At 65.7% G+C, this 453932-nt stretch carries 390 protein-coding genes, 6 tRNA genes, 2 pseudogenes and 1 riboswitch (2 of these 399 running past the window's edge); of the genes and pseudogenes, 199 read left to right on the top strand and 199 right to left on the bottom strand.

The window, feature by feature from the left end; genetic code table 11:
• A protein-coding gene (locus ACZ9AQ_RS03240) for a hypothetical protein (protein ID WP_429200738.1) crosses the window boundary here: on the top strand, positions 1 to 107 show its 3' portion. Its footprint begins 799 nt before the window's first position; only the last 107 of its 906 coding nucleotides appear in the window; its start codon lies off the left edge, out of view; its stop codon occupies positions 105 to 107.
• A 41-nt stretch (positions 108 to 148) separates the two neighbouring features.
• On the opposite strand, the gene nudC is transcribed toward ACZ9AQ_RS03240, so the two are convergent.
• Complete coding sequence (gene nudC / locus ACZ9AQ_RS03235; protein WP_429200740.1) at positions 149 to 970, bottom strand: NAD(+) diphosphatase; 822 nt, start codon at positions 968 to 970, stop codon at positions 149 to 151.
• A gap of 301 nt (positions 971 to 1271) precedes the next feature.
• Here nudC and ACZ9AQ_RS03230 point away from each other — a divergent pair, with 301 nt between their 5' ends.
• The 3 genes from ACZ9AQ_RS03230 to ACZ9AQ_RS03220 all read left to right on the top strand — a co-directional run bounded on the left by ACZ9AQ_RS03230 (position 1272) and on the right by ACZ9AQ_RS03220 (position 4702).
• A complete protein-coding gene (locus ACZ9AQ_RS03230) occupies positions 1272 to 2912 on the top strand; it encodes a carbamoyltransferase C-terminal domain-containing protein (protein ID WP_429200741.1) in 1641 nt (546 codons plus the stop codon).
• Positions 2909 to 3523, top strand: coding sequence for a hypothetical protein (locus tag ACZ9AQ_RS03225; RefSeq protein ID WP_429200743.1), 615 nt, complete (start codon positions 2909 to 2911; stop codon positions 3521 to 3523). Before ACZ9AQ_RS03230 ends, ACZ9AQ_RS03225 begins: the two co-directional genes overlap by 4 nt.
• 126 nt (positions 3524 to 3649) lie before the next feature.
• Positions 3650 to 4702, top strand: a complete 1053-nt coding sequence (locus ACZ9AQ_RS03220; RefSeq protein ID WP_429200744.1) for a glycosyltransferase family 9 protein — start codon at positions 3650 to 3652, stop codon at positions 4700 to 4702.
• Between the two features lies 1 nt (position 4703).
• Here ACZ9AQ_RS03220 and ACZ9AQ_RS03215 read toward each other — a convergent pair whose 3' ends face one another.
• Both ACZ9AQ_RS03215 and ACZ9AQ_RS03210 read right to left on the bottom strand, forming a co-directional pair.
• Positions 4704 to 5015, bottom strand: coding sequence for a hypothetical protein (locus ACZ9AQ_RS03215; RefSeq protein ID WP_429200746.1), 312 nt, complete (start codon positions 5013 to 5015; stop codon positions 4704 to 4706).
• A complete protein-coding gene (locus ACZ9AQ_RS03210; RefSeq protein ID WP_429200748.1) occupies positions 5008 to 5193 on the bottom strand; it encodes a hypothetical protein in 186 nt (61 codons plus the stop codon). Before ACZ9AQ_RS03210 ends, ACZ9AQ_RS03215 begins: the two co-directional genes overlap by 8 nt.
• Before the next feature lie 49 nt (positions 5194 to 5242).
• Here ACZ9AQ_RS03210 and ACZ9AQ_RS03205 point away from each other — a divergent pair, with 49 nt between their 5' ends.
• On the top strand, positions 5243 to 6073 hold the full coding sequence (locus tag ACZ9AQ_RS03205; protein ID WP_476108112.1) for an AraC family transcriptional regulator: 831 nt from the start codon (positions 5243 to 5245) through the stop codon (positions 6071 to 6073).
• 89 nt (positions 6074 to 6162) lie between these two features.
• Here the strand turns inward: ACZ9AQ_RS03205 and ACZ9AQ_RS03200 are convergent, their stop codons facing one another.
• From ACZ9AQ_RS03200 to ACZ9AQ_RS03190, 3 genes are all read right to left on the bottom strand, one after another.
• Positions 6163 to 7323, bottom strand: coding sequence for an MFS transporter (locus tag ACZ9AQ_RS03200; protein WP_429200750.1), 1161 nt, complete (start codon positions 7321 to 7323; stop codon positions 6163 to 6165).
• A gap of 725 nt (positions 7324 to 8048) precedes the next feature.
• Positions 8049 to 8474: an organic hydroperoxide resistance protein gene (locus ACZ9AQ_RS03195; RefSeq protein WP_429200751.1), complete on the bottom strand. Its 426-nt coding sequence runs from the start codon at positions 8472 to 8474 to the stop codon at positions 8049 to 8051.
• 241 nt (positions 8475 to 8715) lie between these two features.
• Positions 8716 to 9726: a LacI family DNA-binding transcriptional regulator gene (locus tag ACZ9AQ_RS03190; RefSeq protein ID WP_429200752.1), complete on the bottom strand. Its 1011-nt coding sequence runs from the start codon at positions 9724 to 9726 to the stop codon at positions 8716 to 8718.
• 287 nt (positions 9727 to 10013) lie between these two features.
• Here ACZ9AQ_RS03190 and ACZ9AQ_RS03185 point away from each other — a divergent pair, with 287 nt between their 5' ends.
• From ACZ9AQ_RS03185 to ACZ9AQ_RS03155, 7 genes and pseudogenes are all read left to right on the top strand, one after another.
• Entirely contained in the window at positions 10014 to 12437 is a 2424-nt protein-coding gene (locus tag ACZ9AQ_RS03185; protein ID WP_429200754.1) for a TonB-dependent receptor, read from the top strand.
• Positions 12438 to 12515: 78 nt separating this feature from the next.
• Positions 12516 to 13859, top strand: a complete 1344-nt coding sequence (locus ACZ9AQ_RS03180) for a GH1 family beta-glucosidase (protein ID WP_429200756.1) — start codon at positions 12516 to 12518, stop codon at positions 13857 to 13859.
• A 31-nt stretch (positions 13860 to 13890) separates the two neighbouring features.
• Positions 13891 to 14925, top strand: a complete 1035-nt coding sequence (locus ACZ9AQ_RS03175) for a glucokinase (RefSeq protein ID WP_429200758.1) — start codon at positions 13891 to 13893, stop codon at positions 14923 to 14925.
• Positions 14918 to 16258: an MFS transporter gene (locus ACZ9AQ_RS03170; protein WP_429200760.1), complete on the top strand. Its 1341-nt coding sequence runs from the start codon at positions 14918 to 14920 to the stop codon at positions 16256 to 16258. The genes ACZ9AQ_RS03175 and ACZ9AQ_RS03170 overlap by 8 nt, the downstream gene beginning before the upstream one ends.
• A pseudogene (locus tag ACZ9AQ_RS03165) lies at positions 16255 to 17898 on the top strand (glycoside hydrolase family 9 protein); the annotation flags it as partial. The gene ACZ9AQ_RS03170 and the pseudogene ACZ9AQ_RS03165, both read left to right, overlap by 4 nt.
• 45 nt (positions 17899 to 17943) lie before the next feature.
• On the top strand, positions 17944 to 18429 hold the full coding sequence (locus ACZ9AQ_RS03160; RefSeq protein WP_476108115.1) for a heme-degrading domain-containing protein: 486 nt from the start codon (positions 17944 to 17946) through the stop codon (positions 18427 to 18429).
• Positions 18426 to 19442 carry a Gfo/Idh/MocA family protein gene (locus tag ACZ9AQ_RS03155; protein WP_429200762.1) on the top strand — a complete coding sequence of 339 codons (1017 nt, stop codon included), beginning with the start codon at positions 18426 to 18428 and terminating at the stop codon, positions 19440 to 19442. Before ACZ9AQ_RS03160 ends, ACZ9AQ_RS03155 begins: the two co-directional genes overlap by 4 nt.
• Here the strand turns inward: ACZ9AQ_RS03155 and ACZ9AQ_RS03150 are convergent.
• The 3 genes from ACZ9AQ_RS03150 to ACZ9AQ_RS03140 all read right to left on the bottom strand — a co-directional run bounded on the left by ACZ9AQ_RS03150 (position 19424) and on the right by ACZ9AQ_RS03140 (position 23837).
• A complete protein-coding gene (locus ACZ9AQ_RS03150) occupies positions 19424 to 21430 on the bottom strand; it encodes an ATP-binding response regulator (RefSeq protein ID WP_429200764.1) in 2007 nt (668 codons plus the stop codon). The genes ACZ9AQ_RS03155 and ACZ9AQ_RS03150 overlap by 19 nt on opposite strands.
• An 82-nt stretch (positions 21431 to 21512) precedes the next feature.
• Positions 21513 to 22664, bottom strand: a complete 1152-nt coding sequence (locus ACZ9AQ_RS03145) for a serine hydrolase domain-containing protein (RefSeq protein ID WP_429200765.1) — start codon at positions 22662 to 22664, stop codon at positions 21513 to 21515.
• A gap of 81 nt (positions 22665 to 22745) precedes the next feature.
• On the bottom strand, positions 22746 to 23837 hold the full coding sequence (locus tag ACZ9AQ_RS03140) for a porin (RefSeq protein WP_429200767.1): 1092 nt from the start codon (positions 23835 to 23837) through the stop codon (positions 22746 to 22748).
• A 331-nt stretch (positions 23838 to 24168) separates the two neighbouring features.
• Here ACZ9AQ_RS03140 and ACZ9AQ_RS03135 point away from each other — a divergent pair, with 331 nt between their 5' ends.
• The 12 genes from ACZ9AQ_RS03135 (at position 24169) to ACZ9AQ_RS03080 (ending at position 40361) form a co-directional block, all read left to right on the top strand.
• Positions 24169 to 25050, top strand: a complete 882-nt coding sequence (locus ACZ9AQ_RS03135; RefSeq protein ID WP_429200768.1) for a universal stress protein — start codon at positions 24169 to 24171, stop codon at positions 25048 to 25050.
• Positions 25051 to 25110: 60 nt separating this feature from the next.
• Complete coding sequence (locus ACZ9AQ_RS03130; RefSeq protein WP_429200770.1) at positions 25111 to 28023, top strand: monovalent cation/H+ antiporter subunit A; 2913 nt, start codon at positions 25111 to 25113, stop codon at positions 28021 to 28023.
• Positions 28023 to 28367: a Na+/H+ antiporter subunit C gene (locus ACZ9AQ_RS03125; RefSeq protein WP_429200772.1), complete on the top strand. Its 345-nt coding sequence runs from the start codon at positions 28023 to 28025 to the stop codon at positions 28365 to 28367. The genes ACZ9AQ_RS03130 and ACZ9AQ_RS03125 overlap by 1 nt, the downstream gene beginning before the upstream one ends.
• Positions 28364 to 30034: a monovalent cation/H+ antiporter subunit D gene (locus ACZ9AQ_RS03120; protein ID WP_429200774.1), complete on the top strand. Its 1671-nt coding sequence runs from the start codon at positions 28364 to 28366 to the stop codon at positions 30032 to 30034. The genes ACZ9AQ_RS03125 and ACZ9AQ_RS03120 overlap by 4 nt, the downstream gene beginning before the upstream one ends.
• Entirely contained in the window at positions 30031 to 30561 is a 531-nt protein-coding gene (locus tag ACZ9AQ_RS03115) for a Na+/H+ antiporter subunit E (protein ID WP_429200775.1), read from the top strand. Before ACZ9AQ_RS03120 ends, ACZ9AQ_RS03115 begins: the two co-directional genes overlap by 4 nt.
• A complete protein-coding gene (locus ACZ9AQ_RS03110) occupies positions 30545 to 30823 on the top strand; it encodes a K+/H+ antiporter subunit F (protein WP_071361077.1) in 279 nt (92 codons plus the stop codon). The genes ACZ9AQ_RS03115 and ACZ9AQ_RS03110 overlap by 17 nt, the downstream gene beginning before the upstream one ends.
• A complete protein-coding gene (gene mnhG / locus ACZ9AQ_RS03105) occupies positions 30820 to 31191 on the top strand; it encodes a monovalent cation/H(+) antiporter subunit G (protein WP_429200777.1) in 372 nt (123 codons plus the stop codon). Before ACZ9AQ_RS03110 ends, mnhG begins: the two co-directional genes overlap by 4 nt.
• A gap of 312 nt (positions 31192 to 31503) precedes the next feature.
• Positions 31504 to 32037, top strand: a complete 534-nt coding sequence (locus ACZ9AQ_RS03100; RefSeq protein ID WP_429200778.1) for a gluconokinase — start codon at positions 31504 to 31506, stop codon at positions 32035 to 32037.
• A gap of 146 nt (positions 32038 to 32183) precedes the next feature.
• Positions 32184 to 35189 (top strand): TonB-dependent receptor domain-containing protein, encoded by a 3006-nt coding sequence (locus tag ACZ9AQ_RS03095; RefSeq protein ID WP_429200780.1) that lies wholly within the window; start codon positions 32184 to 32186, stop codon positions 35187 to 35189.
• Between the two features lie 12 nt (positions 35190 to 35201).
• Positions 35202 to 36515, top strand: coding sequence for a gluconate:H+ symporter (locus tag ACZ9AQ_RS03090; RefSeq protein ID WP_429200782.1), 1314 nt, complete (start codon positions 35202 to 35204; stop codon positions 36513 to 36515).
• A gap of 15 nt (positions 36516 to 36530) precedes the next feature.
• Positions 36531 to 39584 carry a glycosyl hydrolase family 28-related protein gene (locus ACZ9AQ_RS03085; protein ID WP_429200783.1) on the top strand — a complete coding sequence of 1018 codons (3054 nt, stop codon included), beginning with the start codon at positions 36531 to 36533 and terminating at the stop codon, positions 39582 to 39584.
• A 9-nt stretch (positions 39585 to 39593) separates the two neighbouring features.
• On the top strand, positions 39594 to 40361 hold the full coding sequence (locus ACZ9AQ_RS03080) for a ThuA domain-containing protein (protein WP_429200785.1): 768 nt from the start codon (positions 39594 to 39596) through the stop codon (positions 40359 to 40361).
• A 55-nt stretch (positions 40362 to 40416) separates the two neighbouring features.
• Here the strand turns inward: ACZ9AQ_RS03080 and ACZ9AQ_RS03075 are convergent, their stop codons facing one another.
• Genes ACZ9AQ_RS03075 through ACZ9AQ_RS03065 form a run of 3 tightly spaced genes read right to left on the bottom strand, consistent with a single transcriptional unit; the run spans position 40417 to position 45601 of the window.
• A complete protein-coding gene (locus ACZ9AQ_RS03075) occupies positions 40417 to 40737 on the bottom strand; it encodes a hypothetical protein (RefSeq protein ID WP_429200787.1) in 321 nt (106 codons plus the stop codon).
• Positions 40734 to 41192: a MotA/TolQ/ExbB proton channel family protein gene (locus ACZ9AQ_RS03070; protein ID WP_429200789.1), complete on the bottom strand. Its 459-nt coding sequence runs from the start codon at positions 41190 to 41192 to the stop codon at positions 40734 to 40736. Before ACZ9AQ_RS03070 ends, ACZ9AQ_RS03075 begins: the two co-directional genes overlap by 4 nt.
• Positions 41189 to 45601, bottom strand: a complete 4413-nt coding sequence (locus ACZ9AQ_RS03065; RefSeq protein ID WP_429200791.1) for a cobaltochelatase subunit CobN — start codon at positions 45599 to 45601, stop codon at positions 41189 to 41191. The genes ACZ9AQ_RS03070 and ACZ9AQ_RS03065 overlap by 4 nt, the downstream gene beginning before the upstream one ends.
• A 180-nt stretch (positions 45602 to 45781) precedes the next feature.
• Positions 45782 to 46001, bottom strand: a riboswitch (cobalamin riboswitch).
• Between the two features lie 141 nt (positions 46002 to 46142).
• Here ACZ9AQ_RS03065 and ACZ9AQ_RS03060 point away from each other — a divergent pair.
• Positions 46143 to 47432 carry an ROK family transcriptional regulator gene (locus tag ACZ9AQ_RS03060; RefSeq protein ID WP_429200793.1) on the top strand — a complete coding sequence of 430 codons (1290 nt, stop codon included), beginning with the start codon at positions 46143 to 46145 and terminating at the stop codon, positions 47430 to 47432.
• Positions 47433 to 47684: 252 nt separating this feature from the next.
• Here ACZ9AQ_RS03060 and ssb read toward each other — a convergent pair whose 3' ends face one another.
• Positions 47685 to 48188 (bottom strand): single-stranded DNA-binding protein, encoded by a 504-nt coding sequence (gene ssb, locus ACZ9AQ_RS03055; protein ID WP_109345880.1) that lies wholly within the window; start codon positions 48186 to 48188, stop codon positions 47685 to 47687.
• Between the two features lie 444 nt (positions 48189 to 48632).
• On the opposite strand from ssb, the gene uvrA reads away from it, so the two are divergent.
• A complete protein-coding gene (uvrA, locus tag ACZ9AQ_RS03050; RefSeq protein ID WP_429200795.1) occupies positions 48633 to 51482 on the top strand; it encodes an excinuclease ABC subunit UvrA in 2850 nt (949 codons plus the stop codon).
• Between the two features lie 108 nt (positions 51483 to 51590).
• Here uvrA and ACZ9AQ_RS03045 read toward each other — a convergent pair whose 3' ends face one another.
• Positions 51591 to 53459, bottom strand: coding sequence for a phosphoenolpyruvate carboxykinase (GTP) (locus tag ACZ9AQ_RS03045; RefSeq protein ID WP_429200797.1), 1869 nt, complete (start codon positions 53457 to 53459; stop codon positions 51591 to 51593).
• A 374-nt stretch (positions 53460 to 53833) separates the two neighbouring features.
• Between ACZ9AQ_RS03045 and ACZ9AQ_RS03040 the strand changes: the two genes are divergently transcribed.
• Complete coding sequence (locus ACZ9AQ_RS03040; RefSeq protein WP_429200799.1) at positions 53834 to 54826, top strand: D-2-hydroxyacid dehydrogenase family protein; 993 nt, start codon at positions 53834 to 53836, stop codon at positions 54824 to 54826.
• Positions 54827 to 54844: 18 nt separating this feature from the next.
• Here ACZ9AQ_RS03040 and ACZ9AQ_RS03035 read toward each other — a convergent pair whose 3' ends face one another.
• Entirely contained in the window at positions 54845 to 55600 is a 756-nt protein-coding gene (locus ACZ9AQ_RS03035; RefSeq protein ID WP_429200801.1) for an L-asparaginase, read from the bottom strand.
• A gap of 136 nt (positions 55601 to 55736) precedes the next feature.
• Here ACZ9AQ_RS03035 and ACZ9AQ_RS03030 point away from each other — a divergent pair, with 136 nt between their 5' ends.
• Both ACZ9AQ_RS03030 and ACZ9AQ_RS03025 read left to right on the top strand, forming a co-directional pair.
• Complete coding sequence (locus ACZ9AQ_RS03030) at positions 55737 to 56222, top strand: asparaginase domain-containing protein (RefSeq protein WP_429200803.1); 486 nt, start codon at positions 55737 to 55739, stop codon at positions 56220 to 56222.
• Between the two features lie 118 nt (positions 56223 to 56340).
• The gene (locus ACZ9AQ_RS03025; RefSeq protein WP_429200804.1) at positions 56341 to 57975 is read left to right on the top strand and encodes a catalase; all 1635 of its coding nucleotides are present in this window, start codon (positions 56341 to 56343) and stop codon (positions 57973 to 57975) included.
• 126 nt (positions 57976 to 58101) lie between these two features.
• Here the strand turns inward: ACZ9AQ_RS03025 and ACZ9AQ_RS03020 are convergent, their stop codons facing one another.
• From ACZ9AQ_RS03020 to ACZ9AQ_RS03000, 5 genes are all read right to left on the bottom strand, one after another.
• Complete coding sequence (locus ACZ9AQ_RS03020; protein WP_429200806.1) at positions 58102 to 58998, bottom strand: recombination-associated protein RdgC; 897 nt, start codon at positions 58996 to 58998, stop codon at positions 58102 to 58104.
• 74 nt (positions 58999 to 59072) lie between these two features.
• Positions 59073 to 60161, bottom strand: a complete 1089-nt coding sequence (dinB, locus tag ACZ9AQ_RS03015; RefSeq protein WP_476108111.1) for a DNA polymerase IV — start codon at positions 60159 to 60161, stop codon at positions 59073 to 59075.
• A gap of 234 nt (positions 60162 to 60395) precedes the next feature.
• Complete coding sequence (locus ACZ9AQ_RS03010) at positions 60396 to 61679, bottom strand: DUF2254 domain-containing protein (protein WP_429200808.1); 1284 nt, start codon at positions 61677 to 61679, stop codon at positions 60396 to 60398.
• 331 nt (positions 61680 to 62010) lie between these two features.
• Complete coding sequence (locus ACZ9AQ_RS03005; protein WP_429200809.1) at positions 62011 to 63822, bottom strand: S8 family peptidase; 1812 nt, start codon at positions 63820 to 63822, stop codon at positions 62011 to 62013.
• 391 nt (positions 63823 to 64213) lie between these two features.
• Entirely contained in the window at positions 64214 to 66445 is a 2232-nt protein-coding gene (locus ACZ9AQ_RS03000) for a TonB-dependent receptor (RefSeq protein ID WP_429200811.1), read from the bottom strand.
• A 391-nt stretch (positions 66446 to 66836) separates the two neighbouring features.
• On the opposite strand from ACZ9AQ_RS03000, the gene ACZ9AQ_RS02995 reads away from it, so the two are divergent.
• Both ACZ9AQ_RS02995 and ACZ9AQ_RS02990 read left to right on the top strand, forming a co-directional pair.
• Positions 66837 to 66912, top strand: a tRNA-Val gene (locus ACZ9AQ_RS02995).
• 40 nt (positions 66913 to 66952) lie between these two features.
• Positions 66953 to 67029: transfer RNA gene (locus ACZ9AQ_RS02990), tRNA-Asp, on the top strand.
• 80 nt (positions 67030 to 67109) lie between these two features.
• On the opposite strand, the gene ACZ9AQ_RS02985 is transcribed toward ACZ9AQ_RS02990, so the two are convergent.
• The gene (locus ACZ9AQ_RS02985) at positions 67110 to 68261 is read right to left on the bottom strand and encodes a GGDEF domain-containing protein (RefSeq protein ID WP_429200812.1); all 1152 of its coding nucleotides are present in this window, start codon (positions 68259 to 68261) and stop codon (positions 67110 to 67112) included.
• A 249-nt stretch (positions 68262 to 68510) separates the two neighbouring features.
• Between ACZ9AQ_RS02985 and ACZ9AQ_RS02980 the strand changes: the two genes are divergently transcribed.
• Positions 68511 to 68996 carry a cyclic nucleotide-binding domain-containing protein gene (locus ACZ9AQ_RS02980; RefSeq protein WP_429200814.1) on the top strand — a complete coding sequence of 162 codons (486 nt, stop codon included), beginning with the start codon at positions 68511 to 68513 and terminating at the stop codon, positions 68994 to 68996.
• Positions 68993 to 70231, top strand: a complete 1239-nt coding sequence (locus ACZ9AQ_RS02975; RefSeq protein ID WP_429200816.1) for an AI-2E family transporter — start codon at positions 68993 to 68995, stop codon at positions 70229 to 70231. The genes ACZ9AQ_RS02980 and ACZ9AQ_RS02975 overlap by 4 nt, the downstream gene beginning before the upstream one ends.
• Here ACZ9AQ_RS02975 and ACZ9AQ_RS02970 read toward each other — a convergent pair whose 3' ends face one another.
• The 7 genes from ACZ9AQ_RS02970 to ACZ9AQ_RS02940 form a co-directional block, all read right to left on the bottom strand.
• Positions 70232 to 72436 (bottom strand): YgiQ family radical SAM protein, encoded by a 2205-nt coding sequence (locus tag ACZ9AQ_RS02970; RefSeq protein ID WP_429200818.1) that lies wholly within the window; start codon positions 72434 to 72436, stop codon positions 70232 to 70234.
• A 185-nt stretch (positions 72437 to 72621) separates the two neighbouring features.
• Complete coding sequence (locus ACZ9AQ_RS02965) at positions 72622 to 72906, bottom strand: DUF4404 family protein (RefSeq protein ID WP_005664429.1); 285 nt, start codon at positions 72904 to 72906, stop codon at positions 72622 to 72624.
• A gap of 279 nt (positions 72907 to 73185) precedes the next feature.
• Positions 73186 to 75357 (bottom strand): M3 family metallopeptidase, encoded by a 2172-nt coding sequence (locus ACZ9AQ_RS02960; RefSeq protein WP_429200819.1) that lies wholly within the window; start codon positions 75355 to 75357, stop codon positions 73186 to 73188.
• Between the two features lie 66 nt (positions 75358 to 75423).
• A complete protein-coding gene (locus ACZ9AQ_RS02955; RefSeq protein WP_429200821.1) occupies positions 75424 to 77547 on the bottom strand; it encodes a M3 family metallopeptidase in 2124 nt (707 codons plus the stop codon).
• 91 nt (positions 77548 to 77638) lie between these two features.
• Positions 77639 to 79786, bottom strand: a complete 2148-nt coding sequence (locus ACZ9AQ_RS02950) for a M3 family metallopeptidase (protein WP_429200823.1) — start codon at positions 79784 to 79786, stop codon at positions 77639 to 77641.
• Between the two features lie 185 nt (positions 79787 to 79971).
• Positions 79972 to 80175 carry a SlyX family protein gene (locus ACZ9AQ_RS02945; protein WP_123068043.1) on the bottom strand — a complete coding sequence of 68 codons (204 nt, stop codon included), beginning with the start codon at positions 80173 to 80175 and terminating at the stop codon, positions 79972 to 79974.
• 135 nt (positions 80176 to 80310) lie between these two features.
• A complete protein-coding gene (locus ACZ9AQ_RS02940) occupies positions 80311 to 82380 on the bottom strand; it encodes a UvrD-helicase domain-containing protein (RefSeq protein ID WP_429200825.1) in 2070 nt (689 codons plus the stop codon).
• 217 nt (positions 82381 to 82597) lie between these two features.
• Here ACZ9AQ_RS02940 and ACZ9AQ_RS02935 point away from each other — a divergent pair, with 217 nt between their 5' ends.
• Entirely contained in the window at positions 82598 to 83083 is a 486-nt protein-coding gene (locus ACZ9AQ_RS02935) for an SRPBCC family protein (RefSeq protein WP_429200827.1), read from the top strand.
• A gap of 73 nt (positions 83084 to 83156) precedes the next feature.
• Here ACZ9AQ_RS02935 and ACZ9AQ_RS02930 read toward each other — a convergent pair whose 3' ends face one another.
• Complete coding sequence (locus ACZ9AQ_RS02930) at positions 83157 to 84596, bottom strand: dihydrolipoyl dehydrogenase (protein WP_429200829.1); 1440 nt, start codon at positions 84594 to 84596, stop codon at positions 83157 to 83159.
• A 254-nt stretch (positions 84597 to 84850) separates the two neighbouring features.
• Here ACZ9AQ_RS02930 and ACZ9AQ_RS02925 point away from each other — a divergent pair, with 254 nt between their 5' ends.
• Positions 84851 to 85429 carry a PEP-CTERM sorting domain-containing protein gene (locus ACZ9AQ_RS02925; protein ID WP_429200831.1) on the top strand — a complete coding sequence of 193 codons (579 nt, stop codon included), beginning with the start codon at positions 84851 to 84853 and terminating at the stop codon, positions 85427 to 85429.
• A 1-nt stretch (position 85430) separates the two neighbouring features.
• Here ACZ9AQ_RS02925 and ACZ9AQ_RS02920 read toward each other — a convergent pair whose 3' ends face one another.
• Both ACZ9AQ_RS02920 and hemE read right to left on the bottom strand, forming a co-directional pair.
• Positions 85431 to 87485 carry a primosomal protein N' gene (locus tag ACZ9AQ_RS02920; protein ID WP_429200833.1) on the bottom strand — a complete coding sequence of 685 codons (2055 nt, stop codon included), beginning with the start codon at positions 87483 to 87485 and terminating at the stop codon, positions 85431 to 85433.
• A gap of 544 nt (positions 87486 to 88029) precedes the next feature.
• Positions 88030 to 89112 (bottom strand): uroporphyrinogen decarboxylase, encoded by a 1083-nt coding sequence (gene hemE / locus ACZ9AQ_RS02915; protein WP_429200834.1) that lies wholly within the window; start codon positions 89110 to 89112, stop codon positions 88030 to 88032.
• Positions 89113 to 89203: 91 nt separating this feature from the next.
• Here hemE and ACZ9AQ_RS02910 point away from each other — a divergent pair, with 91 nt between their 5' ends.
• From ACZ9AQ_RS02910 to ACZ9AQ_RS02895, 4 genes are all read left to right on the top strand, one after another.
• Positions 89204 to 91150, top strand: a complete 1947-nt coding sequence (locus ACZ9AQ_RS02910; RefSeq protein WP_429200836.1) for a S9 family peptidase — start codon at positions 89204 to 89206, stop codon at positions 91148 to 91150.
• Positions 91147 to 95286 carry an SNF2-related protein gene (locus ACZ9AQ_RS02905; protein ID WP_429200838.1) on the top strand — a complete coding sequence of 1380 codons (4140 nt, stop codon included), beginning with the start codon at positions 91147 to 91149 and terminating at the stop codon, positions 95284 to 95286. Before ACZ9AQ_RS02910 ends, ACZ9AQ_RS02905 begins: the two co-directional genes overlap by 4 nt.
• A 139-nt stretch (positions 95287 to 95425) precedes the next feature.
• Positions 95426 to 97312, top strand: coding sequence for a DUF885 domain-containing protein (locus ACZ9AQ_RS02900; protein WP_429200840.1), 1887 nt, complete (start codon positions 95426 to 95428; stop codon positions 97310 to 97312).
• Between the two features lie 129 nt (positions 97313 to 97441).
• Positions 97442 to 98950 carry an extracellular catalytic domain type 1 short-chain-length polyhydroxyalkanoate depolymerase gene (locus ACZ9AQ_RS02895; protein ID WP_429201777.1) on the top strand — a complete coding sequence of 503 codons (1509 nt, stop codon included), beginning with the start codon at positions 97442 to 97444 and terminating at the stop codon, positions 98948 to 98950.
• A gap of 78 nt (positions 98951 to 99028) precedes the next feature.
• Here ACZ9AQ_RS02895 and tatC read toward each other — a convergent pair whose 3' ends face one another.
• The 29 genes from tatC to ACZ9AQ_RS02750 all read right to left on the bottom strand — a co-directional run bounded on the left by tatC (position 99029) and on the right by ACZ9AQ_RS02750 (position 126405).
• Complete coding sequence (tatC, locus tag ACZ9AQ_RS02890; protein ID WP_429200842.1) at positions 99029 to 99784, bottom strand: twin-arginine translocase subunit TatC; 756 nt, start codon at positions 99782 to 99784, stop codon at positions 99029 to 99031.
• Positions 99785 to 100312, bottom strand: a complete 528-nt coding sequence (gene tatB, locus ACZ9AQ_RS02885) for a Sec-independent protein translocase protein TatB (RefSeq protein ID WP_429200844.1) — start codon at positions 100310 to 100312, stop codon at positions 99785 to 99787.
• 12 nt (positions 100313 to 100324) lie between these two features.
• Positions 100325 to 100570, bottom strand: a complete 246-nt coding sequence (gene tatA / locus ACZ9AQ_RS02880) for a Sec-independent protein translocase subunit TatA (protein WP_123068022.1) — start codon at positions 100568 to 100570, stop codon at positions 100325 to 100327.
• A gap of 116 nt (positions 100571 to 100686) precedes the next feature.
• On the bottom strand, positions 100687 to 101061 hold the full coding sequence (locus ACZ9AQ_RS02875) for a histidine triad nucleotide-binding protein (protein ID WP_429200846.1): 375 nt from the start codon (positions 101059 to 101061) through the stop codon (positions 100687 to 100689).
• Between the two features lie 180 nt (positions 101062 to 101241).
• Complete coding sequence (locus tag ACZ9AQ_RS02870) at positions 101242 to 101580, bottom strand: phosphoribosyl-ATP diphosphatase (RefSeq protein ID WP_429200848.1); 339 nt, start codon at positions 101578 to 101580, stop codon at positions 101242 to 101244.
• Positions 101577 to 101990, bottom strand: a complete 414-nt coding sequence (gene hisI / locus ACZ9AQ_RS02865; protein ID WP_429200850.1) for a phosphoribosyl-AMP cyclohydrolase — start codon at positions 101988 to 101990, stop codon at positions 101577 to 101579. Before hisI ends, ACZ9AQ_RS02870 begins: the two co-directional genes overlap by 4 nt.
• A gap of 9 nt (positions 101991 to 101999) precedes the next feature.
• A complete protein-coding gene (hisF, locus tag ACZ9AQ_RS02860) occupies positions 102000 to 102761 on the bottom strand; it encodes an imidazole glycerol phosphate synthase subunit HisF (protein WP_429200852.1) in 762 nt (253 codons plus the stop codon).
• Between the two features lie 56 nt (positions 102762 to 102817).
• Complete coding sequence (hisA, locus tag ACZ9AQ_RS02855; RefSeq protein WP_429200854.1) at positions 102818 to 103594, bottom strand: 1-(5-phosphoribosyl)-5-[(5-phosphoribosylamino)methylideneamino]imidazole-4-carboxamide isomerase; 777 nt, start codon at positions 103592 to 103594, stop codon at positions 102818 to 102820.
• Between the two features lie 85 nt (positions 103595 to 103679).
• A complete protein-coding gene (gene hisH / locus ACZ9AQ_RS02850) occupies positions 103680 to 104321 on the bottom strand; it encodes an imidazole glycerol phosphate synthase subunit HisH (protein ID WP_429200856.1) in 642 nt (213 codons plus the stop codon).
• Positions 104322 to 104323: 2 nt separating this feature from the next.
• The gene (hisB, locus tag ACZ9AQ_RS02845) at positions 104324 to 104914 is read right to left on the bottom strand and encodes an imidazoleglycerol-phosphate dehydratase HisB (protein WP_429200858.1); all 591 of its coding nucleotides are present in this window, start codon (positions 104912 to 104914) and stop codon (positions 104324 to 104326) included.
• Between the two features lie 87 nt (positions 104915 to 105001).
• On the bottom strand, positions 105002 to 106105 hold the full coding sequence (gene hisC / locus ACZ9AQ_RS02840) for a histidinol-phosphate transaminase (RefSeq protein ID WP_429200860.1): 1104 nt from the start codon (positions 106103 to 106105) through the stop codon (positions 105002 to 105004).
• Entirely contained in the window at positions 106102 to 106923 is an 822-nt protein-coding gene (locus tag ACZ9AQ_RS02835; RefSeq protein WP_429200862.1) for a DNA-methyltransferase, read from the bottom strand. The genes hisC and ACZ9AQ_RS02835 overlap by 4 nt, the downstream gene beginning before the upstream one ends.
• Entirely contained in the window at positions 106920 to 108269 is a 1350-nt protein-coding gene (gene hisD, locus ACZ9AQ_RS02830) for a histidinol dehydrogenase (RefSeq protein WP_429200864.1), read from the bottom strand. The genes ACZ9AQ_RS02835 and hisD overlap by 4 nt, the downstream gene beginning before the upstream one ends.
• A gap of 9 nt (positions 108270 to 108278) precedes the next feature.
• Positions 108279 to 108968 (bottom strand): ATP phosphoribosyltransferase, encoded by a 690-nt coding sequence (gene hisG / locus ACZ9AQ_RS02825; protein ID WP_429200865.1) that lies wholly within the window; start codon positions 108966 to 108968, stop codon positions 108279 to 108281.
• Between the two features lie 10 nt (positions 108969 to 108978).
• Entirely contained in the window at positions 108979 to 110229 is a 1251-nt protein-coding gene (murA, locus tag ACZ9AQ_RS02820) for a UDP-N-acetylglucosamine 1-carboxyvinyltransferase (protein WP_429200867.1), read from the bottom strand.
• Between the two features lie 2 nt (positions 110230 to 110231).
• Positions 110232 to 110468, bottom strand: a complete 237-nt coding sequence (locus ACZ9AQ_RS02815) for a BolA family protein (protein WP_429200869.1) — start codon at positions 110466 to 110468, stop codon at positions 110232 to 110234.
• Between the two features lie 26 nt (positions 110469 to 110494).
• Positions 110495 to 111256 (bottom strand): ABC transporter permease, encoded by a 762-nt coding sequence (locus ACZ9AQ_RS02810; RefSeq protein ID WP_429200870.1) that lies wholly within the window; start codon positions 111254 to 111256, stop codon positions 110495 to 110497.
• Complete coding sequence (locus tag ACZ9AQ_RS02805) at positions 111256 to 112179, bottom strand: ABC transporter ATP-binding protein (RefSeq protein ID WP_429200872.1); 924 nt, start codon at positions 112177 to 112179, stop codon at positions 111256 to 111258. The genes ACZ9AQ_RS02810 and ACZ9AQ_RS02805 overlap by 1 nt, the downstream gene beginning before the upstream one ends.
• Before the next feature lie 184 nt (positions 112180 to 112363).
• Positions 112364 to 112639 (bottom strand): STAS domain-containing protein, encoded by a 276-nt coding sequence (locus tag ACZ9AQ_RS02800; protein WP_429200873.1) that lies wholly within the window; start codon positions 112637 to 112639, stop codon positions 112364 to 112366.
• Positions 112640 to 112648: 9 nt separating this feature from the next.
• Positions 112649 to 113296, bottom strand: coding sequence for an MlaC/ttg2D family ABC transporter substrate-binding protein (locus tag ACZ9AQ_RS02795; RefSeq protein ID WP_429200875.1), 648 nt, complete (start codon positions 113294 to 113296; stop codon positions 112649 to 112651).
• A gap of 54 nt (positions 113297 to 113350) precedes the next feature.
• Complete coding sequence (locus ACZ9AQ_RS02790; RefSeq protein WP_429200877.1) at positions 113351 to 114076, bottom strand: MlaA family lipoprotein; 726 nt, start codon at positions 114074 to 114076, stop codon at positions 113351 to 113353.
• Positions 114073 to 114546, bottom strand: coding sequence for an outer membrane lipid asymmetry maintenance protein MlaD (gene mlaD, locus ACZ9AQ_RS02785; protein ID WP_429200879.1), 474 nt, complete (start codon positions 114544 to 114546; stop codon positions 114073 to 114075). Before mlaD ends, ACZ9AQ_RS02790 begins: the two co-directional genes overlap by 4 nt.
• Positions 114547 to 114586: 40 nt before the next feature.
• Positions 114587 to 115369, bottom strand: a complete 783-nt coding sequence (gene mlaE / locus ACZ9AQ_RS02780) for a lipid asymmetry maintenance ABC transporter permease subunit MlaE (RefSeq protein WP_429200881.1) — start codon at positions 115367 to 115369, stop codon at positions 114587 to 114589.
• A complete protein-coding gene (locus tag ACZ9AQ_RS02775; protein ID WP_429200882.1) occupies positions 115366 to 116169 on the bottom strand; it encodes an ABC transporter ATP-binding protein in 804 nt (267 codons plus the stop codon). The genes mlaE and ACZ9AQ_RS02775 overlap by 4 nt, the downstream gene beginning before the upstream one ends.
• 585 nt (positions 116170 to 116754) lie before the next feature.
• Entirely contained in the window at positions 116755 to 118218 is a 1464-nt protein-coding gene (locus tag ACZ9AQ_RS02770) for a glutamate synthase subunit beta (protein WP_429200884.1), read from the bottom strand.
• Positions 118219 to 118374: 156 nt separating this feature from the next.
• Positions 118375 to 123090: a glutamate synthase-related protein gene (locus ACZ9AQ_RS02765; protein ID WP_429200885.1), complete on the bottom strand. Its 4716-nt coding sequence runs from the start codon at positions 123088 to 123090 to the stop codon at positions 118375 to 118377.
• Between the two features lie 248 nt (positions 123091 to 123338).
• The gene (locus tag ACZ9AQ_RS02760) at positions 123339 to 124049 is read right to left on the bottom strand and encodes a transposase (protein ID WP_429200887.1); all 711 of its coding nucleotides are present in this window, start codon (positions 124047 to 124049) and stop codon (positions 123339 to 123341) included.
• Between the two features lie 258 nt (positions 124050 to 124307).
• A complete protein-coding gene (locus tag ACZ9AQ_RS02755; RefSeq protein WP_429200889.1) occupies positions 124308 to 124988 on the bottom strand; it encodes a response regulator transcription factor in 681 nt (226 codons plus the stop codon).
• A gap of 286 nt (positions 124989 to 125274) precedes the next feature.
• Positions 125275 to 126405 (bottom strand): sensor histidine kinase, encoded by a 1131-nt coding sequence (locus ACZ9AQ_RS02750; RefSeq protein ID WP_429200890.1) that lies wholly within the window; start codon positions 126403 to 126405, stop codon positions 125275 to 125277.
• A 180-nt stretch (positions 126406 to 126585) separates the two neighbouring features.
• Here ACZ9AQ_RS02750 and ACZ9AQ_RS02745 point away from each other — a divergent pair, with 180 nt between their 5' ends.
• Entirely contained in the window at positions 126586 to 126834 is a 249-nt protein-coding gene (locus ACZ9AQ_RS02745) for a DUF3297 family protein (RefSeq protein ID WP_429200892.1), read from the top strand.
• A gap of 91 nt (positions 126835 to 126925) precedes the next feature.
• On the opposite strand, the gene ACZ9AQ_RS02740 is transcribed toward ACZ9AQ_RS02745, so the two are convergent.
• Positions 126926 to 130039, bottom strand: a complete 3114-nt coding sequence (locus tag ACZ9AQ_RS02740; protein ID WP_429200894.1) for a DEAD/DEAH box helicase — start codon at positions 130037 to 130039, stop codon at positions 126926 to 126928.
• Between the two features lie 396 nt (positions 130040 to 130435).
• Between ACZ9AQ_RS02740 and ACZ9AQ_RS02735 the strand changes: the two genes are divergently transcribed.
• Positions 130436 to 132787, top strand: a complete 2352-nt coding sequence (locus ACZ9AQ_RS02735) for a Tex family protein (protein ID WP_429200896.1) — start codon at positions 130436 to 130438, stop codon at positions 132785 to 132787.
• A gap of 144 nt (positions 132788 to 132931) precedes the next feature.
• On the opposite strand, the gene ACZ9AQ_RS02730 is transcribed toward ACZ9AQ_RS02735, so the two are convergent.
• Complete coding sequence (locus ACZ9AQ_RS02730; RefSeq protein ID WP_429200897.1) at positions 132932 to 133219, bottom strand: hypothetical protein; 288 nt, start codon at positions 133217 to 133219, stop codon at positions 132932 to 132934.
• Positions 133220 to 133280: 61 nt separating this feature from the next.
• Positions 133281 to 133592, bottom strand: a complete 312-nt coding sequence (locus ACZ9AQ_RS02725; protein WP_429200898.1) for a hypothetical protein — start codon at positions 133590 to 133592, stop codon at positions 133281 to 133283.
• Positions 133593 to 133763: 171 nt separating this feature from the next.
• On the opposite strand from ACZ9AQ_RS02725, the gene grxD reads away from it, so the two are divergent.
• Both grxD and ACZ9AQ_RS02715 read left to right on the top strand, forming a co-directional pair.
• The gene (grxD, locus tag ACZ9AQ_RS02720; RefSeq protein WP_429200900.1) at positions 133764 to 134078 is read left to right on the top strand and encodes a Grx4 family monothiol glutaredoxin; all 315 of its coding nucleotides are present in this window, start codon (positions 133764 to 133766) and stop codon (positions 134076 to 134078) included.
• Positions 134079 to 134082: 4 nt separating this feature from the next.
• Positions 134083 to 134691, top strand: coding sequence for a UbiX family flavin prenyltransferase (locus ACZ9AQ_RS02715; RefSeq protein ID WP_429200902.1), 609 nt, complete (start codon positions 134083 to 134085; stop codon positions 134689 to 134691).
• A gap of 34 nt (positions 134692 to 134725) precedes the next feature.
• Here the strand turns inward: ACZ9AQ_RS02715 and ACZ9AQ_RS02710 are convergent, their stop codons facing one another.
• The 3 genes from ACZ9AQ_RS02710 to ACZ9AQ_RS02700 form a co-directional block, all read right to left on the bottom strand.
• Positions 134726 to 134896, bottom strand: a complete 171-nt coding sequence (locus ACZ9AQ_RS02710) for a hypothetical protein (RefSeq protein ID WP_005664342.1) — start codon at positions 134894 to 134896, stop codon at positions 134726 to 134728.
• Positions 134897 to 135024: 128 nt separating this feature from the next.
• On the bottom strand, positions 135025 to 135441 hold the full coding sequence (locus tag ACZ9AQ_RS02705; protein ID WP_429200904.1) for a hypothetical protein: 417 nt from the start codon (positions 135439 to 135441) through the stop codon (positions 135025 to 135027).
• A 275-nt stretch (positions 135442 to 135716) separates the two neighbouring features.
• A complete protein-coding gene (locus tag ACZ9AQ_RS02700; RefSeq protein WP_429200906.1) occupies positions 135717 to 136769 on the bottom strand; it encodes an MBL fold metallo-hydrolase in 1053 nt (350 codons plus the stop codon).
• A gap of 135 nt (positions 136770 to 136904) precedes the next feature.
• Here ACZ9AQ_RS02700 and ACZ9AQ_RS02695 point away from each other — a divergent pair, with 135 nt between their 5' ends.
• Positions 136905 to 137309: a MerR family transcriptional regulator gene (locus ACZ9AQ_RS02695; RefSeq protein WP_429200908.1), complete on the top strand. Its 405-nt coding sequence runs from the start codon at positions 136905 to 136907 to the stop codon at positions 137307 to 137309.
• A gap of 406 nt (positions 137310 to 137715) precedes the next feature.
• On the opposite strand, the gene ACZ9AQ_RS02690 is transcribed toward ACZ9AQ_RS02695, so the two are convergent.
• Positions 137716 to 138957, bottom strand: a complete 1242-nt coding sequence (locus ACZ9AQ_RS02690; RefSeq protein ID WP_429200909.1) for a hypothetical protein — start codon at positions 138955 to 138957, stop codon at positions 137716 to 137718.
• 367 nt (positions 138958 to 139324) lie between these two features.
• On the opposite strand from ACZ9AQ_RS02690, the gene ACZ9AQ_RS02685 reads away from it, so the two are divergent.
• From ACZ9AQ_RS02685 to ACZ9AQ_RS02665, 5 genes are all read left to right on the top strand, one after another.
• Complete coding sequence (locus tag ACZ9AQ_RS02685; protein WP_429200911.1) at positions 139325 to 140509, top strand: isovaleryl-CoA dehydrogenase; 1185 nt, start codon at positions 139325 to 139327, stop codon at positions 140507 to 140509.
• A 62-nt stretch (positions 140510 to 140571) separates the two neighbouring features.
• A complete protein-coding gene (locus ACZ9AQ_RS02680; RefSeq protein ID WP_429200912.1) occupies positions 140572 to 141771 on the top strand; it encodes an acetyl-CoA C-acyltransferase in 1200 nt (399 codons plus the stop codon).
• Positions 141772 to 141850: 79 nt separating this feature from the next.
• The gene (locus tag ACZ9AQ_RS02675) at positions 141851 to 142519 is read left to right on the top strand and encodes an SDR family oxidoreductase (RefSeq protein WP_429200913.1); all 669 of its coding nucleotides are present in this window, start codon (positions 141851 to 141853) and stop codon (positions 142517 to 142519) included.
• 34 nt (positions 142520 to 142553) lie between these two features.
• On the top strand, positions 142554 to 143687 hold the full coding sequence (locus ACZ9AQ_RS02670) for an acyl-CoA dehydrogenase family protein (RefSeq protein ID WP_429200914.1): 1134 nt from the start codon (positions 142554 to 142556) through the stop codon (positions 143685 to 143687).
• Positions 143684 to 144259, top strand: coding sequence for a GNAT family N-acetyltransferase (locus ACZ9AQ_RS02665; RefSeq protein ID WP_429200916.1), 576 nt, complete (start codon positions 143684 to 143686; stop codon positions 144257 to 144259). The genes ACZ9AQ_RS02670 and ACZ9AQ_RS02665 overlap by 4 nt, the downstream gene beginning before the upstream one ends.
• 75 nt (positions 144260 to 144334) lie before the next feature.
• Here ACZ9AQ_RS02665 and ACZ9AQ_RS02660 read toward each other — a convergent pair whose 3' ends face one another.
• The 3 genes from ACZ9AQ_RS02660 to ACZ9AQ_RS02650 form a co-directional block, all read right to left on the bottom strand.
• The gene (locus ACZ9AQ_RS02660; RefSeq protein ID WP_429200918.1) at positions 144335 to 145387 is read right to left on the bottom strand and encodes a S66 peptidase family protein; all 1053 of its coding nucleotides are present in this window, start codon (positions 145385 to 145387) and stop codon (positions 144335 to 144337) included.
• A gap of 83 nt (positions 145388 to 145470) precedes the next feature.
• A complete protein-coding gene (locus tag ACZ9AQ_RS02655; RefSeq protein ID WP_429200919.1) occupies positions 145471 to 148329 on the bottom strand; it encodes a TonB-dependent receptor domain-containing protein in 2859 nt (952 codons plus the stop codon).
• A 219-nt stretch (positions 148330 to 148548) separates the two neighbouring features.
• The gene (locus tag ACZ9AQ_RS02650) at positions 148549 to 150306 is read right to left on the bottom strand and encodes an ABC transporter substrate-binding protein (protein ID WP_429200921.1); all 1758 of its coding nucleotides are present in this window, start codon (positions 150304 to 150306) and stop codon (positions 148549 to 148551) included.
• A 164-nt stretch (positions 150307 to 150470) separates the two neighbouring features.
• Here ACZ9AQ_RS02650 and ACZ9AQ_RS02645 point away from each other — a divergent pair, with 164 nt between their 5' ends.
• From ACZ9AQ_RS02645 to ACZ9AQ_RS02635, 3 genes are all read left to right on the top strand, one after another.
• Positions 150471 to 151709: a nucleoside recognition domain-containing protein gene (locus ACZ9AQ_RS02645; protein WP_429200923.1), complete on the top strand. Its 1239-nt coding sequence runs from the start codon at positions 150471 to 150473 to the stop codon at positions 151707 to 151709.
• A gap of 22 nt (positions 151710 to 151731) precedes the next feature.
• Positions 151732 to 153189, top strand: coding sequence for a D-alanyl-D-alanine carboxypeptidase/D-alanyl-D-alanine endopeptidase (gene dacB / locus ACZ9AQ_RS02640; RefSeq protein ID WP_429200925.1), 1458 nt, complete (start codon positions 151732 to 151734; stop codon positions 153187 to 153189).
• A gap of 179 nt (positions 153190 to 153368) precedes the next feature.
• Positions 153369 to 154502 carry a GGDEF domain-containing protein gene (locus ACZ9AQ_RS02635; RefSeq protein WP_429200927.1) on the top strand — a complete coding sequence of 378 codons (1134 nt, stop codon included), beginning with the start codon at positions 153369 to 153371 and terminating at the stop codon, positions 154500 to 154502.
• Between the two features lie 3 nt (positions 154503 to 154505).
• On the opposite strand, the gene ACZ9AQ_RS02630 is transcribed toward ACZ9AQ_RS02635, so the two are convergent.
• From ACZ9AQ_RS02630 to ACZ9AQ_RS02585, 10 genes are all read right to left on the bottom strand, one after another.
• Positions 154506 to 155117 carry a M15 family metallopeptidase gene (locus tag ACZ9AQ_RS02630; RefSeq protein WP_429200928.1) on the bottom strand — a complete coding sequence of 204 codons (612 nt, stop codon included), beginning with the start codon at positions 155115 to 155117 and terminating at the stop codon, positions 154506 to 154508.
• Positions 155118 to 156017: a LysR family transcriptional regulator gene (locus tag ACZ9AQ_RS02625; RefSeq protein WP_429200929.1), complete on the bottom strand. Its 900-nt coding sequence runs from the start codon at positions 156015 to 156017 to the stop codon at positions 155118 to 155120.
• 99 nt (positions 156018 to 156116) lie between these two features.
• Positions 156117 to 157193 carry an N-acetylmuramoyl-L-alanine amidase gene (locus ACZ9AQ_RS02620; RefSeq protein WP_429200931.1) on the bottom strand — a complete coding sequence of 359 codons (1077 nt, stop codon included), beginning with the start codon at positions 157191 to 157193 and terminating at the stop codon, positions 156117 to 156119.
• A gap of 28 nt (positions 157194 to 157221) precedes the next feature.
• The gene (locus ACZ9AQ_RS02615) at positions 157222 to 158145 is read right to left on the bottom strand and encodes an N-acetylglucosamine kinase (RefSeq protein ID WP_429200932.1); all 924 of its coding nucleotides are present in this window, start codon (positions 158143 to 158145) and stop codon (positions 157222 to 157224) included.
• 18 nt (positions 158146 to 158163) lie between these two features.
• A complete protein-coding gene (locus ACZ9AQ_RS02610; protein WP_429200934.1) occupies positions 158164 to 159753 on the bottom strand; it encodes a glycoside hydrolase family 10-like protein in 1590 nt (529 codons plus the stop codon).
• Positions 159754 to 159787: 34 nt separating this feature from the next.
• The gene (locus tag ACZ9AQ_RS02605) at positions 159788 to 160141 is read right to left on the bottom strand and encodes a hypothetical protein (RefSeq protein WP_429200936.1); all 354 of its coding nucleotides are present in this window, start codon (positions 160139 to 160141) and stop codon (positions 159788 to 159790) included.
• Complete coding sequence (locus ACZ9AQ_RS02600; protein ID WP_429200938.1) at positions 160141 to 160929, bottom strand: acyltransferase family protein; 789 nt, start codon at positions 160927 to 160929, stop codon at positions 160141 to 160143. Before ACZ9AQ_RS02600 ends, ACZ9AQ_RS02605 begins: the two co-directional genes overlap by 1 nt.
• Positions 160930 to 160935: 6 nt before the next feature.
• Positions 160936 to 162201 (bottom strand): MFS transporter, encoded by a 1266-nt coding sequence (locus tag ACZ9AQ_RS02595; RefSeq protein WP_429200939.1) that lies wholly within the window; start codon positions 162199 to 162201, stop codon positions 160936 to 160938.
• A 60-nt stretch (positions 162202 to 162261) separates the two neighbouring features.
• On the bottom strand, positions 162262 to 163146 hold the full coding sequence (murQ, locus tag ACZ9AQ_RS02590; RefSeq protein WP_429200941.1) for an N-acetylmuramic acid 6-phosphate etherase: 885 nt from the start codon (positions 163144 to 163146) through the stop codon (positions 162262 to 162264).
• 112 nt (positions 163147 to 163258) lie between these two features.
• Complete coding sequence (locus tag ACZ9AQ_RS02585) at positions 163259 to 163999, bottom strand: GntR family transcriptional regulator (RefSeq protein ID WP_429200943.1); 741 nt, start codon at positions 163997 to 163999, stop codon at positions 163259 to 163261.
• Positions 164000 to 164124: 125 nt separating this feature from the next.
• Here ACZ9AQ_RS02585 and ACZ9AQ_RS02580 point away from each other — a divergent pair, with 125 nt between their 5' ends.
• From ACZ9AQ_RS02580 to ACZ9AQ_RS02525, 12 genes are all read left to right on the top strand, one after another.
• On the top strand, positions 164125 to 165444 hold the full coding sequence (locus tag ACZ9AQ_RS02580) for a serine hydrolase domain-containing protein (RefSeq protein ID WP_429200945.1): 1320 nt from the start codon (positions 164125 to 164127) through the stop codon (positions 165442 to 165444).
• A gap of 116 nt (positions 165445 to 165560) precedes the next feature.
• Positions 165561 to 166796: a D-amino acid dehydrogenase gene (locus tag ACZ9AQ_RS02575; RefSeq protein ID WP_429200947.1), complete on the top strand. Its 1236-nt coding sequence runs from the start codon at positions 165561 to 165563 to the stop codon at positions 166794 to 166796.
• A gap of 185 nt (positions 166797 to 166981) precedes the next feature.
• The gene (locus tag ACZ9AQ_RS02570; RefSeq protein ID WP_429200949.1) at positions 166982 to 167443 is read left to right on the top strand and encodes a YchJ family protein; all 462 of its coding nucleotides are present in this window, start codon (positions 166982 to 166984) and stop codon (positions 167441 to 167443) included.
• 36 nt (positions 167444 to 167479) lie between these two features.
• Positions 167480 to 169087, top strand: a complete 1608-nt coding sequence (locus ACZ9AQ_RS02565) for a carboxyl transferase domain-containing protein (protein ID WP_429200951.1) — start codon at positions 167480 to 167482, stop codon at positions 169085 to 169087.
• Between the two features lie 10 nt (positions 169088 to 169097).
• Entirely contained in the window at positions 169098 to 169889 is a 792-nt protein-coding gene (locus ACZ9AQ_RS02560; RefSeq protein ID WP_429200953.1) for an enoyl-CoA hydratase/isomerase family protein, read from the top strand.
• A gap of 28 nt (positions 169890 to 169917) precedes the next feature.
• Positions 169918 to 171258, top strand: a complete 1341-nt coding sequence (gene bioA, locus ACZ9AQ_RS02555) for an adenosylmethionine--8-amino-7-oxononanoate transaminase (RefSeq protein ID WP_429200955.1) — start codon at positions 169918 to 169920, stop codon at positions 171256 to 171258.
• Between the two features lie 4 nt (positions 171259 to 171262).
• Positions 171263 to 172450 carry an 8-amino-7-oxononanoate synthase gene (bioF, locus tag ACZ9AQ_RS02550; RefSeq protein ID WP_429200957.1) on the top strand — a complete coding sequence of 396 codons (1188 nt, stop codon included), beginning with the start codon at positions 171263 to 171265 and terminating at the stop codon, positions 172448 to 172450.
• Entirely contained in the window at positions 172447 to 173304 is an 858-nt protein-coding gene (gene bioD, locus ACZ9AQ_RS02545) for a dethiobiotin synthase (RefSeq protein ID WP_429200959.1), read from the top strand. The genes bioF and bioD overlap by 4 nt, the downstream gene beginning before the upstream one ends.
• Positions 173305 to 173323: 19 nt before the next feature.
• Positions 173324 to 174349 (top strand): biotin synthase BioB, encoded by a 1026-nt coding sequence (gene bioB, locus ACZ9AQ_RS02540; RefSeq protein ID WP_429201779.1) that lies wholly within the window; start codon positions 173324 to 173326, stop codon positions 174347 to 174349.
• A 104-nt stretch (positions 174350 to 174453) separates the two neighbouring features.
• Complete coding sequence (locus ACZ9AQ_RS02535) at positions 174454 to 176478, top strand: acetyl/propionyl/methylcrotonyl-CoA carboxylase subunit alpha (RefSeq protein WP_429200960.1); 2025 nt, start codon at positions 174454 to 174456, stop codon at positions 176476 to 176478.
• 43 nt (positions 176479 to 176521) lie between these two features.
• Positions 176522 to 177451 (top strand): 2-hydroxyacid dehydrogenase, encoded by a 930-nt coding sequence (locus tag ACZ9AQ_RS02530; RefSeq protein ID WP_429200962.1) that lies wholly within the window; start codon positions 176522 to 176524, stop codon positions 177449 to 177451.
• A gap of 1 nt (position 177452) precedes the next feature.
• Entirely contained in the window at positions 177453 to 178385 is a 933-nt protein-coding gene (locus ACZ9AQ_RS02525; protein WP_429200964.1) for a hydroxymethylglutaryl-CoA lyase, read from the top strand.
• Between the two features lie 134 nt (positions 178386 to 178519).
• Here the strand turns inward: ACZ9AQ_RS02525 and ACZ9AQ_RS02520 are convergent.
• Positions 178520 to 178596, bottom strand: a tRNA-Pro gene (locus ACZ9AQ_RS02520).
• A gap of 99 nt (positions 178597 to 178695) precedes the next feature.
• Between ACZ9AQ_RS02520 and ACZ9AQ_RS02515 the strand changes: the two genes are divergently transcribed.
• Positions 178696 to 179328, top strand: a complete 633-nt coding sequence (locus tag ACZ9AQ_RS02515; RefSeq protein WP_429200966.1) for a hypothetical protein — start codon at positions 178696 to 178698, stop codon at positions 179326 to 179328.
• A gap of 4 nt (positions 179329 to 179332) precedes the next feature.
• Here ACZ9AQ_RS02515 and rsmI read toward each other — a convergent pair whose 3' ends face one another.
• A complete protein-coding gene (gene rsmI / locus ACZ9AQ_RS02510) occupies positions 179333 to 180238 on the bottom strand; it encodes a 16S rRNA (cytidine(1402)-2'-O)-methyltransferase (RefSeq protein ID WP_429200968.1) in 906 nt (301 codons plus the stop codon).
• 100 nt (positions 180239 to 180338) lie between these two features.
• On the opposite strand from rsmI, the gene ACZ9AQ_RS02505 reads away from it, so the two are divergent.
• From ACZ9AQ_RS02505 to ACZ9AQ_RS02485, 5 genes are all read left to right on the top strand, one after another.
• Entirely contained in the window at positions 180339 to 181634 is a 1296-nt protein-coding gene (locus ACZ9AQ_RS02505; RefSeq protein ID WP_429200970.1) for a penicillin-binding protein activator, read from the top strand.
• Between the two features lies 1 nt (position 181635).
• Positions 181636 to 181995 (top strand): YraN family protein, encoded by a 360-nt coding sequence (locus ACZ9AQ_RS02500; RefSeq protein WP_429200972.1) that lies wholly within the window; start codon positions 181636 to 181638, stop codon positions 181993 to 181995.
• A 56-nt stretch (positions 181996 to 182051) separates the two neighbouring features.
• A complete protein-coding gene (locus ACZ9AQ_RS02495; protein WP_429200974.1) occupies positions 182052 to 182648 on the top strand; it encodes a phosphoheptose isomerase in 597 nt (198 codons plus the stop codon).
• Positions 182641 to 183285, top strand: a complete 645-nt coding sequence (locus ACZ9AQ_RS02490) for a BON domain-containing protein (protein ID WP_429200976.1) — start codon at positions 182641 to 182643, stop codon at positions 183283 to 183285. The genes ACZ9AQ_RS02495 and ACZ9AQ_RS02490 overlap by 8 nt, the downstream gene beginning before the upstream one ends.
• A gap of 71 nt (positions 183286 to 183356) precedes the next feature.
• On the top strand, positions 183357 to 183875 hold the full coding sequence (locus tag ACZ9AQ_RS02485; protein ID WP_429200978.1) for a TlpA disulfide reductase family protein: 519 nt from the start codon (positions 183357 to 183359) through the stop codon (positions 183873 to 183875).
• 77 nt (positions 183876 to 183952) lie between these two features.
• On the opposite strand, the gene ACZ9AQ_RS02480 is transcribed toward ACZ9AQ_RS02485, so the two are convergent.
• The 9 genes from ACZ9AQ_RS02480 to ACZ9AQ_RS02440 form a co-directional block, all read right to left on the bottom strand.
• Entirely contained in the window at positions 183953 to 184414 is a 462-nt protein-coding gene (locus ACZ9AQ_RS02480; RefSeq protein WP_429200979.1) for a PaaI family thioesterase, read from the bottom strand.
• A gap of 56 nt (positions 184415 to 184470) precedes the next feature.
• Positions 184471 to 186486, bottom strand: a complete 2016-nt coding sequence (locus tag ACZ9AQ_RS02475; RefSeq protein ID WP_429200981.1) for a helicase-related protein — start codon at positions 186484 to 186486, stop codon at positions 184471 to 184473.
• 121 nt (positions 186487 to 186607) lie between these two features.
• Positions 186608 to 187600, bottom strand: coding sequence for a lipoyl synthase (gene lipA, locus ACZ9AQ_RS02470; RefSeq protein WP_429200983.1), 993 nt, complete (start codon positions 187598 to 187600; stop codon positions 186608 to 186610).
• Positions 187597 to 188331: a lipoyl(octanoyl) transferase LipB gene (lipB, locus tag ACZ9AQ_RS02465; RefSeq protein WP_429200985.1), complete on the bottom strand. Its 735-nt coding sequence runs from the start codon at positions 188329 to 188331 to the stop codon at positions 187597 to 187599. The genes lipA and lipB overlap by 4 nt, the downstream gene beginning before the upstream one ends.
• 135 nt (positions 188332 to 188466) lie before the next feature.
• Positions 188467 to 188733 carry a DUF493 family protein gene (locus tag ACZ9AQ_RS02460; RefSeq protein WP_429200986.1) on the bottom strand — a complete coding sequence of 89 codons (267 nt, stop codon included), beginning with the start codon at positions 188731 to 188733 and terminating at the stop codon, positions 188467 to 188469.
• Positions 188734 to 188780: 47 nt separating this feature from the next.
• Positions 188781 to 190724, bottom strand: a complete 1944-nt coding sequence (locus ACZ9AQ_RS02455; RefSeq protein WP_429200988.1) for a DUF6600 domain-containing protein — start codon at positions 190722 to 190724, stop codon at positions 188781 to 188783.
• A gap of 134 nt (positions 190725 to 190858) precedes the next feature.
• On the bottom strand, positions 190859 to 191497 hold the full coding sequence (locus tag ACZ9AQ_RS02450) for a LysE family transporter (protein WP_429200990.1): 639 nt from the start codon (positions 191495 to 191497) through the stop codon (positions 190859 to 190861).
• Between the two features lie 122 nt (positions 191498 to 191619).
• A complete protein-coding gene (locus ACZ9AQ_RS02445; protein ID WP_429200991.1) occupies positions 191620 to 191907 on the bottom strand; it encodes an HU family DNA-binding protein in 288 nt (95 codons plus the stop codon).
• Positions 191908 to 191996: 89 nt separating this feature from the next.
• Positions 191997 to 192236 carry a BrnA antitoxin family protein gene (locus tag ACZ9AQ_RS02440; RefSeq protein ID WP_429200993.1) on the bottom strand — a complete coding sequence of 80 codons (240 nt, stop codon included), beginning with the start codon at positions 192234 to 192236 and terminating at the stop codon, positions 191997 to 191999.
• A gap of 220 nt (positions 192237 to 192456) precedes the next feature.
• Here ACZ9AQ_RS02440 and ACZ9AQ_RS02435 point away from each other — a divergent pair, with 220 nt between their 5' ends.
• The gene (locus ACZ9AQ_RS02435) at positions 192457 to 193398 is read left to right on the top strand and encodes a DUF808 domain-containing protein (protein ID WP_429200995.1); all 942 of its coding nucleotides are present in this window, start codon (positions 192457 to 192459) and stop codon (positions 193396 to 193398) included.
• Between the two features lie 44 nt (positions 193399 to 193442).
• Here the strand turns inward: ACZ9AQ_RS02435 and ACZ9AQ_RS02430 are convergent, their stop codons facing one another.
• Positions 193443 to 193916 (bottom strand): hypothetical protein, encoded by a 474-nt coding sequence (locus ACZ9AQ_RS02430; RefSeq protein WP_429200996.1) that lies wholly within the window; start codon positions 193914 to 193916, stop codon positions 193443 to 193445.
• A 36-nt stretch (positions 193917 to 193952) separates the two neighbouring features.
• On the opposite strand from ACZ9AQ_RS02430, the gene ACZ9AQ_RS02425 reads away from it, so the two are divergent.
• From ACZ9AQ_RS02425 to ACZ9AQ_RS02415, 3 genes are all read left to right on the top strand, one after another.
• Positions 193953 to 195245 carry an SDR family oxidoreductase gene (locus ACZ9AQ_RS02425; protein ID WP_429200998.1) on the top strand — a complete coding sequence of 431 codons (1293 nt, stop codon included), beginning with the start codon at positions 193953 to 193955 and terminating at the stop codon, positions 195243 to 195245.
• The gene (locus ACZ9AQ_RS02420) at positions 195245 to 195709 is read left to right on the top strand and encodes a DUF2269 family protein (RefSeq protein WP_429201000.1); all 465 of its coding nucleotides are present in this window, start codon (positions 195245 to 195247) and stop codon (positions 195707 to 195709) included. The genes ACZ9AQ_RS02425 and ACZ9AQ_RS02420 overlap by 1 nt, the downstream gene beginning before the upstream one ends.
• A 268-nt stretch (positions 195710 to 195977) precedes the next feature.
• Positions 195978 to 197003: a zinc-dependent alcohol dehydrogenase family protein gene (locus tag ACZ9AQ_RS02415; protein ID WP_429201002.1), complete on the top strand. Its 1026-nt coding sequence runs from the start codon at positions 195978 to 195980 to the stop codon at positions 197001 to 197003.
• Between the two features lie 23 nt (positions 197004 to 197026).
• Here the strand turns inward: ACZ9AQ_RS02415 and ACZ9AQ_RS02410 are convergent, their stop codons facing one another.
• The 5 genes from ACZ9AQ_RS02410 to ACZ9AQ_RS02390 form a co-directional block, all read right to left on the bottom strand.
• Positions 197027 to 197812, bottom strand: a complete 786-nt coding sequence (locus ACZ9AQ_RS02410) for a glutaminyl-peptide cyclotransferase (protein ID WP_429201004.1) — start codon at positions 197810 to 197812, stop codon at positions 197027 to 197029.
• 67 nt (positions 197813 to 197879) lie between these two features.
• A complete protein-coding gene (locus ACZ9AQ_RS02405; RefSeq protein WP_429201006.1) occupies positions 197880 to 198302 on the bottom strand; it encodes a DUF6644 family protein in 423 nt (140 codons plus the stop codon).
• 65 nt (positions 198303 to 198367) lie between these two features.
• Positions 198368 to 198724 (bottom strand): DUF6152 family protein, encoded by a 357-nt coding sequence (locus ACZ9AQ_RS02400; protein WP_429201007.1) that lies wholly within the window; start codon positions 198722 to 198724, stop codon positions 198368 to 198370.
• 242 nt (positions 198725 to 198966) lie between these two features.
• Positions 198967 to 199620, bottom strand: coding sequence for an oxygen-insensitive NAD(P)H nitroreductase (nfsB, locus tag ACZ9AQ_RS02395; protein ID WP_429201009.1), 654 nt, complete (start codon positions 199618 to 199620; stop codon positions 198967 to 198969).
• 47 nt (positions 199621 to 199667) lie between these two features.
• Positions 199668 to 200690 (bottom strand): zinc-binding alcohol dehydrogenase family protein, encoded by a 1023-nt coding sequence (locus tag ACZ9AQ_RS02390; protein ID WP_429201011.1) that lies wholly within the window; start codon positions 200688 to 200690, stop codon positions 199668 to 199670.
• A gap of 108 nt (positions 200691 to 200798) precedes the next feature.
• Between ACZ9AQ_RS02390 and ACZ9AQ_RS02385 the strand changes: the two genes are divergently transcribed.
• On the top strand, positions 200799 to 201713 hold the full coding sequence (locus tag ACZ9AQ_RS02385) for a LysR family transcriptional regulator (RefSeq protein WP_429201013.1): 915 nt from the start codon (positions 200799 to 200801) through the stop codon (positions 201711 to 201713).
• Here the strand turns inward: ACZ9AQ_RS02385 and ACZ9AQ_RS02380 are convergent.
• Positions 201710 to 202993: a Xaa-Pro dipeptidase gene (locus ACZ9AQ_RS02380; protein ID WP_429201015.1), complete on the bottom strand. Its 1284-nt coding sequence runs from the start codon at positions 202991 to 202993 to the stop codon at positions 201710 to 201712. The genes ACZ9AQ_RS02385 and ACZ9AQ_RS02380 overlap by 4 nt on opposite strands.
• 73 nt (positions 202994 to 203066) lie before the next feature.
• Positions 203067 to 203684 carry a LysE/ArgO family amino acid transporter gene (locus ACZ9AQ_RS02375; RefSeq protein ID WP_429201017.1) on the bottom strand — a complete coding sequence of 206 codons (618 nt, stop codon included), beginning with the start codon at positions 203682 to 203684 and terminating at the stop codon, positions 203067 to 203069.
• Between the two features lie 104 nt (positions 203685 to 203788).
• On the opposite strand from ACZ9AQ_RS02375, the gene ACZ9AQ_RS02370 reads away from it, so the two are divergent.
• Positions 203789 to 204682: a LysR family transcriptional regulator ArgP gene (locus ACZ9AQ_RS02370; protein ID WP_429201019.1), complete on the top strand. Its 894-nt coding sequence runs from the start codon at positions 203789 to 203791 to the stop codon at positions 204680 to 204682.
• Here the strand turns inward: ACZ9AQ_RS02370 and ACZ9AQ_RS02365 are convergent.
• Positions 204607 to 205074: a hypothetical protein gene (locus tag ACZ9AQ_RS02365; protein WP_429201020.1), complete on the bottom strand. Its 468-nt coding sequence runs from the start codon at positions 205072 to 205074 to the stop codon at positions 204607 to 204609. The genes ACZ9AQ_RS02370 and ACZ9AQ_RS02365 overlap by 76 nt on opposite strands.
• A 125-nt stretch (positions 205075 to 205199) precedes the next feature.
• On the bottom strand, positions 205200 to 207458 hold the full coding sequence (locus ACZ9AQ_RS02360; RefSeq protein WP_429201022.1) for a PhoX family protein: 2259 nt from the start codon (positions 207456 to 207458) through the stop codon (positions 205200 to 205202).
• Positions 207459 to 207679: 221 nt separating this feature from the next.
• Here ACZ9AQ_RS02360 and ACZ9AQ_RS02355 point away from each other — a divergent pair, with 221 nt between their 5' ends.
• The gene (locus ACZ9AQ_RS02355) at positions 207680 to 210022 is read left to right on the top strand and encodes a PAS domain-containing hybrid sensor histidine kinase/response regulator (RefSeq protein ID WP_429201024.1); all 2343 of its coding nucleotides are present in this window, start codon (positions 207680 to 207682) and stop codon (positions 210020 to 210022) included.
• 75 nt (positions 210023 to 210097) lie between these two features.
• Here the strand turns inward: ACZ9AQ_RS02355 and ACZ9AQ_RS02350 are convergent, their stop codons facing one another.
• The 4 genes from ACZ9AQ_RS02350 to tssE all read right to left on the bottom strand — a co-directional run bounded on the left by ACZ9AQ_RS02350 (position 210098) and on the right by tssE (position 214079).
• Positions 210098 to 210505 (bottom strand): DUF2750 domain-containing protein, encoded by a 408-nt coding sequence (locus ACZ9AQ_RS02350; RefSeq protein WP_005664212.1) that lies wholly within the window; start codon positions 210503 to 210505, stop codon positions 210098 to 210100.
• A 91-nt stretch (positions 210506 to 210596) separates the two neighbouring features.
• On the bottom strand, positions 210597 to 211739 hold the full coding sequence (gene tssG, locus ACZ9AQ_RS02345; RefSeq protein WP_429201026.1) for a type VI secretion system baseplate subunit TssG: 1143 nt from the start codon (positions 211737 to 211739) through the stop codon (positions 210597 to 210599).
• Complete coding sequence (gene tssF / locus ACZ9AQ_RS02340; protein ID WP_429201028.1) at positions 211703 to 213544, bottom strand: type VI secretion system baseplate subunit TssF; 1842 nt, start codon at positions 213542 to 213544, stop codon at positions 211703 to 211705. Before tssF ends, tssG begins: the two co-directional genes overlap by 37 nt.
• Before the next feature lies 1 nt (position 213545).
• Complete coding sequence (tssE, locus tag ACZ9AQ_RS02335) at positions 213546 to 214079, bottom strand: type VI secretion system baseplate subunit TssE (RefSeq protein ID WP_429201030.1); 534 nt, start codon at positions 214077 to 214079, stop codon at positions 213546 to 213548.
• A gap of 158 nt (positions 214080 to 214237) precedes the next feature.
• Between tssE and tssK the strand changes: the two genes are divergently transcribed.
• The 5 genes from tssK to ACZ9AQ_RS02310 all read left to right on the top strand — a co-directional run bounded on the left by tssK (position 214238) and on the right by ACZ9AQ_RS02310 (position 219496).
• Positions 214238 to 215578, top strand: a complete 1341-nt coding sequence (tssK, locus tag ACZ9AQ_RS02330; protein WP_429201032.1) for a type VI secretion system baseplate subunit TssK — start codon at positions 214238 to 214240, stop codon at positions 215576 to 215578.
• A gap of 28 nt (positions 215579 to 215606) precedes the next feature.
• Positions 215607 to 215870, top strand: coding sequence for a PAAR domain-containing protein (locus tag ACZ9AQ_RS02325; RefSeq protein ID WP_071360974.1), 264 nt, complete (start codon positions 215607 to 215609; stop codon positions 215868 to 215870).
• Between the two features lie 3 nt (positions 215871 to 215873).
• The gene (locus tag ACZ9AQ_RS02320; protein ID WP_429201034.1) at positions 215874 to 217112 is read left to right on the top strand and encodes a hypothetical protein; all 1239 of its coding nucleotides are present in this window, start codon (positions 215874 to 215876) and stop codon (positions 217110 to 217112) included.
• The gene (locus tag ACZ9AQ_RS02315) at positions 217109 to 218638 is read left to right on the top strand and encodes a hypothetical protein (RefSeq protein WP_429201036.1); all 1530 of its coding nucleotides are present in this window, start codon (positions 217109 to 217111) and stop codon (positions 218636 to 218638) included. Before ACZ9AQ_RS02320 ends, ACZ9AQ_RS02315 begins: the two co-directional genes overlap by 4 nt.
• Before the next feature lie 120 nt (positions 218639 to 218758).
• Positions 218759 to 219496 (top strand): DNA-binding protein, encoded by a 738-nt coding sequence (locus ACZ9AQ_RS02310; RefSeq protein WP_429201038.1) that lies wholly within the window; start codon positions 218759 to 218761, stop codon positions 219494 to 219496.
• Positions 219497 to 219611: 115 nt separating this feature from the next.
• Here the strand turns inward: ACZ9AQ_RS02310 and mqo are convergent, their stop codons facing one another.
• The 3 genes from mqo to ACZ9AQ_RS02295 all read right to left on the bottom strand — a co-directional run bounded on the left by mqo (position 219612) and on the right by ACZ9AQ_RS02295 (position 224037).
• Positions 219612 to 221201 carry a malate dehydrogenase (quinone) gene (mqo, locus tag ACZ9AQ_RS02305; RefSeq protein WP_429201040.1) on the bottom strand — a complete coding sequence of 530 codons (1590 nt, stop codon included), beginning with the start codon at positions 221199 to 221201 and terminating at the stop codon, positions 219612 to 219614.
• Between the two features lie 457 nt (positions 221202 to 221658).
• A complete protein-coding gene (gene tssA / locus ACZ9AQ_RS02300) occupies positions 221659 to 222864 on the bottom strand; it encodes a type VI secretion system protein TssA (protein WP_429201041.1) in 1206 nt (401 codons plus the stop codon).
• Positions 222865 to 223143: 279 nt separating this feature from the next.
• Positions 223144 to 224037, bottom strand: coding sequence for a LysR family transcriptional regulator (locus tag ACZ9AQ_RS02295; RefSeq protein WP_429201043.1), 894 nt, complete (start codon positions 224035 to 224037; stop codon positions 223144 to 223146).
• A 533-nt stretch (positions 224038 to 224570) separates the two neighbouring features.
• Between ACZ9AQ_RS02295 and ACZ9AQ_RS02290 the strand changes: the two genes are divergently transcribed.
• Together ACZ9AQ_RS02290 and ACZ9AQ_RS02285 are read left to right on the top strand one after the other, a co-directional pair.
• Complete coding sequence (locus ACZ9AQ_RS02290; RefSeq protein WP_429201045.1) at positions 224571 to 225569, top strand: NADP-dependent oxidoreductase; 999 nt, start codon at positions 224571 to 224573, stop codon at positions 225567 to 225569.
• Positions 225570 to 225990: 421 nt separating this feature from the next.
• Positions 225991 to 226626, top strand: coding sequence for an outer membrane lipoprotein (locus ACZ9AQ_RS02285; protein ID WP_429201047.1), 636 nt, complete (start codon positions 225991 to 225993; stop codon positions 226624 to 226626).
• A 270-nt stretch (positions 226627 to 226896) separates the two neighbouring features.
• Here ACZ9AQ_RS02285 and ACZ9AQ_RS02280 read toward each other — a convergent pair whose 3' ends face one another.
• Both ACZ9AQ_RS02280 and ACZ9AQ_RS02275 read right to left on the bottom strand, forming a co-directional pair.
• Entirely contained in the window at positions 226897 to 228501 is a 1605-nt protein-coding gene (locus ACZ9AQ_RS02280) for a phospholipase D family protein (RefSeq protein WP_429201049.1), read from the bottom strand.
• A 127-nt stretch (positions 228502 to 228628) separates the two neighbouring features.
• Positions 228629 to 228763: a hypothetical protein gene (locus ACZ9AQ_RS02275; RefSeq protein ID WP_429201051.1), complete on the bottom strand. Its 135-nt coding sequence runs from the start codon at positions 228761 to 228763 to the stop codon at positions 228629 to 228631.
• A gap of 244 nt (positions 228764 to 229007) precedes the next feature.
• Between ACZ9AQ_RS02275 and ACZ9AQ_RS02270 the strand changes: the two genes are divergently transcribed.
• The 3 genes from ACZ9AQ_RS02270 to ACZ9AQ_RS02260 all read left to right on the top strand — a co-directional run bounded on the left by ACZ9AQ_RS02270 (position 229008) and on the right by ACZ9AQ_RS02260 (position 232947).
• Entirely contained in the window at positions 229008 to 229748 is a 741-nt protein-coding gene (locus ACZ9AQ_RS02270) for a Crp/Fnr family transcriptional regulator (protein WP_429201052.1), read from the top strand.
• 65 nt (positions 229749 to 229813) lie between these two features.
• Positions 229814 to 232093, top strand: a complete 2280-nt coding sequence (locus ACZ9AQ_RS02265) for a PAS domain-containing hybrid sensor histidine kinase/response regulator (RefSeq protein WP_429201054.1) — start codon at positions 229814 to 229816, stop codon at positions 232091 to 232093.
• 32 nt (positions 232094 to 232125) lie between these two features.
• The gene (locus ACZ9AQ_RS02260; protein WP_429201056.1) at positions 232126 to 232947 is read left to right on the top strand and encodes a response regulator; all 822 of its coding nucleotides are present in this window, start codon (positions 232126 to 232128) and stop codon (positions 232945 to 232947) included.
• A 241-nt stretch (positions 232948 to 233188) separates the two neighbouring features.
• Here ACZ9AQ_RS02260 and ACZ9AQ_RS02255 read toward each other — a convergent pair whose 3' ends face one another.
• The gene (locus ACZ9AQ_RS02255) at positions 233189 to 233419 is read right to left on the bottom strand and encodes a PEP-CTERM sorting domain-containing protein (protein WP_476108114.1); all 231 of its coding nucleotides are present in this window, start codon (positions 233417 to 233419) and stop codon (positions 233189 to 233191) included.
• 467 nt (positions 233420 to 233886) lie between these two features.
• On the opposite strand from ACZ9AQ_RS02255, the gene ACZ9AQ_RS02250 reads away from it, so the two are divergent.
• Together ACZ9AQ_RS02250 and ACZ9AQ_RS02245 are read left to right on the top strand one after the other, a co-directional pair.
• On the top strand, positions 233887 to 234273 hold the full coding sequence (locus tag ACZ9AQ_RS02250) for a response regulator (RefSeq protein ID WP_429201060.1): 387 nt from the start codon (positions 233887 to 233889) through the stop codon (positions 234271 to 234273).
• Complete coding sequence (locus ACZ9AQ_RS02245; RefSeq protein WP_429201062.1) at positions 234270 to 235448, top strand: ATP-binding protein; 1179 nt, start codon at positions 234270 to 234272, stop codon at positions 235446 to 235448. The genes ACZ9AQ_RS02250 and ACZ9AQ_RS02245 overlap by 4 nt, the downstream gene beginning before the upstream one ends.
• Positions 235449 to 235641: 193 nt before the next feature.
• Here the strand turns inward: ACZ9AQ_RS02245 and ACZ9AQ_RS02240 are convergent, their stop codons facing one another.
• Positions 235642 to 236760: a sensor histidine kinase gene (locus ACZ9AQ_RS02240; protein ID WP_429201064.1), complete on the bottom strand. Its 1119-nt coding sequence runs from the start codon at positions 236758 to 236760 to the stop codon at positions 235642 to 235644.
• Positions 236761 to 237310: 550 nt separating this feature from the next.
• Between ACZ9AQ_RS02240 and ACZ9AQ_RS02235 the strand changes: the two are divergent.
• Positions 237311 to 237632: pseudogene (locus tag ACZ9AQ_RS02235) on the top strand (IS30 family transposase); the annotation flags it as partial.
• A gap of 188 nt (positions 237633 to 237820) precedes the next feature.
• On the opposite strand, the gene glmS reads toward ACZ9AQ_RS02235, so the two are convergent.
• Entirely contained in the window at positions 237821 to 239650 is a 1830-nt protein-coding gene (gene glmS, locus ACZ9AQ_RS02230) for a glutamine--fructose-6-phosphate transaminase (isomerizing) (protein ID WP_429201066.1), read from the bottom strand.
• 159 nt (positions 239651 to 239809) lie between these two features.
• Here glmS and ACZ9AQ_RS02225 point away from each other — a divergent pair, with 159 nt between their 5' ends.
• Positions 239810 to 240280: an Lrp/AsnC family transcriptional regulator gene (locus tag ACZ9AQ_RS02225; protein ID WP_429201068.1), complete on the top strand. Its 471-nt coding sequence runs from the start codon at positions 239810 to 239812 to the stop codon at positions 240278 to 240280.
• Between the two features lie 124 nt (positions 240281 to 240404).
• Here ACZ9AQ_RS02225 and glmU read toward each other — a convergent pair whose 3' ends face one another.
• Positions 240405 to 241781, bottom strand: coding sequence for a bifunctional UDP-N-acetylglucosamine diphosphorylase/glucosamine-1-phosphate N-acetyltransferase GlmU (glmU, locus tag ACZ9AQ_RS02220; RefSeq protein ID WP_429201069.1), 1377 nt, complete (start codon positions 241779 to 241781; stop codon positions 240405 to 240407).
• 52 nt (positions 241782 to 241833) lie between these two features.
• Between glmU and ACZ9AQ_RS02215 the strand changes: the two genes are divergently transcribed.
• From ACZ9AQ_RS02215 to ACZ9AQ_RS02200, 4 genes are all read left to right on the top strand, one after another.
• Positions 241834 to 242700: a DUF6279 family lipoprotein gene (locus ACZ9AQ_RS02215; RefSeq protein WP_429201071.1), complete on the top strand. Its 867-nt coding sequence runs from the start codon at positions 241834 to 241836 to the stop codon at positions 242698 to 242700.
• 53 nt (positions 242701 to 242753) lie between these two features.
• Positions 242754 to 243410, top strand: coding sequence for a 16S rRNA (guanine(966)-N(2))-methyltransferase RsmD (gene rsmD / locus ACZ9AQ_RS02210; RefSeq protein WP_429201073.1), 657 nt, complete (start codon positions 242754 to 242756; stop codon positions 243408 to 243410).
• 121 nt (positions 243411 to 243531) lie between these two features.
• Positions 243532 to 244032 (top strand): pantetheine-phosphate adenylyltransferase, encoded by a 501-nt coding sequence (gene coaD, locus ACZ9AQ_RS02205; RefSeq protein ID WP_429201075.1) that lies wholly within the window; start codon positions 243532 to 243534, stop codon positions 244030 to 244032.
• A gap of 16 nt (positions 244033 to 244048) precedes the next feature.
• Positions 244049 to 244309, top strand: a complete 261-nt coding sequence (locus tag ACZ9AQ_RS02200; protein WP_071360959.1) for a YfhL family 4Fe-4S dicluster ferredoxin — start codon at positions 244049 to 244051, stop codon at positions 244307 to 244309.
• A gap of 649 nt (positions 244310 to 244958) precedes the next feature.
• Here ACZ9AQ_RS02200 and ACZ9AQ_RS02195 read toward each other — a convergent pair.
• Positions 244959 to 245243: a hypothetical protein gene (locus tag ACZ9AQ_RS02195; RefSeq protein ID WP_429201077.1), complete on the bottom strand. Its 285-nt coding sequence runs from the start codon at positions 245241 to 245243 to the stop codon at positions 244959 to 244961.
• 149 nt (positions 245244 to 245392) lie between these two features.
• On the opposite strand from ACZ9AQ_RS02195, the gene ACZ9AQ_RS02190 reads away from it, so the two are divergent.
• Positions 245393 to 246346: a LysR family transcriptional regulator gene (locus ACZ9AQ_RS02190; protein ID WP_429201078.1), complete on the top strand. Its 954-nt coding sequence runs from the start codon at positions 245393 to 245395 to the stop codon at positions 246344 to 246346.
• A 99-nt stretch (positions 246347 to 246445) separates the two neighbouring features.
• Here ACZ9AQ_RS02190 and ACZ9AQ_RS02185 read toward each other — a convergent pair whose 3' ends face one another.
• On the bottom strand, positions 246446 to 246901 hold the full coding sequence (locus tag ACZ9AQ_RS02185; protein ID WP_005664065.1) for an Lrp/AsnC ligand binding domain-containing protein: 456 nt from the start codon (positions 246899 to 246901) through the stop codon (positions 246446 to 246448).
• A 212-nt stretch (positions 246902 to 247113) separates the two neighbouring features.
• Here ACZ9AQ_RS02185 and putA point away from each other — a divergent pair, with 212 nt between their 5' ends.
• Together putA and ald are read left to right on the top strand one after the other, a co-directional pair.
• The gene (gene putA, locus ACZ9AQ_RS02180) at positions 247114 to 250761 is read left to right on the top strand and encodes a trifunctional transcriptional regulator/proline dehydrogenase/L-glutamate gamma-semialdehyde dehydrogenase (RefSeq protein ID WP_429201080.1); all 3648 of its coding nucleotides are present in this window, start codon (positions 247114 to 247116) and stop codon (positions 250759 to 250761) included.
• Between the two features lie 152 nt (positions 250762 to 250913).
• Complete coding sequence (gene ald, locus ACZ9AQ_RS02175) at positions 250914 to 252029, top strand: alanine dehydrogenase (RefSeq protein WP_429201081.1); 1116 nt, start codon at positions 250914 to 250916, stop codon at positions 252027 to 252029.
• On the opposite strand, the gene ACZ9AQ_RS02170 is transcribed toward ald, so the two are convergent.
• Both ACZ9AQ_RS02170 and ACZ9AQ_RS02165 read right to left on the bottom strand, forming a co-directional pair.
• Positions 251999 to 252793, bottom strand: a complete 795-nt coding sequence (locus ACZ9AQ_RS02170) for a 5'-methylthioadenosine/adenosylhomocysteine nucleosidase (RefSeq protein WP_429201082.1) — start codon at positions 252791 to 252793, stop codon at positions 251999 to 252001. The two genes, ald and ACZ9AQ_RS02170, sit on opposite strands and share 31 nt — an antisense overlap.
• Before the next feature lie 290 nt (positions 252794 to 253083).
• Entirely contained in the window at positions 253084 to 253317 is a 234-nt protein-coding gene (locus ACZ9AQ_RS02165) for a hypothetical protein (RefSeq protein WP_429201083.1), read from the bottom strand.
• A 1213-nt stretch (positions 253318 to 254530) separates the two neighbouring features.
• Between ACZ9AQ_RS02165 and ACZ9AQ_RS02160 the strand changes: the two genes are divergently transcribed.
• The 15 genes from ACZ9AQ_RS02160 (at position 254531) to ACZ9AQ_RS02090 (ending at position 269229) form a co-directional block, all read left to right on the top strand.
• Positions 254531 to 255301 (top strand): sulfite exporter TauE/SafE family protein, encoded by a 771-nt coding sequence (locus ACZ9AQ_RS02160; protein WP_429201085.1) that lies wholly within the window; start codon positions 254531 to 254533, stop codon positions 255299 to 255301.
• 194 nt (positions 255302 to 255495) lie between these two features.
• On the top strand, positions 255496 to 257427 hold the full coding sequence (mnmG, locus tag ACZ9AQ_RS02155) for a tRNA uridine-5-carboxymethylaminomethyl(34) synthesis enzyme MnmG (protein WP_429201087.1): 1932 nt from the start codon (positions 255496 to 255498) through the stop codon (positions 257425 to 257427).
• Positions 257424 to 258074: a 16S rRNA (guanine(527)-N(7))-methyltransferase RsmG gene (rsmG, locus tag ACZ9AQ_RS02150; protein ID WP_429201089.1), complete on the top strand. Its 651-nt coding sequence runs from the start codon at positions 257424 to 257426 to the stop codon at positions 258072 to 258074. The genes mnmG and rsmG overlap by 4 nt, the downstream gene beginning before the upstream one ends.
• 131 nt (positions 258075 to 258205) lie before the next feature.
• On the top strand, positions 258206 to 258976 hold the full coding sequence (locus tag ACZ9AQ_RS02145) for a ParA family protein (RefSeq protein ID WP_429201091.1): 771 nt from the start codon (positions 258206 to 258208) through the stop codon (positions 258974 to 258976).
• 23 nt (positions 258977 to 258999) lie between these two features.
• On the top strand, positions 259000 to 259890 hold the full coding sequence (locus ACZ9AQ_RS02140) for a ParB/RepB/Spo0J family partition protein (protein WP_429201093.1): 891 nt from the start codon (positions 259000 to 259002) through the stop codon (positions 259888 to 259890).
• Positions 259891 to 260325: 435 nt separating this feature from the next.
• Complete coding sequence (locus ACZ9AQ_RS02135; RefSeq protein WP_040774964.1) at positions 260326 to 260661, top strand: ATP synthase subunit I; 336 nt, start codon at positions 260326 to 260328, stop codon at positions 260659 to 260661.
• Between the two features lie 4 nt (positions 260662 to 260665).
• On the top strand, positions 260666 to 261499 hold the full coding sequence (gene atpB, locus ACZ9AQ_RS02130) for a F0F1 ATP synthase subunit A (RefSeq protein ID WP_429201094.1): 834 nt from the start codon (positions 260666 to 260668) through the stop codon (positions 261497 to 261499).
• A gap of 86 nt (positions 261500 to 261585) precedes the next feature.
• Positions 261586 to 261837, top strand: a complete 252-nt coding sequence (gene atpE / locus ACZ9AQ_RS02125) for a F0F1 ATP synthase subunit C (protein ID WP_429201096.1) — start codon at positions 261586 to 261588, stop codon at positions 261835 to 261837.
• Between the two features lie 76 nt (positions 261838 to 261913).
• Positions 261914 to 262384 (top strand): F0F1 ATP synthase subunit B, encoded by a 471-nt coding sequence (locus tag ACZ9AQ_RS02120; RefSeq protein WP_429201098.1) that lies wholly within the window; start codon positions 261914 to 261916, stop codon positions 262382 to 262384.
• A 2-nt stretch (positions 262385 to 262386) separates the two neighbouring features.
• Positions 262387 to 262920: a F0F1 ATP synthase subunit delta gene (locus tag ACZ9AQ_RS02115; RefSeq protein WP_429201100.1), complete on the top strand. Its 534-nt coding sequence runs from the start codon at positions 262387 to 262389 to the stop codon at positions 262918 to 262920.
• A 78-nt stretch (positions 262921 to 262998) separates the two neighbouring features.
• Entirely contained in the window at positions 262999 to 264540 is a 1542-nt protein-coding gene (atpA, locus tag ACZ9AQ_RS02110; RefSeq protein ID WP_429201102.1) for a F0F1 ATP synthase subunit alpha, read from the top strand.
• Positions 264541 to 264596: 56 nt separating this feature from the next.
• Positions 264597 to 265472 carry a F0F1 ATP synthase subunit gamma gene (gene atpG / locus ACZ9AQ_RS02105; RefSeq protein ID WP_429201104.1) on the top strand — a complete coding sequence of 292 codons (876 nt, stop codon included), beginning with the start codon at positions 264597 to 264599 and terminating at the stop codon, positions 265470 to 265472.
• Between the two features lie 57 nt (positions 265473 to 265529).
• Entirely contained in the window at positions 265530 to 266933 is a 1404-nt protein-coding gene (atpD, locus tag ACZ9AQ_RS02100; RefSeq protein ID WP_429201106.1) for a F0F1 ATP synthase subunit beta, read from the top strand.
• Positions 266934 to 266956: 23 nt separating this feature from the next.
• Positions 266957 to 267379 (top strand): F0F1 ATP synthase subunit epsilon, encoded by a 423-nt coding sequence (locus ACZ9AQ_RS02095; RefSeq protein ID WP_429201108.1) that lies wholly within the window; start codon positions 266957 to 266959, stop codon positions 267377 to 267379.
• A gap of 170 nt (positions 267380 to 267549) precedes the next feature.
• Entirely contained in the window at positions 267550 to 269229 is a 1680-nt protein-coding gene (locus tag ACZ9AQ_RS02090; protein ID WP_429201110.1) for a serine hydrolase domain-containing protein, read from the top strand.
• A 24-nt stretch (positions 269230 to 269253) separates the two neighbouring features.
• On the opposite strand, the gene ACZ9AQ_RS02085 is transcribed toward ACZ9AQ_RS02090, so the two are convergent.
• Complete coding sequence (locus ACZ9AQ_RS02085; RefSeq protein WP_429201111.1) at positions 269254 to 269880, bottom strand: peptidoglycan recognition protein family protein; 627 nt, start codon at positions 269878 to 269880, stop codon at positions 269254 to 269256.
• A 111-nt stretch (positions 269881 to 269991) separates the two neighbouring features.
• Between ACZ9AQ_RS02085 and ACZ9AQ_RS02080 the strand changes: the two genes are divergently transcribed.
• Both ACZ9AQ_RS02080 and ACZ9AQ_RS02075 read left to right on the top strand, forming a co-directional pair.
• Positions 269992 to 270414, top strand: a complete 423-nt coding sequence (locus ACZ9AQ_RS02080; protein WP_429201113.1) for a CoA-binding protein — start codon at positions 269992 to 269994, stop codon at positions 270412 to 270414.
• Between the two features lie 195 nt (positions 270415 to 270609).
• Entirely contained in the window at positions 270610 to 271194 is a 585-nt protein-coding gene (locus ACZ9AQ_RS02075; RefSeq protein WP_429201115.1) for a glutathione peroxidase, read from the top strand.
• A gap of 58 nt (positions 271195 to 271252) precedes the next feature.
• Here the strand turns inward: ACZ9AQ_RS02075 and pabB are convergent, their stop codons facing one another.
• From pabB to argB, 5 genes are all read right to left on the bottom strand, one after another.
• Positions 271253 to 273082, bottom strand: a complete 1830-nt coding sequence (pabB, locus tag ACZ9AQ_RS02070; RefSeq protein WP_429201117.1) for an aminodeoxychorismate synthase component I — start codon at positions 273080 to 273082, stop codon at positions 271253 to 271255.
• Between the two features lie 10 nt (positions 273083 to 273092).
• Positions 273093 to 273671 carry a nucleoid occlusion factor SlmA gene (slmA, locus tag ACZ9AQ_RS02065; protein ID WP_429201119.1) on the bottom strand — a complete coding sequence of 193 codons (579 nt, stop codon included), beginning with the start codon at positions 273669 to 273671 and terminating at the stop codon, positions 273093 to 273095.
• A gap of 7 nt (positions 273672 to 273678) precedes the next feature.
• On the bottom strand, positions 273679 to 274437 hold the full coding sequence (locus ACZ9AQ_RS02060) for a pyrimidine 5'-nucleotidase (protein ID WP_429201120.1): 759 nt from the start codon (positions 274435 to 274437) through the stop codon (positions 273679 to 273681).
• Between the two features lie 89 nt (positions 274438 to 274526).
• Positions 274527 to 274601 (bottom strand) — tRNA-Thr (locus tag ACZ9AQ_RS02055).
• Between the two features lie 70 nt (positions 274602 to 274671).
• Complete coding sequence (gene argB / locus ACZ9AQ_RS02050; protein WP_137172632.1) at positions 274672 to 275601, bottom strand: acetylglutamate kinase; 930 nt, start codon at positions 275599 to 275601, stop codon at positions 274672 to 274674.
• A gap of 95 nt (positions 275602 to 275696) precedes the next feature.
• Between argB and ACZ9AQ_RS02045 the strand changes: the two genes are divergently transcribed.
• On the top strand, positions 275697 to 275909 hold the full coding sequence (locus ACZ9AQ_RS02045) for a cysteine-rich CWC family protein (protein ID WP_476108113.1): 213 nt from the start codon (positions 275697 to 275699) through the stop codon (positions 275907 to 275909).
• 4 nt (positions 275910 to 275913) lie between these two features.
• On the opposite strand, the gene ACZ9AQ_RS02040 is transcribed toward ACZ9AQ_RS02045, so the two are convergent.
• On the bottom strand, positions 275914 to 276993 hold the full coding sequence (locus ACZ9AQ_RS02040; protein ID WP_429201124.1) for an extracellular catalytic domain type 1 short-chain-length polyhydroxyalkanoate depolymerase: 1080 nt from the start codon (positions 276991 to 276993) through the stop codon (positions 275914 to 275916).
• A 101-nt stretch (positions 276994 to 277094) separates the two neighbouring features.
• Complete coding sequence (locus ACZ9AQ_RS02035; protein WP_429201126.1) at positions 277095 to 277574, bottom strand: hypothetical protein; 480 nt, start codon at positions 277572 to 277574, stop codon at positions 277095 to 277097.
• Between the two features lie 314 nt (positions 277575 to 277888).
• On the opposite strand from ACZ9AQ_RS02035, the gene ACZ9AQ_RS02030 reads away from it, so the two are divergent.
• From ACZ9AQ_RS02030 to ACZ9AQ_RS02020, 3 genes are all read left to right on the top strand, one after another.
• Positions 277889 to 278083 (top strand): DUF1289 domain-containing protein, encoded by a 195-nt coding sequence (locus ACZ9AQ_RS02030; RefSeq protein WP_429201128.1) that lies wholly within the window; start codon positions 277889 to 277891, stop codon positions 278081 to 278083.
• Positions 278084 to 278092: 9 nt separating this feature from the next.
• Positions 278093 to 279004: an MBL fold metallo-hydrolase gene (locus ACZ9AQ_RS02025; RefSeq protein ID WP_429201130.1), complete on the top strand. Its 912-nt coding sequence runs from the start codon at positions 278093 to 278095 to the stop codon at positions 279002 to 279004.
• A gap of 88 nt (positions 279005 to 279092) precedes the next feature.
• Positions 279093 to 280046, top strand: a complete 954-nt coding sequence (locus ACZ9AQ_RS02020) for an NAD(P)H-dependent flavin oxidoreductase (RefSeq protein WP_429201132.1) — start codon at positions 279093 to 279095, stop codon at positions 280044 to 280046.
• Between the two features lie 51 nt (positions 280047 to 280097).
• Here the strand turns inward: ACZ9AQ_RS02020 and ACZ9AQ_RS02015 are convergent, their stop codons facing one another.
• Positions 280098 to 280679 (bottom strand): hypoxanthine-guanine phosphoribosyltransferase, encoded by a 582-nt coding sequence (locus tag ACZ9AQ_RS02015; protein ID WP_429201781.1) that lies wholly within the window; start codon positions 280677 to 280679, stop codon positions 280098 to 280100.
• A 148-nt stretch (positions 280680 to 280827) separates the two neighbouring features.
• Between ACZ9AQ_RS02015 and ACZ9AQ_RS02010 the strand changes: the two genes are divergently transcribed.
• The 7 genes from ACZ9AQ_RS02010 (at position 280828) to ACZ9AQ_RS01980 (ending at position 286092) form a co-directional block, all read left to right on the top strand.
• Positions 280828 to 282645 carry an aminopeptidase P family protein gene (locus ACZ9AQ_RS02010; protein ID WP_429201134.1) on the top strand — a complete coding sequence of 606 codons (1818 nt, stop codon included), beginning with the start codon at positions 280828 to 280830 and terminating at the stop codon, positions 282643 to 282645.
• Positions 282645 to 282905, top strand: coding sequence for a hypothetical protein (locus tag ACZ9AQ_RS02005; RefSeq protein WP_429201136.1), 261 nt, complete (start codon positions 282645 to 282647; stop codon positions 282903 to 282905). Before ACZ9AQ_RS02010 ends, ACZ9AQ_RS02005 begins: the two co-directional genes overlap by 1 nt.
• Positions 282906 to 282948: 43 nt before the next feature.
• Positions 282949 to 283692 (top strand): MgtC/SapB family protein, encoded by a 744-nt coding sequence (locus ACZ9AQ_RS02000; protein ID WP_429201138.1) that lies wholly within the window; start codon positions 282949 to 282951, stop codon positions 283690 to 283692.
• Between the two features lie 79 nt (positions 283693 to 283771).
• Positions 283772 to 284350 carry a DUF924 family protein gene (locus ACZ9AQ_RS01995; protein ID WP_429201140.1) on the top strand — a complete coding sequence of 193 codons (579 nt, stop codon included), beginning with the start codon at positions 283772 to 283774 and terminating at the stop codon, positions 284348 to 284350.
• A 1-nt stretch (position 284351) separates the two neighbouring features.
• On the top strand, positions 284352 to 285206 hold the full coding sequence (locus ACZ9AQ_RS01990; protein ID WP_429201783.1) for a Rossmann-like and DUF2520 domain-containing protein: 855 nt from the start codon (positions 284352 to 284354) through the stop codon (positions 285204 to 285206).
• A 24-nt stretch (positions 285207 to 285230) separates the two neighbouring features.
• Positions 285231 to 285608, top strand: coding sequence for an MAPEG family protein (locus ACZ9AQ_RS01985; protein ID WP_429201142.1), 378 nt, complete (start codon positions 285231 to 285233; stop codon positions 285606 to 285608).
• Positions 285609 to 285729: 121 nt separating this feature from the next.
• A complete protein-coding gene (locus tag ACZ9AQ_RS01980; protein WP_429201144.1) occupies positions 285730 to 286092 on the top strand; it encodes a hypothetical protein in 363 nt (120 codons plus the stop codon).
• Between the two features lie 40 nt (positions 286093 to 286132).
• Here ACZ9AQ_RS01980 and ACZ9AQ_RS01975 read toward each other — a convergent pair whose 3' ends face one another.
• Positions 286133 to 286723 (bottom strand): putative pterin-binding protein, encoded by a 591-nt coding sequence (locus tag ACZ9AQ_RS01975; RefSeq protein WP_429201146.1) that lies wholly within the window; start codon positions 286721 to 286723, stop codon positions 286133 to 286135.
• Positions 286724 to 286788: 65 nt separating this feature from the next.
• On the opposite strand from ACZ9AQ_RS01975, the gene ACZ9AQ_RS01970 reads away from it, so the two are divergent.
• Together ACZ9AQ_RS01970 and ACZ9AQ_RS01965 are read left to right on the top strand one after the other, a co-directional pair.
• Positions 286789 to 287385, top strand: a complete 597-nt coding sequence (locus tag ACZ9AQ_RS01970) for an alpha-ketoglutarate-dependent dioxygenase AlkB family protein (RefSeq protein WP_429201147.1) — start codon at positions 286789 to 286791, stop codon at positions 287383 to 287385.
• Positions 287386 to 287561: 176 nt separating this feature from the next.
• Complete coding sequence (locus ACZ9AQ_RS01965) at positions 287562 to 288134, top strand: porin family protein (protein WP_429201149.1); 573 nt, start codon at positions 287562 to 287564, stop codon at positions 288132 to 288134.
• 273 nt (positions 288135 to 288407) lie between these two features.
• On the opposite strand, the gene ACZ9AQ_RS01960 is transcribed toward ACZ9AQ_RS01965, so the two are convergent.
• The 3 genes from ACZ9AQ_RS01960 to rarD form a co-directional block, all read right to left on the bottom strand.
• Positions 288408 to 288974, bottom strand: coding sequence for an REP-associated tyrosine transposase (locus tag ACZ9AQ_RS01960; protein WP_429201150.1), 567 nt, complete (start codon positions 288972 to 288974; stop codon positions 288408 to 288410).
• A gap of 176 nt (positions 288975 to 289150) precedes the next feature.
• A complete protein-coding gene (gene ettA, locus ACZ9AQ_RS01955) occupies positions 289151 to 290818 on the bottom strand; it encodes an energy-dependent translational throttle protein EttA (protein ID WP_429201152.1) in 1668 nt (555 codons plus the stop codon).
• Between the two features lie 107 nt (positions 290819 to 290925).
• On the bottom strand, positions 290926 to 291807 hold the full coding sequence (rarD, locus tag ACZ9AQ_RS01950; RefSeq protein ID WP_429201154.1) for an EamA family transporter RarD: 882 nt from the start codon (positions 291805 to 291807) through the stop codon (positions 290926 to 290928).
• 168 nt (positions 291808 to 291975) lie between these two features.
• On the opposite strand from rarD, the gene ACZ9AQ_RS01945 reads away from it, so the two are divergent.
• From ACZ9AQ_RS01945 to ACZ9AQ_RS01925, 5 genes are all read left to right on the top strand, one after another.
• The gene (locus ACZ9AQ_RS01945; RefSeq protein WP_429201155.1) at positions 291976 to 293853 is read left to right on the top strand and encodes a potassium transporter Kup; all 1878 of its coding nucleotides are present in this window, start codon (positions 291976 to 291978) and stop codon (positions 293851 to 293853) included.
• A 155-nt stretch (positions 293854 to 294008) separates the two neighbouring features.
• Positions 294009 to 294917 carry a polysaccharide pyruvyl transferase family protein gene (locus ACZ9AQ_RS01940; protein ID WP_429201157.1) on the top strand — a complete coding sequence of 303 codons (909 nt, stop codon included), beginning with the start codon at positions 294009 to 294011 and terminating at the stop codon, positions 294915 to 294917.
• Positions 294918 to 295074: 157 nt separating this feature from the next.
• Positions 295075 to 295506 carry an FKBP-type peptidyl-prolyl cis-trans isomerase gene (locus tag ACZ9AQ_RS01935; RefSeq protein ID WP_429201159.1) on the top strand — a complete coding sequence of 144 codons (432 nt, stop codon included), beginning with the start codon at positions 295075 to 295077 and terminating at the stop codon, positions 295504 to 295506.
• 304 nt (positions 295507 to 295810) lie between these two features.
• Positions 295811 to 296023 carry a hypothetical protein gene (locus ACZ9AQ_RS01930; protein ID WP_429201161.1) on the top strand — a complete coding sequence of 71 codons (213 nt, stop codon included), beginning with the start codon at positions 295811 to 295813 and terminating at the stop codon, positions 296021 to 296023.
• A gap of 149 nt (positions 296024 to 296172) precedes the next feature.
• On the top strand, positions 296173 to 297399 hold the full coding sequence (locus tag ACZ9AQ_RS01925; protein WP_429201163.1) for a PEP-CTERM sorting domain-containing protein: 1227 nt from the start codon (positions 296173 to 296175) through the stop codon (positions 297397 to 297399).
• A gap of 48 nt (positions 297400 to 297447) precedes the next feature.
• Here the strand turns inward: ACZ9AQ_RS01925 and ACZ9AQ_RS01920 are convergent, their stop codons facing one another.
• The 9 genes from ACZ9AQ_RS01920 to ACZ9AQ_RS01880 form a co-directional block, all read right to left on the bottom strand.
• The gene (locus ACZ9AQ_RS01920) at positions 297448 to 297915 is read right to left on the bottom strand and encodes a GNAT family N-acetyltransferase (RefSeq protein WP_429201164.1); all 468 of its coding nucleotides are present in this window, start codon (positions 297913 to 297915) and stop codon (positions 297448 to 297450) included.
• A gap of 33 nt (positions 297916 to 297948) precedes the next feature.
• Positions 297949 to 298995, bottom strand: a complete 1047-nt coding sequence (locus tag ACZ9AQ_RS01915; RefSeq protein ID WP_429201166.1) for a histone deacetylase family protein — start codon at positions 298993 to 298995, stop codon at positions 297949 to 297951.
• A gap of 46 nt (positions 298996 to 299041) precedes the next feature.
• Complete coding sequence (gshA, locus tag ACZ9AQ_RS01910) at positions 299042 to 300637, bottom strand: glutamate--cysteine ligase (RefSeq protein ID WP_429201168.1); 1596 nt, start codon at positions 300635 to 300637, stop codon at positions 299042 to 299044.
• A gap of 78 nt (positions 300638 to 300715) precedes the next feature.
• Positions 300716 to 302788, bottom strand: coding sequence for a DUF885 domain-containing protein (locus tag ACZ9AQ_RS01905; protein WP_429201170.1), 2073 nt, complete (start codon positions 302786 to 302788; stop codon positions 300716 to 300718).
• A 37-nt stretch (positions 302789 to 302825) separates the two neighbouring features.
• Positions 302826 to 303659, bottom strand: a complete 834-nt coding sequence (gene prmC / locus ACZ9AQ_RS01900) for a peptide chain release factor N(5)-glutamine methyltransferase (protein WP_429201171.1) — start codon at positions 303657 to 303659, stop codon at positions 302826 to 302828.
• Entirely contained in the window at positions 303656 to 304138 is a 483-nt protein-coding gene (locus ACZ9AQ_RS01895; RefSeq protein WP_429201173.1) for a disulfide bond formation protein B, read from the bottom strand. Before ACZ9AQ_RS01895 ends, prmC begins: the two co-directional genes overlap by 4 nt.
• A 293-nt stretch (positions 304139 to 304431) precedes the next feature.
• On the bottom strand, positions 304432 to 305508 hold the full coding sequence (gene prfA / locus ACZ9AQ_RS01890) for a peptide chain release factor 1 (protein WP_429201174.1): 1077 nt from the start codon (positions 305506 to 305508) through the stop codon (positions 304432 to 304434).
• Between the two features lie 96 nt (positions 305509 to 305604).
• Positions 305605 to 306879, bottom strand: coding sequence for a glutamyl-tRNA reductase (hemA, locus tag ACZ9AQ_RS01885; RefSeq protein ID WP_429201176.1), 1275 nt, complete (start codon positions 306877 to 306879; stop codon positions 305605 to 305607).
• A gap of 72 nt (positions 306880 to 306951) precedes the next feature.
• The gene (locus tag ACZ9AQ_RS01880) at positions 306952 to 307641 is read right to left on the bottom strand and encodes a response regulator transcription factor (RefSeq protein WP_429201178.1); all 690 of its coding nucleotides are present in this window, start codon (positions 307639 to 307641) and stop codon (positions 306952 to 306954) included.
• Positions 307642 to 307892: 251 nt separating this feature from the next.
• Here ACZ9AQ_RS01880 and ACZ9AQ_RS01875 point away from each other — a divergent pair, with 251 nt between their 5' ends.
• Positions 307893 to 308474 (top strand): hypothetical protein, encoded by a 582-nt coding sequence (locus ACZ9AQ_RS01875; RefSeq protein ID WP_429201179.1) that lies wholly within the window; start codon positions 307893 to 307895, stop codon positions 308472 to 308474.
• Between the two features lie 138 nt (positions 308475 to 308612).
• On the opposite strand, the gene minE is transcribed toward ACZ9AQ_RS01875, so the two are convergent.
• The 3 genes from minE to minC are packed head-to-tail and all read right to left on the bottom strand — an operon-like array spanning position 308613 to position 310539.
• A complete protein-coding gene (minE, locus tag ACZ9AQ_RS01870; protein ID WP_109345644.1) occupies positions 308613 to 308864 on the bottom strand; it encodes a cell division topological specificity factor MinE in 252 nt (83 codons plus the stop codon).
• A gap of 1 nt (position 308865) precedes the next feature.
• On the bottom strand, positions 308866 to 309681 hold the full coding sequence (gene minD, locus ACZ9AQ_RS01865) for a septum site-determining protein MinD (protein WP_429201182.1): 816 nt from the start codon (positions 309679 to 309681) through the stop codon (positions 308866 to 308868).
• 36 nt (positions 309682 to 309717) lie between these two features.
• Positions 309718 to 310539 carry a septum site-determining protein MinC gene (minC, locus tag ACZ9AQ_RS01860; protein ID WP_429201184.1) on the bottom strand — a complete coding sequence of 274 codons (822 nt, stop codon included), beginning with the start codon at positions 310537 to 310539 and terminating at the stop codon, positions 309718 to 309720.
• Between the two features lie 331 nt (positions 310540 to 310870).
• On the opposite strand from minC, the gene ACZ9AQ_RS01855 reads away from it, so the two are divergent.
• The 7 genes from ACZ9AQ_RS01855 (at position 310871) to ACZ9AQ_RS01825 (ending at position 318659) form a co-directional block, all read left to right on the top strand.
• On the top strand, positions 310871 to 312049 hold the full coding sequence (locus ACZ9AQ_RS01855; protein WP_429201186.1) for an acetyl-CoA C-acetyltransferase: 1179 nt from the start codon (positions 310871 to 310873) through the stop codon (positions 312047 to 312049).
• A gap of 114 nt (positions 312050 to 312163) precedes the next feature.
• Positions 312164 to 312904 (top strand): acetoacetyl-CoA reductase, encoded by a 741-nt coding sequence (gene phbB, locus ACZ9AQ_RS01850; RefSeq protein ID WP_429201188.1) that lies wholly within the window; start codon positions 312164 to 312166, stop codon positions 312902 to 312904.
• A gap of 123 nt (positions 312905 to 313027) precedes the next feature.
• On the top strand, positions 313028 to 314350 hold the full coding sequence (locus ACZ9AQ_RS01845) for an amino acid deaminase (RefSeq protein WP_429201190.1): 1323 nt from the start codon (positions 313028 to 313030) through the stop codon (positions 314348 to 314350).
• Positions 314351 to 314407: 57 nt separating this feature from the next.
• Positions 314408 to 315364 carry a prolyl aminopeptidase gene (gene pip, locus ACZ9AQ_RS01840; RefSeq protein WP_429201192.1) on the top strand — a complete coding sequence of 319 codons (957 nt, stop codon included), beginning with the start codon at positions 314408 to 314410 and terminating at the stop codon, positions 315362 to 315364.
• A gap of 252 nt (positions 315365 to 315616) precedes the next feature.
• Positions 315617 to 316099, top strand: a complete 483-nt coding sequence (locus ACZ9AQ_RS01835; RefSeq protein WP_005663930.1) for a DUF2721 domain-containing protein — start codon at positions 315617 to 315619, stop codon at positions 316097 to 316099.
• A gap of 20 nt (positions 316100 to 316119) precedes the next feature.
• Positions 316120 to 316575 (top strand): hypothetical protein, encoded by a 456-nt coding sequence (locus ACZ9AQ_RS01830; RefSeq protein WP_429201194.1) that lies wholly within the window; start codon positions 316120 to 316122, stop codon positions 316573 to 316575.
• A gap of 56 nt (positions 316576 to 316631) precedes the next feature.
• Positions 316632 to 318659, top strand: coding sequence for an FAD-dependent oxidoreductase (locus ACZ9AQ_RS01825; RefSeq protein WP_429201196.1), 2028 nt, complete (start codon positions 316632 to 316634; stop codon positions 318657 to 318659).
• A 180-nt stretch (positions 318660 to 318839) separates the two neighbouring features.
• On the opposite strand, the gene ACZ9AQ_RS01820 is transcribed toward ACZ9AQ_RS01825, so the two are convergent.
• Positions 318840 to 319961: a beta-ketoacyl-ACP synthase III gene (locus tag ACZ9AQ_RS01820; RefSeq protein WP_429201198.1), complete on the bottom strand. Its 1122-nt coding sequence runs from the start codon at positions 319959 to 319961 to the stop codon at positions 318840 to 318842.
• 133 nt (positions 319962 to 320094) lie between these two features.
• Complete coding sequence (locus ACZ9AQ_RS01815) at positions 320095 to 321531, bottom strand: S41 family peptidase (RefSeq protein WP_429201199.1); 1437 nt, start codon at positions 321529 to 321531, stop codon at positions 320095 to 320097.
• Between the two features lie 589 nt (positions 321532 to 322120).
• On the opposite strand from ACZ9AQ_RS01815, the gene ACZ9AQ_RS01810 reads away from it, so the two are divergent.
• The 3 genes from ACZ9AQ_RS01810 (at position 322121) to ACZ9AQ_RS01800 (ending at position 327329) form a co-directional block, all read left to right on the top strand.
• On the top strand, positions 322121 to 324220 hold the full coding sequence (locus ACZ9AQ_RS01810; RefSeq protein ID WP_429201201.1) for a M13 family metallopeptidase: 2100 nt from the start codon (positions 322121 to 322123) through the stop codon (positions 324218 to 324220).
• A gap of 74 nt (positions 324221 to 324294) precedes the next feature.
• Positions 324295 to 326367 carry a M13 family metallopeptidase gene (locus tag ACZ9AQ_RS01805; RefSeq protein ID WP_429201203.1) on the top strand — a complete coding sequence of 691 codons (2073 nt, stop codon included), beginning with the start codon at positions 324295 to 324297 and terminating at the stop codon, positions 326365 to 326367.
• A 218-nt stretch (positions 326368 to 326585) separates the two neighbouring features.
• Positions 326586 to 327329 (top strand): galactosyl transferase, encoded by a 744-nt coding sequence (locus ACZ9AQ_RS01800; protein WP_429201205.1) that lies wholly within the window; start codon positions 326586 to 326588, stop codon positions 327327 to 327329.
• A 162-nt stretch (positions 327330 to 327491) separates the two neighbouring features.
• Here the strand turns inward: ACZ9AQ_RS01800 and ACZ9AQ_RS01795 are convergent, their stop codons facing one another.
• Complete coding sequence (locus ACZ9AQ_RS01795; RefSeq protein WP_429201207.1) at positions 327492 to 328931, bottom strand: hypothetical protein; 1440 nt, start codon at positions 328929 to 328931, stop codon at positions 327492 to 327494.
• 483 nt (positions 328932 to 329414) lie between these two features.
• On the opposite strand from ACZ9AQ_RS01795, the gene ACZ9AQ_RS01790 reads away from it, so the two are divergent.
• The gene (locus ACZ9AQ_RS01790; RefSeq protein ID WP_429201208.1) at positions 329415 to 330071 is read left to right on the top strand and encodes a hypothetical protein; all 657 of its coding nucleotides are present in this window, start codon (positions 329415 to 329417) and stop codon (positions 330069 to 330071) included.
• Between the two features lie 543 nt (positions 330072 to 330614).
• Positions 330615 to 331364: a hypothetical protein gene (locus tag ACZ9AQ_RS01785; RefSeq protein ID WP_429201210.1), complete on the top strand. Its 750-nt coding sequence runs from the start codon at positions 330615 to 330617 to the stop codon at positions 331362 to 331364.
• 522 nt (positions 331365 to 331886) lie between these two features.
• Here the strand turns inward: ACZ9AQ_RS01785 and ACZ9AQ_RS01780 are convergent.
• Complete coding sequence (locus tag ACZ9AQ_RS01780; protein WP_429201212.1) at positions 331887 to 332768, bottom strand: c-type cytochrome; 882 nt, start codon at positions 332766 to 332768, stop codon at positions 331887 to 331889.
• A 175-nt stretch (positions 332769 to 332943) separates the two neighbouring features.
• Between ACZ9AQ_RS01780 and ACZ9AQ_RS01775 the strand changes: the two genes are divergently transcribed.
• The 6 genes from ACZ9AQ_RS01775 (at position 332944) to ACZ9AQ_RS01750 (ending at position 341414) form a co-directional block, all read left to right on the top strand.
• Positions 332944 to 333019: transfer RNA gene (locus tag ACZ9AQ_RS01775), tRNA-Arg, on the top strand.
• Positions 333020 to 333289: 270 nt separating this feature from the next.
• A complete protein-coding gene (locus ACZ9AQ_RS01770) occupies positions 333290 to 334375 on the top strand; it encodes an acyltransferase family protein (protein WP_429201214.1) in 1086 nt (361 codons plus the stop codon).
• Between the two features lie 636 nt (positions 334376 to 335011).
• Complete coding sequence (locus ACZ9AQ_RS01765) at positions 335012 to 336415, top strand: TIGR03013 family XrtA/PEP-CTERM system glycosyltransferase (RefSeq protein ID WP_429201215.1); 1404 nt, start codon at positions 335012 to 335014, stop codon at positions 336413 to 336415.
• Positions 336416 to 336505: 90 nt separating this feature from the next.
• Positions 336506 to 338608 carry an XrtA/PEP-CTERM system histidine kinase PrsK gene (gene prsK / locus ACZ9AQ_RS01760; RefSeq protein ID WP_429201217.1) on the top strand — a complete coding sequence of 701 codons (2103 nt, stop codon included), beginning with the start codon at positions 336506 to 336508 and terminating at the stop codon, positions 338606 to 338608.
• 14 nt (positions 338609 to 338622) lie between these two features.
• Positions 338623 to 339987, top strand: coding sequence for a PEP-CTERM-box response regulator transcription factor (prsR, locus tag ACZ9AQ_RS01755; RefSeq protein ID WP_429201219.1), 1365 nt, complete (start codon positions 338623 to 338625; stop codon positions 339985 to 339987).
• Positions 339984 to 341414 carry a right-handed parallel beta-helix repeat-containing protein gene (locus tag ACZ9AQ_RS01750; protein WP_429201221.1) on the top strand — a complete coding sequence of 477 codons (1431 nt, stop codon included), beginning with the start codon at positions 339984 to 339986 and terminating at the stop codon, positions 341412 to 341414. The genes prsR and ACZ9AQ_RS01750 overlap by 4 nt, the downstream gene beginning before the upstream one ends.
• 12 nt (positions 341415 to 341426) lie before the next feature.
• On the opposite strand, the gene ACZ9AQ_RS01745 is transcribed toward ACZ9AQ_RS01750, so the two are convergent.
• From ACZ9AQ_RS01745 to ACZ9AQ_RS01720, 6 genes are all read right to left on the bottom strand, one after another.
• On the bottom strand, positions 341427 to 342341 hold the full coding sequence (locus ACZ9AQ_RS01745) for a hydrolase 1, exosortase A system-associated (protein WP_429201222.1): 915 nt from the start codon (positions 342339 to 342341) through the stop codon (positions 341427 to 341429).
• Complete coding sequence (locus ACZ9AQ_RS01740) at positions 342331 to 343182, bottom strand: hydrolase 2, exosortase A system-associated (RefSeq protein ID WP_429201224.1); 852 nt, start codon at positions 343180 to 343182, stop codon at positions 342331 to 342333. The genes ACZ9AQ_RS01745 and ACZ9AQ_RS01740 overlap by 11 nt, the downstream gene beginning before the upstream one ends.
• Positions 343179 to 343427: an acyl carrier protein gene (locus ACZ9AQ_RS01735; protein WP_429201225.1), complete on the bottom strand. Its 249-nt coding sequence runs from the start codon at positions 343425 to 343427 to the stop codon at positions 343179 to 343181. The genes ACZ9AQ_RS01740 and ACZ9AQ_RS01735 overlap by 4 nt, the downstream gene beginning before the upstream one ends.
• A gap of 43 nt (positions 343428 to 343470) precedes the next feature.
• Entirely contained in the window at positions 343471 to 344931 is a 1461-nt protein-coding gene (locus ACZ9AQ_RS01730) for an oligosaccharide flippase family protein (protein WP_429201227.1), read from the bottom strand.
• A 158-nt stretch (positions 344932 to 345089) separates the two neighbouring features.
• Entirely contained in the window at positions 345090 to 347267 is a 2178-nt protein-coding gene (locus tag ACZ9AQ_RS01725) for an RIFT barrel domain-containing protein (protein WP_429201229.1), read from the bottom strand.
• Positions 347268 to 347290: 23 nt separating this feature from the next.
• Positions 347291 to 348250, bottom strand: a complete 960-nt coding sequence (locus ACZ9AQ_RS01720; protein WP_429201231.1) for a glycosyltransferase family protein — start codon at positions 348248 to 348250, stop codon at positions 347291 to 347293.
• Between the two features lie 226 nt (positions 348251 to 348476).
• On the opposite strand from ACZ9AQ_RS01720, the gene ACZ9AQ_RS01715 reads away from it, so the two are divergent.
• A complete protein-coding gene (locus ACZ9AQ_RS01715; protein ID WP_429201233.1) occupies positions 348477 to 349463 on the top strand; it encodes a hypothetical protein in 987 nt (328 codons plus the stop codon).
• Between the two features lie 68 nt (positions 349464 to 349531).
• On the opposite strand, the gene ACZ9AQ_RS01710 is transcribed toward ACZ9AQ_RS01715, so the two are convergent.
• Positions 349532 to 351859 (bottom strand): hypothetical protein, encoded by a 2328-nt coding sequence (locus tag ACZ9AQ_RS01710; protein ID WP_429201235.1) that lies wholly within the window; start codon positions 351857 to 351859, stop codon positions 349532 to 349534.
• Positions 351860 to 352378: 519 nt separating this feature from the next.
• On the opposite strand from ACZ9AQ_RS01710, the gene ACZ9AQ_RS01705 reads away from it, so the two are divergent.
• Positions 352379 to 353431 (top strand): polysaccharide deacetylase family protein, encoded by a 1053-nt coding sequence (locus ACZ9AQ_RS01705; RefSeq protein WP_429201237.1) that lies wholly within the window; start codon positions 352379 to 352381, stop codon positions 353429 to 353431.
• A 31-nt stretch (positions 353432 to 353462) separates the two neighbouring features.
• Here ACZ9AQ_RS01705 and ACZ9AQ_RS01700 read toward each other — a convergent pair whose 3' ends face one another.
• Both ACZ9AQ_RS01700 and ACZ9AQ_RS01695 read right to left on the bottom strand, forming a co-directional pair.
• Complete coding sequence (locus tag ACZ9AQ_RS01700) at positions 353463 to 354473, bottom strand: GNAT family N-acetyltransferase (RefSeq protein WP_429201239.1); 1011 nt, start codon at positions 354471 to 354473, stop codon at positions 353463 to 353465.
• Positions 354470 to 355705: an aminotransferase class I/II-fold pyridoxal phosphate-dependent enzyme gene (locus ACZ9AQ_RS01695; protein ID WP_429201241.1), complete on the bottom strand. Its 1236-nt coding sequence runs from the start codon at positions 355703 to 355705 to the stop codon at positions 354470 to 354472. The genes ACZ9AQ_RS01700 and ACZ9AQ_RS01695 overlap by 4 nt, the downstream gene beginning before the upstream one ends.
• Before the next feature lie 173 nt (positions 355706 to 355878).
• Here ACZ9AQ_RS01695 and ACZ9AQ_RS01690 point away from each other — a divergent pair, with 173 nt between their 5' ends.
• Together ACZ9AQ_RS01690 and ACZ9AQ_RS01685 are read left to right on the top strand one after the other, a co-directional pair.
• Positions 355879 to 357450, top strand: a complete 1572-nt coding sequence (locus tag ACZ9AQ_RS01690) for an acyl-CoA ligase (AMP-forming), exosortase A system-associated (RefSeq protein WP_429201243.1) — start codon at positions 355879 to 355881, stop codon at positions 357448 to 357450.
• A 37-nt stretch (positions 357451 to 357487) separates the two neighbouring features.
• Positions 357488 to 358735: a pyridoxal-dependent decarboxylase, exosortase A system-associated gene (locus ACZ9AQ_RS01685; RefSeq protein ID WP_429201245.1), complete on the top strand. Its 1248-nt coding sequence runs from the start codon at positions 357488 to 357490 to the stop codon at positions 358733 to 358735.
• Between the two features lie 3 nt (positions 358736 to 358738).
• Here ACZ9AQ_RS01685 and ACZ9AQ_RS01680 read toward each other — a convergent pair whose 3' ends face one another.
• Genes ACZ9AQ_RS01680 through ACZ9AQ_RS01670 form a run of 3 tightly spaced genes read right to left on the bottom strand, consistent with a single transcriptional unit; the run spans position 358739 to position 362449 of the window.
• Entirely contained in the window at positions 358739 to 360118 is a 1380-nt protein-coding gene (locus ACZ9AQ_RS01680; protein ID WP_429201247.1) for a putative O-glycosylation ligase, exosortase A system-associated, read from the bottom strand.
• Entirely contained in the window at positions 360111 to 361268 is a 1158-nt protein-coding gene (locus ACZ9AQ_RS01675; RefSeq protein WP_429201249.1) for a glycosyltransferase family 4 protein, read from the bottom strand. Before ACZ9AQ_RS01675 ends, ACZ9AQ_RS01680 begins: the two co-directional genes overlap by 8 nt.
• Positions 361265 to 362449, bottom strand: coding sequence for a glycosyltransferase family 4 protein (locus ACZ9AQ_RS01670; RefSeq protein WP_429201251.1), 1185 nt, complete (start codon positions 362447 to 362449; stop codon positions 361265 to 361267). Before ACZ9AQ_RS01670 ends, ACZ9AQ_RS01675 begins: the two co-directional genes overlap by 4 nt.
• A 277-nt stretch (positions 362450 to 362726) precedes the next feature.
• On the opposite strand from ACZ9AQ_RS01670, the gene ACZ9AQ_RS01665 reads away from it, so the two are divergent.
• The 3 genes from ACZ9AQ_RS01665 to ACZ9AQ_RS01655 are packed head-to-tail and all read left to right on the top strand — an operon-like array spanning position 362727 to position 365990.
• Positions 362727 to 364091, top strand: coding sequence for a UDP-glucose dehydrogenase family protein (locus ACZ9AQ_RS01665; protein WP_429201253.1), 1365 nt, complete (start codon positions 362727 to 362729; stop codon positions 364089 to 364091).
• Positions 364091 to 365092, top strand: coding sequence for an NAD-dependent epimerase/dehydratase family protein (locus ACZ9AQ_RS01660; protein WP_429201255.1), 1002 nt, complete (start codon positions 364091 to 364093; stop codon positions 365090 to 365092). The genes ACZ9AQ_RS01665 and ACZ9AQ_RS01660 overlap by 1 nt, the downstream gene beginning before the upstream one ends.
• A gap of 13 nt (positions 365093 to 365105) precedes the next feature.
• A complete protein-coding gene (locus ACZ9AQ_RS01655; protein WP_429201257.1) occupies positions 365106 to 365990 on the top strand; it encodes a hypothetical protein in 885 nt (294 codons plus the stop codon).
• Positions 365991 to 366128: 138 nt separating this feature from the next.
• Here the strand turns inward: ACZ9AQ_RS01655 and ACZ9AQ_RS01650 are convergent, their stop codons facing one another.
• From ACZ9AQ_RS01650 to ACZ9AQ_RS01605, 10 genes are read right to left on the bottom strand one after another with little or no spacing between them, the layout of a single operon-like run.
• Positions 366129 to 368024 (bottom strand): XrtA/PEP-CTERM system amidotransferase, encoded by a 1896-nt coding sequence (locus tag ACZ9AQ_RS01650; protein WP_429201259.1) that lies wholly within the window; start codon positions 368022 to 368024, stop codon positions 366129 to 366131.
• A gap of 31 nt (positions 368025 to 368055) precedes the next feature.
• On the bottom strand, positions 368056 to 369240 hold the full coding sequence (locus ACZ9AQ_RS01645) for a TIGR03088 family PEP-CTERM/XrtA system glycosyltransferase (RefSeq protein WP_429201261.1): 1185 nt from the start codon (positions 369238 to 369240) through the stop codon (positions 368056 to 368058).
• Positions 369241 to 369251: 11 nt separating this feature from the next.
• Entirely contained in the window at positions 369252 to 370835 is a 1584-nt protein-coding gene (gene xrtA, locus ACZ9AQ_RS01640; RefSeq protein WP_429201263.1) for an exosortase A, read from the bottom strand.
• Positions 370826 to 372019 (bottom strand): TIGR03087 family PEP-CTERM/XrtA system glycosyltransferase, encoded by a 1194-nt coding sequence (locus tag ACZ9AQ_RS01635; protein ID WP_429201265.1) that lies wholly within the window; start codon positions 372017 to 372019, stop codon positions 370826 to 370828. Before ACZ9AQ_RS01635 ends, xrtA begins: the two co-directional genes overlap by 10 nt.
• A 4-nt stretch (positions 372020 to 372023) precedes the next feature.
• Positions 372024 to 373121 carry a FemAB family XrtA/PEP-CTERM system-associated protein gene (locus tag ACZ9AQ_RS01630; protein ID WP_429201267.1) on the bottom strand — a complete coding sequence of 366 codons (1098 nt, stop codon included), beginning with the start codon at positions 373119 to 373121 and terminating at the stop codon, positions 372024 to 372026.
• Entirely contained in the window at positions 373118 to 374002 is an 885-nt protein-coding gene (locus tag ACZ9AQ_RS01625; RefSeq protein WP_429201269.1) for an XrtA system polysaccharide deacetylase, read from the bottom strand. The genes ACZ9AQ_RS01630 and ACZ9AQ_RS01625 overlap by 4 nt, the downstream gene beginning before the upstream one ends.
• Positions 374003 to 374019: 17 nt before the next feature.
• The gene (locus ACZ9AQ_RS01620; protein WP_429201271.1) at positions 374020 to 375060 is read right to left on the bottom strand and encodes an XrtA/PEP-CTERM system-associated ATPase; all 1041 of its coding nucleotides are present in this window, start codon (positions 375058 to 375060) and stop codon (positions 374020 to 374022) included.
• A 25-nt stretch (positions 375061 to 375085) separates the two neighbouring features.
• Positions 375086 to 376678: a TIGR03016 family PEP-CTERM system-associated outer membrane protein gene (locus ACZ9AQ_RS01615; protein ID WP_429201272.1), complete on the bottom strand. Its 1593-nt coding sequence runs from the start codon at positions 376676 to 376678 to the stop codon at positions 375086 to 375088.
• On the bottom strand, positions 376659 to 377576 hold the full coding sequence (locus ACZ9AQ_RS01610; protein ID WP_429201274.1) for an XrtA-associated tyrosine autokinase: 918 nt from the start codon (positions 377574 to 377576) through the stop codon (positions 376659 to 376661). The genes ACZ9AQ_RS01615 and ACZ9AQ_RS01610 overlap by 20 nt, the downstream gene beginning before the upstream one ends.
• Before the next feature lie 26 nt (positions 377577 to 377602).
• On the bottom strand, positions 377603 to 379135 hold the full coding sequence (locus tag ACZ9AQ_RS01605; protein ID WP_429201275.1) for an XrtA system polysaccharide chain length determinant: 1533 nt from the start codon (positions 379133 to 379135) through the stop codon (positions 377603 to 377605).
• Between the two features lie 414 nt (positions 379136 to 379549).
• On the opposite strand from ACZ9AQ_RS01605, the gene ACZ9AQ_RS01600 reads away from it, so the two are divergent.
• The 5 genes from ACZ9AQ_RS01600 to pepA all read left to right on the top strand — a co-directional run bounded on the left by ACZ9AQ_RS01600 (position 379550) and on the right by pepA (position 383923).
• The gene (locus ACZ9AQ_RS01600; RefSeq protein WP_429201277.1) at positions 379550 to 380314 is read left to right on the top strand and encodes a S1 family peptidase; all 765 of its coding nucleotides are present in this window, start codon (positions 379550 to 379552) and stop codon (positions 380312 to 380314) included.
• Positions 380315 to 380496: 182 nt separating this feature from the next.
• Complete coding sequence (locus ACZ9AQ_RS01595; protein WP_429201279.1) at positions 380497 to 381117, top strand: XrtA/PEP-CTERM system exopolysaccharide export protein; 621 nt, start codon at positions 380497 to 380499, stop codon at positions 381115 to 381117.
• A gap of 344 nt (positions 381118 to 381461) precedes the next feature.
• Complete coding sequence (locus tag ACZ9AQ_RS01590) at positions 381462 to 382193, top strand: GNAT family N-acetyltransferase (RefSeq protein ID WP_429201281.1); 732 nt, start codon at positions 381462 to 381464, stop codon at positions 382191 to 382193.
• Positions 382194 to 382308: 115 nt separating this feature from the next.
• Positions 382309 to 382974, top strand: a complete 666-nt coding sequence (locus ACZ9AQ_RS01585; protein WP_429201282.1) for a class I SAM-dependent methyltransferase — start codon at positions 382309 to 382311, stop codon at positions 382972 to 382974.
• 181 nt (positions 382975 to 383155) lie between these two features.
• Positions 383156 to 383923 (top strand): flocculation-associated PEP-CTERM protein PepA, encoded by a 768-nt coding sequence (gene pepA, locus ACZ9AQ_RS01580; protein WP_429201284.1) that lies wholly within the window; start codon positions 383156 to 383158, stop codon positions 383921 to 383923.
• A gap of 108 nt (positions 383924 to 384031) precedes the next feature.
• Here pepA and ACZ9AQ_RS01575 read toward each other — a convergent pair whose 3' ends face one another.
• The 5 genes from ACZ9AQ_RS01575 to icmF all read right to left on the bottom strand — a co-directional run bounded on the left by ACZ9AQ_RS01575 (position 384032) and on the right by icmF (position 392417).
• Positions 384032 to 384907, bottom strand: coding sequence for a ThiF family adenylyltransferase (locus tag ACZ9AQ_RS01575; protein WP_429201286.1), 876 nt, complete (start codon positions 384905 to 384907; stop codon positions 384032 to 384034).
• Positions 384908 to 384961: 54 nt separating this feature from the next.
• Positions 384962 to 385561: a GNAT family N-acetyltransferase gene (locus tag ACZ9AQ_RS01570; protein WP_429201288.1), complete on the bottom strand. Its 600-nt coding sequence runs from the start codon at positions 385559 to 385561 to the stop codon at positions 384962 to 384964.
• Positions 385562 to 385774: 213 nt separating this feature from the next.
• A complete protein-coding gene (gene prsT / locus ACZ9AQ_RS01565) occupies positions 385775 to 388552 on the bottom strand; it encodes an XrtA/PEP-CTERM system TPR-repeat protein PrsT (protein ID WP_429201290.1) in 2778 nt (925 codons plus the stop codon).
• A 170-nt stretch (positions 388553 to 388722) separates the two neighbouring features.
• Positions 388723 to 389052, bottom strand: coding sequence for a hypothetical protein (locus tag ACZ9AQ_RS01560; protein WP_429201292.1), 330 nt, complete (start codon positions 389050 to 389052; stop codon positions 388723 to 388725).
• A 53-nt stretch (positions 389053 to 389105) separates the two neighbouring features.
• Positions 389106 to 392417 (bottom strand): fused isobutyryl-CoA mutase/GTPase IcmF, encoded by a 3312-nt coding sequence (icmF, locus tag ACZ9AQ_RS01555; RefSeq protein WP_429201294.1) that lies wholly within the window; start codon positions 392415 to 392417, stop codon positions 389106 to 389108.
• A 219-nt stretch (positions 392418 to 392636) separates the two neighbouring features.
• Between icmF and ACZ9AQ_RS01550 the strand changes: the two genes are divergently transcribed.
• Complete coding sequence (locus ACZ9AQ_RS01550) at positions 392637 to 393866, top strand: HD-GYP domain-containing protein (protein ID WP_429201296.1); 1230 nt, start codon at positions 392637 to 392639, stop codon at positions 393864 to 393866.
• A gap of 48 nt (positions 393867 to 393914) precedes the next feature.
• Here the strand turns inward: ACZ9AQ_RS01550 and ACZ9AQ_RS01545 are convergent, their stop codons facing one another.
• Positions 393915 to 394949: a GGDEF domain-containing protein gene (locus tag ACZ9AQ_RS01545; protein WP_429201297.1), complete on the bottom strand. Its 1035-nt coding sequence runs from the start codon at positions 394947 to 394949 to the stop codon at positions 393915 to 393917.
• Between the two features lie 389 nt (positions 394950 to 395338).
• Here ACZ9AQ_RS01545 and ACZ9AQ_RS01540 point away from each other — a divergent pair, with 389 nt between their 5' ends.
• The 11 genes from ACZ9AQ_RS01540 to ACZ9AQ_RS01490 all read left to right on the top strand — a co-directional run bounded on the left by ACZ9AQ_RS01540 (position 395339) and on the right by ACZ9AQ_RS01490 (position 406202).
• Positions 395339 to 395527, top strand: a complete 189-nt coding sequence (locus ACZ9AQ_RS01540; RefSeq protein WP_429201299.1) for a Flp family type IVb pilin — start codon at positions 395339 to 395341, stop codon at positions 395525 to 395527.
• Between the two features lie 116 nt (positions 395528 to 395643).
• Positions 395644 to 396192, top strand: coding sequence for an A24 family peptidase (locus ACZ9AQ_RS01535; RefSeq protein ID WP_429201301.1), 549 nt, complete (start codon positions 395644 to 395646; stop codon positions 396190 to 396192).
• Positions 396193 to 396312: 120 nt separating this feature from the next.
• Positions 396313 to 397746, top strand: coding sequence for an ATP-binding protein (locus tag ACZ9AQ_RS01530; protein WP_429201303.1), 1434 nt, complete (start codon positions 396313 to 396315; stop codon positions 397744 to 397746).
• Positions 397746 to 398594 carry a Flp pilus assembly protein CpaB gene (gene cpaB / locus ACZ9AQ_RS01525; protein WP_429201305.1) on the top strand — a complete coding sequence of 283 codons (849 nt, stop codon included), beginning with the start codon at positions 397746 to 397748 and terminating at the stop codon, positions 398592 to 398594. The genes ACZ9AQ_RS01530 and cpaB overlap by 1 nt, the downstream gene beginning before the upstream one ends.
• An 18-nt stretch (positions 398595 to 398612) precedes the next feature.
• A complete protein-coding gene (locus ACZ9AQ_RS01520; protein WP_429201307.1) occupies positions 398613 to 400211 on the top strand; it encodes a type II and III secretion system protein family protein in 1599 nt (532 codons plus the stop codon).
• 14 nt (positions 400212 to 400225) lie between these two features.
• A complete protein-coding gene (locus ACZ9AQ_RS01515) occupies positions 400226 to 400495 on the top strand; it encodes a hypothetical protein (RefSeq protein WP_429201309.1) in 270 nt (89 codons plus the stop codon).
• Positions 400496 to 400535: 40 nt separating this feature from the next.
• Positions 400536 to 401711, top strand: coding sequence for a CpaE/TadZ family protein (locus tag ACZ9AQ_RS01510; RefSeq protein WP_429201311.1), 1176 nt, complete (start codon positions 400536 to 400538; stop codon positions 401709 to 401711).
• Between the two features lie 45 nt (positions 401712 to 401756).
• Positions 401757 to 403109, top strand: coding sequence for a TadA family conjugal transfer-associated ATPase (locus tag ACZ9AQ_RS01505; RefSeq protein ID WP_429201313.1), 1353 nt, complete (start codon positions 401757 to 401759; stop codon positions 403107 to 403109).
• Between the two features lie 35 nt (positions 403110 to 403144).
• Positions 403145 to 404137 (top strand): type II secretion system F family protein, encoded by a 993-nt coding sequence (locus tag ACZ9AQ_RS01500; RefSeq protein WP_429201314.1) that lies wholly within the window; start codon positions 403145 to 403147, stop codon positions 404135 to 404137.
• 7 nt (positions 404138 to 404144) lie between these two features.
• Complete coding sequence (locus tag ACZ9AQ_RS01495) at positions 404145 to 405080, top strand: type II secretion system F family protein (RefSeq protein WP_429201316.1); 936 nt, start codon at positions 404145 to 404147, stop codon at positions 405078 to 405080.
• A 12-nt stretch (positions 405081 to 405092) separates the two neighbouring features.
• A complete protein-coding gene (locus tag ACZ9AQ_RS01490) occupies positions 405093 to 406202 on the top strand; it encodes a LytR C-terminal domain-containing protein (protein ID WP_429201318.1) in 1110 nt (369 codons plus the stop codon).
• On the opposite strand, the gene ACZ9AQ_RS01485 is transcribed toward ACZ9AQ_RS01490, so the two are convergent.
• From ACZ9AQ_RS01485 to ACZ9AQ_RS01475, 3 genes are all read right to left on the bottom strand, one after another.
• Positions 406193 to 407284 (bottom strand): NADH:flavin oxidoreductase/NADH oxidase, encoded by a 1092-nt coding sequence (locus ACZ9AQ_RS01485; protein ID WP_429201320.1) that lies wholly within the window; start codon positions 407282 to 407284, stop codon positions 406193 to 406195. The two genes, ACZ9AQ_RS01490 and ACZ9AQ_RS01485, sit on opposite strands and share 10 nt — an antisense overlap.
• Positions 407285 to 407530: 246 nt before the next feature.
• Complete coding sequence (locus tag ACZ9AQ_RS01480; RefSeq protein WP_429201322.1) at positions 407531 to 408340, bottom strand: glycoside hydrolase family 16 protein; 810 nt, start codon at positions 408338 to 408340, stop codon at positions 407531 to 407533.
• A gap of 19 nt (positions 408341 to 408359) precedes the next feature.
• Positions 408360 to 409217 carry a polysaccharide deacetylase family protein gene (locus ACZ9AQ_RS01475; RefSeq protein WP_429201324.1) on the bottom strand — a complete coding sequence of 286 codons (858 nt, stop codon included), beginning with the start codon at positions 409215 to 409217 and terminating at the stop codon, positions 408360 to 408362.
• 534 nt (positions 409218 to 409751) lie between these two features.
• Between ACZ9AQ_RS01475 and ACZ9AQ_RS01470 the strand changes: the two genes are divergently transcribed.
• The 4 genes from ACZ9AQ_RS01470 to ACZ9AQ_RS01455 all read left to right on the top strand — a co-directional run bounded on the left by ACZ9AQ_RS01470 (position 409752) and on the right by ACZ9AQ_RS01455 (position 416177).
• Complete coding sequence (locus tag ACZ9AQ_RS01470) at positions 409752 to 412781, top strand: TonB-dependent receptor (RefSeq protein ID WP_429201326.1); 3030 nt, start codon at positions 409752 to 409754, stop codon at positions 412779 to 412781.
• Positions 412782 to 412941: 160 nt separating this feature from the next.
• Positions 412942 to 413652: a SapC family protein gene (locus ACZ9AQ_RS01465; protein WP_429201328.1), complete on the top strand. Its 711-nt coding sequence runs from the start codon at positions 412942 to 412944 to the stop codon at positions 413650 to 413652.
• A complete protein-coding gene (locus tag ACZ9AQ_RS01460) occupies positions 413636 to 414649 on the top strand; it encodes a cupin-like domain-containing protein (protein ID WP_429201330.1) in 1014 nt (337 codons plus the stop codon). Before ACZ9AQ_RS01465 ends, ACZ9AQ_RS01460 begins: the two co-directional genes overlap by 17 nt.
• Positions 414650 to 414659: 10 nt before the next feature.
• Positions 414660 to 416177, top strand: coding sequence for a tryptophan halogenase family protein (locus ACZ9AQ_RS01455; protein WP_429201332.1), 1518 nt, complete (start codon positions 414660 to 414662; stop codon positions 416175 to 416177).
• Positions 416178 to 416249: 72 nt separating this feature from the next.
• On the opposite strand, the gene ACZ9AQ_RS01450 is transcribed toward ACZ9AQ_RS01455, so the two are convergent.
• From ACZ9AQ_RS01450 to ACZ9AQ_RS01410, 9 genes are all read right to left on the bottom strand, one after another.
• On the bottom strand, positions 416250 to 417554 hold the full coding sequence (locus tag ACZ9AQ_RS01450) for a sugar MFS transporter (protein ID WP_429201334.1): 1305 nt from the start codon (positions 417552 to 417554) through the stop codon (positions 416250 to 416252).
• Positions 417555 to 417567: 13 nt separating this feature from the next.
• The gene (locus tag ACZ9AQ_RS01445; protein ID WP_429201336.1) at positions 417568 to 418548 is read right to left on the bottom strand and encodes a glucokinase; all 981 of its coding nucleotides are present in this window, start codon (positions 418546 to 418548) and stop codon (positions 417568 to 417570) included.
• Positions 418545 to 421067, bottom strand: coding sequence for a glycoside hydrolase family 3 protein (locus ACZ9AQ_RS01440; RefSeq protein ID WP_429201337.1), 2523 nt, complete (start codon positions 421065 to 421067; stop codon positions 418545 to 418547). The genes ACZ9AQ_RS01445 and ACZ9AQ_RS01440 overlap by 4 nt, the downstream gene beginning before the upstream one ends.
• Before the next feature lie 50 nt (positions 421068 to 421117).
• Positions 421118 to 422482: a GH1 family beta-glucosidase gene (locus tag ACZ9AQ_RS01435; protein ID WP_429201339.1), complete on the bottom strand. Its 1365-nt coding sequence runs from the start codon at positions 422480 to 422482 to the stop codon at positions 421118 to 421120.
• Between the two features lie 130 nt (positions 422483 to 422612).
• Positions 422613 to 423665, bottom strand: a complete 1053-nt coding sequence (locus tag ACZ9AQ_RS01430; RefSeq protein ID WP_429201341.1) for a LacI family DNA-binding transcriptional regulator — start codon at positions 423663 to 423665, stop codon at positions 422613 to 422615.
• Between the two features lie 80 nt (positions 423666 to 423745).
• Positions 423746 to 424789, bottom strand: coding sequence for an ABC transporter ATP-binding protein (locus ACZ9AQ_RS01425; RefSeq protein WP_429201343.1), 1044 nt, complete (start codon positions 424787 to 424789; stop codon positions 423746 to 423748).
• A 7-nt stretch (positions 424790 to 424796) separates the two neighbouring features.
• Positions 424797 to 425693, bottom strand: a complete 897-nt coding sequence (locus ACZ9AQ_RS01420) for a carbohydrate ABC transporter permease (protein ID WP_429201345.1) — start codon at positions 425691 to 425693, stop codon at positions 424797 to 424799.
• Positions 425690 to 426583, bottom strand: a complete 894-nt coding sequence (locus ACZ9AQ_RS01415; RefSeq protein WP_429201346.1) for a carbohydrate ABC transporter permease — start codon at positions 426581 to 426583, stop codon at positions 425690 to 425692. The genes ACZ9AQ_RS01420 and ACZ9AQ_RS01415 overlap by 4 nt, the downstream gene beginning before the upstream one ends.
• Before the next feature lie 4 nt (positions 426584 to 426587).
• Entirely contained in the window at positions 426588 to 427844 is a 1257-nt protein-coding gene (locus ACZ9AQ_RS01410) for an ABC transporter substrate-binding protein (RefSeq protein ID WP_429201348.1), read from the bottom strand.
• A gap of 237 nt (positions 427845 to 428081) precedes the next feature.
• Here ACZ9AQ_RS01410 and ACZ9AQ_RS01405 point away from each other — a divergent pair, with 237 nt between their 5' ends.
• Both ACZ9AQ_RS01405 and ACZ9AQ_RS01400 read left to right on the top strand, forming a co-directional pair.
• The gene (locus tag ACZ9AQ_RS01405) at positions 428082 to 429293 is read left to right on the top strand and encodes a cation:proton antiporter (protein ID WP_429201349.1); all 1212 of its coding nucleotides are present in this window, start codon (positions 428082 to 428084) and stop codon (positions 429291 to 429293) included.
• Positions 429294 to 429719: 426 nt separating this feature from the next.
• Positions 429720 to 429857, top strand: coding sequence for a hypothetical protein (locus tag ACZ9AQ_RS01400; protein ID WP_429201351.1), 138 nt, complete (start codon positions 429720 to 429722; stop codon positions 429855 to 429857).
• A gap of 273 nt (positions 429858 to 430130) precedes the next feature.
• Here the strand turns inward: ACZ9AQ_RS01400 and ACZ9AQ_RS01395 are convergent, their stop codons facing one another.
• The 7 genes from ACZ9AQ_RS01395 to petA form a co-directional block, all read right to left on the bottom strand.
• Positions 430131 to 431861: an RNA-binding domain-containing protein gene (locus tag ACZ9AQ_RS01395; protein ID WP_429201353.1), complete on the bottom strand. Its 1731-nt coding sequence runs from the start codon at positions 431859 to 431861 to the stop codon at positions 430131 to 430133.
• A gap of 180 nt (positions 431862 to 432041) precedes the next feature.
• Positions 432042 to 432117: transfer RNA gene (locus tag ACZ9AQ_RS01390), tRNA-Thr, on the bottom strand.
• Between the two features lie 25 nt (positions 432118 to 432142).
• A complete protein-coding gene (locus ACZ9AQ_RS01385; RefSeq protein WP_429201355.1) occupies positions 432143 to 432634 on the bottom strand; it encodes a ClpXP protease specificity-enhancing factor in 492 nt (163 codons plus the stop codon).
• A gap of 139 nt (positions 432635 to 432773) precedes the next feature.
• The gene (locus tag ACZ9AQ_RS01380; protein WP_005663771.1) at positions 432774 to 433385 is read right to left on the bottom strand and encodes a glutathione S-transferase N-terminal domain-containing protein; all 612 of its coding nucleotides are present in this window, start codon (positions 433383 to 433385) and stop codon (positions 432774 to 432776) included.
• A 101-nt stretch (positions 433386 to 433486) separates the two neighbouring features.
• The gene (locus ACZ9AQ_RS01375) at positions 433487 to 434251 is read right to left on the bottom strand and encodes a cytochrome c1 (RefSeq protein WP_429201357.1); all 765 of its coding nucleotides are present in this window, start codon (positions 434249 to 434251) and stop codon (positions 433487 to 433489) included.
• 28 nt (positions 434252 to 434279) lie between these two features.
• Positions 434280 to 435692 carry a cytochrome b gene (locus tag ACZ9AQ_RS01370; RefSeq protein ID WP_429201359.1) on the bottom strand — a complete coding sequence of 471 codons (1413 nt, stop codon included), beginning with the start codon at positions 435690 to 435692 and terminating at the stop codon, positions 434280 to 434282.
• Positions 435693 to 435695: 3 nt separating this feature from the next.
• On the bottom strand, positions 435696 to 436310 hold the full coding sequence (gene petA, locus ACZ9AQ_RS01365) for a ubiquinol-cytochrome c reductase iron-sulfur subunit (RefSeq protein ID WP_429201361.1): 615 nt from the start codon (positions 436308 to 436310) through the stop codon (positions 435696 to 435698).
• Positions 436311 to 436533: 223 nt separating this feature from the next.
• Between petA and mscL the strand changes: the two genes are divergently transcribed.
• Genes mscL through ACZ9AQ_RS01345 form a run of 4 tightly spaced genes read left to right on the top strand, consistent with a single transcriptional unit; the run spans position 436534 to position 439253 of the window.
• Positions 436534 to 436953 carry a large conductance mechanosensitive channel protein MscL gene (mscL, locus tag ACZ9AQ_RS01360; RefSeq protein WP_429201362.1) on the top strand — a complete coding sequence of 140 codons (420 nt, stop codon included), beginning with the start codon at positions 436534 to 436536 and terminating at the stop codon, positions 436951 to 436953.
• Positions 436954 to 436991: 38 nt separating this feature from the next.
• Positions 436992 to 438137: a Do family serine endopeptidase gene (locus ACZ9AQ_RS01355; RefSeq protein ID WP_429201785.1), complete on the top strand. Its 1146-nt coding sequence runs from the start codon at positions 436992 to 436994 to the stop codon at positions 438135 to 438137.
• Positions 438138 to 438165: 28 nt separating this feature from the next.
• Positions 438166 to 438864, top strand: coding sequence for a DUF2461 domain-containing protein (locus ACZ9AQ_RS01350; RefSeq protein ID WP_429201363.1), 699 nt, complete (start codon positions 438166 to 438168; stop codon positions 438862 to 438864).
• An 11-nt stretch (positions 438865 to 438875) separates the two neighbouring features.
• The gene (locus ACZ9AQ_RS01345) at positions 438876 to 439253 is read left to right on the top strand and encodes a cupin domain-containing protein (protein ID WP_429201365.1); all 378 of its coding nucleotides are present in this window, start codon (positions 438876 to 438878) and stop codon (positions 439251 to 439253) included.
• A 180-nt stretch (positions 439254 to 439433) separates the two neighbouring features.
• Here the strand turns inward: ACZ9AQ_RS01345 and ACZ9AQ_RS01340 are convergent, their stop codons facing one another.
• The 5 genes from ACZ9AQ_RS01340 to ACZ9AQ_RS01320 form a co-directional block, all read right to left on the bottom strand.
• Positions 439434 to 440465, bottom strand: a complete 1032-nt coding sequence (locus ACZ9AQ_RS01340) for an NAD(P)H-dependent glycerol-3-phosphate dehydrogenase (protein WP_429201366.1) — start codon at positions 440463 to 440465, stop codon at positions 439434 to 439436.
• A gap of 18 nt (positions 440466 to 440483) precedes the next feature.
• Entirely contained in the window at positions 440484 to 440897 is a 414-nt protein-coding gene (locus ACZ9AQ_RS01335; protein WP_429201787.1) for an SH3 domain-containing protein, read from the bottom strand.
• Between the two features lie 131 nt (positions 440898 to 441028).
• Entirely contained in the window at positions 441029 to 441487 is a 459-nt protein-coding gene (secB, locus tag ACZ9AQ_RS01330) for a protein-export chaperone SecB (protein ID WP_429201368.1), read from the bottom strand.
• 184 nt (positions 441488 to 441671) lie between these two features.
• Complete coding sequence (grxC, locus tag ACZ9AQ_RS01325) at positions 441672 to 441935, bottom strand: glutaredoxin 3 (protein ID WP_005663754.1); 264 nt, start codon at positions 441933 to 441935, stop codon at positions 441672 to 441674.
• 47 nt (positions 441936 to 441982) lie between these two features.
• Entirely contained in the window at positions 441983 to 442384 is a 402-nt protein-coding gene (locus ACZ9AQ_RS01320) for a rhodanese-like domain-containing protein (RefSeq protein ID WP_429201371.1), read from the bottom strand.
• A 91-nt stretch (positions 442385 to 442475) separates the two neighbouring features.
• Here ACZ9AQ_RS01320 and gpmA point away from each other — a divergent pair, with 91 nt between their 5' ends.
• From gpmA to gspD, 13 genes are all read left to right on the top strand, one after another.
• Positions 442476 to 443222 carry a 2,3-diphosphoglycerate-dependent phosphoglycerate mutase gene (gene gpmA / locus ACZ9AQ_RS01315; protein ID WP_429201373.1) on the top strand — a complete coding sequence of 249 codons (747 nt, stop codon included), beginning with the start codon at positions 442476 to 442478 and terminating at the stop codon, positions 443220 to 443222.
• Positions 443223 to 443264: 42 nt separating this feature from the next.
• On the top strand, positions 443265 to 444695 hold the full coding sequence (locus ACZ9AQ_RS01310; protein ID WP_429201375.1) for a murein hydrolase activator EnvC family protein: 1431 nt from the start codon (positions 443265 to 443267) through the stop codon (positions 444693 to 444695).
• 18 nt (positions 444696 to 444713) lie between these two features.
• Positions 444714 to 446186, top strand: a complete 1473-nt coding sequence (locus ACZ9AQ_RS01305) for a S41 family peptidase (RefSeq protein WP_429201376.1) — start codon at positions 444714 to 444716, stop codon at positions 446184 to 446186.
• A 21-nt stretch (positions 446187 to 446207) separates the two neighbouring features.
• Positions 446208 to 446957 (top strand): HesA/MoeB/ThiF family protein, encoded by a 750-nt coding sequence (locus ACZ9AQ_RS01300; protein WP_429201378.1) that lies wholly within the window; start codon positions 446208 to 446210, stop codon positions 446955 to 446957.
• Positions 446958 to 447161: 204 nt separating this feature from the next.
• Entirely contained in the window at positions 447162 to 447599 is a 438-nt protein-coding gene (gene gspG, locus ACZ9AQ_RS01295; RefSeq protein ID WP_429201380.1) for a type II secretion system major pseudopilin GspG, read from the top strand.
• 9 nt (positions 447600 to 447608) lie between these two features.
• Positions 447609 to 448088, top strand: a complete 480-nt coding sequence (locus ACZ9AQ_RS01290) for a GspH/FimT family pseudopilin (RefSeq protein WP_429201382.1) — start codon at positions 447609 to 447611, stop codon at positions 448086 to 448088.
• A gap of 14 nt (positions 448089 to 448102) precedes the next feature.
• The gene (gene gspI / locus ACZ9AQ_RS01285) at positions 448103 to 448483 is read left to right on the top strand and encodes a type II secretion system minor pseudopilin GspI (protein ID WP_429201789.1); all 381 of its coding nucleotides are present in this window, start codon (positions 448103 to 448105) and stop codon (positions 448481 to 448483) included.
• Positions 448480 to 449136 carry a PulJ/GspJ family protein gene (locus tag ACZ9AQ_RS01280; RefSeq protein WP_429201383.1) on the top strand — a complete coding sequence of 219 codons (657 nt, stop codon included), beginning with the start codon at positions 448480 to 448482 and terminating at the stop codon, positions 449134 to 449136. The genes gspI and ACZ9AQ_RS01280 overlap by 4 nt, the downstream gene beginning before the upstream one ends.
• On the top strand, positions 449136 to 450116 hold the full coding sequence (gene gspK, locus ACZ9AQ_RS01275) for a type II secretion system minor pseudopilin GspK (protein ID WP_429201385.1): 981 nt from the start codon (positions 449136 to 449138) through the stop codon (positions 450114 to 450116). The genes ACZ9AQ_RS01280 and gspK overlap by 1 nt, the downstream gene beginning before the upstream one ends.
• A 16-nt stretch (positions 450117 to 450132) precedes the next feature.
• On the top strand, positions 450133 to 451425 hold the full coding sequence (gspL, locus tag ACZ9AQ_RS01270; protein WP_429201387.1) for a type II secretion system protein GspL: 1293 nt from the start codon (positions 450133 to 450135) through the stop codon (positions 451423 to 451425).
• On the top strand, positions 451422 to 451940 hold the full coding sequence (gspM, locus tag ACZ9AQ_RS01265) for a type II secretion system protein GspM (RefSeq protein ID WP_429201388.1): 519 nt from the start codon (positions 451422 to 451424) through the stop codon (positions 451938 to 451940). The genes gspL and gspM overlap by 4 nt, the downstream gene beginning before the upstream one ends.
• Positions 451937 to 452710, top strand: a complete 774-nt coding sequence (gspN, locus tag ACZ9AQ_RS01260) for a type II secretion system protein N (RefSeq protein WP_429201390.1) — start codon at positions 451937 to 451939, stop codon at positions 452708 to 452710. The genes gspM and gspN overlap by 4 nt, the downstream gene beginning before the upstream one ends.
• Positions 452710 to 453932 carry the 5' portion of a type II secretion system secretin GspD gene (gspD, locus tag ACZ9AQ_RS01255; RefSeq protein WP_429201392.1) on the top strand. The gene runs 1231 nt beyond the window's last position, so the window shows 1223 of its 2454 coding nt (coding positions 1–1223); its start codon is at positions 452710 to 452712; its stop codon lies off the right edge, out of view. The genes gspN and gspD overlap by 1 nt, the downstream gene beginning before the upstream one ends.

Below are 453932 nucleotides of genomic sequence, written 5' to 3'. Positions count from 1 at the left end.
GCGCCAAGCCGGCCCCGCTCAATGCCGAACAGGTCATGGCGCCGGCGCCGGCCACCGCCCGCGCGCCGGATGGCGTGACCGTGGTGGTGGCGCCGACCCGGCCCTGATCCCGCTTCCCTGAATGCGTCCGCCGGTGCGCTCCTGAGCACTAGCGGCCGGGCGGGCGATGGGCGTCCATCAGGACGCTCGAGATCGACATCTGCGGCACCCGCTCCGGCCATTCGTCATCCGGCCCGAACCAGCGCGCCTCCGCGATCTCGCTGGTGTCGACCCGGATCTCGCCGTCGAGGTAGTCGGCCGTGAAGGCCAGCATCAGCGAATGCGGGAACGGCCACGACTGGCTGGCGAAGTAGCGCAGGTTGTGCACCCGCAGGCCCACCTCTTCGAACACCTCGCGGTGGATCGCTTCCTCGATCGACTCGCCCGCTTCCAGGAAACCGGCCAGCGGCACGAAGCGCTGCGTCGCGTGCTGCAGGTGCTTGGCCAGCAGCACCGAGTCGCCCTTGCGGATCAGCACCATCATGGCCGGCGAGATGCGCGGGTAGGCCGCGTGGCCGCAATTGACGCACTTGTAGCAGCGCTCGCCGATGGCCAGCACGGTGCCGCTGCCGCACACGCCGCAGAAGCGATGGGTGCGCGCCCATTCAGCCACTTGCGCCGCACGTCCCGCGACGCCCACCAGCGCCTCGTCGATCACCCCGAACAACGCCCGCAGGCCGCGCCAGGCGTGGCCCGGCGGCAGCGCCGGTTCCAGGTCGAACCAGCCGGCCTGGCAATACCGTCCGTCCAGCAGGCCCAGCGGCTGCAGCGTGCCGGGCGCCACGCCCATGCGTTCCAGGGCCGCCGCGTCCGGCAATGCCGGCCCGTCTTCGCGCACCAGCAGCTGCCCCTTGTGGAACAGGAAGGTCAAGGGTTCCGGGTCGGGATGCGGCGCGAACAGCGGCGTGAAGGTGGCAGGCGTCTGGAGCATGGTCGGAAGAATGGTGGCCGGAGTCCAAGGATGATACCGCCTTTCCGGACGACGTACCGGCGCCGGCGCGGCGCGGCGCGGCCGGCCCGGCCCGGCTGGCCGAATTCGCCGCGTGGCCGCGAACTAATCCTGAACAGTCGCGCTCAAAGAATGGCTGACTACCAATGGCTGACTACCAGTGGCTGACAACCAGTGGCTGACTACCGCACGCTGGCGGCAGCTGTTATCCGCCCTACGACACCGGCGTTCGCCCCCGGTGTTCAACCCACCGATCCGCCGCTGCGCTGACCAGGAGAAGACGATGGACGATACCCCCGTTGTGCTCGGCATAAACCGCGACCGGCATGCGAGCGTCTGTCTCATGCACGGCTCACACGTGCAATGGGCCATCCAGAAAGAGCGCCTCACGCGCCACAAGCACCACCCGGGAGAACCGGGCGACATGGAGGCGTTCTACCTGCCCCACCTGTCCGGGCTCGAACGACCGCTCGACGTGCTGGTCGAATGCCATGCCTCCGGCGCGGTGGACGACACGGTGGCCGGCGACGACGGCGACCGCGTGCTCGCCTTCGCCCGCGGCGCGCGGCGCGCCCGCATCCCACGGCACCTGGCGCAGGCGGTTGGCGCCTTCCACCCATCCCCTTTTCGCGAAGCGGCGGTGATGGTCGTGGGTGGCCGCGGCAGCCTGGGGGCCGACGGGCGGCGCGAAGTCGCCTCCTGCCATCGCGTCGACCGCGAACGCATCGCCTGCATCGGCCGGCAACTGGAGACCGATGGCGACCGGCACGCCGCCGGACTCGGCATGTTCTACGCCCGGCTCACCCAGGCGCTGTTCCCGGGCCAGGGCAACGAAGGCAAGGTGACCGACCTGGCGCCCTACGGCGATCCGCACGCGCTCGGCCTGCCGCCCCTCGAGGTCGACGGCATGCAGGTCGCCATCCCGCGCGCCTGGCCGGCGCTGCTCGAAGACGCCGACCGGTTCCGCTTCGGCTTCGGCTCGCCCAAGGCCAGCTTCACCGACTGCGCCAACCTGGCGGCGGCCGGCCAGCGCGCTTTCGAAGACGCGCTGCTGGCGCTGGCCCGCTGGCTGCACGGGCGCACCGGCCTGGACGACCTGTGCCTCACCGGCGGCGCCGCCCTCAATGGCGCGGCCAATGCGCGCCTGCTGCGCGAGGGTCCGTTCCGCCGCATGTTCGTGCCGCCGGCGCCGGGCGCGGCCGGCGCCGCCCTCGGCTGCGCCCTCTATGGCCTGCTCGAGCTGGCCGGCCGCAGCGTCGACTTTCGCTGGACCCACGACTATCTCGGTCCGGCGCCCCAGCTGGCCGACATCGAGGCGGCGCTCGATGGCGCGAGCGACCTGATCGTCGAGCATCCGCGCGGGCGCGACGCCCTGTGCGCGCGCATGCTCGACCTGCTGTGTTCGGGGCGGGTCGTCGGCCTGTACCAGGGCCGCAGCGAATTCGGCCCGCGCGGGCTTGGCCACCGCAGCATCCTGGCCGATCCGCGCCGCGAGCGCATGCGCGACTGGATCAACGTCCGCGTCAAGGAACGCGAGTGGTTCCGCCCCTTCGCTCCCATGGTGGCCGAAGAGCGCGCGTCCCAGTATTTCGACCTGCGGGCGCCATCGCCCTTCATGCAGTTCGCGGTGCCGGTGCGCAGCAGCGTGATGCCGCTGCTGGCGGCGGTCACCCATGTCGACGGCAGCGCGCGCCTGCAGACGGTCGGCCCGAGCGACGATCCGGTGCTGCGCGCCCTGCTGGCCGGCTTCGAAGTGCGCACCGGGGTGCCGGTGCTGCTGGGCGCCTCCCTGTGCGGCAGGCACGAGCCCCTGATCGAGACGCCGCAAGAGGCCGTCGCCGCCTTCCGGCGCCTGCCCCTGCACGGCCTGGCCATGCCGCCCTACCTCGTCATGAAGCGCCAAGAACCCGGGTTGCCGGCATGATCCGCGGCTACCCACGTCATGCCAGCATCCGGCCCGGCGCTCGCCTGCAGCTGCAGGCGTCGACCGACCGGCCGCGCTTTCGCGCCGCGCTCTACCGCTGGGGCGATGGCTTCGAGCCCGGGATGCGCAGCGACCGGCTGCCCGGCAAGCATGCCGTCGATGAAGGCCCGGCCGACGACTGGCACTGGCCCGACTACGCGCTGGCGCTGGGCCTACCCATGTGTTCCGGTGTCTACCTGGCGCAGGGCGAGCACTTCGGCCACGACACCTGGCCGCCCCTTGCCGGCCCTGCCTGCGACGGCGCGCCGCTCGCCGCCTTCGACCACGACAGCGGCAAGGCGACCCTGTCCGCCTTGTGCCATCGCGCCGGCACGCCGCACAGCTACCAGGTGCTGGCGGCATGCCACCTCGACCGCCACTGGCAAGATCTTCCTTCGCGCGAGTGGCACGCCGCCTGCGAAGGCATCCACGCCGCCACTCTGGGCATCTACCAGCGCGGCGGCGCCGTGTTCTCGGCCGGGACCACCGACTGGGCGCACGTCATTGACGGGCCGCGCGACCGCCGCGTCGAACGCATCACGCGCAATGTGCTCGACCGCTTGCTGGCCTGATGCGGGCACGGCCTTTGCGCGCAAGGCATGGCATGGCGAGCAAGAGGTTTGATGCAAGGAGAAGGGCAATCGGCGAACGACAAGAATTCGCCGCGATGAAAAACGATGTTGAGAGGAGAAAGAGCCATGCTCCGGCGACCATTGCTGCATCGCCTTCCTGTCCACTCGGTCGTGGTGTTCCGTGCGCTGCATGTCGGCGACATGCTGTGCGCGGTCCCGGCGCTGCGCGCCTTGCGCAGCGCCCTGCCCAAGGCCCACATCGCCCTGGTCGGCCTGCCATGGGCGGTGCAATTCGTCCGGCGCTTTCCCGCCTACCTGGACGAGTTCCTGTCTTTTCCCGGCCATCCCCTACTGCCTGAGCAAACCGTGCACCATGACGACCTGCCCCCGTTCTATGCCACGGTGTGCGCGCGCGAATTCAGCCTGGCCGTGCAGCTGCACGGCAGCGGCGACATCGCGAACCACATCGTTTCCGGCTTCGGGGCGACGGCGATGGCGGGCCACTGCCGCGGCAAGCCATTGATCACCGAAAAGACCGTTCTCGTTCCCTACCCCGAAACAGGCGCCGAACCGGAACGCCTGCTGCACCTGGTCGGCCAACTCGGGGCGCCGGTGACCGACACGCACCTCGAGTTCCCGATCCTGCGTGAAGACGAGGACGAGCTTGCCGCCAGCGGCCTGGCGGCAGGCCTCGAGCCGGGCAGCTATATCTGCGTGCACCCGGGAGCGCGCCAGCGCGACACCTGCTGGCCGCCGGAACGCTTCGCCAGGGTGGCCGACCAGCTTGCCGACGAGTTCGGCATGCGCATCGTCCTGACCGGATCAGCCGACGAAGCGCCGCTCGCGCAGGCGGTCGCCGATCGCATGCATGTGCCGGCCATCATCGCCGCCGCCCCGCTCTCGATCGGCGCCATGGCGGCCCTGCTGAGCCGTGCACGGCTGCTGATCTGCAACGACACCGGGGTGTCGCACATCGCGGCCGGGCTGGGATTGAACAGCGTGGTCATCTTCAGCAAGGCCGACATCGCGCGCTGGGCGCCGCTCGACCGCCAGCGTCACCGCTGCATCTGGGATCCCGGCGCCGAGCGCGCCACCGTCGTGCTGCAACATGCGCGCACCTTGCTCACCGGCGCCGAACCCAGCAGGCAACGGGCGGCGGGGATGTGGCCGTACTGGTGACTCACCCAGACCGAATTGATCTTCTTCCCAGCATGTGATTTGCCTGGTCGGCCCAGTGTCCGAGCACTTGCCTTGTGTCGGAATAACCGACACTGTCGCGCACGTTGGCGATCTCCTTGCGCAATGCTTCACCATTGTTCGTCATGAACTGACTATGAACCGATAGCGGACGGCCATGAAGCGCCGCAAACCGGTTTTCCGGGTTATGTTGCAATGCCTGCAGGATACGGCTGTGTTTCATCTCCATGCGCAGTTCGATGCTGGATACAGCAGTTTGCTGGTTGGCTGGGCGAAGAGCGAGGTTTTCAAGCAAGTATACCGCGCGTTGGGTGGTATGAAACCGGTGGCGCCAACGGCGGTGGCAGCAGGATCAGCACGCCGACCACGGCGGTGGTCACGTGCTTGATGCGTTGATTGTTAATGGAGTGAATAGGTAACAAGGCGATTGCCGACAAGCGTTGTATTTCGCGTGAATTTTCATCAAGTTCCACGCAGAAACCCGTCACTCGTCCAGAATAGCTGTCACTCAGTCGAAATTAAATGTTTATGGATAAGTTGTCATCGATGGTTGGTCGTCAGTCCTTCAACGCCCGTATTTTCTACAACGGCACGTTTTGCGACGGCAATCGTTTCATCGGAAATGGGACCTCGGGGCAACTACACCTGGTGCGCTCCGGAACGGTGGACTTCGTGCATGACGACGGTGGCGTCGTCAGCATCACGGAGCCGAGCCTGCTGTTTTATCCGCGCGGCGATAACCACGCCCTGCAGGTGCGTCCCGGCCAATCCGCCAATCTGCTGTGCGCGCACATCACGTTCCAGGACGGGTTGAGCAATCCGCTGGCGCGCGTGCTGCCATCGTGCCTGGTCATTCCCCTTGCGGAAATCGATGGGCTGCGCAGCACAATGGACCTTCTGTTCGACGAAGCGGGCAAGGAAGACCATGGTTCAGACATGATCGTCGACCGCCTGTGCGATGTGCTGCTGATCCAGGTCATCCGCCGCGAATTCGACAACGGCAGGCTGTCGGTGGGCTTGCTGGCCGGGCTGTCCGACCGCCAGTTGTCCCTGGCGCTGGCAGCCATCCACGAGCGGCCGCAAGAACCATGGAGCCTGCAATCGCTGGCCCAGGTCGCCTGCATGTCGCGCGCCGCGTTCACCGAGCGCTTCCGCGACGTGATGGGGGTCCCGCCTGGCGAATACCTGACACGCTGGCGCATCGGCGTCGGCACGCGCCTGCTGCGCGAAGGCATGCCGGTCAAGCAGGTCAGCAGCCGCACGGGTTACACCAGCCCATCCACGTTCACGCGCGCCTTCACGACGATGATGGGCGCCTCGCCGCGCGAGTGGCTCAAGCGGGTCGCCGGCTGATCCAGACAGCGCCAACGACGACGCAGACGGCCCTTGCGGACGCGTCTGCGTTGTGAACATGCCGGCGGCCAGCCAGGCCGCCAAACCGGTTACTTCAGCAGGCGGGTGCGGCACGCCACCATGGCGATCACCAGGGACAGGCCGCCGACGTAGGCGATGGCTGCCTGCATGCCGACGAAGTGGGCGACCGCACCGATTGCCGGCGGTCCCATCAGGCTACCGCTGTAGGCCATGCTGGCCACCGCCGCCAGGGCTGCCGGGCCCTGCGCGCCGGCGGCGCTGAACACGAACGGGAACACCAGGGCCAGGCCGACGCCGGCGATCGCGAAGCCGCCCAGGGCGACGTAGGCGTTCGGCGCCAGCACCGCGAAGAACAGGCCCGACGCCGCGACCAGTCCGCCCAGGGTCACCAGGCGCTTGGCCCCATGGCGTTCCTTCATCTTGTCGCCGACCATGCGCGACATCAGCATCATCACCGAGAACGAGGACAGTGCCAGCGGCGCCAGGCCGTCCGACGCACCGAAGTGCTCTTTCAGGAACAGGCCGCTCCAGTCGGCGATGCTGCCTTCGGCCATCGAACCGAAGAAGCCCAGCAGACCCAGCAGGACCAGCGGGCCGCGCGGCAGCGCGAACTTCTTCTTCTCGACCTTGACGCCGGCTTCATCCGCTTCCAGCAGATTGACGGCGAGCCACAGCAACACGGCCAGCGGACCGGCGAGCATCAGGAAGTGGGTGGCCGGCGCGATCTTCATGCTGGCCATCAGGCTGCCCAGGGTGGCGCCCACCAGGCCGCCGGCGCAGCACAGGCCGTGCAGGCGCGACATTTCCGACTTGCCGCTCGCTTTTTCGCGGCGGGCGGCGGCCGAGTTCATGGCGACGTCGAAGGTGCTGGCGGTGATGCCCAGCATCAGGACTGCCATCATCAGGCGCGACACGTCCGGCGCCATGCCGATCGAGACCAGGACACACAGCAGGGCCAGTCCCGACATCATCAGCGTCTTGCGCGCGCCGAACCGGCCCATCAGGAACGACGAGATCGGATACGAGATCACGGCGCCCAGGCCGCCGCACAGCAACACCATCGACAGCGCCGCATGCGAGATGTTGACGCCAGCAGCCAAGGCCGGAATGCGGCCGGCCCACGAGCCCATGATCAGACCGAACAGGGCGAATACGACCGGTAGCGAGAACAGCTGGGCTTGTACGAGTACGGAAGACGAACGACGTGAAACAGAAGCAGTGGTTTGCATGGAAGCGCGAATTGTTAAATTTCTTGAGATATAAAGTAATTGCCAGAGTGCTTTTTACAGCCCGAACGTGTCTGAAATATTTACGTCAGGAAGCTGATGGACGGCAATTCTAAACCCTTTTTTCGCTTTGGTTTTCCGTGCGGAAAAATATATCGTACCGTTGTATTGCGCTGACGCAAAGATGACAACTTACTTGCCAGGCGCACATGAAAACGTGCTAAATAAACACTGCTTTCGCATGGAGAAGTAAGGATTTAGCGACATATGTAACCATTTATTGCCGAGAACGTTAGCATCGGACAGATAGCTCAAATCGCTGCAATGCAGCATATTTCTTCCAAAAACGGCGTGAACGTGGTGTGCCACGACGTATGACTCAATCAATGCGAACGCTGCCGTGACCGGCCCGTGTTCATGATCGTGGATCGCTGTTAATTGCTTCCCTCCAGCCGGGGAATATTTCCCCAATTGTTAAATCCACCGGCATCAGAGACACTGATCGGCCCGCCTGACGGCGCAAAAAAGGCCGCCCTCAGGCGGCCCGATCAGGGGGCTAACGCACTTTATGGGCCAGGTGCTTTTTCAGTTCGGCGCATAAACGGATCATTTGGCGACAGTGGCGACAGACTGACCATATTCACGATTAAATCGTACGCTACCAATTCAGTCTGGCGAACGGCGTATTGGCAGGTTCCCCTTTCCCCGGCTACCCGGGGAGCGGCGCATCACACCAGTTGCAGGGTCACATCGATATTGCCGCGGGTAGCGTTCGAGTAAGGGCAGACGATATGCGCGCGGTCGACCAGGGTTTGCGCTTCATCGGCCGGCACGCCGGGCAAGCTGATCTTGAGGACGACGTCGATGGCGAAACCGGTCGGGATCGGACCGATGCCGACGCTGCCCTCCACCGACACGTCCGGGGAGATGGTCAGCTTGTCGCGGGCGGCGACGAATTTCATCGCGCCCAGGAAGCAGGCCGAATAGCCGGCCGCGAACAGCTGTTCGGGGTTGGTCCCTGGCAGGCCGGCCCCGCCCAGTTCCTTCGGGGTGGTCAGTTTCACGTCCAGCACGCCATCCGGGGAAACGGCGCGGCCTTCGCGGCCGCCCGAGGCGGTGGCGCTTGCACGGTAGAGGACTTTGTCGATTGCCATGATAAAACTCCTTGTCATTGTTGGCGGCGCTTGCCACCAGGTTTACTAAAGCACTATTTTATAGTGCACTATTTAAAAGCCTTGATAATGCTGTCGATGATGCATTGCTGCCCTGGCCGCCGACCCGTTTGCTGGTCCGTTCGGCGCTGCCATGGAAAGGATATTACATAGCTCACTATTTAATAGCAAGCTATATTTCCAGCTACATGTTACCGGATGTAACCGGGCGCCTGCGCCCGGCTCACAGCAATCTGACGGATTCCCGCACGATCAGGCTCAGTTGCGGCACCTCGCCTTCCGGCTGCTCGTGCGCGAGCATCGCCAGCATGCGGCGTCCGATGCCGATCCCGGCGTCGTACAGCGGCTGGCGCACCGTGGTCAGGGGCGGCGTCGTATACATCGAGCTTTCCAGGTCGTCGAAGCCGACCAGCGAGATGTCTTCGGGCACCCGGATATTGCGCCGGTACAGGGCCAGCCGCGCCCCATATGCCATCAGGTCATTGCCCGCGAAGATCGCGCTGAAGCGCTGGTTGGCGGCCAGCAGCCCATTCAGCGCCAGCAAGCCGCCGGATTCGCTGAAGTCGCCCGCCACCACCAGCCGCGGATCGGCCTCGATCCGGTGCTTGGCCAGGGTGTCGTGGTAGCCGGCCAGGCGCGCCCGCGCGTCGCGGTGGTCGTCCGGACCGGCGATGTGGGCGATGCGGCGGTGGCCTTGCGCGATCAGGTATTCCACCGCCTCGCAGGCGCCGCGGTAGTTGTCGAGGCAAAAGCCGTGGGCGCGCGCGCCCTGGACGTCGCGCCCGAAGGCGACGATCGGCACCCGCTTCGAGAAATCGAGGATCTGCTGGTCGCTCATGTTCCCGGTCAGGATCGCCACGCCGTCGACGCGGCGCCCGATCAGGAGCTCGACCCGCTCGGCTTCTTCGTCGGCATGCCAGTGCCCGCTCATGATCAGGAGCGCATAGCCGGACGCCTTGACCGCATCCTCGATGCCGACCATCGCACGGTTGAAGTAGCCGCTCTCGAACGACTGGGTCAGCACGCCGATGGTGCGGGTGCTGCCGATCTTGAGGCTTTGCGCCAGGCGGTTCGGCTTGTAGTTCAGCTCATCGATGACGCGCTCGATGGTGCGCCGCTTGTCTTCGGACACCTTGGCGGTGCCGTTCAGGAAGCGCGATACCGTGGCGGGAGAGACGCCGGCAGCGCTGGCGACCTGGTACAGGGTGCTGGTGCTGCTCTCGACGTTTTTCATGATGCGTTCCGGACTCATACAAGGCAGATAGTTGCTTGAAGTATATCACCGATACTCACCCGGAAAGGATAGAACGCGCGGCGGCATGACACCCTTTTCATCGAAGGGTCGTCGTTGAGATGCAACAAACCCGGCAAGCGTGTTCACAAATTCTCATTGACATTTTTTTACGGACGAAATTACTATGAAACCGTTTTCACAATTTATGAAATCGATTTCTCGCGATCCATTTGTTAGCGCTCTCAGCGCCCACGATGTACGCATAAAACAATACTCGGAGACAAGCAATGACCATGACTACGCCCGTGGGGGCCGCAGTGCGCACTTCGTCGTCCACCCCCATCCGCCTCGCCATCCTGACCCTGCTCGCCGGCATCGGCAGCGCCCAGGCCCAGAGCGCATCCGACCCGGCATCCGCTGCCGCCGCCACGCCGCCCGCGGTGGTCGACAACGGCCAGATCGCCGAAGTGAAGGTCACCGCCACCAAGCGTTCGACCTCGCTGCAGCGCACCCCGATCGCGGTCACCGCGCTCAGCGCCGCCACCCTGCAGGACAACCACGTGCAGACCATGCTCGACGTGGTGGCGCTGGTGCCGGGGTTCCAGGCCACCGCCCAGGGCGACCACGGCGTCACCACCATGACCCTGCGTGGCATCGGCAACGACAGCGCCAAGACCGAATATGCCGACCCCGAAGTGGCGTCCTTCGTCGACAACGTCTATTCGCCGCGCGCCGAAGGCGCCACCGCGCTGCTGTTCGACGTCGAGGGCATCGAGGTGCTGCGCGGCCCGCAAGGCACGCTGTGGGGGCGCAACTCCACCGTCGGCGCGGTCAACATCCAGACTGTCAAGCCGGAACTGAACAGCAGCGCCGGCTACCTCGAGGGCGGCATCGGCGACTACAACCGCCTGGGCGTGCGTGGCGCGGTCAACATCCCGCTCGCCGACAATGCCGCGCTGCGCTTCGCCGTGGTGCACGAGCGCCACGACGGCTACGTCGACTACCAGCGCTTCCAGAACCCGTCGGTCGAGTCGCAACGCGCCGCCTATCTGGCTTCCGGCGCCGATCCGGCCGGTTTCCGTCCGATCAACCCGAACCACTTCGTCCTGGGCGGTGACAAGTACAGCGCTCAGGACCAGAGCGCGGCGCGCCTGTCGCTGCTGTGGCAACTGGCGCCCAACGTGCGCTGGGACATCGCCTATGAAAAATTCATCGACCGCGGCACCCCGAGCGCCAACCTGATGCAGGTCCCGCGCGCGGGCAAGAAGCACTGGTCGACCCTGTCCGACAGCGCCCCGTGGATCGACCGCGACAGCCACAACGTGCGCAGCCGCCTGAGCTGGGACATCAGCCCCGACGTGGCGCTGCAGTACGTGGCCGGCTGGTCCAAGTACAGCGGCGACATGCGCTTCGACCAGGATGGCGGCACCGTCGTCCCGACCTCGATCACCACCGGCGGCATCTTCCAGGAACACACCACGGTCGACTCCAACTACAAGAGCCACAGCCACGAGCTGCTGCTGCAGTCGACCGGCACGCGCAAGGTCGACTGGCAGGTCGGCGCCTATTATGGCAACGAGAAGAACGACGTCCGCTTCGACATCGCCGGCATGAGAGGCACCCCGGACGGCGCCGTGAACTGGCAGGGCTCCTTCATCCAGCCGAAGCAGACCGTGGACACCTCGGCCGTGTTCGGCCAGGCCACCTGGAACATTACCGATGCCTGGCACCTGACCGGCGGCGTGCGCTACACCCACGACAAGCGCGTCCACACCGGTGGGCGCGGCTACACCTGGGGCAATGACGCCAGCGCGCCGCAAGTGCCGCTCAACCCGCACATCGACCCGCGCGACCCGGTCAACGGCTACGTCGAAGGTGTGCCGAACGACGGCCGCTACAGCGACAACAAGGCCACCGGCCTGGTGCGCCTGAACTACGACATCAACCGCAACAATATGGTCTATGCCAGCGTGTCCACCGGCTACAAGTCGGGCGGCGTGCAGGACCGCGGCCTGCCCTACCAGCCCGAGACGCTGACCAATTACGAGATCGGCTCGAAGAGCACCTTCCTGGACGGCGCCCTGCGCATCAACAACGCGCTGTTCTACATGGACTTCAAGGACTTCCAGTTCAATTCGCCGGTCAGCTTCGCGGACGGCAGCCGTGGCCTGGCCATCGAGAACGCCGACGGCGCCGAGGTGTACGGCCTGGAAACCGAGATCGCCGCCCGCGTCGCGCGGGACGGCCGCCTGTCGATCGCGCTGGCCGTGCTCGACACCAAGCTCGGTCACCTGATCGCCGGCTCGAACGACTACGCGCTGCCGCCGTGCACGGTCGATCCGCGCATCGCGAACTGCCTCGACGTCACCGGCAACAAACTGCCGCACGCGCCGAAGTTCTCGGCCACGGTCCAGTACCAGCACACCTTCCGCCTGGCCAACGGCGGCAGCATCGTGCCGCGCATCACGGCGCGCTACGAGGACGAGGTGCGCCTGAGCGTGTTCGACCTCGGACCGGAAGACCGCCAGAAAGCCTATGCCAGCGCGGACGTCGGCCTGCGCTACCAGCAGGACAAATGGTGGGTCGACGCTTTTGTCCGCAACGTGAGCGACAAGAAGATCAAGACCAGCGCCTTCAACAGCTTCGGTCCGTGGCTGGCGCAGTACAAGCCGCCGCGCACCGTCGGCATCAACACCGGCTTCGATTTCTGAGCCGCAGCACCGCAGGCCCACTCCCCCGGGCCTGCTTTTTGTTTTTTACGCGGGTTCGCCCCGCGATTAGAGATTTCCATGACCAAGAGTCCCGACTTCGACTTTCACAACGACTTCCCATCCGACTTCACCTGGGGCGTGGCCACCAGCTCCTTCCAGATCGAAGGCGCGCACGACGTCGACGGCAAGGGCCCGTCGATCTGGGACACCTTCTGCAAGAACAAGGCCAACATCAAGGATGGCAGCGACGGCACTGTCGCCTGCGACCATTACCACCGCTACCGCGAAGACGTCGCCATCATGGCTTCGTTGGGCGTGGACGCCTACCGCTTCTCGATGGCCTGGGCGCGCGTCCAGCCGGATGGCAAGGGCGCCTGGAACGAGGCCGGCTTCGGCTTCTACGACCGCCTGCTCGACGCGCTGGCGGAAAAGAACATCCGCCCGCACGCCACCCTCTACCACTGGGACCTGCCGCAAGGCCTGCAGGAAGATGGCGGCTGGCTGAACCGCGACACCGCGCACCGCTTCGCCGACTACGCGCATGAAGTGGCGCGCCGCTTCGGCAACCGCATCGAGGCGATCGCCACCCACAACGAACCGTGGTGCACGGCCAACCTCGGCTACGGCAACGCCCAGTTCGCGCCGGGCGTGACCGACCTGAAGCAGTCGATTCAGGTCTCGCACCACCTGCTGCTGTCGCACGGACTGGCCATGCGCGCCATGCGCGAGGCGGGCGGCACGGCGCAACTGGGCATCGTGCTGAACCAGTGGACGGCCGACGCCGCCACCGGTTCCGAGGCCGACCGCGCGATGGCCGAATTCGAGTACGCGCGCTCGGTGCAGTGGTTCATGGACCCCATCTTCAAGGGCCGCTATCCGGAACTGGCCCTGCGCGGCCATGGCGCCAACGCGCCGGTGGTAGCCGACGGCGATTTCGACATCATCCGGCAGAAAATCGACTTCCTCGGCTCGAACTATTATTTTCGCAGCTGGTGCAGCGCCGCTAACCCGCCGGTGCCGCCGCCGGCCAGGCACGGCGTGACCGACATGGGCTGGGAGATCTTCCCGGAAGGCCTGCCCGAACTGCTGGTCAAGCTGAAGGCCGAGTATCCCGACCTGCCGCCGGTGTACATTACCGAGAACGGCATGGCCAATCCCGACGTGGTCGAGAATGGCCGGGTCCACGATCCGGCACGCATCGCCTACGTGCGCAGCCACCTGGCCGCGCTCAAGGCGGCGATGGATGCCGGCGTCGACGTGCGCGGCTACTTCCTCTGGAGCCTGCTCGACAACTTCGAGTGGAATTCGGGTTACGCCAAGCGCTTCGGCATCGTGCACGTGGATTATGCGACCCAGCAGCGCACCCTGAAGGACAGCGCACTGTGGTATCGCGAGTTCATCGCCAATCGCATCAAGACTTGATCGCCACACACAAGAGCGACGAGGAGGAGACATGCAGACAAACACCTATCCCGACGGCCCGCGCCTGCTGGCCGACATCGGCGGCACCAATGCGCGCTTCGCGCTCGAGACGGCGCCGGGCGCGATCCAGGCCGTGCGGACGCTGGCCTGCGCCGACCACGCCCGCTTCGAAGACGCGGTGCGCCTGTACCTGGCGCTCGCCGATACGAAGGTAAGCCACGCGGTGATCGCCATCGCCAATCCGGTGGACGGCGACGCCATCCGCATGACGAACCACCACTGGGCGTTCTCGATCGAGGCGGCGCGCCGTGCGCTGGGCCTGGAGACGCTGCTGGTAGTGAACGATTTCACGGCGCTGGCGATGTCGCTGCCGGCCCTGCAGCCGGCCGACCTGGCCCAGGTCGGCGGTGGCACGGCGCTGGCTGGCAGCACTGTCGGCCTGGTCGGCGCCGGCACCGGCCTCGGTGTCTCGGGCCTGGTGCCAAGCGGCAAGCGCTGGATTCCCCTCAATAGCGAAGGCGGCCACGTCGCCTTTTCGCCGCTCGACGAGCGCGAGGTGACCGTGCTGCGCCATGCCTGGCAACGCTATGACCACGTCTCGGCCGAGCGCTTCGTCTCCGGACCCGGCCTGGTGCTGATCCGCGAGGCGCTGGCCATGAGCCGCGGCATGGCGACCGACAAGGACCTGTCGCCGTCCGACATCGTGACGCGCGGCCTGTCCGGCGACGACGCCCTGTCGCTGGAAGCGATCGACTGCTTCTGCGGCATGCTGGGCACGGTGGCGGCCAACCTGGCGGTCACCCTCGGCGCGCGCGGCGGCATCTATATTGGCGGCGGCGTCGTGCCGCGCCTGGGCGCCTATTTCGTCGACTCGCCGTTCCGCCCGCGCTTCGAGCGCAAGGGCCGCTTCAGCGAATTCACCGCGCGCATCCCGACCTGGCTGATCACGGCGCCGGCGCCGGCCCTGCGGGGCGCGGCGGCGATGTTGGCAGATACCCTGGCGGATCACCTGGCGCAAGAGCGCCCCATGACGCGGCATGCGCGCACGGAGTCCGCCCATGCATAAAATCGCCTCCCCGCTGCTGTGGGTGCCGACCGGCTACTTCACGATGGCGCTCGGCTACGTGATGCTCACCAGCGTCACCGCCATCATGTTCAAGAACCTGGGCATGGACAACGGCCGCGCCGCCCAGTATTCGAGCCTGCTGATCCTGGCGTACACCGTCAAGCCGCTGTTCGCGCCGTTCGTCGAGATGTACCGCACCAAGAAATTCTTCGTACTGTGCGCGCAGGTGGCGATCGGCGCCGGCTTCGCCGGGGTCGCGCTGCTGATGGAACTGCCCGGCTACATGAGCTTCCTGATGGCGATCTTCTTCGCCCTGTCGTTCATCGGCGCGACCCAAGACATCGCCAGCGACGGCGTCTACGTCACCTCGCTCGACGCCCGCGCGCAATCGCTGTACTGCGGCGTCCAGAGCCTGTCCTGGAACATCGGCCCGATCGTGGCCGCCGGCGGCATGGTTTATCTCTCCGGCTACCTGCACACGAACGTCTTCGGCCATGATCCCGCCGTGTTCGGGCCGGACTGGATCGACGCCTGGCGCATCATCTTCCTGCTGGTCGGTGGCCTGACCCTGTTGATGGCGCTGTGGCACTGGCGCACCATGCCGCAAGGCGCGCGCGCGGCCGACACGCCGACTTCGGTGAGGGACGCAGGCCGCATCCTGCTCGACGCCTTCGTCACCCTGTTCCAGAAGCGCGGCGTGTGGCGCATGATCGCCTTCGCCTTCCTGTTCCGCTTCAGCGTGGGCCTGCTGGAAAAGATCGGCCCGTTCTTCATGGTCGATCCCGCCTCGAAGGGCGGCCTGGGCCTGTCCAACGAGATGCTGGGCCTGATCTACGGCACCTACGGTCTGGCCGCGGTGCTGGTCGGCTCGCTGCTGGGCGGACTGTACGTGGCCAGGCGCGGCCTGAAGGCGACGCTGTTCGTGCTGTGCTGCGCGATCAACATCCCGAACGTGGCCTTCCTGGTGCTGGCGCTCACCATGCCATCGAGCCTGGTCCTGATCACGCTCGGCGTCGCGATCGAAAAATTCTTCTTCGGCTTCGGCGCCGTCGGCTTCATGATCTACCTGATGCAGCAGCTCGCGCCGGGCAAGTACACCACCACCCACTATGCCTTCGGCACGGGCCTCATGGGCCTGTGCGGCATGGTCACCGGCGTGATCAGCGGCCACCTGCAGGAGATGATGGGTTACGTCGGCTACTTCGCGCTGGTGATGGTCGCCACCATCCCATCGTTCCTGGCCACCTGGTTCGCGCCGTTCCACCACGCCGACGGCGGCCAGCCGAAAACCAAGCCGGACTCCGGCGCAGAAGGAAAGGCGGTACCCGCATGAAAAGGATGATACTGCCGCTGTTGTGGCTCGCCGCGGGCGCGGCTTCGGCGCAGGCGATCAAGGTCAACCAGGTCGGCTTCCTGCCGCAGGCGCACAAGCTGGCCGTGGTCGCGCAGGCCGGCGCCTTCGAAGTCGTCGACGCCGATGGCAAGACCGCGTTCAAGGGCACGGCGGGCCCGGCGCTGCGCTGGGAGCCGTCCGGCGAAACGGTGCGCGTGCTCGACTTCAGCGCCCTGACGCGGCCGGGGACCTACCGCATCAGGATGCCCGGGCTCCCGTTATCGGACCCGTTCGCAGTGAACGCCGACGGCTACCGCGCCCTGAACGCCGCCGCCCTCAAGGCCTTCTATTTCAACCGCAGCGCGATCGCGCTGGACCCGAAATACGCCGGCGCCTGGGCGCGCCCGGCCGGGCACCCCGACGACAAGGTGCTGGTGCATGCCTCGGCCGCTTCGCCGGCGCGGCCCGCGGGCACGGTGCTATCCAGCCCCAGGGGCTGGTACGACGCCGGCGACTACAACAAGTACGTGGTCAATTCTGGCATCTCGACGTATACGCTGCTGGCGGCCCTCGAGCACTACCCTGCATTCTTCGAGCGCGACACCGGCATTCCGGAGTCGGGCGACGGCGTGCCCGACATCCTCGACGAGGCGATGTGGAACCTCGAATGGATGCTGACCATGCAGGACCCGGCGGACGGCGGCGTGTATCACAAGCTCACCAACCTGCGCTTCGACGGCATCGTCATGCCGCACGCGGTGGCGGCGACCCCGCGCTACCTCGTGGCCAAGGGCACGGCGGCGGCGCTCGACTTCGCCGCCACCATGGCCACGGCCAGCCGCGTGCTGGCGCGCCATGAGGCGAAGTGGCCGGGCATGGCGGCGCGCATGCTGGCGGCGGCGCAGGCGGCGTGGCGCTGGGCGGAGAAGCATCCGGAGCTCGCCTTCAAGAATCCGCAGGACGTCGCCACTGGCGAATACGGCGACGCGCAACTCGGCGACGAATTCGCCTGGGCCGCCGCCGAGCTGTTCATCGCCACCGGCGACCGGCGCTACGCCACGGCGCTGCTGAAGCACGACGCCGCGCTGTCGACGCCATCCTGGGGCGACGTGGCGGCGCTGGGCTGGATGTCGCTGGCCCACCACCGTGCGCGCCTGGCGCCCGGCCTGGAGCGCGACCTGGTCGAGCGCCGCATCGACGGCCTGGCCGCGCAATTGGCAAATGCCTGGCGCGGCAGCGCCTATCGGCTGGCGATGACGCCGAAGGATTTCGTCTGGGGCAGCAATGCGGTGGTCCTGAACCAGGGCATGATGCTGCTGCAGGCGTATCGCCTGAAGCCGAACCCGGATTACCTGCACGCCGCGCAAGCGAGCCTCGACTATGTGTTGGGCCGCAATCCCACCGGCTACTCCTTCGTCACCGGCATCGGCGCGCGCCCTTTCCAGCATCCGCACCACCGCCCCTCGATGGCCGATGGGGTCGCAGCCCCGGTGCCGGGTTGGCTGTCCGGCGGCCCGAATCCCGGCCAGCAGGATGCCAAGGAGTGCCCGCCCTACCCGAGCAAGCTGCCGGCGCTGTCGTATATCGATCACGACTGCAGCTACGCCGCCAACGAAGTCGCCATCAACTGGAATGCGCCGCTGGTCTATGTCAGCGCGGCGCTGTCCGTGCTCACGCCATCGACCATGAACCAGGAACCCACCGTTTCGCTCGACGCCCTGCTGCAGGAAGAACGACAGCTCCAGTTCGAGCGCTTCGACGGGGACACCGCCGCCGCCCTCGGCGCGGCGCTGGTGGCGCGGGCGCGCAGTGCCGGCCGGCCCGTGACGGTCGAGATCAGGCAAGACGAGACGGTCCTGTTCGCGCATGCGATGCCGGGCGCCTCGCCCGACCATGCGGACTGGATCCGGCGCAAGAACAACCTGGTCAGGCGCACCGGACACAGCTCCTTCTACACCCATCACCAGGTGCGCCAGGCCGGCGGCGACCACGACAGCTTGCCCGGTCTCGACATGCGCGACTACGCGGCCCACGGCGGCGCCTATCCGGTCGTCGTGCGCGGCCGCGGCGTGGTCGGCACGGTCACGGTGTCGGGTTTGCCCGGCGCGGACGACCACGCGCTGGTGGTGGCCGCGCTGAAAGACCATCTGGCGTTCGGGGGGCAGCCGTGACGCGCATCATCCGCTGGGGCATCCTCGGCACCGGGCGCATCGCGCGCGACTTCGCGGCCGGCCTGCGCGCCACGCCCGACGCCCGGCTCGCAGCGGTCGCCTCGCGCAGCAGCGAAGGCGCACAGGCCTTCGCGCAGCAGTTCGCGCAGTCACCCTCCGCGCAGTCACCCTCCGAAATGCCGCTGGCGTTCGGCGCCTACGAGGAGCTGGTCGATTCGCCCGACGTCGACATCGTCTATATCGCCACGCCGCACCCGATGCACGCCGCCAACGCCCTGCTCGCCCTGCGCGGCGGCAAGGCGGTGCTGTGCGAGAAGCCGTTCACCATGAACCGGCGCGAGGCGGGGGAGGTCGTGGCGCTGGCGCGGGCCAACAAGCTGTTCCTGATGGAGGCGATGTGGACCCGCTTCATGCCGGCCCTGGCGCAAGTCAAGCGCATCATCGCCTCCGGCGAGATCGGCGCCGTGACCCAACTGCACGCCGACTTCGGTTTTTCGGCCACGCCCGACCCAGCCCACCGCGTCAACGATCCGACCCTGGGCGGCGGCGCCCTGCTCGACCTGGGCATCTATCCGCTGTCGATCGCCTGCGCCCTGCTGGGCCGGGTGGAGGCGGTGCAGGCGCAGGCCGTCATGGGCGACACCGGTGTCGATCTCACCACGGCCTTCACCATGCGCCACGCGGGCGGCGCCTTGTCGATCTGCAGCTGCTCGCTGCGGGCGCGCGCGCCGGGCGAGCTGGTGGTGTCGGGCACGCGCGGCAGCGTGCGCATGCACCGCATGTTCCACATGACCGACAGCGTCACGGTCGACCTGCTGGACGGCTCTTCACGCACGATTGCCACGCCCTGGCTCGGCAACGGCTATACCCACGAGGCGATCGCCGCCGGACAGTGCCTGCGCGACGGACTGCTCGAGCATCCCGACATGACCCACGACGATACGCTGGCGATCATGGGCCTGCTCGACACGATCCGCAAGCAGATCGGCCTGCGCTATCCGAGCGACGCCTGAGACTTCGCCAGCAGCGACTCGAGCCGCTGGATATTGGCCGGCTTGACCAGGTAGTGGTCGAAGCCGGCGTCCATCGCGGCCTGGCGGTCGGCGTCGCTGCCGTAGCCGGTCAGCGCGATCAGGAGCGGCGTGCGTTCGCCCAGCCCGGCGCGGATGCGGCGCGCCAGTTCGCGGCCGTCCATGTCGGGCAGGCCGATGTCGAGGATGCAGGCGTCGGGAACGCCCGTCAATACCCGCTGCAGAGCGGGCGCCGGGGCGTGCTCGACGTCCACCCGATAGCCTTCCGCCTCCAGCAGCAGCGCCAGCGACGCCGCGGCATCGACGTTGTCGTCCACGACCAGCACGCTCGATGCGCACACGCCGTGCGCACGCCCCGTCTGCACCGGCGCCGCCGGCGCCGGAATGGATGCCTCTTCCACGCGCAGCAGCGTCACGGTGAACGTGCTGCCGTGGCCTGGCCCGGCGCTCTCGACACGCACGCGCCCCCCGTGCAGTTCGACCAGGTTGTGCACCAGCGCCAGCCCGAGGCCCAGGCCGCCCTCGGCCCGGTCGGGCGTGCGCCGGGCCTGGGTGAACAGGCCAAAGATGTCCGGCAGCAGTTCGGGGGCGATGCCGATGCCGTCGTCGCGCACCGCCAGCACCGCTTGCGCCCCCTCGATCCGCACCGACACGTGCACATTTCCTTCCTCGGGCGTGTATTTCGCCGCATTGTTGACCAGGTTGGCCAGCACCTGGATCAGGCGCTTGGCGTCGCCCTCGACCAGCACCCGGGTAGCAGGCAGCGCGGTGCGCAGGCGGTGACGCTTCATGTCCAGCAGCGGCTGCACCTGTTCCAGGGCGGCGCCGACCACCTGGCGCAGGTCGACCCGCTCGCGCTTGAGTTCGATCATGCCGCGCGTGACGCGCGACACGTCGAGCAGGTCGTCCACCAGGTGCACCATGTGGTCGACCTGGCGCGCGATGATTTCGCTGGTGCGCCGGACCGCGACCGGATCGCTCGCATACACGCTCCTGAGCAGGCCGGCGGCGGTGCTGATCGGCGCCAGCGGATTTCTCAGCTCGTGCGCCAGCATGGCCAGGAACTCGTTCTTGCGCTCATCCGCCAGGCGCAGCGCCTGCAGCGCCTCGTTGCGTTCGCGCTCGGCCAGGCCGCGCGTCAGGTCCTGGCGGTACAGCTGATAGGCGAAGCGCCACACCACGGCGATCAGGATCACCAGCAGGCCCCACACGAACAGCCAGATCATGGTGGTCAAGTCGATGGCCGGCGCCGCCGCCCGCACCGCGGCGGTGGCGACCAGGCCCAGCGCGATCGGGGCCAGCAGCAGCGGCGCCATCAGCCGGCGCAGCGTGCGGCTGCTGGGCGTGGGGCTGACCAGCGCCACCATCATGCCCTGGTCCGGACGCAGCGCCAGCGCCGCTCCGGAGGCCAGCATGAAGGCGAGCGTGGTGCGCAGGGAGGTGCCGCGCCCAGGGAGCAGCTGGTACAGGAAGGTCTCTTCGGCGGCGAAGCCGGTCAGGGTCAGCACGGAGAACAGCAGCACGCTGGCGGCCAGCGCCTGGGCGATGCCGACGGTGCGGCGCACGTCCATCAGGACCAGGCTGGTTCCGAGCACGGCGAGCAGGCCGGCGGTCAGCGGCGCCGGCAGGCTCCAGGCGCTGGCCGCGCTGCCCAGCCCCAGCGACAGCGGCGCCGGCGCCCAGCCGGACACGCGCAGCGCCAGGCTGCCGGCGCCGATCGCCACCAGCAGCATGGCCGGCGCGCGGCTGGCGCGGGCGAAGGCGCGCACCGGATGCAGCTGCAGCAGCAGGCTGGCGCACGCGCACACGAAGCCGGCCGCCGTGAACGGGTACATCCGCGGGAAGCCGGCGGGGGCGCCGATCAGCGCCGTCGACTGCAGGCTCCAGCCGGCCAGCACGGTGAAGGCGAGCAACAGGCAGGCCAGCGTGGCGCCGGCCGGAATAGCATGCCGGGACAAAAGAGTCTTCATGGGCAGGTGGATGGTGGACGATGCCCGTCCATCCTACCAGTCCCGGCTCGTCAAGCGGGCACGGATGCCGCCAACCAACCCGTCAGGGCTGCAGCGCGCTCCCGTACCAGCCGTATTCCCAGCGCCACGGCATGTCGTTCCGGCCCAGCGCCAGGCGTGCGATCGCGGGGAAGATGCGTTCGGCGCGCACGTCGTTGGACAGCATCACCAGGCAGCGCCGGCGCGCCTCGAGGCAGATTGCCATGTTCCCGGTGCTGTCGTTGTGCCCGCCCTTGAACCATCCGCGCCCGCTGCGGTCCTGGAAGGTGACCACGCCCAGGCCGGCCGCCAGCCCCGGCACCGGCGCGCCGGGCCGCGACGCCAGGGTCGGGAACTGGCCGGCGCTCAGGATCGGCAATTGCGGGCGCACCATCTCGGCGCGCAGCGCGGGGCTCAAGCCGTCGCCGCGCACGAGCGCCGCCCACATGCGGGCCTGGTCGGCGATCGTGGTGTCCATCGAGCCGGCGGCGGTGACGGCGCTGCGCTGGTCGTGCGGCTCCATCTTGCCGTCCATGGTGTAGCCGTCGGCCAGGTTGGCGGCGAAGTCCGACCGCCAGCGCATGCCGGTATTGGGCATCCCCAGGCGGTCGAATACGCGCACCTGCATCTCGCGGCCGGCGTCGAGCCCCAGGCCCTGCTCGACGATCAGCTGCAGGATGTACATGCCTTCGGCCGAATAGGCATAGCGCGCGCCGGGGTCGAAGTGAAAACGCAGCTTGCCGTCCGGCTCGAGCCGGCGGAAGTTGGCGAAGCCGCCCGCGTGCGCGAGCAGGATGCGCGGGGTGAGCCGGCGCCAGCGTTCGTCGCCGGCCAGGTCGCTGAAATCCCTGCGCTCGCCGAGGCGGTAGTCGGGCAAGGGCCTGGGCAGCAGCCGCGTGAGCGGAGCGTCGAGGTCGAGCCGGCCTTCGCTGGCCAGCTGCAGCAGCATGTAGGCGAAGGCGGTCTTGGTCAGCGAAGCGCCATACATGACGGTGTCCGGCGCCAAAGGCAGGTCGCGCTCCAGATTGCGCTTGCCGTAGGCCGCGACCTTGACCACCTGGCCCTCGTCGATCAGCGCCAGCGCCAATCCCACCACCTTCTCGCGCGCCATCAGGGCCGTGATGTCGCGGTCCGAAAAGCCAGGATCGGGCCCGCGCGGCGCGCCCGAACAGCTGACCAGGAACAGCGCCACGACTGCCATAAACAGCGTTTTCATCGGCTTTTCCTCTCGCATTCCGGTATTGACGACAGAAAAACCAAGTGTAGCGCCATGCTCGGCGCCGGACAATCGCCCGGATCAGAAGGCGTGGCGCAGGCCGAGCGCGGCGCCCTTCAAGGTGGCGCCGGGCGCCGCTCCCAGGCCGTTGATCCCGAAGTCGTAGGCGCCGTTGGCCTCGTTGTCGAGGTGGGTGACGTAGGCATGCAGCGCGGTGCGCTTCGACAGCGTGTACTCGTAGCCGAGCGTGAGGTGGGTGGCGCCGGTGCGTGCGCCGCCGCGGATGAAGCCGACCCGGTTGCCGTCCGCGCCATCGCCGTCGCCGGCGCGCGCCAGAGCGAGGCGCAGGCCGTGCGCTCCGAGCTGATGGGTGACCGAGACATACCAGGCATTGCGATCCAGGCGGCCGGCGGCCGTCTCGTATTCGAGGCGTTCGGCCAGCAGCGCCACCCGGGTGTCGCCAAAGCGGCGCGCCACGGCCAGCCTGGCGCCGCTGTCGCTCAATCCCGGCCCCTGGTATTCGTGGTGCCGCTCGTGGGCCAGCGCGGCATACCATGGCCCCTGCTCATAGACCGCCGCGACCGACGTCATGGACGGCTTGGCGCCACTGGCCGGGCGCTCCTCGGCCAGGCCATGCGTGAGACGCAGGCCAAGGCCATTCCAGGGCCGGCTCCAGTAATGGATGGAATTGGCCTGGCGCCGGTCGAAGGACGAGGTGTTGCCGACGTTGTCGGTCGACGCGGCCGAGCCGTTGCCGATGATGCTCGTATAGCCGGCGGTCGTCGGATAGAACGGATCGAGGCTGGACGTGGCGCCATTGTAGGCGGCGGTCCAGTGGCCGGCGAACAGGGTGCCGAAGTCGCCATCGAGGCCGACGCGGGTGTCGCGCCGCGCGAGTTCGCCGGCCCCCGTATCGGGCGCGAGCGCTGCCTCGACCTGGAAGATGGCGCTCACCCCATTCCCGAGGACCTCGCTGCCGCGAAAGCCCAGCACCGAGCGGTTGTTCGATAAGCGCTGCTGGCTCAGGCGCGGGCCGTCGGCGCTGGCGGACGCCTTCATGTATTCGGCCGAGACGTTCAGGCGGCCATAGAACTGGACCTGGGTCTGGGCCTCGGCCTGGGCGAGCGCGCATGCCGCGAGCGCCATCACACTGCGGCGCAAGTATCTACTCATCGTGACCCTCCTTGCGAGAATTGTTGGCCATGCGGCCCGTCCCGGCCTATCCCCAATCGGGGGGATCCATCCCCCGATCGTGTTGGTTCCAGGCCGCTCTGGATTGCCCGACCTGCGCCGCGCCGCCGCTCGACGTCGGCGCTTGACGTGCAATTGCGGCGGGATTGCGGCGGGATTGCGACATGGTTGCCGCTCGATGATGAGCGAAAATGCTGTATCGCATCCGGAGTTATCCGAAGTAAATTCGAAATAACTGAAGAAACGCGTTGTAGTCAGGTCGGCAACTACGGTAGAGTGTCGCCTTCCGACAAGACTTTCCATGAGGCGGCGCATGCCAGATCCCAGCCCGACTACGCCCCCCGGATTGTTGCTTGCGACGGACCTGAGCGCCCGCTGCGATCGGCCGCTGGAACGCGCCAAGCAGCTGGCCGACGAATTTTCCATACCGCTGGTGGTCCTGACGGTGCACGACGCACCCCAGGCGCCCGGCGACGTGCTCCAATGGCTCGACGCCGACGCCGGGCGCGAACACCAGGAACGCGCAGCGCGCGAGGAGTTTGCGCGTGAATTCGCCGGCTCGCCCCTGCAGGTCACCCAGCGCTTCGCCGCCGGTCCGGCGGCCGCCGCCATCCTCGACGGCGCGGCCACCCTGCCCGGCGCCATCGTGGTCGCCGGCGCCTCGCAGCACGACAGCCTGGGTGACCTGCTGCTCGGGTCGACCGTCGAGAAACTGGCGCGCGGCCTGGCGCAACCGCTGCTGGCGGTGCGCCAGCGCGTGCGCGGCCCCTACCGCCGCATCATGGTCGCAACCGACTTCACGCCGGCCTCGAAGCTGGCGCTGGAAACCGCGGCCGGGCTGTTCCCGCGGCGCCGGATCACCGTGTTCCATGCGCACGATTCCGACGCCCTGGCGCCGGACGACGCGCCGCATGCGGCGCTGATGCGCTTCCTGGAAGGCTGCGCGCTGCCGCCCGGAGCGCGCGAACTGGTCGACCCGGCGATCGGCGAAGGCGAACCCGCTTCGCAGCTGGCGCGCCATGTAGTGGATAATGACATCGATCTGGTCGTGCTCGGCCTGCACGAAGAATCGGCGCTGATGCGCCTCCTGACCGGTAGCCGCAGTGAATACCTGCTGCAGGCAGTCGTGTGCGACACGCTGCTTGTGCGTCCCCCTGTGCGCCCTGGAGAATATGATGAGAATGAAAAAAACTGAAATCGCCCCGCGCCTCTGCGCGCGCCGCTATATGTCGCACTGCCCCGAAGGATGATGTCGATGACCTCACTGCCACTGATCCTGCTCGTCCTTCTTCCCTTCGCCGGCGCCTTCGTCGCCGCTTGCCTGCCCAATGGGTCGCGCAACCGTCCCGCCATCGCGGCCGGCGCGTTCACCCTGATGGCCCTTATCTTCGCCATTTCCCAGTTCGGCCGGTTGGAAGCCGGCGAAGTCCTGCAGTCGCGCCACAGCTGGCTGCCGATGTTCGGCCTCGACCTCGTCATCCGCCTGGATGGCCTGGCCTGGCTGTTTTCGATCATGGTGCTCGGCATCGGCCTGCTGGTGATCGTGTACGCGCGCTACTACATGTCCAAGCGCGACCCCGTCGCGCGCTTCTTCGCCTACATGCTGGCCTTCATGGGCTCGATGATGGGCGTGGTCCTGTCCGGCAACCTGATCCAGCTGGTCGTGTTCTGGGAACTCACCAGCCTCACGTCCTTCCTCCTGATCGGCTACTGGCAGGAGAGTAACGACGCCCGCCGCGGCGCGCGCATGGCCTTCACCGTCACCACCGCCGGCGGCCTGTGCCTGCTGGCCGGCGTGCTCACGCTCGGCCACATCGTCGGCAGCTACGAGCTCGACGCCGTGCTGGCGGCCGGCGACCAGATCCGCGCGCACGCGCTCTACGTGCCGGCGCTGGTGCTGATCGCCCTCGGCGCGCTGACCAAGAGCGCGCAATTCCCGTTCCACTTCTGGCTGCCGCACGCAATGGCGGCGCCGACCCCGGTGTCCGCCTACCTGCACTCGGCCACCATGGTCAAGGCCGGGGTGTTCCTGCTCACGCGCCTGTACCCGGCCCTCGGCGGCACTCCGGAATGGACCTGGATCATCGTCGGCGCCGGCGCCATCACCCTGGTGCTGGCGTCGTTCTTCGCGATCTTCCAGAACGACATGAAAGGACTGCTGGCCTACTCGACCATCAGCCACCTCGGGCTGATCACCTGCCTGCTGGGCATCGGCACTCCGCTGTCGGTGGTGGCGGCGGTGTTCCACATCATGAACCACGCGATCTTCAAGGCGTCGCTGTTCATGGCGGTCGGCATCGTCGACCACGAGACCGGCACGCGCGACATGCGCGTGCTGCGCGGCTTGCGCCGTGCGATGCCGGTGACGGCCGCGCTGGCGATCGTGGCCTCGGCCTCGATGGCCGGGGTGCCGCTGCTGAACGGCTTCCTGTCGAAGGAGATGTTCTTCGCCGAGACCGCCCACGTGGGCGGCAGCGAAGACTGGACCATGTCGTACGTGGCGGTCGCCATGGGCATCTTCAGCGTTGCCTATTCGCTGCGCTTCATCAGCGTGTTCTTCGGCCGCCTGACGAAAGACCTGCCCCACGAGCCGCACGAGCCGGCGCGCTGGATGCGCTTCCCGGTCGAATGCCTGGTGGTGCTGTGCATCGCGGTCGGCGTCATGCCCGAGCGCGTGGTCGGCGACGTGCTGGCGGTCGCCTCGGGCTCGGTCCTGGGCAGCGCCATGCCGGAATACGACCTGGCGATCTGGCACGGTTTCAACCTGGCGCTCCTGATGAGCGGCGCCGCGCTGCTGCTGGGCGCCCTGCTGTACTGGTTCCTGTGGCGCCGCCACGACCTGCGCGAGCGCACCAGGGTGCCGGTGCTGCACCGCCTCAAGGGCGCGCAAGCCTATGAAAGCACGATGCTCGGGCTGTCGACCGGCGCCAATGCGCTGATCCGCTGGACCGGCACCCGCCGCCTGCAGCCGCAGCTCCTGGTGCTGATGGCCGTCATGATCGCCGCGCCGCTGCTGCTGGTCGATCCTCTGCCCGCGATTCCCGCGCTGAGCGTGCATTCGCTCGATCCGCTGTTCGCGGTGCTGTGGCTCATCGGCGCCGGCTGCGCCCTCGGCGCGGCCTACAAGGCCAAGTACCACCGCCTGGTCGCGCTGGCCCTGGTCGGCGGCACCGGCGTCGTCACGGCGATCACCTTCGTGTGGCTGTCGGCGCCCGACCTGGCTCTGACCCAGCTGATGGTGGAGACCGTGACCACGGTGCTGATCCTGCTCGGCCTGCGCTGGCTGCCGCCGCGCCTCGCCCCGGCCCGTCTCAACGACAGGGCGCCGGCCAGCACCTGGCTGCGGCGTGGGCGCGACGGCTTCATCGCCATCGCCGGCGGCCTGGGCATCGCGGCCGCCAGCTATGCGGTCCTGCGGATCTCGCCGCCGCCCTCGATCGGCGAGTTCTTCGTGCTGCGCGCGCTGACCGAAGGCGGCGGCTCGAACGTGGTCAACGTGCTGCTGGTCGACTTCCGCGGCTTCGACACCCTGGGTGAAATTACCGTGCTGTCGGCCGTCGCCTTGACCGTCTATGCCCTGCTGCGCCGCTTCCGCCCCGCCACCGAAAGCATCGCGATCCCGGTGCAGCAGGCCAGCGACGTCGACCCGGCCGTCAAGCAAACCCCGGGCGAGCAGGCCTCCAGCGGCTACCTCATGATTCCGGCCATCTACCTGCGCATGCTGCTGCCGGTGATGGGCGTGATGGCCGCCTACTTCTTCATGCGCGGCCATAACCTGCCGGGCGGCGGCTTCGTCGCCGGCCTGATCTTCGCCACCGCGCTGATCGTGCAATACATGGTGGCCGGCACCGACTGGGTCGAGTCGCACCTGCGCCTGCGGCCGCACCGCTGGATCGCCTGGGGCCTGGCGTGCGCCGCCTTCACCGGCATCGGCGCCTGGTTCCTCGGCTACCCGTTCCTGACCAGCCATACCGCCCACCTGACGCTACCGATCCTGGACGAGATCCACGTCCCGAGCGCGTTCATGTTCGACCTGGGCGTGTTCCTGGTGGTGGTCGGTTCCACCATGCTGACCCTCGTCGCGCTGGCCCACCAGTCGCTGCGCAGCCACCGCGCGGCGGCCGACGCCACGCGCGCCACCATCCCGCCCGCCAAGGAGATCTTCTGATGGAGCTCGTCATTTCGCTCGCCATCGGCATCGTGTTCGGCTCCGGCATCTGGCTGATCCTGCGTCCGCGCAGCTTCCAGGTGCTCGCGGGCCTGATGCTGATGTCGTATGCCGTCAACCTGTTCATTTTCATCATGGGCCGCCTGTGGGTCGACGCCCCGCCGCTCACCCTCGCCGGCACGACGCCCAACCCGGCCGTCCTGGCCGACCCGCTGCCGCAAGCCCTGGTGCTCACGGCGATCGTCATCGGCTTCGCCACCACCGCCCTGTACCTGGTGGTGATGATCGGTTCGCGCGGCCTGACCGGCACCGACCACGTGGATGGCAAGGAGCCTGAATTATGAGTTTGCACTGGACCCAGCACCTGATCCTGGTGCCGGTATTGCTGCCGCTGCTGGTGGGCGCCGTCCTGGCCCCGCTGACGCAGGGCTGGCATCGCCTGAAGTTCTGGCTCAGCTACGCGTCGCTGATCGGCCTCCTGGTCACGGCCGTGGCCCTGATCCAGATGACCGACGGCGGCCACTGGCCGGGCGGCATGGGCGTCTACCTGGCCGCCAACTGGAGCGCGCCGTTCGGCATCGCCCTGCTGGCCGATCGCCTGAGCGCCATCATGCTGCTCCTGACCGCCGTGCTCGGACTGGCCGCGCTGCACTTCACCAAGACCCGCTGGGGACGGATCGGCGTGCACTTCCACACGATGTTCCAGTTCCTGCTGATGGGCATCAATGGCGCCTTCCTGACCCACGACATCTTCAATCTGTTCGTGTTCTTCGAGGTGATGCTGGCCGCGTCCTACGGCCTGGTGCTGCACGGGTATAACGCCGAGCGCATCCGCGCCAGCATGCAGTACATCGCGATCAACCTGGCCGCCGCCCTGCTGTTCCTGATCGGGATTGCGCTGACCTACGCCACCACCGGCACCCTGAACATGTCCGACCTGGCCGCGCGCGTGCCGCTGCTGGTCGGCGATGAGCTGGCGCTGTTCAAGGTCGGCGCCACCGTGATGGCACTGACCTTCCTGACCAAGGGCGCGATGTGGCCGCTGGGCTTCTGGCTGCCCACCACCTATGCCGCGGCATCGCCTCCGGTGGCGGCGATGCTGGTGCTGATGACCAAGGTCGGCGCCTATGTCGTGCTGCGCATGTGGCTGCTGATCTTCTCGGATAACGCGGGCGGCGCGGCCGGCTTCGGCGGCGACGCGCTGATGTATGGCGGCATGGCGACCATCGTGTTCGGCGCCGCCGGGATGCTCTCGACCGACACCGCCGGCCGCATGGCCGGCTATGCCGCGATCGTCTCGTCCGGCACCCTGCTGGCGGTGATCGGCTATGGCCAGCCGACCCTGGTCACGGCCGGCATCTACTACCTGATCGGCTCCACCATCGCGGTGGCCGCCTTCCTGCTGCTGATCGAACTGATCGACCGCATCCGCACCCCGCGCTCGGCCATGCTGGCGCTGACAATGGAAGCCTATGCGGTCGAGGATGCGCCGGACGAACCGGTCGGGCGCGGCGTGCCTGCCGCGATGGCTTTCCTGTCGCTGGCCTTCGCCGCCTGCGCGCTGATGATCGCCGGCCTGCCGCCGCTGTCGGGCTTCGTCGCCAAGTTCGGCATGTTCCATGCGCTGCTCAATCCGCAGATCGACGGCGCCGGCACGATCGAAGGCAGCGCCGCGATCCCGGTCGCCGGCTGGATCCTGATGGTCCTGATCATCCTCTCGGGCCTGATCACCGTGATCTCGATGATGCGCTTCGGCGTGCGCACCTTCTGGGCCAGTGGCGCTACCGAACCGCCCAAGGTGCACCGCTCCGAGGTGGCGCCCATTCTGCTGCTGCTGGGCCTGTCGGTGCTGATGACGGTGCAGGCCGAGCCGCTGTTCGGCTACCTGAGCCGCGCCAGCGACGACATCCATCGCCCCGGTTCCTACATCGACCGGGTGCTGTCCGAACCGTCCGTGCCGGGCCCGACGTCCGCGGCCCCTTCCACCCTCTCGATCCCGGAGGCGCCATGAGCCGCTGGCTCCCTTACCCCTTCGTGTCGCTGGCGCTGTGCGTCCTGTGGCTGCTGCTGAACCAGACCCTGTATCCGGGCCACGTCCTGCTCGGCGCGGCGCTCGGCATCGCCGCGCCGGTCCTGACGCGCCACCTCAATCCGCTGGGCTATCCGCGCCTGCACAAGCCCATGATCGCCGTGCGGCTGCTGGGCTCCGCGGCGGTCGAGGTGGTGCGCTCGTGCTTCAACGTCAGCCGCATCATCGTGCTCGCCGACTACGCCAAGCTGAACTCGCAGTTCATCCGCGTTCCCCTGGACATGCGCGACCCCTACGGCCTGGCGGCGCTGTCCTGCCTGATCAACATCACGCCGGGCACGGTGTGGACCGAACTGCAGCCCGGGAAGATCCCCGGCCGGCACGAGCTGGTGCTGCACGTGTTCGACCTGCACGACGCAAAGTGGTGGGTCGACACCATCAAGACCCGCTACGAACAGCCCCTCATTCACATCTTCGACACGGAGGCCCGCCATGGCGACCCTGCTTGAAATCTCGATCGGCTACGCCCTCGTGTGCGTGCTGGCGGCGATGGCGCTGTGCGCCGCCCGCCTGCTGATCGGCCCCTCGGCCCACGACCGCGTGCTGGCCCTCGACACCCTCTGGATGTGCGGCATGCTGCTGGCCCTGGTGCTGGGCATCCGCTTCGGCACCCAGGTCTATTTTGAAATGGCGATGCTGATCGCGCTGGTCGGCTTCGTCTCGACCATCGCGATGGCGAAGTTCCTGATGCGCGGGGAGATCATCGAATGACCGGCATCGAACAACTGCCCGACTGGGCCGCCCTGCTGGTCTCGCTGCTGCTGATCCTGGGCGCCAGCATCATCCTGATCGGCGCGCTCGGCCTGCTGCGCCTGCGCACCTTCTACCAGCGCATCCACGGCCCGGCGATCACGATCACCCTGGGCGCCGGCAGCCTGCTGATCGCCTCGATGCTGTACTTCACGGTGGCGCAGTCGCGGCCGGTGGTCCACGAGATCATCATCACCGTGTTCGTGCTGCTGACCGCGCCCGTGGTGTCGATGATGATCATGCGCGCCGCCGTCTACCGCGACCTGCGCGCGAAGAAGGGCGATGCCGGCGCGACCGCGGGCGAGGTGTACACCATCACACGCGAATAAGGGCATCGGTCTCGATCCCGACCTCGGCCTGGAAATATTCCAGGCCGTTTCTTTTTGTGCGCCCCAACGTCGAGTAAATACAACATCATGTAAAAATAGATTGCGCGCCGCAACAATGTTAGCGCTATCAGATTTTCATGGCACTTTCTGAGTGAAAAGCCCTCGACCTTCGATGACGCCACATGCAAAGCGGCAAATTCGAATCCAGATCGTATTGCATTGCAACATCGATAACGTGTTTACAAAAGCATTTAGCTGAACAACACTCCAAAAAACGCGATGTTAGCGCTAACGGTCTTGTAAGGAGAAACGATGTCAGCATCAAGCGTCAACACCCCGTCGCAGCTCGCCGGCGCCCTGCGCTGGGTCGTCATGGGCGTCAGCGGATCGGGCAAGAGCACAGTCGGCGCCGCGCTGGCCAGCCACTACGCCGTCCCTTTTCTCGAGGGCGATGCCTACCATCCGGCCAGCAACGTCAACAAAATGTCGGCCGGCATCCCGCTCGACGACGACGACCGCGCCGGCTGGCTGGACGCGCTGGCGGACGAGATCCGCCAGGCCCGCGGCCAGGGCCTGGGCCTGGTGCTGTCCTGCTCGGCGCTCAAGCGGCGCTACCGCGACCTGCTGCGCGCGGCCGACCCGGCGCTGCGCTTCGTGCACCTGGCCGGACCGCGCGAGTTGATCGCCATGCGCATGCATGGCCGCCCCGGCCATTACATGCCGCCCTCGCTGCTCGATTCGCAGCTGAGCATCCTGGAACCGCTCCAGGCCGACGAAGCCGGACTCACCCTGGACATCACCCTGGCGCCGGCCGCGCTGGTGGAACGCATCACCAGACACGACTGAACAAGGACGACTGAACGACGGCGCCTGGACCCACGGGCCTGGCGCCGGGGTTCGGCGAGATTCACCACAAGCAACCAGTTGCACGCTGTCGCGCAGCCGACCACAGAGAAGGCGCGCTCCCAACCAACAAGCATCGAGGAGACATCATGCGTACACCAGTTCAACGGACTCTCATCAGCCTGGCCGTGGCCAGCGCCTGCTGGAACGTGGGCATCGCTCACGCCCAGGCGCAGCCCGAGCCGGCGCCCGCCGCCGACAGCGCGCAGCAGGCCGCGCCGCCCGACGCCGCGCCGACGGCCGACGCCCCTGCTGCGGCCCCTGCTGCGGCCGACGGCAGCGCCAGCAACGTCGTGCGCATCTCCGGCTCGCGCATCGCCGCGCGCGGCTTCACCATGCCGACGCCGACCACCAGCCTCACCAGCGCCGACCTCGAGAAATCGGCCAAGCCGAACCTGTTCAACACCCTGGCCGAACTGCCGGCCCTGCAGGGCAGCACCGGTCGCACCACCAGCACCAACAGCACCAGCAGCGGCATCCAGGGCCTGTCTTCGCTGAGCCTGCGCGGCCTGGGCACGATCCGGACCCTGACCCTGCTCGACGGCCAGCGCGTGGTCGGCGCCAACGTCACCGGCGTGACCGACGTCAGCCAGTTCCCGCAGTTGCTGGTCAAGCGCGTCGACGTGGTGACCGGCGGCGCCTCGGCATCCTATGGTTCGGACGCGGTGGGCGGCGTGGTCAACTTTGTCACCGACAAAAAATTCACCGGCTTCAAGGCCCACGTCCAGGGCGGCCAGACGAAGTACGACGACGACCGCGGCGGCAGCGTGCAGGCGGCCTGGGGCCGCGCTTTCCTGGACGACCGCTTCCACGTGACGGCCAGCGCCGAGTTCACGAAGGAAAACGGCATCGAGTCGCCCGGCTTCGGCGGCAAGGGGCCGAACGGCCGCACCTGGTACCAGAACCCGGCCTACTCGGTGCGCCCCTTGAGCCAGACCGGCGACGGGTTGCCCCAATACCGCGTGATCGAACAGGCGCAGCAATACCAGTACGCCAAGTACGGCCTGATCACCAGCGGCCCGCTGCAGGGCACGGCCTTCGGCGCGGGCGGCGTGCCTTACCAGTTCCAGTACGGCTCGAACGGCCGCCCGACCGGCACCGGCGCCGTCACCAACTGCATCAACCCGTTCTGCATCGGCGGCGACTTGAGCGGCAGCGTGGGCTCGGGCACCAACCTGGCGATGAACTTCAAGCGCCAGGTGGCCTATACCCGCATGTCGTTCGACCTCAATCCCGACCACCAGCTCTACTTCACCGCCAACTACGGCCAGGTGGCGTCGCGCTTCTCGCCCAACCCGGGCGCGGCCAAGAACGCCAACCTGAACATCCAGTGCTCGAACCCCTTCCTGCCGGCGTCGATCGTCGATGCCTGCGCCCGCAACAACATCACCAGCTTCCAGTACGGCACCGCGAACGCGGTCTTCCCCGAGAATATCGACGTCCAGCCGACCCGCACCCAGCGCCGCTTCGTGCTCGGCGCCGAAGGCAAGTTCGCCCTGTTCGGCAAGGACTGGTCGTACGACGCCTACGTGACCCACGGCGAGAACAAGACCAATCTCGACGCCTTCAACATGACGCTCAACGCGCGCTACAACAATGCGATCGACGCGGTGCGCGCGCCGGACGGCCGCATCGTCTGCCGCAATCCGGTGGCCGCGGCGTCGGGCTGCGTGCCGCTCAACATCATCGGCGACAACCCGATCGATCCTGCCGCCTGGGCCTATATCGCGCCGGCCAACGGCCCGCGCCAGCGCACCACGCAAAGCCAGGACGTCGGCAGCTTCAACATCAACGGCGAGCTGTTCGAAGGCTGGGCCGGGCCGATCTCGCTGGCGACGGGCGCCGAATACCGGCGCGAGAAATACCGTGTGCGCGGCGACGCCTACGGCAACGGCGTGACCCCGGATTCGCCGAACAACGCCATGTATCCAGCCGACCCGCTGCTCAATACCACGGTCGGCAACAACTGGTACGCCGGTAACTTCCACAACGGCGAAGGCAGCTACAACGTGCGCGAAGCCTACGTGGAACTGAACATCCCGGTGTTCAAGTCCGAGACCTGGGGCGAGGCCAACCTCAACCTGGCCGACCGCGAGACCAAGTACAGCACCGCCGGCAGCGTCGGCAGCTGGAAGCTCGGCGCCACCTGGCAGACGCCGATCGACGGCCTGCGCCTGCGCGGCGTGACCTCGAAGGACGTGCGCGCGCCGAACCTCTCCGAACTGTTCGCGGCGCCGGTGGTGGTCAACAACGTGGTCCAGTACCAGGGCAATACCATCAGCGTCCAGGAGCGCACGGTGGGCAACACCAACCTGCGGCCCGAGATCGCCCGCAACAACACCTTCGGCATCGTCCTGAGCCAGCCGAAATGGGCGCCGGGCTTTTCGATCTCGGCCGACTACTTCGACATCGAAGTGAAAAACGTGATCTCGGCGCTGACGATCCAGCAGGAAGTCGACCTGTGCGTGGCCGGCAATCAGGAAATCTGCAACGCCATGGTCTTGAACAGCCCAGGCAACAACTACGTCACGGTGCAAAACTTCAACCTGGCCTCGCTCAAGGTCAAGGGCTTCGACATCGAGACCGCCTACAGGACGGGTCTCGAGCGCCTGAACCTGCCGGGGCGCTTTACCTTCCGCGCGCTGGCCACGCGCAATCTGCACTACATCACCGAGTCGGGCGTGGTCGGCACCATCGCGGTGGATTCGGCCGGCTCGAACATGGGCAACACGCCGAAGTGGAAGGTGCTGGCGCAGCAGACCTGGGAAAACGACAAACTGAGCGTCACGCTGACCGAGCGCTGGATCAGCGACGGCACCTACCGCAACGACTTCATCGAGTGCCAGACCGGTTGCCCGATGTCGACTCTGATCCACCCGACCATCTACGACAACAAGATGAAGGGCGCGGCCTATCTCGACATCGGCGCCAGCTACAACCTGTCGAAGCAGCTGCAGGCCTACTTCAAGATCGACAACGTGACCGACCGGGCGCCGGAAGCGGCGCCGCAGACCAACGCCAGCTACGGCATCAATCCGGCGCTGTACGACGTGGTCGGGCGCACCTACCGGGTCGGCCTGCGTTACGGCTTCTGACGCGAGCCTGCCGTGTGGAACATCGTTTCCGTGCTGCTGGCGGTCGGCCTGCTGACGCTGCTCATCGCCTGGGGCAAGGTGCAGCCCCTGCTGGCCTTCGTGGCGGCATCGATCGCGGCGGCGTTGCTGCTCGGGGTGCCGCCGTCAAAGATCCCGGGCGCGATCGAGAAGGGCATCGGCGACCTGCTCGGCTCCCTGGTGGTGATCATCTGCCTGGGCGCCGTGTTCGGCAAGCTGATCGCCGACAGCGGGGCCGCGCGCCGCATCGCCACCTGCCTGGTCGACGCGCTGGGGCCGTCGCGCATCCCGGTGGCGCTCACCGTCACCGGCTTCGTGGTCGGCATCCCGCTGTACTACAACGTCGGCTTCGTGCTGCTGGTGCCGCTCATCTTCACGCTGGTATACAGCTCGGGGCGGCCGGCGGTGGCGCTGGCGATCCCGCTGCTGGCCGGGCTGTCGATCGCCCACGGCTTCCTGCCGCCGCATCCGTCGCCGGTGGCGCTCGTTTCGGCGGTCCACGCCGACATGGGCACCACCCTGCTGTACGGGATCGTGGTGGCGATACCGACGCTGATCATCGCCGGTCCGGTGTTCGCGATGTCGCTGCGCCGCATCCAGGCGCAACCGGCGGCCATGTTCCAGGATGGCCGCGCGCTGCAGGAAGGAGAACTGCCGGGCGTCTTCAACAGCTTCGCCACCGCTCTGCTGCCGGTGCTGCTGCTGGGGGCGACCACAGCGCTCATGATGGCGCGGCCCGACCTGAACGGCAGCCTGTCGTTCCTGGCCAATCCGCTGGTGGTGATGCTGGTGTCCTACGTGATCGCGATCTGGACCCTGGGCCTGGCCCAGGGCCGGCGTTTTTCCACCGTGATGCAGGGCCCGGCCGAGGCGATGCGCGAGATCGCGCCGATCCTGTTGATCATCGCCGGCGCCGGCGCGCTCAAGCAGGTGCTGGTGGAATCGGGCGTCAGCGCCGATCTCGGCGCGCAGCTGGCGGACATGCCGGTGCCGCCGCTGGTGCTGGGCTGGCTCGTCGCGACGGTGATCCGCATCTGCCTGGGATCGGCCACGGTCGCGGGCGTGACGGCCGGCGGGATCGTGGCGCCGCTGGTGCACGGCTCGGGCGTCGACCCGAACCTGATGGTGCTGGCCATCGGCGCGGGAAGCCTGATGTGCAGCCACGTCAACGATTCCGGCTTCTGGATGTTCAAGGAATATTTTGGTTTGTCCCTGAAGGATACCTTCCGCTCCTGGACCCTGATGGAGACCCTGGTGGGCGTGTTCGGCCTGCTGTTCGTGATGCTTCTGTCGCTGTTTCTACAATAGCCGAGGAAAAGATCAATGATGACAACACATACCAATCTTCCGCGCGCCCTGGCGCTGTCGCTGCTGGTGGCCGCCAGCGCACTGGCCCCTGCGCTGGCGGCGCCATCGCCTTCGGTGTCCGCCTACCAGTTGATGCCCGAGGATCCACGCGCGGTCGTGGTGAGCGCCAGGGGCGACGGCCAGGCCGACGACACTGCCGCGATCCAGAAGGCGCTGGATGCCGCCGCCAACAAGGGCCAGGGCGGCATCGTGTTCCTGCCGTCGGGGCGCTACCGCATCACCCGCTCGCTCCTGATCCCGCTGGCCGTGCGCCTGTATGGCGTCGGGCCGACCCGTCCCGTGTTCGTGCTGGCCGAGAACACGCCCGGTTTCCAGAAGGGCGTGGCGAATATGGTCATCTTCACCGGCGGCGACCAGTACAGCGTCGGCAAGGTGCCGATGCCGGTGCCGAGCGCGGTGCCGTTCAGCGCGGAGGAAGGCAAGGCGGTGCGTAACGCCAATTCCTCGACCTTCTATTCGGCGCTGTCGAACGTGGACTTCGAGATCAAGGACGGCAACCCGGCCGCAGCCGCGGTGCGCATGCACACGGCCCAGCACTCCAACCTGAGCCACATCGACTTTCATCTGGGCTCAGGCCTGGCCGGCGTCTACCAGGTCGGCAACGTGGCCTACAACCTGCGCTTCTACGGCGGCCGCTACGGCATCCTGAGCGAGAAGACCTCGCCCGCCTGGCAGTTCACGCTGATGGATTCGACGTTCGAGGGCCAGCGCGACGCCGCGATCCGCGAGCATGAAGCCAGCCTCACGATGATCAACACGGAAATCAAGGACACGCCGGTCGGCATCGAGATCAACCGCGGCTATGGCGACTGGTTGTGGGGCAAGGACGTGCGCTTCGAGAACGTCAGCAAGGCCGCGCTCGTCGTCAGCAACGAAGACAATGTGTATACCCAGGTTGGCATGGAAAATGCCATCGCGCGCAACGTGCCGACGTTCGTGCGCTTCCGCGACAGCGGCAAGACGCTGGCCGGCAAGGGCCGCGACTATACCGTCAGCGAATTCAACTACGGGTTGTTCATCAAGCAGATGGGCGAGCCGGGCACGTTCTCGACCAACTACAAGACGGCGGCCCTGTCGTCGCCCTTGAAGGCTCCGGTCCGCGCCCTGCGAGCGCTGCCGGCCTCGAAAGAATGGGCCAACGTGCACACCTACGGCGCGAAAGGCGACGGCAGGACCGACGACACGGCGGCGATCCAGAAAGCGATCGACGCCAACCGCGTGGTCTACCTGCCGCTGGGCTTCTACCTCGTCAACGACACCATCCGCATGCGGCCGGACAGCGTGATCATCGCCCTGCACCCGGGGCTGACCCAGCTGCTGCTGCCGAACGGATCGCCCAGGTTCCAGGGCGTCGACAGCCCGAAGGCGCTGCTGGAAAGCGCGCGCGGCGGCGACGGCATCGTGTCCGGCATTGGCCTGGCGACCGGCGAGATCAACAACCGCGCGGTGGCGCTGCTGTGGCGCGCCGGCGAACACTCGCTGGTGGACGACGTGCGCATCCAGGGCGGCCACGGCACCCGCCTGTATGACGGCCGGCGCGCCGACCCGTACCAGAAGGATGCGAAATTCGACACCACCGCGCACTGGGACCGCCAGTATCCGAGCGTGTGGGTAACGGACGGTGGCGGCGGCACCTTCTCCGGCATCTGGTCGCCCAGCGGCTATGCGCAGGCCGGCTTCTACGTGACCAATACCAAGACCCCGGGCAAGGTCTACGAGCTGTCGGCCGAGCACCATATCCGCGCCGAGATCGTGCTGGACAATGTGGAGAACTGGGAATTCCTGGCGCCGCAGACCGAGGAAGAAATCCGCGACGGCGCCGATGCGGTGTCGCTGGAGATCCGCAATTCGAAGAATCTCCTGTTCGCGAACTACCACGGCTACCGCGTGACGCGCTCCTATAAACCGATGCCGGCGGCGATCCTGATCACCAATTCCAGCGACATCCGCTTTCGCAATGTCCACGTGAACGGCGAGAGCGGCTTTGCCACCTGCGACGACAATGGCTGCACCACCTACCTGCGCGCCAGCAAGTTCGCCTACGAGAACGCGATCCGCGACGTCACCAACAAGTTGGAGGTGCGCGAGCGCGAGTTCGCCGTGTTCGACTACACCGGCAAGCAGCGCAAGGCGCCGGCCGCGCTGGGCAAGGTCGACAAGCTGGAAGGCGGCTTCTATTCGATCGCCGGCGCTACCGTCGACCCCAAGGGCAAGCTGTACTTCGTCGACCGCCACTGGAAGCGCATCTACAGCTACACGAAGGACGAGGGCCTGGTCGTGGTGCGCGACGCCCCGCTCGATCCGGTGAACCTGGCCATGGACGACAGCGGCAACCTGATGGTGATCTCGAACTACGGCCCGCAGGCCAGCGTGTATGCCTTCAAGCCGGGCACGCCGGGAACGGAGATCACGATGATCAAGCCGACCCCGGTCGCATCTCGCCAGGGCGCGCGGGTCGCGGTGCCGGTCAACTTCTGGCAGAACGGCGAATTCAAGGACCAGCTCAACTACGACACCTTCGAATTCACGACCCTGGCCGAGATGTTCGCGCGCGACGTCGCCCTGCCGAAGAAGGAAGAATACGTGTCGCCCGACGGCAGCCTGGTGCTGCCCGCCTACCGCGTGCTGCGCCAGGGCGCGCCGGATCACCTGGGCTGGCGCTGGGCCGACTCGCTGCAGGCGTTCGGTTTCGTGACCGCGCCAGTGGGCCAGCGCGTGGTGTTCACCAACGGTTCCGAGAACCGCACCTTCAGCGGCACCGTGAACCAGGGCGGCGGCATCACCGACCTCAGGCTGCTGGCCAACCGCGGCGGCGAAAGCGCGGCGGTCGGCCCGAACGGCGACGTCTATGTGGCCAATGGCCAGGTCTTCATCTACGGCAAGGATGGCAAGCAAAAGGGCCGCATCGACGTGCCGGAGCGTCCGCTGCAGCTGATCTTCGGCGGTTCTGACAAGCGCACGCTGTTCATCCTGAGCCATCACTCGCTGTACTCGACCCGGATCGACTGAGGAGAACCCATGGTACGCGTGACAACGATGCTGGGCGCCGTCGTCCTGATGACGGCGGCGGCGCCCAGCCTGGCCGAAGACCAGTTCAAGCTGCTGGTACTGGCCACGCCCGGCAAGTATCACTACGAATACATTCCGATCGCGCGCGACAACCTGGAGCGCCTGGCCAAGCTGCATTCGTTCGCGCTGTCCTACACCAACAAGACGCAGGTGTTCGAAGGCGACCTGAGACAGTATGCCGCCGTGATGTTCCTGAACACGCCGGGCGAAGAGTTGAACCCGGCGCAGCGCGCCAACTTCGAGGACTACATGCGCGGCGGCGGCAATGCCGTGGTGGTGCACCGCGCGGCGATCGCCAAACCGAACGACTGGGTCTGGTTCGAGAAGATGGTGGGGCGCACGGTCGGCCTGCATCCGAAGCTGCAGACCGGGGTGGTGACCGTCGTCGACAAGCGTTTCCCCGCCACCTTCGGCCTGCCCGAGCGCTGGGTCTGGAGCGACGAGTTCTACACGTTCACCAATCCCTACAACGTGACGATCAACCCGGTGCTGAACGTGGACGAGTCGAGCTACGACCCGACCCTGATCTGGCCGGGCCAGACGGTCAAGGGCATGGGCAAGGACCATCCGATCGCCTGGCACCACCAGCACGAGAAGGGCCGCGTGTTCGTCACCACGCTCGGGCACAACGGCGAGATGTACCGCGACCCGCACTACCTGGGCCACCTGCTGGGCGGGATCTACTGGGCGGCGACCGGCCGCGGGCAGCAGCGCTGATCGGCGCACGGCAGGGCGCTCGCCGCGGCAAACGGGCGGGGTCGGCAACCGGCGTTCACTGTTTGCTCTCGGTTTGCGCGGGTTCGATCAGCACCAGCTGGCCGGTCGCGGGGTCGCGATAGACTTCGCCGACGCGGTCGTAACCGCTGCCGTCCCGGGTCACGCCGCTGGCGGGACGCTCGATCTGGCGCCCCTTCTCCACCGGCTGCGGCGTCGTCAAGGCCCCTTGCGCGCCGGCGATGGCGGCGATCAGGCCGCAGGCGAACACCAGCATCACGTCGACCAGGTTGACCAGGCTGGCGCGCGGATCTTCGTCGCCCTGGTCGAAGCGCGCGTCGAGGTGGCGGTACAGCCGCAGTTTTGCGCGCGTAGTCATGCCCGGGACTCCATCGCGTCCAGCGTCTCTTCGTACCAGCGGCGGCGCAGCTTGCCGATCACCAGGCCGCCGATGCCGGCCACCAGGCCCAGCACGGTGGCGTCGAAAGCGACGGTCACGGCGCTGGCCAGCTTGGCGGGGTCGCCTTCTCCCAGCGCCGCCAGGCCCGGCCCGAGCGGGATGATGGTGGCCATCAGGCCCAGCATCGGCGGGATGCGCGCCAGCAGATCGGCGCGTTCCAGGCGGTGGCGGGCAATCCGCTGCACCGCCTCGACATCGCCGCTGTCGCGCAGCCTGGCCAAGCCGTGGAAGCGTTCGCCGACGGCGATGCCGGATTCGACCAGCGCGATCGCGCAGCCGGCCAGCAGCGCCGCCAGGGACGGCGCGAGCAGCCAACTGACGGCGTCGTGCAGCCAACCATAGGAAATAAAGTCCGAAGAAAGGGTTTCGATCATGGATGACTCCTGAGAGGTTGAGGGATGTGCCGGCCGCGCCACAGGCCGAGCGAGAACAGGGCGAGGCAGGCGGCCAGGATGGCCAGCGCCTGCACGATGCGCCCGGCGGCGGGCTGCGCGGGTTCGGGTCGCTGGGTCAGTTCGTAGACGCGCATCGGTTCTGGAGCGGGCGCGGGCGGCGCCGGTTCTGCCGTCGCACCGGCGCCGGATACCGCCGCCTGCCGCGCTGGCGCGGTCTGCGCCGCTGCGGGAACCGACGCGGCGGCCACCGGCAGCATCTCGCCGCGCGCCTTGGCCAGCGTCACGCCGAGGCTGGCGGCGTCGGCGCCATCGAGTTGCGGCGCCAGCCAGCCCCACATCGGATGGTGTGGCGCCGTATGGCCGCTGCCCGGCAGGCCGTTGGCCGCCACCAGGCGCGCGAGCTCTCCGCCCATGCGGCGAATCGTCTCCGGGTCGGTCTTCCAGTAACCCTTTTCGGCGGCCACCATGAACACCGCCAGCATGTGCGCCTTCACGTGCGCGTTGTGGCGCAGGCCCAGGAATTCGGGCAGGCCGAGCTTGTGCCGGTCATCGAAGTAGACGGCTTTGACTTCGTCCCAGGCCCAGTTCTTGACCAGGTCGGGGCGCGTGACCTGCCAGCCCCACAGGTTCTCGATGAATTCCTGGCCCATGGTGCGCGCGCCCGAGTAGCCGTTGTCCATCAGCGGCCGCAGCCAGGCCGGGTTCAGGAAGCGTCCGCGCAGCTCGCCCAGCAGGGCGCTGGCGAGCGGCTCGACGTCGGCCTGGCCCGGTCGCGCATGCTGCAGGATCAGCGCGTCCGGCACGCGCCCGGTGCGCATCTCGACCGCCAGCGACAGGCCGCCCAGGTAGTCGAAGGCGTCGTTGTTGTCGAGCAGGCCATACAGGTTGCTGGCGCGGCCATGATAGGTGCGGTGGATGCCGTCCAGCGCCACGTCGAAGGCCTTGTGGCGCGATTCGCCGTCGGCATCCAGGCCATAGGCATGGCCCATGCGGTTGCGGTAGGCGCGGCCGATCTCCTCGCGCTCGCGCCAGGCGCCGGAGCGCTCGGTCAGGCGATTCACGCCGGTGCCGTAGGCGCCCGGCGCATCGCCGAACACGCGCAGCGCGGCGGCCTGCCCGGCCTCGCCCGCCGCCATGCCGCCCGCCGCCAGCGCGCGCTGGCGGGTCAGCCACTCGCGCGCCACGCGGTTGTCCGTGGCCGGCTCGCTGCCCCAGCCCTTGCCATCCCCTGCGCCTTCGATCGGCGCCAGCGCCGCCTGAAGCGCTTCGCGCAAGGAGGGGTCCTGCTCGACCAGCGCCTGCGCCGACGCCGCCAGCGCCAGGCGGCCGGCGCGGTCGATCAGGCGGATCAGGTTCGGGTACAGGTCGCGGAACAGGCCGGAGGTGGTGACCACCGCATCGCGCCGGATGGCGCCGGGCGTGAGTTTCACGTCGGTGACGATGCCGCGCGCGTTCCACACCGGCTCGGCGCCCATCATCGCCAGCGCGAAGCCGACCATCACGCCTTCGTCGCGCACGGCGTCGGACGCCCACAGGATGATGCCTTCGCTGCCCACCCCTCCACCATTGACCTGGTCGCGCCCGGCGGCCTTGCCCGCCATCTGCCGGCCCAGGCCAAACCCCAGGCGGGTCGGCAGGATGTCGCCGTCGACCGCGTGGAAGTTGCGGCCCGTCGGCAGCGCCTCGGGCGAGCGCAGCGGATCGTTGCCCTTGCCCGGCTCGATGTAGCGGCCATCCAGGCCGGCCAGCAGCGCCGCCATCTCGCGCCGCGGCGAATCGCGCAGTTTATGCACGACGTCGGGGTCGTCGATGCCGCTCTTCTTCATCGAATCGAGCATCAGGTCGAGCGACTCGCGGCTCCACGGCCGGCCGAACACGTGCAGGCCGTGGGGCATGAATTTCTCTTGCAGCTTGGTGAGATAGTGGCCGATCTCGTGCGCGAGCAGGTCGTCGTCGGCGGCATCGAAGCCGATGCCGCGCACCGCCAGCACGTCGGACATCGACGCTTCCAGCTCGGCGCGCAGGTTCAGGGCGACGACCCGCTCGCGCATCAGCTGCGCGGCCTGGGCCTTGAGCGATTCGGACGATGCGGCCTCAAAACTCTCGACGAGCTGGCGCAGCGACAGCAGCTCGTCGTACAGCGGCGTGGCGGCCAGCGGCGGCGTGAGGTGGTCGACGATGACGGCCAGGCCGCGGCGCTTGGCCTGGGTGCCTTCGCCGACGCCGTCGACGATATACGGGTAGATGCCCGGCAGGTCGCTCGCGATCAGGCTCGGATAATCGTCGCTCGACAGGCCGACGGCCTTGCCCGGCAAGAATTCATAGGTCGAGTGGCGGCCCACGTGCACCACGGCGTCGGCCTTGAAGCGGTCGCGGATCCAGTGATAGAAGCCCAGGAACTGGTGCGGCGGGGTGATGCTGGTGTTTGCGTGCAGCAGTTCCTCGTCCACTTCCCAGCCGCGCGGCGGCTGCGGGCCGATGAAGACGTTGCCGAACACCAGTCCCGGCACCAGCATCTTGCCGCCGTCGACCATCACCTTGCCCGGCGCCGGCCCCCAGCCGCGCATGCCTTCGATGCCGTATCCGATCAGGCGCCGGTAAAGGGGCGCAAGCGACTGGCAGGCACGCGCCCTGGCTTCGTCGAGGCAGGCCATATAGCCGTCTTCCAGCGCATGCAGGTCGCGTGTGGCCTGCACGCGCTGCGGGTGATCGACGCCTTCGACCAGGTGCAGCAGCTCCTCGATCACGGTCGCGGCCTGCTTGCGGCCCAGCGCGCGTTCGCCGGCCTTTTCGGCCGCCAGCACGTCGGCATGCAGGCGCCCCAGCAAGCCGTCCCGCATCTCGCCCCGCACCCGCGGCGACAGGGTCGCGAACCAGCGCGCGTACTCCTGCGCCGGGACGCCGTTGACGGCGCCGGCCATTTCGCGCAGGGCGGCGCGGTCTTCCGGCAGGTTGACGCCGCGCGCCATGATCATGTCGAGCAGCGCCTCGGGCGAAGCCGGCAGCTCGCCGACCGTGTAACCCGCCGCCTTGAGCGCATGCAGCATCCCGAACAGCGACTCCGGCACGTTGAGGTTGTCGGCGCCGATGTTCTGGCGGCCCGGCGGATGGTTGTAGTAGACCATCGCGATCTTCTTGTCCGCGTTCGATTTGGCGCGCAGCGCCAGCCAGCGCGCCACGCGCCCCGACAGGCGGTCGACTTCGGCCGGCAGCAACACGGGCGGACGGTTCTCGATGCCGGTCTGGCGGTCGCGCCGGGCCTGGCCCAGGGCCGCCACCACCATCGGCTGGCCGATGCCCTGCAGCTCGGGCAGGGCCACGCGGTACTGGACCGAATCGGGCGGCAAGCCGTCGGGCGACAGCTGCCACTGCATCGCGGTGCGGTCCGACAGGCGGATCGCCTTGAACACCGGGATGTCCAAACGCTTGAAAGCATCCTCCACCGCCTCCCGGCCCTCGGCGGCGCCGACCACGAAGTCCTGCAGCACCACCAGCGCGGCCGGTTTCGCCGGCGCCACCAGCTCGGGCAGCCGTTCGAGCGCTTCGCGCGAGGCGCCGCCCCAGCGCGTGAGCAGTTGCACGCAGGGCTGGCCGAACTCTTCGATGCGCCGGCACAGCGCCGCGGGCACCACGCCATCCATGTTCGCCAGGTCGAGCACGACCACGGTCGGGCGCTCGCGCAAGCCGAGCGTCGACGCATTGCCCCAGGCGCCGGCGTCCTGCAGCTCGCGCTGCCCCCTGCGCAGGCGCAGGGTCGGCTCCGGCCGCGGATCGGCCAGGGGCGTGCCTGGCGCGAGCAGGTGCCGCATCAGTTCCGCGGTGTTGTCGACGCCGCCCGCCTGCCACACGCGGCGCGCGGCCAGCCAGTGGCGGGCGGCGGGGTCGCCCTCGGCCGCCCGCAGCGCGGCCTGCGGCGGCGCTTCGCCCGAGAGCTGGCGCAGCAGCTCGGGCGAGAAGCCGGCCAGGCTGCCGTGGCGCGAGCGCGTCATGAGGTTCAGGGTCGCTTCGCCGTTGAGCGCCAGCACGGCGGCGTGCGGCCTGGCGTGGCGCGCAAGGGCATCCTTCATGCGCCGCGCCGGGTCGCCGAACAGCGACACCGCCAGGATGGTGTCGGCGCCGCCGATCCACTGCGCCACTTCGCGCTCGCCCGCGGCCATCAGCTGGGCCGGGGTGCGCAGCAGGATGCGGTCTTGCGGATGGCTGGCCAGGTGGCGATGGGCGGCTTCGACGGCGCCCGGCGCGGCGCGCTCGGTGACCACCGCGAACAGGGTGGCGGCGCTGGCGTGCTGAAAGCCCGCCATGCAGGCGAGCAGGAACGAGGTGAGCAAGAACGAGGCGAGCAGAAACGTCAGCGCAGCGCGGATGCGGACCAGGAGAAGCGTGTTCATGTGAACGTCGACCTTTCAGCTGCGCGCTTGACGCGCGCACGACAACAGGCAGCCGTCATCCTTCCACGATGAACAGGGACGCTTGCGCGCGCCGCATGGGCGAACGATCGCAGCGCATGATGCGAGCAAACGAAGAAGGAACGACGAACAACCGACAGGCACGCCCTCACCCCGGGACGTACGGATGCATCGTGGATGGCCGGTCTTCTGGCTCGCCGTCTTCCTTCCCCGGTCCTGCCTTCCCGTGCACGGGGCACAGTGGCGTTCGACCGGGGTCGTCAGGCTTACAGCAGCGGGGGCTGCGCCGGACTGGCGCGCGATGGCTATCGCGCACGTCACCGGCTTCCCGTTTCACCTCCCTGCAGACGAGCAGGAAGGCACCATTCACTTGATTGGGCGCGATTCTACCGCCAAGTTCGATCGCTTGTCACCGCATTATTTCTTGGCAGGCAAGCGCGAAGAGGCCCGGCGCGGCAACCAACCGCGCCCGATCGGCCCGAAAAATAAGTCGCATAGGTTTATTTAGCGGAAGGACGTATACTTGCCGTCTCCCGCTGCCCTGCCCATCGAACGCCGCGCCATGCCGCCCTATAACGCACCGTCTCCCGCCGTTGATCCCGCCACGATGCCGCTGCTGCGCACCGTCGGCTCGAACCAGGTGGGCATGCGCGAGTTCAACGAGCGGGTCGTGCTGCAGGCGATCCGCACCCATGGCAGCCTGCCCAAGGCCGAAGTCGCGCGCCTGACCAAGCTCAGTACGCAAACGGCCTCGGTGATCATCAACCGCCTGCTGGACGAGCAACTGGTGGTCAAGCGCGACGCCGTGCGCGGCAAGGTCGGCCAGCCGTCGCAGCCGATCGCCCTGAATCCGGAAGGCGCGTTCTCGATCGGCATCCAGATCGGCAGGCGCGCGCTGGACGTGGTGCTGCTAGATTTCACGGGCGCGCTGCGCTGGCAGTCGTCGACGCCCTACGCCAGCCCCGACGTGGAACAGGTTTTCGCCGCCATCGACGCCAGGCTGCGCGAGGTGGACGCCTTTCTTGGCCCGGAACTGGCGCCGCGCCTGACCGGCATCGGCCTGGCCGCCCCGCTCACGCTGGGCACCTGGCATGGCCTGGAAAGCCTGCTGCCGCATCAGGCCGAAGCCTGGCGCCGGGTCGACCTGCGCATCCGCCTGCAAGCCATGACGCCGCTCCGCGTGGACTTCGCCAAGGACACGATCGCAGCCTGCGTGGCCGAACTGGTTGCCGGCCGCGGACGCACGCTGAAAAGCTATCTGTACGTGTTCGTCGACACCCTGGTCGGCGGCGGCCTGGTGATCGATGGCGAGCCGCACAGCGGCCAGTTCGGCAACGCCGGCGCGATCGGTTCGATGCCATTGGGCCTGGCTGGAACGGACGAACGCGGCGTGGCGCCGCAATTGCTCGGGGCGGCTTCGCTGGTGCGGCTGGAAGAAATGCATGCGCAGGCGGGCTTGGCGCCGCTCGCCTTCAACGACGACCGCCTGTTGAGCGGCCCGTGGGAAGCGGTGACCCTGCAATGGATCGAGGAAGCCGCCAATGCGATCACCTTCGGCGTGACCGGTGCGGCCTGCCTGCTCGACCTGGATGGCGTGATCGTCGACGGCGCCGTCAGCCGGCCCCTGCTCGAACGCCTGATCGCCGCGATGCAGGAGCAGATGACGCGCTACAGCTGGCAGGGCACCGAGCGGCCGCTGGTGATGGCGGGGACGATCGGGATGACGGCCAAGGTGATCGGCGCGGCTTACCTGCCGCTGCATGCGAACTTCGCGCCGGCGCACGGGTTGTTCCTGAAGGCGGAGCGGCGCTAGCAAGGCGAGCGCGGGGTGTCGTCTACCCCTCCGGGTACGGCGGCATGAATCGGGCGAGCGCCATCACGTGGGAGGCCGGCGACGAGTTCGACGACATCGTCGCCGCACTGCGGGCCAAGGGCGGACGGGAATATTTTGCATATCAACGGTAGCCGAGTGCCGTTCCAGGCCAGGCGAGTGGATCACCGCATATAAAAAAACCCTGCGAGTGGTGCACTCGCAGGGTTCGTCGTACTGATCAGACTGGCAGCCTCAGAACGGAATATCGTCATCCATATCCGAGAAGTTCGGCGCCGGTTTCGGCTGCGGACGTGCGGCCGGGGCCGGTGGCGCCTGGCGCGGGGCCGGACGCTGCGGGGCCGAGTAGTCGTCGTCCATGCCGCCGCCCATACCGCCGCCCATGCTGTCGCCGCCCATACCCTGGCGACCGCCCAGCATCTGCATGTTTTCAGCGATGATGTCGGTGGCGTAGCGCTCGATGCCGTCCTTGTCGGTGTATTTGCGAGTCTGCAGGCGGCCTTCGACGTAGACCGACGAACCTTTCTTGAGGTACTGGCCCACGATCTCGGCCAGGCGGCCGAAGAAGGAGATGCGGTGCCACTCGGTCAGTTCTTTCTGTTCGCCGGTATTACGGTCTTTCGACTTGTACGACGTGGCGACCGCGATGTTCGCGATGGCGTCGCCGCTCGGCATGTAGCGAATTTCCGGATCGCGGCCCAGGTTGCCGACGATGATGACCTTGTTGACTGATGCCATGATGTGTCCTTGGATAATGTTGTGAGCCCTGACTCTGCAGTTGACTAAGCGTCAGGGAACTGTGGTGTTGCAATTCAATATTATGAGGCCAGCGACGCGGTTTCAAAAGTGGATTTTACTGGCTGGAGTCAGCGTTCTAAACGGTGCAATCCAGCCCGAAAAACGGTCATCGCATTCCGGATCCAACAATTTTTTCGCTTTCTGAGCGTTTTGTCATTGAAGCGCCCGGAGAATGGCCCACATACGACAGACCCGGCTGTCTGCGGCGCTCGCCGCTTTCCAGAAAGGCATGCCATACGGGCATCCATGGTACGCCAACCACTGGATAGATGTACAGCCGAAACAAAAACGCGCTACACTTACGGGTTCTCCCCGATTGGCCCGCCTACCGCGCCGCTGGCGTCTGCGGCCCCGCAAAAACTGATAGAAAGTCTGCCCAACTTAATGGAAGAAATTCGCATTCGTGGTGCCCGCACGCACAATCTGAAGAACATCAACCTCGACCTGCCGCGCAACAAGCTGATCGTGATCACCGGCCTGTCGGGCTCGGGCAAGTCGTCGCTTGCCTTCGACACCCTGTATGCCGAAGGCCAGCGCCGCTACGTCGAATCGCTGTCGGCCTATGCGCGCCAGTTCCTGCAGCTGATGGAAAAGCCGGACGTCGACCTGATCGAGGGCCTGTCGCCGGCGATCTCGATCGAGCAGAAAGCGACCTCGCACAACCCGCGCTCGACCGTCGGCACCGTCACCGAGATCCACGATTACCTGCGCCTGCTGTACGCGCGCGTCGGCACGCCGTATTGCCCGCAGCACCCGCACCAGCCGCTGGCGGCCCAGACCGTGTCGCAGATGGTCGATGCCGTGCTCGCCATGCCGGAAGGCACCAAGCTGATGATCCTGGCGCCGGTCGTGGCCGGCCGCAAGGGCGAGCACGGCGACCTGTTCCAGGCAATGCAGGCCCAGGGCTTCGTGCGCTTTCGCATCGCCAGCGGCGTCAATGCCGCGAAGATTGTTGAAATCGATGAACTGCCCAAGCTCAAGAAGACCGAGAAGCACAGCATCGACGTCGTGATCGACCGGGTGAAAGTGAACCCGGACATCAAGCAGCGCCTGGCCGAAAGCTTCGAGACCGCCCTGCGCCTGGCCGATGGCCGCGCCGTGGTCTATGAAATGGATTTCGAGAAGGAAACCGTCTTCTCGAACAAGTTCGCCTGTAATGTGTGCGGCTACTCGCTGCAAGAGCTGGAACCACGCCTGTTCTCGTTCAATAACCCGATGGGCGCCTGCCAGGAATGCGATGGCCTGGGCCATATCGAGTTCTTCGATCCGAAGCGGATCGTGGCCTTCCCGCACCTGTCGCTGGCCTCTGGCGCCGTCAAGGGCTGGGACCGCCGCAACCAGTTCTACTTCCAGATGCTGCAGAGCCTGGCGGCCCATTACGACTTCGACCTCGACCAGCCTTTCGAGCAATTGCCGAAATCGTCGCAGGAAGCCGTGCTGTTCGGTTCCGGCAAGGCCACGATCCCGTTCAGCTATGTCAACGAGCGCGGCCGCACCGTGATCCGCGAGCATACCTTCGAAGGCGTGGTCAACAACCTGCAGCGGCGCTACCGCGAGACCGATTCGATGGCGGTCAAGGAAGAGCTGGCCAAGTTCATCAACGAAAAGAAGTGTCCGGCCTGCGAAGGCGCGCGCCTGCGCACCGAAGCGCGTTTCGTCAAGATCGGCCAGGGCGAGCAGCAGCGCGCCATTTATGAGGTGTCGGACAAGCCCCTGCGCGAAACGCTCGACTACTTCGACAAGCTGGAGCTGAGCGGCGCCAAGCGCGACATCGCCGAGCGCGTGATCAAGGAGATCGTGTCGCGCCTGAAGTTCCTGAACAACGTCGGCCTGGATTACCTGTCGCTCGACCGCAGCGCGGACACCCTGTCCGGCGGCGAAGCCCAGCGTATCCGCCTGGCCTCGCAGATCGGTTCGGGCCTGACCGGCGTCATGTACGTGCTCGACGAACCGTCGATCGGCCTGCACCAGCGCGACAACGACCGCCTGATCGCCACCCTCAAGCATTTGCGCGACATCGGCAATAGCGTGCTGGTGGTCGAGCACGACGAGGACGCGATCCGCACCGCCGACTACATCGTCGACATGGGTCCGGGCGCGGGTGTACATGGCGGCCAGATCATTGCCGAAGGCACGCTCGAGCAGATCATGAACAACGAGCATTCGGTGACCGCCCAGTACCTGGACGGCCGGCGCAAGATCGAAGTGCCGAAGAAGCGCACCAAGGCCGACCCGGCGCGCCAGTTGGTGATCACGGGCGCGAAAGGCAATAACCTGAAGGACGTGACCCTGACGTTGCCGGTGGGCCTGATGACCTGCGTGACGGGCGTCTCGGGTTCCGGTAAATCGACGCTGATCAACGACACGCTGTACCCGGCATTGTCGCGTCACCTGTACGGTTCGCAGACCGAGCCGGCGGAGCACAGCGCGATCCACGGCCTGGAACACTTCGACAAGGTGATCTCGGTCGACCAGGCGCCGATCGGCCGCACGCCGCGCTCGAACCCGGCGACCTATACCGGCCTGTTCACGCCGATCCGCGACCTGTTCGCGACCGTGCCGACCGCCAAGGAACGCGGCTACTCGGCCGGGCGCTTCTCGTTCAACGTCAAGGGCGGCCGCTGCGAAGCCTGCCAGGGCGACGGCGTGATCAAGGTCGAGATGCACTTTTTGCCGGACGTGTACGTGCCATGCGACGTCTGCCACGGCAAGCGCTACAACCGCGAAACGCTGGAAGTGCAGTACAAGGGCAAGAACATCACCGAGGTGCTGGACATGACGGTCGAGGATGCGCACGAGTTCTTCAAGCCGGTGCCGGTCATCGCGCGCAAGTTGCAGACCTTGCTGGACGTGGGCCTGGGCTACATCAAGCTGGGGCAGAGCGCCACCACGCTGTCCGGCGGCGAGGCCCAGCGCGTCAAGTTGTCGCTCGAGCTGTCCAAGCGCGACACCGGGCGCACCCTGTACATCCTGGACGAGCCGACCACCGGCCTGCACTTCGCCGACATCGACCTGCTGCTGAAGGTGATCCACCGCCTGCGCGACCAGGGCAACACGCTCGCGATCATCGAGCACAACCTGGATGTGATCAAGACCGCGGACTGGATCGTCGACCTGGGGCCGGAAGGCGGCGCCGGCGGCGGCATGATCGTGGCGTCGGGTACGCCGGAGCAGGTGGCCAAGGTCAAGGACAGCCCGACCGGCAAGTACCTCAAGCCGCTGCTCAAGGCTTGACCTTCACGGTTCGGCCCAAGTAAAACAGGGGCAACGCCACCGGCGTTGCCCCTGTTCTTTTTTTATATGGCCGCTTTCAACAGCGGCCTCTCCCCCACTCGGCCGGCCTTAGCCGGCCAGTTGTTTCTCCAGACGGTCCCTGGTGTCCACCAGCTCTTGCGGCAGGCGGTAGGCCAGCTTGTCGAACAATTCGCCGTGCAGCTTCAGTTCTTCGGCCCATGCGTTCTTGTCGATCGAGGTGATCTGGGTGAACTGCGCTTCGCTGAACGCCACCCCATCCCAGTTCAGGTCGCCATACGACGGCGAGGTGCCGAACAGGTGCCGGTTGCCGGCGGCGGCGCTGCCTTCGGTACGGTCCAGAATCCACTTCAGCACGCGCATATTGTCGCCGTAGCCCGGCCATACGAAGCGGCCGTTGTCGTCGGTGCGGAACCAGTTGACGCAGAAGATCTTCGGCAGCGCAGCCGGATCGATCGCGGCCACTTTCTTGCCGAGATTGAGCCAGTGCTGGAAATAGTCGCTCATGTTGTAGCCGATGAACGGCAGCATCGCGAATGGATCGCGGCGCACCACGCCCATCTGGCCGGCGGCGGCGGCGGTGGTTTCCGAACCCATGGTCGCGGCCATGTACACGCCGTCCACCCAGTCGTTGGCCTCGGTCACCAGCGGCACCGTGGTCGAGCGGCGGCCGCCGAAGATGAAGGCCGAGATCGGCACGCCGGCCGGATCGTCCCAGGCCGGGTCGATCACCGGATTCTGGGTCGCGGCCACGGTGAAGCGCGCATTCGGGTGCGCCGCCTTGCCGCTTGACGCCGGGGTCCAGTCCTTGCCCTGCCAGTCGATCAGGTGTGCCGGCGCTTCCTTCGTCATGCCTTCCCACCATACGTCGCCGTCGTCGGTCAGCGCCACGTTGGTGAAGATCACGTTCTCGCGCAGCGAGGCCATGCAGTTCGGATTGGTCTGTTCATTGGTGCCCGGGGCCACGCCGAAGTAGCCGGCTTCCGGGTTGATCGCGACCAGCTTGCCGTCCGCGGCCGGCTTGATCCAGGCGATGTCGTCGCCGATGGTGGTCACCTTCCAGCCGTCGAAGGTCTTCGGCGGAATCAGCATCGCGAAGTTGGTCTTGCCGCAGGCCGAAGGGAAGGCCGCAGCCACGTATTTCTTGTCGCCCTGGGGCGACTCGACGCCCAGGATCAGCATGTGTTCGGCGAGCCACCCGGTGCCGCCGGCTTGCGCCTCTTGATAACCCATGTTCGAGGCGATGCGCAGCGCGAAGCATTTTTTGCCCAGCAGCGCGTTGCCGCCGTAGCCCGAGCCGAAGGACCAGATCTCGCGGGTTTCCGGATAGTGCACGATGTACTTGGTGGCATTGCATGGCCAGGCGACGTCTTGCTGGCCGGCGGCCAGCGGCGCGCCGACCGAGTGCACGCAGGGAACGAACTCGCCATCCGGGCCCAGCACGTCATAGACGGCCTTGCCCATGCGCGTCATGATGCGCATGTTCACGGCAACGTAGGGCGAATCGGACAGTTCCACGCCGATGTGGGCGATCGGCGAGCCGAGCGGGCCCATCGAGAACGGCACCACGTACAGCGTGCGGCCAGCCATGCAGCCGTCGAACAGGCCGTGCAGGGTGTGGCGCATCTCGCTCGGCTCCATCCAGTTGTTGGTGGGGCCGGCCTGCTCCCTGGTGGCGGAGCAGATGAAGGTGCGGTCTTCGACGCGCGCCACGTCCGACGGATCGGACCAGGCCAGGTAGGAATTCGGACGCTTGGCGGGGTTGAGCTTCTTCATCGTGCCCGCGGCGACCATCTGTGCGCACAGGCGGTCGTATTCTTCTTCCGAACCGTCGCACCAGTAAATGCTCTCAGGCTTGGTCAGCGCTGCAATTTCTGCGACCCAATTGATGAGCTTTTGGTGTTTGATGTAAGCTGGAACGTTCAGTGCGGCGACGCCGCCCATCACGGGCTGATTCATGGGGAGTCCTCCAAATGCCAATTAAGAATTCGGGTGGATCGCTGGGTCGGGATCAATCAATGACCAGAGTGCCTATGGTCGGAACCCTGTATGGGTCGGGATCGACGGTGGGCAAGCGGTCTGGTCAGGATCGCGGTGGGACAGCGGTCGGATCGGCAGCCTTTGGCCAGGCTGAGCGGCACGTCTCATGAGCGCCGTTAAATACGTGTCATTCCTTTAAGTTCTGAGCCGATTGTACACCCCAAAAACCGCCTCACGGCCCCTTTCACTACAAAAAAGTAGGAAAAATGCCCTAGTAATGTAGTAGGCTATTTGGGCAAATGCCCTACCCTGTTATTTGTTTACATTTAACTGATATAACTCTGACAACACCAATGAAAATCGCGATTCTTGACGATTATCAAGACGCAGCACGCGGTCTTGACTGTTTCCGACTGCTCGACGGCCATGAGGTCAAGGTCTTCACCAGCACCACCCGCGGCCTGGGCCAGCTGGCGATTCGCCTCGCCCCGTTTGACGCCCTGGTGCTGATCCGCGAACGCACCGCCTTCACCCCGGCACTGCTGGCGAAGCTGCCGAACCTGAAGCTCATCTCGCAGACCGGCAAGGTCAGCGGCCACATCGACGTGGCCGCCGCGACCGCGCACGGCATTGCCATCGCCGAAGGTGTCGGCTCGCCGCTGGCGCCCGCCGAGCTGACCTGGGCCCTGATCATGGCGGCCAGCCGCAAGATCGTGCCGTATGCGAACAATCTGAAGGATGGGTTGTGGCAGACGGCATCGATCAATCCGGCGCTCAATGGCGTGGGACGGGTGCTCCATGGGCGCACCCTTGGCCTCTGGAGTTACGGCAAGATCGGCAAACTGGTGGCCGGCTATGCGCGCGCCTTCGGGATGCGGGTGCTGGTCTGGGGCAGCGAGGCCAGCCGCGCGACGGCGGTCGCCGACGGCCTCGAGGCCGCGCCGACGCGCGAAGCGCTGTTCGAGCAGGCCGACGTGCTGAGCCTGCATTTGCGGCTGGCGGAATCGACGCGCGGCATCGTCACGGCCAGCGACCTGGCGCGCATGAAGTCGGATGCGCTGTTCGTCAACACCAGCCGCGCCGAACTGGTGGCGGACGACGCGCTCGAGCAAGCCCTGAAGCAGGGGCATCCGGGCGCGGCGGCGCTGGACGTATTCACCAGCGAGCCGCTGGCGCCGGATGCGCCGCTGCTGCGCATCCCGACGGTGCTGGCCACCCCGCACCTGGGCTATGTTGAGAAAGACAGTTACGAGATGTATTTCCAGGCGGCGTTCGAGAACATCGTCCAGTTCGCGCAAGGAAAACCTGCGAACATCCTCAATCCGGAAGCGCTGGGCAAGCGTTGAAACCGACGCGCCCCGCGCTCAGCGCAGTTCGGGCTCGCCCGTGAGCTTGATTTTTGGCGCCGGCATCACGTGGGTGCCGGTCCACAGCCCCGCCCAGCCCGGCGGCCAGCCGATGTCGGGGCCGCTGTAGCCTTTCAGGCCCGCGCGCACCGGCACGATCGGCACCGCCGGCGCCTCGACCAGCCCGCCGCCCACGGGACGCTCCATATTGAGGCTGTACATATAGCCCGGCAGCAACAGCTCGCAGGCGCGCGCAAACCAGGCGGTATGGTCTTCGTCGCGACCCAGCGCCTGCGCCAGCCCTTGCGGATCGAACTTCGCCAGTGCGTGGATCAGCTCGTCCGTGGTGGCGCCCGGCACGTCGCCCCAGCCCATCACGGGATTGTTGTTGTACTCGGCGCCCGAGCCATACCAGCCTTCGCGCCAGGTGCGCTGCATCCAGTTGCGCGGCCCCGTGAACAGGTGCCAGCGCCAGTGCAGGCCGGAGGGCTTGGGCCAGGAATACAGGTACAGCTTCTGGTAGCCGGCCTCGTGCAATGCGCGCACCACGGCCATCAGGCGCGCATGCGGCATGCGGTCTGGCGGCGCGCGGCGGAACAGGATCGGCTCGCCGTCGGCGTGCTGGACTTCGTCGCTCGACAGGTTCAGGTCGAGGGCGCGCGCCTCGTCGTTGAAACGCGCCGAGATCCAGCCGGTCAGCAGGTTGACGTGGGTGATCACGCCATAGCCGCGATGGCGGTGGAAGATGACGGTGCCGGGTGCAACTACTTTCATGGCGGGCGAGAATAAAGAGAAGAAAAACGATGAGTGTACTCATCCGATCCAGACGATTCTAGCGCAGTCACGGTCGGATACACTATGGTTTGCGGCTATCATGACGCACCTTTTTTCTGCGAGTAGATAAACCAACATGACTTTGCGACTCATCGCCACCGGTGGCACTTTCGACAAGCATTACAATGAACTGAATGGCGTGCTCGGCTTTGCTGAAAGCCATCTGCCAGAGGTGATCAAGCGCAGCCGCATGACGGTGCCCGTCGCGCTCGACGTGCTGCCGCTGCTCGATTCGCTCGAGATGGGCGATGCCGATCGCGAGCGCGTGCTGGCCAGTTGCCGCGCCGCCAGCGAGAAGGCGATCGTGATCGTGCACGGCACCGACACCATGCGCGAGACCGCCGCCGTCCTCGGCGCCGCCAGGCTGGACCAGACCATCGTGCTGACCGGCGCCATGATCCCGTATTCCATCGCCAATTCGGACGCGCTGTTCAACCTCGGCTTTGCCTGCGGCGTGGCGCAGACCCTGCCGGCCGGCGTGTACGTCGCCATGAACGGCCAGGTATTCCCATGGGGTAACGTGACCAAGAACCGCAGCGAAGGCGTGTTCCAGCAGTTGTAGCTGTCAGCCGGAGTTCCGTCGACTTTTACCGGAATTAAAGCGGGGTCAGCCGCGCGCTGCCTTCTCGTTCGCTTTCCTATACTGCATTGCTCCATCAGCGATTCAGAGGAGAAGGCAAATGAACGACCAGCGTCCCACGCTGACCACGCGCCAGGGTCATCCCGTCCACGACAACCAGTCCCTGCGTTCGGTCGGCGAACGTGGCCCGGCCACGCTCGAGAACTACCAGTTCATCGAAAAGATCACCCACTTCGACCGCGAGCGCATCCCCGAACGCGTCGTGCATGCGCGCGGCACCGGCGCCCACGGCTTTTTCGAAGCTTATGGCAAGATCGGCGACGAGCCCGCCTCCAGATACACCACTGCGCGCGTGCTCAACGAGACCGGCGTGCAGACCCCGGTGTTCGTGCGCTTCTCGACCGTGATCGGCGCCAAGGAATCGCCCGAAACCGCACGCGACCCGCGCGGCTTCGCGGTCAAGCTGAAAACCGTCGACGGCAACTGGGATCTGGTGGGCAATAACCTCAAGGTGTTCTTCATCCGCGATGCGATCAAGTTCCCGGACATGATCCACGCCTTCAAGCCCGACCCCGTCACCAACCAGCAAGAGCCGTGGCGCTTCTATGACTTCATCTGCAGCCATCCGGAAGCGCTGCACATGATTACCTGGGTCAAGAGTCCATGGGGCATCCCAGCCAACTACCGCGAGATGGAAGGTTCGGGCGTCAACACCTACAAGCTGGTCAACGACCAGGGCGTCGCCCACCTGGTGAAATTCCACTGGCAGCCCAAGCAGGGCGTGCGCAACCTGACGGCCAGCCAGGCGGCCGAGATCCAGGGCCGCGACACCAGCCACGCCACGCGCGACCTGTACGACGCGATCGAGCGCGGCGACTACCCGGAATGGGAATTCTGCGTCCAGATCATGGTCGACGGCGCGCATCCCGAGCTCGACTTCGACCCGCTGGACGACACCAAGCGCTGGCCGGAAGACCAGTTCCCGCTGCTGCCGGTGGGCCGCATGGTGCTGAACAAGAACCCGGACAATGTGTTTGCAGAAACCGAGCAGTCGGCCTTCGGCACCGGCGTGCTGGTCGACGGCATCGACTTCTCGGACGACAAGATGCTGCAGGGGCGTACCCTGTCGTATTCGGACACCCAGCGCTACCGCGTAGGGCCCAACTACCTGCAGCTGCCGATCAATGCGCCGCAAGAGAAGGCGAAGGCGCGCACCAACCAGCGCGACGGCCAGATGACGTTCTATGTGGACGGCGTCGACGGTTCGGACGAGGACAAGCACATCAATTACGAACCGAGCCTGATGGGCGGCTACAAGGAAGCCGACCGCCCGGCTCGCGAATACCACCAGTGGGTGGAAGGCCACCTGGGCCGCTACCAGACCACGACCACGCGCGACGACTACCGGCAGGCCGGCACGCGCTACCGCACGTTCGAGGACTGGGAGCGTGACGACCTGGTAAGCAACGTCGGGGGCGACCTGAAACAATGCCCGGAACCGATCCAGCTGCGCATGGTGTGGCATCTGTGGCACTGCGACGAGGATTATGGCCGCCGCGTGGCCGAAGTCGCCGGGATCGACCTGGAGAAGGCGAAGGCGCTGCCGCCATTGCCGAACCGTCCGGCCCCGCATGAGGATCGCCAGGGGTCGACCTATACCAGCGGGGAGCTGGAGAGTGGCGCCGCCGCGGGTGGGAAGACGGAACCTGCCACGAGCGAAGAAGTCGCAAAGTAGGGTTGGCGGCTTCGCCGCCGACGCGTTCAACCGCGTTTGCATGCCACACGGCCGTGCATATGCCGGTTGAACGCGTCGGCGGGAAACCCGCCAACCCTACGTGAACGGGGTTTGATCCGCCGTCGATCAGGCCTTCGCTTCGCCGCCCAGCGCCTCGACCACGTCGGCCAGCAGCTTGGCCAGCTCGCCCGTCATCAGCACGATGTCGTTGTCGAAACGCTCGTCGTCGCTATGGGTCGGGCTTTCGCCTTCCTTGATCACGTCCAGCGGCTTGATGCCCTTGATCGCCAGCGACTCGGTCAGCACGAAGCTGATGCGGTCGTTCCAGGTCATGGCCAGGCGGGTGCACTGCTTGCCGGCGGCGATGTGGCGGCGGATGTCGTCCGGCTCCAGCGTGTGCTTCACGTAGCGCACCGCGGCGCGGCTTTCGCCGGTCGCGCGCAGCTCGGTGTCCTGGTCGATCGTGAAGCCATACGGCGCTTCATCGGCTTCGAGCCAGCCGGTCATCACGGCGACCGGCGACTTCTGCACGCGCAGCGATTCCAGCGGCATCTTGTCGACGGCCTTGAGCAGCAGCTTCACGATGTCGTCGGCCTTCGCCGGGCTTGCCGCATCGACCACCAGCCAGCCGTTGACCGGGTCGATCCAGGTCCAGACGTTGCTGCGCAGCGTAAAGGCGCGCGGCAGCAGTTCGTCGGCCACGCGCTCCTTCAGTTCCTTCATTGCCTTTTTGCCGGGCGGGAAGCCCTGCTGCTCTTCGAGCTCGGCCGCCTTGGCCTTGGCCACCTGGTTGATGACCGAGGCCGGCAGCAGCTTCTTTTCGGTGCCCAGCATGATCAGCATCTGCTTGTTGACCACGTGGACCAGGCCGCCGTTCGGGCGCGGCTTGTCCCAGCCCTGGCGCAGCAATTCATTGCTGGTGGCAGGCACGAAGCTCTGCGGCTCGAGGGCTTTTTCCAGTTGTTCGGGGGTATAGGCCCATGGGGCCGGCAGACGGTAAATCTGTAGATTCTTGAACCACATAGGTTATCCGATTGTGTCAGTATTTCGAAGGATCGATATTCTACGCTGCTATACGGCAACGTCGCATAAAAAGCTCAGGACCCGATCGACTCGTCCTGAACGTCGTCGAACAGCCGCAGCTGCTCGACGGTCTCGGACTCGCCCAGGCGCACGCCCACGCCCAGCAGGCGCACCGGGCGGCTGGCGCGAGCCCAGCCGGTTTCCATCAGGCGCGCATAGGTCGGAATATGTGGCGCATAGCCCACGCACTCGACCGTCGTCTGCTGGAAATCCGAGAATTTGATTTTCACGAACAGCTTGTTGATGAATTTTTCGGCATGCGCGCGCTTGATGCGGCCCAGCAGGTGCTCGTACAAATCGGGCAGCAAGGCCAGGCAGCCGGCCAGGTCGGGCACGTCCGGGGTATAGGTTTCTTCGGTGCTGATCGACTTGCGCTCGCGCGAGACGTTCACTTCGTGGTGATCGATGCCGCGGCTCAGGTCGTATAAACGCGCGCCGAAGCTGCCGAAGTGTTCTTGCAGCTGGTCGATGTTCCACCCACGCAGGTCGGCGCAGGTCTGCAGCCCGAGCCGGTGCATCTTTTCCGCCGTCACCTTGCCCACGCCATGCAGCTTCTTGACCGGCAGCGCCGCAACGAACGCGTCGACTTCGTCGGGCCGCACCAGGAACAGCCCGTCCGGCTTGTTCCAGTCGCTGGCGATCTTGGCCACGAACTTGTTCGGCGCCACCCCGGCCGAGGCGGTGATGCCGACGGTCTCGAAGATGCGGCGCCGGATCTCTTGCGCGATCAGCGTCGCGCTACCCTTGCAGTGCGGCGAATCGGTGACGTCCAGGTAGGCTTCGTCGAGCGACAGCGGCTCGACGATCTCGGTGTAGTCCTGGTAGATGGCCATGATCTGGGTCGAGGCGATGCGGTACTTTTCCATCGCCGGCGGGATCACCAGCAACTCCGGACACAGCTTGATGGCGGTGGCGGTGGCCATCGCCGAATGGATGCCGTAGCGGCGCGCCTCGTAGTTGCAGGTGGCGACCACCCCGCGCTGGTCGGGCCGGCCGCCGACCGCCAGCGGACGGCCGCGCAGCAGCGGATCGTCGCGCATCTCGACCGACGCATAAAAACAATCGCAATCGCAGTGGATGATTTTTCGAAGCGGGGCGTTCACTTTAGGGAAGCGCTGATTTATTCATGGCGGCGGTCTTGGCACGGAAAAAGCGCCCTGCTGCGTTGTAAATCCTCGCCATACCACGCGGTATGGCTGCGGTTTATGCGCGGCCGGCGAGGCCTTGCCGGGCGCCTTTTCCGTCGCCAATCCCATCCGCCAGAATAAATCAGCGCTTCCCTAGGGCCGCGCCCCGGGAACGGGAATTGGGGCCGGCTACTGTAATTGCATACAGTATTATCCGAAAAGCTGTTTCGTGCAAGCCGCCTTGCCCCAGAAATCCTCGTGGCGCCACCGCAGCTGCTCCAGGTCGGGCGCGAAATCGAGGGCGCGTTCGGCGCGCGCCATCGCCAGGCAGGCGTGGCGGCGCGCCACGGCGCGCGTCTGCTCGTGGCCACAGCAACCGAGTTCGCCCAGCACCCGCTGGATGCGCATCGCGACCTCGACGGCCCCGGCGCCATCGCGGGCCATGGCGGGAAACACGTCGTCGAACAGATCGTCGACCGACAGGGCCGGCACCTCCACCAGGTCGTACTCCGGCGCCTCGGCGTCGACCGGGCGCGCCCATTCGCTCAGGATGCGGTACACCGAACCGAGCACCCCGATCGCGGTCCCGGGATCGTTGATGCCCGGAGACAGGGCGCGGCTGCCGATTTCCGCGAGCGCGACCAGGCCGAAACGGGGGTCGTCGTCGAAGTGGCGCAGCGGGCCGATGGTGAAGGCGTCGCGCAACAGGCCCGGCTCGACCGCTTCGCTGCAGGCGCCGTCCGGCAGCACGTAGCCCAGCGGCCGGGACGGCACCACCATCGATCCCGGCACGACCGCCAGCGTGATGCGCAGCTTGCGCGCCGCCGCGATCCGCTGCAGGGCCTCCATGTCGACCCGCTGCAGGTAGCCGCTGGTGTCGCTGTGGAAGGCCAGGCCGATGGCCGGGCCGAAAGCGGCCATGCCGCCCAGGCAGGGACGCCGGCTGCGCCGGGCCATGGCGCGCGACGTGGCTTGTTCGACCTTGGCGATGACCGCGCCCAGGCGGCCGAGACGCGCGATGCTGTCGACCCAGCGCACGAACACCACGATCACGAGCGCCAGCGCGGACAGCGTGAGCATGAACAAGGTGAACCGCCCGGCCTTGCCGAAATAATCGTTGGTGGTGGCGCTCAGGCCCACGATCGCGAAGATGAAGGTGCCGACGAAGATCGACAGCGCGTTCTGCGAGACGTCGTCGGCGACGATCAGCGGAAAGGCGCGCGCGGTGGCCGACTGGCCGGTCGACGCGTAGGCCGCCACCATCGACGCGACCGCGAACGTGGCCACGCCCAGCATGCTGGCGGCAATCACCTTCAACAGTTCGACGACCGAGTCCTGTGCGATCTCCGGCACCTTCCAGTCGACCGGGACGCTGTCGGCCAGATGCGCCAGCGCCACGCCCGCGACGGACAGGACGCAGGCGACCAGCGGCTTGACCCACAGCCGCTCGCGCAGGCGATTGAGCAGGAACTGCAAACGGTTCGGAAGCTGCATGGATACGCTCAGGACGGCGCCGCGTGCGGCTGTTCCGGCCAAGCGCCGATGGAATTGCCCAGGATGTCGTACCGCATTGAGTTCCTTGCATATGGGATTGGTCGGAAAAGGGCGTCGGCGATGGCGCGCGCCCCCCGATTGCATGCAGACATTCTATGGGCATCAAAACATTTGCACAAATGTCAAACGCGCGCAGCGGTTCCCATCCGGACAGCCCTTCCCAGGAAGCCGGCGCGATGGGTATGCCGGCGTGGCGGCGGCGCGCCCGACGGGCACCGGAAAAAAAACGCGCGGTCGAGACCGCGCGTTCCCCTCATCCTGGCGCTGGCGCTTACCAGGTGAGCTTCAGGCTGTACTTGCCGTTGGTGGCGCCGGTGCCGCCGCTGTAGTAGGTCACGCGCACATAGCGGGTCGAGGCGCTGGTGCCGGTATTGCTGGAGTTGACGCTGTCCACCGCGCCCGCGCCGTTCTGGCTGGTGCCCAACTGCGTGCCCGATGCGTTGTACACGTACAGGTCGTAGTCGGCATTGGACAGGCCCGGGGTCAGCACCGCGCTCAGGGTGCGGCCGGCCGGCAGGTCGACGCGGAAGAAGTCCGTGTCGGTGGTCGAGCCGAGGTTGCCGTTCACCGTCGTGTTGCCGACCGTGACCAGGTTGGCGGTGGCGAGGGTGTTGTTCGTCTCCGCCTCGTTCACGGTGGTGGCTGGGGTGCCGCCGCTGGTGGCCGCGTCGACAGCCGCGTTGGCGTCCACGATGCCGGTGCCGCAACCCGAGCAGGTGGCCGGGAAGGCGCGCGCCGTCGATTTCAGTTTCGACTCGATCTCGTCCGGCGTCAGGTTGGTGTTCCGCGCCAGCATCAGCGCCGCCACGCCGGCCACGTGCGGCGTGGCCATCGAGGTGCCCTGGTAGGCCGCGTAGCTGTCCGAAGCCGGCGCGGTGGTGCCGGTGTTCAGCGTCGACAGCACCCCATTGGCGCCGTCGCCGCCTGGCGCGGCCACGTCGATCAGGGTGCCGTAGTTCGAGTACGAAGCGCGCCCGCCCGTGCGGCCGGTGGCCGCCACCGCGATCACGCCCGAGCAGTTGGCGGGGCTGGCGTTGCTGACGTTGACGGCGGAGTTGCCGGCGGCGACCACCACCACCGCGCCGCGCGAACGGGCGCCGTTGATGGCGTTCTGGGTGGTCGCGCCGCACGCGCCGCTGCCGCCCAGCGACAGGTTCAGCACGCGCGCCTTGTTGGCATTGGCCGGCACGCCCGACACGCTGCCGCCCGACGACCAGGTGATCGCGTCGGCGATGTCCGAGGTGTAGCCGCCGCACTTGCCGAGCACGCGCACCGGAACGATCTTGGCGTTGTAGGCCACGCCGGCGACACCCGTGCCGTTGTTGGTGCGCGCCGCCACGGTGCCGGCGACGTGGGTGCCATGCCAGCTCGAACCCTGGTCGCGGGTCGGCTGGCCGCTGCCGCATTCGCCGGCCACCACGGCGTCGCCCGGATCGCTGGCGTCGCTGTCGCGGCCATTGCCGTCGTTGCCGATGGCGGCGGTGCTGATGAAGTCATAGCCGGCCAGCAGCTGGCCCGAGAGGTCGGCGTGCGGCCGGTAACCGGTGTCGATCACCGCCACCACCACGCCGCTGCCGGTCGACTTGTCCCAGGCGCTCGGCAGGCGCAGGCCGCCGGCGGTTTCATAGTAGTGCCACTGGTCGGTGTAGCGCGGGTCGGTCGGCGTGGCCAGATGGGTCATGATGCGGTCCGGCTCGGCGTACTCGATGGCCGGGTCGCGCGCCATCATCTCGGCGGCCAGCGATTCGACTTCCTTCAGGTGGCGCCGGCGGTCCAGCTTGAACACCTGGGCGCCGGTCGAGATGGCATGGCTTTCCTTGACCACCATGCCGAACTGCTGGCCGGCGCGGTCGAGTTTCGCCTTGCGCTCGGGGCTCAGGCTGGCGACCCGGGCCACGACGCCATTGGCGGCAGGCTTCGCGTCGCGGTATTTCACGATGAGTCGGTCTGTCTCCACGACGAACTGCGGCGCGCTGCTGCCGTCCCCGCCGGCGGCGGCGAAGGCGGCTCCGGCTCCCAGCGCCAGCGCGACTGCTGCACACATCTTCAACACGGTCGGACGAATCGAATGCGTTTGCTTCATGGTTCTTCCTTGTTCAAGGTTTTCCGTCAAGCGATGGTTCGCTTGTGTCGTTGTAGGACCGGCAAGCCGGTGCCGTCTCGAAGCGGCGAACTCAGCTTAGCTTGAAGAAAAGAAACGGCAGGAATAATTTCTCATCGCTTTCGGCGTGCATACAACAGTTAACTCGGCACATCCAGCAAAAACATGATTTATTCGGTTAAACGTTAAATATACAAAATATTTACTGGTTCAACAACGATAGAAAACGCATATGCATTGCGAATAAGGTAATTATCAGATAAATATTCATGTAACACTTCTGGTCGTGATGCCATGCACCGCGGGCCAAAACGAAAAAAAGGCCGCGCAGTGCGCGGCCTTTCCCATTCAGGCGAGCTGACTGTTTACACGATCAGAAATTGCCCTTGAACTGCATACCCCATTGGCGCGGCTCGTTGGTAAAGCCCGTCAGGTTGTTGAAGTCGATGGCGCCGGTGATGCGGCGCTGGTCCAGGACGTTGCGGCCGAACGCGGCGACTTCGTACTTGCCGTTGCCGAAGATGTAGCCGACGCGCACGCCGCCTTCGGTCAGCGGAGCGCCGGTGAACTCGGTGGCCTCGTACAGGAAGAAGTTGATCTTGCTGCGGTACGACCAGTCGGTGAAGACGTACAGTTCGCCATCGCGGAACGGCACGCCGTAGCGGGCGGTCGCGTTGAAGGTCCAGCGCGGCGCCTGCGGCAGCGGGTTGCCGTCGATGACCACGCGGCCGACGGCGTTCAGCGGGTTGGTGATGGTGCACTGGGCGCACCTGTTCACCGACAGGCTGGCGTCGCGGATCTGCGTGTAGTTGTAGCTGGCGCCGGCGCTCACGCGCAGGGCGGTGCTGACGGCCGCTTCGAAGTCGAACTCGGCGCCCTTGCCCTTGGTCTTGTCGGCGTTGATCAGGCGGTTGACGTTCGAGTTGCCACCCACCACGGTCAGTTGCTGGTCTTCGATCGTGTAGTCATAGATCGAGAACGAGGTGCGGGCGCGGCGGTCGAACAGGTCGGCCTTCACGCCCAGCTCGAACGACTTGATGGTTTCCGAATCGGCCACGGTGATCGGCACTTCGGCCGAGGCGGCGGCGATGCTCGGCGCGCGGAAACCGGTCGCGGCGCGGCCATAGACGTTCACGTTCGGGGTCAGCTTGTAAGTGGCCGACAGGTCCCAGTTGATCTTGTCCTTGCTTTCTTCCACCGACGATGGGCCGATCTGGACGACGTTGGTCGCCTCGATGGTGCGGAATTCCTTCTCGTCCTTGGTGTAGCGCAGGCCGCCGCGGATGGTCCAGTCCGGGGTCAGGTCGTAGCTTGCCGATGCGAACGCGGCCCAGGCTTCGTTCTTCTGGTTCGAACGCAGGCGCGAGGTGCGCGCATAGGTGGTGCTGTTGAAGTTGTCGCTGCCGCCAGTCACGTCTTCATCGAAGAAGTACAGGCCGGCCTGCCAGTTGAGCGGACCGGTGTATTGCGACTCGAGGCGGAATTCCTGGGTGTACTGGTCCAGGTTCTCGATGTAGCCGTTGGTCTCGACCTGGAACGGAATGAAGCCCGGGCCGGCCGGGGTGCCGCCGTCGATGTCGCCGCGGCTCGAGTAGTCGACGATGTGCTCGTAGCCGGTGATCGAGTGCAGCCTGTAGTTGCCGAGATCCCACTGCAGGCGCAGGTTGATGCCGTTGGTCTTCAGGCTCTGGAAGTTCTGGGCGTTGGTGACGATCTTGTCGAGATCGGTGCCATCGGCGAAGGTATTGCTGCCCTTCTTGATCAGGTTGGCGCGGAACAGGCGTGCGCTGCCGTTGGTCTGGCGCTGATGAAAGCCCAGCAGGCCGCTGAAGCCATCCTTGCTGTACAAGAACTGGACGCGTTCGGCATGCTCGTTGTAGCCGTCGAGCTCACCGCGCTTCTGGGTCATGGCCACGTCGCTGAAGTTGTCGACGTAGTCGTCGCGGTGCTGGCCGACGGCCGACACGCGCATCGCCACATTGGTCGACAGCGGCACGTTGACGGCGCCCTCGGCGTTCATCGTGTAGTGCGAGGCGGCCGACAGGTTGTAGTAGCCCTCGACCTTCTTCAGGTTCGGCTTCTCGGATTCGAATTTCACGACGCCGGCCGGGGTGTTGCGGCCGAACAGGGTGCCCTGCGGGCCGCGCAGCACTTCGACGCTGGCCAGGTCGAAGATCGGGAAGCCCTTGAGGATCGGGTTTTCCTGCACGATGTCGTCATAGACGAGCGAGACCGGCTGCGAGGCGAAGGTGTTGAAGTCGGTATTGCCGTAGCCGCGGATGTAGAAGCGCGGGAAGGTGCGGCCGTTCGACGATTCGACGTTCAGGCTCGGCACCTTGCCGGCCAGCAGGCGGATGTCGTCGCCGCCGGAGACCAGCACGTCCAGCTTGTCGCCCTTCAGGGCGGTGACGGAAACCGGCACGTCACGGATGTTCTCGGTGCGGCGCTGGGCCGTCACGGTCACGGATTGCAGCTGGAGAGACTGGTTCGAATCGGTCGTCTGGGCGAACGCCGGTGCGATCGGCAACGCGGCGCAGGCGGACAGCGCCAGCATTGCGCCATGCGCACGGAGGACGCGCTTGTGCATCTTGGACATCTTGGTCATGGAGTGTTTCCCTGGTGATTAACAAAAGAACCGATGTCCCCGTTCCTCTTCTTATGGACGCCCCCCGCCGGGTGCGCGAGCGGATATCGACCCGCCCTCGGCCGCGCGTCTAAGGCGCACATCTTTGCGATGTTTGTAAGTTGCCGACTTGTCAAAGGCGGTATTGTCCGTGATGGGTATGTGTGGCGGCAAGTAAATATCGCGGGTGTCGCCTTGATTACAACACATACGGATCTGCCGATTTGGCTTGCGCCTTCCGGCCCATCCGCCATCGGTCGAAACAGGTTTCTGATATTTTTTCGAAAAACTCTTGCAGACCTTGAAAGCCACCCTCTATAATTCGGGCCTCTTCGGACGCAATGACAAGCGTCAGATGGAAAATCACCGAGATGGGCGCTTAGCTCAGTTGGTAGAGCGGATCCCTTACAAGGATTAGGTCGGGAGTTCGAGCCTCTCAGCGCCCACCAAGCATCTCGATGATTGATCGAAGGTACGATCAGAGTAAACGGAGCGGTAGTTCAGTTGGTTAGAATACCGGCCTGTCACGCCGGGGGTCGCGGGTTCGAGCCCCGTCCGCTCCGCCAGCATCAAGGAAAAAGGGTCCGATTCGTCGGGCCCTTTTTCTTTTTCCGTTCCGGTTTTATCGCGCATCCGCGCTTTCGGTTCACGCCCGGCGCCGTACCGGATCCCCGACCTCCACCCGATCGCGCCCCGTGCGCTTGGCCGCATACAGGGCATGGTCGGCGCGCGCCAGCGCCGCGCTCAGGTCTTCGTTCGGATCGAGCACCACCACGCCGATACTGACGGTCATCGTGTAGCTCGGCCCGCTGGTGATCACGGTGGCCGCGCGCACCGCCTGGCGCAGGCGCTGGGCCGCCTGCACCGCGGCGTCGATGTCGGCGCCGGGCAGCATCATCGCGAATTCCTCGCCGCCCAGGCGGCCGATCGTCTCATGCTCGCGCATCACCTCGCGCGCGGTGCGGGCGAACACCTGGAGGGCGTGGTCGCCGCTGGCATGGCCCCAGCGGTCGTTGATCTGCTTGAAGTGGTCGATGTCGATCATCATCAGCGCCAGCCGATGGCGCTGGCGCTGGGAGGCCAGGCGCGCGCGCTCGGCGCGCTCCAGGAAGGCATGGCGATTGGGCAGGCCGGTCAGGCAGTCGGTCGAGGCCAGCCGGGCCATGCGCGCGTCGTCCTTCTGCTTGCACAGCAGGAGGAAACCGAATCCATTGACGATCATGAGCATGTAGCCGGCGAGATAGGCGGCTTCGCGCGCCTGCACGTGGTCGAACGGCCCCCTGCCCAGCAAGGCCGAACCGGCCCACAGCGCGACGGCGACGGCGAACAGCGCGTCGTTGATGCCGATGATCCGCTGCAGCAGGGACGCATGGCGCCGGCGCAGCAGCACCCAGGCCATGGCGGCGGCGAACAGCGCCACCACGCCCGCCACCAGGGCGCCCAGCTGGGCGTGGCTGGCGCCATGGAAGCCGGCCGCGATCACCACCCCGGACGACAGCACGGTGATCGGAAACAGTACCCGGCCCCAGCGCGTGAAACCGAAGAACACGCAGTAGGCCGCCATCTCGAGCGAGATCGACAGGATCCAGCCGATGCCTTCCAGGCCGCCCAGGAAGGACAGGCCCGCCATCGGGCGGACCCATCCGATCAACTGGCTCAAGCCCATGCCCAGGCGCGCCCACATCCATAGCTGCAGACCCGGATTGCGGGCCGCGCCCCGGGTATATCCTGCCATCAGGATCGCAAAGCCGACGTTACCGATCCCGAGCGCAAGAAGAAAAGTTGGTATATCGATCACTGCCTGTCCTCTTCGGGAACGTTGGCCTGGCCATGCGCGACGGCTCACATGGACAAATATCATTACAACAACGACTGTTGCTGTAAAGAATTAATGTTACACGATTTTCAACCTCGTGGCGCGCACGTTTGAAGGAGTTTTTGAACAACGCGCCACACTGTCGTGCACGGCTGCAGCTTTTTGATGCGCAGCAGCATCCGATCGAGGATAATCAAACAGACAACATAGCGCACCACGCCGGAGCATCACGTGATTTTTCGTTTCCTCAAGCCCCCTCGGATGTCGCCGCGCCAGCACCGGCTGAAGAGTTCTTCGCTATTCAGTGCGCTGACGCCGCTGGAATTGAAGATCGTCGATGGATTGCTGCACGAGCGCCGCTATCTGAAGGATGAGATCGTTTTCGACGAAGGCGAGGAAGGCCAGGCCCTGTACCTCCTGATGAGCGGCCGGGTGCGCATCAGCCGCCTGCATGAGGGCATGACCCAGGTGGTGGCCGAGCTGGAGCCGGGCGGCTTCTTCGGCGACCTGGCCCTGCTCGACAACTCGCCGCGCAATGCCCAGGCGCGCGCGATGGAGCCATGCGAGGTGGCGGTGTTCTTCCGCGCCGACTTCCTGGGCCTGATGGAAACCGACGCCGTCCTCGGCTACAAGATCTCGCTGGCGCTGGCGCGCCACATCGGCCTGCGCCTGCGCGAATGGATGGGTACCGGACGGCCGCAACTGGAAGCGCTATGAGTCCGGTGCCGGGCATCGTCAACGGCCCCGAGCGCGCCGGTCCCGTGGTGTGGACCGGGATCGTCGCCGCCACCTGCCTGCTGCTGCTGGTCGTCCAGCAGCTGCTGTGGTTGTTCCTGCCCTTCATCTTCGGCGCCGTGCTCTATTACATCCTGCTGGGACCGATGCAGCGCATGGTGCGCTCGGGCTTCAGCCGCAATGCCGCTGCGGTCTGGGTCTGCGCCCTGTTCTTCACGCTGGCCGGGCTGGCGCTGGCGGCGGCCCTGAGCTGGAGCGACGGACCGGAAGAAGACTCGTGGGAAGCGACCATCGGCCTGTACCTGGACGGCGGCGTGGCCTTCGTGCGCAACTCGCTGGCCATGCTCGAGGCGAAATTCCCGATCCTGGCCGAGATGCGGCTCACCTCGACCGTCGACATGGCCTTCACCACCTATACCAACGACTTCGCGCAGAACCACCTGGGCGACATCGTGGTCGGCGTCGTGACCTGGGTGCCATCGCTGCTGCTGGCGCCGTTTCTCACCTTCTTCCTGCTGCGCGACGGCGTGCGCTTCAAGAAATTCTTGGCCCGCGCGGTGCCGAACGCCTATTTCGAGCGCGCGCTGTATCTGCTGCACGAGGTCGACCAGACCGCGCGCCGCTATTTCGAGGGGTTGCTCAAGCTGACCGTGCTCGACACGCTGGTGCTGGCGCTGGGCCTGTGGGTGATCGGCGTGTCGTCGCCCTTGCTGCTCGGCCTGATCTCGGCCGTGCTGGCCTGGGTGCCGTTCATCGGGTCGATTGCCGGCTGCGTGCTGGTGGTGATCGTCGCGTCGACCGACGCGCCGGGCAATCCGTTGATGGCGTATGGGGCGATCGGGGTGTTCGTGCTGGTGCGGCTGCTGGACGATTTCCTGTTCATGCCGCTGACGCTGGGACGCAGCCTGCACATCCACCCGCTGGTGACGGTGCTGATGATTTTTATCGGCGGCATGCTGGCGGGCGTGGTGGGGCTGATGCTGGTGCTGCCGCTGCTGGGGGTGGTGATGGTGATCGGCGAAACCCTGGGGACGCTGGTGACCAATCCACGGCTGCGCGCAAGGCACCGCTATGCGCGCGCCTTGCGCACCAGGCAGGCCAGCGTCGACCTGGACATCGCGCGCGAGCGGCGCGGGGCGCCGACGCCGAACGCGACGTCCAACGCGATGCCGAACGTGACGCCAGCCGCGACGCCGACCGCGACGTTCAAGGAATGATCAGTTCCTGACGGTCTTCGGCTTGGACTTGATGGTCGACAGGATCGACGGCTTCACCTTGGCAGGTGGTGCGCTGGCCGAACCGTTGGCCAACCCTGCCGGGGTGCGCTGGCCGCGGCGGTCCGCACCTGGCGCAGCGCGGCGCGGCGCCACCTCGACCGTGCGGCCCTTCGGCGGCGCACCGGCCGGACGACGCTCTTCACGCGCCGCACCCGGCAACTCGCCGCCCGGCGGCGGAATCAGGTGCCGCTCGCCATTGCCGATCAGGTCCGACCGTCCCATGCGCTTGAGACCCTCGCGCAGGATCGGCCAGTTCTCCGGATCGTAGTAGCGCAGGAACGCCTTGTGCAGCTTGCGCGTCTTGCCGCTCTTGGCCGTTTCGACGACTTCGGAATCCTCGGTCACCTTGGCCAGCGGATTCTTGCGCGAGTGGTACATCGTGGTCGCCATCGCCATCGGCGTCGGCGTGAAGGTCTGCACCTGGTCCAGCTTGAAGTTGTTCTTCTTCAGCCACAGCGCCAGGTTCAGCATGTCCTCGTCGGTCGAGCCGGGGTGGGCCGCGATGAAGTACGGGATCAGGTACTGCTTCTTGCCCGCTTCCAGCGAATACTTGTCGAACAGGCGCTTGAACTCGTCATAGGCGCCGATGCCCGGCTTCATCATCTTCGACAGCGTGCCCTGCTCGGTATGCTCCGGCGCGATCTTCAGGAGCCCCCCCACGTGGTGGGTCACCAGCTCTTTCACGTACTCGGGCGAGCGCACCGCCAGGTCGTAGCGCAGGCCGGAGCCGATCAGGATCTTCTTGATGCCGGGGATGGCGCGCGCCTTGCGGTACAGCGAGATCAGCTTGCTGTGGTCGGTGCCCAGGTTGGAGCAGATGGTCGGGTACACGCACGACAGGCGGCGGCAGCTTTCCTCGATCTTCTTGTCCTTGCAGGCCAGGCGGTACATATTCGCCGTCGGGCCGCCCAGGTCGGTGATGGTGCCGGCGAAGTTCTTGGTCGTGTCGCGGATCAGCTCGATCTCGCGCAGGATCGACGGCTCCGAGCGGCTCTGGATGATGCGGCCTTCGTGCTCGGTGATCGAGCAGAAGGTGCAGCCGCCGAAGCAGCCGCGCATGATGTTGACCGAGTAGCGGATCATTTCCCAGGCCGGGATATGGGCCTTGCCGTAGCTCGGGTGCGGCGCGCGCGCATAGGGCAGGTCGTAGACGTTGTCCATCTCGTCCATGGCCAGCGGCAGCGGCGGCGGATTGAGCCAGACGTCGCGGTCGCCATGCGCCTGCACCAGGGCTCTAGCGTTGCCCGGGTTCGACTCCAGGTGGAACACGCGCGAGGCGTGCGCATACATGACCGGGTCTTCGCTGACGATTTCAAAACTCGGCAGGCGCACCACGGTCTTGGCCGCCTTTTCGCGGGCCGCGGCCTGGCGCTGCTCGCGCGTCATGATGACCACCGGCTTGACTTCCGGCTCGGGCGCGGCATTGTCCAGCGCGCAGGTCTTCGGATCTTCCAGCGCCATCGCATACGGGTTCGGCTGCCTGTCGATGCGGCCCGGCACGTCCACCCGGGTGGAGTTATGCACCGACCACTCTTCGTCCGGCAGCCAGCCCTGCGGCACCAGGAAGGCGGTGCCGCGCAGGTCGCGGATGGTCTTGATGTTTTCGCCAGCCGCGATGCGGCGCGTGAGGTCGACCAGGGCCCGTTCGGCATTGCCGAAGATGACCAGGTCGGCCTTCGACTCGAACAGCACCGAGCGCCGCACTTTATCGGACCAGTAATCGTAGTGGGCGATGCGGCGCAGCGAAGCCTCGATGCTGCCGGCGATCACCGGCACGCCAGGGAAGGCTTCGCGCGCGCGCTGGCAATACACGGTCACGGCGCGGTCGGGGCGCTTGTTCGGTTCGGCGTTCGGGGTATAGGCGTCGTCGGAACGGATCTTGCGGTCGGCCGTGTAGCGGTTGACCATCGAATCCATATTGCCGGCGGTGATGCCCCAGTACAGATTGGGTTTGCCCAGCGCGCGGAACGGTTCGACCGAGGTCCAGTCGGGCTGGCTGATGATGCCGACGCGGTAGCCTTGCGCTTCGAGCAGGCGGCCGACCAGGGCCATGCCGAAGCTCGGGTGGTCGATGTAGGCGTCGCCGGTGACCAGGATGATGTCGCACGAATCCCAGCCCAATTTGTCCATTTCGGCACGGGACATCGGGAGAAAAGGTGCGGCAACGGCGCGGCTGGAGCGCTTGGCGACCGTCGCGAAGAGATTGGCTGGGGAGTTCATTGTCCGGCATTGTACCGGAAAACCATTTATGGGGCAGCGGACCGCCCCGAAAAATGGCTTAAAATCAATGACTTGTGGCGTGGATGCCTACGGGCCCAACGGCCCTCATATTAGATACCCATGTTCGACAGGATCTGCCCCAGTTCGCGCAGGCCGGACTCGACGCGCGGGTGGCGGGCGGCAAAGCGGGCCGCCAGTTCCTGGGTGCGCGAACCGAGGCCGTAGGTGTTGGCGTCGAGCTGCTGCTCGGCGCGGCGCTCCAGCACCTTCTCGATGTCGCCATCGAGCTGGCGCAGCAGGGTTTCCAGTTCGACATCGGTGTCGCCCGTTTCTTGCAGCTCGCGGTGCAGGGCTTTCAGGCGTGCCTTCAGGTCGGCATCGTGTTCGGATTGCATCGTGGTCTCCGGTGTTGGCTCGATGTCATTGTAAGCCATGGGGGCCGGGAGGAGGAACACGGCTGTGGCGCGGCGGATCGGGGCGCAGGTTGAACGCGTCGGCGGCGAAGCCGCCAACCCTACGACTTGGGCTTCCGCCCGGGCGGGAGCGACGTGCATGCGTTGTTGGCTGAAGAGTTACGGTCAACTCTCCCCCACCCTCAAACAACGTCGCTCCCGCGAAGGCGGGAGCCAAAGCTATGCATGGTTGCCGGCCGCGTTACACGACCGGCACCGGCATCACTCGCCGGTCAAGCCACGACGCTCCAGCAGCGGCTTGATGTCCGCATCCTTGCCGCGGAAGTTGCGGTACATCTGCATCGCATCCAGCGTGCCGCCGCGCGACAGCAGGGTCTTGCGGAAGTGGTCGCCGTTCTTGCGGGTCAGGCCGCCATTGGCCTTGAACCACTCGACGGTGTCGGCGTCCAGCTTTTCGGCCCACAGGTAGCCGTAGTAGCCGGCCGAGTAGCCGCCCGAGAAGGTGTGCGAGAAGTAGGTGCTGCGGTAACGCGGCGGCACCAGGGCGAAGTCGACGCCGGCCTTCTTGAGCGCCTCGGCCTCGAAGGCCAGCACGTCCTGCGGCATCTGGTTCGGGGCCAGCTGGTGCCAGGCCTGGTCCAGCAGCGCCGCGGCCAGGTACTCGGTGGTGCGGAAGCCTTCGTTGAACTGGCTTGATGCCTGCACCTTGTCGAGCAGCTCCTTCGGCATCGGCTCGCCGGTCTGGTAGTGCTTGGCGTAGTTGGCAAGGACCTCCGGCCAGGTCATCCACATCTCGTTCACCTGCGACGGGAACTCGACGTAGTCGCGCGGCACGCGCGAACCCGAGAAGCGTGGATAGGTCACATCCGAGAACATGCCATGCAGCGCGTGGCCGAACTCATGGAAGGTGGTGCGCACTTCGTCGTACGTCAGGAGCGTCGGCTCGCCGGCGGCCGGCTTGGCCACGTTCAGGTTGTTGGCGATGACGGGGCGGGTGCCCAGCAGTTTCGACTGGGCGACCCAGGCGTTGGCCCAGGCGCCGCCGCGCTTGTTCGAGCGTGCGTACGGATCGAAGGTGAAGATCGCCAGCTGCTTGCCGTCGACGTCGAACACGTCGAACATGCGCACGTCTTCGTTGTAGCCCGGCAGGTCCTTGCGCTCCTTGAAGGTCAGGCCGAATTCCTTGTTGGCGGCGAAGAACACGCCGTCGACCAGCACGCGGTTCAGTTCGAAGTAAGGACGCAGCTGGCCGGCGTCGAAGGCGTAGCGCTGGGCGCGTACCTTGTCGCTGTAGAAGGCCCAGTCATGCGCGGCGGCCTGGAAGCCTCCCTTTTCGGCGTCGATCACCTTCTGGATGTCGGCCGCTTCCTTCCTGGCGTTGTTGACGGCAGGCGGGGCCAGCTCGGACAGCAGGCTGTTCACGGCGTCGGTGGTCTTCGCGGTCTGCTCTTCCAGGTTGTAGGCGGCGTGGTTCGGATAGCCCAGCAGCACGGCGCGCTCGGCGCGCAGCTTGGCGATTTGCAGCACGATCTGGCGGGTGTCGAACTCGCCGCCGCGGCTGCCGCGCGCCATCGAGGCCGACAGCAGCTTGGCGCGGGTGTCGCGGTTGGTCAATACCGACAGCGCTTCCTGCTGGGTGGTGTTCACCACGGGAATGACGAACTTGCCGTCCAGGCCGCGCTTCCTGGCCTCGACTGCGGCGGCGTCGATCGCCTTGTCGCTCATGCCGGCCAGCGCGGCGCGGGTGTCGACCACCAGCGCCGAGGCATTGGCTTCCTTCAGCGTGTTCTGGGCGAACTGGGTCTGCAGGGCGGCCAGCTTGCTGTTGTATTCCTTCAGCTTGACCTTGTCCGCTTCGGAGAGCTTGGCGCCGGCGCGCTCGAAGTCGTTGTTGTAGCGGTCCAGCAGGTAGGCCGATTCGGCGTCCAGCTTGAGGCTGTCGCGCTTGTCGTACAGGGTCTTGATGCGCTGGTACAGCCTGGCGTTCAGGCGGATCGCGTCGCTGTGCTGCGACAGCTTCGGCGCCATCTCGCGGCCCAGGGCGATCAGGGTGTCGTTGGTGTAGGAGCCCGACAGGGTGCCGAAGGCGGTGCTCACGCGCGCCAGCATGCGGCCCGAGCGCTCCATTGCGACGATGGTGTTCTCGAACGTCGGCGCGGCCTTGTTGTTGGCGATCTTCTCGATTTCAAGCGCGTGCTGGCGCATGCCCTCTTCGTAGGCCGGCGCGAAGTGCTCGTTGCGGATCTTGTCCCAGGCCGGGTAGTTGAACGGCAGCGGGCTCTCTTTCGCGAACGGGTTCGAGGCGTCGAACCTGGCCGGGGCGGCGGCTGGCGCGGCGGCTTGGGCCGCCGCCTGGGCAGAAGATGCGGCGTGGGCGACGTTCAGGACAGCCGCGCTCACGGCGGCGGCCAGCAGGAAGTGGGTACGTTTCATATTGTTCGGTTCTCGTTGTGAATAGTGCAAAAGGAAGCCGGCGCACGGCCGGCCTCCCTCACGTCATCAATTCAGGCCGCGGCGTTCCAGCAGCGGCTCGACGACCGGGTCGCGGCCGCGGAAGTCGCGGTACATCTCGACCGCATCCATCGTGCCGCCCCTGGACAGCACCTTCTGGCGGAACACGTCGCCGTTCTTGCGCAGCAGGCCGCCGTTTTCCTTGAACCACTCGCCGGCGTCGGCGTCCAGGCGCTCGGCCCACAGGTAGCTGTAGTAGCCGGCCGAGTAGCCGCCGCCCATGGCGTGCGAGAAGTAGGTGCTGCGGTAGCGCGGCGGCACCGGCGCGAAGTCCAGGCCGGCGTCTTTCAATGCCTGTTTCTCGAACGCGATCACGTCGCTCGGCATCTGCTTCGAACCCAGCTGGTGCCATTTCTGGTCCAGCACCGCGGCCGCCAGGTACTCGGTGGTGCGGTAGCCTTCGTTGAAGCGCTGGGCGGCGCGCAGCTTGTCCAGCAGTTCCTTCGGCATCGGCGCGCCGGTCTGGTAGTGCTTCGCGTAGTTGGCCAGCACTTCGGGCCAGGCCATCCACATCTCGTAGACCTGCGACGGCAGCTCGACGTAGTCGCGCGGCACGCTGGTGCCCGAGAAGCGCGGGTACTTCACCTTCGAGAACCAGCCGTGGGTGGCGTGGCCCAGCTCGTGGAAGGTGGTGCGCACTTCGTCCCAGGTGAGCAGGGTCGGTTCGCCGGCGGCCGGCTTGGTCAGGTTCAGGTTGTTGGTGATGACCGGCTTCTGGTTCAGCAGGAAGCTCTGCTCGACCAGGGAGCTCATCCAGGCGCCGCCGCGCTTGTTCGAACGCGCATACGGGTCGATCACGAAGATCGCCAGGTGCTCGCCGTTCTCCTCGAACACGTCGTACACGCGCACGTCCGGATCATAGGTCGGCAGGTCGTTGCGCTGCTTGAAGGTGATGCCCCACAGCCGGTTGGCGGCGAAGAAGGCGCCATTCTCCAGCACGTTGTTGAACTCGAAATAGGGCTTGAGCTGGTTGGCGTCGAACGCGTACTTGGCGGTGCGCACCTTGTCGCTGTAGTAGCTCCAGTCCTGGGGGCCTACCTGGAATCCACCTTTTTCGGCATCGATCACCTGCTGGATCTCGGCAGCCTCTTTCCTGGCGTTGCGCACGGCCGGCGCGGTCAGGTCGCCCAGCAGCTTGTTGACGGCGGCCGTGTTCTTGGCGGTCTGGTCTTCCAGCGAATAGGCCGCGTAGTTGTCGTAGCCCAGCAGTTCGGCGCGCTCGGCGCGCAGCTTGGCCAGCTGCAGCACGACGTTGCGGTTGTCGAATTCGCCGCCGCGGGCGCCGCGGATCATCGAGGTGTTCAGGAGCTTCTCGCGGGTGCCGCGATTGCTCAGCTGCGCCATCGCCGGCTGCTGGGTGGTGTTAACGACCGGGATCACGAACTTGCCGTCCAGGCCGCGCTTCTTCGCTTCCACGGCGGCCGCTTCGATCGCCTTTTCCGGCAGGCCGGCCAGCTCTTCACGGGTGTCGAGCACGAAGGCCGAGGCATTCACTTCCCGCAGCACGTTCTGGCTGAACTGGGTCTGCAGCGCCGCCAGTTGGGCGTTGTAGCCTTTCAGCTTGGCCTTGTCGGCATCCGGCAGGCTCGCGCCGGAACGCACGAAGTCCTTGTAGTAGCGCTCGAGCAGGAACTTCGATTCGGCGTCCAGTCCCAGCGAATCGCGCTTGTCGTGCAGGGTCTTGATGCGCGCGAACAGCTTCGGATTCAGGCGGATCGCATCGCCGTGGGCGGCGAATTTCGGCGCCAGGTCCTTCTGCAGCGCCTGCAGGGTGTCGTTGGTGTACGAACCGGTCAGGGTATAGAACACCGCGCGCACGCGCGTCAGGAGTTCGCCCGTACGCTCCATCGCCACGATCGTGTTCTCGAAGGTCGGCGCGGCCTTGTTGTCCGCGATCTTGGCGACCTCGAGCGCTTCCAGGCGCATGCCTTCGGCGAAGGCCGGCGCGAAGTGCTCGTTCTTGATCTTGTCGAAGGCCGGGTAGCCGTATTGCAGGGTGCTCGGCTTGGCGAACGGGTTCGAGGCCTCCAGGGCCGCCGCGGCGGGTTGGGCGAAGGAGAAAGTGGCCATGGCGACGCTGGCTGCGATCAGCAGCAGTTGTGGACGGTGCATAGGGTCTCTTGTGCGTTGTGGGAAGGAAGTACTGCAAATGGCGCGCCGCCCTCACCCGCTGCTCGTGACAGCGAATGAGCGCGGCGCGATATCAATTGCCGGAAGGCCTGGACTCAACCAGGCCACGGCGCTCGAGCAGCGGCTCGATCACCGGCGCACGGCCGCGGAAGTCATGGAACAGGTCCATGGCTTCGCGCGTGCCGCCGCGCGACAGCAGGGTCTTGCGGAAGTGGTCGCCGTTCTTGCGCGACAGGCCGCCGTTTTCGTTGAACCACTGGACGGTGTCGGCGTCCAGGCGCTCGCTCCACAGGTAGGCGTAGTAGCCGGCCGAATAGCCGCCGCCCATCGAGTGCGAGAAATACGTCGTGCGGTAGCGCGGCGGCACCGGCGGATAGGCCACGCCGGCGTCCTGCAGCGCCTTCGCTTCGAACGCCAGCACGTCGGTCGGCACCTGGCCCGGGGTCAGCTGGTGCCAGCGCTGGTCGAGCAGCGCCGCGGCCAGGTATTCGGTGGTGCGGTAGCCCTGGGCGAACTTCTTCGAGGCGACCACCTTGTCCAGCAGCGCCTTCGGCATCGGCGCGCCGGTCTGGTGGTGCCGGGCGTAGTTGGCCAGCACCTCGGGATAGGTGACCCACATCTCGTTGACCTGCGACGGATACTCGACGAAGTCGCGCGGCACGTTGGTGCCCGAGAACTTCGGATAGGTCACGCTCGAGAACATGCCGTGCAGCGCGTGGCCGAACTCGTGGAAGGCGGTGACCACTTCGTCGTAGGTCAGCAGGGTCGGCTCGCCGGCGGGCGGCTTGGGGATGTTCAGGTGGTTGCCGACCACCGGCTTGTGTTTCAACAGGTGCGACTGCGAGACATATTCGTTCATCCAGGCGCCGCCCTGCTTGTTGCCGCGTGCATAGGGGTCGAAGATGAAGATCGCCAGCGGCTGGCCGTCGACGTCGAAGACGTCGTACACGGTCACGTCCGGGTTGTACACCGGCAGGTCTTTGCGCTGCTTGAAGGTGATGCCGAATTCGCGGGTCGCGGCGAAGAACACGCCGTCGACCAGCACGCGGTTCAGCTCGAAATACGGACGCAGCTGGCTTTCGTCGAAGTTGAAGGTCGCGGCGCGCACCTTGTCCTGGTACATCGGCCAGTCCCAGGCCGCGACCTGGAACTTTCCGCCTTCCTTGTCAATGACCTTCTGGATCTCGGCCGCCTCCTTCCTGGCGTTGTTGACGGCAGGCAGCGCCAGGTCGCCCAGCAGCTTGTTGACGGCGGCCGGATTGCGCGCGGTTTCCAGTTCCTGCGAATAGGCCGCGAAGTTCGGGTAACCCAGCAGCACGGCGCGCTCGGCGCGCAGCTTGGCCAGGCGCAGCACGAGCTGGCGGGTATCGAACTGACCGCCCTTGGCGCCGCGTTCGAGCGAGGCCTTCATCAGGCGCTCGCGCGTCGCGCGGTTGGTCAGCACCGAGAGCGCCGGCTGGCTCGAGGTGTTGACGATCGGGATCGCGAACTTGCCCTTGTGGCCGCGTTTCGCGGCTTCCGCCGCCGCGGTGTCGATCTCGGCGTCGCTCATGCCCGCCAGTTCGGCGCGGGTATCCACGACCAGGGCGGCGGCGTTGGCGCCCTTGAGCACGCGCTGCTGGAAGTCCGACTGCAGCGAGGCGATCTCGCCATTGAATTTCTTCAGCCTGGCCTGGTCGGCCCGGGACAGGTTGGCGCCGGCGCGCACGAATTCCTTGTAGTAGCGCTCGAGCAGGAAGGTCGATTCGGCGTCCAGGCCCAACGCATCGCGCTTGTCGTGCAGCGCTTTCACGCGCGCGAACAGTGTCGGGTTCAGGTGGATGGCGTCGGAATGGGCCGCCAGCTTGGGCGACATCTCGCGGTCGACCGCGTCCAGTGTGTCGTTGGTATTGGCGCCCTGCAGGTTCGAGAAGGTCGCGACCACGCGCGCGAGCAACTGCCCGGAGCGCTCCAGCGCCACGATGGTGTTCTCGAACGTGGGCGCGGCCTTGTCGTTCGCGATCGCCTCGACTTCACGCAGTTCCTCGCGCATGCCGGCATGGAAGGCGGGCAGGAAGTGCGCGTCCTTGATCTTGTCGAAGGCCGGGTAGTTCAGCGGCAGACTGCTGGGCTGGGCGAAGGGATTGGCGGCGTCGAGCACGGGGACGCTTGGCGCGGCAATGGCCGCTGCATGCGCCAACGCCACGCTGGCTGCGACGATGAGCAGTTGTGGACGGGTCATGAGGTCTTTCGCGAACACTAGGGAAGGCGCCGTCGGGCCAACCCAACAGCAGTGCGCTGAAGATCATAGCAGGCTTGCATGCCCACCGTCACAATTAAAAAGTAGCGCAATGTATCAGGCGGCGCGCCTGTATTGACGGGCGTGATGACACGTATGCATGGCCGGGCCGGCCATGCGGCATCGCGTCAGTAATGCGGGGGACGTTCGTTGAGGGGCGCCTGGCCGGCGTCGCGCAGGGTCCGCACGTGGTCGGCCAGCTTGGCCACCATCGCCTCGAGCCCGTCGATGCGGCGTTCCTGGCGGTAGATGGTCTTGTTCAGTTCGTCCAGCAGGTCTTCCTGCTGGGCGAGCTTGATTTCGAGACTGATGAAACGGTCTTCCTGGGTCATGGCGGCGGCATCCTGCGCAAAACCGGCATTATGCCAGCCGGGCTCAATCCTGCGGGCCAGCATCGAGCCATCAGCCTCGCCATGGTACGAACGCCAGGCCCGTGGCCAAGGCACGCGCCCGGCTTTACCGACGGCTTATTCAGGAACCGGTCGTGGCGTTGCCAGCAATGCTTTCAGGCTCGCCAATCGTTCCTTCGGGCTCAGGATTTCGCTGTCCATCGGCGCCGCCTCGCCGACGTCCAGCGCCATTTCCTTGATGAAGCGCGAGGGGTCGCAGTTGACCAGTTCGCCCGCGCGTTTCCTGCGCTTGCACCAGCTCACGTGCAAGGTGCGTTGGGCACGCGTGATGCCCACATACATCAGGCGCCGCTCTTCCTGGATGCGCGCCGCGATCGACTCGACCGACGCGTCCGGATCGCCCTTGTGCGGCAGGATGCCCTCTTCCACCCCGACCAGGAAGACGTGCGGATATTCCAGCCCCTTGGAGGCGTGCAGGGTAGACATGCGCACGGCATCCTGTTCCTCGTCCTGGCCTTCGAGCATCGACATCAGGGCCACCATCTGCGTCAATTCCAGCAGGTTCTTTTCTTCGCCATCGCGGTCGCGTCCGCCACGGCCGCGGTCCTTCAGCCAGTTGGTGAACTCGAGCACGTTCTGCCACTTGCCCTGGGCTGCGCGATCGTCGAAGTTTTCGTACAGGTAGTGCTCGTAGTTCATCTCCTTCATCATGTCGTCGAGCACTTCGGCCGCATGGTCGCCGCTGCCCGATGGTCCCGGCCGGGTGGCGCGGTCTTCCAGCTCGGCGATGAAGTGGCAGAAGTCGCGCAGCGGTCCCAGCTGGCGCTCGGCCAGCTTCGCCTCGATGCCGCCCTTGCGCGCCGCCTCGAACAGCGAGCAGTTCCACTGCTTGGAAAATTCGCCCAGCACTTCCAGCGTGGCCATGCCGACGCCGCGCTTGGGGGTCGTCACGGCGCGGATGAAGGCCGGGTCGTCGTCCTGGTTGGCGATCAGGCGCAGGTAGGCGATGATGTCCTTGATCTCGGCCTTGTCGAAAAAGCTCTGGCCGCCGGACATCGTGTATGGAATGCGCTCCTTGCGCAGCGCCTGTTCGATCACGCGCGCCTGGTGATTGCCGCGGTACAGGATCGCATAGTCCGCCCATTTGTTCTTGCGCTGGAAGTGGTCGGCCGAGATCATGATCGCGACCTGGTCGGCTTCCTGGTCGTCGTTCTGCATGCCCAGCACCTTGATCGGTTCGCCCAGCCCGTGCTCGGACCACAGCGACTTCTCGAACAGCTTCGGATTGTTGCCGATGACGGCGTTGGCCGCCTGCAGGATGCGGGTGGTGGAGCGGTAGTTCTGCTCGAGCTTGATCACCTTCAGGTCGGGGAAATCGTCGCCCAGCGTCTTGAGGTTTTCGACCGAGGCGCCGCGCCAGGCATAGATTGCCTGGTCGTCGTCGCCGACTGCCGTGAACATCGGCTTCTTGCCCAGGCCCGTCACCAGCAGCTTGACCAGCTCGTACTGGCAGGTGTTGGTGTCCTGGTATTCGTCCATCAACAGATAGCGCAGTCGCCGCTGCCAGCGGTCGCGGATCGGCTCGTTATTGCGAAACAGTTCCACCGGCAGGCGAATCAGGTCGTCGAAGTCCACCGCCTGGTAGGCCTGCAGGGTGGCCACGTAGCTGCGGTAGACCCGCCCGGCCAGCGCTTCGTCCTCGTCGCGCGCCGCCTTGATCGCGTCTTCCGGGTCGACCAGGCCGTTCTTCCATAGCGAGATGGCATTCTGGATGGCGCGGATTTCCTGCTTGTCGGTGGTCAGGGCCAGGCTGGAGACGATCGTGTAGCAGTCGTCGCTGTCCATGATCGAGAACTTGTCCTTCAGGCCCACCCCGGCCGCTTCCTGGCGCAGGATCTTGACGCCCAGCGAGTGGAAGGTGGACACGGTCAATTGCTTGGCCTGCTTGGGCTGCTTGAGCAGCTTGCCAATACGCTCTTGCATCTCGAGCGCCGCCTTGTTGGTGAAGGTCAGGGCGGCGATGGTGCGCGGATCGTAGCCGCAATGCTCGATCATGTAGGCGATCTTTTGCGTGATCACGCGGGTCTTGCCCGAGCCGGCGCCGGCCAGCACCAGGCAAGGGCCGTCGAGATATAGCGCGGCTTCGCTCTGCGGCCCGTTGAGGCCGAATCTTGGTGCGTTGGACATTGGGAATTATTTCTGGAGGGACAGGCAGCGATTGTAACAATCTGGCGGCCCCCGCGCCGACAAACAGGCTGCCGGACTTCGCTGCGCGGCGCGATTGCAACAGCACGGCGCTTGACTTTACCGCGCGGGCGGGAGCGGGCGTGGCGGCGCGCAATCGGTTACCATGCGTCCTTTGCGGCGCGCTGCGCCGAAGCCTTTTACTACCGGACATTTGCCCATGAAATTCGAACATCTCATCGAAATCAACGATCCGATGAACCCGCTGCTCGACACCCTCACCCGCGAGCAGCTGTGGCGCGGCCTGGTGCTGCGCGCCGAACAGCCGACGATGTTCATTCCCCACCTGGACGAATGCACGATCCTGGAGCGCGAAGCCGGCCTGCTCAAGCGCCGCCTTACCTTCGGCGAGCTGGTGATCGATGACGTGGTGCACATGAGTCCACTGCAGGAAGTGCGCTACGAAGTGCCGGCCCAGGGCGAGATCGCCGCCTCGAGCCTGCGCATGATCATCGAGGCGCCGACCAATGCCATGCTGCTGGTGCGCTTCTGCTACGACGACGGCCAGGGCGAGCATACCGATCCGGCCAACGCGATGTATGACGATTTCAAGAAGTCGGCCTACCAGGAAGCCGACATCGACACGGTGCGCATCCTGCGCCAGCTGGCCGGCCAGGGCAAGCTGGACCCCACCCTGCTGAACTGAGACGCCCCTTTCGGAGCGAGGCGCCCCTGGCGCCAAGCGTCACCGGGTAGAGGGCGGAATCCCCCGCCCGGCGTCAGGTTCCGGGCTCGGTATCGGCCGCATCGGTCCGGCTCTCGCCTGTCGACAGATTGGCGGCCAGGTCGCGCAGCGCGGTGCGCACGCCCTCCTCGATCACCGGGTGGTAGAACGGCATGTCGAGCATCTGGTCGACCGTCAGGCGCATCTGGCATGCCCATGACAGCAGATGGGCCAGGTGTTCGGCGCGCGGCGCGATCATCTCGGCGCCCAGGAACAGCCGGGTGCCATACTCGGCGTACACCCGCAACATCCCCTTGTTCTGCAACATGACCCGGCTGCGGCCCTGGTTGGCGAAGGACACGCCGCCGACCGCGAACTTGCGCTGGCCGCCGGCGCACAAGGCCCGGTAGGTCTGGCCCAGGGTGGCGATATTCGGCTCGGTGAAGGCGACCGCGATCGGCGCGCGGCGCAGGCCGGGACGCACGTCCGGGAAGCGGCCCGCGTTGTCGCCGGCGATCTTGCCGTGGTCGGCCGCGTCGTGCAGCAGCGGGCGTTCGTCGTTGGCGTCGCCCGCGATGAAGACGTTGCTGGTGCCGCACTGCATGGTGCGCGCATCGAACACGGGGATGCCGTCCGGCCCGCGCTCCAGGCCGCTGTGCTCCAGCCCCAGGTCGTGCACGTTCGGCGTGCGGCCGGCCGCCATCAGCACGTACTGGAAGCGCTCGGTGCTTTCCTTGCCCAGCGCATCGCGCACCGTCAGCGCCACCTCGTCACCCTCCTGCACCGCCCCGACCACCTCGGTCTGGAAGGCGATGTCGAGTTCTTCCATCAAGACCCGCCCCGCGCAGCGCAGCACTTCGGGATCGGTGATGTTGGCGATGCTGCCGCCGCGCGCGTAAAAGCGCACGCGCACGCCGAGCCGGGCCAGGGCCTGGCCCAGCTCGAGGCCGATCACGCCGGTGCCGATCACGGCCACCGAGCGCGGCAGGTCGTCCCAATAGAACACGTCGTCGCTGGTGACGACGCCGGGACCGACGTTCTGCAGTTGCGGCAGGCGCAGCGGCGTGGAACCGGTGGCGATCACGATGCGGCCGGCGTGGATCTCGGTGTGGTCGTCGACCATCAGCGTGCAGGGGCCGGTAAAGCGCGCGCGGCCCTGCAGGCGGTCCTGCGCCGGCATCGCCTCCACGCCTTCGAGCACGAAGCCGACGAAGCGGTCGCGTTCACGCTTGACCCGTTCCATCACGGCGCGGCCGTCGATGCGCTTTTCGCCGGCATGCACGCCGAATGGCGCGCAGGTGTCGATCACGTGGGACGCCTCGGCCGCCGCGATCAGGAGCTTGCTCGGCATGCAGCCCACCCGGGCGCAGGTGGTGCCGTACTGGCCGCTCTCGATCGCCACCGTCCGGGCGCCTTGCGCCCTGGCCGCGCGGTAGGCGGTCATGCCGGCGGTGCCGGTGCCGATGACGGCGACGTCCACGTTCAGTTGTTTCATTGCTGGTCTCCACTGCTGCGCTGATGTCAGGCGAACGATACGCTATTTTTCCGCCGCCGGTGGCGAAACTCCCCTGCCGCCAGCCCCCGGTATCCGAGGCAGTATCCATATGGCATGTCGAGCAACTTTACATACCTCATGGCATTGGATTCAAATTCTATCAATTTCTTGTTAGAAATCAGACGATTGCAGCAAGCGATCTCCCCCGGCACGCTTGTTGCTCTCTGAAAAATACCAAAACCAGGGGGATCGTCATGAAACTTGCTACCTTCAACAAGCTGCTTGTCAGCTTGTCGTTACTCGCCTCGTCGTCGCTGTTCGCGGCGCCGATCACGTTCGACGTCGGCGGCATCCAGAGCCATGGACCGCGCGGCGACGCCGACAATACGGTGGCCCTGCTCGACGTCGGCGCCAATTCGCTCGTCACCAGCGTGGCCTACGATTTCACCCTCACTGCCTACACGCCGAGCTGGCTGTCGGACATGGTCATCAGCTTCGAAAATTCCAAGCAGACCGAGGGCGTGTTCTTCACGCCGGGCATCGTGGAGTGGTTCCCGGGCACCCGGAGCTACGCGGGATTCGCCGACCTGGTCGAGCTGGGCCTGGCGTTCGAGGTCGGCGTCGACGGCATCCTGCGCCTGGAATTCTTCGAAGACTGGGACGATCTGCCGGGCGTGGACGGCCAGTGGGACTTCGGCACCATCACCTTCAACGTGGAACCCGTGGCCGGCGACGTGCCCGAACCGGCCAGCGGCCTGCTGCTCGGCGCCGGCCTGGCGCTGATGGGCTGTGCCAAGCGCCGCCGCGGCGCCGCCGCCAGGGCCGCCGCCTGATCTAGATGTCGAGCGGGTCGACTTCGAGCGACCATTTCACGCGCGACTTCATCGCCCGCAGCTCCAGGGTCCAGACCCGCAGGAAGGCCTGCAGCGCGGGCCGCGAGCTGGACTCGACCAGCAGCTGGGCGCGGTCCACGTTGTGGACCCGGGTCATCGTCATCGGGATCGGGTCGTTGATCAGGATGGCGTCGCTCGGCAGGCAGTCGCGCGCCGCTTCCAGGAATGCGATCGCGACCGGCAGCTCCTTCGCCTCGGCGCGCAGCAAGGCCTGGTACATGAACGGCGGCAGCCCCGCTTCCTTGCGCTCTTCGAGCAGCTGGCCGGCGAACCGTTCGTAATCGTGGCGCATCACGGCGCCGTACAGCGGATGCTGCGCATACCGGGTCTGCACCAGCACCTCGGACGGCGCGCCGGCGCGGCCGGCCCGCCCCGCCACCTGCATCAGCTGGGCGAACAGGCGCTCGCTGGCGCGGTAATCCTGCGAGAACAGGGCGGTGTCGGGGTTCAGGATCCCGACCAGGGTCAGCCTCTTGAAGTCATGGCCCTTGGCGACCATCTGCGTGCCGATCAGGATGTCCACCTCGCCCCGGTGCACGCTGTCGAAGGCGGCTTGCGCGCTGCCCTTCAGGCGCGTGGAGTCGGCGTCGATGCGCAGGATGCGCGCCTGCGGGAACATGGCTTGCAACCCTTCTTCGACCCGCTGGGTGCCGCGTCCCAGCGGCTGCAGGTCCACGTTGCCGCAGGTCGGGCAGGAATGCGGAATGCGCAATTCGAGGCTGCAGTGGTGGCAGCGCAGCCGGTGCTCGGGCTTGTGCAGCACCATGAAGGCGGTGCAGCGGGTGCAGTTGCTGATCCAGCCGCAGGCGTCGCAACAGATCACCGGGGCATAGCCGCGCCGGTTCAGGAACAGGAGCGACTGCTCGCCACGCTCCAGCCGCGCGCGCAGGGCGGCCAGCACCTCGCTCGTGAGCCCGTCGCGCGGGCGGTCGCGTTCCATGTCCACCAGCCTGACTTTCGGCAGCACGGCGTCGCGCACGGCGCGCTCGCGCAGGTCCAGCCGCCGATAGCGTCCCGAGCGCGCGTGATGCCAGGATTCGAGCGACGGCGTGGCCGAGCCGAGCACGATCGGGATCCCCAGCTGATGCGCGCGCCACACGGCCAGGTCGCGCGCCGAATAGCGCAAGCCTTCCTGCTGCTTGTACGAGGGGTCGTGCTCTTCGTCGATCACGATCAGTTGCAGGTTCGGCAGCGAGGCCAGGATCGCCAGCCGGGTGCCGAGCACGATACGCGCCTGGCCTTTGTGCGCGGCCAGCCAGTGCAGCATGCGCTCGCCCTCGGACAGGCTGCTGTGCAGGGTGGCCAGCATCATGCGCGGGAAGCGGGCCCGGATATTCCCTTCCAACTGGGGCGTCAGGTTGATTTCCGGGACCATGATCAGGATCTGCGCCTGCGGGTCGCGCGCCAGCACCTGCGCGCAGGCCTGCAGGTAGACCTCGGTCTTGCCGCTGCCGGTCACGCCCCACAACAGAGCCGGCGTGAAGCCGTCGGCGCCGCCGATCGCGGCGGCCGCCTCTTGCTGGGCCGGGTTGAGCACCGGCATGCCGACCGCCGTCGCATCTTGCGCATGTTCTTCCTGGTCGAGCTTGGCCAGTTTTTTCAGGGCGCGGTCCAGCGCCACCGTCGTGGGCACCCGCAGGTTCTTGGGCAGGCCCGGCAGCGCCACCTCGCCCAGCGGACGCTGGTAGTAGTCGGCGGCAAAGCGCGCCAGCGCGATCCAGCGCTCCGGCAGCGGAGACAACTGGCTGCGCACGGCCAGCGCATCTTTCAGTTTCTCGGGCGCAATACTGGTCTCGAACTTGACCGCGACGATCAGGGCCATGACCTCGCGGCGCGCGAACGGCACCAGCGCCAGCTGCCCGGGCAGCGGTTCTTCGCCCGGCCGGCAGGGCCAGCGGTAGTCGAAACTGCTGTTCAGCGGTGTATCGAGCACTACCTCCAGGATGCAATGCGCGAGGATGCAATGCGCGACGGTGCTATCGGTGCTGGTTGACAATCTGGGCCCTGTGCAAATCTGTGGAAAACTTTGTGAATAGCGTGGGACTTGACCCCATCAAAGGTTTACGTTAGATCAAGTCATCATCGATAATTCTCAAATTCAAGACAATTTTTTTCTTATGAATCAATGACTTGCATATTCGTCCTCAGACCTGTTAACAAGCTCGGGCGCTTTTCCCGCATTGTGCATAACTGGTGTATCCAGCATGGAAAACTCGCTGCGTTGCATCACAAAGCTAAGGCAATACTTGAAGAAGCGCGCTAAGTCCCGGTAAACCAAGCACTTTTCGTCATTGCCAGAACGTCTGTTGATAACTTTGTGAACAAGAGCCCAATTTGGCTCGATTCTACTGGACAACCTTGTGGCACAGGACACACTCAGCGCTGAATCTCATTAAAAAACGCTTATAAATCATCGACTTATACTGATTCAGACGATGCTGAGATGTCCACAGGAATTTTTACCCGCTTTTAGGAAGTTGTGAACAAGTGAGGGATCGCGTGGCGGCCTTGTCGGCAAGGCCGCCAGCCGGCGGGGATAATCAGGCGGCGCGTTGCTTGCGGCTGAAGTCATGGACGGCATCGACCATGGCGCTGACGGATTCCGGCGGCGTGAATTGCGAGATGCCGTGGCCCAGGTTGAACACATGGCCATGGCCGCTCGACGGCGCACCATAGGCGGTGAGCGAGCGCTCGACTTCGGCGCGGATCTGGTCCGGTCCGGCGAACAGGATGGCCGGATCGAGATTGCCCTGCAACGCCACGCGGTCGCCCACCAGCTTGCGCGCGCGGCCCAGGTTCATGGTCCAGTCCAGGCCCAGCGCATCGGCGCCGATGTCGGCCATCTCGTCCAGCCAGATGCCGCCGCCTTTGGTGAAGACGATGGCCGGGATGCGCACGCCATCGTGTTCACGCTTCAATCCGGCCAGGATCGTCCGCATGTAGCGCAGCGAGAATTCCTGGTAGGCGCCGTCGGCCAGCGCCCCGCCCCAGGAATCGAAGATCATCACGGCCTGGGCGCCGGCGTCGATCTGGGCGTTCAGGTACTGGGTCACGGCCTGCGCATTGATCTCCAGGATGCGGTGCATCAGGTCGGGACGGCTGTACAGCATCTTCTTGACCGTGTGGAATTCGCGCGAGCCACCCCCTTCGACCATGTAGCAGGCCAGCGTCCACGGGCTGCCCGAAAAACCGATCAGCGGCACGCGGCCGTTCAGCGCGGTGCGGATCGAGGTCACGGCCTTGAACACGTAGGCGAGCGAGGCCATGTCGGGCACGCTCAAGGCGTTGACGTCGGATTCCAGGCGCAGCGGACGCTCGAACTTCGGGCCTTCGCCGTCGGCGAAATACAGGCCCAGGCCCATCGCGTCCGGCACCGTCAGGATGTCCGAGAACAGGATCGACGCATCCAGCGGATAGCGGTCGATCGGCTGCAGCGTGACTTCGGTGGCGTAGTCGGGATTCTTCGCCAGCCCCAGGAACGAGCCGGCGCGCGCGCGGGTGGCGCGGTATTCCGGCAGGTAGCGGCCCGCCTGGCGCATCAGCCACACCGGGGTGTAGTCGGTCGGCTGGCGCAACAGCGCACGCAGGAAGGTGTCGTTCTGGAGCGGGGCAAATTGTGGCATGGCTGACAATGGCGTTGATAAGGAAACGGCTATTATCGCATTCTTGGGCAAACACTATAATGCGGGTCCGACCAAGGAAAGAGTCCCGATCATGACGATTGCCACCAGCAAACAACCAATGCCGTGCGGCGCCTGGCCTTCCCCGATCAGCGCCGCGGTGGTCGCGGCCGGCGCGGTGCCGCTGTCCCAGCCGATGCTCGACGGTCCGCGCCTGGGCTGGCTCGAGGGCCGCGCCAGCGAGGGCGGACGCACGACGCTCATGGTGCACGACGGCGGCGGCACGCGCGAACTGACGCCGGCGCCCTTCAACGTGCGCAGCCGCGTCCATGAATACGGCGGCGGCGCCTGCCTGCTGGCCGGCGGCGTGGCCTGGTTCTCGCACCATGCGGACGACCGCCTGTACCGGGTGGCAGCCGATGGTGGGCCGAACTGCACGCCGGTCGCCGTGACGCGCGAAGGCACGGGCCACCGCTACGCCGACTTCGTGCTCGACGCCGCCCGCCAGCGCGTGATCGCCGTGCGCGAGGACCATTCGGCCGGCGCCGCCCACCCCGTCAATACGCTGGCCGCGGTCGGCTTCGACGGCGTCGAGACCGTGCTGGTGGACGGCAACGACTTCTATGCGGCGCCGCGCCTGTCGCCCGATGGCCGCCAGCTGGCCTGGCTGTGCTGGGACCACCCGCGCATGCCGTGGGAAGGCACGGAACTGTGGCTGGCCGACGTGGCCGCGGATGGAACGCTGGTGAACGGCCGCCTGATCGCGGGCGGCCCCGACGAATCGATCTGCCAGCCCGAGTGGTCGCCCGGCGGCCTGCTGCATTTCGTGTCGGACCGCAGCGGCTGGTGGAACCTGTACCGCTACGACCACGGCGTGACCCATGCGCTGTGCCCGGTCGAGGCCGAATTCGCCGGCCCGCACTGGAGCTTCGGCAGTGCGCTGTATGGCTTTCGTTCCGAGGACGAGATCGTGTGCGCTTACGTCGAGAAAGGCGTCAGCTACCTGGCGCGCCTGTCCAACGGCAACCTGGCGCCGCTGGAGTCGCCGTATGAAGAGATCCGCGAGCTGCGCGTGCAGGGCGACGTCGTGGCCCTGCTGGGCGGCGCGCCGACCATCGCGCCGGAGCTGGCGCGGATCGACCTGGAGACCGGCGTCAGCGAAGTGCTGGCGCATTCGATCCCGCAACTGCCGGCGACCGGCTACCTGTCGGTGCCGCTGGCGATCGACTATCCGAGCGAGAACGGGCGCACCGCCCACGCTTTCTACTACGCACCGGCCAATGCCGACCATGTGCCCGCGGCGGGCGAACTGCCGCCGCTGATCGTGATCGGCCACGGCGGCCCGACCGGCATGGCGACCAGCACCCTGAAGCTGTCGACCCAATACTGGACCAGCCGCGGCTTTGCCGTGCTGGACGTGAACTATGGCGGCAGCACCGGCTTCGGGCGCGCCTACCGCAACCTGCTCAAGCATCAATGGGGCGTGGTGGACGTCGAGGACTGCGTGGCCGGCGCGCGCCACCTGGCGGCGCAAGGCGTCGTCGACCCCGAGCGCCTGCTTATCCGCGGCAGCAGCGCCGGCGGCCTGACGGTGTTATCGAGCCTCAGCTTCCACGATGTCTTCAAGGCTGGCGCCAGTTACTACGGGGTATCCGACCTGGCCGGACTGGACGCCGATTCGCACAAATTCGAGTCGCACTACAACCAGTACCTGATCGCGCCGCCGGACACCGCCGCGGCGGTGTACCGCGCGCGTTCGCCGATCCACCACACGGATAAACTGCGCCGGCCGATGATCTTCTTCCAGGGCCTGGACGACAAGGTGGTGCCGCCGCAGCAGTCCGAGAGCGTGGTCGAGGCGCTGCGCGCGCGCAAGCTGCCGGTGGCCTACCTGACGCTCGAGGGCGAAGGCCATGGCTTCCGCAAGGCCGACAGCGTGGTGCGCACGCTGGAAGCCGAATTGTATTTTTACCTGCGCGTGTTCGGCATCCCGGTGCCGGACGGCCTGCCGGCGATCGAGATCGAGAACCTGGGCGCATGACCGACAGCGAAGTGCGCGCGCGCCTGGGCGCCAGCAGCGCCGAGGAACACGCGATCCTGGCGCTGTTCGCCATCGCCGGCGAGCCGATGGGCCGCCAGCGCATCATCGAGTACATGCGCGCGCTGTCCGCGCCGCTGCCGCAGGCGCAGTGGGCGGACGAACTGGCGCGCCTGCGCGAGGCGGGCCTGCTGGCCGACGCCAACGAGCGCGGCATGGCGCTCGCGCCCGGCGCGGCCTGGCCGGTGCTCGACTTCGCGCTCGACAGCGGCCTGTTCGGCGTGGTGGCCACCGCCTATGGCCAGGTGTCGACGGTGCGGCGCGACTGGCAGGGCAACCTGATGCTGCGCAGCTACCGCCAGGGCCTGGCCCTGCTGCGCATCGCCCTGCTCGGCGGCGAGGACCACGAGGTCGTCACGCCGCTGCTCGACGCCTGCCTGCGTTGTCACGAGGCGAGCTACCTGCATCCGCTGGTCGACGCCTGCGCGCGCCCGTTCGCGCCAGGCATGATGGAGCGCATCCATCCGCGCCTGCGCGAAGGCATCCTGCACGTCCTGGTCATGCATGCGCGCAGCGAACCCCAGCTTGCGCCGGCGGTGCGCGACTACGCCGAGCGGCTGGTGGAGCGCAGCAGCCCGGAAAGTCCGTTGCGCCGCTCGCTTGGCGAGCACTACATCCTGTGCGGGCGCCTGGACGACGCGCTGGCGCTGGTGAACGAGACCGGCGACTCGCCCGGCCTGTTCCTGCGCAGCGTGGTGCAGGTGCTGCGCGATGATCTGGACAGTGGCCTGGCCGGGATCGACGCCTCGCTCAAGCAGTTGCGCCGCGAAACCGGCAAGCGCAAGGCTGTATTCGACGGCCACTGCGCGCACATCGCCGTGGCCGCCCTGCTGCGCAGCAGCGATCCGGCCTACCGCAAACTGGCCGACGCCTGGCTCGAGATCGAGACGCGCGCGGTGCAGCGGCCCGATAACGCGGTGTGGTTCCAGCTCGGCATGCTGCACGAGATCCAGCGCGGCACCGTCGACGCCGCGCTGTTCGGCACGCGCAGCTGGGAAATGTCGCTGGAACCGACCGTGTTCCGCGCCCTGATCCATCACTGGCTGGCCCTGCCGGCGCTGAACAGCCAGCGCGCGCGGCTGGAAGACATGCTGCTGCAGTCCGAGGCGGCCGGGTTCGACCTGTGGTCGGCCCAGCTGGCCGGCGTGCTGGCGCAGATGGGCCAGGCCGGCCACCTGGCGCATGAACAACGTGCGAGCGAACTGCGGCGCCGGCACCGCCTGCCCGACATGACCGGCTGGTTCGCGCGCGAGGAACCGTGGGAACGCCAGCTCAATGCCCTGATCAACCTGCAGCCGGCGGCGAACGTGGAGAACGTGCGCGAATCCCGGCTGGTCTGGCTGGTCCGCTACGACCCGCACCTTGGCGTGCAGGAACTGGAGCCGCGCGAGCAGAAGCGCGACGCGCAGGGCGGCTGGAGCCGCGGCCGCGCCATCGGTCTCAAGCGCCTGGCCGAGGAAGGCGCCGGGCTCGACTTCCTTACCGCGCAAGACCTGCAGGCCGTGAACGCGATCGCCGGCCGCCGCCACTACGCCGGCAGCGGCATCCGTTTCGAGCTCGAGGTGCACAAGGCGCTGGCAGCCCTGGTCGGCCATCCGCTGCTGTTCTGGATGGATTCGCCCGGCACCCGGGTCGAGCTGCTGCCGGGCGAGCCGGAACTGCTGGTCAAGAAGCACGGCGAGACGGTAGCGATCATGCTGAACCCGCCGGTCGGGGACAGCGACGGCGACGTGGTGGTCACACGCGAGACGCCGACCCGCCTGCGCCTGGTGCAGGTCAGGGACGAGCACCGGCGCATCGCCGCCATCGTCGGCGAAGGCTTGACGGTGCCATTGGCGGCCGAGCGCCGCGTGCTGCGCGCGATCGGCGCGGTGTCGTCGATCGTCACCGTGCAGTCGGACATCGGCGCCAGCAGCAGCGACATCGAGACCGTGCCGGCCGACCCGCGCCTGCACGTGCTGCTGCGTCCCTACCAGCAGGGCATGCGCATGCAGCTGCTGGTGCGTCCCCTGCCGGGCGGCGCCTATTACGGCCCCGGCGAAGGCGCGGCCAATGTGATCGCCGACGTCGAAGGCATCCGCACCGAAGCCCGGCGCGACTTGAACGCCGAGCGCGAAGCCGAGCGCCAGCTGGTCGCCCAATGCCAGGCGCTCGAACTCGCGGAACCGGACCACGGCGAATGGCTGCTCGGCCAGCCCCTGCTGGCACTGGAACTGGTCGACCAGCTGCGCGCGCTGGATGGCGAGGCCATCGTGGTCGCCTGGCCCGAGGGCGAAAAATTCAGGGTGACGAAGAAAGCCACGACGAAATCGGTGCGGGTGCAGATCCGGCGCGAGCGCGACTGGTTCGCGGCCAGCGGCGACGTCGTGATCGACGAAGGCCGCGTGATGAACCTGCGCACCCTGCTGGAAAAGATCCAGGAGAGCGGCAGCCGCTTCGTGGCCCTGGGCGAGAACGAATACCTGGCCCTGTCCGACGAGCTGCACCGGCGCCTGACGGAATTGAAAGCCTATGGCGAGCTGCACGGCGACGGCATCCGCACCCCTGCGCTGGCCAGCTTCGCGCTGGACGAGCTGGCGCGGGACGCCGGCAGCGTCGACGCTGACAAGGCCTGGCAAGCCCACTTGAAACGCATGGCCGAGAATGCCGCCTTCGCGCCCGCACTGCCGTCCACCTTGCAGGCCGAGCTGCGCGATTATCAGATCGAAGGCTTCCAGTGGCTGGCGCGCCTGGCCCACTGGGGCGTCGGCGCCTGCCTGGCCGACGACATGGGTCTCGGCAAGACCTTGCAGGCGCTGGCGCTGCTGCTCACGCGCGCCAAGGACGGCCCGGCGCTGGTGGTGGCGCCGACCACGGTGTGCCTGAACTGGATCGACGAGGCCGCGCGCTTCGCGCCGACCCTGAACCTGAAGCTGTTCGGTCCCGGCGAACGCGCCGCCACGGTCGACGACGCGGGGCCGTTCGACGTGGTCGTGGTCAGCTATGGCCTGCTGCAGCTGGAGGCGGCGCGCTTCAAGGGCCGGCGCTGGCACAGCATCGTGCTCGATGAGGCCCAGGCGATCAAGAACATGCATACCAAGCGCTCGCAGGCGGTGATGGCGCTGCAGGGGGACTTTCGCATGGCGGCCACCGGCACGCCGCTGGAAAACCACCTGGGCGAGCTGTGGAACCTGTTCCGCTTCATCAATCCTGGCCTGCTGGGCAGCGCCGACCAGTTCCAGCTGCGTTTCGCCGGCCCGATCGAGAAGGCACAGGATAAACGGCTCGAGGCCGGCGCCCGCGCGCGCCTGCGGCGCCTGACCGCCCCCTTCATCCTGCGCCGCACCAAGGCGCAGGTGCTGTCCGAGCTGCCGCCGCGCACCGAGATCGTGGTGCCGGTGGAACTGAGCGTTGAAGAGAACGCGCTCTATGAATCGCTGCGGCGCCAGGCCCTGGACAAGCTGGCCGCGCTCGAGGCGCCCGAGGGGCAGAAGGCGATCGAGATCCTGGCCGAGATGATGCGGCTGCGCCGCGCCTGCTGCAATCCCGAGCTCGTGGCGCCCGGCGCCGGCATCGCCAGCAGCAAGCTGGCGACGTTTGCGCGCCTGACGACCGACCTGCTCGAGAACCGGCACAAGGTGCTGGTGTTCAGCCAGTTCGTCGACCACCTGAGCCTGATCCGCCAGTACCTCGACTTTCATGGCATCGCCTACCAGTACCTGGACGGTTCGACCCCGATCCAGGAGCGCAAGCGCCGCGTGGACGCCTTCCAGGCCGGCGAAGGGGACCTGTTCCTCATCAGCCTGAAGGCGGGCGGCGTCGGCATCAACCTGACCGCGGCCGACTACGTGATCCACATGGACCCATGGTGGAACCCGGCGGTCGAGGACCAGGCATCGGACCGCGCGCACCGCATGGGGCAGCAGCGGCCGGTGACCATCTATCGCCTGGTCGCGCGCGGCACGATCGAGGAAGCCATCGTCGACCTGCACCGCCACAAGCGCGATCTGGCCGACAGCCTGCTGGAAGGGACCGAAATGGCGGCGCGCATGTCGCCGGGGGACATGCTGGAGATGCTCAAGGCGGGACTCGGAAGCTGATTTTGCATTTCAGTCAACGTTCGTGTTCTGCGTGTCGGAATGTTTCAACTGCCCGCAAATAACGCGATTAGTGCTAATCTGCACGCCTTCGCGCCTCCCGCGAGCCAAGACACCTCCTTTGTTACAGGGCCTGAATACGATGATGAAAACGAAAATCGCGCTGGCAGCCTTGCTGGCGTGTTTCGCGCTGACGCCGGCCGTCGCCGCCACTTCCAAACCGGCCAAGGGCAAGGCCAAATCCTCGAAGGTCGTCAAGAAGAAGACTTCCAGCACGGGCAAGAAGGCCCTGGTGGGCGCGGCGGCCGTCGGCGCCGGCGCCGCGGCGGCGGGTACGGTCGGCGCCAGCGCCGCCGAAATGCGCCTCGACCGCCGCATGTCGACCCTGAGCATGCAATACCTGACCGCCCTGTGGCGCATGGATCCCGAAGGCGGCATCTACGTCGGCAAGTTCGACCACGCCGCCAACCTCACCATCCCGAACGCCGACACGCGGGCGAAACAGCTTGCCTTCGCCAACGAGTGGCTGGAAAAATTCGGCAAGCTCGATCCCAAACAGCTGTCGCCGCGCTACCGCACCGACCTGGCCCTCCTGGTCAACAAGCTCGAGAAGGACCGCTGGCGCCTTTCCACCTGGCGCGAACACGAGTGGAATCCGTCGCAATACAACGTCGCCGCGCCGCTCGACCTGATCCTGAACACCGACTACGCGGCCAAGCCGCAGCGCCTGCGCACCATCCTCAAGCGCCTGGCCGACGTGCCGGCCTATTACGCGGCGGCGCAGGCTTCGATTACCAATCCGACGCGCGAGCACACCCAGCTTGCGATCGGCCAGGCGCCGGGCACACTGGCGGTGCTGGCCGACCTGGGCAAGGCGGCCGCGGAATCGATCCTGACCGCGCAGGAAAAAACGATCTTCGCCCAGCGCGTCGCCAACGCCGGCAGCGCGGTGCTGGGCTATGTCGACTTTTTGAACGGGGTCGAGAAGCGCCAGGCGGCCAGCGGCCAGGCGCGTCCTTTCCGCGCCGGCAAGGCGCTGTACGAGCAGAAGTTCGCGCTCGACATCCAGTCGTCCGCCAGCGCCGAGGAAACCTTCCGCAAGGCCCTGGTCACGCGCGAGGAACTGCTGTCGAACATGGACCGCATCTCGGATGAGCTGTGGCCGCGCTACATGGCGGGCGTGGCCAAGCCGCAAGACCGCTTCCAGAAGATCGGCATGATGATCGACAAGTTATCAAGCCGTCACGTCGCGCGCGAGAACTTCTTCGCCGAGATCCGGCGCCAGATCCCGCTGCTGCAGGACTGGGTGATCAAGCACGACCTGTTGACGCTGGACCCGAGCAAGCCGCTCGAGGTGCGCGAAACGCCGATGTACCAGCGCGGCGTGGCCGGCGCCAGCATCGACGCGCCGGGCCCTTACCGCTCCAAGGACAAGACGTATTACAACGTCACGCCGATGGACAACCTGACGCCGGAACAGGCCGAGAGCAGCCTGCGCGAGTACAACGAGTGGATCCTGCAGATCCTGAACATCCACGAGGCGATCCCCGGCCACTATGCGCAGCTGGTGCACGCCAACCGCTCGCCTTCCTTGATCAAGTCGCTGTTCGGCAATGGCGCCATGGTCGAAGGCTGGGCCGTGTATGGTGAGCGCATGATGCTCGAATCGGGCTACGGCGACAATGCGCCCGAGATGTGGCTGATGTACTCGAAATGGAACCTGCGCAGCGTGACCAACACCATCCTCGACTACAGCGTGCACGTGAACGGCATGGGACGCGAGGCGGCGATCGACCTGCTCACCCGCCAGGCCTTCCAGACGCGCCAGGAAGCCGACGAAAAATGGCGCCGCGTGACCCTGACCTCGGTGCAGCTGACCAGCTACTTCAGCGGCTACCACCAGATCATGGAACTGCGCGAGCGCCGCAAGCAGCAGCTGGGCGAGCGCTTCCAGCTGAAGGAATTCCACGACCAGTTCCTCAGCTATGGCAATGCGCCGGTCAAGATGATCTCGGAGTTGATGCAGTAACCCTCTCCGCATGGTCCATCGTGGCCGTGCAAAAACGCACAAGCGGCGTGCTCGCGCGCCCGCTTGTGCACCCTTTCTCCCGAACTATGATGAATGTGGCAGGTCGCCCGGCCGGCCCACGACAACCATATTCGGAGACACCGCATGCACCCCTTTCACCGACAGGCGGCGCGAGCCGCGATCTGCCTGGTGCTGTGCGCGCCGATCGGCGCCCTGGCACAGACCCCGGTCCAGGCCGGCCCCGGCGCCTGGAGCGCCAACCAGGTCTGGGCCAACGACACCACCCATGGCGGCGCCCTGAGCGGCTACTACTACTGGCCGGCCACGCCCCCCATCCTGGACAACAAGCGCGCCCTGGTGCTGGTGCTGCACGGCTGCGCGCAGACCGCGGGCGGCGACGTGATCAACGGCAGCGGCGACGCCGGCTACAACTGGAAGGCGGTGGCCGACCAGTATGGCGCGGTGATCCTGGCGCCGAACGCCACCGGCAACGTCTACGGCACCCACTGCTGGGACTGGGCCGCCACCAACCACAGCCGTTCGTATGGCCACACCGCGGTGCTGCTCGACCTGATCAACCGCTTCCTGTCCAACCCGCAGTACGCGATCGATCCGAAACAGGTGTACGTGGCCGGCCTGTCCTCGGGCGGCGCCAAGGCCATGGTGCTGGGCTGCACCGCGCCCGAGATCTTCGCCGGCCTGGGCCTTTCCGCCGCCCCGCCGCCGGGCGTCACCACCAGCCAGATAGCGCTGGTACCTTCCGGCTATACGGCGACCACCGCGGCCAATGCCTGCCGCGCGATGGCGGGCACGGCGAGCGACCATTTCACGACCCAGGTCACGGGCGTGATCTGGGGCACGAGCGACTACACGGTGGCGCAAGCCTATGGGCCACTGGACGCCGCCGCCATGCGCCAGGTGTATGGCGGCGCCTGGACGCAGGGCGCGGCGGTGACCGTGCCGGGCAGCGGCAGCAATGTGGAATACACCGACGCGAACGGCAAGGTGCGCACCTCGCAGATCACGGTGACCGGCCTGGGCCACGCCTGGCCGGCCGGCACGGGAGGCCAGAACGCCAATTTCGTGAATGCGACCCGCGTGAACTACCCGGCCTTCATCATGGATTTCTGGTTCAACAAGAACCTCCGGGTGAGCCAGGCGCCGGCGCCCGTCATGACCGCGTGCAGCGCCAGCGTATCGGGGTCGACGGTCACGGTGAACGGGGCGGCCAGCTTCGCGCAGGGTTCCATTACCGGCTACCGCGTGGTGCTGAGCGGACCGTCGCCGGTCGACGATGCTGCGGCCGGCAGCGGCGCCGCCTTCAGCAAGGCGTATGCGAACCGCGCGGACGGCAGTTATGGCGGCAGCGTGCGCGCCATCGGCAGCAATGGGCAAACCTCCAGCGCCTGCGCCCTCCCCGCGTTCCAGGTGGGTACGGGCACGCCGCCGCCGGTGTTTACCTGCACCACCAGCACGGCCAGCAACTACGCCCACGTGCAGGCCGGCCGCGCGCACGCGAGCGGCGGCTATGCGCTGGCCAACGGCTCGAACCAGAACATGGGGCTGTACAACACCTTCTACACCAGCACGCTGGCGCAGACGGCGCAGGGGTACTACATCGTGGGGAATTGTCCTTAGAACCGCAGGTTCCTGGCGCCGGGCGGCTGCCCGGCGCTATTCATGCTATGCGCGCTATAGGCGCTAAGCGCACCATGCTTACGCGGTTTCTTCCGGCGCAGTCGTGGCGCGCTGGAAGATCGGCGCCACCAGCAGGCCCAGCTCGTAGAGCAGGCACATCGGAATGGCCAGGGCCAGCTGGCTTACCACGTCCGGCGGGGTGACGATCGCGGCGATCACGAAGGCGCCGACGATCACGTAGGAACGGACCGCGCGCAGCTTCTCGAGGCTGACGATGCCCATGCGCACCAGGATCACGACCACCACCGGCACCTCGAACGAGGCGCCGAAGGCCAGGCACATCGACATCACGAAATCGAGGTAGTTCTCGATGTCGGGCATGACCGCGATCGAGGTCGGCGCGAATTCGCCGATGAAATGGAACACGCGGCCGAACACGAAGAAGTAGCAGAACGCCACGCCGGCGATGAACAGGACCGAGGATGAAATGACCAGCGGCAGCACCAGGCGCTTTTCGTGGGCGTACAGGCCGGGCGCGATGAAGGCCCAGGCCTGGTAGAACACCCAGGGCAGCGCCACGATGAAGGACAGCAGCAGCGTGACCTTCATCGGCACCAGGAACGGCGAGATGACGCCGGTGGCGATCATGGTCGAGCCGGGCGGCATCGAGGCGATCATCGGCGCGGCGATCAGGTCGTAGATATGCGATGGCCCCGGCCACGCCATCAGCGCGGCGCACACGATCGCGATCCCGATCGAGGCCTTGACCAGGCGGTCACGCAGCTCGACCAGGTGCGAGATGAAAGTGTCTTCGCCGGCGGCTTGCTCAGTCATTTAGAAGAAGGAAGAGTTGGATTTGCCGGCGCTGCCGGGGCGGAACTTGCGCACCCGGGCGGCGCCCGACATCACATGGCGCTTGGTGCCATGGCGGTTCTTGTACCAGGCCGGCACGCTCGAAGTGCGCACCAGCTTCTTGCGGCGGAAGTCCTTGGCCTTGCGGTCGATGTCGGCCACGGTCGGCGTGACCGTCGTGGCGCCGCCGCCGTCGTGCGCGGTGCGGTCATCCCACAGCGCTTCGACCTCGTCGACGTGGCTGGTGACGGACGACTCGAAATCGCTGGTGGCCGACTCGACTTCGCTCTTGAACGATTGCGCTCTCTCCTGCACATCCTTGTGCAGGTTGCGCAGCTCGTCGAGCTCGATCTCGCGGCTGACCTCGGACTTCACGTCATGCAGGTAGCGCTGGGCGCGGCCGTACAGCGTCCCGGCCATGCGCGCCACCTTGGGCAGCTTTTCAGGGCCGATCACGATCAGCGCGACCACGCCGATGATCGCGATTTTCGACAGTCCAAGATCGATCATGGAACTCGCGACTTACAGACGGGTCTTGTCGCGGGCTTCCACGTCGATGGTCGACTTGTCGGCCACCTGCTGGGTCGGCTGAGCCGGCGCCGCCGGATTCGCTTCCGCAGCCTTCTCTTCGTCGCCCTTCACGCCGTCCTTGAAGCCCTTGACGGCCTTGCCCAGGTCGGAACCCATATTGCTGATCTTCTTGGTACCGAAGATCAGCATCACGACCACCAGCACGATCACCCAGTGCCAAATACTCAAACCACCCATGTTGTTCTCCTAGCAAGGCGCATGCGCCTGAAAAATCGGGAAAGCGTCTACGACAGTATACGCGAAGCGGGGGCCGCCTGCCCCCTTTGACACTTAGTCCTGGCTTAGCGAGAGCTTCACAGCCCCAGACCGCGCCATGGGCGCGGACCGCCATACATATGCAAATGCAGGTGATACACTTCTTGACCGCCATCCGGACCGGTATTGATCAGCGTCTTGAAGCCGCCTTTCGGCTTGCCATCGGCGCCGATCTTGACGTCAATACCATTCTCTTTTGCAAGCTTGGGCGCCAGTGCGAGCATCTTCCCCAGCAGCACCGCGTGTTCCTCGGTGCAGTCGGACAAGGTGGACACGTGCTGCTTCGGAATCACCAGCAAGTGCACCGGCGCCGCCGGGTTGATGTCCTTGAATGCCAGCACGTCCTCGTCTTCATAGACGACGGCGGCCGGGATCTGCTTGGCGACGATCTTGCAAAAAATGCAGTTATCCATCTTGTCTCCAGTTCGTGACGATGCTCCAGGGCCGGGCCGGCCGTCGCCGCCGAGGCATCGTATCAACGCGGCATGACATCGATATGACTGAGCGGTATGACGGCCAGAAGGCGATTATGACACCGGAACGCGACGCGCGCACAGTGAGCGCGTGCTCACTTGCAACGCACGCGGAATTATTCATTCCTTGCGTGCGGCTTTTTCCACCATGCCGGACACGCCCTCGCGCCGCGCCAGCTCGTCCAGCACCTGTTGCGGCGTGAGGTCGAACTTGGCCAGCAGCACCAGCGAATGGAACCACAGGTCGGCGCATTCATACAGCACCTTCGATGGATCGCCCGCGATGCGCGCGTCCTTGGCGGCCATCACCAGCTCGGTGGCTTCCTCGCCGATCTTCTTGAGGATAGCGTCGTCGCCCTTGGCGAACAGCTTGGCGACGTAGGACGTCGCAGGGTCGCCGCCGTGCTCGGGCTTGCGCGATTCGATCACGGCCGCGACACGGGCCAGGGTAACGCTCATGGGGTCTTCTTCTTGTCCGAGGAGTAAATGGTTTCAGGATCTTGCAGCACCGGTTCGACGCTGTGCCAGTCGCCATTGTCGTACTTCTGGAAGAAGCAGGAATGGCGGCCGGTATGGCAGGCGATGCCGCCCACCTGCTCGATCTTGAGCAGGACCACGTCCTCGTCGCAATCGAGGCGGATCTCGCTCACCTTCTGGATATGGCCGGACTCTTCGCCCTTGTGCCACAGTTTCTTGCGCGAACGGCTCCAGTACACGGCTTCGCCCGTCTCGACGGTGCGGGTCAGGGCGTCACGGTTCATCCAGGCGAACATCAAGATGTCGCCGGTCGCCGCCTCCTGGGCGATCACCGGCACCAGGCCGTGCTCGTTCCAGCGCACCTTGTTGAGCCACTTGGTATTGGTCGACATGCGGCTTCCTTAATCGAGGCGCATCGGGATGCCACGGTCAAGCATGAAGCGCTTGGCCTCGCCGACCGTGTGCTGCCCGTAGTGGAAGATGCTGGCGGCCAGCACCGCGTCGGCATGGCCTTCGAGGACGCCGTCGGCCAGGTCCTTCAGGCCGCCGACGCCGCCGGAAGCGATGACCGGGATGCCCACGGCGTCCGAGACGGCGCGGGTCAGGCCCAGGTCGAAGCCGATCTTGGTGCCGTCGCGGTCCATCGAAGTGAGCAGCAACTCACCGGCGCCGAGGCGCTCCATCTCGCGCGCCCATTCCACCGCATCGAGCCCCGTGGCATTGCGCCCGCCATGGGTGAAGACTTGCCACTTGCCGGGACTGGTCTCTTTGGCGTCGATCGCCACCACGATGCACTGCGAGCCGTGCTTGCTGGCGGCGTCGAACACCAGTTGCGGATTGGTGACGGCCGAGGTGTTCATGCTGACCTTGTCGGCGCCGGCATTGAGCAGGCGGCGCACATCCTCGACCTTGCGCACGCCGCCACCGACGGTGAGCGGAATGAACACGGTCGAAGCGACGGCCTCGATGATCGGCAGGATCAGGTCGCGGCCGTCGCTGGAAGCGGTGATGTCGAGGAAGGTGATCTCGTCGGCGCCCTGGGCGTCGTAGCGGCGCGCGATCTCGACCGGGTCGCCGGCGTCGCGCAGCTCGGTGAAGTTGACGCCCTTGACCACGCGGCCGCCGGTGACGTCGAGGCAGGGGATGATGCGTTTGGCTAGCATAAGAATCTCTGCGTCAGCATATGAACGTCGTCCCCGCGCAGGCGGGAACGACGCATTCAGGCCCGCGTCCCTTCCGTCAGTTCATCGGCGCGCTCCTGGGCCGAAGCCAGGTCGAGCGTGCCTTCGTAGATCGAACGGCCGCAGATCACGCCCTCGATGCCTTCGTCCTGCACCGCGCACAGCGCTTCGACGTCGGCCAGCACGTGCACGCCGCCCGAAGCGATCACCGGAATCTTCACCGAGCGCGCCAGCTTGACGGTCGCCTCGATGTTCACGCCGCCCATCATGCCGTCGCGGCCGATGTCGGTATAGATGATCGATTCGACGCCATAGCCTTCGAACTTCTTGGCCAGGTCGATGACTTCGTGGCCCGACATCTTGCTCCAGCCGTCGGTCGCGACCTTGCCGTCCTTGGCGTCCAGGCCGACGATGATGTGGCCCGGGAAGGCGCCGCAGGCGTCGTGCAGGAAGCCCGGGTTCTTGACGGCGGCGGTGCCGACGATGATGTAGCTGATGCCGTCGTCCAGGTAGCGCTCGATGGTGTCGAGGTCGCGGATGCCGCCGCCCAGCTGGACCGGGATCTCGTCCAGGCCGTTGTCTTCGGCGTATTCCTGCACCACCTGCAGGATCGATTTGATGGCGGCCTCGTTCTTCGGTTTGCCCGCGAATGCGCCGTTCAGGTCGACCAGGTGCAGGCGGCGCGCGCCCTTCTTCAGCCAGTGCAGCGCCATGTCGGCGGGATCTTCGGAAAACACGGTGGCAAGGTCCATATCGCCCTGTTTCAGGCGAACGCAGTGACCGTCTTTCAGGTCGATGGCGGGGATCAGCAGCATGGTCGTTGTCGGTTGGTTGACGGGGTTATTTCGGGAAATGAGTCAGCAAATGATTCAGGAAATGCGTCAGAAACTGAGTTCGGAATCACGGATTCCAGTGAATGAAATTGCGGTACAGGCGCAGGCCGGCGGCGGCGCTCTTTTCGGGGTGGAACTGGGTGGCGACGATGTTATCGCGGCCGACGGCGCAGCAGAACGGGCCGCCGTAGTCGGTCTCGCCGATCACGTCGTCACGGTTCTCCGGCGCCGCATAGTAACTATGCACGAAGTAGAAATAGCTGCCGTCCTCCACGCCTTCCCACAGCGGGTGGGCGCGCGCCTGGCGCACCCGGTTCCAGCCCATCTGCGGGACCTTGAAGCGCGAGCCATCAGGCTGCAATTTTCCGTCGAGCTGGAAGCGCACCACCTTGCCCGGCAGCAGGCCCAGGCCGGGAGTGCCTTCGTTCTCTTCGCTCTCCTCGAACAGCATCTGCTCGCCCACGCACACGCCCATGATCGGACGGGTCCTGGCGGCGCGCAGCAATGCTTCCTCGAGGCCGGACTCGCGCAGGCTGCGCATGCAGTCGCGCATGGCGCCCTGGCCCGGCAGCACGACGCGGTCGGCGCGGTCGATGTCCGCGGCCGAGCTGGAAATGAGGACGTCGGCCTCGGGCGCGGCGGCGCGCAGCGCCTGCGCCACCGAGCGCAGGTTACCGAGTCCATCGACGACGACGATCTTGTTGGCCATGATTACAGGCTGCCCTTGGTCGACGGGATGATGCCGGCCGCACGTGGGTCCAGCTCGGTGGCCATGCGCAGCGCACGACCGAAGGCCTTGAACACGGTCTCGCACTGGTGGTGGGCGTTCACGCCGCGCAAGTTGTCGATGTGCAGGGTGACGGCCGCATGGTTCACGAAGCCGCGGAAGAATTCGCCCGTCAGGTCGACGTCGAAGGCGCCGATCATGGCGCGGGTGAACGGCACATGCAGCTCCAGGCCGGGACGGCCCGAGAAATCGATCACCACGCGCGACAGCGCTTCGTCCAGCGGCACGTACGAATGGCCGTAGCGGACGATGCCCTTCTTGTCGCCGATCGCCTTGGCCACGGCCATGCCCAGCGTGATGCCGACGTCTTCCACCGTGTGGTGGGCGTCGATATGCAGGTCGCCCACGGCCTCGACCTCGAGGTCGAACATGCCGTGGCGCGCGATCTGGTCGAGCATATGGTCGAGGAAGGGGACGCCGGTATTGAGCTTCTGGCGGCCGGTGCCGTCGAGGTTGATCGAGACGCGGATCTGCGTTTCGTTGGTATTGCGCGTGATGTCGGCGGTGCGGATCATTGCTAAGGGCGCTAAGGGCGGTCGTCGGCCGGTCTTTCGCTGGGGAGAAACCGGCTGGATTAAATGGTGTCCGTCAGGGGCGCTGGGTTACAGCGACGTCTTCAGGGCTGCCAGGAACTGATCGTTCTCTTCGGGGGTGCTGACCGTGACGCGGATGCAGTTGGCCAGCAATGTATGCATTTTACTCAAATTTTTGATCAATACCCTCTCGCCATGGAGAATCGCGCAGGCGCGCTCGGCATCGGGCACGCGCAGCGAGATGAAATTGGCGGCCGACGGGAACACTTCCACGCCCGGCAAGGCCGCCAACGCGGCGGCCAGGCGGGTGCGTTCTTCGTTGATCAGGCCCGCCTGGCGATCCAGCACGTCCAGGTGGTCCAGCGCGAATTCGGCCGCCACCTGGGTCAGGACGTTGACATTGTACGGCGGACGCACCTTCTCGAATTCAAGCAGCAGCGGCGCGCTTGCCGCCATGTAGCCGAGGCGGATGCCGGCCAGGCCCAGCTTGGACAGGGTCCGCATCACGACCAGGTTCGGGTGCTGCGGCAGCCGCTCCATGAAGCTGACCCTGGCGAACGGTTGATACGCCTCGTCGACCACCACGATGCCGTGCTCGCCCAGGGCCTCGATGATCGCGACCATGGCGTCGGCATCGTACAGGTTGCCGGTCGGGTTGTTCGGATAGGCCAGGAACACCAGCGACGGCCTGTGCTCGGCAATGGCCGCCAGCATGGCCGGCAGGTCGAGCGAGAAGTCGGGCTTGATCGGCACGCCGACGAAGTCGGCGCCCGCGAACTGGGCCGAACGCGAGAACATGACGAAGGCCGGGACCGGGGCCATCACGACGGCGCGGCGGCTGCCGGCCTCGCGTTCCTGGCGCGCGACCGCGGTCGCCAGGATCGTGATCAGCTCGTCCGAGCCATTGCCGAGCAGAACGTCATAGCCGGCCGGCACGCCCAGCTTGCTGCAGATGCGGTCCTTGAGGCTGCGATAGGACGGCACCGGATAGCGGTTCAGGGCCGCTTCGGCCAGGCGCGCGCCCAGTTCGGCGCGTAGCGGCTCGGGCAGCTGGTACGGGTTTTCCATCGAGTCGAGCTTGACGTAGCCGATCGAGTCCGGCACGTGGTAGCTGCCCACGGCGCGCACGTCGGCGCGGATGGTGTTCTCGATCAGTCTAGTAATGTCGGTCATGATGTTTCTTCCGTGGTGGTGGCGGCCTTGGCGGCCTTGCGTTTTTTTGCTCCCGCGACCGGCACTTCGGGCGCGGCCAGGCGCTCCTGGATAATGGCGCAGTAGTCGGGATTGAGCTCGAAGCCGGTGTACTGGCGGCCCAGGCGCTTGGCGGCGATGGCCGTGGTGCCGCTGCCCATGAAGGGGTCGAGCACGACGCCGCCCGGCGGGCACGAGGCCTTGACCATGCGCTCGATGATCTCGAGCGGCTTCTGAGTAGGATGGTCGGCGCGCTCCGGATGCTCGCGGTGCAGGCGCGACACGCTCCACACGTCCTTCGGGTTGTAGCCGACTTCCAGCCACTTGGCGCCCACGAAGATCGAGCGCGAGCGCGCCTTCTTGGTCTCGGCGTCATACGGGATGCGCACCGCGTCCAGGTCGAAATAATAGTCCTTGCGCTTCGCGAAGAAGCCGATGGTGTCGTGCACCGACGAGAAGCTGCGCACGCTGCCGCCCATCGACGGCACGCGGCGGTCCCAGATGATCTCGTTCATCATCGTCATGCGTTTTTTCAGCATCACGAAGATCTCGGGCGCGAAGCGCCAGGTGAGGAAGATGTACAGGCTGCCGTTGGGCTTGAGCTTGGGGATGGCGGCGTCGATCCACTGCTCGGTCCAGGCGAGATACGCCTCCACGCTTTGCTGGTCCGACGTGTTGCCATAGTCCTTGCCCAGGTTGTAGGGCGGGTCGGTCAGGATCAGGTCGATGGACCCGTCCGGGATGCGCGGCAGGCCGGCCAGCGCATCCTCGCAGAATACCTGGTTGACCCAGGACGTCATGATGCCTGCGGCAGGTTTTGCAACTGCGTGGGGTTCAGGCGAAGCTCGGCACTGCGCGCGTGCGCCTGCAGGCCCTCGCCATAGGCGAGGGTGGCGGCGACCTTGCCCAGCGTCTGGGCGCCCGCTTCGCTGACCTGGATGATCGACGACCGCTTCTGGAAGTCGTACACGCCCAGCGGCGACGAGAAGCGCGCCGTGCGCGAGGTCGGCAGCACGTGGTTCGGGCCGCAGCAGTAGTCGCCGAGCGACTCGGACGAGAAGCGGCCGAGGAACATCGCGCCCGCGTGGCGGATCTTGTCGGCCCACTGCATCGGCTCGAGCGCCGAGATTTCCAGGTGCTCGGCGGCGATCGAGCTGGCGATCTCGCAGGCTTCATCCATGTCGCGCACGAGGATCAGCGCGCCGCGGTCGGTCATCGAAGTGCTGATCGTGTCCTTGCGCGGCATCGTTGGCAGCAATTTGTGGATGCTCTGCTCCACCTTGGCGATGTAGTCGGCGTCGGGGCACAGCAGGATGGCCTGGGCCAGTTCGTCGTGCTCGGCCTGCGAGAACAGGTCCATCGCCACCCAGTCAGGATCGGTGGTGCCGTCGCACAGCACCAGGATCTCGGACGGGCCGGCGATCATGTCGATGCCGACCACGCCGAACACGCGGCGCTTGGCGGCGGCGACATAGGCGTTGCCGGGGCCGACGATCTTGTCGACCGGCTGGATCGTTTCGGTGCCGTAGGCCAGCGCGCCGACGGCCTGCGCGCCGCCGATCGTGATCACGCGGGTCACGCCGGCGATCGCGGCGGCCGCCAGGACCATCTGGTTCTTCACGCCGTCCGGGGTCGGCACGACCATGATGATTTCCTTGACGCCGGCGACGTGGGCCGGGATCGCGTTCATCAGCACCGACGACGGATACGCCGCCTTGCCGCCCGGGACATAGATGCCGACGCGGTCGAGCGGGGTCACGCGCTGGCCCAGCAGCGTGCCATCGGGCTCGGTGAAGGTGAAGCCGGTCGAGGCGTCCTTCTGGCGCTCGTGGAACGCGCGCACGCGATCGGCGGCGACTTGCAAGGCCGCGCGCTGCGCTTCCGGCAGCGCGGCCAGCGCCTGCTCCAGCTCGGCCTGGCCAACGTCGAATTCGGCCATCGACTGCGCGCCGCCGTTCGGGATGCGGTCGAACTTGTTGGTGTACTCCAGCACAGCCGCATCGCCGCGCGCCTTCACGTCGCGCAGGATATGCGCGACCGCGGTTTCGATGGCGTCATCGGTTTCCGCTTCGAACGCCAGCAGGGCGTCGAGGGTGGTCTTGAAGTCGGGCGCGGTGGAGTCGAGCTTGCGGATCTGTACTGCCATGATTGTTCTTCAGCCTTGTCGTTGGGAGACGTTGCGACGCCCGGCGCGTTCGAACGCCTCGAGAATCGGTTGCAGGCGCTCGCGCTTGAGCTTGAGCGCGGCCTGGTTCACCACCAGGCGCGAGGAAATGTCCATGATCTTTTCGACTTCGACCAGGTTGTTGGCGCGCAGCGTGCCGCCGGTCGAGACCACGTCGACGATGGCGTCCGACAGGCCGACCAGCGGGGCCAGCTCCATCGAGCCGTACAGCTTGATCAGGTCGACGTGCACGCCCTTGCTGGCGAAGTGCTCGCGCGCGGTGTTGACGAACTTGGTCGCCACCCGCAGGCGCGCGCCCTGGCGCACGGCGCTGTCGTAGTCGAAGCCGGCGTTGACCGCGACCGACATGCGGCACTGGGCGATGCGCAGGTCGATCGGCTGGTACAGCCCCTCGCCGCCATGCTCGAGCAGCACGTCCTTGCCGGCCACGCCGAAATCGGCCGCGCCATGCTGGACGTAGGTCGGCACGTCGGAAGCGCGCACGATCAGCACCCGCACGCCGGGGTCGTTGGTCGAGAGGATCAGCTTGCGCGAAGTCTCGGGGTTTTCCAGCACCTCGATCCCGGCCGCCGACAGCAGCGGCAGGGTGTCTTCGAAGATGCGGCCCTTGGAGAGCGCCAGGATCAGCTGGGGTTCCCCATGTACGCCATTGAATGTCATTTGCTTGAGCTTATTTAATACGTACGATATCGGCGCCGACCGCCGACAGTTTCACTTCCATCCGGTCGTAGCCGCGGTCGAGGTGGTAGATGCGGTCGACCAGGGTCGTGCCCTCGGCCGCCATGCCGGCGATCACCAGCGAGGCCGAGGCGCGCAGGTCGGTCGCCATCACCGGCGCGCCGACCAGGCGTGGGACGCCCTTGATGAAGGCGGTATTGCCCTCGGTCGAGATCTGGGCGCCCAGGCGGTTCATCTCCTGCACGTGCATGAAACGGTTCTCGAAGATCGTCTCGGTGACCGTCGACGGACCGTCAGCGATCGTGTTCACGGCCATGAACTGGGCCTGCATATCGGTCGGAAAGCCCGGATACTCGGTGGTGCGGAACGACACCGGACGGGCACGGCCGTCCATCTTCGCGCGGATGGTGTCGCCATCCACGGTCAGCTGCAGGCCGATCTCGCGCAGCTTGTCGAGCGCGACGTCGAAGATGTCGGTGCGGGTATTGGTGAGCACGATGTCGCCGCCGGTGGCCGCCACCGCGCACAGGAAAGTCGCGGCCTCGATGCGGTCCGAGATCACCGCGTGCGATGCGCCGTGCAGTTCATCGACGCCCTGGATCACCAGGCGGTCGGTGCCGATGCCCTCGATCTTCGCGCCCATGGCCACCAGCAGCCTGGCCAGGTCGGTCACTTCCGGTTCGCGCGCTGCGTTCTCGAGCACCGTTTCGCCTTCGGCCAGGGTGGCGGCCATCAGCAGGTTCTCGGTGCCGGTCACGGTGATCATGTCGGTGAGGATGCGCGCGCCCTTCAATTTCCTGGCTTTGGCATGGATGTAGCCGCCCTCGATCGTGATCTCGGCGCCCATCGCGCGCAGGCCCTTGATGTGCTGGTCGACCGGACGCGAGCCGATCGCGCAGCCGCCCGGCAGCGAGACCTTGGCTTCGCCGAAGCGCGCCAGCAGGGGCCCCAGCACCAGGATCGAGGCGCGCATGGTCTTGACCAGCTCGTACGGCGCTTCGAGGGTGTCGATCGCGCTGCCGTTCAGGGTGACTTTCTCGTCATTTTGGGTCACCTTGAGACCGGTCTTTTCCAGGAGCTTGAGCATCGTGCGCACGTCATGCAGGCGCGGCACGTTCGACAGCTGCAGGTCGCCGGCGGTCAAGAGGCCTGCGCACAGGATGGGCAGCGCCGCGTTCTTGGCGCCGGATACCGGAATCTCACCAGCCAGGCGCTTGCCGCCGACGATCTGGAGCTTGTCCATGCTTATCCTCCGAATTCTTCAGGGGTCAGGGTTTTCATCGACAGCGCGTGGATTTCCTCGCGCATGCGGTCGCCCAGCACGGCATACACGATCTGGTGACGCTGGATGGGACGCTTGCCGGCGAAGGCATTCGACACGATCACGGCCTCGAAGTGATGGCCATCGCCCTTCACGTCGAGGTGGGTGCATTCGAGGCCGGCGCTGATATAGCCGTGGATCAGTTCGGGTGTGGTCGCCACGATAACTCCAGTTAAACTTTGTACGATTAATGGCGCAGATTGTAGCCGCGCTTGAGCAGATTGATCGCCACGCCCGTCAGCACCACGAAGAACACGGTCACGACGGCCAGGCTGGTCCATGGCGAAACGTCGGACTGGCCGAAGAACCCATAGCGGAACCCGTCAATCATATAAAAGAACGGGTTGAAATGCGAGACGGCGAGCCAGAAAGGCGGCAGTTTTTGAACGGAATAGAACACACCGGCCAGGAAGGTCGCCGGCATGATCAGGAAGTTCTGGAAAGCCGCCAGCTGGTCGAACTTCTCGGCCCAGATGCCGGCGATCGTGCCCATGGTGCCGAGAATGGCCGCGCCCAGCAGGGCGAACACCACGATCCACACCGGCGCCACGAACTCCAGATGGGCGAACCAGGCGGTGATGACGAACACGCCGGCGCCGACCACGATCCCGCGCAGCATCGAGGCCAGCACGTAGGCCGACAGGATCTCGGCGTGCGACAGCGGCGGCAGCAGGATGAAGACCAGGTTGCCGCTGATCTTGGACTGGATCAGCGACGAGGACGAGTTGGCGAAGGCGTTCTGCAGCACGCTCATCATCACCAGGCCCGGGATCAGGAACGAGGTGTAGGCGACGCCGTCGAGCATCTCGACCCGGCCGTCGAGCACATGGCCGAAGATCAGCAGATAGAGCATGGCGGTGACCACCGGCGCGGCCACGGTCTGGGTCGCGACCTTCCAGAAGCGCAGCGACTCCTTGTAGAACAGGGTACGGAAACCGATCGAGAACATTATTTACCTTCCTCCATGATCTGGATGAAGATGTCCTCGAGGTCCGCCTGCTCCAGCTGCATCTCGTCGATGACGGCGCCGTTCTCGCGCAGGCGCGCCAGGATCGGCTCGACCTCCGAATAATCGTTCACGCGCAGCGTGTACTTGTTGCCGCCGCCGTTGCCGTTCGTGTGCTCGTCATGCGAGACGAGATGACGCAGCGCCTCGGGCAGGTCGCCCGACTTTAGGTGCACCACCAGCTGCGAGCCCGACACGCGGCGCAGCAGCGCGCTCATGGTGTCCAGCGCCACCACGTTGCCGCGCCGGAGCATGGCCACGCGCTGGCACATGGCTTGCGCTTCCTCGAGGTAGTGGGTGGTCAGCACCACGGTGTGGCCGCCTTCGCGGTTCAGGCGCGCGATGAACTTCCACAGGGTCTGGCGCAGCTCGACGTCGACGCCGGCGGTCGGCTCGTCGAGCACGATCACGGGCGGCCGGTGCACCAGGGCCTGGGCCACCAGCACGCGCCGCTTCATGCCGCCCGACAGCGCGCGCATGTTGACGTCGGCCTTGTCGGTCAGATCGAGGTTGTGCATCACCTCGTCGATCCAGGCGTCGTTGTTGCGAATGCCGAAGTAGCCCGACTGCAGGCGCAAGGTTTCGCGCACCGTGAAGAAGGGATCGAACACCAGCTCCTGCGGCACCACGCCCAGGCGCTTCCGCGCTTCGCGAAAGTCGCCCACCACGTCGTGGCCGTGGATGCGCACGCGGCCGGCATCGGGCCGGATCAGGCCCGCGATGGTGGAAATCAGGGTGGTCTTGCCGGCGCCGTTCGGGCCCAAGAGGCCAAAGAACTCGCCTTCCTCGATGTCCAAGGAGACGCCCTTCAGGGCCTTGAAGCCCTTGTAGCTCTTCTCGACGCTGTCAATCTGGATTGCTGTCATGCTTGTTGGATGGCGCGGCGCGCGCAAAATGGGATGGAACCCGAAGCGCACCGTGGGAACCGTGCGGTGAAACGGTCCATTATAGGGGAAATCGCCACGTCAAGCGGCCAGAGGGGGATTTGCGCCGAATGGGGAAATGCGGTGCGCGCAAAAAACCATCGGCGGCCAATGGCCGCCGATGTCGTCAGGCTTGCGGCAGCAGCGTGTCGACCCCGTACAGGGCCGCCAGCTTCTGCACGTTGTCCGGCACGTTCATGAAGGTGAGCCGGTGGCCGGCATCCAGCGCGCGGCGCTGCCAGGCCAGCAGCAGGGCCACGCCGGACGAATCGGCCGCCTGCACGCCGCCGAGATCGAACACGGTCTCGCCGGCGCGAATCGCCGCCGCGCCCTGCTCCAGCGCCTGGTGGGCGGTCAGGAAGGTCAGGGCGTCGATCGACAGCATCGGGTTGGATTCAGCCATGTTGATGAATCACTTCGCCGGCGCGGCCAGCGGCCTCGAGGCCAGTTGCGCATTGCGCTCGGCCAGGCGCTTGATCAGGCCATCGATGCCGTTCTTGCTGATCTCGCTGTTGAAGGTGCTGGTATAGGTCTGGACCAGCCACGCGCCCAGCACGTTCACGTCATAGATCTTCCAGCTGCCTTTTTCGTTGCTCAGGCGGTAGTTCAGGGTGATCGGTTCACCGCGGGCGACGTTCACCTGCGAACGCACTTCGACATCGGTGTCGGTCGGCGAACCGCGCATCGGCTTGAACTCGACGGTCTCGTTCTTGATGGTCGACAGCGCGCCGGCATAGGTGTACACCAGCAGGTCGCGGAACTCCTTGGTCAGCTTCTGCTTCTGTTCCGGGGTCGCGCTGCGCCAGTGGCGGCCGGCCGCTTGCTGGGTCATTTTCTCAGCATCGACATACGGCAGGATTTTTTCGTTGACCAGGCCCATGATCTTGTTGCGGTTGCCGGACTGGATGTCCTTGTCGGCCTTGACGCTGTCGATCACTTCATTGCTGATGCGCTTGACCAGCGCGTCCGGCGCCTCGGCGGCGGCCACCGGAGCGGCGACCAGGACGGTGGAGAACGCCACGGTGGCGGCGGCGGCGACCAGGTGCATGAATGGCTTCATCGGTTTCCTTTCGGTTGGCGGCGGCGGAGGCCGCGCGCACGGTTGATCTTGTTGTTACTGCTCGGGGTCGGTGGCCTGGCGCGGCACGTCGCCGTCATAGACCTGGCTCTGGCGGCGCTGCAGGTAGCCGTCGCGCAGGAACTCGTAGCGGTCCAGGGCGGCGTCTTCGAGCAGGCCGGACGCATCGAGCAGGCTGGCGCGGGTATCGACCACGCGCACGGCCGCGCCGATATTGCGCCAGTTGTCGGGCTGCTTGTATTTCCAGATATCGCCACCCACGTCGGCGGGCAAGGCCGCGGTATCACGTACCGTAGATGGGCCCAGCAGTGGCAAAATCAAGTAGGGGCCGCTTGGCATGCCCCATTTGCCCAGGGTCTGGCCGAAGTCTTCGTCGCTTCTCTGCATGCCCGCTTCGGAAGCGATGTCGAGCAGGCCGAAGATGCCGAAGGACGAGTTCAGCGCGAAGCGGCCGAAATCGGTGCCGGCCTGCTCGGGCTTGCCCTGCAGCAAGTTGTTGACCGAGCTCCAGGCATCCGACAGGTTGCCGAAGAAATTGCCAACGCCAGTCTGGGCAAAGCCCGGCACGACGTTCTTGTAGCCGGTGGCCACCGGTTTCAGGACGGCGCGGTCGACCGCGTCGTTAAAGCTGAACATGGCGCGGTTATAGCCTTCCAGCGGATCCTGCGGGTTGGAGGCAGTCGTTGCACAACCTGTCAGGACCAGGATGGCGGCGGCGGCAGCGCCAAGGCGCAAGTGCGAGAGCGTGACGGCGTGGTTCATTCACTACCTTCCTTTCCTTCAGCAGCCTTGCTGTAGATAAATTGATTAATTAAGTCTTCCAGGACCGTCGCCGACTGGGTGCGAATGATGCGATCGCCTTCCGCCAGATTCTGTTCATCGCCACCGGCTTCGATACCGATGTATTGTTCACCCAACAAACCAGCGGTCAAAATCTTGAGCGAGCTATCTTTCGGGAATTTATATTCGCTCTCCATATCAAGACGTACCGATGCCTGGAAGCTCTCGTCGTCGAAGGTGATCTCACCGACGCGACCCACCACCACGCCGGCGCTCTTGACCGGCGCCTGCGGCTTCAGTCCGCCGATATTGTCGAAACGGCTTGTGATCGAATACGTCTGCCCGAACGACAAAGTCCTCATATTTCCTGCTTGAAAGGCCAGGAACACCAGCGCGGCCAATCCCAGCAGAACGAACAGGCCGACCCAGACGTCGATAGTTTTGCGATGCATTTTGAATACCCTACAGTAACCGTTTTAACCGTTGTTAAACTTATTTATTGAACATCAGGGCCGTCATGACGAAGTTCAGCCCCCAGACCAGCAGCGATGCAATCACGACGGTGCGCGTGGTCGCGCGCGATACGTCTTCTGGCGTCGGCTGGGCCTGGTAGCCCTGGAACAGGGCGGTAAAGGTCACTGCGATGCCAAATATAAAGCTTTTGATGACGCCGTTCAGTACGTCAGCTCGCACATCGACGCCAGCCTGCATCTGCGACCAGAACGACCCTTCGTCGACGCCGATCAGTTTCACGCCGACGATGTAGCCGCCCAGCACGCCCACCGCCGAGAACACGGTGGCCAGCACCGGCATCGCGATCACGCCGGCCCAGAAGCGCGGCGCCAGCACGCGCTGCACCGGATTGATGGCCATCATTTCCATGGCCGACAGCTGTTCGCCGGCTTTCATGAGGCCGATCTGGGCGGTCAGCGAGGTGCCGGCGCGGCCGGCGAACAGCAGCGCGGTCACGACCGGGCCCAGTTCGCGCACCAGCGCCAGCGCCACCACCTGGCCCAGCATCTGCTCGGCGCCATACTGGTTCAGCGTGTAGTAGCCCTGCAGGCCCAGCACCATGCCGACGAACAGGCCGGACACGGCGATGATCACCAGTGAATAGTTGCCGATGAAATGGATCTGCTCGGAGATCAAGCCGGGGCGGCGGAAGGCGCCCGGCGACACACCCAGCAGGTTGAAGAACGAGCGCACGGCGAAACCGAGGCCGGCGAAGCCTTCGCGCACGGTGCAGCCGACCAGGCCAAGGAAGCGGGTGATCATGTGCGCGCTCCCAGGCCCAGGTCGTCGGCCAGCGACGTGCCGGGATAGTGGAACGGCACCGGACCGTCCGGGGCGGCATTGACGAATTGTTTCACGTAGGGGTCTTCCGAGACGCGCAGGTCGTCCGGCGTGCCCTCGGCCACGATCTTGCCGGCAGACATGAAGTACACGTAGTCGGCGATCGCGAAGCACTCGTGCACGTCGTGCGAGACGAGGATCGAGGTCGAGCCCAGCGCGTCGTTCAGGTTACGGATCAGGTTGGCGGTCACGCCCATCGAGATCGGATCGAGGCCGGCGAAGGGCTCGTCGTACATGATCAGTTCAGGATCCAGCGCCACCGCGCGCGCCACGGCCACGCGGCGCGCCATGCCGCCCGAGATCTCGGCCGGCTTGAGGCGGTGCGCATTGCGCAGGCCGACGGCGTTGAGCTTCATCAGGACCAGGTCGCGGATGAGTTCTTCGGGCAGGTCGGTGTGCTCGCGCAGCGGGAAGGCGACATTGTCGAACACCGACAGGTCGGTAAACAGCGCGCCGAACTGGAACAGCATGCCCATGCGGCGGCGCAGCCGGTACAGGCCCTCGGTATCGAGCTGGTGCACCACCTCGCCGCCGATGCGCACTTCGCCGCGCTGGGGGCGGATCTGGCCGCCGATCAGGCGCAGCACCGTGGTCTTGCCGCAACCCGACCCGCCCATGACGGCGACAAGCTTGCCGCGTGGGAAGTCCATACGGAGATTCGACAGGATGGAACGCTCACCGTAAGCAAAATGCAGATCGCGGATTTCGACTAGGTTCGACACAGCATAATTAATGTTTGGGTAATCCGGTATTGTAGTGCAGAAAGCTATTTGCCTGCTTGAGGGACCCGATTTTACCCCTCGGCGGCGACGTACTATTACAACACTAATAACTAATGAGTCAGCTAATCCGACGCATAAGCCATTGTTTTTGTTGATATATGTATGTTAAGCAATATTGTTATTATTGAATTTTATCAATAAGCTGCATTCAAAAAACGCCCGAAGGAGCGGGTTTAAGCTCCTCCTGATTACTATTTCGATGAGCCTGGTTTTTTGCGCCGCACCATAATCTGGGGGTGGCGTAATGAAATAGCAAGTCACAGAATATGCAATACTCTGTCGCTATTTTGTCAACGTAAGATACAACCCCGGACCAGCGCCTGGTCAACCGGGCGGTCGGGCGCATGCAGAGCGCGAGGCCCGGCAGCGCCTGGACGCGGATCGACGGTGTTCTTGCCCGAGCGCTGCGAACTGGCAGCTGCGGCCGACGCTGGTGATGGGCTTGCCGCCTTCGACGAGGCAGAGATGAGGCGGGAGCGAAGGCGGAGGCGGCCGCCTTGCGCGGCCGCCCTCGGGTTGCTGCGCTTAGCGCGGAAGGTTCGAGACACCCATCAGGAACTCGTCGACGGCGCGCGCGCACTGGCGGCCTTCGCGGATCGCCCACACCACCAGCGACTGGCCGCGGCGCATGTCGCCGGCTGCGAACAGCTTCGGGTTCGAGGTCTGGTAGGCGCCCTCGCCTTCGGTGCCGGCGCGCGCATTGCCGCGCGGGTCCTTCTGCACGCCGAAGGCGTCCAGCACCTGCTGCACCGGCGAGACGAAGCCCATCGCCAGGAACACCAGGTCGGCCTTGAGCTCGAATTCGCTGTCCGGCACTTCCATCATCTTGCCGTCCTTCCATTCGACACGGCAGGCGATCAGCTTCTCGACCTTGCCGCCCTTGCCTTCCAGGCGCTTGGTCGCCACCGCCCAGTCGCGCGCGCAGCCTTCCTCGTGCGAGGACGAGGTGCGCAGGCGAGTTGGCCAGTAAGGCCATACCAATGGCTTGTTTTCAAGTTCCGGCGGCTGCGGCATCAGCTCGAACTGGGTCACGGACAGCGCGCCGTGGCGGTTTGAGGTGCCGACGCAGTCCGAGCCGGTGTCGCCGCCGCCGATGACCACCACGTGCTTGCCCGTGGCCTTGATCTGGTCCTTCAGCTTGTCGCCGGCGTTGACCCGGTTCTGCTGCGGCAGGAAGTCCATCGCGAAGTGCACGCCCTTTAACTGGCGGCCGGGGACCGGCAGGTCGCGCGGCTGCTCGGCGCCGCCGGCCAGGATCACGGCGTCGAAGTCCTTTTCCAGGTCTTCCGGGAAGATCGTGTCGCGCGCCATGTTGCTGACCGTGGCCGGGAAGTCCTTGCCGATCAGGACGCTGGTGCGGAAGGTCACGCCTTCGGCCTGCATCTGCTCCACGCGGCGGTCGATCAGGTCCTTCTCCATCTTGAAGTCGGGGATCCCGTAGCGCAGCAGGCCGCCGATGCGGTCGCTCTTCTCGAACACCGTCACGTCGTGGCCGGCGCGCGCCAGTTGCTGGGCCGCGGCCAGGCCGGCGGGGCCGGAGCCGACGATGGCGACCGTCTTGCCGGTCTTGCTGCTGGCCGGCTGCGGCACCACCCAGCCGTGTTCCCAGCCGGTGTCGATGATCTTGCGCTCGATCGACTTGATGCCGACCGGGTCATCGTTGATGCCCAGGGTACAGGCCGATTCGCAGGGCGCCGGGCAGATGCGGCCGGTGAACTCGGGGAAGTTATTGGTCGAGTGCAGATTGTCCAGCGCCTGGCGGTAGTTGCCATGGTAGACCAGGTCATTCCAGTCCGGGATCATGTTGTTGACCGGGCAGCCCGTATTGCAGAACGGGATGCCGCAATCCATGCAGCGCGCGCCCTGCACCTTGGCCTGGCCGTCGGTCAGGGTGACGACGAATTCCTTGTAGTTCTTGAGACGGACGGGAGGATCGAGGTATTCCTCTTCCTGCCGTGCGAATTCCATGAAACCGGTGATTTTGCCCACAATGTTTTCCTTTTCATCTGGCCCGCGGCCTTGGCTCGTCGTTCCCGCGCAGGCGGGAACCCAAGTCTGCGTGCCAGGCCAGTCATCTTGCGCTGGCGGCACGCTACGAAACTTGGGTCCCCGCCTTCGCGGGGACGACGTTGGTTGATGTCGCCGTCAGGCGGCCAGTTCGATCTTGTCGTTCGCTTCTTCCATGCTCGAGTTGTGCATCTCCTCGAGGGCGCGCTTGTAGTCGGTCGGGAACACCTTGACGAACTTGCCGCGGCTGTTGGCCCAGTCATCCAGCAGGTTGCGCGCGCGCGTGCTGCCGGTGTACTTGAAGTGACGCTCGATCAGGCGACGCAGGATGACTTCGTCGCATTCGCGCTCGCCGCCCCGGGTCTGGCTGTGCCAGGCTGCCGGGTCGCACTGCTCCTTCGCCGACAGCACCGGTTCCAGGTTGACCATCGTGGTATTGCAGCGGCCCGCGAACTCGCCTTTCGGATCGTAGACGAAGGCCACGCCGCCCGACATGCCGGCCGCGAAGTTGCGCCCGGTCTCGCCCAGCACGACGACGGTGCCGCCGGTCATGTATTCGCAACCGTGGTCGCCGCAGCCCTCGACCACCGCGACGGCGCCCGAGTTACGCACCGCGAAGCGCTCGCCGGCCACGCCGTTGAAGAAGGCCTCGCCCGAGATCGCGCCATACATCACGGTATTGCCGACGATGATGTTGTCCACCGCCCAGCCGCGGAATTCGGTGTTCGGACGCACGATGATGCGGCCGCCCGACAGGCCCTTGCCAACGTAGTCGTTGCCTTCGCCGACCAGGTCGATCGTGATGCCGCCTGCCAGGAAGGCAGCCGCCGACTGGCCCGCCGTGCCCTGCAGCTGGATGTGGATGGTGTCGTCCGGCAGGCCGGCATGGCCGTAGCGCTTGGCGACTTCGCCCGACAGCATGGCGCCGACGGTGCGGTTCAGGTTCCTGACCGGCGAGATGAACGAGACGCGCTCGCCCTTTTCCAGCGCGGCCCTGGCTTGCGCGATCAGCTTGTGGTCCAGCGCCTTGTCCAGGCCGTGGTCCTGCTCGCTCGTGTGGTACAGCGCGCTGCGGGACTCGACCTGCGGCTGGTAGAAGATGTTCGAGAAATCCAGGCCCTGCGCCTTCCAGTGGCCGATCGCCTTCGATTTGTCCAGCAGGTCGGCGCGGCCGATCAACTCGTCGTAGGTGCGGATGCCCAGCTGGGCCATGATCTGGCGCGCTTCCTCGGCGACGAAGAAGAAGTAGTTCACGACATGCTCCGGCTTGCCCTGGAACTTGGCGCGCAACACCGGGTCTTGCGTGGCCACGCCCACCGGGCAGGTATTCAGGTGGCACTTGCGCATCATGATGCAGCCCTCGACCACCAGCGGCGCGGTGGCGAAGCCCACTTCGTCGGCGCCCAGCATGGCGGCGATGACGACGTCGCGGCCGGTGCGCATCTGGCCATCGGCCTGGACGCGGATGCGGCTGCGCAGGCCGTTGAGCACCAGGGTCTGCTGGGTCTCGGCCAGGCCGAGTTCCCACGGGGTGCCGGCATGCTTGACCGAGGACAGCGGCGAGGCGCCGGTGCCGCCGTCATGGCCCGCGACCACGACGTGGTCGGCCTTGGCCTTCGAGACGCCGGCGGCGACGGTGCCGATGCCGACTTCCGAGACCAGCTTGACCGAGATCGAGGCGCGCGGGTTGGCGTTCTTCAGGTCGTGGATCAGCTGCGCAAGGTCTTCGATCGAATAGATGTCATGGTGCGGCGGCGGCGAGATCAGGCCGACGCCCGGCACCGAGAAGCGCAGCGAAGCGATGTATTCCGAGACCTTATGGCCCGGCAGCTGCCCGCCCTCGCCCGGCTTGGCGCCTTGCGCCATCTTGATCTGGATCTGGTCGGCCGCGTTCAGGTATTCGGCGGTGACGCCGAAGCGGCCCGAGGCCACCTGCTTGATCTTCGAGCGCAGCGAGTCGCCCTCTTCGAGCGGGATGTCGACCATGACGCGGTCCTTGCCCAGGACCGAGGACAGGCTCTCGCCCTTCTTGATGGCGATGCCCTTGAACTCGTTCAGGTAGCGCGCCGGATCCTCGCCGCCTTCGCCGGTATTGCTCTTGCCGCCGATGCGGTTCATCGCGATCGCCAGCGTGGCGTGGGCTTCGGTGCTGATCGAGCCGAGCGACATCGCGCCGGTGGCGAAGCGCTTGACGATCTCTTTCGCCGATTCGACTTCCTCGATCGGGATCGCCTTGTCGCGGTCGATCTTGAATTCGAACAGGCCGCGCAGGGTCAGGTGGCGGCGCGTCTGATCGTTGATCAGCTGCGCGTATTCCTTGTAGGTCGAGAAGTTGTTGGCGCGGGTCGAGTGCTGCAGCTTGGCGATCGCGTCCGGCGTCCACAGGTGGTCTTCGCCACGCACGCGGAAGGCGTACTCGCCGCCGACGTCGAGCGCGTTGGCCAGCACCGGATCGTCGCCGAAGGCCAGGGCGTGCAGGCGCAGCGCTTCCTCGGCCACTTCAAACAGGCCAATGCCTTCCACGTTCGACGAGGTGCCCTTGAAGTACTTGTCGACCAGCGACTTGTTCAGGCCAATCGCCTCGAAGATCTGGGCGCCGCAGTACGACATGTAGGTGGAGATGCCCATCTTCGACATCACCTTCAGCAGGCCCTTGCCGATCGCCTTGATGTAGTTGTAGCTCGCGGTTTCCGCCGACATTTCGTGCGGCAGGCCGTGGGCCAGTTCGGCCAGGGTTTCCAGCGCCAGGTACGGGTGGACGGCTTCGGCGCCGTAGCCCGCCAGCAGGGCGAAATGGTGGGTTTCGCGCGCCGAGCCGGTCTCGATCACCAGGCCGGTCGAGGCGCGCAGGCCCTTCGCCACCAGGTGCTGGTGCACGCTGGAAGTGGCCAGCAGCGCGGGAATGGCGACCAGGTCGGGCGACATGCGGCGGTCCGACACGATCAGGATGTTGTGGCCGGACTTGACGGCGTCGACCGCTTCGGCGCACAGCGAGGCGAGCGAGGCTTCGATGCCTTCCTTGCCCCAGGCGACCGGGTAGCAGATGTTCAGCTCATAGGCCTTGAACTTGCTGCCGGTGTGCTGGCCGATGGCGCGCAGGCGCGCCATGTCGTCGAAGCCGAGGATCGGCTGCGCCACTTCGAGGCGCATCGGCGGGTTGACGTTGTTGGTGTCGAGGATGTTCGGTTTCGGGCCGATGAAGGACACCAGCGACATGACCATGCTCTCGCGGATCGGGTCGATCGGCGGGTTGGTCACCTGGGCGAACAGCTGCTTGAAGTAGTTGTACAGCGGCTTGAGCTTGTTCGAGGTGACGGCCAGCGGCGAATCGTTGCCCATCGAGCCGGTGGCTTCCTCGCCCAGCACGGCCATCGGCGCCATCAGGAATTTCAGATCTTCCTGGGTATAGCCGAAGGCTTGCTGGCGGTCGAGCAGGGTCAGCGGCTGCTTCTCGCCTTGCGCGTCCCTGGCCCGCGCGGCCAGCAACTGCGATTCGGACAGCTTGATCTCATTGAGCTTGATGCGCACCGACCTGATCCAGGCCTTGTACGGCTTGGCGTTGGCGAAGCTGTCCTTGAGCTCCTTGTCGTCGATGATGCGGCCGGCCTCGAGGTCGATCAGGAACATCTTGCCCGGCTGGAGGCGCCACTTCTTGACGATGCGCGACTCGGGAATCGGCAGCACGCCCGACTCGGACGCCATCACGACCAGGTCGTCCTCGGTGATGACGTAGCGCGCCGGACGCAGGCCGTTGCGGTCGAGCGTGCCGCCGATGTGGCGGCCGTCGGTGAAGGCCATGGCGGCCGGGCCGTCCCATGGTTCCATCATCGCCGCGTGGTATTCATAGAAGGCGCGGCGGTTGTCGTCCATCGCGGTGTGGTTTTCCCAGGCTTCCGGGATCATCATCATCATCGCCTGGGCCACCGGGTAGCCGGCCATCACCAGCAGCTCGAGCGCATTGTCGAAGCAGGCGGTGTCGGACTGGCCTTCATAGATCAGCGGGAACAGCTTGTTCAGGTCTTCGCCCAGCACGGCCGACTTGAGCATGCCTTCGCGCGCGCGGGTCCAGTTGAAGTTACCCTTGACGGTATTGATCTCGCCGTTGTGGGCGATCATGCGGTAAGGGTGGGCCAGCGGCCATTCGGGGAAGGTGTTGGTCGAGAAGCGCTGGTGGACCAGGGCCAGGGCCGAGATGCAGCGCGGGTCCTGCAGGTCCCTGTAATAGACGCCGACCTGGTCGGCCAGCAGCAGGCCCTTGTAGACGATGGTGCGCGCCGACATCGACGGCACGAAGAATTCCTTGCCGTGCAGGAGTTTCAGGGCCTGGATCGCGTGGCCGGACGACTTGCGGATGACGTAGAGCTTGCGTTCGAGCGCATCGGTCACCATGATGTCCGGGCCGCGGCCGATGAAGATCTGGCGGATGACGGGTTCCTTGGCGCGGACAAACGGCGACATCGGCATGGTCTCGTCGACCGGCACGTTGCGCCAGCCGAGCACCACCTGACCTTCGATGCGCACGGCGCGCTCGATTTCCTGTTCGCAGGCGATGCGCGAGGCGTGCTCTTTCGGCAGGAACACCATGCCGACGCCGTATTCGCCGGGCGGCGGCAGTTCGACGCCCTGCTTGGCCATCTCGTCGCGGAAGTACTGGTCCGGGATCTGGATCAGGATGCCGGCCCCGTCACCCATCAGCGCATCGGCGCCGACGGCGCCCCGGTGATCGAGGTTCTTCAGGATCTGCAGACCCTGTTCAATAATCGAGTGACTCTTGTTGCCCTTGATGTGGGCGATGAAGCCGACGCCACAGGCGTCGTGTTCATTGGCGGGGTCGTACAAACCTTGGGCAATCATGAGGCTATCTCCACTACTTTACGGATCGAACGAGGAGAATAGTGCACTGCAAAATACCCCGTCAACCAGAATAATTAGGGTCAGAGTCGAATTGTTTGACAACTTTTTCACTGGCCGATTAATTGGGGACAGAGTCAATCGAGGTTGTTCATAATCAGGCTCCTGCCACCTAAGCCTATGATATTACAGGGATTTTTTCGCAAAAAAGGGCACGAATAACCGTGCCCTTGTGTCAAGAATTATATGCTTCAGGCTGCCGAAAGCGGCGGTAATGGCGGGTTGAACGGGCGTCCGCGCTTGGCCGGCAAGATCTGGCGCTGGGTTTTATGCTCGAGTTCGGCCTTGAAGGAGAGCGAGCCGAGCGGTTGGTTCTTGAGGATCGCCGCCGTGATGAAATCGACCTCTTCCGTGCTGAGGCCTTGCCGGACCATGTCGATATAGGCCGCCTCGCGCTGGAACGGCGTGTTACCCAGCGCCCAGAACAGCGGATGGTCGGCGACCAGGGTGTCGGTGCGGATGCCGGCGTGGTGGGCGTAGCTGGACCAGGGATAGTCCTCGGGGGCCGCGGTGAGTTGCGCGCGCACCGGATTGAGCTCGATATAGCGGCTGCAGGTCATGAAATAGCGGTCCGAATCGATCAGCGAGGTACGAAAACGCCCTTCGAACAGGCCGCCGCTGCGCTCGTACTTGTGATTGAACCAGGGGACATACAGCCGGCCTACCTTCTGCATCATCAGCGCCAGGCCGGTGGCGTCGCTGGGCGTGGCCAGCAGGTGCAGGTGGTTCGGCATCAACACGTAGGTGTGGATCGCCACGTCGTAGAACCTGGCGCCTTCCTTGAGCCACACCAGGAAGCACTGATAGTCGGCTTCTTCGCGAAAGATCACCTGGCGGTTATTGCCGCGCTGGATGACGTGGTGCGGCTGCTCGGGAACGATGAGTCGGGGTTGGCGTGCCATGACGTTTGCTCAAATGTTGAGCAGGGGATTCTACAATAGAAAACGACTCTGTCCCTCATTAATCGCAAGCGGCGGCAAAAACACGCTGACTCTGTCCCTATTTAATTGACACATAAGCCAGGGGCAACAGAAGCCGAGCAATTTTGCGAGAATTTGGGTGAAAAGGGCAAGGTTGCCAAAGATATTGGCCAATAATTCTACTCTGACCCTAATTGTCCGAGCGGCTATTGGCCAATAATTCTACTCTGACCCTAATTATTATGAGAGGGTGAAGCCGGCGGAGAGGCTGTAGCCTTCGCCGTAGGCGCTGCGCAGGGGGAGGTCCTGGCCGAGGCCGGATCGGGCTTTCTTGCGCAGGCGGTAGACCAGCATGTCGACCCGGCGGCTGGCGTCCGGATCTTCGCCGCCCATGCCGGCCACGATCACATGGCGCGGCACCGGACGGGTGTTGATCGTCAACAGGTGCAGGAAATTGCACTCTTTTTCGGTCAGGTCGACGACCTTGCCCATCAGCTCGAGTTGGCGCGCACTCACGCGCAGGATCCACTTGCTCGGCGTCGGGACCGGATCGGGCGGACGCACCCGGCGGTCCAGGGCTTCGATGTGGGCCGCCAGTTCGGGGAACTTGATCGGCTTGGTCAAATAATGGTCGGCGCCCAGGCGCAGGCCCAGGATGCGGTGGTCGAACGCCACCCGGCCCGTCAGCACCAGCAGGCCGATCTCGGGATACAGCTGGCGCATGCGCGGAATGACGTTGAACCCGTCCTCATCCGGCAAGCCGAGGTCGAGCACGACCACCGCGGCCGGGGTGCGCGTCAACGCCGCCCACATTTCGCTGGCGGTCCTGGCGATCGTCACTTCATGGTCGAGCTCCTTCAGGAACTCGGCCATGTCGTCGGCGTACTCGCCATTGTCTTCAACAATCAGTATCTGCGTCATTCCCTGGCCATATCGTTCAATCACTCGACAATGATACCAATGGTAGCGTTATCCTTGCCGGGTCGCGGTCCGATTATCGTTGCTGAGGCGGTCTGAAGCAAGGAGTTGTTCCTCTACTGAGGCACCGATGTATTGTGGCGAAAGGGATTGGCACAGAAAAAAGCGGCCGGCAAGGCCTCGCCGGTCGCGCATCCACCTCAGCCATACCGCGCGTGGTTGGCGAGGATGTGCAACGCGGCAGGACGTTTTCATGTGCCGAACCGCCGCCAAGACTGGATCAGCCTCCCTACAGGCCCAAGGCAGGCATCCACAGGCGGAACTCGGCGCCCGCGCCTTCCTCCCCCGGCGCCAGGCTCAGCACTCCGCCATGCACCTCGACGATCGAGCGCGCCATGTACAGGCCGAGGCCGCTGCCGGCCAGGCCGGCGGCGTTGCGGCCGCGGTAGCCTTTGTCGAAGACCCGCAGCGCGTCTTGCGGCGGCACGCCGGCGCCGCCGTCGAGCACCGCCAGCTCGACCCCGCCGCCGCTGCGCCGCACACGCAGGATTACGGGCGCCGACGGCGGCGAAAACGCCAGCGCATTGTCGATCAAGACCTTGAGCGCCAGCCGCAGGCCTTCCGGCTCCCCGCGCAGGGTCAGTGGCAGTTCCTCCAGCCGCAGCACGGCTTCGCGGCCGGCCGCGCGGATCTGGGTGGCGCCGCTGTCGACCAGGCCGTTCACGGTGATCGTGTTCGGCTGGCGCGCGCGGCCGAGCGCGGCCATGCGGTCCGGAGACAGGTATTCGTCGAGCATCCCGATCAGGCGATCGACCGCGGCGCCGATCTTGCGGTAGCGCGTGCGCGTGGGCTCGTCGGCGTGGCTCGAGGTCGCCTCGAGGCGCTGGATGGCGCCGTCGATCGTGGCCAGCGGGGTGCGGAATTCGTGGTTGAGCATGCTGGCAAAACGCTTCTGCTCGCTTTGATGGGCGCGCTGCGCCGACAGGTCGCGCAGCAGGCCGACCAGGGTCGGGGCAGGGCCGGCCGCCGCATCGGCCACGGCATCGGCCAACACCGTGGCCAGGCCGTCCAGCGCCAGCGGCCGGCCTTCGGCGTCGAACAGGTCGAATTCGCGCCGGCTGCGCGCGCCGGGCTCGCCGCCGGCCGCCTCGCGCAGCCAGGCCGCGAGCGGCGCCAGGGGCGACACGCCCTCGCCGTCGAGCGCACGCTGCAGCGCCGCGCGGTCAAAGCCGCTCAGCGCGCCGAAGGCGGGGCTCAGATACACGAGGCGGCGCGCCGGCAGCGCGATGGCGAAGGCCACGTCGCCGCCCAGTTCGGCGATCGCGCGGAACTGGGCGGCCGGCAGCGCATCGTCATCGAGGCGGCCCGTGACGGGTGAGGAGCCTGGTGACGGGGCGGCGGCATGGGGGCTGGACTTCATCGGGGGTCTTTCTTAACCAGCTGACAAGGATGTCAGGTTTGACACCAAGTATACAGCCACGAAACAATGTTTTCGGAATATCTCTCGATGGCGCGCCTGATTCGCGCGAGCCCCGGCCACAAGCGGCCCGTACAAAGAAATGCGCCATGTCCCGGCGAGTTGAGGGATAATTCGCGCACCATGAACGATACCGCAACCCTCCCCCCGCTCCCAGACCGGCTGTCGATCGATCCGAGCAGCCCTTTCCACAACCGTGACGTGTTCCAGCACGAAATCGGCATCCGCTTCAACGACAAGGATCGCTACGACGTCGAGGAATATTGTCTCAGCGAAGGCTGGATCAAGGTTGCCGCCGGCAAGACGCTCGACCGCCGCGGCAAGCCGATGCTCATCAAGCTCAAGGGCAAGGTCGAAGCCTTCTACAAATAAGCCGTCTTGACGGCGCTGCACGCGGCCTTGCGCCGCGTGCATTCTTTCCGGGCCACGCTCACGCCAGCGAGCGCGGCCCCACCCAACCCACTCAATCGTCCAGCGGCGCGAAGATCGCCTGCAGGTCTTCCTGCGTCAGCGCCATCTTCTGCGATTCGCCTTCGGACAGGATCGACTGCGCCAGTTCCGACTTCTTCTGCTGCAGCAGCTGGATTTTTTCTTCCAGCGTGCCTTTCGCGATCAGCTTGTACACGAACACGGGCTTGTCTTGCCCGATGCGCCAGGCGCGGTCGGTCGCCTGATTCTCGGCCGCCGGGTTCCACCACGGGTCGTAGTGGATCACGGTGTCGGCCGCGGTCAGGTTGAGCCCGACGCCGCCGGCTTTCAGGCTGATCAGGAAGATCGGCACCGCGCCCTGCTGGAAGGCCGCCACCTGGGCCGAGCGGTCGCGCGTCTCGCCGGTCAGGATCGCGTACGGGATGTTGCGCGCGTCGAGTTCTTCCTCGATCAGGCCGAGCATGCTGGTGAACTGCGAGAACACCAGGATCTTGCGGCCCTCGCCCAGCAGGTCTTCGACCATCTGCATCAGGTCCAGCAGCTTGGCCGACACGGCGGCCGTGTTCTTCTTGGACGGCATCGACTTGACCAGGCGCGGATCGCAGCAGACCTGGCGCAGCTTGAGCAGCGCCTCGAGGATGACGATCTGGCTGCGCGCCACGCCCTTGCGGTCGATCTCGTCGCGCACCTTCTTGTCCATCGCCAGGCGCACCGTCTCGTACAGGTCGCGCTGCGGCCCGGACAACTCGATGCGGCGCACCATCTCGGTTTTCTCCGGCAGCTCCTTGGCCACATGGTCCTTGGTACGGCGCAGCAGGAAAGGCCGGATGCGGCGATTGAGCAGGGTGCGGCGCACCGGGTCATCCTGGCGTTCGATCGGATGGCGGAACTGCGTGTTGAAGGTCTTTTCGTCGCCCAGCAGGCCAGGGAGCAGGAAGTGGAACTGCGACCACAGCTCTCCCAGGTGGTTCTCGAGCGGCGTGCCCGACAGGCACAGGCGATGGCGGGCGTCGAGCGAGCCGGCCGTCTGCGCCGCCTTGGAGCGGGTGTTCTTGATGTAGTGCGATTCGTCGAGGATCACCAGGTGGTAGTGGTGCTTGCGCAGTTCTTCTTCGTCGCGCGGCAGCAGCGCATAGGTGGTCAGGACGATGTCGGCGTCGTCGATCTGGCCGAACAGGTCCATGCGCTCCTTGCCCTGCAGGAGCAGCACCTTGAGGCTCGGCGCGAAGCGCGCGGCTTCGTCGAACCAGTTGGTCATCAGGCTGGTCGGGGCGATCACCAGGGCCGGGCTGGTGAGGCGGCCGGCTTCCTTCTCGGTGAGGATGTGCGCCAGTGTCTGCACGGTTTTACCAAGACCCATGTCGTCGGCCAGGATGCCGCCCAGGTCGTACTCGCGCAGGAACTGCATCCACGACAGGCCGTCGAGCTGGTAGTCGCGCAAGGTGGCCTGCAGGCCGGCAGGGGCCTCGACCTTCTTGACCGCCCCGAACTGGCTCAGCTTGCGGCCGGTCTCGCGCAGGCGCTCGCCGCCGGTCCAGCGCAGCTCGACGCCGCGCGCCAGTTCTTCGAGGCGCGCCGCATCCAGGGTCGACAGGCGCAGCTTGCCCTTGATCTTGTCGTTGAAGTACAGCTCGCCCAAGGTGGCGAGGATCGGCTTGAGGCGGGCCCATGGCAGCGCCACGCGCACACCGTCGGGCAGGACGGCCAGCATCTGGTCGGCCTCCTGGTGGGCGGCCAGCACGCTTGGGTCGAATTCGAGCGGCGCGCCGCGGATCAGCTGCACCAGCACCGGCAGCAGCGGCACGCGCTTCTTCGCCACCACGATGCCCAGCTCCAGCTCGAACCAGGCATTGCCTGCCTCGGCCGGCTCGTCGATGTCGGCATACCAGTCTTCGACCGGGACCACGTCGTAGCGGTACTTGTTCGATTTCTGCAGATGCCAGCCGGCGTCGGACAGCGCGTCGACGTCGTTCTCGGCAAAGCGCAGCCAGTGCGCCTGGCTGTCGAGCTGCAGCGCACCGGCCATGGCGTTGAACGGGGCGGTGGCCGGCTTGCGAAAACCGATCTCGCCCAGTTTATCGAGGGCGTCGCTTTCGGCCTTCGGATCGCGCTCGATGATTTCGGTGACGTCGCCGATCTGGCGCACCACGCGCTGCGACGGGTCGAACGAGACGCGCTGGCCGTCGTAGTCGAAGGCCAGCACGGCGAAGTCCTGCCAGCGCGTGACGTTGCCGTCGGCCAGCTGGACGGCATCGAGCAGCAGGTGCGGAATCGGCTTGACGTCATTCCTCAGGCGCTGGGTGAGCGGCTGCGGCAATGGCATCAGCTGCTGCAGGCCGTGGGCCAGCAGCAGCTGCGAGACGCGCTTCTTGTCGGTGCCGGTCAGGGCCGGGGCTTGCGCCACCAGGGCCTGCAGTTCGGCCAGCGAGATGTCGATGCCGCCGCGATTGAGTTCGAGCGGCCCGCAGGACAGGTTGTCGATGTACCACGGCGGATCGGTCGGCAGCATGTAGTCGATCTGGTCGGCCGCGCTGTGGGTGGCGGCGCCGCCGACCGGCTCGACCGACCATCCGAGCTTGGACACGCGGCCTTCGTCGCGCCAGGCCAGGCTGGCCAGGCGGGTCGGGCCGCCCTGCAGCGGATACACCAGGCCGCTGGCCATGTCGGACCACGAGTTCGCCCACAGCAGCTTGCCCTGCTCGAGCAGCATCTGCAGCAGGATCGCGCCCACCTTGCCCTTGGGTTCGGTGGCGCTGGTGCCCTGGGCCGAGCCGCTGCGCATGGCGATGAAGAAGCGCACCAGGTCGACGTCGTCGCCTTCGAGATAGCTGGGCGGCGCCGACAGGAGCGAAAACACTTCGCTGACCGGGCTGGCCGCGGCCACGTCGCCGTTCGGGCGCAGGCGCGCCTTGCACAGGCACAGCGCGACGTGGCGGCCGCCGCTGGTGGGCGCCATGACATAGACGAACTTGTATTGCGCGGCCTTGGGGTCAACGACTTCGTCGGTCAGCTTCGGCTGGGGGTGGGCCGCGGCCTCGACCCGCTGCAGCCAGCTCACCACCGGCGCCGGAAGGGCCGGGGAACGTGCGGGAGCGCGGGCCGGAGGTGCGTCGCTGGCTTTCTCGCGAAGATAATCGACTGTGGTCATTGGGTCTCGTGGCTTCGTATCAAAAAAGGCAATAAACGGCATTATCTCGCATACGGACACTTCCGTTTTGTTCGGAATCGCACGTAGTGGACAAATCTCATCCGTGCGCAAAGCGCACGCTTACATGTCAACCGGTTGTTCTCTCATGTTCGTGTGGCGCTGTCAAGACTGGCGCATCGTCGATGAGCGCGTATCATTGGCCGCTTGGGAAGCGCTGATTTATTCTGGCGGATGGGATTGGCGACGGAAAAAGGCGCCCGGCAAGGCGTAAACCACAGCCATACCGCGTGGTATGGCGAGGATTTACAACGCAGCAGGGCGTCTTTTTTCCGTGCCAAGACCGCCGCCAGAATGAATCAGCGCTTCCCCCACCTTCGATACAACGATTCACGATCCATGCTGCCCTCCATCGAACAACGCCTCGCCCAAGAACTCGCCGCCCGCCCGGCCCAGGTGGCCGCCGCCATCGCCTTGCTCGACGAAGGCGCCACCGTGCCCTTCATCGCCCGCTATCGCAAGGAAGCCACGGGCGGTCTCGACGACATCCAGCTGCGCCTGCTCGAAGAACGCCTGCGCTACCTGCGCGAGCTCGAAGACCGGCGCGCCGCGATCGTCGCGTCGATCACCGAACAGAACAAGATGACGCCCGAGCTGATGCAGGCCATCGCCATGGCGGAAGACAAAACCCGGCTCGAAGACCTGTACCTGCCCTACAAGCAGAAGCGCCGCACCAAGGCCCAGATCGCGATCGAGGCTGGCCTGGCGCCGCTGGCGGAAGCGCTGCTGGCCGACCCGACCCTGAACCCGGAACAAGCCGCGAGCGGCTACCTGCGCGAGGCGTTCACGAATCCGGACGGCGGCGCCAACCCCGGCGTGCCGGACGCCAAGGCCGCCCTGGACGGCGCGCGCCAGATCCTGATGGAGCGCTTCGCCGAGGATGCCGAGCTGCTGCAGTCGCTGCGCGAGTACGTGGTCGAGCATGGCGTGGTCGAATCAAAGGTCGTCGCCGGCAAGGAAGACGAGGGCGAGAAGTTCGCCGACTACTTCGATTACAACGAGCCCCTGAGCGCCGTGCCGTCGCACCGCGCGCTGGCCCTGCTGCGCGGCCGCCGCGAGGGCGTGCTGGACGTGAGCCTGCGCCTGGATTCGGAACCCGAGAAGCCGAAGTGGGACGCGCCGCTGAACCCGTGCGAGGGCCGCATCGCGGCGCGCTTCGGCATCAAGGCGCAGGGCAGGCCAAGCGACAAGTGGCTGCAGGACACCGCGCGCTGGACCTGGCGCGTGAAAAGCTTCATGCACCTGGATACGGAGTTGATGGGCGCCCTGCGCGACAGGGCGGAACTCGACGCGATCGGCGTCTTCGCGCGCAACCTGAAAGCCCTGCTGCTGGCGGCGCCGGCCGGCCAGCGCGCCACCATGGGCCTCGATCCGGGCCTGCGCACCGGCGTGAAAGTGGCCGTGGTCGACGCCACCGGCAAGGTGCTCGATACCGCCACCGTCTATCCGCACCAGCCGCGCAACGACTGGCATGGCGCGCTGCACACGCTGGGCCAGCTGGCGGCGAAGCACAAGGTGTCGCTGATCTCGATCGGCAACGGCACCGGCTCGCGCGAGACCGACAAGCTGGCGCAAGACCTGATCAAGCAACATCAGGAACTCAAGCTCCAGAAGATCGTGGTGTCGGAAGCGGGGGCTTCGGTGTATTCGGCCTCGGAGTTCGCCTCGCGCGAGCTGCCCGACATGGACGTGTCGCTGCGCGGCGCGGTCTCGATCGCGCGCCGCCTGCAGGATCCGCTGGCCGAACTGGTCAAGATCGATCCGAAGTCGATCGGCGTCGGCCAGTACCAGCACGACGTGTCGCAGACCCAGCTCGCGCGCTCGCTCGACGCGGTGGTCGAGGACTGCGTGAACGCCGTGGGCGTGGACGTGAACACTGCCTCGGCGCCGCTGCTGGCGCGGGTGTCGGGCCTGTCGAGCACGGTGGCCCAGGGCATCGTGGCCTACCGCGACGCCAACGGCGCTTTTGCCTCGCGCGCCGCGCTGAAAAAAGTGCCGCGGCTGGGCGACAAGACCTTCGAGCAGGCGGCGGGCTTCCTGCGCATCGTGGACGGCGCCAATCCGCTGGATGCGTCGGCGGTGCACCCGGAATCGTATCCGGTGGTCGAGAAGATCCTGGCCGACGTCAAGCGCGACATGAAGGCGGTGATCGGCGACGCCGCGCTGCTCAAGGGCTTGAATCCGTCGAAGTACGCCGACGAGAAGTTCGGCGTGCCGACCGTCAGCGACATCCTGAAGGAGCTGGAAAAGCCGGGCCGCGACCCGCGTCCGGAATTCACCACCGCCACCTTCAAGGAAGGCGTGGAAGAAATCTCGGACCTGCGTCCGGACATGATCCTGGAAGGCGTCGTGACCAACGTCGCGGCCTTCGGCGCCTTTGTGGACATCGGCGTGCACCAGGATGGGCTCGTGCACATTTCGGCGCTGTCGAACACCTTCGTGAAGGATCCGCACACGGTGGTCAAGGCCGGCCAGGTGGTCAAGGTCAAGGTGCTGGAAGTGGACCCCAAGCGCAAGCGCATCGCGCTGACCATGCGCCTGTCGGACAGCGCGCCGCAGGCCGGTTCGCGGCCGGAGCAGCGCGGCGACCGCGTCGATGCCAAGCGCGTGGTCCAGCATCAGCGCCAGGAACGGTCGGCGCCGCCGTCCAACAATGCGATGGCGGACGCCTTCGCCAAGCTGCGCAAATAGCTGGCAGCTTCATCGTAAGGTGGGCGGGCTTCCCGCCCACGCGTTCGACCTCGATCCGCTCTGCCGCCACGCCTGCGTGATTTGAATGCGTGGACGGCACAGCCGCCTACGCTACGACATCGCGCCGCTGGCCCGTTGTCTCGTTTATCCGCTGTGCTTCATGAACATGCCGATCAGGTAGACCGTCAGGCAGCCGAAGCCGATCAGGAGCATGCGCGCCTGCGGGATGGCCGGCAGGCCGGTCTTCCTGATGTGGATGGCGTCGCGCACCAGCAACACGGCATACACCAGGGCCGCCGCGCCGGACAGGATGTCGCCCACGCTGGAGCGCGTGATGCCGCCATAGATGTTCAGCAGGCCGGGAATGCCCAGCAGGGCGGCGATCACGAAGTTCATGTTCGGCGACGGTACGCGCGGGCGGGGTTGCTGCATCGTTACTCCAATAATCGAATGACAAACCAGGCGATCATACCGCAATGCCGGCTGCATACCGTTACATCCCGGGCAGTTTCAGGGTCGCGCCCTGGGTCATGATCTTCACCAGGAAGCTGCCGACAAAAGCGCCGAAGCAGATGTAGCCGATCAGGGCGACACGCGGCGACTCCAGCAGCGCCGTGCGGCCGGCGCGGCGCTGCCAGGCGCACCAGGCCAGGTACAGCGCCATCATCAGGGGCCCGAGCGCGAAGAACATGCCGGCGAACCAGCCGCGCGCGAGGGCGCTGGCGATATCGAACAAGGCAGGCAGCCCGAGCACGGCCGCGAACACCCACATGGCCACTGGCGGCAAGGTAGCAAACGTCTTCATCGTGTTTCTTGATAATCTTGAACTGATCGATGATACCGCAGTCCACCAGCGGCCGACGGCGATGCGAACCTGCCCCCCCACCTGCGTGGGGGCGACTTGGCCAACTTTGTCGGCCAAGTCGTTATAGAATGTCGCCATCTACTTATTCCTTTTCTTCAAAGGCAGAATCAAATGAGCGACGTGCAAACCTGGATCAAAGAAACCGTGACCTCCACCCCGGTCGTGCTGTTCATGAAGGGCACCGCCCAGTTCCCGCAGTGCGGCTTCTCGGGCCGCGCCATCCAGATCCTGAAAGCCTGCGGCATTGACAACGTTGCCACCGTCAATGTGCTGGACGACGCCGAAGTGCGCCAGGGCATCAAGGACTACTCGAACTGGCCGACCGTTCCTCAGCTGTACGTGAAGGGCGAGTTCATCGGCGGCACCGACATCATGAACGAGATGTACGAATCGGGCGAACTGCAGGCCCTGCTGAAAAACGGCTGATCCCATGGCGGAAGGTCTCCGCCGCGGCGGCGAGCGCCGGATCGTTGTCGCCATCACCGGCGCAACCGGCGCGGCCTATGGCGTGCAGCTGCTGCGGCGGCTGCACGCCACCCCGGGCGTCGAGACCCACCTGGTCGTTTCCGACGCCGCCTCTCTCACCCTGCACCAGGAACTCGGCCTGCAGCGGCGCGACGCCGAAGCACTGGCCCACGTCGTCCATCGCAACCGCGACGTCGGCGCCTCGATCGCCAGCGGCTCGTTCCAGACCGACGGCATGGTGATCGCCCCCTGTTCGATGAAAACGCTGGCAGCGGTCGCCCATGGTTTTTCTGACAACCTTGTGACACGCGCGGCCGACGTGATCCTCAAGGAACGCCGGCGCCTGATCCTGATGGTGCGCGAAACGCCCTTCAACCTGGCCCACTTGCGCAATATGACGGCCGTGACCGAAATGGGCGGGATCGTCTTTCCTCCCCTGCCCAGCTTCTACCACCGGCCGGCGACGATCGCGGACATGGTCGAGCACACGGTGGACCGTGTCGTGGATTTGTTAGGGATAGAAAATGCCCAGGCCGCCCGCTGGGGTGGCATGAAGGGCGAACAAGACGCCTGAATGGCGGCGCCAGCGTCCGGCCGGCTCCCCGCGTTCAGCGTTTGTCGTCGTACTTGTCCTGGGACTTCTTCAACTCGCGCGCCTCTTCAAGCATTCGTCGCCGGGCATTGCGCTCTCGCATGACCTCGGCATGACGCGCTGCCGTCATGGGCGGCGCCGTCATCAAATCCTTGAGCTGGGCGGTATTGGCGTAGTTGTTTCGCATGCGTCAGCTGCTCCTGGGTGGACCTGGGGGCGGTGGCGAACAGGCTGCCACCTGAACAGATTATGACCCAGCTGCGGCCGTTTGTGCGGCACGGCATGACGAAAAGTGCAAGCCCCGGGCAAGCCGGCTTACTTCGCTTCCGCTTTCTGGTGGTTCATGCGCACCAGCATGCGGATGAACTCGCGCGCCAGCTGGCGATGGTGTTCATCCAGGCGCTGCAGGTCGGCAATGAGCTTGACGTCGGCCGATTCGAACCGGGCGCCGCCGTTGGCGGCGTCAAGGCTCGCGGCCTGCTCGGCGCCGCCGAAGCGCAGCCAGTCGGCAGGCACGCCCAGCCACTGGGCGATCATGCGCAACTTTTCCTGGGTGGGAATGGCTTCACCTACCAGCCATTTGCGGGCCGCGTGGACCGTGATCGGACGGCCTTCGAAGCGAATATTAAATTCTCGTGCCAGGCGGGTCGGGCTGTCAGGCGAGTAGTGTGCGTTCTTCAGGGCCTGCTGCAGTCGCTCGCTGAAGCTCTCCCGTTCATTCGTTGAATTCATCGTGATACTGGGTTATTGAGACTTGGACGGGCGGCTTCGTCTCCCTGTGGATGAGAAGCCAAAGGTCCAAATCATACAACCAAAATGTAACAATGATGTGGTTTTTTAATAGTTTTTACGCTTCGTGCAACTAATACCCAACAGCAATCCCGCAAAGTAGGATTTTTACAAAATTTTCTACGATGCGAAAGAATCAATCTACGCACCATTGGTTAGACCGTTCCTCGGGAATGCGCATGCCAAAAAAATTGTATCCGCCCGTGACAAATTGGATGTTAGATTTCCTGAAATCTCACCACGCCGTCGTCACCGGTCATGCGGCGCAGGCGGCCGCCGTACCAGAGCATGTGCAGGTGGGCCAGCGCCTCGCCCAGCGCGAAGCTGAGCTGGTGCGCATCGAGCGGCCGCCGGAACATGACCGGCACGATGTCGGTCGCCGAGCATGGCGTGGCGCAGGCCGCGATCACCTCATCCAGGCGCGCCGCGTGGTGGTCGCGCAGCTGGGCGATGCGGGTATGCAGACCGCGGAAGGGCTTGCCGTGCGACGGCAGCACCAGCACGTCTTCGGGCAGGCCGGCGAACTTCGACAGCGAATCGAGATAGAGCTGAAGCGGATTGCCTTCGGGCTCGACGGCGAATACCGAGACATTGGTCGAGATCCGCGGCAACACCATATCGCCCGAGACCAGCACGTTCAGCGCCGCGCAGTAGAGCGAGGCGTGTTCCGGGGAGTGACCGAAGCCGGTGATCACGCGCCAGGCCTGGCCGCCGATCGTGACGAGCTGCCCATCCTGCAGCCGGGTATAGGCTTGCGGTACCGCCGGCACCAGCGAAGGATAGTAATTGCGGCGGCTGCGCATCTGGTCCAGCAGCGCCGCATCGACCAGGCCGTGGCGCTCGAAATGGGGCACGGCCGACGGTCCGTCCACGCCGGGCAGCGCCGCCGCCATCATGCGCATGAAGCCGAACTCGCCGGTGGTGGTCCAGAACGGCGCCGCAAACCGCGCGCACAGCCAGCCGGACAGGCCGACGTGGTCGGGATGGCAATGCGTCGCGATCAGGCGCAGCAGCGGCCGGTCTTCCAGGCCCTGCGCCACCACCTGCTCCCAGGCGGCGCGGGTGGCGTCGGTACCGGCGCCGGTATCGACCAGACTCCAGCCGCGTCGCTCCTCGAGTTCGTCTTCCAGCAGCCACACATTGACATGGTCCAGCGCAAACGGCAACGGCATGCGCGCCCAGCGCAGGCCCGGCATGACGTCGTGCACGGCGCCGGGTACGGGGATGGCGTCGCCAAACGGATAATCCAGCTGGGCTTCAAGGGCATTCATGGCAATCTTTCGTTTTCGGGGTCGGAGACCGCGCTACAATGTGGCGACACTGTCAGTTAACGTAAACGGCAATCACGGTATCGTTTTGCGATTCTAAGCGATTCCCGCAAACGTTTCCCAACCGCCTGAAAACTCATGCCCACTACCTATACCATCGCCGAACTGGCGCGCGAATTCGACATCACCGCAAGGGCGATCCGTTTTTATGAAGACCAGGGCCTGCTCAGCCCCATGCGCGAAGGCGTGGGCGGACGCAACCGCGTGTACACCCCGCGCGACCGCACCCGCCTGAAACTGACCCTGCGCGGCAAGCGCCTGGGCCTGACATTGTCCGAAATTAAGAGCATCGTCGACATGTATGAGTCCCCAAGGGACACGGTGGCCCAGATCAACCGCTTCCTGGGCGTGCTGGCCCAGCAGCGCCTGACCTTGGAACAGCAGCGCGCCGACATCGACATGGCGCTGGAAGAAATCTCGGCCCACGAGGAAGAATGCCGTCGCCTGCTCTCCGAGGACGAGACGGCGCGCGACACGGCGTGACATTCGCCTGGCCATGTTGGCAGGAAGACCTGCAGTGATTCGGCTGATCAGAAGTGGTCGATCAAGTCAGCTGTCGGAGAACGAACAATTCCAACCCGCATGGCCATGAGCGCCGTGCGGATGGAATCAATATCGGTATCAGGACCGACGTCGAGGGCCGATCGATAGGTCGGCTAAATATTGAAGCACCCTCCAGCCCATCCCGAATTGGCTTTCCGAAATTCGGCGAGCGCCGTACGGCATTGCCCCAGAGTAGCGTACTTTCCGATACTCTTGAGATTCTGATTATTGCTCTGCCAGACCTTCAGCTCATAATGCACTGTATTGGCGGACGCAAAGCTTGCATGAGTTGACAGCAACAATATCATCAATAGCGCTTTCATGGTTTGCCTCCTGCTATGTAACATCAGAATCTTATACGTGGCAGAATTTTCTTGACTTCCCTCCCAATATTCTTGCCTGCCTTTTCCATTTCACGCACCGAATGATTAACAATCTTGACCGCTTCGTTATTCGGCCCAGGCATGGTGGTCATGGCATTCCAAGCCTGGACTGCCGCACTGTTCTGGCCAAAATGCTGTCCGATTTCATTTCCAATATTCCGAGCAGTGCTGACCAATGTATTCCCATCACCAAAACAGCCATTTCCACCGATGCCGTGCGTAAAACACTTGTTCAGCTCATTCGTGGCGAGCTGTCCACCAGTGCAGGTAGCAAACGTCATCGGATCACCACCACTAGCCATGGCACATTGCATTGCTATCAAGGACTCCTGATTCATGCCTTTCATTAAATCAGGCCCGGCATAGCACACCCCCATTCCCAGATAATCTATTCCGTTGCCACCGGCGCTCTTCTCAAGACACTGGATGGCGCGCGCCGTCCGTTCATCGAACGGCAGATTGTTCTGCAAGGCGCAAGCGGGGTATTGTTGCCAGGCCGTGCCGTATTGCCGATAACAAGCCTCTGCAGCATTCAGGGCCGCCCTCTCGTTCTGGCCCATTGATCTGCCGAGCATGCACAAGGCAAGTTCATCCTGGTTACCGCCATGCCGGCGCATGCAATCGTAGTAGCCATGTTCGCGGCTCCCCATCATTTTCGGCGCCATGCAATCCATGAATCCGTTGTGATTTCCCTGGCTCACATAGGACTGGCATTCCTGTGCTGCCGACAACTGGGGAACGAGCGGTTTGACAAACGTGATTTCTTGAATCAAGAAATTTGCCGGGATCGTTGCCGATCTTGTCATCCCATTCGTGCCCGGTGATTCGAAAACCACCGCATTATATTGCTGCGGCATCGGGAAGGTGACGATCGCCATACTCTGCACAAATTGTGGATTCATCTGGCATTTTCCGATGACATGCCACCCCATCTGGTCGATCTGGATCATGTTCATGTCCCAGGTCACCCAGACCGCGATACTGCTCACCGAGGGAAACCGCATGAAGGCCTGGCCGGAAGGATCGCGATAACCCTGACCTTGGTTTGCTGGGAAAAACTTTTGTTGTACAAAAAAATTTTGATAGACGCCAAAGATCTTTCCATCCCCTTGCAAACATTCACCGACGATCTGCTGCGCATGGGAAGGACGAGAAAAACCAGCAAACAAGAAACACAAAATGATTGCCAAATAACAATTCTTCATTTGTTATCCCCTAGCCACATCATTTTAATTGTTTTTTAAGAATAACAATAAAGGTAGCTTGATGCTTAGCTTATGATGCAAATACAACATTTAATACATATCAAGCCGGGCACCTGACTTTATGCTTTTTAGAGATCTTAGAATTTTTATTCCCTGCTTTACCCAGTTCCCGCTAGTTCATTCTCACCGACTTAAGTTGTTGTCGTTCCTGTCAACAATGGCTCCATCATGCGGGCTGGTTCGCTCACTAAACCATGAGGTCGCCACAGTGGCCTCACTTTACGTTTACGTTAACGTAACAGGCGAGTATGATATTCGTTCACTGGCTGCCCCACTCTGCCCAACCACCGTTCACCGTGAGGACGACATGCTGCATCTCCCAGGCTTGACCTTTGACCATGGCGACGACATCGCCGCGCTGCGCGAAGCGGTTCAACAATTCGCGGCAAGCGAAATCGCGCCGCGCGCGTCTGAAATCGACCGCAGCGACCAGTTCCCGATGGACTTGTGGAAGAAGATGGGCGAACTGGGCCTGCTGGGCATCACCGTCGGCGAGGAGTACGGCGGCGCCAATATGGGATACCTGGCCCACATCGTGGCCATGGAAGAAATCTCGCGCGCTTCGGCCTCGGTCGGCTTGTCCTACGGCGCCCACTCGAACCTGTGCGTCAACCAGATCAAGCGCAACGGCAATGCGGAACAGAAGCGCAAATACCTGCCCAAGCTGATCTCGGGCGAGCACGTCGGCGCGCTGGCGATGTCCGAGCCGAACGCCGGTTCCGACGTGGTCAGCATGAAGCTGCGCGCCGACCTCCAGGGCGATCGCTACGTGCTCAACGGCAGCAAGATGTGGATCACCAACGGTCCCGACGCCGATACCCTGGTGGTGTACGCCAAGACCGACCCCGAGGCGGGCCCGCGCGGCATGACCGCCTTCCTGATCGAAAAAGGCTTCAAGGGTTTCTCGGTCGCCCAGAAACTGGACAAGCTGGGCATGCGCGGCTCGCACACCGGCGAACTGGTGTTCCAGGATTGCGAAGTGCCTGTGGAAAACGTACTGGGCGGCGTCGGCAAGGGCGTCAACGTCCTGATGTCGGGCCTCGATTTCGAACGCACCGTGCTGTCCGGCGGTCCGCTGGGCATCATGGCGGCCTGCATGGACGTCGTGGTGCCGTACATCCACGACCGCAAGCAGTTCGGCCAGGCGATCGGTGAGTTCCAACTGATGCAGGGCAAGATCGCCGACATGTATTCGACCATGATGGCTTGCCGCGCCTATGTGTACGCCGTGGGCCAGGCTTGCGACCGCGCCACCGCGCCGGAACAGGTGCGCGCCCTGCGCAAGGACGCCGCCGGCGCCATCCTGTACAGCGCCGAGAAGGCCACCTGGATGGCGGGCGAAGCGATCCAGGCCCTGGGCGGCAACGGCTACATCAATGAATACCCGGTCGGCCGCCTGTGGCGCGACGCCAAGCTGTACGAGATCGGCGCCGGCACCAGCGAAATCCGTCGCATGCTGATCGGCCGCGAGCTGTTCGGCGAGACGATGTAATACTTGGGTTCCCGCCTGCGCGGGAATGACGGTTCACAGCTTCCAACTTTGGAGACTTTACAATGAATGATCCAGTCGTCATCGTCGGCGCAGCGCGCACCCCGATGGGCGCCTTCATGGGCGATTTTTCTTCCAAGACCGCGAGCGACCTCGGCGCGGTGGCGATCAAGGCCGCGGTCGAGCGCGCCGGCGTCGCGCCTGACGCGGTCGAGCACGTCTACTTCGGCAACTGCCTGATGGCCGGCCAGGGCCAGGCCCCGGCGCGCCAGGCGCTGATCAAGGCCGGCCTGCCGCTGTCGACCGGCGCCGTCACGCTGTCCAAGATGTGCGGTTCGGCGATGCAGGCCGCCATCTTCGCCCACGACCAGCTGGTGGCCGGCAGCGCCGACATCGTGGTCGCCGGCGGCATGGAGTCGATGACGGGTGCGCCCTACCTGATCCCGAAGGCGCGCGGCGGCTACCGCATCGGCCACGCGCCGATGTTCGACCACATGATGCTCGACGGCCTGGAAGACGCCTACTCGCGCAACGAAAAGACCGGTGAAGGCCGCTCGATGGGCACCTTCGCCGAAGAGTGCGTGGCCACTTATCAATTCACGCGCGAGGAGCAGGACGCGTTCGCGATCGCCTCGGTCAAGCGTGCCCAGGCCGCCAGCCTCGAGGGCGGCTTCGACTGGGAAATCGCGCCGGTCACCGTCACCAGCCGCGCGGGCGACACCGTGATCGACAAGGACGAAGGCCCGCTCAAGGCCAAGGTCGACAAGATCCCGTCGCTCAAGCCCGCGTTCAAGAAGGACGGCACCGTGACTGCCGCCTCGTCGTCGTCGATCAACGACGGCGCCGCCGCGCTGGTGATGATGCGCGAATCGAAGGCGAAAGAGCTGGGCCTGACCCCGATCGCGCGCGTGCTGGGCCACGCCACCCACGCGCAGGAACCGAACCTGTTCACCACCGCCCCGATCGGCGCGATGCAGAAGCTCTTTAAAAAGACCGGCTGGACCGCCGGCGACGTCGACCTGTTCGAGATCAACGAAGCCTTTGCCGCGGTGCCGATGGCCGCCATGCGCGACCTCGACATCCCGCACAGCAAGGTCAACGTCCACGGCGGCGCCTGCGCGCTGGGCCACCCTATCGGCGCCTCCGGCGCGCGCATCGTCATCACCCTGCTCGGCGCGCTCAAGCGCAGCGGCGGCAAGCGCGGCGTGGCCTCGCTGTGCATCGGCGGCGGCGAAGCCACCGCGATGGCGATCGAGCTGGTGTAATCCCGTTCGACCGGGTGTACGGCAATGATGAACGAACCATGCGAACATTGAGAATTCAACCGTTCACAAGGAGTTCATCATGCCTACCGTATTGATCGTCGGCGCCTCGCGCGGCATCGGGCAAGAAATGGTTCGCCAGTACCGCGCGGACGGCTGGCGCGTGATCGCCACCGCGCGCAAGCAGGAAGACTGCGACGCGCTGGTTCAACTGGGCGCGGTGGCGCACCAGCTGGACGTCACGAGCGCCGAATCGATCGCCGCACTCGGCTGGCGCCTGGACGATGAAAAGATCGATAGCGCCTGGCTGGTGGCGGGCGTCTACGGCCCGGACCACGGAAGCTTCCCGACCGGCCCCGAATTCGACGCCGTCATGCACACCAACGTGCTGGCCGCAATGCGCCTGATCCCCATCATCGGCCCGCTGCTGGCCGACACGCGCGGCAAGCTGGCCGTACTGTCCTCGCGCATGGGATCGATCGGCGAGCGTTCCGGCACAGACGGCACCTTGTACCGCGCCAGCAAGGCGGCGCTCAATTCCGTGCTGAAGGACGCTTCGATCACCTATGGCGCGCAGGGCGTCACCTGCGTCGCCTTCCATCCGGGCTGGGTCCAGACCGATATGGGCGGCTCGGGCGCCAGCCTGACGCCCGAACACAGCGTGCGCGACCTGCGCGCCACCCTGGCGAAGGTGGACGCCAGCGCCAACGGCAGCTTCCTGAACCACGATGGCGCCGCCATCGCCTGGTGAGTCATCCCCACACATAAAAAACCCACGAGACACCATGATCCTGAGCGAAGAACACCAGATGATCCGCGACGCCCTGCGCAGCTTCGCGCAGGAGCGCCTGGCCCCCAACGCCGCGCGCTGGGACCGCGAGCACCATTTCCCGAAAGAGGAGCTGAAGGAACTGGCGGCCCTGGGCGCGTTCGGCGTGGCGGTGCCGGAGCAGTATGGCGGCGCGGGCCTGGACTACGTGGCGCTGGCGCTGGTGCTCGAAGAAATCGCGGCCGGCGACGGCGGCACCTCGACCATCATCTCGGTCAACAACTGCCCCGTGTGCAGCATCGCCATGATGTATGCGAACGAGGAACAGAAAGCGCGCTGGCTGCGGCCGCTGGCCCAGGGCGAACTGCTGGGCGCCTTCGCCCTGACCGAGCCGCACACCGGCAGCGATGCGGCGGCGCTGCGCACCACCGCAGTACGTGACCAGGACGGCGCCGGCTACGTCATCAACGGCGCCAAGCAGTTCATCACCAGCGGCAAGCATGGCGACGTGGCCATCGTCATGGCCGTAACAAGCAAGGAAGCCGGCAAGAAGGGCATCAGCGCGTTCTGGGTGCCGACCGATACGCCCGGCTACATCGTGGCCGGCATCGAGCAGAAGATGGGCCAGCACTCGTCGGACACGGCGCAGATCGTGTTCGACAATTGCCGCATCCCGGCGGAGAACCTGATCGGCGAGGAAGGCATGGGCTACAGGATCGCCCTGTCCGGGCTGGAGGGCGGCCGCATCGGCATCGCCGTGCAATCGGTCGGCATGGCGCGCGCGGCCTACGAGGCGGCGCTCGGCTATGCGAAAGAACGCGAGAGCTTTGGCAAACCGATCTTCGAGCACCAGGCGGTGCAGTTCCGCCTGGCCGAGATGGCGATGAAGATCGAGGCCGCGCGCCAGCTGATCCTGCACGCCGCCGCGATGAAGGATGCGGGCCTGCCGTGCCTGAAGGAAGCGGCGATGGCCAAGCTGTTCGCTTCCGAGATGGCCGAGAACGTCGTGTCGAGCGCGATGCAGGTGTTTGGCGGCTATGGCTACGTGGCCGACTTCCCGGTCGAGCGCATCTACCGCGACGTGCGCGTATGCCAGATCTATGAAGGCACGAGCGACATCCAGAAGATCCTGATCGCGCGCGCACTGTGAGCCTGCCCCTCCTCCAGATCGCGCCGCTGGCGCCGGAGCGGCTGGCGCAGCTTTTTCAGTATCTCGACGACCAGCTGCAGGAAAATGGCCGCGCCGGCATGCCGCTGTTCCAGCCACTGTCGCGCCTCCAGTCGCGCGTGCCGCCCGAGAAAGCGGCGGCCTTCGCGGCCAGCTTCGCGGTGCCGTTCGGCCAGCCGGGCTGGCGCCGCATGTGGGTCGCGCTCGACACGCTGGGCGCGATCGCGGGCCACATCGACCTGCGCGCGCGGCCCGATCCATCCTCGAGCCATCGAGCACTGCTGGGCATGGGCGTGCACCGCGACTACCGGCGCTTTGGGCTGGGCCGGCAACTCGTCGAGACGGCGCTGGCCTGGGCCGCCGCCACGCCGCCGCTCGAATGGGTCGACCTCGACGTGCTGTCAGTCAACCTCGCCGCGCGCCGGCTGTATGAGCGCGCCGGCTTCGTGGTCACGGGCGACGTGCCCGACCTGTACCGCATCGATGGCGAGTCGCACGGCTCGGTCATGATGAGCCGGCACGTAGGGTTGGCGGCTGCGCCGCCGACGCGGTGAGCGCTACCGGCTCCGATATCGCGCCGGATGATCTCGCTGCCAACCATCAACGCGTCGGCGGCGCAGCCGCCGACCCTACGATACAGCAGCCTCCAGCAACGTGATCGTCTGCGCCCGGGTATCGATCCGCGCCTGGATCCCCATCGGCAGGGTGAACTGGTTGCGGATATGCCCGATCGAGTAGCCTGACACCGCGGGGATGGTCAACGGATGCAGGTGCAGGCCCAGCGTGCGCTCCAGCGTGAGCGAGATGTCTTCGTGCTCCGGCCCGCAGTTCTCGCAGATGCCGACCACCAGCGCCGCCGCATTCCTGAAGCCGCCCGCCAGGTCGAGCTGGGTCATCCAGCGGTCGATCCGGTACGGCGCTTCGTTCACCTCTTCCAGGAACAGGATGCTGCCCGCGATGTCGGCCGCGTACGGCGTGCCGGCCAGCGCCGCCACCAGCGACAGGTTGCCGCCCATGAGCGGACCGGTGGCCACGCCGTGGGTGAAGGTGTGGACGCCGAAGTGCGGTTCGCTCAGCGCGCGCTCGGCGTTCTCCCGCGACATCGGGATCGTGTAGCTGGCCTGCGGATCGGTGAGCACCGCCATCATGTGCTCGGTCGAATACGGCGTCATCGTCGACGACGCCACCGGGCCGTGGAAGGTCACCAGGCCGGTCTGCTTGAATATCGCCAGGTGCAGCGCCGTGATGTCGGAGTAACCGATCAAGACCTTGGGGTTGCGGCGAATGAGGTCGACATCCAGGCTCGATACCAGCGAGATGCAGCCCGAGCCGCCGCGGATCGGCCAGATCGCCTTGACCTCGGGGTCGAGGAACATCGCATGCAGGTCGGCCAGGCGCTGCTGGACCGAGCCTGCGTAGTTGCCGAACACTTCGCGCAGGTAGGCGCCCTGCTTGACGCGAAAGCCCAGCGCTTCGATATTGCGCACCGCCTTCTCGATGGCGCGCTCGTTGGTGTAGCCGCCGGGCGCGATCAGTCCGACGACGTCGCCGCGCTGCAGGCGTGGCGGCTTGATGAGTTTTTTCATGGGACGCGAGGAAGGCGTGCGCGCCGGGGCAACGCCGGGCAAGGCAAGGGACAAGGCGGCGGCAACGGCGCCGAAGCTGCGGCGGCTGATCTTCATGCGTGAGGCAACGCTCCAAAAGAAAAACGGCCCGCGCCGGGAGGTCGACCACCTCCCCGGCGCGGGCCATCAGTGTAGAGCAATCAGAAGAACTTGTAGGTCGCCATCAGGGTGAACGAGCGGCCACGCGGATCGGCCACGCGCGGTTCCCAGGTGCTGCCGGCGCCGGTATTGCTGTCGTAGGTGATCGCGAACGGCGGATCCTCGTCCAGCAGGTTCTTGATGCCGCCGGTCAGGGTCAGGTTCTGGAAGCCCGTGTAGTTCACCGTCAGGTTGAAGATCGAGTAGTCGTCGACCTTGCGCTGGTAGTTCGACGGCACGACGCGGCCGCTGGCCACGCCCGGCAGCACCTGGTCGTCATAGCCCGAACGGTAGATGTTCTGCAGCATGCCGCTCCAGTTGCCGTGCCTGTAGGTGGCATACGCGCTGTGCTTCCACTTCAAGCCCAGGTCGCCGGTGAACAGGAAGCGGCCCACTTCGCTCTCGCCGAATTCGGCGTTGCGGGTGGCGCGCGATTTCTTCTCGAGCAGGCGCGAACCGTCCAGGCCCACGCTCCACACCGCGCCGGTGCCGAGCTTGCCGTTCAGGCGGGCGCCGACTTCGACGCCGCGGGTGATGCGCTCGCCGGCATTGAGCCAGCGCTGGTCGATCGCCACCAGGTTGCCGGCCGGGTCGCGGAAGAACTGGTCCTGGAACAGGTTGTAGTTCGCGACCATGGTCGCCACATTGAACGAGTCGATCGTGTTTTCCTTGCGGATCTCCCACAGGTCGGCGTTGGCCGAGAAGTAGTTGGTCGGCTCGAACACGACGCCTAGGCTGGCCTGCTTGGCCGTTTCCGGTCCCAGCGTATCCTTGCCGCCGGTCAGGGTGATCGGGTTGACCGCGTCGCAGCCCGGCACGGTGGTATCGACGCGGCCGATCGAGCAGGTAGCCGGGTCGACCAGGTCCTTGCCCGCGTACGACGACTCGGTGATGCCGTTGAACAGCTGGTTGAACGACGGCGCGCGGAAGCCTTCGTTGTACGAGCCGCGGAACATCAGTTGCGGGATCGGCTGGTAGCGGAACGACACCTTGGGATTGGTGGTGGCGCCAAAGCCCGTGTAATCGTCGCGGCGGATGGCGAAGGTCAGTTCCAGCGCCTGGGTCACCGGCACCAGCACCTCGGCGTAGACCGCCTTGATGTCGCGCTTGACCTGGTCGAGCGCATTGACGTCGTCGAACGGCGCGTTCAGGATCGCCGGGCGCGCATTGGCGGCGCGGCGGTCGCCATTGAATTCGTACTCTTCACGACGCAGGTCGGTGCCCACCGCAGCCATGACCGGGCCAGCCGGCAGGTTGAACAGCTCGCCCGAGATCGCGGCGTCGAACTGGGTCAGGGTCTGCTTGCCGCCATACATCACCACGCCCGCGGCCGAGGTGGCGCGGATCGCGTCGATCGCTTCCTGGCTCTGGCTCTGGCCCGGCAGCAGGAAGGGATTCACGATGCCCGAACCGAGCACGTCGGCCAGTGCGCGGGTGTAGTTGAAGCCGGTGCCCAGCGTCGATTCGGATTCGCTATAGGCGCGCGACAGGCCGACACGGTAGTCGTAGCGCTTGCCGAACAGGTTCACCGGGCCGTCGGCGCCGACCAGCATGCGGCCGGCCTTGGTTTCGGTCTCGATCTCGCGGTTGCCGCATTCCATGCAGCGCCAGCGGTAGGCGATCGGCAGGCCGTAGTTGGCCGAGATGCTCGGGAAGACCTTGACCAGCGCGTTGTACACGCCGTCGTAGGCGGCGCCGGTGCTCGGATAGAACGAGGCCGGGCCGAAGGTCGAGGCGGAAGGAGAAACCTGGTTCGGCGAGAAGCGCTTGGCCACTTCGACGCGCGAAGCCACGCCTTCGGCGAAGAACTCGTGCTCGCCCATGCGGAAGGTGGCGCGCGCCAGCGCATTGGTATTCTTGACCGGCTGCTGCAGCACGGCGGCGCGGCCGGTATCCCAGGCGCAGCCATAGGCCGAGCCGGGCGAATCCCACAGCTTCTCGTCGTAGGCGCCCATGCCGTCGATGCTGTCGCAGCCCGGGCCGCCCGGCAGGTCGAGCAGGCTGATCCCATTGTAGGCCACGGTGCCGCCGCCCGGAATGGTCGGGCCAGTGCCGGTGCGCGACAGCAGGGTCGGCGCCAGGGTAGTAGCGAACACGTTGGCGCTCGGCGCGCCGCGCGTATCGACCGACACGCCGCGGTTCGGCTGGAAGGTGTTCACGAAGTCGCGCTGGTCGCCGCGCAGCGCCTTGTTCTCGCTGTGCGCGGCCGTCACCAGCACATTCCAGCCCTGGGTATCCAGGTCGCCCCAGCCGCCGGTGATGGAGGCGCGGCCGATCTCGCCGCCGCTCGCTTCGGCGACATCGGTGAAGGCCTGGGCTTCCAGGCCCTCGTAGTTCTTGCGCAGGATGAAGTTGATCACGCCGCCGATCGCGTCGGTGCCATACACGGCCGAGGCGCCATCCTTCAGCACTTCGACGCGCTCGACCGCCGCCATCGGGATCGAGTTCAGGTCGACCGCCGAGCCTTTCATGCCGTGGGTCGCGACGCGGCGGCCGTTGAGCAGCACCAGGGTGGAATCGGAACCCTGGCCGCGCAGGTTGGCGCTCGAGGCGCCGTTGTTGCCGCGCTGGGCGCCGGACGTCACGTCGGCGTTCGACGCCAGGTTGTCGGAACCGTTGCCGTTCACGTTCAGCGTCGCGATCAGCTGCTCGGCCGTCACGATGCCCTGGTCTTCGAGCTGCTTGCGCGAAATGATCTCGACCGGCAGCGCACCTTCCTTGGCGATGCGCTTGATGCTCGAACCGGTGATTTCCACCCGCTGTATCGACGCGTCGCTTTGCGCCTGCGCCTGCGCCTGCGCCGCGATCGGGGCAATCGCGCCCATCAGGGCCATCAACCGTGCCAGTTCCTTTAATTTCACCGTGTTTCTCCTAATGTTTCCCGTGGCGGTCTTGGGCCAGTCGGGTGCACCGCAGGGGTGCAACGCCTGGCCTGCTCTCTTCGCAATAGCTATTTCGCTCTTAGCATTACGTTATGTTATGAATCCAGAGTACGCCGACAAAAATCTCAGGTGCCAATGAATTATCCGGAGGGCAGTATAACCAGCAGGAATATTTTGTTTAGGAAAAACTAACGAAATCTAACGTTTAGCTCTGGCAGAGCGTGCTCTTTGCGCAACATCGACATCGAGGTAACGCCAGGTCGTGAATTCAACCGGATGCCGTTTGTAGTTTTTCAGCCACGGATGACGCAGGTCACTGGACAGCACATGGGTCAATGGCACCCACGGGTTATAGGCGTGGATGAGCTGGTTCATCTCGACATACAGCTTGTTGCGCTCCGCACCATCGCTGAGCAGGCGCGCTCTTTCGTAGCGCACATTGTATTCAGGCAAGTTAAAACGGGCGTAGTTGGCGCGGCCGGCATTGGGCCCGTACAGCAGCTGGTAAAAATTGTCGCCATCGGGAAAGTCGGCGATCCAGTTACTCTCGAACATCTGCACCGTGCCCAGGCGCGAAGCCTTGATGATCTCGGTCTTCTTGTCCGACTTGAACACAACGCGCAGGCCGATCGCGTTCAGGCATTTTCTCCACAACTCGTCGCGCAGGCGGCCGCCGACCGTGGCTTCGCTGTGCATGGTGAGCGTCAATGGCTTGCCGCCGGGCGCGCGCCTGAATCCATCGGCGTCGCGCTGGTCGTAGCCGTAGCGGTCCAGCAGCGCATTGGCCAGCGCCGGGTCGTACGGCACCGGGCTGCGATAGGCCGGATCGTAGCCGAGCACGTTCGGCGGCAGCGGCGATTCGGCCTTGATCGCGAATCCCTTCTTGAGCAGCGCGATGTCTTGCGCGCTGTTGTACGACATGGAGATCGCGCGCCGCAGCGCCACCTTGTCCTTGCCGTAGCCGCCGACCACCGGGTCGTTCATGTTCATCCACATGTAATAGGTCTGCAGCACCGGGAAACGCGACAACACGATGCCGCGCGCCGCCAGCTCGGGTTTCAGTGCGCCGTCCCGCACCACCATCTCGGTCATCGATTCGGGAATCTGTTCCAGGTAGTCGTATTCGCCATTCAGGAAGCCCAGCATGCGGCCCTGGAATTCTTCGGCGATCTTCACGTCGATCCGGTCCACCCGCGGCAGGCGCTTGCCCTCCAGGGCGGCGGCGATGGCCCGGTCTTCCGGGTCGTCTCCCGGCGTGGCATGGAACACGGCCGTCGAATACGGGTTGGCCAGCAGGACGATCCGGTCGCTGCGCTTCCACTCCTTGACCATGAAGGGCCCGGTGCCAACCGGGTGATTGCCGGCCTGGCCCGGATAGGCGTCGATCACCTCGCGCGCGACCACGCCGGTGGCCGGGGTGGCGAGGTAGAACAGGAAGTTGTTGTCGGGCGCGGCAAGGCGGATGCGCAGCGTGTAGCGGTCGACTGCCTCCAGCTGCTTGCCTTCGACCAGATACGACCACGGCGACCTGAGCGACGGATCGCGCAGGCGCCCGAGGCTGTACACATAGTCGGCCGCGGTGACTTCGCGTTTCACGCCCTTGAAGGCCGGGTCGGGCGTGAAGTAGATGCCGGGGCGGATGCGGAAGGTATACGTCAGGCCGTCGGCGCTGACCTGTGGCATCGCGCTCGCCGTGTTCGGCCGCAGCTTGGCCGGCCGCGCCAGGTAGTCGTAGCGCAGCAGCGGATCGAACAGGTTTTCCAGCAGCGACAGGGTGGCGTTGTCGGACGCCATCGCCGGATCGAGGCCTGTTTCGCTGGTGGACAGGAACATGCGCAGCACTTTCTGCGGCGCTTGCGCGGGCGGCTGCGCCTGGGCCTCGGCCGCCTGCGCTCCGAAGCAGGAGGCGGTGAAGGTGAAGGTGAAGACGAGGGCGGCGGCGTAGCGCAATGTCATGACGGCGGCTTGTGTTGGGCGTTGCGTATCATAGGCCGGCGCCCATCCCCGAGGCAACGCTCATAACTTTTGTACATGGTGCGGCTGCATTCTTTCATCTATGCAGCTTGCCCTCAGTCTCTGTCCACTGCACAATCGTGCGATACCCAGCAGCGATACATGACATGGCACTCAATTACATCTGGACAGGCTTCTTTCTCGTCGGCTTCATCGCGGCATTGGGACAATGGATCTTCCTCGGCGATACCGAGGTCTTCAAGCGCATCATCGACGGCACCTTTTCCTCGGCCAAGATGGCGGTGATGGATATCGCGCTGCCGCTGGCGGGCGTCATGACGCTCTGGCTGGGGATCATGAACGTGGGCGAAAAAGCCGGGGCGATCAATGTGTTCGCGCGCGTCATCGCCCCCTTCTTCTCGCGCATCTTCCCCGGCGTGCCGAAGGAACACCCGGCCAACGGCCACATGGTGATGAATTTCTCGGCCAATATGCTGGGCCTGGACAATGCCGCCACGCCCTTCGGCCTGAAGGCGATGGAAAGCCTGCAGTCGCTCAATCCGAAGAAGGACGAGGCCAGCGACGCCCAGATCATGTTCCTGGTGATCCAGACCTCGGGCCTGACCGTCATCCCGCTGGCCATCATGGCCCAGCGCGCGATCCTGGGCGCGGCCAATCCGGCCGACATCTTCATCCCGACCCTGATCGCCACCTATTGCTCGACCATGACCGGCATCATCGCAGTCAGCCTGCGCCAGCGCATCAACCTGCTCGACCCGGTGGTGTTCGGATGGATCGGCGGCGGCACCGCGCTGATCGGCGCCCTGGTCTTCGTCTTCACCCATTTCCTGGACAAGTCCCAGATCGAGCTGGTGTCGGTGGTCGCCGCCAACCTGATCCTGTTCTCGGTCATCGCCGTCTTCATGACCGGCGCCCTGCTCAAGAAGGTCAACGTGTTCGACGCCTTCATCGAAGGCGCCAAGGGCGGCATCGAGACTTCGCTCAAGATCATCCCTTATCTCGTCGGCATGCTGGTGGCCATCAGCGTGGTGCGCAACTCGGGCATCCTGGGCCTGATCGTGAGCGGTTTCGCCTGGATCTTCAATGCACTCGGCCTGCCGACCGACTTCGTCGGCGCCCTGCCCACGGCCCTCATGAAGCCGCTGTCGGGCAGCGGCTCGCGCGCCATGATGATCGACGCCATGACCACCTATGGCGTCGATTCCTTCGTCGGCCGCCTGGCCAGCATCCTGCAAGGCGCGGCCGACACCACCTTCTACATCGTGGCCCTGTATTTCGGCTCGGTCGGCATCCGCAAGACGCGCTACGCGATCGGCTACGGCCTGCTGGCCGACCTGGCCGGCGTCATCGGCGCCATCTTCGTCGCCTATCTCTTCTTCGGCTAAGTCTTCTTCATTCAGGAACAGCATGTTTCGACGCTACGCACTCGCCCTCGCCCTCCTTACGAGCATCTCGTTCGCCCACGCCCAGCTGCCGCAACCGGTGGCCCAGGCGCTGCAGCAACACGGCATCGGCCAGGACGAGATCGGGGTGCTGGTGCTGCGCGGCGACGCCGCCGTGCTCGAACACCGGGCCGGCCTGCCGATGCAGCCGGCGTCGACCATGAAGCTGGTGACGACCCTGGTCGGCCTGGAACGCCTGGGCCCCGCCTTCCGCGGCCGCACCGAGCTGCGCACCACCGGCCAGGTCGAGGACGGCGTGCTGCGCGGGAGCCTGTACCTGAAGGGCGGCGCCGACGCCGACTTATCTGGCGAACACATCGCCGACATGCTGCGCGCGCTGCGCTACGCGGGCATCGAGCGCATCGAGGGCGACCTGGTGCTCGACCGTACCCTGTTCCAGCCGGACCGCCCGGACGTGGGCCTGCCGCCCTTTGACGAGTCGCCCGAAGCGTATTACAACGTGATCCCGGACGCCCTGCTGGTCAACAAGAACATGCTGCAGCTCGACATGCGTTCGACCGCGTCAGCCCTGCAGCTGCGCATGCATCCGGAGCTGGAGCGGGTCTCGGTGGCCTCCGAGATGACCCTGGTCGACGCCGACTGCGCCCGCTGGGAGGCCGGCTGGCAGCTGCCCGAGGCGCGGCGCCAGGCCGATGGCCGCATCAAGGTGGTCTTGCGCGGCACCTTCCCCAGGAACTGCAACCGCAGCTACGGCGTCAACGTGCTCGATCGCGACGATTACGTGAGCCGCCTGGTGCGCCAGGTCTGGAGCGACCAGGGGGGCGTGCTGAGCGGGCGCACCATCACCGGCGCGACGCCGCTCGACGCCCGCCTGCTCGCCGCCCATGTGTCGCGGCAGCTGCCGGAACTGGTGCGCGACATCAACAAGCCGTCCGACAACGCCCTGGCGCGCACCCTGTTCCTGAGCCTGGGCAGCCTGCAGGACGACCCGGTGGCGGGCAGCCTGGCGCTGCCGCTGGCCGAGGAATCGACCTTTGCCCGCGCCGACGCCGCCGTGCGCGGCTGGCTGCGCGAAAAAGGGATCGACGACACCGGCTTCGTGATCGACAACGGCTCCGGCCTGTCGCGCATCGAGCGCATCAGCGCGCAGCAGATGGCCCGCTTGTTGCAGGCCGGGCTGCGCAGTCCCTGGGCGCCGGAATTCCAGTCCAGCATCCCGATCGGCGCGGTCGACGGCACCATGCGCCGTCGCCTGCAGGACAGCCCCGCCGCCGGGCGCGCGCGCCTGAAGACCGGCACCCTGCGCAACGTCACCGCGCTGGCCGGCTACGTGCCGGACGCGAACGGCATCCCTTGCGTGTTCGTGGCGATGATCAACAGCGAGCAGAGCGGCAATGGCCGCGGACGCGTCGTGCTCGACACGCTGGTGGACTGGGTGGCGCGCTCGGGCGCGGCGCCGTGAACCGGGAATGCACAGGTTAATGTTGCTTTTGAAATAAATTAATTGTCAAATTGCTATAATTTGTTAGTTTTCGATAGAAAAAGCTGACACAATAGCGGCCTGGCGCGTGTCCCGCGCCACCGGTTTCCGCCTCCGCAGGACGCGCTGCCGACTGTCAAGTTTGGCTGTCCTGATCATCCATGAAATTCCATCCCCTGACCGGAGAATTCGCGCGCGCCGCGGACGAGTCCGAATTCCTGAACAGCCAGTTGCCGCGCACGCGAGCGCTCCTCGGCTTCACGCTGCTGTTCTACGTCGTGTTTTTCCAGTTGTTCTTCCTGACCGATATCGCGGCGCTGGGCCTTTACACCGCGCTCAGGGAAACCCTGCCGGCGCGCCTGGGCGTGGCGCTCAGTAGCGGCATCTGCGCCTGGCTGGCCTATCGCCGTGCGCTGTCGGTGCGCGGCACGCGGCTGGCCGCGTCGAGCGCCGAAATCCTGTCGCTGGGCTGCTTCATGGTGGTGGCGCTGGCGCGTCCGAACGAAGTGCACTGGCATGCGCTGTCGATGGTGGTGATCCTGGTCGTGATCTACCTGTACATCCCGAACCGGCTGGCCTACGCCACCGCGATCGCGAGCGGCGGCATCATCGTTTTCGTGGCGCTGGTGCACTACATGCTGCCGCCGCGGCCCGTGGCCGACCTGCTCACCATGGGCATGCTGCTGGCGATGATCAATACCTTCGGCATCCTGGCGGCGCGCCGCTTCAACCGGGTGGCGCGCGAGGAATTCCGCCTGCAGAACCAGCTCAAGCGGCTCGCCGAGCGCGACCAGCTCACCGGCTGCTACAACCGCCACTACCTGCACGACCACCTGCTGGGCCCCGAGCTGGCGCGGGCGCGGCGCTTCGGCCATCCGGTCTCCGTCGTGCTGTGCGATATCGATCACTTCAAGCACATCAACGACACCTTCGGCCACCACCAGGGCGACAACGTGATCCGGAACTTCGCCACGCTTCTGCAGCGGATGACGCGCGAGGGCGTCGATGCGGTGGTGCGCTACGGCGGCGAGGAATTCCTGCTGATCCTGCCCGGGACCGGACTGGCGGGGTCAAGCGCCCTGGCCGGCCGCCTGCGCGACGCCTTCGCCGCCAGCACCTTCACGGTCGACAGCGAACCGGTGCCGACCAGCGCCAGCTTCGGCGTGGCCGCCTTCGATTTTTCCAGCGCCGACCTGCGCGTCACCCTGCCCGACCTGATCGTGGCGGCCGACAAGCAGCTGTATGTGGCCAAGCGCAACGGCCGCAACCGGGTCGAGTCGGTGGAGTTGGCGTAGACCCTACAGGACGCGGCGGAAGGTGGCGCGCACCAGGTCGCGGTCGCCGCAATCGAAGTGCCACCACTCGGTCTTGATGCCGAGGAAGCCGGCCTGCAGCATCGCCGTGCGCAGCAGGCGGCGGTTGGCCAGCTGGTGCCCGGTGAGCCGGCCGGCCAGCACGAAGCCCTCTTCCAGCGCCGGATGCGACAGCTCCGTCATGTCGTCGAAGGCGGTGCCCATGTCCAGCTCGACGCCGTCGGCGTCCACCAGCGTGATGTCGAGCGCCATGCCATACGAGTGGATCGAGCCGCGCGCCGGATCGGCCAGATACAGGCGCAGGTCGGTGCCCTCGAGCGCATCCCACAACTGCTGCTGCACGCGCTGCGGACGCAGGGCGTCGAGCACCAGCGGCCGCAGCCCGGGCGCATGCACGGCCAGCCAGGCCACCGCGCGTTCCAGCGCGGCCGCCGCCTCGACGTGCAGCCAGGCGCAGTCATGGGGCGAATACAGGTCGCGTCCGACGAAATTGTTGGCCGTGGCATAGCGCAGGTCGACATCGATGCCGGCGATGCTGTCCAGGTGGCGAAATTCCGGGCTGCCGGCGATGTCTTCGCTGGCGAGGGTCAGGTTCATTCAGGTATCTTCAAGACAGGCGCGCGCGGTGGCGCCGATACAGTTGGCCAGCTCGCGCGCCCCGTGCGACAGGGGTGAATGGCTGGCGGTGAGCAGGTACAGGTGCACCGGGATCGACGGCGACCACTGGCGGCACTGCACCCTGGCCGGGGCCGCCGAAGCGGCGGTAAACGGATCGAGGATGGCGGTGCCGGCGCCGGCCTCCACCAGCGAGCGGGCGATCTGGTAGGTCTGCACCACGGTGCGAAACACCGGCTGCACGCCCTGCGCCTCGCAGGCGGCGACGACCATCTCGCCCAGCGGATCGCGGTCGGCCAGGCCGATCAGTTCGCCGCTCAGGTCTTCGGCCGAGAGCGGCTTCCTGCATTCGTCTTCGGTCCAGGTGCCGGCGGGCGCCACCACGGTCAGCAGGCCATGGGCGATCGGCTCAGCCACGATGCCGGGATGGCGCGGATCCTGCAGCGACAGGGCGAGGTCGGCTTCGCCCAGGCGCAGCGCATTGACGATCTCGCTCGTGTGATGCGTTGCAAGTTCACAACGGGTATCGGGGAAATCGCGGCGCCAGGCCGTCATCCCCACCGGCAGCACGCTGACCGCGATGGTCGGCGTCGACACCAGGCGCACGGTCTCGACCGCGCGGCCCTTGAGGCTGGCGGCCAGGCGGCGGATGCCCTGCAGGTCGCGGTTGAGCTTCTCGGTTTCTGCGAACAGGCGGTGCGCTTCCGGCTTCGGATAGAGCTTGCCGCGCACGCGCTCGAACAGCGGCATGCCCAGCTGCAGCTCGGCGTGCTGCAATACCTTGGTCACCGCCGGCTGGGAGATGTGCAGCACCTGGGCGGCGCCGCTGATGGTGCCGACTTGCATGATGGCGTGGAACACCTCGATATGACGCAGACGCATTGCTTCATCCTTCAGTAGAAAATCCACCCTGCTTACGCACCGGGCGGATGGGCGAAGGATACAGTGAAACTTGCCGTCCGGCGATGGTCACGGCGGTGGTCATGGCATATTGACTGGCGGTGTCGCGGGCACTGGCGCAGGCACCGGCGCGGTCGGCGGCACGTTCTCCAGCGCGCCTGGCAGCGGCTCTGCGGTCGGGGCCGGCGCCGATGGCGGCACCGGCGTCGGCGCAGGTGCAGGTACAGGCGCCGGAGCAGGCGCCGGTGCAGGTGCAGGTGCCGCAGGCGGGAGCGGCGCAGCCGGCTGGCCGGGCACGGCCTGCCATGGCTGCGGCGGCGCCGGGATCGCCGGGATCGCCGGGATCGCCGGGATCACCGGCATCGGCGGCGGCGGCGTGCCGGCCGGCGTGGTCAACACTTCGAGCAGCGTCGCCGTTTCGGCGTCCGGATTGCCCGCGATATCGAGCGGACGGTATTTCATCTGGAACGCCGCCAGCGTGGTGCGGGTGGCCTCGTCGTACACGCCGCTCTGCTTGACACCGAAGCCGTGCATGGCCAGCTTGCGCTGGAACCAGCCGACGTCGGGCAGCAGGGCGTCGAAGGCCGGGCGCACGGCCGCCACGCGGACGGCGTCCGGCCACAGCACCAGGCCCTCTTGCGCCAGGCGCCGCCACGGGAATTGCGGCCCCGGATCCTGCTTCCTCAGCGGCGCGATGTCGCTGTGGCCCAGCACGTTCTCGGGCGCGATGCCGTGGCGCTGGACGATGTCCTTCACCAGCGGAATCAGGGCGTCCACCTGCGCTTGCGGGAACGGCGCATACACGCGCCCGGCCGGCGTGTCCTTCCAGCCGGCGTTGACGATCTCGATGCCGATCGAGCTGTTGTTGAGCTGAGTGAAGTTCTTCCAGCTCGAGTTGCCGGCGTGCCAGGCGGCGCGGTTCTCGTCGACCAGGCGGTAGATCTTCGGCGTCGCCTCGTCGGTCAGCAGGTAGTGCGAGCTGACCTGCTGCTCGGTCAGGATCTTGATCGAGCTCGGCGTGTTGGCGACCGTGTAATGCAGCACCAGGAAGCGCGCCCGGCTCGACTGGCCCTTGGCGGTATAGGTGGTGTCGTAGCGCGGGACGGTGGTGCAGCCCGCCAGCACGGTCAGGGCGAGTAAGGCGGCGATCGATTTCATGTTGTTCTCCTTGGTGGTTTCTTGTCGTTCAACCCAGCGCCAGGCGCGCAGCCGCGTGGTGGGCCCGCTGGCCGGTCTGGCTGAACGCGGTATTCGGGGGCAGCGCCGCGCGCATGGCGCCGGCGACCAGCGGATGCAGTTCGGCGGCGCGCCCGCTGAGCGCCACCGGACGCGCGCCGAAGCGCGCGATCAGGGCCGATGCCAGGCGCGCCAGTTCGCCGCCCGCCGCGACCAGGATCGCGCGCGCTACCGGATCGTGCTCTGCGCTGGCGGCGACGGCCAGCGCCAGCTTGCCGATGGTTCCGCGCTCGCTCTGATAGATAAATGTTCGCGACTCGGCCCAGTCCGATCCGCCGATGTGCGCGAACACGGCATGCGCCATCGGCGAATCGCGCCAGCCGCCGGGACGCTCGTCTTCGTTGCGCCAGATCTGGCGCAGCGCTTCGCGCGCGATCCAGAAGCCGCCGCCGCCATCGTCCAGCACCACGCCGCGGCCGCCGGCGCGGTGGAACACGCCGTGTTCGTCGATGAAGGCCCCGATCGAGCCGGTGCCGGCATAGACCAGGTAACCTTCGCCGGGCGCGAAGCTGGCGCGGTAGGCGATCTCGATGTCGTTGCACAGCACGACCGCGCCAGGTGCCACGCCCAGCAAGGCGGCCAGCCAGCCCTGCAGCAATTCGCCGTCGCCGCCGAACCCGGTCAGGCCGGCCTGCACGCGCGCCGGGCGCGCATGCTGCAGCACCGCCGCCGCCAGCCGCTCGAAGGTGGCGCGCACGGCTTCACGGCCGTGGGGCGTGGCCATCTGCAGGGCGGACAGACCCTCGACCGTGCCCTCGGCCAGGATCGCGCCGCCGGGCGCGGCCAGCGCCCAGCGGGTCTGGGTGCCGCCGGCGTCGATGCCCAGCCCAGGGCCGGGGCCAACCCCACGCGGATTGTCTTGATCAGTCGGCATACCGTGATGCTACCCGCATTATGGCTTCGACCACACACGCACGCGCTCGCCCTCGTTGCCGAGGCGGTCGACCGCGCTCACCACGACGACCTCGGCCGGGCCAAGGCGCTCGTCGTCGGCAATCGTCCAGGTCGTGCGCGCCGCCGGCGCCACGGCGAAGCGCCATTCATTGCCGTGGCGGGCCCAGATCGCATACAGGGCATTGCCCTTGCCCGCCTTCAGGCTCAGGTCGACCGAGCGGGCGGCGCGAACGGCCTTGATCGCGGGCGTGCCGGGACGCGTGCTGCCCAGCCATGGCGTGGCCGGCACCAGCGCCTGGCCGGTGTAGCGGGTCGCGCGCAGCTGGTCGCCGATGCCCTTGCGGTTCTGCATCAGGGCCACCATGCTGAAGTGGATGTGGCCGGTGGCCAGCGGACGCGAACGGGTCACGCTGACCTGCTGCAGCACTTCTTCCGGCTCGTAGTCGCGGGTCGGCGCGCCGATGCGGCTGGTGAACAGGCCCGGCCAGATGTGGCGGCCCAGCGGGTTCTGGCCGATCCAGTAGTCCAGCAGCACGTCATAGGCCTGGCCCGGCGGCTTGATCGGCCAGTACAGCTGCGGCACGAAGTAGTCGAGCCAGCCCTCCTGCAGCCACAGTTCGGCGTCGGCATACAGCTTGTCGTACTGCGAGAAGCCGACAATGCCGGGCGGACGGCGGTCGGGCCGGCCGATGCCGAAGGGACTGATGCCAAAGCGCACCCAGCTTTTCTCGGCGTGGATGCCCTTGTACATGGCCTCGATCAGGCGGTTGACGTTGTCGCGGCGCCAGTCGGGGCGCGCCAGGGCGCCGCCGCTCTTCAGGTAGCGCTGCCAGGCCGGATCGTCGGGAAAGTCCAGTTCGGCCTTGGCCGCGCGCCCGTCCAGCGCGGCGGCATTGCCGGCCACGGCCGGCGTGGTCTCGATCGGGTAGGGATAGAAATAGTCGTCGATGTGCACGCCGTCGATGTCGTAGCGGCGCACCACGTCGAGGATCACGTCCATGGTCTGCTTGACGGCGGCCGGCTCGCCCGGGTCCATCCACATGAACTTGCCGTAGCGCTTGACGATGTCGGGATTGGTGTTGGTGATGTGGTTGGGCGCCGACTGCGAGCGCGCCGCGTCCAAGCGCGCGCGGTAGGGGTTGAACCAGGCGTGCAGCTCGAGGCCGCGCGCATGCGCCGCGTCGATCCAGAACTTGAGCGGATCATAGGCCGGCATCGGCGCCTTGCCTTGGACGCCGCTCAGGTACTCGGTCCATGGCTCGAGCCTGGACGGGTAAATCGCGTCGGCCGAAGGACGCACCTGCAGCACGATCGCGTTCAGGTTCAGGGCCTTGGCGCGGTCGAGGATGGCGATGGCTTCCTGCTGCTGCCTGGCGGACGACAGGCCGGGTTTGCTGGGCCAGTCGATATTGGCGACGGTCGAGACCCAGGCGGCGCGCAGCTCGCGCGGTGCCGCCGGCGGATCGTCGCCGCCGCTGGTTTCGGCGACCGGCACGGTACCGGTAAGCGGCCGGGTGCCGCAGCCGGCCAGCAGGCCGCCGAGGGCGAAGGCGCTCGCCAGGCCAAGCGTGAAAGCGCGTTTTTTCATGTCGGGAAGCAAAGTGGCTCCTTGTGTGATCCGTTCAGACTTTGACGAACCAGCGCTTGCGCCACATCCACCAGGCGATGGCGAACATGCAGGCGTTGAAAGCGATGGCGTACAGTAATGAGGTGTTGCGTGGGTCCAGCGGCAGCGCGGCGAATGGCGCGTACAGCATGCGGCCGAGCGCGAGCTGGCTGCCGTCCGGCTGGGTGAGCTTGATAAAACCGAGCATCTTGGCGATGAGGCCCGCGAGCGCGAAGATGAACAGCGCGTTCATGCCGTAGATGACGAAGGGCGTGCAGAGGCGCGTCATGCGCTCGCGCAGCGCCGTTGACGGCGCCGCGTCCAGCAGCCAGTAGCTGGCGCCGAAGGCGAGCAGCGCCCAGCCGCTCATCAACAGGCAGAACGATGCCGTCCACAGGCTTTATTGATCGGCATGAGGACCGCGTCGAGCGTGGAGCCCAGCGCCAGGCAGGCCAAGCCAGAGAGCATCAGCCACACCACCTGCTCGACCCGCGGCAGCGCCGAAAGCAGCAGGCGGCCGGCCAGCACGCCGAACAGCAGGCTGCACACGGCCGGGAGCGTGGACACCAGCCCTTCCGGATCCCAGGTCGTCGCCTGCGCCCACAGGTGGCCGTCCATCAGCGCGCGGTCGACCCAGGCGCCGAAGTCCTGCCCCGGTTCGAGCCTGCCGGCGCCGATGCCGGGAACCGGAACGACGAGCATCAGGAAGCTGTACAGCGCCAGCAGCAGGAAGATGGCAAGCGCCTGGCCGCGCCAGCCCAGGTAGACCACCAGCGGCGCCGCCAGCAGCGTGCACAGGGCGATGCGCTGCAGCACGCCGGGAATGCGCACGCTGCCCCAGTCGAAACGCGGGATCAGGTGGAGCAACAAGCCGATCAGGAAGATCAGGGCTGCGCGTTTGGCGAGCTTGACCAGCAGCCGCGGCTTGTCGGCGCCAGCGGCGGCCAGGCGGCCCAGCGACAGCGCCATCGCCACGCCGCCGATGAACAAAAAGAAGGGAAAAATCGTGTCGGTGAACGTCCAGCCATGCCAGGGCGCATGCGCGAGCTGCGCATGCAGGTGGCCCCAGTCGCCCGGATTATTCACGAGCACCATCGCGGCGATGGTGAAGCCGCGAAAGGCGTCGAGCGATGTCAGGCGCACCGGTGCGTCGTTCATGGTCCGTTATTTTTTCCCGAACTCGGGATCGATCTTCACCAGCGCCGCCACGATGAAGGCGGGGATCGTGGCCAGGCAGGTCCAGATGAAGAAATGCTTGTAGCCCAGGTATTCCTGCAGGTCGCCGCTCCACATGCCGGGCACCATCATCCCCAGCGCCATCAGGCCGGTGCAGATCGCGTAGTGCGCGGTCTTGTTGGGACCGTCGGCCACCATGATCATGTACATCATCATGGCCGTGAAGCCGAAGCCGTAGCCGAACTGTTCGAGCGCCAGGAAGGCGGACACCGTCACCAGGTCGGTCGGCTGGGTCTGCGACAGATAGACGAACACCAGGTCCGGCAGGTGGATCGCGAACACCATCAGCCACAGGCAGCGCTTCAATCCCAGGCGCGAGATCAGCCAGCCGCCGGCCAGGCCGCCCAGGGTCAGCGCGATGATACCGACCGTGCCGTAGGCGATGCCGTATTCGGCGGTGGTGAGCCCCAGGCCGCCTGCGCTGACCGGGTCCTTGAGGAACGGCGCCACGAGTTTGAGCAGCTGGGCCTCGCCCAGCCGGAAGGTAAGGATGAAGGCGACGATCATCCAGATGTCGCGCTTTTTGAAGAAGGCGGCGAAGGTGCCGAAGAAGTCGCGCAGCGGGTTATCGCTGGTCGGGACGGGCTTGTCGTCGGGCGGCACCGGCAGCACGAACTGGTGCCAGGCGAACGCGGCGAAAAAGATCGCGGCGAGCACGTAGAACACGATCGCCCAGGCCTGCTTGACGTCACCCAGGGTCACGGCCAGGTAGCCGGCCAGCACCACCAGCGGACCCTGGCCGACCAGGGTCGCCAGGCGATAGAAGGTGCTGCGCACGCCGACGAAAGCCGCCTGCTGCTGCTGGCGCAAGCCCAGCATGTAGAAGCCGTCGGCCGAGATGTCGTGGGTGGCCGAGCTGAACGCCATGATCCACATGACGGCCAGGCTGACGGCGAAGAAGGCGGGCGTGTGCAAGACGGTGCCGACCGCGATCAGCGAAGCGCCGACCACGACCTGCAACAGCACGGTCCAGCGGCGCTTGGTGCCGAACATGTCGACGATGGGCGACCACAGCGGCTTGATCACCCATGGCAGGTACAGCAGGCTGGTGTAGAAGGCGATGTCGGAATTCGAGATCCCCATGTCCTTGTACATGATGACGGTCAGGTTCATCACCACGACGTAGGGGATGGCCTGGGCGAAGTACAGGGACGGCACCCACAGCCATGGGCGGTTCGCTTGCGGTTTTTGCATGTCTCTTTCTTGTGCCGCGCGGGCCGACGATGCGGGAATGGCGCGCCCGAGGTGAAACCCTCAGGCGAGCGCCTGGCGCACGCTGCCGCGCGCCGCTTCCAGCAGCGCTTGCGCCTGCTCGACACTGGTTTGTTTGGACAAGGCCACGATGGCGGTCTTGACGTGGAATCCGCATTGCTCCAGCACCGCCCGCGCGGCCTCCTCGTCGGCGCCGGTGGCGAAGCTGGTGAGGCGGATCGCACGCCGAACCAGTTTGGCATTGGTAGCCTTCAAGTCTACCATCAGGTTGCCGTAAACCTTGTTCAAACGCACCATCAGCGCGCTGGAAAAGGTGTTCAGCGCGATCTTTTGCGAGGTGCCGGCCTTCAGGCGCGTACTGCCCGAGACGACTTCGGGGCCGGTGTCGAGGGTGATGCCGATTTCGGCTTCCTGCGTGACCGGCGCGTCCGGGTTGTTGGCGAAGCCGATCGTCAGCGCGCCGACCGCACGCGCGGCCCGGATCGCGCCCAGCACATAGGGCGTGCCGCCCGATGCGGCGATCGCCAGCACCACGTCGTCCGGTCCCACGTTCACGCCCTCCAGGTCGGCGCCGCCCTGCACGGCATCGTCTTCCGCGCCTTCGACCGCGACGAACATCGCGTCGCTCCCGCCGGCCAGCAGCGCCACCGCGCGTCCATGCGGCCACGAGAAGGTCGGGTACAGCTCGACGCTATCGAGCACCCCCAGGCGGCCCGAGGTGCCGGCGCCGACGTAGATCAGGCGTCCGCCCGCTTCCATGCGCGGCAGCGCGGCGGCGACCGCGGCGGCGATGCGCGGCGCCGCCTTGCGCACCGCCTCGACGGCCTGGAACTGGTCGTCGACGAAGACGTTCACCAGTTCGGCGGTCGGGTACTGGTCGAGGGCGGCGTGCGCCTGGGAAGGGGTTTCGGTATTGAGCATCGCCATGTCTCGAAAATGGATTTTTGATGAAACCAGTGTAATACCAATTCGGCAAGCCATCCCATGAAAGGATCGGCCGGCGTCATGCCGCGAGGTTATGTGGGCCCGACGCAGGCGTCTACGCGGGCCTGCGCAGCTCGGCCACGAAGTCGTAGTGGTCGCTGCGGCAATAAGAATGGGTCAGCTCGACCGGCTCGCCCGACTCCAGGTAGCCGACGCGGGTGATGAACAGCACCGCACGGCCTTCCGGCACGTCCAGGCGCGCCGCCAGCCCGGCGTCGGCGTTCATGGCGCGGATGTGCTGCAGCGCGCGCACCGGCATGTGGCCGGTCTTGCCCAGGTGGGCGTAGAGCGAAGCGGCCACTTCGCCGGGAAGCGGCAGCACCGTGGCCGGGATCACGCTGACCTCGTAGGCCATCACGACGCCGTCGGCCAGGCGCAGGCGTTCCAGGCGCGCCACCCGCGCGCCGGGCGAGAGGCCGAGCGAGAGCTGCTCGTCGGCGTCGGCCAGGACCACTTCGCGGCGCAGCCACTCGGAGCGCGGGGTATAGCCGCGTTGCTGCAGCTGTTCCGAAAAACTCGACAGATTCGACAGCGGCTGCTCGATGCGCGGCGCAATATAGTTGCCCGAGCCGCGACGGCGCACCACGAGGCCCTGCTCGACCAGCTGGTCGATCGCCTTGCGCGCCGTGACGCGCGAGACGTCGAGCCGTTCGGACAGCATGCGTTCGGAAGGCAGCGCCTGGTCGGCCTGGTAACGGCCGTCGCGCACGTCCTGCGCCAGCTTGCGCGCCAGCTGCATATAGAGAGGAGAATTGTCGTCCAGGTTGACCTGGAATCCGGGACCGGGAATGTTCATACCGTGGAAGCATACCACTTGAGACCAATACAAAAGAGTTATGACTTCCCCACGGCTATTCATTAGGCAAGGGTTTCGGGCTGTCCGTATGCTGATCCGGCAAACACGATAAAAAAGGGAATGAAATGAATCATGGCAGGCGATCCCTGCTCGGCATGGCCATGCTGGGCGCCATGGAACCGCTGTTCGCGGCGATGCCGCCGGCGTCCGGCGGCGCCGCGGCCTCGCTCGACGCCGAGCTGGCCGCCATCGTCGACGATCCCGCCTTTCCGCTCGCCAGCCTGTCGGTGGTGGCCGTGCGCGCGGGCCGGCCGGTGTACGAAGGCGCATTCGGCCGCCGCACCATCGGCAACGGCGCCTTCCCCGACCGCCCGGCCACGCCCGACACGCTGTACCGCATCGCTTCGATCTCGAAGCTGGTCACCACGCTCGGCCTGATGCGCTTGCTCGAAGACGGCAGGGTCGACCTCGATGCCGACGTCTCGGGCTATCTCGGCTTCCAGCTGCGCAATCCCCATTTCGCCGGCCAGGCGATCAGCCTGCGCCACCTGCTGCTGCATACCTCGTCGCTGCGCGACGACGCCGGCTACTTCTGGCCGGCCACGACGGCGCTGAAGGACGTGCGGCCCGCCTGCTCTAGCCACGCCGGCCCCGGCGCCTACTACAGCTATTGCAACCTGGGCTTTGGCCTGGTCGGCACGATCATGGAGCGCGTGACGGGCGAACGCTTCGACCGCCTGATGACGCGCCTGCTGCTGCAACCGCTCGGCCTGCAGGCCGGCTACAACCCGTCCGAACTGCCGAAGGCGGCGCAGGACAGGCTGGCGACCATCTACCGCAAGCGCGCGCCGGACAGCGACACCTGGCAATCCGACGGCCCCTGGGCCGCGCAGGTGGACGCCCCCGGCATCCAGCCGCCCCCTGGCCTGGCCAGCTACGTGCCGGGGACGAACGCCACGCCGTTCAGTCCCACCGGCGGCCTGCGCATCTCGGCGCGTGATCTTGGCGTCGTCATGCGCATGCTGATGGCGGGCGGCGTCCATGACGGCAAGCGCCTGCTGCAGGCGGCGACGATCGAGCGGATGTTCGCCCGCCACTGGGCCTACGACGGCGTCGGCGGCAACGGCAACCCGCTGGGCAGCATCCTCAGCCCGCGCGGCCTGGGCAACGCCCATTATCCCGACCGTCCCGGCCTGTGGCTGACGCCCGGCTTCGACGCCGTCGGCCACCTGGGCGACGCCTATGGCCTGCGCTCGATCTTCGCCATGGACCGCACGATCGGCCACGGCGGCGGCAACGGCGGCGGCAACGGCATCGTGGTGCTGGCCGGCGGCAGCGCGCGCGACCCGGCCGACCAACCCGGGCGCGACTCCTCGCTGGCGCGCTACGAGGAACGCGTGCTGGCGAGCGTCTACCGTCGCGCCATCCTCGGCCAGGCTGCCTGAACGGCCCTGCGGATGCGTACATATATGCCGGTTATGACGTCGCCCCCACGATTCATTGGCGGCCTGTCCGTACAGCCTCTAAGCTCCTTTCCCCTATCTGAATGAACGAGTCTGGCATGCAGCACATCATCGTGATCGGCGGCGGCGTCGTCGGCCTGGCATCGGCCTGGTGGCTGGTGGAAGCCGGCTACGGCGTCACCCTGCTGGAGCGCGCGCCGGAAGTCGGCAGCGGCGCCAGCTACGGCAATGGCGGCCAGCTCAGCTACCGCTACGTCTCGCCGCTGGCCGACGAGGGCATTCCGCTCAAGGCCGTCAAATGGCTGTTCCAGGCCGACGGCCCGCTGCGTTTCAAGCCCGAGGCCGACCTGCGCCAGTACCGCTGGCTGGCCAGCTTCCTGGCCCACTGCCGCGCTGACGTCAACCGCCGCACCACGGCCAAGCTGCTCGAGCTGGGAGAGTGCTCGCGCCGCGCGATGGAGCAGCTCGCGCTGGTGGTGCCGCCCGAATCCTTCCACTGGCGCGACGCCGGCAAGCTGGTGGTCTACCGCTCGCGCGAAGTGTTCGAGGCGGCCGCGTCGAAACCCGGCGCCGGCCAGGTCTGGACGCCCGAGGAATGCGGCGCGCGCGAACCGGCGCTGGCGGCGAGCCAGCATCTGCTGGCCGGCGGCATCTACAACGCCGGCGAGGCGGTGGCCGACTGCCACGCTTTCTGCCTGGCCCTGGCCGAACGCCTGCGCGCGCATCCGCGCTTTCGCGGCTTCGCCCATGGCGAGGCGCGCGGGCTGTACGCCGAGCGTGGACGGATCCGCGGCGTCGAGACGGCCGGCGGCCTGCTCACGGCGGACGCCTACGTGCTGGCGGCCGGGATCCAGAGCCGCGACCTGGCCGAATCGATCGGGATCGACCTGCCGCTGTATCCGCTCAAGGGCTACAGCCTTTCCGCCCCGATCCGCCAGGACGACGTGGCGCCCGAGATCAGCGTGACCGACTTCGAACGCAAGGTGCTGTATGCGCGCATCGGCGACCGGCTACGCGTGGCGGCGATGGTCGACATGGTGGGCGAGGACCTGCGCCACGATCCGAAGCGGGTCGAGGGGCTGACGCGCCAGGTGCGCGACACCATGCCGCGCGCGGCGGATTATTCGCGCGTAGCGGTGTGGGCCGGATTGCGGCCGGCGACGCCGAGCAGCGCGCCGATCATCGGAGCCACCCGCTACGACAACCTGTGGCTGAACGTCGGCCACGGACCGCTGGGGTTTACCTTTGCCTGCGGGACGGCTGCGGTGCTGGCCGACCTGGTGCAGGGGAAGGCGCCGCCATTCGGGCTGGATGGGTTGACGCTGCGTACGTAGGGTCGGCGGCTTCGCCGCCGACGCGGTGATTGTTATCGGCTCCGATGTCGTTCCGGATGATCTCGCTGCCAACCATCACCGCGTCGGCGGCAAGCCGCCAACCCTACTGTTGGCACATATTTAACGGATTGACAGCCATGCATCCCGCATGACCGGCAGTGGAAAAATCGCGGATAATTGCCGCCATGTCCACCCGCCCCACCTCTCCCTGCCCCTGCGGCGGTCCCGCGTACGAGCAATGCTGCGGCCCCTACCTGGCCGGCGCGGCCGTGCCGCCGAGCGCCGAGACCCTGATGCGCTCGCGCTATACCGCGTTCACGCTCAAGGACGAGCCTTATCTGGTTGCTACCTGGCATCCCAGCACCCGCCCGCAGGAAGCGATCATCGATGAGCCCGAGCCCATGCGCTGGCTCGGACTCGAGATAAAAACTGCTTTACGTTTACGTCAACGTAAAGCAGAATTGGTGAACGATCCAGGGCAAGACCCGAACCGCATCGATGAGGACAGCGTCGAATTCGTCGCCCGCTTCAAGGTAGGCGGCCGGGCGCACCGCCTGCACGAAGTCAGCCGCTTCGTGCGCGAGCCCGGTCCGGATGGCGTGCTTCGCTGGTTCTACCTGGACGGCAGTTTCCCTGACAAGAAGTAACCGCCGGGAGAGGCGGACGAAAGAAGAGGACGGCACATGCCCCAGATCGAGAGCAAACTGAACCCGCGCGGCGAGGACTTCAAGACCAATGCCGCGGCAATGCAGGCGATGGTGGACGACTTGCGCGCGCGCGTCGCACAGATGTCGCAGGGCGGCGGTGCGGAGGCTTGCGCCCGTCATCTGGCGCGCGGCAAGCTGCTGCCGCGCGAGCGCGTCGAACACCTGCTCGATCCGGGCACGCCCTTCCTTGAATTCTCCCAGCTGGCCGCCTATGAAATGTATGACGGCGCCGCCCCCAGCGCCGGCATCATCACCGGCATCGGCCGCGTATCGGGCCAGGAGTGCGTGATCGTCTGTAACGACGCCACCGTCAAGGGCGGCACCTATTATCCGATGACGGTGAAAAAACACCTGCGCGCGCAGGAGATCGCGGAGCAGAACAACCTGCCCTGCATCTACCTGGTCGACTCGGGCGGCGCCAACCTGCCGAACCAGGACGATGTGTTCCCCGACCGCGACCACTTCGGCCGCATCTTCTACAACCAGGCGAATCTCTCCGCCAAGGGCATCCCGCAGATCGCCGTGGTGATGGGCTCGTGCACCGCCGGCGGCGCCTATGTGCCGGCGATGAGCGACGAGTCGATCATCGTCAAGGAGCAAGGCACGATCTTCCTCGGCGGCCCGCCGTTGGTGAAAGCCGCGACCGGCGAAGTGGTCAGCGCCGAAGACCTGGGCGGCGGCGACGTCCACACCCGCCTGTCGGGCGTGGCCGACCACCTGGCCCAGAACGATACGCACGCGCTGGCGCTGGCGCGCACCATCGTGTCGAACCTGAACCGGGTCAAACCGGTGCAAGGCGCGCTACGCCCATCGTGCGAGCCTCGCTATGCGCCGGAAGAACTGTATGGCGTGATCCCGGTCGATACCCGCAAGCCGTTCGACGTGCGCGAAGTGATCGCGCGCGTGGTCGACGGCAGCGAGTTCGACGAGTTCAAGGCCCGCTATGGCACCACGCTGGTGTGCGGCTTCGCCCACATCTACGGCATGAAGGTCGGCATCGTCGCCAACAATGGCATCCTGTTCTCGGAGTCGGCGCTCAAGGGCGCCCACTTCATCGAGCTGTGCTGCCAGCGCAAGATCCCGCTCGTGTTCCTGCAGAACATCACCGGCTTCATGGTCGGCCGCAAGTACGAAAACGAAGGCATCGCCCGCAACGGCGCCAAGATGGTCACTGCGGTGGCCACCGCCTCGGTGCCGAAGTTCACCGTCATCATCGGCGGCTCCTTCGGCGCAGGCAACTACGGCATGTGCGGCCGCGCGTTCTCGCCGCGCTTGCTGTGGATGTGGCCGAACGCGCGCATCTCGGTGATGGGTGGCGACCAGGCGGCATCGGTCCTGGCCACGGTCAAGCGCGATGGGCTGGAAGCGAAAGGCGGCCAGTGGTCGCTGGACGAAGAAGCCGCGTTCAAGCAGCCGATCAAGGACCAGTACGAGCACCAGGGCCACCCTTATTACGCCAGCGCGCGCCTGTGGGACGACGGCGTGATCGACCCGGTCGACACGCGCATGGTGCTGGGCCTGGGCCTGTCGGCAGCGATGAACAAGCCGATCGAGGACACGAAGTTCGGCGTGTTCCGCATGTAAGGAGAACAGCATGGATTACCAGACCCTCGCCATCGCGATCGCCGGCAAGGTGGCCACCGTCACCCTGAACCGCCCCGAGCTGCGCAACGCCTTCAACGAGCACACGATCGCCGAACTGGCGCTGGCCTTCGATGCGCTGGGCCGGAACGACATGGTGCGCGCCATCGTGCTGGCTGCGAATGGTCCGGCCTTCTGCGCCGGCGCCGACCTGAACTGGATGAAGAAGATGGCCGCTTACTCGCATGAAGAAAACCAGGAAGACGCTCTGCGCCTGGCCGACATGCTGCGCACCATCTACCTGTGCCCGAAGCCCACCGTGGCCAGGGTGCAGGGCGACTGCTACGCCGGCGGCATGGGCCTGGTGGCCGCCTGCGACATCGTCGTCGCCGTCGACACCGCCGGTTTTTGCCTGTCCGAAGTGAAGCTCGGCCTGATTCCGGCTACCATCTCGCCTTACGTGATCAAGGCCATGGGCGAGCAGGCCGCGCGCCGCTACTTTTTGACCGCCGAGCGTTTCGATGCGCCTGAAGCGCGCCGCATCGGTTTCGTGCATGAAGTGGTGGCCGCCGACGCGCTCGACGCGACGGTCGCCGGCATCGCCCGCGCCCTGGTCGACAACAGCCCGAACGCCGTGAGGCAAGCCAAGACGCTGGTGCGCGACATCGTCGGCAAACCAGTCGACGATGCGCTGCTGCTGGATACCGCCGGCCGCATCGCCGCCATCCGCGCCTCATTGGAAGGACGGGAAGGCGTGGCTTCCTTCCTTGAAAAACGCAAGCCGGCATGGCTGCGCTTTGACTAGATACTTATAGATATATTGGAATCCTGAAGTGACTCAATCGACCTCCTCCGAGTGGATCGCGCGCAGCCTGCGCAGCGTATGGCATCCCTGCACCCAGATGCAGCACCACGAGGAGGTGCCGCTGATCGCGGTCAGCCACGGCAAGGGTCCGTGGCTCTATGACTATGACGGCAAGCGCTACCTGGACGGCATCAGCTCGTGGTGGGTGAACATGTTCGGCCACGCGAACCCGCGCATCAACGCCGCGCTGAAGGACCAGCTGGACAAGCTCGAACACGCGATGCTGGCCGGTTTCACGCATGCGCCGGTGGTCGAGCTGGCCGAACGCCTCTCGAGGCTCACCGGCCACGCGCTGGGCCACGCCACCTTCGCCTCGGACGGGGCCTCCGCGGTCGAGATCGCGATGAAGATGAGCTTCCACGCCTGGCGCAACGCCGGGCGGTCGGACAAGCAGGAATTCGTCTGCCTGCAGGGCAGCTATCACGGCGAGACCATCGGCGCGCTGTCGGTCACCGACGTTGCGCTGTTCAAGGATGCCTATGGCCCGCTGCTGCGTGCCTCCCACGTGGTAAGCGCGCCGGACGCGCGCAACGCGAGAGAAGGCGAAACGGCCCAGGACGTGGCGCGCCGCGCGATCCTGGAGGTAAAGGAACTGTTCGAGCAGCGTGGCGACAGGATCGCCGCCATCATCGTCGAGCCGCTGGTGCAGTGCGCGACCGGCATGGCGATGTACGACCCGCTCTACCTCAAGTTGTTGCGCGACCTGTGCGACCAGCACCACGTGCACCTGATCGCCGACGAGATCGCAGTCGGCTGCGGGCGCACCGGCACCTTCTTCGCCTGCGAACAGGCGTCGATCTGGCCGGACTTCATGTGCCTGTCGAAAGGCATCAGCGGCGGCTACCTGCCGCTGTCGCTGGTGCTCACCCGCGACGACATCTACCAGGCCTTCTACAGCGAAGACATCACGCGCGGCTTCCTTCACTCGCATTCGTATACCGGCAATCCGCTGGCCTGCCGCGCGGCGCTGGCCACGCTCGACATCTTCGAACAGGACGATGTCTTGAACCGCAATCGCGAGCTGGCGACCAGGATGACGGCCGCGCTGGCGCCGCTGGCCGAGCATGCGCGCACGCGCCACTTCCGCCAGCGCGGCATGATCTTCGCGTTCGACGCCATCGAACCGGACAAGGATCGCGCCTCGACCTTCTCGCGCCGCTTCTTCTCCACCGCGGTCGAGAACGAGCTGCTGCTGCGCCCGATCGGCCGCACCGTCTACCTGATGCCGCCCTACGTGCTGGACGACGAGGAGGTCGCCGGCCTGGCCGCGCGCACCCTCAAGACCTTCGAGTCGGTGATCGCGGGTTGATGCCATGGATTTAATCGCCACTATCGACCGCAAGCTCGACGCCCTCGCCGCCCACAGCCTGGTGCGCAGGCGCCGCGTGACCGACGGCGCCTGCGCGCCGCGCCAGATCGTCGATGGCCGCGAACTGCTGGCCTTCTGCAGCAACGACTACCTCGGCCTGGCGTCGCACCCGCTGGTGGTCGAAGCGCTGCGCGCAGGCGCCACTTTGTATGGCGCCGGCAGCGGCGCCTCGCACCTGGTGTCGGGCCACGGCCGCGCCCACCACGTGCTGGAAGAGCGCCTGGCCGAGTGGATGGCGCCGCACCTGGAACAGGCGCGCGCGCTCACGCTGTGCACTGGCTACATGGCCAACCTGGCGATCCTGACCGCGCTGGGGCTGGACGCCGACGCGATGATCTTTTCCGAGGAGCTGAACCACGCCTCGCTGATCGACGGCGCGCGCCTGGCCAAGGCCGGCGTCGCGGTCTACCCGCACGGCGACGTCGACGCGCTCGAAGCGCGGCTCGCGGCCAGCAGCGCCGCCACGAAAATCGTCGTCACCGACAGCGTCTTCAGCATGGACGGCAACCTGGCCCCGCTGCCGGCGCTGCTGGCCGCATGCGAGCGTCACGGCGCCTGGCTGGTGGTCGACGACGCCCACGGCTTCGGCGTGCTGGGGAACAACGGCCGCGGCGCGCTCGAACACTTTGGCCTCTGCTCGCCCAATCTGGTGTACATGGGCACGCTCGGCAAGGCGGCCGGCGTCGGCGGCGCCTTCGTCGCCGCGCACGCCAGCGTCATCGAATTGCTGGTGCAGCGCGCCCGTCCCTACATCTACACCACGGCCTGCCCGCCGGCCCTCGCGCACGCCCTGCTCGCCAGCCTTGATATCATTGGCGGCGCCGAAGGAAAAACACGACGCGCCCACCTGGCGGGATTGGTCAAGCAATTGCGCGAATCGCTGGATTTCCAGCGTTGGACACTGGCGGCATCGACCACCGCGATCCAGCCCGTCGTCATCGGCAGCAACGACGCTGCGCTGCGCGCCTCCGCCGCCCTGCATGAACAGGGCCTGTGGGTGCCGGCGATCCGCCCGCCGACCGTGGCGCCGGGCACGGCGCGCCTGCGCGTGACCCTGTCGGCCGCCCACGGCATCGACGACGTCGCGCAACTGGCGCAGGCGCTCAACAGACTGGAAAAGGCCGCACCATGAACAACCCGAACGATCCGAACAACCTGAACGACCATGACGACCCGATCGCCGCGCCGGCGGTCGCGCCCTCGCCCATGATGCCGCAGGCCGAGTTCGACGAGCCGGCCCTGGAGCCGGAACTCGAGGCGCGCGCCATCGACGGCCTGCCCTCGCGCTTCGCCTGCTTCGTCACCGGCACCGACACCGAGATCGGCAAGACCCTGGTCTCGAGCGCCATCCTGCACAAGCTCGCCGCCAGCGGCGTGCGCGCCTGCGGCATGAAGCCGGTGGCGGCCGGCGCCGAACTGCGCGATGGCGAACTGCACAACGACGACGCCGACATGCTGTCGGGCGCCGGCAACGTGCACCTGCCGGTGTCGATCACCACGCCGTACATGCTGCGCGAACCGGCGGCGCCGCACATCGCCGCCGCGCTGGAAAACGTCACCATCGAATCGGCGCCGATCATCGCCGCCTTCGCCGAGATCCAGGCCGCGTCCGATGCGGTGGTAGTCGAGGGCGTGGGGGGCTTTCGGGTGCCGTTCAACGACACCTTCGACAGCGCCGACCTCGCCGCGCAGCTGAACCTGCCGGTGATCCTGGTGGTCGGCATGCGCCTGGGCTGCATCAGCCACGCCCTGCTCACGGTCGAGGCGATCGTGGCGCGCGGCCTGGTGCTGGCCGGCTGGGTCGCCAACACGGTCGATCCCGATATGAGCTTCGAGCAAGAGAACATCAAGGCGCTGGCACAGCGCATCCCGGCGCCGCTGCTGGGTCATGTGCCGCGCCTGCAAACACCGACGGCCGCCGCGGCGGCCGAATTCATCGATCTCGCTGGACTGCCGGGATGGCCGTCCACGCGAGGCAAGTCCTGAAGGAACCACCATGTCCGATATGAATACCATCGCCCTGCACCGCCCTGCGGCCGCCATCAAACCTGCTGAAAACGCCACCTGGCCGCTGGCCGATGTGCTGGCGCTGTTCGAGCTGCCGTTTCCCGAACTGATGCACCGCGCCTCGACGCTGCACCGCGAACACTTCCCCGACGGCGACGTCGAACTGGCGACCCTGCTGTCGATCAAGACCGGCGGCTGCGAGGAAGACTGCGGCTACTGCCCGCAGGCGGCGCGCTACGACACCGGCGTCGAAGCCAAGAAGCTCCTCGACATCGACACCGTGCTCGACGCGGCGCGCGCGGCCAAGGCCAGCGGCGCGACCCGCTTCTGCATGGGCGCCGCCTGGCGCAGCCCGAAGGAGCGCGACATGGAAAAGGTCGAGACCATGGTGCGCGAAGTGAAGGCGCTGGGCATGGAGACCTGCGCCACCCTGGGGATGCTCGAAGCCGGCCAGGCCGAACAGCTGAAAAAAGCGGGCCTGGACTACTACAACCACAATATCGATACCGCGCCCGACTTCTACAACAACGTCATTTCGACCCGCGAATACCAGGACCGCCTGGACACGCTGGGCCGCGTGCGCGAAGCGGGCCTGAAGGTCTGCTGCGGCGGCATCGTCGGCATGGGCGAGACGCGCGAGCAGCGCGCCGGCCTGATCGCCCAGCTGGCCAACCTGAATCCGTATCCGGAATCGGTGCCGGTCAACCACCTGGTGCAGGTGGCAGGCACGCCGCTGCACGGCCTGGACAAGCTGGACCCGATCGAATTCGTGCGCACCATCGCGGTCGCGCGCATCACCATGCCGCAAGCGCGCGTGCGCCTGTCGGCGGGCCGCCGCGAGCTGGGCGAAGCGGTGCAGGCGATGTGCTTCATGGCCGGCGCCAACTCGATCTTCTACGGCGACAAGCTGCTCACCACCGACAATCCGGAAGCCGACGACGACCGCGTGCTGCTGGCCAAGCTGGGTCTCAAGACGCGCGCCGCCATGCTCGATTCGGTGCAGAAGGAAGCCTGCGGGTGTTAAGAAAACTTAGGTTCCCGCTTACGCGGGAATGACGTTTCTGCGGCCGGGGAGACACGGCCGCGCGCACGACTCGTCCGAACAACCATAAGCGAAAGATAAAGCGCATGTTCACCAAGATCCTCATCGCCAACCGGGGCGAAATCGCCTGCCGTGTCGCCGCCACCGCGCGCCGCATGGGTATTCGTACCGTCGCCGTGTATTCGGAAGCCGACGCCGGCGCCAAGCACGTCGCGGTGTGCGATGAGGCGGTCCTGATTGGCCCTGCGGCCGCCAGGGACAGCTATCTTCGTGGCAGCAAGATCATCGAGGTGGCCAGGGCCACCGGCGCCCAGGCGATCCATCCGGGCTACGGCTTCCTGTCAGAGAATGCGGAGTTCGCGGATGCGGTGCAGGCCGCCGGACTGGTGTTCATCGGCCCGCCGGCGTCCTCGATGCGCGCGATGGGTTCGAAGTCGGCCGCCAAGCAGCTGATGGAGGGCGCCAACGTGCCGCTGGTGCCGGGCTACCACGGCGACGAGCAGGACCCTGGTTTTCTCCGCCAGCAGGCCGACCGCATCGGTTACCCGGTGCTGCTCAAGGCCAGCGCCGGCGGCGGCGGCAAGGGCATGCGCGTGGTCGAGCGTTCGGAGGATTTCGAGGCCGCGCTGGCCTCGTGCCAGCGCGAAGCGATCAGTTCGTTCGGCGACGCCAAGGTGCTGGTCGAGAAGTACCTGATCCGCCCGCGCCACATCGAGATCCAGGTCTTCGCCGACCGCCTGGGCGCGTGCGTCTACCTGCACGAGCGCGACTGCTCGGTGCAGCGCCGCCACCAGAAGGTGCTGGAAGAAGCGCCCGCGCCGAACATGCCGGCGGACCGCCGCGCGGCCATGGGCGAAGCGGCGGTCAATGCCGCGCGCGCGGTCGGCTACGTCGGCGCCGGCACGGTGGAATTCATCGCCAACCAGGACGGTTCGTTCTACTTCATGGAGATGAACACCCGCCTGCAGGTCGAGCATCCGGTGACCGAGATGATCACCGGGACCGATCTGGTCGAATGGCAGTTGCGCGTCGCCTTTGGCGAGCCGCTGCCGAAGAAACAGCATGAACTCGGCATCCACGGCCACGCGATCGAGGCGCGCGTGTATGCCGAAAACCCCGACAAGGGCTTCCTGCCGTCGATCGGCACCCTGCGCCACATGGACGTGCCGCGCGCGGTGGCGTTCGAGCTCGGCGCGGATGGCGTGGCCGGGGCGACGACGCCGGCCGCCGTGCGCGTCGACTCCGGCGTGCGCGAGGGCGATGCGATTTCGCCATTCTACGATCCGATGATCGCCAAGCTGATCGTCTGGGGCGCGGACCGCACGCAGGCGCTGGCGCGCATGTCGCAGGCGCTGGGCGAGTTCCGCATCGTCGGCCTGGCCACCAATATCGCCTTCCTGAAACGCCTGGTCGACGGCGAAGCCTTCTCGCGCGCCGACCTGGATACGGGTTTGATCGAACGCAATCAATCCACCTTATTCCCGCCGCCGGCGCCGGCGCCGCTGGGCGCCCTGGCCCTGGCCGCGCTTGCGCTCGTCAATGGCGAGACCGCGCACGGCGCCGCCAACGACGCCGATCCATGGAGCCAGGCCCGTGGCTGGCGCATGAACGGCGACTACCGCCGCGTGCTTTCCTTTAACGATGAGCACGGCGATTACCGTGTCGGTCTGACCTATCGCAATAGTGGATGGGAGATTGACCTTGATAAGCAACATCAGCGCATCGAATTAGTGTCGCAGAACGATGCCGAGCTGGCGCTGCGGCTGGGCGAAACCGCCGTGCATGGCGCCGTGCGCCGCGATGGCGACACATTCCATGTGTTTAGCGGTGGCCACCATCACACGCTGACGTACAATGACCCGATGGCACATGCTGGCGAGACTGAATCTGCCGGAGGCCGCCTGACGGCGCCGATGCCGGGCAAGGTGGTCGCGGTACTGGCCCAGTCCGGCGAGACCGTGGCGAAGGGCGAGCCGCTGGTGATCATGGAAGCGATGAAGATGGAACACACGATTTCCGCGCCGAGCGACGGCCTGGTGGAAGAAGTGCTGTACCAGGTCGGCGACCAGGTGGCGGATGGCGCGCCGCTGCTGGCCTTCAAGGCGGCGTAAGCGAACATACAAGAACCACCCTGACAAAAAACGAGGGGGAGACATGCGCATTGTCCTGTACCGGGGCGATGGCGTCATCGAGCCATGGGAACGCGAGTTCTCGGCCGTGATGCCAGGCGTCGAGACGGTCACCTGGAAGGAGGGCCAGCTACTGCCTCCTTGCGATTACGCGGTATTGTGGAACCCGGCGCCCGGCCTGCTGGCGCAGCTCGGCGAGGTCAAGGCGATCTTCCTGATGGGCGCCGGCGTCGACGCCGTGCTCAAGTTCGGCGACGCGCTGCCGCGCGTGCCGCTGGTGCGCCTGGGCGACGCCGGCATGGGCGTGCAGATGGCCGAGTACGTGGCGCACGCCGTGCTGCGCTATTTCCGCCGCTTCGACGAATACGAACAGCAGGCCCGGCACGGCGCCTGGAATGCGCTGCCCCAGCATCCGAAAGAGTCGTTCACGATCGGCGTCATGGGACTGGGCAAGCTCGGCATGCCAGTGGTCGCGGCGATGCGCCATTTCGGCTTCCCGGTGCGCGGCTGGAGCCGCAGCCCGAAGGACATCCCCGGCGTGCCGACCTATGCCGGCATGGAGGGGCTTGACGACTTCCTGCATGGCACGCGGGTGCTGGTCTGCCTGCTGCCGCTCACCGCGGAGACGACCAACCTGCTCGACCGCCACCGGCTGGGCAAGCTGGCGCCCGGCGCCTACCTGATCAACGTCTCGCGCGGCGCCATCCTGGCCGAGCCGGACCTGATGACGCTGATCCGCTCGGGCCACATCGCCGGCGCCACGCTCGACGTGTTCCGCCACGAGCCGCTGCCGGCCCCGCATCCGTTCTGGAACGAGCCGCGCATCGCCCTCACCCCGCACATCTCGGCGCTCACCATGCGCACGGATGCCGTGCGCCAGATCGCCGCCAAGATCGGCGCCCTGGAAGACGGCCAACCGGTCGACGACCTGGTCGACCGCCAACGTGGATACTGACATGAACCAACAACCCGCCGCCTTGCCCACCTTACCCGCCAAGGTCAAGATCGTCGAAGTCGGCCCGCGCGACGGCCTGCAGAACGAGAAGGAAGCGCTGAGCGCCGACGTGAAAGTGGAACTGGTCGAGCGCCTGGCGCGCGCCGGCTTCGTCAACGTGGAAGCGGCCGCCTTCGTCTCGCCGAAATGGGTGCCGCAGATGGCGACCAGCGCCGAGGTGCTGGCGCGCATCGAGCGCCGTCCCGGGACCGTCTATTCGGCGCTGGTGCCGAACATGCAGGGCTTCGAGGCCGCCCTTGCCGGCGGCGCCGACGAGGTGGTCGTGTTCAGCGCGGCCTCCGAGGCCTTCTCGCAAAAGAACATCAACTGCTCGATCGCCCAGTCGATCGCCCGCTTCGAACCGGTGGCGCGCGCGGCGCAGCAATACGGCCTGCGCCTGCGCGGATCGATCAGCACGGCCTTCGGCTGCCCCTACCAGGGCGAGGTGCCGCTCGACGCCGTCGGCGACGTGGTGGCGCGCATGCGCGACCTGGGCTGCATCGAAATCGACATCGCCGACACCATCGGCGTCTCGACCGCGCGCAAGACGCAGGCCGTGATGCTGCGCGCGGCGCAGGAATTCCCGATCGCCCAGCTGGCAGGACACTTCCACGACACCTACGGCCAGGCGCTGGCCAACATCTATGCGGCGATGGAGGTCGGGGTGGCGATCTTCCACTCCTCGGTGGCCGGCCTGGGCGGCTGCCCGTATGCCAAGGGCGCGACCGGCAACGTGGCGACCGAGGACGTGCTGTACCTGATGCAGGGGCTGGGCATCGAGACCGGCATCGATCTCGACCAGGTGGTCGACGCCGGCCTGTTCATCTCGCAGCAACTGGGCCGCAAGAGCATCAGCCGCGCCGGCAACGCGATCGCGGCCAGGCGCGCCGGATAATTTTTCGCGCTCGGCGCGACCATCGTCACCACGCAGGGTGGACGGCTTTGCCGTCCACGCGCGGATCGCCAGCGCCAGCCAACGCCACAACGAAAAAAGCCGACAACTCGCGTTGTCGGCTTTTTTCTTGATACTGGTCGGAGTACAAGGATTCGAACCTTGGACCCCCTGGTCCCAAACCAGGTGCGCTACCGGGCTGCGCTACACTCCGAAGAAGCGAGATCATAGCGGTTTCGCGTGACCCGGTCAAGTTTTCGTTGCAAAATAGTGAGTTGGTAGTTTTCTAAAGTTAAGTTGAGGTAGGTATGTCATGCATATGGCTCTGAGCTACGGCGATCCTGCCAGCCTGCGTCACGGCAATCGCCGCGTCGTCGTCGGCATAGTGGTATCGATCGCGGTGCATGCATTGTTCCTGCTGGCGTACCGGCATACGACCTTCCGGACGATGGAGTCCGGGCCGGCCGAGCCGACGGTGCTCTCGGTCTGGATCGCCCCGCCGGCCCCGCCACCGCCACCGCCACCGCCAGCGCCACCGCCACCGCCGGAGCCGGACATCGTTCGTCCCCCTGCGCCGGCCCCGAACGCCACCGCACCGCGCACCACCCGACCGGCGCCGCCGCAAGCCGTGATCGCGGTCCCGGACAGCGCAAGCGCCGCACCCGATCCATTCGTCGTGCAACAGGAAGAAGCCGCGGAACCGGCGCCGAAGTTCGACATGAACGCCGCGCGCGCGGTGGCGCGCGCGAATGCCCACCTGCGCGATCCGTCGAAGGAAGGCACGGCGCTGGCGCAATTTCCCGAGCCGGCGCTGCAGACCGAATCCAAGCTGGCGCGCGGCATCCGCGCAGCCAAGCGGCCCGATTGCAAGGACGGCCTTCCGGGCGGGCTGCTGGCGCCGATTTATTTATTGATGGAGAAAAAGGATTCGGGGTGCAAGTGGTGACCCGTCATCCGCCCTTGATCTGCAGCGCGCGCTCGTACAGCGCATTCTTCTTGCGGCCCGTGATCTGCGCCGCCAGGTTGGCCGCCTGCTTCACGCTGCACTCGCTCAACAGGATCTGCAGCACGCGCTCGGCTTCGACGTCCTCGGCGTCGGTGGCGTCGACGGCGCCGGCCACCAGCACCACGAATTCGCCGCGCTCGCGGTGCTGGTCGGCCGCGATCCAGGCCAGCGCATCCTTCAGTTCACAGCGGTGCACTTCCTCGAACATCTTGCTCAGCTCGCGGGCAAACACCACCTGCCGGGTCGGCTCGAACGCCGCCGCCAGCGCCTCGACGCAATCATTGATGCGGTGCGGCGCCTCATAGAACACCAGGGTCGAGGTCTCGCGCGCCAGCGCGGCCAGCGCCGCCTCGCGGCCCTTGGCCTTGGCCGGCAGGAAGCCGACGAAGTGGAAGCGGTCGTTGACCAGGCCGCTGGCCGACAGCGCCGCGATCGCGGCCGAGGGGCCGGGCAGCGGCACCACGTTCAGGCCGGCACTACGCACCGCATCGACGATGCGCGCGCCAGGGTCGGACACGCCCGGCGTGCCGGCGTCGGACACCAGCGCCACGCGCTGGCCGGCGCGCAGGCGCTCGACGATCTTGTCGGCCACTTCGCGCTCGTTGTGCTGGTGTGCGGCGATGGTCGGCTGGGACAGGCCGAAGCGCTGCAGCAGCGCGCCGGTCTTGCGCGTATCCTCGCAGGCGACCACGTCGGCCAATGCCAGCAGGTGCAGCGCACGCAGGGTGATGTCGGTGACGTTGCCGATCGGAGTAGCCACGACATACAGCGTTGCGGTAGGATAGGACTGCTGGGCCGCCTCGCCCATGACGGGAAGTCGGGCGATGTCGATGGTCTGCTGATCTGTCATAAGGGTTCCGATGCTGAAGAAAAAAAATCTACCGGGCTTGCTCGCGGCCGCCGTACTTACCTCAGTTGCCACATTGCTCGCTGGCTGCGGCAGTACGCCATTGCCTCCCGATACCGGTTGCGGCATGCCGGGCGGCGCGTGCGGTCCCGCGACGCCGGTGACGAATGCGCCGCCGCCGGCGCCAGCTTACACGCCGCCGCCGCGTCCTGAAAGTGGCGTACAGACCAATCCGGTCGAACTGCCGCCGAGCGCCGACGGCAGCCCGCGCGCGGCAGCGCCGTCGTCGGTGCCATTCTCGGCGCCCTACAGCGGCCCGGCCGTGCGCGTGGCGCTGTTGCTGCCGCTCGATTCGGCGGCGCTGGCCCAGCCGGCCGAAGCGGTGCGCGCCGGCTTCATGGCCGCCCACGAACGGCAACCCGAAGGCGTCACCGTCAACCTGGTGCCCACCGGCGACTCGTCGCCGGCCGCGCTCGACGCCTATCGCGGCGCAGCCGGGCAGAACGATATCGTGGTCGGTCCGCTGGCGCGTTCCGCCGTGGCGGCCCTGGCCACCAGCGGCGCGGTCAACAAGCCGACCATCGCCCTGAACCACCCGCAAATCAATGCCCCGCTGCCGCGCCAGATGCTGGTGATCGGCCTGTCGCTCGAAGACGAAGCGCGCCAGGTGGCCGAGTGGGCCGCCGCCGAGCAGCCGGCCGGCCAGGCCCTGGTGCTCACCGGCCGCGCCGCCTGGCAGCAACGCCTGTCGGGCGCCTTCAGCCAGCGCTGGGCCGAACTGGGCCGCATGCACGCCACGGTCGAGCTGCCGGCCGAAGGCGGCTACGTCGACGGCAATGCGCTGGCCGAGCTGCGCGCCCGCTTGTCCGCCGAACCGCCGCAGCTGGTCTACGCCGCGCTCGACGCCAACGGCCTGCGCCAGGTACGCAGCGCGATCGGCACCTCGCTGCCGACCTATGGCGCCGCCTCCGTCAATCCCGGCCTCGACTTGTCCAGCGTACCGTCCGAACTGGTCGGCGTGCGCTTCCTCGACCTGCCCTGGACGGTGCAGCCCGACCATCCGGCGGTCGCCGGCTATCCGCGCTGGAACGGCGCCAGCCAGGGTCTCGACCCGCAGCGCCTGTACGCGCTCGGCATCGACGCCTACCGCATCGCGCGCGAGCTGGCGCAGCGCCCCACCGGTTCGTTCGAGCTCGACGGCGCCACCGGCCGCCTGTCGGTGAACATGGGGCAACCCGGTGGACCGAACCAGCGCGCCTTCCGCCGCGTCGAGACCGGCGTCGTGGTGCGCGACAACGCCCCGCTTGACAACATCCTCACCGACGATGCCGGCGGCAACAGTGTCCCGCCACCGCGCCGCGTGTTCGAACCGGTCGCGACCGGCCTGACCGGCCAATGAGATGTGGCCCCTGCGCCTGTCCCGACGCCAGGCCCAGGGCCGGGAATGGGAACGCACCGCCCGCGATTACCTGAAGCGCCATGCACTGTCCCCGGTCGAGGAAAATTTTCGCTGCAAGGGCGGCGAGATCGACCTGATCATGCGCGATGGCGCAACCCTGGTGTTCGTCGAGGTGCGCCAGCGCGCCGACCGCGAGCACGGCGGCGCCGCCGCCAGCATCACCCCTGCCAAGATGCGCCGCCTGGTCTGTGCGGCGCAAGTCTACCTATTGCGTTATCCCGTCACTCCTCCCTGCCGTTTCGACCTGGTCGCCATCGATAGCGGGCAGATTGAATGGTTGCGGAACATCATTGAAGTGTAAGCAATTTTTACTACGCTTGCTCAGGTGGGGTTGCCGCTGCACTATAATCCTCGGCTATGAATACTCAACGCATCCTCGCTCACTTCCAGGAGAGCGCCGACCTGAAGATGAAGTCGGCCGCCACCCTGGCTCCTTCCATTTCGGCGGCAGTAGAACTCATGTTCAGCGCCCTTTCCAACGGCAACAAGATCCTGGCCTGCGGCAACGGCGGTTCGGCCGCCGACTGCCAGCACTTCGCGGCCGAGCTGGTCGGCCGTTTCGAGCGCGAGCGCTTTCCGCTGCCGGCGATCGCCCTGACCACCGACACCTCGATCCTGACCGCGGTCGGCAACGACTACAGCTTCCGGGAGATCTTCTCGAAGCAGGTGCAGGCATTCGGCCAGGCGGGCGACATCCTGCTGGCGATTTCGACCTCGGGCAACTCGTCCAACGTGCTGGCCGCGGTCGAGGCGGCCCTGGAGCGCGAAATGCGCATCGTGGCCTTTACCGGCAAGGACGGCGGCCAACTGGCCAAGCTGCTGACCGACGCCGACGTGCACATCAACGTCCCGCATGCACGCACCGCGCGCATCCAGGAAGTTCACCTGTGCGCCATTCACTGCATCTGCGACGGCATCGACGTCGCGCTGTTCGGAGGAGACGAGAATGCGTAACACCCGCCGGCCCATGGCCGCGCTGCTGACCAAGATTATCCTGGGCACCACCCTGGCCGCTTCGCTGTCGGGCTGCTTCGGCCTCATCGTCGGCGCCGGCGTGGCCGGCGCCATGTCCACGGTCGACCGCCGCACGCTGGGCGCCCAGACCGAGGACAAGTCGATCACGGTCAAGGCCGAGCTGGAAATGCGCAAAATCACGGGCGGCGCCGGCAACGTCAACGTCACCAGCTTCAACCGCCGCGTGCTGCTCACCGGCGAAGTGCGCGACGAAGCGATGAAGCAGGCGGCCGAACGCGAAGTGCGCGCGATCGCCAACGTGGTCTCGGTCATCAACGAGCTGGCGGTTTCCGGTTCGTCGAGCTATACCTCGCGTTCGAACGACGCCCTGATCACCACCAAGGTCAAGACCAGCCTGGTCGACATGAAGACCGTGTCGGCAATCTCGTTCAAGGTCACCACCGAACGCGGCGTGGTCTACCTGATGGGCCTCGTCACGCCACGCGAAGGCAATATCGCCGCCGATGTCGCCAAGGGCGTCTCGGGCGTGACCCGCGTGGTGAAGATCTTTGAATACATCAATGAAGAGGATCCGCGCGTACGGCAGAACAGCCCGGCGCAGGTTTCGCTGAACTGACCACGGGCTTTACCGGCCCTGGGCAAGCGGCAGGACTATAATGGTCCTGCCGTTTTTTTATATCGACGACCATGACCGCTCCCACCTCTTCCCGTTCCTGGTTCAAGCCCGCCGCCATCGGCGCCGTGGTGCTCGCCCTGGCCGGCATCGGCTACGCCTCGTTCAGCAGCACTACGCAGGCGCCTGACGTCACCTTCATCAGCATCGCCGGCGAAAAGATCAGCACCCAATCCTTGCGCGGCAAGGTCGTGATGGTCAACTTCTGGGCCACTTCCTGCGTCACCTGCGTCAAGGAGATGCCGGACATGGTCGCGACGTACAACAAGTACAAGGACCAGGGCCTGGAATTCGTCGCGGTCGCGATGCAGTACGACCGCCCCGACTACGTGCTGAACTTCACCGAGCAGCGCAAGCTGCCGTTCAAGGTGGTGCTGGATTCGGCCGGCGATATCGCGCGCCAGTTCGGCGACGTCACCCTGACCCCGACCACCTTCCTGATCGACAAGGAGGGCCGCATCCTCAAGACCTACGTGGGCGAGCCCGATTTCGCGGCGGTCCACAAGCTGATCGAGAAGGAACTGGCGGGGTAGGCTGAATATCGGCTCCGCTTTCGTGCCGGATGACGCGGCTGCCAACGCTCACCGCGTCGGCGGCCAAGCCGCCAACCCTACGCCTTCGGGTAGAGGATCATCTGGGTGCAGCGGAACAGGGCGATGGTCTTGCCGCTGGCCGCATCGATGACGGTGGCGTCCCACACCTGCGTGGTGCGGCCCAGGTGCACGGCGGTGGCGGTGCAGGACAGCAGGCCTTCGCGCGCGGTGCCCAGGTGGTTCGATTTCAGTTCGATGGTGGTGAAGTTCTGCGCGCCTTCCGGCAGGTTGCTGATGCAGCCGTAGCCGGCGCAGGTGTCGGCCAGGGTGACCACGCTGCCGGCGTGCAGGTAGCCATTGGGCGCCAGCAGATGCGGCTCGACCTTCATCTCGGCGGACAGCTTGCCGGGGCTGACGTCAAGGATGCGGATGCCCAGGTGGCCGGGGAGGAAGGTGGCGCCGAATTCGTTGAAGGCTTGCGGGGTGTGCTTGGTATTCAATGGTGTCTCGATGTTATTGTAAAAAACGGCATCGTACACCGGGAGTGCGTGGTTGTTTCGGGTATCGCGTCTATTCCGAGTTCTGAGCTCAGCCATCACCGCCTACGCCCTTCCTGGCGCTTCCCCCCACCCGGCTTCCCGCCCTGTCTTTTGCGCGCCGCCGAATTCTGCTGCTGCAGCACCGCATCGACCCGCTCCGCCGCCTCGCGCGCCAGCGCCAAGGCCAGCTCGATGCTCGGGAAGTATTCCGGCTCGCGGTAGCCCAGCCAGGCATAGGCCGAATACAGGCGGCAGGTATCCTCGATCTCTTGCAGGTTCATAGTGAACAGGTGCTGCGGATTCGGGTTCGGCTGCAGCTTGACCACCTTTTTCTTGGCCAGCGACAGCGCCCAGTGTTCCCAGGCGCTTTGCAGCACCGGCACGCGGCTCGAGATCGGCACCAGCGACAGCATGAATTTTTCCGCCACCGACAGCGGCAGCGTGTCGAGCCATTCGGCGCGCTCGTTCTGTTCATCCTGGATGCGCGGGTAGAAGAAGCCGTCCGGCACGTCGATGTTGTGCACGAAGCGTTTCAGGAGCTTGACCAGCGAGGTCTCGCCGGTCACCGCCGCGATGCGGTGCAGCTGCTCGAGCGACGGCGCGACCGCGAAACCGGTGGCGGCCACCGGCGGGATCTTTTCCTTCATCAGCGCGCGCATCACCTGGTGGGTGTCGTCGTCGTAGCCGGCGACGAAGCCTTCCTCGTGCACGCCGTAGCGCCCTGCCCGGCCCGCGATCTGTTTGGCGAGCGCCGCGGGGATCTCTTCTTCCTCGTAGCCGTTGTACTTGACCGTGGTGGTCATCACGATGCGCGCGATCGGCATGTTCAGGCCCATCGCCAGCGCGTCGGTGCCGACCACGATGTCGGCCTGCCCTTCGCGGAAGCGCTCGGCCTGGGCCCGGCGCACCTCGGGCGACAGGTTGCCGTAGACCGTCGCCACCGACAGGCCCTTCTCGGTGATCATGTCGCGCCACATCAGGACCTCGCGCCGCGAGAAGCAGATCACGGCGTCGCCGCGGCGCAGGTTCGACAGCTTGCGCACGCTGGACGGCTCCATCGACAGCGGCCCCATGCGCTTGAGCACATGGACTTCGAGCGGCACTTCCAGGCGCTCGGCCAGCGCCTCGATCGCGCGCCGCGCTTCCGGCGCGCCGACCAGGTACACGACGTTCGCCGGCGCCCCCACCACGGCGGCGGTCCAGGCGGCGCCGCGGTCGCGGTCGGCCAGCATCTGGATCTCGTCGATCACGGCCACTTCCACCGGCGTCCTGGTGTCGAGCATCTCGACCGTGCTGGCGACATGGGTCGCGCCTTCCTCGAGGCGCCGTTCCTCGCCCGTGATCAGGCTGACCTTGAGCGCGTCGCCATGCGCGCCGTGCGGACGCGCGGCCTGCAGGCGCTCGTAGTTCTCCAGCGCCAGGAGGCGCAGCGGCGCGAGATAGACGCCGCTGGCGGCCTTTGCCAGCGCTTCCATCGCGCGGTGGGTCTTGCCCGAGTTGGTGGGCCCGAGCAGGGCGATGAACTTGCGCTGCATGCGGCTGGCCACCTCGAACGACTGCGGATACTCGGCCAGGTTGATGCTTTCCTTGGTGCGCGCCGCATGGCGCTCTTCCTCTTCGCGCTCGGCCGCGTGGGTCAGGCGCTGCGAGATGCGCTGGAACACGTACTCGGCCGGCTCGGAGGTCTCGAGCTCGTCGAGCACGTCGAGGAAGGTCATCGGATCCCAGCCGAATTCGTCGGCGTCTTCGGCGATGTCGCGCACGAATTCCTCGGTTTCGAGGTGCAGGCGCCGCAGATCTTCCTCGTGGGTGCGTTCCTCGATCAGCACGCGCCGCGCGAGCAAGTCCATCTTGCGCCACTTGCTCGGCTTGGCCAGCACGCCGCGCGCCGGCACCAGGCGGTAGGGCACGCGCAGGCCGTCGTACTGCACCTCGCCGGAAAAGCGCAGGAACACGCGGCCTTCCATCTTGACCAGTTCGACGCCGCGCGCGGCCAGGCCGAGTTCACGCTCGAGGAAGGCGTCGTCGTGCTCGAGGTTGTCGGAAGTAGGCAAATCTCGGTGGTCGCTCATGGATCGGTGCTGGATGTCTGGTTGTCGTCACTATATCGCGCTGGCGGCGCGGGCCTCGCGCCGATGCCTGGAAGCAAAAAGGGACGGCCAAGCCGTCCCTTCGATCGAACGCGGAATCGAATTACGCTGCGACGCCCGCCTCGTGCGCCTGCTGGTCGGCGTGGTACGACGAACGCACCATCGCGCCCACGGCGGCGTGCACGAAGCCCATCTCGTAGGCCTTTTCTTCGAACATCTTGAAGACATCAGGATGCACGTAGCGGCGCACCGGCAGGTGCGAGTTGGTCGGCGCCAGGTACTGGCCGATGGTGAGCATGTCGATGTCGTGCTCGCGCATGTCGCGCATCACTTCCAGGATCTCTTCGTCGGTCTCGCCCAGGCCGACCATCAGGCCCGACTTGGTGACCGCGCCCGGGTACATCTTCTTGAAGTCGCGCAGCAGCACCAGCGAGTGGGTGTAGTCGGCGCCCGGACGCGCTTCCTTGTACAGGCGCGGCACGGTTTCCAGGTTGTGGTTCATCACGTCCGGCAAGCCGTCGGCGAAGATGTTCAATGCTTTTTCGAGACGGCCGCGGAAGTCCGGCACCAGCACCTCGATCTTGGTGTTGGGCGACAGCGCGCGGGTCTTCTGGATGCACTCGACGAAGTGGCCGGCGCCGCCGTCGCGCAGGTCGTCGCGGTCGACCGAGGTGATCACGACGTAGGACAGGCGCAGGTCGGCGATGGTCTTGGCCAGGTTGCCCGGCTCGTTCACGTCCAGCGGATCCGGACGGCCGTGGCCGACGTCGCAGAACGGGCAGCGGCGGGTGCACTTGTCGCCCATGATCATGAAGGTCGCCGTGCCCTTGCCGAAGCATTCGCCGATGTTCGGGCAGCTGGCTTCCTCGCACACCGTCACCAGATTGTTGGCGCGCAGGATGTCCTTGATCTCGTAGAAGCGCGACGAAGCGGTGGCCGCCTTGACGCGGATCCAGTCCGGCTTTTTCAGGCGCTCGACGTCCGCGATCGGCACGATCTTGATCGGGATGCGCGACGTCTTGCTGGCGCCTTTCTGCTTTTCGCTGGCGTTGTAGGCGGATGCGGAGGCGATGCCGGTGTCGATTTCGGAAGTCATTTGGCTCGTTGCCCCAGAAGGGCGTCAGTTGGTTTGTTCGGTTCGGACTGGCCGGGGTCGACCTGCGTACTGGTCTGCTGTCCGAGATGCACGACCAGGGCCCGGGCCAGCGCCTGCTGGACATCGGCCAGCGGCGCCTCGACGCCCATGGTGCGCATGTCGACCGTGGCCAGTCCCGAATAGCCGCACGGGTTGATCCAGGAGAACGGGGCCAGGTCCATGCCCACGTTCAGCGATACGCCATGATAGGTGCAGCCGTTGCCGCGCACCTTGAGGCCGAGCGCGGCGATCTTGGCGCCCTTGCGCGGGCCTGCGGCGATATAGATGCCGGGCGCGCCGGCGATGCGCTCACCGGCCAGATTATACGCCCCTAATACATCGATCACCGCCTGTTCGATTTTTTCCACAAACTGGCGCGCATACAGCTTGCCGCCCGGCTTGTTGCGGCGCAAGTCCATCAACAGGTAGATCACGACCTGGCCCGGGCCGTGGTAGGTAACCTCGCCGCCGCGGTCGGTCTGGACCACCGGCACGCCGTGCGGCGCCAGCACGTGGCCCGGGTCGGCGCCCAGGCCCAGCGTGAACACGGGCGGGTGCTCGACGATCCACAGTTCGTCCCGGGTCTCGGGCGTGCGCGCGTCGGTGAAGGCGCGCATGGCGGCGAAGGTGGGTTCGTAGTCGGCCCGGCCGAGTTCACGGACGAGCGGCGCGGCGGGGTGGATCGAAGACATGGAATCGGGACGCGAATCAGCGCGCGAAAATCGGGCCATAGGATGGGACAGCCCCGTCATTATAAGCCAGCGCGATCGGATGTGCCTGCCAAACAGGCAGCCCGGCCCGCCGGTTATCGATATGGCAATGTGCCGTTACAGGACCATCTTGACCATCGGGTGGGTCGACAGGGTGCGGTACACCTCGTCCAGCATCTCGCGGCTGGTGGCGGTGATGGTGACGGTCAGGCCGGTGTAGTTGCCCTTGGCCGACGGACGGGTTTCCAGCTTGCCTTCATGGAAAGTCGGATCCAGCTGGGTCACCAGCGCGACGATGGTGGGAGCGAAATCGATATGGGTCGCGCCCATCACCTTGATCGGGAATTCGCTCGGGTATTCGATGAGGGATTCTTTCGGGTCCATGACTAATCCTGTGTAAATGCGCATTGTAGCCAATGCCGGCGTTTTCCTCAGCGTTCCTGTATCTGCTCGCCGCGCGCATTGGTATGGGCGCGCTGCTCGCCGCCGCCGCGCGGCGTGAAGGCGGGCGTGGAAGGTTGCGGGCGCGGCGCGGGCGGTGCCACCATCTGCGGCGGCGGGGAGACCACCATCTGCGGCGGCGGACGCATGTCGGGCCGCGGCATCGGGCGTGGCTCGGGACGAGACTCGGGACGCATGTCGGGACGCAAGTCGGGACGAGAAAACGCCGGCGCCGGATTGGTCGCCATGGCGGGCGGGCGCTGCTGCTGCTGCAGTTGCTGGCCGCGTTCGGCCCGCTCGCGCATGCGCTCGCGCTGCTCGCGTTCGCGCTCGGCGTGGCGCCCGAAGCCCATGCGGTCGGCCTGCATGCGGTTGTCCAGGTCGCGCTGCATGCGGTCGCGCTGTTCCTGCTGGCGCATGACGCGCTCCTGGTGCTGCAGGCGTTCGCGCGACAGGCGCTCGTTGCTCTCGCGCTGGCGCGCCATCGGATCCGGCGCGAAACGGCGATCCTGCACGAAGCCGTCGCGCGTCACCTGGCCGGTCTCCAGGCGCGCTCGCGCCTCGCGCCGCTCGAGCAGGTCGCGCCGCTCATCGGTCGCGCGGTTCCAGCCGGCGCGCGCCACCAGCGGCGGCGGCGGGGCGCTGCCCTGTCCGCGCGGCAGCGCGAAGTTCGGGCGGTCGGGGCGCGGCGCGCGCGGCACCACCACCGGACCACGGCCGCCGAAGTGTTCGCGCGGCACCACGGTCAGGCCGTGGTGCCCGGGCCGGTGCCGGTCCGCGCGGCGGCTGGCGTGACGCCAGTCGTTCAGGCGCCGCAGGCGCTCGCCGGACAGGCGGTAGCCGGGCACGTAGCGGTCGTAGGGGCTGAGCGGATACCAGCCATGCGCGTGCAGGTCGTGCGAGGCGAAGCCGACGCTCCAGTTGCCGCCGCCGACCCAGCCGACCAGCGCCGGCGACCACACCGGCCGCCGCTCGAGGCGGCCCGGGGCCCAGGCCCAGCGGTCGCGCACCTGCACCCAGCGGCCGTAATGGAAGGGCGCATAGCCCCATGGCGCGTTGTCGACCCAGGTCCAGCCCCACGGCGCGATGTAGCTCCACTGGCCGTCGCGGTAGGGCGTCCAGCCGGACGCCACCACGGTCGGCGTCCACAGGCTGCCGTAGTCGGCGTGGGTGCTCCAGCTGCCGTAGCGGTCGAGTTCTTCGTAACCGGTCATCTCGGTGCCGATGTGGCGCGAGGATTGCTCGGCCACCAGCGTCTGGTCGCGCGTGAGGGCCCAGTCGTCGAATTCGTCGCGCCGCGCCTGGCGCGTACTCACGTCTTCGTCGCGCACCTCGGCGCTGCGGCCGGCGCGCACGGTGAGGCTGGCGCCGGCGCCGTCGACCTGGGCCTCGCCGTCGAGCACGCTCACCAGGCTGGTGTCGGGCACGCGGTCGGCATCCACGCGCAGGCGGCCCGGCTCGGTCAGGCGCACGGTCGCCTGGGGCGTGCGCAGTTCGAACTCGGGCGCCACCTCGCTGTTCATGACGCGGATGCTGGCGCTGCCGAAGTGCAGGCGCAGACGCAGGCTGTCGTCGTCCAGTTCGGTGAACTCGAGCGAGCTGTCGCCGTCCAGCCGGATCGAGGTGGAGCCGATCCGGATCTCGGTGCGCGCGCCGGGCGAGGTCGTGACCAGGTTGCGCGTGGTGACCGGCCAGTTGACCACGGCGGCGCTGCTCTCGGCGCCAACGTCGCCGCCGATCTCGACCTGGCCCTGGACCAGGGAAACGCGGCCGACCCGGCCCGGCGGCTCGGTCTCCATGACACCGCTTCCTGCCACCTCGGCCTGGCCAGGCGGATCGGTCTGCAGCACGGTCTGCGCGGTCGCGCCTGTGGAGAACGCGGCCAGCGTTGCCACGGTCAGCAGGGCGGCGGAATAGGCGAGGCGATGGGTCATGAGATGCTCCAGGATGGAACGCGGACGGGGTGGCTCAGCCTCATTACAACGCTCGCACTCCCGCGTGGACAACGCGGGTTACACAAAGTTGCATCTGCCGGCATAGCGGAAATAGTCGCCGACAGGACAAAGCCTCAGGCAGGCTGGCGCTTGACGAAGAATAGCATCGAACCGATCAGCACCAGTACCGCGCCGAACACGCGGTTCTGCAGGCGCATGTGGCGCGGATCGCGCATGAAGCGCTGCATCGAGGCGGCCAGGGCGGCGTAGCCGTGCATCACGATCGAATCGATCGCCACCATGGTCACGCCCAGGATCGCCAGTTGGGTGAACAGCGGCGCATCCTTGGCGATGAATTGCGGCAGCACGGCGACCATGAAGATGATGCCCTTGGGGTTCGTGGTATTGGTGAAAAAACCGGTCAGCACGCGCTTGCCGAAGGACGGATGCGCTTCCAGGCCGGCGGTCGACGCCGTCGGGCCGGGCGCCGGGGCGGCGCGCCACTGGCTGACGCCGAGGTAGATCAGGTACAGCGCGCCGATCACCTTGACCGCCGTGAAGGCGACCGTGGACGCCAGCAGCAGCGAACCGACGCCAGCGCCGGCGATGACCAGCACCAGGATCAGGCCCAGCTGCAGGCCGAGGACGGTCGCGCTGGCTTTCCTGAGGCCGTAGGCCAGGCCATGCGACATCGACAGGACCGCGCCGGAACCGGGCGAAATGGCGATCAGCGAACCGGCGATGACGAAGGCGATCCAGGTGGCGAAGCTCATGGCGGTGAAAAAATGAATGGTGCTGCAGGAGGGGGAATACGGCTGCCGGAAAGGCAAGGAACGGCACATTCAGCCAGCGCGCGCGACCCGCGCACGGGCCGCGACGCGAGGCCGGGTACGGATTACTTCTTCTTGGTCGGGTTGACCGCTGCCTTCAGGGTCGCGCCAGCCGAGAAACGCGGGCTCTTCGATGCCGCGATCTTGATCACTTCGCCGGTGGCAGGGTTGCGGCCCTTGCGTGCGGCGCGCTTGGTCACCGAGAAGGTGCCAAAGCCGGTGATGCCCACCGTGTCGCCCTTTTTCAGGCGCTCGGTGATGATCGCGATGATGGTGTTCACGGCGTCGCCTGCGGCAGCGCCCGACATCTCGGTGCGCTTCGCGAATTCTGCGATCAGTTCGCCTTTTTTCATAAATCCCTCCGGGGTTAAAAGAGCGGGAAGATTAGCATAAATATTGCTATGTGTAATGCCGCTCCCCGGGGGAAATTTGAAAGGAAGCCTTATGCGACGCCAGATTCGATGACCGGACCACCCAAACGGTTGCGCAGCGCGGCGTTGATCAGGGTCTGGTAGCCGGTGCCGCAACGCTCGGACAGGTTGCGGAATTCCTTCAGCACCTCGTCGTCGAGATAGATCGTGATGCGGGTCTTGCGCTTCGGCGCGCGGGCGCGGCGGGCCGGAGCGGAAGTGGCAGCAGCAGCGGCAGCGGCAGCGGCAGGCTGGATCGAATCGGTGTTCATTGGATGATCTCCTTCGTTTGGGGGGACGAGGCTGCAGTACCGCAACCTTCAGTGTCGCACTATACGTATGCAGACAGCTGGTTACCCGGCAAAAGCGACGAGATGCAGATTTCCAGGCATGAAACGCAAAAAGCCGCGCCGAACGGCTCTGCGAACCGTGTAGCCAGCATTTGGCTGGCTCTGTTAATATTGTATTAACTTGACATGAAGGAGCAGAGCTATGGCTGGAGTCGGTTTACTTGCACTCCTGGACGACATCGCCACCATCCTCGACGATGTGGCCGCGATGAGCAAGATCGCGGCCAAGAAGACCGCGGGTGTGCTGGGCGACGACCTGGCGCTCAATGCGCAGCAGGTCACCGGCGTGAGGGCCGACCGCGAATTGCCGGTAGTGTGGGCGGTGGCCAAGGGATCGATGATCAACAAGGCGATCCTGGTGCCGGCCGCGCTGGCGATCTCGGTCTTCCTGCCCTGGCTGATCACGCCGCTCCTGATGATCGGCGGCGCCTTCCTGTGCTACGAGGGCTTCGAAAAGATCGCGCACAAATATCTGCACAGTGCGCAGGACGACGCCCAGCACAAGGCGCAGCTCGAGAAGGCCGTGGCCAACCCTGCGATCGACATCGTCCAGCTCGAAAAGGACAAGATCAAGGGCGCGGTGCGCACCGACTTCATCCTGTCGGCCGAGATCATCGTGATTTCGCTGGGCACCGTGGCCGGCGTGGCGCTCGGCCAGCAGGCGGCGGTGCTGGTCACCATCGCGGTGGCGATGACGATCGGCGTCTACGGCCTGGTGGCGGCCATCGTCAAGATGGATGACGCCGGCCTGCACCTGAGCAAGAGCCAGAACGGCGCCGCGCGCGGCCTGGGCAGGGGCTTGCTGGCGACTGCGCCGCGCCTGATGAAAGTGCTGTCGGTAGTCGGCACGGCCGCCATGTTCATGGTCGGCGGCGGCATCATCGCGCACGCGATCGAAGCCGTGCACCATTTCTCGCAAGGCGTCGCCGCCTCGCTCGCCGATACCCCGGCGGTCGGCCCGGTGCTGGCTTTCCTGGCGCCGATCGTGGTCGATGCCCTGGTCGGCGTGCTGGTCGGCGCCGTGGTGCTGGCGGTCGTGACCCTGGTACAGCGCATGCGCGGCAAGAAAGCGGCCGCGCACTGACGTTCTTCCTGGTGCGGGTACCCTACCCGCACCATCGCTCCACTTCAGCGCGGCGGCTGATCCTTCCGCGTCAGGACGGCCCCGATGGCCAGTCCGATCGCAAACCCCACATACACCACGCCCAGCGCATTGCGCGACAGGCGCTTTTCATACCCCGGCTGCAGCGGCCGCGGCGTCAGCTTGTAGTCGGTGAAGGCGGCGAATGCCGACGTTGCCGCCGAGGCGGCGGCGATGGCCATCGGATTCTTGGCGTCCATGACTCCTCCCAAAGCGCGCTCGAACACGAACGACCAGAAGGTCGCGCTGGCATGGTGGATCAGATACCCGGGAACCGTGTAACGCAGCGAGAAGCGGTCGCGGTAGCCCGCTTTACGGCCGTGAACATAGTGGCTGACGGCATTGGTTGGTGCATAAGCGCTGCCGGTCTGGATCTTGCCGACCAGGGACATCGCCACCGTCGACAGGATGCTCGAAGTTGCCCCAGAGATAAGTGCGCGCTGTAATGCCGTATTTTCCATACAATCCTCTTTTACTCGATGTGAAGGGAACAACGGATGCGGATTTTGCTGACGGGGGCGAGCGGTTTCATCGGGCAACATCTGCTGCAGGCGTTGCTCACCGAAGGCCACCACGTCGTGTGTGCGGTACGCTCGCCTGAAGCGGTGCTTCCGACAAGCCATGACCCGCGCCTGAGCACTATCCACGCTGATTTTTCCAAAGATACCGATAAAGCCACCTGGCTGGCGCGCCTGTCGCACGTCGACGCAGTGATCAACACGGTGGGGATCTTCCGCGAAAGCGGGCGCCAGGATTTCGCCCGCCTGCACCGCGACGCGCCGCGCGCGCTGTTCGCGGCCTGCGCCGAATCGCATGACGTGCAGATGGTGATCCAGCTGTCGGCGCTGGGCGCCGACCGCGATGCGGCAACGCCTTACCACCGGTCCAAGCGCGATGCCGACGACTACCTGGCCTCGCTGCCGCTGCGCTCCTACATCGTCCAGCCCTCGCTGGTGTACGGCCGCGACGGCGCCAGCGCCCGCACCTTCCGCACCCTGGCCAGCATGCCGTTCGCCGTGCGCTTCGGCGCAAAGCCCCAGCTGGTGCAGCCGATCCACGTCGACGACCTGGTGTCGGCCATCGTCGGCCTGCTCAAGCACCGCCTGCCGATGATGCCGGGAGCCGGCACCTCGATACGGGTGCCGCTGGTGGGGCCGCAGGCGATGCCGTTCACCGACTATCTCGGCCTGCTGCGCGCGCGCATGGGCATGGGGCGCCAGCGCGTGTTGACCCTGCCGGGGCCGGTGGCGCGGCTGGCGGCCGCCGTCCTGCCCGGTTCGCTCATCAGCCGCGACGCGCTGAGCATGCTGGACCGCGACAACACGGCCGACGTCGTGCAGACGGCGGTGCTGCTCGGGCATCTGCCGCGCTCACCGGACGACTTCATCGGCGACCCGGACGGCGAACGCGCGCGCGCCAAGCTCGGCTGGCTGCTGCCGATGCTCCGCTACAGCATCGCCGCGGTATGGATCCTGACCGCGATCGTCTCCTTCGGCCTGTATCCGGTCGAGGCCAGCTACGCGCTGCTGGCGCGCACCGGCATTCCCCCCGATCTGCAACCGCTGATGCTGTATGGCGCCGCCACCTTCGACCTGCTGCTGGGACTGGGCATCCTGTTCCTGGCGCGGCGGCGCTGGCTATGGCTGGCGCAACTGGCCCTGATCGGTATTTATACGATCGTGATCGCGTTCAAGCTGCCTGAATTCCTGCTGCATCCCTACGGCCCGCTGACCAAGAACCTGCCGATGCTGGCCGCGATCTGGCTGCTGTACCAGCTCGAGGAAAAATAATGGATTACGTGGTGCTGAAGTGGCTGCACATCGTCTCGTCGACGCTGCTGTTTGGCACCGGCATCGGGTCGGCCTGGTACATGCTGTTCGCGACCGTCAGCCGCGACGTGCGCGCGATCGCGGTGGTGACGAAATACGTCGTCGTCGCCGACTGGCTGTTCACCGCCACCACCGTCATCCTGCAGCCGGCCACCGGTTTCTACCTGATCCACCTGGCCGGCTATCCGCTGCACAGCAAGTGGATCATGTGGTCGATCATCCTGTACGTGGTCGCCGTCGCCTGCTGGCTGCCGGTGGTGTGGCTGCAGATCCGCATGCGCGACATGGCGGCAGAGGCGGCGCGGCGCGATACGCCATTGCCGGCGTTGTACTGGCGTTATTTCAGGATCTGGGTGGCCCTGGGCGTGCCGGCGTTCGCGGCGTTCATCGTGATTTTCTGGCTGATGGTGGCCAAGCCGGTGTAGCGGGATGCATCCTTCGTTTCAAAATATGTTTGCGCCATGGCCCACCCGGCCCGGACACCCATGCCAAAGGCGATCAGGCCGGCTACCACGAGGACTGCTTTAAGCACTTTCCAAGTTGCTTGATCATCCATTCTTCCCTCTATAAATTGCAACCAAGATTCCTAATTTATCATCAAAGCCGGTACCCGGACACGAAACTGGCGAGCGTCCCGCCCCCAGGCGCGCGCGTACAATGCCCGTTTACCGATCAACCACAAGGGGATTAGGCATGCGAGCTTATCAAATCATTCACGGGGCGAACATCGACGGCCTCCAGTGCATCGACTACCCGGAGCGCGACCTCGGCCTGGGCGAAGTGCGCATCCGCGTGCATGCGGTCTCGCTCAACTACCGCGACCTGATGGTCGCCGGCGGCAACTACCTGGTCTCGGTCGAGGATCCCATCATCCCGTGCTCGGACGGCGCCGGCGAAGTGCTGGCGGTCGGTCCCGGCGTGACGCGGGTGCAGGTCGGCGACCGCGTGGCCGCTTCGTTCTTCCCGCACTGGCTGGAAGGCGGGCCGACGCCGGAGAAGGTACGTCACGGCCTGGGCGGCGACATCGACGGCATGCTGGCCGAAGAAGTCATCCTGCACGAGGACGCGTTGGCCCTCATCCCGGCCGGCCTGTCCTTCATCGAGGCGTCCACCATGCCGTGCGCCGCCGTCACCGCCTGGAACGCGATCTTCGTCTCCAGCAATCACGTCAAGCCGGGCGATACCGTGCTCCTGCTGGGCACCGGCGGCGTCTCGATCCTCGGCCTGCAACTGGCGCGCGCGGCCGGCCTGCGCACCATCGTCACCTCGTCCAGCGACGACAAGCTGGCCCGGGCGGGCGCGCTGGGCGCCCACCACACGATCAACTACCAGGCGATTCCCGAGTGGCACGACGAAGTGCTGCACCTCACGCACGGCGCCGGCGCCCAGGTGGTGCTGGAAGTGGGCGGCAAGGGGACGGTCAACAAATCGGTCTCGAGCGCTGCAATGGGCGGGAGCGTCGCCATCATCGGCGGCGTCAGCGGCTTCGGCGGCGACGTCAATCCGGCCTCGCTGCTGGCCAGCGCCAAGCGCCTGGTGGGCATCTACGTCGGCAGCCGCGCCATGCTGGAAGACGTGATGCGCTTCGTGGACGTGAGCGGCGTCAAGCCGGTGATCGACCGTGTGTTCCCGTTCGGCCAGGCCCGGGAGGCGTATCGCCACATGGCGTCCGGCGCGCACTTCGGCAAGGTGGTGATCGACGTCACCGACCGCAGCTAGCTTCCCTGGCTCAGCGGCGCAATTTATTTGCGCAGCTTGGGCACCAGCTCGATCTCGAACACCTTGGGCCACAGCTTGCCGGTGACGAACAGGCGCTTGCCCTTGCCGTCCCAGGCGATGCCGTTGAGGACGGCGTCGACTTCGCTGGTGCCGCGCTGGTCCCGCGGCAGCAGGCCGGTGAGGTCGATCACCCCGAGCACCTTGCCGCTGCCGGGATCGATGCGGGCGATGAGTTCGCTGCCCCAGATGTTCGAATACAGCTCGCCGTCGACCATTTCCAGTTCGTTCAGGCGCTCGACCGGACGGCCCTCGGCCGTGACCTGCACCCGGCGCAGCTCCTTCATCGTCTTGGGGTCGAGAATGCGGATGAAGGAACTGCCGTCGCTCATGTACAGCTGCTTCGCATCGCTGGCCAGGCCCCAGCCCTCGCCCTCGTACTTGAAGCTCTGCTTGAGCTTGAAGGTCTTGAGGTCGAACACATAGCCGACCTGCGAGGTCCAGGTCAGGCCGATCAGGTTGTTGCCCACTGCTGTCGACCCTTCGCCAAACACCTCCTTCGGCAAGTCGGCCTTCTGCACCACCTTGCCGGTCTTGAGTTCCACCTTGCGGATCGTCGAGCGGCCATACTGGCCGGTGCTTTCGTACAGGTGGCCATCACGGTAGAACAGGCCTTGCGTGAAGGCCTGGGGATCGTGGGGGTAGGTATTCTTGACGACAAAACCATAGACCGGCAGCGCGGCCTGGGCGGCGCCGGCGCTCACACAGGCGATGGCGCAGGCGACGGCGAAGGTGGAGAACTGTTTGGGCATCGTGGTTGACTGAAAAAGCGGCAACAGACTGTAGCACGATCGCCGCCGGCTCGCCGTCGCCAGCCCATCAGACATACGCCAGCAGGCGTCCGCAGGCGATCACGGCGATCCAGAGCAGCAGCGACAGCACGGCATGCAGCCTGGCCCAGGCCGGCACTGCACCCATCCAGCGGGCCGCCCCGCGCCAGGGGCCGGCATGAAAGGCGAGGGCATTCGCGCCGGCCGCCACGATCAGCGCCAGCTTGAGCAGGAATACGTCGTTACTCAACAGCTCGGGCTGGGTCGAAAACATCAGCAACCCGCTCGGCACGATCAGCAGCAGGCCGAACCAGGACCATGGCAGCAGGTGGCGCGCCAATGCCTGCACCGGCAGGCTGCGGCCGAAGCCGAGCAGGCGCAGGTCGAACATCGCCGCCGCCCCCACCAGCACGGTGAAGCCGACGATGTGGACGATCTCGACGATCGGATACAGCCAGGCATCGTCGCGCAAGACCTGCGCCAGCGGCGTCGCGGCGGCCCAGGCGGCCGCATCCTGGACGAAGTCCGGAACGAAATTCAGCGCAGCTCCGTCACCTTGTCGCCGACGGTGATGCGCTCGGCGCGCAACTCATCGTCCTTGCTGCGGTTGGGATAGCCGTAGACGGTGACCTTGTTGCCGACGGCCAGCATGTTCTTTGCCAGGCCGCGATTTTCCATCCGCCCCGGCGGCGCCAGCACCACGAGCCAGGTCTTGTCGGCCGTCTTCAGGCGCACGAAGCCGTGCGGCTGCTGGTAACCGGATTCTTCGATGGTGCCGGTCAGCTGTTGGGGTTGCTTGGCATCGTATTCGCTCCACCCGTGGTGGGCAAAAGCGCTGGCCGCGGCGGACAGCAGGGTGGCCAGCACGAGTGTGCGCTTGAAAGGCAGATTCATTGGCTTACTCCAGAAGAAGAAATCCGTGACGAATGCAGCATCCCAGCATAACGCCGGGGGCAGACGACAGGCGCACGGCTGCTCTGCGGGAGTGCGCACCGGGGCAGTCGGCGCGGTATGAAACAGTTTGCCATTATCGGTGTTCACCCAGGACGGGGCGATTTCCTGCAGGGTCACCGACGGCGTGCAGTGCTGCAGGCCGTCGTTCTTGCCGCCCCCCCCCGGGCGGCGCGATCGAGCGATCAGATGAAGCTGAAGGTCGCTTCCTGCGTCAGGCGCGATTTCGGCAGGCCGGCGTTGAAATCGCTTTCCGACGAATAGCCGAAGCTCACCAGCACCAGGCTGCTCAAGCCTTTCGCGTTCAGGCCGAACTCCTCGTCCAGGATCTTGCGGTCGAAGCCTTCCATCGGGGTCGCGTTGATCTCGAGCGTGGCTGCGCCGAGCAGCGCGGTGCCCAGCGCCAGATAGACCTGCTTCTCGAGCCACTGCGCCACGTCCTTGTCGCCGAAGCGGTGCTGCTGCACATAGCCGCGGCGTCCCGCATCCTGGCCGGCGCGCGCGGCGGCGTCGCGGAAGCGGCCGTCGCGATGCTCCTGGTCCAGCAGGGCTTCCAGGTGCGCCTCGTCCATGTCGATGCGCGAGCACAGCACGATCACGTGCGACGCATCAAGGATCTTGGGCGCGTTGTAGGCAAAGCCGCCCTGCGCCGCCTTGGCGATGCGCGCACGACCTTCCGGCGTGTTGGCGACGATGAAGTGCCAGGGCTGCGAGTTGACCGACGACGGGCTGCAGCGCAGCAGGTCATACACTTGCTGCATCACTTCTTCAGGGATGCGGCGCTGCGCATCGTAGGCTTTGGCGGTGTGGCGTTTTTGTGCGGCCGACAGAATATTCATGAGTCTCCTTCTGATGATGAATCTGGCAATCTTAAGCGATCTGCGCCTTAGAAGTCTTCGAGGACGATTTTTCCGATCGCGCGGTTGCTCTCGATGAGGGCGTGGGCGCGGCGCAGGTTGGCGGCGTTGATCGTGCCGAAGTGCTGGCCCAGCGTGGTGGTCAGGGAACCGTCCTCGATCATTGCGGCCACCCGGTTCAGGAGCTCGTGCTGGCGCACCATGTCGGGGGTTTGGTACATCGAGCGGGTGAACATCAGCTCCCAGTGCAGCGACAGCGACTTGCTCTTGAGCGGCATCGCGTCGAGCGTGGCCGGATCGTCGATCACCGCCAGCTGGCCCTGCGGCGCCAGCGCCGCGATGATGTCCTGGTAGTGGCGGTCGGTATGGGTCAGGCTGATCACGATGTCGACGTTGGGCAGGCCCAGCTCGGCCAGCTGCGGCTGCATCGGACGGGTATGGTCGACCGTGTGGTGGGCGCCGAGTTTGGTGACCCATTCGCGGGTGGCGTCGCGCGAGGCGCTGCCGATCACGGTCAGCTGGGTGAGCTGGCGCGCGAGCTGGACCAGGATCGAGCCGACGCCGCCGCCGGCGCCGACGATCAGCACCGACTTGCCCTCGCCGCCGCCTTCCGGCACGTGCAGGCGGTCGAACAGGAGTTCCCAGGCCGTGATCGAGGTCAGGGGCAGGGCGGCCGCCTCGGCGAAGCCGAGGTTGCGCGGCTTGCGTCCCACGATGCGTTCGTCGACGACCTGGAACTGGCTGTTCGAGCCGGGACGGATAAGCGAGCCGGCATAGAAGACTTCGTCGCCCGGTGCGAACAGGGTCACGGCGGAGCCGACGGACCGCACCACGCCGGCGGCGTCCCAGCCCAGCACGGGTGGATCCGGCAGGGCGCCGCCCAGGTCGATGGCGCCCTGGCGGATCTTGGTGTCGACCGGATTGACCGACACTGCGCGCACTTCGACCAGCAGATCATGCGGGCCGGGCACCGGCATCGGCAGTTCGGTATCGACCAGGGCCTGCGGGTCATCGATGGGCAGGCCGGGTTGGGTATAGACTGTCGCTTTCATTTTCTTCTCCGAGCATAAAGTGAATCAAATAGTGGCGAAGATTCTAGAGGTGGGGCGGGCCGCGAAACAGTGTCGCGGGAGGGTTACACTTTCACTGTGGCAGAGAAAATGATCCGTCTCAACGACCTATCGCTGTTCGTGCGCGCCGCCGCCCTCGGCAGCTTTTCGCAGGCCGCGCGCGAAGTGAACCTGCTGCCCGGCCAGGCCAGCGCGGCAATCGGGCGGCTCGAACGCCAGCTCGACGTGCGCCTGTTCGCGCGTTCGACGCGCAGCCTGCGCCTGACCGACGAAGGCAAGCGCTACCTGCCCTTCGCCCAGGATGCGCTGCAGGCGCTGCGCGACGGCCATGACGGCATGCGCGGCGAGAATGCGTCCCTGTCCGGCACGCTGCAGGTGGCGGCGCCGTCCGACTTCGGCCGCAACGTGCTGCTGCCATGGATCGCGGAGTTCCGGCGCGCGCACCCGGGCCTGGACATTCAACTGCTGGTGTCGGATCAGGTGGCGGACGTGTTCCGCGATCCGGTCGACATCGCGCTGCGCTATGGTCATATCGACGACGCCAGCTTCATCGCGCTGCCGGTGGCGCCGCACAACCGGCGCGTGCTGATCGGGGCTCCCGCCTACCTCGAACGGCGCGGCCGCCCGCGGGCGCTGGCCGACCTGGTCTCGCACTGCTGCCTGGCCTACCGCCTGCGCGGGCGCATCTATGACCGCTGGTGCTTTCCGCTGCCTGAAGGAGACCAGATGGTGCAGGTCAAGGGCTCGCTGGTCAGCGACGACGCCGACGTGGTGCGGCGCTGGGCCGTCGCGGGCGAAGGCATCGCCTATAAATCCTGGCTCGACGTCTGCGAGGACGTGACGGCGGGAAGACTCGAGGTGGTCTTGCCGGACGTGCCCGGCGAAGCCACCCCGATGAGCCTGGTGTGCCCGCATCGCAAGCAGTTCTCGCCCGCGGTGAAGCTGCTGCATGCGCTCCTGAAGGAACGCTGCGCGCCAATGCTGGAGCGCCTGGACAGCCTTTAGAGTGCGCCGCCCTTGACGACGGCGCCGCCCTGGATCACGACCGTTGGCGCCTCCAGCAAGGTGACGTCCACGAGCGGGTCGCCCTTCACCGCCACCATGTCGGCGTAGCGGCCCGGCTCGACGACGCCGACGTCCTTGCGCGCCAGCGCCTCGGCCGCGTTCACGGTCGCGCTCTGGATCGCCTGCAGCGGCGTCATCCCGTACTGGACCATGACGGCGAACTGCTTGGCGTTGCCGCCGTGCGGGTGCACGCCGGCGTCGGTGCTGAACACCATCTTGACCCCGGCCGCATGGGCCTTCCTGAAATTCTGGCGCTGCAGCTCGGTCACTTCGCGGTCCTTGCGCAGATTATCTTCCAGCACGCCGTTCTTCTTGCCCTCGGCCGCGGTATAGGTGCCGTTGTAGATGTCCATCGCCAGCCAGGCGCCGTGCTTCCTGGCGAGAAGGATGCCTTCGTCGTCGATCAGGCTGGCATGCTCGATCGTGTTGACGCCGGCGCGGATCGCATCCTTGATGCCGGCTGCGCCGTGGGCGTGGGCCGCCACCTGCAGGCCCCACTGGTGCGCTTCCTCCACCGCGGCGCGCATTTCGGCCAGGTTCATCTGCTGCTGGCCCGGCTCGGTGTTACGCGAAAACACGCCGCCGGTGGCGCAGATCTTGATCACCTGGGCGCCGTACTTGCGCAGCTCGCGCACCGACTTGCGCACCTCGTCGGGGCTGTCGGCGTTGTACCGGTTCTTTTCTTCCATCGACGGCGGGAAGTAGGTGCTGTCGCAATGGCCGCCGGTGGCCCCGAACGACCAGGCGGCCGGGACGATGCGCGGGCCGCGCACCTTGCCGGCGGCGATGGCCTGGCCCAGGCCGACGTCGTTCCAGTCCGAGGCGCCCAGGTTGCGCACCGTGGTAAAGCCGGCGTCGAGCGTCTTGCCGGCATGGGCCACGGCCAGCGCCGACCAGAAGCGGTCGTTGTATTCGAGGCCCTTGTAGCCGCCATAGGTTGGATCGGCATCGAGATGCACATGCATGTCGATCAGGCCGGGCAGCAGGGTCATGCCGGGCAGGGCGATGCGGGTCGCGTCGCTGGCCGGCGGCGAGGCGGCATCGGGCTTGAGGCTGACGACCTTCCCGTCGCGCACCAGGATCTCGGGGTTCTGGATCATGCGGCCGCTCTTTACGTCGAGCAGGCGGTCGGCGCTGATGATTACATCCGCGGCATGGGCAGAAGACCAGCCGGCGGCGGCCAGGCACAGGGATACGACGTTCAGGGTCAAGCGGTTCAAGCAGCCTCCGGGCAATGGATGGGTAAATAGCAACTTTACACCGGACAACATCTTACCCATCCATTTTTTTTGCTTAGCTGTCTATCAGCAGCAACGCCGCCAGCACCAGCATCATCGCGCCGCTCAAGGCCTCGAACACGCGCCACACGCCAGGGCGCGCCAGCACTGGCGCGAAGCGCCGGGCGCCGACGCCGATCGCCGTGAACCACAGGATCGAGGCCGTGATGGCGCCCAGCGCGAAGGAACTGCGCTCTTCCAGCGCCAGGCTGCTGCCGACGGCGCCCAGCAGCACCACGGTGTCGAGATAGACGTGCGGGTTGAGCAGCGACAGCGCCAGCACGGTCGCCAGCGCCGCGCCGAGGGTCTGGGCCTGCGCCGACGGCTCGGCCGCCAGCGCAGCGCCGCCGCGCAGGCTGCTGTTCCAGCAGAAGAGGCCATACCAGAGCAGGAAGGCGGCGCCGCCATAGCGCGCCACCGACGTCAGGAGCGGCGAGGCCTCGATCAGCGCGCCCAGGCCGGCGGTGCCGGCGGCGATCAGGATCACGTCGACCACGATGCAGGTGAGCACCGTCGGCAGCACGTGGCGGCCGCGCACCGCCGTGCGCAGCACATGGGCGTTCTGGGCGCCGATTCCCATGATGAGGCCGGCGCCCAGGCCCAGGCCCTGCAGATACACCTGATGCGAGAACATGGCCGCCTCCTTGCGCTTTGCTGGTAAAGCGCCACTATCCCAGTGCGGCGGAGCTACTTCAATTATATTCATGATTATTCACGCTACTTAAGAGAATCTAATCCATGACGATCGATCCCCGCCGCAGCGCAGCCTTCCTGGCCGCCATCGATTGCGGCAGCCTGGAAGGCGCCGCCGCCCAGCTCAAGGTGACGCCGTCGGCGATCTCGCAACGCATCGCGGCGCTCGAGCAGGAGCTGGGCACGCCGCTGCTGGTGCGCAGCCGTCCCTGCCGCCCGACCGCGCCCGGCACGCGGCTGCTGCAGTATTTGCGCCGCTCGACCCTGCTCGAATCGGAATTCCTGGCGGAGATGGAGATCGATTCCGGCCCGACGCGGGTCGCGCTGGCGGTCAACAACGACACCCTCGCCACCTGGCTGCTGCCGGTGCTGGCGCCGATCCTCGATGCCGAAGGGCTGCTGGTCGAATTCGTCCTCGACAACCAGGGCCATACCTTCGCGCTGCTGGAAGCCGGCCAGGCGGTGGCCTGCATCTCGGGCGAGACCGAGCCGATGCGCGGCTGCCGCGCCAGCGCGCTCGGTGTGATGCGCTACCGGATGGTGGCCTCGCCCGCGTTCGCGCGGCGCTGGTTCCCGGATGGGATGACGCGCGAGACGGCCCAGCGCGCGCCGCTGGTGGTGTTCGACCGCAAGGATGCGATGCAGTCTTCGTTCCTGCTCACCCACTTCGGCCTGCCGGACGGCGCCTATCCGTTTCACTACGTGCCGGCCAGCGATCCCTTCGTGCACGCGGTGCGGCATGGCATGGGCTACGGCATGCTGCCGCAGGAGCAGTGCGGCGCCCTCCTGGAAACAGGCGAACTGGTCGACCTGGCCCCGGCCTTGTACCACGACGTGCCGCTGTACTGGCACGCCTGGCGCATTCAGCCGCCGCGGCTGGAGCGCATGGGCGCGGCGCTGGTGAAGGCGGCGCGCGGCGTGCTGCTGCCGCTCGCCTGAACGACCGGCCACCACTGCGCCACGCCCCACAGCAGCTCGGGGATCAGGAACAGCCACAGCACCGGCAGATCCGCCTCGAGCATCGCCCAGCCGATCCAGAACGCGAACAGCAGCCGTCCGAGGCCGTCGAAGCGGCCCAGGCGCAGGCTGGGTTCCTTCAGGCGCACGGCGCACCACAGCAGCACCAGCGTGCCGAGGAGCGTGGACAGCAACAGGTGCAGCGGCGCGAACGGCGGCAGCGGCGCGCCGCCCAGCCACACGTTCAGCGCCGACAGCTGCCCGAGCAGCAGGGCGAAGGTCCAGGGGGTGGCGAAGGGCAGGATCTGCACGACGTCGTAGGCGGCGCTGGCGCGCGCGAGGCGCAGGTAGGCCGATAGTGGCAGGACAGGCATGGAAGGCTCCCGGTTGGATGCTCCGGTCGATGCTGACACGGGCCGGACTGGCCCATCTTGCGCCCCATAAAGGGAAGGGCCGGCTGCTCGCGCAACCGGCCCGTTCGCGCCTTGCCGACGTGAGATTACGAACCGATGCGGCCGCCGTCGTTCCTGGTGATGACCAGTGTCGCCGAACGTGGACGCTTGCCGGCGCCGTAGCCCGCGTTCGCCGGCCACTGGCTGGTGTACTTGCCCGCGTCGCCGATGTGCGCAGCGGCCGTGTTCTCGCCCGGATGCTGGATGTTGACGAACAGCGCCTTGCCGTCCGGGGTCTCGGTGATGCCGGTCAGTTCGCAGCCGACCGGGCCGACCAGGAAGCGCTTGAGCGTGTCGGCGCTGGCGGCCTTGCCCACGAAGGTGTCGACGCTCAGGGTCGAGCCGTCGGTCTTCGGATAGCTCAGGGTGACCTTCTTGCCGTCGCCCACCTTGCCCGGCAGGCCGGCCACCATCATGCAGTTGGTGACGTCGGTGTAGGCGCCGTCGTCGGTCTGGAACCAGCAGATGCCGGTTGCATTGCTGAAGGCCAGGCCGTCCGGGCTCGAGAAGTCCTGGTCGTTGGTGAGACCGGACAGGTTGATGCGGGCGGCGTCGGCGGCGGCTTCGGCGCCGAACAGGTAAACGTCCCAGGCGAAGCCGGTGGCGGTCGAACCGGCGGCGTCTTCACGCACGCGGATGATGTGGCCGTTCGAGTTGCCCAGCTGTGAGGCTGAACCCTTCATGTCGGTGTACGAACGCGGGTTGGCCGCGTCCGGCGCCATCTGGCTCGCGCTGCCCGGCTCGACGCGGCGGTTGCTGTTGTTGGTCAGCGTGTAGTAGATCTCGCCGTTGGCCGGGTTTACCGCGCACCATTCCGGACGGTCCATCCGGGTTGCGCCGACGGCGTCGGCGGCCAGGCGCGCGTTGACCAGCACGTCGGCCTGGTCGGCGAACTGGTAGGCCGCGTAGTTGGCGATGACGGCGTTGGCGATGGTCAGCTCGATCCACTGGCCCTTGCCGTCGGCGCTGAACTTCGCGACGTACAGCTTGCCGCTGTCGAGGTATTTGTCGCCGCTGGCGATGCGGTCGGCGGCGACGGCGTCGGCCGGGTTCCACGGTGCGGTGGAGACGAATTTATAGATGTATTCGCCGCGCGAATCGTCGCCCATGTACACGGCCAGCGGCTTGCCGGCTTCCAGGCGGCCGAACGCGGCGCTTTCGTGGGCGAAGCGGCCCAGCGCGGTGCGCTTCTTGATCGCGCGCGTCTTGTCGTAGGCGTCCATCTCGACGATGTAGCCTTCGCCGTTCAGTTCATTGCGGTAGTCGTCGCTGCCGTCAAGCGACGTGCCCTTCTTGCTGATGTCCCAGCGCTGGTACTTGTCGTCCACGCCGCCGGTTTCCCAGCCATGGCGCGAGGCCGCGCCCTGCGCCAGGCCGTAGCGGTTGAGCGAAGCGACGCTCTTGTCGCCGCGCGCGGCATTGTCGGCGCTTGACCGGGTGAAGTAGCCGGCCCAGTTTTCCTCGCCCGACAGATAGGTGTTCCATGGGGTGCGGCCGGTGCCGCAGTTGTTGAGGGTGCCGCGGAATCGGGTGCCGTCCGGCGAATACCTGGTCTTGACCAGGGCGTTGCCGCGCACCGGACCCGAGATCTGGACTTCGGTCTGCTGGTGCACGCGGCGGTTGAAGGTCGATCCCTTCAGGTATTCCCACTTGCCGTTGTTGCTGCGTACTTCGACAACCGACAGACCGTGCAGCGCCATTTCCTTGTCCACTTCCGCGCCTGGCCTGGGCAGCGCATTGGTGCCGCCGTTGTCATGCACGAAGAATGACGCCAGGCCTTCGTTGGTGGTGGCCTCGTGGTTCATCGCCAGCAGGCCGCGGGTGGCGCCGGTGGTCGAGACGCCGCCGGTGTCGGACAGCGAGAAGAACTCCATGCCGTCGTGGTGGTCGCCCGCACGGTTTTCGAAATCCAGGTCGGTGCCGTCGTTCTTGTAGGCCGGGGTGCTGCCGGTGAGCGGATCGCCCAGCGCATACAGGACGGTGGCGGTATAGCCGGCCGGGACCACGACGGCGTCGGCCAGGCTCTTGCCCACGGCGGTGAAGCCGAGCAGTTTTTCGACCGGCGCCGGCGGCGGCGTGGCGCCGGTCGGCGGCGCAGCGACGGGATCGTCGTTGGAACCGCCGCAGGCGGTCAGGCCGAAGCTGCCGAGCAGGGCGGTCGCGGCCGTCGCAGCGCCGCCGCGCAGCATGTTGCGGCGGCTCAGGCGGGTCTGGAGAATGGTGCTGAAGTGTTCGTTCGACGAAACGTTCGAATCGATGTCATCGTGGTCGACAGGCATGCGGGCGAAATCGGTCGGCTTGTTCACGGAAGTGGATCCTGTTGTCTGTTGTGGGAAAGGAAAGCCACTGCATGGTAGTCAGGCAGCATGACGTCTCTGTGACGGTTTGATCACAGTTTGATGACACTGCGGCGGCTTGCCTGTGCGTTTTTCGGCGGCGCCTTCAAGATTTGCGCGTCATTCACCGGACGCGGCCACCCAGGCCCTGGCTGCTGTGGTATAGATGACGTTTTACCGGGACCAGACAGATGCAGGAACAGCGCGCCACCATGCAGCAGCAGGACACGATCACCCTGGGATGGGCGCTCTTCGAAGCGATTCCCGACTGCGTGCATCTGCTCGACATGGACGGCATGGTGGTGGCGATCAACCGCAACGGCCTGCGCTCGATGGAGATCGACGACGCCGAGGCGGTGCGCGGCACGCCGTGGACGGCATCCTGGCCGCCGTCGTCGCGCGCGGCCATCGACGCGGCCCTGGATGCGGCGCGCGCCGGCGGCGCCGGGCATTTCCGCGCCGCCGGGCCGGCCGCGCGCGGCGCGCCCAGGTGGTGGGACGTGATCGTCACCCGCACCGCCGCGACCGGCGGCCAGCAGGCGCGCCTGCTGGCGATCGCGCGCGACATCACCGAGCAGGTGCGGCTTGATGCCGAACGCAAGCAAGCCGAGCGCGCGCTGCACGCCAGCCGCGAGCGCTTCGAGAAGATCGTCAGCCAGGCCGCCACCGGCGTGGTGCAGCTGGACACTGCGGGCCGCATCGTGCTGGCCAACCAGAAGTTTTGCGCGATGGTGGGGCGCAGCGAGGCCGAGCTGCTCGGCATGAGCGTGATCGAGGTCACCGCGCCGCAGTCGCGCGCCCAGACCCAGTCCGCGCTCGAGCGCCTGGCGGCCGGCGCCGCCGGCTTGGCGCTCGACAAGTGTTACCTGCACAAGGACGGCTCGCTGGTCTCGTCCACCAGCAGCGTCAATGCGCTGCGCGGGCCCGACGGCGAGTTCGAGGGCCTGGTCGCGATCGTGCTCGACACCACCGGGAGCAGGCAGGTCCAGGAGCAGCTGCGCGCCAGCGAGGAACGCTATCGCACCCTGTTCGAGTCGGTCGACCAGGGCTTCTGCATCTTCGAGATGATCTTCGACGCGGCCGGCAAGGCGGTCGACTACCGCTTCCTCGAGATGAACCCGATGTTCGAGCGCCACACCGGCCTGACGAATGCGGCCGGCCGCACCGCGCGCGAGCTGATCCCCGGCCTGGACGAGTTCTGGTTCGAGACCTATGGGAGGGTGGCGCTGACCGGCATCCCGGCGCGCTTCGAGAACGAGGCGCCGGCCATGGGCCGCTGGTTCGACGTGTATGTCAACCGCATCGGCGGCCCGGACAGCCGCAAGGTGGCGCTGCTGTTTTCCGACGTCTCGGCGCGCAAGCGCTCCGAGGAAGAGCTGCGCCGGCTGGCCGACGACCTGGCCGAGGCCGACCGCCGCAAGACCGAGTTCCTGGCCACGCTGGCGCACGAGCTGCGCAACCCCCTGGCGCCGATCCGCAACGGCCTGTCGGTGATGCGCCTGGGCGGCGACAAGCCGGCGGCGGTCGGCAAGGTCAGGGAGATGATGGAACGCCAGGTTGGCCACATGGTGCACCTGATCGACGACCTGCTCGACGTGGCCCGCATCAGCGGCGGCAAGCTCGAACTCAAGCGCCAGCGCGCCGACCTGCACGCGATCCTGGCCAGCGCGGTCGAGACCAGCCTGCCGCTGATCGAGGCCGGCCAGCACGCGTTCGAGGTGGACGTGCCCGACGTGCCGCTGCCGGTGTTCGCCGACGCCACCCGCATCGCCCAGGTGGTGGCCAACCTGCTCAACAACGCCGCCAAGTACACGCCGGCGCTCGGGCAACTCCGGCTGGCGGTGCGGCGCGATGGGCGCGATGCAGTCATCGCCGTCAGCGACACCGGCGTCGGGATCGCCGCCGACGCCCTGGCCGGCGTGTTCGACATGTTCAGCCAGATCGGCCGCACCGTCGACCGCTCGCAGGGCGGGCTGGGCATCGGCCTGTCGCTGGTGCGGCGCCTGGTCGAGATGCACGGAGGCAGCGTGGTGGCCGCGAGCGGCGGCGCGAATGCCGGCAGCGTGTTCACGGTGCGCCTGCCGCTGGCCGAGCCGTCCGACGACCGGGACGCCCACGCGCCGGGCGCGAGCGAGCCGGCCCGCGACGGCGGCGCCGGTCTGAAAGTGCTGGTGGTGGACGACAACGTCGATGCCGCCCTGACGCTGTCGATGATCCTGGAAGCGTCGGGCCACGTCACCCGGGTGACGCACGACGGCCACGGGGCGCTGGAGGCGGCGCGCGACTTTCGCCCGCACGTCGCCTTCCTCGACATCGGCATGCCGGGCATGAGCGGCTACGACACGGCGCGCGCGATGCGCGCCCTGGAGGAGCTGGATGGAATCGTGCTGGTGGCCCTGACCGGCTGGGGCGCCGAGAGCGACCGCCGGCGCTCGAGCGAGGCCGGCTTCGACCACCATCTCACCAAGCCGGTGCAGCTGGCGGTGGTGGTGGAGTTGCTGGCAGGGTTGGCGGCTGCGCCGCCGACGCGGTGATTGTTGTCGGCGCCGATACCTTGCCGGATGATTTTGCTGCCAACCATCACCGCGTCGGCAGCGAAGCTGCCGACCCTACGTCCTTCTCAGTTCATCTTCCAGGTCGCCGATCAGCTGGACCACGCTCGGCGTGATGCCCTTGTCGCCCGGGGTATAGAACACGCCCGGCAAGACCCGGTCTTCCTCCAGCTGCGGCAGCAGTTCGTCGATCAGCTCCTCGAGCGAGAACGCCTGGGCGTCATAACCGTCCCATTCGTATTCGGCGCACAGGCTGGCGTAGTCGCTCGCCGGCCACATCGGAAACACCAGGGTGCCGTCGTCGGTCTTGGCCAGGGCCCAGCCGTCCTGGTACAGCCCCCACACCTCGCGCGCGTCGGCGACGCGCTTGATGAAGTACTCGTAGCGTTCCGGCCCCGGCAGCGTGACCACGGCGGCCAGCTGCTGGCCGCCCAGCTTGATCGCCGAGATGATACGTTCGCTCATCACCATTCCCGTTCATTGAGGCGCAAAGCCTGACGGCATCAGGATACGCCATCGGGAGCCGGTGGGTGCGTTCGACAGGACCGCAAGGGGATCAGGATGCCTGCCCGGCCGCGTGCGCGGTAAGGTGCAGCCCATAGCGCACGTCGTGGCGGTCGCCCGGCGGGGCGTCCAGCACCAGGAAGGCGTCCCAGCCGAGGCGGCCGGGATGCCGGTCGTCCAGCGTGGTGTTGTGGACGTCGGCGGCGCGCAGCACCACCTCGACCTCGTATTCGAGCGCGACGCCGGTGAACAGCGCCAGCACGCTCCCCAGGGCCCGCGCCGCCAGGCCGCCCGGCAAGAAGCCCTGGAAGCTGGCATGCGCCAGCGGTCCCACGACCAGGCGCAGGCGCAGGCTGCGCTGCCAGACGCGGGCGCCGGCGATCGCGCGCGTGCCGAGGACGGCGCTGTCCTGGCCCAGCGTGGTCTGCTGCGCCAGCGGCACGTCGTACCAGGATCCGACGAACTGCTCGGCCTCGACCTGCTCGCCGAAGTATTCCGACAGCACCCGCGCCAGCTGCACGGCGGACACCGGGCGGTGCCGGATCGCGGCCGCGAAATACCCGATCGATTCGTCCAGCACGGCGCCGTCGTCCGCCCCGGCCAGGCGCCGGCGCAGCGCGGCGTCGCCCAGGCCGGCCAGGGACAGGAGCAGGGGCAGGAAGGCGTCCTGGCCGTCCAGCTGGTACTTGAACGGCAACCGGTACTTGCGCCAGGCTTCGTAGAACAGCGCCAGCGAGCGGTTCGAGAACACGTCCAGGAAGGCGCGCGGGCCCTGGTCTTCGTCTTCGTTCCTGTGGCGCGCCGCGTGCTCGGCGATGCGCTCGGTGTAGTGGGCCGGCAGCACGCCGTGCCCGCCCAAGAGGCCCATGAAGGCGGGGGTCAGGTGCACGCGGCGCAAGGTGCCTTCGCGCACCGCCTCGCCCAGCGCGGCGGCGTCGTTCGGCAGGTCGAACGGCATGCCGATCTCGAGGTCGCGCAGCTCGGGCTCGATGGCTTCCAGCTGGCTGGCCGGGAAACCCAGGGAGAGGGTGTTCCGGAACCGCAGCATGTCGGCCACCAGGCCGTGCGGGTCCCGGCCGCGGCGCTTGAGCCACAGCTCCAGCACGCGCACCGCCTGGAAGAACTCGAAGCGCCACGGCTCGCGCAGCAGGCGCTCGATCACAGGAGACTCAGTTCTCCGCTTCTCGGCCCGCATCGCAGCAGCTCCTCTCCGGATTGGTGGGACACGATCACCAGCTGGGTGAAGCTGTTGGCGTGCACGTACAGCGCCAGGAAGCGCTCGACGATGTGGGCAAAGGCATGGATGCCGCTCCCCACGAACGCTTCCTCGTCGATCGTGATCCTGACCTCGACCCCGCGCACCAGGCAGTTGAAGGGGTTCCCGGACAGCCAGGCGCTGGTGGGCACGTAGGCGATCGCATTGATGCCGCCGACCTGGCGCGTCGAGGCGGCCGAACGCGGCAAGTCGTGCAGCGCCAGCATCTCGCGGAAGGCGTCGACGCCGCCGTCGGCCAGCGACAGGTGGTTGAGCGAGAGCAGCGAGATCAGGCGCCAGTGCGCGCTGCGTCCGCGCGCGAAGCGCCAGGTGGGGCTGGGTTTGCGCAGGAAGGAAATCTCGCGCACGCTGGAACCGCCTTCGAGGAACAGGTCGCCGCCCGGCTGGCCGTAGCTCAGCAACTGTGGCAGGTCGCGGTTGGTGCAGGTCAGCTCCAGGTTCAGGGTCGTGGTCTCGACGTCGGCCGGGTCGAAGTCGATGTCGACGATCGAGATCTGGGTTTCGAAGCCCGGGCTGCGCTCGGCCATCGTGTCGTCGCGGCGCATGGCCCAGTAATGCCCGTTCTGCTCGGGCGTCTGCGCATGCTTGAGCGAATAAAAGGGCTGGAACCGCACCACCGTCTCGCCCTGCGGCGTCTGGCGCACCAGGTTGACCTCGTCGATCGCGTTGACCTCGTAGGCATAGGCGCGGCGCGCGTCGGCCAGCACCGGATAGCTGGCCGTGGCATGGGTCAGGCGGATCGGTTCGCCGCGCTGGGCGAACAGGTTGATCACCGGCGTGCAGCCGGCCACCAGGTTGTTGGTCGACAGGGTGGACAGCATGCGCGCCAGGTTCGAGTCGCTGCGGATCCCGCTCAAGGCCAGGTGCACGGTGACGCGGCGCGTGCCCGCCGGCAGGCTGCGCGCCAGCAGCGCCAGGTCGAGGTCGACGAAGTTGAACTTCTCGGGAAAGCAGAAGTATTCGGTCAGCAGGCGGTAGGCGGTGTGGGAACGCGCCGGGAAGTCGATCAGCGCGTCGCCCTCGACGAAACCGGCGGCGCGCACCGGCAGCGCCGGCAGGGCGATCCAGTGGCCGCCCTCGGGCTGCGCATAGGCGGCGACCGTGCGCGCCAGCAGCGCGTCGCGCAGGGCCGCGCAGAACGAGGGTTCGCCATCGAGGAACAGGCGCAGCGCCGCCAGGTCGATCGCCTCGAGGCCGCCCCCTTCGCAGCCAACGCTCAGGGACAGGCTGATGCTCGCGCTGGCGCCGGGCGGCAGGCGCACCGCGTCCGGCGCGTGGATGATCGGCGAGAACACCGCGCGGCTCAGGGCCAGCGGCGCCATCGCGACCGGGTACACGGTGCGGAAGATGCACGTCACGCCGCGCACCGGGCGCGTGGTCAGCTTGGTGCCGCGCGGGATGGTGCTCACCGCGGTCTGCTGCTTGGCCGCGGCGGCGATGTCCAGGCGCGCGATCGAGCACGATGGAAAGGGCCGCAGGTAATGCGGATACAGCACGTCGAACAGCGCCTCGGTGAACTCGGGATAGTCGTCGTCCAGGCGCTTGGCGATGCGCGCGTTGAGAAAGGCGAACGACTCGATCATGCGCTCGGTATGCGGGTCTTCGCATACTTCGCCGCTGATCGACAGGCGGCCGGCGATGCGCGGATAGCGTTCGGCGAATTCGCGCAGGTTGCGCCGCAGGTAGGCCAGTTCGCTTTCGTAATAGGGCAGCAGGCGGTCCAACTCAGGCTCCCGCCGCCGATGGCGATGCCGCCGCGCCGGCGGCATTGGCCGAGCCCGCGCGGCCGGCCTTGCGGATGCTGTACTGGAGCGTGGACGGCTGCAGCACGGCGTCGAAGTTGACCGGTTCCTGCGACATGCTCCCCATCAGCACCGCCGTGATCGAGAAACTCAGGCGGTTGACCGAAGGCGCGCCGCCATCGCCCTGCATCTCGAGCAGCGCCTTCACGTTCTGCAGCCGCGGTTCATGGCGCGCGATGGTGTTTTCGATGCAGGCGCAGATGTGCGCACGGTCGGCAGGACTGGACAGCGAGCGGTCGGCGAAGTCGCACAGCCCATAGCCGACCATCGACCGGACGCATTCGGGAAAGGCGGCCAGCGCGCCGTCCTGGATGGTCGAGCGCGTGTTGAGCAGCGCTTCGAGGTCGCGCGCCACCGCATCCTTCAGTTCCTCGACGTTCAGGCGCGCGACCGCCACGCCATTGCGCTGCGGCTGGCCGAGCAGGCGGTCGAACAGGTCCGGCGTGAATCCTTTCATCGATCCCCCTCGTTTGGCACACGCTGGTGTTGCAGACTGAAAACCAATCGCATGTTGCCACGGCGTTCAGCGTCAACCTTTGATCAAGTTCACATGCGCAACAGCATCTCGTCGTTATCGTTTCTTTTCGCACAGAACAAGGTGAAGGAACGACAACCATGACCAGCAAAGTCCTCTGGGGCGAAGGCCTGCTGCTACGCCCGCAGCATTTCCAGCGCCAGGACGCCTACCACGAGCATTGCCTGTACAAGGGCGTCAAGGCGGCGCACCCGTATGCATGGGGGGTCGAGCAGTTCGAGATCGACCGTGAGGCGCTGGCGAGCGGCATGCTGCGCGTGCTGGCGCTGTCGCTGCGCTTCCAGGACGGCGAGCTGTACGAGGCGCCCGGCCTCGACGAACTGCCCGGCACAGTCGACCTGAGCGGCCTGCCGCAGTCGGTGCAGGCCGTGACGTATTACGCGGCGCTGCCGGGACTGAAGCCCTTCAATGCCAATTTCGTCCAGCCGGGGCAGGCAGCGAACACGACGCGCTTCATGCAGGCCAACGAGGAGACGCCCGACCTCTACACGCAGGCGGCACCGGTGCAGCTGGCCTACCTGAAGCGCGCGCTGCGCCTGGTGTCCGAATTCGAGCCGCGCGACGCCTACATCCATTTTCCCTTGCTGCGCGTGCGTCGAAGCGCCACCGGCGGCTTCGAGCCCGATCCGGCGCTGGTGCCGCCGTCGATGTCGCTGGGCGCCGCCCCGGCCCTGTTCCAGCAGCTGCGCCGGCTGCTCGACGCGCTGCAGGCCAAGGTCGGCGCGCTGTACGGCCACCACCGCGAGCCGACCCGCAACGTCATCGAATTCCGCTCGGGCGACATGTCGTCGTTCTGGCTGCTGCACACGGCCAGTTCGGCCTATGCGGCGCTGTCGCACCACTTCAACCACCCGGCGCTGCACCCCGAGCGCCTGTTCGAGGCGCTGCTGGACGTGGCCGGCGGCCTGATGACCTTTTCCAAGAACTGGACCCTGTCCGACCTGCCGTCCTACCAGCACCACGACCCCGGCCCCGCCTTCGCCAAGCTGCACCAGATCATCCGCGAGCTGCTCGACACCGTCATCTCGGCCAAGTACTTCGGCATCTCCCTGAACGAAGTGCGGCCGTGCTACCACATCGGCATGCTCGACTCGGGCAAGATCGACGACGACACCACCCTCTACATCGCCGTCTCGGCCGACATCCCGGCGGTGGAACTGGTCGACGTGGCGCCGCTGCGCTTCAAGGTCGGCGCCCCGGACGACGTCGAGAAATTCGTGCTCTCGGCCCTGCCCGGCGTGCGCCTACAATACACGCCGCAGCCGCCGGCGGCCATCCCCGTGCGGCCCGACACCTGCTACTTCATCCTCGAGGCGAAAGGACCGATGTACGAGCGCATGCTCAAGGCGCAGTCGATCTCGATCTATGTCCCGGCCGGCATGAAGGAGCTCAAGCTCGAGCTGCTGGCGGTGATGTCCTGACCGATGTTCTGAAAAAAGGAGTGCAACCATGGCAGGAGCACTGATCAGACTCGGCGACAAGACCTCGCACGGCGGCGTCGTGCTCGAAGCCTCGCCCAACAGCGACATCGACGGCGTCGGCATCGCCCGCATGGGCGACCGGACGAGTTGTCCCAAGCACGGCCCCGGACCGATCATCGAAGGCGATGCGACCCTGATCGTCGACGGCAAGGCGGCCGCGCGGCACGGCGACAAGACCGCCTGCGGCGCGACCCTGATCGCCGGCCAGCAAACCACCATCGACCAGGTCTGACCCATGTCCACCATCACTTCGCCTCCTTCCCCAGGCTGGCTCGGCCGCATCGGCGGCAGGCTGATCGCGCGCCAGCCTGTCACGCAGGCAGCCGCCGCGCCGGCAGTGCAAAAGGACGCCGTCCCGGCACGCCGTTGCCCGACCTTGGCCATCCTGGCCGGCGCGCTGCGCACGCCTCACGGCGCATCCGCAGAGGAGCTGGGCGCCGCGCTGGCCGCCAACAAGGTCGATGCCGACCTTGACCGCGAACTGGTCGACGACGATGGCTTTCCGGTCATGAGCGCACGCTGCGAACCGGCCGGCGACGAAGCGGTGCGCGACGAGATCGCCGACTGGCTGGAGACCTGCGCCACGCCGGCGCCGCATCTCGGCGAGGAACAGTGGCGTGCACTCGTCCTTGGCACGGCGGTCCTGCGCGAACTCGCCGACCAGGCGGCCGGGCTGCCGGTCCCGGACGACGGCGCGCCTTTCGCGCTGCAACTGGCCCTGGTGCTGCCGGACGACTGGCAGGTGGAACCACGGCAGGCGGCGTCGATGTGGTGCAGGCAGGTGCTGGCGCAATCCGGCTGGCCCGCGGCGCGCATCGATGTGACCGAACAGGCAGCCCCGGCGCCGCTCCTTGCCCGGATGGCGCAGCAGGCGGAAAAAAGCACGACGCCCGCAGCAGCGATCCTGCTCGCGTTCTGCTCCCACATCGGCCAGGAGACGGTCGACCGCTGGTCGGCCGACGGCACGTTGTTCACCCCCTCTCACCCGCGCGGCCGCATCCCCGGCGAGGGCGCGGCCGGCCTGCTGCTGGCGCCGGCCGTGGACGGCGCCGGCATGGCCCACGTCAGCCTGGAAGCCGAGGCCTGCGATCCGGCATCCGTCGGCCTCAGGCGCCTGTCGCCGCAGCGCCTGAACACGCTCGCCGGGCGCCTGCTGGAAGATGCGGCGATCGCGCCGGCCGCCATCGCCATGATCGTCGCCGACGCCGGCGCCGACACGCGCCACGCGCTCGAACTGATGGAGTTTGGCGGCGCCACCGCGCCCCACCTCGACAATGCCAGCGACATCGTGCGCCTCGGCCCGGCCTGCGGCGCATGCGGCGCCGTGCCCTTCGTCGCCACGCTGGCGCTGGCCGCGCACGCCGCGCTCGAACGCGATGCGCCGCTGCTCTGCGTGAGCAACGACACGCCGGACGTGCGCGCGCTGGCCCTGGTCCGCCCCGCTCCTTTGTTACAGGAACAGGACACGCCGTGAGCTCACCCTATTACGTGCCGTCGGGCCGCCTGCCGGCGCCGGCGTTCGTCTGGACGGCGGCCTGCGCGGCGTTCGTCGTCATCCCGGCCTGGCTGTATGCCTGGCTGACGACCCACTCGCCGCTCGTCCTGCTCGACTGGGTTGCCATGTGCGTCTTTGCGGGCGTGATGGGCGTGGCCGCGCGCCAGGTGGCGCGCCGGGCCAAGGCGCGCAACCCCCTGTGGATGGGCGGATTGGGCCTGGCGATCGGCGTCGCGGGCTGGTATGCCCACTGGGCCGCCTGGCTTGCCATCGCCGACGCGGGCAGCTTCTCCTCTCTGCTCGGCGCGCCCCAGGACATGTGGCGCTTCGGGATGATGCTGGCGGAGCACGACGTGCGCCACGTCGCGGGGATGCGGATCGAGGGCAGCGCGCTGGTCGCCGGCTGGATCGCCGAATGCATCCTGTTGACCACCTTGCCCCGGTCGCTGGCGCGCAGCGCGGCCGAAGAACCGTTCTGCGAGCTCACCAACAGCTGGGCGACGCCGGTCGCGCTGCCGCGCAAGTTCGCGTGGATCGAGGAACCCGACGTCGTCGTGCACCGGCTCGAAACCGCGCCCACCGAACTGCTGTCGATCCTCGGCGCCGGCGTCGCAACGGACGCCGTGCGCTACGGCGCGGTGACGCTGTACCGCACCGCGGGCGACCCGTTCGTCTCGATCGACAACGTGAAGGTCGAGCGCGACGCAAAAAAGGAAAACAAGGAGCAAAAAAAGACCACGCGATCGGTCATCGCCTACCTGCGCCTGCCGGGCATGGACGCCGACCGGATCATCGAGGCATGCAGCGCAGCGAGCGCAACCCAAAACACAACAAACACCGGACAGGCCCAGGCCGACCCGCCGGAACTGGCCGAGGCCATCGACCATCTCGGCGCCGGCCGCCTGGAACAAGCGCTGGCCGGCGCCGTGCCCCATGTCGCGGCCACGCAGGACGGCGTGCGCATCGATGCGATCCGCCTGTGCGCGATGGCCAGCGCGCGCCTGGGCCGCTGGGCCGAATCGCTGCTTTATTGGCATGCCTTGTGCGACGAGGAGCCGAACGCCTTCAATGCCCTGCAAACCGGATGCTGCTGCGCCATGACGGGCGACCCGGCGCGCGGCGAAGAGTGGATCGCCTGGGCACGCGCACGCAATGCCGCCTCGCAAGAGATGCCGGACCCGCAGATCGTGACCAGCTTCATCTCGGCCCTCACCCAGTCCGGCCAGGCGGCGCGGGCGATGCCGTATCTGGAGCAGATGCGCGCGATCTATACGGACCTGGGCTGCACCGACGCCACCTTGCTGTTCGTGCGCCGGGCGCCGCTCTTCGGCGCTTTCCTGCAGGACAGTCTGCCCATCGTCCGCGCCGTGCTGGACCAGGAGGAGGGACGCGCCTGGTATGCCGCGATGCTGCCGCATCTCGACGGGCCGGCGAACGAGACATTGAACGCCTGGCTGGACGAGAATTTTGCCAACATGGCATCGGTCACGCCGGCCTCGGCCTGAGATAGCGGCAAATCCGCGACACTTGGCGTGATTGCCTGATGCTTTTGAGCAACCAAACCATCGTCTAGCGTATGATGGACAGCCCTACAACGAACATCCTGACGCGGTATGAAAACGGATATGGCACACCTGGACGTGACGCTCGACGACGTCATCGGGGCGGCCGACACCCTCCAGAACGACAAGCAGCAGGTCACGATCGAGGCGGTGCGCGCCCTGATCGGCGCCGGCTCGACCAAGACCATCCACCAGCACCTGGCCACCTGGCGCGCCAGCCACGCGAAACCGGTGGAGGCGCCGAAGGCCGAGATGCCGCCCGAGCTGCTCGCCGAACTGAGCCGCTGGGCGCAGCAGTATGCGCAGGATGCCGGCGCCGGCATGCGCGACGCGCTGTCGCGCGCCGAGAGCGACATGGATGCGCTGCTCGCGGCGGGGAATGAACTCGAAGCCGAGCGTGACGGCCTGAACGCCGAACTGGGCGACGCACGGATCGCGCGCGAACAGGCCCAGCTGATCTCGGACGAGCGCAACGAAGAGATCGAGCGCCTGACGGCCGAGCTGCGCAATGCGCGCCAGATCGCGGCCGACGCGCTGGTCGGCAAGGCCAAGGATCAGTTGGCGATCGACGGCAAGGATGCCCAGCTGGCCGACCTGCGCCAGCAGCTCGAGCGCAACGTGGCGGCCACCGCGGCCGAGTCGGATGAGCGCCTGCGCGCCCAGATGGAGCTGGTCGGCGTCACGACCGAACGCGACAACCTGGTGGCCGAGGTCAAGGAATTGCGCACCATGCTCGACAACTCGCGCAACGAACGCAGCAATCTGCGCGCCGAACTCGAAACCCTGCGCGCGCGCAAGTAAGCGTGTCTACGATGAAATAAAAAAAGCCTCGGTTCAAACGAACCGAGGCTTTTTTAATGCTTGAATCATTGCTGATTGAATCGCTGCGGCAGCGCCGCAGTCCTTCTTTACAGCATTACTCCTGCGTTGCCGCCTGCACGTCCAGCGTAACCGCCTTCAGGCCCAGCGCAGCGCTGCTCTGCTGGCGGATCTGGTTGGCGAAGGCCGGATCGTCGTTCAGCGTGCGGCCGTACGACGGAATCATCTCGTGCATCTTGGCTTGCCATGCTGGCGTTTCCAGCTTGTCGCGGAAGGCCGATGCCTTGAGCACCTTGAGCATGATCGGCGCGGCGGTCGAGGCGCCCGGCGAAGCGCCCAGCAGGGCGGTGACGGTGCCGTCGCTCGATGCCACGACTTCGGTACCGAACTGCAGCAGGCCACCCTTCTTCGGGTCATCCTTGACGATCTGGACGCGCTGGCCGGCGTTGACCAGTTCCCAGTCTTCCATCTTCGCTTCCGGGAAGTATTCACGCAGGGTCGCCACGCGGTCTTCCTGCGAGTTCATCACCTGCTCGACCAGGTACTTGGTCAGCGGGATGTTGTCGATGCCGGCTTGCACCATCGGACGCACGTTGCCGGTGCCGATCGAGGCCGGCAGGTCGACCCACGAACCGTTCTTGAGGAACTTGGTCGAGAAGGTCGCGAACGGGCCGAACAGCAGGGCTTTCTTGCCGTCGATGATGCGGGTGTCGAGGTGCGGCACCGACATCGGCGGCGAACCGACCGAGGCCTTGCCGTACACCTTGGCGTGGTGCGCTTCGATCAGCGCCTGGTTGGTGGTCACCAGCCATTGGCCGCCGACCGGGACGCCGCCGTAGCCCTTGGCTTCGGGAATGCCGGTCTTTTCCAGCAGCGGCAGCGCGCCGCCGCCGGCGCCGATGAACACGAACTTCGCGCTCACGGTCTTGAGCTGGTTGTCCGCCAGGTTCTTGACGGTCACGTTCCACAGGCCATCCTTGCCGCGCTTGATGTCTTCGACCTGGCTGCGCAGGTTCAGGGTCATGCCGTGGGTGCCGGTCAGGTGCTTGACCATGCTGCGGGTCAGGGTGCCGTAGTTGACGTCGGTGCCGATGTCCATGCGGGTCGCGGCCACTTTCTGGTTCGCGTCGCGGCCATTCATGACCAGCGGCGCCCACTTGCGGATGGTCTCGTGGTCTTCGGTGTACAGCATGCCCTTGAACAGGTTTTCCTTTTGCAGCGCGGCGTAGCGCTTGCGCAGGTAGCTGATGTTATCGTCACCCCAGACAAAGGCCATGTGCGGCACATTGGTGATGAAGGTGTTCGGCTCTCCCAGATATTGCTTCTTGACCTGGTAGGCCCAGAACTGCTTCGAGATCTCGAACTGTTCGTTGATGTCGACAGCCTTCTTGGTGTCGATGGTGCCGTCCGGCATTTCGGGCGTGTAGTTCAGTTCGGCGAAACCGGAGTGACCGGTGCCGGCGTTGTTCATGGCGTCCGAGCTTTCGGCCGAGACCGAATCCATGCGCTCGAACATCTCGATCGTCAATTCGGGATCGAGTTCCTTGAGCATGGTGCCAAGGGTGGCGCTCATGACGCCGGCGCCGATCAGGACGACGTCGACCGGTTTGTCATTGGAAGGAGCGGGGGCTTTGCTGCACGATGCGACGATGAAGCAAGAAAGGACAACGAGAAGCGAGGTGCGCATACGAAGTATCACCTGAAAAATGGTTGCGATGGCCTGGCATGCAATCAGATTTAAAAAGTTCAACGGCTCGGTAAAGGAACGTTTCCACACCGCCTGCTGGCGGTATCGAAGCACCGATAAGGAACGGGCTGGCGAGACATGTCGCGATCCGTGAGGACAGCAACAACACTCGGCAACCGACGCATAGCGAAGGCAAGGCAACGGCGCGCCGATGACGGTCGGGCCGGCCTTGCAAGCAACACGGATATGACGCGCTGACACGGGTTGTCAGGCGGGCCAGTCGATATCCCTGGCGTCCATTGAGCGGGAAGTCCTATAGAGGACTGAATGGAGTATAGCCCAAACGAATCAGGCTTGTGCGGGCCGCTGTCGGTATTCCCGGCCCTCTCAGTATTCGAGCTGTGGCGGCCTAGGTAGTATTACTTAGACCACGCGCCGGCGGGCCTGCGGCCCGGGTTCAGTCGTCGTCGGCCCCAGGTTTCGGGGCGCTCAGCCCCATGACTTCGAAGATATGGATGCGGCCATCGCGGCGCAGGAACAACTCCTGGTACAGGTCGGCCGCGCCCAGTTGCCCCCACTCGGCCGCCCGCCGCAGCAGGTAGGGCACCGGACTGTGTGGCTCGGCCCGTTGCAGGAAACCCGCCACCTGCTCCAGCAATGCGTAGGCTTCGGCGCGGTCGCGGATGCCGCCATCGCCGGCGCCGGGCGCCGTGTTGGCGGCAGCAGCAGGGGCAGCAGCAGCGGCGGGCAGTGCGCGGTCGGCGGCGCACACCGCCGGTTCCGCGACCGGCACAGCCGCCGCAGGAGTCGCGATGGGCGCCGCAGCCGCAGGCGCAGTCGCGATGGGCGCCGGATCGGCATGCCGGGCCAGGCCGCGCCGCCGCAGTTCGGCCTCGACCAGGCCATGCACCTGCTCCAGCGTGGCCTTGAAGGCGCCGAACCCTGGCGCCTCTCCGCCCAGATGGCGCACCAGCAGGGCGGCCAGGCGCGCCAGCATCGCCAGGGAGTCGGCCAGGTCGCGTTCCAGCGCGACCTGGACCTCGTCGGCGGTGGCGGCGAGCGCAGCGGCCAGCTCGGCGAAGCCCGGGCCTTCCAGCGCGCGTCCCGGCGCGGCCTGGGCCAGGCGCTCGAGGTGGTGCGCGCGATCCCAGTCGGCCAGCGCATAGGTGCGCTCCTGGCCGGCAGTGAGCGGCACGCCGCGCAACAGCGGCGACAGCGAGCGGTCGATCCAGCCGAAGATGGTGATGCGCTGGCCATGATCGCCATCCGCGCCGCGGGGATGGAGATCGTCCCAGTAATCCTCGCACAGCCGCGTCAGCAGGTGCAGGCCGCCGGCGATCGTGGCGAAACCGCGCTGGTGGATCTGCGCCTCCAGCAGCCAGGCCGCCACCTGCAGGTCCTTGCCCTCGTTGGCCAGGGCCGAAGCCGCGATGTGGACGGCCTTGCCCCAGTCGGCGCGCTTGAGATCGCGCTGCCAGACGCCCATCGGCAGGCTGGCGTCGTCGGCCTCGCGCGCGCCGCGCAGCGCCGCGGCCGCGCGCCCATGGCGGGCGGCAGTGCCGGCGCGCTCAGGCCCATCGATCGGCGCCAGCAATTGCGCGAACGGCATGCCGACAGCGTCGGAAAGGGCGTGCTCCGCACGCGCGATGACAGCCGCGTGCATCTCAGCGCTCCGATCCGGTTGGAATGATCTGGTTCATGCTTGTTTTCCTTTCGTGGACGTGCGCACGCACGGTGTCGTCTTCGAGCGGCGCCCGGCTGACACGGTCCGCACCCGCGCCCCGCGCCGTCCGGGAATGCTGGCGTGGCGTCTACCCGGTACGTCATCGCGGATAGTTCCTGGAAGGATACAGGAGATGCAGCTCCTGGGGACGGGCAGACCTCGCTTCGAGAACCGGCGCCAGCAAGGACTTGACATGACCCGCCGATGCGCTTCGAATCGTCATGGACGCTTGTCGAGCGGTATATGTTCGCTGACGAAGTCGATGAAGGCGCGTAATTTGGGGGTGATGTGCTTGCTGGCAGGCCATAGCAGACGGAACGTGTTCTGTTCCAGCGTGTAGTCCTTCAGCACCCGTACCAGCGCGCCGCTTCGCAGCGCCTCGCCGACGGCGAAATGCGGCATGTACGCGATACCGATCCCCTCGAGCGCGAAACAGCGGCGGGCCTCATCGGTATTGCAGGTGATGCGGCGGCCCAGCAGCGGCTCCGGTTCGCCGACGCCCAGTTGCAGTTGCCAGGCCTGCAAGCGGCCGGTATTGGGCATGCGGAACTGGATGCAGTCGTGATCCTGCAGGTCACGCGGATGCAGCGGTGTGCCGCGGCGCGCGAAGTAATCGGGCGCACCCACCAGCCACATCTGAAACGTGCCGAGCGTGCGCGAGGTCAGCCGGGAGTCGTCGATACTTCCGCTACGAATCACGACGTCGTACCCCTCGTCGATGACGTCGACATGGCGATTATCGAAATCCAGATCCAGCTCCACTTCCGGATAACGCTGCTGAAATGCAGCCAGCGTCAACACGAACGGTTCGCTGATCATCGGTAATCCAATGCGCAGGCGGCCGCGCGGCGTACTCATGGTTTGCGACAGCTCCGCCTGCGCCGCATTGAATTCGTCGAGAATGCGCCTGGCGCGCTCCAGGAACATTTCTCCTTCCGCGGTCAACGTCACGCTGCGGGTGCTGCGGTGGAACAGGCGCACGCCCAGGCTTTGTTCGAGTCGGGCGATGCTTTTGCCGATGCCCGACGCCGAGACGCCGACTGCCCGGCCGGCGGCGACGAAACTGCGCGTGTCAGCCACGTGCACAAATATACTGATGGCAAAACTATCCATATGACTTCCCTTGCGCGGACAGTTTGTCCTGTATATACGGAAGTCTAACCTACTTAATCAAAAGCAATATATAGGTTATCTTGAACCTGTCGGCAGGCGATCGTCGCCCGACGCGCATTCAGCGTTGACGAACGCGATTATGGAGGGAATGTCCATGGCCGGGAATCGGCCGTGATGACAGGCGGGAATCTATCCCGGCGCCTCCAACGAACCCTGCGCGACACATGGTTTAAGCAGGAGCATTTTTTAAACCGCCAACCCCGACCTCGTGGCGCGAACAACACGTGCCGATCGCGAGGAAGCGGAATCATCAGCTGAGAAATTCCAAGGCAGCTTTTGCCTTGAGGAGCTTGACATCCGGCGAACGAACGGTCCACGCTAGGCCTTTTTGTTTGCGCGGATTGCCACCCTTTTTCATTCGTCGTAGCTGTGCAAGCAGCATACGCTTGCATGCGAGTAAAGCCGCAGGCAAGCACACCAGCCGACAGGCGCCGGCAGACGGCGGCGCCCCCGGCGTTACAGGAGAAACAAGCATGACTACATTCCAACGCATCGTGCTGGCCTCGCGTCCCACGGGCGAGGCCACACCAGAAAACTTCCGGCTCGAAACGGTCGAGGTTCCCGTACTGAAGGACGGCGAAGTGCTGGTCCGCAACGAGTACATGACGGTCGACCCGTACATGCGCTCACTGATGAACGAGGGCAAAAGCTACATGCCGCCGGTGGAGCTGAACGCCACCATGGCCGGCGGCACGGTGGGCGAAGTGGTCGCGTCAAAGAACCCCAAATTCGTCGTCGGCGACAAGGTGGTCGACAATCTGGGCTGGGCCGAAATGGGCGTCTCGGACGGCAGCCAGATGCGCAAGGTCGACACCAGCGAAGTTCCGCTGCAGGCCTATCTGGGCGTGGTGGGCATGCCGGGCATGACCGCCTGGTACGGCCTGAACCAGATCATGGCCCCGAAACCCGGTGAAACCGTGGTGGTGTCGGCCGCCAGCGGTGCGGTAGGCAGCGCCGCCGGCCAGTTGGCCAAGCTGAAGGGCTGCCGCGTGGTCGGCATCGCAGGGGGCAAGGAAAAGTGCGATTACGTGGTCAATGAACTCGGCTTCGATGCATGCGTCGACTACAAGGCCGGCAACCTCGTGGCCGACCTTGCCGCTGCCACCCCGGACGGGATCGACGCGGTGTTCGAAAACGTCGGCGGCGAAGTGCTGGACGCCTCGCTCGCGCGCATGAATCCCTACGGCCGGATTGCCGTCTGCGGCCTGATCGCCGGGTATAACGGCGAGTCGCTCCCGGTCAATAATTTCAAGGCGGTGCTGGTCATGCGCCTGACCATGCGCGGCTTCGTCGTCGGCGAGCACATGGAGTTCTGGCCCCAGGGCCTGAACGAGCTGGCCATGCTCGTCGCCTGCGGCAAGCTCAAGTACCGCGAAACGATCGCGCAAGACCTGGCCAGCGCTCCCGAGGCCTTCCTGGGTCTGCTCAAGGGCAAGAACTTCGGCAAGCAGCTCGTCAAGCTGACCCGATAACGGGCCTGCGATAGCCAGCCGGAAGGGCTCCCCGCCGAGCCTGTTTTGCGCGCCCGGTGGTAGAGCAAGACCGAGCGGCGTGGACTCCCGGCTGTCTGACAGCGTCGGCAGTCACGAGGCGGGCGCGTCACCCATGATCAACGAGCCCGGACATTGCTGTCCGGGCTTTTTATTATTCTTGGCAACTCGGTATTGCCCATGCTCATTCCAGGTCATCAGAGTGCATCCGGCACGCGGAGCTCAGCGCTTGCGCATTGATTTTGGGCTATGTGCGGTAAGCCACAGAAGGCAAGCTTCGAAACGCGGATAACGGTGTCAGCAAGAAAAAACGTGTTTCGTACAAGCGGTTAAAAAAGAAATAGAACACGCCCCCATGGGCCGCTCCGTGTCTCCCCAGCTTCACATCCCACAAGGAATTATCATGAACATGCCCGTCAATAGCGCTTCGAAGAGTCGTGCCCATCCGATGCTGATCGTTGCCAGCAGCGCCGTCGCGCTGGTCTGCCTGACCGGGACCGCCGCCCTCATGGGATGGCTTCCGAGTTCAGTGGGCGCCAACGCCGATGCTGCTACGTCGGCGCTGGCGCAACCCGTGATCGCTGCGGCGCCTGCGAACCCTGCCCCGCAGGCGATCCATGCAGCGCCTCGGCATGTTGCGCCCAAGCCGGTTGCCCAGGCCCCATCCCGTGCCGAGCCGGTGCGCCGGGTCCAAACGCTGGTTTGCCAGAATTGCGGCACCGTCGAATCGATCCGTACGATTACCACCGGCGGGGACGGTAGCGGGCTAGGCGCTGCGGGGGGCGCCGTTGTTGGCGGCCTGTTGGGCAACCAGGTCGGCGGCGGCCACGGCAAGCAGGCGATGACCGTCGTCGGCGCGATCGGTGGTGCCCTCGCCGGAAACCAGATCGAAAAGAAGGCAAGAGCCACGCAGAGCTATGAAACCACGGTCCACATGAACAATGGCTCGACGCGCACTGTCGCACAGGCAACGCAACCTGAATGGCGTAACGGTGACCAGGTCAAGATTGTCGACGGCGTCGTGCAGATGAACGGCTGAACCGTATGACAAGCCGCAGCGCGCCTGGTGCAAGCCAGGGCGCTGCGGTTTCCGACCACCGGCTGCCGCGTGCCCTTGAGTGCCCGCCGCGGCCGTTTTTTTGTCTGGACGCCAGGCGCATCGACCAGCGCATGGATCAAACCGTACCACCATGTCGATACGAAGTATCCGTGCCACCGCGGACGCACATCCATCATCGCCGTGCCGTCGTTGCGCGAGCGTCCCACATGAAACGGTCGCACATCATGCTCGAGCTCGACACGGCGATCACTACAATAACCAGTCGATTGGCAATATCGACATCAACGAGACGCCTGCACGCTCGCCCAAGCTGGTGCCCGGCTCAACGTCATGCCGCAAAACCGTTCCCCCGCGGCGCTCCAGCCAATACAGCTGCCCTTCGGGGGACAGGCGCACTTCGTAGGCCTCCGTCGGCATTCTTTCATCAAACGCGGCAAAGATGCGTCGAGCCAATAGCGGGCTTTCGATAACAAAACCCATCTCGGTGTTGAGCCTGGCCGAGCGCGGGTCGAAATTGAAGGAGCCGACGAAAACGCGGGAACGATCAACCGAGAAGGTCTTGCTGTGCAGGCTCGAAGCCGAACTGCCCCGCAGGCCCAACACTCTCCTGCGCGCAGAAGCCTGGGTCAGGCGCCGAAGTTCGTAGAGCGACACTCCGGCTTCGAGCAGCGTCTTGCGGTGCTTTGCGTAACCTGCATGCACCGCCGCCACGTCGGTCGCTTCCAGAGAATTGGTCAGTATCGTGACCTTGACACCGCTTTTGACCAACGCCACGAATGTATCGGTTCCGGCCTCCATGGGCACGAAATAAGGCGATACCAGATTCAGTTCGGAAACCGGTTCGCCCATCCTCTTCCTGAGCTTGTTGACGACAAGGCTGCGGGGTTCTTCCAGCCCCAGTCCCTTGGCAGGATCGTCGCTGATCATGCGCGTCGTGGTCCATTCAAAGACCAGGCGGTGTTCCAGCAGGTCGCTGGCAAACGTGGAGCCGCGCAAGGCGCGCAGGTAAATCAGGGCACGCGGGCTGCGTTCAATATCTGACGCGGCTGCCGCCAGTGCATCGAGCGCGATGCGGTCCACGGCGGGCAGCCACCCACCTACAGGATACGATGAGTTGCTGTTCCAGTAGCGATCGAAGTCTTTTGACACCTCGGTGACGACCGGTCCGATTGCCATGATGTCGAGGTCCGCAAACAAGACGTCGTCGGCAGCGCCAAAGTAGGCGTCTCCCACATTCCGGCCGCCTACGATCGTCACCTGATTGTCCACAGTAAAGGACTTGTTGTGCATGCGGCGGTTGGCGCGGCTGAAGTCGGTGAGATAGCCGAAAGCACGCACGCTTCGAATAACAAATGGATTGAAAAGGCGCACTTCGATGCTGGAATGTGCATCGAGTGCTGCGAGCAAGGGATCCAGCCCGGAGGTATTCTGGTCGTCGAGCAGCAGCCGGACCCTCACGCCGCGGTCGGCAGCCTGGCGCAAGGCGGCAAACAGCAAGGTGCCGGTCATGTCGTTGTGCCAGATGTAATACTGGATATCGAGGGTGCGCTCGGCGGCCTGCGCCAGGAGTGCTCGCGCAGCAAAGGCGTTGCGGCCATCGGCAAGGGGATACACACCGGATTTGCCCGGATGCGCGCTCACCCCTGCCGCGATTGCTCGCCCGAGCTGAGTGGCGCCTGTATCCAGGTCGGCCGCGGAGCCAGGCCGGCTCGCCAGCGGCGGCAAGGCAGAGCAACCGGTGATCAAAAATGACAGCACGCACAGCGCAAATGCGGACGCCGGGCCGTAGCGATACCGACGCGCGTTCACATCCTGGCCGGCCGTTCCGCCGCTATCCGCAACGCGCTTGGACACGCCCGTTTCGTCCCGCCTCATCCTCGGCACTTCCCCATCCCACAGTGCAGCTTGTAACCTGCGGCCAATGGCCTGCCCAGGGCCGGGCACGGGCATCGGGTTGCCTGGGCGGACACGCGATGCCAGATCAGCCATGCAGCAGGAAGGTCCAGAGCATGGCCACGACTTTGGTCGCCGCGAGCGCCGCAACGGGCGAGGTGAGCGGACCCAACCAATTGGCCGAGCGGATCATCACGCTCGTGTAGTCCTGGACTACGTTCATGTTGTTGCTTTCTTATTGAGTACACCCTGCTCAGCAGGGGGCGGGCTGTGAAAGGCCGGCAGCGCGCCGGTCCCCGCCTCCACGCAGCACTATTACCCCATCCGATAGCCGGCTCCGTTCGGTACCACGCAAAGAAAAGACATAGATACCAAACACAATATTTCTTGGTTTTATGAAATTCGCATGCTAGGCTCCTGTGACATCAACGAAATCACCACGAAACAACTCACCCAGCGTGCTGTGTATGCAAGACCCAAACCAGAACCATCTTCTCGCAGCCCTGCTGGACGCCGAGTTCGAACGCCTTTCGCCTCACCTTGAATCCCTGCCGTTGCGCCTTGGCGACGTATTATGCGAGTCGGGCGATACGCTCGACTATGTGTACTTCCCGACGACGGCGATCATCTCCCTGCACTACCTGCTGGAAAACGGCGGCTCGTCTGAAATCGCCGGGGTCGGCAATGAAGGGATGCTGGGGGTATCGCTCTTCATGGGTGGCGGCAGCACCCCGAGCCGGGCCGTCATCCAGACCGGCGGCCATGGTTATCGCTTGCCCGTGCGGATCCTGATGGAAGAATTCAACCGGGCTGGCCCGGTGATGCGCCTGTTCCTGCGGTATACCCAGGCATTGCTCACCCATATGTCGCAGACCGCGGTCTGCAACCGCCACCATACCGTGGAGCAGCAACTGTGCCGCTGGCTGCTGCTGACGCTCGATCGCCTGGGCGCCGGCGAACTGACGATGACGCAGGAACTCATTTCCAACATGCTGGGAGTGCGCCGCGAAGGCGTGACCGAAGCGGCCGGTCGGCTGCAGGGACGCGGCCACATCAGTTATCGGCGCGGCCACATCACCGTGCTCGATCGCGCCGGCCTCGAAGGGCATGTGTGCGAATGCTACGGCGTCGTCAAAAAAGAATTCGGCCGGCTGTTGTCGGACGTACGCCACCACCAACCTGCGGGTTTGTCCCGGCGCGCTGCCTGACAGCGCGTGTCGCCACCACCTGCCGGACTTGACCTGCGCTCATGAGCCGGACACCGGATTGCACTATGCAACACATCAAACATTTTTTTGGCAAACGCCTGATGACGATTGGTTTCGCCACGACACTCGTCGCATTATTGCTGACTACAGCCATCGCGCTCGAGCAATTAAGCGGGGGCACGGCGGCGACACGTATCCAACTGATCATTGCACTGCTGCTATGTTTCCTCGGAGGCTTGCTGGTGCTGGCAAAGCGCCAGTCCCGCTTGCAACGCGCAACGCAGGCGAAGTTGCTCTCGGCTCCCTTGCTGAAAGCAGGCGCCCTGCAGGACGCCATTTTCAACAGCGCAAACTTTTCGAGTATCGCCACCGATGCCGACGGCGTCATCCAGATCTTCAACGTGGGCGCGCAACGCATGCTTGGCTACGCGCCCGAGGATGTGGTGAACAAACTGACGCCGGCAAGCATATCGGATGCGCAGGAGTTGATCGAGCGCTCGGCATTGCTCAGTAGTGAGTTCGGTACCGTGATCCGTCCCGGTTTTGACGCGCTCGTCTACAAAGCGTTGCGGGGCATCGAAGACAGTTACGAGCTTACCTATATCCGCGCGGACGGCTCGCGCTTCCAGGCGCTCATGTCGGTTACTGCCCTGCGTGGTGCCGAGGACAAGATCATTGGTTTTCTGCTGATCGGAACCGACAATACGGCCCGTAAGCAAGTCGAGGCCGAACAGGCCCTGCTCGACCAGCGCCTGCGCGACCAGCATTTCTATACGCGCTCGCTCATCGAATCGAATATCGATCCGCTGATCACGACGGACTTGCGCGGCATGATCAGCGACGTCAACCACCAGATGGAAATGCTGACCGGCCGCACCCGGGATGAGCTGATCGGCGCACCTTTCACCGGCTGTTTCACCGAGCCGCAGCGTGCCGCGGAGGCGATCACCCGGGTCCTTCAGGAAAGCAAAGTCACCAATTATGAATTGACCGCGCTGGCGCGCGACGGCACCAAGACGGTGGTGTCGTTCAACGCAACCACCTTCCACGACCGGGACCGCAATTTGAAGGGAGTGTTTGCCGCGGCGCGCGACGTCACCGAGCGCAAGCACTTCGAGGACGCCCTGCAAGAGACCAACGTCGCGTTGCAGCTTGCCAGGGAAGCGGCCGAAAAAGCCAACCGCGCGAAATCCGAATTCTTGTCGAGCATGAGCCACGAACTGCGTACCCCACTCAATGCGGTGCTCGGCTTTGCCCAGCTGATGGCCTCGGAAGTGCCGCCCCCTAGCCCGCGCCAGCAGCGTTCGATCGACCAGATACTGAAGGGAGGCTGGTACCTGCTGCGCCTCATTAACGAGATTCTCGACCTTTCCATGATCGAGGCAGGCAAGGTGACGATGTCGCAGGAATCGATGTCGATCAACGATGTGCTGCAGGACTGCAAGGGAATGATCGAACCGCAGGCAACGAAGCGCGGCATCGCCATGACCTTCCCCGAGCTCGACAACGTCTTCTACGTACATGCCGATCGCACCCGGATCAAGCAGGTGATGATCAATCTATTGTCGAATGCGATCAAATACAACGGTGCCGGTGGCACGGTGATCGTCGAGTGCGCCAAGCGTAGCGACGGCCGTGTACGCATCAGCGTGAAGGACACCGGCGCCGGTTTGCCTGCGGATCAGCTGGCACAGTTGTTCCAGCCCTTCAACCGCTTGGGCCAGCACGACAGTGTCGAAGAAGGTACAGGCATCGGCCTGGTCGTGACCAAGCAGCTGGTCGAGCTGATGGGCGGCCAGATCGGTGTCGAAAGCGTGGTCGGCACGGGAACGGTGTTCTGGGTTGAGTTTGCGGCATCGACCCCACCTGTCCTGGCACTCGACAACATCGACGAGATGTCGCTCGAGCGCCGGCAGGCCGCGGCGCTCGAGTCCGGCGACCAGCCGACGCTCTTGTATGTAGAGGACAACCCCGCCAATCTCGCCCTGGTCGAGCAGCTGATCGCGCGCCGCGGCGACTTGAAGCTGCTCACCGCGATCGACGGCCATCTCGGCATTGAATTGGCGCGCGCTTACCTGCCGGACGTGATCCTGATGGACATCAACCTGCCCGGCATCAGTGGTTATGGCGCACTCAAATGCCTGCGCGACGACCCCGCCACCGCGCACATCCCGGTCCTGGCACTGTCGGCGAATGCCGTTCCCCGGGACATCGAGAAGGGACTGGAAGCCGGTTTCTTCCGTTACCTTACCAAGCCGATCCGCGTTCACGAATTCATGGATGCGCTCGACGTAGCCTTGCTGCATTCAGCCAGCCTGGTTCAGCCGGCCGAACACGGCCAATAACGACATGTCGATGCAAATTCTGAGGAAGTGCCATGCTTGAATCCGCCGAAATCCTGAACGCGAGCATCCTGATCGTCGATGACCAGGAAGCGAACGTGATGCTACTCGAGCAAATGTTGCTCAATGAGGGCTATCAAAACATCACCACCACCCAATCGCCTCATGCAGTCTACGGACTGCACAAACAACACCGCTTCGACCTGATCCTGCTCGACCTGCAGATGCCGGAGATGGATGGTTTCGAGGTGATCGAAGAACTCAAGAAGATCGAGCAGGGCAGCTATCTGCCCGTGCTGGTCATCACCGCCCAGCCGGCCCATAAACTGCGTGCCCTGAAGGCGGGGGCGAAAGACTTTGTCAGCAAGCCTTTCGATTTCGTCGAGGTTCAGACGCGCATCCACAATATGCTGGAGGTACGCCTTCTATATCGCAAGCTGGATGACCACAACCGTCTGCTCGAACAGACCGTATGCGAGCGTACCGCCGAGTTGCGCGAAAGCGAAGCACGTTTCCAGCGTTTCACGGAACTCTCATCGGACTGGTATTGGGAACAGGACGCGACCGGCAGACTGACGCAATTCTCCGGCCCGGTCGAGGAAGTCCTCGGTCTCGGCGCCAGCACAAGCACCGAAGAACTGGCGGCAGCAGGCTGGAATATGCTGGAGCGGGCAACGCTTGAGGAAAAAATCGCCAACCGCCAGCCCTTCCTCGATTTTATTTACAGCAGGACCTTGCCGAACGCGCGCGTCCAGTATCTCCAGGTCAGCGGTGAGCCGATGTTTGACGCCGCCAGCGCGTTTTCCGGCTACCGGGGGATAGGACTGGACGTCAGCGAACGCATGCAACGGGCCTGAGGCGGCTTCACATCCGCGCAATTCCTCTTTTTCCGGGCGTCGTGGCGAAGTGTTGCCACCGTACTGAGAACCTATCCCGGTAGGTGGGAGGAAGTTCATGTCGATGCCTGGAGGGGCGTGAGCAAGGCGCGAGGAGGCAGCATGGCATGGGGTGCCATGCTACACAGCACCTGCCTGCCAGGCGCTCTCGGCCCGACGCTCACCTACCGGGATAGGTTCTCAGGCCCATCTCAGCCAGGCTTCAGCTGGTTTCGCGGGCAATGCTGGCACGCCGGGCCGGGCGTCGCATGGCCAGCGTGCATAGCCCAAGCGCGAACAGTGCCCGCGTAGCCGGTTCCGGAACATCACCGGACGGCCAATACCGGCGGAAAGTACTCAGTGTTCGGTTCCGAACGGAACTCGGCCTAACGGCAGAGCACAATCGGTCCACTCTTCGATCACGCCCCGCCTGCGCTCCACCCGACCAAGGCATCTGCGCGCACCGATAGTCTCCCGCCACGCAGGACTTGTGCACGATGCCGTCGAGCCGTTCCGCCCAAAGCGCCATACTGCCCCACCTAAGGATTCACCATGAAATATGCCCTGATCTTGCTCGCCTTCGCTGCGAGCGTTGTCCTGTCCGCTTGCCTGCCGGAGGACACGCCACCGATTGTGCAAGTGATTGCCGGTCCTGCCGGCGCCTCTGGCGCTACCGGTGCAACGGGCGCCCGGGCAGTAGCGGGCGCCACGGGCGACGATGGCGCAAAGGGCGACGCAGGACGGCCTGGGGACACGGTCGCTGTCCTTCCGCAGCGCCAAGCACGGAATTGCGACCATGCCGCATAAGAACGGACAGTCGATGCGCACCGTTAAACGTGCGCTCATCTGATGGCTTTTTGCAGGACAGCGCCAAATGCGCGCCTTGGGAAACAAGGGCATTCGGCGCACAAGGAGATAACAATGATTCTAATCGCAGATGATGATTCCGATTTCGCCGAGAACTGCTCGATGGTGCTGGAGTCCCATGGCTATGACGTTAGCGTCGTACTCAGTGGAACGGACGCCCTCGCACAAATTTCGCATCAACAACCGGACCTGCTCATCTCCGATTGTTGCATGCCTGGTATCGGCGGGCCGGAGCTGAGTGAACAATTAAAAGCCAGGCCACTCACTCAACAGTTTCCGGTCTTGTTGATGAGCGGTTCCTTGCGATGCGAGGTTGCCCCCGGAAACAGTTATGACGCTTTCCTGCGCAAGCCATTCCTGGCCGAGGACTTGTTGCTTGCGGTGAGAAAACTGCTGCAGGACAGCGCCGGAGCCGCTTACCGCTGTGAAGGACACCAATGAAATTATCCAGCTTTATTCTGGCCCACCTAGAAAACATACTGCAGGAGTGGGAGGATTTCGCCTCGACGCTGGAACCACTCGTTAATGCCAACAAAAAAGAATTAAGGGATCATGCGGTCGCCGTCCTGAAAGTGATTGCAGCCGACTTGGATACCCCGCAGGGTGAACACGAGAGTATTGCCAAGTCCAAGGGACTCGGACCGCAATCGAACGACGATACCGCCGCCGAGATCCACGCGGCCGACCGCGTGGCGGCCGGCTTCACCGGTGAGCAGGTCATGGCTGAATACCGGGCGCTTCGCTCGAGTGTGCTGCGCCTGTGGGCGTCTCAGGTTGACGTAACGACCGCTGGCGACATACAGGACATGGTTCGCTTCAACGAGGCGATCGACCAGGCCCAGACAGAATCGATGTCCCGCTATGCAAAAATGCTGCGCGAAGCCCAGCACCTCTTTCTGGCCATTCTCGGCCATGACGTTCGAACGCCGCTCGGTGCAATCAGCATGGGCGCCCAGGTGCTGCTTCAAGACCAGACCTTGCCGTCGAAAGCGCTGAAGGTGGGTCTCAGAATCTTTAACAGTTCGAAAAGAATGGATGCGATTGTACGGGACCTGCTTGATTTCTCGACGTCGCACCTGGGCGACGGCATACCGGTGGACCCTTACACCGTCGACCTTGCAGAGATATGTCATGCTGTAGTCGAAGAAGCCAGGACCTTCCATCCGGACCGTAAAATCGACCTCGTCATTGAAGGTGATTTGACAGGGGCCTGGGACGGCGCAAGGGTGGCCCAGGTATTTTCCAACCTGATTTCAAACGCCATCCAGCACGGCAAGCCAGAGAGCCTGATCAAGGTATCGATGCGGGGGCTTCCGGGCGAAGTGATATATGAAGTGCGAAACGAGGCCGAGTTGATTCCGCCGGCGAAGCTGCGGACACTGTTTGATCCTGTAAAACGTTTTGCAATACGTCCTGCAAGCGAGCGTGTTGCGTCAAGGACGCAAAACCTGGGCTTGGGCCTCTACGTCGTCAAGCAGATCGTCACTGCACACGAGGGGAAGGTTTCCGTGAGCTCCAGCGAGGATGACGGCGTCGTTTTTTCTGCGCGCCTGCCCAGGGTGATACCCCATCGCCGGAATGACGACCAGCAGTCCGACCTGGCGCAGCAGATGTAAGACGACATACTTGCCTACTGCACGATCACATTGAGATACTGCTCGCCACCGGCGCCTTTGTGGCGCGATCGGCGCTACCGTGGCGATTCATTGAGATATCGGTAACGTGCTTGCGTGCCCAGGGGGCCAGCCTTGATAGACAGAACGTGCCGTCGAAACCGCCACCGTCGATATCGGCCAGAACCGCGCACCCCTAGTTTGCTTGTGGTGACAATAGCGGAAGCAACACGGTAAACCTGCTGCCCATGTTCGTACCTGCACTTTCAACATGAACGGTTCCGCCATGAAGCTCTACCAGACTTTTCACGATTGGCAAGCCCATCCCTATACCGGAAGCCTTGCGGTCTCCGGACGCCTGGCCCTGGGAATACATATCGAACAGCGTCGCCATCAGTCCAGCCGACATGCCCTGGCCATCGTCGCACACCTGCAGTTTGACTGACTCCTTCTCGATCTCGATCGAGAGGCGAATCCCGGAATGCGCGGGGGAGTACCGTGAGGCATTTCCGACAAGATTCCCCAGCACTTGCGCCAATCTCACCCGGTCGCCACGGATCCGAGCAGGTTTGTCCGCAATGTGCTTCTGCAGCGTCTGATTTTTCTTGGCCAGTGCCGGACCAAGCTGCTCAACGAGGTCGCCGACACTGTCACGCAGATCGAACTCCTCGAATTTCATCGTGACCTGTCCCCGCGTGATCCGCGACACATCGAGCAAATCTTCGGCCAAGCGGCTCATATGGCCGACCTGACGCTGAATCAGTTCACTCACCTGCGCGACCTGTGGTGTGCTGGCGTGAAACTTTTCAAGCACTTTCGCTGCCATGGCCAGAGCGGAAAGCGGATTACGCAGTTCGTGAGAGAGTGCTGCCAGGAAGGCATCTTTCTGTTCATTCGCCTCTTCCAGCGCTTTCTTGGTACGCACCAGCTCCGTGACATCACGCGACACAACGAGCAATTCACTCACGCCGGAGGTTGGGCCCGCGACAGGGGTGACCACCACGTCCCACCATTTCGGTGTACGTTTCGCGGTTGGACAAAACGCCAGAAACTGGGTACGCCGGCCTTCGCGTCCTTCAACGACCGCCTGGTCGACACGCGCCTGCTCGCTGCCAGGCCAGAGACCAGGCCAGTAGGCGCCGTCGAGCTGGTTCAGGGTATCGAGTTCGAGGGCGACCTGGCCGCCAGTGCTCAACCGTTTGACGGTCCCGTCGAGTTTCAGGATTTTGATGCAGTCGGGGCTGCTTGCGAAGAGCTCTTTGCTAACTGAAGCAGGCAGTTCGTCGGAGTGACGCAAATCAGAAGAAGGAGGCATACAGAGAACAAATTCTGAGGATTGAGTCGTAGACAGACACATAGAAGCAGCCATCGACTATCGACCACGAAAACGCGTGCCTTGTCCTCCAATTATGACAGATATCTACGCCATATCATTTTTATAGCTTTAAGAATCAATACATAGACAATTTCACCACAGTTCGGATTTCACGGATTGCGTCATCAGGTACCAGCACTTTCTTGTCCCGGCACCGGGAAAGGACAGCTTCGGCTGTCAAGCGCCATCCAATATGGCGGTTTCGCGATTCGTCCGAGGCCCCACGTGCTCCATCCTTCGACACCGTCATGCGTGGTCCACGTTACGCCAGTATTGGCAAATCGATAAATGGTCGGACGTCGACCGGAATATCAATAATGAAAGCCGTTCCGCGTTCAAGACTACTGTCGACGGCGATGCTACCCGAATGGCTTTCCGCCACCGCGTTCACGTAGGCAGGCCGATTTCCCATCCCTGCCTGATGCCGTTATTGGCAACATCTGCTCGTTGATAAATCGCGAAAATGGCGTCCCTGTTCTTTTGGCGGAATCGGGCTCTATTCCGGCGCGGCGCATTGAAAAAGGAAGTGTTTCAGCAGTTGCGACGTACCCGGAATATGCGGCGGTCGCGTCATCACACGCAAAAGACAGGTAACCATTTACTGCCACCGTCTCGATCAACGAGCGTCCTGCTACTGTCGACGATCGCGCGAAACCTGAGCATTGGGAACAGTCAGAGTGCTACGCTCGTCGAGCGCCAGACCCCGTTATGTGATGCTGGTGAAGGCAGGCGGCAAAGACACCGGGGCGGTGGTCAATGCACTCATCATGAATGCGCGAAAGCTTCCTCAGGAGCTCTATAAATCACTGACATAGGATCGAGGCAATGTATTGCGAGCACTGATGGAATGCGCAGCCGATAGCGGACGGTCGGTATAGTTCAGTGCACGGCGTTGTTGCTACCCCCGGGAGCCAGCCGACTATGGCTGTTGTGGCAGACTTTATTGTTGGTGGCGCACTTTCTTAGTGCGCCACACAAATGCAACTTGCCCCGCCTGCCTTTACTCGACCGTCACCGACTTCGCCAGATTACGCGGCTTGTCCACGTCGGTCCCACGCGCCAGCGCCGTGTGATACGCCAGCAGCTGCAGCGCCGCCACGTGCAGGATCGGCGACAGCAGGCCGTAGTGTTCCGGCAGGCGGATCACATGCAGCCCGTCGCCCGAGGTGATGCGCGAATCGACGTCGGCAAACACGTACAGCTGGCCGCCGCGCGCGCGCACTTCCTGCATGTTCGATTTCAGCTTTTCCAGCAGCGCATCGTTCGGCGCGATCGTTACCACCGGCATCTCTTCGGTCACCAGCGCCAGCGGGCCGTGCTTGAGTTCGCCGGCCGGGTAGGCTTCGGCGTGGATGTACGAGATTTCCTTGAGCTTCAGCGCGCCTTCCAGGGCGATCGGGTAGTGGATGCCGCGGCCCAGGAACAGGGCGTTCTCCTTGCGCGCGAATTCCTCGGCCCAGGCGATGATCTGCGGCTCGAGCGCCAGTACCGACGACAGCGCGACCGGCAGGTGACGCATCATCTTGAGGTGCTCGGCTTCCTCGGCATCGGTCAGGCGGCCGTTTACTTGCGCCAGGGTCAGCGTCAGCAGGAACAGCGCGGCCAGCTGGGTCGTGAACGCCTTGGTCGAGGCCACGCCGACTTCGACGCCGGCGCGGGTGATGTAGGCGAGCTGGCACTCGCGCACCATGGCGCTGGTCGAGACGTTGCAGATGGTCAGCGTGTGGTGCATGCCGAGGCTGCGTGCGTGCTTGAGCGCGGCCAGGGTGTCGGCCGTCTCGCCGCTCTGCGAGATGGTCACCACCAGGGTGTCCGGGTGCGGCACGCTGTCGCGGTAGCGGTATTCGCTGGCGATCTCGACGTTCACCGGCACCTTGGCCACCGATTCGATCCAGTACTTGGCGGTCAGACCCGCGTAATAGCTGGTGCCGCAGGCCAGGATCAGCACGCGGTCGACCTTCTTGAACACGGCGAAGGCGCCGTCGCCGAACAGTTCCGGCATCACGCCGGTCACGCCCTCGAGGGTGTCGCCGATCACGCGCGGCTGCTCGAAGATCTCTTTCTGCATGTAGTGACGGTAGGGGCCGAGCTCGGCCGCGCCGGTGTGGGCGTGCACGGTTTTCACGTCGCGCTCGACCGGGCGGCCATCGACGTCGACGATCCAGTAGCGCGCCAGTTGCAGGTCGACCACGTCGCCTTCTTCGAGATAGATGATCTGGTCGGTGGTGCCGGCCAGCGCCATCGCGTCGGAGGCGACGAAATTCTCCTCCTTGCCCACGCCGACGATCAGCGGCGAACCCTGGCGCGCGGCGATCACGCGGTGCGGTTCCTCGCGGCAGAACACGGCGATGGCGTAGGCGCCGTGCAGGCGCTTGACGGCCTGCTGCACGGTCTCGAACAGGTCGCCCGTGTACAGGTGGTCGACCAGGTGGGCGATGACTTCGGTGTCGGTCTGGCTCGTGAACTTGTAGCCCAGGCCCGTGAGTTCGGCACGCAGCTCGTCGTGGTTCTCGATGATGCCGTTGTGGACAAGGGCGATGCGCGCATTGTCTTCGGTGGGCGAGAAGTGCGGGTGGGCATTGTGCGAGGCCGGGGCGCCGTGCGTGGCCCAGCGCGTGTGGGCGATGCCGGTGAAGCCGTCGAGGCGTGCTTCCTTGACTTGCGATTCGAGGTCGGCCACGCGCGAGGTGGAGCGCGAGCGGGTCAGGCGGCCATCGAGGTGGACGGCCACGCCGCAGGAGTCATAACCCCGGTACTCAAGGCGTTTGAGGCCTTCGATCAGGATGGGGGTGATATTGCGTTTGGCGACTGCTCCGACGATACCGCACATGGCTAACCTCTCATTGAAAACTGTTGAGTATTATCGTAGAGCAATCTGTGTGAAATAAGCTTACAGTGCGCGCCTATTTTTGTTAGATTATTTCATGCATCAGGCAGAAAGAAATAATGTTTCATATTATTTATTAAATTTACCGAATATTTCACGCCAATGACCGCGCCACCCGCTCTCGACGATCTAGATCGTCGCATTCTGAATATTTTGCAAACTGACGCATCGCATACGAACGCTGAACTGGCGGCGCTGGTGCATGTGTCGCCACCCACTTGCCTGCGCCGGGTGAAGCAGCTGACCGACAGCGGCGTCATCGAGCGCCAGGTGGCGATCGTGGCGCCCGACAAGGTGGGCAGCCGCCTGTCCGCCATCGTCGAGATCACGCTCGACGTGCAGGCCGCCGAGCGCATGCAGGAATTCGAGCATCTGGCCGCCAGGGAAGCGGCCGTGCTGCAGTGCTACCGGGTGTCGCCAGGACCCGATTTCGTGCTGGTCGTGCAGGTCGCCGACATGCCGGCCTACCATGCGCTGGCGCACCGGCTGTTCACGGCGCACGCCAACGTGCGCAACGTGAAAGCCTATTTTTCGACCCACCGCAGCAAGTTCGACACCCGGATCGCCGTCTAGATCAGGGGCCGCGGCCTGTGGATAATATTGTGGAGAACCAAGTGGATGGACAGGGGGTAACCACGGTAAAACCTTGTGTTTATCTTGTTCCTTTCCTGTGATTATCCTGTCGACAGCCGGTGGATTACTTCTTCACTTTCACCGGGCGCTTCCATCCTTCGATGGTCATTTGCTTGGGCCGCGAGATGGTCAGCTTGCCGGCCGGCGCATCCTTGGTGAGCGTGGTGCCGGCGCCAATGGTGGCGCCCTTGCCGATCGTCACCGGCGCCACCAGCTGGCTGTCGCTGCCCACGAACACCTCGTCCTCGATCACGGTACGGAACTTGTTGGCCCCGTCGTAGTTGCAGGTAATGACGCCGGCGCCGATGTTTACGCGCGAGCCCACTGTGGCGTCGCCGATATAGGCCAGGTGGTTGGCCTTGCTGTGCGCCGCCACGGTGCTGTTCTTGACCTCGACAAAGTTACCCACATGGACGTCCTCGCCCAGCTCGGTGCCCGGGCGCAGGCGCGCATACGGTCCGATCTGCGAAGCCGCGCCGATGACGGCGTCTTCGATATGGCAGAACGGCTTGATGTTGGCGCCGGCGCCGACCGTGGCGCCGACCAGCACGCAGTTGGCGCCGACCTTCACGCCGTCGGCCAGTTCAACCCTGCCTTCGAACACGCAACCGACGTCGATCACGACATCGCGGCCGCAAATCAGTTCGCCGCGCACATCGATGCGCGCCGGATCCATCAAGGTCACGCCTTGTTCCAGCAGCGCATGGGCGATATTCAGTTGGTGACGACGCTCGAGCTCGGCCAACTGCACCTTGCTGTTGACGCCAGCCACTTCCCATTCGCCCGACGGTTGCGCCGACACGACCTGCACGCCGTCCGCCACGGCCTGGGCCACGATATCGGTGAGGTAGTACTCGCCCTGGGCATTGTTGTTGGACAGCGCCGCCAGCCACTTCTTGAGGTGGCGGGTCGGGACCGCCATGATGCCGCTATTGATTTCGCGGATCGCGCGCTCGGCCTCGCTGGCATCCTTTTCTTCGACGATGCGCACGATATGGCCGTTCTCGCGCACGATGCGGCCCAGGCCGAAGGGGTTGGCCTGTTCGACGGTCAGGATGCCCAGCTTGTCGCTACCTGCGGCCTCGACCAGGCGGCGCAGCGTGTCCGCCGTGGTCAGCGGCACGTCACCGTACAGCACCAGGGTGGCGGCGCCATCGTCCAGTTGCGGCACGGCCTGCATCACCGCGTGGCCGGTGCCCAGCTGCGGCTGCTGCAGGGCGGTATCGATCGTGGCGCCGGTTTCCTGGGCCAGTACGGACACCATCTCGGGCACCGCTGCGCCGCCGTGACCGTAAATCACACATAATTTATGCGGACTCAGGCTACGTGCAGTATCGATGACGTGGCGCAATAACGGCTTACCAGCCAATGGATGCAGGACTTTCGGCAGGGCGGACTGCATGCGCTTACCCATGCCGGCGGCGAGGATCACTACGTTCATAAGCCGTTCTCAAAAAGTTGAAAATATGAAAAATTCTAGCATGCGAGATACCTTGTTCCGACGCACCCTTGCACTATTCGCGATCGCCCTGATGGCGCTGGCGGCCGGTTGCAGCACCATTCGCTTCTCGTACAACCAGGGCGACACCTTACTGTACTGGTGGATGAATTCCTATGTCGACCTCGAAGGACAACAGGCCGACATCGCCAAGCGCGACATCAATGGATTGTTCCAATGGCATCGCCAGACCCAGTTGCGCGACTATGCTGCCTTATTAGGCAGTTTCCAGCAAAAACTGGCTGGCAACCCGAGCCAGGCCGACCTGCTCCAGGCCTACCGCGAGATCCGCGTGCGCGGCGAGCGCCTGTCCCAGCGCGCCGTGCCGGAACTGACGACGCTGGCGATGTCGATCACGCCCGCGCAAATTGCCAATATCGACGAGAAATTCAAGGACAAGAACGAAGACTACCGCCGCAAGTTCATCAACGGCAGCGCCGACAAGCGCCAGCGCGCGCGCTTCAAGAAATCGATGGAGCAAATGGAACTGTGGTTCGGCCGTTTCAGCAGCGAGCAGGAAGCCGCCCTGCGCCGCGCTTCCGACCTGCGCCCGCTCGACCACCAGCAATGGCTGGAGGAGCGCCAGTACCGCCAGCGCCGCATCCTCGCGCTGCTGCAAGAGGTGCAGCAGAAAAAGCTCAACCGCGAGCAGACCACGGCCAAGGTGCAAGGCCTGATGCGCGAGTTGTTCACGCGCATGGAGTCGCCCGAGCGCAAGGCCTTCTATGACGCCAGCATCGACTACACGACGAAATATATCCTGACCGCGATCAAACTGGCGACGCCACAGCAAAAGGCCCATGCGCAGCAGCGCATGCAGGGCTGGATCAATGATTTCGAGGCGCTGGCGGCAGGCAAATAAGCAGTACAGGGCGGCCGCCGCGGGTCGTAAACCTGCATGCTATAGTGCCGCCCATGCAAAGAAAGTCCATCAAATCAAGGCCCCAGGCCGCCAAACCCCACGCCGCGCCGCGCATGGCCCAGCACCAGGTGCGCATCATCGGCGGCGCCTGGAAACGCACCCTGCTGCCGGTGGTCGACGCCCTCGGCCTGCGTCCCACCCCGGACCGCGTGCGCGAAACCGTGTTCAACTGGATCAACCACCAGCTCGGCGGCGACTGGGACCAGGCCAGCGTTCTCGACCTGTACGCGGGTTCCGGCGTGCTCGGCTTCGAGGCCGCCAGCCGCGGCGCGGCGAAGGTGACCATGGTCGACAACCATAGCCCGGCCGTGCGCCAGCTCGAAGCCAACCGCGACAAGCTCAAGGCCGACAACGTCACCATCCTGCGCGCCGATGCCCTGAGCCTGGCGCGTGACCTGGCCACCCGCGGCCAGCGCTACGACGTGATCTTCCTCGACCCGCCTTATCAACAGGAATTGCTGGCCACGACCCTGCCGCTGTGCGCGGCGCTGCTGCTGGAAGGCGGCATGGTGTATGCAGAAGCCGAGGCGCCGTTGCCGACCGAAGGCGACGACGTTCCCGACTGGCTGGACGGATGGGAAGTGGTGCGCGCCGATAAGGCGGGGATGGTCTATTATCATTTGCTCAAGCTGCAGGAAAAGGCGGCTTGAGTCTCGCAAAGGCCTGGAAACCGCACAACCATTGGGCAAACCGTGCCCCGGCCTGGGGCGGATGCCATGTTTTCAGGCATAATGCGCCTTCCAATAGGGTGTTCATTTTCAGGGAGCCGCAATGGTTGTAGCCGTTTATCCAGGTACGTTCGATCCGCTGACCCGCGGCCACGAGGATTTGGTACGCCGCGCATCCGGGCTGTTCGACCGACTGGTGGTCGGCGTCGCCGACAGCCGCAACAAACGTCCGTTCTTCACGCTCGAAGAACGCCTGGAAATCGCCAATGAGGTGCTTGGCCATTACCCGAATGTGCAGGTCGAGAGCTTCTCGGGCCTGCTCAAGGACTTCGTGCGCAAGCACGACGCCCGCGTGATCGTGCGTGGCCTGCGCGCGGTATCCGATTTCGAATACGAGTTCCAGATGGCGGGCATGAACCGCTACCTGCTGCCCGACGTCGAAACCATGTTCCTGACCCCGTCCGACCAGTACCAGTTCATTTCGGGCACCATCGTGCGCGAGATCGCCATGCTGGGCGGCGACGTGTCCAAATTTGTTTTCCCCTCGGTCGACCGCTGGCTGCAGCAGAAAATCGCCAGCATGGCGCAAGCGCCGAAGGCCTGACTCTCCAGGACGTATCATGGCTTTATTGATTACCGACGACTGCATCAACTGCGACGTCTGCGAACCTGAATGCCCCAACGATGCCATTTCGATGGGCGAAGAGTATTACCAGATCGATCCGCACAAGTGCACCGAGTGCGTCGGCCATTTCGATGAACCGCAGTGCGTGCAACTGTGCCCGGTTGCCTGCATTCCGCTCAATCCGGAATGGCGCGAATCGCGCGAAGAACTCCTCATCAAGTACGAGCGCCTGACGGCCGACAAGGCCACGGCCTGATCCCCTCCCAAAGCCGGCAACTCTGCCGGCTTTTTTATTTCCCGCCCGAGTTTTTCTGACCGCATACCGGCTCAACCGGCATGCGGCGTTCGCACGTCCGTGAACATCCTTTTCCTCTTCCAGCACTTTCGCTCGTCCTGAAAGTTACTGCCGGTCACGCTCCACCAACGCTTTTTCGCGCTTGTTGGTCTGCTGCTTTCGCTAGGACGGCACGATACCCTAAGTATTTTTTTATGATCGTTAGAATGTGAACTTTGTTTAACGCCCACCATGTGTCAACCATCATGGGAAGATATAACGCTAAACCATCGACATCTTCTCAAAAGATTGCCGGAAATTATAGCAAGGCATTGTTCTGCTATCCTCTCGCAAAATTGTTCTAAGCTACAGTTAAATATGCACATCAGTACGATAAGTTGGCGTATCCTGCCTGTCTTTATAAATCTCTTGTTTAACTCTTTGTGAATTTTGTTAAATTCAATGGCCGAGAAAAGTTGGGTGACGCAAAGTCACCGGGCGTGAAGCGACATCCGGGCGTTATTCGGGAGAGAGAAAGGGAGTTCACCGCCGTCACTGCGTGCGGAGAGCAGGGACGAAAAAAAACGCGGTGTCCGTTGCCGGAGACCGCGTCAGGGGAAGTCGGTAATCATCAGTGGCGGATGCCCATCGCGCGCACTTCGGCGGCGTCCACCGGATCCAGGCTGGTCAGCTTGCGCTTGAGCGCCAGCGCGTCGTCCAGCGCCAGGCGGGCGGCCAGCTCGGCCTTGCTGCGGCGCGGACGCACGGTCAGGTACAGGGCACGGCCGATGCCCACCAGCAGAGGGCGGAAGAACAGGACAACCCCAGCCAGCAAGGCAAGAAATACGGTGGTGCTGAATACCTGGCCGTAAGATACGGCGGCGGCGGCTTGGACTAGGGTGGCGGTGGAAGACATGATAGGCTCGTTCTGTTATTGATGAGAACTATAGTGCGTCGCAACATATAAATCTAATTTTGTTCCCTGATGGCGCTTATATTGTTTGTGAATGATTTGGAGTACACTACTCGTACACCTGCCTTCACAACAGTTTTCTCCAGAATCCCATGAGCTTTCTGACGCTTGACCTGAATCTGCTGCGCGTATTCGACGCGGTGATGACCGAGCAAAACCTGACCCGCGCCGCCGGCCACCTGGCGATGACCCAGCCCGCGGTGTCGAATGCGATCAAGCGACTACGAGAAAGCCTGGGCGACGAGCTTTTGATCCGCACCGCCTATGGCGTCAAGCCGACCCCGCGCGCCGAAGCCCTGTGGCCGGCCGTGCGCCAGGCCCTGGCGGCGCTGGAAGCGGCGGTGATGCCCGAGACCTTCGACGTCTCCAAGGCCCAGGCGACCTTCCGCATGGCGATGGCCGACGCCACCGCCGCGCTGTGGCTGCCATCCCTGATGCGCTCGATCGAAAGCGAGGCGCCGGGCGTGAACATCCGCATGGTGCCGCTGACCACGCGCGAACCGCGTCCGATGTTATTGCGCGGAGACATCGACCTGGCGGTCGGCTTCTTCCCCGGCGTCGCGGCCCAGCTGTCGTACGAAACCGGCTCACCAATCCGCCACGAGCGCCTGTACTCCGGCGTCTATGTGTGCGTGATGCGCAAGGACCATCCGCTGGCCAAGGAAAAGCTCGATCTCGACACCTATTGCAAGGCCAATCACTTGCTGGTGAGCTTCTCCGGCCGTGCCCATGGCCTGGTCGACGAGGCGCTGGCCCAGGTCGGCCGCGAACGCCGCATCCTCTTGACAGTGAACCAGTTCTTCACGGCGGGCAGGGTGGTGGCGAACTCGGACCTGATCACCGTGCTGCCAAAGCACTTACTGGTGTCGACCGGCATGACCGATCTGCTGATCTGGAAAGAACTGCCGTTCCAGCTGCCGGCGGTCCACCTCGACATGCTGTGGCACGAACGCGACGGCCGCAGCCCGGCCCACCGCTGGTTGCGCAAGAACCTGGAAGGGTCGGCGGAAAGCGCCACCAAAGCCGGCATCCGCAAGATCGTCTGACAACGCCAGCTACAGTATCTGTACCGGTGAATTGTTTCACGTGAAACAAAACGGCCAGGCAAATGCCTGGCCGTTTTACATTGCCACACTGCCTGATGATCAGCGGATCGGCAGCTTGGTCGTATTCTTGACTTCTTCCATCACCGCATACGTGTGCGTCTCGCGCACGCCCTTTTGCAGCAGCGTCTTGCCCAGGAATTCGCGGTAGGCCGCCATGTCCTTCACGCGCGCCTTGACCAGATAGTCGAAGCCGCCGGCCACCATATGACATTCCAGCACCTCGGGAATCATCTGCACGCTCTGCTTGAACGCATCGAAGACCTCGGGCGTGGTGCGGTCGAGCACGACCTCGATGAAGACCAGCAGCGACACGTCGAGCAGTTGCGGATTGAGCTGGGCCGTGTAGCCCATGATGTAACCCGATTCATGCAGCTTGCGCACGCGCTCGAGGCAGGCAGCCGGCGACAGGTTGACCCGCGCCGCCAGCTCCACATTGCTGATGCGGCCATCATTCTGCAGCTCGGCGAGGATCTTCTTGCTGATCTTGTCCAACATCGGGAGTCTCCCGTTAATTTTATTCGGTCAGATTGTCGCATCAAAAACTATCTATTGCTAGTCTGGATTAAAAACAGAATAAATCCAGAAGAAATCCTTCTACAATCGAATCATTTCCACCGACGTTCAAACCGCGCCGACCACCATCCGTGGGACGGCGCTTTTGCTGTGCGGTGCCCTCCGTTGTGACATTTTCTTTTGACTAGATAGCCATGCAGATCGCTGCTTCCCCGGCCTCCACCTTCGTTCCCTTCGACGCCCTCCACGCTGAAATCAGGGGCGTGCAGTCGCCCCTGCGCGCCGCCATCACCGCCGCCTACCGCCGCGATGAAGCCGAGGCCGTGCAGTGGTTGCTGGCCCAGGGCGCCACGCCCGGCGCCGACGCCCAGCCGCTGGCGCATCGCCTGGTGTCGAGCGTGCGCGAAAAGCGCACCCGCGCCTCGGGCGTCGACGCGCTGATGCACGAATTCTCGCTGTCGTCGGAAGAAGGCGTGGCCCTGATGTGCCTGGCCGAAGCGCTGCTGCGCATCCCGGACAGCGAAACCGCCGACCGCCTGATCGCCGACAAGATCAGCCGTGGCGACTGGCGCAAGCACCTGGGCGAATCGCCGTCGCTGTTCGTCAATGCCGCGACCTGGGGCCTGCTCATCACCGGCAAGCTGGTCTCGACCAATAGCGAGCAGGGTCTCGGTTCGGCGCTCACGCGCATGATCGCGAAGGGCGGCGAACCGCTGATCCGCAAGGGCGTCGACATGGCGATGCGCATGCTGGGCAACCAGTTCGTCACCGGCCAGACCATCGACGAGGCGCTGACGAACAGCCGCGACAACGAAACGCGCGGCTATCGCTATTCGTACGACATGCTGGGCGAGGCGGCGCTGACCGAAAGCGACGCGAAGAACTACTACGCCGCGTACGAAGCCGCCATCCACGCGATCGGCAAGGCCTCCAATGGCCGCGGCATCAAGGAAGGCCCGGGCATTTCGATCAAGCTGTCGGCGCTGCATCCGCGCTACAGCCGCGCGCAATACGCGCGCGTGATGGGCGAGCTGCTGCCGCGCGTGCGCAGCCTGGTCCTGCTGGCCAAGCGCTACGACATCGGCATCAACATCGACGCCGAGGAAGCCGACCGTCTCGAGATCTCGCTCGACATGCTTGAGGCGCTGGCTTTCGACCCCGAGCTGGCCGGCTTCGAAGGCATCGGCCTGGTGGTTCAGGCTTACCAGAAGCGCTGCCCGTTCGTGATCGACTATCTGGTCGACCTGGCCAGGCGCAGCAGCCGCAAGTTCATGGTGCGCCTGGTGAAGGGCGCCTACTGGGACGCCGAGATCAAGCGCGCCCAGGTCGACGGCATGCCCGGCTATCCGGTCTATACGCGCAAGGTCTACACCGACGTGTCCTATCTCACCTGCGCGCGCAAGCTCCTGGCGGCGGCCGACGTGCTGTATCCGCAATTTGCCACCCACAACGCCCACACGCTGTCGGTGATCTACACCTGGGCCAGGCAAGACAACGTCAGCAACTACGAGTTCCAGTGCCTGCACGGCATGGGCGAGACGCTGTACGACCAGGTCGTGGGCAGCAAGAACCTGGGCAAGGCATGCCGCATCTATGCGCCGGTCGGCTCGCACGAAACCCTGCTGGCCTACCTGGTGCGCCGCCTGCTGGAAAACGGCGCCAACTCTTCGTTCGTGAACCAGATCGTCGACGAGAACGTGGCGATCGAGACGCTGCTCACCGATCCGTTCGACGTCGCGCGCGCCAGCGGCGGCAAGCCCCATCCGGCGATCGCGCTGCCGCTCGACCTGTTCGGCGCCGAGCGCAAGAATTCGGCGGGCATCGACCTGGTCAACGAAGACGTGCTGGCCAGGCTCGCCACTGGCCTCGCCCAGCAGCGCGAGTACCTCGCCGGCCCGCTGATCGCCGGCTCGAGCGACGCCGGCGCGCCCGCCAACGTGGTCAACCCCGCGGTGTCGAGCGATATCGTCGGCCAGGTGAGCGAAGCGTCGCGCAGCGACGTCGAAACCGCCCTGGGCGCCGCCAGCGCCTTCGCCGGCGAATGGGCCGCCACCGCCACCCATGAACGCGCCGCCATCCTCGATCGCACCGCCGATCTGTTCGAGCAGCACGGCGTCGAGCTGATGGCCCTGGCGGTGCGCGAAGCCGGTAAATCGCTGCCGAACGCGATCGCCGAACTGCGCGAAGCGGTCGACTTCCTGCGCTACTACGCGGTGCAGATCCGTGGTTCGGCCAAGGCCGAAGCGCTCGGTCCGGTCAGCTGCATCAGCCCCTGGAACTTCCCGCTGGCGATCTTCACCGGCCAGGTGGCGGCTGCCCTCGCGGCCGGCAACGTGGTGCTGGCCAAGCCGGCCGAGCAGACCCCGTTGATCGCCTACCGCGCGGTGCAACTGTTCCTCGAGGCGGGCACCCCGCGCGCCGCGCTGCAGCTGCTGCCGGGCCGCGGCGAAGTGGTCGGCGCCGCCCTGACGGCGGACGGCCGCATCAAGGGCGTGATCTTCACCGGTTCGACCGAGGTCGCCCAGCTGATCAACCGCACCCTGGCCAAGCGCGCCGAGAAGGAAGGCATCGACATCCCGCTGGTGGCCGAAACCGGCGGCCAGAACGCGCTGATCGTCGACTCTTCGGCGCTGCCGGAGCAGGTGGTGCAGGACGTCCTCTCCTCGGCGTTCGACTCGGCCGGCCAGCGCTGCTCGGCGCTGCGCGTGCTGTTCCTGCAGGAAGACATCGCCGACAAGACCATCAAGATGCTCGAGGGCGCGATGCAGGAGCTGCGCGTGGGCAGCCCGGACCGCCTGGCGACCGACATCGGCCCGGTGATCGACGCCGAGGCCCAGCGCAACCTGCTGGCCCACATCGAGCGCACCAAAGCCACCGCGCGCAGCCACTTCGCGCTCGCGCTGCCGGCGTCGGTGCTTGGTGCCGGCACCTTCGTGCCGCCGACCGTGCTCGAAATCGGGTCGCTGGCCGAACTCAAGCAGGAAGTCTTCGGCCCGGTGCTGCACATCGTGCGCTACCGCCGCGCCGAGCTGCCCTCGGTGATCGATGCGATCAACGCCACCGGCTATGGCCTGACCCTGGGCGTGCATTCGCGCATCGATGAAACCATCGACACCATCGTCAGCCGCGCCCACGTCGGCAATATCTACGTCAACCGCAACATCGTCGGCGCGGTGGTCGGCGTGCAGCCGTTCGGCGGCGAAGGCAAGTCGGGCACCGGTCCCAAGGCCGGCGGCCCGCTCTACCTGAAACGCCTGCAGCGCGGCGCGGCGCCCCTGATGGAGCACGTGCGCCAGCCTGACGCGGCATTGGCAGCCCTGATCGGCTGGCTGCGCGCCAATGGCCAGCAGCCGGTGGCCGCGCTGGCCGAACGTTACGCGCGCACCTCGCTCAATGGCGTGTCGATGGACCTGCCCGGCCCGACCGGCGAAAGCAACCGCCTGTCGTTCACGCCGCGCGGCGCCGTGCTGTGCGCGCCCGCCACCTCGGCGGGCCTGCTCAATCAGCTGGCGGCGGCGCTGGCCACCGGCAACCGCGCGCTGGTGCTGGCGCCGACGCCGGACGCGATTCCAGCCAACCTGCCGGCGGCGGTGAAGGAACGCGTGCGCTTCGTGGGCAAGGAAGAAATCGACGCGGCCGACGTCGCGATCGCGCTGGTCGAAACGGGCCTGGCCGGCCTGCTGCGCACCCAGCTGGCGGCGCGGCCGGGCGCGATCGTGGGCATCGTCGACACCGACGCCCTGGTTCCGGTGGACCTGTGGCGCCTGGTCGCCGAGCGCGCGGTCTGCGTCAACACGACGGCGGCTGGCGGCAACGCAAGCCTGATGACCCTGGGCCTGTAAGAATCGTCATCATGTGGGTGGGCGGTTTTTCCGCCCATGCATCCAACGGTAGGGTCGGCGGCTTCGCCGCCGACGCGTTCAACGAACAGAAAATCAGCACGAGAATCAGCAGGAGAACCACCAGCAAGAACCACCCACAACAGGAGACAACCATGCTTGTAGGCGTTCCGAAGGAAATCAAGAACCACGAATACCGGGTAGGCCTCACGCCCGCATCGGTGCACGAACTGGTGGCGCGCGGCCATCAGGTGATCGTCCAGCAAGGCGCGGGCCGTGACATCGGCCTCGACGACGCGCACTACACCGCGGCCGGCGCCGCCATCGCCGACAGCGCCAGTGAAGTCTTCGCGCGCGCCGACATGATCGTCAAGGTCAAGGAACCGCAGCCGGCCGAATGCGCGATGCTGCGCGAAGGCCAGATACTCTATACCTACCTCCACCTGGCTCCGGATCCGGAGCAAACCGCAGCCCTGGTCAAGTCGGGCGCCGTCTGCATTGCCTATGAAACGATCACCGGCCCGGGCGGCGGCTTGCCCCTGCTGGCGCCGATGAGCGAAGTCGCGGGACGCATGTCGATCCAGGCCGGCGCCGCCCATCTCGAGAAATCGCGGGGCGGCATGGGCCTGCTGCTGGGCGGCGTGCCTGGCGTGGCGGCCGGCCACGTCGTCATCATCGGCGCCGGCGTCGTCGGCGCCAATGCGCTGCAGATGGCGGTCGGCACGGGCGCGCGCGTCACGGTGCTCGACAAGAACGTCGACCGGCTGCGCCAGCTCGACCTGGTGTTCGGCAACCGCATCTCGACCCTGTATTCGAACACCCATGCGCTCGAGGAAGCGGTCCTTGGCGCCGACCTGGTGATCGGCGGCGTGCTGGTGCCGGGCGCCGCGGCGCCGAAGCTGGTCACGCGCGACATGGTGGCGCGCATGAAGAAGGGCGCGGTGGTCGTCGACGTGGCGATCGACCAGGGCGGCTGTTTCGAGACCTCGCGCCCGACGACGCACGCCGATCCGACCTTCCTGGTCGATGGCGTGGTCCACTACTGCGTCGCGAACATGCCGGGCGCCGTGGCGCGCACCTCGACGTTCGCCCTGAACAACGCCACCATCGGCCATGCCCTGGCGCTGGCGAACAAGGGCTGGCGGCGCGCGCTGGCGGACGACGTCCATCTGCGCCATGGCCTGAACGTCTGCCAGGGCAAGGTGACCTTCGAGGCCGTCGCCCAGGCGCTCGGCTACGACTACATCCCGGCCGAGTCGCTCCTGGGCTGAAGCGGCGCTTCCACGAACTGCCGGCAAAGGCGCCGGGTGATGTGGAAAGCATATTGCGCGGCCACCGACTTCACGAAGCGCATGAAGTCGTGGGCCGCGTTTTCATTGGCATCGTCCGATACCGCGCGGATGACGGCGAACGGCACGTCCAGTTCGTGACACACCTGAGCCACCGCGGCGCCTTCCATTTCCACCGCCACCAGCCCGGGCAGGGCGCTGTTCAACGCATCGATGCGCAGGCGGTCATTGACGAACTGGTCGCCGCTGGCAATCAGGCCGCGATGCACGCGCGGCTGCACCAGGCCGAACGCCTGTCGCTCGGTCTCGGAGATCGTCTGCAGGAAGTCGCATTCCAGGAAGGCATGGGCGGCGCCCGACAGTCGCAACGACAGCTGCTGATCTGGCTGGAAATGCGTCCGGCCCGTGAGCGGCACCTCGAAGCGCGGGAACAGGGGGCTCGCGTCCATGTCGTGCTGGACCAGCGATTCGGCCACCACGATGTCGCCGACACGGATCGTCTTGTCCCCGGCGCCGGCCACGCCCGTGAAGAGGATGTGCGTAACTCCGAACTTTTCCACAAGCGTTGTCGCCGTCATGGCAGCGGCAACCTTGCCAATACGCGATAAAACGCACACAGCGTCGATTTCCCACAGTCGCCCGACCCAGAACGCGCGCTCGCCGTGGATGAGCTTGGCGGGCCCTTCCATGGCTTCCACGAGCCCTGCCTGTTCTTCGTGCAAGGCGCTGATGATCCCTAGACGCATGTTTTCTTGATAAGTAGATGGGGAGAGACGTTGTGCAGCTTACAGGCCATTCAGATCGGCAACTGTGCATAAGGGACGGATTGTACACAGCTTCCATCGCTTTCAGTCCTTCAATTGCAACGATATTGGTTCTTGCTGGACGAGGTGAATGGCCTGTCCTGGAAGACGCTTTTTTTTGCCTGCGCTGTGTTTGCTTATTTAATTAAGAGATATGTATACAAGGTTGATAGTAGTAGGTAAACGTGACGTTCTCTGTGGATAAGACAGGTTTACTCCACAGTATCAACGGTTTACGGCGTCGTATACAGGATGGACAAGGCTTGCGTGTGGCTTGCACGGTTTTGGGACAACAAATCGGCAATCGCAAATATGGCCTGTTCTGCACATCTGATGCTGTGGATATGCAGCGGCTTTTCCACAGCCCGGATCCTGTTTTTACGGTTCTGCAGGCTTGGCGGTGGTCTTGCTGCCTGGACTGCGGCGGCAGGCACCGGTGCGTTCACGGTGACCAGGTGCGCGTGCATACCGATTTTTTTGCATGCATTGGGTCGCGTGCGGCAACGAGGGGCGGCTGGAAGCGCTGAAGGCGCGACTTTTCTATATTGTTGTATCTAAAGGCTTGTATACAAAATGATAGTAGTAGTAAACGCACGCCTCTCTGTGGATAAGAACAATTCTTTCCACAACATCAGTGGTTTACGGTCGAGTAAAGCGGTGGGAAAACACTTGTGCTGGCGCTGTAGGAAAGTTGGATAGAAATTGCTTGTCTGCATAAGACAGGGGTTTCTGCACATTCCATCCTGTGGATATGCCTGCGGTTTTCCACAGCGGCCAGATGATTGAAGACGGTTGTCAGTCTGCGAGCTGCGCGCGGAGCGCACTGTCGAGATGGCTGGCAGCGTCGGTAGGCAGAATCGCTCTTCGCGGATTTACCACGATCGGGCAAAATTTTTTTTTAAAAAAGCTCGTCAGGTTTACAACCAAGATCTGTATACAAGAATGATAGTAGTAGTTAACGGTGGCAGGTCTCTGTGGATAAGCCGATTAATGATCGATAAATCAGGGGTGTAGATCAAGGATAAGCCCGTGCACTGGTGAGAAAACTGCTTGGTGGCAAATCTGGACAAGATTTTTGCCTGTGCAAAAAAGAGGAGTTTTGCACAAACGATACCTGTGGATATCAAGTAGCTTATCCACAGATGGGCTCTGGACAGGCGTTTACGTTCTGGTAAGCTGCTTCACATCGAGTCGGGCATCGAACCGTGCATCGACAGAGATGCGGCGAAACGAGGCACGTCGTATCGCTGTCCCAGGGTCACTGGCTCGAGACATGCATGACATCACTGCCGGTGTGGGCCCGGCAGCCGTGTTCCTCCATGGCGTTCCGGAATGCCGATGCGGTTTGGTGTGAGATCTCTGCCCTGGCCGCGGTGGGTGGTTCGCGTCGCCGCTCCCGACCTGCGCGGCACCGGCGAGACCGGGATGCCGCACGACGTCAGCGCTGGCGCCGTCAACTGCGTGCTCGCTTGTGTACTGCAGCGCCTGGATGCGCAGTCCCAGCCGCCTCGCCATTGAGCGCAATTCATTGGGCGTGCGTTCGAAGGCAGCGGTTTCGCCGGTATGACTCGCGCCGGAAAAGAGCTCGAGCGGCAAGGGCTGAACGGGAAGGGCTGAGCCGCGCTGGACGAGCTTGCTTGCCGTAAAATATTGGCTCTGCACTTCGCCCGAAAGTCTCCCATGATCGATGTAGTGTGGCTCGGCGGCGCCGCCTTTGCCGCCGGCCTGGTCGATGCCGTTGTCGGTGGCGGCGGCCTGATCCAGCTTCCTGCCATGTTCTCCCTGTTGCCGAGAGAAGCGCCGGCAACCATCCTGGGCACCAACAAGCTCGCAGCGATTTTCGGCACCGGTTCGGCCGCCGCCAGTTACGCGCGCCGGGTGCGGGTCGCGTGGAGCACCGCGGCGCCGGCAGCCATCGCCGCGTTTGCCCTGTCCTTCGCCGGCGCCTGGACCGTGACCCGGGTGCCGGCCGATTTCGTGCGCGCACTGCTGCCGTTCGTGCTGGTGGCAGTCGCCGTGTATACGTTCATGAAGAAGGATCTCGGCGCGGTGCACGCGCCGATGCATAGCGGCATGGCCGAGCGCTACTGGGCGATCGGCATCGGCGCCGCCATCGGTTTTTACGATGGTTTTTTCGGACCGGGCACCGGCAGCTTCTTGCTGTTCCTGTTCGTCCGCTTCTTCGGCTTCGATTTCCTGAGCGCGTCAGCTGCGGCCAAGGTCGTCAATGTCGCCTGCAATCTGTCGGCGCTGATGTGGTTCGGCTACAGCGGCCATCTGTTGTGGCAACTGGGTCTGCTGATGGCGGGATGCCAGATCGCCGGTTCCCTGATCGGCACCAGGCTGGCCTTGAAGCATGGAAGCGGTTTTGTGCGCAAGCTGTTCCTGCTCGTGGTGTCGGCGCTGATTGTAAAGACAGCCTACGATTCGTTCACAAAGTTGGGTTGGTAAGACTGTTCCACGTGGAACATCCAAGCCGGGGTCTGCCCCGGTTTTTTTTGCCGTGTTCCACGTGAAACACATTGGCAAGAACTACCGGCCAAGGTTTCACGTGAAACAAAATCTGTCGTTTTCAGACCCATGCAGAGTCCAGCAAGAAAAAAGAATCTATAATCGCGCATCGTCTCCTCGCTCCACACCCCATCATGCTATTTCCTACTGAATTCGACGTCATCGTCGTCGGCGGCGGCCATGCCGGCACCGAGGCGGCACTCGCGTCCGCACGCACCGGTCAAAAGACCCTGCTGCTGACCCACAATATCGAAACCCTTGGCGCCATGTCGTGCAATCCGTCGATCGGCGGTATCGGCAAGGGTCACCTGGTCAAGGAAGTCGACGCCCTCGGCGGCGCCATGGCCATCGCGACCGACGAGGCGGGCATCCAGTTCCGCATCCTGAACTCGTCCAAGGGCCCGGCCGTGCGCGCCACCCGCGCCCAGGCCGACCGCGTGCTGTACAAGGCGGCGATCCGCTCGCGCCTGGAAAACCAGCCGAACCTGTGGCTATTCCAGCAGGCGGTGGACGACCTGATGGTGGAGGGTGACCGCGTGGTCGGCGCCGTCACCCAGGTGGGCGTCAAGTTCCGTGCCCGCGCCGTGGTGCTCACCGCCGGCACGTTCCTGGACGGGAAGATCCACGTCGGCTTGCAGAACTACTCGGGCGGCCGTGCGGGCGACCCGCCGGCGATGTCGCTCTCCGCGCGCCTGAAGGAACTCAAGCTGCCGCAGGGGCGCCTCAAGACGGGCACGCCGCCGCGCATCGACGGCCGCAGCATCGACTTCTCGGTGCTGACCGAACAGCCGGGCGACCTTGATCCGGTTCCGGTGTTCTCCTATATGGGCAATGTGGCGATGCATCCGCGCCAGGTGCCGTGCTGGGTGACGCATACCAACGAGCGTACCCACGACATCATCCGCGCTGGCCTGGACCGCAGCCCGATGTACACCGGCGTCATCGAAGGCGTCGGCCCGCGCTACTGCCCGTCGATCGAGGACAAGATCCACCGCTTCGCCTCGAAAGAGTCGCACCAGATCTTCCTCGAGCCGGAAGGCTTGACCACCAACGAGTTCTACCCCAACGGGATCTCGACCAGCCTGCCGTTCGACGTACAGCTGGCGCTGGTGCGCTCGATGCGCGGCATGGAGAACGCCTTCATCCTGCGTCCCGGCTATGCGATCGAATACGACTACTTCGACCCGCGCGGCCTGAAGGCGTCGCTCGAGACGAAGGCGATCAAGGGCCTGTTCTTCGCCGGCCAGATCAACGGCACCACCGGCTACGAAGAAGCCGCCGCCCAGGGTCTGCTGGCGGGCCTGAACGCCGCGCTGCAGACCCAGGGAAAGGATGCCTGGACGCCGGGCCGCTCCGAAGCCTACCTGGGCGTGCTGGTCGACGACCTCACCACGCAGGGCGTCGCCGAGCCCTATCGCATGTTCACCAGCCGCGCCGAATACCGCCTGTCGCTGCGCGAGGACAATGCCGACATGCGCCTGACCGAGATCGGCCGCCAGCTGGGCATCGTCGACGACGCGCGCTGGCAGGCGTTCGAGATCAAGCGCGAATCCGTCGCCCGTGAACTGGAACGCCTGAAAGCAACTTGGGTCAACCCGCGCATCCTGGCCGCGGCCGAATCGGAACGCGTGGTGGGGCAGGCGCTCGAACGCGAGTACAACCTGGCCGACCTGCTGAGAAGGCCGGGCGTCGCGTACGACACCCTGATGACGATGCAGGGCAGCGAGGGCCAGCCGCTGGCCGGCCCCGGCGTCGCGGATCCGGCCGTGAAGGAACAGGTGGAGATCCAGCTCAAGTATTCGGGCTACATCGATCGCCAGGCACGTGAAGTCGAGCGGCACGACCACTACGAAAACCTGAAGCTGCCCGAAAACCTGAATTACCTCGAGATTGCGGCCCTGTCGTTCGAGGTGCGCCAGAAGCTCGACAAGCAGCGGCCCGAAACCCTGGGCCAGGCGTCGCGCATCTCGGGCGTCACCCCGGCGGCGATCTCGCTGCTGCTGGTGCACCTGAAGAAACGCGGCGCCAAGGGTTTTGCGCCGACCACGTCGGAGGCGGCGCAATGAGGTATGCGTTCGACCGCGATGCACTGGCCAGGGTGCTGGCCGACGGCGTCGCCGAGATGGGCCTGGACGTGACGCCAGAACAGCAGGGCAGGCTGATGGCCTACCTGCAGCTGATGCACAAATGGAATGCGGTGTACAACCTGACGTCGCTGCGCGACCCGGCGCAGATGGTGACCCACCACCTGCTCGACTCGCTGGCCGCGCTGCCGGCATTCAAACACGCGCACAACGTGCTGGACGTGGGCGCGGGGGGCGGATTGCCGGGCATCGTGCTGGCCATCACGCGGCCCGCCATGAAAGTGGCGATGATCGACACCGTGCACAAGAAAACCGCCTTCCTCACGCAAGTGAAGGCCGAACTGGGCCTGGCCAACGTGACGGTGCACACGATGAAGGTGCAAGACCTGGTCGTGAGCGATAAATTCGATGTCATCACCTCGCGCGCCTTCGCCGACCTGTCCGATTTCGTCAATTGGTCGGGACACCTGCTGGCACAGGGCGGCAAATTCATCGCCCTGAAAGGCGTAGCGCCGAGCGAGGAACGCGAACGGCTGCCGCGCGACTGGAAAGTGAGCGATTTGCAGCCACTGAACGTGCCAAGGCTGGGGGCGGAGCGCCATCTCGTGTTCATCGAGCGAACTGCTTAAACGATAGTAATCGTAGTAACCGTATAAACCGTATAAATCGTTTATATCGTTTATTCAGTATGAATCATTCAAATGGTTTGTACGGTATGAACGGTATGGCGTCTTGTAGCCGCTTTCAGGAAAGAGAATAGATGGCGAAGATTTTTTGCGTTGCGAACCAGAAGGGTGGGGTAGGCAAGACCACCACCTCCGTCAACCTGTCGGCAGGCCTGGCAAAACTGGACCAGCGCGTGCTGCTGGTCGACCTCGACCCGCAGGGCAATGCGACCATGGGCGCCGGCATCAACAAGGCGGCGCTCGAATCGTCGATCTATCAGGTGCTGCTGGGCGAGTCGGACGTGCCTGGCGCCCGCGTGCGCTCCGAGGCGGGGCGCTTCGACGTGCTGCCCGCCAACCGCGAGCTGGCCGGCGCCGAAGTCGAGATGGTGTCGCTCGAGAACCGCGAGCGGCGCCTCAAGGACGCGCTGGCCGCGGTCGACGCCGACTACGACTTCATCCTGATCGATTGCCCGCCCGCGCTGTCGCTGCTCACGCTCAATGGCCTGTGCGCCGCGCATGGCGTGATCATCCCGATGCAGTGCGAATACTACGCGCTCGAGGGCCTGTCGGACCTGGTCAACACGATCAAGAAGGTGCACGCCAACCTGAACACCGACCTCAAGATCATCGGCCTGTTGCGGGTGATGTTCGACCCGCGCATGACCCTGTCGCAGCAGGTGTCGAGCCAGCTCGAGCAACACTTCGGCGACAAAGTGTTCAAGACCATTATCCCGCGCAACGTCCGCCTGGCCGAAGCGCCGTCCTACGGCATCCCCGGCGTGACCTTCGATCCCGCGTCGAAAGGCGCGCAGGCCTACATCGCCTTCGGCGCAGAAATGGTCCAGCGCATCAAGACCATGTAATCATCAAGAGAGCTGACACAACAATGGCAACCAAAAAACTCAAGGGACTGGGCCGAGGGCTCGACGCCCTGCTCGGCGGCGACATGGATGCCGCGCCCGCCGCAAGCAACCTGCCTTCGGTCCTGGCGGTCACCCAGATCCAGGCCGGCAAGTATCAGCCGCGCACCCGCATGGACGAGGTGAGCCTGTCCGAGCTGGCCGCCTCGATCAAGACCCAGGGCATCATGCAGCCGGTGCTGGTGCGTCCGCTGCAACAGGGGAGCACCGCGGGTGGCGGCGCGCCGTACGAGATCATCGCCGGCGAGCGACGCTTCCGCGCGGCGCAGATGGCGGGCCTGGAAGAGATCCCGGTGCTGGTGCGCGACGTCGACGACCAGGCCGCGGCCGCCATGGCCCTGATCGAAAACATGCAGCGCGAAGACCTGAACCCGCTCGAGGAGGCGCAGGGCATCCAGCGCCTGATCTCGGACTTCAATTTCACGCACGAGCAGGCGGCCGGGGCGGTTGGCCGCTCGCGCAGCGCGGTGTCGAACCTGCTGCGCCTGATTAACCTCGCACAGCCGGTGCAGACCATGCTGATGGCGGGGGATATCGACATGGGTCATGCCAGGGCCTTGCTGGCGGTCGATAGCGCGCACCAGATCGCGCTGGCCAATCACGTCATCGCCCGGCGCCTGTCGGTACGCGAGACCGAGAAGCTGGTGGCGCGCGCGCTCGAGGAACAACAGGCGCCGGCCCAGTCTTCGCGCGCGAAGGACAAGCCGGGCGACATCGTACGCCTCGAAGAAGAATTGTCCGACAAGCTGGCGACGCCGGTGCTGTTCAAGATGGGCGCGAAAGGCAGGGGCCAGATGATCATCGACTTCGCCGACCTGGATATCCTGGAAGGGGTGCTCGCGCGTCTGCGCGCGTAAAAGGTGCTCGCGCGTCTGCGCGCGTAAAAGGTGCTCGCGCGTCTGCGCGCGTTAAAACAGGGACGCCACCTGTTCGCATGGGGTGGCGTCACCAGGCGGCCGGTTATCTGGCGGGCCGCCTGACGCGCATTAGCGCGCGTGAATTCGCGTGAATTCGCGTTAGCGCTATCAACTCGCGCAGCGGCCGGCGCGGCCTGCGCGCTACGTAAAACCGCGCAATTGTCACATACCCCTCTATACACGATCTGAGCTTAAGTAGCTGAAAATATTGTGCTATCCGTCGGCATCGTGTCACATTTTCGCCAACTATTCGTCCCAGTTATAAGTGTGGAATCGTTTGACTCACGTCCGTATAACCACTTATAATTCCGGCGATTCTTGTAATTATCACCTCGTAGTACGTCCAAAATGCGCTAGCGCAAGAGCTAAAAAAATATGCTACGCATCGTTTCCCTGCAGTTGATAGCAACGGTAGTCGTCGGCCTGATCGCCGCACTACTGGGGGGATGGGCTGCGATGTTTTCGGCAGTACTAGGCGGTTTGTGTTGTGTCGTACCCAACGGGATCATGGCAGTGCGCTTGTTCGCCGCGTCCGCGTCTGGAACGGCTACTCCCGCGACATTTTTCATCTGGGAATTTGTAAAGATTGCATTAACGCTGGCGCTTTTAGGCGCAACTGCGTGGCTGTATCACGATCTAAACTGGCTAGCACTGGTGGCTGGAATCATCGTGGCACTAAAAAGTTACATCATCTTATTATTTAGGCAATGACGACATGGCGACTCCAGTAGACGGCGCAGCGCACGCGCCCACCGCATCCGAATATATCATTCACCACCTGGGCCACCTGAAGAACCAGTACCAGGTGGGTCCGGTCGATTTTTCGGTGATCCACTACGACACCCTGTTCTGGTCGATCGCCATGGGCCTGACCGGCTGCCTGTTGATGTGGGCCGCCGCGCGCAAGGCGACGTCGGGCGTTCCTGGCCGTTTCCAGGCATTCGTCGAAATGATGTTCGAAATGGTCGACGACCAGGCCAAGACCATCGTGCACGGCGACCGCAGCTTCATCGCCCCGCTGGCATTGACCGTGTTCGTCTGGATCGTCCTGATGAACGCGCTGGACTTGCTGCCGGTCGACATGTGGGCCTGGCTGTTCGCCGCCTTCGGCGTCGAGCACATCTTCCCGTATCACCGTGTGGTCCCGACCGCCGACCTGAACGCGCCGATCGGCATGTCGCTGGGCGTGCTGCTGCTGATGATCTACTACGGCATCAAGATCAAGGGCTTCGGCGGCTGGCTCCACGAGCTGTTCTCGGCACCGTTCGGCATCTGGATGGCGCCGTTCAACCTGCTCCTGAACGTCATTGAATACGCAGCAAAAATGGTGTCGCTCGGTATGCGACTGTTCGGCAACATGTTTGCCGGCGAGCTGCTGTTCCTCTTGATCGCACTGCTGGGCGGAACCGCAACGATGTTCGGTTTCATCGGCCACGTGATTGCCGGTTCCATCTGGGCGATCTTCCACATCCTGATCGTGGTCCTGCAGGCATTCATCTTCATGATGCTGACGCTGGTTTACCTCGGTCAGGCTCACGAAGGCCACTGATCGAAGCCGCAAGCATCGAGTGAATGTGGTTGTAAAGAAGTTGTAGTTTTTAATCTAGTTTTTAATTTTAACTTTTGGAGTTTTTCATGACTGACCTTTCTTTTGTTGCACTGGCTTGCGGTTTGATCATCGGTCTGGGCGCAATCGGCGCTTGTATCGGTATCGCTCTGATGGGCGGTAAATACCTGGAAGCTTCTGCACGTCAGCCAGAACTGATGAACACCCTGCAGACCAAGATGTTCCTGCTGGCTGGTCTGATCGACGCGGCGTTCCTGATCGGTGTTGGTATCGCAATGCTGTTCGCATTCGCCAACCCATTCGTTCCGCCAGTCGCCTAAGACTCGCTCTCGAAGTCTTGAAGGGCCGAACCAGATTCTGGTTCGGCATCCGTGTTTCTGTAAGAAGGATAAACCCGTGAACCTTAATTTCACCTTGGTTGCACAGCTGGTGGTGTTCTTCATCCTGGCGCTGTTCACGATGAAATTCGTGTGGCCGCCGCTGATGAAGGCGCTCGACGAGCGCGCCGCAAAGATCGCAAGTGGCCTGGCCGCTGCCGATCGCGGCAAGGCCGACCTGGCTGCCGCCGAAAAGCGCGTCCAGACCGAACTGGCCGGCGCCCGTGACGAAGTACAGAAGCGTATCGCCGACGCCGAAAAGCGCGCTGCAGCGATTATCGAAGAAGCGAAGAAAACCGCTGCCGAAGAAGGCGCACGCATCATCGCTGCCGCCAAGGCCGACGCCGAGCAGCAAGTGACCCGCGCGCGCGAAGAACTGCGTGGCCAGGTTGCAACCCTCGCGGTTGCCGGCGCCGAGCAGATCCTCAAGCGCGAAGTCAACCCAGCGGTCCACGCCGACCTGCTGTCGCAACTGTCGACCGAGCTCTGATCATGGCTGAACTCGCAACCGTCGCCCGCCCTTACGCCGAAGCGCTGTTCCGTGTCGCCCAATCCGGCGACATGAATGCGTGGTCGGCGATCGCGTCGGAACTGGGCCAGATCGGCGCCAATCCCGATGTGCAAGCCTTCGCCAGCAACCCGAACGTCACGCATGCACAACTGGCGGACACGATTGCGTCGCTGGTCAAGGCTCCTTTGACTCCTGAAGCGAAGAACTTTATCGCGATGCTGGCCGAAAACGGCCGCATCAACCTGCTGCCCGAGATCAGCGCCCAGTTCGCGATCCTGAAGAACGCGAACGAAGGCGCAGCCGACGCGACGATTTTCAGCGCGTTCGAGATGTCGGCCGACCAACTGAACGGGCTGGTCGCCACGCTGGAAAAGAAATTTGGCCGCAAGCTGAACCCAACGGTGACAGTGGATCCCTCGCTGATCGGTGGTGTGCGCGTGGTCGTCGGCGACGAAGTGCTCGATACCTCGGTACGCGCCAAGCTGCAACGGATGCACGTTGCACTGGCTTCGTGATCGATAGTGTGCACTCGCATCGGCCGACGTCCCGCCCTTGCCCTACGCATCAAGAAACTATAATTGGAGTTAGCAAGCATGCAACTTAACCCATCTGAAATCAGCGAGCTGATCAAGAGCCGGATCCAGGGCCTGGAAGGCTCTGCAGACGTCCGCAACCAGGGCACCGTGATCTCGGTCGCCGACGGTATCTGCCGCATCCACGGTCTGTCGGACGTGATGCAGGGCGAGATGCTGGAATTCCCAGGCAACACCTTCGGCCTGGCGATGAACCTCGAGCGCGACTCGGTCGGCGCCGTCATCCTGGGTGCTTACGAGCACATCTCGGAAGGCGACATCGTCAAGACCACCGGCCGTATCCTGGAAGTGCCGATCGGTCCTGAACTGCGTGGCCGCGTGGTCAACGCGCTGGGCCAGCCGATCGACGGCAAGGGTCCGATCGCCACCACCCTGACCGCCCCGATCGAAAAGATCGCGCCAGGCGTCATCGCGCGTGAATCGGTGTCGCAGCCTATGCAGACCGGCATCAAGTCGATCGACGCGATGGTGCCGATCGGCCGTGGCCAGCGTGAGCTGATCATCGGCGACCGCCAGACCGGCAAGTCGGCCGTGGCGGTGGATGCGATCATCAACCAGAAAGGTCAAGGCGTCACCTGCGTGTACGTCGCGATCGGCCAGAAGGCGTCGACCATCAAGAACATCGTGCGTTCGCTGGAACAGCACGGCGCGATGGAGTACACCATCGTCGTGGCCGCATCGGCGTCGGAATCGGCCGCCATGCAGTACATCTCGGCCTACTCGGGCTGCGCGATGGGCGAATACTTCCGCGACCGCGGCGAAGACGCGCTGATCGTGTACGACGACCTGTCGAAGCAGGCCGTCGCCTACCGTCAGATTTCGCTGCTGCTGCGCCGTCCGCCAGGCCGCGAAGCTTACCCAGGCGACGTGTTCTACCTGCACAGCCGTCTGCTCGAGCGCGCAGCCCGCGTGAACGCCGACTACGTCGAGAAGTTCACCAACGGCGCCGTCACCGGCAAGACCGGTTCGCTGACCGCACTGCCGATCATCGAAACCCAGGCCGGCGACGTCTCGGCCTTCGTGCCGACCAACGTGATTTCGATTACCGACGGCCAGATCTTCCTGGAGACCTCGCTGTTCAACGCTGGTATCCGTCCTGCGATCAACGCCGGTATCTCGGTGTCGCGCGTCGGTGGCGCCGCCCAGACCAAGGTCATCAAGGGCCTGTCGGGCGGTATCCGTACCGACCTGGCGCAGTACCGTGAACTGGCTGCGTTCGCGCAGTTCGCATCGGACCTGGACGAATCGACCCGCAAGCAGCTGGACCGCGGCGCGCGCGTGACCGAGCTGCTCAAGCAGCCGCAGTTCTCGCCGCTGTCGACCTCGCTGATGGCCGCGTCGCTGTTCGCCGTCAACAAGGGCTACCTGGACGATATCGAAGTCAAGAAAGTGCTGCCGTTCGAGCACGGTCTGCATGCTTTCCTGAAGTCGGGTCACGCGTCCCTGCTGTCGAAGATCGACGAAACCAAGCAACTGGACAAGGACAGCGAAGCACTGCTCGCCGCCGCCATTGCTGATTTCAAGAAATCCGGCGCATATTAATTGATGGACCGGCGCCGCCTGCGGGCGGCGCCGGTGCCCGGAAGGAGTGAGGACTCATGGCAGCAGGCAAAGAGATTCGTGGCAAGATCAAGAGCGTAGAGAATACGAAGAAGATCACCAAGGCGATGGAAATGGTCGCCGCATCGAAAATGCGCAAAGCGCAGGATCGCATGCGCGCCGCCCGTCCCTACAGTGACAAGGTTCGTAACATCACCGCCAATCTGGCGGGCGCAAACCCGGAGTACACGCACGCATTCATGGCGCAAGCCAAGGGCGTGTCGGCAAAGGCAGTGGGTTTCATCGTCATCACGACCGACAAGGGTCTGTGCGGCGGCATGAACACCAACATCCTGCGCCAGGTAACGCAGAAGGCGCGTGAGCAGGAGCAACTGGGCAACCGTGTCGAGGCAGTCGCCATCGGCAACAAGGGCCTGGGCTTCCTGAACCGCGTCGGCATGAAGCTGGTCTCGCAAGCGACCCAGCTGGGCGATGCACCGCAACTGGACAAGCTGATCGGACCGGTCAAAGTGATGCTGGACGCGTACCAGGAAGGCAAGCTCGATGCCGTCTACCTGTGCTACACCAAGTTCATCAACACGATGAAGCAGGAAACGATGGTCGAGCAACTGCTCCCGCTGCCGGCGAAAGCGCTGGTGGCCGATGCAGGCGCCCACGGCTGGGACTACATCTACGAACCGGAAGCGCAAGTCGTCATCGACGAGCTGCTGGTGCGTTATGTGGAAGCGCTGGTGTACCAGGCAGTGGCGGAAAACCTGGCGTCCGAGCAATCGGCGCGCATGGTCGCGATGAAGGCCGCGAGCGATAACGCCGGCAGCGTCATCAGCGACCTGAAGCTGGTCTACAACAAGACCCGCCAGGCTGCGATTACCAAAGAACTCTCCGAGATCGTGTCGGGCGCAGCAGCCGTCTAACGGTTGCTCCCGCGATCAAGCATAAGAATCTAACTATATATATCTGAAGGAACGAACATGGCTGATGGCAAAATCGTTCAGTGTATCGGCGCCGTGGTTGACGTGGAATTTCCGCGTAACGCTATGCCGAAAGTGTACGACGCACTGAAAATGGCAGGCTCCGAACTGACCCTGGAAGTCCAGCAGCAGCTGGGCGACGGCGTGGTCCGTACCATTGCTCTGGGCAGCTCGGAAGGCCTGCGTCGCGGCATGATGATCCAGAACACCGGCAAGCCGATCATGGTTCCCGTCGGCGTGCCGACCCTGGGCCGTATCATGGACGTGCTGGGCAACCCGATCGACGAATGCGGTCCAGTCAGCCACGAGCGCATGGCATCGATCCACCGCGATGCGCCGGCCTACGACGAACTGTCGCCGTCGACCGACCTGCTGGAAACCGGCATCAAGGTCATCGACCTGGTCTGCCCGTTCGCCAAGGGCGGCAAGGTCGGCCTGTTCGGCGGCGCCGGCGTCGGCAAGACCGTCAACATGATGGAACTGATCAACAACATCGCCAAGGCACACTCGGGTCTGTCCGTGTTCGCCGGCGTGGGTGAGCGTACCCGTGAAGGTAACGACTTCTACCACGAGATGGCCGATGCAAAGGTCGTCGACCTGGAAAACCCGGCCAACTCGAAAGTGGCGATGGTCTACGGTCAGATGAACGAACCACCAGGCAACCGTCTGCGCGTCGCGCTGACCGGCCTGACCATGGCGGAAGCGTTCCGTGACGAAGGCAAGGACGTTCTGTTCTTCGTCGACAACATCTACCGTTACACCCTGGCCGGTACCGAAGTCTCGGCACTGCTGGGCCGTATGCCGTCGGCGGTGGGCTACCAGCCGACCCTGGCCGAAGAGATGGGCCGCCTGCAAGAGCGCATCACCTCGACCAAGACCGGTTCGATCACCTCGATCCAGGCCGTCTACGTCCCTGCGGATGACTTGACCGACCCGTCGCCTGCCACCACCTTCGCCCACCTGGACTCGACCGTCGTTCTGTCGCGTGACATCGCTTCGCTGGGTATCTACCCTGCGGTCGACCCGCTCGATTCGACCTCGCGCCAGCTGGACCCGCTGGTCGTCGGCGAAGAGCACTACGCAACCGCGCGCGCCGTGCAGGGCACCCTGCAGCGCTACAAGGAACTGCGTGACATCATCGCGATTCTGGGCATGGACGAACTGGCGCCGGAAGACAAGCTGGTCGTCGCACGCGCTCGCAAGATGCAGCGTTTCCTGTCGCAGCCGTTCCACGTCGCCGAAGTCTTCACCGGCGCCCCAGGCAAGTACGTTTCGCTGAAAGACACGATCAAGGGCTTCAAGATGATCGCATCGGGCGAACTGGATCACCTGCCGGAGCAAGCGTTCTACATGGTCGGCACGATCGAAGAGGCAATCGAGAAAGCCAAGAAACTGGCTGCCTAAGTCGGTTCCACTAAAGGACACACATGGCAAACACATTTCTCGTTGACGTAGTCTCGGCCGAAGAGCAGATCTTCTCCGGCCAGGCCGAATTCGTCGCGTTGCCGGGTGAAGCGGGTGAGCTGGGTATCTACCCGAAGCACACCCCCTTGATCACGCGCATCCGCCCGGGCGCCGTGCGCATCCAGGTGGCCGGCGGCGGCGAAGAGTTCGTCTTCGTCGCCGGCGGTATCCTCGAAGTGCAGCCGAACGGCGTGACCGTGCTGGCCGACACCGCGATCCGCGGCGCCGACCTGGACGAAGCGAAAGCGACCGAGGCCAAGAAGCAGGCCGAAGAGCTGATGCTGAACAAGGAATCGACCATCGATTACGCGAAAGCCCAGGCCGAGATGGCCGCCGCGATCGCGCAGCTGGCGGCGATCCAGAAACTGCGGTCGCGAGGCCGTTGAGCTCAATAAGCTCGGCATCGAAAGGGGCAGCCTGCGGGCTGCCTTTTTTTATATCCCGTCTTTTACCCAGTTCATCGGGCCGGATGAATCGTTCGTCGCATTTTTCACCGCTACCCATAAGGCAGAGTTACAGTATCAAGAATACAACTCGCCAGGAAGGGTAGTCGACCATGCTGAAACTCTCCGCCGCCGCCGTTGCTGTCGTCCTGTTGTCCAATCCCGTGCTCGCGCAAGCGCAACAGCCGGCTACCAAGACCGTCCCGGCGCAATCCCTGTCCGGCAAGCTCGACGCGCTGTTCAAGCCCCAGTACAAGGCGGAAGATCCCGGCGCCACCGTCATCGTGGTCAAGGACGGCAAGACGGTGTTCCGAAAAGCCTATGGCGCCGCCGATGTGGCCGCCAGGACGCCGCTGACGCCCGGCACCGTGCTGCGCCTGGGCTCGATCACCAAGCAGTTCACGGCGGTGGCGATCCTGATGCTGGCCGAGGAGGGCAAGCTGGCCCTGAACGATCCCATCACGCGCTTCTTTCCCGACTATCCGACCCAGGGCAAGGTCATTACCGTCGAGCACCTGCTGACCCACACCTCGGGCATCGTCAGCTATACCAGCAAGCCGGATTACGTGTCGACCATGGCGCAAGACTTCACCGTGGCCCGGATGATCGACGGCTTCAGGAACGATCCGCTCGAGTTCGAGCCGGGCACGACGTTCAGCTACAACAACAGCGGTTATTTCCTGCTCGGCGCGATCATCGAGAAGGTCTCGGGCATGACTTACGCCGGCTTCCTGGAACGGCGCATCTTCACGCCGCTGGGCATGAAAGACACCGCGTATGAAGGCGTCGAGCGTTCGAACGCACCGCGCGCGGCCGGCTACAGCGCGCAGGAGAAAGGGTTCGCGCCGGCGCAGCCCCTGTCGATGAGCCAGCCCTATGCGGCCGGCGCGCTGGTCTCCACCGTGGACGACCTGGCGACATGGGATACCGCCATCGCATCCGGCAAGCTCCTCACACCGGCAAGCTGGAAGCTGGCCTTCACGCCCTACAAGCTGAGCCCGGAGAAGTCGACCGGCTACGGTTATGGCTGGAGCGTGGGCACGCTTCAGGGCACGCCGATGGTCGACCATGGCGGCGGCATCAATGGTTTCCGCACCCATGCGCTGCGCCTGCCGGAGCAGAAGATCTTCGTGGCGGTGCTGAGCAATGCCGACAGCGGCAATGCCGATCCGGAGGTGCTGGCCAAGCGGGCGTCGGCGCTGGCGATGGGCAAGCCGTTCATGGAGCCGAAGGCATTCGAGCTCGATGCCGGGGCCCTGGATGCGTTCACCGGCGTGTATGAGATCGACGCCCAGGAAAAGCGTACCTTCACCAGCCGCGACGGCAAGCTCATGATGGCGCGCGGCGAGCGGTCGCCGCGCACCCTGACGCCGTATTCGAAGAACGGCTTCTTCCTGCCGGGAACGCTGGCGCGCTTCGAGTTCGGACGCGATGCGCGGGGCAAAGTCACCCATGTCACGGTCGACAACGCAGGCGAGCGGGTGCGCAATGAGCGCGTTGGCGACGCGCCCGCCGAACGGCAGGCGGTCAAGATCGACAACGCCGGCTTCGATGCGCGCGCCGGCGCCTACCAGCTCGCGCCGCAGTTCACGATCACGGTCAGCCGCGCGGGCGAACGCTATTACGCGCAGGCGACCGGACAGCGGCAGGTCGAGATCTTCCCGGCCAGCGAGAACGTGTTCTTCTCGCGCGACGTGAATGCGGAACTCCGGTTCGAGCAAGCCGCCGATGGCGCGCCAGTGGTCGTCTTGCACCAGAACGGCCAGGTCACGCGCGGCGCGCGCGTGCAGTAAGCGCTCACTGAGCAGGCCGGGCGCTTAGTTCGCGGCCTGCGCCTGCGCCAGTCGCAAGGCCACCTGGTGCCTGAAGTAATCATCCTTCACGTAGCGGTACAGGTGTTCGCCCGGGCACACGGTCTTGTCCGAATAATCGCGGTGGCTCCCGATAGCGTCCAGCGGGACCCGGTGCTTCGCGGCCAGCATCGCCATCAGGCGCACCACCGCATCGAGCTGCTGCTGGTTCGGCTCCACCTCCTCGAAATTGCCGACCACCTCGATCAACGCGTGGCCCTTCGGGTCGTAGTCGGTATTGGTGTCGCCGGCATAGGCGATGTCGCGCGCGCCGTAGATGCGGCCATCGAGGTCGATCACGTAGTGGTAGGGGATGTCGAGCCAGCCTTTATCAAGCCGCGACCAGGCCTGCAGGCGGCGCAGGTAGGCGTGCGGATCGGTGCCCGGCTTGAACGGTTCGCCCTGGTGGTGCAAGGTGATGTGGGTGATCTGGTGGCGGCGCGCCTTGGTCGCATCGGCCGCCGTGCCGCCCCAGCCGGCCACCGGCACGATGGCGCGTTCGACGTCCGGCAGGGAGCCGGCGCCGTGCGCGCCGGCGATCGAGAGGGCCAGCGCAACCAGGGCGCCGATACGCGAAACAGGTCCGAAGCGCATGTTGAAGGCATTCAGGATGGATGAGCCGCCATCTTTCCACGTTTGACCGTGCAGCGCCAGTGCATACAAACTGATAAGCTGGCTGCAACGACAACAACATCATGAGGCAGCATGAGAACGATCGCCCAGATCCTCCGCGACAGCAAGACTGTCGCCATCGTCGGCATGTCGAACAAGGAAGACCGCGCCAGCAACGAAGTGGGCGCCTACTTGCAGCGCAACGGTTACCGCATCCTGCCCGTCAACCCGAGCTACGCCGGCCAGGCCATCCACGGCGAGACCGTCTACGCCACCTTGCAGGAGGCGGCCGACTCGCTCGCGGCCAGCGGCCAGCAGATCGACATCGTCGACTGCTTCCGCAAATCCGAGGACATCGGCCCGATCGCGCGCGAGGCGATCGCCGTGCGCGCCGGCTGCCTGTGGATGCAGCTCGACATCGAGAACCAGGCCGCCGCCGACCTGGCGCGCGCCGCCGGGCTGGACGTGGTCATGAACCACTGCATCAAGATCGAGCACCGCGGCCTGGAAGGGTGAGAAAAGCGTTGGCCGCCGGGGTTGCCGCTTGCGCTACAATCGACGCACCTCAACCCCGTCAAGGGCACCTCGAAAAACCTGCTGCGCGTTGCATTTTCGGTCTGCGATGCTCGCTGTACTCTAGTACAGCTGCGCTTCTCGACCGAAACTGCTGCCGCTCGCGACGGTTTTTCGAGGTGCCCTCAATACCACGCCATGATCAAGACCATCGCCCTGCTGCTCGCCGCCACGGCCGCCGCCAGCGTCACCCAGCCGGCACGGGCGCAGGCCGCGCCGGTCGCCACTCTGACCAAGAGCCCGGCCGCCTGCCCGGCCGTACTCAAGCACAGCTTCAAGCGCCTGCAGGACGAGGCGCCGCAAGACCTCTGCCAGTACGCCGGCAAGGTGGTGCTGGTGGTGAACACGGCCAGCTACTGCGGCTTCACCAAGCAGTACGAAGGGCTGGAAAAGATCTATGCCAAGTATGGCGGCCGCGGCTTCGTGATCCTGGGTTTCCCGTCGAACGATTTCGGCCAGCAGGAACCGGGCAGCGCCAAGGAAATCGCCGACCTGTGCTTCAACACCTATGGCGTCAAGTTCCCGATGTTCGCCAAGAGCTCGGTGAAAGGTCCGCAAGCCAATCCGCTGCATGCGCAGCTGATCAAGACCACCGGCCAGGAACCGAAGTGGAACTTCACCAAATACCTGATCGGCCGTGACGGCAAGGTGCTCGATTATTTCCCGAGCAAGGTCACGCCGGAAGATCCCAAGCTGACCGGCAAGATCGAAGCGGCCCTGTAAGGGCATGCTCGGGCGATCAAGGATATCAAGCGCGAAACAGGCGTTTTAAATCAAGGGCTTACGCTGCCAGCACGGCGCGCAGCGGCCCGCGCAGGGCGTTGCAGACGACGATGTCGTCGGCCTGCGCCAGCATCGCGCGGGTGATCACGGCTTCGCGCGCATGCCATGCGGGCGCGGCCAGCATCACGCCGCGCATCACGCCCGGCAGCACGCCGGACGATAGCGGCGGCGTGAGCCATTCTTCGCCGAAGCGCAGGAACACGCTGCTGCGTCCCCCTTCGGTCAATTCTCCGCGTTCGTTGAAGAACAGCATGTCGAAGGCGCCTTGCGCTTCGGCCGCCTTCCACGCCGCGTCGTAGCGGCCGCGGATGCTGGTCTTGTGGCGCAGGAAGACGTCGCCGCTGTGCGTCGGCTCCTGGGCCAGGAGCACGGTCACCGGCTCGTGCACCGGCGCCAACTCGCCGGAGTTCAGCGTCAGCGCGCCGGTGTGGGAGACCGCCAGGCGCAGGCGGTGCAGCGCGTCGGAGGGCAGGGCCTGGCTGGCCTCCACCAGCGCGGCGTGCGCCGCGCCGCGGTCGAACGCAAAGCCGAAATAGGCGCACGATGCTTGCACGCGGTCCAGATGCTGTTCCAGGTGGCGGCAGCCATGCTCGCGCGAAGCGCGGATGGTCTCGAAGAGTTCGAACTCGTTGGCCAAGCCCGTGAGAAAACCCGCCTTCAGCCGGCACTCGGCGTATTCGGAGGGCGCATCGCTGTCGTAGACGATGCCGGCGCCGACGCCCAGTTCGCCAGAGCGCAGACCTCCCGGCACGCCGTCCCTGGGCGCGCCCAGCGCCAGTGTCCGGATCGGCACCGACAGGCAGAAGTCGCCGAAGGCGCGGCCCGCGGGCGCCGGATCGAACCAGCCGATCGCGCCGGTATAGATGCCGCGCGCATCGGGTTCGAGTTCGTGGATGATTTCCATCGTGCGCCGCTTCGGCGCGCCGGTAATCGAGCCGCACGGGTACAAGGCCTTGAAGATATCTTCCAGATCCGCATCCGGGCGCAGGCGCGCCTGTACGGTCGACGTCATCTGCAGCACGGCGCCGTAGCGCTGCACCTCGAACAGGGCCGGCGCCTCGACGCTGCCGGTCTGCGCCACGCGGCCCAGGTCGTTGCGCAGCAGGTCGACGATCATCAGGTTTTCGGCGCGGTTCTTGGTGTCCTGCGCCAGCGCCAGGGCGCGCGCGGCGTCGGTCTCGGGGTCGCCGCTGGCCGGCGCCGTGCCCTTCATGGGCCGCGCCACCAGCATGCCCGCGTCGTGGCGCACGAACAACTCGGGCGAGAACGACAGCACGGCGCCGCCGCCAGGTAGCGTCACCAGCGCGCCGTACGGCACCGGCTGGCGCGCGCGCAGGCGCGTGTACAAGGCGAGCAGCGAACCGAAGGCGTCGAAGCGCAGCCGCCAGGTGTAGTTGACCTGGTAGGTGTCGCCGGCCGCGATGTAGTCATGGATGCGGTCGATCGCCGCGGTGAACTGCGCTTCGTCGACATTGGCGCTGATGCCGGCGACGCCGGCCAGGCCGGGGTCCATGCTGCGCGTCGCCAGCCACGACGCCACCTGCTCGCCGGTCATGGTCTCGCAGTGGGTGAACAGCAGCACCTGCGCCAGCGGGCCGGCCAGTGGCCGGGCCGGCAGGCCCGCAAGGTGCGCCCCCAGTTCATAGCTCAGCAGCGGCACGGCGTGCCGGCCGTCCTGCAATGCCTGCGACAGCGCCGCCAGCAGTGGCGGCCAGCCGGCCGCGTCCTCGCACGTCAGCGTGCCCGCATGCCCGCTGTACAGGCGCGAGCGTGCTTCCCGGGCGGCGCGGGCATCGTCCAGCAGCGCGAAGACTTCGCCGGTATCCATGTCCTCGATTCTACGCTGCCAGCAGCAGGGACAGCTGGAGCGCCGTGCCTTCGGTCGGATTGAGCTTGAAGCCCGTCTTTGCGAAGCGGTGCCAGCGGCCGGTGACGTAGTTCACCAGCAGGCTGGCGCGCGCGGCGACGTCGGCTTCCTGGCCGTGTCCCTGCGTGACGGCCAGGCGCAGCGCTCCCTTGAAGGCCAGTTCGACCTTGTCGTAGAACCCGTTCATGCGCAGTTGCAGGCGCTCGTCTTCACCCACCAGCGCATCGCCGATCAGCACGCGCGTCATGCCCGGGTTGTTGGCCGCGAAGCCGAGCAGCATCTGCAGCATCGCGTGCGCCTGCGCCAGGCCGCGCTCTTCTTTCTCGGTGATCTGGTTGATCACGCCGAACACCGACGATTCGATGAACTCGATCAGTCCCTCGTACATCTGCGCCTTGCTGGCGAAGTGGCGGTACAGCGCCGCCTCGGACACCGACAGGCGCGCCGCGAGCGCGGCGGTGGTGATTTTCTCGCCCTTGGGCTGCTCGAGCATCGAGGCCAGGGCCTGGAGGATTTGCAGCTTGCGCTGGCCTGGCTTCGTGCTTGCCATGGGATCCCTAGGAGTTGTTATTGGAGCGGCGCAGCCCGGAGAGCCGCGTCGGAAGTTGCCGCACGGATTTTACTTTGACATTGACGTAACCGGGGCATTTCAGGGTCCGCGGCAGGGGCGCCTTGCCGATCGGATCGTTCATTCGCGCCGTGTGACGCAGATACTGGGTGACCCAGACGGTGCGCAGGCCCAGCTGGCGCGCGCTGCGCAGGTTGGCCAGCGTGTCTTCGACCAGGATGCAGCGCTGGGCCGCGACGCCGTGCTTGCGCAGCAGGCGGCGCAGCATCAGCTTCGACGGTTTCGGCCGCAACTGCCCGTGCACGTGCATGTGCTCGATCGCCACGTGGTGCGAAAAATGGTTGTGCAGCTTCAGGCGGCGCACGATCTCGGTCGAATAACTGTTCGGCGCATTGGTCAGCAAGATCTTGCGGCCAGGCAGGCGACGCAACAGGCGCGCCAGGCCGCGCTCGGCGCGCAGCAAGGCGTCGAGCGGGCCGATGTCGTGGGTCTGGTGCAGGAAATCTTTTGCGCACACCTGGTGGTGGCGCATCATGCCGAGCAGGGTAGCGCCGTAGCGCTTCCAGTAGCCCAGGCGCGCGGCATCGACCATCTCTTGCGTGGCCGGCACGCCATCGATGCTCAGCACGCGCGCGATATACGTGTTCATATTGGCGCTGATCGCCGGGAAGATCGCGTGCGAGGCGTCGTGCAGGGTGTTATCGAGGTCGAACAGCCAGACCGGGGCTTGGATGGATGAGGTGGACACGGGTAATCGGATCGCAAGGGTTGCAACACGCGATTATGCCAGCGGCGCATGACGACGTCATGGAGCGGGGTAAAACAGGGGGAGGGAAGTGGTGCCCTTGACGTGGATTGAACACGTGGCCTCTCCCTTACCAAGGGAGTGCTCTACCACTGAGCTACAAGGGCGGGTAGATGCGGTGGGCAATGCCCACCGTAACGACATTTTCTTGTGGGGGGTTTCCCCGTCACAAAAAAATTAGTGAGACCGGATCATAGTGCCAAAAGCCTGTTCGGTCAAGACCTCCAGCAACAAGGAGTGCTCGATGCGGCCATCGATGATGTGCACGGTGTTCACGCCCGACTTCGCGGCGTCCAGCGCCGACGAGATCTTCGGCAGCATGCCGCCCGAAATCGTGCCGTCCGCGAACATCTCGTCGATCTCGCGCGCCGACAGATCGGTCACCAGATTGCCCGCCTTATCCTGCACGCCGGCGATATTGGTCATCATGATCAGCTTTTCGGCTTTCAGGATTTCCGCGATCTTGCCGGCGACCACGTCGGCATTGATGTTGTAGGCCTGGCCGTCCTGGCCGAAACCGATCGGCGAGATGATCGGGATGAAGGCGTCGTCCTGCAGCGCTTTCACGACGGCCGGGTTGATCGCCTCGATCTCGCCGACGAAGCCGATGTCGAGGAACTCGCCCGGTTTTTCCTTGTCGGGCATCGCCATGCGGCGGGCGCGGATCAAGCCGCCGTCCTTGCCGGTCAGGCCGACTGCCTGGCCACCGTAGTGGTTAATCAGCATCACGATGTCTTGCTGAACTTCGCCGCCCAGCACCCACTCCACCACTTCCATGGTCTCTTCGTCGGTAATGCGCATGCCCTGCACGAAGGTTCCCTGCTTGCCGATCTTTTTCAGCGCATTGTCGATCTGCGGGCCGCCGCCGTGGACCACGACCGGGTTCATGCCCACCAGCTTGAGCAGGATGACGTCGCGCGCGAAGCCGTGTTTCAGGCGTTCCTCGGTCATGGCGTTGCCGCCGTATTTGATGACGATGGTCTTGCCGTGGAAGTTGCGGATGTAGGGAAGCGCTTCGGCCAGGATCTGCGCCTTCAGCGCCGTCGACACGGCAGTCAAGTCGTCAGGTTGGTCGTCGGTCTTCAGGCTGGTCACTTGAGCGTTCATGGAGGGTCCGAAATAAATGTCGCGAGATTTTACAGGCAAACGCCTTCAAAACAGCGTAAACCTTGTGGGGGAAGGGTGGTGTCCTGTTGTATTTTATGGCAGCTATCGGTACTTTATCAGTTATGAGTATTTGCACACGCTGCGGCAACGAATTCAGGTGCGCAATGGCCGACGGCGCCACCGAATCTTGCTGGTGCATGGCCTTGCCGCCGGCGGTGGCCGTGCCCCAGGAGGCGGCCGGCTGCTGGTGTCCAGCCTGCCTGCATGCGCATATTGCCGCGCATCCCATGCCGCCGGCGCCCGACTGACGGCTCAGCGCCGCGTGCGGAAGAAGCGCATCATCTCGCGGCTCGCATCCGGTCCCTTGCCGTCCGTATAGCTGCCGCGCGCATTGCCGCCGAACCAGGCGTGGCCGGCGCCATGCACCAGCCAGTGTTCGGCCTGCACCATGCCGTCCTCGTCCGGATACAGGGTGCGCGTGTAGGCATGGCCGTCCGGCACCCGGCCCGGCTCGGCGGTGCCCGGCTGCACCAAGTGGCGCGCGCCTTGCGCGACCACTTCCTCGCCGTTGGCCGGATGCACGGTGGTGTCGCGGTCGCCATGGAAAACGATGATCGGCAAGGGCTGTCCGCTCGTCGTGCTGCGCCGGAAATCGCCCTTCATCGCCGCCAGCGCCGACGACAGGCTGTTGGCCGAGGCAAAGGGCAGGCCGGAATGCACGCCCACCGCCGCGTACAGGTCGGGATAGAGCGTGCCCATGATGATCGCCATCGCGCCGCCGGCGGACAGGCCGGCCACATACACCTGGTTCGGGTCCACCGCATGGCTGGCCATGATTGCCTGCGTCATGCCGGCGATGATCGACGGCTCGCCCTCGTCGCGGCGCTGGTCGACCGCATTGAACCAGTTCCAGCAGCGCGACATGTTCGCGCCCTTGCTCTGGGCCGGATACAGCACCAGGCAGCCGATCTCCTCGGCCAGCACGTTCATCTGGGTGCCGGTGGCGAAATCTTCCGGGTCCTGGGTGCACCCGTGCAGCATGACCACCAGCGGCGCCGGCGTGCCGGTATAGCTGCCAGGCACATACAGTTTGTACTCGCGGCGGCCGGCGGCGTTCATGTGATGGCCGTCCTCGAACCTGCCGGACAATGGCGCGCGCGCCGACGGCGCAGGTGCGCCAGCTGGAGCTGGAGCAGGAGCAGGAGCAGGAGCAGGAGCGGGAGCGGGGGCGGGTGCGACGAAGTCGCGCATCTGGCGCTCTGCCGCGCGCTGCATGACCGCCGCGTTCTTGATGGCCTGCTGCACGGCGGCGCCGGGCGTTGCCGGTCCCGATCGCAACAGCGATCGGACGGCGCCGTTGACTTGCCTCATCAGTAGTCGGTTGAGTTTCATGGCATTCCTTTTGTGCACTGCACCAATTTCATGCCCCCGAGCTTACACCAACCTGTCGAGCGTTGCTGATTCGCCTCCGCTGCCGTATTTCTCCGACTGTTTTACCCGCACATCTCCACGTAATCGACCGCCGGCTTCAGGCCCGCCCGCATGGTCGTCAGTTTTCCCTTGCTGGATTCAAAGATCAGCGCCTTGTCCTCCCCTTGCGCCAGGATCAGGTACTGGCCCTGCTCGTCGTATTTATGGCGTTCGCTGCGCATCCCCGGCGCCTGGCGCAGGGCGTCGCTGGCCGACATGCGCTCCGTGATGCCGGCGCTGTTGCGCACCACGGTCCTGGCGTCGGCGCGCACGATCATGCCGTGCTCGACCATGAAGCTGACCTGTGGATAACGTTGGAAGCGGACGATGGAGCAGGACGGATCGAGCGGCCGCGGCGTCGCGCGCTGGCCGAGCGTGCGCTCCACCTGGTCGAGCCGCTGGCCGAACCGGATCTTGCCGTAGCCGTCGGGCGACAGCACCTGGCTTGACGCCGTGGCGGACACGCCCAGCAGGGCGGTTACGACGATGAAACGCAGGTTCATGGGTCACCTCGTGCAGCCAATGAATCAATGACACTGTTCCGACGACAGTGCGTATTGACGAGTATACTGACTCACAGGCAAAAACGGCGCTAGGGAAGCGCTGATTTATTCTGGCGGATGGGATTGGCGACGGAAAAAGGCGCCCGGCAAGGCGTAAACCACAGCCATACCGCGTGGTATGGCGAGGATTTACAACGCAGCAGGGCGTCTTTTTCCGCGCCAAGACCGCCGCCATGAATAAATCAGCGCTTCCCTAGCATGCCGGACGCGCGATAATGCCGCCTTCGACCCCTCTCCGCTCAGGCTTTCCGGCAATGGCTCCAGAACTGCAAACCCCCGTCCCTTCGCCCTGCATCAACGTCTGCAAGATGGTGCCCGCAACCGGCTTGTGCGAGGGCTGCATGCGCACGATCGACGAGATCCGCGCCTGGCGCAATGCCAGCGAGGACGAGAAGCGCGCGATCTGGGCCGACATCCGGCGCCGCCAAGCCGCGCTGTCCGGAGAATGAGGCCGCGCCGTGGACCTGCGTTTGCCATCGTCGGTTCATGTGCTCGAGCGCAACTGGCTGTCGTCGAATAATGTCCTCTTGATCGGGCCTGACGACACGGCCCTGATCGACAGCGGCTACGTCAGCCACGCGCCGCAGACGCTGGCGCTGGTGCGCCACCTGCTGCGCGATCGTCCGCTCGACCGCCTGCTCAACACCCATTTGCATTCCGACCATTGCGGGGGCAATGCGGCCCTGCAGGCGGCCTACGGCTGCCACACCGCGATTCCCGCGCTGGAAGCCGACAAGGTGGCGCGCTGGGACGAAGCGGCGCTGAGCTTTCGCGCCACCGGCCAGCAATGTCCGCGCTTCGGCTTCGACGGCGTGCTGGCGCCGGGCGACGTCCTGCTGCTGGGCGGCCTGCGCTGGCAGGTATTGGCCGCGCCCGGCCATGACCCGCATGCGCTGCTCATCTTTTGTGCAGACGAAGGCGTGCTGGTGTCGGGCGACGCGCTGTGGCAGGACGGCTTCGGCGTGATCTTTCCCGAACTGGCCGGTGAACCCGGCTTCGACGAGGTCGGCGCCACGCTCGACCTGATCGGCAGCCTGGCGCCGCGCGTGGTCATCCCCGGGCATGGGCCGGTGTTCGGCGACGCCGACGCCGCCCTGGCGCGGGCCAGGGCGCGCCTCGACTACCTGGCCGCCGATCCCGCGCGCAATGCGCGCAACGCGGTCAAGGTGCTGCTCAAATTCCTGTTGCTCGAGCGTGGGCGGATTGCCCTGGCGGGGCTGCCGGGCCTGCTTGCCTCGATCCCGCTGGTCGAGCGGGTGCGGCCGGCCATGCTGGATCTGGATGCCGACGAATTGGCGCAATGGGCCGCCGCTGCGCTGGTGCGCGCCGGCGCGGCCCGCATCGAAGGACAGATGTTGCTCGATCTTTAGAGGAAGGCGTCTACCACCAACGATCTAGCACGATCGTTCTTTTTTCGGGGCTATAATGATCCACCAACCAACCACCGAGAGTCCGCCCATGACGATGCCCGCCGCGTTGCAAGACCTGTCCCTTCCCGTCATCGCTTCGCCGATGTTCATCGCCAGCGGTCCCGCCCTGGTGGCGGCCCAGTGCAAGGCCGGCATCGTCGGCTCCTTCCCGGCCCTGAACGCCCGTCCGGCCGAGCTGCTCGACACCTGGCTGACCGACCTGCAGCACGAGCTGGCCGGGTACGCGGCCGCCAATCCGGGCGTCAGGGTCGGTCCGATCGCGGTCAACCAGATCGTCCATCAATCGAACGACCGCCTGGCGCACGACGTCGAGGTGTGCGTGAAGCACCAGGTGCCGATCATCATCTCGTCGCTGCGCGCGCCGCCGCGCGAGATGATGGATGCCGTGCATGCGTATGGCGGCATCGTGCTGCACGACGTGGTCTCGATCCGGCACGCCGAGAAGGCGCTGGAGGCGGGCGTGGATGGCCTGATCCTGGTGGCGGCCGGCGCCGGCGGCCATGCCGGCGCGCTGTCGCCGTTCGCGCTGGTGGGCGAGGTGCGCAGGTTCTTCAAGGGGCCGATCGCCCTGTCCGGATCGATCGCGACCGGCGACGCGATCCTGGCGGCGCAGGCGATGGGCGCCGATTTCGCCTACATCGGCTCGCGCTGGCTGGCCACGAAGGAATCGAACGTCAGCGACGGCTACCGCGACGCGATCGTCGAAGCGCGCGCGGCGGACGTGGTGTACACGAACCTGTTCACCGGCGTGCACGGCAACTACCTGAAAAAATCGATCGTGGCGGCCGGGCTGGATCCGGACAACCTGCCGCAATCGGACAAGAGCAAGATGAGCTTCGGCGCGGGCGCGGCCAAGGCCTGGCGCGACATCTGGGGCGCGGGGCAGGGCGTGGGCCTGATGGACGACGTGCCGACGGTGGCCGAGATGGTCGAGCGGCTCAAGCGCGAGTACGCCGCCGCGCGGGCGCGGCTTGCGCTGTAGGAGCGTGGCTGCGAGCCTGGTTTGAACGCGTCGGCGGCAAAGCCGCCGACCCTACGCCTGCTTCAAATCCTCGGGCCGAATGGTCCACAGGCCCGGCAGGTTGCGCCAGTAGCCGTACACGTCCATGCCGAAGCCGACCACGAACTTGTTGGGCAGGCTCAAGCCCACCAGGTCGGCCTGGATCGGCTTGGCGCGGCCCAGGTCCTTGTCGGCGAATACCACCACGATCACTTCGGCGGCGCCCATGTCGAGCAGGCGCTGCTTGACGTGGGCCAGGGTCTCGCCCTCGTCCAGGATATCGTCCACCACCACGATCTTGCGGCCGACGACGTTCTGGCGCGGGATGACCTTCCACACGATCTCGCCGCCGCGGTCTTCGTCGCCATAGCGGCTGACGTGGATGTAGTCAAAGTCGAGCGGGAAAGTCAGCTGCGGCAACAGGTGGCCGGTAAATACCACCGCGCCGCCCATCACGCCCAGCACCAGCGGGAATTCGGCGGCGCCCTCGGCGTTGAAACGGGCATTGAGCGCATCGGCGACACGCCGCACGGCGGCATTCACTTCGGCGGGTTCGACGATCTGGGTGGCATTCGCCAGTAGCGTGCGGGCGCGCTCGTGGTGGAAATCGTGCATGGTCATCATGGTCAATTAAACGCCGGGCCATTATGCGTCATCCCGGCGCAGAGGGTGGTTCCTGTTGGCATGCATGGCTTGGGAATGCCATTCGGGGGCATTGCGGCGTATGATATATGGCTTGGAAAACCAGACCGACGCACTATCCATGTCCCATCACGAAATCCAGGCCGCACGTGCAGGCCGCCTCGCGCAACTGCGCGCCGTCATGGCGCGCCACGGCATCGACGCCTGCATCGTCCCGTCGAGCGATCCGCATCTGTCGGAATACCTGCCCGGCCACTGGAAGGGCCGCGAATGGCTGTCCGGCTTCACCGGCTCGGTCGGCACCTTCATCGCCACCGCCGATTTCGCCGGCGTCTGGACCGATGGCCGCTACTTCACGCAGGCCGAAACCGAGTTGGCGGGATCAAGCATTGCGCTGATGAAGATCCCGGGCGCCGCGAGCCAGCTGCACGTCGACTGGCTGGCCGCCAACCTGACCGCGGGCCAGACCGTCGCCGTCGATGCGCGCGTGCTGGGCCTGGCCGGCGCGCGCCTGTTGAAAGACGCCCTGGCCGCGAAAGGCGTGAACCTGCGTCTCGACGCCGACCTGCTCGACGAGGTGTGGGGCGAGCGTCCGTCGCTGCCGCTCGAACCCGTGTTCGAGCACGTCGCGCCCTTTGCGACCGTCAGCCGCGCCGACAAGCTGCACGCCACGCGCGCCGCGATGGAGGCGCACGGCGCGGGCTTTCATTTCATCTCGACGCTGGACGACATCGCCTACCTGTTCAACCTGCGCGGCGCCGACGTCAGCTTCAACCCGGTGTTCCTGGCCCATGCGCTGATCGGCCGCGGCGACGCGACCCTGTTCATCCTCGAGGGCAAGGTGCCGGACGACGTGCGCGCGCGCCTGGAAGCCGACGACGTGCACCTGGCGCCGTACGCCAACGCCGCGCACGCGCTCGAAGCGCTGCCGGAAGGCGCGACCCTGCTGCTCGACCCGCGCCGCGTCACCGCCGGCATGCGCGCCGCCGTGGCGCCGGGCGTGAACGTGGTCGAGGCGATCAACCCGACCACCTTCGCCAAGTCGCGCAAGCTCGAAAGCGAGGCGGTGAACGTGCGCGCCACGATGGAACAGGATGGCGCGGCGCTGTGCGAATTCTTCGCCGCGCTCGAGCCGCTGCTGGCGGACCCGCGCCGCTCCCCCATCAACGAAGTCGACATCGACACCCGCATCACCGCCGCCCGCGCACGCCGTCCTCATTTTGTGAGCGCCAGCTTCTCGACCATCGCCGGCTTCAACAGCAACGGCGCGATCATGCACTACCGCGCCGAGCGCGCCACCTGCGCCGTCATCGAAGGCGACGGCCTGCTGCTGATCGATTCGGGCGGCCAGTACCTGGGCGGCACCACCGACATCACGCGCGTGATCCCGGTCGGCACGCCAGGCAGCGCGCAGAAGCGCGACTACACGCTGGTGCTGAAAGGCCTGATCAACCTGTCGGCCGCGCGCTTCCCGCGCGGCACCCGCGCGCCGCTGCTGGACGCGATCGCGCGCGCCCCGCTCTGGGCCGCCGGCATCGACTACGGCCACGGCACCGGCCACGGCGTCGGCTACTTCCTCAACGTGCACGAAGGCCCGCAGACGATTTCGCCGGCGGTGCCGCCGGAGCCGCATACCGCGATGGAGCCGGGCATGATCACCTCGATCGAGCCGGGCATCTATCGCCCGGGTCGGTGGGGCATCCGCATCGAGAACCTGGTGCTCAACGAGCACGTCGAGACGTCCGAGTTCGGCGAGTATCTCGGCTTCGAGACCCTGACCCTGTGCCCGATCGATACGCGCCCCATCGACCGCAGCCTGCTGCGGCCGGACGAAGTCGCGTGGCTGAACGACTACCACGCGACCGTGCGCGCGCGCCTGACGCCGTACGTCGAAGGCCCGGCATTCGAGTGGCTGATGCTGCGCACGGAGGCGATCTGATGGCCAGCTCACGCTCCACCCGCGCCAGCACCGCCGTCGAGCGCCTGAAGCAGCGCACCGGGAACGACCTGTATTCGATGGCGCGCACCGGCGACGGCCATTTCTACCTGTCCGAGGCGCCCGGCAGCCCGCCGCTGTGCCCGCCGATGGAGCTCGACGACTTCGTCCTCTTCGTCAAGGGCCTGGGCCCGCAGGAGCAGCCGCGCATCAGCAAGAACGACCTGGCGTTCGAGAAGCAGCTGGTCAAGAAGAAGCCTTGAATCGCCGCCCCGGTGTCAACCGCAGTGTCAACCTAAGACGCGCATGACCGAAGCCAACCTGTTCGCGGCCTACTGGTCCAAGAACGAGCTGTTCACCAATGGCCTGATCCTGTTGCACCTGGCCGGGGCCCTGCTGCTCGGCCTGCTGGTCGGCTACGAGCGCGCCTACCACGGGCGCGCCGCCGGCATGCGCACCTATGGCCTGGTGTGCATGGCCTCGGCCGGGCTGACGATCCTGGCCGGCTATCCGGACCTGTGGTACGGCGGCCACGCGGGCATCCTGGCGCCGATCGATCCGACCCGCATCATCCAGGGCGTGGTCACCGGCATCGGCTTTCTCGGCGCCGGCGTCATCATGCGCGACGGCTTCAATATCAGTGGCCTGACCACGGCGGCCTCGATCTGGGCCTCGTCCGCGATCGGCATCCTGGTCGGCGTCGGCTTCTACCTGGCCGCGATGGGCCTGGCCTTCCTGTCGGCGATGATCATGATCTACCTGAACCGCCTGGAGACTTTCCTTCCTTCGCGCCATGCGGTGGCGGTGCGGATGCGCTTCCGGCCCGCATTCATGCCGCGCGAAGACGCGATCCGCAAGGTGGCGCTCGAGCGCGGCTACGAGATCGCCGGCAGCTCGCTGACCATCAGCAGCGACGAAGGCCGCCAGGAATGGCGCTTCGTGGCGCTGGCGCTGTCGAGCAAGACCGGCGCGCCGCTGTCCGAACTGGCGCGCGAACTGGCGGCCTTCGACGGCGTCGATTCGTTCCAGCTGTCGCACGCGCGCAATTGATGCGCTGCGTGAGGCAGCGCGTGACGCAGCGCGCATCTTCAGGGCCACACCAATAACAAATTCCAAACGGGGTTTTCCAATGGACGCACAAGAAGTTCTCGATTTCTGGTTCCTGCCGCCTTCCGATCCAGGCCACGGCAAGCAGCGCGCCGCATGGTTCCAGAAGGATGACGCCTTCGACGCCGCGATCCGCGAGCGCTTCGGCGCGGCGATCAGCCACGCGGTCGCCGGCGGCCTGCGCGAATGGGACGAACAGGGTCCGCGCGGCGTGCTTGCGCGCATCCTGGTGCTGGACCAGTTCACCCGCAACGCCTACCGCGGCACGCCGGAATCCTTCGCCGGCGACACCCTGGCGCTGAGCGCCGCGCGCCAGCTGGTGGACTCAAGCGACCACCTGGCCTTGAGCCCTTGGGAGCGTTCCTTCGCCTACATGCCGTTCGAGCACGCGGAAGACGCGTGCACCCAGGAGCAGTCGGTCGAGCTGTTCACCGAGCTGGCCGCCAGCCATGAAGGCTTCGGTGAGTCGCTCGACTATGCGCACCGGCACCGCGGCGTGATCGCCCGCTTCGGCCGCTTCCCGCACCGCAACCCGATCCTGGGCCGCGCCTCGGCGCCCGAGGAACTCGACTACCTGGCTAAGCCGGGTGCGGGTTTCTGACGTGGCGCCGACCCTGAACCTGGTCGGCGCCGGCCATGTCGGCAAGGTGCTGGGGCGCCTGCTGTCGGCCAGCGGCGCCTGCGTGGTGCAGGACGTGCTGACCCGGTCGCCGGCCAGCGCCCGGGCGGCGTGCGACTTCATCGGCGCCGGCCGCGCCTGCGCCGGCCCCGACCTTGCTGCGCTGCGTCCGGCCGACATCTGGCTGCTGGCCGTGAACGACGACCAGATCGCGCCGATGGCCGCGGCGCTGGCGCAGGCGCATGAGGTCCGCGGCGCGGTCGTGTTCCACTGCAGCGGCGCCAAGGCCTCGGGCGAATTGCAGGCGCTCGCTGACAAGGGGGCGCTGGCGGCCAGCGTGCATCCGATCCGCAGCTTCGCCGATCCCGACGCCGTGGCGCGCGACTTCGCCGGCACCTTCTGCGGCATCGAGGGCGAGGCGCCGGCGCTGGCGCGGCTGGCGCCGGCGTTCGAGGCGATCGGCGCGCGTCTGGTGAGCATCGATGCCGCGGCCAAGACGGTCTACCATGCGGCGGCGGTGTTCGCGTCGAATTACCTGACCACGGTGCTCGACGCCGCCCTGCGCGCCTGGCAGGCGGCCGGCGTGCCGGAGCCGATAGCGCGTGAACTGGCGCGCCCGCTGGCCAGCGAGACCATGGCCAACGTGTTCCGCCTCGGCCCGGCGGCGGCCCTGAGCGGGCCGGTGGCGCGCGGCGACCATGCGACCGTGGCGCGCCAGCAGCAGGCCCTGCTCGACTGGGACGAGGCGACCGGCAGGCTGTACGAGGCGCTGCTGCCGCTGACGGCGGACCTGGCGCGGCGCAAGCAGGCGGCGGCGCCAGCCGCCACTTCTTCCTGACTTCAAGACAACAAGGAAAACGCGATGTTCTATACCGCCTGGACTACCCTGGCCGTCCTCGGGGTGTATTTCTGGACCTGGGGCGTCGCCGGCTACGCCCGCGTGCGCTACAAGGTGCCGGCGCCATCGATGGACGGTCCCGAGCCATTCCAGCGCGCCCACCGTGTCCAGATGAACACCCTCGAGATGCTGCCCCTGGTGCTGGCGCCGTTGTGGCTGTGCGCCACCTTCGTGGGCGACCTGTGGGCGGCGGCCGGCGGATTGCTGTGGTGCCTGGGCCGCATCATGTATGCGATCGGCTATTACCGCGACCCGGCCAAGCGCGAAGCGGGCTTCATTTTGGGCATGCTGGCTTGCGCTGCGTTAATCGGCGCCACAGTTTTTGGCTTATTAATGCGCTAAAGCGAAAAAGATGAATACAAAGATCGACAAAGTTCCCGTATGGAAATATGCTTGAGTACTGACTAACTAATTAGCATCGCGCGTCCTGTCCTGATGGTCACTGGCGCGCCAGGAGAACTATATGTTGTTTCTGAAGAGCACAAGTGTGACCAAGGCGCCCGGGATCTATGAGGTTGACATCGCAGCCAAGCCGCCAGGCAAGACGTTTGGCGTCTTCCTGGCGACCGACCCGGAAAATCCGCCGCATACCGTGCTTGCCGGCCTGGCCGAACTGGGTTTCCAGAACGTCCATCAGCAGAACTATATTCACCGCGACAAAGGCAAGGTGCTCGACCTGCATTTCCAGAAGGACGGCACCGATATGTTCAAGGGCTGGAAGGCGGAGGAATGCAGCGCCAACCTGGCCGCCATCGACGCCCTGTTCGGCAACGTCGGCATCAAGGTGGCGCCGCGCGTGATGAGCCTGGCGGAAGCCTACGCCTGAGGCCTGCGGCCTGATGCCCGGGCGTGCAACCCGGACCTGATCAGGCCATCACTTCCAGGTGATACAGGGCCCAAGGGCAGGCGCCGAAGCGCTGCGCCACCGGGAGCGCCGCCATTTCCGGCACCCGGTCGGCGTCATACACGGCCCATAGCGGCCCCAACCCACCCAACGGCATCGGCTTGCCATCCAGATGGGTGGCGACAATGACATTCCACGCTCGCAACTGTCGCATGTCCAGCACGGCGGCATAGCCGTCGACCGCCCGCATCAGCACCTTGGCGGCGTCGCGCGGCATCGCGCCGGCCACGGCCAGCACCTCGCGCAGCAGCGGTCCGCGCAGCGTATGCGGCTTGCCGTCGTACTCCAGGGTCGGGCGGATGGTGCGGGCCGGCAGGGCGGCCAGGGCCGCGAAATCGAGCGCATAGGCGCGCTCGAACGCCAGCTTCTGCTTGGCCATCATCTGGTCGAGCGCCGGATCGAGGGCGCCGCGGTTGCTGTGCGCGATCGCGCCGGTGATGGTCAGCAGCGTGGGCCCCGCGGTCGAACCCGCGGCCATGCCCGCGCCGCGGCTGGCGAAGGCCGGCGTTGCGCCAGCCAATACCGCCGCGCCGAGGAAGTGGCGTTTGTCCATGCGAGAATGGGGTGTGGTGAAAAGTTCACCATCATAACCGTGAATGTTTTGCGTATGGATTGACGATGGATTTATTCGCCACCGACTCCGCGCCGCGTCCGATCCCGCTCGACGACGGCGCGCTTGCCTGGATGCCTCAGCTGCTGCTGCCCTGGACCAATGCCGAGGTCATGGCGCGCCTGCTGCGCGAGACCGACTGGCGCGAAGAATCGGTCGTGGTGTATGGCAAACGCCACCTGCAGCCGCGCCTGAGCGCCTGGTATGGCGACGCGGCGTACACCTATTCCGGCCTGCGCCTGCGGCCGGCGCCGTTCACGCCGCTGCTCGACACCTTGCGCCAAGCCGTCGAAGCGGCAAGTGGACACCGTTTCAACAGCGTCCTGCTCAATCTCTACCGTGACGGGCGCGACAGCATGGGCATGCACAGCGACGACGAGCCGGAACTGGGACCGCAACCGGTCATTGCCTCGCTCAGCCTGGGCGCTGCCCGCACCTTTATCTTGAAGCATAAATACAACAAACAGACTGTCCGATTGGAATTGACTGACGGCAGCCTGTTGCTGATGCACGGTGAAACCCAGAAATATTGGTTGCATGGCATCAATAAAACGACACGCGCGTTACAACCGCGGATCAACTTAACTTTCAGGAAAATCGTTTAAGCCATATGTAACTGCGTTGATCCACGTGGAAATATTAATAACCGAGCGGTCATTAAGTTACACTTGCTTACAGTTCTTACGGAATCGGCACGGACTTGCTGTTTCGTCAGTGTTATCTTGGTCATATCGCGATTCGTTGGGAATCGCGAGCCAGATGAACAAGAAGAGGAATTGAGATGAAAAAGCTGATCGTTGCACTGCTCGCTACCACCGCCGCTGTCTCGGCTGTCCAGGCACAAGAATTCACCCCACGCGCCTACGTCGGCGCCGGTGTGGTGGCCACTGACTATGAATCCCGCGTCCCGGGCGCCACCAGTGCCGACATCGATACCATCAAGGCATCGGCCAAGCTGTTCGGCGGCTATGAGTTCACCCCGAACTGGGCAGTCGAAGTCGGCCACACCGACTACCGCAGCGCCGACATCTACTACACCCTGGGTCCTGTGAACGCCAGCGGCGTCGTCGATGGCCGTTCGACCTACGTCGCCGCCAAGTTCAGCACGCCGCTGACCGAGAAGCTGGTCGGCTACGCCAAGCTGGGCATGTCGCATGACGTGAACGAACTGGCGGCAGTCAACGCGTCGCTGAACCGTCGCGACAGCGACAACAACGCCTACGGCGCCCTGGGTGTGCAGTACAACATCAACCAGGACGTGGCAGTGATCGCCGAATACGAACGCTTTGGCGGCACCCGCGACTTCGGCGTGCGTCCGAACGCACTGACCATCGGCGCGAAATACTCGTTCTAAGCCGAGCGTGTAGTGAACGACAAAAGGCCCTGCGGGGCCTTTTGTCGTTAAATTAGCTGCTGAGCTAGCCGTCAAATACGTCGTCCCCGCGCAGGCGGGGACCCAAGTTCTGCAAATGTCGTCGAAACGCTTGCGAGATTGGGTCCCCACCTGCGTGGGGACGACGTTTTTACGCTAACTCAAGAAGACTTTCGCCTTAACTTAACGTCATTGCCCTGCGGGCTTTTTTTGTTGTCAGCGCAAAACGCGCAAGGCCTGCGGATCAGCGTCGATTCAGAGCCGCGCCAGCGCCTGGCCCTGTGGCCGGGTCACCCACGGCGGCACGATGATCGACGGCGCGGGCGCCGCGTGTCCGGCCGAGATGAAACGGTGCAGCGACGACCATGGCCAGTCGCGCGGTGCGAGGCAGTGGCCATGGCGGACAGCGTCGGTGTGGACATAGTCGACCAGGGCCGCGTAATCGTCGTCCAGGCCGACCCGGTAGTGGCGGTAATGGCGTTCCCAGACCGCGCCGTCGTCGACCCCGGGCTGGCCGGTCTTGCGCAGCGCCTTCGAAAAGGCGATCTTCACGGCCCGCCAGCGGCTGGAACAGTCGTGGTCGCCCGGTGGCAGGGTCCAGATCGCATGGGCGTGATCGGGCAGGACCGCCCAGGCGTCGACATGGAAAGGCCGGCGCGCACGCGCCAGCCGCATGGCTTGGCCGAATGCGGAAATATGCTCGGTCAACAGGTGACTGCCGCGGTCGAGCAGGCGCACCGTGAAGAAGAAGGTGCCGCCGGGAACGCGGTTATCGCGGTAATGGCGGCAGTGATTGCGGTGATGATCAGGGTAATCAAGCATGGCCTGGCCGGCGCCGCGAGCATGGAGCGGCTGCGGTCGACGCGCTTTCTGGTAGTCCTCATCGCAAAGAGTTTTACACATTTTGCATTCTGACCCCGTTCCATTTCCGCTAGTAAAAAGCCCGCCAAATGGCGGGCTTTCTATTACGAAACAAACGCTGGCATTCTGTCCAGCATTCAGGTGGTCAGCGGCTTGTAGCGGATACGCTTCGGCTTGGCGCCTTCTTCGCCCAGGCGTTTCTTCTTGTCGGCTTCGTATTCCTGGTAGTTGCCATCGAAGAAGGTGACTTGGGAGTCGCCTTCGAAGGCGAGGATGTGGGTCGCGATGCGGTCCAGGAACCAGCGATCGTGGGAGATCACCATCACGCTGCCGGCGAATTCGAGCAGCGCATCTTCGAGTGCGCGCAGGGTTTCGACGTCCAGGTCGTTCGACGGTTCATCCAGCAGCAGGACGTTGCCGCCTTGCAGCAGGGTCTTGGCCAGGTGCAGGCGGCCGCGTTCACCGCCCGACAGGTTGCCCACGACCTTTTGCTGGTCAGAGCCCTTGAAGTTGAAGCGGCCCAGGTAGGCGCGCGACGGCATTTCGAAGCGGCCGACGCTGAGCATGTCGGCGCCGCCGGAGACGTCTTCGAACACGGTCTTGGCATTGGCCAATTCGTCGCGGTGCTGGTCCACCAGCGACACGTGGGCGGTCTTGCCGATCGCGACTTCGCCGCTGTCCGGCTGCTCTTTACCGGCGATCATCTTGAACAGGGTCGACTTGCCGGCGCCGTTGGGGCCGATGATGCCGACGATGGCGCCTGGCGGGACGGTGAACGACAAATTATCGATCAGGAGGCGATCGCCGAAGGCTTTCGAGACGTTCTTGAATTCGATGACTTCATTGCCCAGGCGCTCGGCCACGGGAATGAAGATCTCTTGCGTCTCGTTGCGCTTCTGGTATTCGAACTCGGACAGCTCGTTGAAGCGGGCCAGGCGGGCTTTCGACTTGGCCTGGCGCGCCTTCGGATTCTGGCGCGACCATTCCAGCTCTTTCTGCAGCGCTTTCTGACGCGCCGATTCGGTCGATTCTTCCTGCTTCAGGCGCGCCTGCTTCTGGTCGAGCCACGACGAATAGTTGCCCTTCCATGGGATGCCATGGCCGCGGTCCAGTTCCAGGATCCATTCGGCGGCATTGTCGAGGAAGTAGCGGTCGTGGGTGATGCCGACCACGGTGCCCGGGAAGCGCAGCAGGAATTGCTCCAGCCACTCGACCGATTCGGCGTCCAGGTGGTTGGTCGGTTCGTCGAGCAGCAGCATGTCGGGTTTCGACAGCAACAGCTTGCACAGCGCCACGCGGCGCTTCTCGCCGCCCGACAGCACGCCGATCCTGGCGTCCCATGGCGGCAGGCGCAGCGCGTCGGCGGCCATTTCCAGCTGCAGGTTCAGGTTGCCGCCGTCGGACGACGAGATGATCGCTTCCAGGCGTTCCTGCTCCTTGGCCAGGGCGTCGAAGTCGGCGTTCTCGTCCGCATAGGCGGCGTACACGGCTTCCAGCTTGGCTTGCGCCTCGAAGGCTTCGCCCAGGCCGGATTCGACTTCCTGGCGGACGGTTTTTTCCGGGTCGAGCTGCGGCTCCTGCGGCAGGTAGCCGATGTTCAGGCCCGGCATCGGGCGCGCTTCGCCCTGGATGTCGGTGTCGATGCCGGCCATGATCTTGAGCAGGGTCGACTTGCCCGAGCCGTTCAGGCCCAGCACGCCGATCTTGGCGCCCGGGAAGAAGGACAGCGAGATATCCTTGAGAATTTGACGCTTCGGCGGGACGATCTTGCCCACGCGGTTCATCGTATAGACGTAATTGGCCATGCTTTGACTTTGGTGTTGTTTAAGGTGCACAGGATACGACAGAACCCCGTGCCCGACACAGGATTTCTTGGCGGATGCCGGTGAAATCCCGTGTGTGCTGCGCAGAATCAGTTCTTGGCGGAAGCCGGCGACCGGCGCAGCAGGCCTTCGCCGGCGAACAGGATCAGCGCGCTCCAGATCAGCACGAAGCCGACCAGGCGGTCGGCGGTGAACGCTTCCTTGAACAGCAGCACGCCGAGCAGGAATTGCATGGTCGGCGACAGGTATTGCAGCAGTCCCAGGATCGACAGCGGGATCTTGCGCGCGCCGGTGGCGAACAGCAGCAGCGGGATCGCGGTGAGCGGACCGGCCATCACCAGCAGCACGCGCGTGGTGTCGGAGTCGGTGTTGATGAACACGTTCTGGCCTTCCAGGGTCAGCCAGATGACGTAGGCCGCCGCCAGCGGGAACAGCACGATGGTCTCGAACGACAGTCCCTCGAGCGCGCCGAGCGCCGCCGTCTTGCGCAGCAGGCCGTAGCCGCCGAAGGAGAACGCCAGGAACAGGGCGATCCAGGGCACGGTGCCGGTCTGCCAGGTCAGCCAGGCCACGCCCAGCGCGGCAATCGCGATCGCCACCCACTGGACGGTGCGCAGGCGCTCCTTCAGGATCAGGTAGCCCAGCATGATATTGACCAGCGGATTGATGAAATAGCCGAGGCTGGCTTCGATCACATGGTGGTTGCTGACCGACCAGATGTACACCAGCCAGTTGGCGCTGAGCAGCAGGGCCGACAGCACGAAGCTGAAGAACACCCGCGGTTGGCGCACCACGTTCAGCCATTTCCACTGGCGCCGCAGCAGCAGCACGATCAGCAGGAAACCGAGCGACCACAGCATGCGGTGCGCCAGGATCTGCAGCGGCGGCACGCCGTCGAGCGCGTGAAAATAAATGGGGAACAGGCCCCAGCAGAGAAAGGCCAGGGCCGCGTAGATAATGCCGGAACGCATGGGAATGGGGACTGGATTGCAGGGACGACATTATCCCTGAATGCGTCCACGGTTGCTGGGGGCATGCCTCTTTTTGCACGGGTGTATGATGCACCACGAAATATTCTTGCTTTTTTTCCGCCACTATTTTATGGTGCGCCGCACCAATGCAAACGTGATGGTGTAATCTTGACAGCAGATAATAAGAAGAGCAGCCTGGCCGCCCTGACCCTGGCCGCGGTCGGCATCGTCTACGGCGACATCGGCACCAGCCCCCTCTACACGCTGCGCGCGGTGTTCGACGACACCCACGGCCTGCCCCTGAATACACCCAACATCCTCGGCGTCATTTCCCTGATCTTCTGGGCGCTGACGGTCATCGTCTCGCTCAAGTACGTGACCCTGGTGCTGCGGGCGCACAACCGCGGCGAGGGCGGCATCATGGCCCTGATGGCGCTGGCCACCAATTCGGTGCCGCGCCACTCGCGCTGGGGCTTCCCGCTGCTGGCCATGGGCGTCATCGGCGCCACCATGTTCTACGGCGACAGCGTGATCACGCCGGCGATTTCGGTGCTCGGCGCGATCGAGGGTCTCGAGGTGGCGGCGCCCGGCATGTCGCACTACGTGGTGCCGCTGGCGGTGGTGGTGCTGGTGGTCCTGTACAGCGTGCAGCGCCATGGCACGGCCGGCATCGGCCGCTTCTTCGGCCCCGTGATGCTGGTGTGGTTCCTGGCCCTGGCCGCGATGGGCATCGTCAACATCGTCGCGTCGCCGGTCATCCTCAACGCGCTGAACCCGTATCACGCCCTCCACTTCATGCTGGACAACAAATTGCTGGCCTTTATCGCGCTGGGGGCGGTGGTGCTGGCGATCACCGGCGCCGAGGCCCTGTATGCCGACATGGGCCACTTCGGCGCCAAGCCGATCCGCATGGCCTGGTTCCTGATCGCGTATCCGGCGCTGAGCCTGAACTACCTGGGCCAGGGCGGGCTGCTGATCGCCCAGCCCGAGGCGGTGGAAAACCCGTTCTACCACCAGCTCGGCACCTGGAGCGTGATCCCGCTGGTGATCCTGTCGACCATGGCGGCGGTGATCGCCTCGCAGGCCACGATCAGCGGCACGTATTCGATGACCAAGCAGGCGATCGCGCTCGGCCTGCTGCCGCGCATGCGCATCCTGCACACCTCGGAAAGCGAGATCGGCCAGATCTATATCCCGGCCGTCAACTGGCTGCAGCTGGCGGTGGTGCTGATCGCCGTGGTCGGCTTCGGCTCGTCGGACGAGCTGGCCGGCGCCTACGGCATCGCCGTCACGGCGACCATGATGATGACCACCGTGCTGACCTTCTTCGTGACCCGCTATCGCTGGCGCCTGCCGCTATGGGTCTGCCTGGGCGCGACCGGCTTCTTCCTGACGATCGATATCATGTTGTTCGCGGCCACCACGACCAAGCTCTTCCACGGCGGCTGGTTCCCGCTGCTGATGGGCGGTGTGCTGCTGACCCTGATGCTGACCTGGAAGCGCGGGCGCGCGCTGGTGTTCGAAAACCTGCAAAAGCATGCGATTCCGCTGGAAGCCTTCATGGAATCGCTGTTCGTGGCGCCGCCGACGCGGGTGCCGGGCACCGCCATCTTCCTGCGCGGCGAAAGCGACGGCGTGCCGCACGCGATGTTGCACAACCTGTCGCACAACAAGGTGCTGCACGAGCGGGTGGTGTTCCTGACCGTGCACATGCGCGAGGAGCCCTGGGTGGCGCGCGAAGAACAGATCGACATCGTCGGCCTGGGCCACAACTGCTACCAGCTGAACATCCACTATGGCTTCAAGGACGAGCCCGACATTCCGGACATCCTGGACCGCTGCGGTCCGCTCGGCCTGCCGTTCGAGATGATGGAAACCTCGTTCTTCATCGCGCGCCAGACCGTGATCTCGGCCCCAGGCGGCGGCATGGCGCCATGGCGCGAGCACCTGTACGTGGCGATGTCGCGCAATGCGCGCAGCGCGGCCGACTATTACCAGATCCGCAGCAACCGGGTGATCGAGCTGGGCACGCAGATCGAGATCTGAGCCGCCGTTCGCGCCGACCCGCGCACGGTAGAAGTGCATTACGGAAATTTCAGCAAATTATCTTATAATCAGGAACTATTGATTAATAGGCAATTTCAGAGCACCACCGCACGGGCAGGACGTCCGAACCGATCATTCCATTCCATTGGCGAGACATGAAGCTTTACTACTATCGAGGCAATAATTTCGGCGACAAACTCAATCCCGTGATCTGGGATGCGCTGATCCCCGAGCTCGTGGACGAGGACGATTCCACGCTCCTGGTAGGAATGGGCACCCTGATCAATTCGCGGGTGCCGGCCGAACCGCGCAAACTCGTGTTCGGATCGGGCGTCGGCTACAACAAGGCGGCGCAGGTGGACGACAAATGGAAATTCTACTGCGTGCGCGGGCCGCTGACCGCCGCCGCGCTGGGGCTGGACAAGCAGGTGGCGATCACCGATCCCGCGCTGCTGCTGACCCGGGTCGTCAACCAGCCGGTGGCGCCGACCGGCGAGGTCGTGTTCATGCCGCACCATTCGAGCATGCTCAATGCCGACTGGGCGCCGTTCTGCGCCAAGGCGGGTATCACCTTCCTCGACCCCGAGGCCGACATGCACGAAGTGCTGACGAAGATCCGCGGCGCGAAACTGGTCATCGCCGAGGCCATGCATGCGGCGATCGTGGCGGACGCCTACCGGGTTCCCTGGATTCCGGTGCAATGCTACGAACACATCCTGGGATTCAAGTGGGAAGACTGGTGCCAGTCGATGTCGGTGCCTTACCGGCCCCAGACCCTGCCGAGCGTATGGGACATCGACAAGACGCTCGGCCCGCGCGACCGCCTGGCGGCGAACGTCAAGCGCGGCCTGCGCGGCGTGGGCATCTGGAAAGGCGACTGGACCCCGCCGCCGCCGGCGAAGAACGTGCGCCAGGTCGAGGATGCCGTCGTCGGCGCGTTGTCGCGGCTGGCCGCCAGCGGCGAGTCCTACCTGACCGACGAGCGTGTGCAGAGCGTGGCGCTGGAGCGCCTGCTGGCGCAGATCGACCAGTTGAAACGGGATTACGCGGTCGTGGCCGCCTGACGCGGTTGCGGCGTCGACGCGTCGCTCCGCCTTGTTACCCAGCATTGCTGAACTACAATTATCAGACAAATGACGGACAGTTTCATGGGACTGATTCGATAAGGTACGGGGGTTCGTTACACACCCCCCGTTTGCCTTTTCCAGTCGAGGATACCCGATGAAACTGACGTTTCCCCTGATCGCGGCCTTTGCCGCCATGCTCGCCCTGACCGCCTGCGGCGGCGGCAGCGACGACAACAAGCCGGTCGCCAGCAGTCCGGCGACGCTGACGAAGACCGACATCACGGTCGGCACCGGCGCCGAGGCGATTACCGGCAAGCGCGTCACCACCCAGTACGTCCTGTGGCTGTACAACGACAAGGCGGCCGACTTCAAGGGCGCGCGCCTGGAAGCGGGCGAACTGACTCCCTACGTCATCGGCAGCGGCCGCGTCATTCCCGGCTACGACCAGGGCGTGATCGGCATGAAGGTCGGCGGCAAGCGCCTGGTCCTGATCCCATCCAACCAGGCCTACGGGCCCTCCGGCCACGGTCCGATTCCAGCGAACGCGGGCCTGGTGTACGAAATCACCCTGACCAGGGTGGAATAAGAGCCAGCGGCGCGAGACCGGGGCGGCGCCCCTAATGCCGTTAAGTTAAGCTAGCTGAGCTAGCCGTCGAATACGTCGTCCCCGCGCAGGCGGGGACCCAAGTTCTGCAAACGTCGTCGAAACGCGTGCAAGATTGGGTCCCCACCTGCGTGGGGACGACGCTTTTACGCTAACTCAAGAAGACTTTCGCCTTCACTTAACGTCATCAGGGCACTGCCTCGGTTTTTGCGCGCACTGCTGACTTCGCGCACGACCCGCAGGACGGTGGCGGGCGATGCTCGGGGCTTTTCAGGCCGAGCCGATCATGCGTTCCTCTTTCCAGTTTGCCGTCTGCCTGCTGCCCATCTGCCCCGCCGCCGCGACCACCGTGTCCGCCGAGGCCGCCGCGTCCGCGCCGGCGCGGACTTTTTCCGCCTGCGTCGTCGTCGATCCCGTTCTCGCCGCCGACCCGCCCGCCTGGCTGCTGCTGGCGGCCGCGGTGGTGCTGCTCGGGGCCGGCCGCCTGGCCGCCTCGTGACCGGCACGCGGCTGCGCTGGCGCAGAACGGCCCCACGGTGTTTGCGACATCGTCGAGATTCCCGGTCACCGGAAGGATCGATGATGTCCCTGCGCAGACATTTCTTAAATAAATTGTTGCTGGTCTTATTGGTCTGGCCGGGCTTGGCCATGGCGTCGCCGCTGTACCGCGTGACCTGGCTGCCGTCCGATTTCACCGCCGCCGGCCTCGACGGAGCAGGGCGGGTGGTCGGCACCGCGCGGGGCGGGGCGGCCGTGTGGTCGCCGGGCGGCGCCACCTACCTGGGGACGCTATTGCCCGGCAGCGAAGGCCTGGCCATCAACGCCGGCGGCGCCATCGTCGGCTGGTCCGGGCTCGAGGACAACGTCAGCGAACGGCCCGTCCTGTTCTCGCCCGTTGACAACCGCATGATCGATCTCGGCACGCTGGGCGGCGTGTCCGGGCGCGCCAATGCGCTCAACAACACCGGGGTGGCGGTGGGACTGTCCGGCGTCGGCAGCGCGGGCGGCTTCGACTACCACGCCTTCGTGTACGGGCATGACGGCATGCTCGACCTCAACGCGCTGGTGGACGAGCGTGGCGACTGGCAGCTGGTGAATGCGCTCGACGTCAATGGCGCCGGCCAGATCCTGGCCCAGGCCTGCAACGGGCCGGGCGACTGCCGTGCGGTGCGGCTCGACCTGGTCACGGCGGTGCCCGAGCCGGGCAGCTGGTCGATGCTGGGGGCCGGGCTGGCGCTGCTGGCATGGCGCGCGCGCCGGCCCCTGAGCGGGCCGTGGCGCCGCATCGCGCCGGCGCTCCTGATCGCGCTCCTGATCGCGCCGCTGGCCGCGCCGCCGGCATCGGCCACGCTGCCGGCCGCATCGAGCGGTTCCGCCGCGATCAACCGCCACGGCGCGGTGACCGGCACCGCGCCGGTCACCGCGTCGGTCACCTGGGACGCGCTCCCGGCGCCGCACCACCTCGCCTATGTGTACCGCGACCAGATCATGCGCAGCCTGGGGACGCTGGGCGGCAAGGACAGCAGCGCCTTCGACGCGAACAGCTATCTATGGCAACCGTATTCGGGCGGCGTGATGTATGGCCTGGGAGCGCTCGGCGGCTTCGGCGATGGCGCTGCCAATGGCCTTAACAACGCCGGCTCGGTGGTGGGTTCGTCGAGCGCCGACACGCCCGATGGCCCGGCGGCGCGCGCCTTCCTCTACGAGCGGGGCGCGATGCGCGACCTGAACGCGCTGAGCGCGATGCCCGCGGGCTGGACGCTGGTGGATGCGACCGACATCAACGATGCGCGCCAGACCCTGGCCCTGGCCTGTCATCTCGAAGACTGCCGGCATGTGCGGCTCGATCCTGTCCGGCGCGATCCGCCGCGGTGATGCGGTTGATGAAGCGCGTGCCGGCGGTGGCCGCGCGCGCAGGGCCGTTCAGCGCAACATGTCGATGTGCATGATGCCGTCTTCGTCATAGGGTTCCGAAACGGTCTGGAAGCCGAAGCTGGCGTAGAAGCGCTCCAGGTATTGCTGGGCGCCGATGCGGATGCGGTGGCCCGGATACAGCGCCTCGGCCTGGCGGATGCCCTCGCCGAGCAGGGCGCGGCCGGCGCCGGTGCCGCGCGCGGCCGGGGTGGTAATCACGCGGCCGATCGACATCTCGTCGTACTTGGCGCCCGGGGCCAGCACGCGCAGGTAGGCGGCCAGGCTGCGCTTGCCATCGACGCTGTGCCAGCCCAGCAGGTGGTGGGCGCTCGTGTCGTGGCCGTCGATGTCGGGATACAGGCAGGCCTGCTCGAGGATGAAGACATTCTGGCGCTGGGCCAGCACTTCGTGGAGGTCGAACGGGGTGAGGTCGGCGAAGCGCGAGAATTGCCAGTCAAGAGGGCTAGGGGTGGTCATGAAATACGCAGCGATGGTGGCGGGATGGGGCGGTCATTCGGCGGCGGTTTCGAAACCTTCCAGCACGTTGACCGTATGGATGCCAAGCTCGGGGCCGGCATTGCCGCCCTCGAACACGAAGGCAGTCGGCAGGCCGAGGTGGGCGATGCGTTCGCCGATGCGCAGGAAGTCGCCGCCCTGCAGGCCGAAGCGCGGATCGGCGCCCAGCGCCGCGGTATCGACGCCGAGCGAGACCACCAGCGCCTGCGGCCGGGTCATCGAAATCCTGAGGCAGGCCGTTTCCAGCGCCGCGAACCAGGCGTTGCTGCCGCAACCGGGCGCCAGCGGGATATTCATGGTGTAGCCGAGGCCGGCGGCGGCGCCGGTCTCGTCGGCGTGACCCAGGTAGAACGGATATTCCAGGCGCGGGTCGGCGTGGATCGAGACAAACAGCACGTCGTTGCGGTCATAGAAGATGCCCTGGGTGCCGTTGCCGTGGTGGTAGTCGAGGTCCAGGATGGCGACCCGTTCCAGGCCGTCGTCCAGCAGGTGCTGGGCCGCCAGCGCGGCATTGTTCAGGAAGCAGGAGCCGCCGAAGAAATCGCTACCGGCATGGTGGCCGGGCGGGCGCGTGAGCGCGAAGGTACCGCGCTCGCCACGCCGCAGGGCATGCGCCGCGTTGACGGCGCAGTCGGCGCCGGTCTTGGCCGCGATCCAGGTGCCGCTGGTGAGCGGGGTGCCGGCGTCCATCGAATACAAGCCGAGGCGGGCGCAGAAATTCTCGGGTTCGACGTCGTCGCGCAGCGTGCGCACCGGCCACACCGCCGGGAAGGCATCCTTGCCGGCATTACGGGCGTCGAGACCGATCCACTCGCTCCAGGCATTGCGCAAGAAATGCAGGTAGCGCGGGCGGTGCACCCGCTCGAGCGTCATGAGCGGCACGCCGTGCGGCGTGACGATGGCGCCCAGGCCGCGCCGCTCGCACTCCTTCAGGACGATGGCGGCGCGCTCGGGTTTTTCCGAACAGGGCACCAGCTCGCCGCGATAGATTTCGACGCGGCCGTCATGCTGGGCATGGTGTTCGTTGTAAAACGTGAGCAAGTGGTCCTCGCGGCTGCGGATTCGGTCGGGCGCCGCGATTGGCGGCTCAGTTATTGGAGCATAGCTTACTGCTGTTGTACGCCGCAACAAAGTCGTCGAAGCTGCCGCTGTCCGTCTGCTCGATGCGCGCCTGCTCGGCGTGCGAGCTGGCCGCCATCTCGTCGAACAGCGCTTCCTCGGCCGGCATCAGGGGGCTGTCGCGGAAGGTGGCCGCATGCAGGCGGCTCTGCTGCAGGCCGAAGGCCGTGGCCGAGCCGAGCGCGCGCACTTCTTCCAGCACCCGCGCCGACGGGGTGAGCGCCGGATCCTCGACCTTCGCCTTCTGCCTGGCCAGCGAAGCCTGGTGCACGTCGCCCTCGTTGTGCCCGTCGTCCAGCAGCTGCGCCACCGGGCGGATGCGCTCGATCAGCTCCAGCGCCCACTCCGTCAAAGGCACCTCGACGCCGTCGCGGGTCAGGGTCAGGTCGGGGCGGCGGCCTTCCTTGACCGTGCGCGCGAAGTTGCGCGCGTGTAGCTGGCTGTCATGGGCGCTGATCAGCGGGCTTTCTTCGAGCGCGCAGAACAGCAGGAAGGCGTCCAGGAAGCGCCCGGTCTCGAGGGCGATGCCCACCGGCTCGAACGGATCGACGTCGAGGCAGCGCACCTCGATGTATTGCACGCCGCGGTTGCACAAGGCCTGCACCGGACGCTCGCCGGTGCGGATCACGCGCTTGGGGCGGATGGTCGAGTAATACTCGTTCTCGATCTGCAGCACATTGGTCGACAACTGGATCCACTCGCCGTCCTTCTTCGTACCCAGCCTGGCGTAGGGTTCGTAGGGACGGTTGACCGCATCCATCAGGCTCGTGACGTAGCTTTCCAGGCTGTTCTCGTGCGGACGCAGGCCAGACTGGGCGTCGTTCTGGTAACCCAGGTCGCTCATGCGCAGGCTGGTCGCGTACGGCAGGTACAGGGTGTCGCTCGACAAGGTCTCGAGCTGGTGTTCACGGCCGCGCAGGAAGCTGGTGCTCAGGACAGGCGTCGCGCCGAACAGATACATCAGCAGCCAGGAATAGCGGCGGAAGTTGCGGATCATCGCGATATAGCTTTCCGACTGGAAGTCGCGCAGCGCATGGCGGCGTTCCTCGGTGATCCCTTCCTGTTGCGCGAACAGCTGCCACAATTGTTCCGGCAGCGAATAGTTGTAGTGGATGCCGGCGATGCATTGCATGGCCTTGCCATAGCGCAGCGCCAGGCCGCGCCGGTACACGTGCTTGAGCATGCCGATGTTCGATTTGCCGTACCAGGCGATGTCGATCTCTTCCTCGGGCGGCAGCTCGCCCGGCATCGACACGCTCCACAGCATCTCGTCGCCCATCCGGGCATGGGCGTAGCGGTGGATCGCATCGAGGCGGTGCAGCGCCAGCGCGATGTCGTGCTCGGCCGGCGTGATGAATTCCAGCAGCGCCTCGGCATAGTCGGTCGTGATGTGCGGGTGCGTCAGGGCCGAACCGAGTGCCGGAGCGTGCGGGGTGCGCGCCAGCCGGCCCGCCGCGTCCACCCGCAGGGTTTCGCGCTCGATGCCGCGCAGGCCCTGGCCCAGCAGGGCGCGGTGTTCGTCGTCGTCGAGCAGGGTCAGGCGGCGGTTGAATTGGTTCGACACGGGTGTTTCCTTTCTTGTACTGCCAGTTCGGTTGGTGCAGAGATTAACCGAAAAACGGACTGCGCGTTCGGGCGCCCCTCATTCAAGCCAGGGCGCAAACCAGGGCGGCGCGCGGAAGGACTTGCTGGCCGGCGCCGGCGCCGGGGGAGCCGGCGGCGCGAAATCGGGCGCCGGGCCAGGGTCATGGCCGGGCGGGAGTTCGCCGTCGAGCATGAAGTCGAATTCGAAGGTGGGTTCCCAGCCCGGCGCCGGTTCGGATTCGGCGTTGAACTCGGCGTCGGCGTTGGTGTTCGCGCCGGCCGCGGCCGGCGGCGCAGCGGCGCGCGTCGCCGGATCCTTCTCGGCCGCGATCCAGCGGCCGATGCGGCGCTCCAGCTCGGCCAGCGGCAGCGCGCCGCCGCCGAGCAGGGCGTCGTGGAAGCGACGCGGGTCGAACAGCTTGCCGAGCGCGGCGCGCGCCTGGGTGCGCAGCGCCAGGATGCGCAGCTGGCCGATCTTGTAGCCCAGCGCCTGGCCCGGGCGCGCGATATAGCGGTCGACCTCGGCCTCGTTGTCCGGCGCCGGGTTGGCGGTATGCGCGTTCAGGTAGTCGATCGCCTGCTGGCGCGTCCAGCCGAGCGAATGGATGCCGGTGTCGACCACCAGGCGCGCGGCGCGGAACATCTCTTCGTTCAGGTGGCCGAACAGCGAGAACGGATCCTGGAACAGGCCGAGCTCGGGACCCAGGCTCTCGGCATAGGTGGCCCAGCCTTCGCCGTAGGCGTCGTACCAGCCGTGGCGCCGGAACGCCGGCAGCGCGAGCTCCTGGGCGCGCGCCACCTGCAGGTGGTGGCCGGGCACCGCCTCGTGCAGGGCCACCGTGTCGACCTGCCAGATCGGGCGCGCGGTAAGGCGCGCCGTGTCGACCACCAGCGCGGCGCTGCGCGCCGCGTTGCCGGCCTCGTAATAGGCGGCCGGCTGGCCGCTGCTTTCGCTTGCGCCGCCCATCGGCTTGACGACGATGCCGGCCGCCGGGATCACCGTCGCTACGCGGCCCAGCCGCGCCTGCGCCAGCGCCAGCGTGCGCCGGTAGCGGTCGAGCAGCGCCGCCGCGTCGACGAAGAACAGGCGCCGGTCGCTGCGCGCGAAGGCGATGAATTCGGCGAAGCCGCCGCGAAAGCCGGTGCGCGGGATCAGGCGCTCGATCCCGGCGCGCAGGCGCGCCACCTCCTGCAGGCCGAGCGCATGCACCTGGGAAGGCGTCATCGCGGTGGTGGTGCTGTCCCGCACCAGCTGGGCGTACCACGCCGGGCCGCCCGGCAGCGCCGCGGCGCCGATGCTGTCGCGCGCGCCGGGCACGTAGTCCTGGCGCAGGAAGTCCTCGAGCTTGCGCAGGGCGGGCGCCGCCTGCTGTTCCAGCGCCGCCTTGCCGGCCGCGCGCAACTGCGCGCGCACCTCGGGGTCGATGGTCGCCGGGATGCGCTGGAACGGCGCGCCGAGCGGACCATCGGCGAGTTGTTCGCGCAGCGCCCGCAACCCATCCGGCACCGGCGCGATGGCGGGCTTCGGGATCGTCCAGCCGGCCTGTCTGCCGGCGCGCAGCTGCTCGATCAGGCCGTCGACGTGGGCCGGCAGCGCCTGCAGGCGCGCCAGATAGGCCAGGTAGTCGGCGTCGTTCGCGAACGGCATCTGCGCGACCAGGCGCGGCAGGCGCACCTGCAGGCCGTCGTAGGCGGTGATCGGGAGCGGATCGAACGGCGTCAGCGCGCCGGCGGCGATCAGGCGCTCCTTGTCGGCCACGAACAGGTCGTACGACACCTGGTCTTCGCCGCGCAGCTGCGCGCGGTCGATCTTCTGCGCCGCCGCCAGCATGGCGCGCTCGTGCTCGAGCGCGGCCGCGCGTCCCGCCAGCGAGGTGTCGGACAGCCAGGCGTTGTAACGATGCTCGCCCAGGGCGGTGGCCTTCTCGGGCGCATGGCGCAGCTGCCACTGCCAGTCGCGCTCGTAGAGCCGGGCGGCCAGCCTTGCCGGCTGCTCGGCCGGCGCATCCTGGGTGAGGGCGGGCGGCGCGGATGGCATTGGCGGCATGGGCGGCGTGGGCGGCACGAATGCAACGGCGGCGGCGCCATGCAGCGGCGCGAGCAGGGCGAGAGAGGCGAACAGGATGCGCATGCATGCTCCGGAATCAGAACTGGTCATTTTAACAAGTCTATCCCGCGGGGTGCGCACCGCGGCGGCCTCCGCTGACCCGCTCGATGCCGGCCAGGTCGCGCCAGCTCTGCACCTCGCCGTAGCCGCGCGCGCTCAAGAGGCCGCGCACGGCCCCGGCCTGGTCGTAGCCATGCTCGAGCAGCAGCCAGCCGCCGGGTTCCAGGTGCGCGGCAGCGCCAGCGGCGATGGTGCGAAGGTCGGACAGGCCGTCGGCATGGTCGGTGAGGGCGTCGATCGGCTCGAAACGCAGGTCGCCTTCAATCAGGTGGCGGTCGCCGGCCACGATATACGGCGGGTTCGAGACGATCAGGTGGAAGCGCTCGGCGCCCAGCCCTGCGAACCAGTCGCTGCGCAGGAAGCGCACGCGCGCTTCGTTGGCGGCGCCATTGGCGCGCGCGACGGCCAGCGCTTCCTCGCTCACGTCGAGCGCCGTGACGTCGGCGTCTGGCCGCGTATGGGCGACGGCGACGGCGATCGCGCCGCTGCCGGTGCCCATGTCGAGCACGCGCTGGCGCGGCGCCAGCCGCTCCAGCGCGAGTTCGACGATCAATTCGGTATCCGGACGCGGGATCAGCACCGCCGGCGTCACCTTGAACGGCAGCCCGAAGAATTCGCGCTCGCCGACGATGTAGGCGATCGGTTCGCCGTCCAGGCGGCGCCGCACCAGCGCCGCCAGGAGCGCCGCTTCTTCGGGGGTGAGCACGCGTTCCGACTGCGTGATCAGGGCCACGCGCGGCAGGCGCAGCGCATGGCACAGCAGGATGCGGTTTTCCAGCGGATCGAGCGGCAGCGACAGCCGCACCTGCCCGAGGGTGGCGCCGGCTTCGATCATGCCCGCTTGGCGCGCAGGTCGCGCAGCAGCACCCAGCCGAGCAGCACGGTGAGCACCACGAACCAGACCGCCGACCATTGCGGGATGGACAGGCCCAGGATGGCGTCGGTCGCGCCTTCGCACAGGCCGTCGGCGCGGAACAGCCACGGCAGGTACTCGGCGGTGGGAATCTTGTTGAGCAGGGTTTCCATCGGATCGATGCCGCACGAGAAGCCGGGATTGGCGATCACGTACAGGTGCTTGCCGACCGTGTACAGGCCGCCGAAGGCCGCCAGCAGGGCGAGCGTGGCGCCCGCGCGCACCTTGCCGCTGATGGCCGCGACCAGCGCGAATACGCCGACGGCGAGGAACAGGTAGCGCTGGATCACGCACAGCGGGCAGGGCCGCATCTCCATGATGTGCTGCAGATAGAGGGCGACGGCGATCAGCGCGAACGAGATCGACGAGATGGCGAACAGGACCTGGCGGTTGGTGGGCATGGATTTTTTCTCGATGTGGACCGGTGCGGATGCGTTCCAGTTATCTTTGGAGCCGTCGTTCCCGCGCAGGCGGGAACCCAAGTTTGCCTGAATGACCACTAGCGCTCGCCGACAGTGCAGCGCAAATGACTTGGGTCCCCGCCTGCGCGGGGACGACGTGCTTGTGCCAACAAAAAGAGTTGGCGCTAACGGGCTGGCAGATCGCGCTTATTTTCGCATAAACGTTGCAAACGACGCTTTGCCATTTTCAATCTGGCAACTTAACGATGACTTAAGCTACTCAGTTGCCCCGTTCAGTCGCCCAGCGCCGCCAGCAATTCGGCCTGGTGTTCCTGGGCCAGCGCATCGGTCAGCTCCTTCAGGTCGCCGTCCATGATGAAATCGAGCTTGTACAGGGTCAGGTTGATGCGGTGGTCGGTCAGGCGGCCCTGCGGGAAGTTGTAGGTGCGGATGCGCTCGCTGCGGTCGCCCGAGCCGATCAGGCTCTTGCGGGTGGCCGCTTCCTGCGACTGCTGCGCGCGCAGCTGGGCGTCCTTCAGGCGCGCCGCCAGCACCTTCATGGCCGAAGCCTTGTTCTTGTGCTGGCTGCGGTCGTCCTGGCATTCCACCACCAGGCCGGTCGGCAGGTGGGTGATGCGCACCGCGGAGTCGGTCTTGTTGATGTGCTGGCCGCCGGCGCCGGAGGCGCGGTAGGTGTCGATGCGCAGGTCGGCCGGGTTGATGTCGACGTCCTCGACTTCATCGGCCTCGGGCATCACCGCCACCGTGCAGGCCGAGGTGTGGATGCGGCCCTGCGTTTCGGTGGCCGGCACCCGCTGCACGCGGTGGCCGCCCGATTCGAACTTGAGCTTCGAATAGGCGCCGTGGCCGACCACGCGCACGATCACTTCGCGGTAGCCGCCCAGGTCGGACGGCGACTCGGACACCATCTCGACCTGCCAGCGGTTGCGCTCGGCGAAACGGGTGTACATGCGCAGCAGGTCGCCCGCGAACAGCGCCGACTCGTCGCCTCCGGTGCCGGCGCGGATCTCGAGGAAGATGTTGCGCTCGTCGTTGGCGTCCTTCGGCAGCAGCATTGTCTGCAGCTCGAGCGCCAGGCCCGCCATGCGCTGTTTCGCGCCCTCGATTTCTTCCTGGGCGAACTCCTTCATCTCGGGATCCTGCAGCAGCTCCTCGGCGGCGGCGGTGTCTTCCAGCGCGCCCTGGTACTGGCGGTACACGGCCACCAGCGGCGACAGCTCGGCGTGCTCGCGCGTCATCTTGCGGTAGCTGTCCATGTTCGCGGTGGCGCCTTCGCTCATCAAAAGTTCATCCAGCTCGACGAGGCGGTTGGCGAGTTGGTCCAGCTTGAACAGCATGGAAGGTTTCATGGGCAGTCTCGGTATGAAGATGGTCGGGAGGCCGCAGGGAAGGGCCGGGGTGCGCGAACGGCGCATGGCGGGCGCGGCCGCCGTGAGAATCGGGCGCTAACGGCGCCCGCGGAACAGCTGCGGCAGCAGGGTGGCCAGGCGCGCGCGGTCGTCGCCCTGGGCCTGGTGCAGGGCCTGTTGCGGGCCGTGCAGGAACTTGGCGGTGAGGCCTTTCGACAGCGCTTCGAGCACGGCTTCGGCATCGTCGCCGCGCGCCAGCATCCTGCGCGCGCGTTCCAGCTCGGCCTGGCGCAATGCCTCGCCCGATTCGTGCAGGTCGCGGATCACCGGCACCACGGCGCGGTCGCCCACCCAGTGCATGAAGGACTGGACCCGGGTCTCGATGATGGCTTCGGCCTGGCGCACGGCGGCCTGGCGGCTTTCCATGCCGGTCTGCACCACCTGGGCCAGGTCGTCGACCGTATACAGGAACACGTCGTCCAGGCGCGCGACCTCGGGTTCGATATCGCGCGGCACGGCCAGGTCGACCATGAACATCGGGCGGTGGCGGCGCGCCTTGACGGCGCGCTCGACCAGGCCCAGGCCGATCAGCGGCAGGGTCGAGGCGGTGCAGGAGATGACGATGTCGAATCCCTGCAGGCTGTCGGGCAGGTCGGCCAGGCGGATCGCGCGGCCATTGTAGCGGGCGGCCAGCGCCTCGCCGCGCTCCATGGTGCGGTTGGCGATGGTGACCGATTTCGGGTTCTGGGCCGCGAAGTGGGCCGCGCACAGCTCGATCATCTCACCGGCGCCGATGAACAGCACGTGCTGGTCGGCGATGCGGTCGAAAATGCGGTGCGCCAGGCGCACTGCGGCGGCGGCCATCGACACGCTGTGGGCGCCGATCTCGGTGGTGGTGCGCACTTCCTTCGCCACCGCGAAGGTGCGCTGGAACATCTGGTGCAGATAGGTGCCCAGGCCGCCGGCGGCATCGGCCGTGCGCACCGCATCCTTCATCTGGCCCAGGATCTGCGGCTCGCCCAGCACCATCGAATCGAGGCCCGATGCGACGCGGAAGGCGTGGCGCACGGCGTCGTCCTGCGGCAGCAGGTAGAGGTGCGGCCGCAGTTCGGCGTAGTTGAGCGCGTGATAATGCGCCAGGAACTGGGCGGAAGCGTCCAGCGGGTCGGGCAGCCTGGTCGCCGCGTACATCTCGGTGCGGTTGCAGGTCGACAGGATCGCCGCCTCTTCGCCGCCAGTCGACCCGTGGCGCGCGAACCAGCCGCGCGCCGACTGCACCGCCGTGCCGATCTGGTCGGGGGCGAGCGCCAGTTGCTCGCGCAGCGAGACCGGTGCAGTGGTGTGGTTCAGGCCGACGGCAAGCAGTTGCATTTCGGAGGGAGGGCAAGGGTCAATGTACTGAGGCCATTATACGCGCTTGCCGTCAGGGTTTCAGGCGGGGGTCTAGGCGCCGAGCTTTTCCAGCCGGTAGCCATAGCTGTAGACCGGCACGAGGCGAAAACCGTTCTCCGGCCGCAGATGGAGTTTATTGCGCACGCGCGAAACGTGGGTGTCCATGGTGCGCGACGGCACGTCGTTTTCGCGGACCCACACCGATTCATGGATATAGGCGCGCGACAGCGGGCGGCCAATATTGCGGAAGAACAGCAGCGCCAGCGAAAACTCTTTTTGGGTCACGTCGATCACCGAGCCGTCCTTGAGCAGCCGTCCGGGACGGGTCTCGAAGGTATACGGGCCGAACTGCAACTGCTCGGCGCTGTTCTGCGACGGGTAGGCGCGGCGCAGCAGGGCCGAAACGCGCGACACCAGCTCGCCGCGGCGCAGCGGCCTGACCAGGTAGTCGTCGGCGCCGGCGGTGACGCCGGCAATGATGTCGTCCTCGGCGTTATTCCCGACCAGGAACATCGTCGGCGCGGCGGACGGCAGTTTTTCCTTCGCGCGGCGCAGCACTTCGGCGCCTTCCATGTCGGGCACATTCCAGTCCATCACCAGCATGTCGGTGCTGTCCTTGCGTAACTGCCCCAGCAGCTCCCTGGCGCTGTCAAACGATTGACAGCTGTGGCCAGCAGCACTGAGGACCTGGCAAATCAGGTCAGCTTGGGGGCGGTCTTGCTCCAGTACGGCGATCTTCATGACGGGCGAAATGTTGTAGGGTTGCCTATGTAGGAAGATTCCTACAAAGTTAAACCAAATATATCAGACTTTCACAAAGCGATGCTACTGATAAACATGGCACAGGTATCAAAAGGTGACATTTGTCCTATGCGACTGTTGTGTTAAGGGGACCACGCAGAAAATCCCACTACAGGCGTAGACTCGATTTTATATGTCATTCAGATAATGTATAGGGGTAAATTATGTTATTTAAACGCAAAAAATTGTCTGTGCCCGACGACCGCGTCCCCGTCAGCGGCGCCGCCATCGAAACCACCCGTATCCGGTGCCTGGCCCTGGTCAAGAAACGCGCCGTCATGTCGGCCGCGGTGGCTGCGGTGCCGGTGCCCGGCCTCGACCTGCTGGCCGATATCACGGGCTTTGCCGCCCTGGTCGACCAGATCAATGCCGAGTTCGGCCTGACCCAGCAGCAGATCGAGCGCCTGAACCCGCGCCTGCGCGTGATCGCCTACAAGGCGGCGGCGTCGGTGGGCGGCATGCTGGTCGGCAAACTGGTGACGCGCGGGGCGGTAGCGCGCCTGTTCCGGCTCGTGGCCGGCCGGATGGCGGTCAAGACCACGGCCAAGATGGTGCCGCTGGCGGGCCAGATCGCGTCGGCGGCGATCGGCTACACGCTGTTCAAGCGGATGGGGACGCAGCACGTGGACGCCTGCGTCAAGGTGGTCCAGGAGCTGGAGCGGGCCGATGCCGCGGGTGAGGCGCCGCAACCGGTGGAGGAGGACGCCGCTGCTACCCAGGTCAATGGCGGCGCGGTCAGCGGACCGGCCAAGGAACCGGTGCTGGTGATGTGAACCGGGGTTGCCGGAATGCGGGAGCCGGCCGGGCCTCGAAACAATGCCGGCGATAAAAAATGCCGGCGACAGAACATGCCGGATACAAAAGACAATGCCCGCTCGGGGCGGGCATCGTCGGGTGAAGGGTGGCGCCGGTCAGGTGTCCGGCAGCACCACGTTCACGTCCAGCACTTCCAGGTTGCCCTGGCGGTCGACCGAGACCTTGATGTCGTCAGGGTTGACCTTGACGTACTTCGAGATCACGGCCAGCAGCTCCTGGTGCAGGGCCGGCAGGAAATCCGGACCGGCGCGGTTGGTCCGTTCGCGTGCGATGATGATCTGCAGGCGTTCCTTGGCGGCTGTCGCGCTCTTCTTTTTTTCGGGGAAGAGGAATGAAAGCAATGCCATCTCACTTGGCTCCGAAAATGCGCTGGAATATGCCCGGCTTTTCGTAACTGGTAAAGCGCAGCGGGCGCTCTTCGCCCAGGAAGCGCGCGACGACGTCCTCGTAGGCATCGGCCACGTCGGTACCCTTGAAGTGGATCGCCGGATTGCCCTGGTTCGAGGCGTGCAGCACCGATTCCGATTCCGGAATGATGCCGATCAGGGGGATGCGCAGGATTTCCTGCACGTCCTGGTAAGACAGCATTTCGTCCGCCTCGACGCGCTTCGGCGAGTAGCGGGTGATGAGCAGGTGTTCCTTGACCGGCTCGCTGCCGCTCTGGGCGCGGCGCGACTTGGCTTGCAGGATGCCCAGGATGCGGTCCGAGTCGCGCACCGACGAGACTTCCGGATTGGTGACCACGATCGCTTCGTCGGCGAAGGTCAGCGCCATCAGCGCGCCGTGCTCGATGCCGGCCGGCGAATCGCAGATGATGAACTCGAAGTCCATCTTGACCAGGTCGTTGATCACGCGCTCCACGCCTTCTTCGGACAGCGCGTCCTTGTCGCGCGTCTGCGAAGCCGGCAGGATGAACAGGTTCTCGCAGTGCTTGTCCTTGATCAGCGCCTGGTTCAGGGTCGCTTCGCCATTGACGACGTTGATCAGGTCGTAGACCACGCGGCGTTCGCAGCCCATGATCAGATCGAGGTTGCGCAGGCCGACGTCGAAGTCGATCACCGCCGTCTTGTGGCCGCGCATGGCCAGCCCGGTGGAGAAGCTGGCGCTCGAGGTCGTTTTGCCCACACCGCCCTTGCCGGACGTCACAACAATAATTCTTGCCACAAAAAAGTCCTTTACAGTATCTGTTCAGTTCGGGGATCAGGCGCGGTGTGCCGGAGCCAGCGATTGGATGTCGATCCGGTCACCCACCAGCCGGATCTGCGTTGGCTGGCGCGACAGGTCGGACGGGAAACCTTCGTCGAACGTGCGGTACACGCCGGCGATCGAGACCAGCTCCGGCTGCATCGACAGCGCGAAGATGCGCGCATCCGGATTGCCGGAGGCGCCCGCCAGTGCGCGGCCATTGAGCGGCGCATACACGTGGATGCTGCCGTCGGCGATCAGCTCCGCGCCATTGTTGACCACGGCGGTGACGATCAAATCGGTGCCGCGCGCATAGATGCGCTGGCCGGCGCGCACCGGGGTGTCGATGACCAGGGGCAGGGCGGCCGGCGCCTGGGCGGCGGCCGGTTCCGGGGCAGCCGCCGCGGGGGCTGCCGCCGGGGGCGCAGCCGGGGCAGTCGCCGGGGAAACCGCCGATTCCGGCGCGGCAGGGGCGGCAGGGGCGGGCGGCGCCGGGGCGTGACCGCTGGCGCGCACGCCGCTCGAGCCGTCGTCCAGCGCCAGGCCCTGGGCCCGGATCGCGTCGATCATCGCCGGGCTGGCGCCGCGCACGGCGACCGCGTTCAGGCGGTATTTCTTGAGCAGGGCGACCAGCGCCGCCCAGTCGAGCCTCGGCGCTTCGGGCGCGATCGCGGCCACGTCGATCACCGCGAACTCGTCCTCGAAGAAGTCCGACACGCCCCCGGTCATCTGCTCCAAGGCGGAATCGATGGCGTTCGGGTCGGCCGAGTGCAGGATCGTGGAGATCGCAACGACCGTGGAAATCTTGATTTCGATGGGAAGCGTGGTTTTAGGCATAAAACGGTGTAGTTGGCGTTGCGCTCGTGCATTCTACTGTGAAATTTGTGGAAAAGGGCAGAAGCGCGCATATCATTCCTAACAGAAATTGAACCTTTGTCAGCAACCAGAAATTAAGTCATGCGCTAGATCAAACCCACACGATTGGCATGTTGTTTTTAATGAATAAACTGCTAAGATTGCTGATGCTTAAATAGCAGCATGGGTTCCTGGTTGCGGTAGTTGTGGTTTTATCGATCCCATGCACAGAGGCCGCCAACGCAGAATAGCGCGCCGAGTCCGAGGGAATTCTGAATATTGCCGGCCGCGGCCGGCTGAACGGAGATTGAACATGGAAGACGTAGTCATCGTCGCCGCCGGTCGTACGGCCGTCGGCAAATTCGGCGGCACCCTCGCCAAGATTCCCGCCGCCGAGCTCGGCGCGCAAGTGATCAAGCATCTGCTGGCCAAGACCGGCATCGCTCCCGAATCCGTCAGCGAAGTCATCCTGGGCCAGGTGCTCACCGCCGGCGTGGGCCAGAACCCGGCGCGCCAGGCCGTCATCAAGGCCGGCCTGCCCGACATGGTGCCCGGCTATACCATCAACAAGGTCTGCGGCAGCGGCCTCAAGGCCACTCACCTGGCAACCCAGGCGATCCGTTGCGGCGACGCCGAGATCGTCATCGCCGGCGGGCAAGAGAACATGAGCGCCTCGCCGCACGTGCTGCCCGGCTCGCGCGACGGCTTCCGCATGGGCGACGCCAAGCTCACCGACACCATGATCGTCGACGGCCTGTGGGACGTCTACAACCAGTACCACATGGGCGTCACCGCCGAGAACGTCGCCAAGAAATACGAGATTTCGCGCGCCGAGCAGGACCAGTTCGCGCTGCAGTCGCAGCTGAAGGCCGAGGCAGCCCAGAAAGAAGGCAGGTTCAAGGACGAGATCATCCCGATCGAGATCGCGACCAAGAAGGGCACGACCGTCTTCGACACCGACGAGTATCCAAAACATGGCAGCACCCTCGAGGCGCTGGCCAGCCTGCGTCCGGCGTTCAACAAGGAGGGATCGGTCACCGCCGGCAATGCGTCGGGCATCAACGACGGCGCCGCCGCCGTGATCATGATGAGCGCCTCGAAAGCGAAAGAACTGGGCTTGACCCCGATGGCGCGCATCAAGGCCTATTCGTCGTCCGGCGTCGATCCGTCGATCATGGGCATGGGCCCGGTGTCGGCCTCGCAGCTGTGCCTCAAGAAGGCCGGCTGGACCCACGAAGACGTCGACCTGATGGAAATCAACGAAGCTTTCGCCGCCCAGGCCATCGCCGTCAACAAGCAGATGGGCTGGGACACGTCCAAGATCAACGTCAACGGCGGCGCGATCGCCCTGGGCCATCCGATCGGCGCCTCCGGCGCGCGCGTGCTGGTCACCCTGCTGCACGAAATGATCCGCCGCGACGCCAAGCGCGGCCTGGCGAGCCTGTGCATCGGCGGCGGCATGGGCGTGGCGCTGGCGGTCGAGCGCGACTGAGCGAGACCAGGCACGACAGAGCACGATCCGACGACAGACAGCGACGGCCCGCTTGCCGCGGCGCCGTCGGTTTCAAGCGGTATAACGTGACACAATATAAAATTGGAGAAGACAATGGCTCGAGTAGCATTAGTAACCGGCGGCATGGGCGGCCTGGGCGAAGCGGTGTGCATCAAGCTGGCCGCATTGGGATATCAGGTCGTCACTACTTTTTCACCGGGCAATACCAAGGTCGACGCTTGGCTCAACGCCATGAAAGAGCAGGGCTATGACTTCAAGGCCTATGCCTGCGACGTGGCCGACTATGACGCCGCCCAGGAATGCGTGCGCCAGGTGATCGCCGATGTCGGCCCGATCGACGTGCTGGTCAATAACGCCGGCATCACCCGCGACATGACCTTCAAAAAGATGGACAAGGTCAATTGGGACGCCGTGATCAAGACCAACCTCGATTCCGTGTTCAATATGACCAAGCCGGTCTGCGACGGCATGGTCGAGCGCGGCTGGGGCCGCATCATCAATATCTCGTCGGTGAACGGCCAGAAAGGCGCCTTCGGCCAGACCAACTACTCGGCGGCCAAGGCCGGCATGCACGGTTTCACCAAGGCGCTGGCGCTGGAAGTGGCGCGCAAGGGCGTGACCGTCAACACCATCTCGCCGGGCTATATCGGCACCAAGATGGTGATGGACATCCCGAGCGAAGTGCTGGAAACCAAGATCATTCCGCAAATTCCGATGGGCCGCCTGGGCAAGCCCGAAGAAGTGGCGGGCCTGGTGGCGTACCTGTCGTCGGACGAGGCGGCATTTGTTACCGGCGCCAATATCGCCATCAATGGCGGGCAGCATATGTCCTGATTCGTCAGGGCAGCATCTTCAGTTCGTTAGCTCGAGCACGTCGTCCCCGCGTTTGCGGGGACGACGTTTTGCGTTAACAATCCATCATAAAATACCAATCGACCGATCTTCACGGAGCAACCCATGCACACCTTGCCCCATGGCGGCCTCGCCCTGTCCAGCCTCGACGAACAGCTGCTGCTCCCCGGCGTCAAGGGCTTGCCGCTGCGCGCACCGTTGCGCCAGGGCGCGATCGCTGTGCAGGGGTGGAATGTGCTGCGCGGCGACACCAGCTATCCGGTCGCCGTGCTCAGGGAATCCAGCCTGCGCCACAACCTGGCCTGGATGCGCGCCTTTTGCGAGCGCCACGGCGTCACCCTGGCGCCGCACGGCAAGACCACGATGAGCCCGCAGCTGTTCGGCGCGCAACTGGCCAATGGCGCCTGGGGCATCACCCTCGCCACCGCGATCCAGGTCCAGGTGGCGCATCGCTTCGGCGTGCGCCGCGTGTTGCTGGCCAACCAGCTGGTGGCGCGCAGCGACATCGACGCCGTGCTGGCCCTGCTGCATGGCGATCCGGATTTCGAGTGCATCGTGCTGGCCGATTCGCACGCCGGCGTGGCGCGCCTGGCGGGGGCGGTCGCGGCGCACAAGCTGGCCCGTCCGTTGCCGGTGCTGGTCGAGCTGGGCCTGGCCGGCAAGCGCGCCGGTTGCCGCACGCCACAGGAAGCGATGGAGGTGGCGCGCGCCATCGCGCTGGCCGACGGCCTGGCGCTGGCCGGCTTCGAGGGGTACGAAGGCCTGCTGGTGAGCGACGATCACGCCGGCGACCTGGGCCAGGTCGACGATTTCCTGTCCCGGCTGATGGCGCTGGTGCGCGACGCCGATGCCGCGGGCCTGTTCGCGACATCCGAGATCGTGGTCTCGGCCGGCGGCTCGTCCTATTTCGACCTGGTGGCGCGCGGCGTCACGCGGGGCGACGGCCTGTCGCGTCCGCTGCGCGCCATCCTGCGCAGCGGCTGCTACCTGACGAGCGACCACGGCATGGTTCGGCGCCACATCGATGCGCTGAACGCGCGCGAAGGCCGTCAGGAAGAGGGCCTGCGGCCCGCGCTCGAAGTCTGGAGCACCGTGCAATCGCGCCCCGAACCGACCCTGGCCATCGTCACCATGGGCAAGCGCGATGCGTCGTACGACGCCGACCTGCCGATTCCGCTGTATGCGGCGCGTCCCGATGGCGATGCGGCGCCGGCCACGCTGCCGCCCGGCTGCACGATCTTCAAGATGAACGACCAGCACGCCTACCTGAGGCTGCCGGAAGGCGACCCCGTGTGCAACGGCCTGGCGGTCGGCGACCTGGTCGGCTGCGGCATCTCGCATCCCTGCACCACCTTCGACAAGTGGCCGCTGCTGCTGGTCGTGGACGACGCCTACGCGGTGCGCTACGCGCTCAATACCTTCTTCTAAAAGCGACTGTCGGTACGCTACAATCGGCTTCTTGAATCACCGCCAACAAGAGCCGCCATGCCCGTCACGCCGCCGTCGCTGTTCCCGCCGATCCAGCCCATCCGCCACGGCATGCTGGCGGTCGACGAGATGCACACGATCTACTGGGAAGAAGTCGGCAATCCGGACGGCATCCCCGTGCTGTTCCTGCACGGCGGCCCCGGCGCCGGCCTGTCGCCCCAGCACCGTCGCTTCTTCGATCCGCACGCCTACCGCGTGATCCTGTTCGACCAGCGCGGCGCCGGCAAGTCGACGCCGCTGGGCGAGTGGCGCAACAACACGACCCAGCTCCTGATCGAGGACATCGAGCGCCTGCGTGCGCTGTTCGGCATCGAACAGTGGCTGGTGTTCGGCGGCTCCTGGGGCTCGACCCTGGCGCTGGCCTATGGCCAGGCCCATCCCGCACGCTGCCTGGGCTTCGTGCTGCGCGGGATCTTCCTGTGCACGCGCGCCGAGGTGGACTGGTTCATCAACGAGGTGCGCTGGTTCTATCCCGAGCTGTACGAGGAATTCGTGGCCCCGATTCCGCAGGAGGAGCGGCGCGACCTGCTCAAAGCCTACGCGCGCCGCCTGTTGTGCCACGACCCGGACGTGTATTGGCCGGCCGCGCGCGCCTGGAGCCGGTTCGAGGGCCGGCGCGTGTTCCTGCTGCCGCAGCCCGAGGAAGTGGCGAACGATACGCTCGACCTGGGCGTCGGCCGGCTCGAGTCGCATTACATGCTCAACGGCGCCTTCCTGGACGAAGACCAGCTGCTGCGCGACCTGGCGCGCATCGCCCACCTGCCGGCGCTGATCGTGCAGGGCCGCTACGACGTGATCTGCCCGCCGCTGTCGGCCTGGCGCCTGCACACGGCGTGGCCAGGGTCGAAGCTGGAGATGATCGCCGACGCCGGCCATGGCGCGCTGGAGGCGGGGATCGCGCGCGCGCTGGTGGCGGCGACCGAGCAGTTCAAGCGGCTTCGCCGGTTCGAGTGAGGTTGGGTGACGGTGCTAATGGCTGCTACACTATGCGCATGCAGGTTGAACGCGTCGGCGGCAAAGCCGCCAACCCTACGCACATGCAGGTTGAACGCGTCGGTGGCAAAGCCGCCAACCCTACGTACATGCAGGTTGAACGCGTCGGCGGCATAGCCGCCAACCCTACGCGCATGTGGTTGAACACGCGTCACCAGCAGAGCCGCCAGCCCGACGTACCAGGCACATGACAACAATTCGAAACGTGTTCCCATGAATATCCAGATCAGCGATATCGGCCATGTCATCCAGCTGGCGATCGCGCCGGTTTTTTTGCTTACTGGCGTGGCCACCAAGCTGACCGTGCTGACCAACCGGCTGGCGCGCATCATCGACCGCACGCGCGTGCTCGAGGACCGGCTCAAGGTCAGTCCCAACGCCGAGTTTTCGAGCGAACTCGAGCTGCTCTACCAGCGCTCGCACCTGATCAACTTCGCGATCGCCTCCAGCACCGCCTGCGGCCTGCTGGTGTGCGTGGTCATCGCGATGCTGTTCGCGGGCGATACCACCGGCATTCCGCTCGACCAGTACATCGCCGCCTGCTTCGTGTTCGCGATGATCGCCCTGATCAGCAGCTTCGTCTATTTCTTGCGCGAGATCTTCATCGCGTCGAAGTTCATGCGCATGCAGCACCAGGCCATCATGATGCTGCAATCGCCGCCGCCGCCACCACCATCGCCAACCTCGCAGCCTTGAATGCGGCAAGAAAGAATCTTATGCACGACTACCAACGCCCTCCGACCCTGCACCGCTACGCCCTGCGCGCCGAACTCGAAAACGCGCTCAAGAACGGCCAGTTCCGCCTCGAACCCAGTGGCGGCTTCCTGCAAGTGTCGTTTTCCACCGTCTGGGACAAGCGCCTGTTCGACGTCATCACGCCGAGCGACGCCTGCCTGGTGATCCACAATACCGAGGAGTTCGGCGAGCGCCTGCATCGCGCGGTGCAGCGCCTGCTGCCCAACTGGGCCGGCATCGACGGCGCCATCGAGTACGGCAACCGTTCGCCGCTGGGCGCGGCCTTCACCAAGAGCCTGGGCCAGGCGCGCGAAAAAGAGTGGCAGTTCGCCTGGCGCCCGATGTCGGCCGGCGCCAGCCTGAACCCGGTGGTGGTCAGCATCGGCAGCATCGAAAGCTTTGCCGAACTGCGCGACCGCGAAAGCCACCTGGCTTGATGCGTCTTCCAGTCGTTTAGACGCACGACTCCAGAAAATCGCGGTGTAATGCCGCGATGACTACCTATCCCAATCTGCTGGCGCCGCTCGACCTGGGTTTCACCACCCTGAAGAACCGCGTGATCATGGGCTCGATGCACACCGGGCTCGAAGACCGCTTCTACAACTACGGCAAGCTGGCCGCCTTCTACCGCGAACGCGCGCGCGGCGGCGTGGGCCTGATCGTCACCGGCGGCATCTCGCCCAATCGCCAGGGCTGGCTGCTGCCGTTTGGCGGGACCCTGAACTCCCTCTTCGACGTGCCCAACCACCGGCGCGTCACGCGCGCGGTGCACGAGGAGGGCGGCAAGATCCTGATGCAGATCCTGCACGCGGGCCGCTACGGCTACCAGCCCTTCGTGGTGTCGGCGTCAAGCGTCAAGTCGCCGATCTCGCGCTTCAAGCCGAAGGCGCTCACCGAGGCCGGCATCGAAGCGACGATCCGCGCCTACGTGCGCTGCGCCAGGCTGGCGCGCACGGCCGGCTACGACGGCGTCGAGATCATGGGCAGCGAAGGCTATCTGCTGAACCAGTTCCTGTGCGCGCGCGCCAACCGCCGCACCGACCGCTGGGGCGGGCCGATCGAAAACCGCATGCGCCTGGCGGTCGAGGTGGTGCGCCGCATCCGCGCCGCGGTTGGGCCGGACTTCATTCTGATGCACCGCCATTCGGTGCTCGACCTGGTCGAAGGCGGCAACACCTGGGACGAGATCGTGCTGTCCGCCCGGGCGCTGGAAGCCGCCGGCGCCACGATCCTGAACACCGGCTATGGCTGGCACGAGGCGCGCATCCCGACCATCGTCACCTCGGTGCCGCGCGCCGCCTTCGCCGGGATCGCGGGACGGCTGCGCAAGGAAGTCGGCATTCCCGTGGTGGCCTCGAACCGCATCAATATGCCGGGCGAGGCAGAAAGCATCCTGGCGCGCGGAGACGCCGACCTGGTGTCGATGGCGCGGCCCTTCCTGGCCGACGCCGATTTCGTCGCCAAGGCCGCCGCCGGCCGCAGCGACGAGATCAACACCTGCATCGCCTGTAACCAGGCCTGCCTGGACCATACGTTCTCCAACCGGCGCGCGACCTGCCTGGTGAACCCGCGCGCCTGCCACGAGACCGAACTCGTGTTTCGCAAGGCCGCCACGGCGCGCCGCATCGCGGTGGTCGGCGCCGGCCCGGCCGGCCTGTCGGCGGCGACGGTCGCCGCCGAGCGCGGGCACCGCGTGACGCTGTTCGACGCCCAGGACCGCATCGGCGGCCAGTTCAATATCGCGATGAGGATTCCAGGCAAGGAGGAATTCGCGGAGACGATCCGCTACTTCGGCCGCCGGCTCGAACTGCTGGGCGTCGACACGCGCTTGAATTGCCTGGTGACGCGCGAGCAATTGCTGGCCCAGGGCTTCGACGACGTGATCGTGGCGACCGGCATCCGCATGCGCAAACCGGCGATTCCCGGCATCGACCATCCGAAGGTCCTGAGTTATCTCGACGTGCTCAAGGGCGGCCGCCCGGTCGGGCAACGGGTGGCGATCATCGGCGCCGGCGGCATCGGCTTCGATACCGGCGAATTCCTGGTGCACGATCCGCGGGTAGCGCTGCCGGTGCCGGCCGCGCACTGGATGAAGGAGTGGGGCGTCGACCCGCTGGTGGCGACGCCGGGCGGACTGGCGCCGCCGGAGGCGCCGCATCCGCCGCGCCAGGTCTGGCTCCTGCAGCGCAAGACCACGCGGCCGGGCGCCGGCCTGGGCAAGACGTCGGGCTGGGTGCACCGCGCCACGCTCGCGCGAAATGGCGTGACCATGCTGGCCGGCGTGGGGTACGAGCGCATCGACGACGCTGGCGTCTACATCACGGTGGGGGGCCAAGCGCGCCTGCTGGAGGTGGACAATGTGGTGATCTGCGCCGGCCAGGAAAGCCTGGCGGAACTGATGCCGGTCGAGGCAAACAGCGGCGGACCGCGCTTTTACAAGATCGGCGGCGCGGCGCTGGCGACGGAGCTCGATGCCAAGCGCGCGATCCGCGAAGGGGCGGAGCTGGCGGCGCGGCTTTGATGCTGCTGGTGCGTGCATCCTGGCTTGGGTCCCCGCCTGCGCGGGGACGACGTTGTTCAACGTTGCGAACAATGGCCAGCTAACGCTTTAGCCAATCACGCCAGAACGTCATCCCCGCGCAGGCGGGGATCCAGGTCAGCCCACAGAACCGATCGTCTCCCGCGACTGCGAGCCCATGATTTACTTCTTGCGCACCACCACGCAACCGATCGAATAACCGGCGCCGAACGAGCAGATGACGCCGTTGGCGCCTGCCGGCAGGTCGTCCTGGTAGCGGTGGAAGGCGATGATCGAGCCGGCCGACGAGGTGTTGGCATAGCTGTCCAGGATCACCGGCGCTTCGTCGGCTGTCGCGTCGCGGCCCAGCAGGGTGCGCACGATCAGCAGGTTCATGTTCAGGTTGGCCTGGTGCAGCCAGTAGCGCGCGACGTCCTTCGTTTCGAGCTTGGCCGCCGCGAGCGTGTCGGCGATGGTCTGGGCCGCCATCGGGCAGACCTCCTTGAACACCTTGCGGCCCTGCTGGCGGAACAGCTTGTCCGGCTGGCCGACGCCCGCTTCGTCGAAGCGGTTCATGAAGCCGAAGTTGTTGCGGATATTGTTCGAGAAACTGGTCTTGAGGCGGCTGTCGAGGATGTCCCACTGGTGCGCGCCGGTTGCCGTCTCCGCGGCCTCGATCACGATCGCGGTGCAGGCGTCGCCGAAGATGAAATGGCTGTCGCGGTCGCGGAAGTTCAGGTGGCCGCTGGTGATTTCCGGGTTGAGCACCAGCACCGCGCGTGCACGGCCGCCCCGCACCGCGTCGACCGCGGTGGCGATGCCGAAGGTGGCCGAGGAGCAGGCCACGTTCATGTCGAAACCGAAGCCGTCGATGCCCAGCGCCTCTTGCACCTCGACCGCCATCGCCGGATAGGCGCGCTGCATATTGCTGCAGGCGACCAGCACCATGTCAATGTCCTGCGGCTCTTTGCCGGCGCGCGTCAACGCTTCGCGCGCGGCGGCCACGCACATCTCGGCCTGCAGCGAGATCTCGTCGTCGGCCCGTTCCGGGATGCGCGCCGTCATGCGGGCCGGGTCGAGGATGCCGCTCTTTTCCATCACGTAGCGCGACTTGATGCCCGACGCCTTCTCGATGAAGGCGCTGCTCGACGGTTCCAGCGCCGTCACCTCGCCGGCTGCGATTTGCGCAGCATGTTCCTGGTTGTGCAGTTCGACATAGGCGTTGAAGGCTGCCACCAGCTCGTCGTTCGAGATGGAATGCGGCGGGGTAAACAGGCCAGTGCCGCTGATGACGACAGGTTTCATATTCAGCAAACTTTCAGGGAAAATAAGCGGGGTTGCCCGCAAGATGCGCCGATTCTACACGCTCGACGCATGCCTGGGAATCGGCTGCCGCAGGGACTGTTCAGTCGCGCTTAGAGCCTACCGGGATAGGCTCTTATTCGTCCTTGTGCCCGTGCTGGGCCAGCGTGGTGGCGGGCTCGGCGCGCTTGGACAGCACCACTTCCTGGCCCTTGAGGTGGCGCAGGGCCTGGGCCAGCTGGAAGTCGTCGGTGCTGCCGTAATCGAGCGGCTTGCGGGTGCGCGCCTCGGCGAGCAGGCGCATCTGTTCCTCGATGTCGTCCTCGCGCGTGGCCGCTTCCGGCCCCGCGCCGTTCGACAGGTGGTGCTGCAGGTCGGCCTCGCGCATGCGCAGCGCATTCAGGCCGTCGCCTTCCAGCGTTTCGTCCACGGGCAGGTCGGGCACGATGCCGCGCGCCTGGATCGAGCGCCCGGCCGGGGTGTAGTAGCGCGCCGTGGTCAGCTTGACCGCGGCGTCGCGCCCAATCGGGCGGATGGTCTGCACCGAGCCCTTGCCGAAGGTCTGGGTGCCCAGGATGGTGGCGCGCTTGTAGTCCTGCAAGGCGCCGGCCACGATCTCGGAGGCCGAGGCCGAGCCGGTATTGACCAGCACGACCATCGGCAAGTCCTTGAACGCCGGCGGCAGGGTGGCCAGCGGGTCGGCGCCGCTGCGCAGCATGTAGAACTCGGGCCGCGCGTAGAAGCGCTGGCGGGAATCGGCCAGTTGGCCGTTGGTCGAGACGACTTCGGCGTTCTTCGGCAGGAAAGCGGCGGCGACGCCGATCGCGCCCTGCAGCAGGCCGCCCGGATCGTTGCGCAGGTCGAGCACCAGGCCCTTCAGGTCCGGGTCTTCGCGGTACAGCGCCTGCAGCCTGGCCGCCATGTCGTCCACGGTCGGCTCCTGGAATTGCGCGATACGCAGCCACGCGTAGCCCGGTTCCACCATCTTTGCCTTGACGCTTTTTTGCATGATCTCGCGCCGCTCGATGGTGAAATCGAGCGGTTCCGGCGCGTCCCTGCGCGCGACCGTGAGCGTCACGCGCGTGCCCGGCTCGCCGCGCATGCGCTTGATGGCGTCGTCGATCGGCGTGCCCTGGACCGGATGGCCGTCGATGCGGGTGATCAGGTCGCCCTCCTTGATGCCGGCGTGGTAGGCCGGCGAGTCTTCCATCGGGCTGACGATCTCGATGTAGCCGTCTTCGCTCACGGCGATCTCGATGCCGACGCCGACGAAGCGGCCCTCGGTGCCCTCGCGCAGCTCACGGTAGGCGCGCGGATCGAGGTAGGCCGAATGCGGGTCGAGCGAGGCGACCATGCCGGCGATCGCCTCGGACAGCAGGGCCTTGTCTTCGACCGGCTCGACATAGGTGGACTTGATGACGCCGTAGACGGCGGCCAGCTGGCGCAGCTCGGCGATCGGCATGCTGGCCTCGACCGGCGGCTTGAAGGCGAGGGCGGAGAATTGCATGGTCAGGCCGACCCCGGCGATCACGCCCAGGCCGACGAGGCAGGAATTCTTGAAGGTGGAACCCATGGTGGTTGATCCGTTGAGGCACGTTGCGCACGGAACTGCAGGCGCGAACTTATGCCTGAGGTAACGCAAAGCCAGTATAAACCGGTTCGCGCGCCGCTGCGGGCGCCGCCGCAAAAGCGATCGACCTGCAGACAAGGAGGGGGTAAGCCGGATGGGGGAGGTTGTTGCGCCGATCCTACGATGGTAAGCAATTGTAAGAGTCGACGAGTGTGCAGATGAGGCAGCCTATAGTTGCACCAGTTTTTCTCTCTCTCCACTCTTGAAGTGGTCTTTGCCCGCGGCCTCCACCGCGGGCTTTTTTCTTCCTGGTTGCGTTTTCGCACGCTGTGCGATCTCGCAGGCTGCCTCTGCGGAGATTGTACATTCCTCGCCGCCGCCGACGGGGCGCGCCCGCCATTGCGCCTGTCATCTTGTTGTCATCTCCCAACACATGCATATGCGAAAACACATGTGTGCCGTGTATCGAAAAGTAAAAAATCGTACTCTGCCAGCGAGGTTTATTGCCTAACCGCTAGAATGATTTTTTGCCGACCGTCCGGCCGGAACCGATTCACCCCCTGCAATCGCACTGCAAGTAAGGATTCTTCCCGTGAAGCGACACCTCCTGAGCACCCTGACCCTGTCCCTGCTGGCCGCCGCGGCCGTCAATACCGCGCCGGCCATGGCCGCCGCCGCCGCCGATACTGCGCCGGCTGCCGCCACCGCAGCCACCGCCGCCGCGCCGGTCGGCGCCATCTCGGGCATCGACACCCAGTACATCGACACCAGCGTGCGTCCGCAGGACGACTTCTTCACCTACCTGAACGGCAAGTGGCTGAAGGACACCGAGATCCCGAGCGACCGCTCGAGCTGGGGCACCTTCATGAAGCTGCGCGAAGACACGACCCCGCAGCTGCTGGCGATCATCGAGGCGGCGCAGAAGGACGGTAGCGCCAAGGCCGGCACCGAGGCCAGGAAAATCGGCGACCTGTACGCCAGCTTCATGGACGCCGAGCGCCGCGAAACCCTGGGCTACAAGCCGCTGAGCGGCGAGCTGTCGCGGATTCGCGCGCTGAAGGACAAGAAAGGCATTCCGGCCCTGGCCGCCCACCTGGCGAAGATCGGCGTCTCGAGCCCGTACGGCATCTACGTCGGCCAGGACATGCGCGACTCGACCCGGTACGCCACCTACATCAGCCAGAGCGGCCTGGGGATGCCCGACCGCGACTACTACCTGAAGCAGGACGACGCCAAGCTGGCGGAGATCCGCGCCAAGTACCAGCAGCACGTCGAGAAGACGCTCCTGCTTGCCGGCGAGAAGAACGCCGCGGCCCAGGCCCGGGCCATCGTCGACTTCGAGACCGCGCTGGCCAGGGTGCAGTGGACCAAGGTCGAGAACCGCGACCCGGTCAAGCGCTACAACAAGATGAGTGTGCCTGAACTGTCCAAGCTGGCGCCGGGCTACGACTGGAAGGCGGCCCTGGGCGCCGCCGGTGTGGGCAACAAGCTCGACACCATCATCGTCAACCAGCCGAGCTACTTCACGGGCCTGACCGAGCTGCTGGGCAAGACCGAGCTGGCGACCCTGAAGTCGTACTTCGAATGGCAGCTGCTGCGCGAATACGCGCCTTACCTGTCCAAGCCCTTCGTGGACGAAAACTTCGCCTTCTACGGCACCGCGCTGACCGGCGTGACCGAGCAGCGTCCGGAATGGAAGAAGGGCGTGGCCACCGTCGAAGGCGCGCTGGGCGAGGCGCTGGGCAAGCTGTACGTGAAAGAGCATTTCCCGGCCGAGCGCAAGGCGCGCATGGAACAGCTGGTGAAGAACCTGATCATCGCCTACGGCCAGTCGATCGACAACCTGGAGTGGATGAGCCCGGCGACCAAGAAGGAAGCGCGCGCCAAGCTGGCCAAGTTCACGCCCAAGATCGGCTATCCGGACAAGTGGCGCGACTACGCTCGCTTGACCATCAAGCGCGACGACCTGGTCGGCAACGCGATGCGCGCCTCGACCTTCGAGTACGAGCGCAACATCGGCAAGCTGGGTAAGCCAATCGACCACACCGAGTGGGGCATGACGCCGCAGACCGTGAACGCGTACTACCGCAGCACGATGAACGAGATCGTGTTCCCGGCCGCGATCCTGCAGCCGCCGTTCTTCGACATGCGCGCCGACGACGCGGTCAACTATGGCGCGATCGGCGCCGTGATCGGCCACGAGATCGGCCACGGCTTCGACGACAAGGGCAGCCAGTCGGACGGCGACGGCAACCTGCGCAACTGGTGGAGCGCCGAGGACAAGACCGCGTTCAAGGCCCGCACCGACAAGCTGGTCAACCAGTTCAACGGCTACAGCCCGCTGCCGGGCTATAACGTGAACGGCGAGCTGACCCTGGGCGAGAACATCGGCGACAACGCCGGCCTGGCGATCGGCTACAAGGCCTACCAGATCTCGCTGCAGGGCAAGCCGGCGCCGGTGATCGACGGCCTCACGGGCGACCAGCGCTTCTTCATGGGCTGGGGCCAGGTGTGGCGCTCGAAGATGCGCGAAGCGCAGCAGATCAACCAGGTCAAGACCGACCCGCACTCGCCGGGCCAGTTCCGCGCCAACGGCGCCGTGCGCAATATGGCCGAGTTCTACAAGGCCTTCGACGTGAAGCCGGGCGACAAGATGTACCTGCCGCCTGAAGAACGCGTCATCATCTGGTAATCTGGTTCAAGGACGGGCCGGCGGATTGAAGCGCCGGCCCGTTTTGCATTGCACTCACAACAAAGAGAGAGAACATGAAACGACATCTGTTCAGCGCTGCCGCGCTCGTGCTGGTAGCTTCGTTCGCGCACGCCGGATCCGGCGCCGTTCCTGCTGCCGCCGATCCTGCCGCCGCCGCCAAGGCAGGCGCTTCGTCCGGCATCGCCACCCAGTACATCGATGCCGGCGTGCGTGCGCAGGACGATTTCTTCGAACACCTGAACGGCAAGTGGCTCAAGAGCGTCGAGATCCCGGCCGACAAGTCGACCTGGGGCGCCTTCCACCAGCTGCGCGACGACACCCTGCCGCAGTTGCGCGCGATCATCGAGAAGGCGGCCATGGAGCGCAGCGCGGCCAATGGCACTGAAGCGCGCAAGATCGGCGACTTCTACGCCAGCTACATGGACGAGGCGCGCCTGGAACAGCTGGGCGCCAAGCCGCTGGCCGGTGAACTGGGCAAGATCGCCGCCTTGAAGAACAAGAACGAACTGCCGGCGATGTTCGCCCACCTGGGCCGCATCGGCGTCAACGTGCCGTTCGTGTTCTTCATCCACCAGGACGCCAAGGATTCGACCAGGTACGTGGCCGACCTGTACCAGGCCGGCCTGGGCATGCCCGACCGCGACTACTACCTTAAAACCGACGACGCCAAGTTGGCGGACACCCGCACCAAATACCAGCAGCATGTCGAGAAGATCCTCGCGCTGGCCGGCGGCAAGAACGCGGCGAGAGACGCGCAAGCCATCGTCGCGCTGGAAACCGAGCTGGCCAGGGCGCAGTGGACCAAGGTCGAGAACCGCGACCCGATCAAGACCTACAACAAGGTCGAGCTCCCGAAACTGGCCGCGCTGGCGCCGGGCTACGACTGGACGCAGTGGCTGAAGGCTTCCGGCCTGCAGGGCAAGGCCGACTACCTGATCGTCAGCCAGCCGACCTACCTGAAGGGCTTCGCCGACGTTCTCGATCGTGTTCCGCTGGAGACCTGGAAAGCCTATCTGCAGTTCCATGCCGTGAACGGCTACGCCAACTACCTGTCGAAGGCCTTCGTCGACCAGCGTTTCGCCTTCCACGGCACCACCCTGGCCGGCATCCCGCAACTGGAACCGCGCTGGAAGCGCGGCGTCTCGACCCTGGAATCGAGCCTGGGCGATGCGGTCGGCAAGCTGTACGTGGCGAAGCACTTCCCGGCCGAGCGCAAGGCGCACATGGAAGTCCTGGTCAACAACCTGCTGGCCGCCTACAAGGAGTCGATCGACACCCTGGACTGGATGAGCCCCGCGACCAAGAAGGAAGCGCAGGCCAAGCTGGCCAAGTTCACGCCGAAGATCGGCTATCCGAACAAGTGGAAGGAATACACCGCGCTCACCGTCAAGCGCGATGACCTGGTCGGCAACGTGATGCGTTCGCGCGAAGTGGAGTACAACCGCGAGCTGAACAAGCTCGGCAAGCCGATCGACCGCGACGAGTGGGGCATGACGCCGCAGACCGTCAACGCCTACTACAACCCGGAACTGAACGAGATCGTGTTCCCGGCCGCGATCCTGCAGCCGCCGTTCTTCGACGCCAATGCCGACGACGCGGTCAACTACGGCGGCATCGGCGCCGTGATCGGCCACGAGATCAGCCACGGCTTCGACGACCAGGGTTCGCAGTACGACGGCGACGGCAATATGCGCAACTGGTGGACCAAAGAAGACGGCGAGCGTTTCGGCGAGAAGACCCGCGCACTGATCGCGCAATATGCCGCCTTCAGCCCACTGGAGGGCTACCACGTCAACGGCGAATTGACCCTGGGCGAAAACATCGGCGACAACTCGGGCCTGGCGATCGCCCATAAAGCCTACAAGATCTCGCTGAAGGGCAAACCGGCGCCCGTCGTCGACGGTCTCACCGGCGACCAGCGCTTCTACATGGGCTGGGGCCAGGTATGGCGCACCAAGATGCGCGAGCCGGCCCAGATCGCCCAGATCAAGACCGATCCGCACTCGCCGGCGCAGTACCGCGCCAACGGCACCCTGAAGAACCAGCCGGGCTTTTACGAGGCGTTCGGGGTCAAGGCGGGCGACAAGATGTACCTGGCGCCGAAGGACCGCGTGATCATCTGGTAAGCATGGCGGGAACCGGCTGCCGGACAGGTCCGGGAAACGGCGCGGCCGAACCGAGCGTTTGGCCGTGCCGTTTTTCGGTGGCAACTGGATCGCTATTTACTATTGCCAACGTTGCGATTAATCTGTTGGCAACTTAATCAATAATCAATAACGTGCAAGCTGCCCTTACCTTTGTCATCCCTGTCCGGCACCCAGACAACGCGCGCGACTGGAACGAGTTGAAGCGCAATCTGGCTGTCACGCTCGGTTCGCTCGCCAACCAGGCGGAGCCGGGATGGCGCGCCGTGGTGGTCGCCAATCGCGGGTCGGACTTGCCGGCGCTGCCCGAGGGCGTGCAGGTCAAATGGGTCGACTTCGCACCCAACCCGCTGCACGAGCAGGGGTCGTCCGACCGCGAGGTGTTCCATGAGGCGGTGCGCCTGGATAAGGGACGTCGCATCCTGGCCGGCATGCTGGACGTCGGACCGACCGCTTACTTCATGGTGGTCGACGATGACGACCTGATCAGCGATAAGCTGACCGGCTTCGTCAAGCAGCACCATGGCCAGAACGGCTGGTATGTCTACCACGGCTACGTCTGGTCTCCCGACAAGACGCTGATGTACCGTTATCCGAATTTCTCGATGCTTTGCGGCACCTCGCACATCATCCGTGCCGATCTGTTCGGGCTGCCGGCCAGCGTGGAAGTGGCGGACGAAGCCTATATCAAGAAGATGCTGGGTAGCCATGTGTTCATCGGAAAATACCTTGCGGAGCAGGGCACGCCGCTCGCCGCACTGCCGTTTCCAGGAGCGATCTACCGCACTGGCCATGCCGGCTCGCACAGCCGCTCGAAGGACATCCTGTCGACCTATCTGCTGCATCGCTCGCTGCTGAAGCGCCCGATGGAGCTGAGCCGGCGCCTTGGCCGCCTGCGTCTGCTGGGCGGCGGGCTACGGCGCGAGTTCTTCGGTCCGGGCTGATCCGCCGGGTCGCCATATGGAAAAAACGGCCGCATGCGGCCGTTTTTCATTGGACTGACAGCGAGGCACGACGATCCACCGGGTGCCGCTGGAGCCGCGTGCCGGGCGGGACAGGGCCGGTCGGCACGCCGACCGGCCCTGTCCCGATTGCTGCTATTCAGATCATTGCGCCAGGTTCGAGTAATGGCATTTTTTGGCAACACCGGGGATGGGGTTGCCAAATACCGCGCTGTTGCAGACCGTCTTGCGGGTCAGGACCTTGTAATTGTAGGCGCCTGGCGCACCGTAGCGGACCTTGCGGGTGCCGGTGAAGGAGCAACTGTTGGCTTCGGTGGAGCAGAACGTCCAGGTCTCCGGAGTTCCAGGCGCCGGTCCCGGTCCCGGTCCCGGTGCCGGGCCTGGCCCTGGCGCCGGCGCCGTGCCTGCCGTTTCATAGGCGCCGATGTCCAGCGTGCCGGAGGCCGGGCGGGATTCGGCGCCCGCCACATGCCTGTATTGCGCGTTCGGGCTCAGGTCCACACCCGAAGCCGACTTGCCGGGCGCCGTGCCGGCATCGATCACGAGCGGGTTGGCGGTCGGATGCAGGTCGAACGACGCGCGGTTCACGAAGCCCGGGGCGACCGAACGGAAGTTGGTTTTCTGGATGGCGCTGGCCTGGCCGGTGACGGTGCCCGTGCCGCCAAAGATATTATTCTGCAGCAGAGCAGGCTTGGTGACGCGGCGGTCGATCAGCACGAAGGTGCCGCGCGAACTGTCGTCGTTCAGGAAAGTATTGTTGATGACGTACAGGTCCTGGCCCGGATTGGTCGGACCTTCCAGGCCATAGGCCACCATGGCCGGGTTATCGTGGCTGGCGGGCTGGTGGATCACGTTGCCGATCACGTACGACGTTCCGCCATTGGGCAGGTCGATCTCGTAGCTTGGCTTGCCGGTCGTGCTCGAAAAGCGGTTGTAGCTGATGGTATTGAGCTTGGCGCGCGATTTCAGGTTGTGGCCGATCTTGGCATCGTGCGAATAGTTGTAGCGGAAGGTCAGGCTGGCGACGACGCCGATATACAAGTTATGGGTCTTGCCCTCCCCACGGCCATTGAAGCCGAACTCGTTGTTCTCGATCACGATATGGCTGTTGGCATTAACGCCGCTCAGGATGCCGTTCTCGTTATCGTGCAGATAAGACGAGCGCAGGGTGAAGTTGGTGCCTTCCAGACGCAGTGCGGCGCCGTTCTTGTCCGGGACCTTGGCGCCATACATCTCGACATTCTCGATCGTGACGTCATTGCCCTTGACGACCCACGTGCCCTTGCCCTGGGCATTCTTGCCAGCGGCATTGATCTTCGGACGACCGTTGACGCCGCGGATAGTGAGGTCGTTGACGTTGATGGCGCAGACGTCGCCACTATAGGTCTTGGTGCCGTCGATCTCGACGACGTCGCCAGCCTTGGCCTTGGCGAAAGCGGCGCATGGGGCGGCATACGTCTTGCCAGGACCGACCGACAGCGTGGCAGCCGAAGCGCCGCCGACGGCGGCGAGGGAAACGATCAGTGCGGCATTCAGACGAAGCGCGGCGTGTTGAACAGATAAATCGGTTCGGAATAGTTGCATGATAATCCTCTAAGTAATTCCCATTGGAATTTATTCCTAATGGAAATTTTTTTAAGGATACGATATTTACTACAAACAGTTTGTAACCAATTGTGACAGTTCATTTTTGCAATATTTATCAATTTCTAACATTGGAGTATAGGAAGAAACTATTTTGTAAATAATGAACTGATTCTTCTGGATAATTATCCATTATTTCCTTGCAAAAACCTTTGAATCGAACCCTCATGAAGACGGTCAAGGGCTTTCATTATGACGATAGCTGCGGCGCAGTGAATACCACATGCCACTACTGAAAAGTAACCGTGGTGGGATGTGTGCCAGATCAGCAAACAGTGCAAAAGTCGTGCGGCGGTGTCGAAATTATTGACAGCCTGGGTCGGAAAGGATGAAGAACATTTTTAATGTATTGTTTTTACGCGGAATCTTTTTTGGCATGAAACTTGCATAAAATGTTAAGAATTAAAATATGTAGGGGGAAATATGCACAAGTTTCTTGCTTCTATGACATTTTGCGTCGCGACGCTTGGTCTGGGCGCTCAAGCAGTCGCTGCACCATTCGTTCAGACCGGTTCGACGTATTCGCTCTACCTGGGCGAAGCCAGCGCTTCCGATCCGCTGTTCGTAGTCCCGGTCTTCGACGGCGCTCCCGAAGGGGGAAGCTGGAATGGCTTGAACCTGACGTTCACCGAATCGGAAACCGCATTGGATGATGGCCGGGCACTCATCAGTATTCAAATCAGGTCGAATGGCGAGATGTTCCCGGCGTCGGATGGGACGGCTGTCTATGGCATCGGGATTTTCGGCGACGCACTGGATTTTTTGCGCGAAGTAACGTTGTTCGATGCGCGGGTTTCCTTTTTTAATTCAAGTAATAAACTAGTTTCTGGAACCGATAATCTGGCCGGCGATGTCGAACAAAATCGTCCATGGGATGGATTGTTCCCCGCTTCGGACAATCTGTTTGGTTCGGAGGAGATCGGGGGGCTGGGTATTACAGGAATAAATTTTGATTTTTATATTGGTGAGGACATTGCTGAAGTCCCGGCGCCGGCAGGAATGTGGCTTTATGGGATTGGCCTGACAGCAGTGCTTGCCATGCAGCGCCGCCGGCAAAAAATATTTTCTCTGCAGAATTGATAAGTTGTCTGAAAACAACGTTAATGATTTTTGGTTAAGAGAACAGTTAACTGACGTGGCTGGGTTCGCCGCGCTTCCGGCCCGTTCGTCCGGAATACAAGGCGGAGCGTCGGGGGCCGCAGACCAGGCAAAATCAATCGTGCTGCAACGGAACTGGCGCCGCCTCGCCTGTCGAGCCTGCTTTGCCTGCGCTTTGCTTGCATGCAGGAGCAGGCTCGGCATCCTGTGAAACACGTCAACCAGCACGACGATGACTTTCTTGTCATCCGTTTCTTTGTACCGCCGCCGGCGAGTAGCCCGCAGTAGCCGGGCAACTTCCATCAATCCGACCGCCAGCGTTTCGTGCATTGTTCGCTCCGGTACGAGCCTGAGGGCGGCCGTGCTTCCACGGCAACAAAAAATATAATTTTTTCAATAAATTTATTTACTGACAACAATTGCTGGCGTATTCTTGTACGCGATGTCATCAAGATGTCATGTGAATACACCCAATAAAAATGCTTCGGGGAAATTATTGCGGCCAAGCGAATAAGGAGTAGAACAATGCCGTCCTATCAGTTATCCATTCGGCCACAGGCCATTGTCCGGATCCTCTTTGGGCTGGCGTTGCTCCTGCTGGTCGGTAGCTTCACCGGTCAGACCTTGCGTTTCGTTTTTGACCATGACCACGTCTTCGGACTCGTTCAGCTATTTAACGTCGATTATGAGCGTAATATTCCGACCTTCTTCACGGTCATGATCGCGTTGGGTAATGCCTTGCTACTTTTCCTTGTTGGGCTGAGCAGCCGCTCGAGTGCACCGCGCGATTCACTTTATTGGCAGGTCCTGGCGCTCGGATTTGTACTGATTGCCTATGATGAAGGATTCCAGGTACATGAAAAATTGATCGCGCCGATGCGCGGCCTGTTGGGACCGGGGGATCTGGGTGTCTTTTACTTCAGCTGGGTCATCCCGGGCATCGCTGTCGTCTGCGCCGCGGCATTGTTCTTCATGAAATTCCTGCTTCGGCTCGCGCCTGCCATGCGGCGCCAGCTGCTGCTCGCCGCCGCTATCTACCTGAGCGGATGCCTGGGCATGGAACTGCTCGACGGCGCCTATGCCGAAGCGTTCGGTCAGAACTTTACGTACGCCTTCCTGGTGACGATCGAAGAGGGCCTGGAGATGGCCGGCCTGATCCTGTTGACGCGCGCGCTGCTGGAATATTTTGCCGCCGAGCACGTCAAGCTGGCATTCGTCCCCACCCCACTGCCGCAGCCTTCTGGAGCGCCGGCGATCCAACCCCAGTCGAGCTGAGAAAACAGGTTTACCGGGCCGGGCGGCGCACTGGCCGGAATGGGCGCCCCGATCCTTCATTGCCAATCGCACGCTGGTGGAAAGTCCTGAAGGTGGCCCGGCCGGTGAAGCACCTGCCGAGATCGTCGGCAAGCGCTGCTGGTCAGCGGCGCCAATTGCGCCGATCGCGCCTGCGCCGATCCCCTTGGCGTCGCGCACCAGACCGTCCACTTCAGTGCCGCCGAACGCGTCCGCGCCGACGCCGGGGACGCCCGTCCATGTTTCACAGGCGAGCGCGTGTCACCGGCGCTTCAAGACATGGCTGGCGCGCTTCGATGGCGTGGCGTCGCACCGACGACCCAACTACCCGGGCGGCATCGGGCGCTCGATGGCGGGCGCGTTACAGCTGTCGCGCCAATGGCGGCGTATGGCATTCGGGGTCATCACCAGGGAACGGGTATCGCGCCATGTCGATTCCCCTCCTTGTTTGCAGCATCATATCGAAGCCAGGCATCGGCCCTGCGGCGTGTTCGCCGCACACCTTTATTTCACTGCAGCGACCATGTAATCGACCGCCGCCTTGACCTCGGCGTCGGGAATGGTCGAGCCACCCTTCGGCGGCATGAAGCCGGTCTTGCCCTGGAAACCCTTGATGGCGTGCTCGTACAGGGTGTTCGCGCCCTGGTCGAGACGTGCGGCCCACACCGCCTTGTCGCCGAATTTAGGCGCACCCGCGATGCCGGTGCCATGGCAGGCGATGCAGGCTGCGTCGTAAGCCTTCTTGCCGGTATCGGCACCGGCGACGGCCGGCGCCGCCGCGACAGCAGCAGGCTGGGGCGTTGCCGGGGGAGGAGTGTCGGCGGTCGCTGCGGTCACGGCGGTGCTGGCCGGCGCATCGGCGGCCGGCGGTGCCGACGCGGGTTCGGCCGGTTCCTTGAAGCTGGCGCCGCTCATGTTGGCCATGAAGACGACTGCGCGCTCCACTTCGAGATTGTCCAGATCCGGATTGCCGCCCTTGGCAGGCATGGCGCGGATCCCCTCGATCGCGTGCTTGAGCAGGGTGTCATAGCCTTGCGCCAGGCGTGCGCCCCAGGCCCCGTTGTCACCGGTCTTCGGTGCGCCTGCCATGCCGCTGTCGTGGCAGGACGCGCAGGTGGCGGCATAGACGACACCGCCGGCCTGGAGCACGCGCGGTGCATTGGCGTCGACCAGGGTGAAACCTTCTTCGGAAACAGGGCGGATACGGCTAGAAATGGCTTCGGCGCTCTGGCTGTCGGTGCCGGCGCCGGTAGTGGCGGTGCTGGTCACGAATATGACCAGCAAAATGATACCTATAACAATGACTAGAAAGAATCCCGTGACGGCAACGACGAGCTGTTTTGGCGTGCGGATGAGGGATTGATGTTCGTTGTGTGCGTCGCTCATGATTTCCTTAATTCAATTAAAAAAACCAGCCACTTGGGCACTGCGATCTAGTGGCTTTTTGCAAATGCCGTCGAGAATCTTATTATAGTGTAATCCTGTTTCGGTGTAGGGGTTTTTCCGCTTTTGCCCATGGACGTACCTGCGGAAAGACTGTATCCTTCGTCACGCCTCCAGCGCGGCTGTAGCTCAGTGGATAGAGTATTGGCCTCCGAAGCCAAGGGTCGCTGGTTCGATCCCAGCCAGCCGCGCCATTCCGGCATCATCGCCGTTGTTTTCCTCCCCCCGCCCGATCGTCCCGCATGCGCCGGCATGTCGCCGCCCCGCTTCCATACTCTCTCTTCGTTTCCGTAGCGCACCATTTGTGTAATGAAACACGCGCACAATTGACATTCCTCAGTGTTGACTTTAATGTAAGTAAGAGCTGGCAAGCTCCTCATTGCCGGCAGGCCCGATCCGGCAGTTTCGGGCGTCATGCGCGCCGCCATCTGCGCATGCTCCGCACCTTTGAAAGAGCACCTTCCATGACTCTCGACCATGGTCTTCGCGACCGTATCGCCCTTCTTCGCTTCGTCATGATCTTCGGCGTCATCATGCTGCATACGCCGCAGTACGTGCCCATGGTCGAGGTCGGCGATGGCTGGTTCGATGCCGTCAAAGCATTTTTCCAGCTCGCCGTCTTCCGCGCCAGCGTGCCGGTGCTGACCGTCATTTCGGGCTTCCTGCTGTTTGGCGCCGCGCTCGACCGCGCGCCGGCCCGCCTGTTCAACAAGAAGGCGCGCACCATCCTGCTGCCCTTCCTGTGCTTCAGCCTGCCGCTGGTGCCGCTGGCGCTGGGGGCGCAGGTGTTCGCCGGCATCGAGATGTCCGCGCAACTGTGGCCGTTCGAACCGATGGCCTGGCTCAATGCGGCCTTGGGCCTGACCGCTTCGCCTGTTAATTACCCGCTGAACTTCCTGCGCGACCTGCTGGCGCTGATCCTGCTCGCCCCATTGTTCGGCTGGCTGTTGCGCAACTACGCCTGGCCGGGCCTGGTCCTGGTGTCGGTGGTGTTCTTCAATAACTACGATGGTGCGCTGGTGCTGCGCGACCTGATGGCGGTGCTGTTCTATGTCGGCGGCATGGCGGCCGTGCGCGGCTGGAACCTGCGCCTGCTCGACCGTCATGCACTGTTGTGCCTGGTGTTGTTCGTGCTCGCCTGCGCCGCCATCGTGCATTTCCGTGTTGCGAACACGACCTATCTGCGCCTGGTCGCGCCGTTCCTCATCTGGCCGGCCACCGCCTGGCTGGTGGGGACCCGGCTCGGACCATGGTTGGTAGGCATGAGCAAGTACAGCTTCTTCATGTTCCTGGCGCATGCCCCTGTGCTGTTGCTGACCTGGCTCCTGTACAACCGCTATGGCAGCGCCTTGCCCTATCCCGTGTACTGGGTGATGGCGCCGGTGCTGGTCACGGCCATCCTGGTCGCCGTTTACCGCATCGCCGACGTCCTGATGCCGCGACTGTTCCCTCGGCTCATCGGCGCAGGAGCGCGCGCGCGTCAGCCGGCACCGGCCGCCGGCGCCATGCCGGTGCTGGATGCGCCCCAGGGCGCCGTGGCAAAGCTCTAAGACACACACTTGCTATAAATCAATATTGGCTTTAAAACAATAGCGCACGATATACATCGTTGTGCGGCATACTGTTGAGTCAATGCTAAAATTTCTTTCACTAATCGCAGGTGAGTCTTGGTCGCTTGTGTTACCCGTGTTGCATTGGCCTGACGCGGCAATGAAGCGTCGTTGAGCCTGTTTGTGTTTCCATGCTATATTTAATGTTAAAAATATGGCAAAAACATGTCTTGCAGGCGATAAATAAATTTGCATGAGCAGTCCGCTGTTCAGCAGACTTGCTTGCATGACCGACCAGTCATCGAGCGTACGGCGCCGGCTTGCCGTATGTTCACATGGTTGGCACTGAGCGGCACGCCGGCCTATGTGTCCGACAACAAGCTGTTGCCCCGCGCACGCTAGATGTAGCGATAAAGAAACAAATTCGAATCTTTGTTATATTGATAATGTTGCGCTAAGAAATTTGTTGACCAGAAGATGGTCATCTGTCGCCGATACAACAGGTATGCTGGCGAGCGCGACACGGTGTAGCTATTGTATGAGACCATGCGCGCGCTGCGTTCGATGCAGTGAAGCCTTGCCGTCGTTTTGCCAACTCAGCAAGCAGTGAAGCAATAATAAATTCTGGGGAATAACATGTTTCGGATCTCTAATCACTATGTGTCGAAGATCGTATTCGTCCTACTGTTCGTAGAGATATTGATCCTGCTCGGTGCAGCCTATGCGGGCGCAGCCATGCGCTTTCTTGACGTCGACGCGCCGGCGACAGCCTTGCAGCTCGATCACTTCATGGCGTCGGCCATCGCCTTCGCGATTGCGGTCAGCTTCAGCATGAGCGCCATGGGCATGTACCAGCTCGATTTCGACGAAGGCTTGCGCCATCCCTTCCTGATGAAGCTGATGCCCGCCTTCCTGATGGGCTTCCTGATCCTGACGCTGGTGTTCTATATTGCCCCCGACCTGTATTTCGGCCGCGGCATCCTGCTGCTGGTGTTCGGCCTGGCGGCGGTCGGTATCTTTACCGCGCGCATCATCTTCTTCAAGACGTCCGAAATGCGCCTGATGCAGTCGCGCATCATGTTCCTCGGCTGCGGTCCGCTGGCCAAGGAGTGCAGCGAGCTGGCGCAGAAGAAGACCAGCTACCACCGCTACAATATCGCCGGCTTCATCCCGGTCGCCAGCGAAGAGGTCTGCGTACCCTCCGGCGACCTGCTCAAGGTGCGTGACGGCGATTCGCTGGTCAAGGTCGCCAAGCAGTATGGCGTGCAGGAAATCGTGGTCTCGGTACAGAACCGGCGCGGCAGCTTCCCCATCAAGGAACTGCTCGACTGCAAACTGCAAGGCCTCAAGGTCACCGACGCCGCCACGTTCTTCGAACGCGAAACCTGCCAGATCCGGGTCGACTCCCTGCAGCCGAGCTGGCTGGTCTTTGGCGGTGGCTTTGACCAGAGCTATATCCGCACCTTCATGAAGCGAGGCTTCGACCTGGTGTGCAGCACCCTGATCATGGTCGTGACCCTGCCGATCATGCTGGCCGCGGCGATCGCCGTGTGGCTGGAAGACCGCGGCCCCGTGTTCTATTCGCAGGAACGGGTCGGCAAGGACGGCAAAATCTTCCGCGTGCACAAGTTCCGCAGCATGCGCACCGATGCCGAAAAGGGCGGCAAGCCGCAGTGGGCGGCCCAGAACGATCCACGCGTCACCCGCGTCGGCAATTTCATGCGCAAGACCCGCATCGACGAATTGCCCCAGGTGTTCAACGTGCTCAAGGGTGACATGTCGTTCGTCGGTCCGCGTCCCGAGCGTGCCTATTTCGTCGAGCAGCTGATCGAGGTGGTGCCATATTACAATGTGCGCCATAGCATCAAGCCAGGCATCACCGGATGGGCCCAGGTGCGTTACGGCTACGGCTCCTCGGCCGAGGATGCGCTGCAAAAGCTGCAGTACGACCTGTATTACGTCAAGAACAACAGCCTGTTCCTCGACGTGCTGGTGCTGATCAACACGCTCAAGGTCGTCCTGTTCCGCAGCGGGCGCTGAGGCGCACGCCCCGGAAGGCGCCAGGGCCGGGCATCGGTGTGATCTCCTCACCCGGATTTTTTCAATGCACGTTCTCATGGATGGCGCACGTTGACCAGCATTGCCGTCTATAGCTATAGCGTCGCCGCCATCGGTTTCTTCCTGCTGATCGGTCTCCTGCTGACGATCTGGCGCGGCCGCAGCCACGTCGCGCCGATCGCGATCGCCTGCGCGCTCACCGCGCTCTGGTCCGGCGCCCTGGCCATGGAAGCCGCGTCCGGCTTTAGGCTGTGGTCGGTCTGGACCGACAAGCTCGAGATCCTGCGCAGCGGCGCCTGGTGCGTCGTGCTGGTGCTGTTACTGGGAAACTACAGGGATCCGGGCAGCCGCTGGCCATTCGGCCTGCGCACGCCGGTGTTTGTCGGCGGCATGGTCTACCTGGGCCTGCTGCTGGCGACGGCGCTGCTGCGCACCGACCTGATGCTCAATGTCGACGGCATGCTGCCGAACGTGACGGCGCGCGTGTGCCAGGCGGTGCTGGGCATGCTGCTGGTCGAGCAGGTGTACCGCAACAAGACGGTGCAGGAACGCTGGGCCATCAAGTTCGCCTGCCTCGGCATCGGCGCCATGTTCGCCTACGACTTCTATATGTACAGCCAGGCGATGCTGTTCCACGAGATGCACCAGGACACCTGGGCCGCGCGCGGCATCGTCAACGCCCTGGCCATGCCGCTGATCGGCACCGCGGTCAAGCGCGGCACCTCGCGCGCCAATGCGCTGGCGCTGTCGCGGCGCGTGATGTTCCATTCGACCGCGCTGTTCGGCTCCGCGCTGTACCTGTTGGCGATGGGCTTCGCCGGCTACTACCTGCGCTACTTCGGCGGCAGCTGGGGCGGCGTGATGCAGGTCGTGTTCCTGTGCGGCGCGCTGCTGGTGCTGGCCGGCACCCTGTTCTCGGGCACGTTCCGCTCCTGGCTCAAGGTCTTCATCAGCAAGCATTTCTACAGCTACGGCTATGACTACCGCGAGGAATGGATGCGCTTCACGCGCACCCTGTCCGAGCACAGCGCCAATATCGGCGAGCGTGCGATCGAGGCGGTCGGCGCCCTGGTCGAAAGCCCGGGCGGGGTGCTGTGGCAGCGCCGCGACGGCGAACCCGACGGCGCCGGCGCCGGCACCTATCGCCCGGTGGCCGGCCTGCAGGCCGCCAGCAGCGCCGTCGAGCCGGCCGATTCGAAGTTCTGCCGCTTCCTGGAAACCACCCAGTGGGTGATCGACCTGCGCGAATACAAGTCCTTGCCCGAGAAGTACGGCGACCTCGAACTGCCGGCCTGGCTGAAGGAGTTCCCGCGCGGCTGGCTGGTGGTTCCCCTGATGATGCACTCGAAACTGTTCGGCTTCGTGGTGCTGCAGGATGCGCGCAGCACCGTGGCCCTGAACTGGGAAGTGTTCGACCTGCTCGAGATCGCAGGCAGCCAGGCCGCCAGCTACCTGGCGCAGCAGGATGCCGCCGACGAATTGATGGTGGCGCGCCAGTTCGACTCGTTCAACCGCATGTCGACCTTCGTGGTGCACGACCTCAAGAACCTGGTGTCCCAGCTGTCCCTGATGAACGCCAACGCCGAAAAGCACCGCGACAATCCGGAGTTCCAACGCGACATGCTCGACACGGTCGACCATTCGATCCAGAAGATGACGTCGATGCTGCAGAAACTGAGCCGCAACGATGCCCCGGCGCGGCCGCGCGCCTTGTCGGTCGAGGCCGTGGTGCGCCAGGCGATCGCGCTCAAGAGCGCCCTCGAGCCGCATCCGCTGCTGCAGGTCGAGCAGCAGGGCCTGATGGTGCTGGCCGACCGCGAGCGGCTCGAGCGCGTGCTGGGCCACCTGATCCAGAATGCGATCGAAGCCACGCCCAAGAGCGGGCGCGTCAACGTGAGCATTCGCCGCCAGGGCAACCGGGTGGCGATCACGGTGGCCGATACCGGCGCCGGCATGACCGAGAAATTCATTCGCGAGCGCCTGTTCAAGCCGTTCGAATCGACCAAGCCGGCCGGCATGGGCATCGGCGTGTTCGAGAGCCGCGAATACATCAATGAACTGGGCGGCGCGCTGGACTTGACCAGCACGCCCTCGGTTGGAACCACTTTTACCGTCACCCTGCCGTTGTACCACGAGGCCGGCATCGCCGCCGGCGCCGTCGATCGCGCAGCGTGAACTGAGGAATAGCCGTGACCCAAAATAAACCGAAACTGTTGATCATCGAGGACGACCCCGGTCTGCAAAAGCAGCTGCGCTGGAGCTTCGATGCCTATGACGTGGTCGTCGCCGGCGACCGCGAGAGCGCACTGGCGCAGATTCGCCGCCACGAGCCGGCGGTGGTCACCATGGACCTCGGGCTGCCGCCCGATCCGGACGGTTCGACCGAGGGCCTGGCCACGCTGGAGCAGATCCTGGCGCTGGCGCCGGACACCCGCGTGATCGTCCTGACCGGCAACCAGGAGCGCGCCAACGCGGTCAAGGCGATCGCCATGGGCGCCTACGACTTCCACCAGAAGCCGTGCGAACCCGAGGTGCTGAACCTGGTGATCCAGCGCGCTTTCTTCCTGCACAACCTGCAGATGGAAAACCGGCGCATGCAGTCGAACCAGGCCGATTCGCCGATGGCGGGCGTGATCAGCCGCGACGCCGGCATGCTCAAGGTGTGCCGCAACATCGAGAAGGTGGCCCCGACCTCGGCCTCGGTGATGATCCTGGGCGAATCGGGCACCGGCAAGGAAGTGCTGGCGCGCGCGCTGCACGCGCTGTCGCCGCGCGCCAAGGAGCGCTTCGTGGCGATCAACTGCGCCGCGATTCCGGAGAACCTGCTCGAGAGCGAACTGTTCGGCTACGAGAAGGGCGCCTTCACCGGCGCCGCCAAGCAGACCAAGGGCAAGGTCGAACTGGCCAACGGCGGCACCTTCTTCCTCGATGAAGTGGGCGACCTGCCGATGCCGCTGCAGGCCAAGCTGCTGCGCTTCCTGCAGGAGCGCGTGATCGAGCGCATCGGCGGCCACGAGGAAATCCCGGTCGACGTGCGCATCGTGTGCGCCACCCACCAGAAGCTCAAGGAATTGTGCACCACCGGGCGCTTCCGCGAAGACTTGTATTACCGCCTGTCGGAGATCGTCGTCACGATCCCGCCGCTGCGCGTGCGCCAGGGCGATGCGGCCCTGCTGGCCCACCATTTCAAGAACAAGTTCTGCGCCCAGGAGTCGCGCCCGACCCTGCACTTCGCGCCCGACGCGATCGCCGCGATCGAGGGCTACGAGTGGCCGGGCAATGTGCGCGAGATGGAAAACTGCGTCAAGCGCGCCGTGATCATGGCCGACGGCCCGACCATCGTGGCCGACGACCTGGGCCTGCCCGACCATGGCGCGCAGGTCGAGCAACCGCTGAATTTGCGCCAGGTGCGCGACGAGGCAGAGCATGCCGCCATCGTGCGCGCGCTGGCGCGCGTGGACGGCAATATCGTCAAGGCCTCCGAGATGCTGGGCGTGAGCCGCCCGACCCTGTATGACATGATGAACCGGCACGGCATCAAGAGCAGCGCATGAGGCGTGGCGCGCGGCTGGCGCTGGCCGCACTGGCGGCCTGCGTCGTGCTGGCCGGCTGCGGCATCGCCGCGACGCTGTTCGCGCTTGAACGCGCTGGCGTGATGCCGCGCGCGCTGGCGCCGTATATCGAAAAGCGCAGCAGCGGTCACAACGCGGTCATCACCGGCGCCGGCCGGCTCGCCAGCGATGTCTTGCTGACGCTGGACCGCGGCGCACCGGCCAGGGCCGGTCTCGACGGCCTGCGGCTGGGCGCCCAGCCGCAGGCCGCGGGCGCGCCCGGGCCCGCGGCCGGCCTGGTGCGCGACGTCGCCGCGCTGCGCGCCGCCATGGCCGCGGCTGCGCCCGGCGCCACGATCACGCTGGCGCCGGGAACCTACCGCATCGTGAACCGCTCGCTGGAAGCCGGCAGGCCCGGCGCCGCCGGAGCGCCGGTCGTGGTGCGCGCCGCACAACCTGGCACGGTGACCTTGCTCTCGCATGTCACGATCGCGATCCGCGTCAGCGCCCCGCACTGGCGCTTCGAGAACCTGGCCATCGACGGCGCCTGCCGCCGCCACGACGACTGCGAGCACGCGTTCCAGGTCACCGGCGCGGCCAGCCACTTCGCCGCCGTCAACAACCTCGTCCAGGGCTTCAATGCCCATTTCAAGATCAACGGCGCCGGCGGGCGCTTTCCCGACCATGGCCTGATCGAGGCGAATACCCTGTCCAATCCGGCGCCGCGCGCGACGCGCCGGCCAGTGACGCCGATCGACCTGGTCGCGGCCAGCGACTGGACGGTGCGCGGCAACGTCATTCGCGACTTCGTCAAGCTGCAGGGGAACCGGGTCAGCTACGGGGCCTTCGCCAAGGGCGGTGGCAGCGGCAACGTCTTCGAGCGCAACCTGGTGTGGTGCGAGCAGACGCTGGCAGGCCAGCCGGGCCAGCGCGTCGGCCTGTCGCTGGGCGGGGGCGGTACGGGCGCGCGCTTCTGCCGTGACGGACGCTGCGTCACCGAGCAGGAACGCGGCGTGCTGCGCGCCAACCTGATCGTCGGCTGTTCGGACGTCGGCATCTACCTCAACAGCGCTTCCGACTCCCGCATCGAGGACAATACCCTGATCGACACGGCCGGCATCGATGTCCGTTACGCCACCAGCAGCGCGCGGCTGGACGGCAACCTGGTCGATGGTCCGATCCGCAGCCGCGATGCCGGCCTGCTGCACCTGGGAGACAACCGCGATGCCGGCCTGTGGCGCTCGTACGTGGGCTGGCATCCGGTGCGCGCGCTGTTCGCAGCCCCGGGCGAAGGCGATTTTCGCTGGAAAGACGAGGCGCCGGGACGCACGCAGCCGCGCCGCGATGGAGTCGACCTGTGCGGCGTCGCGCGCGCCACGGTGGGCGTCTATGGCGCCTTCGACGATTTCGGCGCCTGCCGGCGCCGCTGAAGAGTTAGAGCCTTACCAGGAACGCAGCCACTCGCTGGTCCAGCGCGCGACCTGGTCGCGCCAGGCCCGCCGCGAGAAGGTATGGTCGGCGTCGTCGATCCGGCGCCGCGTCACGCGCGGTGGAGCGAGTATGCCGCGCCAGGCGAGGTCGGCATCTGCCAGGTCGCAGAACTCGCGCGCGGTCAGGTCGGCGCCGGCGATCACCAGCAGCACCCGGCCCCGGAAATCCTGCAGGCCGGCGCGCATCCGCTCGGGCAGCGAAGTCGTTGCGGGGGCGCCGGCGGCGGCGGCAGGCATGGGCTTGCCCCTGGCCTTGCGCAGCAGCGCCAGCAGCGAGGCCAGCGAGCGGCGCCAGTCGAGGCCTCCACGCAGCAGCTGTTTCCAGAAGGCGGGATCCTTCAGGCGCGCGCGGTAGTAGTGGCGCAGCGTGGCGCGCGCCAGGCCGTCCTCGGTGCGTACCCAGGGATTGAGCAGGACCAGGCCGGCCACGCGCGCGTCGCGCGCGGCGTATATGCCGATCGCCGAGGCGGCGTCGCACAAGCCCCATAGCACCACTTCGCGCAGCCCGGGGACGGCCGCCATGAAGGCGTCGATGGCGGCGCGCAGGTCGTCGTCGACGTCGTCGAAGGGGCGCGCGGCGCCTTCGCTGTCGCCCATGCCGCGGTAATCGAAGCGCAGCACCGGCACGCCGTCGCGCGCCAGCTCGCGTGCCAGCAGCGTGAACTGGCGGTGGCTACCGGCGCGGTATTGCGGCCCCCCGACCACCACCAGCACCCCGCGGGTGGCGGATGCCGCCTGGCCAGGCAGGCTCAGGATGCCGTACAGGCGTTCGCCGCCGCAGCCGAAGGCGAGCGCGCGCTCTTCGAGGCCTTCGTCGATGTTCGCGCCGGCTTCCATATGCGTTGTCTCCACGCCTTCAATGCCCATGCAGTCTTGCCTCCAGCGCGGCCACCCCGGCATCCAGCCAGGCCGCGTTCTCGGTGATTTCGGTGGTGGTCCAGAACGGCGCGCCATGGACCGGGTGCAGGCGCAGGTCGACGCCGTCCGTCCGCCAGGCGGCGGCGGCGCGCGCAGCGCCGGGAGCCGCTTCGGCGCCGGGCTGCATCACCGCTTCGATCCAGTCGACCGGGCACGCAGGCCGGAATGCGTCGAGCGGGTCGAGCGCGTCGAGCGCGGCCGCCAGGCGCGGATCGAGGTCGTAGCCCGCGATCTCGAGCGTCTCGCCGGCCTGCAGCGCCGCGCGCAGCGCAGTGGTACTGGCGCCGGGGCCGGCGTCGCCGTCGGCCAGCAGCGCCCCGGCCAGGCGCAGGCGCAGGAACTGGGTCAGATACGCGCCGCCTTTCAGCACCGGCTGCCACAGCAGCATGCCGGCCACCGGATGCGCGGCCGCGCGCGCGTAGTCCAATGCCAGCAGGGCGCCCAGGCGCAGGCCCCACAGCCGCAGCGGCGCGTCGGTTCGCTCGCGCAGCCAGGCCGCGGCCAGCGCCAGGTCGGCCTTCCACAGTTCCCAGCGCGCGTCGCCGAAGTCGCCGCTGCTGTCGCCGCAGCCGGCCAGGTCGATCTGCAGCACGGCGTGGCCGGCCGCGGCGAAGGCGCGCGCCTGCAGCGCCGCCATGCGGCGTGCGCGGTTCATCTCTTCGGCGAAAGGATGCACGTACAGCAGCGCGCCGCGCGCCGGGCCGGCTGGCGGGTGGTAGAGGCAGAAACGCTGTCCGCCGTCCGCCTTCAGGAAGAAGGGCTCGGCCGGCGCGCCGGCGGCGTCCTTCATGCGCCGCGCTTGGCTTCCACGAAGGCGGCCAGGCTGCCCAGGGTGGAAAAGGTGCTGGCGCTGATGTCGTCGTCGTCGATCGCGATGTCGAAGTGTTCTTCCAGGGCGGCGATCAGGCTGATCACCGCCATCGAGTCGAGTTCCGGCAGCGCGCCCAGCAGCGGCGAGTCGGCGGTCAGGTCGCGTCCGGCGTCGCCCAGGCTGAGGACGTCGGTGAGGATGGTCTTGGTTTGGTCGAGGTACATGTGGATTCCATTCACGGAAGGCGCCGCGCCTGTGCGGGCGCGCCTAAGGGTTGGGGCGCAGCAGCGCCAGCCGGTTCTTGATCGGCGCCGCCAGCCGGTGCACTTCGCCGACCAGTTCATGGCGCGTCAGGCGCAGCAGCAGGTACCAGACCGCGGCCAGCAGCGGCGCCATCACGAGCAGGCGCAGCATCGGCGCCAGCGACGACGGCAGCAGCATCGCCAGCAGCATACCAGCACCGACGCTGCCCAGGGCCACCAGGGCGCTCGGCGCCAGCGCGCGCAGCAGGGGCAGCATGCGCAGGTCGAAATAGCGCTTCTGCTGCATCGCGCGCAGCGGCAGGCTCACGATCGTCGCCAGGAACAGCGCCCAGGCAAAGCCGGCCAGGGAGCCATCGTACATCAGGACGCCGAACAGGATCCGCGCCAGCAGCATGCCCAGCACCGGGACCGCGCTCAGGTAGGGGCGGCCGATCGCGGCCACCGCCATCGAGATATAGTTGAACATCATGATCGCGGCCGCCGCCAGCGTCAGCGGCAGGATCGCCGGCACCGCCTCGAGCCAGGTCGGACCGTACAGGGCCAGTACGATGTCGTGGCCGAGCACCGCGGTCAGGCCCAGCGCGGTCCAGCCGACGCCGGTAAGCAGCAGCGTGGCGCGCGTGATGACGGGGGCCAGCGACTCGCCGCGGTGGTGGATCTGCGACAGGTAGGAGACGGCGCCATAGTTGACGGTGGAGCCGGCCACGTGGATGAAGATCTGGACCGTGGAGTTGGCGCGGCTCAGCAGGCCGACCTGGGCCGCCGACCCGAGCTTGCCGAGCAGGACGTCGGGAATCGCGTTGTTGACCGCCACCGCCATGTTGGATACCAGCGAGCCGACGCCGAAGTGCGCCACGCCGCGCCAGTGCGAGAACGACGGCATCCATGGGACGTTACGCGGGCGCATCGGGATCAGGGCCAGCATGCAGGCCAGGATGTTGATCAGGTTGGCCCAGGCCAGGCTCATGCTGCCGAAGCCGAGCTTGGCCAGCACCAGGCAGCTGACGCAGAAGCTGATGGTGCCGGCCGCGTTCACGATTGCCTGCTTCTCGGCCGCGAATTCGCGCGACAGCAGGGCATTGGTGACCGAGCCGAACGGGATGAAGACGAAGCCGAGCGCCAGCACCTGCATCACCGGCACGATCTCGGGTTCGGCAAACCAGTCGCCGAGCGCGTCGCTGGCCAGGTACAGGCACAGCGCGATCAGCCAGGACGACGTGAAGACCACCCCGCTGGCCGAGCGCAGCTTGTCGGGCGTGAGGTTCGGTTCGCGCTGAAGATAGCCCGACACGCCGAAATCGCGGAACACGCCGGCCAGGTTCACGAACACCACCGTCATCGAATAGACGCCGATCTCGCTCGGGCTCAGGATGCGCGCCAGCAGCACGCTGACCAGGAACTTGAGCATGGTCGCGCCGGACGACGAAAAGAAATTGATGATCAGCGAACGTCGCAGATTTGCCATGGCCATGGGGAGGTGAACGCAGCCGCCTCGTTCAGCGGGCGGGAGCGGGACACGGCGATTGCGGCGCCGCATCGGTTGCTGTAATGCACGACATTATATGCGGCATTGCTGTGGACAGATGCCCGCACGATACATTTTTGACAATGGTGTGGCGATGCTCAGCGGCGCGGGACGATCGCCCATTGCGGCGCCCTGGCATAGTCCGGCTTGTCGGCGCGTGCGTCGAAGCGCTTCCAGGCCTCGGCCGCGTTGTCGATGCCCGAAGTCGCCGCGACGGCGAGCGCCGGCTGCATGTTCGCCGGGAATCCCATCGGCGAATCGGCATAGCCAGACATGCGCCCGGGCGTCCACGTGCGGCGGTAGACCTTGGTCAGCCAGTCGGCCTGGGCCTGGCTGGCGCAGGGCTGGTCGATGAAGCGGGCGCCGTCCGGGTGGCTGGCGCGCTTGCCATCGTCCTTGCGATAGGAGTCGCGATCGTAATTGGCCCGGTACAGCTCTGCGAAGCTGTCGTACAGCGGTCCCCGTTCCTTGTCGTCGGGGCGGAACTTGAGGAAATAGGCGGCGCCTTCGGTCCAGCAGAAGCCGGGCGCGGTCATGCGTCCCACCGGGTAGGCGGCTTTCCAGCGCAGGATCGGGGTCGCCTTGGCGAAGCCGAGTTCGGCCAGGTGGCCGAAGCTCCAGGTCAGGAAGTCGTCCTGCCACGGGGCCGAGTTCTTGACCCGGAACGCGCCCTCGCCCGAGCCGTCGTAGACGCCCAGCTTGTTCGGCCGGCCGGCCACGTAGGTCGCGTGGTAGAACGCCAGGTTGTTGTCGAGCTGCTTCGTGAAATAGGCTTTCAGTGGATGGGCGTCGGGCGTGATGTAGGCGGCGTGGCCGAGCGTGCGTAGTGACCAGGCCTGGCCGCGCAACTGCTGCCAGCGCACCAGGCCCTGGCCTTTGCCGGAATTTGCCGGATCGGTGCCGAGCGGGTTGGTGGCGGCCCAGAACTGCAGCTCTTCGAGATAGTAGTAGTCGCCGGTGAGCAGGTAGGGCAGGTAGGCCAGCGAGGGCTGGTGCGCGGTGTCGTTGGTGTACGGCGTCTTGCACAGGTTCTTGCCGGCGCAGCGCGGCACCGGCAGCGGCCCCTTGTGCGCCAGGTTCATGTGGGTCGAGATGTCGCGGTTGGCCGGCGTGTCGGTGCGCACCGGGTAGCCGGTGCGCTCGTCGCGCAGGTGCACCGACCAGCTGCCCGATCCTTCCGCCGCCGCCATCATCGCATCGCGCGCACGCACGTCGGTCGACAGCAGGTAGTGCACCGACCAGGAGGGCAGCGGACCGATGTCGCCGCGGCCGCCGGAGGTCGGCATGTAGGCCATGACGGGGCCGATGCGCATCGGGCCGGTGTTGTCGGGCTTCAGCCGCTCCGCCAGGTTGGCCAGCGCCCGCTCGTCCGGCTTGATGGTCTGGTCGTAATTGGGCACGGCCCCGCTGGCGATCAGGTAGGCGCCGTTTGGCCGCACGTGGATCGCCGGCGCGCGCGTTTCGTTCCACCAGGCCAGCTGGCGCCAGCGCGCATGGCGGTAATGGGTAAGTCCGGCCTGCTGGTAGACCTTGCGCCCGCCGACCTCGACCTCGACGTCGTATTCGACGTTGCGCGCGCCGGCCTGGAAGGTCTTGGTGTTCTCGACCACGACTTCGACCCGCGCCTGTTTTTCCAGGCCCGGATACCAGCGCACCGCGAAGCTGGCGCCCAGCAGCGGGTGGGCCGAGCCGCTCGCCGACTTGAGCGGAACGGCGCCGCGCCACTCCCTGGCCACGGCGCCGTCCAGCCAGGCGCCGGCGTTTGCGCCCCTGGACGCGCCCTTGGCCGCGGCCAGCGCATCGGCCAGGGTAGCGCGATACACCGCGCCCTCCGTCCGGATGTCGATGCTGGCGCTCAGGCCATCGGCGAGCAGGCGCTCGATGCCGGCGCCGCCGGCGCGGGCCGGCTTCGCCGCAGCTGCCTTGACCAGCTCCAGGCTGGCCGTGGCGCGCGCCTTCAGCTTCGGCAGGATGCCGGAGACGATCGCGTGGCGTACCGAGCCGTCCGGATGGGTGGCCTTGACGTCGGCCTGCAACGGCAGCATGTTGCCGTCGCCGAGGCGCGCGGCCAGTCCATCGTTCTTGCCGAGGCTCCCGGGGGCGAACACCTGGCCGAAGGTGAACGGCACCTCGGCCTGGTCGGCGCCCAGGTTCTGGATGCGCACGCCGGTGATGGACTCGGCCGCGGCGGCCGGGGCGGCCAGCACGGCCAGTACGGCCAGGCAGGCCAGCGCGCAGGCCGGGCGGGGGACGAAAGCGGACAGGGGACCGAGCATGGCGAATCCGGGAAGCGGCCGGTTCAGCCGGCCGGGGTCGACTGCGCGAGCGTGACGCCGGCGGCGTTGCTGCTACCGATCATGCGGATAGCGTCGCGCGAGGTTGCTTCATACTGGCCGCTGATGAAGCGCATCGACCCGATGAAGTGGTAGAACGCAGTCTCGGAGGTCGCGCAGTCGGGGGTGCCGTATTTGGGGAACGGCAGCGAGCGGGTGCCCGGGGCGTTGGCCACCAGGTAGTTCGACGTCACCTGCTCGGTGCCCCAGCGCGTCCAGTCGTTGCCCAGCTTGGCGGTCATGCGGCGCGAGAAGTCGGTCATGCTGTCGCGCATGGTCTGGGAGCGCGGGAAACCGGTGAATCCGGAACAGCCGCGCACGTAACGGGCGTCCTGCGGCAGGCCGACGTTGACCATCTCGCTTTCGGTGACGGTCTGGATGTGGGCGTCCGGCTTGAGGAAGGCCAGCGCGCGCTCGCGCACCTCGGACAAGTGGCGGATCGGGGTGTCCGGCATTTCTCCCAGCACGAAGCCGGCGCCGTTGCGCACCGCCTCGAGCACTTCGGGAATCGGCTGCGTCGTCACGGTGTCGGCATCGAGCTGGATGACGTAATGCTCGCGCACCAGCCCGGCGATGGCGTACAGGCGTTCCCAGGTGCCGCCGCGCGGGATGTCGGGATGGGTGAATTCGTCGGCCGGGCGCAGTTCGATGTGCGGCACGTGCTGGCGCAGCAGGGCCTGGTCGTGGTCGCTGATCGACGGGTCGCACACGACCACGATCCGTTCCGGGTTCAGGAAATGGACGAAGGACTTGACTGCCACCAGGTAGGCCTGGACGTCGCGTGTGTGGACCATCGACAGCAGCACGAACGGCAGGCTGCCGCGTTCGACTGGGCGGGTCGACAAGATCTCCTGGATCACCTTCTGGTGCCGCGCGCGGAAATAGTCGCGCTTGAGACGTGCGACCATCCTATTAAATAAAGACATCCCTACTGGCTCCTGTATCGGCATTCAAGCGGGCTGGCGGGGCCAGCCCTGGACGGGTGATGCGGCTGAGCATCGCATGCTGCTCTTGCCTTCCTTGCAATGACGCGCAATTATTATATGCTGCAACATCCCGGCGCACGCGTTCCATGCTGCATTTTTGTCATCAGACATTAAATGTTGTCATTCTGAATGATGCGCGTGCCTGCCAACCTAGCATGGAGAGCGAGTGAGTAGTCATCCCGTAACATTTTTCCTGCCCGATGCGCAACAGGTGGCGCAGTTCCAGGACGCCGACCCGGATCGCGACTGGGCGCTGTTCAATACCGGCGTGCATGTCTGGGTCGGCCAGACCTATCTGCGCCTGAAGCGGGCCGGACATCCGGTGCTGCTGGCGGCATCGACGCCGCGCGCAGGCGTCGTGGTCGCCCATGCCGACCACGTTCCGGCGCTGCTGCGCCAGCGCGGCTGGCTGTCCCCGCTGACCATCGTGGCGGCGCGTGCCGACCGTCCGCGCCAGCCGTATGCCGACGTCGAGGTGGTGCAGAACGCCGCCTCGGCAACGGCGGCCAATGTGTTCCATGTCCAGCACTGGCCGCAGCCGGGCCTGGTGGCGCGCGATCCCTGCCGCGGCGACGCGGTGCGCACGGTCGCCTTCAAGGGGACGGTGGGAGAGATGACGCCCGAATTGGCCGCGCCGGCGTGGGCTGACGGACTGCGCGGGCAGGGCATCGAGTGGCAATGCGACGCGGTCGCGTGGGGCGGCAATGCCGCCGCCTACCAGACCAGCTGGAACGACTACGGCGCCATCGACGTGATCGTCGCCATGCGCAAGGACTTGTCTCACCTGCATGTGAAGAAGCCGGCCAGTAAACTGATCAATGCGTGGCTGGCCGGGGTGCCGGCCATCCTGGGGCCGGAACAGGCCTACCGCGAGCTGCGCCGCTCCGAGCTCGACTACATCGAGGTCGCGTCGGCCGGCGAAGCGGCGGCGGCGCTGGCGCGCCTCGCGTCGGATCCGGCGCTGTACCGCGCCATGGTCGAGAACGGGCGCCGGCGCGGCCAGGAGGTGCGGGCCGAGGCCTGCACCGCGGCCTGGGCGCGGCTGCTGTTCGAGACCGTCCCCGCGCGGCATCCGCCGGCTCTGGCCCGGCTGGGCTGGCGCAGCCTGCGCTGCCGGGCCGCAGCCTGGCGCGCCCGGTCGACGGCGCGATAGCGGCGGCGCCCCCCAAAAAAAAACCGGGCTTCTCGCGAAGCCCGGTCGTGGTGAAACGCGGTTGTCTGTCAGCGCGGGATGATGGCCCACTGCGGACCACGGCCGTAATCCTGCTTGTCGGCGCGGCCAGTAAATACCGTCCAGGCCTGGGCCGCGTTCGCGATGCCCGAGGTGGCGGCCACGGCCAGCGCCGGCTGCATGTTGGCGGGGTAGCCGAGCGGCGAATCCGAGAAGCCCGACATCCGGCCCGCAGTCCAGTGGCCCTTGGTCGCCGCGCGGAACCAGTCGCTCTGGGCCTGGCTGGCGCATGGCTGGTCGATGTATTTCTGGCCATCCGGGTGGGTCAGCCTCTTGCTTTCGTTCGAGATGCTGTCGCCGCCAAAGTTAAACTGATGCATCGTGGCCAGGTCGGTGAACAGCGGCTGCTTGGCGCCTGGACGGAATTCCAGATAATAGGCCGACGCCTGGATCCAGCAGTAGCCCGGCGTGGTCATGCGGCCGACCGGGTATTTCGCCTTCCAGTTGAGGATCGGCTGCGCCTTGCTGAAGCCAAGTTCCGCCAGGTAGCCGAAGCTCCAGGTCAGGAAGTCGTCCTGCCATGGGGCAGAGGCGCTCACCGCGAAGGCGCCGGCGCCGCTGCCGTCATAGACGCCGAGCTGGTTCGGATTACCGACCACGTAGGTGGCGTGGTAGAAATCCAGGTTGTTGTCGAGCTGCTTGACGAAGTAATCCTTCAGCGTATGGGTGTCCGGCGTGATGTAGGCCGCATGGCCCAGCGTACGCAGCGACCATGCCTGGCCGCGCACCTGCTGCCAGCGCACCAGGCCCTTGCCGTTGCCGGAATTGGCCGGATCGGTGGCCAGGGGGTTGGCCGCGGCCCAGAACTGCAGCTCTTCCAGGTAATAGTAGTCGCCGGTCAGCAGGTAGGGCAGGTAGGCCAGCGAAGGCTGGTGGGCGGTGTCTTCGGTGTTCGGCGTGCTGCACAGGCCCTTGTTGTTGTCGGCGCAGCGCGGCACCGGCAGCGGACCCTTGTGCGCCAGGTTCATGTGGGTCGACAGGTTCTTGTACGCGTCGTTGTCGACGCGCAGCGGGAATCCGGTCTGTTCATCGCGCATGTGGATCGACCAGGTGCCCGAGCCGTCGGCGGCCGCCATCATGGCGTTGCGAGCGCGCATGTCCATCGACAGCAGGTAGGAAACGGTCCAGCTCGGGAGCGGGCCGATGTCGCCGCGGCCGCCGGTGGTGGCCATGTAGGCGACCACCGGGCCGATCGTCATCGGGCCGGTATTGGCGGCCGTGATCTGCTTGCCCATGATCGCCAGCGAGTTTTCGTTGATCTCGATGTTCTGGTCGTAGTTCGAGATCGCCTTCGAGGCGATCAGGTAGGCCGTGTTCGGCCGCACGTGGATGTTCGGCGCGCGGCTGGCGTCCCACCAGCCGCTCTGGTGCCAGCGCGAGTGGTGGTAGTGCGCCATCTGGCTCTTGGCGAAGATCGAGCGGCCGCCGACGTTGACGTTCACGTCGTAGCGCTGGTTGCGTGCGCCGGCCTTGAAGGTCTTGGTGTTCTCGACGATCACGTCGACCCGCGCCTGCTTCGACAGGCCGGCATACCAGCGCACGGCGAAGCTGGCGGTCAGCAGCGGATGTTCGACGCCGGCGGCGTTCTTCAGCGGGGTGCTGAGGATCCATTCGCTGACGACCGGGCCCGACAGCCATTGGACCGGCTTTGGCGAGGCCAGCGCGCCAGCCAGCGAGGCGGTGTACTGCACGCCCTCGTGGGTCAGGACGATGTCGCTGGTCAGGCCACTGGCGGCCAGGTCCTGCAGCGTGAGCGCGCTTTTCTCGGGTGCGGACGTCTTGAGCAGCTGGATCTTCGCGATTTGGCCGACCGCCAGGTTCGGCAGGACGCCGGACACGATCATGTGGCGTACCGAACCGTCGGCATGGGTGGCCTTGACGTCGGTCTGCAGGCGCACCAGGCCGCCGTCCGGCAGGCGCGCTGCCAGGCCTTCGGTCGGGGCCATCTGGCCTTGCGCGACGATCTGGCCGAAGGTGAACGGCACGTTGGTCTGCGCCAGGCCCTGGTTCTGGATCTCGAAGTCGGTCACCCTGGCGCCGGCGACGATCGTGGCCGGGTTGGTCGTGGGCAACGGCGTGAGAATGGTCGGGGCGGTTGGTTGCGGCACGAAGCCGGTGGTGGTTCTGGCCAGGGATGTGCCATCCATGCTGCCGCTCACTACGGCGGCTGCGACATCGTCGTCACCGCCGCCGCCGCCGCATGCGCTCAGCAGGGCTGCGCTCAGTACGGCAGCGAGCATTGCAACGCGGCGCTGGGTATGTGGGAAATCCTGGCTGCCACGTACCGCGCGGCTCGGGGTCATCTGTTCGGTATTCATGGTGGTCGGAAGAGGTTCGCCGGAGAAATAGTTTCTGAATGAAACAGAACTTTACATCGGCCAACTTTTTCCGTGGGGCAATTATTCGCAGTTTTTGCCGATTTCCTGTGCAAAAACAACGAAGATGCCGCCGTTGAAATCAATTAAGACAATAAAGTCAAGAACATTTTTTCAAGAGACGTAGGAAAGCGACAATCTACTTGTCAGGAGTGCATGAATTCAGCGATGAATCTCTGAATTTCCAGCCAAAGATCGCGAGCAACCGTGGCGCGATAGTTCGTATTTACTGATTTTTTGCCGCTTGCCGTGCCGGGATCACTGCGCGGGCAGGGCCGGCACGCGTGAGATCGGGTTGTCATCCGATAATTCTTTTATATGCTAGGATGACAACATCAATGGACCGGCGACATCGCTTTCAGCGCTGCCGTGTGCGGTCATCGACCCTGTTATCAAAGGACATCGTCGCAGCCGATGTGCGACGCCTCATCGGCGCGCTCAGGCTTCGCGGAAATTGATGCAATGCTAAGCACAACCAACCATGTAGCGGCCCGGCTAGCGGCCGGGCGGCCACCGGTCCTGATCGTCATCGTCGATACCGAAGAAGAGTTCGCCTGGGACAAGCCTTTCGACCGCGCCAACACCGGCACCACCTCGGTCGCCGCCCAGCCCCTGATGCACGATCGCGTGTTCGACCGGCTCGGCATCGTGCCCGCCTATATGGTCGATTGGCCGGTCGCCACGGCGCCTGCGGCCGCCGCCACCCTGCGCAGCCTGATGCGCGAGGGGCGTTGCGAGATCGGGACCCAGCTCCATCCGTGGGTCTCGCCGCCGTACGACGAACAGGTGACCGGCTTTAACTCCTACGCCGGCAACCTGCCGCGCGAGCTGGAGCTGGCCAAGGTGCGGATGCTGACCACCGCCATCGGCGACGCCTTCGACCGCATGCCCACCGCCTTCAAGGCCGGGCGCTACGGCCTGGGCCCGCACAGCGCCGAGGCAGTGGCGGCGCTGGGCTATGAGATCGACGCCAGCGTGGTGCCCTACACCCGCTTCGAGGATGCCGGCGCGCCCGACTTTCGCAGCTTCGACGAACATCCCTACTGGTTCGAAGCAGGGGGGCGGCGCCTGCTCGAGCTGCCGGTAACCACCGGCTACGCCGGCTGGCTGCGCGGCATGGGGCCACGCCTGTTCGAGCTGGCCCGCGCGCCAGCGGGACGCGCGCTGCACATGGGCGGCGTGCTGGCGCGCAGCGGCGCGCTGGAGCGTATCCGCCTCAGTCCCGAGGTCGCCACCGGCGCCGAGATGCGGCGCCTGACCCGCGCCCTGCGCGCCAACGGCTGCGAGGTATTCTCGCTGACTTACCATAGCCCATCGCTGGTGCCGGGCCACACGCCCTATGTGCGCGACGCGGCCGAGCGCGAACGGCTGGTGACGACCATTCACGATTACTGCACCTGGTTCCGCGACGAGATCGGCGGCGAATTCCTGAGCATGTCGGCGCTGCCGGCGGCGCTGGGGGCATCCTCGGCGAACGGGCAGGCCAGGGGCGAACCGCAGCTCAGCCAGGGTTGAGGCGCATCCCGGCGCCAGCGCGCCGGCCGCATCAGGCAGCGTGAAGCCGCCTGATCCAGGGCCAGCGATAGGCGTTCAGGTGGTACATGACGCGGACCTCGTCGGTCCAGCGCAGGTGCCACTCCATCACCCGCCCGTAGAACTCGATGCGCGCGAAGCGTGCGGAGTCGATGATCGCGCGCGTGGCTTCCTCGCGCATCAGCAGCGCCGGCGACAGCGCCTTGCCGAAGCCCTCGTCGTACGCGGTTTTCAGTACCACGATGCAGTCGCCGCCCTCGATGCACAGGTCCATCGCCGCCAGCCGTTCGCCGATGAAGTAGCGGTACACGCAGGCCGCGCCAGCGCCGGCGAAGGCTTCGAGCATGGCGCGGTAGAAGCGGCCCTGGGCGTTGTCGCCGGCGACCGCGGTGCCGTCCTTGGCCTTCCAGCCGGCGCTTTCCAGGCGGCCGTAGTCCTCGACCGCGGCCGCCATCTCGTGCGCCGCCCGGCTGGCCTGCAGGCGGGTCGTCACGCCATCGTCCTGCAGGCGCTTGCGCTGCTTGCGCAGGTTGACGCGCAGGTTCTTGCCGCGTCCTTCCCAATAGGCGTCGAAGCTGGCCGGCAGGGTGACACGGGCGGTGTCGATATAGTCCAGCGTGCGCGCGATGGCGTCGTCCGCCGGGCGCTCCATCAGCATCGGGTCGCACTGGGTCAGGCCGAGCATGAAGGCAGGGCCGGGCAGGGCCCGCATCAGGGCCGGCAGGCTCGCGCCGCGCGGCCGCGCGTCGCGCTGCAGCCACAGGCCGACCGGCGCCTGCGAGGGTTGGAAGGTGTTCCAGGCGCCCAGGCGCGACGGCGCCAGGATCGTCGTGACGTCGGTCTGGCCGTCCACCTCGCGCCAGGCCAGCCGCTCGCGGCCGGTTCCGAATGCCGCCAGCGCGGCGACCGCGAATTCGGGCGCCAGCAGCGGCGAGCCGGCGCTGGCCCGGTGCAGGCGGCGCCAGCGCTCCTGGAGCTCGGGCCGCGCCAGGAACTCGGCCGCCGGGACCACTTGCCAGCTCATGCCGCCACCGCCATCGACGCTTCCAGCGCGGCGCGCACCGTGGCCGCCAGCCAGGCGCTCTCGGACGCCGTCAGCTCCTGGTGCACGGGCAGGCCGAACAGGCATCGGCCCAGCGCCGCGCTGTTGGCGCAGGTGGCGGCGTCGACCCCCGGCCACAGGCTGGCGCCGAAGCGCACCATCGGCACGCCGGCCGCGCGCAGGCGCGCGAACAGTTCGGCCGGGCGCTCGGCCAGCAGCGGAAAGACCCACGGACAGGCGCCGGGTGGCAGCGCCGCGAACAGCGGCCGCCAGCCGGGCGCGCCGTCCAGCGCGCGTTCCAGTTCCAGGTAATGGCGGCGCCGTTTCTCGACGATGCGGGCGCGGCCGGCGCCGCGCAGCACGAGACGCGAGAATCGCGACGAGCGGCGGTCGAGCCAGTTGGCATCGAAGGCGAAGCTGCTGTCGGACGAAGAAGGGGCCAGCGCCAGTGGCGCCGTTTCCATGGCCGTGGTGGCGGCCACGGAGCCGGCCGCGCGCGCCTTGATCCGGTTCCACAGCGCGGTCTTGAGCCGCAGCGGCAGCGCTGCGGCCAGGCGCAGCGCCGGCAGGCGACCGTGTCCGAAACTGGCCTCGAGCGCGCCAAGCGCGGCCTTGGCCTCGAAGCCGGCGCCGGCGCCGGCCAGCCGGTCCGGCAGCGCATGCCGGTGCGAGACCAGGCAGCCGCCTTCGAAGATCGGGAAGAATTTCATGCTGCTGCCGATCGCGTAGTCGCCGCTGGCGCCGACCGCCACGCCCTCGCGCTCGCCGAAGAAGCAGTGCGCGCAATCTTCGAGCAGCCCGGCGCCGTGGGCGTCGCACAGGGCGCGCAGGGCGCGCAAGTCCTGGGGAAAGCCGAAGAAATGGGTGGCCATGACGGCTTTCACGCCGGGCGCCATCTTGCGCCGCACGTCCTCCAGGTCGACCGTGGTGTCGGGGTGGACCCGGTAGAACACGACTTCGGCGCCGCGCCAGTGTACCGGCGGGATCATCGACGGGCTGTGGTAAGCCGGCACCAGCACCGTGTCGCCAGGCCCCACGCCGAGCGCGCGTAGCGCCATGCCGATCGCGATCCGGCCGCTCGTCACCAGTTGCACCGCGGGCGCGTCGTCCAGCGCCGGCAGGGGCGCCTGGCGGGCGCCGAACGCGCCCAGCGAGAGCACCGGCACGGAGGGAATGGCGCGGCGCGGCGCGGTACTGTTGTTTATTCTGGGCATGATTTAAATATAACATGGGGGCGGGCGATTCCCGTGCACCGGGAGTCCGCGCGCCGGGCGGCCGATGATGCCGGCATTGCATGCGGGCGGCTTGCGATCGGGCCCGAACTGGTAAGATGGCGGACGCGCCGCGCCCTATCGGTTGGGTGGCGGCCATCGAGACCCGGAACGCGATGAACCACCTGATCCACGACAGCATTTTCGACAGCGCAGCGCGCACCCCCGACGCCCCGGCGCTGGCCTATGGCGCCGAGCGCTGCACCTATGCCGCACTGGCGGCCCGGGTGAGCGCCGCCGCCGCCCTGTTCCTGGCCTGCGGCCTGCGGCCGGGCGAGCGCGTGGCGGTCTACATGGAAAAGCGCATCGAGAACGTGGTCGCCATGTTCGGCGCGGCGGCCGCCGGCTGCGTGTTCGTGCCGGTCAATCCGCTGCTCAAGCCCGAGCAGGTGGCCTACATCCTGGCCGACTGCAATGTGCGCCTGCTGGTGACGACCCCCGAGCGTCGCGCCCAGCTGGCGCCCGCGCTGGCCGGCTGCCCCGACCTGCGCGCGCTGCTGCTGACCGACGGCGCGGCGCCGGCGGATCTCGCCGGCGCGCCGCAGGTGCTGCACTGGCGCGAGCTGGACGCCCACGCCGGCGCCGCCCCGGCGCCGCACCGCCGCATCGACACCGACATGGCGGCCATCCTGTACACGTCGGGCAGCACCGGCGCGCCCAAGGGCGTGGTGCTGTCGCACCGGAACATGGTCGCCGGCGCCGCCAGCGTGGCCGGTTACCTCGGCCTGGGTGCGCAAGACCGGCTGCTGGCGGTGCTGCCGCTGAGTTTCGACTACGGCCTGAGCCAGCTGACCACCGCCTTCCTGCGCGGGGCCAGCGTGGTGCTCATGAATTACCTGTTCCCGAAGGACATCGTGGCCGCCGTGCGCGCCGAGCGCATCACCGGCCTGGCCGCGGTGCCGCCGCTGTGGATCTCCCTGTCGCGCCTGGAGTGGCCGGCCGATTGCAGCCTGCGTTTCATCACCAATTCCGGCGGCGCCATGCCGGTGGCGACCGTCAAGGCGCTGCAGGAAGCGCTGCCGCGCGCCGAGATCTTCCTGATGTACGGCCTGACCGAGGCGTTCCGCTCGACCTATCTGCCGCCGGCCGAGCTGGCGCGCCGCCCGGATTCGATCGGGCGCGCGATACCGAACGCCGAAGTGCTGGTGGTGCGTCCCGACGGCAGCCTGTGCGAGGACGACGAACCGGGAGAACTGGTGCACCGCGGCGCACTGGTGGCGCTGGGCTACTGGAACGACCAGGCGCGCACTGCCCAGCGCTTCCGTCCGGCCCCGGGCCAGGATCCGGCCCTGCCGCTGCCCGAGCTGGCGGTATGGTCGGGCGACACCGTGCGCCGCGACGGCGACGGCTATCTGTATTTCATCGGCCGCGCGGACGAGATGATCAAGGTCTCGGGCTACCGCATCAGCCCGACCGAGATCGAGGGCGTCCTGCATGCGAGCGGCCTGGTGAGCGAGGTGGCGGTGTTCGGCATCGACGACGAGATGCTGGGGAACGCGATCGTGGCGGTGGCGGTGGCCGATCCGCAGGCGGTGGACCGCGCCGGCTTGCTGGCCGAATGCAGGCGCCGGCTGCCGGCCTACATGGTTCCGGCCCATATCGTCCTGCGCGCAGAAGCGCTGCCGCGCAACCCGAACGGCAAGATCGACCGCAACCTGCTGCGCCAGACCTTCCGGCCCGGCCGCTAGGCCGCGCCGCCCACCATCTTTTTTGCTCCGCACGCTCATGACCGGCACCAAGCCCCAGCACGCACCCCAGATCCACTTCCCGGTGGTCGACGACGTCCTCCAGGTCGGCGGCATCCCGCTCACCCGGCTGGCGCAGCGCGTCGGCCGCACACCGTTCTTCGCGGTCGACCGCGCGCTGTGCACGGCCCGGGTGGCCAGCCTGCGCGCGGTGCTGCCGCCGCAGGTTGCGCTGCATTACTCCATCAAGGCCAATCCGATGCCGGCCCTGGTGCAGCACATGGCAGGGCTGGTCGACGGCCTCGACGTGGCGTCGGGCGCGGAACTGCGCACCGCGCTCGACACCGGCAAGGATCCGGCGCGGATCAGCTTTGCCGGCCCGGCCAAGCTGGAGACGGAACTGAGCCAGGCGATCGCCGCCGGCGCATGCCTGAATGTCGAATCCGGGCACGAGCTGGCCAGCATTGCCCGCATCGGCGACGCGACCGGCATCACGCCGCGCGTGGCGCTGCGCATCAATCCGGCGTTCGAGCTGAAATCCTCGGGCATGAAGATGGGCGGCGGCGCCAAGCCCTTCGGCATCGACGCCGAGCTGGCGCCGGCCCTGCTCGGGCAAGTGGCGAGCCTGGGGCTGGATTTCCAGGGCTTCCATATCTTCAGCGGCTCGCAGAGCCTGCGCCTGGACGCGATCCTCGAAGCCCAGTCGCACAGCATCGAGCTGGCCATGCGGCTGGCCGGCGACAGCCCGCTCGCGGTGCGCCACGTGAACATCGGCGGCGGCCTCGGGATCCCGTATTTCCCGGGCGAGCAGCGCATCGACCCGGCGCCGATGGGCGAGCACCTGGCCGCCTGGCTGCCGCGCCTGGCCGCGGCGTTGCCGCAGGCGCGCCTGGCGTTGGAAATGGGACGCTACCTGGTGGGCGAGGCCGGCATCTACGTGACGCGCGTGATCGACCGCAAGGTCTCGCGCGGCGAGGTGTTCCTGGTGCTGGACGGCGGCATGCACCACCACCTGGCCGCATCGGGCAACCTGGGCCAGGTGATCCGCAAGAATTATCCGGTCGTCGTGGGCAACCGCATCAACGCGCGGGGCGATGCGCCCGACAGCGGCCCGGCCTCGGCCACCGGCCCGCTGTGCACGCCGCTCGACATCCTGGCCGAGCGCATGCCGCTGGCCCACGCCCGCATCGGCGACCTGGTGGTGGTGTTCCAGTCCGGCGCCTACGGCGCCAGCGCCAGCCCGGCGATGTTCCTGGGCCATCCGCCGGCGCTGGAAGTGCTGGTCTGAGGTTCAGCGCACGCGCGTCTGGAGCTTGGCGTCGGTCTGGCCCGCGGGGGCGCCCGGCGGCGCGCCTTCCTGCGCCGCCGGCGGCCGGCCCAGGAAGCGCTGCGCCAGGCGATCCAGCAGCGGGTGGCGCAGCGGCGGGATGTCGTCCTTCTGCGGCGCGCGGATCAGGACTTTGTCGAGGGTGATCAGGATCGCGATCACATAATAGATCAGGTCGTAGTACGCCAGGGTCAGGAAGGCGCCGGCGGTCAGGTAGCCGATCATGCTGACGTGGCACATGCGGGCCAGCATCAGGGCCCAGGCCAGGTCTTTCTTGCCTTGGCAGAAGCGGATCACGCGCGAGCCGGTGCGCCAGGCCACCGCGAACATGACCAGGAAGATGACCAGGCCGATGTAGCCCAGCTCGCCCAGGATCTGGAAGTAGATGCTGTGGGCGTCGTAGTAGCGTTCCGGCTCCGGCGCGTACAACATGAACATGTAGGGCGAGAACACGTTGGGGCCGCCGCCGAGCATGAATTCGTTGGCGATGTTGACCGCGAACTTCCAGGAGTTGATGCGGCCGGTCGCCGAGGCGTCTTCCTGGTAGGTCTGGATGGTGTGCATCCGGCCCATCCATTCTTCGGGCATGGCCAGCAGCACCAGTGGCACGACCAGCATGAACACCAGGCCGAGCCTGGCCTTGTAGGGCGACTTGAGCCACAGGAAGAAGCCCATCACGAAGGCGCCCAGCAGGGCGCCGCGCGAATAGGAGCCGATCGCACCCAGCGCGGTCAGCGCGGCAATGGCCAGCACGCCGCGCTTGAGCCACTTGGTGTGGACCTGGGTGACCAGGTAGACCATCAGCGGCGTGATCGTCACCAGCGCCAGCGCCAGCGTGTTGTTGTCGCTGATGAAGCTGGCGCGCGGACCGAGCAGGCCTTCGCCGCCGCCGCTGAAGATGACGAACAGCCCGCTCTTGAAGCCCCAGAAGCCGAGCGAGATCGCCACCACGAAGGCGAGCGCCTGCGCGTCCTTGCGGGTGCGGACCGTCATGATCGTGACGATCACCATCAGCATGATCTTGCTGAACCGGTCCCAGTCGCTCCAGGCCGCGCTCGGCATCTGGGCGAACACGGTGCACAGCGTCATCCAGGAAAAGAAGATCAGCAGCATCCAGACCGGGGGCGACAGCGGAAGCTTTTTCTGCTCCCTCGACAGCACGATCGCGACCAGGGTGACGACACACAGGATCATGGCGAACGGGAAGGTCTGGGCGAAACCGTAGGTCATGCGGTGCGGATTCATCAGGCTGACCAGGCAATAGGCCAGGGCGCCCACCACCGGGCGCTTGAAGATGAAGGGGATGATCGCCACCAGGGCGAACAGCAGGATCAGGTCACGCACGTTTGAGCAGCCTCTCGAACAGGGCCACCGCGCGGCGCGCGTTGGCGCCCCAGGTCAGCTGCTGCTCCTCGATGGCGGCGCGCGCATTGGCCGCCACCTTGTTGCGCAGCGCGACGTCGTCGCACAGGCGCTTGACCGCGCCGGCCAGGCCGCCCGGGACTTCGGGGTCGAACAGCACCGCGTTGTGGTCGGGGCTGAGGATCTCGCGGATGTTCGGCTGGTCCGGGCCGACGATGGCCTTGCCCAGCACCAGGTACTCGAACAGCTTGAGCGGCGAGGCATACTTGACCACGGCCGGCTGCAGTGCGATGTCGAACGCGGCCACGTGGCGCGCCACGTCGTCGCGCCCGACGATGCCGGTGAACTTGACCCGGTGCTCGATGCCGAGCGTGCGCGCCTGCTTTTCGAGGTCGGCGCGCACCGGGCCGTCGCCGACGACCAGCAGGTGGCGGCGCGATTGCGGCGGATCCTGGGCGATCAGGTCGATCACCTTGTCCAGGCCGTGCCAGTCGCGCACGAAACCGGTGAAGCCGAGCACCAGGTATTCCTCCAGGCCCAGCGCGCGCTTGGCGGCCATCACGTCCGGGGCGCCGGCGAAGCGCTCCGGGTCGATCCCGTTCGGAATCACCTCGATGCGCTCGGGCGGCACGCCGTAGGACTGGACGATGTCGCCCAGCACCTTCGTGACCGGCAGCACCATGTCGGCATTGCGCCAGGCATAGGCCTGCGACCAGCGCGCCAGCTTCGTCAGGGCCAGGCCATCGTAGCGCGCGCGCTCTTCCAGGATCGGCGCGTTCACTTCCAGCAGCATCGGGAGCCCGAACTTGCGCGCCACCCACACGCCGGAAGGAAGGAACAGGTTGTAGCGTTCGTACAGGACGTCCGGACGGTGCTGCCGGACCGCCTTCGCCAGGCGCCGGTAGGCCACCAGCGAATACGCGAATTCCATCACTTCATAGAAGGTCTTCGGCAGGTGGCGCTTGAGCCAGGCGACCGGGCCGGCGTCCGAGCCGAACGACTCGGTCTCGGCGCTGGGCGGCGCCACGATCACGACGTCGTGCCCCTGCGCGCGCAGGGCGCGGATCATTTCCTCGATGTGGACGTACTGGCCATCCTTGGAACGGGTGCGGTGGTGGTAGAGGATTTTCACGCGGCTTTTCTCGCCATGATGGATTGGAACAGGTCGATCTGACCCTGGGTGGTCGGTTGCCAGCCGAAGTTCTCGGCATAGCGGCGCGTGGCTGCGTGCTCGGGATAGGCGGCGCGCAGCTGGCCCAGCGCCCGCACCAGGCCCTCCGGGGTCCGCTCGGGCATCAGCACGCCGGCTTCGGGGGCGGCGACGACTTCCGGCGTGCCCCACACATTGCTCGCCACTACCGGCGTGCCGCAGGCCATGGCCTCGAGCAGCACGTTGGCCCAGCCCTCGCGGCTGGAAGCCAGCACCAGCGCGTCGGCGGCATTGTAGTAGTTCTTCAGTTCGGTCTGCGGCACGGCGCCGAGCAGCGTCACGCGGTCCTGGACGCCGAGCTCGCGCGCCAGCTGTTCCAGGTTCTTCCTTTCCGGGCCGATGCCGGCGATCAGCAGGTCGACGTCCGGCAGCCGGGGCAGGGCGCGGATGATCAGGTCGTGCGCCTTGCGCGGGTCGAGCAGGCCGACCGAGAGCAGGGTGAACCGTCCCGGGACCAGGCCCACGGTGGCGCGCGCGGTGGCGCGGTCCATCGGCTGGAAGCGTTCGAGATCGACGCCATTGCGCAGCGGCGTGATGTTATCCGGCGCTACCCCCAGCTGCACCATTTCGTCCTTCAGCGCATTGCACACGGTGATGATGCCGTCTGCCTCGCGCGCCGCCTGCAGGATCAGCCGGCGCGGCTGGTCGAATTGCGGAATCAGGTTGATGTCGGTGCCGCGCGCGGTCACGACGACCGGCTTGTTGAAATACTTGCCGAGCATGACGGCGGCGACGCCGTCCGGATAGAAATAGTGGGCGTCGATGGCGTCGAAATCGTAGCCCTCGTCGAGGATGCGGCCGATGTCCTTGCGCGCCGCGCGCGCCAGTGTATAGGGCGTGTAGTTCATGCCCAGCTTCGGCACCACCAGGTAGCGTGGGTGGGTGACCTGCAGCCCGTTGCGGGTCTCGCGGCGCGGGACCTTGGCCAGGGTCCCGTAATGACCGAAGCGCGCGCCCTTGAGTGGAAACCAGGGGACCGGCGCGACCACGCGCGATTCGACCTGGCCGCTGGCGATCAGGTAGCGCAGCCGGGTCTCCACGAAGATGCCGTGGTTCGGCTGTTCGGAGTTCGGGTACAGGGTACTGAAGGTAAGTAGCTTCATGGTGTGCTGGTCACGGGGCTGGAGAGGCCAGGCTCGGGCCCTGGAATTATTTTGTAAAAATGCAATGTAGTGATTATGCGAAATTTTTTTCCAAACGGAAGCACGATTGACACAAAATACATAAATTTTTGACAACCATGATACTATAATTCAACTTTCAGTCGCGGCATTTGTTTAACGTGTGGCAAGTTTCTTAAGTTCTGTGGAAAAATAGCCCAAGTTCACCGTGCGCTTGCCCGGTTCCTCCTTCTTTACTACTTCCTCCTCCAAGAAAACTATGAAGATCACTATCATTGGCACCGGTTATGTCGGCCTGGTTTCGGGTGCTTGTTTCGCCGACGTCGGCAACACGGTATTGTGCCTGGACGTCAATGACGAAAAAATTTCCATGCTCAAGAATGGCGTCATCCCGATCCACGAACCGGGCCTGGACACCATGGTCGAGCGCAATGCGGCCGCCGGCCGCCTGCTGTTCTCGACCAGCTACGACGAAGCCATGGCGCACGCCGAATGCGTGTTCCTGGCGGTCGGCACCCCGCCCGACGAGGACGGCAGCGCCGACCTCACCCATATCCTGGCCGCCGCCCGTTCGATCGGCCAGCGCATCGAGGCGCCGGTGGTGGTGGTCGACAAGTCGACCGTCCCGGTCGGCACTGCCGACAAGGTGCGCGCCGCGATCCAGGGCGAACTCGACAAGCGCGGCAGCAAGGTCGCGTTCTCGGTGGTCAGCAATCCCGAATTCCTGAAAGAGGGCGCGGCGATCGACGACTTCATGCGTCCCGACCGCATCGTGGTCGGCAGCGACGACGCCACCGCCACCCGCCTGATGCGCCAGCTGTACGCGCCATTCAGCCGCAATCACGAAAAGCTGGTCGAGATGGACGTGCGCAGCGCCGAACTGACCAAGTACGCGGCCAACGCCATGCTGGCCACCCGCATCAGCTTCATGAACGAGCTGGCCAACCTGGCCGAAGTACTGGGCGCCGACATCGAGGCGGTGCGCCACGGCATGGGCCTGGACCCGCGCATCGGCTCGCAGTTCCTGTACGCCGGCATGGGCTACGGCGGCTCCTGCTTCCCGAAGGACGTGAAAGCCCTGGTCAAGACCGGCGCCGACCACGAGCAGACCCTGCACATCCTGGAAGCGACCGAGCGCGTCAACGACAACCAGAAGAACGTGCTGTTCAAGAAGCTGTCGCGCTTCTATGGCGGCGTCGAGCAGCTGAACGGCAAGACGATCGCCCTGTGGGGCCTGTCGTTCAAGCCGAACACCGACGACATGCGCGAAGCGCCGAGCCTGATCCTGCTGAAGGAATTGTTCGCCGCCGGCTGCCGCGTGCGCGCCTACGATCCGGTGGCCAGCAGCGAAGCGCTGCGCGTGCTCGAGCGCGACCACGGCGCTGCCCGCGTCGAGGAGATGCTGACCATCTGCAGCTCGGCCACCGCCGCGGTGAACGATGCCGACGTGCTGGTGCTGGTCACCGAATGGAAGGAATTCCGCGCGCCGGACTTCCGCTACCTGGCCCAGACCCTGCGCGGCAAGGCCATCTTCGACGGCCGCAACATCTATGATCCGGCGGAAGTCGCCGAAGCCGGCCTGGCCTACGAAGGCATCGGCCGCGTCAGCCGGAAGGCCGCCTGATGATCACTGGCACCCAGCGCATCCTGGTCACGGGCGCCGCCGGCTTCGTCGGCAGCTTCGTGGCGACGCGTCTGGCGGCCATGGGCCACCAGGTGGTCGGCTGCGACAACTTCAACGACTACTACGATCCGCGCCTGAAGCACGACCGCGTGGTGGCCTTGCTTGCGCCCGCCGGCGTGCCCTGCCACACGGTGGAGCTCAGCGATGCGGCCCAGGTCGCGGCCTTGTTCGAACGCGAGCGCCCGACCCTGGTGGTGCACCTGGCGGCCCAGGCCGGGGTACGCTACTCGCTGGAGAACCCGGCCGCCTACGTGCAGTCGAACCTGGTCGCCTTCGGCAACATCCTCGAAGCCTGCCGCCACGGCAAGATCGACCACCTGCTGTACGCCAGCAGCAGCAGCGTGTACGGCGCCAACGCCAAGGTGCCGTTCAGCGAGGACGACCAGGTCGACGCGCCGGTCTCGCTGTACGCCGCCACCAAGAAGTCGAACGAGCTGATGGCGCACTCGTACAGCCACCTGTTCAAGCTGCCGGCCACGGGCCTGCGCTTCTTCACGGTCTACGGCCCCTGGGGCCGGCCCGACATGGCCTATTTCAGCTTCGCCGAGAAGATGGCGCGCGGCGCCACGATCCCCGTGTTTGCCGAAGGCCTGCTCACGCGCGACTTCACCTATATCGACGACATCGTCGAAGGCGTGGTGCGCCTGCTGTTCAAGCCGACCCCGGCCGACGCTACCGCCAGCGGCGCGCCGCACACGGTGTTCAATATCGGCAACCACAACCCGGTGCGGGTGCTGGACTTCATCCAGACGCTGGAAGGCGCGATGGGCATCGAGGCGCGCAAGGAATTCCTGCCGATGCAGCCGGGCGACGTGCCGGCCACCCACGCCTCGATCGACAAGCTCAAGGCCTGGGTCGACTTCGCGCCGACCACGCCGCTGGCGACCGGCCTGGCCAGTTTCTGGGCCTGGTACCGCGACTGGGCGCCGGGACGCAAATAGGCAGGAGCCGCGCATGAACGACCAGCCGCAGATCCTGCTGTTCCAGACCACCGACCCGGCCGCGGTGCGCAAACGCCTGTTGCGTTTTCGCGCCGCCTTCCTGAAACTCGGACCGCAGTGCCGCTTCGCCGCCATCTCGTACACGCCGTCGGCGAAGACCGAGGTGCGGCGCGTGGTGCTGGACGGGATCGAGATCGAGCACCATATCTACGGGCCGGACGCCATGGATACCCTCGGCTACCCGGTCAAGGGCGCGGCGCGTCCGTTCAAGCTCATTCCCGGCAACTGCGACCTGCCGCCGCTGCTGTTCCGGCGCGCGCAGCCGCAGTACGCGCAATACTGGGTGGTCGAGGACGACGTCGAATACTCGGGCGACGTCCACGCCCTGTTCGCCGGGCTGGACCGCCGCCAGGGCGACCTGCTGGCGGCGCACCTGGCGCGCGGCTACGATGGCTGGACGTATGCGTCGATGCTGCGCGCGCCCGACGCCGCCGTCACGCCCGCCAGCAGCTGGCTGGTGTTCCTGACTTTCTACCGCATCAGCGGACCGGCGCTGGACCTGATCGACCGCTACTACCGCGCCGGCTGGAACGCGCACAGCGAGAACGCCTGGGCCACCATCCTCAAGCACGGCGGCATGAGCGTGGTCGACTTCGGCGGCAATGGCGAGTTCGTGGCCGAGGAAGACCGCAACAAGCGCTATCAGGGCGTCGCCAACGATGGCTTCGAGAAAAGCGGCAGCTTCGGCACCATGAACATCCGCCTGTGCGCCGGCCCGCAAAAAGACCTGCTGTGGCATCCAATCAAGCCGCCGCGCGCCTGGCTGCGCCAGACCCGCAAGCGCTGGATATCGATCGCCAAATGGTATCTGGACCGGGCCGCGCGCTCGCTGCGCTGACGGTGCGGCCGTCGCCCGGCAACGCAGCGCAGGAACACCGCAAGAAACGCAGCCGAAACACAGCCCTCGAAAAAGAAAAAGAGCCCGCGGTTCATCGAACCGCGGGCTCTTTTTTTGTTCAGGGGCTCAATTTTTTGTTCAGGCCGTGGCGCTCACGCGCAGGAAGGTTTCGAACATCAGCACCGACCACAGCGGGGTGCTGTAGTCCTTGCTGCCGGCGATGTGCTGCTCGACCATCTCGCGCAGGAAGCGCTCGTTGAACATGCCGGTGTCGAGCAGCAGCGGCGACAGCGCCGCCGCGCGCAGCTTCTCACGCAGCGGGCCGCGCAGCCAGGCCGCCAGCGGGATCGAGAAGCCCTTCTTGGCGCGGTACAGCACGTCGTGCGACAGGAACGGCTCGAGCGACTTCTTGAAGATGTACTTGCCTTCGCCGCCACCCAGCTTGATGTCGGGCGGCAGGGTCGAGGCCCAGTCGACGAAGGTATGGTCCAGGAGCGGCACCCGCACCTCGAGCGAGTGCGCCATGCTGGCGCGGTCGACCTTGGTCAGGATGTCGCCCGGCAGCCAGGTCTTGAAGTCGAGGTACTGGATCAGCGACAGCGGATCGTCGGTCGGCGAATTGGCCGCGTGCTCGTGGAACACCTGGATCGCCCCGTAGCCCTGCAGTTCGCGCTTGAACGCATCGGAGAACAACTGGGCCCGGATCCGGTCCGGCATGCGCGACACGCCATGGAAGTAGCCCTCCACCGTGTCGCGCGCCAGCGCCTCGAAGGTGGTCTTGGCGCGGAACATGCGCGGCGCCCAGTCGGCTTTTGGATACAGCTTGCCCAGCGTGCCGAACACGGGTTTGCGCAGGCCGGCGGGCACCTTGTCGCGCACGCGCTGCTCGGCCATCGCGAAGCGGTAGCGGCGGTAGCCGGCGAAGCTCTCGTCGCCGCCGTCGCCCGACAGCGACACCGTGACGTGCTTGCGCGCCAGCTGGCACACGCGGTAGGTCGGGATCGCCGAGCTGTCGGCGAACGGTTCGTCGTACAGCCGGCCCAGGGTGTCGATCAGGCCGTAGTCGTCCTTGTCCACGACCTGGGCGTGGTGGGTGGTGCGGTAGCGCGTCGCCACTTCGCTGGCATACTTCGATTCGTCGTATTCGGGGTCGTCGAAGCCGATCGAGCAGGTCACGACCGAGTCGGGATTCTGCTGCGCCATCATCGCCACCACCGCGCTCGAATCGACGCCGCCCGACAGGAAGGCGCCCAGCGGCACGTCGGCCACCATCTGGCTCTGCACGCATTCCTGCAGGCGCGCCGTCAGTTCCTGTTCGATTTCCTGCATCGGGCGCTGCGGCGCGCGCTGGAACGACAGGTCCCAGTACTGCTCCGGCTTGACCGCCGCATCGCCCACGCGCAACGTGATGCGGTGGCCCGGCGCCAGCTTGAAGGCGCCGTGGAAGATGGTGCGCGGTTCCGGCACGTAGCCGAAGGCGAAGTAATCCTCGACCGCGCGCGGGTTGAGCTTGCGCGACAGTTCGGGGTGGGTCATGATCGACTTCAGCTCGGAGCCGAACACGAACAGGCCGTTCGGCAGCAGCGCGTAGAACATCGGCTTGACGCCAAGGTGGTCGCGCGCCAGGAACAGCGTCTGCTTCTTTTTATCCCAGATGGCGAAGGCGAACATGCCGCGCAGGCGCTGCAGGCAGTCCTGGCCCCAGGCCTGGTAGGCATGCAGCAGCACCTCGGTGTCCGACTTGGTGCGGAAGGCGAAGCCGAGCGCGACCAGCTCGTCGCGCAGCGCGCGGTAATTGTAGATCTCACCATTGAACACCATCACCACGTCGCCCTGGGCGTTGCGGATCGGCTGCTGGCCGCTGGCCAGGTCGATCACCGACAGCCGGCGGTGGCCCATGCCGAGCGCCGTTTCCAGATACAGCTCGCCTTCGTCCGGGCCGCGGTGATGCTGGCTCTCGTTCATGCGGCCCAGCGCCGCGCGGTCGATCTCGCGTGTTCCCTGGGTATCAAAAATGCCGACGATTCCGCACATGCTGGTTCACTTCCTGCTTAATGTAGATTATTTAGGTATTCATGGATTGGCGCAGCCGGGTCGGCGCCTTGCGCGCGGCCAGGCCGTCGTACAGCGCCATATAGGCGCGCAGCATGGCGGCCATGCTGTATTTCTCTTCGATGCGCGCGCGTGCGGCGGCGCCGTGGCGCGCCATCAGGGCCGGGTCCTGCACGTAGCGCGCCAGCGCGTCGGCCAGGGCCTCCACATCGACCGGCACCAGCATGCCGTGCACGCCGTCGACGACCACTTCCGGGATGCCGCCCACGTTCGAGCATACCGACGGCAGAGCGCAAGCCATCGCTTCGAGCAGCGACACCGGCGTGCCCTCGGCCAGCGAGGGCAGGGCGAACACGTCGAAGCCGTGCAGCAGCTCGGCCACGTCGGCGCGGGCGCCGGGCAGCCAGACCACGTCCTGCAGGCGGGCCTGTGCCACCTGCTCGCGGATCGCGCCCAGCAGCGGGCCGTCGCCGACGATGGTCAGGCGCAGGCGCTCGCGCAAGGAAGGCAGGCGCTCGCGCAGCAGGGCGAAAGCGGCCACCAGGCCGCGGTGGTTCTTGACGTCCTGCACCCGCGCCACGGCGCCGATCACGATGTCGTCCGGCCCCCAGGGCGCGGCGGTGACGGCGTGCCCGCGCGGCTTGAAGCGCTCGGTGTCGACCCCGTTCTTGATCAGGTGATTCTTCGCGGCCGGGATGCCGACCACGTCGGCCAGCCAGCGCTGCAGGTCATCGGATACCGGAATATAGCGGTCGATGAACGGCGCCAGGCGGCGGCGCAGGAAGTTGTGCTTCGGGTTCAGGCCATGCGGGTCGGCGGCGTCGCGGCCATGCTCGGCATGGATCCGCACCGGCACCCCGGCCATGGCCGCGGTGAAGCAGAACTCCATCGCCGCCAGGTTGTAGGTGTGCAGGATGGCCGGACGCAGGCGCCGCATCAGCTTCCAGAAGTCGCGGTGCACTTGCAGGCCGTTGCCGGGCGGCTTGTTCAGGGCGAACAGCTCGACCCCGGGCTGGGTGATGCGCTGGGCGAAATCGGAGTAACGCGTCAGGCAGACGACCGCATGCCGGTATTTCTCCGGCGGCAAGCGATTGATGCAGTCGACCAGCAGCGTCTCCAGGCCACCCACGTCGAGCGAATAGACCAGGTGCACGACCAGGGGGCGCTGGAGGGTCAGGACGGACAGCTCGCTATGCATCGCGCCCCCAGTCAATGGTTGCGCGCATGGTCCAGCGCGCGCGTGACCGCCTGGCCCTGGCCCGCCAGGAAGGCGCGCAGGGCGGCGCGCGCGCTTTCCGGATTGTCGCGCACCGGCGCCGACAGCAGCACCACGGCGCCGTCGTCGCCCCGGAAGCGCAGCTTGGCCTGGGCCTGCAGCAGCTTGCCGACGTAGTTGTTGGCCGTCAGGTGGCCGTCGATCGCCATCCACTGCCACACCAGGATCTGGCCGGTCGGACCGTTCAGACGCGTCTCGCGCAGGGTCAGCGGCTGGCCGTCCAGTGTTTCGCTGCGCAGCGCGCCGCCGACGGCGTGCCAGGCGTCGTCCGAGGCGGCCAGGGTGTTGACGGAACTGATCAGGGCCTTGCCGTTGCGCTGGTTGCGGTAATACATGATGTCGAGCGCGACCGGCGGCATGCTTTCGCTGTTGCGGAAAGTGGCGCGGTAGGTCGCATCCGGACCGACCCAGCGCGGGGTCCAGTCGGAGAACGGCGCCACCTGCGGCCAGCCCACCGCCACCGTGGACAGCTGGACCGGCTGCGGATTGAGGTTGGCGGCGTCGTTGTAGCGCGCGAAGCCCGGCCATACGGCGGTGAGCGCCACCACGGCGGCGCACATGGCCGCCATGCGGCCTACCGAAGCCGGAGCAGATGCGAGGCCGGTGGTCATCGCCGGGGTCGCGGACGGGACGGCAGCAGCGGCGACCGGAGGCTCGTCGTCGCGCCAGAAGCTGCCGACCCAGAACATCAGCAGCATCACCAGGCCGAAGAACACCCAGCCATAGATCAGGTGGTCGACGCCGGTGGCCAGTTCCATGCCCGACATGTGGCCGATCATCACGATCATGTAGGCGCGCAGGCCGTTGGCGACGATCGGCACCACGATCGACACCACCACGAACAGCAGTCGTTTGGACAGCGAGCGGTAGGTCAGGTAGGCGTACAGGCAGCCCAGGGTGAACGAGGAAATCAGGTAGCGCACGCCGCTGCAGGCTTCCACCACCGACCAGGAGCCGGTCGGCAGCTCGAAGCGGGTGCCGTTGCGCAGCACCGGGATGCCGGTGGCCTGCACCGCCCACACCGTGAAGTCGGCGGTGAGGTTGATCAAGGGGCCGACGAAGACTTCGCCGAAGGGCACCGCCAGCAGCAGGAACAGGAGCGGAAAGGCGAGCGAGCCCGCCAGGCGCGGGCCCAGCATGGCCAGCGCGATCACCGGGAACATCGAGACGAAGGCATACTGCATCACCACCTGAACCTCGCCCATGCGCGCCAGCAGCCAGCCGGCGCCCAGCATGGCCAGCAGCAGCAGGGCCGGGGCCCAGGGGCGCGCCGGTACGGCGTTGAACACCGCGCGCCGGCGCCAGATCAGCCACAGGCTGATCGGCAGGATGGCGTAGCCATGGGCGAAGGTCTCGGAACTGTTCCAGATCGCCACCAGCGACCCGGCGGTGCCGAGGTAGAGGAAGAAGGGCGCCAGCAGGGCGAGCGCGATCAGCATGGCGCTCGCGGGCGCCAGCGGGGCGGTGGCGGCGCGCGGCGTGGCGCCGGCCAGGTCCTTGGATGGGTTCACGAGCATTCCAGTCGCTCCTCGATGCAGGCCAGGTTGCTCGGCCAGCTGTAATGATGTTCGACCCGCGCCCGTGCGGCGCGGCCCATGTCCCGGTTGTCGCGCGCCAGGAGCGCCGCCAGGGTCGCGACCCAGGCCGGGGCGCCGTCGGCCACCGCCAATTCGCGGTCGGCCACGGCGTCGATGCCTTCCAGCGCCTGCGGCGAGACCACGGTCGGCACCGCCATCGCCATCGCCTCGAGCACCTTGTTCTGGATGCCGCGCGCGATGCGCAGCGGCGCCACCGCCACCGTGGCGTGGCGGACGTAGGGCCGCACGTCGGGCACGGTGCCGGTGACGGTCACGCCCGCGCGCTGGGCCAGCGCCTGCACCTGCGGATTGGGGCGCGAGCCGACGATGTAGAAGCGCAGCGCCGGGTCCTGCGCGCAGAGGGCCGGGAACACGTCGTCGCAGAACCACTGCACGGCGTCGACGTTGGGCCAGTAGTCCATGGCGCCGGTGAACACCAGCGCCCGCTCGTTCGCGGCATAGGGGCTGGCCAGATCGTGCTCGGGCGAGAAATAGTCGGTGTCGACCCCGTTGCTGAAGTGGCCGATGCGGGCCTCGCTCTCGGGCGCCAGCTGGCGGAACAGGTCGGCCTCGGGCTTGGAGACGAACAGCGAGGCGTCGTACTGGCTGGCCACCTGGCGCTCGTAACGCAGCAGCTGGCGCGCCTCGTGGCGGTACAGCCAGCTCATGGGCCACGACTTCTTGTCGGCGTACTGGCGCCACTTGTCGGAGTCGACGTCGCAGAAGTCGATCACGCGGCGCGCGTCGCGCACGCGGTCGGCATATTGCGCCATCGCCGACGAGAACACCAGCACCCGCTTGACGCCGTGCGCGGCCACGGTCTGCTCGACCCAGCGCGCCATGCCCGCGTCCTGATAGTAGTCCAGCGACAGCGAACGGTTCTTGACCAGCGCCCCCAGGCTGCGCACGCGCGCCAGCAGGGGATTCAGGGCCGCGAAATGGCTGCTGGCGCACATCGCCTCGACCTTGGGCACGTGCTGCCAGTCGTCGGCGTCATCGACGAAAGTGGCCAGGTGCACCCGGTAGTCGCGCGCCAGGTGCTTGAGCAGGTTGTACGAGCGGATCTTGTCGCCCTTGTTGGGCGGGTAGGGGATGCGGTGGATCAGCAGCAGCAGGTCTTGCACGGCATTACCCCAGGTTGCGCACGATGTAGGGACCGAGGAAGTTCGCCACCGGCAGCGGCAGCTTCTTCCACATCTTGATGAACAGCTGGTACTTCGGGTTCAGCGGATTGTTGTCCGGCAGCTGGGTCGAGGCGTAGAGTTTGTATTCATACGGCAGCGGCTCGGCCACGAAGCCCCAGTTCTTCTTGAAGTCGTAGGCGCCGGTGCCCAGCTTGCTGCGGCCGAAATCGAAAATGCGGCAGCCGCGCGCGGCGGCCGCCTGCATCAGGTTCCAGTACATGAAGTCATTGCCGGCCACCGAGCGCGCCAGATCGGTGCCGCCGCCGTAGTAGGGCACCACTTCGTCGCGCCAGTAGAACGACAGCACCGAGCCCACCAGACGGTCGTCGGAGGTCAGGATGGTGCGCACCTCGCACTCGTCGCCGAAGGTCTGCTGCAGCAGGGCGAAGTATTTTTTCGGGAACACCGGGGTGCCCAGGCGCAGCACGCTGGTGGCATACGCCTCGAACATGCGGTCGACGTTGTCCTCGACCACGCCGCGCAAATCCAGCTTGATCCCCTTGCGCACCATGGCGCGCTGCTTGCGCGGGATGGCGTTCATATTGGTCTCGTCGTCGCCCGTGATCTCCTTGCGGAAGGTGACGTACAGTTCCTTGGTGTGCCAGGAAGCGTCGCCCGGATGGGCGCGCTGCATGCCGCGGTATTCCAGGTGGCCCACGCCGAGCTTCCTGGCCAGGGCGTCGGCCGCTTCGTCGAGCAGCAGGCGCGCGCCGTCGTCGAGCGCGGCCACGCCGCCGTAGACGCAGAACGGCATCGCGCCCAGCGAGTGGCCGAACAGGCGGCTCTTGATCTCGGCCAACGGCAGCACGCCCTGGATCTGGCCGTCCTGTTCCACGAAGTAGAACCAGGTCTTGATGCCGAACGACTGCTCGATGACCTTCTGCCAGCCCGACAGGTGGAAGAAGGTGGCGCTCGGGCAGGCGCGCACGAAAGCGTCCCAGCGCGCGCAATCCTGCGGCTGCATCAGGCGCACGGTCTGCGCGCTTGCCGCAGTGGCGGGCATGGCACGCTTGGCCTGCGCCGCTTCGATGATCGAGTTCATGGCTTGTCCAGGAAGATACGGTCCATGCGGTCCCACTTGAAGTCGCGCGCCAGCTGTTCCAGGCGGCGCTCCATGCGGTCGATGTTGACGTAGTGGCGGAAGCGCGCCTTGGCGCCCAGGCCCTCGGGGCGCGGCTGGCCGGGATCGACTTCCCACGGGTGGAAGTAGAACAGGGCCGGCTCGCCGTCCTCGCGGTTGACCTTTTCCATCATCCAGCGCGACAGGGCGTAGGGCAGCAGGCGGAAATAGCCGCCGCCGCCGGCCGGCAGGTTGCGGCCCGCCATCTTGACCGTGGTGATCGGCACTTCGAGCAGCCCGTCCGGGCCGTTCGGGTAGAAGGCGAAGCGCGGCGCGTCCGGCATGCCGTAGTGGTCGTGGGCGATCGGATAGATGCTCGAGCTGTACTTGTAGCCGGCGTCGTGCAGCGCGTCCAGCGCCCACAGGTTGGCGTGGCCGATCGAGAAGCTCGGCGCACGGTAGCCCACCACGGCCTGGCCACCGATGTCTTCCAGCAGCGCCTTGCTTGACCTGATGTCGTTGTCGAATTCGGCGCGGCTCTGGTCCGAGGCGCGCAGGTGGCCGTAGCCGTGGCTGGCCAGTTCGTGGCCGGCGGCGACGATCCGGCGCACCATGGCGGGATAGCGCTCGGCGATCCAGCCCAGGGTGAAGAAGGTCGCGCGCACGTCATGGCGCTCGTACAGCGCCAGGATGCGGTCCATATTGGCCTCGACCCGGCATTCGCGGGTCGGCCAGCTGGCGCGGTCGATGTACGGGGCGAAGGCCGAGACCTGGAAATAGTCTTCGACGTCGCAGGTCATTGCATTGCGGATCTTCTCGCCCGGGGCTGGGCGCGGCCGGGCTGCGGGGGCGGTCATTTTCATTGCCGTGTTCCTGAGTGTTATTCTTGGTTGTCCAGGCGCTGGGCGCCGCCGGGCGCGCTGCCGGATGGGGTGGCGGCGATCTTCTTCAAGATCGACAATACCGACACGATCGATTTTTCGAGGCGCATCATGCGTTCGTCGAGCTGCTCGACGCTGGCGCTGCGGCGTTCCCCATGCTGCAGCCCGTGCTGGCCGGAGGTCGCGCGCATGGACTCCGGCTCCGGCTCGCCCAGGCCATCCGGGGCCTGGAACTCGTCCGAGATGTCGCGCACCACTTCCTCGATGTGGGCGCCGGAAAAGCCGTGCAGCTCTTCCAGGTAGCCCATCAGCAGCACGCGGTCCATCAGCGTGTTGGTCTTGCGCGGGATGCCGCCGCTGTAGGCATACACCGCGGCGTGGGCGGCCTCATCGAACGACGGGTCGCCGTTCCAGCCGACCGTGGCCAGGCGGTGCTCGACGTAGGCGCGGGTTTCCTGCGCGTCCATCGGCCCCAGGTGGTAGCTGGCGATCACGCGCTGGCGCAGCTGCTGCATGGTGGGGCTGTGCAGGGTGGCGCGGAACTCCGGCTGGCCGAGCAGGAAGGTCTGCAGCAGCGAGCGGTCGTCGGTCTGGAAATTGGACAGCATGCGCAATTCCTCGACCGTGCGCGCGTTCAGGTTCTGGGCCTCGTCGATCACGAGCAGGGCGCGCTTGCCCTGGCGGTCGACGGCGCGCAAAAACTGTTCCAGGCGATTCAGCAGTTCGGCCTTGCTGGCGCCTTCGTACGGCAGGCCGAAGGCGGAGACCACCATGCGCAGCGTGTCTTCCGGATCGAGGCTGGTGTTGACGATATGGGCCGCGACGATCTGGTCGAGCGGGAGGCGGCCCAGCAGGTTGCGCACCAGCGTGGTCTTGCCGGCGCCGACCTCGCCTGTGATGACGATGAAGCCTTCGCCCTGAGACAGGCCGTAGTCGAGGTAGGCCATGGCGCGCTTGTGGCCTTTCGAACCGAAGAAGAAATGCGGGTCCGGGCGGAGCTGGAAGGGCTTGGCCGACAGGCCGTAGTAGGATTCGTACATCGTGGTTCCGTCGATTTCGTTGCGGTCAAAACGTCATGAACAGCGTGGCCGAAAGGGCGTTTTCGGTGTACTCGCCGGCGCTGATGGTGTTGCCCAGGTCGCCGCTGCGGCGGCGCAGGTCGATCGAAGCGCGCGCATCCCCGAAGTTGCGGGTCAGGCCGACGCGGAAGATGCGCTGGTAGTTGCGGTAATCGGTGGTGCGCGACTCGCTGTCGTCCAGGTCGTAGCCGACGGTCAGGTTGGAGCGCGAGTTCAGCCGGTAAGTATAGTTCGCTTCGAAGCCCTTCTGGCGCACGTTGTCGCTGTAGCGGCCCTGCTGACTGCCCAGCAGCGGACTGTCGCTCTGCTGGTCGGAGATCGCGTTGCGGTCGCTGACGTGGGCCGCCAGCGTCGCGCTGCCGCGGCCCGCGCGGTACACCATCGAGGCGCGCAGCATCTTCTGCCGCATGAACCGGTTGCTCAGGTAGTTGACGCTATCCGACAGCGACGGCGGCAGATTGTTCTGCCCCATATAGGCCTCGATCACGCGCGCGCGTTCGACCGGATCGGGATAGGCGGTAGCGAACATGCTGTCGAGCAGGCCGGCGGTGTCGAACGTCGCGGGCATCAGGAATTGCTGGCGCGAGGTCGTGATCACGTCGCTGTAGTTCACGTTCCAGCTGGTCTTGCGCGTGCGGTGCGCCGCCAGCAGGCTGCCGGTATTGCCGTAGAAGTGGCGGCCGGCGGTCGCCTGCAGCGTGGTGCGGACCGACGGGGTCCAGCGAAAGCCCAGCGACCAGTTGGCGCCCTGGTCGCCGCCGCCCAGGCCTTCGTATTCGTAGCGGTCGTAACCGGCATTGGCCAGCAGCGACAGGCGAGCGCTGACCATGTAGCTCAGGTTTGCCGTGAAGTTCTGGCTCGAGGAGTCGCCGTAGCGGCCGCCGTTGAGTTCCTGGTCGGTGTAGTTCAGGCCCCAGCCGATGGTGCGGAAGGCCGGGCCGCTGGCCAGCGTGGCCTGGATGGTGTCGCCGCCGGTGCGCCGGAAGCCGACCTGCTCGCCGCCACCGACCGAGTCGCGCGTGTAGCGCAGCTGGCCCGAGGCCGTGCTGCCGAAGCGGTGGACCAGGAACGGGCTGATGCTCCAGGTTTCGATATCGGTGCGGTTGTTGCGCGAGTAGGCGTCGTTGGTCACGCGCGGACCGAAGGCCGAGATGTTCTGCTGTCCGCGCGCGGCGGTGGCGTCGATGAAGAACAGGTCCTGCGCCAGCTCGCCGCGCAGATTGCCGCGGTAGCTGCGCTGGACGCTGTTCACGCCGGGATTGTCGGCGCCCGGTTCGCCATTGCGGCCGCGCTTGTCGCTGTCGTGCAGGTAGGCGAACGTGTGCAGCTGGGCCGAGGCGTCGACCGTCAGGCGCCGGGTCCGGTTGCTGACGCGAAGCCCGGGCGATACCTGGGTGATCAGGTCGCTGTGCGCGAGCGCGTCCTCGGTCAGATTGACATTGTCCGTCCAGATCTCGCTCAGCGTCAGCGTCGGCGTCACCCGCCAGTCCGCCTGGGCCGGGCTTGCGGCCAGCAGGAGCAGCGCAGCCGCCGCCAATGGCGCGCGGGAGAACGGCAGCTTAGCCGTAGTGGTAGTCATATGTTTCTTCGATGCCGGGGATATCCCTGGTCTTGTTATAGATGAGGTTGACGTTACTCATGCCTTCCAGCTGCTGCAGCGATTCCTTGACCGCGTGCTGGGTCGTGGTCTGGGCTTCCACCACCACCACGATCTGGCCCATGTGGCTGGCCAGCACGCGCGCTTCGCTGGTCAGCATCAGCGGCGGCGAATCGAAGATGATGATGCGGTCGGGATAGCGGCTGGCCAGCTCCTGCAGCATGGCGGTCATCGTCGAACTGGCCAGCAGCTCCGTGGCGCGCGGCGTGGCGGTGCCGGCCGGCAGGATCGCCAGGGTGTCGACGTTGGTGCGCAACATGACGTCCGACAGGTCGAGACTCTTGTCCACCAGGATGTCCATCAGGCCGCGCTGGGTCGGCAGGCCGAGCGTGCGCAGCACCGACGGGCGCGCCACGTCGGCGTCGACGAGCAACACCGTGTGGTCGAGCTCCATGGCGATGCTCATCGCCAGGTTGATGGCGCAATAAGTCTTGCCTTCGCCGGGCAGCGAGCTCGTGATCATGATCAGGTTGGCCGGATTGTCCTTCGGACCGCGCTCGGCGAAGGCGCGCTTGAGCAGCGGGCGCTTGATGATGCGGAATTCTTCCAGCAGATTGGTGCGGCCGCCGGCAGCGGTGACCATGCCCAGCTCGCGCATGCGGCCCAGGTCGAGCTCGACGCGGCGGGTGCGCGCCGTGCCCGCCGCAGCGGCGGCGCTGGCGGCCAGGTCCGGCGTCGGGGCCGGCGCGACCGGCACGTCGACCAGCACGGCGGCCGGTGCGTCGACCAGCGGCGGTACGGCCGGTACGAACGGGTTGGCAGGCGCGCCGTTCTGGCGCTGCTTGTCGATGCGGCTGGCCGCTTTTTCGATAATGCTCACATTCACTCCTTGTAGGCCAGCCGGCCTTACATCGTAGGGCGGATAAGGATGGCGGCGACACCGGCGGCATAGGCGCCGAACAGCACCAGCACCGAGGCGGCAAGCATGACCAGGCGGCGCTTGCGCAACACGGTCTGTTCGGCCGTCCAGTTCATGCTCACCGAACCGAGGATCGGCATACTGGTGGCTTCGCGCAGCGCAGCCGGGCTCAGGAAGGTCGGGCGCAGTTGGCTCAGCAGCAGGGCGCTGGCCAGGCCGGCGGCGAGGGCGCCGACGAACACCAGCGAGAACAGCTGCAGGCGGTTGGGACCGGTAGGGACGGCGGGCGCGGTCGGCGGGTCGATCACGCGGAATGTCAGCATGTCGGTCACCGATGACACTTCGCCCGACAGCTTGGCCGACTCGCGGCGCTCCACCAGACGCTGGTAATTCGCGCGATTGACCTCATAGTCGCGGTTCAGTTGGGCCAGCTGGGCTTCGACTTCCGGCACCAGCTCGCTCTGGCCGCGCAGGCGGGCCACGCGAGTGCTGAATTCGGCCACGCGCGCCTGCAGCGACGCGACGCGCGCCTCGGCTTCGGACAGTTGCACGGTCAGCTGCTGCAGCATCGGGCTGTAGCTGGCGCCCGGATCGGCGCTGCGCGTCGGGTTCTTGGCCAGGTCGGCGCGGCGCTCCATCAACTGATCGAGCAGGCGGCGGTTGGCGACGATGTCGGGATGCTGCTCCGTGTACTGGGTGCGCAACGCGTCCAGCGTCTTGTTGACGGTGGCGATGCGCTCGTCCAGTGCCGGGTCCTGCAGCACCGGGGCGCTGCGGCCGCCAGCGCCGCTGTTATCGCCCGAAATCTTGCGGCGAATCGCATTGCGCGCCTGCTCGGCCTCGGCCAGGTCGAGCTGCGCCTGGTTCAGGGCTTCGCTGGCCGCTATCATGCGTGCGCCGTAGTCGGCGCCTTCGCGCGGCAGCATGCCGATATTCTTGATCTTGAATTCCTTGAGCGAATTCTCGGCGGCAGCCAGGCGCTCTTCATAGCTGCGGATCTGGTCGTCGATAAACTGAACCGCCTTATCCGAGTCCTGTTTCTTGCCGGCGAAGCTACCTTCGACAAAGATGGTCAGGAAGGCCTGCACCACGTCCTTGGCCTGTTGCGCGCTGGTGCCGGTGTAGCTGATGGTATAGATGTCGTCGCGGCCGGTACCGACCATCCTGATCTTCGAGATCAGGTCGTCGACCACCTTGTCGAACTCCTTGCCGTTGCGGGCACTGACATCCAGGTCGAGGTCGCGTACCACCCGTTCCACGTTGGGACGGCTGAGCAGCGTGCGGCGCATGAACTGCACCTGCTGGTCCAGGTTCGGCAGGGTGGTCATGCCCGACAGCAGCGGCTTGAGAATGGTCTGGGTGTCGACGTAAACGCGCGCCGACGACTCGTACTGGTTGGGAAGCGAATACACCACCCCCCAGCCGGTCAGCGCCACCACCCAGGTGATGACGACTGCATGCCAGCGGTACTTGCCGATGGCTTTGAGGAGGTGAAGAATCTGGGTTGTGATTTCAGCCATCGTGTCGATCTCGTCGGTCAGAGCCTGGGCTGCAGGCTCAACAAATAAACAATGTGCATGATCGCTTGTACCCTAATCAATTGCAATTAAGGGTTAAGGGATACTGCGATTCCTGGTCACCGATGCCATCGGTTACAACACATGTTCCGGAATGCAACAATTATGTTAAACAAATTGCATCATGTCGGGTGTTGCATTATCGCAAACATCTGAAGAATTCGCATGTTGTATTTCGCAAAACGACTCCGGGTATCTGGTAGGGTTCGGCTCGCGGCGTCCATGCTGCGTGGTTCTTTAAATAGTTGCTGAAATTCAAAGAACCTTATTGTAATGTTTAATATTGGAAAGGGGCCGTACGATTGCCTCAGTCCTGTGACAACGACCTCGGGATGGTGAAAAGATGGTGAAAACGCGATGACGCGACGCTGGTTCGGAAAATGGGTGGCGGCCGGCGCGCTGCTGTGGGCGGGCTCCGGCCTGGCACAGGCGGCGAGCTTGCCGCGGACGGTGGCGGCGGTGAAGCCGTCGATCGTCGGCATCGGCACCCAGTTGCAGACGCGCAGCCCGGCGGTCGTGTTCAGCGGCACCGGCTTCGTGGTCGGCGACGGGCTGAGCGTGATCACCAATGCCCACGTGGTGCCGGACAAGCTCGATGCCGCCCGCATGGAGCAGCTGGGCGTGGTGCTGCCGGACGGCGCCGGGGTACGCTTCCGCCCGGCCCAGCTGGTGGCCCTGGATCGCGAACACGACCTGGCCCACTTGCGCCTGGAAGGCGCGCCGCTGCCGGCCCTGCGCCTGGGCGACACGGCGGCGGCCGAGGGCCAGGACCTGGCCTTCACCGGCTTCCCGCTCGGCATGGTGCTGGGCCTGCACCCGGCCACCCACCGCGCGCTGCTGGCCGCGATCACGCCGGTGATGCAGCCCTCGCTCAGCGCGCGCCGTCTCGATGCGCGCGCCGTGGCCCGGTTGCAGCGCACGCCGTTCAGCATCTACCAGCTCGACGGCACCGCCTATCCGGGCAACAGCGGCTCGCCGCTGTACGATCCCGCGACCGGGGAAGTGCTGGGCGTAATCAATATGGTATTCGTCAAGGGGCTGAAGGAATCGGCGATCTCGGCGCCGAGCGGCATCACGTACGCGATTCCCGTGCGCCATGTGCGGGAACTGCTGCAGCGATAGGGAAGCTAGCCATCCCGTGGCGACGCGACGCCGTTGCAAAAGATTTCAATTGTGCACGGCTTGCCGTCGCGCCGGTCTGCGCTACAATAGCGCGGGCCGTGATGGCGAAATAACAATTTTTGATTCACGCTGAACACTATCCCATCGGGGATGGCCGGAAGGCGCGAAGGGGATGAAACGCGATGATGACGAAGACCACGAAGAATCTGTTGGCAGCCGGCGCCGCCGCTTGCATGCTGCTGCTGGGCGGCTGTTCCACTCCCGTACCGCCGAGCAGCGCCGCGCTGGCGCCGGTGAATCCCGATTACCTGATCGGGCCGGGTGACAGCGTCAACGTCATCGTCTGGCGCAATCCGGAAGTGTCGATGTCGGTGCCGGTGCGTCCGGACGGCAAGATCACGACCCCGCTGGTGGAGGACCTGCCGGCTGCCGGCAAGACCTCGACCCAATTGGCGCGCGATATCGAACAGGCCCTGGCCCAGTTCATCCAGCAGCCGGTGGTGACCGTGGTCGTCACCACCTTCATCGGCAACTTCAACGAACAGATCCGCGTGATCGGCCAGGCTGCCCGTCCGCAGGCCTTGCCGTATCGCCGCGAGATGTCGCTGATGGACGTGCTGATCGCGGTCGGCGGCGTCACGGAGTTCGCATCCGGCAACAAGGCCAGCATCGTGCGCAACGTTGACGGCAAGCAGGAAAAGATCAATGTGCGCCTCGACGACCTGATCAAGGATGGCGACATCTCGGCCAACGTCATGATGCGTCCTGGCGACATCCTGGTGATTCCAGAAAGCTTCTTCTGATCGCATGACCGGCCGCGCGGCCGGTCCCCCGGCGCCCGCCACCGCGGCGCGCCACTGCTGTTCCTGCATTGAGGACGCGAGCAAATGCGCTCAGCGTCCTGTTCCTGTCCTGCACTGTCCTGACCGCCTCCAGGCATAACTTGCCTGCGAGCGAGATTTTCTTGTTCCCACACACCGCAGGTTGCGCTGAAGCTGCTATCGTCGCAGGGGAGCATTCTCGCATGCCGAATGTCAAAAAGATAAATGCTTTTCGTTAATACAATTGATAAATTGTAATTTTCGATGCTATGATGATCAGGATTGCCGCCGCTGCACGACGCGCCGGTCCTGCCTGGAGAATGACCATGATCGACACATTAGCACCGGCCGCCTTCTGCGCCGGTCCGAGCGGCGACGATGCGTCCGCCCCGAGCACGCCGAGCATCATCGACGTCACCATCAATGAGCGCGTGTTCGGCATTCGCGCGGCCGACATCGATTCGCAGCGCAATTCCGCGAGCATGCTTATCAGTAAGATGTATTCCTGGCGCGGCTACAGCGGCAATCACCAGGTCAACAGCGATCCGAACCGCATTACCCTGACCGCGTCCGACCGCGGCCAGGTGTTCGGCACCCTGAGCCTGGGCCTGGACTCCGAGATCGGCCTGCTGGCCGACCAGGTGTTCAAGGACTGCATCGATGCGCGCCGCGGCAGTGGGCGGGTGTGCGAGATCACCAAGCTGGCGGTCGACCCGGCGGTCAAGTCGAAGGCGGTGCTGGCCTCGCTGTTTCACGTGGCCCTGATCTATGCGCGCGACCTGAACGACTGCAGCGACATCTTCATCGAAGTCAACCCGCGCCACCGCCGCTTCTATGAAGCCATGCTCGGCTTCCAGACCGTATGCGAGGCGCGCGACAATCCGCGGGTGCAGGCGCCCGCCGTCCTGCTGCGCGCCGATACCGCCCTGGGCACCGGACTGGTTGCGAAATGGGGCGGCATGCAAGAGAAAGCAGTGGGCGAGCGCTCGCTGTTCCCCTGGTTCTTCTCGCCGCGCGAAGAGGCCGGCATCGTCAACCGCCTGCGCCAGCTGGGCTGATCGACGCGACGGGCGGGCACGGGCGATGCGTCGCCCGTGCCCGCTTTTTCTTGCCCGTCCACCGATAACCACCTATATTCTCCGCTCCACCGTATTTGACCAAGAGGGAAGCTCCATGACGACCGGTAAGACAAGGGATGAAATCGCCGAGGCCTATTCATCCGAACCATGGTGGTACGACCTGCGCGGCTTTTTCATTCTCACCTTCGCCTACAACAGCACCATCGGCACCCAGATGCGCTTCTTCGGGCCGAACTTCGGACCGGACCACCTCGAGGTGGCCTGCGGCACCGGCACCCTGCTCGAGATGGTGCTGAACTGGCGCCGCCGGCGCAAGCTGCCTGCGGTCAAGGTGACCGGTATCGATTACGCACCGTCGATGCTGGCCGGCGCCAAGCGCCGCTTCGCCGGCAACCCGCAGGTGGAGGTGCAGCATGCCGACGCGGCCCAGCTGCCATTCGCCGACAACCGGTTCGACACCGCCAACATCGCCAACTCGATCCACTGCTTCCCGACGGTCGACGGCGCCCTGCGCGACATCCTGCGCGTGCTCAAGCCGGGTGGAACGCTGGCCGCCAACGTGCTGCTGTATCCGTCCGGCGCCGCGCCGCTGCGCTGGGCGGCGCAAAAGATCAACGACTGGGGCATCCGCAAGGGCATCCTGTACAGCCCGTTCCACATCGAAGAGCTGCGCGCCAAGGTGCTGGCCGCCGGCTACGAAGTCGCCAGCGAATTCACGTCCGGGAATACCTGGAATGTGGTGTTGCGGAAACCCCTGTAGGACGAGGCCGACAGCGGCGTGAGAATTTTATAAAGGTGGCTGTCGGGATTTTTTACAGTGTTATAATTTCCATTACGAATCTGTGTGTTAAGTATTTGATTTAAAAGGGATTGCGATAGCTGGCACGATGGTTGCTTACATAGAGGGTGTTAGTACGAACCCACAACCCAGGAGAATCAAGATGAACGCAGTTTCGAAGACCATGATCGCAGCTTCCCTCGCCGCAGCCTCGATGTTCAGCACCGCAGCCATCGCCGCACCGTTCAACGAGTTCACCGTTGATCCGATCAATGGCAACTACGCGAACTTTGTCGCTGACAAAATCACCGGCAACTATACCGAGCAGGCAACCTTCAACCCGGACGGCACCTTCAATGTGTCGCTGCTCTGGACTGCAGGCCAGTTCGTCGGCAACGGCGGCAACACGGCTTATGAGGCTCGTCGCACCGGCCTGGGCGCTGCCTATGGTCTGTATGCGACCTACACCGCGAGCGGCAATTACTCGATGACGGACGGCGTGACCAACTTCAACTTCAGCGCCGGTTCGGGCAACCTGAACCTGTTCCTGGAAGATTACTCCACCGAGACCAGCACCCTGCTGGCTACCGGCAACCCGGTGTCGGGCTATGGCCAACTGGATCCGAACCTGCCGACTTGCGGCGATGATGGCATCAACTGCGGCAGCTTCGGTGCGTCGAGCACCTTCACCCTGACCGGCGCCGGCAGCAGCTTCTTCGTCGCGCCGAACCCGTTCTACATGATGAGCTTCCAGTCGGGCCAGCTGAACAACTTCACCCCGAGCGGTACCACGACCATCAACGGTTCGCTGGACGTGGTGTTCTCGACCCTGCCAGAGGCCGAAGTGCCTGAGCCAGCATCGGTTGGCCTGCTGGGCCTGGGCATGCTGGGCCTGTACGCAGCCCGCCGCCGCAACAAGAAAGCTGCCTGATAACGACGGGCCTGCCCTGGCAGGCCTTACGTCAGCAGCTGGAAAAAAGCCACTGCCGGAGCGATCCGGCAGTGGCTTTTTGACGTCCGGGAAGCCGGCGGCTGGCGTTCAGCGTCCAGCCGCCATGCGCGCGAACTGGCGCCGCCCGATCGCCAGCATCAGCTGCTGGATCGGATGGCGGTTGCCGCCGGGCCGCCAGGTGCGCTTGAGCTTGTTGCGATAGGCGTCGAACTGCATGCCCCAGGGCGCCGCCAGCACCTCGCCGCGGTTCAGCAGGATCTTGAGCGCCTCGGTGGCGCAGATGCCGGCGCACAGCTGGCAGGCCATGAAGGTCGACGGGCCGCGCTGCTCGGCCAGGTTGACCGCTTCCGGCACCACCAGATAGGGCCGGTGCAGGCCGGCGGGCGCCAGGCCGACCACGAAGCGGATCGCCTTTTCCTGGTCCGGCAGGTCGCCCCAGCCGAAATAGTCTTCGAAGGTCATCTTGCCCGGCATGAAGTTGAGCAGGGCCGCACCCATGCCCAGCGGCGCCCCGGTGGTGGCCGGGATGCCGAGCCGGGCGCAGGCGGCGAAGGTCTGCTGGCGCGCGTCGAAGGCAAAGAAATCGAGCGCGTCGACGTACAGGTCGACCCCGGCCAGGAAGGCGTCGAGATTGTCCTGGTGGACACCGTCCGGGAAGATCTCGATCTTGACGTCGGGATTGATGTCGCGCGCCATGCGCGCCAGCACCTCGGTCTTGGACTGGCCGAGCGTCGACATCATGGCGCCGACCTGGCGATTGAAGTTCGCGACATCGAAGGTGTCGAAGTCGGCGATGCGGAAACTGCCCACGCCGAGCCGGACGAGGGTCAGCAGGTGTACGCCGCCGACGCCGCCGCCGCCGGCGATGGCCACGCGCTTGCCGCGCAGTTGCTGTTGCTCGGCCGCGGTGACCCAGCCGATATTGCGTGAAAATGCCTGTTCGTAGTTGAACGGTTTACTCATTGACGGTTCGGGATAGCAGTGGAAACGACGCCGGCCAGCGCTGGAGCGCGGCCGTCATGCCGGATGCGATTCATCCATGCGCAGCAGGCGATTGATAATGCCACGCTCTTCGCGTGGAGAAAAGAAATATGGATAGAAAGAACGTTCTTCGGTTTCGCCATCGGCGGCATAGGTGCCGCCGAAGCGCGCGATCTGCTCGGTGACGTATTGCAGGTTCACGCGCAACAGGTAGGCCGGCGCATCGACCCGCGGGTTGGTCTTGAGCTCGCCTTCCTTGCGAAAGCCCAGCATGCGCTCGTAGAAGCGCCGATGGCGCGGATTGACCTCGATCACGATGTCGGTGCAGCCATGCATGTCGCGCGCATAGATCACGGCCAGGTGGAACACATTGGCCAGCGCCGTCTTGGAGCGCACCGAGGGGTCGAAGGCGAACTTGGTGAATTCGCACAGCCTGGCGCCGCGGCGGCGGTGGGCGTCGAGCTCGTCCCGGAAGATTTCGTCGGCCATCAGGCCGACCTCGGAATCGATGCCGATGCTGAGCGTGCCGACCACGTCGCCCTTGTCGGTGGCGGTCAGGGTGATGCGGTTAGGGTCGCTGCCGGGCTGGTGATTTCCGGTGTAGCCGCGCCAGGCATACATCCTGCTGATCAGCATACTGGCCGTGTTACGACCATCCGAAGTATCGGTAAGCCGGATTCCGTACGAATCGTCGTCCACGATAAACATCCTCAATTAGGAGAACGTCATCTTATCCCGACATTAATAAATCCAGCGTTCGATAGGATGAGGCAGCCTACTTCTTCCATGCGCAGCGCATGTGCGCACGGTGCGCCGCGGGCCGGTCTGGCCCCGCGGCGGACCCTCCGGTTACAGCGACTTGAGCAGCGCGCGCGCCTCGTCGGCGTGGGCGAACGGCGCGTTCGACCCCAGCAGCTTGTCGAGTTCTCGGCGCGCGCCGGCCTTGTCGCCGCTCTTGTGCAGGGCTTGCGCCAGGTGGTAGCGGATCTCCGTCGAGTTCGGCGCCTGGCTGCTGGCCTTCTGCAGCAGGGGCAGGCCGCGCGCGGTGTCGCCCTGCTCCACCAGCACCCAACCCAGGGTGTCCATCACGCCCGGGCTGTCGCTGGCCAGCTTGTACGCCTTTTCGGCGGTCGCCAGCGCGCGCGGGTCCTTCACCTGCTGGTAGGCCCAGGCCAGGTTGTTCAGCACCAGCGGATGCTCGGGGGCGCGCTTCTGCGCGTTCTCGAGCCTGGCGATGGCGCCCTTGTAGTCCCTGGACGCCAGGTTGAGCTCGGCCACCAGCAGCGAGACCCGCACGTCGTCCGGCTGGGCGGCGAGCCAGGCCTGGCCGCGCGCCAGGGCTTCCTTGCTCTTGCCGCCGGCCTGCATGGCTTGCATCACCTTGACCGTCAGTTCCGACGAGCGCGCCAGGGCCAGGCCTTTTTCATACGATTGCTGGGCCTGGGCGAATTTTTGCTGCGACATCAACACGTCGCCTTCGAGCACGTGGCCGACCGGCGCCTTGGGCGCCGCCGTCTGCAGCGCGCGCGCCGCCGCCAGCGCGTCGTCCGGCCGCTTGCCGCGCAGCGCCAGGTCAACCTGCATCAGGCGCGCCGGCACGAAGTCGGGCTGGAGGTCGACCGCGCGCTTGAGGTGGGTGGCGGCCGCGGATTCATTCTTCAGCGCCAATTGCACCTGGGCCAGGCGCAGCTGGGCGCCGGGCGCCTTCGGCAGCACGTTGACCAGCTTGCTGTAGGTGTCGAGCGCGCCGTTCAGGTCCTTGGTGGCGGCCTGCGACTGGCCGAGCAGTTCGAGCACGCCGGCATCGCCCGGATGCCCGGTCTGGAGCTTGCGCGCCAGCGCCAGCGCCTTGGGCGCCTGCTGGGTAGCCAGGTAGTGCGCGCCGAGCTTGAGGGCCGGGGCTGTGGCGTTCGGATTGGCGCTGCTGGCCTTCTCGAACCAGCTCGTGGCCTCGGCCTGGTTCTTTTGCAGCATGGCCAGGTCGCCCAGCGCCGTCATGGCGTCGGCGTTGTCCTTGTTCTGGTCCAGGAAGGCGGTGAAACGGGCCTTGGCGGCGTCCGGCTTGTTTTCCTGCACGTCCAGGCGCGCCAGGTTGGTCACCGCCGGCAGGAAGCTCGGCTGCAGCGACAGCGCCTTCTCGAAGGCGGCGCGCGCTTCCGCGTTCTTGTTCTGGACCATATACACCGCGCCCTTGAGCTGCTGCACCTGCGCGTTGTCCGGCTGCTGCTTCTCGAGCGCAGCGACGGCGGCCAGCGCCTTGTCGTAGCGCTTCATGTTGATCTCGGTCTGGACCAGGGCCATGGTGGCCTGCAGCGACGTCGGATCGAGCGTGGCGGCCAGTTCGAGGTCGCTCAGCGCGCGTGCCTGGTCGCCCTGGGCCAGGCGCGACAGGCCCAGCGAGGTGCGCACGGCGGCTGCCTGCGGCGCCAGGGTGGCGGCCTGCTGCAGGTAGTTGGCGGCCTTGTCGAAGTCGCGCACCTGCATATACGATTCGCCGGCCAGGGCCAGCAGCTGGGCATCCTGCGGCGCATCCTTCAGGGCCGGCGCCAGGGTGGCGGCGGCGTCGGCCGGCTGGGAATTCCTGAGCTGGACCTGGGCCAGCAGCTTGCGCGCATAGACGTTGTTCGGATTGGCTTCCAGGTATTTGCGCAGATGCTGCTCGGCCTGCTGAGTGCCGCCCAGCTGCAGCTCGGAGGCGCCGGCCAGCAGGATGCTCGGATAATGGTTGGGGGCGACCTTGAGGATCTTCGCCAGCGCATCGCGCGCCGCCGAGTGCTTGCCTTGCGAGAATTCATACAGGGCGCGGGTGTACACCACCAGCAGGCTGCCCGGCGAATTCTTTTCCGCCGCCTCGACCTCTTTCTTGGCCGCGTCGAACTTGCCGCGCCCGATTTCGATATAGGCTTTCTCGATGTGGGCGCCGCGGTGGTCCGGCTTGAGCGCCAGCGCCTTGTCGAAGGCGCCCAAGGCTTCGTCCAGCTTGTTCATCGAACGCAGCATCGCGCCCTGCATCATGAAGACTTCGGGATTGTTCGGATCCTTGGCCACGGCCTGGTCGACGTAGAGCAGGGCGGCATCGCGCTCGCCGCGTACGGCCGACAGGCGCGCCAGGCCCATCAGGGCGTCGCCGGAATTGGCGTTCGCGGCCAGCGCCGCCTCATAAGCCTGTTTCGCTTCGTCGGGCTTGCCGCTGCCCAGCAAGGCGTCGCCGCGCAGCGACAGCAGCGCGGCCGATTTGCCGGCTTTCTCCGGCGTGATCAGCTCCAGCACTTCCTTGAACTTGCCCTGCTGCATCAGGGTCCGGCCCTGCAGCGGCAGCACCCGCTCGTCGGCGATGCCGAGCGCGCGCGCGCGGCCCAGTTCCTTTTCGGCCGAGACGTTGTCGCCGGTGGAGAGTTGCAGGGAGCCCAGCGCCAGACGCGCCTCGCCGTCTTCCGGGCTGTTCGCCACGGCATTCTTGAGCTGGATCAGGGCGGCCTTGATGTCGCCCTTTTGCTGGTATTCGGAGGCCTCGGCCAGCAGGGTTTCGGTCGACTGGGTCCGGTTGCAGCCGGCCAGGCCGACGGTCAGGAGGGCGCCGGTCAGGAGAGCGGCGGTGAGTTTGAGCTTGGTGGGGTGGCGCGGCATCTGGAATTCCTCAGGCAGTGGAGACGGTCGTTTCGCCAGGTAAGCGAAATTCTCAACAACAAATCATACCTGAAGGAACCGCGCACCCAGTGTACAAACGGACACGGCTGTTGCAAAACTTATCCGATGCAGCGTGCATGGATGTTGAGAAAATGTCTATGCCGGGAAAATTATCCCTCGCCGCCGCCTTCGGGGCCGGGATCGCGGCGCAGCCGGCCCAGCAGGGCCTCGACGTTCTCGCCCACCGGCAAGCCATGGCGCCGCAACAGTTGCACGTGCAGCACCAGGTTTTCCAGCACCAGCTTGGCCGATACGGCGAGCAGGGTCAGCGCACGGTCTTCCTCGCTGAAGCTTTCCATCGCCGCCGCCATCTCGCACAGGTGGTTGGCGACGATGGCGCGCATCTCGTCCTCGGGGAAGGGCAGGTCGGCGAAATCGATCGGGTCTTCCCGTTCGACTTCGCGCATCAGGGCGGCAAGCTGGTCGGGCTGGATCGTCATGCATGGCTCCGTGGTGGGGACGGAACCATTCTATGCGTCCTCGTGGCTGCACACTACATATTGCGGCGATACTGCCCACCGACCTCGAACAGCGCGGTCGTGATCTGGCCCAGCGAGCATACGCGCACCGCGTCCATCAGGCGCGCGAACACGTTCTCGTCGTCGATCGCGGCCTGGCGCAGGGCGGCCAGCGCGCCGGGCGCCGCATCGGCGTTGCGGCGCTGGAAGTCTTCCAGGCGCTGCAATGGCGACTGCTTTTCCTCGTCGGTCGAGCGGGCCAGTTCGATCGTGGCCGGCAGCGCGGCGCCCTTCGGGTTGCGGAAGGTATTGACGCCGATGATCGGCAGGCTGCCGTCGTGCTTGCGGTGCTCGTACAGCATCGACTCTTCCTGGATCTTGCCGCGCTGGTAGCCGGTCTCCATCGCGCCCAGTACCCCGCCGCGCTCGGCGATGCGCTCGAACTCCTGCAGCACCTGCTCTTCGACCAGGTCGGTCAGCTCGTCCATGATGAAGGCGCCCTGGTTCGGGTTCTCGTTCTTGGCCAGGCCCCATTCCCGGTTGATGATCAGCTGGATCGCCAGGGCCCGGCGCACCGATTCGTCGGTCGGCGTGGTGATCGCCTCGTCATAGGCATTGGTGTGCAGCGAATTGCAGTTGTCGTAGATCGCGATCAGCGCCTGCAGGGTGGTGCGGATGTCGTTGAAGTCGATCTCCTGCGCGTGCAGCGAGCGGCCCGAGGTCTGGATATGGTACTTGAGCTTCTGGCTGCGCTCGTTGGCGCCGTACTTGTCGCGCATGGCCACCGCCCAGATGCGGCGCGCCACGCGGCCCAGCACCGTGTATTCCGGGTCCATGCCGTTCGAGAAGAAGAACGACAGGTTCGGCGCGAAGTCGTCGATGTGCATGCCGCGCGCCAGGTAGGCTTCCACGAAAGTGAAGCCGTTCGACAGGGTGAACGCCAGCTGCGAGATCGGATTTGCGCCGGCTTCGGCGATGTGGTAGCCCGAGATCGACACCGAGTAAAAATTGCGCACGCCGTGCGTCACGAAATATTCCTGGATGTCTCCCATCACCTTCAGCGAGAACTCGGTCGAGAAGATGCAGGTGTTCTGGCCCTGGTCTTCCTTCAGGATGTCGGCCTGCACGGTGCCGCGCACGGCGGTGAGCACCCAGGCGCGGATGTGCTCCGCTTCTTCGGCGCTCGGCTGGCGCCCGTTGTTTTCCACGAACTTGTCCATCTGCTGGTCGATGGCGGTATTCATGAACATCGCCAGGATGGTCGGGGCCGGGCCGTTGATGGTCATCGAGACCGAGGTCGATGGGCTGCACAGGTCGAAGCCGTCGTACAGCACCTTCATGTCGTCCAGCGTCGCGATCGACACGCCCGAGTTGCCGACCTTGCCGTAGATGTCCGGACGCAGCGCCGGGTCGGCGCCGTACAGGGTCACCGAGTCGAAGGCGGTCGACAGGCGCTTGGCGTCCATGCCGGTCGAAACGAGCTTGAAACGGCGGTTGGTGCGGAAGGCGTCGCCCTCGCCGGCGAACATGCGGGTCGGATCCTCGCCCTCGCGCTTGAAGGGGAATACCCCGGCGGTGTACGGAAACGCACCTGGCACGTTTTCCAGCATCAGGAAGCGCAGGATTTCGCCATGGTCCTCGAAGCGCGGCAGCGCCACCTTGCGCACCGGATTGCCGGACAAGGTCGTCGAAATCAGGCGCGTGCGGATTTCCTTGTCGCGGATTTTCACCACGTGCTCTTCGCCCGCGTAGGTCGCCTGCAGCTGCGGCCAGGCGGCGACCAGCGCCCTGGCTTCGCCGTCCATGGCGTTGTCGCGCTCGGCGATCAGGTCATCGAGGTCGGCTGACTGAGCAACGCCCTTGCCGGCGGCAGCGAGCATGCGTTTGGCCTCCTGCAACTGCTGGCGCTCGCGCGCGAGCTGGACCTGCTTGCCGACCGTGCGGTGGTAGCCGCGCACGGTGTCGGCGATCTCGGCCAGGTAGCGGCTGCGCGCGGGCGGCACGATCACGTTCTTGCCGCTCGAGTAGCGCTGCGCCGGCGCCTGCAGCTTGCCGCTCTCGAGCGGCAAGCCCAGCTCGGCCAGTTTCGGCAGCAGGCCGTGGTACAGGGCAGTCACGCCGTCGTCGTTGAAGCGCGAGGCCTGGGTGCCGTAGACCGGCATCTGGTCCGGGCTCATCGACCACAGTTCGCGGTTGCGCTGGTATTGCTTGGCGACGTCGCGCAGCGCGTCGAGCGCGCCCTTGCGGTCGAACTTGTTGATCGCGATGAGATCGGCGAAATCGAGCATGTCGATCTTTTCGAGCTGCGAGGCGGCGCCGAATTCCGGGGTCATCACGTACATCGCGGTGTCGACGTGCGGCACGATGGCGGCGTCGCCCTGGCCGATGCCCGAGGTCTCGACGATCACGAGGTCGAAGCCGGCGACCTTGCAGGCGGCGATCACGTCGGGCAGGGCCTGCGAGATCTCGGAGCCCGCCTCGCGCGTGGCCAGCGAGCGCATGAACACGCGCTGCCGTCCGTTCCATGGATTGATCGCATTCATGCGGATGCGGTCGCCCAGCAGGGCGCCGCCCGACTTGCGGCGCGACGGGTCGATCGAGATCACGGCGATGTTCAGGCGGTCGCCCTGGTCGAGGCGGATGCGGCGGATCAGTTCATCGGTCAGCGACGATTTGCCGGCGCCGCCGGTCCCGGTGATGCCCAGGGTCGGCACGCGCAGCGTGTCGGCCGTGTCGAGGATCTCCTTGCGCAGCGCTGGCTCTACGCGATCGTTCTCGAGCGCCGTGATCAGCTGGGCCAGCGGGCGGTGGCGCGCCGCGATGTCGCCGCTGCGCAGCGCCGCGAGCGAGGTCGGGGCATAGGGCGACAGGTCGACGTCGCAGGCTTCGAGCATCGAGCGGATCATGCCGACCAGGCCCATTCGCTGGCCGTCTTCCGGGCTGAAGATGCGCGTCACGCCATACGCGTGCAGGTCCTCGATCTCGCTCGGGACGATCACCCCGCCTCCGCCGCCGAACACCTTGATGTGCTCGCCCCCGCGCTGGCGCAGCAGGTCGATCATGTACTTGAAGTATTCGACGTGGCCGCCCTGGTAGCTCGAGATGGCGATGCCCTGCACGTCCTCGGCCAGCGCCGCGGTGACCACCTCGTCGACCGAGCGGTTGTGGCCGAGGTGGATCACCTCGGCGCCGTTCGACTGCAGGATGCGGCGCATGATGTTGATCGAGGCGTCGTGGCCGTCGAACAGCGAGGCGGCGGTGACGAAACGGACCTTGTTCGCCAGGCGCGGCTGTTCGGGCAGGTTGAGCTTCGCTGCGGGTTTCGGCGCGGTGATGATGTCGTTCATGAGGGAAAAGTCCTTGTGAGCGGTGAGGACGCGATGCTGGTACGGTATCTGACGTTAACGTTAACGTCAAGCTCGCGGCGAAGTAATACGACTGCCTTCGATCCATTTCACATTGCGTATCTCTAATGCAACATTAAGTTCAATTTAGCAATCATCTTGTTATACTTGCTGCATAGGCGAGTGGCGCCGGTATTTCATGCAAAAGAAGAGACACGACAGATGCTGAAAAAAGTGGATTCTTCACAGCTCAGGGTGGGCATGTTCATCCACGACCTGGATTGCGGCTGGATGGAGCATCCGTTCGTACGCAACCAGTTCCTGATCACTAACGAGGCCGAGATCCGCAAGATCGTCGAGGCGCGCATCCGCGGCATCTTGATCGATTGCCGCCGCGGCCTGGACGTCGACGCGCCGACCGCCGACGACAGCGCGGCCGCCACCGAAGCCGAGGTAACGGCGCTGGCGCACACCGCCACGGCGTTCGCGCGCGTGCGGGTGCCGCTGGCCGAGGAATTGCAGCGCGCCATCCATGTGCGGCGCCAGGCCGGCGACCTGGTGCGCGCCGTGATGCGGGATGCGCGCCTGGGCAAGGCCGTCGAGCTGGACCAGGTGGGCCCGGTGGTGCAGAGCGTTACCGAATCGATCCTGCGCAACTCGGGCGCCTTGCCCAGCCTCCTGCGGCTCAAGAACAAGGACGACTATACCTTCCTGCATTCGGTGAGCGTGTGCGCGCTGCTGGTCGCCTTCTGCCGCTCGCGCGGCATGGACGAGGAAACCATCTACCAGGCCGGCCTGGGCGGCCTGCTGCACGACACCGGCAAGGCCATGGTGCCGGACGCCATCCTCAACAAGCAGGGCCGCCTGACCGACGCCGAATTCGACATCGTCAAGCGCCATCCGCGCGACGGCCACGACCTCCTGGTGAAGACGCCCGGCATCGGCCCGGTGCCGCTCGACATCACGCTGCACCACCATGAGCGGCGCGACGGCAGCGGCTATCCGGACCGCCAGGCGGGGGACGGCATCAGCGAGCTGGCGCAGATGGCGGCCATCGTCGACGTGTACGACGCGATCACGTCCGACCGCTGCTACCACAAGGGCATTCCGGCGGCCGAGGCGCTACGCAAGATCTACGAGTGGAGCAAGCACCACTTCGATCCGGTGCTGGTCCAGGAATTCATGCGCTGCGTCGGCATCTACCCGGTCGGCACCCTGGTGCTGCTGGAGTCGGGCCGGCTGGGCGTGGTTGTCGAGCCGCACGAATCGAGCCTGCTCACGCCGAAGGTGAACGTGTTCTTCCATGCGAAGAAGCAGGTCTATATCCGCCCCGAGACGGTCGACCTGTCGCGCGCGGTGGGCTTCGGCGGCGGCGACCGCATCGTGCGCCATGAGTCGGCCGCCAAGTGGCAGGTCGAGCCGCTGCGTTTCATGCAGCTGGCCGAGGCCTGAGCGCCGGCCATCCGCCGCGGCAGCGCAGGGCGGCGCCGACGACGATCGTCAAAAGAATTCGGCGGTGTCGTTGACGGCCACGGTCTGCAGCAGGCCGCCGGCGACCAGCTCTTCGTAGTGGCATACGCGGTTGCGGCCATGCGCCTTGGCGTAGTACAGGGCCTGGTCGGCGTGGCCGAGCGTGACCACCGGCGAATCGGCGGCGCTGACGCTGGTAAAGCCGATGCTGACGGTGACCCTGCCCACCTGCGGGAAGTCGTGGTGCTCGACGTCGGCGCGGAAGCGCTCGATGATGCGGCGGGCGTTCTCCAGGTTCGTCGAGCGCAGCAGCACCACGAATTCCTCGCCGCCGAAGCGGAATACCCGGTCCTGGGCGCGGAACGACGACTGCAGCAGGTTGGCGATCAGGATCAGCACCTCGTCGCCGTACAGGTGGCCGAAGCGGTCGTTGACGCCCTTGAAGTGGTCGACGTCGACCACCGCCAGCCACTGCTTTTCTTCGCCTTTGGGGTGGCGCCGCTCGGCCTGGCCGTGGGCCGTGGCGTCGGTCTCGGAGACGTGCAGCATGCGCGCCAGCTGGTCGTCGAAGGTCTTGCGGTTGAGCAGGCCCGTGAGCGAGTCGCGCTCGCTGTAGTCGAGCAGGTTCTGGAAGTTGCGGTACACGCTGACGATCCCGTCGACCATGTACAGCGCCTCGGGCGTGAACGGTTCGACGTGCACGATCTCGAGGCAGGTGTCGGGCTTGTCGCCAAACCAGATCGGCAGCCACAGGCGGCGCAGGCCGTCGGCGCCGATGCTTTCGGCGCGCGGTTCGTGGCGGCGCAGGCAGGCGCCCAGTTCGGGATACAGCGCAATGGGTTCGCCGGGACCGCTGTCCTGCGGCTCTTCGAGGCAGGCCACGCCACCCGCGTGGATGCAGGCGCGCGAACGCGCGAAGTACTGCCCGCCGACGCTGGCGATGGTGAGCACCCGGGTGCGGGCCGCGCCGGACAATTCCTGGACCGCTGAAATCACGGAAATGTCCAGCATGGTGTGATCGCGGTGGCCGGTCATGTCCACCATGTGTCGCAGCAGGGAATCCATGTCGTCGTTATCAGACCAAACAATAAGGGTACCGGGAGAGACTGCCCGCGCAGGGCGTGGAGCACAGGCGGACCGTCCTGAATGGACGTCCTGGGCCACGAACAGCGGTGCCGCATTTTCAGCGGTCGAGCAAAACAGCATAATACTTTTTTGTATTAACGGCAACTATTCTTGACAATTTTTATCCATCGTTTCCCACAATCCCACCATGTCGCCCGGCGAACTTGTTTCTTATCAGAAGCACGCATTTCCATACGGAAAAGTTGTGGGTAGTCAACTTGCCGTAGGGCACTAATCGGTAAAGTGAACTCACTGGCAAACGCAACACAGCAGTGGCGACGGGGCCCAGTCGCAGCCAGTATTTCCTCAACCATCATAAGGAGTTTGTCATGAGCACGATTACCTCCGCCATCAAAGCATTTTTCGCTGACGAAAACGGTGTGACCGCCATCGAGTATGGCCTGATCGCCGCCCTCATCGGCGTGGTGATGGCCGGTGTCGCCGGCGAAGTCGGCGACGAGATCAAGCTGGCCTTCGAGTACATCCGAGACCAGTTCGACACTCCAACTCCTCCGTAATCTGCCTGCCCCCCGGGACGCGGTTCGGCCCTGGGGGGCTTTTTTTTTCGGTTGGCCCCGCGCGGGTTGTCGGACCTGGCCCAGGCGGGGCTTTTTCAATCTCGAGGAACCCGATCATGGCTGTCGCACTTTACCTCGATACGCTGCTGCTGCTGCTGGTCAGCGCGGCGGCGCTCAAGGACCTGGAAAGTCGCCGCATCCCGAACCGGCTGCTGGCCGCCGGCATGCTCGGCGCCCTGGTCTTGCACTTGCTGTCGCCGCAACCGGTGGATGGGCTGCTCGCCTGGCTGGGCGGAGCGGCGACCGGACTGGCGGTCTTTCTTCCTTTTTACCTGATCCGCGGCATGGCAGCCGGGGACGTCAAGATGATGGCGGCCGTGGGCGCCTTCGCCGGCCCCGGCGACGCACTACGCATCGCCATCCTGGCCTGGTGCGCGGGCGGCGTGATGGCGCTCGCCGTGCTCGTCTTCAAGGGCCGCCTGCGCATGGCGTTGTCGAACCTGTGGGGGATCGTGCGGCCCGCGCTGTTGCGGCTGCCGCGCGCGCCGACGCCCGGCAGCGCCGGCGGTCCGCCCAGCGCCGGATCGATTCCCTACGGGGTGGCGATCGCCGCCGGCGCCATCGCCTTGCTGGTCAGCCGCTATGCCGATCGTCCATTTCTTTGATACCACCGTCCGGCCTTGTTCTGCCTTTGTTGGCCCTTTGTCAGGTATCAAGTGCCTGCTGGGGCTGCTCGCTAGAATCAAATCAAGGTCTTACGAAACATTTTCATGGCAGGAGGATTCATGATGGGAATGTTGTCGGCCACCACGGCCACCGCCGGGCACGATGCATCCTCGTTCGGGTCCGGGACCGGCGCGTCGTCCAGCGATGGCGACGTAGCCGCCGTGCTGCCACGCCAGCCGCGCACCGTACGCGACACCGGGCTCGATCCGCGCCTGGTGACGGGGCTGGTGCTCAAGGTCCTGCATGCGGGCGGCAAGACGCCGCTATCCAGGCTCACCGGACGCTTGCGGTTGTCGGTCAGCGTGGTGCGCGAAGTGCTGCAGGGCCTGGTCGCCGGCCAGCAGGCTGAAGTCGCTTATTCGGGCGAGACCGATCTCGACGTGCACTACCAGCTCACCGCCGCCGGCGCGCGCGCCGCGGGCGAGCACCTGGCCGAGTCGCGCTATGTTGGCCCTGCGCCGGTGACGCTGGCGGCCTGGCGCGCGGCGGTGGCGCAGCAGTCGCAGCGCCAGCCGGACGCGCCGCGCGTGGCGCGCGCCGAACTCGAAGCGGTGCTCGACGGCGACGGCCTGGAACCGGCGATGCGCGAGCTGATCGGCGCGGCCCTGTATTCCGGCCGTCCGCTGCTGCTGTACGGCCCGTCCGGCAGCGGCAAGACCACCCTGGCGCGCAAGTTCGCCCGCCTGCGCCGGGATCCGATCGCGGTGCCGTACGCGGTGCTGGTCAACCACGAGATCGTGCAGCTGCACGATCCGGCCCTGCATCCGCCGCCGCTGCAGATGCGCGGCCTGGAAGAGCGCCGCAGCTGCGACGCGCGCTGGGCCCTGAGCCAGCGGCCGCTGGTGCACGTCGGCGCCGAGCTTACGCGTGACATGCTGGAACTGCGGGTGGACGCCGCCAGCGGCGTGCTGCGCGCGCCGCCCCACATCCTGGCCAACAATGGACTGCTGGTGCTGGACGACCTGGGACGTCAACGGATGCCGGCCGGCGAGCTGCTGCACCGCTGGCTGGGCGCGCTCGAGGCCGGCCAGGACCACGTGACGGTGCCGCACGGCCCGAGCCACGCGCTGCCGTTCGACGCCAACCTGGTGCTGGCCACCAGCCTGGCGCCCGAATCGGTGCTGGACGACGCCTGCCTGCGCCGCATCGGCTACCGCATCGCCGTCGGGCCGCTGTCCGAATCGAATTACCGCGCGCTGCTGCGGCGCCAGGCGCGGTTGCGCCGCATCGACTTCGACGAAACGGCATTCGACTTTCTTGTCGACGAACTGCATCGCCGCACGCGGCGCCCGCTGCTGGCTGCCTGGCCGCACGAGCTGCTGGGGCGGATCGCCGACTTTGCCGGCTTCGCCGGCCGCGCGCCGCGCTGCGACGTGGACGGCCTGGTCCAGGCCTGGAGCAGTCTGTTTGGAGCCAGCGCCCTGCCGCCCGCGCTGCCTTGTGCACCGAACCCGCCGGCGGCGGATGCAGCAGACAAGGAAGGGGATGCGTGATGAAGAACAAACGTGCCGTGACCATGATGGCACTGGCGGTGGTGCTGGGCCTGCTGGCGGTGGCGCTGGCGGCAAGCTGGCTGCTCAATGCCCCGGGTGCGAGCGCCGGCCGGATCGTCGTCGCCAAGGCCGACGTCGACATCGGGCAACGCCTGACACCCGAGATGTTCAAGCTGGCCGACTGGCCGGCCGACAGCGTGCCGAAGGGCGCCTTTACCGATCCGGCGCCGCTGGGCGGACGGGTATTGCGCAGCAGCCTGCTCGCGGGCGAACCGATCAGCGAAGCCAAGCTGGCTCCGGCCGGCACCCTGGGGGGCCTGTCGGCCCTGATCACCGAGGGCAAGCGCGCGATCACGGTGCGCGTCAATGACGTGATCGGGGTGGCCGGCTTCACCCTGCCAGGCAACTACGTCGACATCATCGTCAGTACCGAAACCATGCTGGAGCCGAACGCGGCCCGGGCGCGCGAGCAGAGCATCTCGAAGATCGTGCTGGAGCGGATCCTGGTGCTGGCGGTGGCGCAGGAAGTGAGCCGCGACGAGACCAAGCCCAGGGTGGTCAATGCCGTCACGCTCGAGGTGACCCCGGCCGAGGCCGAAAAACTGGACCTGGCGCGCAGCGTGGGCACCCTGTCGCTGGCGCTGCGCAACCAGGTCGATCCGGCCGCCGCCGCCACCCTCGGCGCGACCAAGGAAAACCTGTTGCCCACGATCGCCGCCGCCGCGCCGCCGCCGGTGGTGCGGGCCCCGCCGCGGCCGCGCGTGCAGCAGGTGCGCGCGCCGGCCCCGCCCAAGCGCGACTGCATCAGCGTCATCAATGGCCTGCACGCCTCGCAGGAATGCTTCTGACCACCGACTGGACCGATCATGAAACGACGTTCTCCGATCGCATTGCGCGTCGCCCTTGCCGCCGTCCTCGCAGCGCTGGCCGGCCCGGCCCTGGCCAGCGCCGCGCCCACCACCGCCGCCATCCAACAGGCGGCGGAACCGAAGCCGGCGCCCAAGAAACCGGCGCCCACCCGCAGCGCGGGCGAGCCGCCCGCGCATGCTGCCGAAGGATGCCGCGGCGAGGCGGCGCGGCCGGCCACGATGGCGCTCCAGATGGGCAAGTCGACCATGCTGCGCCTGCCCGAGAAGGTGGCCCGGCGCAGCGTCGGCAACCCGGCCGTGGTGCAGGCCATGCTGGTCGCCCCCGACACCTTGTACATCGCCGCCGTCGATGTCGGCAGCACCAATATGATCGTGCAGGGCCGTAGCGGCTTGTGCAGCGTGATCGACATCACCATCGCGATGGACCCGAGCGGGCTGGAAGCCACGCTCAAGGCCGCCATGCCGGACGAGCAGGACATCCGCGTGATGGCGGCCAACGACAGCCTGATCCTGACCGGCACCGTCAGCGACGCCGCCGCCGTGCAGCGTGCGGTGGAACTGGCCGGCGCCTACGTGCGTCGCCCGCTGCGCCAGCTGCCGGCGGCCGACAAGGAAAACGATACCGACGGCGTGATCGTGGTGGGAAGGAATGGCGGCGGGGGCGGCGCGGCGGGTGGCGCCGGCGCCCGGGTGGTCAACCTGCTGGCGGTGAGCGCGCCGCAGCAGGTGCAGCTCGAGGTCAAGGTGGCCGAGGTCTCGCGCACCCTGCTCGAACGGCTCGAGACCGGCACCCGCTTCAGTTTCGGCTCCGGCAGCTGGACCACCACCCTGGCCACCGATTTCCTGACCGGCCTGGCGCGCGGCAGCCTGTCGGGGCTCAAGACCAATGGCAACCGCTTCGCCATCGAGGCCGACAAGCTCGATGGCCTGGTGCGTATCCTGGCCGAGCCGAACGTGCTGGCCATCAGCGGCCAGGAAGGCTCGTTCCTGGCCGGAGGCAAGTTCTACATCCCGGTGTCGCAGGACGACGACCGCGTCACGCTGGAAGAGAAGGAATTCGGGGTCGGCGTACGCTTCACCCCGACCGTTCTGTCGGGCGGGCGCATCAACCTGAAGGTGTCGCCCGAGGTGTCCGAACTGTCGCGCGAAGGGATCGGCATCACCGCCACCGGCATCAACGGCACCGCGATCATGCCGCTGGTGACCACGCGCCGCGCCAGCACCACGGTGCAGCTGCACGACGGCCAGAGCTTCGCGATCGGCGGCCTGGTGCGCAACAACCTGATCGCCAACATGAAGGGCTTGCCGGGCCTGGGCGAGATTCCGGTGCTGGGCGCGCTGTTTCGCAGCACCGACTACCAGCAGGACCGCACCGAGCTGGTGTTCGTGATCACGGCGCGCCTGGTCAAGCCGCTGCCGGGCGGCAGCCACGTGCTGCCCACCGACGGCCATGTCGTGCCGTCGCGCGCCGGCCTGATGCTGGGCGGGCGGCTGGAAGGGGAGCCGTCCGCCGCCGCAGCGCCGGCCGCGGTATCCAGTCCGGTATCCGGGACGGCATCCGGTAATTTCGAACTGACGCCGGCGGCTTCGAACTGACATAGGGGAATGCGATGCGAACCACATTCAAACGATGGGCGGTGCTGGCGCTGCTCGCCTGCGGCGCGCCGGGGTGCGTCTCGACCACGCCGGACTGGGATGCGCGCTTCGGCGCGGCCACCCGCAGCAACCTGGCGGCCCAGGTGCTCGACCCGAGCGGCGCCGCCAGCCGCGATCCCGCCCTGGGCCTCGATGGCCGCGCCGCGCGCGCCGCCATCGACAACTACCAGCGCTCGTTCGCCCGGCCGGAACTTGGGCCGCCGGCGGCGATGGTGGACCAGTGATGGACGCGCGCGGAGCAGAAGTCCCTCGTCCGGAGTTGCCATGAGAGCGCTCCTGATCAGCCGTGACAGTCACTTGTACGCGGAGCTGGCCTCGCAGGGCGCGGCGCGGGTGCCGCCCCTGCATCTGGCCGCCACCCGCGCCAGCCTGCGCGAAGCGCTCGACCGCCCGGAACCGGACGCCCCGCAACTGGTGATCGTCGACGCCAGCGGGCTGGAACCGCTGGAGGCCGCGTTGCTCGAGCGCCTGGGCCGCCAGTACCCGGGTTCGCAGTTGATGCTGCTCACCAACCAGCACCAGCCCGACCTGTTGATCACGGCGATGCGCGCCGGCGTGCGCGAGCTGCTGCAATTGCCGCTGGTGCACCGCGCCTTCCATGAGGCGATGGACCGGATCGCCACCGCTGCCGGCGTGTCGAGCCTGCGCGAAGGCAAGGTGCTGGCCTTCATCGCCTGCAAGGGCGGCAGTGGCGCCACCTTCATCTCGGCCAACTTCGGCTATGCGCTGGCCACGCTGGCGGGCAAGAAGGTCTTGCTCATCGACCTGCACGGCCAGTTCGGCGACGCCGCCCTGTACGTGTCGGACCAGAAGCCGGCCATGACGATGTCGGACGTGTGCGCCCAGATCGCGCGCGTGGACGGGCCCTTCCTCGAATCGTGCCTGGTGCACGTCACGCCGGGTTTTGGCGTGCTGGCCGCGGCCGACGATCCCGGCCACGCGAAAGAGGCCAAGCCGGAGCACATCGATACCATCCTGCGCGTGGCGCGCCAGAACTACGACTACGTGCTGCTCGACGTCGGGCGCCAGATCGATGCAGTGTCGCTGCGCGCGCTGGACGTCACCGACACCATCTATCCGGTGCTGCAGCTGGCGCTGCCCGACATCCGCGACGCGCGGCGCCTGCTCGACATCTTCCGTTCGCTGGGCTACGTGCTGGACAACATCCGCCTGATCGTCAACCGCTACGAGAAGGGCGGCAAGCTGCGCCTGCAAGACCTGCATGCGGCGCTCGGCTGCGAGGTGGTGCACACCTTCCCCAACGACTACGTCGCGGTGACCGATTCGGTGAACCAGGGCGTGCCGGTGCTGCAGTTGTCGCGCTCGAGCTTCGCCGCGCGCAGCCTGGCCGAAATGGTCGAGCTGGTGACCGCGCACCGGGTCCAGGAAAGCCGCGGGCTGCTGGACCGCCTGTTCGGGCGCCAGGACGACGCTTATTGATCCTGTTACTGATCCTATTATTGATCCCGTTACGAAAGACGCAATATGTCCCTTCGCGAACGACTTGCCTTGTCCGGCCAGGAGCGCATCACCAGCGTCGGCGTCGAGCTGCAGGATGCGCCGAACCAGGCCTATCAGGAACTCAAGAAGCTGATGCACCAGATGATCCTCGACCGGATCGACCTGGAGCGGCTCAAGCGCCTGACCGCCGAGCAGTTCAAGCACGAGCTGGCGCTGCTGGTCCAGCGCATCATCGAGGACGAGCGCATCGTCCTCAACCAGCACGAGCGGCACCACCTGGTGCTCGACATCCAGCACGAGATGCTGGGCTTCGGCCCGCTCGAGCCGCTGCTGTCCGACCCCTCGATCTCGGACATCCTGGTCAATACCGCCAACAAGGTCTACGTCGAGCGCCACGGCCGGCTGGAACTGACCGAGATCACCTTCCACGACAACGCCCACCTGATGAAGATCATCGAAAAGATCGTCTCGCGCGTTGGCCGCCGGGTGGACGAGTCGAGCCCGATGGTCGACGCCAGGCTGCCGGACGGCTCGCGGGTGAACGCGATCATTCCGCCGCTGGCGGTGGACGGGCCGATCCTGTCGATCCGCCGCTTCGGCGGCAGCCCGCTGACGGTGCAGAACCTGCTCGACTATAAAAGCATGACCCAGCCCATGATCCGGGTGCTGGAAGGGCTGGGCATGGCCAAGGTCAACATCCTGATCTCGGGCGGCACCGGCAGCGGCAAGACCACCCTGCTCAACCTGATCTCGGGCTTCATCCCGGCCACCGAACGGGTGGTGACGATCGAGGACGCGGCCGAGCTGCAGCTGCGCCAGCCGCACGTGGTGCGCCTGGAGACGCGACCGGCCAACATCGAGGGCAAGGGCGAGGTGCCGCAGCGCGCGCTGGTGCGCAACGCGCTGCGCATGCGGCCCGACCGCATCATCCTGGGCGAGGTGCGCGGCCCGGAAGCGCTCGACATGCTGCAGGCGATGAACACCGGCCACGAAGGGTCGCTGGCCACCATCCACTCGAACACGCCGCGCGACGCGCTGTCGCGGCTGGAGAATATGGTCAGCATGGCGGCGGTGAACCTGACGCCGCGCGCGATCCGCCAGCAGATCGTGTCGGCGGTGACGGTGGTGGTGCAGGTCTCGCGCCTGACCGACGGCACGCGCAAGCTGGTCAGCCTGCAGGAAATCACCGGCATGGAGGGCGAGATCATCTCGATGCAGGAGATCTTCCGCTTCGAGCAGAGCGGGGTCGACGTCGACGGCAAGGTGCTGGGTCACTTCAGCGCCACCGGCGTGCGTCCGCGTTTCGCCGACCGCCTCAAGCTGTTTGGGGTCCCGGTGCCGGACGATTCGTTCGATCCCGACCGCAGGTTTGACTGAACTTGAATGACTGAAGCGAGCGACTGAGGGCGCATATGGACGGTTTGTTCTATGGTTTCGTGGTGCTGGTGTTCGCGGCCGTGATCCTGGCGGTCGAGGGCTTCTATCTGTGGTGGATGAGCACCCATGGCGCGGCGGCGCGCCGCATCGCGCGCCGCCTGCAGATCATGTCCGGCGGCGTGAGCGGCCGCAGCGGCGAAAGGATCTCGATCCTCAAGCAGCGCCGCTACAGCCGCATCGAGGCGCTGGACCGCCTGCTGCATCGCTTGACGCTGGCCCGGCGCATCGATGCGCTGCTGGTGCAGGCCGGCGCCACCTGGTCGGTCGGCCAGTTCCTCGCCGGCTCGCTCGGCTGCCTGGTGGCGGCCCTGGTGCTGACCTCGGGCGCCGTCAGTTCCGTCGCCGTGCCGCTGCCGGCGCGCCTCCTGGCCTGCATCGGCGGCCTGCTCCTGCCCTGGTGGCTGCTGCACCGCATGCGCATGCGACGCCTGGTGCGCATCGAGCACCAGCTGCCCGAGGCCGCCGACTTCATCGCGCGCGCGCTGCGCGCCGGCCACTCGTTCACCAACGTGCTGCAAATCGTCGGCAACGAGCTGCCCGAGCCGCTGGCCGGCGAGTTCCGCATCACGCGCGAGGAAATCAACTACGGCGTGCCGATGAACGAGGCCCTGCACGGCCTGGCCGAACGCATCCCGCTGACCGATCTGCGCTACCTGATCATCGCGGTGCTGATCCAGCGCGAATCGGGCGGCAACCTGGCTGAAATCCTCGGCAACATCAGCCAGATCATCCGCGCTCGCCTGAAGCTGGTGGCGCACGTGCGCGTGCTGTCGGCCGAGGGACGCATGTCGGCCTGGATCCTGGGCCTGCTGCCGTTCGGCGTAATGGGCGTGATGCTGGTCAGCAGCCCGGCCTACGTGCGCATGCTGTGGACCGATCCGTCCGGGGTGCGCCTGCTGTGGTACGGCCTTGGCATGATCGTGTTCGGCGTGCTGTGGCTGCGCAAGACCATCCGCATCCGCGTGTGAGGCCCCCATGACTTCTTCCCAACTGATTTTCCTGCTGATCGTCTTCGTCGTCGTCTGCCTGCTGGTCTGGGTCGCGCTGGTGCTGTTCGCGCCGCTGGCCCTGCGCGAGCGCCTGCGCCGCTTCCTCGGCCCGCGCACCGGGCAGGAAGCGGGGGTGCGCTGGATCGAGCGCGTCGCCAGCGTTGCCCGTCCCCTCACCCGGCTGTCGATCCCCGAGGAAGGCTGGGAAAAATCGACCTTGCGCACCCGTTTCATGAACGCCGGCTGGCGCAACCCTTCGGCGCCGACCCTGTACTTCGCGTCCAAGACCGCGCTTGCGCTCCTGATGCCGGCCATGTGCGCGCCATTCCTGGTGCTGTATGGGTCGTCCCTCAGCGGCGGCAAGGTGCTGGGCATCCTGCTGCTGGGCGCCGCCTTCGGCTACTACGCCCCGAACGCGGTGCTCGAGCGCGTGGTGCAGCGGCGCCGGCGCGAGATTTTCGAGACCATCCCCGACGCGCTCGACCTCTTGACCGTCTGCGTCGAGGCCGGCCTGAGCCTGGAGCGGGCGCTGGTCAAGGTGGCGGCCGAAATCCACATCAAGAGCGTGGTGCTGTCGCAGGAGCTGCAACTGGTGCTGATGGAGATGCGCGCGGGCTTTTCCAAGGAAAAGGCGCTACGTAACTTCGCGCTGCGCTCGGGCGTGGACGACGTCGACACCCTGGTCGCGATGCTGATCCAGTCCGAGCGCTTCGGCACCAGCGTCGGCGACTCGCTGCGCGTGCATGCCGAGAACCTGCGCCACAAGCGGCGCGTGATGGCCGAGGAAACCGCGGCCAAGATCGGTCTCAAGCTGCTGTTCCCGCTGATCTTCTGCATTTTTCCGACGCTGCTGATGGTCCTGCTCGGACCGGCCGCGATCCAGATCTCGCGCACCCTGGGTTCCTTGCCCTTCGCGCGCTAAAAGGAGTCTCCCATGCGACGCACCCTCAAGATGACCCGCCTTGCGCTGCTGTGCGCCGGCCTGATGGCCTGCTCGCCGTTCGGCTGGCGCGCCGCCCTCGACACCGGCGCGCAGGCCGAGCAGATCTATCGTACCGGCCGCGCGCAGCACCTGGCCCAGCAGCCGGACGCCGCGCGCGGCGCCTACGAGGCCGTGCTGCGGCTCGATCCCGGCCATCCCGGCGCGCGCAACGGCCTGGCGACCCTGCACGCCGAAGGAGGGGAACTGGAACGGGCGACTGCCATCTGGCGCGAGCTGACGGCGCCGATCGGGCTGGATGCGGGACCGGGAAAGGCATATTTGTTCGCCAACCTGGGGCAGGCTTACCTGCTGGGCGGCGCGTACGAGGAAGCGCGGGGCGCGCTGGAACGGGCTTGCCTGCTCGACCCGCTCGATCCGCGCGCCTGGCAGTTGCTGGGCGACGCCCTGGCGGCGCTGGGACAGGCCGAGCGCGCCGCGCAGATGGACAAGCAGGCGGCGGCGCTGCGCGGGCACGACCTGCGGGCCGACTTCGCCGCCGCCAGCGGCGGCACCAGCAAGGTCGCTTCGATCGGCCAGGCGCTGGCCAAGCCTGCCGCACTACAGCCTGACCTGCAGCCCGGCTTGCAGCCTGTGCTGCAGCCCGCCTTGCAGCAACACCCCGACTGGGCCCAGGCCTACGTCCACGTCGCGGCCGACGGCATGATGGAATTACGGCGCTTGCCGGCCTTGCGGCAGGCGCCGCGGCCCGCAGCGCCTGCCGCGGAGGTCGCGCGCCTGGAGATCCGCAACGGCAATGGCGTGAGCGGCATGGCGCGCGCGCTGTCCAATCGCATCGATGAACCCGGCATCCGGGTGACGCGCGTGTCGAACGAGCCGGGCTTCGGGGTAGCGCACACCCGCATCGAATACGAGGCGCCCCATGCCGGCGCCGCGCGCAGGCTGGCGCAGCGCCTGGGTCACACCCGACTGCAAGAAGTCGACCTTGGTGCGCCCTTCAACCTGCGGCTGGTGCTGGGCCGCGACCTGGCGCGCCACGGCACGGCCCTGCGCCTGGCGCCGCCCACGCCGGCGGCGGACCAGCAGCGGTTGGCTTACCGGTAGCGTTCCAGCCACCAGCCGTATTGCGGCGGCAGGATGGCGAACGGGTTTTCCACGCCCAGTTCCTTGGCCGCGCGGAAGGTGTAGTGCGGGTCGGCCAGGTGTTCGCGGCCGACCATCACCAGGTCCATCTGCTCATCATTCACCGCCTGGTTGGCCACCTGCGGGTCGCCGATATACCAGGACGACGCCACCGGCAGGCCGGCCTCGTCCCTCACGCGCTTGGCGACCGGCGCCAGGAAGCCCGAACCCCAGGGAATCTTGACGTCGGGGACGGTGAAGTTGACGCTCACGTTCAGCATGTCCAGGCCGCCCGCGCGCATGCGGCGGGTCAGCTCGATCGATTCGGCCAGCGTCTCTTCGTCGCGACCGTCGTATTCGATCACGCCCATGCGCGCTGTCAGCGGCAGGTGCTGCGGCCATACCTCGCGCACCGCGGCCAGGGTCTCGAGCAGGAAGCGTCCGCGGCCATCGAGGTCGCCGCCGTACGCGTCGGTGCGGCGGTTCGAATGCGGCGACAGGAAGGATTGCGCCAGGTAGCCGTGGGCGAAGTGCAGCTCCAGCCATTCGAAGCCGGCGGCCAGGGCGCGCCGCGCGGCGTCGACGAAGCCCTGGCGCACGCGTGCGATGTCGTCCAGGGTCATCTCGTGCGGCACTTTCGGCAGGTCGCCGCCGAAGGCGACGGCGGATGGGCCGATGGTCTGCCAGCCGTCCGGCGCGTCGTTCGGGATGTGCGCGTTGCCGTCCCACGGACGGTTGGCGCTCGCCTTGCGACCGGCGTGGCCGATCTGGATGCCGGCCACCGCACCGGCGGCCTTGATGCTGGCGGCGATGGCGGCCATGCCGGTCACCTGTTCGTCGTTCCACAGGCCAGCGCAGCCCGGGGTGATGCGGCCTTCCGGCGTGACGGCCGTGGCTTCGACGATCACCAGGCCGGCGCCGCCGCGCGCGATCGACGCATAGTGGGCGCGGTGCCAGTCATTGGTCACGCCGTCGATGGCGCTGTACTGGCACATTGGCGGCACCGCGATGCGGTTGCGCAGGGTGACGGATTTGAGGGTGAAGGGAGTGAATAATGCGGTCATTGGTGCTTTCCAAGTGATGCTTCAACACGCAGCGGCGAGAACGATGAGAACGCGATGAGAACGGCGCGCTGGCGCGCCGGCAGCAAGTGGCGGCTCGCGTCTGTGGTCGCTGTGGAAGAAGATCGGGATTGTCGAATCGGTCCTGGCATGCACCCTGCGTCAGGGTTGCGTGCCTGACCGTATTCTCGCACCAATGCAAATTGTTTGCAGGAAGCGGCCCGGAATCCTGGCCGCCCGGCGGGGCCGTCAGGGCGCGGCCTTGCGATATACCCGCACGTAATCGACCAGCATCTGGCGCGGGAACGGGGTCGCGGCATCCGGATAGCCCGGCCAGTAGCCGCCCACGGCCAGGTTCAGCAGCACGAAGAACGGATGCTCGAACACCCACTCGCCCTTGACGGTATCCGGCGTCGCGGTGTGGTAGTGGATGCCGTCGCGGTACCAGCGGATCTGTTTCGGCTCCCATTCGACGGCGAACACGTGGAAGTCGTCGCCGTACTGCGCGCCCTCGAGCGTGCTGGCGCGGCTGTTGGCGTGCTCGCCCGAATAGCCCGGCCCGTGCAGGGTGCCGTAGGCATTGGCTGGCTCCTTGCCGATGATTTCCATGATGTCGATCTCGCCGCTCTTCGGCCAGCCGACCTGGCCGATGTTCGCGCCCAGCATCCAGAATGCGGGCCAGATGCCCTGGCCCTTCGGCACCTTGATGCGCGCCTCGTAGCGGCCGTACTGGGTTTCCTTCAGTCCGGCCGTCTTGAGCCGCGCCGAGGTGTAGTCCTTGCCTTCGTAGCGTTCCTTGCGCGCCTCGATCACCAGGTGGCCGTCCTCCACGCGCACGTTCTCCGGCCGGCCGGTATAGAACTGCATCTCGTTGTTGCCCCAGCCATGGCCACCGGTCTCAGGGAGCCATTTGCTGCGGTCCAGCGCCGCGCCGTCGAATTCGTCGCTCCATGCGAGGGTCCAGCCGGGCGGGGCGGGGATGGCGGCGGCGGGCTGCGTGGCGCAGCCCGCGCTGGCGGCCAGCGCGAGCAGCGCAGCCAGTGTGGCGATCGTTTTCATGCGTCTCCTTGGGGTGACGTCATCGCGCTGCGGGCGTGGCTGCCTGCCGCTGCCTGACGTGCTTCATGATGTTGAGGAAGGTGTCGGTCCAGTACACCTCGCGATGGGCGGCGAGGAAGCGGACCAATTCCTCGTGCGCTTGCGACGACACGCTCAGGTGGTCGCCGCCGATGCCGTGGAAGGTGAAGGCGATCATGGTGCCCTGCGCCGCCGCCTGCCTGACCTGCGCGATCAGTTCCGCACCGCTCGCGCCCACCGGCGCGCTCGACGTCACCCGGAACGGATCGAGCGCCGCCATCGACGCCGGTATGGACGCTCCCTTGCCCGCCTTGATCGCCACGAAGCTCGCGTGCAGCGGCGTCAGGTAGTCGCCGCCGCCGGCGTCCACGTCGAAACAGGGCGCGGTATAGGTGCGCTCGTGACGGCCGTCGATCGCGGCCAGCATCGTGTTGCCGAGCAGGACCTGGTCGCGCATCTGCTCGCGTGTCGTGGTGTCGAGGTCGCGGTGCGGCGCGACCCAGGTGCGGTCCGGGCCCGCGCCCGAGCACTGGTGGAACAGGCTGTGGTTGCCCAGCTCGTGGCCGTTCGCGGCCGCGGCGCGCCAGTCGCGCATGCGCGCGGCCACCGATGGTCTGGACAGCTCGAGGTAGAACGTCCCCTTGATGCCGTGGCGGTCGAGCACGGGGATGGCGTGGTCGAGCTGGGAATCGAGAGCATCGTCATAGGCCAGGCTGACCGCCGCGCGCGCCCCGCCGGGCCAGGCGAAGCCGGCATCGGCTGCCTGCACGGGCGCCGTCATGACGAAGGTAAAGCCGGCCGCGAGCAGGCCGGTCCGGATGATGGCGCGGCGCGCGAGGCGGGCAAGAAAATGGTGCATCCGTGCTCCAGTTTGGAAACGTTACCATAAAGTCAACTCGACTATAGCACCGCCCAAAAACAGGTGTCAACGAGAGAGATGACAGGATGCGGCGCCGACGGCTCACCGCATCGTGCTTTGGGACTGCACCATAGTGTTGCAAAACAACGTCAGATACCCCCATAACGTTATGGAATATTCCGTTGACAATTTTTTTTCCTAACCCTAATATTCAAACAGCTACATGGAAACGTTTCCATGTTCCGAACGAGTCAGCTTCGATCCCCCGAACGGCCCGCCAAGGCCAAGGAGCCGAGGACACATGAAACAGCGCGCTGCGCACCGGGCAATCCACCTGGCGAGGCCGCCGGCACCAGCCGGTCGGCCTCGCTGCGTTGCCCGGTGCGGCGCCGCAGGTTCGCCTGGCCGGGAGGCGGCCGGGAACAGGTAATAGCGGGGTAGTAGCGGAAGGCGACGCACGCCGCAATGCGTCCGATTTGGCGGAGACACCGTAGCTAGGCGACGGTCATATTTATAAAAAAGACAGGAGAAGACATGTACTACCCGAAGGCTAAACAGACTCTGATCAGCCTGGCAGTCGCCAGCGCATGCTCGGCATTCATTCCGGCGTTCGCGCAGGAGCAGGCGACCGCGCCGGCCGATACCGCGACCAGCGCGCCGAACCAGGCCGTCGACACCGCCAGCAATCCCGCGGCCCAGAACCCGACCCCGACCTCGACCCAGACCGTGGTCGTCACCGGCCTGCGCGCCAGTCTCGAATCGTCGCTGAACCTCAAGCGCAATGCGCAAGGCTTCGTCGACGGCATCGTCGCCGAAGACATCGGCAAGTTCCCGGACACTAACCTGGCCGAATCGCTGCAGCGCATCTCGGGCGTGTCGATCGACCGCAGCGAGATCGGCGAAGGCTCCAGGGTCACCGTGCGCGGCGTGGGTCCCGACTTCAACCTGGTGCTGCTCAACGGCCGCCAGATGCCCACCTCGAGCCTGGGCGACCGTAACGGCCGCGCCTACGATTTCGCCAACATCGCCTCGGAAGCGATTTCGCAGCTGCAGGTGTACAAGTCGAGCCGCGCCGAAACCCCAACCGGCGGCATCGGCGCCACCATCAACGTGGTCACCGCGCGCCCGCTGTCGCGGCCGGGCATGCAGGCCAGCATCGGCATCAAGGGCGTGCACGACACCTCGGCCACCAACCTGCCGGATGACCTGCAGCACGGCGACAAGCTGACCCCGGAAATCTCCGGCATCTACAGCAATACCTCGGCCGACGGCCGCTTCGGCATCGGCCTGTCGGCCAGCTACCAGGAACGCAACCTGGGCTACAACCGCGCCTCGGTGTCGAACGGCTGGAAAGGCCCGTTCCGCGGCGACGAGAACAACTGGGGCACCATTGCGCAGCCGGGCACGCCGGGCTCGGAAAACATCACCAACCGCCCGGGCCCGACCGACCTGTACCAGGTGCCGCAAAACCTGAACTACAACCTCTCCGGCGTGCAGCGCGAGCGCACCAACGGCCAGGTGGTGTTCCAGTTCGCGCCGAACAAGTCGATCACCTCGACCCTCGACTACACCTACTCCGAAAACAAGATCCACACCCGCCGCAACGACATGTCGGCCTGGTTCAACTTCGGCCCGTCGTCGAGCACCTGGACCGACGGCCCGGTCGCCGCGCCGCTGGTCTACACCGAGATCATCAACCCGGCCACCAGCGACATCGCCATGGGCGGCGCCGACTTCGCGACCAGGACCGAGAACAAGTCGCTGGGCTTTAACACCGTGTGGCGCGTGAACAGCGACATCCGGCTGGAGCTCGACGCCCACCATTCGACCGCCGAATCGACGCCCAACAGCCCGTTCGGCTCGAGCAATACCCTGGGCACCGCCAGCTTCAGCCGCGGCACCACCAGCGTCGACTTCTCGCAGGACTTCCCGGTGCTGAGCATCCAGGGCGCCGACTTCGCGCGCGCGCCGCAGCAAGTGACCGGCTCGGTGTTCGAGAACGGCTACATGAAGACCGAGATCGACCAGATCCAGACCCACGGCAGCTGGAAGATGCTGGAAGCGTCGGAACTGAAATTCGGCCTGGGCGCGACCAAGGTCGACTACCGTTCGGCCTTCTCGGTCCAGCAGCGCGACACCTGGGGCGGCGCCACCAGCCCGGACGACTATCCGGCCGGCGTGTTCCACGCCGAGACGCTCAACAAGTACTTCGACAACATCAACGGCAGCGGCAACCCGGCCCTGTTCAACCGCTTCAACACCTTCAACTTCGACGAGGTGCGCAAGCTGGCCGCCGCGGCGTCGGGCCTGCCCGACCTGTACCTGCCCAAGACCGGTTGGGACACCGACCAGCGCACCGAGGAAAAATCGAAGAGCCTGTACCTGCAGTTCAACACCGAATGGGATACCCGCTTCCCGGTCAATACCTCGTTCGGCGTGCGCTACGAGAAGACCGACGTCAGCTCGACCGCGCTGGTGCCGACCGCGACCGCGATCAACTGGGTGTCGCAGAATGAATTCCCGATCGTGTTCGGCGAGGCCGCCTTCACCAACCTGAAGGGCAAGTACAGCCATGTGCTGCCGACCTTCGACGCCGACATCCAGCTGCGCTCCGACCTCAAGGGCCGCTTCAGCTACGGCGAGACCATCGGCCGCCCACGCTACGACCAGATCGCCGGCGGCCAGATCCTGAACACCCTGGCGCGGGTCGAGGGCGGCACCGGTTCGCAGGGCAATCCGTCGCTGGAGCCGGTCAAGTCGAAGAACATCGACCTGGCGCTGGAGTGGTACTACGATCGCCAGAGCTTCGTGTCGATCAACCACTTCCGCAAGCACCTGGACAACTACGCAGGCCAGTCGCAGGTGATCGCCCAGCCGTTCGGACTGCACACCCCGGTGGGCGGCGCTTACTGGAACGCGGCGCTGGCCAATGGCTGCGCGACCGCCGACACCACCTGCATCCGCAGCTACATCCTGCGCAACTTCAACGGCCAGCCCGGCGTCGTGCGGGGTGAGGACGATGGCGTGGGCAATCCGACCGGCACCATCACCGGCATCTCGACCGACCCGATCGCCGACTTCCGCATCACCTCGTTCTCGAACCAGAAGAAGGCGCGCATCCGCGGCCTGGAATTCAACATCCAGCACATGTTCGGCAACAGCGGCTTCGGCTTCCAGGCCAACTACACCTACGTGAATTCGGGCCTGAAGTACAACAATGCGAGCATCGGCGAGCAGTTCGCGCTGGTGGGCCTGGGCGACTCGGCCAACCTGGTGGGTATCTTCGAGAACGACAAGTGGAGCGTGCGCGCGGCCTACAACTGGCGCGACGAGTTCCTGTCGGGCACCTTCGACGGTTCCGGTCCGAATCCGAACTACACCGAGGAATACGGCCAGCTGGACCTGAGCGTCGGCTACAACGTGAACAAGAACCTGACCCTGTCGTTCGAAGGCATCAACCTGACCGACGAGATCCAGCGCATCCACGGCCGCAACAAGCACCAGCTGCTGTTCGTGTCGCAGTCGGGCCCGCGCTACATGGTGGCCGCCCGCTACAAGTTCTGATCGCCACCTGACGGGGCGGGCCCGGGAGGCGTTTTCCCGGGCCCGCTTTCGGGGTAGACTTCACGCACCGGCCTCGAGCGCCGGAACCAGCGGCGGGTCGGCACCATGCCGGTCCGCCGTTGTCGTTTCCCGCCGGCCCCATAACGACAACGAGACATCCATGCCCAACATCGCCTTGCTGAACAATATCGAGCACAAGGACCTGCGCGTCATCACCGGCCACCGCCCCGGCCTGGGCAGCGAGGTCGCCTGGGTGCTGACCTTCGCCGCCGAATTCCGCTCGCTGCAGGGGCACTATCCGATCATCTTCCGCCGCGACGACGCCCAGGCGCGTTACGAGGCGATCGCGCTGCTCGGCTTCACCGAGGACGAGAACCTGTTCCTGGAAGACGGACGCTGGGATGCCCCGGTGGTGCCGCTGCTGCTGGAGCGCCAGCCATTCCTGATCGGCCGCAGCGGCGACGAGCTGATGATCCAGGTCGACCTCGACCACCCGCGCGTGAGCCGCACCGAGGGCGAGCCGGTATTCAAGCCGCATGGCGGCAACAGCGACTACCTGGCCCACGTCGACGGCCTGCTGTCGACGATCCACCACGGCCTGCAGTTCGAGCCTGGCTTCATCGACGCCCTGGAGCGCCACGCGCTGCTCGAGCCGTTCGCGCTCGAGATCGAGTTCGACAACGGCGCGCAAAGCCGCATGTCGGGCTTCTACACCATCAACGAGGAACGCCTGGCCGCCCTCGACGCCGGCGCGGTCGCCGAACTGCACCGGGCCGGCTACCTGGGACCGATCTGGTTCGCGCTCGCGTCCCTGTCCAACCTGCGCGGCCTGATCGACCGCAAGAACCGCCGCCATGCTGCCCATCGCTAAGCGGGTACGCGAGATCGCCGGCCTGCGTCCCGGCGAACTCGGCCCCGAGATTCTCGCGTCGACCGAGCCGCTGCTGCTGCGCGGCCTGGTGGCCGACTGGCCCATGGTCAAGGCCGGGCTGGCCTCGCCGCGCGACGCCGACGCCTACCTGCGCCGCTGGTACCGCGACGCCACCGTCAACGCCATGCTGGGCGCGCCCGAGACCGAGGGGCGCTTCTTCTACAACGAGGACCTGAGCGGCTTCAATTTCTATCCGGTGCGGGTGCGCCTGGACACCGTGCTCGACGAACTGGCCAAGCACCTGGCCACCACGCCGCCGCCGACCATCTACGTCGGCTCGACCACGATCGACACCGCGCTGCCCGGCTTTCGCGCCGAGAACGACGTCGACCTCGGCGCGCGCGACGCGCTGGCCAGCATCTGGATCGGCAACCGCACCGTCATCGCGGCCCACTACGACCTGCCCGACAACCTGGCGTGCGTCGCGGTCGGGAACCGCCGCTTCACGCTGTTCCCGCCCGGCCAGCAGCACAACCTGTACGTCGGTCCGCTCGACTTCACGCCGGCCGGCCAGGCCATCAGCCTGGTCGATTTCGCCAGGCCCGACTACGCGCGCTTCCCGCGCTTCGCCGAAGCGCTGGAACATGCGCAGGTGGCCGAGATGGCGCCCGGCGACGCCCTGTTCATCCCCAGCATGTGGTGGCACCACGTCCAGGCGCTCGACGCCTTCAACGTGCTGGTCAATTACTGGTGGCGCCAGTCGCCGGAATGGATGGACACCCCGACCAACGCGCTGATGCATGCGCTGATGTCGGTGCGCGACCTGCCGCCCGAACAGCGCAAGGCCTGGGCCGAGCTGTTTCGCCACTACGTGTTCGAGGCCGACGCCGACACCGCGGCCCATATCCCGCAAGCCGCGCGCCGCGTGCTCGGGCCGCTCGACGACGATGCGGCGCGCGCGATCCGGGCCCAATTATTAAAGCGGATGAACCGCTGAGGAGACAAGCATGGAACAGAAGAACAGCCATGAGGGCGATTTCAAGGGACGCCCGATCCGGCGCGTGGTGATCGCCGGCGGCGGCACCGCCGGCTGGATGGCGGCCGCCTGCATCTCGAAGGTGCTGGGCAAGCGCCTCGACATCAAGCTGATCGAGTCGGACGAGATCGGCACGGTCGGCGTGGGCGAAGCCACCATTCCGACCCTGATCAACTTCCATAACCTGCTCGAGATCAACGAGCAGGAATTCATGGCGGCGACCAAGGCCACCTTCAAGCTGGGCATCGCCTTCGAGGGCTGGCGCAATGTGAACGAAGACTACATCCACTCGTTCGGCCTGACCGGCACCGACCACTGGACCGCCGGCTTCCAGCATTTCTGGCGCAAGGGCCGCGAGCGCGGCCTGGCCGGCGACTACGGCGACTACTGCCTCGAGCTGCGCGCCGCGCGCGAGAACCGCTTCGCCCACCTGCCGCGCGGCGGCATGAACTACGCCTACCACCTCGATGCGACGGCGTATGCGAAGTACCTGCGCGCCTTCAGCGAACGCTTCGGCGTGCAGCGCATCGAGGGCAAGATCGTCGACGTGACCACCAGCGCCCTGACCGGGCATATCCGCTCGCTCACCCTCGATTCGGGCGCCGACATCGAGGGCGACCTGTTCATCGACTGCACGGGTTTCCGCGCGCTGCTGATCGGGCAGGCGCTGGGCGTGGAGTACCAGGACTGGTCGCAATGGCTGTTCAACGACAGCGCCGCCGCCTTGCAGACGGCATCAAGCGGCGACGCGGTGCCGTACACGCGCTCGATCGCCCACGGCTTCGGCTGGCAGTGGCGCATCCCGCTGCAGCACCGGGTGGGCAACGGCATGGTGTTCTCGAGCCGCCACGTCGAACAGGAGCAGGCCATCGGCGCGCTGCTGGCCAACGTCGAAGGCGAAGCCCTGATGAAGCCGCGCGTGTTGCGCTTCACGCCGGGGCAGCGGCGGCAGGTCTGGAAGGGCAACTGCGTCGCGGTGGGTCTGTCCAGCGGCTTCCTGGAGCCGATCGAATCGACCAGCATCCACCTGATCCAGCGCTCGATCGTGCGCCTGATGCAGATGTTCCCGAGCGCCGGCATCGCGCACAGCGACGTCGAGGAATACAACCGCCAGGCGGCGCTCGAGGTCGAGCATATCCGCGACTTCATCATCCTGCACTACAAGGTCACCAACCGCGGCGACACGCCATACTGGCGCGAGGCGCGCGACATGACGGTGCCGGCCTCGCTCCAGCACCGGATCGACCTGTTCCGCGAGACCGGGCGGGTATTCCGCGTTCCCAACGAGCTGTTCGCCGAGAATTCGTGGATCCAGGTCATGCTGGGCCAGGGCATCACACCGCTGCAGCACCACCAGTCGGCCGACCTGATGGGCGACGAGGAACTGGCCCACTTCCTCGGTTCGATCAAGGCCAGCGTCGACAAGACCGTGAGCCAGCTGCCGACGCACCAGCAATACGTCGCGCGCTACTGCGCCGCGCCGATGTAACACTGCGCCCGGCGCGCAAAAAAAACGCCCGCGCAGACTGCGCGGGCGTTTTGTCTTTCAGGCCTGCGACGCTCACTCGGCCGCGACCTTCTCCTTGTGCAGGTTGGCGTACTTGACGCCGTAGTACATGATGAACAGGTAGCAGGCCGCCGGCACCAGGAACGAGATCTGCAGGCCGATGGTGTCGGCCAGGATGCCCTGCGCGAACGGCACCACGGCGCCGCCGACGATGGCCATGCACAGGATGCCCGAGCCCTGGCCGGTGAACTTGCCCAGGCCGTGCAGCGCCATGCTGAAGATGGTCGGGAACATGATCGAGTTGCACAGGCCCACGGCCACGATCGCCCACATCGCCAGACTGCCCTCGGTGAAGGTCGCGGTCAGGACCAGTGCGATCGAGCCGAGCGCGGTGACCGCCAGCGACTTGCCCGGGCTCACATAACGCATCACGGCAAAGCCGATGAAGCGGCCGATCAGGGCGCCGCCCCAGTACATGCTGACGTAGCGCGCCGCGTCGGCGTGCGACAGGCCGGCGATGTGCGGCTCGCCGATGAAGTTGATCAGGAAGCTGCCGATGCTCACTTCGGCGCCGACATACAGGAAGATGCCCAGCGCGCCCAGCACCAGGTTGCGGTGCGACATCGCGCCGCCCTTGGCGTCGACCGCGGCGGTCGTGTCGTCGAAGGCGATCTTCGGCAGGCGCGCCATTGCGAACAGCACCGCCAGCAGCGCCAGCGCGGCGGCCAGGCCCAGGTAAGGGCCTTGCACGGCGGCGGCTTCGGCGGCCTTGTGCGCGGCCTGTTCGGCCGCCGGCAGCAGGGCCAATTCGTCGGCGGAGAGCACCACGGTCGACAGGATCAATATGCCGCCCAGCGCCGGCGCCACGGTGGTGCCGAGCGAGTTGAAGGCCTGGGTCAGGGTCAGGCGGCTGGCCGCGGTGCGCGCCGGTCCCAGCGCGGTGACGTAGGGGTTGGCCGCCACCTGCAGGATGGTGATGCCGCTGGCCAGCACGAACAGGGCGAACAGGAACATGCCGTAGCCGCCGTTCGAGGCCGGGTAGAACAGGGCGCAGCCGGCGGCCGCGATCATCAGGCCGGTGACCGCGCCGTTCTGGTAGCCCAGGCGGCGGATCAGCGCGCCGGCCGGCAGCGAGACGATGAAGTAGGCGCCGAAGAAGCAGAACTGCACCAGCATCGCCTGCATGTAGGTGAGGGTGTAGATCGACTTCAGGTGCGGGATCAGGACGTCGTTCAGCGAGGTGATGAGCCCCCACATGAAGAACAGGATGGTCACGATGACCAGCGCACCGGTGTGCGGATTGTGCTCCCCTTCCGTTGCGGCGCTGGCCACGGTGGGGTTCTGGATTGGGTTCTGCATGGAGTCTCCGTTATTATTGCAGAGTTGCGACGTGATCCGACAGCATAGCCGAAACCCCGCGCAAGGCGGGATACTGTTCGGTAATGAGGTAGGTCGGTATGCGGGACAGGTAATCGCCGAGGCGCCCCTTGTCTTCGAAGCGCGCGCGGAAAGCCGATCGTTCGAAGATGGGACCCAGGCGCGGCACGATGCCGCCGCCGATATACATGCCGCCGGTCGCGCCGAGCGTCAGTGCGACGTTGCCGGCCACGCTGCCCAGGATGGCGCAGAACACCCGCGTCGAGCCTTCGCATTCGCTTGATGAGCCGTCCAGCGCGGCGGCAGTGATGTCGGCGGCCTTGAGGCGCTTGCCAGTGCGCGCCCAGTGGATCAGTTCCATGCCCATGCCAGACAGCAGGCGTTCGGCCGAAACGTGGCCGTACTCTCCCCACAGCGCTTCCAGGATCGCGACCTCGTCGCGGCTGACGGGTGCGAAACTGACGTGGCCCCCTTCGCCGGACAGCGCGATCCAGCGGTCTCCCGCCGGCACCACGCCCGAGACGCCCAGGCCAGTGCCGGGGCCGATCAGGCCGATCGTCCGGTTGGGCAGTTCGATGCCGCCGCCGATCTGCCTGCGGCCGTGCTGCGCCAGGTGCGGCAGCGACATCGCCAGCGCGGCGAAGTCGTTCACCATCAACAGCGTCGTCAAACCCAGCTCCAGGCGCAGGGCTTCGATCGAGAACTGCCAATGGTGGTTGGTCATCCTGATCTCGTCGCCTTCGACCGGATTGGCGATCGCGATCGCCGCATGGCGGACCGTATCGACCGCCAATCCGCGGCCCCTGGCATTGGCGAGGTAAGTGCGCATCGCGTCGCCCAGCGTCGGATAGTCGCTGGCCGGCAGCACCTCGATGTCGTCGAATCCCCGGGAGGGATCCGACTGCAGGGCGAAACGCGCGTTGGTGCCGCCGACGTCGGCCAGCAGGCGCAGCTCAGTCGTCGCCTCTCGCGTCATTTCAGTTCACCGCACTGCACGGCGCCGGCTTCCTTCGCCGCGCCGCCGGCGATTTCGATATTGGCGAAGGCCGCCGAGAACGCGGCGTCGCTGGTGACGGCGAACGGCGTGTCGACCTTGGCCAGGTCCAGGCCCTTGGCCTGGAAGCACGACAGCGGAATCGCGACGGTGTTCTTGGCGCCGACGCCCAAGCGCTTGAACAGGCCGGTCGCATCCAGGTCGACGCTGGTCGCGCCCTGGCGCATCGAGAGCGTCACCTTGCCGGCCGGGGCCTTCGTGACGATGGTGTCGAAGCGGAGCGCGCCATCCTTGACGGCGGCGCCGGGCAGCACGATGGCGCGTGCGCCGCGCGCTTCCAGCGTGGCGGGGCCAGTCCAGGCGCCCAGCTTGGCGTCCTGCTGGGTGTTGACCTGGGCGGTGGTGACGGTGATGTTCGGCAGCTGGAAGCTGGCGTTCAGGTCGGCGCCCAGCACGGTACTCTGCTGGCCCGAGCGGATCGCCAGCGGATAGCTCAGGCGGTCGGCCTGGCTGAACACCGGGAAGGTGTTGCCGGCGCTGCAGCCGCCTTGCGGATAGCTCTCATCGAGCTTGCCCAGCCTGGAACGGGTGCCGGCCTTCAAGCCATAGCCATAGGCGAACAGCGGCGCGTAATCCTTGTCGCCGACGTTGAGCTTGACCTGGCAGGCCGACTTCGGCCACGAGAACGGCAGCACGCCGCGGAAGTCGTAGCGTTGCTGTCCTTCGACCAGCAGGTCCGACACGCCCTTGCCCTCGGAGCCCGGCAGCCAGGCCGAGATGAAGGTGTCCGACAGGTTGAGCAGGTCGTTGGCGAACACCGGACGGCCGGTGACCATCACCGTGACCACCGGCTTGCCCTTGCCGGCGACGGCCTTCAGCACGGCGAGGTCTTCCGGATAGCGGCTGCTGTGGCGCAAGGTGCCGGACGGGTGGATGTCGCCGTCGCCTTCGGCATACGGACGCTCGCCGATGACGGCGACCACGACGTCGAACTTCGACACGTCGACGCCCTTCGCGTCGAGGCTGAAGCTGACGTTGTCCTTGCCTGCGGCCTCGCGGATGCCGGCCAGGATGGTGTCGGCGTTCTTGAAGTCGGCATTGGTGGTGGCGGTGCCCTGCCAGGTGATCGACCAGCCGCCGCTCTGGTTCGACAGCTCGTCGGCGCTCTTGCCCACCACCAGGATCTTCTGGCCGCGCTTGATGGGCAGGGCCGGGCCTTCGTTCTTGAGCAGCACCAGCGACTCGCGCACCGCCCGGCGCGCAAGCAGCCGCGCCTGCATCGCGTCATCCTTGCCGGCGTGGGCGTTCTGCATCGGGCTCTTGTCGAACAGGCCGGCGCGCAGCTTGACGCGGATGATGCGCGAGACGGCGTCGTCGATGCGCGACATCGGGATCTCGCCGCTTTCCACCTGCTTGATGGTGTTGGCGATAAAGGCCTTCCAGTCGTCCGGCACCATGATCATGTCGTTGCCGGCGTTGATCGCCTGGGCGCAGCTGTCGTTGCGGCAGCCCTTCACTTCGCCGATGCCGTTCCAGTCGGTGACGACGAAGCCGTCGAAGCCCATCTTGCCCTTGAGGATATCGGTGATCGCCGCCTTGCTGCCATGGAGCTTGCCGTATTCGGTGCCGGTCGTGGTATCGGTCCAGCTGTTAAACGAGGTCATCACGGTCTGTGCGCCCGCCGCCAATGCCGGGACGTAGCCGGCGCCGTGGATGTTGATCAGGTCCGCTTCGCTGGCCTCGGTCACGCCGCGGTCCTTGCCGTTCTTGGTGCCGCCGTCGCCGATGAAGTGCTTGGCGGTGGCGATGGTGTTGGCGTCGTCCTTGAACACGCCCTGCATTCCCTTGACGTATTCGCCGGCATAGCTGCGCACGACTTCCGGATGCTCGGCATAGCTTTCGTAGGTGCGGCCCCAACGGTCGTCGCGCACCACGGCCAGGGTCGGGCCGAACACCCAGGCGATGCCGGTCGCGCGCACCGCTTTCGCGGTGGCGGCGCCGATCTCGCGCATCAGCTGCGGATTGCGCGCCGCGCCCAGGCCGATATTGTGCGGGAATAGGGTGGCGCCCGGCACGTTGTTGTGGCCGTGGACCGCGTCCGTGCCCCACACCACCGGCACCTTGATCGCCATGTCGGTCTTCATCGAGGCCGCGTGGTAGGCCTGGGCCAGCGCCAGCCATTCCTTCGCGTCGGCCGCCTTGTTGTTGTTCGGCCAGCTGCCGCCGCCGTTCAGGACCGAACCGAGGTAGTACCTGGTCACGTCCTCGGGCCTGGCGGTCTTGATCTCGGGCTGGGTCATCTGGCCGATCTTCTGCGCCAGGGTCATCTTGCCGACGATTTCCCTGACCCGCTTCTCGATCGCCTCATCCTTCTCGATGGCGCTGGTCACGCGCGGCCAGTCGGCCAATTGGGTATCGACCGGGGCGGCGGCGCCGCAGACGGCCGGCAGGGCCAGGGCGATGGAAAGGGCCAGCGTGGAAGGACGAAGCTTGAAGGTCATGGGTTGTCTCGCTTTATTGTTCGTTGAAGTAAACGCTTATTCGTAGAGGCTCATTCCTGGCGCAGGAAGGAACCATACCATTTGCCGCTGTTCTTCAGGCGGCGCTGCTGGGTGGCGTAGTCGATGTGCACCAGGCCGAAGCGGCGCAGATAGCCTTCGGCCCACTCGAAGTTGTCGAGCAGGCTCCAGGCGAAGTAGCCCTTGATCGGCGCGCCCTGGTCGATCGCATCCTTCATGGCGGCCAGGTGGCGCATCAGGTAGTGGCGGCGCTGGACGTCGTCGATCTCGCCGTCCGAGCCGACCGTATCCTCGAAGGCCGAACCGTTCTCGGTCACGTACATCGGGCCCGGGTGGTAGTCGTTCTCGATCCGGGTGAGCAGCTCGGTGAAGCCTTCCGGCGACACCGGCCAGCCCATCGCGGTGATCTCGCCGCTGGTGGTCGGCAGCACTTTCGCGTCGAGCGGCGCGTGGCCGGCCTCGTGCTGGATCACTTCGGGGAAGTAGTAGTTCACGCCCATGAAGTCGGTCTTGACCGCGATCGCTTCCATGTCGCCCGGCGCGACGTCGGGGGCCGCGGCGCCGAATCGTTCGCGCGTGGCTTGCGGGTAGCCGCGGCCGAACAGCGGATCGAGGAACCAGCGGTAGCGCAGGCCGTCGTGGCGTTCCACCGCCTCCTTGTCTTGCGGGCTGTCGCTGGCCGCGCGCAGCGGGTGCAGGCTGACCGCCATGCCGACTTTCGCATCCGGCACGTTTGCGCGGATCAGCGGCACCGCCTTGCCGTGCGAGACCAGCACGTTGTGCGCGACCTGCAGCGCCGCCTTGAGGTCGGTCTTGCCCGGCGCATGCCAGCCTTCGAAGTTGCCGATGATCGCGGTGCACCACGGCTCGTTGTGGGTGATCCAGTGCTTGACACGGTCGCCCAGCGTGCGCGTCATGGCGTCGGCGTACTCGAGGAAGGCGTCGATGGTGGCGCGGTTTTCCCAGCCGCCCTCGTCCTGCAGCGCCTGCGGCAGGTCCCAGTGGTACAGGGTTGCCCATGGCTCCAGGCCGCGTTCGAGCATGCCGTCGACCAGGCGCGAATAGAAGTCCAGGCCCTTCTGGTTCGGCTGGCCCTTGACGCCGGTGTAGATGCGCGGCCAGGCGAACGAGAAGCGGTAGGCGTTCAGGCCCATGCCGCGCGCGATGTCGAAGTCTTCGGCCCAGCGGTGGTAGTGGTCGCACGCCACCAGGCCATCGGAGCCGTCGCGGATCGTGCCGGGGGTGGCCGCGAAGCGGTCCCAGATCGATTCCACGCGGCCGTCTTCGCGGCCGGCGCCTTCGATCTGGTAGGACGAGGTGGCGCAGCCCCACAGGAAGTCGCGGGCGAAATCGCTGCGCTGCGGCGCGGAGGGCTCGGGTCGGTTGGCAGTGGTCATGGTCTCGCTTCAGGTAATGGGTATGTTCTGATCAAATTTGGGGACAGCTTACCAACACATTGGAAAGCTTTCCAGTCTGGCGCCAAAAAAAATGGCCGCGCGCGGCCCGCCGGAGCGTCGCATGCCCGCCTCACTTCTTTTTACTTGCCGCCTTGGCGGCGCGTTTCGGCTTGTCGCCACCGATCCTTGCCAGCGAGGCGCGCATGGTGACACTGACCGGGAACGAGCGCGCCACCGGGCGATTCAGGTCATAGCAGCGGTTGAGCAAGGCGTTCAGGCCGTTCTGCGTCATCTCGCGCCACGGCATGTGCACCGACGTCAGGCGCGGCGCCGAGAACTCGGCGCTCGGCGTGTCGTCGTAGCCGATCACCGACAGGTCGCGCGGCACGCTGATGCCGGCTTCCTGGAAGTAGGACAGGGCGCCGACCGCCATCTCGTCGTTGGCGCAGAACAGCGCGGTGCACGGCGTCTTCGATTCGACCAGGGCCTTGGCGGCTTGCCAGCCGCCCTGCGGCGAGAAGTCGCTCTCGACCAGCCACACGGTATCGGTATCGATGCCGCCGGCCTTCAGCTCGTGCATGAAGCCGTCGATGCGCGCCACGTTGTCGAGCAGCGCACTCGGACCGGCGATGACGGCGATGTCGCGGTGACCATGGTCGAGCAGGGTGCGCGCCGCCAGGCGGCCGCCCTCGGCATGGTCGACGGTAAAGCACTGCTCCGGGATGTCCTTGAAATCGTGGTTGAGCGCGACGATCAGGCGCCGCTTGCCGCCCAGGGCGGCGATGTCTTCATCGAGCAGGGCGCTGCTCATGATGATCAGGCCGTCGCAGCCGCGCTCGATCAGGAACTCGGTGCCTTCGATCGCCTGGTTGCGCGCGTCGCCCAGGCCGACGCCGAAGGCGACCACCATGTGCAGGCCGGCCGCGCGCAGTTCGGTGTCGATGATCTGCAGGATCGGGGTGTAGAAGGTGCCGGACAGGACGGGAATGTACACGCCGATCATCCGGCTGGTGCCGGACAGCAGGGCGCGCGCCGCGTGCGATGGGCGGAAACCCAGCTCGTCGATCGCCTTGCGCACGCGCTCGAGCGTGGCCGGCGATACCGAGCCCTTGCCGCTGACCACGCGCGAGGCGGTGCCGAGACCTACTCCCGCCAGCCGCGCTACGTCCTTGATTGTCGCCACCTGCGATCCCTATTCAATAAATACGTGAGTCAAAATAGCCGCCAAGCATACTGCATCCGCGTGCGGATGGCATCCATCCGTCATAAGCGCCGTCCATTTTCAGGATCGAACAACGAGACGCGGCCGGTGTCGATCGCGAAACGCAGCGCCTGGCCGGACGCGAGCAGCCGTCCATCGTGCTCGATGCACGACAGCGCCTGCCCGCCGCAGTCGAGCCACACCACCTGGTGGTTGCCCATCGGTTCGACCAGGGTGACCGTCGCGTGCAAGGGGCCGTTGTCGTCGACGTGGATGTGTTCCGGGCGCGCGGCCAGCGTCACGGCGCCCGGCTGCGCGCCGTTGAGCGGTAGCGTGAGCGCGCCGGCCGCGAAGCGGCCCTGCGCATCGACGCTGCCGTCGATGAAATTCATCGACGGCGAACCGAGGAAACCGGCCACGAAGCGGTTGGCGGGCGTGTCATATACCTCGGCCGGCGTGCCGATCTGCTGGATGCGCCCCGCCTGCATCACCACGATGCGGGTCGCCAGCGTCATCGCCTCGGCCTGGTCGTGGGTCACGTAGATCATGGTCGAGCCGAGCGTCTGGTGCAGCATTTTCAGTTCGCGCCGCAGTTCGGCGCGCAGCTTGGCGTCGAGATTCGACAGCGGCTCGTCGAACAGGTAGACGCCGGCTTCGCGCACCAGCGCGCGGCCGATCGCCACGCGCTGGCGCTGGCCGCCCGAGAGCTGGGAAGGCTTGCGCTCGAGCAGGGCGTCGAGCTGCAGCATCTCGGCGGTCTTGCGCACCCGGCGCGCGACTTCCGCCTTCGGCGTGCCGGCGATCCTGAGGCCAAACGACATGTTCTTCTCGACCGTCATGGTCGGATACAGCGCATACGACTGGAACACCATGCCGATGCCGCGCTCGCTCGGGTCGGCGTGGCTCATGTCGCGCCCGCCGATCTCGATCGCGCCGCCGGACAGGTCGATCAGGCCGGCGATGCTGTGCAACAGGGTCGACTTGCCGCAGCCCGAGGGGCCGAGCAGCACCAGGAATTCGCCCGGCTCGATCTGCAAATCGAGATCCCGAATGATTTCCTGATTGCCGCGGGTGATGCACAGTTTGCGCAGGTGGACGTTCGACATGCCGGGGTTATCCTTTCACGGCGCCGGCGGCGATGCCGCGCACGAACCAGCGTCCGGAGATGAAGTAGATCGCCAGCGGCACCGCGGCCGTCAGGATGGTCGCGGCCATGTTGACGTTGTACAGGCGGGTGCCGGTGGTGGTGTTGATCACGTTGTTCAGCTGGACCGTCATCGGCAGGTTCTCGCGGCCGGCAAACACCAGGCCCAGGATGTAGTCGTTCCAGACGCCGGTGACTTGCATGATGGCGGCGACCACGATGATCGGCAGCGACATCGGCAGCATCACCTGGACAAAGATGCGCCAGAAGCCGCCGCCGTCGATGCGCGCGGCCTGGAACAGCTCGTGCGGCACGGAGGCGTAGTAGTTGCGGAACAGCAGCGTCATGAGCGGCATGCCGAAGATGACGTGCACCACCACGATCGCCGGCAGCGAACCGAACACGCCGGCATGCGCCATCATCCACACCAGCGGATAGATCATCACCTGCACCGGGATGAAGGCGCCGGCCAGCAGCACGCCGAACAGCAGGTTGGCGCCGCGCGGGCGCCAGAACGACAGCGCATAGCCGTTGACGGCGCCGAGCAGGATCGGGATCACGGTGCTGGGCACGGCGATCGCCACCGAATTCCAGAAGCCGTGGCTGACCGCGCCCCAGGCCGCGCGCCACGGTTCGAGCGTGGCGGCGTGGGGCAGGGCGAACACATTGCCCATCCTGATCTCGTCCATCGGCTTGAACGAGGTGATGATCATGACGTACAGCGGCAGCAAAAAGAACAGGGCGGCGCTGAACAGGAAGGCATGGACGCCCAGGCGCGCAGGCGTGAACAGGCGCCTGCGGCGCGCGGTGAGCGCAGCCTGGCTGGACATCGGCGGCGCGACCGCCTGCAGCGAATGGTGGCTCATGCGTGGCCTCCGTTCAGGCGCGCGCGGCGGCTGCGGGCATAGGCGTAGGGCGCGAGCAGGGCCAGCACCGGGATCAGGAGCGTCACCGCGCCGGCCGAGGCCAGGCCGACGTTCGAGCGCAGGAACAGGTGGTCCATGATGAACTTGGCCGGCACTTCGCTGGCGATGCCGGGCCCGCCCTGGGTCATCGCGACCACGGCGTCGAACAGTTTCACCACCGCGGTGGACAGCAGCAGGAACACGGTGGCAACCGACGGCCCCAGCATCGGTAGCACGATCTGAAGATACACCCGCCATGCCGGGATGCCGTCCAGGCGCGCGGCTTTATAGATCTCGGGATCGATGCCGCGCAGGCCAGCCAGCATCAGCGCCATCACCAGGCCCGAGGCCTGCCACACGGTGGCGATGACGACGGTGTAGATCACCAGGTCCTGGTGCACGATCCAGTCGAACGAGAAGCCTGGAAAGCCCATCCGGCGCACCGCGCCTTCGATGCCGCTGCCGGGCGCCAGCAGCCATTGCCATACGAGGCCGGTGGCGATGAAGGACATCGCGTACGGATACAGGAACACGGTGCGCAGCAGGCCCTCGCCCTTGACGTTCTGGTCGATGAAGACGGCCAGCAGGAAGCCGATCACCATGCAGGCCAGGATGAAGGCGACGCCGTAGACGGCGAGGTTGTGCAGCGACAGCAGCCAGCGCTCGTTGTCGAACAGGCGCACGTACTGCGCCGCGCCGATGAAGCTGTCGGAAGGGAAGGTGCGCGAGGCCGTAAACGAAGTGCGCAAGGTCCACAGCGCGCCGCCGATATAGGCGCCCAGCACCACCAGCGCCATCGGCACGAGGGCGAGATGGGGCGTGAGGCGGACGGGGCGGCGTTGGGCGAGCATGGCGTCAGTACTTGAGGGCGTTGGCGATGCTGCGCTGGACTTTATCCACCTTGATGTCCATGTTCCAGTAAGCGGTGAGGATGTCCTGCATGGCGCCGTTCTGGTCCGGGGTCAGGTAGACCTCGGTGACGCCCATCTGGCGGCTGCGGTCCTTGACGATCTCGATGCCCTTCTGCGCGCACACGTCGAGCTGCGACGCGTCGGCGTCGAGGCGCACCGGGATCGAGCCTTTCAGCTTGCTGAAGGCGACCTGCAGCCCGGGCTGCGACACGACGTTGGCCAGCAATTGCTGGGCCTTGATCGCGTCAGCCTTGTTCGTGCGCGGGAAGACGAAGACGTCGCCCTGCATCAGGTAGGGCGTATCGGGCTTGAGGCCCGGGATGCAGCCGTAGTGCTGGCCGGGCAGCTGGCCGGCATTGGTGAACTCGCCCTTGGCCCAGTCGCCCATCACCTGGAAGCCGGCACGGCCGGCGATGAGCATCGCGGTGGCGTCGTTCCAGTTGCGGCCCGGCGAACCGGGATCGACGTAGGACTTCATGCGCTTGAAGGCGAGCAGCACAGTGCGAAACTGCGGCGACAGGATGGTGGCCTGGTCGCGGTCGCGGATCACCTTCAGATACAGCTCGCGCCCGCCGATATTGGCCAGCAGGCTTGAAAACAGCACGGTCTCCTGCCACGACTGGCCGCCGTGGGCCAGCGGCACCAGCCCGGCGGCCTTCAATTTATCCAGGGCGGCGAACAGTTCGTCGATGCTGGCCGGTTCCTTGTCGATGCCGGCCTTGCGGAAGGCGGCCTTCGAATACCAGATCCAGGTCTGCATGTGGATGTTGAGCGGCACCGCGTAGTAGTGGCCGTTGTGCTTGATCACGTCGATCAGCGGCTCGGGCAGGATGCGATCCCAGTCCTGGGCCTTGGCGACCAGGTCGACGTTGTTGAGCATGTCCTGCTCGATGACGTCGGTGAACTGCTTGGAGGTGTTGAACTGGGCGGCGGTCGGCGGATTGCCGCCGATGATGCGGTTGATGGTGACGGCGCGCGACTGGTCGCCGCCGGCGATGGCGCTGTCGATCCACACGCCGCCGGCGGCGCGGTAAGCCTGGGCGACCTGCTTGACGGCGCTCGATTCGCCGCCGGAAGTCCACCAGTGGATCACTTCCGCTGTCGGCGCAGCGGCCTGGGCCGGCGCGACGGCCAGTCCAAGCGCGTAGGCAGCAGCGCACAGCCGTGCGCGGGCTGCAGCCGGAATGCGGGGTGTGACCATCGTGTCTCCATTGAACGCCATTATTTTTTGGCACGTTTGGAAACGTTACCATTGGCTTGCGCCGACTATAGCATCGGGTTAATTCTCGGTCAAACAAATCTTGCAATATGTAATTTTGACACGAATCTTCAGGATTTTTTCATGTGGCAAGTTGCCAAGAACCGATATTTACGCCGATACTCGCCGGATATTCGAGCCCGCGACGACGGGCGTTCGCACAAGACGAGGAGACAGATCATGCACGGCCCGATGGGAACCACCGAAATCTTTTTGATCGCGATGTTGCTGATCTTCGCCGTGCCCTATCTGATTTGGCGGCTCGGCAACACCGACTACTGGGCGCCGCTGGTGGTCGTGCAGATCATCACCGGCGTGCTGCTGGGGCCAGGCGTGCTTGGCAAGGCTTACCCGGAATACTATAGCTTTGTGTTCAACCCGCAGGTCATCCAGTGCCTGAACGGGATCGCCTGGTGGGCGGTCATGCTGTTCGTGATGCTGGCGGGGATCGAGCTGGACCTGAAAAAAGCCTGGGAGCACCGCCGCGAGAGCAGCATCACGGCCGGGCTGGCGCTGGGCGTGCCGCTGGCGTTCGGCGGGATCGCTGCCGCGGGCATGCTCGGCTATGCCGGCTGGATCGGCCCGCAGGCGCAAGACTGGCAATTCGTGCTGGGGGTGGGAATGGCTTGCGCGGTGACCGCGCTGCCGATCCTGATCCTGCTGATGGAAAAGCTGGACATCCTGCGCCAGCCGCTTGGCCAGCGCATCCTGCGCTACGCCAGCCTGGACGATATCGCGATCTGGGGCGTCCTGGCGCTGATCCTGCTCGATTGGGAGCGTGTGGGACGGCAACTGGGATTCTTCGTGGTATTCATCGTCGCCACCAGGCTGTTTCGCCGCATGATGGTGAGCATTCCCGAACGTGACCGCTGGTTCGCGATGCTCGTGTGGCTGATCGTGTGCGGCTTCAGCGCCGACTGGGCCGGGCTGCACTACATGGTGGGCGCCTTCCTGGCCGGCGCCGTCATGGATGCGGCCTGGTTCGACCAGAAGAAGCTCGATTTCCTGCGCCATAACGTGTTGCTGGTACTGATGCCCGTGTTCTTCCTGAGCACCGGCCTGCGCACCAACTGGGCAGTCGGCGGTGCGGCGGTGTTCGTCGCGGCGGCGGTGCTGCTGGCGGCCTCGGTATCGGGCAAGCTGGTGGGCGTGCGGATCGCCGGCCGCATGCTCGGCTGGAGCCGGCAAGAAGCCTCGATCATCGGCTGGCTGTTGCAGACCAAGGCGCTGATCATGATCATTTTCGCCAATATTTTGCTCGACAAGGGCGTGATTACGAGCGAAACCTTCACGGCGCTGCTGCTGATGGCGATCGGCAGCACCATGTTGACGATTCCGGTCGTTTATCCGAAGCTGCGGCGCGGCGTTGAGCTGGTGTTGAAAGCCAGGTAGGGACAGGGCGCGCCAGACAAAAAGCTCAGTTAGTGGACTGGGCTGCATGCGCATGCTTGGCGCCGACTGCAGGGCTCGAAGCCGCTACCTGATGATTACAAATCAGCGAACTGAAACATTCTGAATTGTTGATCGTTGTTGAGAATTTCCAGATAAGTGAAGGAAAATCAGTGACTTATGTGGACTTAGCGGGATTTGATGTTGAGTGATGTTGATTCTCATACGCTAAAATTTCCTACATAGTCACTACATGAACGGCCAGTATGAGATGGGACGACTTTACGAGCGCCCTGGTTGATGCGTTTAAGTGCGCTGAAGGTCGGCAGCAGAGCATCTACTGGGAAGGGAAGACCCCAGGTCTAGGCCTGCGGGTCACAGCCAGGTACGAAGTCATACATCTTTGAAACGACGCTCAACGGTAAGACGTTGAGGATCACAATTGGCGACGTTCGTACATGGACGATCAGCCAGGCGCAGGCAAAGGCGACTACATATAAAGCCCAGACCGACAGCGGTATAGATCCATGTAGACACTGCATGTGCGGCGTACCATCTCGGCCATAAGCCTCAAACATTGCGGGTATGGGCGTCGACGGAGCAGGGCCGATCCGTCCTGTACGAATCAATGAAAGACTGAGCTGGCCTATGGCTAAGATTCGTCATTTCCTCCATGGAACGCGTTATTATTCTTAATAATTAGCAATCGTGTTCAGACCTTGTCCACGACTTCACCAACGGCGAACTACCAAAAGTAAAAATGTCCCGATTTATCTGAAAAAACATATGAAAATCAAAGGCTTATGACAATTCTCTTGTCTAAACCATGGCTAAAATTGGCTAGTTTAGCTTAGGCTCACTGAGCTTATCCATGTTAGTCGGCACTCCGGCTATGCCAACTGAGTCGCCAAGCTGCCATATTGCTCCGGGCCCATATCCTACCGTCTTAAGCACACCTTCTTTACTCATGCTCGCCAAAAGGTTTTTTACCTTGTTCTTCTTCTGCCCATGAGTAAGCGCCTCTGGTAGTTTGTTCAGCAGTACTGCCTCCAGCTCAGCTCGTTTGCTAGACTTAAACGTTCGAAGATGCTGCAATACTAATTCGCGATAGTAACGGTTATCTAGGCCTTTGTTCAAAGTGTACTGAGCTTGCTCACCAATTACCGATGCGACTTGGGCTGAAACAAAGTAATTGGGTGCACGGCCTTCAATGAGCTTCGCCATTTTTAATGATTTTGCTTCTGGCAAGCTAATGGGATAATGCTTCTGAACTCTATCCAAAAGTACAACGTCCATCAACGAAAGATCTGGTTGTTGAATCAGTGCATACGTATACTTTTCATCGATAATATGGCCTGGTACGCGTACTTCCACACGTTGTTCGGCGCTGTTTATGGAGTAATCCGGCATAGGAAAGAAACGTTTACGCTGCTCGTTGAACATACGCCGTATCCCGCTACCGATTGTATCGATAAGCTTCAGTGAGACCATAGCCTGAACCAGACACGGATTTCTGTATTGCTCAGGGGAGTGGTCGGACGTTAAAAGCAGCTCTACTTTCCCTGGTAGAAAACTTCCCATGTTACTAAAGGCGAGCTCGTCTGGCTTTTCGATCACGTTAATCCGCGCTCCCAAAGCATAATCTTGATGAGCGATGCAATTTTGAAGAGCCTCACGGATGACCCAAGGATCATATTGCGGAACTTCGGTCGGGAACAAGGTGCCTGGCCGCATGTATCGAACGGTTAAGTTACGAACCTTCGAAAAAACCGAGTCAGGGACCAGTAGAAATGGCAACTTATAGTGATGATAATCGACCGCTGTCCCGTCTTTATCCTTCAATATCCAAGCAATCTGTGGTTGGAATGGCAGGTACTGAGCGGACTCCTCTGAGCCAAAGAGAAGAACTGCTGCACGGGTAAGATGCGTTGCTTTAGTAACTTTCAGCTTGGAAAGAAATGTAAAGTCATTCCAGCTACTCATCTCAGCTTCCAAATGAGGGTTTTTTTCCGCAAAAAGCACGCGTCCACGTAAAAGCGCTGCTTTATCGAGATCGTCGACCGTTACTTCACGAACAAGCTCGGCCGACCAGTCCGTACGAGTACGAAGCTGCGTCCATAACCTTGCTTCCTTGTCCGGATGCATTGCTAGTTTCACTTTAGAAGTCTCAAATCGGATGTATTCGACCTCATGAAAACTTGAAGGGTGGCCGACCGTGGCTGGGATACGCAAGACTACAAGTTTCTTACCCTCGTACTCGAGTTCCTCAAACCTGAAATCAATCTTCGGACGAAGATACTGATTTAACCATAAAGCTAACGGCTGAGTACCATTACCTTTTGCGGTAGAAGGGTTAAATTTCGTACCAACAACTGATTGCGAGCCATCCTCTATACCCCACAATACGTAGCCAAACGGTTCGCCGTCCAAGGCAGCAGCGTTAGAGAGCGCAGAGATGTACTCTCCAATCATATGCGGATCGACGTTATTGTGCTTGTACTCTACCCATTCGTGTTCGTTCTTTCCAGTTAGAAGGCGTTGGACTAACAGATAGAGGTCTGCAGCGTTCATGTCAAATCTTGTAAAAATAAACAGATGCAATCGCTTGCGCGTAGTGTCCTTTGCTTGGCGTAGTGTTAAGCAGAGCTTGCATGCTTTCCTACACGGCCCCTACACCGGACAACGAAGAGCTCATTTAAAAAAAGGGATCACATGCCAAGACATGCAACCCCTTGTTTCTTCTACTAATTTTGGTGCCGACTGCAGGACTCGAACCCGCCACCTGATGATTACAAATCAACTGCTCTACCTGATGAGCTAAGTCGGCATGACCTTAAGACAACGATTATACGCTATTTGATCCGGGTCAAGGTTGGACGGCCACCCTTCTTGGGCGGCTCGTCGTCGCCACCCGGCGTGGTCGGCGCCACATCGTCCACCACCGGCGAATCAACCCCTTTCGACGGCACCGCTGACAGCGCCGGCGCGGCAGGCGACGCCTCCGCTTCCGACGCAGGCGTCTCCGCCGCCGTCGTGGTCACCTCGAACGCCATCCCCTGGCCATTCTCATTGGCGTAAATCGCCAACACATTGTGCACCGGGATATAGATCTCGCGCGACACGCCATTGAAGCGCGCGCGGAAATGGATCGCGTCGTTGTCCATCTTCAGCCCCGACGTGGCGCCGAAGCTGATGTTCAGGATGATCTCGCCTTTCCGGACATACTCCATCGGCACCGTCGTTGCCCCGTCGACCTTGACGGCGATATAGGGCGTGAAGCCACTGTCCGTGCACCACTCGTAGATGGCGCGCAGTAGGTAGGGTTTGGTGGAAATTTCTGCCATGGTGGTGTTGTCTAGAAATACAGGCGTTTGCGCCAGTTTACCGGAAATCGTCCGAGGGACGTCCAAACCGGCGCGTGTGAAGCAATGGAGGAAACAATACAGCGAACAGGGCGGGACGCAGGCATCCCGCCCAGGCACATCAACGACGCATCACTTTCTCGGACGGGGTCAGCGCCTCGATGTAGGCTGGACGCGAGAAGATACGCTCCGCGTACTTCATCAGCGGCGCAGCAGTTTTCGACAGCTCGATGCCGTAGTGGTCCAGGCGCCAGAGCAGCGGGGCGATCGCCACGTCCAGCATCGAGAACTCGTCACCCAGCATGTACTTGTTCTTCAGGAACAGCGGAGCCAGCGTGGTCAGGCGATCGCGGATTTCCGCGCGTGCCTTGTCGTGGTTCTTGTCGTTCGCCTTGTTGCGCTCGCTTTCCAGCGTGTGCACGTGGACGAACAGCTCTTTCTCGAAGTTGAACAGCATCAGGCGGGCGCGGGCGCGCATCAGCGGGTCGGCCGGCATCAGCTGCGGGTGCGGGAAGCGCTCGTCGATGTACTCGTTGATGATGTTCGATTCGTACAGGATGAGTTCGCGCTCGACCAGGATCGGTACCTGGCCATATGGATTCATCGTCGAAATATCTTCCGGCTTGTTGAACAGGTCGACGTCGCGGACCTCGAAGTCCATGCCCTTTTCGAACAGGACGAGGCGGCAGCGTTGGGAAAACGGGCACGTGGTGCCGGAGTAGAGAACCATCATGGTTTATAGTTCCTTAAGAAACAAAGGGGTGGAGCGACAAAGCACCCTCACCCCAGAGAAATGATTGCCCGTATTATAGCCAAACGGGCAATGAAAGCGAATTACTTCACTTCTTTCCAGTACGATTCGTTCAAACGCCAGGTCAAGAACACGAAGACGGTCAGGAACAGCAGTACGATCACGCCCAGCTTTTTGCGGGTGGCCTGGGCCGGCTCGGCCATCCAGACCATGTACGCGACCAGGTCGGCCGTGGCTGCGTCGAACTCCTGCTGGCTCATGGTGCCCGGCGAGACTTGCTCGAAGCCGGCGAACTTCTGCACCATCTTGCCCGGCTCATGCGGATCGGCTTCTTCGGCGAACTTGGCGGTACGAATTCCCTGCTGCTGCCACATCGCGTGCGGCATCGCAACATTCGGCACCACCATATTATTCCAGCCGGTCGGGCGGGTCTCGTCCTGGTAGAAGGTGCGTAGATAGGTGTATAGGTAGTCGGCGCCGGAGCCCGCCGGCGAGGCCTTGGCGCGCGCGATCACCGACAGGTCCGGCGGCACCGCGCCGAACCAGGCCGCCGCATCTTTCGGGCGCATCGCCGTCGTCATCATATCCCCGACTTTGTCGGCAGAAAACAACAGATTATCGCGAATCTGGTCTTCTGACAGGCCCAGGTCGCGCAGGCGGTTGTAGCGCATCGAGGCTGCCGAATGGCAATTCAGGCAATAGTTGACGAAGATCTTGGCGCCGTTCTGCAACGACGCCAGGTCGTGGCGGTCCGGCGCCCGGTCCAGCGCAATGCCGCCCTCGGCGGCGAAAGCCAGTCCCGGCGCCAGCGCCAGGACTGCAATCAGTTTCTTTGCAAACAATTTCATGTCGTGTCCTTGTGCTCTGGTCCGGTGATCAATGCGGGGTGAAGGTGACACGGGTCGGCACCGGCTTGAAGGTGCCCATCGTGCTCCACCACGGCATCAGGAGGAAGAACGCAAAGTAGGCCAGCGTGCACACTTGCGACAGGATGGTGAAGGCCGGGGTCGGCAGCTGGGTGCCCAGGTAGCCCAGGGTCACGAACACGAGCGCGAACAGCGCGTAGATCCATTTGTGCCAGTCCGGACGATAACGCAGTGACTTGGCCGGCGAGTGGTCGAGCCATGGCAGGCCGGCGATGATCATCACCGACGAGCCGAACAGCACCACGCCCCAGAATTTCGCGTCCAGCACCTGCGGCAGCATGCCGATGATCAGGATCAGGCCGACCACGGCGATGATCGCCTTGGTGCGGAAGGCCAGGCGCGACTTGAGCCAGATGAAGGCCACGTACAGGGCCACGCCAGCCATCAGCACGTACATGAAGTCGGCCGTGGTGGCGCGCAGCACCGAGTAGAACGGGGTGAAATACCAGGTCGGCGCGATGTGCGCCGGCGTCTTCATCGAGTCGGCCGGCAAGAAGTTGTTGTACTCCAGGAAGTAGCCGCCCATCTCGGGTGCGAAGAACACGACAGCCGAGAACAGCAGCAGGAACACCGACACCCCGAACAAGTCCTTGGTGGTGTAGTAGGGGTGCGACGGGATGGCGTCGAGCGGATGGCCGTCCGGGCCCAGGTGTTCCTTGACCTCGATGCCGTCCGGGTTGCTCGAGCCCACTTCGTGCAGCGCCGTCAGGTGGGCGGCCACCAGGCCCAGGATCACCAGCGGCAGCGCGATCACGTGGAAGGCGAAGAAGCGGTTCAGGGTGGCGTCCGAGACGACGTAATCGCCGCGGATCCACAGCGACAGGTCTTCGCCGATCACGGGAATCGCGCCGAACAGGTTGACGATCACCTGGGCGCCCCAGTACGACATCTGCCCCCATGGCAGCAGGTAGCCGAAGAAGGCCTCGGCCATCAGGCACAGGAAGATGCCGAAGCCGAACAGCCAGACCAGCTCGCGCGGCTTGCGGTACGAGCCGTACATCAGGCCGCGCGCCATGTGCAGGTAGACCACGATGAAGAAGGCCGAGGCGCCGGTCGAGTGCAGATAGCGCACCAGCCAGCCCCACGGGACTTCACGCATGATGTATTCGACCGAGCCGAAGGCCAGCGCGGCGTCCGGCTTGTAGTGCATCGTCAGGAAGATGCCGGTGACGATCTGCAGCACCAGCACCAGGGCCGACAGCGAACCGAACAGATACCAGACGTTGAAATTCTTGGGGGCGTAGTACTTGCCCCATTGATCGTTCCACAGTTTCGAGGCCGGGAAGCGGTCGTCGACCCAGGCCAGGGCTTTCTGGGTCACCGGTGCGTCGTCCGGCAGCTTGGTCTCCTTGAATGCACCCATTTGTTATGCCTCGCCTTTCTCGTCTTTGCCGATCACCAGCTTGTTATCGGACAGATACATGTACGGGGGGACATCCATATTCGTCGGCGCCGGCTTGTTCTTGAACACGCGCGCAGAGAGGTCGAATGTCGAACCGTGGCAGGGGCACAGGAAGCCGCCCGGCCAGTCGTCGGGCAGGTTCGGCTGCGGGCCGGCGGCCAGGCGCGAGGAGGGCGAGCAGCCCAGGTGGGAGCAGATGCCGACCGTGACCAGCACCTCCTTGTGCTCGGCGCGCGAGCGGAATGCGTTCTTGGCGTATTCCGGCATCGGCAGCTGGAACACTTTTTCGGAGGCGGGATCGGCCAGTTCGCCCTGGTCCTTCTCGAGCGTGGCCATCATTTCAGGGGTGCGGCGCAGGATCCAGACCGGTTTGCCGCGCCATTCGACGACTTTCATTTCACCGGGAGCGACGTCGGCGATGTCGACTTCAACCGGGGCTCCCGCCGCTTTTGCGCGTTCGGAAGGCTGGAAGGTGCTGACCAGGGCTCCCGCCGTGGACACGCCGACGACGCCACCGGCCGCGCATGTCGCGACCAGCAATCCGCGTCGGCCCGGATCGACCTGCTTTTCATTACTCATACCAACCCCACTCCGTGAATATACGAATTATAAGAATTAATAGCGAGCTTCCAGCATTCAAAATTATATGTGAACGGCAATACCAGAGGGAAAAAAATTGTCTGGGCTACACGCTTTAGCAGAATGGTCTTTTGTGCTCCTGCAGCATTCGGCCGAAAGACAGGCTTTGGAGCGTTCGGGTATCATGCCATTGCTTGTATCAATAACGAATGGAGAAGTTCCAATGGCGATGCTTGATGAGTTCAAGAAGTTTGCGATGCGTGGCAATGTGATCGACCTTGCCGTCGGCGTGATCATCGGCGGCGCGTTCGCGCGCATTACCGACTCGCTGGTCAAGGACGTGGTCATGCCGCCGATCGGCGCAGTCTTGGGTGGACTCGATTTCGCCAACTATTATATTCCTCTCAATAACCAGGGCTATCACCTCCCCCTGGCAGAAGCGCAAAAGGCCGGTGCTGTGTTGGCGTACGGTAGTTTCTTGACTGTTTTGCTGAACTTTATCTTGCTCGCATTCATCATTTTCCAGATGGTGCGCGTGATTAACCGCTTGCGCGGCCCGGCCGAGGAGGCCAAACCCGCTGCTCCAGTGACGCCGGAAGACATCGTCCTGCTGCGCGAAATCCGGGATTCCCTTAAAAAGTGAAAGACGATCTGGTCCACGAGTTGCGGCGTCCGCATCCGTTGCGGCGTTTCTGGTTACTGTTCGCACAAACGGTAACGATCGCCCTGGCAGCCTGGTTCGTGGTGGCCGCGCTGCGGCCCGAATGGCTCGACAGGCCCGATACGGTCGCGGTCGGCACCCCGGCCAATCCGGTCCCGATGCTGCAAGCGCCGCCGCGCGCGGCGGGCGGCAGTTACCGCGCTGCCGCCGCCAAGGCGATGCCGGCCGTGGTCAATATCTACACGAGCAAGGCTTCGCGCCAAGCGCATCCTTTATTACGGGATCCGTTTTTCCGCCGTTTCTTCGGCGACCGCGCGCCGCCCGACGAGCAGCTGGCCAGCCTCGGTTCCGGCGTCATCGTCAGCAGCGATGGTTATATCCTGACCAATTTCCATGTGATCGACGGCGCCGACGCCATCGAGGTCGGCCTGGCCGATGGCCGCAAGGCCGCCGCGCGCCTGGTCGGCACCGATCCCGAGACCGACCTGGCCGTGATCCGCGTGAGCGAGCGCAACCTGCCGGTGATGGTGCTGGGCGACCCCGACCAGGCGCAGGTGGGCGACGTGGTGTTGGCGATCGGCAACCCCTTCGGTGTCGGCCAGACCGTCACCCTGGGCATCATCTCGGCGCTGGGCCGCAACAACCTGCACATCAATCACTTCGAGAATTTCATCCAGACCGATGCCGCGATCAATTTCGGCAACTCGGGCGGGGCCTTGGTCGATACCGAAGGCAATTTGCTGGGCATTAATGCGGCAATCTATTCGCAGACCGGCGGCTCGGTGGGGATCGGCTTCGCGATTCCCGTGTCCACCGCCAAGAACGTGCTCGATTCGATCGTCAAGCATGGCAGCGTGGTGCGCGGCTGGATCGGCATCGAATCGCAGGACATCACGCCCGAACTGGCGGACAGCTTCGGTTTGGCCAAGAAGAGCGGCGCCATCATCGCCGGCGTGGTGCGCGGCGGGCCGGCCGACCGTGCCGGCATCTTGCCGGGCGATATCCTGGTGGCGGTCGGCGGCGAGCAGGTGACCGATACCAGCGAAATGCTGAACCTGATCGCCAAGCTCGCGCCCGGCGCCAAGACGCAAATGACCATCCTGCGCAAGCGGCGCGAAGCCACGGTCGATGTGACGGTGGGCCGCCGGCCGCGCCAGGCGCCCTGAATCCTTTTTATCGACACCCTGAACCACCATGCATCTGCGCGACCTGACGCAATTTCTCACCGAACTGAGCGAAAACAACAACCGGCCCTGGTTTCTTTGGAACAAGCCGCGCTATGACATCCTGCGCACCGAATTCGAGGAAACGGTCACGGAACTGATCAAGGCCCTGACCAGGTTCGACAAGCAGGTGGCGGCCTGCAATCCCAAGAAGGCGATGTTCCGGATCCACCGCGACACCCGTTTTTCGAAGGACAAGACGCCCTATAAAACCCGCTTCTCGGCCGGCATCACGCCGCACGACAAGCGCCGCCCGAGCGCGGGCGGCGGTTCGACCTATTATTTTCAAATCGAGCGCGACGGCACCCTGGGTTTTGGCGTCGGGGAATACCTGCCGCCGCCGGCGCGCCTGAAGGCGATCCGCGAGCACGTGGTCAACGATGCGACGGGTTTCGCCAAAGTGTTGAAGAATAAGCATCTGAGCGCCACCTATAACGACATGCTGGAAGAGGACAAGTTGCAGCGTCCTCCCAAGGGCTTCGATCCCGATCATCCGCATGTCGACTACCTGAAACTGAAAAGCTTCTTCGTGTGGACCGAGGTGAAACTGGACCTGAACGCACCGGATCAACTGGTGCCGCGGTTGGCGCAAGGGTTCCAGGACGCCTATGCGCTGGTCAGCTGGCTGCGCAGCGTGCCGGAACCGCAAGAGGAAGCGACAAGCAAATAGAGGAGGGCGACATGGCCTTGCATCACGCAGCATCCGGCGAAAAGATTGCTTTGAAACGCGGCGACGACGACATCGCCCATTTCACCTCGGTGGCCCTGGTCAAGACCGAGCACATGGAACTGATCCGGCTGGTGCTGCCGGTCGAACGGCCCATTCCCGAGCACCGGGTCGACGGCGAGGTGACCATCGTCTGCCTGGAGGGCGAGATCGCGATCGACGCCCACGGCAAGACGACCATCCTGCAGCCGAACGAGATGGTCTACCTGGCGGGCGGCGTGCCGCACACGATCCGCGCGCTGAAGGACGCGGTGGCCCTGATGACCATCCTGATGGGGCCGGAGCGTTCGGGCGGACCGAGCGACGATCCGAGTGGGGCGCGGCCTCAGTGATTTTGACGCTCGTGGTTTGCACGCGACTTGGACTCCCGCCTTCGCGGGAGTGACGTGCGTACATGGTGGGTCGTGGTCAAGTTCATAGCCCGCAGCGTCAGAACGTCGTTCCCGCGTAGGCGGGAACCCAAGTCACCGTGAGCAGCCCGATCGCCCGATCCGGCCGCCCACCTCACCAAATCACGCCAACTCCACTCGCGGATCGCGCGCCAGCAGCTGCGCCGCCATCTGCGCCGCATCCACGCCGTCGAACAGCACGCTGGCCACCGCTTCGGTGATCGGCATGTCGACTTCCATCCGGCGCGCCAGTTCGCGCACCGCCTTGGCGCAGGGCACGCCCTCGGCCACATGGCCCAGTTCTGCCACGATCGTGTCCAGCGCCTTGCCTTGGGCCAGCGCCAGGCCGACTCTCCGGTTGCGCGACAGGTCGCCGGTGCAGGTCAGGATCAGGTCGCCCATTCCCGACAGCCCCATGAAGGTGCCGGGCTGGGCGCCGAGCGCCAGCCCGAGGCGGGTGATCTCGGCCAGGCCGCGCGTGATCAGGGCCGCACGCGCGTTCAGGCCCAGTCCCAGGCCATCGGCGACGCCGGTGGCGATCGCCATCACGTTCTTGACCGCGCCGCCGACTTCCACGCCAATCAGGTCGTCGTGCGAGTAGACGCGCAGGTTGTCGCCATGGGCCGCGGCCACCACGCGCTCGCGCAGCTCGGCCGAGCTCGATGCCACGGTCAGCGCGCACGGCAGGCCGCGCGCCACTTCCTGGGCGAACGAGGGCCCGGACAGCGCCGCGCCCGGGACACTGTCGCCCAGCACTTGCGCCACCACCTGGTGCGGCAGCAGGCCGGTGCCGGCTTCGAAGCCCTTGCACAGCCAGACGACGTTCGGGATCGGGCGGCCGCGCAATTGTTCAAGCAGCGGACGCAGGCCGGCCACCGGGCAGGCCAGGATCAGGAGCGGCGCGTCGTGCGCGGCGCCGGATGTCAAGTGGGCGAGCGCCGCCTCGAAGTCGGCGCTCACGCGCAAGGCCGGGGGCAGCGGGTGGCCCGGCAGGTAGGCCAGGTTGTCGCGCGCGGCCTCGATATCGGCCATCTGCTGTCGATTGCGGCCCCACAGCAGCACGTCGTGGCGCGCGGCCAGCGCGATGGCCACGGCCGTGCCCCAGGCGCCGGCGCCGAGGACGGTGATCTTGGTAGGGGGTTTGTTCTGTTGCATGGAACTCCTGGAGTGGATTTACAGGCCCCAGATGTCCGAGACCTTGATATAGCCGACAACGCCGTCGCGATGGCGCACGCGCGCCCAGACGATGGCATGGGGATCGGCCAGTTCAAGTAAAACGCCCTTGTCGGCGGTCATCAGGACCGCCGAGGTTTCGTCCGGGCCCGAATGGACCCGGCCTCCGGGCGTGCGTACCAGCACATTGCGCTGGGCCGCCAGGCCCCGGGCCTGGGTCCAGGCCACGTCGCCGTTCATGTCGCGCACCTTGACCCAGTCGCCATAGGTGCTCATGACCTGGAGCGGCATGCCGGGCGGCGCCAGATAGAGTTTGTCGCCCTTGGCCGACGGTGTCCCGTACAGGATCGCCGGAGCGGCGCCGACCGTCCTGAAATCGAAGGCGTGCGCACCTGGCGCGACCAGCACTGTCATCGCCAACAGTGGAGCAGCTGCAAGTGGTCGGGGAAAGCGCATGGCGGGCCTGGATGGTGGGTGAACCGCGACGCCGGAAGGCTGGCACGGACGCGGCACGCGCCGCGTCCGTGAAGATGGTGCTTAGTTCCTTAGTTCGCCGGTGCGGCGGCGGCTTCGGCCATGGCCGCGGCGCGCTGCTGGTAGAACGCTTCGAAGTTGATCTCGGCCAGGTGGACCGGCGGGAAGCCGGCGCGGCTGATCACGTCGGCGATGTTCGCGCGCAGGTAAGGGTAGATGATGTTCGGGCAGCCGATGCCCAGCAGCGGATCCATCTGCTCGGCCGGGATGTTGCGGGCTTCGAAGATGCCAGCCTGCTTGCCTTCCACCAGGAACGCGACCTTGTCCTTGACCTTGGCGGTGACGGTGATCGTCACGGTCGACTCGTAGATGCCTTCGGCGATGCTTTCGGCGCCGACGTCGAGCGACACTTCGATTGCCGGCGCTTCCTGCTCCAGGAAGATCGATGGCGAATTCGGTTGCTCCAGCGACATGTCTTTCAGGTAGACGCGTTGGATTTGGAATACTGGTTGCAGGTTTTCGTCAGACATGGAACGCTTTCTAGTAATGGTGGGAAGCGGCTCGCCAGGTTGGCAGGCCACTCCGGGTGCTTTGGTCGAGCGCGACAACGGGGCCGGGCCCGACTCCGGGTCAAACGCGACGACAATTGTATCAAAACCAACTAAGAAGCAATAGCGGCTTTGCCGCCCGCCGCCCGCGCTCAGGCCAATTAGCTTACTCGCCCTTGAGCATCGGGTCCAGGCGTCCGGCCTGGTCCAGCGCATACAAATCGTCGAAACCGCCGACGTGGGTGTCGCCAACGTAGATCTGCGGAACGGTGCGGCGACCGGTGCGCTGCATCATGATCTGGCGCTGTTCCGGGTCGAGGTCGACGCGGATGCGCTCGATGTCATGCACACCCTTGGCCTCGAGCAGGCGCTCGGCGCGCACGCAATAGGGGCAGGCTGCGGTGTGGTAGAGAACGACGTGGGCTGTCATGCTGAATCCTTTCGTGTCTGCCGGGCCCGAACACCGGGCCGGCGGGTTTACTTGGTGAGCGGCAAGCCTGCGGCCGTCCAGGCCGCCAGACCGCCTTCCAGGCTCTGGACGTCTTCGAAGCCGGCCGCCTGCAACTGGCGCGCCGCCTTGTCGCTGCGGGCGCCGGTCTGGCACACCACCACGACGGTACGGTTCTTCGACTTGTCCAGTTCGCCGATGCGATTGCCCAAGTCTGCCAGTGGGATGTGTTTCGCGTCGCGCAGGTGGCCTGCCGCGAATTCTTCGGCGCTGCGTACGTCGACCACGGTGGTCTTGCCGCGGTTGATCATCTGCGTCACCTGCAGCGGCGACGCGCGTTTTCCGCGCGGCGCCAATGCCGGCCACAGCAGGGCGGCGCCCGAAATCACGGCGATCGCAACAACGAAGATATTATCGAGTAAGAAATTCACAAGGGTTCCGATTGGTTGAACTGAATCGGGGCATTATAAAATAGATGCCGGACCGGACTTCAACCAGAATTTTTCGAGAAAAGACTGCACCATGTACAAGATCGTATTCATGCGCCACGGCGAATCCACCTGGAACCTGGAAAACCGCTTCACCGGCTGGACCGACGTCGACCTGACCGAGAAAGGCGTGGCCGAGGCGAAAAACGCCGGCCGCGTGCTCAAGGAAGCCGGCTTCACCTTCGACCTGACCTACACCTCGGTGCTCAAGCGCGCCATCCGCACCTTGTGGCTGGCGATGGACGAGATGGACATGATGTATCTGCCGGTCAAGAACGACTGGCGCCTGAACGAACGCCACTACGGCGCCCTGCAGGGGCTGGACAAGGCCGAGACCGCCGCCAAGTTCGGCGACGAGCAGGTGCTGGTCTGGCGCCGCAGCTACGACACCCCACCGCCGCCGCTCGACAGGGACGACGAACGCACCTCGTTCGGCGACCCGCGCTATGCCGGCCTGAGGGAAGACCAGATCCCGCTGACCGAATGCCTGAAGGACACCGTGGCGCGCGTGATGCCGGCCTGGAACGACGACATCGCTCCCGCGATCCGCGCCGGCAAGAAGATCCTGATCTCGGCCCACGGCAACAGCCTGCGCGCCATCATCAAGATGCTGGACAATATCAGCGACACCGACATCGTCGGCCTGAACATCCCCAACGGCCAGCCGCTGGTGTATGAGCTGGACGCCGACCTCAAGCCGATCAGGCACTACTACCTGGGCGACCAGGAAGCGATCGCCGCCGCCATGGCGGCCGTGGCCAACCAAGGGAAGGCAAAGTAAGTCTTGCGTTTGCCATTCATGAAGGGAACCGGCAGCGTACTCATGAGTACGCTGCTGGCGGTCGCGCTGTCCGGCGCGTTCGCAAGCGACGCCTGGGCCCAGCGCCAGACCGAGCGCAGCCGCCAGAAGGCGGCGGCCGAGAAGCAGCGCGCCGGCATCCAGCAACGACTGCAGGCGATCAAGCGCGACATCAGCCAGACCGAAAGCGCCAAGGAAGACGCGGCCGATACGCTGGCCGAGTCCGAGGCCGCCATTTCCAACGCCAACCGGGCGCTGCGCGACCTGCAGGAAGAGCAGGGCGCCACCAACACGCGCCTGCAAGACCTGGCCGCGCAGCAGGCACAGCTGAGCCAGACCATCGCCGCCCAGCAAGGGCAGCTGGCCAGGCTATTGCGCGAACACTATGTGGCTGGCAACGAAGACCGGATTAAGCTGCTGCTGTCCGGCGACAATCCGAACCGCATCAGCCGCGACCTGCAATTGATGGCCTATGTCTCGCAGGCCCAGGCGCGCCTGCTCGGCTCGCTGCGCGGCAACCTGGCGCAAGTCGAGGCCAACCGCGACCAGGTCGAGAACGCCAAGCAAGAGCTGGAAGAAATCGCCCAGGAACAGCTCGACCAGAAGTCACTGCTGGAAAAAGAAAAAGCCAAGCGCGCCGCGCTGCTCGACAACCTGTCGACCCGCCTGGCCGACCAGCGCAAGCAGGCCGACCGCCTGGAGCGCGACGAAGAACGCATGTCGGGGCTGGTCACCCGCCTCGAGCGCCTGATCCGCGAGCAGGAAGAAGCCGAGCGCAAACGCCAGGCCGCCCTGGCCGCCGCGCGCGCCAAAGCGAAAGCCGCAGCCGAGGCGAAAGCCAGGGCGCTGGCGGCGGCGCGCGCCAAGGCGGCGGCCGAGAAGGCCGAGCGGGACCGTGAACGCGAGCGCATCGCACGCGAGAACGCCAAGCCTGGCGCCAAGCCGAAGCCGATGCCCGAGCCGATCAAGGAAGCGCCGATCCTGGCCCAGGAGCCGGTGGAGGAAGATCCCGGCCCGAGCGAACCGCCGCCGCCGATCCTGGGGCCGGCCGCGGCAAGCGGCTCGTTCACGGCGCTCAAGGGCCGCATGGCCAGCCCGGTCAACGGCACGGTCGCGGCCCGTTTCGGCGGGCGCCGCGGCGACGGTCCGACCTGGAAGGGCAATTTCATCAAGGCGGCGGAAGGCGCCGAGGTGCGCGCCGTGGCACCGGGCCGGGTGGTGCACGCCGACTGGATGCGCGGCTTCGGCAACCTGATCATCATCGACCACGGCGACGGCTACCTGTCGATCTACGGCAACAACCAGTCGCTGCTCAAGCGCCCCGGCGACAGCGTGCGCGCCGGCGAGGCGGTGGCCAGTGCCGGCAACACCGGTGGCAACGAGGAATCGGGGCTATACTTTGAGCTCAGGCATCGCGGCACGGCCATCGACCCGACGGGCTGGGTCCGGTTCTAGGTATCAACAAGGGTCAACATGGGCATGAGAGCAAAGCATTTCGGGCTGGTCGGCGTGGGCGTCCTGGTCGGCGTGGCGGCATCGTTCCAGCTGTCGGCCCATGCGCAAAAAGCCGGCGCGCCCCTGCCGCTCGACGAACTGCGCCAGCTGGCCGACGTGTATGGCCTGATCAAGACCGACTACGTCGAGCCGGTGGAAGATAAAAAGCTGCTGTCGGAAGCGATCGGCGGCATGGTCGCCTCGCTCGACCCGCACTCGGTTTACTTGGATCCGAAGGCGTTTCGCGACATGCGCGAGGCGGTGCAGGGCAAGTTCGTGGGCGTCGGCGTCGAGATCTCGAACGAGGACGGCTACATCAAGGTGGTGTCGCCGATCGAGGATACGCCCGCCTTCAAGGCCGGCATCAAGCCGGGCGACCTGATCACCCGCATCGACAATGTTCCCGTGCGCAATATGTCGTCCGACGACGCGATCAAGCGCATGCGCGGCAAGGTCGGCAGCAAGGTCACGCTCACCATTGCCCGTCCCGGCGAAGACAAACCCTGGGTGGTGCCGATCGCGCGCCAGGAAATCCGGGTCGTCAGCGTCAAGGCCAAAATGGTCGAGCCCGGCTATGCCTGGCTGCGCATCAGCCAGTTCCAGGAAAACACCCTGGACGAACTGGCCAAGAAAACCAAAGAACTGTACGCCGAACAACCCGAGATCAAGGGCCTGGTGCTCGACCTGCGCAACGACCCCGGCGGCCTGCTGCCGGGCGCGATCGGCGTCTCGGCCGCCTTCCTGCCGCAGCCGAACCAGGTGATCGTCAGTACCCGCGGCCAGGTGGCGGATGCGAACCAGGCCTTTTATGGCCGGCGCGAGTTCTATGCCCAGCGCGGCGACCCGCTGGCGGGCTTGCCGGCTGGCCTCAAATCGGTGCCGATGGTGGTGCTGGTCAATGGCGGCTCGGCCTCGGCCTCCGAAATCGTGGCCGGTGCGCTGCAGGATTACCAGCGCGCGATCGTGATGGGCAGCCGCACCTTCGGCAAGGGTTCGGTGCAGACGCTGCGCCAGCTGTCGAGCGACACCGCGATCAAGCTGACCACGGCGCGCTACTACACGCCAAAAGGACGGCCGATCCAGGCCACCGGCATCGAACCCGACCTGCGGGTCGACGAGAGCGCCGAAGGCGACCTGCTGAACGCGCTGCGTGTGCGCGAAGCGGACCTGCAGCGCCACCTGGCGGCCGAAGGCGAGAAGAAGGACACGGCGCCCAGGGGCCAGAACTCCAGCCTGGCGCAGCAGCAGCGCGCGCTGGCCCTGCTGAAGGACCGCAAGCCGATCGAGTTCGGCGGCCAGGACGATTTCCAGCTGGCGCAGGCGATCAGGCACTTCAAGGGCTTGCCGGTGCAACTGGCCGAGGGCGTGCCCGACGCAGACAAACCCGCGCCGGCGCCGTTGCCGGGAGCGGAGCAGAAATTGCCTGAATTGAAGGCGCCGCCGAAGAAATAACGCTGGCGTGATGCCTGAACCATGAACGACAACCAACTCCTGCGCTACTCGCGCCACATCCTGCTCGACGACATCGGCATCGAAGGCCAGCAGCGCCTGCTCGAGGCCCATGCGCTGGTGATCGGCGCCGGCGGCCTCGGCTCGCCGGCCGCCCTCTACCTGGCGTCGGGCGGCATCGGCCGCATCACCCTGGTCGACGACGACACGGTCGACCTCACCAACCTGCAGCGCCAGGTCATGCACACGACCGAACGCATCGGCCAGCCCAAGGTCGATTCCGGGCGCGCGGCCCTGCTGGCGATCAATCCCGAGATCGAGGTGGTCGCCCTGAACGAACGGGCCGGCCCCGAGCGCCTGCTGGCGCTGGCGCGCACGGCTACCGTCGTGCTCGACTGCAGCGACAACTTCGCCACCCGCCACGCCGTCAACCGCGCCTGCTTCGCCGCCGGCGTGCCGCTGGTGTCGGGGGCGGCGATCCGCTTCGACGGCCAGTTGACCGCATTCGATCCGCGTCAACCCGACGCCCCGTGCTATGCCTGCCTGTTCCCTGAAGACAGCGGTTTCGAAGACGTGGCCTGCAGCACCATGGGGGTGTTCGCCCCGCTGGTGGGCATCGTTGGCGCGGTCCAGGCCGCCGAAGCGATGAAGCTGATCGCGGGCGTCGGCGAGTCCCTGGCCGGCCGCCTGCTCATGCTGGACGGAAAATTCATGGAATGGACTGGCGTCAAGGTAACGCGCAATCCCGCTTGCCCGGTGTGCGCCGGGCGCTAGCCAGGTTTGATGAGGCCTGGCTTAACGGTGCGGATCCAAGGTGTCGTGACAAGCGTAGGTAGCTTACAATTGCACACCCGCCGCCGGTAGCGGTGTAAGCGATTCGCATAGTTTGTTCGCAGTTTCATCCGCAGCATTGTCTTGTCATATTTCGGCCGTATACTGTCCCGGCTCCACCGATTCACCAGCCTAATCACACTGCATATGAATTTCCAACGTATACAACGTCGCGCCCGCGGCTTTACCCTGGTCGAGATCATGGTCGTCGTGGTCATCATCGGCATCCTCGGCGCCCTGGTCGTTCCTAAATTGCTGGGCCGCACGGGCGAGTCGCGCGTCACTGCCGCCAAGGTGGACATCGCCACCATGATGCAGGCCCTCAAGCTGTACAAGCTCGACAACCAGCGCTATCCGACCACCGAGCAGGGCCTGAACGCCCTGATCGCCAAGCCGAGCGCCGGCCCGGCCGCCAACGGCTGGAAAGACGGCGGCTACATCGAGAAGTTGCCGAAGGACCCGTGGGGCAACTCCTATCAATACCTGTCGCCGGGCGTGAAAGGCGAGATCGACGTGTTCTCCTACGGCGCCGACGGCCAGCCGGGCGGCAACGGCGAGGACGCCGACGTCGGTTCCTGGCACTAAGTATCTTTCATGCCGGCCTGGCGCGCGCGGGGCTCATCTTCCGGCTTCACCCTGGTGGAGCTGCTGGTCGTGATGGTCATCATCGGCATCACGCTGGGACTGGCTACGCTGAACGCCATCCCGAGCCCGCGCCAGGACCTCGAGAACGAGGCCCGGCGCATCGCGCTGCTGCTGCAGCTGGCGCGCGACGAAGCCATCGTGCGCAACCGCCTGGTCGCGTTCGAGGCCAACGGCGAGCGCTACCGCTTCATGGTGCGCGGCGACACCGGCTGGGAGCCGGTCACGCGCGACGACCTGCTGCGCGAGCGCAGCTTCAAGAATCCGCCGCTGCGGCTCGTGCTCGAACCGTCCGGCACGGGTGGCCCTGATATGCTGCGCATCACCTTCGGACGCGAGCCGGTCGACCGTCCCTTCGTGCTGACCCTGGCCTCGGGCGCCAACGCAGTCGCGATCCACGCCGACGGCGTCGGCCACTTTACCGTCGAATGACGCCCACGACCATGATGCCGTCCCGCAGAGGCCCTGGCTTCACCCTGCTCGAAGTGCTGGTGGCGCTGGTCATCGTCGGCACCGCGCTGGCCGCCGGCTTGCGCGCGGTGGGCAGCCTGACGTCCAACAGCGCCGGCCTGCGCGCCTCGATGATGGCGACCTGGTCGGCCGAGAACCGGCTGGTGCAGATCCGCCTGGGCCGCGAATTTCCCGAGATCGGCAAGCGCAGCTTTCCCTGTCCGCAAGGCGACCTGAACCTGATGTGCGAAGAAGAAGTGCTGTCCAGCCCCAATCCACTGTTGCGCAGGATCGAAGTCTCGGTGTTCGACGCCGACAACCCGGGGCGCCGCATCGTCAAACTCATCCAACTGGTCCTGAGGCCGTCCCCGATATGAGCGCCAGACATGCAGGCTTCACGCTGGTCGAACTCCTGGTGGCGATCGGCATCCTCGCCATGGTGGCCGTGCTCGGCTGGCGCGGGCTGGACGGCATCGTGCGCGCGCGCGTGGCGCTCACGCAAGAAATGGAAGTCACGCGCGGCATGCAGCTGGCCTTTGCCCAGATGCAGAACGATTGCGAGAACGCGGCCGGCAACGACATCATGCGCGGCCGCCCGACCCTGCTGTGGGATGCCGACCGCCTGACCCTGGTGCGCAAGGTCTTCGTCGAACACGAACCGTCGCGCCTGCAGGTGGTCAGCTACCGCGTGGTGAATGGGCAGCTGATGCGGCGCGAGTCGCCCGGCACGCGCGACCTCGACCACATCGCCGCGCTGTGGCAGGCGCTCGCGTCCGATGCGCCGGCCGAGAATTCGCCGTCGGTCGTGCTGCAGGTGGGCGTGAACGGCATGCAGGTGCAGGGCTGGCAAAACAATGCCTGGCGCAACGAGCCGACCGCGGTAGGCGGTAATGGCGAGCAGGAACCCCCGCCTGTCGATCCGGGCCTGGGCCCGGCCCGCTCGCGCGAGCCCACCGGCGTGCAGGTGGCGCTCACCGTGCAGGGCCTGGGCCAGCCGATGGTCAAGTCTTTCTTGCTGGGAGGCACCTGATGCGCCCCTTGCACCATCCGCGCCGCCAGCGCGGCGTCGCCGTGGTCACCGCACTGCTCCTGACCACGCTGGCGATCTCGATCGTCGCCAGCCTGTTCTGGCAGCAGCAGGTGCAGGTGCGCTCGATGGAAAACCAGCGCCTGCAGCTGCAGACCAAGTGGATCCAGCGCGGCGCCCTCGACTGGGCCAGCGTGATCCTGCGCCAGCCCTTCGGCGGGCGCATCTCGCTCGATCAGGTATGGGCCACGCCGCTGGCCGAGACCCGGCTCGACCAGTACATCGAACGCGAGCGGGTACAGGGAGAAAATTTCAATGCATCCCTGTCGGGTCAGGTATACGACGCCACGGCGCGATACAATCTGAACAACCTGGCAACGGGCGGCAAGCGCGATCCCGTGGAGACCGAAGTGCTTGGCCGCCTGTTGACCAATGTGCGGCAAGAGCCGCGGCTGGCGCGGCCGATCGCCGATTTCGTCGCCGCCGGCCAGGCGCTGACGGTGGATCCGGACGCGGAGGACAACAAAACCCCGCAGACGCCGCGCAAGGGCAACCCGATGCCGGTCCTGCGGGTGGACGACTTGCTGGCGGTGCCGGGCGTCAAGCCCGAGACGGTCGAGGCCCTGCGCCCGTTCGTGATCGTGCTGCCGGCGCAGGGCACGACGGTGAACGTGAACACGGCGCCGGCGGCGGTGCTGGCGGCGGTCTTGCCTGGCTGTTCGATCTCCCAGGCCAATGCCCTGGTCGAACAGCGCAAGCGGGTGCCGTGGAACGACGTGGCGATGTTCGAAACTGAATTGCAGTGCAGGACAGAGGCGCCGGAGGGACCGAAAATCAGCACCACCAGCAATTACTTCCTGGTGCAGAGCCGCATCCGCCTCGACCGCGCGGCGCTGGACGCGGAGTCGCTGGTGCAGAAAGGCAGCCTGGGAAACCTTGGCCCCGCCGGTGGGGTGAACGTGATCTGGACCCGCCAGAACTAGAAGAAAGCGAGACGGTTTGAGTACTCTTTATATCCGGCATCCGGCCAGGAGCGAAGGCGAAGGCGCCCTGTGCCGGTTCGCGCTGGCCGACGACAACGGCGCGATCGGACAGCAGGGCGAAGGCGCGCTGCGCAACCTGGGCGACCTGGTCGCGGCGAGCCGGCGCGTGGTGCTGATCGTGGCCGCCAGCGACGTCACCCTGCTGATGGTGCAGGCGCCGCCGCTGGCCGGCGCGCGCCTGCGCGCGGCGCTGCCGGCCCTGGTCGAAGAACATATCCTGGGCGATCCCCTCGATTGCGTGCTGGTGGCCGGTCCCGCCATGGCCGACGGCCGCCGTCCGGTGGCCGTGGTGCAGCAAGCCTGGCTCGAGTCGCTGGTGCGCAAACTCCTGGAGATGGGCGCGCGCGCGGTGGCGGCCGTGCCCGAGCAATTGTGCCTGCCCCTGCATCCGGGCAGCGTGAGCGCCGCCGTCGGCAAGGGCGAACTGATCCTGCGCCAGAGCCAGTACGAAGGCCTCGGCCTGGCGCTCGACGGCAGCCCGGTGGTGGCGCTGCAGACGGCGCGCGCGCTGGCCGGCGATGCGCCGCTGGTGCTGTACGTCGAGCACGAGCAATTGGGTGAATACCAGGCGCTGCTGGCCGAGGCCGGCCCCGGCGTCACCCTCGAGAGCGACAACTGGGCGCACTGGATCGCCGGCGCGCGCGGCAGCAACAACGGCGGCGCCGTCGGCCCCGCCCTCGACCTGGTGCCCGGCCTGGGCACGGCCGGCGTGGCGCGGCGCGACTGGCGCCGCTGGCGCTGGCCGGTCCGGCTCGCCCTGGCGGCGCTGGTGGTCCACGTCATCGGCCTCAACGTCGAATGGCTGGGCCTGAAGCGCGAGGCCGACGCCGTGCGCCAGCAGATGAGCCAGACGTTCCGCTCGGTGTTTCCGGGCCAGCCGGCAATCGATCCGGTGGCGCAGATGCAGCAGAATATCGCGCGCGCCAGGGCCGGCAGCGGCGAGGTGAGCGGCGATGAATTCACCGCGATGGCGGCGGCCCTTGGCGAAGCCATTGGCGGCCTCGGCGCGCCGCCTGCGATTGCATCAATGGAGTATCGCGAACGCGCCCTCACCGTGCGCGTCAAACCCGAGTCCGCCAATCCCGGCGCCGCAGACCAGCTGCGTCCGGCCCTGGCGGCGCGCCACCTCAGCCTGGAAACGCCCGACGCCAACACCTGGTTGATCCGCAGCACCGGCGCCTCGCAGTCGGGCGCTACGCAGTCGGGCGCATCGCAATCTGGAGTGACGCAATCGGGAGTCATGCAATGAATGTCGTCGGCACAATCAGCGGGCTGCGCGAACGCGCAACCGCCTACTGGATCGGGCGCACCGAGCAGGAGCGCAAGTTCCTGCTCATCGGCGGCCTGGTCGCCGCACTGGCGCTGTTCTATCTCGTCCTGCTCGAGCCCGCGCTTGACGGCCGCGAACAATTGCGCCGGTCCCTGCCCGAGCTGCGCCAGCAGGCGGCCCAGCTCGAGGCGCTGGCCGGCGAAGCGCGGGCCGTCGCCAGCGAGCCGGCGCCCGCCGTCACGCCGGTCACGCGCGAGTCGCTCGGCGCCGGCATGTCGGCGCGCGGACTCAATCCGGCGTCGCTGTCGGTGAGCGGTGAATACACCAAGGTTCAGCTCAACAATGTTTCCTTCGCCAACCTGATGGCCTGGCTCGACGCCCAGCGGCGCGAGAGCCGCCTGATGGTGCAGGACGCCCAGTTCAGCGCCCTGGCCGCGCCGGGCCAGGTCGACGCCACGCTCACGCTGCGCCAGCGCATCGAGCCGGCTTCATGAGGCGGGCGCTGGCGTGGGGCCTGCTGGTCATCCTGGCGGTTACGGCGACGGTGCTGGCTTTCCTGCCGGCGGCCTGGCTCGGCCCGCTGGTCGAGCGCCAGACCGGTGGTCGATTGACGCTGGGGGATGCGCAGGGTACGCTTTGGCGCGGCTCAGCCTTCATCGGCGGGGCGCCGGGGCCGGGCGGGGCGGTCACGCCCTTGCTGCCGGGCCGGTTTTCCTGGACCTTGTCGCCGCTGGTGGTGCTGGGCCAGGTCAGCATGACCCTGGAAAACCCGCAGGCGCTGACCAACCCGGTGCGGGTCGAAGGCAGCTGGTCGCAGTGGCAGGTCAATGCCGGCGAGCTGCTGCTGCCGGCCGAAGGGCTGTCGGGCCTGGGCGCGCCGCTCAATACGCTGGCGCCGAGCGGCCGCATCCGGCTGTCCTGGAACGCGCTCGACCTGTTGCGCCAACAGAACACCGTGACCGTGCAGGGGCGCACCGTCCTGTCGATGAGCGATATGGGTGCGCGCATGTCGCCCATCAAGCCGCTCGGCAGTTATGAAATGATCATGGACTGGCGTGGACCGCAGGCCGATTTGACCCTGCGCACTGTGCGTGGCGCTTTGCTGCTGTCGGGCACAGGTGTGCTGCAAAATGGGCGCCTGCGCTTTTCGGGCCAGGCCAGCGCCGCCGACGGCTATGAGGACCAGCTCGGGACCATGTTGAACCTGCTGGGCCAGCGCCGGATGGTGAACGGCAAAAACGTAATCGCACTCGAGTTCAGATAATGAAGAAAATAAACCGCTCCACCTCCGCGCACGCCGAACTTTTAGCCCGACCGCTGTCGGACCTGCAACTGCCGGCATGGCGTCGCCTTGCCGCCGGCGCCATGCTGTGCTGCGCCGCCATGGTCGCGTTGCCGCCGCCCGCGCTGGCGCAGGACAGCACGAACGCCGCCGCCTTGAGCTTCGTCAATGCCGACATCGAGTCGGTGATCAAGGCCATCGGTCACTACACCGGCATGACCTTCATCATCGACCCGCGGGTCAAGGGAACGCTCACCCTGGTGTCCGAGAAACCGCTGAGCAAGAGCGAAGCCTTCGGCCTGCTCACCTCGACCCTGCGCCTGCAGGGCTTCGCGGTGGTCACCAGCGGCGACGGCTACGCCAAGGTGGTGCCCGAGGCCGAGGCCAAGCTGCAATCCTCGCCGATCCAGGTCGGCGGCGTACGCTCCAGCAAGGCCACCGGCGACCAGATCGCGACCCAGGTGTTTTACCTGTCCTACGAGTCGGCCGCCAATCTCACCGCCGTGCTGCGCCCGCTGATTTCGCCCAATAACTCCATCATGGCGAACCCGGGCAACAACACGCTGGTCATCACCGACTACGCCGACAACCTGCGCCGCCTGGCGCGCATCATCGCCGCGCTCGACACCCCGGTGGCGGCCAACCTCGACGTGGTCCCGATCCGCAACGCGATCGCCAGCGACATCGCCCAGCTCGTGACGCGCCTGATGGAACCGGCCGCCGGCGGCGATTCGGGCCGGGTCACGGTGCTGGCCGACCCGCGCACCAACTCGGTCGTGATCCGCGCGCCGTCGCAGGCGCGCGCCAACCTGGCCAGGAGCCTGATCGCCCGCCTCGACCAGGAGAGCTCGAGCAAGGGCAATATCCACGTGGTCTACCTGAAGAACGCGGAAGCCACGCGCGTGGCCCAGACCCTGCGCGCCGTGGTCTCGCAGGATGCATCGGCGATGCCGCAGCAGCAGCAGGGCACGCAGGGCAGCTCGATCACGTCCGGCACCGGCAGCCAGGCGGGCCAGGGCGGGCAGGGCGGACTCGGCGGCATCGGCGGCCAGCAGGGGGGCATGCAGGGCGGCACCAGCATCGGCGGCACCAGCAACACCTTCGCCCAGCAGGGCCAGCAAGGCGCCCAGGGCGGCGGCCAGGGATCGGGCTTCATCCAGGCCGACGCCTCGACCAACAGCCTGATCATCACCGCGCCGGATGC

Source organism: Massilia sp. UYP34, assembly GCF_056279385.1.
Note: the sequence above shows the minus strand (reverse complement) of the source record. Positions and strands in the feature narration are given on the sequence as shown.

What these genes read in the sequence shown, in the direction of transcription:
- nudC (WP_429200740.1), bottom strand. Translation starts at nt 970, where the DNA reads ATGCTCCAGACGCCTGCCACCTTCACGCCGCTGTTCGCGCCGCATCCC.
- ACZ9AQ_RS03230 (WP_429200741.1), top strand. Translation starts at nt 1,272, where the DNA reads ATGGACGATACCCCCGTTGTGCTCGGCATAAACCGCGACCGGCATGCG.
- ACZ9AQ_RS03225 (WP_429200743.1), top strand. Translation starts at nt 2,909, where the DNA reads ATGATCCGCGGCTACCCACGTCATGCCAGCATCCGGCCCGGCGCTCGC.
- ACZ9AQ_RS03220 (WP_429200744.1), top strand. Translation starts at nt 3,650, where the DNA reads ATGCTCCGGCGACCATTGCTGCATCGCCTTCCTGTCCACTCGGTCGTG.
- ACZ9AQ_RS03205 (WP_476108112.1), top strand. Translation starts at nt 5,243, where the DNA reads ATGTTTATGGATAAGTTGTCATCGATGGTTGGTCGTCAGTCCTTCAAC.
- ACZ9AQ_RS03200 (WP_429200750.1), bottom strand. Translation starts at nt 7,323, where the DNA reads ATGCAAACCACTGCTTCTGTTTCACGTCGTTCGTCTTCCGTACTCGTA.
- ACZ9AQ_RS03195 (WP_429200751.1), bottom strand. Translation starts at nt 8,474, where the DNA reads ATGGCAATCGACAAAGTCCTCTACCGTGCAAGCGCCACCGCCTCGGGC.
- ACZ9AQ_RS03190 (WP_429200752.1), bottom strand. Translation starts at nt 9,726, where the DNA reads ATGAAAAACGTCGAGAGCAGCACCAGCACCCTGTACCAGGTCGCCAGC.
- ACZ9AQ_RS03185 (WP_429200754.1), top strand. Translation starts at nt 10,014, where the DNA reads ATGACCATGACTACGCCCGTGGGGGCCGCAGTGCGCACTTCGTCGTCC.
- ACZ9AQ_RS03180 (WP_429200756.1), top strand. Translation starts at nt 12,516, where the DNA reads ATGACCAAGAGTCCCGACTTCGACTTTCACAACGACTTCCCATCCGAC.
- ACZ9AQ_RS03175 (WP_429200758.1), top strand. Translation starts at nt 13,891, where the DNA reads ATGCAGACAAACACCTATCCCGACGGCCCGCGCCTGCTGGCCGACATC.
- ACZ9AQ_RS03170 (WP_429200760.1), top strand. Translation starts at nt 14,918, where the DNA reads ATGCATAAAATCGCCTCCCCGCTGCTGTGGGTGCCGACCGGCTACTTC.
- ACZ9AQ_RS03160 (WP_476108115.1), top strand. Translation starts at nt 17,944, where the DNA reads ATGAACCAGGAACCCACCGTTTCGCTCGACGCCCTGCTGCAGGAAGAA.
- ACZ9AQ_RS03150 (WP_429200764.1), bottom strand. Translation starts at nt 21,430, where the DNA reads ATGAAGACTCTTTTGTCCCGGCATGCTATTCCGGCCGGCGCCACGCTG.
- ACZ9AQ_RS03145 (WP_429200765.1), bottom strand. Translation starts at nt 22,664, where the DNA reads ATGAAAACGCTGTTTATGGCAGTCGTGGCGCTGTTCCTGGTCAGCTGT.
- ACZ9AQ_RS03140 (WP_429200767.1), bottom strand. Translation starts at nt 23,837, where the DNA reads ATGAGTAGATACTTGCGCCGCAGTGTGATGGCGCTCGCGGCATGCGCG.
- ACZ9AQ_RS03135 (WP_429200768.1), top strand. Translation starts at nt 24,169, where the DNA reads ATGCCAGATCCCAGCCCGACTACGCCCCCCGGATTGTTGCTTGCGACG.
- ACZ9AQ_RS03130 (WP_429200770.1), top strand. Translation starts at nt 25,111, where the DNA reads ATGACCTCACTGCCACTGATCCTGCTCGTCCTTCTTCCCTTCGCCGGC.
- ACZ9AQ_RS03125 (WP_429200772.1), top strand. Translation starts at nt 28,023, where the DNA reads ATGGAGCTCGTCATTTCGCTCGCCATCGGCATCGTGTTCGGCTCCGGC.
- ACZ9AQ_RS03120 (WP_429200774.1), top strand. Translation starts at nt 28,364, where the DNA reads ATGAGTTTGCACTGGACCCAGCACCTGATCCTGGTGCCGGTATTGCTG.
- ACZ9AQ_RS03115 (WP_429200775.1), top strand. Translation starts at nt 30,031, where the DNA reads ATGAGCCGCTGGCTCCCTTACCCCTTCGTGTCGCTGGCGCTGTGCGTC.
- ACZ9AQ_RS03110 (WP_071361077.1), top strand. Translation starts at nt 30,545, where the DNA reads ATGGCGACCCTGCTTGAAATCTCGATCGGCTACGCCCTCGTGTGCGTG.
- mnhG (WP_429200777.1), top strand. Translation starts at nt 30,820, where the DNA reads ATGACCGGCATCGAACAACTGCCCGACTGGGCCGCCCTGCTGGTCTCG.
- ACZ9AQ_RS03100 (WP_429200778.1), top strand. Translation starts at nt 31,504, where the DNA reads ATGTCAGCATCAAGCGTCAACACCCCGTCGCAGCTCGCCGGCGCCCTG.
- ACZ9AQ_RS03095 (WP_429200780.1), top strand. Translation starts at nt 32,184, where the DNA reads ATGCGTACACCAGTTCAACGGACTCTCATCAGCCTGGCCGTGGCCAGC.
- ACZ9AQ_RS03085 (WP_429200783.1), top strand. Translation starts at nt 36,531, where the DNA reads ATGATGACAACACATACCAATCTTCCGCGCGCCCTGGCGCTGTCGCTG.
- ACZ9AQ_RS03080 (WP_429200785.1), top strand. Translation starts at nt 39,594, where the DNA reads ATGGTACGCGTGACAACGATGCTGGGCGCCGTCGTCCTGATGACGGCG.
- ACZ9AQ_RS03075 (WP_429200787.1), bottom strand. Translation starts at nt 40,737, where the DNA reads ATGACTACGCGCGCAAAACTGCGGCTGTACCGCCACCTCGACGCGCGC.
- ACZ9AQ_RS03070 (WP_429200789.1), bottom strand. Translation starts at nt 41,192, where the DNA reads ATGATCGAAACCCTTTCTTCGGACTTTATTTCCTATGGTTGGCTGCAC.
- ACZ9AQ_RS03065 (WP_429200791.1), bottom strand. Translation starts at nt 45,601, where the DNA reads ATGAACACGCTTCTCCTGGTCCGCATCCGCGCTGCGCTGACGTTTCTG.
- ssb (WP_109345880.1), bottom strand. Translation starts at nt 48,188, where the DNA reads ATGGCATCAGTCAACAAGGTCATCATCGTCGGCAACCTGGGCCGCGAT.
- uvrA (WP_429200795.1), top strand. Translation starts at nt 48,633, where the DNA reads ATGGAAGAAATTCGCATTCGTGGTGCCCGCACGCACAATCTGAAGAAC.
- ACZ9AQ_RS03045 (WP_429200797.1), bottom strand. Translation starts at nt 53,459, where the DNA reads ATGAATCAGCCCGTGATGGGCGGCGTCGCCGCACTGAACGTTCCAGCT.
- ACZ9AQ_RS03040 (WP_429200799.1), top strand. Translation starts at nt 53,834, where the DNA reads ATGAAAATCGCGATTCTTGACGATTATCAAGACGCAGCACGCGGTCTT.
- ACZ9AQ_RS03035 (WP_429200801.1), bottom strand. Translation starts at nt 55,600, where the DNA reads ATGAAAGTAGTTGCACCCGGCACCGTCATCTTCCACCGCCATCGCGGC.
- ACZ9AQ_RS03030 (WP_429200803.1), top strand. Translation starts at nt 55,737, where the DNA reads ATGACTTTGCGACTCATCGCCACCGGTGGCACTTTCGACAAGCATTAC.
- ACZ9AQ_RS03025 (WP_429200804.1), top strand. Translation starts at nt 56,341, where the DNA reads ATGAACGACCAGCGTCCCACGCTGACCACGCGCCAGGGTCATCCCGTC.
- ACZ9AQ_RS03020 (WP_429200806.1), bottom strand. Translation starts at nt 58,998, where the DNA reads ATGTGGTTCAAGAATCTACAGATTTACCGTCTGCCGGCCCCATGGGCC.
- ACZ9AQ_RS03010 (WP_429200808.1), bottom strand. Translation starts at nt 61,679, where the DNA reads ATGCAGCTTCCGAACCGTTTGCAGTTCCTGCTCAATCGCCTGCGCGAG.
- ACZ9AQ_RS03005 (WP_429200809.1), bottom strand. Translation starts at nt 63,822, where the DNA reads ATGAAGCAAACGCATTCGATTCGTCCGACCGTGTTGAAGATGTGTGCA.
- ACZ9AQ_RS03000 (WP_429200811.1), bottom strand. Translation starts at nt 66,445, where the DNA reads ATGACCAAGATGTCCAAGATGCACAAGCGCGTCCTCCGTGCGCATGGC.
- ACZ9AQ_RS02975 (WP_429200816.1), top strand. Translation starts at nt 68,993, where the DNA reads ATGAGTCCGGTGCCGGGCATCGTCAACGGCCCCGAGCGCGCCGGTCCC.
- ACZ9AQ_RS02970 (WP_429200818.1), bottom strand. Translation starts at nt 72,436, where the DNA reads ATGTCCCGTGCCGAAATGGACAAATTGGGCTGGGATTCGTGCGACATC.
- ACZ9AQ_RS02965 (WP_005664429.1), bottom strand. Translation starts at nt 72,906, where the DNA reads ATGCAATCCGAACACGATGCCGACCTGAAGGCACGCCTGAAAGCCCTG.
- ACZ9AQ_RS02960 (WP_429200819.1), bottom strand. Translation starts at nt 75,357, where the DNA reads ATGAAACGTACCCACTTCCTGCTGGCCGCCGCCGTGAGCGCGGCTGTC.
- ACZ9AQ_RS02955 (WP_429200821.1), bottom strand. Translation starts at nt 77,547, where the DNA reads ATGCACCGTCCACAACTGCTGCTGATCGCAGCCAGCGTCGCCATGGCC.
- ACZ9AQ_RS02950 (WP_429200823.1), bottom strand. Translation starts at nt 79,786, where the DNA reads ATGACCCGTCCACAACTGCTCATCGTCGCAGCCAGCGTGGCGTTGGCG.
- ACZ9AQ_RS02945 (WP_123068043.1), bottom strand. Translation starts at nt 80,175, where the DNA reads ATGACCCAGGAAGACCGTTTCATCAGTCTCGAAATCAAGCTCGCCCAG.
- ACZ9AQ_RS02940 (WP_429200825.1), bottom strand. Translation starts at nt 82,380, where the DNA reads ATGTCCAACGCACCAAGATTCGGCCTCAACGGGCCGCAGAGCGAAGCC.
- ACZ9AQ_RS02935 (WP_429200827.1), top strand. Translation starts at nt 82,598, where the DNA reads ATGAAATTCGAACATCTCATCGAAATCAACGATCCGATGAACCCGCTG.
- ACZ9AQ_RS02930 (WP_429200829.1), bottom strand. Translation starts at nt 84,596, where the DNA reads ATGAAACAACTGAACGTGGACGTCGCCGTCATCGGCACCGGCACCGCC.
- ACZ9AQ_RS02925 (WP_429200831.1), top strand. Translation starts at nt 84,851, where the DNA reads ATGAAACTTGCTACCTTCAACAAGCTGCTTGTCAGCTTGTCGTTACTC.
- hemE (WP_429200834.1), bottom strand. Translation starts at nt 89,112, where the DNA reads ATGCCACAATTTGCCCCGCTCCAGAACGACACCTTCCTGCGTGCGCTG.
- ACZ9AQ_RS02910 (WP_429200836.1), top strand. Translation starts at nt 89,204, where the DNA reads ATGACGATTGCCACCAGCAAACAACCAATGCCGTGCGGCGCCTGGCCT.
- ACZ9AQ_RS02905 (WP_429200838.1), top strand. Translation starts at nt 91,147, where the DNA reads ATGACCGACAGCGAAGTGCGCGCGCGCCTGGGCGCCAGCAGCGCCGAG.
- ACZ9AQ_RS02900 (WP_429200840.1), top strand. Translation starts at nt 95,426, where the DNA reads ATGATGAAAACGAAAATCGCGCTGGCAGCCTTGCTGGCGTGTTTCGCG.
- tatC (WP_429200842.1), bottom strand. Translation starts at nt 99,784, where the DNA reads ATGACTGAGCAAGCCGCCGGCGAAGACACTTTCATCTCGCACCTGGTC.
- tatB (WP_429200844.1), bottom strand. Translation starts at nt 100,312, where the DNA reads ATGATCGATCTTGGACTGTCGAAAATCGCGATCATCGGCGTGGTCGCG.
- tatA (WP_123068022.1), bottom strand. Translation starts at nt 100,570, where the DNA reads ATGGGTGGTTTGAGTATTTGGCACTGGGTGATCGTGCTGGTGGTCGTG.
- ACZ9AQ_RS02875 (WP_429200846.1), bottom strand. Translation starts at nt 101,061, where the DNA reads ATGGATAACTGCATTTTTTGCAAGATCGTCGCCAAGCAGATCCCGGCC.
- ACZ9AQ_RS02870 (WP_429200848.1), bottom strand. Translation starts at nt 101,580, where the DNA reads ATGAGCGTTACCCTGGCCCGTGTCGCGGCCGTGATCGAATCGCGCAAG.
- hisI (WP_429200850.1), bottom strand. Translation starts at nt 101,990, where the DNA reads ATGTCGACCAATACCAAGTGGCTCAACAAGGTGCGCTGGAACGAGCAC.
- hisF (WP_429200852.1), bottom strand. Translation starts at nt 102,761, where the DNA reads ATGCTAGCCAAACGCATCATCCCCTGCCTCGACGTCACCGGCGGCCGC.
- hisA (WP_429200854.1), bottom strand. Translation starts at nt 103,594, where the DNA reads ATGCTGCTGATCCCCGCCATCGACCTGAAAGACGGTCACTGCGTTCGC.
- hisH (WP_429200856.1), bottom strand. Translation starts at nt 104,321, where the DNA reads ATGGCCAACAAGATCGTCGTCGTCGATGGACTCGGTAACCTGCGCTCG.
- hisB (WP_429200858.1), bottom strand. Translation starts at nt 104,914, where the DNA reads ATGATCCGCACCGCCGACATCACGCGCAATACCAACGAAACGCAGATC.
- hisC (WP_429200860.1), bottom strand. Translation starts at nt 106,105, where the DNA reads ATGACCGACATTACTAGACTGATCGAGAACACCATCCGCGCCGACGTG.
- ACZ9AQ_RS02835 (WP_429200862.1), bottom strand. Translation starts at nt 106,923, where the DNA reads ATGACGTCCTGGGTCAACCAGGTATTCTGCGAGGATGCGCTGGCCGGC.
- hisD (WP_429200864.1), bottom strand. Translation starts at nt 108,269, where the DNA reads ATGGCAGTACAGATCCGCAAGCTCGACTCCACCGCGCCCGACTTCAAG.
- hisG (WP_429200865.1), bottom strand. Translation starts at nt 108,968, where the DNA reads ATGACATTCAATGGCGTACATGGGGAACCCCAGCTGATCCTGGCGCTC.
- murA (WP_429200867.1), bottom strand. Translation starts at nt 110,229, where the DNA reads ATGGACAAGCTCCAGATCGTCGGCGGCAAGCGCCTGGCTGGTGAGATT.
- ACZ9AQ_RS02810 (WP_429200870.1), bottom strand. Translation starts at nt 111,256, where the DNA reads ATGTTCTCGATCGGTTTCCGTACCCTGTTCTACAAGGAGTCGCTGCGC.
- ACZ9AQ_RS02805 (WP_429200872.1), bottom strand. Translation starts at nt 112,179, where the DNA reads ATGACAGCAATCCAGATTGACAGCGTCGAGAAGAGCTACAAGGGCTTC.
- ACZ9AQ_RS02800 (WP_429200873.1), bottom strand. Translation starts at nt 112,639, where the DNA reads ATGGCTGAATCCAACCCGATGCTGTCGATCGACGCCCTGACCTTCCTG.
- ACZ9AQ_RS02795 (WP_429200875.1), bottom strand. Translation starts at nt 113,296, where the DNA reads ATGAAGCCATTCATGCACCTGGTCGCCGCCGCCGCCACCGTGGCGTTC.
- ACZ9AQ_RS02790 (WP_429200877.1), bottom strand. Translation starts at nt 114,076, where the DNA reads ATGAACCACGCCGTCACGCTCTCGCACTTGCGCCTTGGCGCTGCCGCC.
- mlaD (WP_429200879.1), bottom strand. Translation starts at nt 114,546, where the DNA reads ATGCATCGCAAAACTATCGACGTCTGGGTCGGCCTGTTCGTTCTGCTG.
- mlaE (WP_429200881.1), bottom strand. Translation starts at nt 115,369, where the DNA reads ATGATCACCCGCTTCCTTGGCCTGGTCGGCTGCACCGTGCGCGAAGGC.
- ACZ9AQ_RS02765 (WP_429200885.1), bottom strand. Translation starts at nt 123,090, where the DNA reads ATGATTGCCCAAGGTTTGTACGACCCCGCCAATGAACACGACGCCTGT.
- ACZ9AQ_RS02760 (WP_429200887.1), bottom strand. Translation starts at nt 124,049, where the DNA reads ATGGCACGCCAACCCCGACTCATCGTTCCCGAGCAGCCGCACCACGTC.
- ACZ9AQ_RS02755 (WP_429200889.1), bottom strand. Translation starts at nt 124,988, where the DNA reads ATGACGCAGATACTGATTGTTGAAGACAATGGCGAGTACGCCGACGAC.
- ACZ9AQ_RS02750 (WP_429200890.1), bottom strand. Translation starts at nt 126,405, where the DNA reads ATGAAGTCCAGCCCCCATGCCGCCGCCCCGTCACCAGGCTCCTCACCC.
- ACZ9AQ_RS02745 (WP_429200892.1), top strand. Translation starts at nt 126,586, where the DNA reads ATGAACGATACCGCAACCCTCCCCCCGCTCCCAGACCGGCTGTCGATC.
- ACZ9AQ_RS02740 (WP_429200894.1), bottom strand. Translation starts at nt 130,039, where the DNA reads ATGACCACAGTCGATTATCTTCGCGAGAAAGCCAGCGACGCACCTCCG.
- ACZ9AQ_RS02735 (WP_429200896.1), top strand. Translation starts at nt 130,436, where the DNA reads ATGCTGCCCTCCATCGAACAACGCCTCGCCCAAGAACTCGCCGCCCGC.
- ACZ9AQ_RS02730 (WP_429200897.1), bottom strand. Translation starts at nt 133,219, where the DNA reads ATGCAGCAACCCCGCCCGCGCGTACCGTCGCCGAACATGAACTTCGTG.
- ACZ9AQ_RS02725 (WP_429200898.1), bottom strand. Translation starts at nt 133,592, where the DNA reads ATGAAGACGTTTGCTACCTTGCCGCCAGTGGCCATGTGGGTGTTCGCG.
- grxD (WP_429200900.1), top strand. Translation starts at nt 133,764, where the DNA reads ATGAGCGACGTGCAAACCTGGATCAAAGAAACCGTGACCTCCACCCCG.
- ACZ9AQ_RS02715 (WP_429200902.1), top strand. Translation starts at nt 134,083, where the DNA reads ATGGCGGAAGGTCTCCGCCGCGGCGGCGAGCGCCGGATCGTTGTCGCC.
- ACZ9AQ_RS02710 (WP_005664342.1), bottom strand. Translation starts at nt 134,896, where the DNA reads ATGCGAAACAACTACGCCAATACCGCCCAGCTCAAGGATTTGATGACG.
- ACZ9AQ_RS02705 (WP_429200904.1), bottom strand. Translation starts at nt 135,441, where the DNA reads ATGAATTCAACGAATGAACGGGAGAGCTTCAGCGAGCGACTGCAGCAG.
- ACZ9AQ_RS02700 (WP_429200906.1), bottom strand. Translation starts at nt 136,769, where the DNA reads ATGAATGCCCTTGAAGCCCAGCTGGATTATCCGTTTGGCGACGCCATC.
- ACZ9AQ_RS02695 (WP_429200908.1), top strand. Translation starts at nt 136,905, where the DNA reads ATGCCCACTACCTATACCATCGCCGAACTGGCGCGCGAATTCGACATC.
- ACZ9AQ_RS02690 (WP_429200909.1), bottom strand. Translation starts at nt 138,957, where the DNA reads ATGAAGAATTGTTATTTGGCAATCATTTTGTGTTTCTTGTTTGCTGGT.
- ACZ9AQ_RS02685 (WP_429200911.1), top strand. Translation starts at nt 139,325, where the DNA reads ATGCTGCATCTCCCAGGCTTGACCTTTGACCATGGCGACGACATCGCC.
- ACZ9AQ_RS02680 (WP_429200912.1), top strand. Translation starts at nt 140,572, where the DNA reads ATGAATGATCCAGTCGTCATCGTCGGCGCAGCGCGCACCCCGATGGGC.
- ACZ9AQ_RS02675 (WP_429200913.1), top strand. Translation starts at nt 141,851, where the DNA reads ATGCCTACCGTATTGATCGTCGGCGCCTCGCGCGGCATCGGGCAAGAA.
- ACZ9AQ_RS02670 (WP_429200914.1), top strand. Translation starts at nt 142,554, where the DNA reads ATGATCCTGAGCGAAGAACACCAGATGATCCGCGACGCCCTGCGCAGC.
- ACZ9AQ_RS02660 (WP_429200918.1), bottom strand. Translation starts at nt 145,387, where the DNA reads ATGAAGATCAGCCGCCGCAGCTTCGGCGCCGTTGCCGCCGCCTTGTCC.
- ACZ9AQ_RS02650 (WP_429200921.1), bottom strand. Translation starts at nt 150,306, where the DNA reads ATGACATTGCGCTACGCCGCCGCCCTCGTCTTCACCTTCACCTTCACC.
- ACZ9AQ_RS02645 (WP_429200923.1), top strand. Translation starts at nt 150,471, where the DNA reads ATGGCACTCAATTACATCTGGACAGGCTTCTTTCTCGTCGGCTTCATC.
- dacB (WP_429200925.1), top strand. Translation starts at nt 151,732, where the DNA reads ATGTTTCGACGCTACGCACTCGCCCTCGCCCTCCTTACGAGCATCTCG.
- ACZ9AQ_RS02635 (WP_429200927.1), top strand. Translation starts at nt 153,369, where the DNA reads ATGAAATTCCATCCCCTGACCGGAGAATTCGCGCGCGCCGCGGACGAG.
- ACZ9AQ_RS02630 (WP_429200928.1), bottom strand. Translation starts at nt 155,117, where the DNA reads ATGAACCTGACCCTCGCCAGCGAAGACATCGCCGGCAGCCCGGAATTT.
- ACZ9AQ_RS02625 (WP_429200929.1), bottom strand. Translation starts at nt 156,017, where the DNA reads ATGCGTCTGCGTCATATCGAGGTGTTCCACGCCATCATGCAAGTCGGC.
- ACZ9AQ_RS02620 (WP_429200931.1), bottom strand. Translation starts at nt 157,193, where the DNA reads ATGAAATCGATCGCCGCCTTACTCGCCCTGACCGTGCTGGCGGGCTGC.
- ACZ9AQ_RS02615 (WP_429200932.1), bottom strand. Translation starts at nt 158,145, where the DNA reads ATGCCGACTGATCAAGACAATCCGCGTGGGGTTGGCCCCGGCCCTGGG.
- ACZ9AQ_RS02610 (WP_429200934.1), bottom strand. Translation starts at nt 159,753, where the DNA reads ATGAAAAAACGCGCTTTCACGCTTGGCCTGGCGAGCGCCTTCGCCCTC.
- ACZ9AQ_RS02605 (WP_429200936.1), bottom strand. Translation starts at nt 160,141, where the DNA reads ATGAGCGGCTGGGCGCTGCTCGCCTTCGGCGCCAGCTACTGGCTGCTG.
- ACZ9AQ_RS02600 (WP_429200938.1), bottom strand. Translation starts at nt 160,929, where the DNA reads ATGAACGACGCACCGGTGCGCCTGACATCGCTCGACGCCTTTCGCGGC.
- ACZ9AQ_RS02595 (WP_429200939.1), bottom strand. Translation starts at nt 162,201, where the DNA reads ATGCAAAAACCGCAAGCGAACCGCCCATGGCTGTGGGTGCCGTCCCTG.
- murQ (WP_429200941.1), bottom strand. Translation starts at nt 163,146, where the DNA reads ATGGCGATGCTCAATACCGAAACCCCTTCCCAGGCGCACGCCGCCCTC.
- ACZ9AQ_RS02585 (WP_429200943.1), bottom strand. Translation starts at nt 163,999, where the DNA reads ATGAACATTCCCGGTCCCGGATTCCAGGTCAACCTGGACGACAATTCT.
- ACZ9AQ_RS02580 (WP_429200945.1), top strand. Translation starts at nt 164,125, where the DNA reads ATGAATCATGGCAGGCGATCCCTGCTCGGCATGGCCATGCTGGGCGCC.
- ACZ9AQ_RS02575 (WP_429200947.1), top strand. Translation starts at nt 165,561, where the DNA reads ATGCAGCACATCATCGTGATCGGCGGCGGCGTCGTCGGCCTGGCATCG.
- ACZ9AQ_RS02570 (WP_429200949.1), top strand. Translation starts at nt 166,982, where the DNA reads ATGTCCACCCGCCCCACCTCTCCCTGCCCCTGCGGCGGTCCCGCGTAC.
- ACZ9AQ_RS02565 (WP_429200951.1), top strand. Translation starts at nt 167,480, where the DNA reads ATGCCCCAGATCGAGAGCAAACTGAACCCGCGCGGCGAGGACTTCAAG.
- ACZ9AQ_RS02560 (WP_429200953.1), top strand. Translation starts at nt 169,098, where the DNA reads ATGGATTACCAGACCCTCGCCATCGCGATCGCCGGCAAGGTGGCCACC.
- bioF (WP_429200957.1), top strand. Translation starts at nt 171,263, where the DNA reads ATGGATTTAATCGCCACTATCGACCGCAAGCTCGACGCCCTCGCCGCC.
- bioD (WP_429200959.1), top strand. Translation starts at nt 172,447, where the DNA reads ATGAACAACCCGAACGATCCGAACAACCTGAACGACCATGACGACCCG.
- bioB (WP_429201779.1), top strand. Translation starts at nt 173,324, where the DNA reads ATGAATACCATCGCCCTGCACCGCCCTGCGGCCGCCATCAAACCTGCT.
- ACZ9AQ_RS02535 (WP_429200960.1), top strand. Translation starts at nt 174,454, where the DNA reads ATGTTCACCAAGATCCTCATCGCCAACCGGGGCGAAATCGCCTGCCGT.
- ACZ9AQ_RS02530 (WP_429200962.1), top strand. Translation starts at nt 176,522, where the DNA reads ATGCGCATTGTCCTGTACCGGGGCGATGGCGTCATCGAGCCATGGGAA.
- ACZ9AQ_RS02525 (WP_429200964.1), top strand. Translation starts at nt 177,453, where the DNA reads ATGAACCAACAACCCGCCGCCTTGCCCACCTTACCCGCCAAGGTCAAG.
- ACZ9AQ_RS02515 (WP_429200966.1), top strand. Translation starts at nt 178,696, where the DNA reads ATGCATATGGCTCTGAGCTACGGCGATCCTGCCAGCCTGCGTCACGGC.
- rsmI (WP_429200968.1), bottom strand. Translation starts at nt 180,238, where the DNA reads ATGACAGATCAGCAGACCATCGACATCGCCCGACTTCCCGTCATGGGC.
- ACZ9AQ_RS02500 (WP_429200972.1), top strand. Translation starts at nt 181,636, where the DNA reads ATGTGGCCCCTGCGCCTGTCCCGACGCCAGGCCCAGGGCCGGGAATGG.
- ACZ9AQ_RS02495 (WP_429200974.1), top strand. Translation starts at nt 182,052, where the DNA reads ATGAATACTCAACGCATCCTCGCTCACTTCCAGGAGAGCGCCGACCTG.
- ACZ9AQ_RS02490 (WP_429200976.1), top strand. Translation starts at nt 182,641, where the DNA reads ATGCGTAACACCCGCCGGCCCATGGCCGCGCTGCTGACCAAGATTATC.
- ACZ9AQ_RS02485 (WP_429200978.1), top strand. Translation starts at nt 183,357, where the DNA reads ATGACCGCTCCCACCTCTTCCCGTTCCTGGTTCAAGCCCGCCGCCATC.
- ACZ9AQ_RS02475 (WP_429200981.1), bottom strand. Translation starts at nt 186,486, where the DNA reads ATGAGCGACCACCGAGATTTGCCTACTTCCGACAACCTCGAGCACGAC.
- lipA (WP_429200983.1), bottom strand. Translation starts at nt 187,600, where the DNA reads ATGACTTCCGAAATCGACACCGGCATCGCCTCCGCATCCGCCTACAAC.
- lipB (WP_429200985.1), bottom strand. Translation starts at nt 188,331, where the DNA reads ATGTCTTCGATCCACCCCGCCGCGCCGCTCGTCCGTGAACTCGGCCGG.
- ACZ9AQ_RS02460 (WP_429200986.1), bottom strand. Translation starts at nt 188,733, where the DNA reads ATGGACCCGAAAGAATCCCTCATCGAATACCCGAGCGAATTCCCGATC.
- ACZ9AQ_RS02455 (WP_429200988.1), bottom strand. Translation starts at nt 190,724, where the DNA reads ATGACCCATCGCCTCGCCTATTCCGCCGCCCTGCTGACCGTGGCAACG.
- ACZ9AQ_RS02450 (WP_429200990.1), bottom strand. Translation starts at nt 191,497, where the DNA reads ATGAGCTTCGCCACCTGGATCGCCTTCGTCATCGCCGGTTCGCTGATC.
- ACZ9AQ_RS02445 (WP_429200991.1), bottom strand. Translation starts at nt 191,907, where the DNA reads ATGAAAAAAGGCGAACTGATCGCAGAATTCGCGAAGCGCACCGAGATG.
- ACZ9AQ_RS02440 (WP_429200993.1), bottom strand. Translation starts at nt 192,236, where the DNA reads ATGAACACCGATTCGATCCAGCCTGCCGCTGCCGCTGCCGCTGCTGCT.
- ACZ9AQ_RS02435 (WP_429200995.1), top strand. Translation starts at nt 192,457, where the DNA reads ATGGCTGGAGTCGGTTTACTTGCACTCCTGGACGACATCGCCACCATC.
- ACZ9AQ_RS02430 (WP_429200996.1), bottom strand. Translation starts at nt 193,916, where the DNA reads ATGGAAAATACGGCATTACAGCGCGCACTTATCTCTGGGGCAACTTCG.
- ACZ9AQ_RS02425 (WP_429200998.1), top strand. Translation starts at nt 193,953, where the DNA reads ATGCGGATTTTGCTGACGGGGGCGAGCGGTTTCATCGGGCAACATCTG.
- ACZ9AQ_RS02420 (WP_429201000.1), top strand. Translation starts at nt 195,245, where the DNA reads ATGGATTACGTGGTGCTGAAGTGGCTGCACATCGTCTCGTCGACGCTG.
- ACZ9AQ_RS02415 (WP_429201002.1), top strand. Translation starts at nt 195,978, where the DNA reads ATGCGAGCTTATCAAATCATTCACGGGGCGAACATCGACGGCCTCCAG.
- ACZ9AQ_RS02410 (WP_429201004.1), bottom strand. Translation starts at nt 197,812, where the DNA reads ATGCCCAAACAGTTCTCCACCTTCGCCGTCGCCTGCGCCATCGCCTGT.
- ACZ9AQ_RS02400 (WP_429201007.1), bottom strand. Translation starts at nt 198,724, where the DNA reads ATGAATCTGCCTTTCAAGCGCACACTCGTGCTGGCCACCCTGCTGTCC.
- nfsB (WP_429201009.1), bottom strand. Translation starts at nt 199,620, where the DNA reads ATGAATATTCTGTCGGCCGCACAAAAACGCCACACCGCCAAAGCCTAC.
- ACZ9AQ_RS02390 (WP_429201011.1), bottom strand. Translation starts at nt 200,690, where the DNA reads ATGAAAGCGACAGTCTATACCCAACCCGGCCTGCCCATCGATGACCCG.
- ACZ9AQ_RS02385 (WP_429201013.1), top strand. Translation starts at nt 200,799, where the DNA reads ATGATCCGTCTCAACGACCTATCGCTGTTCGTGCGCGCCGCCGCCCTC.
- ACZ9AQ_RS02375 (WP_429201017.1), bottom strand. Translation starts at nt 203,684, where the DNA reads ATGTTCTCGCATCAGGTGTATCTGCAGGGCCTGGGCCTGGGCGCCGGC.
- ACZ9AQ_RS02370 (WP_429201019.1), top strand. Translation starts at nt 203,789, where the DNA reads ATGACGATCGATCCCCGCCGCAGCGCAGCCTTCCTGGCCGCCATCGAT.
- ACZ9AQ_RS02365 (WP_429201020.1), bottom strand. Translation starts at nt 205,074, where the DNA reads ATGCCTGTCCTGCCACTATCGGCCTACCTGCGCCTCGCGCGCGCCAGC.
- ACZ9AQ_RS02355 (WP_429201024.1), top strand. Translation starts at nt 207,680, where the DNA reads ATGCAGGAACAGCGCGCCACCATGCAGCAGCAGGACACGATCACCCTG.
- ACZ9AQ_RS02350 (WP_005664212.1), bottom strand. Translation starts at nt 210,505, where the DNA reads ATGAGCGAACGTATCATCTCGGCGATCAAGCTGGGCGGCCAGCAGCTG.
- tssG (WP_429201026.1), bottom strand. Translation starts at nt 211,739, where the DNA reads ATGCGGGCCGAGAAGCGGAGAACTGAGTCTCCTGTGATCGAGCGCCTG.
- tssE (WP_429201030.1), bottom strand. Translation starts at nt 214,079, where the DNA reads ATGAAAGGATTCACGCCGGACCTGTTCGACCGCCTGCTCGGCCAGCCG.
- tssK (WP_429201032.1), top strand. Translation starts at nt 214,238, where the DNA reads ATGACCAGCAAAGTCCTCTGGGGCGAAGGCCTGCTGCTACGCCCGCAG.
- ACZ9AQ_RS02325 (WP_071360974.1), top strand. Translation starts at nt 215,607, where the DNA reads ATGGCAGGAGCACTGATCAGACTCGGCGACAAGACCTCGCACGGCGGC.
- ACZ9AQ_RS02320 (WP_429201034.1), top strand. Translation starts at nt 215,874, where the DNA reads ATGTCCACCATCACTTCGCCTCCTTCCCCAGGCTGGCTCGGCCGCATC.
- ACZ9AQ_RS02310 (WP_429201038.1), top strand. Translation starts at nt 218,759, where the DNA reads ATGGCACACCTGGACGTGACGCTCGACGACGTCATCGGGGCGGCCGAC.
- mqo (WP_429201040.1), bottom strand. Translation starts at nt 221,201, where the DNA reads ATGCGCACCTCGCTTCTCGTTGTCCTTTCTTGCTTCATCGTCGCATCG.
- tssA (WP_429201041.1), bottom strand. Translation starts at nt 222,864, where the DNA reads ATGCACGCGGCTGTCATCGCGCGTGCGGAGCACGCCCTTTCCGACGCT.
- ACZ9AQ_RS02295 (WP_429201043.1), bottom strand. Translation starts at nt 224,037, where the DNA reads ATGGATAGTTTTGCCATCAGTATATTTGTGCACGTGGCTGACACGCGC.
- ACZ9AQ_RS02290 (WP_429201045.1), top strand. Translation starts at nt 224,571, where the DNA reads ATGACTACATTCCAACGCATCGTGCTGGCCTCGCGTCCCACGGGCGAG.
- ACZ9AQ_RS02285 (WP_429201047.1), top strand. Translation starts at nt 225,991, where the DNA reads ATGAACATGCCCGTCAATAGCGCTTCGAAGAGTCGTGCCCATCCGATG.
- ACZ9AQ_RS02275 (WP_429201051.1), bottom strand. Translation starts at nt 228,763, where the DNA reads ATGAACGTAGTCCAGGACTACACGAGCGTGATGATCCGCTCGGCCAAT.
- ACZ9AQ_RS02270 (WP_429201052.1), top strand. Translation starts at nt 229,008, where the DNA reads ATGCAAGACCCAAACCAGAACCATCTTCTCGCAGCCCTGCTGGACGCC.
- ACZ9AQ_RS02265 (WP_429201054.1), top strand. Translation starts at nt 229,814, where the DNA reads ATGCAACACATCAAACATTTTTTTGGCAAACGCCTGATGACGATTGGT.
- ACZ9AQ_RS02260 (WP_429201056.1), top strand. Translation starts at nt 232,126, where the DNA reads ATGCTTGAATCCGCCGAAATCCTGAACGCGAGCATCCTGATCGTCGAT.
- ACZ9AQ_RS02255 (WP_476108114.1), bottom strand. Translation starts at nt 233,419, where the DNA reads ATGCCTTGGTCGGGTGGAGCGCAGGCGGGGCGTGATCGAAGAGTGGAC.
- ACZ9AQ_RS02250 (WP_429201060.1), top strand. Translation starts at nt 233,887, where the DNA reads ATGATTCTAATCGCAGATGATGATTCCGATTTCGCCGAGAACTGCTCG.
- ACZ9AQ_RS02245 (WP_429201062.1), top strand. Translation starts at nt 234,270, where the DNA reads ATGAAATTATCCAGCTTTATTCTGGCCCACCTAGAAAACATACTGCAG.
- ACZ9AQ_RS02240 (WP_429201064.1), bottom strand. Translation starts at nt 236,760, where the DNA reads ATGCCTCCTTCTTCTGATTTGCGTCACTCCGACGAACTGCCTGCTTCA.
- glmS (WP_429201066.1), bottom strand. Translation starts at nt 239,650, where the DNA reads ATGTGCGGTATCGTCGGAGCAGTCGCCAAACGCAATATCACCCCCATC.
- ACZ9AQ_RS02225 (WP_429201068.1), top strand. Translation starts at nt 239,810, where the DNA reads ATGACCGCGCCACCCGCTCTCGACGATCTAGATCGTCGCATTCTGAAT.
- glmU (WP_429201069.1), bottom strand. Translation starts at nt 241,781, where the DNA reads ATGAACGTAGTGATCCTCGCCGCCGGCATGGGTAAGCGCATGCAGTCC.
- rsmD (WP_429201073.1), top strand. Translation starts at nt 242,754, where the DNA reads ATGCAAAGAAAGTCCATCAAATCAAGGCCCCAGGCCGCCAAACCCCAC.
- coaD (WP_429201075.1), top strand. Translation starts at nt 243,532, where the DNA reads ATGGTTGTAGCCGTTTATCCAGGTACGTTCGATCCGCTGACCCGCGGC.
- ACZ9AQ_RS02200 (WP_071360959.1), top strand. Translation starts at nt 244,049, where the DNA reads ATGGCTTTATTGATTACCGACGACTGCATCAACTGCGACGTCTGCGAA.
- ACZ9AQ_RS02195 (WP_429201077.1), bottom strand. Translation starts at nt 245,243, where the DNA reads ATGTCTTCCACCGCCACCCTAGTCCAAGCCGCCGCCGCCGTATCTTAC.
- ACZ9AQ_RS02190 (WP_429201078.1), top strand. Translation starts at nt 245,393, where the DNA reads ATGAGCTTTCTGACGCTTGACCTGAATCTGCTGCGCGTATTCGACGCG.
- ACZ9AQ_RS02185 (WP_005664065.1), bottom strand. Translation starts at nt 246,901, where the DNA reads ATGTTGGACAAGATCAGCAAGAAGATCCTCGCCGAGCTGCAGAATGAT.
- putA (WP_429201080.1), top strand. Translation starts at nt 247,114, where the DNA reads ATGCAGATCGCTGCTTCCCCGGCCTCCACCTTCGTTCCCTTCGACGCC.
- ald (WP_429201081.1), top strand. Translation starts at nt 250,914, where the DNA reads ATGCTTGTAGGCGTTCCGAAGGAAATCAAGAACCACGAATACCGGGTA.
- ACZ9AQ_RS02170 (WP_429201082.1), bottom strand. Translation starts at nt 252,793, where the DNA reads ATGCGTCTAGGGATCATCAGCGCCTTGCACGAAGAACAGGCAGGGCTC.
- ACZ9AQ_RS02165 (WP_429201083.1), bottom strand. Translation starts at nt 253,317, where the DNA reads ATGCACGCGCACCTGGTCACCGTGAACGCACCGGTGCCTGCCGCCGCA.
- ACZ9AQ_RS02160 (WP_429201085.1), top strand. Translation starts at nt 254,531, where the DNA reads ATGATCGATGTAGTGTGGCTCGGCGGCGCCGCCTTTGCCGCCGGCCTG.
- mnmG (WP_429201087.1), top strand. Translation starts at nt 255,496, where the DNA reads ATGCTATTTCCTACTGAATTCGACGTCATCGTCGTCGGCGGCGGCCAT.
- rsmG (WP_429201089.1), top strand. Translation starts at nt 257,424, where the DNA reads ATGAGGTATGCGTTCGACCGCGATGCACTGGCCAGGGTGCTGGCCGAC.
- ACZ9AQ_RS02145 (WP_429201091.1), top strand. Translation starts at nt 258,206, where the DNA reads ATGGCGAAGATTTTTTGCGTTGCGAACCAGAAGGGTGGGGTAGGCAAG.
- ACZ9AQ_RS02140 (WP_429201093.1), top strand. Translation starts at nt 259,000, where the DNA reads ATGGCAACCAAAAAACTCAAGGGACTGGGCCGAGGGCTCGACGCCCTG.
- ACZ9AQ_RS02135 (WP_040774964.1), top strand. Translation starts at nt 260,326, where the DNA reads ATGCTACGCATCGTTTCCCTGCAGTTGATAGCAACGGTAGTCGTCGGC.
- atpB (WP_429201094.1), top strand. Translation starts at nt 260,666, where the DNA reads ATGGCGACTCCAGTAGACGGCGCAGCGCACGCGCCCACCGCATCCGAA.
- atpE (WP_429201096.1), top strand. Translation starts at nt 261,586, where the DNA reads ATGACTGACCTTTCTTTTGTTGCACTGGCTTGCGGTTTGATCATCGGT.
- ACZ9AQ_RS02115 (WP_429201100.1), top strand. Translation starts at nt 262,387, where the DNA reads ATGGCTGAACTCGCAACCGTCGCCCGCCCTTACGCCGAAGCGCTGTTC.
- atpA (WP_429201102.1), top strand. Translation starts at nt 262,999, where the DNA reads ATGCAACTTAACCCATCTGAAATCAGCGAGCTGATCAAGAGCCGGATC.
- atpG (WP_429201104.1), top strand. Translation starts at nt 264,597, where the DNA reads ATGGCAGCAGGCAAAGAGATTCGTGGCAAGATCAAGAGCGTAGAGAAT.
- atpD (WP_429201106.1), top strand. Translation starts at nt 265,530, where the DNA reads ATGGCTGATGGCAAAATCGTTCAGTGTATCGGCGCCGTGGTTGACGTG.
- ACZ9AQ_RS02095 (WP_429201108.1), top strand. Translation starts at nt 266,957, where the DNA reads ATGGCAAACACATTTCTCGTTGACGTAGTCTCGGCCGAAGAGCAGATC.
- ACZ9AQ_RS02090 (WP_429201110.1), top strand. Translation starts at nt 267,550, where the DNA reads ATGCTGAAACTCTCCGCCGCCGCCGTTGCTGTCGTCCTGTTGTCCAAT.
- ACZ9AQ_RS02085 (WP_429201111.1), bottom strand. Translation starts at nt 269,880, where the DNA reads ATGCGCTTCGGACCTGTTTCGCGTATCGGCGCCCTGGTTGCGCTGGCC.
- ACZ9AQ_RS02080 (WP_429201113.1), top strand. Translation starts at nt 269,992, where the DNA reads ATGAGAACGATCGCCCAGATCCTCCGCGACAGCAAGACTGTCGCCATC.
- ACZ9AQ_RS02075 (WP_429201115.1), top strand. Translation starts at nt 270,610, where the DNA reads ATGATCAAGACCATCGCCCTGCTGCTCGCCGCCACGGCCGCCGCCAGC.
- pabB (WP_429201117.1), bottom strand. Translation starts at nt 273,082, where the DNA reads ATGGATACCGGCGAAGTCTTCGCGCTGCTGGACGATGCCCGCGCCGCC.
- slmA (WP_429201119.1), bottom strand. Translation starts at nt 273,671, where the DNA reads ATGGCAAGCACGAAGCCAGGCCAGCGCAAGCTGCAAATCCTCCAGGCC.
- argB (WP_137172632.1), bottom strand. Translation starts at nt 275,601, where the DNA reads ATGAACGCTCAAGTGACCAGCCTGAAGACCGACGACCAACCTGACGAC.
- ACZ9AQ_RS02045 (WP_476108113.1), top strand. Translation starts at nt 275,697, where the DNA reads ATGGCAGCTATCGGTACTTTATCAGTTATGAGTATTTGCACACGCTGC.
- ACZ9AQ_RS02040 (WP_429201124.1), bottom strand. Translation starts at nt 276,993, where the DNA reads ATGAAACTCAACCGACTACTGATGAGGCAAGTCAACGGCGCCGTCCGA.
- ACZ9AQ_RS02035 (WP_429201126.1), bottom strand. Translation starts at nt 277,574, where the DNA reads ATGAACCTGCGTTTCATCGTCGTAACCGCCCTGCTGGGCGTGTCCGCC.
- ACZ9AQ_RS02030 (WP_429201128.1), top strand. Translation starts at nt 277,889, where the DNA reads ATGGCTCCAGAACTGCAAACCCCCGTCCCTTCGCCCTGCATCAACGTC.
- ACZ9AQ_RS02020 (WP_429201132.1), top strand. Translation starts at nt 279,093, where the DNA reads ATGACGATGCCCGCCGCGTTGCAAGACCTGTCCCTTCCCGTCATCGCT.
- ACZ9AQ_RS02015 (WP_429201781.1), bottom strand. Translation starts at nt 280,679, where the DNA reads ATGCACGATTTCCACCACGAGCGCGCCCGCACGCTACTGGCGAATGCC.
- ACZ9AQ_RS02010 (WP_429201134.1), top strand. Translation starts at nt 280,828, where the DNA reads ATGTCCCATCACGAAATCCAGGCCGCACGTGCAGGCCGCCTCGCGCAA.
- ACZ9AQ_RS02005 (WP_429201136.1), top strand. Translation starts at nt 282,645, where the DNA reads ATGGCCAGCTCACGCTCCACCCGCGCCAGCACCGCCGTCGAGCGCCTG.
- ACZ9AQ_RS02000 (WP_429201138.1), top strand. Translation starts at nt 282,949, where the DNA reads ATGACCGAAGCCAACCTGTTCGCGGCCTACTGGTCCAAGAACGAGCTG.
- ACZ9AQ_RS01995 (WP_429201140.1), top strand. Translation starts at nt 283,772, where the DNA reads ATGGACGCACAAGAAGTTCTCGATTTCTGGTTCCTGCCGCCTTCCGAT.
- ACZ9AQ_RS01985 (WP_429201142.1), top strand. Translation starts at nt 285,231, where the DNA reads ATGTTCTATACCGCCTGGACTACCCTGGCCGTCCTCGGGGTGTATTTC.
- ACZ9AQ_RS01980 (WP_429201144.1), top strand. Translation starts at nt 285,730, where the DNA reads ATGTTGTTTCTGAAGAGCACAAGTGTGACCAAGGCGCCCGGGATCTAT.
- ACZ9AQ_RS01975 (WP_429201146.1), bottom strand. Translation starts at nt 286,723, where the DNA reads ATGGACAAACGCCACTTCCTCGGCGCGGCGGTATTGGCTGGCGCAACG.
- ACZ9AQ_RS01970 (WP_429201147.1), top strand. Translation starts at nt 286,789, where the DNA reads ATGGATTTATTCGCCACCGACTCCGCGCCGCGTCCGATCCCGCTCGAC.
- ACZ9AQ_RS01965 (WP_429201149.1), top strand. Translation starts at nt 287,562, where the DNA reads ATGAAAAAGCTGATCGTTGCACTGCTCGCTACCACCGCCGCTGTCTCG.
- ACZ9AQ_RS01960 (WP_429201150.1), bottom strand. Translation starts at nt 288,974, where the DNA reads ATGCTTGATTACCCTGATCATCACCGCAATCACTGCCGCCATTACCGC.
- ettA (WP_429201152.1), bottom strand. Translation starts at nt 290,818, where the DNA reads ATGGCCAATTACGTCTATACGATGAACCGCGTGGGCAAGATCGTCCCG.
- rarD (WP_429201154.1), bottom strand. Translation starts at nt 291,807, where the DNA reads ATGCGTTCCGGCATTATCTACGCGGCCCTGGCCTTTCTCTGCTGGGGC.
- ACZ9AQ_RS01940 (WP_429201157.1), top strand. Translation starts at nt 294,009, where the DNA reads ATGAAGCTTTACTACTATCGAGGCAATAATTTCGGCGACAAACTCAAT.
- ACZ9AQ_RS01935 (WP_429201159.1), top strand. Translation starts at nt 295,075, where the DNA reads ATGAAACTGACGTTTCCCCTGATCGCGGCCTTTGCCGCCATGCTCGCC.
- ACZ9AQ_RS01930 (WP_429201161.1), top strand. Translation starts at nt 295,811, where the DNA reads ATGCGTTCCTCTTTCCAGTTTGCCGTCTGCCTGCTGCCCATCTGCCCC.
- ACZ9AQ_RS01925 (WP_429201163.1), top strand. Translation starts at nt 296,173, where the DNA reads ATGGCGTCGCCGCTGTACCGCGTGACCTGGCTGCCGTCCGATTTCACC.
- ACZ9AQ_RS01920 (WP_429201164.1), bottom strand. Translation starts at nt 297,915, where the DNA reads ATGACCACCCCTAGCCCTCTTGACTGGCAATTCTCGCGCTTCGCCGAC.
- ACZ9AQ_RS01905 (WP_429201170.1), bottom strand. Translation starts at nt 302,788, where the DNA reads ATGCGCATCCTGTTCGCCTCTCTCGCCCTGCTCGCGCCGCTGCATGGC.
- prmC (WP_429201171.1), bottom strand. Translation starts at nt 303,659, where the DNA reads ATGATCGAAGCCGGCGCCACCCTCGGGCAGGTGCGGCTGTCGCTGCCG.
- ACZ9AQ_RS01895 (WP_429201173.1), bottom strand. Translation starts at nt 304,138, where the DNA reads ATGCCCACCAACCGCCAGGTCCTGTTCGCCATCTCGTCGATCTCGTTC.
- prfA (WP_429201174.1), bottom strand. Translation starts at nt 305,508, where the DNA reads ATGAAACCTTCCATGCTGTTCAAGCTGGACCAACTCGCCAACCGCCTC.
- hemA (WP_429201176.1), bottom strand. Translation starts at nt 306,879, where the DNA reads ATGCAACTGCTTGCCGTCGGCCTGAACCACACCACTGCACCGGTCTCG.
- ACZ9AQ_RS01880 (WP_429201178.1), bottom strand. Translation starts at nt 307,641, where the DNA reads ATGAAGATCGCCGTACTGGAGCAAGACCGCCCCCAAGCTGACCTGATT.
- minE (WP_109345644.1), bottom strand. Translation starts at nt 308,864, where the DNA reads ATGGCATTGCTTTCATTCCTCTTCCCCGAAAAAAAGAAGAGCGCGACA.
- minC (WP_429201184.1), bottom strand. Translation starts at nt 310,539, where the DNA reads ATGCCTAAAACCACGCTTCCCATCGAAATCAAGATTTCCACGGTCGTT.
- ACZ9AQ_RS01855 (WP_429201186.1), top strand. Translation starts at nt 310,871, where the DNA reads ATGGAAGACGTAGTCATCGTCGCCGCCGGTCGTACGGCCGTCGGCAAA.
- phbB (WP_429201188.1), top strand. Translation starts at nt 312,164, where the DNA reads ATGGCTCGAGTAGCATTAGTAACCGGCGGCATGGGCGGCCTGGGCGAA.
- ACZ9AQ_RS01845 (WP_429201190.1), top strand. Translation starts at nt 313,028, where the DNA reads ATGCACACCTTGCCCCATGGCGGCCTCGCCCTGTCCAGCCTCGACGAA.
- pip (WP_429201192.1), top strand. Translation starts at nt 314,408, where the DNA reads ATGCCCGTCACGCCGCCGTCGCTGTTCCCGCCGATCCAGCCCATCCGC.
- ACZ9AQ_RS01835 (WP_005663930.1), top strand. Translation starts at nt 315,617, where the DNA reads ATGAATATCCAGATCAGCGATATCGGCCATGTCATCCAGCTGGCGATC.
- ACZ9AQ_RS01830 (WP_429201194.1), top strand. Translation starts at nt 316,120, where the DNA reads ATGCACGACTACCAACGCCCTCCGACCCTGCACCGCTACGCCCTGCGC.
- ACZ9AQ_RS01825 (WP_429201196.1), top strand. Translation starts at nt 316,632, where the DNA reads ATGACTACCTATCCCAATCTGCTGGCGCCGCTCGACCTGGGTTTCACC.
- ACZ9AQ_RS01820 (WP_429201198.1), bottom strand. Translation starts at nt 319,961, where the DNA reads ATGAAACCTGTCGTCATCAGCGGCACTGGCCTGTTTACCCCGCCGCAT.
- ACZ9AQ_RS01815 (WP_429201199.1), bottom strand. Translation starts at nt 321,531, where the DNA reads ATGGGTTCCACCTTCAAGAATTCCTGCCTCGTCGGCCTGGGCGTGATC.
- ACZ9AQ_RS01805 (WP_429201203.1), top strand. Translation starts at nt 324,295, where the DNA reads ATGAAACGACATCTGTTCAGCGCTGCCGCGCTCGTGCTGGTAGCTTCG.
- ACZ9AQ_RS01795 (WP_429201207.1), bottom strand. Translation starts at nt 328,931, where the DNA reads ATGCAACTATTCCGAACCGATTTATCTGTTCAACACGCCGCGCTTCGT.
- ACZ9AQ_RS01790 (WP_429201208.1), top strand. Translation starts at nt 329,415, where the DNA reads ATGCACAAGTTTCTTGCTTCTATGACATTTTGCGTCGCGACGCTTGGT.
- ACZ9AQ_RS01785 (WP_429201210.1), top strand. Translation starts at nt 330,615, where the DNA reads ATGCCGTCCTATCAGTTATCCATTCGGCCACAGGCCATTGTCCGGATC.
- ACZ9AQ_RS01780 (WP_429201212.1), bottom strand. Translation starts at nt 332,768, where the DNA reads ATGAGCGACGCACACAACGAACATCAATCCCTCATCCGCACGCCAAAA.
- ACZ9AQ_RS01770 (WP_429201214.1), top strand. Translation starts at nt 333,290, where the DNA reads ATGACTCTCGACCATGGTCTTCGCGACCGTATCGCCCTTCTTCGCTTC.
- ACZ9AQ_RS01765 (WP_429201215.1), top strand. Translation starts at nt 335,012, where the DNA reads ATGTTTCGGATCTCTAATCACTATGTGTCGAAGATCGTATTCGTCCTA.
- ACZ9AQ_RS01750 (WP_429201221.1), top strand. Translation starts at nt 339,984, where the DNA reads ATGAGGCGTGGCGCGCGGCTGGCGCTGGCCGCACTGGCGGCCTGCGTC.
- ACZ9AQ_RS01745 (WP_429201222.1), bottom strand. Translation starts at nt 342,341, where the DNA reads ATGGGCATTGAAGGCGTGGAGACAACGCATATGGAAGCCGGCGCGAAC.
- ACZ9AQ_RS01740 (WP_429201224.1), bottom strand. Translation starts at nt 343,182, where the DNA reads ATGAAGGACGCCGCCGGCGCGCCGGCCGAGCCCTTCTTCCTGAAGGCG.
- ACZ9AQ_RS01735 (WP_429201225.1), bottom strand. Translation starts at nt 343,427, where the DNA reads ATGTACCTCGACCAAACCAAGACCATCCTCACCGACGTCCTCAGCCTG.
- ACZ9AQ_RS01730 (WP_429201227.1), bottom strand. Translation starts at nt 344,931, where the DNA reads ATGGCAAATCTGCGACGTTCGCTGATCATCAATTTCTTTTCGTCGTCC.
- ACZ9AQ_RS01725 (WP_429201229.1), bottom strand. Translation starts at nt 347,267, where the DNA reads ATGCTCGGTCCCCTGTCCGCTTTCGTCCCCCGCCCGGCCTGCGCGCTG.
- ACZ9AQ_RS01720 (WP_429201231.1), bottom strand. Translation starts at nt 348,250, where the DNA reads ATGTCTTTATTTAATAGGATGGTCGCACGTCTCAAGCGCGACTATTTC.
- ACZ9AQ_RS01710 (WP_429201235.1), bottom strand. Translation starts at nt 351,859, where the DNA reads ATGAATACCGAACAGATGACCCCGAGCCGCGCGGTACGTGGCAGCCAG.
- ACZ9AQ_RS01705 (WP_429201237.1), top strand. Translation starts at nt 352,379, where the DNA reads ATGCTAAGCACAACCAACCATGTAGCGGCCCGGCTAGCGGCCGGGCGG.
- ACZ9AQ_RS01700 (WP_429201239.1), bottom strand. Translation starts at nt 354,473, where the DNA reads ATGAGCTGGCAAGTGGTCCCGGCGGCCGAGTTCCTGGCGCGGCCCGAG.
- ACZ9AQ_RS01695 (WP_429201241.1), bottom strand. Translation starts at nt 355,705, where the DNA reads ATGCCCAGAATAAACAACAGTACCGCGCCGCGCCGCGCCATTCCCTCC.
- ACZ9AQ_RS01690 (WP_429201243.1), top strand. Translation starts at nt 355,879, where the DNA reads ATGAACCACCTGATCCACGACAGCATTTTCGACAGCGCAGCGCGCACC.
- ACZ9AQ_RS01685 (WP_429201245.1), top strand. Translation starts at nt 357,488, where the DNA reads ATGACCGGCACCAAGCCCCAGCACGCACCCCAGATCCACTTCCCGGTG.
- ACZ9AQ_RS01670 (WP_429201251.1), bottom strand. Translation starts at nt 362,449, where the DNA reads ATGAAGCTACTTACCTTCAGTACCCTGTACCCGAACTCCGAACAGCCG.
- ACZ9AQ_RS01665 (WP_429201253.1), top strand. Translation starts at nt 362,727, where the DNA reads ATGAAGATCACTATCATTGGCACCGGTTATGTCGGCCTGGTTTCGGGT.
- ACZ9AQ_RS01660 (WP_429201255.1), top strand. Translation starts at nt 364,091, where the DNA reads ATGATCACTGGCACCCAGCGCATCCTGGTCACGGGCGCCGCCGGCTTC.
- ACZ9AQ_RS01655 (WP_429201257.1), top strand. Translation starts at nt 365,106, where the DNA reads ATGAACGACCAGCCGCAGATCCTGCTGTTCCAGACCACCGACCCGGCC.
- ACZ9AQ_RS01650 (WP_429201259.1), bottom strand. Translation starts at nt 368,024, where the DNA reads ATGTGCGGAATCGTCGGCATTTTTGATACCCAGGGAACACGCGAGATC.
- ACZ9AQ_RS01645 (WP_429201261.1), bottom strand. Translation starts at nt 369,240, where the DNA reads ATGCATAGCGAGCTGTCCGTCCTGACCCTCCAGCGCCCCCTGGTCGTG.
- xrtA (WP_429201263.1), bottom strand. Translation starts at nt 370,835, where the DNA reads ATGCTCGTGAACCCATCCAAGGACCTGGCCGGCGCCACGCCGCGCGCC.
- ACZ9AQ_RS01630 (WP_429201267.1), bottom strand. Translation starts at nt 373,121, where the DNA reads ATGAACTCGATCATCGAAGCGGCGCAGGCCAAGCGTGCCATGCCCGCC.
- ACZ9AQ_RS01625 (WP_429201269.1), bottom strand. Translation starts at nt 374,002, where the DNA reads ATGAAAATGACCGCCCCCGCAGCCCGGCCGCGCCCAGCCCCGGGCGAG.
- ACZ9AQ_RS01620 (WP_429201271.1), bottom strand. Translation starts at nt 375,060, where the DNA reads ATGTACGAATCCTACTACGGCCTGTCGGCCAAGCCCTTCCAGCTCCGC.
- ACZ9AQ_RS01615 (WP_429201272.1), bottom strand. Translation starts at nt 376,678, where the DNA reads ATGACTACCACTACGGCTAAGCTGCCGTTCTCCCGCGCGCCATTGGCG.
- ACZ9AQ_RS01605 (WP_429201275.1), bottom strand. Translation starts at nt 379,135, where the DNA reads ATGGCTGAAATCACAACCCAGATTCTTCACCTCCTCAAAGCCATCGGC.
- ACZ9AQ_RS01600 (WP_429201277.1), top strand. Translation starts at nt 379,550, where the DNA reads ATGACGCGACGCTGGTTCGGAAAATGGGTGGCGGCCGGCGCGCTGCTG.
- ACZ9AQ_RS01595 (WP_429201279.1), top strand. Translation starts at nt 380,497, where the DNA reads ATGATGACGAAGACCACGAAGAATCTGTTGGCAGCCGGCGCCGCCGCT.
- ACZ9AQ_RS01590 (WP_429201281.1), top strand. Translation starts at nt 381,462, where the DNA reads ATGATCGACACATTAGCACCGGCCGCCTTCTGCGCCGGTCCGAGCGGC.
- ACZ9AQ_RS01585 (WP_429201282.1), top strand. Translation starts at nt 382,309, where the DNA reads ATGACGACCGGTAAGACAAGGGATGAAATCGCCGAGGCCTATTCATCC.
- pepA (WP_429201284.1), top strand. Translation starts at nt 383,156, where the DNA reads ATGAACGCAGTTTCGAAGACCATGATCGCAGCTTCCCTCGCCGCAGCC.
- ACZ9AQ_RS01575 (WP_429201286.1), bottom strand. Translation starts at nt 384,907, where the DNA reads ATGAGTAAACCGTTCAACTACGAACAGGCATTTTCACGCAATATCGGC.
- ACZ9AQ_RS01570 (WP_429201288.1), bottom strand. Translation starts at nt 385,561, where the DNA reads ATGCTGATCAGCAGGATGTATGCCTGGCGCGGCTACACCGGAAATCAC.
- prsT (WP_429201290.1), bottom strand. Translation starts at nt 388,552, where the DNA reads ATGCCGCGCCACCCCACCAAGCTCAAACTCACCGCCGCTCTCCTGACC.
- ACZ9AQ_RS01560 (WP_429201292.1), bottom strand. Translation starts at nt 389,052, where the DNA reads ATGACGATCCAGCCCGACCAGCTTGCCGCCCTGATGCGCGAAGTCGAA.
- icmF (WP_429201294.1), bottom strand. Translation starts at nt 392,417, where the DNA reads ATGAACGACATCATCACCGCGCCGAAACCCGCAGCGAAGCTCAACCTG.
- ACZ9AQ_RS01550 (WP_429201296.1), top strand. Translation starts at nt 392,637, where the DNA reads ATGCTGAAAAAAGTGGATTCTTCACAGCTCAGGGTGGGCATGTTCATC.
- ACZ9AQ_RS01545 (WP_429201297.1), bottom strand. Translation starts at nt 394,949, where the DNA reads ATGGATTCCCTGCTGCGACACATGGTGGACATGACCGGCCACCGCGAT.
- ACZ9AQ_RS01540 (WP_429201299.1), top strand. Translation starts at nt 395,339, where the DNA reads ATGAGCACGATTACCTCCGCCATCAAAGCATTTTTCGCTGACGAAAAC.
- ACZ9AQ_RS01535 (WP_429201301.1), top strand. Translation starts at nt 395,644, where the DNA reads ATGGCTGTCGCACTTTACCTCGATACGCTGCTGCTGCTGCTGGTCAGC.
- ACZ9AQ_RS01530 (WP_429201303.1), top strand. Translation starts at nt 396,313, where the DNA reads ATGATGGGAATGTTGTCGGCCACCACGGCCACCGCCGGGCACGATGCA.
- cpaB (WP_429201305.1), top strand. Translation starts at nt 397,746, where the DNA reads ATGAAGAACAAACGTGCCGTGACCATGATGGCACTGGCGGTGGTGCTG.
- ACZ9AQ_RS01520 (WP_429201307.1), top strand. Translation starts at nt 398,613, where the DNA reads ATGAAACGACGTTCTCCGATCGCATTGCGCGTCGCCCTTGCCGCCGTC.
- ACZ9AQ_RS01515 (WP_429201309.1), top strand. Translation starts at nt 400,226, where the DNA reads ATGCGAACCACATTCAAACGATGGGCGGTGCTGGCGCTGCTCGCCTGC.
- ACZ9AQ_RS01510 (WP_429201311.1), top strand. Translation starts at nt 400,536, where the DNA reads ATGAGAGCGCTCCTGATCAGCCGTGACAGTCACTTGTACGCGGAGCTG.
- ACZ9AQ_RS01505 (WP_429201313.1), top strand. Translation starts at nt 401,757, where the DNA reads ATGTCCCTTCGCGAACGACTTGCCTTGTCCGGCCAGGAGCGCATCACC.
- ACZ9AQ_RS01500 (WP_429201314.1), top strand. Translation starts at nt 403,145, where the DNA reads ATGGACGGTTTGTTCTATGGTTTCGTGGTGCTGGTGTTCGCGGCCGTG.
- ACZ9AQ_RS01495 (WP_429201316.1), top strand. Translation starts at nt 404,145, where the DNA reads ATGACTTCTTCCCAACTGATTTTCCTGCTGATCGTCTTCGTCGTCGTC.
- ACZ9AQ_RS01490 (WP_429201318.1), top strand. Translation starts at nt 405,093, where the DNA reads ATGCGACGCACCCTCAAGATGACCCGCCTTGCGCTGCTGTGCGCCGGC.
- ACZ9AQ_RS01485 (WP_429201320.1), bottom strand. Translation starts at nt 407,284, where the DNA reads ATGACCGCATTATTCACTCCCTTCACCCTCAAATCCGTCACCCTGCGC.
- ACZ9AQ_RS01480 (WP_429201322.1), bottom strand. Translation starts at nt 408,340, where the DNA reads ATGAAAACGATCGCCACACTGGCTGCGCTGCTCGCGCTGGCCGCCAGC.
- ACZ9AQ_RS01475 (WP_429201324.1), bottom strand. Translation starts at nt 409,217, where the DNA reads ATGCACCATTTTCTTGCCCGCCTCGCGCGCCGCGCCATCATCCGGACC.
- ACZ9AQ_RS01470 (WP_429201326.1), top strand. Translation starts at nt 409,752, where the DNA reads ATGTACTACCCGAAGGCTAAACAGACTCTGATCAGCCTGGCAGTCGCC.
- ACZ9AQ_RS01465 (WP_429201328.1), top strand. Translation starts at nt 412,942, where the DNA reads ATGCCCAACATCGCCTTGCTGAACAATATCGAGCACAAGGACCTGCGC.
- ACZ9AQ_RS01460 (WP_429201330.1), top strand. Translation starts at nt 413,636, where the DNA reads ATGCTGCCCATCGCTAAGCGGGTACGCGAGATCGCCGGCCTGCGTCCC.
- ACZ9AQ_RS01455 (WP_429201332.1), top strand. Translation starts at nt 414,660, where the DNA reads ATGGAACAGAAGAACAGCCATGAGGGCGATTTCAAGGGACGCCCGATC.
- ACZ9AQ_RS01450 (WP_429201334.1), bottom strand. Translation starts at nt 417,554, where the DNA reads ATGCAGAACCCAATCCAGAACCCCACCGTGGCCAGCGCCGCAACGGAA.
- ACZ9AQ_RS01445 (WP_429201336.1), bottom strand. Translation starts at nt 418,548, where the DNA reads ATGACGCGAGAGGCGACGACTGAGCTGCGCCTGCTGGCCGACGTCGGC.
- ACZ9AQ_RS01440 (WP_429201337.1), bottom strand. Translation starts at nt 421,067, where the DNA reads ATGACCTTCAAGCTTCGTCCTTCCACGCTGGCCCTTTCCATCGCCCTG.
- ACZ9AQ_RS01435 (WP_429201339.1), bottom strand. Translation starts at nt 422,482, where the DNA reads ATGACCACTGCCAACCGACCCGAGCCCTCCGCGCCGCAGCGCAGCGAT.
- ACZ9AQ_RS01425 (WP_429201343.1), bottom strand. Translation starts at nt 424,789, where the DNA reads ATGTCGAACGTCCACCTGCGCAAACTGTGCATCACCCGCGGCAATCAG.
- ACZ9AQ_RS01420 (WP_429201345.1), bottom strand. Translation starts at nt 425,693, where the DNA reads ATGAGCCACCATTCGCTGCAGGCGGTCGCGCCGCCGATGTCCAGCCAG.
- ACZ9AQ_RS01415 (WP_429201346.1), bottom strand. Translation starts at nt 426,583, where the DNA reads ATGCTCGCCCAACGCCGCCCCGTCCGCCTCACGCCCCATCTCGCCCTC.
- ACZ9AQ_RS01410 (WP_429201348.1), bottom strand. Translation starts at nt 427,844, where the DNA reads ATGGTCACACCCCGCATTCCGGCTGCAGCCCGCGCACGGCTGTGCGCT.
- ACZ9AQ_RS01405 (WP_429201349.1), top strand. Translation starts at nt 428,082, where the DNA reads ATGCACGGCCCGATGGGAACCACCGAAATCTTTTTGATCGCGATGTTG.
- ACZ9AQ_RS01395 (WP_429201353.1), bottom strand. Translation starts at nt 431,861, where the DNA reads ATGAACGCTGCAGACCTCTATCTGTTAGTCCAACGCCTTCTAACTGGA.
- ACZ9AQ_RS01385 (WP_429201355.1), bottom strand. Translation starts at nt 432,634, where the DNA reads ATGGCAGAAATTTCCACCAAACCCTACCTACTGCGCGCCATCTACGAG.
- ACZ9AQ_RS01380 (WP_005663771.1), bottom strand. Translation starts at nt 433,385, where the DNA reads ATGATGGTTCTCTACTCCGGCACCACGTGCCCGTTTTCCCAACGCTGC.
- ACZ9AQ_RS01375 (WP_429201357.1), bottom strand. Translation starts at nt 434,251, where the DNA reads ATGAAATTGTTTGCAAAGAAACTGATTGCAGTCCTGGCGCTGGCGCCG.
- ACZ9AQ_RS01370 (WP_429201359.1), bottom strand. Translation starts at nt 435,692, where the DNA reads ATGGGTGCATTCAAGGAGACCAAGCTGCCGGACGACGCACCGGTGACC.
- petA (WP_429201361.1), bottom strand. Translation starts at nt 436,310, where the DNA reads ATGAGTAATGAAAAGCAGGTCGATCCGGGCCGACGCGGATTGCTGGTC.
- mscL (WP_429201362.1), top strand. Translation starts at nt 436,534, where the DNA reads ATGGCGATGCTTGATGAGTTCAAGAAGTTTGCGATGCGTGGCAATGTG.
- ACZ9AQ_RS01350 (WP_429201363.1), top strand. Translation starts at nt 438,166, where the DNA reads ATGCATCTGCGCGACCTGACGCAATTTCTCACCGAACTGAGCGAAAAC.
- ACZ9AQ_RS01345 (WP_429201365.1), top strand. Translation starts at nt 438,876, where the DNA reads ATGGCCTTGCATCACGCAGCATCCGGCGAAAAGATTGCTTTGAAACGC.
- ACZ9AQ_RS01340 (WP_429201366.1), bottom strand. Translation starts at nt 440,465, where the DNA reads ATGCAACAGAACAAACCCCCTACCAAGATCACCGTCCTCGGCGCCGGC.
- ACZ9AQ_RS01335 (WP_429201787.1), bottom strand. Translation starts at nt 440,897, where the DNA reads ATGACAGTGCTGGTCGCGCCAGGTGCGCACGCCTTCGATTTCAGGACG.
- secB (WP_429201368.1), bottom strand. Translation starts at nt 441,487, where the DNA reads ATGTCTGACGAAAACCTGCAACCAGTATTCCAAATCCAACGCGTCTAC.
- grxC (WP_005663754.1), bottom strand. Translation starts at nt 441,935, where the DNA reads ATGACAGCCCACGTCGTTCTCTACCACACCGCAGCCTGCCCCTATTGC.
- gpmA (WP_429201373.1), top strand. Translation starts at nt 442,476, where the DNA reads ATGTACAAGATCGTATTCATGCGCCACGGCGAATCCACCTGGAACCTG.
- ACZ9AQ_RS01310 (WP_429201375.1), top strand. Translation starts at nt 443,265, where the DNA reads ATGAGTACGCTGCTGGCGGTCGCGCTGTCCGGCGCGTTCGCAAGCGAC.
- ACZ9AQ_RS01305 (WP_429201376.1), top strand. Translation starts at nt 444,714, where the DNA reads ATGGGCATGAGAGCAAAGCATTTCGGGCTGGTCGGCGTGGGCGTCCTG.
- ACZ9AQ_RS01300 (WP_429201378.1), top strand. Translation starts at nt 446,208, where the DNA reads ATGAACGACAACCAACTCCTGCGCTACTCGCGCCACATCCTGCTCGAC.
- gspG (WP_429201380.1), top strand. Translation starts at nt 447,162, where the DNA reads ATGAATTTCCAACGTATACAACGTCGCGCCCGCGGCTTTACCCTGGTC.
- ACZ9AQ_RS01290 (WP_429201382.1), top strand. Translation starts at nt 447,609, where the DNA reads ATGCCGGCCTGGCGCGCGCGGGGCTCATCTTCCGGCTTCACCCTGGTG.
- gspI (WP_429201789.1), top strand. Translation starts at nt 448,103, where the DNA reads ATGCCGTCCCGCAGAGGCCCTGGCTTCACCCTGCTCGAAGTGCTGGTG.
- ACZ9AQ_RS01280 (WP_429201383.1), top strand. Translation starts at nt 448,480, where the DNA reads ATGAGCGCCAGACATGCAGGCTTCACGCTGGTCGAACTCCTGGTGGCG.
- gspK (WP_429201385.1), top strand. Translation starts at nt 449,136, where the DNA reads ATGCGCCCCTTGCACCATCCGCGCCGCCAGCGCGGCGTCGCCGTGGTC.
- gspM (WP_429201388.1), top strand. Translation starts at nt 451,422, where the DNA reads ATGAATGTCGTCGGCACAATCAGCGGGCTGCGCGAACGCGCAACCGCC.
- gspN (WP_429201390.1), top strand. Translation starts at nt 451,937, where the DNA reads ATGAGGCGGGCGCTGGCGTGGGGCCTGCTGGTCATCCTGGCGGTTACG.